335 protein-coding genes, 3 tRNA genes, 1 other RNA gene and 1 pseudogene (2 of these 340 running past the window's edge) are annotated in these 461373 nt (G+C 58.6%); 167 read left to right on the forward strand and 173 right to left on the reverse strand.

Annotated features, from left to right (window positions below):
• Both KG007_RS04230 and KG007_RS04235 read left to right on the forward strand, forming a co-directional pair.
• Positions 1-1570: the 3' portion of a S46 family peptidase gene (locus KG007_RS04230; RefSeq protein ID WP_213347471.1), read on the forward strand. 416 nt of this gene lie to the left of the window's left edge; only the last 1570 of its 1986 coding nucleotides appear in the window; the start codon falls outside the window, past its left edge; the stop codon is at positions 1568-1570.
• A 135-nt stretch (positions 1571-1705) separates the two neighbouring features.
• Positions 1706-1789, forward strand: a tRNA-Leu gene (locus KG007_RS04235).
• Between the two features lie 110 nt (positions 1790-1899).
• Here the strand turns inward: KG007_RS04235 and KG007_RS04240 are convergent.
• The 8 genes from KG007_RS04240 to KG007_RS04275 form a co-directional block, all read right to left on the reverse strand.
• Positions 1900-2397, reverse strand: a complete 498-nt coding sequence (locus tag KG007_RS04240; protein ID WP_213347472.1) for a toxin-antitoxin system YwqK family antitoxin — start codon at positions 2395-2397, stop codon at positions 1900-1902.
• 17 nt (positions 2398-2414) lie between these two features.
• Positions 2415-3101 (reverse strand): hypothetical protein, encoded by a 687-nt coding sequence (locus KG007_RS04245; protein WP_213347473.1) that lies wholly within the window; start codon positions 3099-3101, stop codon positions 2415-2417.
• 7 nt (positions 3102-3108) lie between these two features.
• Positions 3109-4335 (reverse strand): RHS repeat domain-containing protein, encoded by a 1227-nt coding sequence (locus tag KG007_RS04250; protein ID WP_213347474.1) that lies wholly within the window; start codon positions 4333-4335, stop codon positions 3109-3111.
• Positions 4336-4648: 313 nt separating this feature from the next.
• Positions 4649-5440 carry a rhamnulose-1-phosphate aldolase gene (rhaD, locus tag KG007_RS04255; protein WP_213347475.1) on the reverse strand — a complete coding sequence of 264 codons (792 nt, stop codon included), beginning with the start codon at positions 5438-5440 and terminating at the stop codon, positions 4649-4651.
• 12 nt (positions 5441-5452) lie between these two features.
• Positions 5453-6478, reverse strand: coding sequence for an L-rhamnose/proton symporter RhaT (gene rhaT / locus KG007_RS04260; protein ID WP_213347476.1), 1026 nt, complete (start codon positions 6476-6478; stop codon positions 5453-5455).
• Positions 6479-6484: 6 nt separating this feature from the next.
• On the reverse strand, positions 6485-7738 hold the full coding sequence (locus KG007_RS04265) for an L-rhamnose isomerase (protein WP_213347477.1): 1254 nt from the start codon (positions 7736-7738) through the stop codon (positions 6485-6487).
• Between the two features lie 38 nt (positions 7739-7776).
• Positions 7777-9264 (reverse strand): rhamnulokinase, encoded by a 1488-nt coding sequence (locus tag KG007_RS04270; RefSeq protein WP_213347478.1) that lies wholly within the window; start codon positions 9262-9264, stop codon positions 7777-7779.
• A 1137-nt stretch (positions 9265-10401) separates the two neighbouring features.
• Positions 10402-11310 carry an AraC family transcriptional regulator gene (locus KG007_RS04275; RefSeq protein WP_213347479.1) on the reverse strand — a complete coding sequence of 303 codons (909 nt, stop codon included), beginning with the start codon at positions 11308-11310 and terminating at the stop codon, positions 10402-10404.
• Positions 11311-11768: 458 nt separating this feature from the next.
• On the opposite strand from KG007_RS04275, the gene KG007_RS04280 reads away from it, so the two are divergent.
• The 9 genes from KG007_RS04280 to KG007_RS04320 all read left to right on the forward strand — a co-directional run bounded on the left by KG007_RS04280 (position 11769) and on the right by KG007_RS04320 (position 30209).
• A complete protein-coding gene (locus tag KG007_RS04280; RefSeq protein WP_449500914.1) occupies positions 11769-14909 on the forward strand; it encodes a SusC/RagA family TonB-linked outer membrane protein in 3141 nt (1046 codons plus the stop codon).
• Positions 14910-14939: 30 nt separating this feature from the next.
• Positions 14940-16658, forward strand: coding sequence for a RagB/SusD family nutrient uptake outer membrane protein (locus KG007_RS04285; RefSeq protein WP_195459620.1), 1719 nt, complete (start codon positions 14940-14942; stop codon positions 16656-16658).
• Between the two features lie 20 nt (positions 16659-16678).
• Entirely contained in the window at positions 16679-17059 is a 381-nt protein-coding gene (locus KG007_RS04290) for a hypothetical protein (RefSeq protein WP_195459618.1), read from the forward strand.
• A gap of 29 nt (positions 17060-17088) precedes the next feature.
• The gene (locus KG007_RS04295) at positions 17089-19635 is read left to right on the forward strand and encodes a hypothetical protein (protein ID WP_213347481.1); all 2547 of its coding nucleotides are present in this window, start codon (positions 17089-17091) and stop codon (positions 19633-19635) included.
• Between the two features lie 65 nt (positions 19636-19700).
• Complete coding sequence (locus tag KG007_RS04300) at positions 19701-21311, forward strand: calcineurin-like phosphoesterase C-terminal domain-containing protein (RefSeq protein ID WP_213347482.1); 1611 nt, start codon at positions 19701-19703, stop codon at positions 21309-21311.
• Between the two features lie 55 nt (positions 21312-21366).
• The gene (locus KG007_RS04305) at positions 21367-22221 is read left to right on the forward strand and encodes an endonuclease/exonuclease/phosphatase family protein (protein WP_213347483.1); all 855 of its coding nucleotides are present in this window, start codon (positions 21367-21369) and stop codon (positions 22219-22221) included.
• Positions 22222-22297: 76 nt separating this feature from the next.
• On the forward strand, positions 22298-23875 hold the full coding sequence (locus KG007_RS04310) for a beta-N-acetylhexosaminidase (RefSeq protein ID WP_213347484.1): 1578 nt from the start codon (positions 22298-22300) through the stop codon (positions 23873-23875).
• A gap of 6 nt (positions 23876-23881) precedes the next feature.
• Entirely contained in the window at positions 23882-27370 is a 3489-nt protein-coding gene (locus tag KG007_RS04315) for a family 78 glycoside hydrolase catalytic domain (RefSeq protein WP_213347485.1), read from the forward strand.
• Between the two features lie 31 nt (positions 27371-27401).
• On the forward strand, positions 27402-30209 hold the full coding sequence (locus tag KG007_RS04320; RefSeq protein WP_213347486.1) for a family 78 glycoside hydrolase catalytic domain: 2808 nt from the start codon (positions 27402-27404) through the stop codon (positions 30207-30209).
• Between the two features lie 119 nt (positions 30210-30328).
• Here the strand turns inward: KG007_RS04320 and KG007_RS04325 are convergent, their stop codons facing one another.
• From KG007_RS04325 to KG007_RS04370, 10 genes are all read right to left on the reverse strand, one after another.
• On the reverse strand, positions 30329-31702 hold the full coding sequence (locus tag KG007_RS04325; protein ID WP_213347487.1) for an MFS transporter: 1374 nt from the start codon (positions 31700-31702) through the stop codon (positions 30329-30331).
• A gap of 35 nt (positions 31703-31737) precedes the next feature.
• A complete protein-coding gene (locus KG007_RS04330) occupies positions 31738-32622 on the reverse strand; it encodes an endonuclease/exonuclease/phosphatase family protein (RefSeq protein WP_213347488.1) in 885 nt (294 codons plus the stop codon).
• Positions 32623-32635: 13 nt separating this feature from the next.
• Complete coding sequence (locus KG007_RS04335; protein WP_288237822.1) at positions 32636-33166, reverse strand: sigma-70 family RNA polymerase sigma factor; 531 nt, start codon at positions 33164-33166, stop codon at positions 32636-32638.
• A 138-nt stretch (positions 33167-33304) separates the two neighbouring features.
• Positions 33305-34762, reverse strand: coding sequence for a calcineurin-like phosphoesterase C-terminal domain-containing protein (locus KG007_RS04340; protein WP_195459554.1), 1458 nt, complete (start codon positions 34760-34762; stop codon positions 33305-33307).
• A gap of 12 nt (positions 34763-34774) precedes the next feature.
• Positions 34775-36592, reverse strand: a complete 1818-nt coding sequence (locus KG007_RS04345; protein ID WP_213347489.1) for a hypothetical protein — start codon at positions 36590-36592, stop codon at positions 34775-34777.
• A 24-nt stretch (positions 36593-36616) separates the two neighbouring features.
• Positions 36617-38170 (reverse strand): calcineurin-like phosphoesterase C-terminal domain-containing protein, encoded by a 1554-nt coding sequence (locus KG007_RS04350; RefSeq protein ID WP_213347490.1) that lies wholly within the window; start codon positions 38168-38170, stop codon positions 36617-36619.
• A 70-nt stretch (positions 38171-38240) separates the two neighbouring features.
• Complete coding sequence (locus tag KG007_RS04355) at positions 38241-41336, reverse strand: BACON domain-containing protein (RefSeq protein WP_213347491.1); 3096 nt, start codon at positions 41334-41336, stop codon at positions 38241-38243.
• Between the two features lie 15 nt (positions 41337-41351).
• Positions 41352-42851, reverse strand: coding sequence for a SusD/RagB family nutrient-binding outer membrane lipoprotein (locus tag KG007_RS04360; protein ID WP_213347492.1), 1500 nt, complete (start codon positions 42849-42851; stop codon positions 41352-41354).
• A gap of 18 nt (positions 42852-42869) precedes the next feature.
• Positions 42870-46496, reverse strand: coding sequence for a SusC/RagA family TonB-linked outer membrane protein (locus tag KG007_RS04365; RefSeq protein WP_213347493.1), 3627 nt, complete (start codon positions 46494-46496; stop codon positions 42870-42872).
• Positions 46497-46531: 35 nt separating this feature from the next.
• On the reverse strand, positions 46532-47545 hold the full coding sequence (locus KG007_RS04370) for a FecR family protein (protein ID WP_213347494.1): 1014 nt from the start codon (positions 47543-47545) through the stop codon (positions 46532-46534).
• A gap of 275 nt (positions 47546-47820) precedes the next feature.
• Between KG007_RS04370 and KG007_RS04375 the strand changes: the two genes are divergently transcribed.
• On the forward strand, positions 47821-48384 hold the full coding sequence (locus KG007_RS04375; RefSeq protein ID WP_213347495.1) for a GNAT family N-acetyltransferase: 564 nt from the start codon (positions 47821-47823) through the stop codon (positions 48382-48384).
• 9 nt (positions 48385-48393) lie between these two features.
• On the opposite strand, the gene KG007_RS04380 is transcribed toward KG007_RS04375, so the two are convergent.
• The 8 genes from KG007_RS04380 to KG007_RS04415 all read right to left on the reverse strand — a co-directional run bounded on the left by KG007_RS04380 (position 48394) and on the right by KG007_RS04415 (position 57485).
• Entirely contained in the window at positions 48394-49467 is a 1074-nt protein-coding gene (locus KG007_RS04380) for a YeiH family protein (RefSeq protein WP_195459530.1), read from the reverse strand.
• A gap of 135 nt (positions 49468-49602) precedes the next feature.
• The gene (locus tag KG007_RS04385) at positions 49603-50490 is read right to left on the reverse strand and encodes a LysR substrate-binding domain-containing protein (RefSeq protein WP_213347496.1); all 888 of its coding nucleotides are present in this window, start codon (positions 50488-50490) and stop codon (positions 49603-49605) included.
• A 4-nt stretch (positions 50491-50494) separates the two neighbouring features.
• Positions 50495-51526: a DHH family phosphoesterase gene (locus tag KG007_RS04390; RefSeq protein ID WP_213347497.1), complete on the reverse strand. Its 1032-nt coding sequence runs from the start codon at positions 51524-51526 to the stop codon at positions 50495-50497.
• 75 nt (positions 51527-51601) lie between these two features.
• Positions 51602-52375, reverse strand: a complete 774-nt coding sequence (locus KG007_RS04395) for a DUF4886 domain-containing protein (protein ID WP_213347498.1) — start codon at positions 52373-52375, stop codon at positions 51602-51604.
• 24 nt (positions 52376-52399) lie between these two features.
• Positions 52400-53059: an endonuclease III gene (nth, locus tag KG007_RS04400; RefSeq protein ID WP_195459518.1), complete on the reverse strand. Its 660-nt coding sequence runs from the start codon at positions 53057-53059 to the stop codon at positions 52400-52402.
• Positions 53060-53064: 5 nt separating this feature from the next.
• On the reverse strand, positions 53065-54000 hold the full coding sequence (locus tag KG007_RS04405) for a glycosyltransferase (RefSeq protein ID WP_213347499.1): 936 nt from the start codon (positions 53998-54000) through the stop codon (positions 53065-53067).
• Positions 53984-54940 carry a glycosyltransferase gene (locus KG007_RS04410; RefSeq protein ID WP_213347500.1) on the reverse strand — a complete coding sequence of 319 codons (957 nt, stop codon included), beginning with the start codon at positions 54938-54940 and terminating at the stop codon, positions 53984-53986. Before KG007_RS04410 ends, KG007_RS04405 begins: the two co-directional genes overlap by 17 nt.
• A 4-nt stretch (positions 54941-54944) precedes the next feature.
• Positions 54945-57485, reverse strand: coding sequence for a UvrD-helicase domain-containing protein (locus KG007_RS04415; RefSeq protein ID WP_213347501.1), 2541 nt, complete (start codon positions 57483-57485; stop codon positions 54945-54947).
• Between the two features lie 112 nt (positions 57486-57597).
• Between KG007_RS04415 and KG007_RS04420 the strand changes: the two genes are divergently transcribed.
• From KG007_RS04420 to KG007_RS04465, 10 genes are all read left to right on the forward strand, one after another.
• A complete protein-coding gene (locus tag KG007_RS04420; protein ID WP_195459510.1) occupies positions 57598-58596 on the forward strand; it encodes an AAA family ATPase in 999 nt (332 codons plus the stop codon).
• A gap of 2 nt (positions 58597-58598) precedes the next feature.
• The gene (locus tag KG007_RS04425; protein WP_213347502.1) at positions 58599-59483 is read left to right on the forward strand and encodes a DUF58 domain-containing protein; all 885 of its coding nucleotides are present in this window, start codon (positions 58599-58601) and stop codon (positions 59481-59483) included.
• On the forward strand, positions 59480-60448 hold the full coding sequence (locus KG007_RS04430) for a hypothetical protein (protein ID WP_213347503.1): 969 nt from the start codon (positions 59480-59482) through the stop codon (positions 60446-60448). Before KG007_RS04425 ends, KG007_RS04430 begins: the two co-directional genes overlap by 4 nt.
• Before the next feature lie 11 nt (positions 60449-60459).
• Entirely contained in the window at positions 60460-61245 is a 786-nt protein-coding gene (locus KG007_RS04435; RefSeq protein WP_213347504.1) for a tetratricopeptide repeat protein, read from the forward strand.
• A gap of 38 nt (positions 61246-61283) precedes the next feature.
• A complete protein-coding gene (locus KG007_RS04440; RefSeq protein ID WP_195459500.1) occupies positions 61284-61640 on the forward strand; it encodes a four helix bundle protein in 357 nt (118 codons plus the stop codon).
• A gap of 39 nt (positions 61641-61679) precedes the next feature.
• Complete coding sequence (locus KG007_RS04445) at positions 61680-62669, forward strand: vWA domain-containing protein (RefSeq protein WP_213347505.1); 990 nt, start codon at positions 61680-61682, stop codon at positions 62667-62669.
• Between the two features lie 13 nt (positions 62670-62682).
• Entirely contained in the window at positions 62683-63708 is a 1026-nt protein-coding gene (locus KG007_RS04450) for a vWA domain-containing protein (protein ID WP_213347506.1), read from the forward strand.
• 130 nt (positions 63709-63838) lie between these two features.
• Positions 63839-65221, forward strand: coding sequence for an aldehyde dehydrogenase (locus KG007_RS04455; RefSeq protein WP_213347507.1), 1383 nt, complete (start codon positions 63839-63841; stop codon positions 65219-65221).
• An 86-nt stretch (positions 65222-65307) separates the two neighbouring features.
• An RNA gene (gene rnpB / locus KG007_RS04460) (RNase P RNA component class A) lies at positions 65308-65672 on the forward strand.
• A 110-nt stretch (positions 65673-65782) separates the two neighbouring features.
• Positions 65783-67222, forward strand: coding sequence for a DHA2 family efflux MFS transporter permease subunit (locus KG007_RS04465; protein ID WP_213347508.1), 1440 nt, complete (start codon positions 65783-65785; stop codon positions 67220-67222).
• A 10-nt stretch (positions 67223-67232) separates the two neighbouring features.
• On the opposite strand, the gene KG007_RS04470 is transcribed toward KG007_RS04465, so the two are convergent.
• Complete coding sequence (locus KG007_RS04470; protein ID WP_213347509.1) at positions 67233-68495, reverse strand: anaerobic sulfatase maturase; 1263 nt, start codon at positions 68493-68495, stop codon at positions 67233-67235.
• 196 nt (positions 68496-68691) lie between these two features.
• Between KG007_RS04470 and KG007_RS04475 the strand changes: the two genes are divergently transcribed.
• Both KG007_RS04475 and KG007_RS04480 read left to right on the forward strand, forming a co-directional pair.
• Positions 68692-71520 (forward strand): outer membrane beta-barrel protein, encoded by a 2829-nt coding sequence (locus tag KG007_RS04475; protein WP_213347510.1) that lies wholly within the window; start codon positions 68692-68694, stop codon positions 71518-71520.
• A 72-nt stretch (positions 71521-71592) separates the two neighbouring features.
• Entirely contained in the window at positions 71593-73590 is a 1998-nt protein-coding gene (locus tag KG007_RS04480) for a glycoside hydrolase family 97 protein (RefSeq protein WP_213347511.1), read from the forward strand.
• A 73-nt stretch (positions 73591-73663) separates the two neighbouring features.
• Here KG007_RS04480 and KG007_RS04485 read toward each other — a convergent pair whose 3' ends face one another.
• Positions 73664-76483, reverse strand: a complete 2820-nt coding sequence (locus KG007_RS04485) for a M16 family metallopeptidase (RefSeq protein ID WP_213347512.1) — start codon at positions 76481-76483, stop codon at positions 73664-73666.
• A 144-nt stretch (positions 76484-76627) separates the two neighbouring features.
• On the opposite strand from KG007_RS04485, the gene KG007_RS04490 reads away from it, so the two are divergent.
• Both KG007_RS04490 and KG007_RS04495 read left to right on the forward strand, forming a co-directional pair.
• Positions 76628-78586, forward strand: coding sequence for a 4Fe-4S binding protein (locus KG007_RS04490; protein ID WP_213347513.1), 1959 nt, complete (start codon positions 76628-76630; stop codon positions 78584-78586).
• A 63-nt stretch (positions 78587-78649) separates the two neighbouring features.
• Complete coding sequence (locus tag KG007_RS04495) at positions 78650-80824, forward strand: S46 family peptidase (RefSeq protein WP_213347514.1); 2175 nt, start codon at positions 78650-78652, stop codon at positions 80822-80824.
• 122 nt (positions 80825-80946) lie between these two features.
• Here the strand turns inward: KG007_RS04495 and KG007_RS04500 are convergent, their stop codons facing one another.
• Genes KG007_RS04500 through KG007_RS04510 form a run of 3 tightly spaced genes read right to left on the reverse strand, consistent with a single transcriptional unit; the run spans position 80947 to position 86743 of the window.
• Positions 80947-82536 carry a DUF6850 family outer membrane beta-barrel protein gene (locus KG007_RS04500; protein WP_213347515.1) on the reverse strand — a complete coding sequence of 530 codons (1590 nt, stop codon included), beginning with the start codon at positions 82534-82536 and terminating at the stop codon, positions 80947-80949.
• 12 nt (positions 82537-82548) lie between these two features.
• The gene (locus KG007_RS04505; RefSeq protein WP_213347516.1) at positions 82549-83823 is read right to left on the reverse strand and encodes a DUF4876 domain-containing protein; all 1275 of its coding nucleotides are present in this window, start codon (positions 83821-83823) and stop codon (positions 82549-82551) included.
• A gap of 13 nt (positions 83824-83836) precedes the next feature.
• Positions 83837-86743, reverse strand: coding sequence for a TonB-dependent receptor (locus KG007_RS04510; RefSeq protein ID WP_213347517.1), 2907 nt, complete (start codon positions 86741-86743; stop codon positions 83837-83839).
• A gap of 651 nt (positions 86744-87394) precedes the next feature.
• Here KG007_RS04510 and KG007_RS04515 point away from each other — a divergent pair.
• Together KG007_RS04515 and KG007_RS04520 are read left to right on the forward strand one after the other, a co-directional pair.
• Positions 87395-90040 carry a peptidase associated domain and porin domain-containing protein gene (locus tag KG007_RS04515; RefSeq protein ID WP_249413238.1) on the forward strand — a complete coding sequence of 882 codons (2646 nt, stop codon included), beginning with the start codon at positions 87395-87397 and terminating at the stop codon, positions 90038-90040.
• Between the two features lie 92 nt (positions 90041-90132).
• Complete coding sequence (locus KG007_RS04520) at positions 90133-92331, forward strand: alpha-galactosidase (RefSeq protein WP_213347519.1); 2199 nt, start codon at positions 90133-90135, stop codon at positions 92329-92331.
• Between the two features lie 76 nt (positions 92332-92407).
• Here KG007_RS04520 and KG007_RS04525 read toward each other — a convergent pair whose 3' ends face one another.
• From KG007_RS04525 to KG007_RS04560, 8 genes are all read right to left on the reverse strand, one after another.
• A complete protein-coding gene (locus tag KG007_RS04525) occupies positions 92408-93991 on the reverse strand; it encodes a beta-N-acetylhexosaminidase (protein ID WP_213347520.1) in 1584 nt (527 codons plus the stop codon).
• Positions 93992-94054: 63 nt separating this feature from the next.
• Positions 94055-96334, reverse strand: a complete 2280-nt coding sequence (locus KG007_RS04530) for a DUF5689 domain-containing protein (RefSeq protein ID WP_213347521.1) — start codon at positions 96332-96334, stop codon at positions 94055-94057.
• A gap of 24 nt (positions 96335-96358) precedes the next feature.
• Positions 96359-97915 (reverse strand): hypothetical protein, encoded by a 1557-nt coding sequence (locus tag KG007_RS04535; RefSeq protein ID WP_249413239.1) that lies wholly within the window; start codon positions 97913-97915, stop codon positions 96359-96361.
• A gap of 20 nt (positions 97916-97935) precedes the next feature.
• On the reverse strand, positions 97936-98961 hold the full coding sequence (locus tag KG007_RS04540; RefSeq protein WP_213347522.1) for a BACON domain-containing protein: 1026 nt from the start codon (positions 98959-98961) through the stop codon (positions 97936-97938).
• Positions 98962-98978: 17 nt separating this feature from the next.
• Positions 98979-100478 (reverse strand): RagB/SusD family nutrient uptake outer membrane protein, encoded by a 1500-nt coding sequence (locus KG007_RS04545; protein ID WP_213347523.1) that lies wholly within the window; start codon positions 100476-100478, stop codon positions 98979-98981.
• A 19-nt stretch (positions 100479-100497) separates the two neighbouring features.
• Positions 100498-103815: a SusC/RagA family TonB-linked outer membrane protein gene (locus KG007_RS04550; RefSeq protein ID WP_213347524.1), complete on the reverse strand. Its 3318-nt coding sequence runs from the start codon at positions 103813-103815 to the stop codon at positions 100498-100500.
• A 25-nt stretch (positions 103816-103840) separates the two neighbouring features.
• On the reverse strand, positions 103841-105430 hold the full coding sequence (locus tag KG007_RS04555) for a metallophosphoesterase N-terminal domain-containing protein (RefSeq protein WP_213347525.1): 1590 nt from the start codon (positions 105428-105430) through the stop codon (positions 103841-103843).
• Positions 105431-105452: 22 nt separating this feature from the next.
• The gene (locus KG007_RS04560) at positions 105453-107039 is read right to left on the reverse strand and encodes a metallophosphoesterase N-terminal domain-containing protein (protein ID WP_213347526.1); all 1587 of its coding nucleotides are present in this window, start codon (positions 107037-107039) and stop codon (positions 105453-105455) included.
• A 261-nt stretch (positions 107040-107300) separates the two neighbouring features.
• Between KG007_RS04560 and KG007_RS04565 the strand changes: the two genes are divergently transcribed.
• The 4 genes from KG007_RS04565 to KG007_RS04580 all read left to right on the forward strand — a co-directional run bounded on the left by KG007_RS04565 (position 107301) and on the right by KG007_RS04580 (position 113889).
• Complete coding sequence (locus tag KG007_RS04565; RefSeq protein ID WP_195459398.1) at positions 107301-108971, forward strand: DUF6377 domain-containing protein; 1671 nt, start codon at positions 107301-107303, stop codon at positions 108969-108971.
• 212 nt (positions 108972-109183) lie between these two features.
• A complete protein-coding gene (locus tag KG007_RS04570) occupies positions 109184-110524 on the forward strand; it encodes a hypothetical protein (RefSeq protein WP_213347527.1) in 1341 nt (446 codons plus the stop codon).
• A gap of 21 nt (positions 110525-110545) precedes the next feature.
• Positions 110546-111628 (forward strand): trypsin-like peptidase domain-containing protein, encoded by a 1083-nt coding sequence (locus KG007_RS04575; protein WP_195459392.1) that lies wholly within the window; start codon positions 110546-110548, stop codon positions 111626-111628.
• 143 nt (positions 111629-111771) lie between these two features.
• The gene (locus KG007_RS04580) at positions 111772-113889 is read left to right on the forward strand and encodes a Tex family protein (protein WP_213347528.1); all 2118 of its coding nucleotides are present in this window, start codon (positions 111772-111774) and stop codon (positions 113887-113889) included.
• A gap of 154 nt (positions 113890-114043) precedes the next feature.
• Here KG007_RS04580 and KG007_RS04585 read toward each other — a convergent pair whose 3' ends face one another.
• From KG007_RS04585 to KG007_RS04605, 5 genes are all read right to left on the reverse strand, one after another.
• The gene (locus KG007_RS04585; RefSeq protein ID WP_213347529.1) at positions 114044-114628 is read right to left on the reverse strand and encodes a hypothetical protein; all 585 of its coding nucleotides are present in this window, start codon (positions 114626-114628) and stop codon (positions 114044-114046) included.
• 11 nt (positions 114629-114639) lie between these two features.
• Positions 114640-115200, reverse strand: coding sequence for a hypothetical protein (locus tag KG007_RS04590; RefSeq protein ID WP_213347530.1), 561 nt, complete (start codon positions 115198-115200; stop codon positions 114640-114642).
• A 26-nt stretch (positions 115201-115226) separates the two neighbouring features.
• Complete coding sequence (locus KG007_RS04595) at positions 115227-116243, reverse strand: DUF3137 domain-containing protein (protein WP_213347531.1); 1017 nt, start codon at positions 116241-116243, stop codon at positions 115227-115229.
• 17 nt (positions 116244-116260) lie between these two features.
• Positions 116261-116830 (reverse strand): LemA family protein, encoded by a 570-nt coding sequence (locus KG007_RS04600; protein ID WP_213347532.1) that lies wholly within the window; start codon positions 116828-116830, stop codon positions 116261-116263.
• Between the two features lie 152 nt (positions 116831-116982).
• Positions 116983-118620, reverse strand: a complete 1638-nt coding sequence (locus KG007_RS04605; protein WP_213347533.1) for a tetratricopeptide repeat protein — start codon at positions 118618-118620, stop codon at positions 116983-116985.
• 319 nt (positions 118621-118939) lie between these two features.
• Here KG007_RS04605 and KG007_RS04610 point away from each other — a divergent pair, with 319 nt between their 5' ends.
• Positions 118940-120481: a sulfatase family protein gene (locus KG007_RS04610; protein WP_213347534.1), complete on the forward strand. Its 1542-nt coding sequence runs from the start codon at positions 118940-118942 to the stop codon at positions 120479-120481.
• Between the two features lie 132 nt (positions 120482-120613).
• On the opposite strand, the gene KG007_RS04615 is transcribed toward KG007_RS04610, so the two are convergent.
• Positions 120614-121798, reverse strand: a complete 1185-nt coding sequence (locus tag KG007_RS04615; RefSeq protein ID WP_213347535.1) for a glycoside hydrolase family 130 protein — start codon at positions 121796-121798, stop codon at positions 120614-120616.
• Between the two features lie 265 nt (positions 121799-122063).
• Between KG007_RS04615 and KG007_RS04620 the strand changes: the two genes are divergently transcribed.
• A complete protein-coding gene (locus KG007_RS04620) occupies positions 122064-122666 on the forward strand; it encodes a metallophosphatase domain-containing protein (RefSeq protein ID WP_213347720.1) in 603 nt (200 codons plus the stop codon).
• A 76-nt stretch (positions 122667-122742) separates the two neighbouring features.
• Here KG007_RS04620 and KG007_RS04625 read toward each other — a convergent pair.
• Positions 122743-122813 (reverse strand) — tRNA-Cys (locus KG007_RS04625).
• Positions 122814-123138: 325 nt separating this feature from the next.
• Here KG007_RS04625 and dprA point away from each other — a divergent pair.
• The 7 genes from dprA to KG007_RS04660 all read left to right on the forward strand — a co-directional run bounded on the left by dprA (position 123139) and on the right by KG007_RS04660 (position 128740).
• The gene (dprA, locus tag KG007_RS04630) at positions 123139-124239 is read left to right on the forward strand and encodes a DNA-processing protein DprA (RefSeq protein ID WP_213347536.1); all 1101 of its coding nucleotides are present in this window, start codon (positions 123139-123141) and stop codon (positions 124237-124239) included.
• Positions 124236-125030, forward strand: a complete 795-nt coding sequence (locus KG007_RS04635) for a TatD family hydrolase (protein WP_213347537.1) — start codon at positions 124236-124238, stop codon at positions 125028-125030. Before dprA ends, KG007_RS04635 begins: the two co-directional genes overlap by 4 nt.
• A gap of 4 nt (positions 125031-125034) precedes the next feature.
• Entirely contained in the window at positions 125035-126063 is a 1029-nt protein-coding gene (locus KG007_RS04640; protein WP_195459371.1) for an asparaginase, read from the forward strand.
• A 374-nt stretch (positions 126064-126437) separates the two neighbouring features.
• Positions 126438-127190, forward strand: a complete 753-nt coding sequence (locus tag KG007_RS04645) for a MotA/TolQ/ExbB proton channel family protein (protein WP_195459369.1) — start codon at positions 126438-126440, stop codon at positions 127188-127190.
• A 36-nt stretch (positions 127191-127226) separates the two neighbouring features.
• Positions 127227-127646: a hypothetical protein gene (locus tag KG007_RS04650; protein WP_195459367.1), complete on the forward strand. Its 420-nt coding sequence runs from the start codon at positions 127227-127229 to the stop codon at positions 127644-127646.
• Positions 127647-127660: 14 nt separating this feature from the next.
• The gene (locus KG007_RS04655; RefSeq protein WP_195459364.1) at positions 127661-128266 is read left to right on the forward strand and encodes an ExbD/TolR family protein; all 606 of its coding nucleotides are present in this window, start codon (positions 127661-127663) and stop codon (positions 128264-128266) included.
• A 3-nt stretch (positions 128267-128269) separates the two neighbouring features.
• Positions 128270-128740 (forward strand): ExbD/TolR family protein, encoded by a 471-nt coding sequence (locus tag KG007_RS04660; RefSeq protein WP_394369653.1) that lies wholly within the window; start codon positions 128270-128272, stop codon positions 128738-128740.
• Between the two features lie 235 nt (positions 128741-128975).
• Here the strand turns inward: KG007_RS04660 and KG007_RS04665 are convergent, their stop codons facing one another.
• Positions 128976-129575 carry a ribonuclease HII gene (locus KG007_RS04665; protein WP_195459361.1) on the reverse strand — a complete coding sequence of 200 codons (600 nt, stop codon included), beginning with the start codon at positions 129573-129575 and terminating at the stop codon, positions 128976-128978.
• Between the two features lie 140 nt (positions 129576-129715).
• On the opposite strand from KG007_RS04665, the gene KG007_RS04670 reads away from it, so the two are divergent.
• From KG007_RS04670 to KG007_RS04695, 6 genes are all read left to right on the forward strand, one after another.
• Entirely contained in the window at positions 129716-130732 is a 1017-nt protein-coding gene (locus KG007_RS04670) for a hypothetical protein (RefSeq protein WP_213347538.1), read from the forward strand.
• Positions 130733-130889: 157 nt separating this feature from the next.
• A complete protein-coding gene (locus KG007_RS04675) occupies positions 130890-131819 on the forward strand; it encodes an AraC family transcriptional regulator (protein ID WP_195459357.1) in 930 nt (309 codons plus the stop codon).
• A gap of 350 nt (positions 131820-132169) precedes the next feature.
• Complete coding sequence (gene lipA, locus KG007_RS04680; protein ID WP_213347539.1) at positions 132170-133051, forward strand: lipoyl synthase; 882 nt, start codon at positions 132170-132172, stop codon at positions 133049-133051.
• 2 nt (positions 133052-133053) lie between these two features.
• Positions 133054-133770 carry a lipoyl(octanoyl) transferase LipB gene (gene lipB, locus KG007_RS04685; protein WP_213347540.1) on the forward strand — a complete coding sequence of 239 codons (717 nt, stop codon included), beginning with the start codon at positions 133054-133056 and terminating at the stop codon, positions 133768-133770.
• An 8-nt stretch (positions 133771-133778) separates the two neighbouring features.
• The gene (gene recJ, locus KG007_RS04690; RefSeq protein WP_195459347.1) at positions 133779-135545 is read left to right on the forward strand and encodes a single-stranded-DNA-specific exonuclease RecJ; all 1767 of its coding nucleotides are present in this window, start codon (positions 133779-133781) and stop codon (positions 135543-135545) included.
• A 103-nt stretch (positions 135546-135648) separates the two neighbouring features.
• Positions 135649-138804 (forward strand): ATP-binding protein, encoded by a 3156-nt coding sequence (locus KG007_RS04695; protein WP_213347541.1) that lies wholly within the window; start codon positions 135649-135651, stop codon positions 138802-138804.
• Positions 138805-138836: 32 nt separating this feature from the next.
• Here the strand turns inward: KG007_RS04695 and KG007_RS04700 are convergent, their stop codons facing one another.
• Positions 138837-139367 carry a nitroreductase family protein gene (locus KG007_RS04700; protein WP_213347542.1) on the reverse strand — a complete coding sequence of 177 codons (531 nt, stop codon included), beginning with the start codon at positions 139365-139367 and terminating at the stop codon, positions 138837-138839.
• A 164-nt stretch (positions 139368-139531) separates the two neighbouring features.
• Between KG007_RS04700 and KG007_RS04705 the strand changes: the two genes are divergently transcribed.
• Genes KG007_RS04705 through folE form a run of 6 tightly spaced genes read left to right on the forward strand, consistent with a single transcriptional unit; the run spans position 139532 to position 143821 of the window.
• Positions 139532-140371, forward strand: a complete 840-nt coding sequence (locus KG007_RS04705) for an HAD family hydrolase (RefSeq protein ID WP_195459340.1) — start codon at positions 139532-139534, stop codon at positions 140369-140371.
• A 2-nt stretch (positions 140372-140373) separates the two neighbouring features.
• Positions 140374-140961, forward strand: coding sequence for a hypothetical protein (locus tag KG007_RS04710; RefSeq protein ID WP_213347543.1), 588 nt, complete (start codon positions 140374-140376; stop codon positions 140959-140961).
• On the forward strand, positions 140948-141604 hold the full coding sequence (locus KG007_RS04715; protein WP_195459334.1) for an ATP-binding cassette domain-containing protein: 657 nt from the start codon (positions 140948-140950) through the stop codon (positions 141602-141604). Before KG007_RS04710 ends, KG007_RS04715 begins: the two co-directional genes overlap by 14 nt.
• Positions 141605-141628: 24 nt before the next feature.
• Positions 141629-142210: an RdgB/HAM1 family non-canonical purine NTP pyrophosphatase gene (gene rdgB, locus KG007_RS04720; protein WP_195459332.1), complete on the forward strand. Its 582-nt coding sequence runs from the start codon at positions 141629-141631 to the stop codon at positions 142208-142210.
• 4 nt (positions 142211-142214) lie between these two features.
• A complete protein-coding gene (locus KG007_RS04725) occupies positions 142215-143192 on the forward strand; it encodes a Gfo/Idh/MocA family protein (protein WP_213347544.1) in 978 nt (325 codons plus the stop codon).
• A 20-nt stretch (positions 143193-143212) separates the two neighbouring features.
• Positions 143213-143821, forward strand: coding sequence for a GTP cyclohydrolase I FolE (gene folE, locus KG007_RS04730; RefSeq protein ID WP_195459327.1), 609 nt, complete (start codon positions 143213-143215; stop codon positions 143819-143821).
• Positions 143822-143892: 71 nt separating this feature from the next.
• Here folE and KG007_RS04735 read toward each other — a convergent pair whose 3' ends face one another.
• A complete protein-coding gene (locus KG007_RS04735) occupies positions 143893-146214 on the reverse strand; it encodes a PAS domain-containing protein (RefSeq protein WP_213347545.1) in 2322 nt (773 codons plus the stop codon).
• 155 nt (positions 146215-146369) lie between these two features.
• On the opposite strand from KG007_RS04735, the gene KG007_RS04740 reads away from it, so the two are divergent.
• The 4 genes from KG007_RS04740 to KG007_RS04755 all read left to right on the forward strand — a co-directional run bounded on the left by KG007_RS04740 (position 146370) and on the right by KG007_RS04755 (position 149801).
• Positions 146370-147257 (forward strand): hypothetical protein, encoded by an 888-nt coding sequence (locus KG007_RS04740; protein WP_213347546.1) that lies wholly within the window; start codon positions 146370-146372, stop codon positions 147255-147257.
• A gap of 173 nt (positions 147258-147430) precedes the next feature.
• Positions 147431-148072: a DUF4136 domain-containing protein gene (locus tag KG007_RS04745; protein WP_195459313.1), complete on the forward strand. Its 642-nt coding sequence runs from the start codon at positions 147431-147433 to the stop codon at positions 148070-148072.
• A 25-nt stretch (positions 148073-148097) separates the two neighbouring features.
• The gene (locus tag KG007_RS04750; protein ID WP_195459310.1) at positions 148098-148724 is read left to right on the forward strand and encodes an outer membrane beta-barrel protein; all 627 of its coding nucleotides are present in this window, start codon (positions 148098-148100) and stop codon (positions 148722-148724) included.
• A gap of 297 nt (positions 148725-149021) precedes the next feature.
• Complete coding sequence (locus KG007_RS04755; protein WP_213347547.1) at positions 149022-149801, forward strand: class I SAM-dependent methyltransferase; 780 nt, start codon at positions 149022-149024, stop codon at positions 149799-149801.
• Positions 149802-149870: 69 nt separating this feature from the next.
• Here the strand turns inward: KG007_RS04755 and KG007_RS04760 are convergent, their stop codons facing one another.
• The 3 genes from KG007_RS04760 to KG007_RS04770 form a co-directional block, all read right to left on the reverse strand.
• Complete coding sequence (locus tag KG007_RS04760; protein WP_213347548.1) at positions 149871-150875, reverse strand: aldo/keto reductase; 1005 nt, start codon at positions 150873-150875, stop codon at positions 149871-149873.
• A 103-nt stretch (positions 150876-150978) separates the two neighbouring features.
• On the reverse strand, positions 150979-153855 hold the full coding sequence (polA, locus tag KG007_RS04765; protein WP_213347549.1) for a DNA polymerase I: 2877 nt from the start codon (positions 153853-153855) through the stop codon (positions 150979-150981).
• An 85-nt stretch (positions 153856-153940) separates the two neighbouring features.
• Positions 153941-154396, reverse strand: coding sequence for a 6-pyruvoyl trahydropterin synthase family protein (locus KG007_RS04770; RefSeq protein WP_195459300.1), 456 nt, complete (start codon positions 154394-154396; stop codon positions 153941-153943).
• Between the two features lie 79 nt (positions 154397-154475).
• On the opposite strand from KG007_RS04770, the gene KG007_RS04775 reads away from it, so the two are divergent.
• Complete coding sequence (locus KG007_RS04775) at positions 154476-155345, forward strand: helix-turn-helix domain-containing protein (RefSeq protein ID WP_195459297.1); 870 nt, start codon at positions 154476-154478, stop codon at positions 155343-155345.
• Between the two features lie 66 nt (positions 155346-155411).
• Here KG007_RS04775 and sppA (KG007_RS04780) read toward each other — a convergent pair whose 3' ends face one another.
• Positions 155412-157178 (reverse strand): signal peptide peptidase SppA, encoded by a 1767-nt coding sequence (gene sppA, locus KG007_RS04780; protein ID WP_213347550.1) that lies wholly within the window; start codon positions 157176-157178, stop codon positions 155412-155414.
• A gap of 252 nt (positions 157179-157430) precedes the next feature.
• On the opposite strand from sppA (KG007_RS04780), the gene KG007_RS04785 reads away from it, so the two are divergent.
• Entirely contained in the window at positions 157431-158333 is a 903-nt protein-coding gene (locus tag KG007_RS04785) for an Mrp/NBP35 family ATP-binding protein (protein ID WP_249413241.1), read from the forward strand.
• On the opposite strand, the pseudogene KG007_RS04790 reads toward KG007_RS04785, so the two are convergent.
• Together KG007_RS04790 and KG007_RS04795 are read right to left on the reverse strand one after the other, a co-directional pair.
• A pseudogene (locus tag KG007_RS04790) lies at positions 158297-158656 on the reverse strand (5'-3' exonuclease); the annotation flags it as partial. The gene KG007_RS04785 and the pseudogene KG007_RS04790 overlap by 37 nt on opposite strands.
• An 85-nt stretch (positions 158657-158741) precedes the next feature.
• Positions 158742-159197, reverse strand: a complete 456-nt coding sequence (locus KG007_RS04795; protein WP_195459300.1) for a 6-pyruvoyl trahydropterin synthase family protein — start codon at positions 159195-159197, stop codon at positions 158742-158744.
• Between the two features lie 79 nt (positions 159198-159276).
• Here KG007_RS04795 and KG007_RS04800 point away from each other — a divergent pair, with 79 nt between their 5' ends.
• Positions 159277-160146, forward strand: a complete 870-nt coding sequence (locus KG007_RS04800; RefSeq protein ID WP_195459297.1) for a helix-turn-helix domain-containing protein — start codon at positions 159277-159279, stop codon at positions 160144-160146.
• Between the two features lie 66 nt (positions 160147-160212).
• Here the strand turns inward: KG007_RS04800 and sppA (KG007_RS04805) are convergent, their stop codons facing one another.
• On the reverse strand, positions 160213-161979 hold the full coding sequence (gene sppA / locus KG007_RS04805) for a signal peptide peptidase SppA (RefSeq protein WP_213347550.1): 1767 nt from the start codon (positions 161977-161979) through the stop codon (positions 160213-160215).
• A gap of 252 nt (positions 161980-162231) precedes the next feature.
• Here sppA (KG007_RS04805) and KG007_RS04810 point away from each other — a divergent pair, with 252 nt between their 5' ends.
• The 5 genes from KG007_RS04810 (at position 162232) to KG007_RS04830 (ending at position 169967) form a co-directional block, all read left to right on the forward strand.
• The gene (locus KG007_RS04810; RefSeq protein ID WP_213347551.1) at positions 162232-163284 is read left to right on the forward strand and encodes an Mrp/NBP35 family ATP-binding protein; all 1053 of its coding nucleotides are present in this window, start codon (positions 162232-162234) and stop codon (positions 163282-163284) included.
• A gap of 388 nt (positions 163285-163672) precedes the next feature.
• Positions 163673-164614 carry a quinolinate synthase NadA gene (gene nadA / locus KG007_RS04815; protein ID WP_213347552.1) on the forward strand — a complete coding sequence of 314 codons (942 nt, stop codon included), beginning with the start codon at positions 163673-163675 and terminating at the stop codon, positions 164612-164614.
• Positions 164615-164629: 15 nt separating this feature from the next.
• Positions 164630-166726, forward strand: coding sequence for a S46 family peptidase (locus KG007_RS04820; protein WP_195459286.1), 2097 nt, complete (start codon positions 164630-164632; stop codon positions 166724-166726).
• Between the two features lie 147 nt (positions 166727-166873).
• Positions 166874-168916 carry a methionine--tRNA ligase gene (gene metG / locus KG007_RS04825; RefSeq protein WP_213347553.1) on the forward strand — a complete coding sequence of 681 codons (2043 nt, stop codon included), beginning with the start codon at positions 166874-166876 and terminating at the stop codon, positions 168914-168916.
• Positions 168917-168953: 37 nt separating this feature from the next.
• Positions 168954-169967, forward strand: a complete 1014-nt coding sequence (locus KG007_RS04830; protein WP_213347554.1) for a branched-chain amino acid aminotransferase — start codon at positions 168954-168956, stop codon at positions 169965-169967.
• A 106-nt stretch (positions 169968-170073) separates the two neighbouring features.
• Here KG007_RS04830 and mnmG read toward each other — a convergent pair whose 3' ends face one another.
• The 5 genes from mnmG to pheS form a co-directional block, all read right to left on the reverse strand.
• Positions 170074-171999, reverse strand: coding sequence for a tRNA uridine-5-carboxymethylaminomethyl(34) synthesis enzyme MnmG (gene mnmG / locus KG007_RS04835; protein ID WP_195459277.1), 1926 nt, complete (start codon positions 171997-171999; stop codon positions 170074-170076).
• A complete protein-coding gene (gene ybeY / locus KG007_RS04840; protein ID WP_213347555.1) occupies positions 171996-172430 on the reverse strand; it encodes an rRNA maturation RNase YbeY in 435 nt (144 codons plus the stop codon). The genes mnmG and ybeY overlap by 4 nt, the downstream gene beginning before the upstream one ends.
• 93 nt (positions 172431-172523) lie before the next feature.
• The gene (locus KG007_RS04845) at positions 172524-173651 is read right to left on the reverse strand and encodes a murein hydrolase activator EnvC family protein (protein ID WP_213347556.1); all 1128 of its coding nucleotides are present in this window, start codon (positions 173649-173651) and stop codon (positions 172524-172526) included.
• A 7-nt stretch (positions 173652-173658) separates the two neighbouring features.
• A complete protein-coding gene (locus KG007_RS04850; protein WP_213347557.1) occupies positions 173659-175452 on the reverse strand; it encodes a tetratricopeptide repeat protein in 1794 nt (597 codons plus the stop codon).
• A 14-nt stretch (positions 175453-175466) separates the two neighbouring features.
• Positions 175467-176492 (reverse strand): phenylalanine--tRNA ligase subunit alpha, encoded by a 1026-nt coding sequence (gene pheS / locus KG007_RS04855; RefSeq protein ID WP_195459263.1) that lies wholly within the window; start codon positions 176490-176492, stop codon positions 175467-175469.
• 76 nt (positions 176493-176568) lie between these two features.
• Here pheS and KG007_RS04860 point away from each other — a divergent pair, with 76 nt between their 5' ends.
• The 11 genes from KG007_RS04860 (at position 176569) to KG007_RS04910 (ending at position 200200) form a co-directional block, all read left to right on the forward strand.
• Complete coding sequence (locus KG007_RS04860; protein WP_213347558.1) at positions 176569-178866, forward strand: patatin-like phospholipase family protein; 2298 nt, start codon at positions 176569-176571, stop codon at positions 178864-178866.
• A gap of 495 nt (positions 178867-179361) precedes the next feature.
• Complete coding sequence (locus KG007_RS04865) at positions 179362-181869, forward strand: exonuclease/endonuclease/phosphatase family protein (protein WP_249413242.1); 2508 nt, start codon at positions 179362-179364, stop codon at positions 181867-181869.
• Positions 181870-182414: 545 nt separating this feature from the next.
• Positions 182415-184922: an exonuclease/endonuclease/phosphatase family protein gene (locus KG007_RS04870; RefSeq protein ID WP_249413242.1), complete on the forward strand. Its 2508-nt coding sequence runs from the start codon at positions 182415-182417 to the stop codon at positions 184920-184922.
• Between the two features lie 60 nt (positions 184923-184982).
• Positions 184983-186104 (forward strand): hypothetical protein, encoded by a 1122-nt coding sequence (locus tag KG007_RS04875; RefSeq protein ID WP_213347559.1) that lies wholly within the window; start codon positions 184983-184985, stop codon positions 186102-186104.
• Positions 186105-186191: 87 nt separating this feature from the next.
• Complete coding sequence (locus KG007_RS04880; protein WP_213347722.1) at positions 186192-189260, forward strand: SusC/RagA family TonB-linked outer membrane protein; 3069 nt, start codon at positions 186192-186194, stop codon at positions 189258-189260.
• 19 nt (positions 189261-189279) lie between these two features.
• Positions 189280-190803, forward strand: a complete 1524-nt coding sequence (locus KG007_RS04885) for a RagB/SusD family nutrient uptake outer membrane protein (RefSeq protein WP_195459252.1) — start codon at positions 189280-189282, stop codon at positions 190801-190803.
• Between the two features lie 20 nt (positions 190804-190823).
• The gene (locus KG007_RS04890) at positions 190824-193370 is read left to right on the forward strand and encodes a BACON domain-containing protein (protein ID WP_213347560.1); all 2547 of its coding nucleotides are present in this window, start codon (positions 190824-190826) and stop codon (positions 193368-193370) included.
• A gap of 76 nt (positions 193371-193446) precedes the next feature.
• A complete protein-coding gene (locus tag KG007_RS04895; protein ID WP_213347561.1) occupies positions 193447-195924 on the forward strand; it encodes a DUF5689 domain-containing protein in 2478 nt (825 codons plus the stop codon).
• Between the two features lie 85 nt (positions 195925-196009).
• A complete protein-coding gene (locus KG007_RS04900; protein ID WP_213347562.1) occupies positions 196010-197596 on the forward strand; it encodes a beta-N-acetylhexosaminidase in 1587 nt (528 codons plus the stop codon).
• A gap of 43 nt (positions 197597-197639) precedes the next feature.
• A complete protein-coding gene (locus KG007_RS04905) occupies positions 197640-198521 on the forward strand; it encodes an endonuclease/exonuclease/phosphatase family protein (protein WP_249413243.1) in 882 nt (293 codons plus the stop codon).
• A gap of 11 nt (positions 198522-198532) precedes the next feature.
• Complete coding sequence (locus KG007_RS04910; RefSeq protein WP_249413244.1) at positions 198533-200200, forward strand: metallophosphoesterase N-terminal domain-containing protein; 1668 nt, start codon at positions 198533-198535, stop codon at positions 200198-200200.
• A gap of 106 nt (positions 200201-200306) precedes the next feature.
• Here KG007_RS04910 and KG007_RS04915 read toward each other — a convergent pair whose 3' ends face one another.
• The 19 genes from KG007_RS04915 to KG007_RS05005 form a co-directional block, all read right to left on the reverse strand.
• Positions 200307-202508, reverse strand: a complete 2202-nt coding sequence (locus tag KG007_RS04915) for a glycoside hydrolase family 3 N-terminal domain-containing protein (RefSeq protein WP_213347564.1) — start codon at positions 202506-202508, stop codon at positions 200307-200309.
• 12 nt (positions 202509-202520) lie between these two features.
• The gene (locus KG007_RS04920; protein ID WP_213347565.1) at positions 202521-203294 is read right to left on the reverse strand and encodes a hypothetical protein; all 774 of its coding nucleotides are present in this window, start codon (positions 203292-203294) and stop codon (positions 202521-202523) included.
• 12 nt (positions 203295-203306) lie between these two features.
• Positions 203307-206024, reverse strand: a complete 2718-nt coding sequence (locus KG007_RS04925; RefSeq protein ID WP_213347566.1) for a sugar-binding domain-containing protein — start codon at positions 206022-206024, stop codon at positions 203307-203309.
• A gap of 20 nt (positions 206025-206044) precedes the next feature.
• Positions 206045-207313 (reverse strand): glucuronyl esterase domain-containing protein, encoded by a 1269-nt coding sequence (locus KG007_RS04930; RefSeq protein ID WP_213347567.1) that lies wholly within the window; start codon positions 207311-207313, stop codon positions 206045-206047.
• A complete protein-coding gene (locus KG007_RS04935; RefSeq protein WP_249413245.1) occupies positions 207310-208500 on the reverse strand; it encodes a glycoside hydrolase family 88 protein in 1191 nt (396 codons plus the stop codon). Before KG007_RS04935 ends, KG007_RS04930 begins: the two co-directional genes overlap by 4 nt.
• A 7-nt stretch (positions 208501-208507) precedes the next feature.
• Positions 208508-210292 carry a glycoside hydrolase family 2 protein gene (locus KG007_RS04940; RefSeq protein WP_213347568.1) on the reverse strand — a complete coding sequence of 595 codons (1785 nt, stop codon included), beginning with the start codon at positions 210290-210292 and terminating at the stop codon, positions 208508-208510.
• A 46-nt stretch (positions 210293-210338) separates the two neighbouring features.
• Complete coding sequence (locus KG007_RS04945) at positions 210339-212408, reverse strand: alpha-amylase family protein (RefSeq protein ID WP_213347569.1); 2070 nt, start codon at positions 212406-212408, stop codon at positions 210339-210341.
• A gap of 9 nt (positions 212409-212417) precedes the next feature.
• Positions 212418-213182 carry a DUF5040 domain-containing protein gene (locus KG007_RS04950; protein ID WP_213347570.1) on the reverse strand — a complete coding sequence of 255 codons (765 nt, stop codon included), beginning with the start codon at positions 213180-213182 and terminating at the stop codon, positions 212418-212420.
• 10 nt (positions 213183-213192) lie between these two features.
• Positions 213193-215067 (reverse strand): FAD-dependent oxidoreductase, encoded by a 1875-nt coding sequence (locus tag KG007_RS04955; protein WP_213347571.1) that lies wholly within the window; start codon positions 215065-215067, stop codon positions 213193-213195.
• 13 nt (positions 215068-215080) lie between these two features.
• Positions 215081-216655 (reverse strand): DUF4832 domain-containing protein, encoded by a 1575-nt coding sequence (locus tag KG007_RS04960; protein WP_249413246.1) that lies wholly within the window; start codon positions 216653-216655, stop codon positions 215081-215083.
• A gap of 109 nt (positions 216656-216764) precedes the next feature.
• Positions 216765-218024, reverse strand: coding sequence for a SusE domain-containing protein (locus KG007_RS04965; protein WP_195459214.1), 1260 nt, complete (start codon positions 218022-218024; stop codon positions 216765-216767).
• Between the two features lie 49 nt (positions 218025-218073).
• The gene (locus tag KG007_RS04970) at positions 218074-219753 is read right to left on the reverse strand and encodes a RagB/SusD family nutrient uptake outer membrane protein (RefSeq protein WP_195460062.1); all 1680 of its coding nucleotides are present in this window, start codon (positions 219751-219753) and stop codon (positions 218074-218076) included.
• A 19-nt stretch (positions 219754-219772) separates the two neighbouring features.
• Positions 219773-222799, reverse strand: a complete 3027-nt coding sequence (locus KG007_RS04975) for a SusC/RagA family TonB-linked outer membrane protein (RefSeq protein WP_249413247.1) — start codon at positions 222797-222799, stop codon at positions 219773-219775.
• A 469-nt stretch (positions 222800-223268) separates the two neighbouring features.
• A complete protein-coding gene (locus tag KG007_RS04980) occupies positions 223269-227339 on the reverse strand; it encodes a hybrid sensor histidine kinase/response regulator transcription factor (protein ID WP_249413248.1) in 4071 nt (1356 codons plus the stop codon).
• A 197-nt stretch (positions 227340-227536) separates the two neighbouring features.
• On the reverse strand, positions 227537-229570 hold the full coding sequence (locus tag KG007_RS04985; protein WP_249413249.1) for a M13 family metallopeptidase: 2034 nt from the start codon (positions 229568-229570) through the stop codon (positions 227537-227539).
• Between the two features lie 81 nt (positions 229571-229651).
• On the reverse strand, positions 229652-230914 hold the full coding sequence (locus tag KG007_RS04990; protein WP_195459211.1) for a phosphoglycerate kinase: 1263 nt from the start codon (positions 230912-230914) through the stop codon (positions 229652-229654).
• 179 nt (positions 230915-231093) lie between these two features.
• Positions 231094-232416, reverse strand: a complete 1323-nt coding sequence (locus tag KG007_RS04995; protein WP_195459208.1) for an ABC transporter permease — start codon at positions 232414-232416, stop codon at positions 231094-231096.
• Between the two features lie 21 nt (positions 232417-232437).
• A complete protein-coding gene (locus tag KG007_RS05000) occupies positions 232438-232680 on the reverse strand; it encodes a hypothetical protein (RefSeq protein WP_195459205.1) in 243 nt (80 codons plus the stop codon).
• Positions 232681-232747: 67 nt separating this feature from the next.
• Positions 232748-233668: an ABC transporter ATP-binding protein gene (locus tag KG007_RS05005; RefSeq protein WP_195459203.1), complete on the reverse strand. Its 921-nt coding sequence runs from the start codon at positions 233666-233668 to the stop codon at positions 232748-232750.
• A gap of 481 nt (positions 233669-234149) precedes the next feature.
• On the opposite strand from KG007_RS05005, the gene KG007_RS05010 reads away from it, so the two are divergent.
• Positions 234150-235064, forward strand: coding sequence for a glycerophosphodiester phosphodiesterase family protein (locus KG007_RS05010; protein ID WP_213347572.1), 915 nt, complete (start codon positions 234150-234152; stop codon positions 235062-235064).
• A gap of 12 nt (positions 235065-235076) precedes the next feature.
• Entirely contained in the window at positions 235077-236447 is a 1371-nt protein-coding gene (locus KG007_RS05015; protein ID WP_195459197.1) for an MFS transporter, read from the forward strand.
• A gap of 80 nt (positions 236448-236527) precedes the next feature.
• Here the strand turns inward: KG007_RS05015 and KG007_RS05020 are convergent, their stop codons facing one another.
• The gene (locus KG007_RS05020) at positions 236528-236923 is read right to left on the reverse strand and encodes a hypothetical protein (protein ID WP_195459194.1); all 396 of its coding nucleotides are present in this window, start codon (positions 236921-236923) and stop codon (positions 236528-236530) included.
• Positions 236924-237288: 365 nt separating this feature from the next.
• On the opposite strand from KG007_RS05020, the gene KG007_RS05025 reads away from it, so the two are divergent.
• Positions 237289-238278 carry a hypothetical protein gene (locus KG007_RS05025; RefSeq protein ID WP_195459191.1) on the forward strand — a complete coding sequence of 330 codons (990 nt, stop codon included), beginning with the start codon at positions 237289-237291 and terminating at the stop codon, positions 238276-238278.
• Positions 238279-238367: 89 nt separating this feature from the next.
• Complete coding sequence (locus KG007_RS05030; RefSeq protein ID WP_195460093.1) at positions 238368-238628, forward strand: hypothetical protein; 261 nt, start codon at positions 238368-238370, stop codon at positions 238626-238628.
• Here KG007_RS05030 and KG007_RS05035 read toward each other — a convergent pair.
• Entirely contained in the window at positions 238573-238980 is a 408-nt protein-coding gene (locus KG007_RS05035) for a hypothetical protein (RefSeq protein WP_195459188.1), read from the reverse strand. The genes KG007_RS05030 and KG007_RS05035 overlap by 56 nt on opposite strands.
• Before the next feature lie 204 nt (positions 238981-239184).
• Here KG007_RS05035 and KG007_RS05040 point away from each other — a divergent pair, with 204 nt between their 5' ends.
• The 3 genes from KG007_RS05040 (at position 239185) to KG007_RS05050 (ending at position 243517) form a co-directional block, all read left to right on the forward strand.
• Positions 239185-241632 carry an ATP-binding protein gene (locus KG007_RS05040; protein ID WP_213347573.1) on the forward strand — a complete coding sequence of 816 codons (2448 nt, stop codon included), beginning with the start codon at positions 239185-239187 and terminating at the stop codon, positions 241630-241632.
• A 5-nt stretch (positions 241633-241637) separates the two neighbouring features.
• Entirely contained in the window at positions 241638-242993 is a 1356-nt protein-coding gene (locus tag KG007_RS05045) for a sigma-54-dependent transcriptional regulator (protein WP_213347729.1), read from the forward strand.
• A 266-nt stretch (positions 242994-243259) separates the two neighbouring features.
• The gene (locus KG007_RS05050) at positions 243260-243517 is read left to right on the forward strand and encodes a hypothetical protein (RefSeq protein WP_249413250.1); all 258 of its coding nucleotides are present in this window, start codon (positions 243260-243262) and stop codon (positions 243515-243517) included.
• 130 nt (positions 243518-243647) lie between these two features.
• Here the strand turns inward: KG007_RS05050 and KG007_RS05055 are convergent, their stop codons facing one another.
• From KG007_RS05055 to KG007_RS05065, 3 genes are all read right to left on the reverse strand, one after another.
• Positions 243648-245117, reverse strand: a complete 1470-nt coding sequence (locus KG007_RS05055) for a BACON domain-containing protein (protein WP_213347574.1) — start codon at positions 245115-245117, stop codon at positions 243648-243650.
• Positions 245118-245238: 121 nt separating this feature from the next.
• Positions 245239-246246: a GNAT family N-acetyltransferase gene (locus KG007_RS05060; protein ID WP_195459181.1), complete on the reverse strand. Its 1008-nt coding sequence runs from the start codon at positions 246244-246246 to the stop codon at positions 245239-245241.
• 21 nt (positions 246247-246267) lie between these two features.
• Positions 246268-247101 (reverse strand): acyltransferase, encoded by an 834-nt coding sequence (locus KG007_RS05065; RefSeq protein ID WP_213347575.1) that lies wholly within the window; start codon positions 247099-247101, stop codon positions 246268-246270.
• 93 nt (positions 247102-247194) lie between these two features.
• On the opposite strand from KG007_RS05065, the gene rsmH reads away from it, so the two are divergent.
• Genes rsmH through KG007_RS05110 form a run of 9 tightly spaced genes read left to right on the forward strand, consistent with a single transcriptional unit; the run spans position 247195 to position 257869 of the window.
• Positions 247195-248097 (forward strand): 16S rRNA (cytosine(1402)-N(4))-methyltransferase RsmH, encoded by a 903-nt coding sequence (gene rsmH, locus KG007_RS05070; protein ID WP_195459176.1) that lies wholly within the window; start codon positions 247195-247197, stop codon positions 248095-248097.
• A gap of 4 nt (positions 248098-248101) precedes the next feature.
• Positions 248102-248617 carry an FtsL-like putative cell division protein gene (locus KG007_RS05075; protein WP_195459173.1) on the forward strand — a complete coding sequence of 172 codons (516 nt, stop codon included), beginning with the start codon at positions 248102-248104 and terminating at the stop codon, positions 248615-248617.
• A 6-nt stretch (positions 248618-248623) separates the two neighbouring features.
• On the forward strand, positions 248624-250885 hold the full coding sequence (locus KG007_RS05080; RefSeq protein ID WP_213347576.1) for a penicillin-binding protein: 2262 nt from the start codon (positions 248624-248626) through the stop codon (positions 250883-250885).
• A gap of 1 nt (position 250886) precedes the next feature.
• Positions 250887-252344 (forward strand): UDP-N-acetylmuramoyl-L-alanyl-D-glutamate--2,6-diaminopimelate ligase, encoded by a 1458-nt coding sequence (locus KG007_RS05085; protein ID WP_213347577.1) that lies wholly within the window; start codon positions 250887-250889, stop codon positions 252342-252344.
• A 20-nt stretch (positions 252345-252364) separates the two neighbouring features.
• Positions 252365-253609, forward strand: coding sequence for a phospho-N-acetylmuramoyl-pentapeptide-transferase (gene mraY / locus KG007_RS05090; RefSeq protein ID WP_195459162.1), 1245 nt, complete (start codon positions 252365-252367; stop codon positions 253607-253609).
• A 1-nt stretch (position 253610) separates the two neighbouring features.
• Positions 253611-254960 (forward strand): UDP-N-acetylmuramoyl-L-alanine--D-glutamate ligase, encoded by a 1350-nt coding sequence (gene murD, locus KG007_RS05095; protein ID WP_213347578.1) that lies wholly within the window; start codon positions 253611-253613, stop codon positions 254958-254960.
• Between the two features lie 3 nt (positions 254961-254963).
• Positions 254964-256340, forward strand: a complete 1377-nt coding sequence (locus KG007_RS05100; protein ID WP_213347579.1) for an FtsW/RodA/SpoVE family cell cycle protein — start codon at positions 254964-254966, stop codon at positions 256338-256340.
• Between the two features lie 10 nt (positions 256341-256350).
• Positions 256351-257472 carry a TlpA disulfide reductase family protein gene (locus tag KG007_RS05105; protein WP_195459154.1) on the forward strand — a complete coding sequence of 374 codons (1122 nt, stop codon included), beginning with the start codon at positions 256351-256353 and terminating at the stop codon, positions 257470-257472.
• A 1-nt stretch (position 257473) separates the two neighbouring features.
• Positions 257474-257869, forward strand: a complete 396-nt coding sequence (locus KG007_RS05110; protein WP_213347580.1) for an RNA-binding S4 domain-containing protein — start codon at positions 257474-257476, stop codon at positions 257867-257869.
• 94 nt (positions 257870-257963) lie between these two features.
• Here the strand turns inward: KG007_RS05110 and pth are convergent, their stop codons facing one another.
• The 3 genes from pth to galE form a co-directional block, all read right to left on the reverse strand.
• On the reverse strand, positions 257964-258527 hold the full coding sequence (pth, locus tag KG007_RS05115; RefSeq protein WP_195459149.1) for an aminoacyl-tRNA hydrolase: 564 nt from the start codon (positions 258525-258527) through the stop codon (positions 257964-257966).
• Positions 258528-258542: 15 nt separating this feature from the next.
• A complete protein-coding gene (locus tag KG007_RS05120) occupies positions 258543-259115 on the reverse strand; it encodes a 50S ribosomal protein L25/general stress protein Ctc (RefSeq protein ID WP_195459146.1) in 573 nt (190 codons plus the stop codon).
• Between the two features lie 207 nt (positions 259116-259322).
• Positions 259323-260351 carry a UDP-glucose 4-epimerase GalE gene (galE, locus tag KG007_RS05125; protein WP_213347581.1) on the reverse strand — a complete coding sequence of 343 codons (1029 nt, stop codon included), beginning with the start codon at positions 260349-260351 and terminating at the stop codon, positions 259323-259325.
• 228 nt (positions 260352-260579) lie between these two features.
• On the opposite strand from galE, the gene kbl reads away from it, so the two are divergent.
• Both kbl and KG007_RS05135 read left to right on the forward strand, forming a co-directional pair.
• The gene (kbl, locus tag KG007_RS05130) at positions 260580-261767 is read left to right on the forward strand and encodes a glycine C-acetyltransferase (protein WP_213347582.1); all 1188 of its coding nucleotides are present in this window, start codon (positions 260580-260582) and stop codon (positions 261765-261767) included.
• A gap of 10 nt (positions 261768-261777) precedes the next feature.
• Positions 261778-262251: an Lrp/AsnC family transcriptional regulator gene (locus tag KG007_RS05135; RefSeq protein ID WP_195459137.1), complete on the forward strand. Its 474-nt coding sequence runs from the start codon at positions 261778-261780 to the stop codon at positions 262249-262251.
• A 176-nt stretch (positions 262252-262427) separates the two neighbouring features.
• Here the strand turns inward: KG007_RS05135 and KG007_RS05140 are convergent, their stop codons facing one another.
• From KG007_RS05140 to KG007_RS05175, 8 genes are all read right to left on the reverse strand, one after another.
• Positions 262428-264161: a family 43 glycosylhydrolase gene (locus tag KG007_RS05140; RefSeq protein ID WP_213347583.1), complete on the reverse strand. Its 1734-nt coding sequence runs from the start codon at positions 264159-264161 to the stop codon at positions 262428-262430.
• Positions 264154-266529, reverse strand: coding sequence for a SusE domain-containing protein (locus KG007_RS05145; RefSeq protein ID WP_213347584.1), 2376 nt, complete (start codon positions 266527-266529; stop codon positions 264154-264156). The genes KG007_RS05140 and KG007_RS05145 overlap by 8 nt, the downstream gene beginning before the upstream one ends.
• Positions 266530-266540: 11 nt before the next feature.
• Positions 266541-269534 carry a glycosyl hydrolase 115 family protein gene (locus KG007_RS05150; RefSeq protein ID WP_213347585.1) on the reverse strand — a complete coding sequence of 998 codons (2994 nt, stop codon included), beginning with the start codon at positions 269532-269534 and terminating at the stop codon, positions 266541-266543.
• Between the two features lie 101 nt (positions 269535-269635).
• The gene (locus tag KG007_RS05155; RefSeq protein ID WP_213347586.1) at positions 269636-270817 is read right to left on the reverse strand and encodes a SusE domain-containing protein; all 1182 of its coding nucleotides are present in this window, start codon (positions 270815-270817) and stop codon (positions 269636-269638) included.
• Positions 270818-270840: 23 nt separating this feature from the next.
• Positions 270841-272097: a glycoside hydrolase family 76 protein gene (locus KG007_RS05160; protein ID WP_213347587.1), complete on the reverse strand. Its 1257-nt coding sequence runs from the start codon at positions 272095-272097 to the stop codon at positions 270841-270843.
• Between the two features lie 12 nt (positions 272098-272109).
• The gene (locus KG007_RS05165; protein ID WP_213347588.1) at positions 272110-273279 is read right to left on the reverse strand and encodes a SusE domain-containing protein; all 1170 of its coding nucleotides are present in this window, start codon (positions 273277-273279) and stop codon (positions 272110-272112) included.
• A gap of 35 nt (positions 273280-273314) precedes the next feature.
• Complete coding sequence (locus KG007_RS05170) at positions 273315-274970, reverse strand: RagB/SusD family nutrient uptake outer membrane protein (RefSeq protein ID WP_213347589.1); 1656 nt, start codon at positions 274968-274970, stop codon at positions 273315-273317.
• 12 nt (positions 274971-274982) lie between these two features.
• On the reverse strand, positions 274983-278129 hold the full coding sequence (locus KG007_RS05175) for a SusC/RagA family TonB-linked outer membrane protein (RefSeq protein WP_213347590.1): 3147 nt from the start codon (positions 278127-278129) through the stop codon (positions 274983-274985).
• Between the two features lie 244 nt (positions 278130-278373).
• Between KG007_RS05175 and KG007_RS05180 the strand changes: the two genes are divergently transcribed.
• Positions 278374-282306 (forward strand): two-component regulator propeller domain-containing protein, encoded by a 3933-nt coding sequence (locus tag KG007_RS05180; RefSeq protein ID WP_213347591.1) that lies wholly within the window; start codon positions 278374-278376, stop codon positions 282304-282306.
• 71 nt (positions 282307-282377) lie between these two features.
• On the opposite strand, the gene KG007_RS05185 is transcribed toward KG007_RS05180, so the two are convergent.
• The 3 genes from KG007_RS05185 to KG007_RS05195 all read right to left on the reverse strand — a co-directional run bounded on the left by KG007_RS05185 (position 282378) and on the right by KG007_RS05195 (position 285393).
• A complete protein-coding gene (locus KG007_RS05185; protein ID WP_195459114.1) occupies positions 282378-283361 on the reverse strand; it encodes a magnesium transporter CorA family protein in 984 nt (327 codons plus the stop codon).
• A gap of 68 nt (positions 283362-283429) precedes the next feature.
• Positions 283430-283987 carry an MqnA/MqnD/SBP family protein gene (locus tag KG007_RS05190; protein WP_195459112.1) on the reverse strand — a complete coding sequence of 186 codons (558 nt, stop codon included), beginning with the start codon at positions 283985-283987 and terminating at the stop codon, positions 283430-283432.
• A gap of 179 nt (positions 283988-284166) precedes the next feature.
• Entirely contained in the window at positions 284167-285393 is a 1227-nt protein-coding gene (locus KG007_RS05195) for a glycoside hydrolase family 27 protein (RefSeq protein WP_213347592.1), read from the reverse strand.
• A 386-nt stretch (positions 285394-285779) separates the two neighbouring features.
• On the opposite strand from KG007_RS05195, the gene KG007_RS05200 reads away from it, so the two are divergent.
• From KG007_RS05200 to KG007_RS05330, 27 genes are all read left to right on the forward strand, one after another.
• Positions 285780-286751 carry a hypothetical protein gene (locus KG007_RS05200; RefSeq protein ID WP_213347593.1) on the forward strand — a complete coding sequence of 324 codons (972 nt, stop codon included), beginning with the start codon at positions 285780-285782 and terminating at the stop codon, positions 286749-286751.
• Complete coding sequence (locus KG007_RS05205; protein WP_213347594.1) at positions 286742-289102, forward strand: hypothetical protein; 2361 nt, start codon at positions 286742-286744, stop codon at positions 289100-289102. Before KG007_RS05200 ends, KG007_RS05205 begins: the two co-directional genes overlap by 10 nt.
• Positions 289102-289362 (forward strand): hypothetical protein, encoded by a 261-nt coding sequence (locus tag KG007_RS05210; RefSeq protein ID WP_213347595.1) that lies wholly within the window; start codon positions 289102-289104, stop codon positions 289360-289362. The genes KG007_RS05205 and KG007_RS05210 overlap by 1 nt, the downstream gene beginning before the upstream one ends.
• A gap of 2 nt (positions 289363-289364) precedes the next feature.
• Positions 289365-290237: a Clp protease ClpP gene (locus KG007_RS05215; RefSeq protein WP_213347596.1), complete on the forward strand. Its 873-nt coding sequence runs from the start codon at positions 289365-289367 to the stop codon at positions 290235-290237.
• The gene (locus KG007_RS05220; RefSeq protein WP_213347597.1) at positions 290234-290419 is read left to right on the forward strand and encodes a hypothetical protein; all 186 of its coding nucleotides are present in this window, start codon (positions 290234-290236) and stop codon (positions 290417-290419) included. Before KG007_RS05215 ends, KG007_RS05220 begins: the two co-directional genes overlap by 4 nt.
• Positions 290416-291393 carry a hypothetical protein gene (locus KG007_RS05225; RefSeq protein ID WP_213347598.1) on the forward strand — a complete coding sequence of 326 codons (978 nt, stop codon included), beginning with the start codon at positions 290416-290418 and terminating at the stop codon, positions 291391-291393. The genes KG007_RS05220 and KG007_RS05225 overlap by 4 nt, the downstream gene beginning before the upstream one ends.
• A 71-nt stretch (positions 291394-291464) precedes the next feature.
• Entirely contained in the window at positions 291465-292691 is a 1227-nt protein-coding gene (locus KG007_RS05230; protein WP_213347599.1) for a phage portal family protein, read from the forward strand.
• A gap of 277 nt (positions 292692-292968) precedes the next feature.
• Positions 292969-293442: a DUF6712 family protein gene (locus KG007_RS05235; protein ID WP_213347600.1), complete on the forward strand. Its 474-nt coding sequence runs from the start codon at positions 292969-292971 to the stop codon at positions 293440-293442.
• Positions 293417-293842 carry a phage holin family protein gene (locus KG007_RS05240; protein ID WP_195459097.1) on the forward strand — a complete coding sequence of 142 codons (426 nt, stop codon included), beginning with the start codon at positions 293417-293419 and terminating at the stop codon, positions 293840-293842. The genes KG007_RS05235 and KG007_RS05240 overlap by 26 nt, the downstream gene beginning before the upstream one ends.
• A 105-nt stretch (positions 293843-293947) precedes the next feature.
• Positions 293948-294349: a structural protein P5 gene (locus tag KG007_RS05245; protein ID WP_213347601.1), complete on the forward strand. Its 402-nt coding sequence runs from the start codon at positions 293948-293950 to the stop codon at positions 294347-294349.
• Positions 294350-294383: 34 nt separating this feature from the next.
• Positions 294384-295862 carry a ComEC/Rec2 family competence protein gene (locus KG007_RS05250; RefSeq protein ID WP_213347602.1) on the forward strand — a complete coding sequence of 493 codons (1479 nt, stop codon included), beginning with the start codon at positions 294384-294386 and terminating at the stop codon, positions 295860-295862.
• The gene (locus tag KG007_RS05255) at positions 295859-297004 is read left to right on the forward strand and encodes a THUMP-like domain-containing protein (RefSeq protein ID WP_213347603.1); all 1146 of its coding nucleotides are present in this window, start codon (positions 295859-295861) and stop codon (positions 297002-297004) included. Before KG007_RS05250 ends, KG007_RS05255 begins: the two co-directional genes overlap by 4 nt.
• Before the next feature lie 35 nt (positions 297005-297039).
• Positions 297040-298344 carry a YhjD/YihY/BrkB family envelope integrity protein gene (locus KG007_RS05260; protein ID WP_195459085.1) on the forward strand — a complete coding sequence of 435 codons (1305 nt, stop codon included), beginning with the start codon at positions 297040-297042 and terminating at the stop codon, positions 298342-298344.
• A 20-nt stretch (positions 298345-298364) separates the two neighbouring features.
• Entirely contained in the window at positions 298365-299144 is a 780-nt protein-coding gene (locus KG007_RS14070) for a Rossmann-like and DUF2520 domain-containing protein (RefSeq protein ID WP_195459082.1), read from the forward strand.
• Positions 299120-299665, forward strand: a complete 546-nt coding sequence (locus tag KG007_RS05270; RefSeq protein WP_195459079.1) for a KdsC family phosphatase — start codon at positions 299120-299122, stop codon at positions 299663-299665. Before KG007_RS14070 ends, KG007_RS05270 begins: the two co-directional genes overlap by 25 nt.
• A gap of 225 nt (positions 299666-299890) precedes the next feature.
• Positions 299891-301357, forward strand: coding sequence for an oligosaccharide flippase family protein (locus tag KG007_RS05275; protein WP_213347604.1), 1467 nt, complete (start codon positions 299891-299893; stop codon positions 301355-301357).
• A 14-nt stretch (positions 301358-301371) separates the two neighbouring features.
• Entirely contained in the window at positions 301372-302073 is a 702-nt protein-coding gene (locus KG007_RS05280; RefSeq protein ID WP_213347605.1) for a peptidylprolyl isomerase, read from the forward strand.
• A 6-nt stretch (positions 302074-302079) separates the two neighbouring features.
• The gene (locus KG007_RS05285) at positions 302080-302262 is read left to right on the forward strand and encodes a hypothetical protein (RefSeq protein ID WP_195459072.1); all 183 of its coding nucleotides are present in this window, start codon (positions 302080-302082) and stop codon (positions 302260-302262) included.
• A 1-nt stretch (position 302263) separates the two neighbouring features.
• On the forward strand, positions 302264-303409 hold the full coding sequence (locus tag KG007_RS05290) for a DNA polymerase III subunit (protein WP_213347606.1): 1146 nt from the start codon (positions 302264-302266) through the stop codon (positions 303407-303409).
• A gap of 3 nt (positions 303410-303412) precedes the next feature.
• Positions 303413-303904 carry a 2-amino-4-hydroxy-6-hydroxymethyldihydropteridine diphosphokinase gene (gene folK, locus KG007_RS05295; protein ID WP_195459066.1) on the forward strand — a complete coding sequence of 164 codons (492 nt, stop codon included), beginning with the start codon at positions 303413-303415 and terminating at the stop codon, positions 303902-303904.
• A 6-nt stretch (positions 303905-303910) separates the two neighbouring features.
• The gene (locus tag KG007_RS05300; RefSeq protein WP_213347607.1) at positions 303911-304870 is read left to right on the forward strand and encodes a hypothetical protein; all 960 of its coding nucleotides are present in this window, start codon (positions 303911-303913) and stop codon (positions 304868-304870) included.
• Complete coding sequence (locus tag KG007_RS05305; RefSeq protein WP_213347608.1) at positions 304867-306912, forward strand: Ig-like domain-containing protein; 2046 nt, start codon at positions 304867-304869, stop codon at positions 306910-306912. The genes KG007_RS05300 and KG007_RS05305 overlap by 4 nt, the downstream gene beginning before the upstream one ends.
• 1 nt (position 306913) lies before the next feature.
• Complete coding sequence (locus KG007_RS05310) at positions 306914-307723, forward strand: outer membrane beta-barrel protein (RefSeq protein WP_213347609.1); 810 nt, start codon at positions 306914-306916, stop codon at positions 307721-307723.
• Positions 307724-307736: 13 nt separating this feature from the next.
• A complete protein-coding gene (rbfA, locus tag KG007_RS05315; RefSeq protein WP_195459055.1) occupies positions 307737-308078 on the forward strand; it encodes a 30S ribosome-binding factor RbfA in 342 nt (113 codons plus the stop codon).
• A gap of 161 nt (positions 308079-308239) precedes the next feature.
• A complete protein-coding gene (locus KG007_RS05320; protein ID WP_213347610.1) occupies positions 308240-309451 on the forward strand; it encodes an ABC transporter permease in 1212 nt (403 codons plus the stop codon).
• Positions 309448-310278 carry a DUF4296 domain-containing protein gene (locus tag KG007_RS05325; protein WP_195459050.1) on the forward strand — a complete coding sequence of 277 codons (831 nt, stop codon included), beginning with the start codon at positions 309448-309450 and terminating at the stop codon, positions 310276-310278. The genes KG007_RS05320 and KG007_RS05325 overlap by 4 nt, the downstream gene beginning before the upstream one ends.
• On the forward strand, positions 310235-310588 hold the full coding sequence (locus tag KG007_RS05330; RefSeq protein WP_213347611.1) for a cytosine deaminase: 354 nt from the start codon (positions 310235-310237) through the stop codon (positions 310586-310588). Before KG007_RS05325 ends, KG007_RS05330 begins: the two co-directional genes overlap by 44 nt.
• Positions 310589-310758: 170 nt before the next feature.
• Here the strand turns inward: KG007_RS05330 and xerD are convergent, their stop codons facing one another.
• Positions 310759-311655, reverse strand: coding sequence for a site-specific tyrosine recombinase XerD (gene xerD / locus KG007_RS05335; RefSeq protein ID WP_213347612.1), 897 nt, complete (start codon positions 311653-311655; stop codon positions 310759-310761).
• 68 nt (positions 311656-311723) lie between these two features.
• On the opposite strand from xerD, the gene prmA reads away from it, so the two are divergent.
• The 5 genes from prmA (at position 311724) to KG007_RS05360 (ending at position 316310) form a co-directional block, all read left to right on the forward strand.
• The gene (gene prmA, locus KG007_RS05340; protein ID WP_213347613.1) at positions 311724-312554 is read left to right on the forward strand and encodes a 50S ribosomal protein L11 methyltransferase; all 831 of its coding nucleotides are present in this window, start codon (positions 311724-311726) and stop codon (positions 312552-312554) included.
• A 129-nt stretch (positions 312555-312683) separates the two neighbouring features.
• Positions 312684-313409: a DNA repair protein RecO gene (recO, locus tag KG007_RS05345; protein WP_195459039.1), complete on the forward strand. Its 726-nt coding sequence runs from the start codon at positions 312684-312686 to the stop codon at positions 313407-313409.
• Between the two features lie 33 nt (positions 313410-313442).
• Positions 313443-313817, forward strand: coding sequence for a hypothetical protein (locus KG007_RS05350; RefSeq protein ID WP_229095380.1), 375 nt, complete (start codon positions 313443-313445; stop codon positions 313815-313817).
• A 120-nt stretch (positions 313818-313937) separates the two neighbouring features.
• Positions 313938-314987 carry a porin gene (locus KG007_RS05355; protein ID WP_213347614.1) on the forward strand — a complete coding sequence of 350 codons (1050 nt, stop codon included), beginning with the start codon at positions 313938-313940 and terminating at the stop codon, positions 314985-314987.
• Positions 314988-315029: 42 nt separating this feature from the next.
• A complete protein-coding gene (locus KG007_RS05360) occupies positions 315030-316310 on the forward strand; it encodes a YeiH family protein (protein WP_213347615.1) in 1281 nt (426 codons plus the stop codon).
• A gap of 125 nt (positions 316311-316435) precedes the next feature.
• Here KG007_RS05360 and KG007_RS05365 read toward each other — a convergent pair whose 3' ends face one another.
• The 5 genes from KG007_RS05365 to tgt form a co-directional block, all read right to left on the reverse strand.
• A complete protein-coding gene (locus KG007_RS05365; protein ID WP_213347616.1) occupies positions 316436-318145 on the reverse strand; it encodes a YgiQ family radical SAM protein in 1710 nt (569 codons plus the stop codon).
• 157 nt (positions 318146-318302) lie between these two features.
• The gene (locus KG007_RS05370; protein ID WP_213347617.1) at positions 318303-319385 is read right to left on the reverse strand and encodes an RluA family pseudouridine synthase; all 1083 of its coding nucleotides are present in this window, start codon (positions 319383-319385) and stop codon (positions 318303-318305) included.
• Entirely contained in the window at positions 319385-320344 is a 960-nt protein-coding gene (locus KG007_RS05375; RefSeq protein WP_213347618.1) for a PASTA domain-containing protein, read from the reverse strand. Before KG007_RS05375 ends, KG007_RS05370 begins: the two co-directional genes overlap by 1 nt.
• A gap of 10 nt (positions 320345-320354) precedes the next feature.
• Complete coding sequence (locus KG007_RS05380; protein ID WP_195459020.1) at positions 320355-321458, reverse strand: LptF/LptG family permease; 1104 nt, start codon at positions 321456-321458, stop codon at positions 320355-320357.
• A gap of 3 nt (positions 321459-321461) precedes the next feature.
• Positions 321462-322592, reverse strand: coding sequence for a tRNA guanosine(34) transglycosylase Tgt (gene tgt, locus KG007_RS05385; protein ID WP_213347619.1), 1131 nt, complete (start codon positions 322590-322592; stop codon positions 321462-321464).
• A gap of 59 nt (positions 322593-322651) precedes the next feature.
• On the opposite strand from tgt, the gene KG007_RS05390 reads away from it, so the two are divergent.
• Genes KG007_RS05390 through KG007_RS05405 form a run of 4 tightly spaced genes read left to right on the forward strand, consistent with a single transcriptional unit; the run spans position 322652 to position 325513 of the window.
• Positions 322652-323806, forward strand: coding sequence for a glycosyltransferase (locus KG007_RS05390; RefSeq protein ID WP_195459015.1), 1155 nt, complete (start codon positions 322652-322654; stop codon positions 323804-323806).
• Positions 323797-324360: an RNA polymerase sigma factor gene (locus KG007_RS05395; protein WP_195459012.1), complete on the forward strand. Its 564-nt coding sequence runs from the start codon at positions 323797-323799 to the stop codon at positions 324358-324360. The genes KG007_RS05390 and KG007_RS05395 overlap by 10 nt, the downstream gene beginning before the upstream one ends.
• 4 nt (positions 324361-324364) lie before the next feature.
• Positions 324365-324988 carry a 16S rRNA (guanine(527)-N(7))-methyltransferase RsmG gene (gene rsmG / locus KG007_RS05400; RefSeq protein WP_195459009.1) on the forward strand — a complete coding sequence of 208 codons (624 nt, stop codon included), beginning with the start codon at positions 324365-324367 and terminating at the stop codon, positions 324986-324988.
• Positions 324989-324997: 9 nt separating this feature from the next.
• A complete protein-coding gene (locus KG007_RS05405) occupies positions 324998-325513 on the forward strand; it encodes an HXXEE domain-containing protein (protein ID WP_213347620.1) in 516 nt (171 codons plus the stop codon).
• Here the strand turns inward: KG007_RS05405 and KG007_RS05410 are convergent, their stop codons facing one another.
• Together KG007_RS05410 and rlmN are read right to left on the reverse strand one after the other, a co-directional pair.
• Complete coding sequence (locus KG007_RS05410) at positions 325514-325939, reverse strand: thioredoxin family protein (protein WP_213347621.1); 426 nt, start codon at positions 325937-325939, stop codon at positions 325514-325516. It abuts the gene before it with no gap.
• A gap of 83 nt (positions 325940-326022) precedes the next feature.
• Entirely contained in the window at positions 326023-327051 is a 1029-nt protein-coding gene (rlmN, locus tag KG007_RS05415; protein ID WP_195459003.1) for a 23S rRNA (adenine(2503)-C(2))-methyltransferase RlmN, read from the reverse strand.
• Between the two features lie 157 nt (positions 327052-327208).
• Between rlmN and KG007_RS05420 the strand changes: the two genes are divergently transcribed.
• From KG007_RS05420 to KG007_RS05450, 7 genes are all read left to right on the forward strand, one after another.
• Positions 327209-327892 (forward strand): energy transducer TonB, encoded by a 684-nt coding sequence (locus KG007_RS05420; RefSeq protein WP_195459002.1) that lies wholly within the window; start codon positions 327209-327211, stop codon positions 327890-327892.
• A 98-nt stretch (positions 327893-327990) separates the two neighbouring features.
• Positions 327991-328668, forward strand: coding sequence for an energy transducer TonB (locus tag KG007_RS05425; protein WP_213347622.1), 678 nt, complete (start codon positions 327991-327993; stop codon positions 328666-328668).
• A 126-nt stretch (positions 328669-328794) separates the two neighbouring features.
• A complete protein-coding gene (hflX, locus tag KG007_RS05430; protein WP_195458998.1) occupies positions 328795-330015 on the forward strand; it encodes a GTPase HflX in 1221 nt (406 codons plus the stop codon).
• A gap of 20 nt (positions 330016-330035) precedes the next feature.
• Positions 330036-330692, forward strand: coding sequence for a uracil phosphoribosyltransferase (upp, locus tag KG007_RS05435; RefSeq protein ID WP_195458996.1), 657 nt, complete (start codon positions 330036-330038; stop codon positions 330690-330692).
• A gap of 395 nt (positions 330693-331087) precedes the next feature.
• Positions 331088-332923: an LTA synthase family protein gene (locus KG007_RS05440; RefSeq protein WP_213347623.1), complete on the forward strand. Its 1836-nt coding sequence runs from the start codon at positions 331088-331090 to the stop codon at positions 332921-332923.
• A gap of 75 nt (positions 332924-332998) precedes the next feature.
• A complete protein-coding gene (locus tag KG007_RS05445) occupies positions 332999-333931 on the forward strand; it encodes a helix-turn-helix transcriptional regulator (protein ID WP_213347624.1) in 933 nt (310 codons plus the stop codon).
• A complete protein-coding gene (locus tag KG007_RS05450; protein WP_213347625.1) occupies positions 333928-334821 on the forward strand; it encodes a cation diffusion facilitator family transporter in 894 nt (297 codons plus the stop codon). Before KG007_RS05445 ends, KG007_RS05450 begins: the two co-directional genes overlap by 4 nt.
• 187 nt (positions 334822-335008) lie before the next feature.
• On the opposite strand, the gene yidD is transcribed toward KG007_RS05450, so the two are convergent.
• The 10 genes from yidD to KG007_RS05500 all read right to left on the reverse strand — a co-directional run bounded on the left by yidD (position 335009) and on the right by KG007_RS05500 (position 343112).
• Complete coding sequence (gene yidD, locus KG007_RS05455; RefSeq protein ID WP_195458988.1) at positions 335009-335269, reverse strand: membrane protein insertion efficiency factor YidD; 261 nt, start codon at positions 335267-335269, stop codon at positions 335009-335011.
• Positions 335226-335534 (reverse strand): ribonuclease P protein component, encoded by a 309-nt coding sequence (locus tag KG007_RS05460; RefSeq protein ID WP_394369659.1) that lies wholly within the window; start codon positions 335532-335534, stop codon positions 335226-335228. Before KG007_RS05460 ends, yidD begins: the two co-directional genes overlap by 44 nt.
• Before the next feature lie 82 nt (positions 335535-335616).
• On the reverse strand, positions 335617-336477 hold the full coding sequence (locus tag KG007_RS05465; protein WP_195458984.1) for a uroporphyrinogen-III synthase: 861 nt from the start codon (positions 336475-336477) through the stop codon (positions 335617-335619).
• Positions 336478-336514: 37 nt separating this feature from the next.
• Entirely contained in the window at positions 336515-337519 is a 1005-nt protein-coding gene (locus KG007_RS05470; RefSeq protein ID WP_213347626.1) for a DUF4271 domain-containing protein, read from the reverse strand.
• Positions 337519-338694, reverse strand: coding sequence for a sensor histidine kinase (locus tag KG007_RS05475; RefSeq protein WP_195458980.1), 1176 nt, complete (start codon positions 338692-338694; stop codon positions 337519-337521). The genes KG007_RS05470 and KG007_RS05475 overlap by 1 nt, the downstream gene beginning before the upstream one ends.
• Before the next feature lie 4 nt (positions 338695-338698).
• Complete coding sequence (locus KG007_RS05480) at positions 338699-340360, reverse strand: S41 family peptidase (protein ID WP_213347627.1); 1662 nt, start codon at positions 340358-340360, stop codon at positions 338699-338701.
• Positions 340353-340823: a hypothetical protein gene (locus KG007_RS05485; protein ID WP_213347628.1), complete on the reverse strand. Its 471-nt coding sequence runs from the start codon at positions 340821-340823 to the stop codon at positions 340353-340355. Before KG007_RS05485 ends, KG007_RS05480 begins: the two co-directional genes overlap by 8 nt.
• Positions 340824-340855: 32 nt before the next feature.
• Entirely contained in the window at positions 340856-341716 is an 861-nt protein-coding gene (locus tag KG007_RS05490; RefSeq protein WP_213347629.1) for a 4-hydroxy-3-methylbut-2-enyl diphosphate reductase, read from the reverse strand.
• A gap of 33 nt (positions 341717-341749) precedes the next feature.
• A complete protein-coding gene (gene cmk, locus KG007_RS05495; protein WP_213347630.1) occupies positions 341750-342448 on the reverse strand; it encodes a (d)CMP kinase in 699 nt (232 codons plus the stop codon).
• On the reverse strand, positions 342435-343112 hold the full coding sequence (locus KG007_RS05500; protein ID WP_213347631.1) for a LysE family translocator: 678 nt from the start codon (positions 343110-343112) through the stop codon (positions 342435-342437). The genes cmk and KG007_RS05500 overlap by 14 nt, the downstream gene beginning before the upstream one ends.
• A 277-nt stretch (positions 343113-343389) precedes the next feature.
• On the opposite strand from KG007_RS05500, the gene KG007_RS05505 reads away from it, so the two are divergent.
• The 11 genes from KG007_RS05505 (at position 343390) to KG007_RS05555 (ending at position 362268) form a co-directional block, all read left to right on the forward strand.
• Positions 343390-343695 carry a DUF3467 domain-containing protein gene (locus tag KG007_RS05505; RefSeq protein ID WP_015546810.1) on the forward strand — a complete coding sequence of 102 codons (306 nt, stop codon included), beginning with the start codon at positions 343390-343392 and terminating at the stop codon, positions 343693-343695.
• A 128-nt stretch (positions 343696-343823) separates the two neighbouring features.
• Positions 343824-344447, forward strand: a complete 624-nt coding sequence (locus tag KG007_RS05510) for an RNA polymerase sigma-70 factor (RefSeq protein WP_195458972.1) — start codon at positions 343824-343826, stop codon at positions 344445-344447.
• Positions 344448-344593: 146 nt separating this feature from the next.
• Positions 344594-345595, forward strand: coding sequence for a FecR domain-containing protein (locus KG007_RS05515; protein WP_195458971.1), 1002 nt, complete (start codon positions 344594-344596; stop codon positions 345593-345595).
• A 46-nt stretch (positions 345596-345641) separates the two neighbouring features.
• A complete protein-coding gene (locus KG007_RS05520; RefSeq protein WP_249413251.1) occupies positions 345642-348965 on the forward strand; it encodes a SusC/RagA family TonB-linked outer membrane protein in 3324 nt (1107 codons plus the stop codon).
• 24 nt (positions 348966-348989) lie between these two features.
• Positions 348990-350657 carry a RagB/SusD family nutrient uptake outer membrane protein gene (locus tag KG007_RS05525; RefSeq protein WP_229095377.1) on the forward strand — a complete coding sequence of 556 codons (1668 nt, stop codon included), beginning with the start codon at positions 348990-348992 and terminating at the stop codon, positions 350655-350657.
• Between the two features lie 12 nt (positions 350658-350669).
• Positions 350670-353402: a BACON domain-containing protein gene (locus KG007_RS05530; protein WP_213347632.1), complete on the forward strand. Its 2733-nt coding sequence runs from the start codon at positions 350670-350672 to the stop codon at positions 353400-353402.
• Positions 353403-353410: 8 nt separating this feature from the next.
• Positions 353411-355042, forward strand: coding sequence for a hypothetical protein (locus KG007_RS05535; protein WP_213347633.1), 1632 nt, complete (start codon positions 353411-353413; stop codon positions 355040-355042).
• A 20-nt stretch (positions 355043-355062) separates the two neighbouring features.
• The gene (locus KG007_RS05540; protein ID WP_213347634.1) at positions 355063-357312 is read left to right on the forward strand and encodes a BACON domain-containing protein; all 2250 of its coding nucleotides are present in this window, start codon (positions 355063-355065) and stop codon (positions 357310-357312) included.
• Positions 357313-357316: 4 nt separating this feature from the next.
• Positions 357317-359857 carry a sugar phosphate isomerase/epimerase family protein gene (locus KG007_RS05545; RefSeq protein ID WP_213347635.1) on the forward strand — a complete coding sequence of 847 codons (2541 nt, stop codon included), beginning with the start codon at positions 357317-357319 and terminating at the stop codon, positions 359855-359857.
• A 5-nt stretch (positions 359858-359862) separates the two neighbouring features.
• Complete coding sequence (locus KG007_RS05550) at positions 359863-360663, forward strand: S1/P1 nuclease (RefSeq protein ID WP_213347636.1); 801 nt, start codon at positions 359863-359865, stop codon at positions 360661-360663.
• A gap of 12 nt (positions 360664-360675) precedes the next feature.
• Positions 360676-362268, forward strand: a complete 1593-nt coding sequence (locus KG007_RS05555) for a hypothetical protein (RefSeq protein ID WP_213347637.1) — start codon at positions 360676-360678, stop codon at positions 362266-362268.
• A 50-nt stretch (positions 362269-362318) separates the two neighbouring features.
• On the opposite strand, the gene KG007_RS05560 is transcribed toward KG007_RS05555, so the two are convergent.
• Positions 362319-363608, reverse strand: coding sequence for a bifunctional folylpolyglutamate synthase/dihydrofolate synthase (locus KG007_RS05560; protein ID WP_195458961.1), 1290 nt, complete (start codon positions 363606-363608; stop codon positions 362319-362321).
• Positions 363609-363621: 13 nt separating this feature from the next.
• Positions 363622-365202, reverse strand: coding sequence for an apolipoprotein N-acyltransferase (gene lnt, locus KG007_RS05565; protein WP_213347638.1), 1581 nt, complete (start codon positions 365200-365202; stop codon positions 363622-363624).
• Positions 365203-365298: 96 nt separating this feature from the next.
• Here lnt and KG007_RS05570 point away from each other — a divergent pair, with 96 nt between their 5' ends.
• Entirely contained in the window at positions 365299-366696 is a 1398-nt protein-coding gene (locus tag KG007_RS05570) for a Gfo/Idh/MocA family protein (protein ID WP_195458957.1), read from the forward strand.
• A gap of 94 nt (positions 366697-366790) precedes the next feature.
• On the opposite strand, the gene KG007_RS05575 is transcribed toward KG007_RS05570, so the two are convergent.
• Positions 366791-367750 (reverse strand): UDP-glucuronic acid decarboxylase family protein, encoded by a 960-nt coding sequence (locus KG007_RS05575; protein WP_213347639.1) that lies wholly within the window; start codon positions 367748-367750, stop codon positions 366791-366793.
• A 106-nt stretch (positions 367751-367856) separates the two neighbouring features.
• Here KG007_RS05575 and KG007_RS05580 point away from each other — a divergent pair, with 106 nt between their 5' ends.
• Positions 367857-368903: an endonuclease/exonuclease/phosphatase family protein gene (locus tag KG007_RS05580; protein ID WP_213347640.1), complete on the forward strand. Its 1047-nt coding sequence runs from the start codon at positions 367857-367859 to the stop codon at positions 368901-368903.
• On the opposite strand, the gene KG007_RS05585 is transcribed toward KG007_RS05580, so the two are convergent.
• From KG007_RS05585 to KG007_RS05655, 15 genes are read right to left on the reverse strand one after another with little or no spacing between them, the layout of a single operon-like run.
• Positions 368893-370056, reverse strand: coding sequence for a hybrid sensor histidine kinase/response regulator (locus tag KG007_RS05585; RefSeq protein WP_213347641.1), 1164 nt, complete (start codon positions 370054-370056; stop codon positions 368893-368895). The two genes, KG007_RS05580 and KG007_RS05585, sit on opposite strands and share 11 nt — an antisense overlap.
• 58 nt (positions 370057-370114) lie before the next feature.
• Positions 370115-371287, reverse strand: a complete 1173-nt coding sequence (locus KG007_RS05590; protein WP_213347642.1) for a glycosyltransferase family 2 protein — start codon at positions 371285-371287, stop codon at positions 370115-370117.
• Positions 371288-371300: 13 nt separating this feature from the next.
• Positions 371301-372047 carry a glycosyltransferase family 32 protein gene (locus tag KG007_RS05595; protein WP_195458947.1) on the reverse strand — a complete coding sequence of 249 codons (747 nt, stop codon included), beginning with the start codon at positions 372045-372047 and terminating at the stop codon, positions 371301-371303.
• A complete protein-coding gene (locus tag KG007_RS05600) occupies positions 372044-373177 on the reverse strand; it encodes a glycosyltransferase family 4 protein (RefSeq protein WP_213347643.1) in 1134 nt (377 codons plus the stop codon). Before KG007_RS05600 ends, KG007_RS05595 begins: the two co-directional genes overlap by 4 nt.
• Positions 373178-373184: 7 nt before the next feature.
• Positions 373185-374663, reverse strand: a complete 1479-nt coding sequence (locus KG007_RS05605) for a lipopolysaccharide biosynthesis protein (RefSeq protein WP_213347644.1) — start codon at positions 374661-374663, stop codon at positions 373185-373187.
• Positions 374644-375732, reverse strand: coding sequence for a glycosyltransferase family protein (locus tag KG007_RS05610; RefSeq protein ID WP_213347645.1), 1089 nt, complete (start codon positions 375730-375732; stop codon positions 374644-374646). Before KG007_RS05610 ends, KG007_RS05605 begins: the two co-directional genes overlap by 20 nt.
• Before the next feature lie 8 nt (positions 375733-375740).
• Positions 375741-376346: an acyltransferase gene (locus KG007_RS05615; protein WP_195458939.1), complete on the reverse strand. Its 606-nt coding sequence runs from the start codon at positions 376344-376346 to the stop codon at positions 375741-375743.
• Positions 376347-376378: 32 nt separating this feature from the next.
• Positions 376379-377497 (reverse strand): glycosyltransferase family 4 protein, encoded by a 1119-nt coding sequence (locus tag KG007_RS05620; RefSeq protein ID WP_213347646.1) that lies wholly within the window; start codon positions 377495-377497, stop codon positions 376379-376381.
• Positions 377494-378690 carry a glycosyltransferase gene (locus KG007_RS05625; RefSeq protein WP_213347647.1) on the reverse strand — a complete coding sequence of 399 codons (1197 nt, stop codon included), beginning with the start codon at positions 378688-378690 and terminating at the stop codon, positions 377494-377496. Before KG007_RS05625 ends, KG007_RS05620 begins: the two co-directional genes overlap by 4 nt.
• On the reverse strand, positions 378687-379577 hold the full coding sequence (locus tag KG007_RS05630; RefSeq protein ID WP_213347648.1) for a glycosyltransferase family 2 protein: 891 nt from the start codon (positions 379575-379577) through the stop codon (positions 378687-378689). Before KG007_RS05630 ends, KG007_RS05625 begins: the two co-directional genes overlap by 4 nt.
• 4 nt (positions 379578-379581) lie before the next feature.
• Positions 379582-381123, reverse strand: coding sequence for an O-antigen ligase family protein (locus KG007_RS05635; RefSeq protein ID WP_213347649.1), 1542 nt, complete (start codon positions 381121-381123; stop codon positions 379582-379584).
• A gap of 34 nt (positions 381124-381157) precedes the next feature.
• Positions 381158-383350 carry a GumC family protein gene (locus KG007_RS05640; RefSeq protein ID WP_213347650.1) on the reverse strand — a complete coding sequence of 731 codons (2193 nt, stop codon included), beginning with the start codon at positions 383348-383350 and terminating at the stop codon, positions 381158-381160.
• Between the two features lie 12 nt (positions 383351-383362).
• Entirely contained in the window at positions 383363-384175 is an 813-nt protein-coding gene (locus tag KG007_RS05645; RefSeq protein WP_195458928.1) for a TolC family protein, read from the reverse strand.
• Between the two features lie 3 nt (positions 384176-384178).
• Positions 384179-385348 carry a sugar transferase gene (locus KG007_RS05650; RefSeq protein ID WP_213347651.1) on the reverse strand — a complete coding sequence of 390 codons (1170 nt, stop codon included), beginning with the start codon at positions 385346-385348 and terminating at the stop codon, positions 384179-384181.
• Complete coding sequence (locus tag KG007_RS05655; RefSeq protein ID WP_195458924.1) at positions 385345-385713, reverse strand: response regulator; 369 nt, start codon at positions 385711-385713, stop codon at positions 385345-385347. The genes KG007_RS05650 and KG007_RS05655 overlap by 4 nt, the downstream gene beginning before the upstream one ends.
• Positions 385714-386001: 288 nt before the next feature.
• On the opposite strand from KG007_RS05655, the gene KG007_RS05660 reads away from it, so the two are divergent.
• Positions 386002-386400, forward strand: a complete 399-nt coding sequence (locus KG007_RS05660) for a response regulator (RefSeq protein WP_213347652.1) — start codon at positions 386002-386004, stop codon at positions 386398-386400.
• On the forward strand, positions 386397-388424 hold the full coding sequence (locus tag KG007_RS05665) for a sensor histidine kinase (RefSeq protein ID WP_213347653.1): 2028 nt from the start codon (positions 386397-386399) through the stop codon (positions 388422-388424). The genes KG007_RS05660 and KG007_RS05665 overlap by 4 nt, the downstream gene beginning before the upstream one ends.
• A gap of 251 nt (positions 388425-388675) precedes the next feature.
• Here KG007_RS05665 and KG007_RS05670 read toward each other — a convergent pair.
• Positions 388676-388750 (reverse strand) — tRNA-Thr (locus KG007_RS05670).
• 130 nt (positions 388751-388880) lie between these two features.
• On the opposite strand from KG007_RS05670, the gene KG007_RS05675 reads away from it, so the two are divergent.
• The gene (locus KG007_RS05675; RefSeq protein ID WP_195458918.1) at positions 388881-390353 is read left to right on the forward strand and encodes a carbon starvation CstA family protein; all 1473 of its coding nucleotides are present in this window, start codon (positions 388881-388883) and stop codon (positions 390351-390353) included.
• Entirely contained in the window at positions 390334-391026 is a 693-nt protein-coding gene (locus tag KG007_RS05680; protein WP_195460051.1) for a tetratricopeptide repeat protein, read from the forward strand. Before KG007_RS05675 ends, KG007_RS05680 begins: the two co-directional genes overlap by 20 nt.
• Positions 391027-391114: 88 nt before the next feature.
• On the opposite strand, the gene KG007_RS05685 is transcribed toward KG007_RS05680, so the two are convergent.
• The 7 genes from KG007_RS05685 to murA form a co-directional block, all read right to left on the reverse strand.
• Entirely contained in the window at positions 391115-391690 is a 576-nt protein-coding gene (locus tag KG007_RS05685; RefSeq protein WP_195458917.1) for a thymidine kinase, read from the reverse strand.
• A gap of 322 nt (positions 391691-392012) precedes the next feature.
• Positions 392013-393488: a hypothetical protein gene (locus KG007_RS05690; protein WP_213347654.1), complete on the reverse strand. Its 1476-nt coding sequence runs from the start codon at positions 393486-393488 to the stop codon at positions 392013-392015.
• Positions 393489-393500: 12 nt separating this feature from the next.
• Positions 393501-394412 (reverse strand): DUF4843 domain-containing protein, encoded by a 912-nt coding sequence (locus tag KG007_RS05695; protein WP_195458913.1) that lies wholly within the window; start codon positions 394410-394412, stop codon positions 393501-393503.
• A gap of 10 nt (positions 394413-394422) precedes the next feature.
• The gene (locus KG007_RS05700) at positions 394423-395871 is read right to left on the reverse strand and encodes a RagB/SusD family nutrient uptake outer membrane protein (protein ID WP_213347655.1); all 1449 of its coding nucleotides are present in this window, start codon (positions 395869-395871) and stop codon (positions 394423-394425) included.
• A 12-nt stretch (positions 395872-395883) separates the two neighbouring features.
• Positions 395884-399207 carry a SusC/RagA family TonB-linked outer membrane protein gene (locus KG007_RS05705; RefSeq protein WP_213347656.1) on the reverse strand — a complete coding sequence of 1108 codons (3324 nt, stop codon included), beginning with the start codon at positions 399205-399207 and terminating at the stop codon, positions 395884-395886.
• Between the two features lie 52 nt (positions 399208-399259).
• Positions 399260-401812, reverse strand: coding sequence for a zinc-dependent metalloprotease (locus KG007_RS05710; protein ID WP_317194922.1), 2553 nt, complete (start codon positions 401810-401812; stop codon positions 399260-399262).
• 423 nt (positions 401813-402235) lie between these two features.
• Entirely contained in the window at positions 402236-403552 is a 1317-nt protein-coding gene (gene murA, locus KG007_RS05715; protein WP_195458904.1) for a UDP-N-acetylglucosamine 1-carboxyvinyltransferase, read from the reverse strand.
• Between the two features lie 402 nt (positions 403553-403954).
• On the opposite strand from murA, the gene rpmH reads away from it, so the two are divergent.
• Together rpmH and KG007_RS05725 are read left to right on the forward strand one after the other, a co-directional pair.
• Entirely contained in the window at positions 403955-404116 is a 162-nt protein-coding gene (rpmH, locus tag KG007_RS05720) for a 50S ribosomal protein L34 (RefSeq protein ID WP_010261331.1), read from the forward strand.
• Positions 404117-404181: 65 nt separating this feature from the next.
• Positions 404182-404679 carry a GNAT family N-acetyltransferase gene (locus KG007_RS05725; RefSeq protein WP_195458903.1) on the forward strand — a complete coding sequence of 166 codons (498 nt, stop codon included), beginning with the start codon at positions 404182-404184 and terminating at the stop codon, positions 404677-404679.
• 24 nt (positions 404680-404703) lie between these two features.
• Here KG007_RS05725 and KG007_RS05730 read toward each other — a convergent pair whose 3' ends face one another.
• From KG007_RS05730 to KG007_RS05790, 13 genes are all read right to left on the reverse strand, one after another.
• The gene (locus tag KG007_RS05730) at positions 404704-405267 is read right to left on the reverse strand and encodes a DUF4924 family protein (RefSeq protein WP_213347658.1); all 564 of its coding nucleotides are present in this window, start codon (positions 405265-405267) and stop codon (positions 404704-404706) included.
• A 40-nt stretch (positions 405268-405307) separates the two neighbouring features.
• Positions 405308-407533, reverse strand: a complete 2226-nt coding sequence (locus KG007_RS05735) for an inorganic phosphate transporter (protein ID WP_213347659.1) — start codon at positions 407531-407533, stop codon at positions 405308-405310.
• 366 nt (positions 407534-407899) lie between these two features.
• Positions 407900-410056, reverse strand: a complete 2157-nt coding sequence (locus tag KG007_RS05740) for an elongation factor G (protein WP_213347660.1) — start codon at positions 410054-410056, stop codon at positions 407900-407902.
• Between the two features lie 197 nt (positions 410057-410253).
• Positions 410254-410934 (reverse strand): GDSL-type esterase/lipase family protein, encoded by a 681-nt coding sequence (locus KG007_RS05745; RefSeq protein WP_213347661.1) that lies wholly within the window; start codon positions 410932-410934, stop codon positions 410254-410256.
• Positions 410935-410948: 14 nt separating this feature from the next.
• Positions 410949-411179, reverse strand: coding sequence for a hypothetical protein (locus tag KG007_RS05750; protein ID WP_195458892.1), 231 nt, complete (start codon positions 411177-411179; stop codon positions 410949-410951).
• Between the two features lie 160 nt (positions 411180-411339).
• Positions 411340-412731: an aminopeptidase P family protein gene (locus KG007_RS05755; protein WP_213347662.1), complete on the reverse strand. Its 1392-nt coding sequence runs from the start codon at positions 412729-412731 to the stop codon at positions 411340-411342.
• Between the two features lie 142 nt (positions 412732-412873).
• Positions 412874-413851 carry a S66 peptidase family protein gene (locus KG007_RS05760; RefSeq protein WP_213347663.1) on the reverse strand — a complete coding sequence of 326 codons (978 nt, stop codon included), beginning with the start codon at positions 413849-413851 and terminating at the stop codon, positions 412874-412876.
• A 4-nt stretch (positions 413852-413855) separates the two neighbouring features.
• Complete coding sequence (locus tag KG007_RS05765; protein ID WP_213347732.1) at positions 413856-415214, reverse strand: MFS transporter; 1359 nt, start codon at positions 415212-415214, stop codon at positions 413856-413858.
• Positions 415215-415546: 332 nt separating this feature from the next.
• On the reverse strand, positions 415547-417451 hold the full coding sequence (locus KG007_RS05770) for a S9 family peptidase (protein ID WP_249413265.1): 1905 nt from the start codon (positions 417449-417451) through the stop codon (positions 415547-415549).
• A gap of 31 nt (positions 417452-417482) precedes the next feature.
• Positions 417483-417677: a hypothetical protein gene (locus KG007_RS05775; RefSeq protein WP_213347665.1), complete on the reverse strand. Its 195-nt coding sequence runs from the start codon at positions 417675-417677 to the stop codon at positions 417483-417485.
• 167 nt (positions 417678-417844) lie between these two features.
• Positions 417845-418978 (reverse strand): acyltransferase family protein, encoded by a 1134-nt coding sequence (locus KG007_RS05780; protein WP_213347666.1) that lies wholly within the window; start codon positions 418976-418978, stop codon positions 417845-417847.
• Positions 418979-418990: 12 nt separating this feature from the next.
• Positions 418991-420241: a peptidase U32 family protein gene (locus tag KG007_RS05785; RefSeq protein WP_213347667.1), complete on the reverse strand. Its 1251-nt coding sequence runs from the start codon at positions 420239-420241 to the stop codon at positions 418991-418993.
• A gap of 3 nt (positions 420242-420244) precedes the next feature.
• On the reverse strand, positions 420245-421216 hold the full coding sequence (locus KG007_RS05790) for a polyprenyl synthetase family protein (protein WP_195458881.1): 972 nt from the start codon (positions 421214-421216) through the stop codon (positions 420245-420247).
• 130 nt (positions 421217-421346) lie between these two features.
• On the opposite strand from KG007_RS05790, the gene KG007_RS05795 reads away from it, so the two are divergent.
• On the forward strand, positions 421347-422351 hold the full coding sequence (locus KG007_RS05795; RefSeq protein ID WP_195458880.1) for an ROK family protein: 1005 nt from the start codon (positions 421347-421349) through the stop codon (positions 422349-422351).
• 79 nt (positions 422352-422430) lie between these two features.
• Positions 422431-423504, forward strand: coding sequence for an SGNH/GDSL hydrolase family protein (locus tag KG007_RS05800; protein ID WP_195458879.1), 1074 nt, complete (start codon positions 422431-422433; stop codon positions 423502-423504).
• Positions 423505-423582: 78 nt separating this feature from the next.
• Here KG007_RS05800 and KG007_RS05805 read toward each other — a convergent pair whose 3' ends face one another.
• From KG007_RS05805 to KG007_RS05870, 14 genes are all read right to left on the reverse strand, one after another.
• Positions 423583-426000 (reverse strand): BACON domain-containing protein, encoded by a 2418-nt coding sequence (locus tag KG007_RS05805; protein ID WP_213347668.1) that lies wholly within the window; start codon positions 425998-426000, stop codon positions 423583-423585.
• Between the two features lie 27 nt (positions 426001-426027).
• Positions 426028-427164, reverse strand: coding sequence for a sialidase family protein (locus KG007_RS05810; protein WP_213347669.1), 1137 nt, complete (start codon positions 427162-427164; stop codon positions 426028-426030).
• Between the two features lie 9 nt (positions 427165-427173).
• Positions 427174-428088 carry a dihydrodipicolinate synthase family protein gene (locus KG007_RS05815; protein WP_213347670.1) on the reverse strand — a complete coding sequence of 305 codons (915 nt, stop codon included), beginning with the start codon at positions 428086-428088 and terminating at the stop codon, positions 427174-427176.
• A 9-nt stretch (positions 428089-428097) separates the two neighbouring features.
• A complete protein-coding gene (locus KG007_RS05820) occupies positions 428098-430656 on the reverse strand; it encodes a sodium:solute symporter family transporter (RefSeq protein ID WP_213347671.1) in 2559 nt (852 codons plus the stop codon).
• Between the two features lie 10 nt (positions 430657-430666).
• A complete protein-coding gene (locus tag KG007_RS05825) occupies positions 430667-431395 on the reverse strand; it encodes a FadR/GntR family transcriptional regulator (protein ID WP_195458874.1) in 729 nt (242 codons plus the stop codon).
• A gap of 63 nt (positions 431396-431458) precedes the next feature.
• Positions 431459-433630 carry a calcineurin-like phosphoesterase C-terminal domain-containing protein gene (locus KG007_RS05830; protein WP_213347672.1) on the reverse strand — a complete coding sequence of 724 codons (2172 nt, stop codon included), beginning with the start codon at positions 433628-433630 and terminating at the stop codon, positions 431459-431461.
• A 9-nt stretch (positions 433631-433639) separates the two neighbouring features.
• Positions 433640-435739 carry a DUF5689 domain-containing protein gene (locus KG007_RS05835; RefSeq protein ID WP_213347673.1) on the reverse strand — a complete coding sequence of 700 codons (2100 nt, stop codon included), beginning with the start codon at positions 435737-435739 and terminating at the stop codon, positions 433640-433642.
• Positions 435740-435761: 22 nt separating this feature from the next.
• The gene (locus tag KG007_RS05840) at positions 435762-437315 is read right to left on the reverse strand and encodes a SusD/RagB family nutrient-binding outer membrane lipoprotein (RefSeq protein WP_213347674.1); all 1554 of its coding nucleotides are present in this window, start codon (positions 437313-437315) and stop codon (positions 435762-435764) included.
• A 4-nt stretch (positions 437316-437319) separates the two neighbouring features.
• The gene (locus tag KG007_RS05845; RefSeq protein WP_195458868.1) at positions 437320-440562 is read right to left on the reverse strand and encodes a SusC/RagA family TonB-linked outer membrane protein; all 3243 of its coding nucleotides are present in this window, start codon (positions 440560-440562) and stop codon (positions 437320-437322) included.
• A 438-nt stretch (positions 440563-441000) separates the two neighbouring features.
• Positions 441001-441936: a hypothetical protein gene (locus KG007_RS05850; protein WP_213347675.1), complete on the reverse strand. Its 936-nt coding sequence runs from the start codon at positions 441934-441936 to the stop codon at positions 441001-441003.
• 147 nt (positions 441937-442083) lie between these two features.
• Positions 442084-443916 (reverse strand): phosphoethanolamine transferase, encoded by a 1833-nt coding sequence (locus tag KG007_RS05855; RefSeq protein ID WP_213347676.1) that lies wholly within the window; start codon positions 443914-443916, stop codon positions 442084-442086.
• Between the two features lie 71 nt (positions 443917-443987).
• Positions 443988-444785, reverse strand: a complete 798-nt coding sequence (locus KG007_RS05860; RefSeq protein ID WP_213347677.1) for a DUF3108 domain-containing protein — start codon at positions 444783-444785, stop codon at positions 443988-443990.
• Between the two features lie 44 nt (positions 444786-444829).
• Positions 444830-446941 (reverse strand): ATP-dependent DNA helicase RecG, encoded by a 2112-nt coding sequence (recG, locus tag KG007_RS05865; protein WP_213347678.1) that lies wholly within the window; start codon positions 446939-446941, stop codon positions 444830-444832.
• 99 nt (positions 446942-447040) lie between these two features.
• Positions 447041-447466, reverse strand: a complete 426-nt coding sequence (locus tag KG007_RS05870; protein ID WP_213347679.1) for a radical SAM-associated putative lipoprotein — start codon at positions 447464-447466, stop codon at positions 447041-447043.
• A gap of 94 nt (positions 447467-447560) precedes the next feature.
• On the opposite strand from KG007_RS05870, the gene ispG reads away from it, so the two are divergent.
• The 3 genes from ispG to KG007_RS05885 all read left to right on the forward strand — a co-directional run bounded on the left by ispG (position 447561) and on the right by KG007_RS05885 (position 451537).
• The gene (gene ispG, locus KG007_RS05875) at positions 447561-449045 is read left to right on the forward strand and encodes a (E)-4-hydroxy-3-methylbut-2-enyl-diphosphate synthase (RefSeq protein WP_213347680.1); all 1485 of its coding nucleotides are present in this window, start codon (positions 447561-447563) and stop codon (positions 449043-449045) included.
• Positions 449046-449141: 96 nt separating this feature from the next.
• Complete coding sequence (locus KG007_RS05880) at positions 449142-450932, forward strand: erythromycin esterase family protein (RefSeq protein WP_213347681.1); 1791 nt, start codon at positions 449142-449144, stop codon at positions 450930-450932.
• Positions 450933-450934: 2 nt separating this feature from the next.
• Entirely contained in the window at positions 450935-451537 is a 603-nt protein-coding gene (locus tag KG007_RS05885) for a WbqC family protein (RefSeq protein WP_213347682.1), read from the forward strand.
• On the opposite strand, the gene KG007_RS05890 is transcribed toward KG007_RS05885, so the two are convergent.
• Together KG007_RS05890 and KG007_RS05895 are read right to left on the reverse strand one after the other, a co-directional pair.
• Positions 451458-453491 (reverse strand): glycoside hydrolase family 2 protein, encoded by a 2034-nt coding sequence (locus tag KG007_RS05890; RefSeq protein WP_213347683.1) that lies wholly within the window; start codon positions 453489-453491, stop codon positions 451458-451460. The genes KG007_RS05885 and KG007_RS05890 overlap by 80 nt on opposite strands.
• A 368-nt stretch (positions 453492-453859) precedes the next feature.
• Positions 453860-457069 (reverse strand): hypothetical protein, encoded by a 3210-nt coding sequence (locus KG007_RS05895; RefSeq protein ID WP_213347684.1) that lies wholly within the window; start codon positions 457067-457069, stop codon positions 453860-453862.
• A gap of 159 nt (positions 457070-457228) precedes the next feature.
• Here KG007_RS05895 and KG007_RS05900 point away from each other — a divergent pair, with 159 nt between their 5' ends.
• From KG007_RS05900 to KG007_RS05920, 5 genes are all read left to right on the forward strand, one after another.
• Complete coding sequence (locus KG007_RS05900) at positions 457229-457441, forward strand: helix-turn-helix domain-containing protein (protein WP_229095374.1); 213 nt, start codon at positions 457229-457231, stop codon at positions 457439-457441.
• A 109-nt stretch (positions 457442-457550) separates the two neighbouring features.
• Positions 457551-458066, forward strand: coding sequence for a CvpA family protein (locus KG007_RS05905; protein ID WP_195458836.1), 516 nt, complete (start codon positions 457551-457553; stop codon positions 458064-458066).
• A complete protein-coding gene (gene rsgA, locus KG007_RS05910) occupies positions 458059-458979 on the forward strand; it encodes a ribosome small subunit-dependent GTPase A (RefSeq protein ID WP_195458835.1) in 921 nt (306 codons plus the stop codon). The genes KG007_RS05905 and rsgA overlap by 8 nt, the downstream gene beginning before the upstream one ends.
• Positions 458960-459682 carry a TrmH family RNA methyltransferase gene (locus tag KG007_RS05915; protein WP_195460047.1) on the forward strand — a complete coding sequence of 241 codons (723 nt, stop codon included), beginning with the start codon at positions 458960-458962 and terminating at the stop codon, positions 459680-459682. Before rsgA ends, KG007_RS05915 begins: the two co-directional genes overlap by 20 nt.
• Complete coding sequence (locus tag KG007_RS05920) at positions 459675-460874, forward strand: aspartate aminotransferase family protein (protein WP_213347685.1); 1200 nt, start codon at positions 459675-459677, stop codon at positions 460872-460874. The genes KG007_RS05915 and KG007_RS05920 overlap by 8 nt, the downstream gene beginning before the upstream one ends.
• 33 nt (positions 460875-460907) lie before the next feature.
• Here KG007_RS05920 and nfo read toward each other — a convergent pair whose 3' ends face one another.
• Positions 460908-461373: the 3' portion of a deoxyribonuclease IV gene (nfo, locus tag KG007_RS05925; RefSeq protein WP_195458833.1), read on the reverse strand. The gene runs 383 nt beyond the window's last position; 466 of the gene's 849 nt are visible here — the last part of the coding sequence; the start codon falls outside the window, past its right edge — the gene reads right to left on this strand; the stop codon is at positions 460908-460910.

The raw sequence follows: 461373 nt of genomic DNA on the forward strand, positions 1-461373 counted from the left end.
GGATGAGATCGTCAAAAAGGCCGAGGCCGAAGGCACGGGCTACAAAGCCTCGGTCGAGCAGATGTACTACGGCAACCAGCAGTTCCTGTTCGTCTACGAACAGTTCGACGACGTGCGCCTCGTGGCCGCTCCGCCCTCGTCGATCGGCAAGTTCGGCGGCGACACCGACAACTGGATATGGCCCCGCCACACGGGCGATTTTTCGATGTTCCGCGTCTACGCCTCGAAGGACAACAAACCAGCGGCCTACTCGCCCCAGAACGTTCCCTACCGTCCGAAGAAACACTTCAGTATATCCACGAAAGGGGTTAAAGAGGGCGATTTCACGATGATTTACGGATTCCCGGGCAACACGCAGGAGTACATCCTGTCGGACGCGGTAGCCTATATCGCCGAGCGTTCCGACCCGGCCAAAATCGCTATTCGCACGGGCCGCCTCGACATCATTTCCAAAGCGCAGGAGTCGGACCCCGCGCTGCGCATCCACTACGCCGCCAAGCACGCCTCGATCGCCAACGCCTGGAAAAAATGGCAGGGCGAAGCGCTGGGCATCAACCGCCGCGGAACCGTCGCCTCGAAATTCGATTACGAGACGCAGTTCGGACTCGCCGCCGTGGGACACCCCGAATACGCCGGCGTAGTGATGGGTCTGCGCGTCGAATACGACCGGATCATGGACGCCTATTTCGCTTACGAAATCACACGCGAAACGCTCGGAACGCTGCCCGCAGCCTACACACCCGAAGAACGGGCCGAGGAGTGCTTCGCCCGGCGCAAGCCCACCGAACAGGCGCTCTGGCGCCATGCGTTCCGCGAATATGGCCGTTGCCCGAAGGTTTACCGCACGCCCTCCTACGCCGAAGGCATGGCCCGCTACAAATCGCAGGAAGCCTACGCCGACGCCCTTTTCGAAGCCGTATGGGAAGGCTCCGACAGCACGGCCATGCAGCCCGCCGTCCTGCTTCGGCAAGATACCAAGCGCATGCTCGACCATATCTCGTGGATGCTGGGAACCAAGTCGCTGCGCAACCTTAACAGTAAAATCCTCAACGATCTTTACACTACTTATATAAAAGGGTTGCGCGAATGGGACCGGGAGCGGGCCTTCTATCCCGACGCCAATTTGACGCTCCGCGTGGCCTACGGCTCCGTGGCTGGGTACGAGTATGCCGACGGCGAGTACCACAAACCGCAGACGACACTCGACGGCATCATCGCCAAGGACAATCCCGAAATTTACGATTACGATATTCCGCAGTCGCTGCGCGACCTCTACGCTTCGAAGAATTACGGCCGCTGGGGCACGGTGATCGACGGCCGCAAGACGGTTCCGGTCTGCTTCCTGGCAACGAACCACACGACGGGCGGCAACTCGGGTTCACCGGTGCTCAACGCCGAAGGGGAACTCATCGGCATCAACTTCGACCGCACGTGGCGTTCGACGATGAGCGACATCGCCTTCGACCCCACGATCTGCCGCAACATCGCCGTAGACATCCGCTACGTGCTGTTCGTCGTGGACCGCGTCGGCGGCGCGGGCTACCTGCTCAAGGAGATGAAACTCAAATAAAGCACTGCCCGGGGCCTGTGCAGGAATGCCTGCACGGCCCTTTCGCAAATTTTAACGTTTTTCACGCAAAAATTTTGCGAATCGCAAAATAGTATCTATATTTGCACTCCCGAAAGTTGTATTCGGGAATGTAATGCCCAGGTGGTGAAATTGGTAGACACGCTACTTTGAGGGGGTAGTGGCGGTTACGCTGTGCAAGTTCGAGTCTTGTCCTGGGCACAAAAAAAAGAAACTCCAATTGATTATCAGTCAGTTGGAGTTTCTTTTTTTTCTCAGTAGCCAAACAACCTGAAAAAATTGATTATATCGCAATATACCTTTTTCTATAATCAATTATACAATGGTTTAACCGTTGGCGGCAAAGGCAGATAATGATGATCTTCTAAAATATAAATCAAAGTATCATTTCGGTATAGAAGACGTTTATCCAAACGCCCATCTTCAATGTATGTTTCTTCAATGCCATCCCGGAGCCCCATTTTACAGTTAGAAATCCTTTTAATTTTTCCATCTTGGTAATAACTAACAGCTTTTCCATTGCATTTTCCATTTATGAAATAGCCTTCTTGAGCAATATTACCATTAGTATAATAAAGAATTGACGGCCCCGTCTGCTCTCCATTCACATAGCAACTTTCAATCTTGCGGCGCCCTAATGAATCGTAATAAATACATAGACCATGCATTACCGAATCGATTGCCATGTAAACCCTTTCCCCGCCATCAGGCAAATATGACCGAATTAACCTGACATCGCTCATCGGCTTTTGTGCATAAGCTGCACTCAAGAACAACCCGAGTACCACAACTACGATTAATTTACGCATGCTCCCAATAGCCCCGATTAATTTCTTTTTACAAAAGTATCCCCCTTCCAAATGATAGAATCACCCTCTATTCTTGCATACTCACCTTTTGCATAATATCTTTCGAAAAAAGAATCATCCACTCCCGGTATTTCAATCTTTATGGAATTAGTATCGCCGTCAATCTGATATGCTTCATTCGAGTCAAATCCGACAACCCCATAAAATAACCCTTCGAAAGAATGTTGCAATAAATATTCAGGGGAAATATGAAATTGAATTGATTTCGCATCACTTGGAATATTTAATTCTTTATTATTTTTCGAATAAGTCAGACGATATGTTTTGAAAGTTTCTGTATAAACTTCTATTCTCAAATCACTTCTCTGATACGGGATCGAAAAAGACACTTTTATACTATCCTGAACCTTGGGATCATAAAACTGAGTTATACTCAGCCCTTTGTGTCCAACAACATAAGCCGGAACAGATGAATTCAATTCTATAAAATGATCATCGACCCGTTTGATAGTACTTTGCAACAAGGTATCATTATTATATAATACCGGAGGGGCCTGGGGAACGATAAAATAAAACACACCATTCTCTATTTTGATACACATGCCGGATTTGTTATAATAGACGCCGGATAATTTCTCTTTAGCCAATAAAGCGACATGAGAAAATAGGCAAACTAGTATAAACAAAAATATTATCTTTTTCATATTGATTTTATTTTGCATTTAACATTTTTTGCTGTCGTTTTTGATATTTAACTAAATCTTGAGAATAATTGTTTATCTCAGGATATACAAACGTTCCATCCTCTTTTCGTATGTTCCCTACCGAATGCACGTCAATCCCTTGAAGGCTTCTCGCATTACCTGGAAAAGACGTGTCATAAGAGTATTGCATTTTGTAGGCCTCAACTTCCATGGCACTTTGCCCGATACGACTCGTTCCCGCATTAAATAAATATCCTTCGCGGGAAAATCTTAATCCTCCGGCATTCAACGATTGACGCACATGTGTTATTTCATGTATAGACAATCCATCCGATGACGTTTCTATGTAAACCTTATTATCATCTCCCTGGCGAACACCATGCATGCTTCCGCTAACAGAACTGAATGCATATATGTTTTGATCAGCCGCTAACACATCAATATCTGCTTTACTCGTATTTAAATTTGATATCCGATCCTGCGCCTCAGCTATTTTCTCCTCAATTTTTACAGTTCGCTTTTCGTTAAGACCATCCTCTTTTAATTTTGCTTGATTTTTAGCTATATCAGTTGTTAACACAGCTATTTTTCTTTCTATATTCTTTTTTAATAGTTCGGCTTCCTGAGGATCATCCCATTTCATCCCATCGGGATCAATATATCTCATCGGATTATTCCCGCAATATACATACGGACTTATCGGATAATATTTTTCCGCCAACAGATCGCTTCCGTTCCAGCCGAGACGAAACCTTGGCTCGTACATTCGAGCACCATAATCTGTATAAGGCAATCCAATAAACGACTGTTCTTCCTTGCCATTGTAACGGTAACGGTTACCGGACAGCAAACCTTCATCCCAACGAAGTCCAAACGGATAATAGTCGTTGCGTTCGACAACCTCTCCTGCATTATCGACAATTACCCGAACGCTCCCCAGATGATCGGTCAAATGATACTGCGGGGAATAACTTATGCCTCCAGCTGTCGCAGCGGCAAAAATTCGTCCACTGCTAAAAGCGGCACTCTCCAGCGATAAAACCCCGTTACAGGATTCATATACCAAAGAACCCAGGTAATACAGTCCGTTGGCTCCTGCATCCAGGGCCGCAAGTTTAGTATTATCCGAAAGATACGAATATTTTACCAACGTCGCACCGTCTTGTTCTGCTTTTTCGATCAAATTCAAATGGTTGTAGAACAAAGCGAGATTATTGGCGCCATCGTGGATCATATTACCGTTTTTTTGTCATATGAAAGGCCCCGCTCGACAAATTGACCGGATGCTGCACAATGTATTATGTCAGAAAAGGCCATCGTAAGCAATGGATACGCCATGCCGTACACCATCCGAGCCCCACGTTCGAAAAGCACATGTCCGCGATATGCTGCGCCTCGGCCGCAGACAGAGAGCGATCAGTTCGACGACCTTAAATTCGAACATATCGGAACATCTACGCCCCCTTGGTGATATAGCCTTCGATGGCGCGCATCAGAGCATCCATCCCCGTTGAGAATGATTCTGCCAACAGCCCTAACGGATCGGTTTAAAGGTTGAACGCATCTTTCAGTTCCTGCATCTGGGCGTCGCTCATGCCCGCAGGCTGGAAGCCCATCGCACAGCCCGACATATAAATCTGAGCGGACTTGGAGAGCGTATCGATCATATCGAAAGGTTCGACGACATTTTCGCCCACACCCAGCGCGCCGTGCTTCTCCCAAAGCACCACGTCGTATTCGTCGAGTTGCACGATGGTCGCATCGGCCAGCCCGATCGAGCCCGGCAGCGTATAGGGGACGATGCCCACCCCTTTGGGGCAGAACGCCCGGGTTTCGGGAATCATGCTCCACAACAGCCTGCTCAGTATATCCTTACCCAGAAACGCCTCGTTGTGGGTCATCGCCACCAGTTCGGTGGGATGGGTGTGAATCACGGCTTTCTGATTGCAGCCCTTGCCGATCAGGTAATCGTGGATCGAAAGGTGCGACGGCAGTTCCGATGTGGGATGAATATACTTTTCGGCCACGATCGCATAGCTACGGCCGTCGTCGGAGATACGGATGATCGCCATATTGTCCATCGGCGAGGACGAGACATAGCGCATCCGGCGGTTAGTACCGGTCACCAGGAAAAAATGACTGCGCAAGTTTTCAACCGGACGCGCCAGGGCGATGGATTCGCCCAGCGGAGTCAGGGCCCGGACCGCATCGTCGACCACATCGGTGACATTGTACGAAATATTGCCGCCGTTACGTTCGGCCCAGCCTTTCTGCCAAAGGTATCCGGCCACTTCGGCCACTTCGGCGATACGTTCCGCCAATTGTTCGTTGTATTTCATGATTTGCAGATTTTAAAACAGCGAAGGGAAAAAGATCGAGAAAAGCAGAATCGCGAGACCCAACACCAGCATCGAGACCGCCCGCACACCGCTCCCCTTCCATTCTTTGAGGGCAATCCCCCAGAAATTGGAAAACAGTACATTGAGCGACATGAGGATACACCACGAAAACGCCAGCAGGACGGGCGTGCCCGCAAGGAAACTCCGTCCCATTTCAAGCCCGAAAAACTGCGAATACCACAACACGCCGGCCAGTGCGCAGAAGAACAGGTTCACGGCAAACTGACGGCCTTTCACGGCAAAATATTCACGGCCCGTATGGTGCTTCAGGTTCTCGCGCAGGCAGTAAACCGCGTTGGTGAGGAAGCCACCGAATGTCACGAGCAGAATCACAGGCAATCCGGCATAGAGGACATCGGCTCCTGCGGCCTGCATGGCTGTACGAATCGGCGCACCGGCATCGAGCCCCAGCGCGAAGCAGGCGCTCATGACACCGGCCAGCAAGGCCACCAGCAAACCTTTCGTCAAAGCGAAGTCGCGGACAGCAGCCCGCTTCTCCTCTTCGCTCATATTGCGTGCGCGCAGCGACCCCGCATAACCGATCACGGCGATGCCGGCCAACGTGACGCATACACCCGACAGCAACAGCAGTCCGTCACCGTGGAGCAGATCCGTCCCGGCGAACAGCGCGGGCAGGAGCGTCCCGAACGCAGAGCAGGTCCCCAGCGACACCGACTGCCCGAGCGCTACGCCCAGGTAGCGCATCGACAGTCCGAACGTCAGTCCCCCGACACCCCATAAAGCGCCGTAGACAACCGCCTTCAGCGCGCCCCCGGTGCCCAGCAGGGCGAAAAGCGAAGCGCCCGAAGGTACGGCGGCCAGCGCTCCCGCCAGAGGAAACACCAGCCACGCAAAGGTGCCCTGCACCAGCCAGAAACTCTCCCAGCTCCACTGCTTCACCTTGCGGATGGGCACATAGGAACTGGACTGTCCGAAACTGCCGACGGCAATGATCAACAAGCCGAGAAACGTGTTCATGGTCGGCTAACGTTTCGAGGTGACTTCGTGCTCGTACGTCTCCACCTCGGCGATATAGTCCTCTCCCGCAGGAACGCCGTTCTTCAGGCAGAAATAGTTGTAAACGTCGGCCCACGGCAGCGACTTGCTCTCTTCGAGGAGCGCCAGGCGCTGAAAATAGCGACCGTCGGCCTCGTATCCGCGCAATTTTTCGATCGGCGTGAGCATCGCCAGCAGGAACGCCTTCTGAGTGGCGCGGCTGCCGATGACATAAGCGCCGATCCGGTTAATCGAAGCATCGAAGTAATCCAGTCCGATATTCACCCGGTCGAGCGCCCCGGCCCAGACAATCTCCTGCGCCAGCATCTGTACGCTGTCGTTGAAGATCACCACGTGGTCGCTGTCCCAGCGTACGGGACGGCTCACGTGGAGCAGTATTTCGGGCGAGAAGAGCAGCATCGACGAAATCTTGTCGTACACGTCCTCCGTCGGATGGAAGTGCCCCATGTCGAGCGTCGCCATCAGGCCGTTGCTGACTGCATAGCCCATGTAGAACTCGTGCGAACCGACCGTGAAGCTTTCGAGCCCCGTGCCGAACAGCTTGCACTCCACGGCATCCTTGACATGGGCGAACTTGTGTTCGAAAACCCGATCGAGCGACTCCTTCAGCAACGAACGATAGCAGTAACGATTCACCGTCAGGTCTTTCGACCCGTCGTGAACCCAGATGTTATGGCATGCCTTGCTACCCAACTGGCGGCCCATCTCGTCGGCGATACGGCGGCTGCGGATGGTGTGCTCGACCCAGAAATTGCGAATCGCCTTGTCGGGACTGGCCAGCGAAAGGTCACCGCTCTTGGGGTGTGAGAACGAAGTCGAGTTGAAGTCGAGCTTCATGCCGTTGGCGCGGGCCCAGTCAATCCAGCTCTGGAAATGTTCGGGTTCGATCTGGTCACGGTCGACCTTTTTACCCTTGAAATCGCCGTAAATGGCGTGCAGGCTCAGGCGGTGGCTGCCAGGGATCAGGCTCTTGGCCTTCTCGATGTCGGCGCGCACTTCGTCGATGTTGCGGGCCTTGCCGGGGTAATTGCCCGTGGCCTGGATGCCGCCTGTGAGCTGGCCTCCGGAATTTTCGAAGCCCGTCACATCGTCCGTCTGCCAGCAATGCAGCGAGAGTGAAATCTGCTGCAAGGCAGCAAGAGTCTTGTCGGTATCGATGCCCATTTCGGCATAACGCATCCGGGCGGCCTCGTAGGCTTTGGTGATTTGATCCTGTTTCATATTGATTGTTGAATGATTGTTATTACGTTATTTTCTTGTCATGCAGTCACGCCTGTGATCCGGGCTTTGAATTTTTCATACGCAAGGTTCCACGTCCGGGTGTCGCCGGGCAGGAACGTCTCGGTCGGAACGCAGCGGCCAATCAGGCGGCGCATTTCGGCCAGCGACCCGACCCGGCCTGCCGCCCAGGCTTGCATCATGATATTGCCAATCGCGGTCGCTTCAGCCGGGCCCGCAACGACCGGAATCCCGATCGAATCGGCCGTAAACTGGTTCAGGAGGGCATTTTTCGACCCGCCGCCGATAACGTGGAGTTTCTCGATCGGGAACGGGGCCAGCGACCGAAAGTCATCGAGCACCATGCGGTATTTCAGGGCCAGACCCTCGAAAATCGCACGCACCATCTCCCCATGCGTCTGCGGCACCTTTTGTCCCGTCCGCACGCAGTATTCGGCAATCGCGGCAGGCATACACCCCGGATGAGCGAACGATTCATCGTCGGGGTCGATGAAGACCCCGAACGGCACGGCCGAACAGGCCATCCCGACCAACTCGGAATAGGTATATTCCTTTCCCTCGCGCGCCCACGCTTTGAGGCACTCCTCCAGCAGCCACATGCCAGTAATGTTTTTCAGCAGGCGCGTCGTACCCCCGACACCGCCTTCGTTGGTGATGTTGCAGGCTGCCGTGCGGGCATCAATCACCGGTTCGCGTACTTCGATTCCCATCAGCGACCAAGTGCCGGAACTAAGGTAAGCGAAGTGCTCGTTTTCGGCCGGCACGGCCGCTACGGCCGACGCCGTATCGTGTCCCGCCACGGCTACGACAGGAATCCGGCCCACACCGGTTTCGGCCGCCAGATGTTCGTTCAGCAGGCCGATCCGGTGTCCGGGCATCACGATATCGCAAAACAGCGAAGGGTCGATTCCAATCCCCTCCAGCAATTCAGGCTCGATCTTCCTTGTCCGCGGGTTCAGCAACTGCGAAGTTGAGGCGATCGTGTATTCGGTAACCATTTCGCCCGTAAGCAGGTAGCTCAGTGCATCGGGCATGAAGAGCAGTTTTGCCGCTGCCGCCAGTTGCGACGCTCCTTTTTTTCGCAGGGCATAAAGCTGGTAGAGCGAATTGAAGGGCATGATCTGTATCCCCGTGCGGGCATACACTTCCCTACGAGACAGCACGTTGGCGAAATACTCGGCCGGAACTCCCTCCGTATGAGGATCCCGATAGGCATAGGGCATTCCCAGCAGCGAACCGTCGCCGCCGACGAATGCGAAGTCGACACCCCACGTATCGATCCCGACCGAAGTGATCGCGACACCTTCGCGCGCAGCAGCCCTGAGCCCGTCGCACAAGTGCTCGTAGAGCGAAAATATGTTCCAATAAAAGTGACCGCCCAAAGGCAGTGTCTGATTCGGGAAGCGGGTCAGTTCCCGGATACGGAGTTCCCCGTTCGAAAGCATTCCCAGAACAGTCCGGCCGCTTGTGGCGCCCAGATCGAACGCAATGAAATGTTGAGGGTTCATTTTCGGCAAAAATTAGTCTTCTCCAAGCGCTTTTTTACGGATGCTCCGGACAAAAAGGATTAGGACCGGTTTTGCTTTTTCTGCGACTTGCCTCCTGCTCATAGACGGGTGAAATTTAGGTTAATGCTCGGGTTCAATAGGAGCAATTTTAAGTTTTAAACAAAATTAGAGCGGATTTACACAAATATTATTAATCATTTTGACAGAAAAATTCCAATAAATGACACGATACCGGATTCAGACATGCACCGAAGTCACGGGACGCACGATTCAACAAGGCCGGCAGCCACTCCCGGAGGTAAACCCGCCCGTCCTCGACGAGGCCGGCATCGGCGGAAATCCGCGTCCGAACCCTCCTGCAAATCATATTTTCGTTTTGCGCTCTTGCACGTTCGAGATTTTCTTGATAACTTGTCGCAATGTTTCTTCCGAATCCGTACGAACACACAGCCGAAGAGGAAACACGCCTTTGCCGCATTACGGCACAGGAGGGCGTCAACCGATTGGCGCCGGTATCAAACCGCAACCCACATTCGATAATTTCAGAAAGAGATGTCAAGCGCTTCTGCCACAGGCATTCCCGTCAACGACGGCCAGGATAGCTTATCCGGCCTGTACAACAGGTATGCAAATGCACTCTACAACTACGGAGCGGGACTCGGGTTTCCGAAGGATACCTGCATGGACGCCATCCACGATGTCTTCTGCAAACTCACCCGCGACGAGGCGCAAGAACGCTTTCCGACCCGACCTGTGATATCCCGGTCAGCAGCGAAATCTACCTCGAAGCGGCGAAAAGCCGAACGATCCTTTCGCGTCCATACCGACGAGCCCGATGTCCGGGGCGCCGCCCCAAGGTGCATCGGCTCTCTATCGCAACGAAGAGTCTGGAGAACGACCGGTTCCAAGTCTGATAGCGTGTGCCTTCACCGCCGGAACGGTCAAGGTCATATCCCGCAAAAACAGGCGCGAAGTACTAACCCGGGACATCCATACGGCAGGTTTGGCAACGAGCATCCGGCCGACAGTGAACCACAACCAGATCGGGACCAACGAAAAAGATTTGTCATTTATGATTCCCAACGCCGACAATCGCGTCAAAATCGGAACGGACTTTCTTTATAATCCGATTGAAGATCACTCCCCGATGCGGAAATTTCCCTGCGTCAACTGACGGTAAGCCGTCGGCGTCGTGCCGTTCTTTTTCTTGAAAACCGTGAAAAAATATTCGTAATTCTCGAATCCCATCATGTAGGCGATCTCCTTGATGGGAATCGGCGTATTCGCGAGCAGTTCCTTCGATCTGGTAAGCCGTATTTCCAGAATATACTGCGCCGGGGCGAACCCGGTATATTCCTTGAAAATTTTACGAAAGTTCGAATAACTCATGTGCAACTCGGCGGCAATCTCCTTCGGATGAATATCCTTAAACCGCTCGGTTATGAGAATCTTAGCCCGGTTGATCTGCGTCAGTATTTCCGAGGTTTCGAACACGTAGTTCTTGTCGTAGGAATAAGCCAGCCCGAGCAGGTAGTTGACGATTCCGGCCAAAATCTGCTGGAATCCCGATTTCTGCTCGGCAGCGACCTGGATGGCTTGCTGGTAAAGTTCCACGATGCGGCTGTGAATACCTACATTATAGACCGGCTTCTCCCGGTGGAAGAAATTGTTGGCCATCCAATAATCGATGTGGCTGCCCTGAAATCCAATCCAGAACTCATCCCACCCCGTCTCTCCGTCGGGGCTGTAATTGTGCCATTCGCCGGGAAAGAGCAGGAACATATTGCCTTTGGAAAGAGGGACGAAATGGTCCGCGCCAATGCTCCTGGAGGTAAAACGACCCTTACCGCGGGTGATATAAAGCAACTGAAATTCATTGAGGATACGCCCGTAATTCGTGGAAAAACTGTAACGCGACGGATGCACGTCGGGCGGATAGGCCATGCCGGGGGCAATACTCTGGAAACCGACCGAATTGGTCGTCATGCCCCAGTTCAAGTCGGTCTGGCTGATTGCCAGATATTGTATATGGATCGAGTCGTCCATACCGGAAAAAGTTTAGGTTAGCGATTTTGCAAGATAGAAAAAAATAGCAGAATCAGCCGTGTCACAATTGCAATATTTTATAATACCCTACCTGGAAAATCCCCCGAGAAATCACAAAAAGAAAGTTCTCCACCGAAGACAAAAAGCCAGAAATCCCCTTTCAGACGCGTACAAACGGTTTATTTTTAGAAATAGTCAAAAAATCAGTTGGAAGCGACAAAAGAAAGCCATAATAGAAACGCGTTTTTATTTTTGTCAAAAAACAAAGTACTTGTGTCAAAATCAGCATATACGATAGGAAAATACAGCATACATTTGTTTACGGCAATAAAACCACAAACAGAAAACATGCTCTTTCCTTTATAACACTATTCCATTCGAAACAATGATCGCTGCGACCAAAACATAAAAAAGCAAACCACAATCGACCGAAAACAATTAACCTAACACTTAACTCTATGAATGAAAAAAGTTCTACTTTTATCCGAAGAAGAGCGACAATCTGCTTTAAGTTGCTCTGTGCCTGCGTGAGCCTGCTGCTGCTGGATGCACAATACGTCCGGGCAGCCGAGCAAGAGGGGGGGGGTGATCTACTCTCCGTCCGGGGTGTGGTAGTCGACACCAAAGAACCTCCCACACCGCTCGTCGGCGCCACCATTATCGTAAAGGGAACTCCTGCGGGGACGACCACCGACGGCAGCGGTTTCTTCTCCATCAAGGCAAAAAAAGGCGNGGGGGGGGGTGATCTACTCTCCGTCCGGGGTGTGGTAGTCGACACCAAAGAACCTCCCACACCGCTCGTCGGCGCCACCATTATCGTAAAGGGAACTCCTGCGGGGACGACCACCGACGGCAGCGGTTTCTTCTCCATCAAGGCAAAAAAAGGCGATCTGCTGGTCGTCAGTTATCTCGGTTACCAGACCAAAGAGGTACGCGTCAATTCGTCGATATCGAACATGTCGATCGCACTGGCCGAAGATGCCACAGCGCTCGAGCAGGTCGTCGTAACAGGCATGACCTCACAGGCGAAAGTCAAAATCGCCTCGTCGGTCGGCATCGTCGAAAACACTAATTTCACCAACAAACCCATCACCCGACTGTCGCAAGCCCTCCAGGGCGGCACGACCGGCGTTTTCGTATCGCAAAGCTCGGGTATGCCGGGCGGCGATGGTGCAAAGATCAAAATCCGCGGCGTCGCGTCGCTGCTGGGTTCCGACCCGCTCATCCTGATCGACGGCTTCGAGTCGGACATGGACAAGCTCGACCCCTCGACCGTGGAGTCGATCTCGGTGCTCAAAGACGCCTCGGCAGCCTCGATGTACGGTGCCAAAGCCGGTAACGGTGTAATCGTCATCACGACCAAACGCGGTACGGCAGGACGCGTGCAGGTGGGCTACAACGGCTACTACGGCGTACAGCAGCCCCTCTACATGCCCAAGTTCGGCGATGCCGTCGACTACATGAACTACTACAACGCCGCCTCGGTCAACAGCGGCGCCACCCCGAGCTATACCGATATCATGATCGAGACCACGCGCAACGGCTCCGACCCGATCAACTTCCCCAATACCGACTGGACAAAGGAGACGATGCACGAATTCACCAACATTCAGGAGCACAACCTCAGCGTCTCGGGCGGTAACACTACGGCCCGCTTCGCGCTGGCAGCGCAATACATGAAGCAGGACGGCATCTATAAATACATGGACAACGGCTTCGAACGCCTTTCGGTACGCCTGAACACGACCATCAACCTCTCGAAGACGCTCTTCACCTATGTCGACGCCTTCGTCAACCGCGACACCCAGCGCCAGCCCAACACCACCAACAGGTCGCTCATCGATTTTATCTACCGCACGCCGCCGACCGTCGCAGGCATCTATCCCCGCAAGGAGGGCCAGCGCGAGAACATGGTCTATTACGGCATCTACCAGACCGTGCAGAATCCGCTCTACAACCTTCAAAAGGGCATCAAGCGCGAAGAGTTCAAGGACTACGTAACGCTGAACATCCGTCCCACGTGGTACATTATCCCGGAGCTGGTACTCAAAGGCCAGGTAGGCTACCGCCTCTCGTCGGGACTCACGCGCCGTACGCGCCCGGCCTTCCAGCTGATCGACTACTTCACCGACGACATCGTTTTCGACAGCGGCAAGATGAGCGAAACCTCCTACCCCAACCGCCAGTCGTACTGGACGGCCAACCTGATGCTCGACTGGAACAAGGATTTCAGGAACGGCCACACGCTCAACTTGATCGGCGGCTGGTCGGCCGAATACGACATGCGCAACGCCTGGGATGTAGTAACACTGGTTTCGTTCTTCGGAAAAGCCTATTACAGCTACGACGACCGTTACATGCTGGAGGTCTCGGCCCGCGGCGACGGCTCGTCGCTCTTCGACAAGGGCCACAAGTGGGGCTTCTTCCCCTCGGCCGCCCTGGGATGGAACATCGCCAACGAGTCGTTCCTCAAGGATGTCAACTGGATCAATACGATGAAGCTGCGCCTCTCATACGGCAAATTGGGTAACAACCACGTAAGCCCCTACAAATACCAGAGCCTCGTCAGCAGCAGCGGCAACGAGACCGTCAACGGCAACCCCAACCTCACGTGGGAGGTCGTCTCGATCTGGAACGCCGGTCTCGACCTGAGTTTCTTCGACAACCAACTGGACTTCACCGTCGACGTTTTCCGCAAGAAGACCACCGACCTGATCGTCAACACCCCCTCGACGCTCAGCTCGGCGTTACTCAACTCGTTCCAAAACGCCGGCGACGCGAAAGTCGACGGTTTCGAGATCAGTGCGGGCTACAACCACAATTTCAACAAACACACGCGCATCAGCTTCAACGTCGGCTATTCCTACACCAAATCCAAACTGACGAGGGTGATCAACAACAAAATCATCTCCGGCGACCGGATCTACCAACAGGGCCGTGCCATCACCGAATACTACGGCTACGTGGCCGACGGCCTGCTGACCCAGCGCGACATCGACAACAACTACCCAATCATCGGCGGTTACAATTCGGCATCACTGTCACAGCAGCCCGGCGACGTGAAATACGTCGATATGAACGGTGACGGGGTGATCAACGACAGTGACCGCGTGCCCATCGGGCGCGTCGATCCCGAATCGGTTTACTACATGAATCTGTCGTTCTCGTGGAAAAACCTCGACTTCGAAGCACAGGCCAACGGCGTGGGTTCGGTCCCCGTCTTCTACACCAACCTGATATCCAACCCGCTCGACGGCGACAACGGCGGCAAACCCCAGCAGTGGCATTTCGACTACTGGACCGAAGATCATCAGACGGCCCGCTTCCCGCGCCCGACGCTCCAGGCCGGCAACAACGGACTCTTCTCGACCTTCTGGCGGGAAAACGGCGCTTTCCTGCGCGTACGCTACATCCAACTGGGATACAGTTGCCCGTGGCTGGCCAAAAAAATCCGCGCCGAAAGCATCCGCATCTATGCCAACGTGCAGAATCCCTTCACCTTCACCAACGTCGAACTGATCGACCCCGAAAGCAAGGGAACCTACTCCACCTACCCCATGTTCCGCACCTACTCCGTAGGCCTGAACGTACGGTTTTAATCCCTGTTAACCAAAAGAAAGCATACACGTATGAAATTTCAGCATAAAATCGCAAAATGCCTCACGGCCGCGTTCCTGCTCGGAAGCGTAACCATCCTGACAGGGTGTGAGGATTTCCTCCAGAAAGACGTACCCAACGACACCACCGAAGAGGAGTGGTGGCAGACGGTCGGACAGCTCAACACCGCCCTGAACAGCATCTACAAAACCATTCCTTCGGGGCTGATCCTCTACCAGAACTCGGACGACAGTTCCACCACTCCCGGAGCCGCCAGCAACACGATCGTGGAGCGGGAGGCCCTCACCGACAATTGCATCGGCAGTCCCGACTACATCAATTTCAGCAGCTACGACAGCGGTACGGTTCCCACCAGCGACATCCTCGCCCGCACGCTGTGGTTCAACCGCTGGAGGGGTATCCGCCGCGCCTGCCGGTTTCTGGAGAACTACCACCGAGCATTCGTCCCCACCTCCTACAAGGCGCAGGTAACGCGCATGGCCGCCGAAGCGCGCGCCTGCCGGGCCTTCTACCACCTCGACCTCTTCCTGCATTTCGGGAACATTCCCATCGTCGAGACCCCCACGCTGCCCTCCGAACAGGAACTGAGCCGCGAGAGCGCCGACCGGATCGTGAGCTGGATCGCCGCCGAATTCGAAACCGCAGCCGGCAACCTGCCGGTAAAAGGCGGTCCCGGATACACGGCCACCGAGGCCTGGCGTTGGACGCAGGACGCCTGCTACGCTTACATGTCTTATCTCTACCTCTACGTCGGCGACTGGGCGAACGCCAAAAAGTGGGCCTCGAAAGTGATCGACGAGGGCAGATATCAACTCATGCGCGTCGAAACCGACGAGGGTACGGCTCCCTATGCCGTACACCACAGCGCCTACTCGACCCTGTTCATCGCCAAGAACTTCGAGGGAACCGCCGCCGGCAACAATACTGAAGCGATCTTCATCAAGAACAACGGTGCCCAGCAGGTCCGCGCCCGTTTGGCTCCGTACGGAAACACATCCGGCGGCTCGGTCGATTCGCCGACGGCCTCGCTGGTCAACGAATACGAACTGCTCGACGGGCGCACGCTCGACGAATTGGACGACGCGACGCGCGACGCGCTGATCCGCAACCCGAAAGCGCTTCCGCGCGACCCGCGTCTGGAAGCCACCGTTCTCTTCCCCAACGAAAGCTTCATCAACGTACGCCCCGACCCCTGGACCTCCGGCAGCCTCGACCAGGTCGGCCGCATCAACTCATCGATGACAGGCTACTGGGTGAAAAAATGGGGCAACTACCGCGACTGGGTCGACAAGCGAGGCGACACGCAGGGTATCAACGACTTCTACCTGATGCGCTACGCCGTAGTGCTGCTCAACTACGTGGAAGCGGCCATCGAACTGAACCAGCTTTCGGACGAGAACATCTACACCTACCTGAACGACATCCGCACCCGTGCAGGCATGCCCGAAGTCGACCGCGAGAAGTATAAGACGCAGGCGAAACTGCGCGAACTGGTTCGCCGCGAACGCCGCGTCGAGCTGGCCTTCGAAGGCCACCGCCTGTTCGACATCCGCCGCTGGAAGATCGGCACGCAGGTAATGAACGGCCCCGTCCTCGGAGCCTACAACCCCAATACGGGAAAACAGCATCAGGCGAAGGTACGCGTGTTCAACGAACGCGACTACCTGTGGCCCATTCCGGCCGAGGAAATGTCCATGAATCCCAATATGGAGCAGAACCCCGGTTATTAACGAATTAAACGAACAAAGCTATGTTGAAGAAAACAATATCGATGGGAGCGGTTCTGTTGCTGGCCTTCGGAATGACCTCCTGCAAACTCGACAAAGAGGAACCGCACGGCAAAATCCAGTTCCAACTCTACGAAGGGGCTTTCCAACTGGAGGGCACCCAGCAATTCAAATTCGGAGAAACAAAGGAGTATAAACTGCACAGTTGGTATGTCACAACGATGAAGATCGTTACACCTTTCGGTTGGGAAGCCGAGTTCTACAACGGCGGCAACGACGGTTCGGTGGTGATCTCTGCACCGGCCAGCGTAGAAGTCGGCGAAACCTCGGGCGAGATCGTAGTCAGCCTGACCGGCCCCGACAACCAAGAGACAGACTATGTGGTAAAAGTCGTTGCCCTGTGAACCGGAAAAACGAATACAAACTTCAATGAATGAGTAAAATGAAAGCGAAAACCATTTCACGTATTATAAGTTACGCGATGGCTGCCGTCCTCTGCTCGGCCGGTCTGTGGGCATGCGAATCCGACGACGAGAAGCTGAACGAAGGCACGATGGTCTTTGAACTCGTCGAAGACGACACGCCCGTCAGCGGGACGCAGGAGTTCGTCTTCGGGACCCCGCGCAGCTATATCGTCAAGGCCGAAAACATCGCTTCCGCGACGACGGAACGTCCCGAAGGTTGGATCATCAAAACCAACCTCCGCGACAAACAGTGTATCATCGAACCGCCGATGGCCGCCTACCTGGACGGCAACGAGAGCGGCAACATCGTCTTCACGCTCACGTCGCCCGCAGGCCGCACGACGAATTACACCGTTACGGTAGCCGCCGCCGAGGTGCGTCTCGACTTCGGATTCGAAAACCCCGGAGCGACGAAATTCGCCTATGCCTCGACCCGCAGCTATGCATTCACGGCCAACGAGAGCTTCGGCGGCTTCGACTTCCAACTGCCCGAGGGCTGGACGGGCAACTACAAGAAGGGGGAAACGTTCTTCACGATCACCTCGCCCGACGAAGAGGACAAAGGCGCCGTACTTTCGGGCGACCTTTCGATCACCCCGCTGAGCGTACGCGGACAGCGGGGCGCTACCACAACGTTCCGGGGAACCGCCGTCGATGCCCATGACCCAGCCATGACGCTGGAAACCGACAACGCACGCTTCAAGTTCGAAACGCCCGTCGCAATCGGCTATACGGGACAATATGTCGCCGATATCGTCATCGCCGACAAGCCGGAAGGCTGGGAGGTCGCGCCCGATGTCACCGCCAAGAAGATCATCATCACGGCCCCCGGCCCCGACAACCACACGGCGTACAGCGGGAAGGTGATACTGAAAACCTACAACGAGTTGGGCGACGAAGAATTCGCACAGACCTACACGATCGACGTGCGGCTGGACGGCATCGCCGGCGAGGCTGAGGCCACGGCCTTCCGCACGGCTTACAGCGCCTACCTCAAGGACAAGAACGCCGCGGGGCTCTCCCCCTACATGCAGAACGGCGAGATCGTACTGCTCGACGACATCGACTTCGGGTACAAGGCCCGCCCCTACCTGTTCGTCGAGAAGAACGAGACCTTCGAAAGCTCGTTCAACGGCCTGGGGCATACCGTTTCGGCCGAGATCGTTACCTCGGAACGCTATTACGGCATCCTGATGCACAAAATGACCGGAACGGCCGAGATCAAGAACATCACAGTCAAAGGCTCGATCAGGAATTCCGACGCCGCCAACTGGGCGGCCTGCGGCGGCGTGCTGAGCGAAGCGCCCGCAGGAGCCCGGTTCACGGGCGTCAAAGTCGCTGTAGACTTCTCCTACGAGCCCACGACCTGGTCCAAATTCGACGACACGCGCTACGGCGGCATCGTCGGCCTGGCCAAAGGAGCCGTGATATTCACCGACTGCCACGCCATCGGCGGCTCGATCACCATGAAGAACGGCCTGATGCGTTACTTCGGTGGACTGGTGGGCCACGTGGACGACGCCGGAGGCATCACATTCACCAACTGCTCCAACGCCTCCGACATCCTGGTCGCCCCGACCAGCAACGACTGCGGCGCCTTCAAGTTCATCGGCGGCCTGGTCGGCGGAACCCGCAAAACCTTCGCCGGAACTTTCACCGACTGCACGAACACCGGCAGGATCACCATCGACGGACAAGGTAAAAGCGGCCTGCGCATCACGTGCGGAGGTATTGCCGGAGCCATCTACGGAACCTACGAAAACTGCGTCAACCGCGGCGTGATCGACGCTTCGACCTGCAACACCAACTTCGACTTCTACGGAGGCATCCTCGGCGCCCGTCCCGACCAGGGCGACGCGGCGACCGGAAAGATCGACCTGATCGGCTGCCGCAACGAAGCCGACCTGACGATAGCGGCGCATTTTGTCGGCGGCATCGCCGGAGGCATCGAGAAATGCGTTTCGGCAACGCTCACGAACTGCACCAACGACGGCGACATCACCATCTTGAAAACAGGCAACTACCTGGGTGGCATCGCCGGTTATTTCGCCGGAACCCGGATCGAGAACTGCACGAACAACGGCAAGCTCGGCGGCGTGCTCTCGCTCGCGGCGGGCGGCATCGCCGGACGGGCGGACAATCCGACGGGCCAGAACAACGGATCGGTCGTTTCGGTGGTGAAGAACTGCACGAACAACGGCGATTTCGACCTGACTACCCAGCGCACCGCGCTGGACGGGGGCCGGGCCTTCCCGATCGTGGCGGGCGTCTGCGTCGTGGCCGCGGCCAACGAGAACAACGTACAGTATTACAGCTTCGAGAACTGCCGGAATACCGGGATGCTCAAAGCCGAGGTCAACAAGGCGGGCTGTGTCCAGAACGTCTGGGCCTTCTCGCACAAAGTGCGCGCCGCCGATCCCGGCAGCGTGAATGACCCGACCCGTCAGGACACCGCAACCGAGGCGTCGCAGAACGACCGTTCGAAAATCACGGAAATTCTGAAAAACAACCAATAGTCAGCAGGTGCTCCCGGCTCCTGCCGGGACCGGGAGCACCAAAAACAAAAAAACGACCGAAAACAATGAAAACATTCCGCATATTGACAATGTGTATGCTGGGGGCCTTCCTCGCCGTGAGCTGCGGCGTAAAAGAGGAGCAGGGCGGCAAAGGCGGCGGCGAGATCGACTACTCGCAAATCGAGGTGAAACCTGCCGTCGGCAAGGACCTCTACGGACAGATCACCGACACCAACGGCAAACCCATCCGCGGCGTAGTGGTGAGCGACGGTACGACCAGCGTAGCGACCAACACCTACGGCATTTACCAAATCAAACGCAACCCCGAGGCGAAATTCGTCTACTACTCGACGCCCTGGGATTATGAGATCGAAGTGGCAGAGGACTGCTCCGCGGCGAAATTCTACGCTGAAATCCCCGAAAACGCAGGTGTGCACCGCCAGGACTTCTGCCTGCGCAAACGCACGGGCAATGCCTCCGACTTCACCGTAATCGGCATAGCCGATCCGCAGGTGAAGGTTCCTGTGGACAACGAGCGGTTTTCGACGGAAACCGTCCCCACGCTCAAAAGCACGGTCAGCAAACAGACTAAGCCCTGCATTATCCTGACGATGGGCGACATGGTCGAGGACAACCTCGACTACATGGCCGCCACACGGCTGAACCTCGGCTCGACGGGCGCCCCGGTATTCTCCGTCGTCGGCAATCACGACAAGATGCGTTACGCCTCCGATCCGACGCGCCCCCGCAACACCAACGATCACAGCACGCTGTGGGGACCGACCGACTACTCGTTCAATATGGGCAACTACCTCTTCGTCGGCATGGACAACGTCATCTACGAGAACGGCTACGACTATCACGGAGGCTTCACCGACGAACAGGCCGCATGGCTCGAACAGCAGGTAGCGCCTGTCAGCACGGACCGTTCGGTTATCCTCTTCTGCCATGTCCCGATGTACAGTTCGAGGAACTCGGCACGGATTCTCGACATACTCAAACGGTTCAAGTCGATCGATGTATTCTGCGGCCACACGCACGACCACCGCAATATTGAAAACGACACCTATTTTGAGCATGTCCACAGTGCTGCAAGCGGCTCCTGCTGGTGGAGCAACCTGAACAACGACGCCACGCCGCAGGGATTCATGGTTCACGAAATAGCGGGTAACTCGATCAAGAACGCCTATTTCCAGCCCACCAAACACGACCGCAGTTTCCAATTCCGCCTCTATCGCGGCAACCAGGTCTACAAAGGCTGGGGCAACCCCAATGACCTGTACGGCGCAGGCAACGCCGACGTACAGTACGACTACACGTTCGGGCTGGGCGATGACGTGATCGTGGCCAATGTCTGGAACGCCGACCCAAAATGGGACATCGCCGTCTACGAGAACGGCACATATTCGGGCAGCATGTCGCGCATCAGCATGAAAGACATGTGGGGCATGGCCGTGCACGAAGGCAACACCTACGAGACCCGCATCAACCGCTGGGTAGCCGTCACCGTCACCTGCACGCACCTCTACTCCTACAAGCTCAAAGACAGGAATGCCGAGGTGAAGGTGGTCGCTACGGACCGCTACAACAACAAGTATGAGTCTTCGGAGTTTACGACCGATGTAACGGAAGGCGTTTCGCTGCTGAAAAACGAGAATCCCTACCTGAACCGATAACAAACACGCCGGACCCGTCGGGCTGACGGATCCGGCGCAAAAAACGCGAAAAAACATGTCTGCAATCCAAAAACTGGCACTCTTCGCATGCACCGCCGGGCTTTGCCTGAATACAGCCTGCAGCAAAGACGACGACGGACCGAAAACACCCGGCGACGGCAAGGGAGAAGGCGTCATCCGCCTGGTCACCTACAATGTGGCGACGTTCCGATACGATGCGGAGAACTTCCCCGCACCGGACCGGGCCTACGCGGCGATCGGCAATTTCCTGAAAGAGATCGAAGCGGACGTTGTCTGTGTCAACGAGATCGACGACGGCGTACCGCGCACGGACGGCATCGACCAACCGAAGCATTTCGCCGAAGTTATGGGTGGCTGGGACTATATTTTCGGCCCGGCGCTCGATCCGCACCCTACCGGCGGCCGCTACGGCGAGGCGGCTTTTTCCCGCAAAAAAGCCATTGCCAAAGACTATGTCTTCCTACCCCAGGGCGTCGGGACCGAGCGAAGGGTGATGTGCGTGTTGGAATTCGACGATTTCGTATTTCTCGCCACCCACCTCGAACATTCCAACGGAGCGGCGCACCCGGGGCAGATCGCTGTGATCAACGATTATGTCGACAACCATTACGCAAATTCGGCGAAACCCATTTTTCTGGCGGGCGACATGAACGCCCGGCCCGAATCGGAGACGATAGCCCTTTACCAGCAGAAATGGAAAGTCATCTCGGCCACGCAGCAGACCTTCCCGGCGAACAAACCCGACCGTTGCCTCGATTATATCCTGGCTTACAAGAACGATGCGAAATACCAGGTGGTGCAGTCACAGGTGGTACGGCTCTCAGGCTCCGTCAAACTGAACCTCGTTTCCGACCATTTGCCCGTATTTACCGACATCAAACTACAATAAAAAAATTAACTTTGCCTTATCGGATATCAGCAGGGAGAAATCCCTGCCGATATTCGTATTACCAAGCCGCAACCCGATGAGAAACTCCATTCTATTGCTCTTTGCCGCTCTTTTCGCGGCTTCAGTCCGTGCTCAAAGCATCGACATCATTCCCCGGCCCCAAGCCCTGACCGAGGGCAAAGGCACGTTCCGGTTCTCCGCAAAAACAGCGATCGTCGCAGACCCCGAACTCCGACGCCCGGCAGAACTATTCGCTGCGGACATTCAGCCCGTCGTCGGATACCGAATCTCCATAGCTGAAAAGGGAACCGTATCGCTCTCCGTAGACAACACGCTCGAAGCAGAAGAGTACTCCCTCGCGGTTACACCCAAAAACATCCGCATCCTCGGAGGATCGCCTCGCGCCGTATTCTACGCCTTGCAGACACTCTGGCAACTCTTAGCGCCCGACGGAACAGTACCCGCGGTCATCGTCCGCGACAAACCCTGTTTCGCACACCGCGGCGGAATGCTCGATTCCGGACGGCATTACTTCTCCGTCGAGGAGGTAAAGCGGTTCATCGACATGCTCGCCATGCACAAACTCAACGTCTTCCACTGGCATCTGAGCGAGGACCAGGGATGGCGCATCGAAATCAGGCGCTATCCCCGCCTCACCGAGGTCGGGTCCATACGCAAACAGACCGTCATCGGACGATACGACAAATCCGACGAAAGCCGCAACCGGTACGACGGGACCCCCTACGGAGGTTTCTACACGCAGGACGACATACGCGAAATCGTGGCATATGCAGCCGAGCGGTACATCGAAGTAATTCCGGAGATCGACATGCCCGGACACATGTTAGGGGCCCTCGCATCCTATCCACAACTGGGATGCCGCGGAGAAGGATACGAGGTATGGACCCATTGGGGAATCTCCAAAGACGTGCTCTGCGCGGGAAAGGAGGCCACCTTCGAGTTCGTAGAGAACGTGCTGGCCGAGGTATTGGAACTATTTCCCTCCAAACTCATCCACGTCGGAGGGGACGAGTGTCCCAAGGAGCGCTGGAAGGAGTGTCCCGCCTGCCAGCAGCGAATCCGCGAAGAGGGTCTCAAGAACGAGAACGAATTGCAGAGTTACTTCATGCACCGCGTCGAGAAGTGGCTCCACCAGCACGGACGCGAGCTCATCGGATGGGACGAGATCATGCAGGGAGGAATCTCCAAATCGGCCGTGATCATGGCCTGGACCGATCAGTTCCGCGGAACTGACGCCGCAAGGAACGGAAACCGCGTAATCATGACACCCAAATGGAACTGCTACCTCGACTATGCACAGACTTCAGAGCCCGAGAAACTCGAACCCATAGGACCCACACGATACCTATCCATGAGGCAGGTATACCGACTCGACCCTTACGACCGGCTCAAACCCAAAGAGTACGAGAACATTCTCGGAATACAGGGAAACGTATGGACAGAGTACATCGCAGACTTCGAACACCTACAGAAAATGGCATTGCCCCGCATGGCCGCGATAGCCGAAGTGGCTTGGGCATACGATAGGAAGGATTACGACGATTTCCAAAGCCGAGCGAAAAGACTCCTACCGACGTTATATACAAATGCAGGGTTTCAATTCGCAAATTTCTTCTTCGAGAATATAGAATAAAAAACGATGAAAACAAGACCCTGTATCCTCCTGCTATCGGCGGCGCTCCTGCTGCTGACGCCCTGCGGAGCATCGAGCAAGGAGCCCGCCGGCGTCGCAGTAGCACATATGACCTGCGAATACCTGGAAAGCCCCGCCGGGCTGGACATCCGGCAGCCGCGCTTCAGTTGGACGCTCGAAGCGACGGATTCCAGCGAATATGCTCAGGCTCAGAGCGCCTACCGCATCGTCGTGTCGGATTCCGCAGACGCAAAAAGGCCGGGCAGCATGTGGGACACGGGCTGGGTCGATTCGGACGCTTCGCAACTGATCCGCTACGCCGGAAAACCACTCGCATCGGACCGCACCTACTACTGGAAGGTGCAGATCCGGGACCAGCGGGGACGCACCTCGCCGTGGAGCGAGACCCAGAGCTGGACAACAGGGTTGTTCGACCCCGGCGACTGGTCGGCGCGGTGGATCGGCAGCGACGAGGTGCTGGACACAACCTCCAAAGAGGACTGCAACATCAGCGACCCCTGGCTGCGCAAGCGGGTAACACTTAAAAAACGCCCGGCGCGCGCCGTGATGTTCATCGCATCGGTCGGCTACCACGAACTCTACGTCAACGGCCAGAAGATCGGCGACCACATCCTGGCCCCCGCGGTCAGCGACCACACCTTCCGGGCACGCTACATCGCCTACGACATTGCCCCCTTCCTGCACAAAGGCGAAAACGTCGTCGCGCTGTGGCTCGGGACCTCGTGGTCGATCTTTCCCTCCTACGACATCGAAAGCCGTCCCCGTACGCCGATCGTGCTGGCGCAGGCCGACATCTACTACCAAAACCCCTCCGGAACCCCCGATCTGCGCATCGCCACCGACACGAGATGGAAAGTACACCCAAGCCCCAACAAACTCACCGGGCGCTGGCGTACGGGCAGCATGGGCGGCGAACTGTGGGACGCACGCCGGGAACTCCCGGAATGGAACATCCTCGCCTGCGATGAAACCCCGTGGCAGCAAGCGACGGAATACGCGCCGCAACTGCGGCTCTCGGCACAAACGACTTACCCCAACCGGGCTTTCGCGGAGATCACGCCCGCAGACATCGAGCAACTGACAGACGGCACATACCGCGTCGATATGGGTGTTAATTTCACCGGATGGACCTCCATCCGCGTCAAGGCCCGCCCCGGTAAACGCGTCGAGTTCCTCTTTTCGGAACGGGAACAGTTGCCGATGACCTTCGGCATTCGCAGCGCCTGCATCGTCGGGCCTTCGGGCGAAGCGACATTCCGCAACCGTTTCAATTACAGCGGTGGACGGTGGATCACCATCCGGGGAGCCTCGGAAAAACCCGCTCCCGCCGACATCCGAGGATGGGCCGTCCGGACCGATTTTCCGCGGACAGCCCGTTTCGCCTGCTCGGACACGTTGCAAAATTGGATTTACGACCGGGTACTATGGACCTTCCAGAACCTCTCCCTCGGAGGCTACATCGTCGATTGTTCGCAGCGCGAACGGCTGGGTTACGGCGGCGATGCGCACGCCACGAGCGAAACGGGGCTGACGAACTTCGCCATGGGCGCGTTCTACACCAAATGGATGGAGGACTGGCGCGACGTACAGGGACGCCGGACCCGGAAGGACCGATCCGCAGACGGCGATCTCCCACACTCGGCGCCGACCTATGGCGGCGGAGGCGGGCCGGCCTGGGGCGGTATCTGCGCCACGCTCCCGTGGTACGTCTATCAATACGAAGGCGACGAGCAGATTCTGCGCGACAATTTCCCGCTGATCGAAAACTGGCTCGCATTCCTCGCGTCGCACACCCGCGACGGACTGCTCCGGCGCTGGGGAGGCCGCTGGGACTACCTCGCCGACTGGCTGTGGCCCGGCGCCACAGCCGAGGGCATGAACAACGACAAACCGCAGGCCGAATGTTTCAACAGTTGCTACTACGCCTACAACCTCGCCACAGCGGCGCAGATTGCTTCCGTGATCGGCCGCGACAGTTGCGCCGCGGCCTGGAACGCCCGGGCCGACGAGGTCCGGCAGGCCGTTCACCGTGCCTACTACGACCCGGCAGACCACAGTTACTGCGACCGCTCGATGGGCAACCTCGCAGCGGCGCTGATAGGCGGAGTCCCGCCTCCGGAACTGTGGCCCGTGGTCCTGAAACGACTCGAACGGGAAATCCTCGAAGTCCGCAAAGGCCATATCCACGTGGGAATCACCGGAGGAGCGCTGTTATTTAAACTGCTCCGTGAACTGGGACGCGACGACCTGATTTACAGCATGACCTCGCAAACCGGCTATCCCGGATGGGGCTACATGAAGGCATCGGGAGCCACTTCGATCTGGGAGATGTGGGAAAAGGACCTGCGCGGGCACTCGCTGCTCCACAGTTCGTTCCTCTACCCGGGAGCGTGGTATATCGACGGCGTGGCGGGTATCCGGACCGACCCGGAACACCCCGGGTTCCGGCGCTTCGTCATCCGCGTGCCGCGGCTGGAACAGGAGCACATCAACTGGGCGGAGGCCTCGGTGGAGACCCCCGCCGGAACCGTCATATCGTCGTGGAAACAACACGGCGGCACACTGTCGCTCAACGCGACCGTTCCGCCCAACACCGTAGCCACGGTCCTGATCCCCGACCGTCCCGGAACACGCATCGTGGAGTCTTCGGGCCATGCCCAACCGCTGGGAACGGAGGCCGGATATGTCCGCTACCGGGTTCCGGCCGGAAAATACGCCTTCCGGCAGACGCCGGACACGACGGCCCGCACGGTACGCCTTACAACCTACAACGTCGGCGTATTCAACAAGTATGTCCGCAACGACTATCCGTTCGTCGCCGACATCCTCAGGGAGACAGGGGCCGAAACCGTCTGCCTGAACGAACTCGACAGCTGCACGACCCGCACGGGCGGCGTCTTCCAACTCGGGCGCATCGCCGCGCTGATGGGCGGCTGGAACCACCGCTACGCCGCAGCCATGCCCTACCGCGGCGGGGCGTACGGCATCGGCGTCATGACTCGTAAAAAAGTCCTCAACTCGTTTACCGTATGCCTGCCCAAAGCCAACGGAAGCGAGCCGCGGGCGCTGGCCGTCCTCGAACTGGAAGATTACGTGATCGCCTCCACGCACCTCGATTACGCTACGCCCGAAGCGCAGTTGCAGCAGATCGGGGTGATCACGCGCGTGATAAAGGAGCGGTACGGCAAATCCGGAAAGCCCGTCTTCCTAGGCGGCGACATGAACGCCACGCCCGGTTCACGGGCGATCGAAGCGCTGAAGCGCGACTGGACCGTGCTGACCGAAACTTGCCGGGGAACCGTCCCTTCGGAAGCCCCGTGCGACTGCATCGACTACATCCTGCAACTCGACAACGGCGTCCCGTGCGAGGTCGTATTTTCAGGCGTTGTGAACCGCAGCGCCGCCGGCGACATCGCCAAAGCCTCGGACCACCTGCCCGTGACGCTCGAAGTAAGGCTGCCGAAAAAGAGATAACCCGCCCTGCGACCCAATAAAAACCCAACCCATGAAACCACATCCGATACGATTCCTCATTCTCTGCCTTTTCGCCCTGCTCCCCGCCGGGGCGCACGCACAAGGCTTTTCGGCCTGTGAACTGAAATGCGAATACCTCGAAAATCCGCTGGCCGTGAACACCCTTACGCCGAAATTCAGTTGGAAAGCCGCTTCGGAACGGCGGGGATTCGTCCAAAGTGCCTACGAAATACGTGTTGCCGACACCCGGGAAGAACTCGCCGCCAGACACGCATGCCTGTGGGACAGCGGAAAGGTACGCAGCGGGCAGTCGCTGCACATCCCTTATGCGGGAGCGGCGCTCTGTCCGGGAGAGTTCTATTATTGGAGCGTCCGCATCTATGACGCGGCCGGAAAAGCCTCCGCATGGAGCGAACCGGCCCGGTTCGGGATCGGGTTGCTCGGCGAAAAGGACTGGGAAGGCGCGCAATGGATCGCCCTGGAACTAATGCCCGAAAAGGAGCGGCTGGTTCCGGGCGCAGCCAACAACGCGACGCTCCGGGAACGGCTCGGCGGCCGCAACCCGGGCCGGAACAAACTCCCGCAGTTCCGCCGCGAGATCGACGTGCGCAAGCCCCTGAACCGGGCCGTGGCCTACGTCTCGGGCCTCGGACATTTCGACTTTTTCCTCAACGGCCGCAAGGTGGGCGATCACCTGTTCGACCCCGCCGCCACGGACTACGACAAACTCGTGAACTATGTTCCCTTCGAGGTAACCCCGCTGCTGCAGCAAGGCCGCAACGCGCTGGGCGTGATGCTCGGCAACGGATTTATCAGCATTCCCCGGGAACGTTACTACAAAGGGCTTGCGAGTTACATGTACCCCAAAATGATCCTCAAACTGACGCTCGAATATGCGGACGGCAGCCGCGAAACGGTAGTCTCCGACACATCGTGGCGCACGACCGAAAGCCCCGTGACTTACAGCAGTATCTACGGGGGCGAGGACTACGACGCAACGCTCCTGCGGGAAGGCTGGATGGAACCGGGCTACAACGATTCGGCATGGCAGCGGGCGCTGCCCGCGCCGCTTGGCGAAGGAACCGTTTTACAGGCACAGACCGCCTACCCGCTGCGCGTCATGCAGCAATTCCGCCCCGTAACCCGCCGCCTTACCCGCCATGGCAAATGGCTCTATGACCTGGGGCAGAATTTCCAGGGAATCGTGCAACTGACCGTAACAGGTAAAAAGGGGCAACGCGTGATGATCCACGCCACGGAACTGTACGACGAAAAAGCCGATTCGGTGCATCGGTACGGCGGCTATAAGGACGAAGTGCGCTTCACCTACACCATCGGCAGCGACGATCGGCCGGAAACCTGGCATCCCCAGTTCACCAACTACGGACTGCGCTACGTGCAAGTAACGGGGGCTGTACCCGCCGGGGAGAAAAATCCCGACGGACTGCCCGTCATTGGAGAGATCGTCGGACTGCATGTCCGCAACTCGGCCCCGGCTACCGGGTCATTCCGCTGTTCGGACGAACTGCTCAACCGCATAAACACGCTGATCGAATGGGGCATTAAAGGCAATATGGGCAGTTTTATGACCGACTGCCCCCACCGCGAAAAACTGCCGTGGATAGAGCAGTTGCACCTGATGTTCGGATCACTGCAATCCAGTTTCGACCTTTACAAACTCTACGAGAAGATAGCGGCCGACATGGCGGCGGCCCAGTGGGAAAACGGACTTGTGCCCGACGTGGCGCCGATGTACTTCCTTTTCGGCGGCGGATTCGTTGATTCGCCCGAATGGGGTAGTTCGATGATCCTCGTCCCGTGGAAGGTCTACGAATACTACGGCGATCCGTCGCTCGTCGAACGGCATTACGACAGCATGAAACGCTACCTGGAGTACCTCGAATCGAAAGCGACCGACTACATTCTCAGCCACGGGCTGGGTGACTGGTGCGACATCGGCCCCAAACGGCCCGGCGTATCGCAGCATACGTCGCTCGCGGCCACCGCGACGCCCGTCTTTTACATGGACGCCGTAACGATGACCAGGGCCGCGGAACTGCTCGGCAGGGAGCAAGACGCCATAAGGTTCCGGCAACTGGCGGAGAAGATCAAACGCTCCTATAACACCAAATTCTTCCATCCCGACACCAAATCCTACGACCGGGGCAGTCAAGCGGCCAATGCGATCGCCCTGTGCGCCGGACTGGTCGCCCCGGACGACGAACGGGCCGTGGCTGAAAACATCGCAGCCGACATCCGCGCCCGGGGCAACGCCCTGACGGCCGGCGACGTGGGCTACAACTTCGTGCTGCGGGCCCTCGAAGCCCACGGCATGTCGGAGGTCATCTACGCCATGAACTCGCGCTACGACGTACCCGGATACGGCTACCAGATCGCCCGGGGCGCTACCGCCCTGCCCGAAACATGGGACGCCCGCACAGACCACTCGCACAACCACTTGATGCTCGGACACCTGCAAGAGTGGTTCTACACACAGGTCGGGGGCATTCAGCGTGACCCGCAATCGCCGGCCTACAAACAATTCATCGTAAAACCGGCTGTTGTCGGGGGAATCACGTTCGCCCGGACCTCGTTCGAGTCACCCTACGGCACGATCTCGACCGGCTGGGAGACGACGCCCGGCGGATTCCGGATGAAGGTTGCGGTTCCGGCCAACACGACGGCGCAAATCTGGATTCCAGCTGTCCCGGACGACCCCGTAACGGAGTCGGGCATCCGAGCCGACCGGGCCAGCGGCGTGCGCCACCTGTTCGACGCCGGCGGATATAAAGTCTACGAAGCCGGAGGTGGAACCTACCGTTTTGCGGCCGGGAATTGAAAAAGCGCCTGCAAATGCAGGCGCTTTCGTTTACCATACCGGGACCCTGTAACGCGCAGGGTCGGAAGCCGCATAAAGTCAGAATGAGTCGAATCGGTTTCATCCTGTCTTGCGTCGTATTACGCATGCGATTTTTTCGACACGAAGAGCGCAAGGATGAACGACAATGCTGAAGCCGCAATCCAGAAAATAATGGCCGTATCGAAATCATAGGTCGTGACGCCGTCGGCGACTGTTTTGCCGGAGTTGATCAGCCAGCCGCTGACGATGTCCTGCAATCCGGCGCCGACATAGCTGGCCATGCCCACGATGCCGAGGGCCGCGCCGGTAGCTTCGCGCGGCACGATGTCGATGGCCATCAGTCCGCCCAAGAAACAGATCAGCACGCCGATCGCCATGCCGAAGAGCACCATGCTCAGAAGGTTGACGAACATGCTGTCGCCCGAATAGAGGAACAGGCACAGGGCGATGGTGTTGAGCACGCCGAAGCCGAAGGCCAGCACGTTGCGGCGGCCGTGGAAAAGCGTATCGGAGAGCCAGCCCGAAAAGACGGTCCCGACGATACCCAGCAGGGCGTTGACCGAGATGACCTGCGTGGCCGTGGCCAGCGAATAGCCCTTGGCCTCCTGCAGGAACAGCACGCCCCAGCCGTTGATGGCATAGCGGCTGACGTACATGAAGGCGCTCGAAAGGGCCAGAATCCAAACGAAGGGATTCCGGATCACGGAGCGTTGCAACTGGGCGGTCGAACCGTGGTCGTGGTTCTGCTCGGGAGCCTCCTCGCCCGTCAGCACTTCGATCGGGGGCAGGCCTTTCGATTCGGGGGTGTCGTGCAGCAGGAAGGCGATCACCAACACGCCCAGCACCCCGGCCACGGACGACCCGACGAAGCCCCACTGCCAGCCGAAGATGCCGACGACGGCTCCTACGAACAAGAACGAGAGGAACTCGCCGAGGTTGTGGCTGGCGCTGAAAAATCCGTAGTAAGTGCCGCGCTTACTGAGGGGATACCACCTCGAAAGGGCGATGATCGCCGGGGGCGCGCCCATCGACTGCGACCAGCCGTTGACGCCCCACATCACGGCAAAGGCGACGAAGAGCGTCATGTTGCCCACCACACCGATTCCGTTGGCGAAGCCCAGCACGCCGACCAGCACGTTGGCGACGGCCGACACGCACAGTCCGGCGGCCATGAAACGCTTGATATTGCTGTGATCGGAGAGAAATCCGTTGACGAATTTACCGATGGCATAGGCGAACAGCAGCGCCGAGCCGATGATGCCGAGCTGCGTGGCGTCGAGCGCGCCGCTTTCGAGGATCGGCTTCTTCACGACGTTCAAACTCGTGCGGCAGACGTAATAGAGGCTGTAACCGACCGTGCCGGCAATGAAGCTCTGGAAACGGAGCTTTTTGTAAAGTTTCATGCGGGCATCGTCGTCGCCCGTAAAGGGCGCCGAAGGCTCGCTTTTGCGAAAAAATGAGAATATATTCATTATCAGTCCGGGAATAGTTTCAGGTAAAAGTCAGGTTATTCGGAAAAGGCCAGCTGGACCTTCACCGGGAAATGGTCGGAGGGCGTGCGGGCCCGGAAGGGCTTTGCACTGCCTTCGGGTTCTTCCGAGCGGTAAGTATCGGTCAGAATGCCGTAACGCAGCACCCGGAAACCCCGCGTCACGAAGACGTAGTCGATGTGGCGGAAGGTTTTGCGGTCGGGGTCGAAGCCGTTTTCCGTACCGGTCCAGGCATATTTGATCTCCGCGAGGTCGAACGTATCGTACAACAGGCCCGAATCGTGGAGCACGGCGTAACTCTCGCTCGTTTCGCCGACATTGAAGTCGCCCGTGAGCACGGCACGCTCGCCGCGGCACATCGTGCGGATCTTATCGAGCACCAGGCGGCAGCTCTCGGCCTGTGCACGCTCGCCCTTGTGGTCGGTGTGCAGGGTGAAGAACCAGAAGCGCTCTTTGGTTTCCCGGTCGAGGAAACGGCCCCAGCAGCAGATGCGGACGTATTTGGCATCCCATCCCTTGTTCGGACGCGAGGTGTCTTCAGCAAGCCAGAAGTGCCCTGAATCGAGCAGTTCGAAGCGGTCGCGCTTGTAGAATACGACCGAGTATTCGCCCTCCCGGACGCCGTCATCGCGGCCTACGCCCGTGTAGCCGTAGCCGGGCAGCGCCGCGAGCAAGTCCTCCAACTGGCTGTGGAACACCTCCTGCGCCCCGAAAATATCGAAGTCGTGAAAACGGATGAGCGATGCGATAACGGGCAGGCGCTGCTGCCAGCCATCGCCCTTCGCATCGTCGCCTGCATTGAGTTGCCGGACGTTGTAGGTTCCCGTCGCAAGAGTCTGTGCAGCGGCGGGGGACACCGCTGTGGCTGCAACGGCGCAAAAGAGAATAAACAGTTTCTTCATATCGGTTTTTCGGTTAATCGTTCTTTTGTTCCGAATCGGGCCAGTATCCCTTGAACTGCGGTGAACGGCGGAACCAGCGGATCGAAATCGAAATATGTTTCTCGACGGTGCGTTGCGCAATATGCAGCTTCTCGGCAATCTCACGGTTCGTAAGGCCGTCGATGCGGCTCAGGCGGAAAATGCGTGCGGTCTGCGGCGGCAGGTGGTCGCACAGCGCCAGCACCTCTTCGACGAGCAGCGTGGCCAGCGGCGAGTCGTTGGGAGCGTCGAGAAAATCTCGCATGGCAAGCGTCTCCCACGCCCGGGACTCCTGCAACTTGCCCAGGTCGATGCTGTTGTAAAGTATTTTATTCTGCCGCAGCCAGTTCAGGCATTCGTTGTGAGCCATTGAAAACAGGTAGGCCGGGACTTTGTCGCGATCGAGGCAGGGCCGCCGCTTGAGGAACTTGTAAAAAATCTCCTGGATGATGTCGTCGGCCAAATCCCCGCGGCCCGTCACTCCGTTGACATAGGCACACAACCGCGGATAAAGAGCTGTAAACACCTCTTTTACCTCCCGTTCGGTATACCCGAAATATGAAGCTCCGGAATAAAACATCCAATATACAAATTCCGCCCCGCGGGACACCGGCTACACGCCGGGACCGCAGCGATTTATGGCGGCAGCATCCAAAATCATACCTTACCAGCTTACGCGTTCGGAATAAGTCGTTCCGAAACGGTCGGTCACACGGACCTCGCCCGCCGTGACACCCGCCCCGGGCTTGATCCGGAACATGTGGAACGACTTGGCCGGCTGGCAGTATTTCCGCGTGGTCTTGTTGGTTACCGTAGCGTAAAGGTCCACGTAATCGGGATCGAACTCCTCGCAAGGCTCCATTTCGCCCACCTTCACGCCGTTCTCCCACCATTCGACGGGCCCCCAGGCGTCGTCCCAGGTCCAGACGTTGGCCAGCACGTAATCGCTTCCCGTCCGCACGGGCGAATAGAGACGCATCTGGTGGTTGCGGTCCTTGCCGCACGAGTGGTAATACCACGACACGTCGTCGCCGTTGACGTCGACGATCAGATACCCCTGGGGCGTACCGTCGTTATTGAGGTGCTTGTTCAGGCGCAGCGAGCCGGTCGAACGCGTGACGGTCACAGCCGTCAGGTTCTCGATGGGCATCTGCTCCGAGCGGTTGTAGTTGTAGATATACGTGTGGTGGTTGTGTCCGGCCCACGAATAGACATTCTTGAATTTGAGCAGTTCGTCGCGGTAAACCGGGTAGTTCTTGTTACGGGTCGAAAAGCTGCTGTGCTTCTTGAACATCTGCGAATGGGCGCAGATCATGATCGTTTTGTCCTTCGGCACATAGCTCAGGTCCTGCCGGAGCCAGTGCGCGATTTCGTCGCTCAGGCCCAGTTCGTAGGATTTCGTAGCGTCGTCGCGGCCGTAGAGGATGTTGTCCACGAAGACGTAGTGCATGTCGCCGATGTTGGCCGAATAGCACGTCGGACCGAGGTACATCTCGAAATAGACCGTTCCCAGCGAGTCGCTCAGGATGGTCGTCTGGTCGTGGTCGTGGTTGCCGATGACGTTGAAAGTCGTCGTATTCACCCGCTCGGTGTTGTCGATATAGGTGTTATAGACGTTCATGTCGTTGTAAACCAAATCGCCGAGGTTGATGCCGTAGCACGGGGTCGTGATCGTGCTGCGCATGCGGATCATGTCCGGAATAACCACCGAACGGTAGGCCTCGGCCGAACCGTCGACGCCGTAGTTCTTGATCTGCGGGTCGCCCTGCACGAGCAGCGTATGGTGTACGGCAGGCGTCATACGCGGTTCGAGCACGAAATCGGCCTTCACCTCCGTCTGGAAGCGGTCGATGTGCCGGAAGAACTGCGGGCAGCCGTGACGCGCCGGAATTTCGTATTCGGCCGGGACCGAAATAAACACGAAACGGCGCAGCGCAAGGTCGCTCGTCAGGGCATAACGCCCGTCGGCGTCGGTCTGCGTACAGTTGAGTCCGTCGCTCACCACGACACCCTCGATGGGCAGTCCGCCGGTCGAAGTCACCCGGCCCGTTACATTCGGGGTCTGGGCATAGGCGGCAAAACAGAGGACCGTCGCCCAGATATAGATGATCAAACGTTTCATATCTCGTACATTTTAGTTGTTTCCGTCCCAGTAATAGCAGCTTCCACGGTCGACAACCGCCTTGTTTTTCACGACGTTGCGCCCGGTGATGAACTGATCGAAGTTTTCGGGGCCGGCTTTCGAGGCCGCATCGCGGTTCTGTACCGCCGTACCCACGCCTCCGCCGACGCCGCACCCTTCGACGCGGTCGCTGTCGGTACGTCCTTCGCCCAGGATCGATCCGACCAGGCCGAACATACCCTTGATCACCCCGCCGTTGCGGCAGGCCTCGATGCGGGCGTTCCCGCCGTTCCACGTCGTTGCGGCAATACCGCCTGCCTGGCCCTTCGCCCCGGCAAACACGTCGCCGCGGTTCGTGCATCCTTTGACAGAACCGTTATCGAACGCTGCAACGATGCCGCCCAGCAGCACCCCGCCGCCTTCGACAGAACCGAGGTTCTCGTTGCCCTCGAAATCGCAGTAGCTCGCGAATCCGCAGATACCGGCCGCACGCCCCGACTCGGAACGCACCTTGCCTGTATTCACACAGTCGCGCACATCGGCGCTCACGGCCTCGTTGCCATTGATGAAGCCGACGATGCCGGCAACCTGTATGCCACGTGCACTGTTGCGCGTATTCTCGCCCAGACCGCAGTAAACGTCGCCTTCGTTGCGGCAGTCGCGGATCGAAGCCGCATAAACAGCGTCCTTCTTGGCATAGATGTCACCCACGATGCCGCCCGCAGTCGACCGGCGGTCGATACTCGTGCCGTCGAAACGAATCGCCCCTTTGTTACGGCAATGCGAAACGGCAACAGCCCGGCCCGACAGCCCGACGATACCGCCGACCGAAGCCTGGTAGGAACTCGTCGAGGTCACGGGCGCGAAATTATCGCAGTCGCCGACGGTCATCGACTCGTGGGCCGAACCGCAGATGCCCGCCGTAAGGCTATACGCATGGCCGCGCGTCGTGACGGCGCCGAAATTGTCGCAGCACATCACGTCGCCTTTGGCCATGCCGCAGATACCGCCCGCCATCTCCTGGCAGTAACGGTCGCTGCCGTCGTCGACCCCGCGCGCCGTCGAAACGACCTCGCCGCGATTGATGCTGAACTTGACCTTCACACGCATGTTGTACCCGACGATGCCGCCGATATGGGAAACGATGAACGCGCCCGAATAGTTCACGCGCCCGGTATTTTCGCAATAAGCCACGAAAGCCCCCGGCAGCGAACGGCCGAGGCTTCCGCCCAGCACTCCGCCCAGGTACATCCTCGGCTCGGCGTTCGGGGCCAGCGACGGGCAGTTGCCCGTCGAAGAGATGTCGCCGCCGTTCTTGCAGCGGATGACGACGTATTTGTTCATGCCGCAGACCCCGCCCACATAATTGTCGTGGAGCGATTTGGGCGAACGGTGCGCAATGGAGCCGTAGTTCTCGCAACGTTCCAGGACGCCGTGGTTCACGTCGGCCACAAAACCCGCATAGAGCGCGTCGTCGCCGTCGTCCGACACCTTCATCGAGCAACTCGCGGCAATCACGAGGTTGCGCACGGTGCTACCCTCGGCGACGAGCCGGAACAGCCCGCCGTCGGTTTTCCAGTTGAGGATCGCATGGCCTTCGCCGTCGAAGACGCCCGCAAAGTTCTCGATCCGTGCGAACCGCTTTATTTTACCCATGTCGATATCGGCTTTCAGGTGCACCTCGCCGCGATCGTCCTGCCAGGCGGACACGTCGCCGCCTGCATTGAGAGCCTCGGCAAAGGCTGCAAGTTCCGCAGCGGTCGAAATGCCGCCCGCCGCAGCCGCCAAAGTTACCGCCGCGGCAATAAGCGTCAATAACAATTTCTTCATAATTCGGTTAAATTTTCAGGTTCGTTACCACTCCACGGTGGTCGTATAGTGTTCGCCGAAACGATCCGTCGTCTCGACAGTAGCCTGCGCCGCCCCCGCCGTGGGCAGGATGCGGAACATATGCGTGGTTTTGAAGGGTTCGAACGTCGTCGTGGTCTGGACCGAGTTGTAATAGTCGGCCATCCGGACGAAGGCTCCGTCGTAGACGGTCACCCGCGTCATCTTCGCACCGCTTTTGCCGCTGTCCGTATAGCGGACATCGCTCCAGCGGGCGTCGTGGTTCCAGACATTGGCATAAACGTATCCGTCGTCGTAGTAGTCGCCCGGAGTATAGACCCGGATCTGGTAGTCGCGTTTCAGCCCCGAAGGTACGTTATTTTCGTAAGAATACGGTTTGTAGTACCAACTGATGTTTTCCCCATCAACATCCACGACCATGTAGCCCCGCGGCGTTCCGTCGCTCGAAATGTTCTCGTTGAGCCACAGCGCCCCGGTCGAACGGGCCAGGATGTGCGATTCGACATTGGGAAATTTCGCCGACGTTTCCTCGGCCGAATAGGCATAGTTGAAGTTGATGTGCGAATGACCCGCCCAGGAGTGCACGCAGCGATACTGCGCAAGGCGCGACGCATAGTCGGGCCCGTGCTTGTCGCGGTCGGCAGGTTCGGAGTCGGGCTTGCGGAACATCGAACTGTGGGCGCAGAGCATGATGGTCTTGTTTTTATCGACGTATTTCAGGTCGTTGCACAGCCAACTGTAAGCCTCGTCCGAAAGTCCGTCGTTGTAGGCGCCCGTGTTACTCGGATCGAGCGTGTTGTTTTTCATGATGATGTTATCGAGGAAAATAAAGTGCAGATCGCCCAGTTCGACCGAATAGCAGGTCGGACCGAGGTACTCCTCGAACTTCGCCACCGCCTCGCGGTCGGTAGCCACATTCTGCACGTGGTCGTGGTTGCCGATCACGTTGAAAACCGGGAAGTCGAATCCGGCGATCCCGGCGCAATAGGTCGGATAAAGCGACATGTCGTTGTGAACCAGATCGCCCAGCGCGATGCTGTAAACCGGCCGGTCGGTGATCGACGCGGCGGTCTGCTGCAAATCGCGGCACATATCTTCGTACATGTCGATCGAATGGAACGCAAAATTGTCGTAACGCGCGCTGCGCGAACGGATCTGCGGATCGGCCGTCATCAAGACCGTATAACGCGAAGCCGCTTTTTTCCGGGCCTGGAGCGTAAAATCGGCCTTAAATTTGGTCGCCCCCTCCGGAATGCGCTGCCAGAACTGCGGAATACCGTCCTTCACCGGGATTTCATACGCTGCGGGAATGGTCACCTGCACGAAGCGCCGTTTCGAGAGGTCGCTCGCAAGCGCATAATTGCCCGCGTCGTCGGTCACGGTCGTAAGCAGTCCGTCGCTCACGACTACCCCTTCGACGGGCAGTCCCCGCTGATCGACGACCGTCCCGCTGACGACCGCATCCTTGCCCCCGGGCCCGGTTCCTCCGGGCGCGTCGTTGCCGCTGCAGGCGGCCAGGAGCCACCCGATAAAGAGTGCAAATAGTATTTTCCGTGCCATTCGTCGCATTGTTTCTTAAAAAACGGGAACGGAACGGAAGCTTCCGCCCCGTTCCCGACCTACTAACCGTTTATTTTCCGTCCCAAAGGTAATTTCCCGAACCGGAGAAATTACTGTCGTTGCACAGGTTCTCGATCGTCAGGTCAGCCGTGGCGCTCTTTCCTTTGAACTGACCGCCAAAACCGCATTTTTCGATCGTCGTGCCGACAACCGAAGCGCCGGCAATACCGCCGCCGGACAACGTAAACTGGCCCGGGGCATTTCCGTACAACGGAGAGTAAAGAGTTCCGTAATGTTTACAATCGCTGACAGAGGAACCGTCGGAAAGGTCGGCAACGATACCACCGATCAGGATGATCGTCGTCGTACCCGTTCCGTCCGCCGCAAGGGTCGCCTGGTTCAGGCAGCCTTCGATCCGCGTATTCACCGCCTTGGAAGCAATACCTCCCGAACGGCCACCGCGGTTATCCGTGGGGAAATTGCCCGTATTGGTGCAATTCGCAATCTTCGCCGCTTCGGCATATCCGACGATACCGCCGCCCATGCCGCGATAAACCGACATCTCACCCGAGTTGGAACATCCCGAAATGACATTGATATCAGCCGGCGATACGGTTGCACCGACGATACCGCCTGCGCAGTTGGCACGGACCGTGGACGGAGCTTCTCCATACTCCATGCTGTTGTTAAAGAAGCCTGCATCGACTTTGCCGCTGTTGGAGCAGTCCGAAATCGTGCAGCCCGACTCAAGCATCAAACCGACTGTACCGCCCACATAAATGGGCTTGGCATTCGACTTCGCCAACGTACTGTGCGAAACAAGGGCCAGATTCTTCGAATCGGAAATCGTTGCGCCCGCACCGGCAACGTCAGCACCGCCGATGATGCCGGCAATACCGCCCAGGCAGCGAACATTCCAGTTGGCCGTTCCCGAATCCGGAGCGCCCGTTACCGAAACCTCTCCGGCATTGACCGTATTCGATATCTTTCCGAGATGCTGGCCCACAATGCCGCCGACATAAACCAGCGCATCCGCCGTGTGCTCCATCTGCTCGATCTTAACGGATCCCGAGTTGGTCGTATCGCCGTTGCCGGTAACCGACCCTTCGGCTGTCAGCTGGCCCACGATACCGCCAACGTAGGCGTAGCGGGGACCGATGTATTTCTCCTTCAGGATACCCTCTTTACCGCCGGGGTTTCCGGGAGCCGAAACCTGTGCGACATTGACGACGTTCGACACCGCGCCGTCAGCCGAACCGACGATACCGCCCATGATGACGAACTTGCAGATTGCAGCCGCAGAAATTGCACCGCGGTTTTTACTGTCGGAAAGCGCACCGGCCGTTTTGCCGGCCACACCGCCGATGTAAGCGTAACGGCACGCTTCGCCGTCGCTGTTATAGCGGTTGGCCATGATCGAAAGAGGCTGCTTGTTGGTACACCCCGTAACGGCTCCATCGGCGCATCCGACGATACCGCCCGTATAGGAGTTATAGGCAGCCGTAACCTTCAATGCGATCGTCTTGCCGCCTTCGGTCGTACAGTTTTCGACCGTACCGCCGGCATAGCCGACCACGCCGCCCGTGTACAGGTTGTATTTTTTATCCAAAGGCGTAGCTCCGTTGGAAGCGACGGCGCCTTCGTTGCTGCATCCCGTCACGACGGCCCCGGCTTCCGTTTCGGCGACTACGCCGCCGACCGAAATTTTGTTACCGGTCACCTTGTCGCCCAGCGTGATGAACGCCGTATTCGAACAGCCTTCCACGCGGCCCGTCGCACCGACCAGACCGGCCACACCGGCTACGCCGCACGCTCCGGCCACCGTAGCGGTGACATCGAGCGTTACGGCCGCCATGTTGCGGCAGTTTTTGAGCGTTCCGTTGCAAACGCCGGCGAACGCCGCTGCATAAACGTCCTTCGCAACGCTCTTGGCTGTCAGTTTCGACGTGGCGTCGATCGTCAGGTCGCGGATTTCCGAGCCCTCACCCATGTAGCCGAAGAGCGGCTGAGCCGTATTCCAGTTGAGGATCAGGTGCTCGTTGCCGGCTACGATGCCATCGAACGGACGCTCCGCCGTACCGATGGCCGTCCACTCGACGCCCTTCATATCGACATCGCCCAATACCTCGACGGTCTTGCCGCCTTCGCCCGATGTCCAGTCGGAGATATCGTCCCCGGTGTTGAACGCCTCGGCAAACATCTTCAGGCCTGCGCCCGAAACGATGCCGCCTGCGGGATAGAACGCCTGCTTGACGATCGGCAGCGCGGTTTTCACCGCAATATCCTTGATCGCGAACTCGATTTCGCCTTCGCGCTCGGTCTTCGTATCGCTGGGGTTATCGGCAACGGAGAAGGTATAGACAGCCTGCTCCCCGTCCGGTTCGGCGGTATAGGTCACCCATGCCGGGCAAGTCACGCCGGCAACCGCTTCGGCAGGAGCCACCACGTCGAACGTGATTTCACCTTTCGCCGCAAGGTCGATTTTGTTGTCGGCATCGAACGCCACACCGGTTCCGAACTGGTAGACCGAATAGGTCGTGCTGTAACCGACCCCGTCGGTGGGTTCGATGGTCAGCGCACCGTAACGGCCCGCAGCGCCCGTATTGGCGTCGCAGCGAACGCGGAGCGTCGAGGTGGTCATACCGTTCGCATCCGGCTCGGAGGTCTCCACGATCTCGGCGTGGATCCACTCCGAATCCACCGGCTGCCATTTCGAGAGGGTTTTAACCTCCACATCGAAGGCTTCGGTGTCGTTCGGCGCCACGACCGAATAAACGCGGTCGAGGATGAAAATGTTGCCCGACTGGTCGACGGACATCCGGTAGGTGAAAGCGCCGGCCGAAAGGGTGACCACGGCATCGCGCGACTTGAAGTCGTCGTTGGCCGTTACCTCGATCGTAAATTCGCCGCTGCCGATGTGGCTCTCTTCCTCGTCGACAACGCACCAGTCGCTGTCCGAAGCCACTTTCCAGTGGACGCTCTCCACATTGAGCGCCACGGCTACGGTTCTGGTCTGGCTCGAACTGGTCATGCCCCGGGTAGCGTCCCACGTCGGGGTCAGTACGACTTCCAGTTTATCGGGATATGCCGACGTTCCTTCGTCGGACGAACAGGCTGCAAAAACGGCCGTCACCGCCGCCAACAGCACAAAAATGAATCTTTTCATACCTTGGGTCTCCTTTTATTTGCGTTTGTTGGTGTGGTCGGCCCACCAAACATTCGTAGTCATGTTGTTCGTACCTCCGAGCCAGCTGTCGAGTGCCTCGAAATAGTTGTTTTTGTTGCGGAACTCCTCGTCCGAGGGGTAACGCAGGCGGGTGGGCAGGATGCCGTCGTTGGCGGCCAGCGCCTTGACGGGCATCTCGGGATAACCCGTGCGGCGGTAATCGCACCACGATTCGATGCCGACCAGGAAGCTCGAAATCCACTTCTGGGTCATGATCCGTTCGAGCACCTCTTCACCGTCGAGCGCATCGAGCGACACCTTCGAGTTGGAGAGGAACGATGTCAGGTCGGCCGCAGGATTGTCCGTCCACTCATAGACGGCCTCTGAAACGGCCTTCACGTAATACTCCTTCGGCGTGCCGGGAATCCAGCCGCGGTAGGCGGCCTCGGCCCAGATGAACCAGAGTTCCGAATAGTTCATCAGCGGAAAATGGTCGCGGTCCTGGATCACGTTGCGACGATAATGGCCCGCCGTGTCGAAGTAGCCCATCAGTTCGTTATAGGTGATCTGCGTCGGCACGCCCACGAGTTTGTCGAAATAAAACGACGCACGCGGGTCCTTCAGACCGACCGACGAATCGTACATCTCGTCCATCAGCCGTTCGCAGATCATGTTGGCGTTCCAGAGTCCGGCGCGGACGTTGTGGAACGGCGTGTACTGTGCATTGACATTCGCGTCGAACTTCACGTCGGCGGCATCCGCACGGCTCTCGAAAACGGGATAAACCGACGGATAGGAGAAAATCTCGTTGAGCTTCGATACGGCGTCGAGGCGTTCCCCGGCCTGGTCGCTCTCGTCTTTCAGCGCGGCGCGCATCAAGAGGCGGACGTAGAGCGAGTTGCCGAACTTGCGCCACTGGGCGACCTTTCCGTCGTACATGTAGTCTTCCAGCGCGTCGAAATCCTTACTCTCGGCCAGCAGTTCGTTGGCCAGTTCGAGTTTCGCGAACATATCGCGGTAAATCTCCTTCTGGCTGTCATAGGCCGGGTAGAACTTACCTTCGGTATACCCCTTGCCGGCCTCGAAATAGGGCGCATCGCCGAATGCGTCGGTGATGTGCGAGAGGGTCAGCACCTTGAGGATGTAAGCGATGCCCAGGCCCGTCTTGTCATTGTCCTTCTCGGCCTGCGCACGCATGGTCTCGGCATTGCCGGCCCAGCGGTAGATGTTCTGCCAGAAGTAGTTGATGATCGAGTTGTTGAAGCGGTAGTTATAGATACGCTCCGCCTGCGTCTGCGCCTGCACGGTGTACTGCATGAGCTGCGAGTTGACATCGAACGAGCGCTCCAGCAGCGCATATTCGAGGCCGAAGGTGATCGGCTGCACGTAGCTCGTGGCATTGGTGGTCTGCAGGGCGTTGTTGTTGACGTTCATCTCGTCGAAGTTGTCGCAGCCCGACAAAGCGAGCGCACCGAACGAGAAGGCTGCAGTCAGTTTTATAATCGTATTTTTCATAATTGGGTTCCTCCTGCGTTAGAAAGTGATCTTGATACTGCCGCCGATAGCGCGGGTTCCGGGCATCTGGGCGATTTCGAATCCCGGCACGACCGAAGAACCGCGCATGAAGGCGCCTTCGGGGTCCCATCCCGGGAACTCGGACCAGCAGAAGAGGTCGCGTCCGTAAACGGACAGCACGAGTCCCTTGATGAAGCCGGTCTTGGAGAGCAGTTTTTTCGGGAATTCGTAGTCGAGGCGCAACTCGCGCAGCTTGAGGAACTGCGTGCTGACGAAGTTCTGCTCGGCGTTCTGGAACGCATAGGCCAGACCGTAGTATTCGGTGATGTCGGCCGTCTTGTGCGTGTTCTTCACGTAGTTGCCGTCGGGCAGCAGGTTGACGCCGTCCAAAACCAGTCCGTCGTAACGTCCCGGAAGCGAAATCGTACCCTTACCGCGCGACCCCAGCAGGGCGTTGGAGTAGGAGTAGACGTGTCCGCCGAACTGTCCGTCGAAAGCCACCGAAAGGGTCAGGCCGTTCCACTTGACGCTCGTGCCGAAACCGCCCTTCCAGTCGGGCATGCACTCGCCGATACGCTGCAGGTCGTCGGAGTACTGCGGATAACCGTTCTCGTCGATCACCATCTGTCCGCTGACATCGGTCAGCGAACCGTCCCTGCCCACGATGAACGAGCCTTCGGGAGCACGCTTGTAACCCAGGCCGTACATCGTCGAAAGCGACTGTCCCTCGTAAGCCGTCATGTAGGCGTGCGACGAGTAGGAAGCCACGATCCACGAATCGACGCCCTCGCCCAGTTCGAGTACCCGGTTGCGGTTGAGCGCCCAGTTGATGTAGGCTTTCCACTGTACCTTTTTAGTCTTGATAATCGTTCCGTTGGCCGATACTTCCCAACCCCAGTTGCGGATGCGGCCCGTGTTGCTGTAACGGCTCGCAACGCCCGAGGCCTGGCTTACGGGCATGCTCACGATCTGGTTCTTCGATTCGCCGTCGTAGTAGGCGATATCGAAGTTCAGGCGGCTCTGGAACAGGCGGATGTCGGCTCCGACCTCCCACGAGCTCACGATCTCGGGCTTGAGGTTCAGGTCGGCCGCCGTACGGGGAATCATGTAGTTGCCCGCGAAATCCGAAGAAGAGAGGTAGTTCGACGTGCGGTAAGGCTTCGTGTCGTTACCCACTTGTGCGAAACTGCCGCGCAGTTTCACCAGGTTGACGACGTTGCGCGCCGTACCGAAGTCGATCAGTTCGTTCAGCAGCACGCTGGCCGAAACCGACGGATAGAAATAAGAGTTGTTGTTGCTGGGCAGCGTCGACGACCAGTCGTTGCGGCCCGTGATGTCGAGGTAGACGGCGTCGCGCCACGAGAGCGAAACCAATCCGTAGATGCTGTTGGTCTGGCGCTCGTAGGAGTAGCTGTCGGTCTTGATGCGGTTGACCGAGTTGGCCAGCGAGTAGACGCCCGGCTGCTTGAGCTGCTCGGCGGTCTTGGCCGTCTGCACGAACGAGCGGTTGATGATGCTTCCGCCCAGGTTGGCCGTGATGTTGAAGCCGGCGCCCAGCTTGCGGTCGTATTTGAGCAGGAAGTCGGTCGAGAGCTGCAGCGAGGTGAGCTCCGTCTCGTTGTACATGCCGTATTTCTGCGAATAGGAGCTTTTCGGGTGGCGGGTCGTGCGCAGGTCGCGCGAGAAGTCGATACCGCCGCGGAGCATCAGGTCGAGACCCTTGTAAAGGTGGAGGTTCAGCGCCGTGTTGCCGAACATGCGGTCGCGGTCGAGCGAGTTGATTTGCTCGTAAGCCACGAAATAGGGATTGTTCTTGCCGCCCGAAAGGTCGGAGTCCTGCTGAATACCCTCCTGGCCGGGATACCAGTACTGCTTGGCCCAGTTCATGTCAATGTTGGGCGACATGCACCACAGCGAATACATGATCGAGCTCGAACCGTAACCCATCACGGGCAGGTTGTCGTCGTCCTTGCGGTAGTAGGTCAGCGAGGTGTCCATCGAGAGCCACTTGTTAACCTTATTGTTGCTCTTGAGCGACAGCGACTGCTTGGACCACGGCGAATTGGGGATAATCGACTCGCTGCGGTAGTCGGTCACCGAAAAACGGATCGAGTTGTTCTTGTTGATCTTGCCGGAAACCGACAGCGTGTTGGTCGCGGTCCATCCGTTCTGGAAAAAATTCTTGAACCAGTTGCCGTAGCTGACGAACGGCGTCTTGATGCGCACGCCGTTCTCGTCGACACCGATACCGCGGTTCACGTCGTAATACTGATAGTAGAGCGTACCGTCCATCTTGGGGCCCCACGACGACACGTCGAGCGTACTCGTACCCTCGCCGTCGACGGGATCGCCGTAATGGAAACCGTCGGTTCCCTTCGACGAGCCTTGTCCGTAGACATACTGGAAGTCGGGCGAGGAGTTGATCTGGTCGACGACGAAATTCGAGGTGAAGGTTACCGACACTGCACCGTCCTGCCCCTCGCCGGATTTCGTCGTGATGATGATGGCGCCGTTGGCGGCCTCCGAACCGTAGAGTGCGGTTGCAGCGGGGCCTTTCAGCACCGTGATGTTCTCGATATCTTCGGGATTCACGTCGCCCGTACCGTTGCCGTAGTCGATCGAATAGGCCCCCGACTCGCCGCCTGCGGCCGAGGTGTTGAACATCGGCACACCGTCGATCACGAACAGCGCCCCGTTGTTATTGAGGTCGATCGACGACTCGCCGCGCAGCGTTACGCGCATCGAACCGCCGCCGCCCGTGTTGGCCTTGGCGACCGAAAGACCGGCCACCTGGCCCGAAAGGCCCGACATCCAGTTGGACGACGAAGCCGCCGACGAGAAAACGTCGCCCTTGACTTTCGTGGCGGCGTAACCCAGCGATTTTTCTTCGCGCTTCATACCCAGCGCCGTCACGACCACGTCGTCGATGGCCTGCGCCGTGCTGACCAGCTTCACGTCGATGGTCGTCTTGCTGCCGACATAGACATCCTGCGTCTTATAACCCAGGAAACTGAACGACAACTGATCGTTGGGGCGCGCCTTAATGCGGTACGAACCGTCACTTTCGGTGACGGCTCCCACAAGCGAACCCTTGACGATCACGCTGACGCCCGCAACGGGCTGTCCCGCATCGTCCTTAACAACGCCCCGGACCAGTGCCGGGGCCGCCGAAGCGGAGCCCTGTTGCTGGGGGGGGGTCACCTGCCGGTCCACACCCGCAGTCTGTCCGCCGGCAATGGTCCCGGCGGGCTGTACTTCCTGCGCCTGTGCGGCGGATTTGCCGCCGCCTTTGCGTTTGATCAGGATTTTGTCCTCGCGGAACTCATAGGTAAGGTCGCTCCCGGCAAAAATCTTCGCCAATACGTCGGGAACCGGAGCCTGCTTTACGGAAAGCGTCACCGGAGCAGCCTTGCCCACCAATTCGTTGTTGAAGAAGAACGTGTAGTAGGTCTGGGCTTCGATCTGTTTGAGGACCGTAGCCAGCGGCGCCCTCTCGACGGTAAGCGTTACGGTCGGAGCGGGTTTCTCCCCGGCTTCGGAGGCATGGGCGACGCCCGCAACCGCCAGGGACATTGCAGCGAGTCCGCACGCCAGCCAGCGTCGCAGGAGCCTGCAGCAACCTTCGAATTTGTCAAAATTGCTCATTCATTTAAATGTTTAGGTAGTTGATAATCCGTGTGTTATTTTCGTTTTGCCCGCGACAGGAAATACTCCCCGTCGATGTTGGTGATGGACAGCCTCACCGGCGAGGTTTCGGAAATCATCCGAAGGGCCTCCGGGAGGGTTTCGCGATCTACCACGCCCGTATATTGCAGGTTGGCGATCTCATCGTGGATATTGATCTTGACCTGGTAATAACGCGAAAGTTTGTTGGCCACATCCTTCAGCGGATACCCCGAGAAGACCAGCCTTCCCTCGATCCAGCCGATCGAATCGTCGATGCGCACCGCCCGCTTGGAGATCGTGTTGGCCGTGGCGTCGATCTGCAACTCTTCGTTGGGGTCGAGGATGATCACATCTTTTTTGACCTGCGCCTGCAGACAACCCGTATGGAGCGTCACCACAGCGAAATTCTCCCGGGCATAGGATTGCAGGTTGAACGACGTTCCCAACACCGTATAGTTGTTATTGGCGCTGTGAATGATGAACGGACAGTTTTTATCGGGTGTAATCGTAAAAAATGCCTCGCCGTCGAATTCAATCTCGCGCGTCGCCTTTCCGAATCCCGGGTCCAGGGTCAGCGTCGCCTCGGAATTCATGCAGACCGTCGAACCGTCGGGCAGCACGATGTCGCGTTTCTCACCGCGTGCCGTCCGATACTCCAGCGGTTGCGCAGCGCTGATCTCCGTTCCGGTCCCGGCTACGGGAACAGTCCCCGGAGTACGCTGCCAGAACCATACGGCGCAAACGCCGATCGCCACGGCCGCTGCTGCCGCAATATAACGGCGAAATATCCTCCGGTGCGTCTTCGCACCCCCGGGAACGGCGAACAGGATTTTGTTGCGGGCAGCGAAACGCGCCCATTCCTGCTCGGCCTTCGCCGATGCGGGCAGTTCCCGTCCGGTGAGACACGCCCTGAAATAAGCCCGGTTTTCGTCCGACTCTTCCAGCCATTCCGCCAGCATACCGGCCTCCTCTTTATTTAAGGTATTGCTCCGGTACGAATTGATCAGTCTGTCTATCTCCTTCTGCATATCGTTTTCACTAAACAGAATTTTTTTCCTTTGCTTTCACCCAGTAGACACACAGTTTCCGAATACCGACCCCCGAAAATGCAAATTCCCGCAATTTTTTTTCGAACGTCCCTTTTCCGCCCCTGCCGCAACGGGAAATCCCGGAACCAAAGCTCCGGGATTTCAGCTATTTCTCAGGCGAAACATCGGCCCGGAGGCAACCCGGACTGCTTCCGGCCCTCGGACAAATTGGGTTTTGTGGGAAATTTGCCGTATCTTGCCGAAAATCGGAAATCATGACACAGCAACTGCAATTCATACCCTTCAAATCCCGCTCGGACAAAGGCTGGGCGGAAGCATGGGCCCTTTACGAGGTCTCTTTCCCCGACTGCGAACGCTGGAACGCTGCGGGTTACGACCGCGCCTTCGGCGATCCTCATTTCGAGGCCGACGGCATCTGGCGCGGCGACGAGTTCATCGGTATCCTCTTCCACTGGAACGCCGGGGATTACCACTACGTCGAACACCTCGCCGTCTCGCCCCGCCTGCGGGGACAGAACATGGGTTCGAAAGCCCTGGCGGCTTTCTGCCAGGGGCGGCGCGTCATCCTGGAGATCGACCCGCCGGTGGACGACATCTCGGTCCGCCGCCAGCACTTCTACGAGCGGCTGGGCTTCATCACCAATCCCTACGAGTATATCCATCCCTCGTTCCGCCATCCGTTCCACGCCCACCAGTTGGTGCTGATGAGCTACCCGACGGCCCTTACATACGAAGAAGCCCGCGATTTCGCGGACTTCATACGGGAAACGGTGCTTCTTTATTCGGATCACGAGTATCCGACGCTGCCGAAGCTGTAACGGGAACTGTTACAGCATTCCGACCACGTACTTCGTAACGTAATAACCGCCCGCCAGCAGCCAGACGTACAACAGGCCGGCCAGCACGAAGGGTTTGGCCCCGGCCTGCTTGAACTTGTCGAAACTCGTCTCGGTTCCCAGCGCCGTCATGGCCATCGTCAGCATGAACGTATCGATATACTCGATGGTCCCGTTCAGCGGAATCTCCCGGACCGTCTCCGCCCCGCAAAGGTATTGCAGCAGTGAATTGAGGCCGATGACCCCGATGAATCCGAAGGCGAACCACGGCACGGCGATCTTCCGTTTCTCGGTACGTCCCCCGGCGTCGGTCTTCCGGCGTCCCGCCAGCACGAAGCCCATGATCACAAGCACGGGAGCCAGCAGCATGACACGAATCATTTTGGTAATGGTGGCCGTCCCGGCGATTCCCAATGCATCGGTCGGGTCCATCGCGTTGCCCGCCCCGGCCACATGGGCCACTTCGTGCAGCGTACTGCCCGTATAGACGGCCACGCCCGTATCGGTCAGCCCGTCGAGCATCCCCGTGCGGTACATAACAGGATAGAGGAACATCGAAAGGGTCCCGAAAATAACGACCGTGGAGACGGCGATAGCGGTTTTATATCCCTCGCACTTCACGACCGGTTCGGCGCCCAGCACGGCCGCCGCGCCGCAGATGGCGCTGCCCGTCGAGGTCATCAGCGCCGTGTCGCGGTCGATCTTCAGCAACCGCCCCAGCAGAACCCCGCCCAGGATGGTAACCGTTACGACGATCACGTCGACGACCACGGCCGGAACGCCGACGGCCGCCACCTCGGCCAGCGTCAGGCGGAATCCGTAGAGGATGATGCCCCAGCGCAGAACCTGTTTGGTGCAGAACCGGATGCCGGGAACCCACGTCTCGGGCAGCCTGTTGCGCAGGCTGTTGGCGTAGAGCATACCCAGCACGATGCCGACGATCAGCGGACTGAACGAGAGTTTCCTGACGATGGGGACCTCGGCGATATAGAATGCCGCAAATGAAAACAGGGCGATCAAAAGAATTCCGTGCAGGGTATTCGCCCTGTTGCCTTTTTCCAACATACGTTTACGATTTTAAAAACGACCGATAACTTTTACTTTATTTCGCCGGCAAAGGTCGCATCTTTTATCGGGATATGAAACAAGAATTTGTTATCCGGAATAACCTGAAGTTATCACAGACGAAGATATGCCCGGTCAGAGACCCGCCCGGGCGAAGTCGATGAACTGCCGGGCGAGCTGCGCAGGTTCGGCGGCAGCATGCACAAAACTGAAATCCCGCACGAATGCCAGGCCTTCGATATCGACGATCCGCAGCGTACCGCTGCGCAGGCAGTCTACCACCGAAATCACCGACACGATGGCCATTGCGTCGCTGTTGCGAACGAAGGCCTTGATTCCTTCGGTCGTACCGAGGCGCATCGCCACATGGAGCTGCGAGAGGCGGATACCCTTCGCCGCAAGGGCTGCGGCGATCACCTCGAGCGTTCCCGAACCGCTTTCGCGCAGCACCAGCGGGATTTGCAGCAACTCTTCGGGCGTCACTGCATCGGTACGGGCGTATTTCCCGCACGAACTGGCTACCAGCACCAGTTCGTCGGATTTGAAAAGCGTATAATGCAGCCCCTGCCGGCGGCTGAGGCTTTCGACCAGCCCCAGATCGACCGCATGTTCGTCGAGCGCCTGCTCGACCTCGGCGCTGTTGCCCGAAAACACCGAGACCCGCACCCCGGGGAAACGCGCCGTAAAACGCGCCAGGATCGGCGGCAGGAGGTATTGCGCAATGGTCGTACTGGCCCCGAGGCGGAGTTCGCCCTCAGCCAGGCCGGTGCAGAGGCTCATCTCGTATTCGAGGCGGCGGTAGTCGTCGGCCAGCCGTTCGGCGGCCTCCAGCATCGTGCGGCCCGCATCGGTCAGTTCCAGGCGGCTGCCGCGGCGGGCGAAAAGTTGTACCTTATAACGGGATTCCAACTCGCCGATGTGCTTGCTCACAGCGGGCTGCGAGATGTAGAGTTGTTCGGCGGTCCGGGTGAAACTCAGCGTCCGGGCCGCGGCGATAAAGACCTTGAGGCGAAAATCATCCATGATTTCAGCCCAGAAGGCCGTCGTCGGCGAACTCCTTCACCGAACGGATATAGTGGTCGATAGTCTCCTGCATCGAAACGAACGACTTGCCGCCTGCGGCGTTTTTGTGCCCGCCGCCGCCAAAATATTTGCGGGCGAAAAGGTTGACATCGACATCGCCCCGCGAGCGCAGCGACACGCGGATAAACTTGCGGTGGGCGAGGAACATGGCCGACATCTTGACCTTCTTGATCGTGAGGGCATAGTTGACAAATCCCTCGCTGTCGCCCTGCTGGAACTGGAAGCGGCGCATCTCGTTTTCCAGCAAAGACATATAAGCCACCGTGCCGTCCTGGATAATCTCCATCTTGCGGTTGATGGCATAGCCGAACAGCCGCGCGCGGCCTTCGGTATAGGCGTTGTAAACGCTGTTGTAAATGTCGGGAATCGAGATGCCCTTTTCGATCAGCACGGCCACGGCGCGGAACAACTCCGGGGTGAGGAACGAGAAGGCGAAGTTGCCCGTATCGGTCATCATGCCGACGTAGAGCGATTCGGCCATGCTGCGTGTGATGGCCTCCGTGCCGCACATCGCCTCGACAATGCTGTAAACCAGAAAACACGTGCTCGACGAATCGGGATGCGAGAACAGAAGATCGAAGCCCTCGTCGGGCGAGAGGTGATGATCGATCAGCACGCGGCGGGCCGTGGTGTTGGCCTCGATAGTGTCGCTGAGGATTTCGAGCCGCGAAACGGCATTGAAATCGAGGCAGAAGATCACGTCGGCTTCGGCAATAGCGCGTGCGGCGCGCCCCTCGGTATCGGCCTTGAAGACCACGACCTCGTCGATGCCGGGCATCCAATCGAGGAAATAGGGGAATTTATTGGGGACGACGCAGGTCACCTCATGCCCCATCGTACGCAGGACTTCGGCCCATGCGAGCGACGACCCGACGGCATCCCCGTCGGGATTGGTGTGGGAGACGATGACGATCCGCTGCCGGGGCTGCGCAAGCAACTCACGCAGGCGTCCGATGTGTTCTTTCGATAACTTCATTCGGCTTGGTCCGCATTGGTGAACTGGACAAAGATAGGAAAAAAGGGGGGATATAACAAACCCGCATCCACAGACCTACCGGATATTCAGCAGCACGAGGTTGTCGAGCACGGTCCGCTGGGCCAGGTGCTGGAGGTATCCGGCCTGCTCCGCAGGGAGCCCCGCCCACACTTCCGTCAGATAGGGCTTCCGGAAAATCGTCGTAAAAATCACGTTGGCCGCCAGGTAACTCCCTGTGGGCGAAGGATGGTAATTATCCGGCTGGTAAAGATCCCAGTCCGGGTGTTCGGCCCGCACCTGCCGCCACGCCAGGCCGACCGGGGCGCACCATGCGTCGTTGTCGTAGGTCATTTCGAGATAGCTCGTCACCAGCCGCGCCTGCATCAGTTCATAGCTGTTGATCGGGGGATAGCCCGCCACGGGCCGACGGCAGCCGTTGCGGTGACCCCACGTCATGTAGAAAATCACCTGCGCGCGGGGCGATCCGGCGTGCACGAGGCTGTCGAGCGTCCGCGCAAAAGGGTAGACCTCGCGGGCGACCTCGCCGGTCGGCATCGCGGGCGAGGAGCTCTGCTCCTGCAGGATCACGTAGTCCCAGCCGCCGCGCGCGAGCGTGTCCAGCAGCGCCCGGTTCTTCAGGTGTCCCGAGAAGCGCTCGCCGCCCTTGAGGATACGCGCACACGAAAGTTTCACACCCTGCGAAGCGGCGATTTCACGCACCGTCGCAGGCAGGTCGTTGTAATAGGTAAAACTGTTTCCGACCCACAGCACCCGCAGGGAGTCCTGCGTCTGGGCCATACTGCCCAGTGGCAGTAACACGAAAATCAAGCGTAGAACAAGTTTCATCATGGCGGATTCGGTTTTTCGGTGAATTTACGATTTTTTCGCAGCCGATTTCCGGTCGGCGGCGTATTTGCGACACCAGGTCGCAATGCCGCACTCGCTGCATTTCGGGGCCCGGGCCGTGCAGACGTAGCGCCCGTGGAGGATCAGCCAGTGATGGGCGACGGGCAGCAGGTGGCCGGGAATATTCTTTTCAAGGGTCAGTTCGGTCTGGAGCGGGGTTTTCGACCGGGTCGTCAGCCCGATGCGCTCCGAGACGCGGAAGACGTGCGTGTCGACCGGCATCACCTCCTTCTGCCACAACACGGCGCCCAACACATTGGCCGTCTTGCGGCCCACGCCGGGCAGGCGCTGCATCTCGTCCAGGTCGCTCGGGACTTCGCCGCCGAACTGCTCGCACAGCATCCGGGCCATCCCCGCAAGGTTTTTGGCCTTGTTGTTCGGGTAGGAGATGCTCTTGATATAGGGATAAATCTCCTCGGCCGAAGCCTTGGCCATCTCGAACGGCGTCGGGAAAGCCTCGAACAGGGCCGGAGTAGTCATGTTCACCCGTTTGTCGGTACACTGAGCCGAAAGGATCACCGCCACCAGCAGTTGGTAAGGGTCGGTGTACTGCAATTCGCTCTCAGCCACAGGCATGTGCTCCGAGAACCAGGCAATGATGCCGTCGTAACGCTCTTTTGTTGTCATAGCCGTTATTTTTTACGTCGAAACAAAATCTTTTTCACCAGCAGTCCGGGTCCTTCGGGACACAACAGCAAACGCGGACAGGCGCATATATCCTTCCGCCAGCGCGCCGCATACTCTCCGACCGTACCCTCCCACGAAAGGACCCACAGCGCAACCCCGCTGCGTTCGCGCAGGATGCGGAAACGATTGCGCCCCGTGCCGTAGTGCGCGTCGAACCAGAGGCTGATGCCCATGAGCGAATCGCGGAAGGCAATGCGCTTCACGTGCGAAGGCGTATGGCTCACACTCTCGGGCAGGCGGCGGTGTGCGGCCGTCGGACGGTCGATAAACCGGATTCGGCCCTTCGCCGCAAACCACAGCCACATCGGCCAGTCGTCGGTCTGCCACTCGGGATGTTCTTCGGGACGCACTTCGGCATAGTAGGCGGCGATCAGCTCCCGGCGGGCCAGCGTCGTGCAGTTGGCGACGGTCGTGCGCAGCAACAGCCGGTCGAAATCGGTATAACGCTCCGGCGGATAGGGCTTCCGTTCGCCCGTCGCCTGGTAATAATCGATTGCGGCGGTGCAGCACATCCCGCATCCGGGGTCCGACTCCATCAGTCCGACCTGCAATTCCAGTTTTTGCGGGTCCGTCCACCAGTCGTCGCCGTCGAGGTAAGCCACGTATTTCCCGCGGCACGCATCGAACGTGCGGCGGTAATTGGCCCGCATGCCGACATTCCCCGGCGAAGTCACCAGCCGGATGCGGTCGGGGTATTTCGCCGCATACTCCCGGCAAATCTCCCCCGTACGGTCCGTACTGCAATCCTCGCCCAACACCAACTCCACGCCGAACGAAGTCTGCTGCGCCAACACGCTTTCGATGGCTTCGGCAATGTAATCTTCGTGATTGTAGGCGGTCATGCAGACCGATACCAACGGCGTATTATTTTCGGCGTCCATCGATTTTCAGCGTCTTTTTCAGCGACTTCCGGAACGCCCGCGAAAGAGCGTGATAGCCCCGGCCCAACAGCAGCAGACGCGGATGCGCCGCGACCGTGCGCACCCAGTATCCCAGCGAAGCGCGGAACCCGAGCGGCTTCAGCAGTTCGAGCCCGAGCAGAATCTGCTGCTGCTCCAAGGCCCGGTAATGGGAGCGATGGCCGAAAGCGGCATCGAACCACCTCCGGATATCGGCCACCTGATCCTCATAGCGCACTTTCGCCCGGGGATCCGAGAAGTGACAGCTACTGTCGCTCAACACCCGGTAACTCATAAATACGCGATCCATAAAACGAATCCGGGCATGCGCGGCGCACCAGAGCCACATGCTGTAATCATCCAGCGGCCAGGGTCTTTCAAGCGGCCGCACCTCGGTATAATAACTCTCGACCAACTCCCGGCGTACCAATGCCGTAGGGTTGGGAATCGTATTCTCCAGAATCAGTTCATCGAAAGTCACGTGAGGCTTTCCGGCCGGAAAAAGCGAAGCGACCCGTTTTTCCGCCTCTATCCAGAAATACGACCGGGCGTAACACATGCCGCATTCCGGGTCCGACTCCATCAGTTCGACCTGCAATTCCAGTTTTTGCGGGTCCGTCCACCAGTCGTCGCCGTCACAAATAGCGATATAACGTCCCCGGCACGCCTCGAAGATGCGTTTGTAATTGGCCCGCATCCCGAGATTCACCGGCGAAGCCAGCAACCGCACGCGGTCGGGGTATTTCGCTGCATAGCCCCGGCAAATCTCCCCCGTACGGTCCGTACTGCCGTCATCGCCTACTACCAGTTCCACATCGAACGAAGTCTGCTGCGTCAATACGCTTTCGATCGCCTGTGCGATATATTTTTCCTGGTTGTAGGCCGTTATGCAAACCGACACCAGCGGAGTGGAGAGATTCATTCTGTTATAATTTAGTCAGTTTTGCAAATTTGGCCAGCAGGGTCTTTTCACCCGCATTGTCAAAAGCCACCACGAGTTTGTGGTCCGTGGCGAGGGTTTCGATGCGCTGCACGATGCCCACGCCGAACTTCGGGTGTTCGACGCGCTGCCCCACTGCATAATCGCCGCTCACGGGAGCCGAATCCCCGGAGGCAAGTCCGCCGTCCATCGCCTGACGCACACCGACGCGGCGCATGCCGTCGGTCGAGGGCCTCGGCGTCTGCACGAGTGCTGGATCGGGAGCCGCCGCCGGGCGTTGGGGCTGCGTCGCCCGCGCAAAACGCCGCGCCGGTCCCGATTCGCCGTCCGCCGGGCGGCCGAAACTGCCGCCGCTGCCGGAACCGCTGCGGCCTCCGTAACCACCCGAACCGCCGTTTCCGCCGAAACGTCCCCCGCCCTGCTGTTTCTGCTGGAAGCGGTAGTCGAAGCGGCGGCGCAGTTCGTCGATGGCCGCGGGTCCGTCGTCGCCGGCCTGGCGCCGCGGGCGCTCCTCGGCGAAGTCGGTGTCCGATTCGATGTATTTGGGGTCGATCTCGCGCAGGAAACAACTCGGACGCGAAAATTCCATGTTGCCCCATTTGAAACGCATCTCGGCATAGGAGATCGTCGCCGAAACTTTGGCGCGGGTCAGGGCTACATAGAACAGGCGGCGTTCCTCCTCGATGCCGTCGGGCGACTCGGCAGCCCGCTGCGAAGGGAAGAGGTTTTCTTCAAGACCTACGATGTACACATATTTATACTCCAATCCCTTGGCCGAATGGACCGTCATCAGCGTCACTTTGTTTTTCTCCGCAGGATCGTCCTTGTCCATGTCGGTCATCAGCATCATGTTCTGCAACCACTCCTCGATGGTCGCCTCCTCCTCTTCAGGACGCTCGCCGTTGCGGATTTCAGCATCGCACCGCTCCTTGAACTCCTGCATCGAGTTCAAAAGCTCCTCGATATTGTCCAGCGCCGAAGTGGCCTCGGGAGTGTTCTCCGTGCGGTAAGCCGCGATGATGCCCGACCGCGAAGCGATCTCCAGACCGAAGTCGTAAAGCCCCTTGTCGTTGCGGGCCAGCGACATCGCACGGATCATCGCCACGAAATCCGTCACCTTGCGGGCAATGGTCTTCTGCACGGGGTCCGTAACGGGTTCGGCGACCAGCGCGTCGACCGCTTCCCACATCGAAACACCCCGCTCGGCCGCCAACTGCGCGATGCGCTGCACGGTCGTGTCGCCGATACCGCGCGCCGGATAGTTGACAATACGCTTGAACGCCTCGTCGTCGCGGGGATTGATCACCAACCGGATATACGCCATCATGTCGCGGATTTCCTTGTGGTCGTAAAACGACGAACCTTTGTAAATGCGGTAGGGAATGCCCCGGCGGCGGAGATTGTCCTCCAGCACGGCCGACTGGTTGTTCGTACGGTAAAGGATCACCGCCTCCGACCACTCGTCGTCCGCCGCACGGACCTTGTCGCGCAGGTCCGTGACGACCATTTCCGCCTCCTCGCGGTCGGTATAGGCCTTCAGGATGCGGATTTTATCGCCCACATCGCCCTCCGAGAAACAATGCTTCTCCATGCGTTTCGAGTTACGTACGATCACCGAGTTGGCTGCATCGACGATCGTACGCGTCGAACGGTAGTTCTGTTCCAGTTTGAAGACCATCGCCGAGGGATAATCCTTCTTGAACGAAAGGATATTCTCGATCTTGGCCCCGCGGAACGAGTAGATCGACTGCGCGTCGTCGCCCACGACGCAGACCTTCGAGTGCGTCTGCGACAGGCGGCGGATAATCGTATACTGGGCATAATTGGTGTCCTGATACTCGTCGACGAGGATGTATTTAAACTGCTCCTGGTAGCGGGCCAGCACATCGGGGCAGTCACGCAGCAGGATGTTGGTCTGCAACAGCAAATCGTCGAAGTCCATCGCGCCGTTACGCTTGCAGCGCTGGCAGTAGATGTTGTAGATGTTGCCGAACTCGGGAATCTGCGCCTGCCGGTCCTCGGCGGCGCAGGTCGAATTGGCCAGGTAGGCGCCCGGCGTGACGAGGCAGTTTTTGGCATAGGAAATGCGCGACGCCAGCACGTTGGGCTTGTACTTCTCGTCCGGAAGGTTCAGTTCGCGGACGATCGTCTTCAGGAGGTTCTTGCAGTCGCTGGGTTCGTAGATCGTGAACGAGTCGGTGAACCCGATCTTCTCGGCGTTCTCCCGCAGGATACGCGAAAAAACCGAGTGGAACGTACCCATGCGGATATAACGGCTGCGATTGTCGGGCAGCATCTGCGCAATGCGCTCGCGCATCTGCTCGGCGGCCTTGTTGGTGAAGGTCAGCGCCAGAATATTCCAGGGCTTTATGCCCTGTTCGATCATGTATGCTATACGCGAGGTCAGCACGCGGGTCTTGCCCGACCCGGCGCCCGCGATGATGAGCGACGGCGAGTCGTAATTGACCACGGCATCCCGCTGGGCGGGGTTCAAACCCTGTAATATCGGAGATTCTTTGGATTCCATGACTGCAAAGTTAATAAGATTTAAGAAAGAATTTTTGAAAGAAAATAATATCTTTGCATTGCAAACGTTAAAAAGTTACATCCCACGACAATACTACAACAAGAATAAAACAATGAGCGAAGTCATCAACATCAAAGAACTAAACGAGCGTATCGAGCGCGAATCGGTTTTCGTCGATACGCTCCGGAACGAAATGGGAAAGGTCATCGTAGGCCAAAGCCACCTGGTGGACACCCTGCTGATCGGCCTGTTGTCCAACGGACACATTCTGCTCGAAGGCGTGCCGGGCCTGGCCAAGACGCTGGCCATCACGACGCTCGCCAAGGCCGTCGACGCGGGTTTCTCGCGCATCCAGTTCACCCCCGACCTGCTGCCCGCCGACCTGATCGGTACGCTGATCTACTCGCAGAAAAGCGAGGATTTCGTCGTGCGCAAAGGTCCGATCTTCGCCAACTTCGTACTGGCGGATGAAATCAACCGCTCCCCGGCCAAGGTGCAGTCGGCGCTGCTCGAAGCCATGCAGGAGCGCCAGGTAACCATCGGCGACAGCACCTATCCCCTGCCGCAGCCCTTCCTCGTACTGGCTACGCAGAACCCCCTGGAGCAGGAGGGAACCTATCCGCTGCCCGAAGCGCAGGTCGACCGTTTCATGCTCAAAGCCAAGATTTCCTACCCCAAGAAGCAGGAGGAGCGCGACATCGTGCGCATGAACCTCTCCGGAGCCGGCATGCCCAAGGTGAACAAGGTAATCACACCCGACGACATCGTCAAGGCCCGCAAGGTGGTCGAGGATGTCTACATGGACGAGAAGATCGAAAAATACATCATCGACATCATCTTCGCCACGCGCGAACCCGCGGAGTACAACCTCCAGAAACTCCAGAACCTGATCGCCTACGGCGGTTCGCCCCGTGCGTCGATTTCGCTCGCGAAGGCCGCCCGCGCCTACGCCTTCATCCGCCGCCGCGGCTACGTCATCCCCGAGGACGTGCGCGCCGTCTGCCACGACGTGCTGCGCCACCGCATCGGCCTGACGTACGAAGCCGAAGCCGAGAACATCACCACCGAGGAGATCATCACCGACATCCTTAACAACGTAATCGTACCCTAACGATGCAGGAAACCGAGAACGATATTCTCAGACGCGTCCGTAAGATCGAGATCAAGACCCGCGGTCTTTCGAACGAGATCTTCGCCGGAAAGTACCATACGGCTTTCCGCGGGCGGGGTATGTCGTTTTCCGAAGTGCGGGAGTACCGTGCGGGCGACGACGTGCGGGACATCGACTGGAACGTCACGGCCCGCTCGCGCAAACCCCACATCAAGGTCTACGAAGAGGAACGCGAGTTGACGATGATGCTCCTGGTCGACGTGTCGGCCTCGCGCATGTTCGGCTCGACCGACCGCCTGAAGAAGAACATCATCACCGAAATCGCCGCCGTGCTGGCTTTCTCCGCCGCGCAGAACAACGACAAGGTAGGCTGTATTTTCTTTTCGGACAAGGTCGAAAAGTTCATCCCCCCGAAGAAGGGCCGCAGCCACATCCTGATGATTATCCGCGAACTGATCGGGTTCCGGCCCGAATCGGTCGGCACGAAGCTCTCCGAACCGGTGCGCTTTCTGACCAACGTCAACAAGAAACGCTGCACGACCTTCATCCTCTCGGACTTCATGGATTCGTCCAACGACAAATCGGCGCTGGACGATGCGCTGAAAATCGCCGGGAGCAAGCACGATTTGGTGGGCATCCGCGTCTTCGACCCCCGCGAAACGGAGCTTCCCGACGTGGGAATCGTCGAATTGCGCGACGCCGAGACGGGCCGTAAGGTCTGGGTCGACACCTCCTCGTGGGCCGTACGCGACCACTACGCCGCCTCGTGGCAGCAGCGCAGCAGCGAAATCGACTCCACGCTCAAGCACAACCGCATCGACACGGCCATGATCTCGACCGACGGCGACTATGTGGCCGAATTAATAAAACTGTTCAAACAGCGATGAAACGACTCTTTGCAATAGCGCTTCTTTTCACCGGATTCGCGGCCCGGGCGCAGGAAACGCCCACGGTCACGGCGCGCGTCGAACCCGACAGCATCATGATCGGCGACCGCTTCGATTATATCATCGACGTGGAGAAGGACCTCGTACAGGTCGTGGAGTTTCCCGAATTCCAGAACGCCGAAGGGAAACTCGAACTGGTCGAAAGCTGCCCGGTCGACACGCTCGAACGCGACGGCCGCCGCCTGAAACTGCGCAAACGCTACAGGCTGGCCGCCTTCGACGAAGGCAAATACAACCTCGGCGCGGCGCAGGTGCTCTATGCCAACAAGAACATCCTCGATACGCTCCGCAGTACCGATTCGGTCTACCTGGAGGTGGCTACGTTCCAGATCGACTCCACCTCGCAGTCGATCTACGACCTGAAAGGCCAGAAAAACCTGCCGTTCCGCTTCCGCGAACTGAGCGGTTATATCAAATGGGGAATATTCTTCATTCTGGCGCTGCTGATCGCCGGCTATGCACTCAAACGTTACCTCGCCAGCCGCGGCAAAGGCTTCGGCGACCTGTTCAAACCCGCCCCGCCGCTGCCGCCGCACGTCGCCGCCATCCAGGCCCTCGAAGCGCTCCACAACCAAAAGTTGTGGCAGAACAACAAACATAAACTCTACTATTCGGGACTGACGGACATCCTGCGCACCTACATCGCCGCCCGCTGGGGCTTCGGCGCCATGGAGATGACCTCCGACGAAATCATCGAGACGATGCGTGCGGAGGAGCTGCCCGACAAGGCCCGGATGGACCTGACGGCGATCCTGCGCGACGCCGACCTGGTGAAATTCGCCAAAGCGACGCCCGAAGCCGAGCAGAATGAGGCCGACTACCTGAAGGCATATTACTTCGTCGAGGAAACGAAAATCGCCGAGGAGGAGACTCCCGACGAGGAAGAAGCTCCGAAGGAAAACTAAACGCAACAACGATGTACAAGTTACTCTATATCACCCTGTTTATCTTTGCCGCCGCCGGGGCGCAAGCCCAGGATATGCCCGAGCGCTCGCTGGTGCGCAAAGGCAACCGGCAGTATAACAAGGGCAATTACGAGCAGGCGATCGGCCGCTACGAGCAGGCCCTGCAGGCCGCTGCGGGACAGTTCGAGGCAACTTACGACCTCGGCAACGCCCTCTACAAAGCCGAACGGTTCGACCGCGCCGAGCAGACCATGCAGCAGGCTGCGGCCGACTCGCTGCGTGCGGACACGGAGCGCGCCGAAGCGTTCTACAACCTCGGCAACGCCCAGTTCAAGCAACAGAAATACCAGGAGGCGCTCGAAAGCTACAAGCAGTCGTTGCGTCTGAATCCCTCGGACATGGAGGCCAAGTACAACTACGCCTATACCAAGCGGCTGCTCGACCAGAACAAGGACGGCGGCGGTGGAGGCGGCGACGACAAAAAGGACCAGGACAAAGACCAGAACAAGGACCAGAACCAGAACGGCCAGGGCCAGCAGAACCCCGATCAGAAAGGCGACCAGAAGGACCAGAAGGGCGACCCGAACGACCAGAAGGGCGACCAGGACCGGCAGCAAAACCCCTCGCAGGGCGACAAGGAAGGCAAAGGCGACCAGCAGGGCCAGCCGACGCCTTCGGGTATCTCGCCGCAAGAGCAGCAACAGATGCTCGACGCCATTCAGGCCCAGGAGGACAAGACCCAGGAGAAGCTCAAGGAGAAACAGGGCGTGGTGGTCCGCGGAAAGAAAAACTGGTAGCTTGTTTTAATTAAAAATGAAAAATTAAGAATTAAAAATTGAAGGCCGATAACATCATAAAGGACAAGAGCCTCGATTTTGCAATCCGGATTGTCCGGCTGTATAAGCATATTTCCGAAACGAATAACGAGTACGTACTTTCGAAACAGCTGCTTAAAAGCGGAACGAGTATCGGAGCAAACGTCCGGGAAGCAATCGGAGGACAATCGAAAGAGGATTTCATCGCAAAAATGCACATTGCATTAAAGGAAACGTATGAAACCGAATATTGGTTGGAATTGTTATACAGCACGGACTACCTGACGGAGAACGAATTTAAAAGTATTTTTTCTGATTGCCGGGAATTGACGAATATCCTTGCAAGTATCCTGAAAACAATGAAAGAGACAAAATAATTTTTAATTTTTCATTCTTAATTTTTAATTGCGTAAGCTATGCATTTTGCTTCACCATATTACCTCTGGCTGCTGACGCTGCTCGTGCCGATGATCGGCTACTACGTCTGGCGTGCGTTGCAAGGCGGGGCCTCGATCCAGATTTCGAGCGTCGCCGGCGTCGTGCGGGCGCCCCGGACCGTACGCTACTACCTGCGCCACCTGCCTTTCGTGCTGCGCGCAGCGGCTTTCGCACTGCTCGTCGTAGCGCTGGCCCGTCCGCAGGATATCGAGCAGAACGTGCGTTCGAACACCGAGGGCATCGACATCATGCTGGCCATCGACGTTTCGGGCTCGATGCTGGCCCGTGACTTCAAACCCGACCGCATCACGGCGGCCAAGGAGGTCGCCGGATCGTTCATCGCCGACCGCTACGGCGACCGCATCGGTTTGGTGGCATTCGCCGCCGAAGCCTTCACCCAAAGTCCCCTTACCACCGACCAGAGCACCCTGCAAACCCTTTTGGCGCGCATCCGCAGCGGCCTGATCGACGACAGCGGCACGGCCATCGGCAACGGCCTGGCCACGGCGATCAACCGCCTCAGGGAGAGCGACGCCAAGTCGAAGGTCATCATCCTCCTGACCGACGGCGTAAACAACCGCGGTGAAATGGCTCCCATGACCGCCGCCGAGATCGCCCAGGCGCAGGGCATCCGCGTCTACACGATCGGCGTGGGAACCGAGGGCATGGCCCCCTACCCGGCCATCGACATGGGCGGCAATCTGATCTTCGTCAACCAGAAGGTCGAAATCGACGAAAAGGTGCTGAAAGCGATCTCCGACATGACCGGCGGCCGCTACTTCCGGGCCACGGACAAAGACAAGCTGAAAGCCGTCTACGACGAGATCAACCAACTCGAAAAGAGCAAGGTCGAGGTGACCGAGCATATCTCCTACCACGAACTGTTCCTGGTCTGGGTGCTCGCCGCCCTGGGGCTGCTGCTCACGGAGTTCCTGCTCTCGAACCTCGTCCTGAAACGCATACCGTAAAGAAAATTTGCTTATGTTCCGCTTCGCAAATCCGCAATATCTCTGGCTCCTGCTGGCCGTCCCGGTGCTCATCGCGCTCTATTGGCTGGCCGCACGCAACCGCCGCAAGCGGCTCGCGCGTTTCGGCCATCCGGGCATCCTGGAAGAGCTGATGCCCGAAGTATCGACCGGGCGCATCGCCTTCAAGTTCATCCTTTTCTGCGGCGCCGTGACGCTGGTCGTGCTGGCTGCGGCGCGCCCGCAATTCGGTTCGAAACTCCGCGAGGAGAAAGCCCGGGGCATCGAAATGATGCTCACGGTCGATGTCTCGAACTCGATGCTGGCCGAAGATTTTCAGCCCAACCGCCTCGAACGGACCAAATACGCCATCGGCAAACTCTTCGAGGGGTTGCAGCAAGACCGCGTGGGCCTGGTCGTCTTCGCCGGAGAACCCAAGGTCCAACTGCCGATCACTTCGGACTACCGCATGGCGCGGGCCTTCGCGCGGCGAATCGACCCGTCGCTGGTGTCGGTGCAGGGCACGGCGATCGGCAAGGCCCTAGAACAGGCCCTGCTGTCGTTCTCGGGCGAGACGGAGCAGAGCCACGGCCGCGTAATCATCCTGATCACCGACGGTGAGAACCACGACGACGACGCTATCGCCGTCGCCGAACGCGCCGCCCAGATGGGCGTCAAAATCTTCACCATCGGTATCGGCACGCCCGAAGGCGCCCCGATTCAGATCGGCGGCGAGTTCATTAAGGACGAGAACGGCGAAATGGTCGTCTCGAAACTGGGCGAAGAGATGCTGGCCAAGATCGCCGACATTACGGGCGGCGTTTATGTCCGTTCGTCGAAGCAGTCGATCGGCCTCGAAGAGGTCGTCAAGGCAATCAACGAGATGGAGCAGACCGAACTTTCGATGGTCCGCTTCGAGGAGTTCAACGAACAGTACCAATACCTGCTCATCGCCGCACTGATCCTGCTGCTGCTGGAATTCGTCGTGCTCGACCGCCGCAACCCGCTGCTGGCACACCTGAACATTTTCCGCGAGAAATAGCCGCTCCGCCGAGTGTGGCAGCGGCTTTGCAACGGTGCGGGAAAGCCCGCAGCCAACAGGATTTCAGCGAGGCCACAACCTCGCAGGTTATCCGATTGCGGTTCGCCGGACCACGTTATATATACTGCCTATGCCCCTCGAAAACACCCCTGCCGCACGCATTTCGGCCCTTGCCGCGGCCCAGAAAGCCTATTTCCGCTCGGGAGCGACGCTTCCCGAAGCCTTCCGCCGCACGATGCTCCGGCGTTTCGAAGCGGCCCTTGTCAACTGGGAAAAACGCCTCTGCGACGCCCTGTGGACAGACTTGCGTAAATCCCCCGAAGAGGCCTATCTTACCGAAATCAGCATTGTCCGGAGTGAAATCCGCAGCCACCTGCGCCACCTCGGCAAATGGATGCGCCCCGAGCCGCGCCCCACGCCGCTCAAACTCCTGCCGTCGAAAAGCCGGATCGTCAGCGAGCCCCTCGGGCAGGCGCTCATCGTCGCACCGTGGAACTATCCCGTGCAACTGCTGCTGAACCCGCTGGTCGGGGCCATCTCGGCCGGCTGCACCGCCCTGCTGAAACCTTCGCCTTATACGCCCCACGTCGCAAAGACGATCGAAGGGCTCGTCGCCGAAATTTTCGACGAACAATACGTCGCCGTCGTGCAGGGCGACCGGGATGTGAACACCCGGTTGTTCGACCTGCGCTGGGACGTGATCTTTTTCACGGGAAGCCCTGCGCTGGGACGGATCGTCATGGCCGCAGCCGCGAAAAACCTGACGCCCGTCGTGCTGGAACTGGGCGGTAAAAGTCCCTGCATCGTCGACCGCGGGGCCGACATCGCAACCGCCGCGCGCCGCATCGCCTGGGGCAAAACCCTCAACGCCGGGCAAACCTGCATTGCACCCGACTATTTGTTGATCCACCGTTCGCTGCAAGACCAATTCACGCAAGCGTTCGCCCGTGCCCTGCGGGAACTCCACGGCGACGATGCGCAGCAAAGCCCCTGTTACGTCCGGCTGGTCAACGACCGCGCCTTCGAACGCGTGGCGGGCTACCTCCTGCAGGGAAAAATCCGGATCGGTGGCCGCACGGACGCTGCCGACCGCTACATCGAACCGACACTGCTCACCGACACGGACCCCGCATCGCCCGTGATGCAGGAGGAGATTTTCGGCCCCGTGCTGCCGATGATTCCCTTCGACGACACCGACGAAGCCGTAGCCTTCGTCAACGACCGCGAAAAACCGCTGGCGCTCTACTACTTCGGGCCGGAGGAAACGGGCCGCAAAGTCCTGCTGCACACCTCCTCGGGCGGAGCGTGCCTCAACGACGTGATCATGCACATCGCCAACGACAACCTGCCTTTCGGCGGCGTGGGCAACTCGGGCATGGGCCGTTACCACGGGCGCGACAGTTTCGACACATTCTCCCACCGCCGGGCTGTCGTCTCGTCGCCGAAGCGCCTCGACCTGCCGTTCCGCTATCCGCCCTACAAAGGATTCCGGTGGATCAAAAAGATCTTGTAAAAACGGCCCCGCATGATTCCGTCCTGCCGCCTGCAATTTTTAATTCTTAATTTTTAATTCTTAATTTTTAATTCCCTACCTTTGCTGCGCAGGTCCGCTCTGTCGCTGCCGGCCCCAGGCCGGGAGAGGAAAGTCCGGGCAACACAGAGCGCCACGCAGGCTAACGACCTGACAGCCGTGAGGTTGTGGTAGCGTAACAGAAAACGACCGCCCGCAGCAAACTGCGGGTAAGGGTGAAAAGGCGGGGTAAGAGCCCACCGCGGGGACAGCAATGTCGCCCGGCAGTACGTCCCGTGGGTTGCAAGACCGTGTATACCGGCAATTAAGGGTTGCTCGCCCGATGCCGGGGGGTAGGTTGCTCGAGACGGCAGGAGACTGCCGTCCTAGATAAATGACAGGGACCCGGGGTTCGCCCCGGGGACAGAACCCGGCTTACAGGACCTGCACGTACGGAGGTGTCGCATTACTGCGACACCTTCCTGTTTTTACGGGAGCGCCCTGCGGCAACATTGGGCAGCCGAATCCCCCGGGCTGGCACTTTTTTTGAACCCGCCACGCCGGATGACGACTCTCGGCGAACATATCCGGCAGGGCAGCAGCTACAAATGGTGGATTCTGGGCATGATCATGCTCGGGACCTTCATGGCCGTGCTGGACGTTACGGTGGTCAACGTCGGGCTTCCGGCCATTATGTCGGCCTTCCACATCGGCATCTCCTCGGCCGAATGGGTCATCACGGCCTACATGATCACCATGACCGTCATGCTGCCTTCGGCGGGCTGGTTCGCCGACCGTTTCGGCAACAAACGTGTTTACATCCTCGGAATGGTGCTCTTCACGCTGGGTTCGTGGCTCTGCGGAAAAGCCCCGAGCGACACGTTCCTCATCGCCTCACGGGCTTTGCAGGGATTCGGCAGCGGCATCATCCAGGCGCTCGGCCTGGCCATCGTCACCCGCGAATTCAAACCCGAAGAGCGGGGCCTCGCGCTGGGCCTCTGGTCGATGGCCGCCGCGGCTTCGATCTCGTTCGGTCCGCTGCTGGGCGGCTACCTCGTCGACGATTACAGTTGGCACAAGATTTTCGACGTGAACGTTCCGGTGGGACTTGCGGCGATCCTGCTCTCGGTATTCATCCAGAAAGAGTGGCGGAGCGGCGTACGCCACCCCTTCGACTGGAAAGGATTCGCGGGCATCGTCCTGTTCATGCCGCTGACGATCTACGCACTCGCCCGCGGCAATTCGCCCACCAACCACGACGGCTGGTCGGCTCCCGAAATCGTGGCCTGCTTTACGGTGGCGGCCGCGGCGTTCGTCTTCTTCATCGTCACGGAACTGCGCAGCCCGGCGCCCCTGCTGCAAATCCGGCTGCTGGCCGAACGGAATTTCGGCATTTCGATGGCCGTGCTGACGCTTTTCGCCGTCGGGATGCTCGGGGGAACCTACCTGCTGCCGTTGTACATGCAGCGCGGACTGGGATACACGGCACTGATGGCCGGCAGTGTTTTCCTGCCCGTAGGACTTATCCAGGGGGTACTTTCGACCGTCTCGGGTTACCTGACGCGCTACATCAAGCCCCTGTTGCTGGTCGTTGCGGGCATCCTGGTCATGGCCCTGAGTTTCTGGCTCGCAAGCCGCTTCACGCTCCACACCACCCACAGCCACATCCTGCTGGTCCTCTACCTGCGCGGCTTCGGCATGGGTCTCACGTTCGCACCGCTCAACCTCTTTTCACTCAAGAACCTCACCCAGCAGGATATGGCCGCGGCGGCCGGCATTTCGAACAGCATCAAACAACTCGCAGGCAGTTTCGGCATCGCCGTCCTCACGGCGATCCTCGCAACCCGCACAGCCTACCACACGGCACACGAAACGCTTCCGGCGGCCCAGACTTACGTCGAAGGGGTCACCGACGCACTCTCGGTCGTGGTATGGCTCACCCTCGCATCGGCCGTGCCGCTCGTGTGGGTGCTCCTGAAACGGAAAAAACAGGTGAAAAACTGATCCCGGGCAGCTACATCAGCCCCATCCGCTTGCGGGCGAACTGCATGACCCACGCCGGGGACTGCTCGCGCGCCAGCATGTCGCGCATGTATTCCATATAGGGTTCCGAATGGCGGAACCAATGCTGCAAACCCTCGCAGAGCGAGTTCTTGCGGCATCCGTCGGAGCCCGTCTCGAAGCGGTGCTTCGGACACTCGCCCCGGCAGGCGAAGTAGTATTTGCAGCGCAGGCATTCGCCCGGAAGGGCGTTGCGTTTCGCCAGCCCGAAGTCGCGGCGTTTTCGGGTCCGGTAAATCTCCGTCAGCGAGGTCTCAGCAATGTTGCCCAACTTGTATTCGGGATAAACGAAATGGTCGCACGAATAAACGTCACCGTTGTGTTCGACCACCAGCGCATCGCCGCACGTCTCGCCCATCGAGCAGACGCCCGGGGGCACGCCGCACCACTGGGCCAGCGTCGCGTCGAACATCTGTACGAATATGCGCCCCACATCGCTCACCACCCATACGTCGAACACGTCACACAGGAACTCGCCGTAGCCTTTGGCCGTCACCGACCATTCGGCCAGCCGCGCGCCCTCGCGGTCGGGCGAGACGATCAGCGGACGGTGGAAGCCCGGCTTGTCGACGACGTGCTCCACGGCAGGCAAAAACTGCATGTACTTGCTGTGCACCGTATCGCGGAAAAAGCGGTAAATCTCGCCGCCGCGGCCTTCGCACAACTTGTTCACGACACTCAGCGTATTATACTCCACGCCGCTGCGCTGGAACATCCCGATCGTCTGCATCACGCATTCGAAGGTGGGTTTGCCGCCTTTGGTCAGGCGGAACGTGTCGTGGATGTCCTGCGGTCCGTCGAGCGAAATCCCGACCAGGAAGTTGTTTCCGGCGAACAGGTCGCACCACTCCTCATCGACCAGCGTGCCGTTGGTCTGGAGGATGTTTTCGATCTTCTTTCCGTCGGCGTATTTCTCCTGGAAAGCCATCGCCCGGCGGTAAAAATCCACGCCCAGCAGCAGCGGTTCGCCGCCGTGCCAGCAGAACTGCACCACTTCGACCTCGTTGGCCTCGATGTATTGTTTGACGTAAAGTTCCAGTAATTCATCGCTCATCACGGCCTGCTTGCCGCCGTACTGGACGGCTTTGTCCAAGTAATAGCAGTAGTGGCAGTCGAGGTTGCAGGCCGAACCGGCGGGCTTGAGCATCGTCGAAAAGGCCACAGGGCCCGCCTGTTTCTCCGCATCGCGGAAGGTAAAGATATCTTTGTTCTTCATGTGAGATTCCCGGTTTACGGACAAAACGAACGTCGCCCGCAATTATTTTGACAAATATAGTGAAAGGCAGAGGCAATCGGGAATATTTTCTGGTCAAAAACAGCCGACACGTATCCCATTATGCTAAAATATCCCTGAAAAGAGCGTATGAAAGGCGCAAAACCATTATCTTTATCCGCCGAATCCCCTTCATCCGATGAACCCGAGAAAAGCGCTGCTCAACCTGCTGTTCCTGCTCTGCGCCGCGACCGCCGCGGCACAATCCGCAGGAGTGCGTTTCCGCATTGCCGACCGCATCACGCGCGAAGCGGTCGTGGGGGCCGTAGCCGAACTGCGCAGCCGCACGGACACCGCGGCGACGCCTTTCTATACCACCTCGGACATCGAAGGCCGCGGCACATTCCCCCGCGTGCCGCGCGGCGACTACCGCCTCACGGTCACCTCGCTGGGGTACGACTCGCTGCACCGCGACCTGCGGGTCGGCACGGCGGCCGTCCTTCTCGACTCGCTGTGGCTCACGCCCCGCGCCGAAGCCATCGACCAGGTGACCGTCGAAGCGCCTGCGCTGCGTTCGTCCGTACGCGGCGACACGCTCTCCTACCGCGCCTCGGCCTACAAGGTTTCGTTCGGGTCGGACGCCGAGTCGCTGATCTCGAAAATGCCCGGCCTGGAGGTCGCCGACGGCGGTATCGAGGCACAGGGCCGCACCGTGCGGCGGGTCTACGTCGACGGACGCGAATTTTTCGGCAACGACGTGATGTCGGCCATCCGCAACATCCCGGCCGACATGATCGAAAGCATCGACATCTACAACTCGCAGAGCGACCAGTCGGAATTTACGGGCGTGGACACCGGCGAAGGATACACGTCGCTCAACATCGTAACGCTCCCCGACAAGCGGCGGGGCGCTTTCGGACGCCTCTACGGAGCCTACGGCATCCCCGACAAATACATCGGCGGCGGCAACGTCAACATTTTCGACAACGACCGCCGCATCTCGGTGATCGGACTGGCGAACAACATCAGCCGCCAGAATTTCTCGTTCGAGGACATCCTCGGCACGACCGACCGGTCGGGCAAGTCTTCAAGCAACAATTTCATGGTCCGCCCCTTAGACGGCATCTCGGCCGTGCAGGCCATCGGCGTCAATTACAGCGACGACTGGGGCAAAAAGGGCAAGGCCACGGCCAGCTATTTCTTCAACCGCACCGACAACCACAACACCAGCCTGAGCGACCGGCAGACCTTCACTTCGACGGATAAACTGGTGCTCTACAACGACGAGAACAACTCCAGGACGCTCAATCTCAACCACCGTTTCAACGCGCGCGTCGACTACAAATTCTCCGACCGCCATTCGATGATGATGCGCACCTCGTTCAGCCTGCAGGACAACAACTACCGCAACGAACTGCGAAGCCGCACCGACAACAAATTCTCCGACGACGACATCCGCTTCGTCAACCGCCGCCGCAACTTCGGCCACAACAACAGCGACGGATACAACGTCTCGAACTACCTGCTCTACCGCTACCGCCTGCCGGGAAAAACGTCGCACAACCTCACCGTCGGCGTCGGGGGAACCTACCGCAGCTACGGCCAGCTGAGCCGCCCGCGGCAGTACACCTTCCGCGACCCCGACAACATCGAGTGCGACACGGCGGATTACTCCTCGCGCAACATTACGCGCACCGACCGCGACCAGCCGGGCTACGACCTCAACGGCAACGTGAGCTACACCCGTTCGCTCTCGAAACGCTCGCGCCTGAGCTTCGAATACCGCATCAACTACACCGATAACAGCGTCGAGCGCAACACGTTCGTACTCACCAAAGAGAATGTTTTTCCCGACGAACGCAATCCGAAGCAGTCGACCGAATACGACTATGCCTACCTGACCCACCGCATCGGCAGCACCTATCAGTATTATTTCAAAAAGACGAAAGTCGCAGCGACGCTCTACTACCAGCATGCGGGATTCAGCAGCGACTATGTTTTCCCCTATGACCGGAAAACCGAAACATCGTTCGACAACCTCACGTACAGCGTGGTGGCGAACGTCAATATCAACCGAAACAACACCCTGAAATTCAACGCTTCGGGGCGCACGTCGAATCCCCGCGCCACCGACCTGCAGGACATCGTCAACACCACCAACCGCCAGAACGTCTTTGCTGGAAACCCCGGCCTCGATCCGGTCTATACCCATCGTCTTTCGGGCCAGTACATCCGCGCCAATCCCGCCAAGGGGCGCACCTTCACGGTCTCGGCTGAGTTCGCGGCAAGCCCCAACACCATCACCGACTCGCTGGTGATCGACTCCCCGGACTTCGTCATCGACGACGAGGGAACGCTCCTCGGCGAAGGCAACCAGTACACCAAGCCGGTCAACCTCGCGGGCTTATGGAGCCTGCGCGCCAGCGTCAACTACGGCATGCCCGTCCGGTGGCTGCGCTCGAACCTCAACTTCCGGGCGGGGGTCTCGACGGGCCGCATCCCGAGTATCATCAACGGCGAACGCAACGAGCTGAACAACAACGTCTATAACGCCGGACTGACCCTCGGGAGCAACATCTCCGAATCGGTGGACTTCCGCCTGAGCTACACGGGACGCTACAACGCGAGCAAAAGTTCGTCGCAGGTCCGCACGCTCGACAACACCTATTTCAGCCAGTCGGCCAAAGCCGAAACGACGTTCGTGGTCTGGAAGCGCCTCGTCGTGCGCGCCAACGCCGACTACAACTATTATAAGGGAATCACCGATACGTTCCTCGAAGAACGCCTGATCTGCAACGCAATGCTCGGCGTCAAACTCTTCCGCAACTGTTTGGGCGAAGCGAGCGTCGGCGTGAACGACATCCTCGACCAGAACGGAACCACCTTCCGCCGTACGGTGACGGGCACAACGCTGCGCAACGTCACCAACTTGGGCATCGGCCGCTACGTATCGTTTCAGTTCACCTATAACCTGCGCCTTTTCCGCCGCCAGCACAACGCCGTAATAGAGGCAATGCAGGAAAAGTAAGCGATTTTTTTTCGAAGCGCCGGTTATTCGCAGTTTTTTCACTATTTTCGTACCCAAACCCAATAATCTATTATGAAAAAACTACTTCTGACACTCCTTTTATTCAGTGCCGGGACCGGAATTTCCGCAGCCAAAACTTACGAACTGAAATCCCCCGACGGGAAAATCGCCGTACGCGTGGACGCCGGCACACAGGCCGTCACCTACTCCATTTCCCGCGACGGCAAAGAGCTGATCGCCCCTTCGCCCCTGTCGCTTACGCTCGCCGACGGGCGCGTCCTCGGCCAGAAAGCCGTCGTACGTAAAGCATCGACGAAAAGCGTCGATGAAACCATCGAGGCGCCCTTTTACAAGCGCAGCACGGTCGACAACAAATATAACTCCCTGACGCTCACTTTCAAGGGGGATTACGGAGTCGACTTCCGCGCCTATGACGACGGCGTCGCTTACCGGTTCGTAACCTCCATGAAGGACGAAATCACCGTCGCCGACGAGCTGGTGGACATCCGTTTCCCGGAGGACTTCCGGGCCTATGTCCCCTATGTAAACCCCCGCAAAAAAGAGGGCGGTATCGAACGTTGCTACTTCAACAGTTTCGAGAATACCTACACGAATCAGCCCGTTTCCGAAGTTGCGGCCGACCACCTGGCCTTCCTGCCGATCCTGGCCGACGCCGGAACGGCGAAGATCGTCATCACCGAGGCCGACCTGGAGGATTACCCGGGCATGTACCTCTACAACCCCACGGGCGGCAAGGCCCTGCGCGGCAATTTCGCACCCTACCCGGCCAAGGAGGTTCAGGGCGGCCACAACGAACTGCAACTGCTGGTAACCGAGCGGGAGAACTTCATCGCCCGCACCAAGGGAACCCGCACCTTCCCGTGGCGCGTCTTCGCGATCGCCGAACACGACATCCAACTGGCCGACAACGACCTGGTTTACTGCCTGGCCGCACCGTCGCGCGTGGAGGACATCTCGTGGATCAAACCCGGCAAGGTAGCCTGGGACTGGTGGAATACCTGGAACCTCTACGGGGTGGACTTTAAATCGGGCATCAACAACGAGACTTACAAATATTACATCGACTTCGCCGCCGACCACGGCATCGAATACGTCATCCTCGACGAAGGCTGGGCCGTGAACAAGAAGGCCGACCTCTTCCAGGTGGTTCCCGAAATCAACCTGCCCGAACTGGTCGCCTACGGCAAGGAGCGCGGCGTCGGCATCGTCCTTTGGGCCGGGTTCTACGCCACGGAGCGCGACCTGGAGCGTGTCTGCAAGCACTATTCTCAGATGGGCATCAAAGGTTTCAAGGTCGACTTCCTGGACCGCGACGACCAGAAGATCGCCGACTTCACGTACCGTCTGGCCGAAACGGCGGCCAAATACCACTTGTTCCTCGACATACACGGTTACCACAAACCCGCAGGTATTCAGCGCACCTATCCCAACGTACTCAATTTCGAAGGGGTCTTCGGCCTGGAGCAGATGAAGTGGACCAGCGAAAAAACCGACATGGTGACCTACGACGTGACGATTCCCTTCATCCGCATGCTCGCCGGACCGATGGACTACACGCAGGGCGCCATGCGCAACGCCACGCGCGGAAATTTCCGCGCCGTAGGCTCCGAAGCCATGAGCCAGGGTACGCGCTGCCGCCAGTTGGCTGAATACGTGATCTTCGAATCGCCGTTCAACATGCTGTGCGACTCGCCGTCGAACTACATGCGCGAGGAGGAGTGCACGCGTTTCATCGCCGACATCCCGACGACGTGGGACGAGACCGTGGGCCTCGACGGCCGGGTCGGCGAGTACGTCTCCATCGCACGCCGCAAGGGCGACACGTGGTACGTCGGCGGCATGACCGACTGGAACGCGCGCAGCCTGACGGTCGACCTCGGCTTCCTGGGCGAGGGTTCCTACACCGCCGAACTGTTCCGCGACGGCGTCAACGCCGACAAAGCCGCCCGCGACTACAAGTGCGAAGCGGTCGAAATCCCCGCCGACCGGAAAATGACGGTAAAGATGGCTCCCGGAGGAGGCTTCGCCCTGAAGATCACGCGCAAATAAGCGCCAGGACATACATACGAAAAACCCGGGCGGCCGTCGAGGCCGCCCGGGTTTCGTTTCGGGGCATGCGGAGTTACTCCTGTGTGAAAACCGCCGTATAGCGGTTGCCCTGCGCGAGAATCTCACGCGTAAGGCGGCGCACCTCTTCGGGCGTCACGGCCGTAAATACCGCCTCGTTGTCCTTATCCAGGTCAGCTCCGTCGAAATACTCCGCCCGCATCTTGTTGATCCAGTAGGAGGTCGATCTCAGGTTCTTCGACTTGCGTTCGGCATTGACCTTCTTGAAGTAAAGCATCGCTTCGTTCACCTCCTGCTCCGAGGGAGCTTCGGCAGCCAGATGTTCGATGCCCTTCTGAACCTCGCCCAGCAGCATTTCACGCAGCTTGGGATCGGTCTCGAAGCTCACCACCAAGTGACAGTAGCCGCGGGGACGGGCCCCGACCTCGTCGTGCACGCCGATGTAATAGGTTCCGCCTTTCTCTTCGCGCACGGTCGTCAGGTAACGCGCGCCGAGAATATAGGAGACGTAGCGCAGCGCGGCATAATTGGCCGGCGTATAATCGAACTTGCCATGGTAGATGCGCTCGATCGACGACTTGGGCGTCACGGCGCCCGGGAAAACCGCATCGTACTCCCTCGTGCCGGGTACGATCTCGAAATCCTCCTTCTTGAATTTCTGCTTCGGGGCGGCAGGCAGCGAACCGATGTATTTCTCGATGAGCGGCCGCGCCTCGCCGGCAGGCATCTCGCCCGCGAAGAAGAAGACGAAATCGGCGGCGTTGCCGAAGAGTTTGTCGTAGAGTTTGCGGGCCGCTTCCCGGTCGAAACGGTCGAGCGTCGAAAGCGTCGCCCGCCGGAGCCACGGATGACCGCCATATTTCGTGCTGTCGGCACGCTCGGCGAAAAGCGCCTTGGGCGACTTTTCCTTCCCGAGCGACGCGCGGGCCAGGCCGAGGTAGTCGCCATAGGCCTGTTCCGAGAAATTAGGCTCAGTAATATAGAGGTGCAGGAATTGCAGCAACAATTCGAAGTCAGCCGCACTTGCCGCTCCCGAGAAGGAGCTCGCATCCCGGCCCAGCGTCGCCATCAGGCTGGCGTCATGCGAAGAGAGCAGGTCGCGCATACTGCTACGGTCGAGATCCTTTACGCCCATCGTACGGACGTAGTTCTGGAGCAGATGCATGCCTTCGACATCGCTGTCGCGGGCAAAACCGCCCTCATTAATAGCCGCCACGCCGACTTTACGCGTACCGATCACTTCGGGAACGGTCCGCCAGAATACCTTCACGCCGTTCGAGAGCGTCCACTCCTCGGCTCCGAAGGCCGCCTTGCGGGTCTTGACGACCTTTCCGGGAGTTACTTTCGCCGTGAAGAGCGGTCCGGCGGCCTTTCCGCTGCGTTCGGGACGGGCTATCTCAGCATGCTTCACCGAGTCGATCAAAGCGAAAGCATCGGCTTCAGAGGGGACCTTGTCCATATACTCTTCGGGCGACGACACGAGTACGAGCATACCCTTCGGCGAGGTCATGCCGATACGCAGCCGGTTCAACGCCTCAGGCGTCAGGGCATCGAGCTGCTCTTCGACAATACGCGTCCGGTCTTCGGGCGTTGCGTAAGGCACATTACGCGTAAAATGCTCCACATATCGCCCGGCCAGGTCGGTATTCGTTGCGAGACGGTATTTCTCCAGCGCTTTCTTCTCCGCCTTGGCGACCTTGGCTTTGGCGGCTTCGAACTCCTCGTCGCTGAAACCGTAGCGGCGCATCTGTTCCACGTCGGTCAGGATGCCCGCCAGCGCTTCGCGCATGTCCTGTTCCCTGGGCAGCGCCGTCAGCATGAGGGTGTTGCGGCACGTAGCGAGGCTTCCCGTAACAGCCACGACGCGCTTGTAACGCACATCGGGGCGCTTCTCGGCCTCAGCCAGCCGGGAACGCGCCATTTCGAGGAAGACCTTGCGTGCCAGGTCGTCGCGCACGGCCCCCACCGTCGCACGCTCTTCGGCCGACGGATAGGGCTGGTAAAAAATCAGTTTCACGGCCACGGCCTTGGTCTCGGGGTCGGTCACCACGCTGTAACGGGGCTTGTCGCGCCACGGAATGTCGTAAACCTCCTTCGGCGCCGGGTTTTCGGCCTTCGGGATCGACGACATCAAGTCGCGGATTTTCCGCTCCATCGCGTCCACATCCACATCGCCCACGACGATTACGGCCTGCAAATCGGGACGATACCACTTGTGGTAAAAGTCGACGAGCGTCTGCCGCTCGAAGTTGTTGACGATATCCATGTCGCCGATCACGTCTCGGCGGGCGTATTTCGACCCGTCGTATTCGACCTGGGCCGACTTGCGGACCATGCGCGAACGGGCGTCGTTGCCGCGCCGCCACTCCTCGCGGATCACGCCCCGCTCCGACTCGATCTCGTCGGGTTCGCACGAGATGTAATAGGACCAGTCGTGCAGGATCAGCAGCAGCGAATCCACCAGTCCTTCGCGAACCAGCGGCACATTCGAAACGTTGTAGACCGTCCGGTCGCGCGACGTATAGGCATTGACATTATAGCCGAAACGCACGCCGTTCGCCGCCAGGTAGTTGAGAATCCCCTTCCCGGGAAAATTTTTCGTGCCGTTGAAAGCCATGTGTTCGAGGAAGTGGGCCAGTCCGTTCTGGTTATCCTCCTCCTGCAAGGCGCCGACATCGTGGGCTATGAAAAAATCAGCCCGCTGTTTGGGGTTGTCGTAATGCCGGATGTAATAAGTCATTCCGTTGTCGAGTCGCCCGACCCGCACCTCGCCGTCGAGGGGAATCTTCTCTTGCAGGCCTGCAGGGACCTGCGCCGCAACCGGGACGGCCAGCAGGCAAAACAGGGCCGCACGGATCAAAACAGATTTTTTCATCGTGGATTCGCTTAATTACTTGGTGTAGTCTCACAAATATAGTAAAAAGTCGCATAGAAGGCGCTAAAAAACAAATAACGCGTACCAATTACTCACCAAAATAATTACCTTTGCGTATACACACATCATTTACAACCCGAACAAATGAAAAGAAAAAGCAATTGGTTAAAGAATTTGCTGCAGTGGGGCACGCTCGCAGCAATCGTGGGATTTGTGGTCTACGGGCTCACCCTCGGGGAGAAACCCGCGGACGTGGAGGCTTACTGCCCGTTCGGCGGTTTGCAGGCACTGGGCAGTTACCTGGTACGCAACTCACTGGCCTGCTCGATGTCCATGGTGCAGATCATGGTGGGCGTCATGCTCGTCGTGGGAGTCGTACTTTTCAGCAAACTCTTCTGCGGCTACCTCTGCCCGCTGGGAACCGTCAGCGAATGGATGGGCAAAGGCGGCAGGAAACTGAAAGTCAATGCCGAAATCCGCCCGGGAAGCATCGCCGACCGTGCGCTCCGCATCATTAAATACGCGCTGCTGTTCCTCGTTTTCTACATGTCGGTGTCGAGCAGCGAACTTTTCTGCAAGAATTTCGACCCTTATTACGCCATTGCCACGGGTTTCAAAGGTGAAATTACCGCCTGGATGACCATTATTTCGATTGCGGTACTCTTCCTCGGCAGTTTCTTCGTAAAAATGTTCTGGTGCAAATACATCTGCCCGCTGGGCGCACTGAGCAATATCTTCAAGTTCACGATCACCTTCGTCGGCATCGTCATCCTGCTGTGGGTGCTGGGCCTGCTGGGCGTAGGTTCGGCCTGGGTATGGGCGCTGGGCGCCGCCTGTGTCGTGGGTTACCTCTGGGAGATGATCTACCTCAAAAGCAAGGTCTTCCCGCTGCTGCACATCGTCCGCGACGAAGCTTCGTGCACCAAGTGCGACGTTTGCCGGCGCAAATGCCCCTATTCGATCGACATCAAGAACCTCGACAAGGTAAAACACATCGACTGCACGCTCTGCGGAACCTGCGTCTCGGCCTGCCCGGAAGATTCGCTGCAGGTCGGCGGCAAACGGTCGCTGCGCTGGCTGCCCGGCATCCTGGCCGTCGCGCTCTTCGGCGCCGCGCTGTGGTTCGGCAGTCATTGGGAACTCCCGACCATCGACGAGAAGTGGGGCGAGTTCGAGCAGGTCGAAGGTATGCAGACCTACGAGATCGAAGGCCTCACGTCGGTAAAATGCTTCGGCAGTTCGAAGGCTTTCTCCGCCAAGATGCAGAAAGTACCCGGCGTCTACGGCGTCAAAACGTTCGTGAAACGCCATGCGGTAGTCATCAGCTACGACCCCAAGGCAATCGACCAAACGGGTATCGACAAGGCGATTTTCGCACCCACAACCATGAAGTTCACATCGCCCAAGGCCGGCGCCGACTCGCTTTCGATCGTCCGCATCGGCGTCGAGGGACTCCACGATAAGATGGACATGGTCTACTTCGGGGCTATCCTGCGCAATATCGACGGCATCTGCGGCTTCGACGCACAATACGACTGCCCGGTAGCCGTTACGCTCTACGTCGATCCCTCGGCCTCGGTTCCCGAAAAGATGCTCCGCGACTCGATCGAGGTCAAGGAGGCCCACATGCTGGCCCACGGCGGCAAGGTCCGGGTGATTCCGGTTCACTACCAGCTCAAGAGCTACGCCCCCGCAGCCGGCAAGATCGCCCGCCGCGAGTTCCTCGACCTGATGTTCGCACAGACCCGCGACCTTTCGGCGCCGTTCAAGCACAACACCGAGACCTACGGCGACGACGAGAAATATCCCAAAGGCGTTTATGAAGTCGAGTGCCGGGGCATCGAGAAGCCGCTCATCAAGCGCAGTTTCCCCTACTTCCGCGGATTCCTCTCGCTCAAGGAGGGCATCACGCGTCTCGACGTGGCACTGAACGACGAGGAGGTTCCCGTACTGCGGATCGTCTACGTCAAGTCGATGTGGGACGATGCGAAGATCTGGAACGAACTGCTCAACGCCAAGGTATGGCCCGTAAAATACAACGACGGCACGCTCAAGGACGAAGAGCCGAAGTTCACCTTCAAAACCGAAGGGCGCACGCTCTGACGCAACATACTTACAAGGGGCTTGTGATACGCAAGCCCCTTTTTTGAATAAACAGAACCGACTATGAAAAAAGCGATTTTTTATTTACTGGTCTGCGCGTTGCTTCCCGCCGCCGCATCTGCCAACGAAGGCATGTGGCTGGTCAGCACATTCCAGAACATGATCTACCCCCAGATGAAGAAGGAGGGGCTGAAGCTCAAGCCCGGGGAGATTTACAACGAGGAATCCCCGGCGCTGTGCAACGCCATCGTGGCCGTCGACGGCGGCATGGGTACGGGCAGCGTAATTTCCGACAAGGGACTCGTCATCACCAACCACCACGTGGCCTACGGCGACATCCACTCGCTGAGCACCCCCGCGAAAAACTACCTCGAAGAGGGTTTCTGGGCCCTTGAACAAAAGGACGAACTGCCGCTCAAAGGCAAGACCGTAACCTTCCTGCGCAAGGTCGCCGACGTGACGGACGAAGCCCTGGCCATCCGCGACTCGCTCGAAAAGGCCAACAGCCTCGGCGTTTTCGGAACCCGCAAGGTCTACGGCATCCTCGAAAGGAAATACGGCAAGGAGACGCCCTTCGAAGTCGAGTGCGCCTCGATGTGGAAAGGCAAGAAATACCTGCTTTTCTATTACGAAACCTATAAGGACGTGCGCCTCGTCGGTGCGCCGCCCGTGAAGATCGGCGCCTTCGGCGGTGAACAGGACAACTGGGGCTGGCCCCAGCACAAGGGCGATTTCGCCCTCTACCGCGTCTACGGCGACGCGAAGGGCCGCCCGGCCGCCTATTCGAAGGACAACGTGCCCATCACGCCCCGCAAGGTGCTCAACGTCTCGACCGGCGGCATCCACGACCGCGACTATGCCATGGTCATCGGTTTCCCGGGCCGTACCAACCGCTACATGTCGTCGTTCGCCGTACGCGAGAAGGAATACGTGACCAACCCCATCGTGATCAAGGCGCGCCACGACCGCCTCGACATCATGAAGCGCCACATGGAGGCCGACCCCGACGTACGCCTGATGTACAGCGACAAATACTTCGGCATCAGCAACTACGCCGACTACGCCAAATGGGAGAACATCTGCCTGCGCCGTTACGACGTGATCGGCATCCGTGCCGCCGAGGAGCAGCGCCTCGCCGCCTGGATCGACGCCGACCCGGCCCGCAAGGCCGAATACGGCGACCTGCTCGCCAACCTGAAAAAGGGCTACGAAGCGCGCGCCCAGGCCGTACGCTGCAAGTGTTATTACCAGGAGACGTGGATTCGCCCGAGCGACGTAATGATGACGGCCAACCGTCTCGGCACGCTCGTCGACCGGATGCTGCGCGACAGCATCGCCACGGTAAAGGACGGCGACAAGGACTTCGCAGGCGTGAAGAGCAACACCCGGCGGATGATGAAGGATTTCGACCCGGCCACCGACAAGGAGGTGCTGACACAGATGGTGCAGAGTTTCACAGACAACGTCCCCCGCGAAATGTGGGGCGACCGACTGCCGCAGCTTTACGACCGCTTCGAAGGCAACGTTCCGGCGCTGATCGACTACGCTTTCGAAAATACCTGCTGCACCAGCTACGAGAAACTGTGCGCCTGGTTCGCCGAACCCCGTTCCGCAGAAGACATCCTCTCCGACCCGATGGCGGCCATGGCCAATTCGGTCAGCTCGCGGTGCTTCGCCGAGAATCTCAAGCAGGCCGAAGGAGCCTCCGGCATCGACACCGACGCCGAAGAACTGCGCTATGCCCACGCTATCTACGAGATGCGCGAATCGGAGGGCGTGCCCCAATACCCCGACGCCAACTCGACGATGCGCCTCACCTACGGAACCGTAGGTCCGGTTTCGCCGAAGGACGCCGTGCACTACGACTCCCGGTCGACGATCGACGGCTACCCCGAAAAATACAACCCCGACGACTACGAATTCCGTGTCGACGAGCGGATGTTCTCACTCATCCGCAACAAGGACTGGGGCCGCTGGGGCGAAAACGGCCAGCTCTACGTCAATTTCCTCACCAACAACGACATTACGGGCGGCAACTCGGGCAGCCCGGTGCTCAACGCCAAAGGCGACGTGATCGGACTGGCGTTCGACGGCAACCGCGAGTCGATGTCGGGCGACATCTACTTCCATCCGACCAACTTCAAGACCGTCTGCGTCGACATCCGCTTCGTGCTGTGGATCATGGACAAGTACGCCGGCGCCGAAAAGCTGATCGAAGAAATGCGGCTGGTGAAATAACCCGCCCTTAATTTATACAGGAGAACGGACCCGGTCGGGGTCCGTTCTTTTTTTGACATCCCGGCAACAAAAAACCCGCAGGGCTTTAAAGCCCTGCGGGTTTTTAATCGGGAAACGGAGGGTCAGAAATTCAGACCCACGGCTGCGAACACGCCGCCCCGGCGGCTGCCGTCCATCAGTCCGCTGCGAGCCCATGCGGCGCGCCCTTTCAGGTCGACGTAAAGGCCGATCTTTTTCGCCGGGAAGTAATGCGTATAACGCAGGCCCGCCTCGCCGTTCAGGCGGTCGTTGGTCAAGAAAGCGTACTCCTGGGCCAGCAGGTCGGCCCGGTAGTTCTCGTTGTCGATCTGCACGCCCTCGGGACACGTCTTTTCCAACTGGTTCCCGCCGCCGAACGTATATCCGCCACGCGCCGTCACGTCGAGCCAATTGCGGCTGTCGAACAGGAAATTCTTCGTCACACCGAGCATCAGCTTCGAAAAGTGCACATCCTGGTTGTACCGCGCCGGAGCGATCGTATACTCCGATTCGGTTTTGTAGTAATTATAGGCCACATCGACGATCCACGAACTGCTCCACTCGTTACGCTTGACATAGAGTTTATAGTCAGCGTCGACGCTGCGCTGCTTCTGCGAGAACTTCAGGAAACGACCGTACTGCTTGTACGATTTTTGGTTGGTCTCCGGATCGAGCTCCAGCTCCTGAATATTGTTGTATTTCAGCAGGTCGCCCCACGAAGCATCGACCGAAAGCCGCTGATCGACACAACGGCCCGTGAAGTTCAGGACTCCCAGATAACGATAGGTTAACTGATCGTTGTCGCCCATATGCTGGTCCAAATCGAAACGGAAACGCTCCATTTTGCTGTATTCGGCCGAAAACTGGTTGAAGAACTTCACCCGCTTTCCCAGCTTCAGTTCCATCTGGGCAGCACCTCCGTATTCGGAACCTTTGTAATAGATATCATAGAAAGTCTCGGTTCCTCCAAGCTGCTGGCTGGTATAAAACCACATACCTTCGAAGAAATAGATCATTCCGCCAGTCGTATTCGTACCGAAAGCCTTGTAGCCAATCCGCTCTGTTATACGTTTATATGTAAAATTAAGACCGGCATCCACTACCTTCGAAGTAAACATTACACCCGGCTGAACGCTCATGTACATAGAAGTCGTCTTATTGCGCGAGTCACGGCGCTTTGCCAGGCTGCGATCTTCGTATTTACCCATCGCTCCGATCACCCAGTGGCCCATACGGTAAGCTACCCCGGCCTCGATGGCATAGGTTTCATTGCGCGTGTTACCCGGAATCGAATCGCCGATCAGCATCGGAGAATCACCGATATAGGCATTTCCAGCCCAGCTCCGGTCAGTCGAAGCCGCATAATTGTAGCTCAACTTACCGTAGAACGAAAGCCGGTCCCAACGACGGTACGATTCGGACTGAACGCCGAGCACATTTACCTTCGACCCATCGGTGACATCGCGCAGTCCGCCTTTCTCGAAATCATAATTTACTTCCGCAATGGAGAGCGAAGCCTGATTAAGCATCAAGCCCGCCGCGTTGTCCGAAACGAGCCATCCGCTTTTCGAACGAATACGTTCCAGGGTATAATATTTTTCAAGGTTCTCCTTCGGAGTGGAAGACTGGGCGAAAACGCCCGACCCCGCACATACCGCAGTCAACAGGAGTACCGCATATATTTTTTTCTTCATAGCTGTTTGGTTTTATCGGTTTTTGTACTCCGTGCAAAGGGTCGGTTCGTCGAGCGGAATCCAGTCATCAGCCGAATTATTCGTATCCTGATAAACCGTACGTCCGACGATCTCCGAAGCGCTTTCGTCTACCTTGCGGATATAGGACTGACCGCTGTACGAGGTCGTCGTGATAAACAAAGGTTGAAGACTGATGTCGGAGCAAAGGCGCGGGACGTGCGTATCGTTGTTACGAAACTCCACACCATCGAGAATACACTCCTTGGGAACCATTATCGAAGGCATATTCGTATATTTCGTAGGCTGATACATCACCTTACCGTAAGGCTGGCTTTTGAAGGCCCCATCCTTAACGTACTCATAAGGATCTTCAGGCAAGCGATACACGACGATTGCCGGCGAACTGATGGAGAGAACGATCGAATTTCCGGATGCCAGTTCACAGAAGCATTCCAACCGTTCAACGCCTGCAGCAGGAGCTTTCACCGCAGAACTCGATCCAAAACGATCGATATACATTGCCCATACATTATCCGCGGCGAGATTCATCGGTCGGCTGGTCTGGTCGGCTGTTTGTTCAACAGCACTCAGAGCAATCACGACCTCTTCACCCGGCTGTATCGGATGTTCCTGGCCTTTACCCGGAAAAACAAAACCGAAGGCATTGACCGGAATAGAGTCGCGAAGTTCGGTGCTGGTACTTCCCAACCAGAATTTATTGTACACGACCGATTTTCCCGAATTGAACGTAGTGTGGAATCCAACTCCCACGCCATCGAGATACTGCACATCGTCGGAATTGTTGCAGAGCGTGAAATACTGGTCATAGTTATAATTCGCTTTCCCGTCGGCAGTCTTCGTTTTGTGAAAATAAACCTCTTTCAGAATGATCGTCCCACGCGCCGTAGCTTTAATTTCGAGATTGCTTGTCTCGGCCGACTGACCGTCTTTATTCAGAACAAAATCCTTGGTAGCATGCAGGAACTTGCTAATTCCATCCACATCGGCCACTTTGCTGATAATCACGCTGTAATTTCCATACTCGGCATCGATCCGGGTTTCACCCTTCGCATCGGTTTCGGTAACATACGTATTTCCGATCTTCGTATTGCGCATGGTTACCTTGAATCCCGCCTTGTCGAGCGACGCCAGTTCTCCGGGCAAATCGATAGAAATCAACACCTCTTTGTTGCCGTGAAGCAGTTCACTGTCTTTCATATCTTTGAGGCAGCCGCTCAGCAGAAAGATCGCTGCCAAAGGAACCATATAGTATAAAATATTTTTCATCGTCTGCAACTCTTTAGAATTTAAGTTTTAATTCTGCGCCGAAATAAATATCGGTATTCACACGCTTGTAAGTTCCTGTACTCTTCAGTAACATTTTGGGATGCGAATCCGTAAAGTTGTTGGCATAGAATGAAATCTGTGCAACCCGACCGATCTCTTTCGTGACACGGAGATTGGCCATGAAATAAGGCTTGAATGAGTTTTCAATAAAGGTAGTAGTCGTACTGGCAGTCTGAAGATATTCCCGATAAGCCGCCCCATAAGTGGGGTCGTTGTACAAATCCCGATTGAAAGGCAACACCTGACCGCCAGAGTTCATGTAGAAATCGGGGTCTCTGTAAATCATCTTACCGTTCGTTCCGTTCGAAAAATCGCCATAAACGGGATTCCCGCTGTCATCGAGAATGTAAATACCGTCAGCCTGGAGATTTCGAGTCCGGTTGAGCCATACGCACTGAATCGTCAGCGTCGTGATCAGGCGCAACTTCGGAATATGCGTGATCAGATTGATATTGGAATTGAATCGGGTGTACACCGAGCCGGAAGAAGCGGACTTGCCGCCATAATAGGCACCCAGGAACGGATTGTAGATATTTTTACCGTCGGAGGGCACTTTTACCGTAGAATAAGTATCGTACAACAGCACACCCTCGCCCTCTTTCTGGGTCATGGTCATATATGCTCCGTTGACGACGACCGAAGTCCGGACCGGACGAATCTGGCCGAAATCGAACGTATACTCGACACCCCATTTATCGTATTTACCGTCATTGGCCGGTTTTTTGACGGATGCCGTATTGAATATTTTCTCATCCCGATAAGGAAGCGGAACACCTCCCACGCCCAGGACCTTTTGTCCCGGGTTATTCGGATCGTCCATATAAACCGGGGCTTCTGTTCCTTTATAGGTCTCATACTCCCGGAACGACACGATTTGCGGAGTCATACGAAGGGTATAACCGTTACGCATCTTCTCATTATAATATGTAACACCTCCCTTGATACCAAACATCTCGAAATCGAGACCTACCTCAAGGTTCTTGCTGTACTGCATCTTCAGGTCACGGTTGATCATATCGGACTGCGGAGTTACGAACGTAGTCCATGCCGCCATGGGACCCGTTTCAGACGTTCCGCCCCAACTGAACGAAACCCGGTCAATATACACCGGAAAAGGATAAAGCAACCGTAAGGCCGGCAGCGTGGTCTGAATACCCCAGCCGCCGCGGATACTGAGCTCACGAACTTTTTTCGGGGCCCGGTTGCTGATGATTGTATATTTGGCGTTGAAACGCGGATCAACAGCCCAGTTATCGTTCAACTGATCCGTCGCCATATAGGTGAAACGCCCGCCTGCCTGCAACGTAAGCGACGTTTTTCCGATCGGAAGCGTCGCTTTTTCTTCGGCAAAGACAGCCACCTGATTCAGGAAAGGAATATCGCTGAACGGTTCCGGACGGAATGACATGGGGCGCACGCCCTCGTAATACTGACCCTTGCCCGTATTTCCCGAATTATTCCATTCGACACCGAGCATCGCCTTGTTGTAAACCTTGCCGTAACGTCCCGAAAGTTCGGCTACCATTTTAGCCGTCGTGTAATAAGCCATACTCAGATTCCGAATATCGCTCAAGTAATTGTCGGGCATAAATTCAGTCAGATACTCCCCGTTTTCCAAAGCTCCGGGGTTGGCGACGCCGAGCGCACTGGGAGCTGTCCGCTGACGGGCATACTGACGGGTCATCGACGTATTGAGTACATATTTCAACGTCGTAATCCACGATTTATTGAGCAGCCATGAACCATTGAGGTTGATCGACAGATTCCGGTCATCGAGTTCCTTGCGTTCCGCCTGCGAGATATTGTCCGGATCTGCCTTCGTTGTGCCGCGCGAAAGGTAGCCGCTCACCTTGGCATTGAACTGAAATGGAGTGCGATCACGGTTGAAGGTGTTGGTATAACCCACCGAAAACGTTCCGCGGTCATAAGCTTCTTCCACCGTACGGATATCTTTCATCGCATTGGCGTAATCGATCGACGCATTGAGAAACCCCTTGTCGGGGCCCAATGCATAACCTTTGGTCAGCGCCACGGCCTTAGTATCCGGCACGGTCTTCACCCGGACTTCATAAGGAGTACGACCTTGCTTGGTCTTGACAACGACCGCTCCGGCGCTCATATTACCGTATTCGGCCGACGCCACACCGCGAATAACTTCGATCGATTCGATATTGTCGGTCGAAATCGTACGCATGTCGATACCTCGACTCGTTTGCTGCCCGAAAGCAGCAGCTTTTCCACCCATCAGCATTGCGTTATTATTCATAACGGCCCCATCGACATAGACACCCACCGAACTCGAGTTGATACTGCTCGCCTCCTTACCGTCCGTCATCGAGTTAGGGAGATCACGGATGCCAACGAAATTCGAAGTGGAGTTCGTCAATTCCGGATTCGCGGTCAACACACCCGGCAGCAACTGCATCACGTCCTTGACGGAGGTCGCCTGCAGGTGGTCCATCGCCTGACGGTCGATCGTCGACGAGGAGTTGATGCTGCGGCCCCGCTGGGCCGTCACGGTCACGGTGTTCAGTTGCAGGCTCGACTCCTTGAGGCGCAATGACAGCGTTCCGATCGAACTGGTGACCGTCACCTTATACGAAAGGGGCTCGTAGCCCAGGCAGGTCGTCTCGATGGTATAGCTGCCGGTAGTCACCGACGGCATCCGGAACCGGCCTTTGGCATCGGTCACCACCCACAGTTCGAGCGTCGGGATGGCAACCACACAGCCTGCAATCGGCTGTTTCGTGTTATACTCCGTCACGGTTCCTTCGATGGAAACCTTCTTCGGAGCCTGGGCCTGCACACCCAGCGGAATGCAGACGCCCGCCAATAAAAGTACTAGTAAAAATTTCTTCACGGCAAACAGGGTTATGTGAATACTGAGAATGTTGTTCGTTTCTGAGGCACAAAGATACGCGACCGCAAAACGGGCCGCAATCCCGAATAATGGGGATTTTTAACGATCAGGGAACATAAAAGCGACTGCCGGCAACTGCACGGCGCAATTGTCGGGTATCGGAAAATACTCGGCTGTCAACAGGGAATACGGCGGCTCCCGCGGGGGGGGGAACCCGGGCAGGGAGTTCGTCGGCACGATCCGGAACACAAGTCCGTCCGTCTACGGTGCGGTGATTCAATTCACTTTTCCTCATGCCGGTCTCTTTAATTTACGATGGGTCTTGCGTCGCAAGATAAGAAAAAAACAGCATTCCGGATGCCTTTTCGGGGCATGAATTCACCCTCGGTTACGATCCGGACGCATCCGGCGAAATATTGCAAAAGAATTTAACCGTATCCTTCCATTCGGTTTCGATTCGCAACAGACTGACGGGGCCGAAAATTCTTTTTCTCGGACCGATTGTACTATGGACGGAAATTACTACCTTGCAACCCATAAACCTTTTCACTCCCCGGTTTGGCCCGTTACTTACTCCTGATTCTCGCCCTTCTCGGTTTTGTCGGCATGCCCTCCGCGCATCCGGCACGAAGCGGTGCACCCCAATCCCGCATGGTTTACGCACAAGTCCTGGGCGGCAGGTCGGCACGCACGACCATTATCGTGCAGGACAAACAGACGCGGGACCCGCTGATCGGCGCTACGGTCTCGATCATCAGCAGGAGCGATACGCTGCGGGGCACAACCACTAAAGAAGATTTCTACCGCATCCTGGCCACCTACCACTGCGACCGTATTTTCCGCGATTCGGTCGATCTGGAAGTCTCTTACGTCGGCTACAAGCCCTTCAAACGGCGCTACGGCAAGAACGAGTTCCGGGGCAGTATCGATGTCAAAATGGAGTTCGACGAGCAATCGATCGCCCAAGTCGTGGTCGTCGGGCAGCAGGTCGCCATGGTTTTCCGGGGCGACACGACGGTCTACAACGCCGGGGCCTTCAAAACCATGGCCGACGACCGTTTCGCGGAACTGCTGAAACAGTTGCCGGGAGTCGAAATCAAGGACAACAAGATTTACGCCGAAGGACAGGAGGTCAAACGGGTACTCATTGACGGCAAAAACCTCTTCGGAACCCAAACGTCCTATGTCCTCACCGACCTCGAAGCTTCGGATGTCAAGAGCGTGCGGGTCTACGAAGACCTGAGCCCCACGGCAAAACGCATGGGCGACAACACCGCCGAAAAGGAGAAGGTGATGGATGTCGAGACCAAGTCGAAGCGCGGGTTCATCCAGGGCGGCAACCTGGAAGCCTCGCTCGGAGCGAGCCTCGAAAAGGACTACTCGGGGCGGCATGAAATCCGCCACTCCGAGGCCGGGACTTTCTACCGCAACAGCGAGAAGGGCAACCTGCGTCTCGAAGCCTCCAATTCGAAGGACAGCAATCAGCAGGGGGAGACCGCCTCGTACAACTCGAAAACCACCCCCACCAAACAGACCGACGCCCGTGCGGAGTACACCCTCCGCCGGGGCGACTCGACCAACGTCATGACCACCGTCCGGTTCGGCCGCAACCGCCAGAGCAGCATCAACCGCTCGCAAACCGAATATTTCCCGACCGAAGCCTACGCCCTGCGCAACGAGGAGAGCGTCAGCGAATCGCTCTCGAAGTCGCTTTCGACCGAAGTCGCGAATTTCACCAGCATCCAGCGGAAAAAGAATGTGCTCGGCGCCTCAACCTCCTTCTCGATCGACGACGGCTCCTCGGCAGGACACAACCGCATGAAACAGCAGATCGACGACGAACAAACCCGGACCGACCTCAACAGCAATTCCGACAAACGTGACATCCGGCTCAATCTCTCCCTCTATTACCAGACACGGATCTCCGAGCGTTCGACGCTGACATTCAGCATCTCGGGCCGGTACAACACCGGCAACCGCGACGGATGGCGTATCGACACGACAGCCTTGACACCCGGCCTGCAGGTCAAACTGCGCAACGACGGCGACAGCCGCAGCTATTCGCTCGGCGCCAATGTGGGCTACCGCTACAAACTGGGAAAGAAGGGTTCGTTCGGCGCATCCTATAACTTCAGCCGCGACTACGACCGGTCGAAACAACTGGCAGTCGATTTCCTCAGCGATCCGCGGGGTGTCATCGACACTGTCAACTCCTACAACTATACGAACGACACCTACACGCATAACCTGCAGGCCAACCTTCAATACCGGAACGAGGATTTCTGGATGACGGCCGGACTGACCGGCACGGTCTACGACATCGCCCGCAGCGAACGGTTCCCGGAAGAAGTGCGTTTCCCGCGGCTGTTCTTCGAGGTGAGCCCCTGGGTCTCCCTCTCGGTCGGCAAGTCCCGGCGGCGGTTTTCGTTCAACCTCAGCTCCTATCCGCAGATGATTCCGCTCGAATCGCTGCGCTCGACGCTCGACGCCACCAATCCCCTTGCACTGCAGGCCGGAAATCCCGACCTCAAATTGCAGAACAACCTTTCGGCAACGACGGGATTCCAGTTCACCGATGTCAAGAAAGCCCTCAATTTCAGCGTGCGGCTCAACGGCAGTTACACCGTCAACTACATCGCCTCGCGGCGCACGCTCTTCCTCGAAGACACCTACCTGCCCCAGTACGATTACACGGCGCAGAAAGGGGCGCAACTCTCCACGCAGGACAACGTCGGAGGCTGCTACAACATCGGAGGTACGGTCTCCTACTCGCAGCAGGTCAACCCGCTGCGGTCGACCGTAAACGTCTCGGTGAACTACGGATTCAACCAGACGCCCTACTTCACCGGCGACGACCTCTTCCATTCGCTCCGGCATTCGCTCCGCATCGGTTTCGGGTTCGACTCGGGCTTTTCGACCAAGGTCAAATTCTCCGTCCGTTCCAACACCTCGATGAGTTCCTACACCACGCAGAAAGAGACCTCGCAGGAGTTGCGCGAACAGGTCAACGCCCGCGTCGACCTGCGGTTCGGCAAATATTTCGGCTCGGTCGGTACGCTCTATGAGTTCTACTGCAACAGTCGTTCGCATTCGCTCACGCGCCATAACGTGATCCTCAACGCCTCGGCCGGGCGTAAATTCGGCAAGGAAAACCGACTGGGCTGTTCGATCGGCGTCATCGACATCCTCAACCGTCCCGACTACGCCACCACCAGTTTCGATACCGACTACATCGTCACCTCTTCGACCTCCTACCTGGGCCGTTACGGCTACCTGCGCATCGCCTATACGTTCTGATCGCAACCCACGGAATTACGTTGTTATTTCGGATCATTTCATATAGTTTCGCAGATTTTCGTATCTTTGGGCCAGAAACCACTAAAAACACGATGAAAAAACTACTGATTCCCCTGATCGCCGCTTTCGCCGCGAACACCGTATCGGCCGCCGCGCCGCCGCAGGTCATCGACATCAGCACCGACAACGTATCGATGGTGCTCACCGCCACCCCCGGAGGTGAAGTATATTTCCGCCACTTCGGCGGACGCATCGACGACACGGCGCCGCTCGCCGCTTACAAGAGCAACCGCCGCGGCGACCACGGAACCGAAGACCTGGCCTACTCGGCACAAGGAGGCCGCAATTTCCGCGAACCCGCCCTGCGCGTCACCCATGCCAATGGCGATATGAACACCGAACTGCGCTACGTATCGCACACCTCGAAACAACTCTCCGACAAAAACGTGACGGAGACCGTCGTGAAAATGACCGACTGCTGCCAGGCGCTCGACGTGGAACTGGTTTTCACGGCCTATGCCAAAGAGAACGTCATCTCGACGCACGCTGTGATCCGCAACCGCGAAAAAGGACCTGTAACGCTGCACAGCTTCTACTCCTCGTCGCTGCCCCTGAAAGCCGACAAATACCTCCTGACCCACCTCTACGGAGCCTGGGCCCGCGAGGCACAGGTCGACCACACGGTGCTGACCCACGGTTCGAAAAGCATCGAGTCGACGCGTGAAGTACGCACTACCCACACCGAGAATCCCGCCTTCCTGCTCACGCTGGGCAGCGACACGTTCAGCGAGAACTGCGGCGAGGTCATCGGCGGAGCGCTGGCCTGGAGCGGCAATTTCCGCCTCAACTTCGAGGTCGACGAATTCGACGCGCTGACCATCCTCGCCGGTGCGAATCCCAACTCTTCGGCCTACAAACTCCGTCCGGGCGCATCGTTCACCACACCCGAAATGATCTACACCCACTCGTTCTGCGGCGCAGGCGGCGCCTCGCGCAACCTCCACGACTGGGCCCGCAACTACGGCGTTTACCGCGGCCACGAGGTTGTTCCGACGCTGCTCAACAGTTGGGAGGGTGCCTATTTCAAATTCGACGCCAAGGTTCTCAAAGACATGATCGACGACGCAGCCTCGATGGGCCTGGAAATGTTCGTCCTCGACGACGGCTGGTTCGGCAATAAATACCCGCGTAACGACTCCGGCGCCGGACTGGGCGACTGGCAGGTGAATGCCGCGAAACTGCCCGAAGGCATCGACCACATCGCCTCCTACGCCCATTCGAAGGGACTGAAATTCGGCATCTGGATCGAACCCGAGATGGTCAACCCCAAGAGCGAACTGGCCGAGAAACACCCCGACTGGATCGTCCGTCCGCCGAAGCGCGAGGCCCCGCAGACCCGCAACCAGTGGCTGCTCGACCTTTCGAACCCCAAAGTACAGGATTTCGTATTCGAGGTATTCGACAACACGATGAAACTCTCGGACAAAATCGACTACATCAAGTGGGACGCCAACCGCAACGCCAACAACGTGGGTTCGGCCTACCTCCCCGCCGACGAACAGTCGCATTTCTGGATCGACTACGCCCAGGGCTTCTACAAGGTGATGGAACGCATCCGCGCCAAATATCCCGACGTACTGATCCAGGCCTGCGCCTCGGGCGGCGGCCGTGTGGAGTACGGCGCCCTGAAATATTTCGACGAAGTGTGGACGAGCGACAACACCGAGGCGCTTTCGCGCGCCCGCATCCAGTACGGCACGAGCCTCTTCTACCCGGCTATCGTCATGGGTTCGCACGTCTCGGCGACGCCCAACCACCAGACGGGCAACATCACGCCCATCAAGTTCCGCTTCGACATGGCCTGCGCCGGACGCCTCGGCATGGAACTCCAGCCCAAACAGATGACCGACCAGGAGCGGCAGTTCGCCCGCCGGGCCATCGCCAGCTACAAGGAGTACCGCGACATCGTCATGCAGGGCGACCTCTACCGCATCGGCACGCCCTACGACAAGAACGGCTGCTACGGCCTGATGTATGTCTCGAAAGATAAAAAGCAGGCCGTCCTGTTCACTTACAGCCTGCAATACCAGGGCCGTTCGCTGATCCCGAAATTCCGCCTGCAGGGCCTCGACCCCAAGACGGGTTACACCGTTCGCGAACTCAACGTCGACAAACCCCGCAGTTGGTTCGACGGCAAGACCCTCAGCGGCGAAATGCTTGCGAATGCCGGCATCAACCCCGCAATGCCGAAGATTTACGACAGTTGCGTATTCCTGCTCACGGCGGAATAATCCCGGTTGCAATGCGATAAGAACGGGGAGGCTTCGAAAGAAGCCTCCCCGTGTTTTATTATCTCTGTCCGTAGCGTCACTCGATGCCCCGGAATACAAAATCGGCATACTGGTATCCCGCACGGTCGTACAGGCCGCGCAGCGTGCCGAGCCGCCGCACGAAATCGTCGTAATCGCGCCCCTCGGGAGCCCACGCCACCTCGGACATGGCCGCCAGGCGGGGCAGCAGCATGTACTCCGCATGGTCCATCGTGGCGATGTACTCGGTCCAGAGGTTGGCCTGGACGCCGAGGATGTTGCGGGCCTGCGCTTCATCGAGCCGGTCGAAGGGGTCGTAGCCGTAGAGTTTGCGGATCGGGACGTTACGGCCGATTGCCAGTCGCTCGCCGTTCTTCTCCGGGTCGGAAGTCTGGTAATAGTCGAGGTAGAAGTAGAACCGCGGGGACATGATCACCCGGTTGCCCGACTTCGCGGCCTTGATTCCGCCCTCCGTACCGCGCCACGACATGACGATCGTCGAGGGCGTCACGCCGCCTTCGAGCAGTTCGTCCCAGCCGATCATCTCACGCCCGTGGGCATGCAGCCACTCCTCGATGCGGCACACGAAGTAGCTCTGGAGGGCGTTCTCGTCCTTCAGCCCTTCCTGCCGCATGCGGCGCTGGCAGTCGGGACACTTTTCCCACCGCACCTTGGGGCACTCGTCGCCGCCTACGTGGATATACTTCGACGGGAAGAGTTCGAGCACCTCCGAAAGCACGTTTTCGAGAAACTCGAAAGTCGTCTCGCGGCCCGCACAGAGGACATCGCTGCTGTAAAACCACGTCGTACGCACCTCGTAAGGCCCCTGCGTACACCCCAGCCACGGATACGACGCCAGCGCGGCCATCGAATGGCCGGGCAGTTCGATCTCGGGAATCACGTCGATACAGCGCTCCGCGGCATAGGCCACCACCTCACGGATTTCGTCCTGCGTGTAGTAACCGCCGTAGGGCGTGCCGTCGTATTCGTCCGAGGTCTTGTAATGGCCGATCAGCGTCTCTTTGCGCACCGACCCCACACGCGTCAGTTCGGGATAGCGTTTGATCTCGATGCGCCACCCCTGGTCATCGGTCAGATGCCAGTGGAAAGTATTGAGTTTGTGAAGCGCCATGATGTCGATGAACCGTTTGACATCCTCCACGGGATAGAAGTACCGTGCCACGTCGAACATCGCACCGCGGTAGCCGAAAAACGGCTTGTCGCGTACCTCCGCAACGGGGACCCGGCCGCCGCCGATCATCTGGCGCAGGGTCTGCACGCCGTAGAGCACCGCCCGGGGCGAGCCTCCGCAGATCAACACGCCTTTCGGCGTCGCGCTCAGGGTGTACTCTTCGTCCGGGAACGTACCGTCCAGTTGCAGGTCGATGCCCTTGTGTACGGGTTTATCCGTCACGACGGGCTTCCGCACCCCGGCATCGGCCAGATAGCCGGCGCACAGCGCAGCAACGGATTGCAGCGACGGGTCGTCGTAACCGATCTTGCACCCACGGCCGATGCGGAACGTCCCGTCGCCCGGAACGACCGACACGGGGCGGGGAATGACATGGATTTCAGGCAGCGGGGCTTCGGCGCACGCAGCCGAGAGCAGGAGCACGGCGACAAGGATCAGGATTCTTTGCACAAATTCGGGATTTTATCGTCAGCGACCGGGACGGGTAAAATCCCGTCCCGGTCGTCTGTGAGGTTATTTTTTGTTGTAACGAATGGCGAAATAGTTCATACACGACGGCGAGTCGATCGGCTGCGCGGCATACTCGTCGAGACTTCCGCCGAGGTTCCGCGCCGCCTGCAGGCGGATGTAGACGTTCTTTTTACCCAGCATTTCCAACGGCAGTTTCACATCGACGGGTTTCCATCCCGCATACTGCCAGTAGCGCGTCGCAGGGGTCCAGCGCGCCATGTCGGGCACGGTGTAGGAGTCGATATAGGTCCAGTCGTCGTCGTTGTCCATGTTGCCCGTCTCGGACCATGCGACGTTGAAATAGCGGGGCGAACCGTATTTGCCGCTGTCGTAGCGGTCGTTCAGCACGCTTACCTGCATCGACAGCACGTCGGTCGAGATACCTTCGGTCGAGAAATTGACGATCCACGCATGGCCGCGGTCGTTGGCCTTGTCCCACCAGTACCAGTCGACCCATGCGGGGCCTTCGGCACTGCCCTTGCGGGGAACCTTGCCTTTGCCTCCGCCCGAGGTGTCGCCCGAGGTGTTGTTGTTCACGTCGGCGAAATCGCGCCACCAGTCGGTTCCGTCTTCGAGGATGATGCCCATGCCGTTGACATTGCCGATGTTAGACCCGAAAATGAACGTGGATTTGTTGCCTACCGGCCCGAGGTAGCTGAAATCCTCGTTGGAAAGGATCTTGATCGCACCCGTCCCGTCCTTGTAGCTGTGCGTCAGGTAGCCGTTCGTGCCGTAGGTCGGATAAACCTTGTTGTTGTCGTACTGCAGGAAACGGTACTCGGTCAGCAGCGCCGAGAAGCTGTCCTTGAAATCATCGGCCAGCCCGTCGAAGTCCGATTTCGAAACGTGGCGCAACTGGTAACGGCCGATATAACCGTAGGAATCGTCGTCGCCGCTCGGGTTGTCCTCCCACTCGAAACGCGGGAACAACTCGTGGACGACGATACCCGAGAGTTTGCCCGAGCCATAGGGCAGACGGCTGCCGTCGCGGCGGTAGAGGCACGTCGTGTTGGTGTAGAGGTAGATGTGCTCGCCCTCGATGTCGCGCACGAGCGACGCGCATTTCTCCGTACGGTTGGCGCCCGTGGCATTGGCATAACCCTCGTTGATCGGGGTCAGCGGACCTTTGCGGATCGGCAGTTCGCAGTCGGTGAGCGTCACGTAAGTGTAGATATCGTCGTCGGTCAACTGGCTGATACGCTTTTCCCTGTGCGGAATATCCGCCGCCGTGCTCAACTGCGAACTGATGATCATGGCCGATTTCACGCCCTTGAGCGCAAAACGGTCCGGATCGGTATCGTGGACCAGGCGCACGCCCTTCAGCGAGAGCTGGATGCGGCTGTAACGCATGAAAATGTTGTCGTCGGCAGTCTGCGTTTCGATCATAAAGCCCAGGCTGCCGTCGATGCTCTCGACATAGGCGGTCTTTTTGCAGACCTCGTAGTTGATCGTCGACTCGGTGGTCATGGGATTGGCCCCCATGTTGCCGCCCGCGGCGTCGCTGACGACCCATGCCGAAATGTAATAGTCGTTTTCGATGGTCACGACCTGCCCGGGACCGCACAGCGAACGAATCTCTTCGAACGAACGCTCCGTGCCGAAATCGTCGTGGGCATTGGCCTGCACGACGTAGAGTTTGGCCGAAGTGACTTTGTCCCAGCCGTTCGTGAACGAGAGCGTTATCTCCGCCGAGCGCATATTCTCCCCGTCGGGGTTGGCCTGCGTGGCGAAGAGCAGCGCCCCCGACCGGCTGTCGACGCGTACGTCGGAAATCCAGTCGGCAGCGCCCTCGTCGGGATAAACGACCTTCGTCACGAGGCGTTCCGCGCCGATATTAGTGTCGAGCGGAGCCGAAACCGACTGCTCGCCGCTGCTGCCCTTGACCGAAATGTTGGGCGCGGGAAATACGAGCCGCTCCTCGATCAGCCCCTCCTGGCGGATGTAAACCGTATCGCGGCGGCGTCCGCTGTCGTCCTGCAACAGCAGGCGCGCCACGCGGGCGAACGAGTCGTTGGCTCCGTAGGCGACACTGAAAGCGCCGTCGCCCGGAATCCGGCCGGTATGAAATTCGACCCAGGGAGTCGCTTCGAGCAGCGAGACGTTGCAGCCGCGGTTGCTGTACACCTCGACTTCGACCGTGCCGCTCTGTGCCGGCACGATGTATTCGCCTTTCACGGCGCCGAGTTCGATGACCGGGACGGAGTCCGGATCGTCGGCGCAGGCCGCCGCACAACCAGCGAAGGCCGTCAGCAGCAACAATTTCCAGCTATTTTTCGTTTTCATTTTGTCTTGGTTTTAAACGGGTGGTTAATCCAGCAGGCGGACCTCGATGTCATCGACGAAATAGTAACTCGTCGTGGCCGCCGTACCGGTTTTCTCGAAGAAGTTGAACGAGGTGTCCTTCGACACGCCGTCAGCAATCAGCCGCACTTCGGCCCAGCCGCCGGTTCCGATCGTGGAGTTGGGGATGTAGGCCGACGTAGCGGGCGTGAAGGCCATTTTCTCACCGTCGATGTAAACCTCCTGGTAGGTCCCCTTGTCGATCCAGCTCTGGAACGAGTCGGTCATATTCGCCCCTTTGACGTAGCAGAGGCGGAAGGAGATCTGCACGCTGCCCGAAGCGTCGGCAGGAATGTTCGCCAACTTCGGCGTGTGGATTTTGCCGCGGCCCAGCGTCGGCGACCCGACGCGCAGGCAGCCCTGGAACTCGGCGCATCGGTAGAGGTAAGTCCAGTCGTAGAGGTTGCGGTTGCGGATGTAGTCCGCCGTCACGTTGTTGACGGCCGCAGGGGGAGCTATGTTCCACGAATTGGTGTAATCCGCTGTTCCGGCGGCATTCTCCATTATGTAGAAAGGAGCCTCCTCGAGGCCCGTCGCCGATCCCGCGGCGGTCGTTCCGGCCAGGCTGCCGCTGCTCTGCTGGGCTTCGGTCTGCGAGGGCGAATACCCCTTCGTATTGCCGACGTAATTCCCGCCCCAGGCACAGGCGTCGAAATACTCCGCGAACACCAGGTCGGCATCGGGTGCATAAACGATCGCAGGGGTCTCGGTCACGACGTTCCGCTTGATCGTCCGCGGGGTCGGCGAATCGACGGTCATCGCCCGGTGGGAACGGTCGGTGATGCGGATTTTCAACCCCGAAGCGTACGCTCGGGCAGGCATCACCACATAGAAATCGGTTCCGCTTTCGCTCAGCGCGACGCCTTCGCCCGCACCGCCGCAATTCATCACCAGGTGGTAGGCGCGGGCCGAACTCGCCGTACCCGGCACGAGGATTTTATTCCCCTCGCTGTCGGTTTCGAGCGTGGAATAACCCGAAATCGGAGCGCCCGACCTGTCCTCGACGAGAATGGTGTTGATCGTCGCCGAGCCTTTGAGCGTCAGTTTCAGCACGCCGCACATGTTGCGCAGCGTGACGTTCACGTAACCTTTGTCTTCGTCGATACCCGTCGCTTCGCCGTACATCGGCATCGCATTGCGCCCGAAAGTGTCGGGACCGGCGTAGAACTGCGCCAGCGGCAACTTGAAGTTGGCGGCCTCCTTCGACTGCTGGAGGAAATTGCAGGCCGACGGGAACACCACTTCGTAACGCGGAGCCTCGGGAACTTCGGGCACGGCGGCCGAGCCGTCATCGAGCAGGAAAACCTCGTAGGCCACACCGTTGATATCGACCATATCTCCCGGCTGGAACTTCACGCGCAGGGTTTCGTCCAGCATGGCGCGCGTGTCCGCCCCTGCATCGAGGCGCAGCGAAACGCGTTTCACCGGAGCTGGCCCGGGCAGGCCGGCGGTCTCGACGGGAGTTTCGGAACACCCCGCCAGCAGCAGGCCGCAAGCTATCAATAGATTCTGTATCTTTTTCATTTTTGCCTCTGTTTAGTCGGTTACCATTCGTTGTCGTCTTTTTCGTCTTCCATCTGGTCGCCTTCCAACCCGCCGATGTCGCACTTCTCCTGCGTCAGGGTTACGTAGTCGGTCGTGATCGTCCGTCCGCGCCCATCGTCGTAACGCAGGGCGATACGCGCCGAACGCGGTGCGGCGGGATTGGCCGGGACCTTCACGCTCAGCAGGCCAGCCTCGCGGTCGATCTTATAATCCGTCAACCAGCCTTCGGCGCCGGTCAGGTAGTCGCACACCAACGTCAGGCCGCCGTAAATCGCCGGAATGTTGCACTCGAAGGCCTGTTTGAACGTCTCGCCGTAGGCAGCCGCGGCATGGGTCTCTTCGGCAGGCGTCATCGTCAGTTTCAACGCTTCGGCGCTCTGCGTGACAGTGGCGCGGGTCTCGTAGCGGGCGCCGTTGCCGTCCGTAACCCAGAGGGTCACCGTGGCGAAACGCATCGCCCCGGTCGTGTTGTCCGTCACCGTGAAACGCAGCGACTCATCGTCGAGCGCAACATCGGTAATCCACCCTTCGCCGCTGTCCTCGCCATAGGAGACTTCGTGCTGCACGCGCTCCAGGTCGGGACCGAGGTTGCTCGAAAGGGTCATCTCCACGGGACATCCTTCGCCCAACAGCGCAACGCTTCCGGGCGTAACGGTCAGCGTCGGGTCCGTAATTCCCGCGGCCTGGAACATCACCACTTCGCAGAGGCGGTCCCCGGAACCGATGCGGATGGTCGCCTTGCGCGACAAACCGCCGTTGGCGTCGTATTCGAATACGAAATCGCCGTTTTCGCGCCCCGACGCCCGGTCGATGCGCGCCCATGCGCCGCCGGATTCCGAATCCAGGGAGAGCGACCACTCGCCGGTCGAATAGACCATCACGCGGGTCACGCCTTCCTTGGCCGGCAGTTCGACCAGGTTGTTATCCACGGCCAGCCGGATCGTCGGTTCGAACGGCTCGTTGCACCCGTACAGCGCCCCGCAGAGCGCCGCGAGCAATGCAATGCCTTTATAGCTGAATCTCATAATGTTCCGTTTTTAGGTTAAAGTCCGTATTTTTCATACTCCTTGTTGTCGAGCGCATAGCCCGAGTAGACCACCTGCGTGTCGGGAATCGGGTAGTATTCGTGGCAGGGCAGGATGGCGTTGCGAACGGTCTCGTAATCGGCCGATTCGAGGGTCTTCGTATACCAGATACCCCACCGCACCAAGTCGAATTTGCGCTGAAACTCGCCGATCAGTTCGCGGGCGCGCTCGTTCTGTATCTCTTCGAGCGTACGCTCCCAACTCTTGAAGACCGTGAATTCGGCGATACCCGCACGGTTTTTCACCTGGTTGAGATAGAATTTCGTCTGCTCCAGATTCTCCTTCATACACCAGCACTCGGCTGCCATCAGCACGGCGTCGGCATAGCGGAAAACCTTGTAGTTGTTCGAGTCGTAGCTGTCGCGCATGCCGGGACACCAGAATTTCGGGCCGAGCCACGGGCGCGTCCCGACGCTCTTGAACTCCTGTCCGCCGTACTCCCACGCAAGGTTCATCTCCACACGGCGGTCGCCGCCCGTACGGGTCTGCAATCCGGCGCTGAAAACCAGGTTGGGCCGCATGCCGGGCCACACGTTGGCGTCGTCGCCCAGCTCCTCGATCTTCACACCGTCGAAAACGTCGCTTCCCGACTCCGCGGTGGTCTGGTTGGGCATGCAGATGCAGGCGTAGTTCGAAGTATAGATCAGGCCTCCCGAAGTGTAGGAATGCTGGATTTCGAGGATCGACTCGGGAGTGTTCTTCATGCGGAACGGAACGTCCGAGAGCGGGTACTGGTCGAGCGTGCCGTAAATCTTCTCCAGTTCTGCGAGCGCTTCGAGCGCCGTGTCCCACTGCTTGTTCCACATCGCCATCTTGGCGGCGAGCATCCACCCCACGGCCGCACCCATGCGGTTGTCGGCAACCTCCGACGAACGCACCTGGTCGAGGCTCGGGACGTTATCCATCAACTCTTCGATCAGGTAATTGCGGGTCTCGACGGCCGACATGCGCGGCAGCCGGGCTGCCTGGTTGAGCAGCTCCTCGGTATTCACGTCGATCGTGTAGAAGGGCACGTCGCCGAAGACCGACGTGAGCAGGTAATAATACATCGCCCGAAGGATCATGCCCTCGGCCAGCAGCTTTTGGCGATCATCCTCGCTCACGGTGGCATTCTTGATGCCCTCGATGGCAGCGTTGCAGTACATCACGGCCTTGTAGCCCTGCGTCCACACCGTAGCTCCGTAACCGGGCAGCGCAGGCGAGATTTCGAGACGCGAATCGTAGACCGTCGGCGAGTTGTGGAACAGCAGGTCGGTGACCCCCTCGGTCATCACGCCGAAGTTGAAGTTATAGATCGTCTTGAGCGGAATGTAGCAACTGTTCAGACCGGCGATACACTCCGACTTGTTGCGGTAGAAGTTGCTCCGGTTGACGAAGAACTCGGGCGTTTCCTGAAGCGAGCAGGCTCCCGTGAGCGCCGCCACCGCCGTCAGCAAAACCAGTTTTATCGATTTCATAATCGTAGTCGTTTTTTGATTAGTAGCGGATTTGAACACTGAAAATCACCGTGCGCGCCCGCGGATAGGCGCCCATATCGACGCGGCGCAGCGTCGAGCTTTCGCTCGAAGTCGAAACGTCGGGGTCGAAACCGTTGTACTTCGACCACAGGTAGAGGTTTTCGCCGCTGACGCTCAGCGTGATGTCGCGCAGCCACTTCACCCGCTTGCGCAGGTCGAACGTATAGGCCACCGAGACGTTTTTCAGGCGCAGGTACGATGCATCGTGCACCTGCAGGTCGCTCGGGACATGCACCTGCACGCCGCCCGCGCGGGGCAGGTCGGAGTCGGGGTTGCGCACCGGATGCCACGAGTTGGCCATATAGCGGTACTGGTTCGTGGAGTAGGTTCCCGCCATGTAGAGCTCCGAGTAGTTGTAGATTTTGCCGCCGAGCGAATAGGCGAAGTAGACGCCGACCTTCAACTGCCCGATGTTGAACGTGTTCTGCAGACCTCCGTAGATCGTGGGGTCGGCGTTGCCCAGGTAGACCAGGTCCTTCTGGTCCAGCGAGCCGTCGTTGTTGGTGTCGACGTAGCGCGGCAGGCCGGGGTTGATCGCGGTCGTGGCCGAAACATAGGTGTGGGTCACCTTGTTGCGTTCGATCTCCTCCTGGTTGTGCCACACGCCGCCGTACTTGAAGCCCCACAGGGCGTTGAGCGGGCGGCCCTTGACATAGCCGTACATCATGTACTGGCTGTTGCCGGGGCTGTTCATGGCGCTGACGAAATCCTCCGTACCGATGTCCTCGACCATCTGCTTGTTGTGCGAGAGCGTGAGCGACGTCGACCACGAGAATTTGGGCTTAACGATGTTGCGCGTCTCGAGGGTCAGCTCGAGGCCCTTGTTCGACGTGCGTCCGATGTTCTCGAAGTGGCTCGTATAGCCCGACTGCGCGGCTTTCTGGACCGACAGCAGCAGGTCGCGGGTCTTCGAAATGTAGCCTTCGAAGGTGATGTTCAGGCGCTTCTTGAACAGCGAAGCGTCGATGGCGGCGTTGTAGAGGTCGGTGGTCTCCCACGTCAGGTTGTCGCTCGCCACGCGCACCGGGTAGTACGCCGTCGACTGCGAGCCGCCCAGCAGGTAGCCGCCCGAGGTCGAGGTGTAGGCCTCGATCGAACGGTAGGGCTTGATGGCGTCGTTGCCGGTGCGTCCGGCGCTCAGGCGCAGTGACAGCTCCTCGACCCAGCGCACGCGGCGCATGAAAAACTCGTTGGAGATGTTCCACTTGACGGCTGCCGACGGGAAGAAGCCCCACTTGTGGTTGGCGGCGAAGTTCGACGATCCGTCGTAACGGCCGGTCAGCGTCAGGTAGTAGCGTTTCTTGTAGTTGTAGTTCACGCGGGCCAGCACCGACATCTTCGTAACATAGTTGGTATAGGAGGTGCACGTGTAGTTCTCCTTGTCGTAGATGCCGTTCATGTTGTTCCACTTGTTGTCGTCGACGATCAGCCCCTTGGCGGTGAGTTCCATGCCGTTGAGGCGCGATTTCGAGCCCGTGAAGCCGCCCATCACGTCGAACTGGTGGCCCGTTTTCGAGGTGTAGGCGTAGGTCGCGGTGTTCTCGGTCGAGAGCGTGCGCGTGTCGTACTCGGCGCGGTAGCCCTCGCCGCCCTCGCCCTCGTTCTTAACGGGCAGCGTGCTCGGGTAGAAGCGGTAGTCGTGCCGCTGGTAGAGGTAGTAGGTGAACTTGCTGCTGATCTTCAGCCCCTCGACGGGTTTGATGTCCACATAGAGGGTGTTGGTCGAGGCGAATCGCTCGAGCGTGTTCTCGTTCAGGTCGATCGTGAAACGCGGGTTGTTGATCGTCTGGCCCGAACCGTAGAAGGGGTTGTAGGTATCCTCGGGACCCAGGATGGGCGCCAGGTAAGTCGCGGCGTTCCACACCGACGAGCCGCCGATGTTGGCCTTGTTGTTGGCCTCGTCGCGGTAGGAGATCGACGAGTTGACGCCCGCCGTGAACCACTTGGCGAATTCGTGCGAGACGTTGACGCGGGCCGTCGTGCGCTGGAAACCGCTGTCGTCGACGATACCCTGGATGTCGCTGTAACCCAGCGACACGAAGTAGCTGCTCGTCTTCGAGCGGCCCGACACCGAGAGGTTGTAGTTCTGGTAGGGAGCCGTACGGGTGATCTCGTCGATCCAGTTGGTTCCCCGGCCCAGCGAATAGGGGTCGTTGTAGGTGTAGTCCTGGACCGGACGGTTGCCCATCTGCCAGTTGAAATAGGTCACGTCGTTGCGGTAGAGGGCGAACTCCGTGGCGTTCATCACGTCGAGGTTGCGCGGAAGCTGCGAAAAGCCCATATCGGCCTTGAGCGTGATCCACGGTTTGCTCACCGTGGGATTGCCCTTCTTCGTAGTAACGATGATTACGCCGTTCGACCCGCGTGCGCCGTAGATGGCCGTCGACGAAGCGTCCTTCAGCACCGAGATCGACTCGATGTCGGCCGAATTGATGTCGCTCAGGTCGTGCACGGCGTCGATGATGCCGTCGACCACGATCAGCGGCTCGTTCGACGCGGTGATCGAGCGCGTACCGCGGATGCGGATCGAGGTCGAGGCGGTCGGGTCGCCCGACGTAGACATGATGTCGGCGCCGGCCACACGGCCCTGCAACGCCTGGTCCACCGAGACCACCGGAATGTCCTTGATGTCGCCCATCTTGACGTTGGTCACCGAACCCGTGAGGTCGGTTTTCTTCACCTCGCTGTAACCGATCACGACCACTTCGTCGATGTCCTTGTTGTCAGCCACCAGCCCGACATCAATCTGCGAACGGTTGCCGACGCGGATTTTCTGGGGAACGTAGCCCAGGTAGGAGAAGTCGAGCACCGACTCGGCGGACTGTGTCCTAAGGGTGTAGGCTCCCTTTGCGTCGGTCGTGGTTCCGCGCGTCGAACCCGAGAGCACGACCGTCACGCCGGCCAGCGGGCCGCCGGTGTCGCTGTCGGTCACGACGCCTTTCACCACGCCCGGTTCCCGGGTTTGGGACGCGGGTTTCAATGCCACGTCGACCTGCGTCCGGCCTTCGGTGGGGACCTTCCGGGCGACGTATCCCTCCAGGGAGAATTCGAGTACGGCCTCGGCGGAGGACACCCGGATGGTGTAAGCGCCCTTTGCGTCGGTCGTGGTTGCCGTAGCCGCGCCGGAGAGTTTTACACTCACGCCGGCAAGCGGCCTGCCGCTGTCGCTGTCGGTCACGACGCCCTTCACTCCGGCGGCCGTCTGGGCCGTCAGCGAAGAGAGGGTGACCGATACCAGCACAAGCAGCGCTCCGATCATTTTGTAGAATTTTCTCATATTAGGTAGTATTAGGGGACTTCGGTTATTTTTCGATCCGTGTGACCACCCGGAAATCGCGGTTCAGGATGTGGTCCGTACCCACGATTTCGATCTCGGCGTCGGGGTCCTTCGGGGTGTAGAGGTAGAGGCGCACAGGCTTCTGCTTGAGCCAGGTATAACGCTCGTAGGGGATGATGCCCTCCTCGACCAGCGAACGGGCCGCAAGGTCGTAGCGCTGAACCAGCCGGCCGCGGCCATAGGTCTGCTCGCCGTTCTCTTTGCAGACGAACGTCCAGTTGGGAGCGATCCCCCAGAAGAAAACCAGCACCGACGGTGCGCCGCCCGCAGGGTCGAGCGCTGAGGAGCTCGCAATCCCGGTGTTCGAGGTCACGCCTTTGTTGTAAACCCGGAACTGCCGCTTGCTGTTGCCGTCGGCCCAGTCGACGAGCGACCGGCTTTCGAGGCGGTCGCCCCGGAAAACATACTCGGTGAAAGCGGCGGGATAGCCGTTGCAGCAGATGCCCTGCCGATACCACCAGTTGCCCGTAATGGCCGGATGGACGTACTCCACCATGCGGTCGCTGACGCGCGTCGTGCCTTCGGTGTGCCAGTCGCCGGTCATAATGGTAACGTCGTAGTCCTGTAACAGCACGAACAGTTCGTCCTTGTTCTTGAGGTTATACCAGATATCGTCCCAGGCGCCGTTGTTGGCCACCAGGGGCACGTGGCAGGCCACGACGAGCCGGCGGATCGAGGGGTCGAGCGCCTTGAGGTCCTTGTAGAGCCACGCCAACTGTTCCGGGGCGATGATCTTGTCGTACTTGTTGCGGCCGTGGTAGAGCATGTCGTCGAGCACGACGTAGTGGACCTTGCCGAGGTTGAACGAGTAGTAGGTCGGACCGAAATACTTGCGGTATTCGGCTTCGGCCTCGTAATCGGTTTCGTACTTGTGGCAATGGTCGTGGTTGCCGATGACGTGGTACATCAGGAAGGGGGTGTCTTTAGCGAGCCGCAGGTACTCGGGCATGCCCGTCTTGTTGCGGAACCAGTATTCCGAGTGGGTCATGTCGCCCAGGTTGAGCCCGTAGACCGGCATGCGCTGCATCACGCTGTCGGCATACCCGACCAGCCGGGGCATAAAGTCGTCGCGGAACTGGACCGAATCGACCGGGGCGATGACGTTGCCGCTGCCGGGCGGAATGTCGATCACACGGCCCGAGACGTGTTCGTCGGCCACGACGAGCAGCGTGTAGTCGTCGTTGGCGGCGCGTGTGAGGTGGAAGTCGAACTGCTGGACGCTCTTTTTATCCGCCGTCTTGTCGAGGGCGTAAAAGAATTTGGGCAGGAATCCGGAATAGACCTCCGGGTCGTAGCCGCGCGGCGTGGAGATCATCACGAACTCGGAGCGCGAGAGTTTGGTTTTGAGCCAGTAGCGGCCTTCGGCATCGGTTTTCGTGACATTGAAGCCGTCGGAGACGACGACCCCCTCGATGCCGCGGCCTTCGCACGCGACATAACCTTTGACCGTAACCCCCGATTTATCGGGAATGGCCGGCAGTCCGGCGCTTCGGGCCGGCGCCGCGAACAACACGGCAACGGCCAGGAAGAGCAGAAATTTTCTGTTTTTCATCATATAAAAGTGGTATGGATTCGGATTATTCGATCTTCGTGTCGATGACGTGCAGCAACGATCCTTTCTGGTTGGTAACCGTGATGCGGACGGCAGCCGCAGGATCGGCCGGGACGTATTGCAGCCAGTGGTCGGCCGTACGGACCGTCGCGCACCACGAATACTTCACCCATCCGATCAACTCCCGGTTGCAGAAGTCGCGGTGGATGGGGTCGTAGCGCGCCACGCGCGTCAGCCGGCCCGAAGTCTGCACGCCGTTCTCGTAGCAGGTGAAGGTCCAGTCGGGGCGCATTTCCCAGAGATTGACCAAAATAGCGGGCGAACCTCCGGCAGGGTCCGACGATGCGCCGGGAGCGACGGTCCCGGTATTGGTCGTAACTCCCTTGTTGTAAACGCGGTAGCGTTCCGCGGCATACTCCTCCCCGAACGGCACGATGCGGTGGCTCATGGAAGCTCCGTTGACGGTGTAGGCGGCAAAAGCCGCCGGGGTCCCGTCGTTGCAAAGGAGTTTGTACCACCATGTGCCGCACACGGCCGGAAGGATGTATTCCACAGCCTTGTCGCCGATGCGGACCGAATGGGCATGATGCCAGTGTCCGCTCATCACCGTGAGGTTATAGCCGGCAAAGAGCGCATAGAACTCGTCGAAATTTTCGAGGGCCTTTTTATAGGAGCCGTCTGTCTGGAGGCTGTTGACAGTAGGAACGTGCATCGCGACGACCACGTCGCGGAGGGCCGGGTCCATCGCCGCGAGGTCCTTGCGGAGCCACTCCATCTGCCAGTCGTCGATGCGCGTGGAGTAGGCGTTCGAACCTTTGTAGACCATGTCGTCGAGCACGACGTAATGGATGCTTCCCAGGTTGAACGAATAATAGGTGGGGCCCAGCGCCGCTTTATACTGCGCATCGGCCGTATCGTCGGCAACTTTGTGGCAGTAGTCGTGGTTGCCGATGACGTGGAAAACGGGGAAGTCGATCCCCTTCATCGACTCGATATACTGCGGAAAGGAGTAGTTTTTCGAATACCAGTACTCCGAATGGGTCATGTCGCCCAGATTCAATCCGTAGACACGGTAGCCCTCGGGGGCCGAGGCGGCATAGGAGGCCAGGCAGGGAATGAAACGATCCCGGCACTGTTTGGCATCGAGTTCGGCGACGACCGTTCCGGCATCGTCGGGATAGCCCGGCTTGCGCCCCGAAATGTGCATGTCGGCCATGACCAGCAGCAGGTGGCGGGTATTGTCCACGGCCATCAGGTCGAAGTCGAAGCGCTGCATGCCCGTGGCGGCGGGGTCGATAGGGGCATAAAAAGATGAAAGGATTCCGTCGCGGGCCGTCTCGTAGCCCGAAGGCACGGAAATCCGCACGAAGTCGGCCGAAGCGAGGTCGCTCGCAAAGGAATAATAACCTGCGGCATCGGTTTTCACGACGTTCACGCCGTCGGAAACCACGACTCCGGCGATGCCCTGGCCGTTGCAGCGGACATATCCGCAGACATCCCCCGCCCCGGCGGGAGGAGGCGACGGATTCTCCGGCGAAGATTCGGACGAACAGCCTGCAAAAAGCATCAATGCAAGCGCGGCCGATGAAAGGCAATTCAAGATTCGGTTCATTTTTGGTTGGGTTTGCGTGTTGCCGCCTGGCAACGGGTTTGTCGGTATGGCAAATGTACCCATAAATAGACAGCCCCCGCAGGAGGCCCGGAAAAATCAAACCCATCAAAAACGCAATCAAATGAATATCAATACCTCGAGAATAAATCGGGTTTGTTTTATCAAACCTTTCAACAATCCCGCAACGGTCCAAAAACCCTCCGAAACGTTTTTTTGAAACCGAATTTTACTATCTTGTCTGACCGAAACACGCCATTTACCATGAACCGAAACCTCCGCTGCCTGCTGTTTGCCGTCACGGCCCTCCTGACGACCGGCTGCCACGACGACCTCGACCGCGAGATCGACGCGGCGATCCATGAACTGAACGACGTAATCCGGAACGAAGCGGTTTACGTGGGCCGCCGCCACAACATCATCCGCAAATACCAATACATTGCCGACACCACCCGCAGCGACAGGACACGGACCTGGGCCTACATCACCCTGGCGGGCCATTACAGCCACTTCCAGCTCGACTCGTCGGCCTACTACTGCATGCAGGCCCGCGCGCTGGCCGAGCAGTTGGGCGACAAACGGCTGATCAACGACGCCAAGGTCCGTACGGCCATCGTCCTGATCGGCAACGTCGAACTCGCGGAGGCCAACCGCGTGCTGCGAGGCGTCGACACCACGAACAGCCGGGAGGTCGACCTGACGCTCTACTACCGCACCCGGGCCACGGTATTCCGCGAATCGAAGCGTTTCAGCGTTTTCCCCGAGGTGCAGCGCCGCTACGACGACTCGCTCAAATACTACCTTAAAGCCTATCTCAACCGCGCTTCGGGACCGCGCATCGCCTACCAGAAAAAGAATTTCGAAGCCGAACTGCTGCGCCTCGAAGGACGCAACCGGGAAGCGCTGGAAAAACTCGAAGGGCTCATCAGAGACGACATCGACAGCCTCGATATATTCCAGAAAGGCAACATCATCTATCAGATCGCACGCAACTATACCGACATGGGCGACAACCGGCAGGGCATGCTGTGGGCCGCGCGCGCCTCGATCTACGAACTCTCAGCCTCGACGCGCGCCCATATGTCGCTCTACCGGCTGGCGCAGATACTCTACGAAACCGGGGAGATACGGCTGGCGAACGCCTACATCAAACGCACGCTGAATGACCTGACGGTCAGCAACTACCGCCTGCGAATGGGGCAATACGCCGAATCGCTGGACATGATCACCCGGTCGTTCGACAAATCGATGCACAGCAAACTGCTGCTGACGCTCTTCACGGCCATATCGCTCTCGGTGCTGCTGATCATCATTCTCTGGCAGGCGATCCACACCCTGCGGCGCAAACGCGAAATCGAGCGGCTCAAAGACAGCTATTTCGAAATCAACCGCCAGTTGACCGACATCAACCAACGGCTCAACGCCACCAACAACGAACTGGTACGCACCAACGACCAGCTCAACGACGCCAACAAGATCAAATCGGAATACGTGAGCCAGTACATGCAGCTTTGCAGTTCGTACATCCAACGCCTCGATACCTACCGCATGGGAATCATCAAACTGCTCAAAACCGAAAATGCCGAGCAAACACTGATCACGCTGCGCTCACAGGAGTTGATACAGACCGAGCACCGCAATTTCCTGCGCCTCTTCGACGAGACTTTCCTCGGGCTGTTCCCCGACTTCATCGAGCAGGTACGCACCCTGCTCCTCGATCCCGAGCGCTTCATGCCCAAGCGGAGCAGACAGCTTTCGACCGAACTGCGTTACCTGGCGCTGGTCCGGCTGGGCGTCTCGGACTCGGCGCAGATAGCCCTGTTTCTCAACAGCACGCTCTCGACGATTTACACCTACCGGGCACGGCTGCGCAACGACCGGATCGACAAATCGTCGGACATCGAAGAGCAAATACGCAGGATTTGCCTCTCGTAGGGACGAAAATGCTTATGCGGGCGTTGTTTTTTTGCAAAAAAGTCGTCCGGAAGTTCCTCAAAGACCGATATTTTGTTATATTTGTTGATCCGGAACAATCCGGACCTTAACAAGGTAAGGAAACGGAGTCCGGCGGTCAATCATTACAAAACCCGGGCTACGGCCAAACCCGGCAGAACGACCATTATCAATAGAGCATCAAACACCATATCATGAAAATCACACCCGCTTACACAGCTCCCATACTGAGCTCCACCCAGAGCAAAGTCAATGTCGAGACCTACGAGCAGAGCGTCGACCGCTACAACGAGGGCAAGCACCTCGAAGCGCTGCACCTGCTGCTCGACCACCTCAATCCGGAATTCCGTACGAAATACGGAAACACCGACGGCACGGAATTCCACATTCCCCACGGTTCGATCCTGGTAAACATCACCGTCCGCGACAGACGGGTGCTGATCGAGGCCGACTTTCTCCAGCTTCCGGAAAAGGGCCGCGTGGCCATGCTCCGGCAGGTCGCCGACCTGAACATCAACCGCCTCATGCTGCCCCGGTTCCGCAAACAGGGAGACCGGCTCAAAATGGAGTACGGATGCGCCCTGTCGCAGAGCCATCCCCACAAGCTCTATTTCGTGCTGCGCAACATTTGCCACATCGGAGACCGCTATGACGACGAATTCTGCACCAAGTTCGGGGCGAAACGCTGCTACGAACCCCGCATCACTCCCTATCCGGAAGAGGAAGCCGGGCGCATTTACGAAGCCGTGCAGCAGACCTGCCGCGAAACACTCGATGTCGTGAAAGAGTATGAGACGGAGCGCAAATACGGATATGCATGGAACGTCGTCGACACGGCCCTCTACAAAATATCCTACTTCGCACACCCGCAGGGTCAGTTGACCAACGACCTCGAAAAGGCCATCGACGACATGGACAAAGAACTGCCCGTAGCCGAGTTGGTAGCCAAAGGCAAAGCCTTCCTCGAAAAACTACTCGCCATGCCCCGTGAAGAGATGGCCGACAACCTCTATTTCATCGACACGCTCGTCTCGACGAAACGGCGTTCGTCGCTCAACAACGTCCAGGAGAACATGAAGGACGTTTACCAGGAGGCCACCGAAGCCATCCAGGCCGAGAACTACGAGCGCGCAGCAGTCCGCATGCTCTACAAATTCTACGAAATGTATTTCTACAACGACGTACAGGACGACCTGAACGCCGTTGCGGCGCGCGCCCTGAGCCGTTCGGCCGGAAAACCGGTGGAAGAGGCTTCCGAAATTCTGTACGAAGCGCTGGACAACATCATGGAGGGCGAGCTCGACGCGGACGACGACGACGAATCGCTGGAAAACCTCACCGGAGCGGCTGCGGAAGCGATGGCCGGAGCCGTCGGACAGATGCAGCAGATGGCTGCGGCCATGGAGTCGCAGGTCGCCGACATGCAGACCAAGATGCAGGAGGCGATGATGCGGGGCGACATGGCGGAGTACATGCGTCTGGCGACCGAATTCCAGATGAAGATGATGGAACAGGCCATGGGTAAAAAAGAGTAACGACTAATAAAGCGCAAAACAATGGAACAGAACAACATATACCAACTGGTATTCAAGGTGACGCACGCCGGAGGCTCGGGCAGTTGCTTTTACCTGAAAAGCTGCAATCTTTTCGTAACCAACTATCACGTCGTCGAAGGGTTTCACCATGTCGCCGTGCACAGCAACGACCGCACGCCCTACCTGGCGAAGGTCGTATTGGTGAACCCGGTACTCGACATCGCCCTGCTGGCCGTCGACGGGGATTTCTCGGCGCTGCCGGAACTCAGCCTCGCCGAAAACGAGTCCCTCGCCATCGGACGCAAGGTTTACGTCGCAGGTTATCCCTACGGCATGCCTTTCACCGTGACCGAAGGTTCGGTGTCGTCGCCCAAGCAGCTCCTGGACGGCAAATACTACATCCAGACCGACGCGGCAGTGAACCCCGGCAACTCGGGAGGCCCGATGCTCAACGAGAACGGCGAGGTAGTGGGCGTGACGGTCAGCAAGTTCACGCAGGCCGACAACATGGGATTCGGTATCCGCGTCGAGACGCTGCGCAAACTGCTGGAGACGGTCGGAGAGTTCGACCGCACGATTTTCCAGGTGCAGTGCGGCAGTTGCGACGAACTGATCGCAGAGGAAGAGGAATTCTGCCCTTCGTGCGGCGAGAAACTCACCGAAGGGGTCTTCGACCAGCGCGAGCAGTCGCCCCTGGGGTCGTTCGTCGAGAGCGCCATCGAGCAGATGGGGATCAACCCGATACTGGCCCGCGACGGCTACGACTCGTGGCTCTTCCACAAGGGCAGTTCGGAAATCCGGATCTTCGTCTACGACGGCAACTACCTCTTCTCCACCTCACCGATCAACCTGCTCCCCAAGAAGGACGTGGAACCGGTGTTGGACTACATGCTGACCGAAGATTTCGGACCTTACAAGCTCGGTATCGAGGAGCGCCAGATTTACATCGCCTACCGCATCCACCTCTCGGACATCACCGACGAGTCGGAAGAGGAAATCCGGCAAAACATCGTACAACTGGCATTCAAGGCCGATGAGATGGACAACATGATGGTCGAACGTTTCGGGTGCGAATTCTCGGAATATTCCAAGGCCGAAGCCTAAGAAATTTTACCCGGTATGAAAAGCGGCGGATTGAGTTTTCAATCCGCCGCTTTTGCCGAACGGCCGGCACGGGCCGGGGGGGGGCGAATAAATTTGGCAGTGCCCCCGGGTTGCGTTATCTTTGCCGGAGAACTTTTCCGAACATGACCGAACAAATCATATCCCAACGATTGCAGATTTCCCTGCCCCAGGTGCAGGGAACCGTGCGCCTGCTCCGCGAAGGAGCGACGATCCCCTTCATCAGCCGTTACCGCAAGGAAGCCACCGGTTCGCTCGACGAAGTGCAGGTCGGCGCCGTCAAGGAGTGGCTGGACCGCCTCACCGAACTCGAGGCCCGCAAGCAGACCGTGCTCACGACGATCGAAGGGCTGGGCAGGCTGACCCCGGAGCTTCGCAAACGCATCGCGGAGTGCTGGGATGCGGTAGAACTGGAGGACATTTACCTGCCCTACAAACCCAAACGCCGCACGCGGGCTACGGTGGCGCGCGAACGGGGGCTGGAACCGCTGGCTGAAATCATCCTGGCGCAGAACGCCCGCAACGTCGCGGAGCAGGCCCGGCGTTTCATCTCGGCCGAAGTGCCGACTCCCGGGGAGGCCATCGCCGGGGCCTGCGACATCGTCGCCGAACGGGTGTCGGAGGACGAGCGCGCCCGCAACACGCTGCGCCGCACGTTCGCGCGCGAAGGCGTCGTACATTCGAAACTCGTCAAGGGCAAGGAGGCCGAAGGAGCGAAATACTCCGACTACTTCGACGCCACGTCGCCCCTGCGCAGCATCTCATCGCACCGGTTCCTGGCCATGCAGCGCGGTGAAGACGAGGGAATCCTGAAAATCACGATCGACATAGATGCGGAGTATTGCACCGAAAGCCTTTGCCGGCAGTTTATCCGCAACGGTTCGACGACGCGCGAATGGATGGAAACCGCCGTGGCCGACTCGTTCAAACGCCTGATGCGCCCCTCGATCGAAACCGAGCAGCTTGCGGCGGCCAAGGCGAAAGCCGACGACGAAGCGATCCGGGTCTTCGCCGAAAACCTGCGCCAACTGCTGCTCTCATCCCCGCTGGGGCAGAAGCGCGTCGTAGCCATCGACCCGGGGTTCCGCACCGGATGCAAGGTCGTCGCACTCGATTCGCAGGGCAACCTCCTGCACAACACGACTATCTATCCCCATCCCCCGCAGGGCCGGCAGGCCGAGGCGGCCGAAACCCTGAAATCGCTGGCCGCCAAGTACAAGGCCGAAGCGTTCGCCATCGGGGACGGCACGGCGGGCCGCGAAACCGAACAGTTGGTCCGCGGACTGGGACTCGGCGACGTGGAGATTTTCATGGTGAGTGAGGACGGAGCATCGGTTTACTCCGCCTCGGCCGTGGCGCGCGAAGAGTTTCCGGACTACGACGTAACGGTGCGGGGAGCCGTCAGCATCGGGCGGCGTCTGATCGATCCGCTGTCGGAACTGGTCAAAATCGACCCCAAGTCGATCGGCGTGGGGCAGTACCAGCACAGCGTCGATCAGTCGAAACTCAAGGCGCGGCTCCAGACGGTCGTGGAAAGCTGTGTCAACAAAGTCGGCGTCAACATCAACACCGCCTCGAAGCACATCCTGACCTACATATCGGGCCTGGGACCTGCGCTGGCGGAAAATATCGTTGCCTACCGTGCGGCAAACGGCGATTTCAAGAACCGCAAATCGCTGCTCAAAGTGCCGCGGCTGGGCGCCAAGGCGTTCGAACAGGCGGCCGGATTCCTGCGGGTCGTGGGAGGAGCGAACCCGCTGGACAACAGCGCCGTGCACCCGGAGTCATACCACATCGTCGAGCGGATGGCGGCCGATGCGGGTGTGACGGTCGAGAAACTGCTGAACGACAAATCGCTGCGCCGCGACCTGAAACCGGAGCGGTACGTGAGCGGGGAGGTAGGACTGCCGACCGTGACGGACATCCTGGAAGCGCTCGACAAACGGGGGCTCGACCCGCGCGAACAGTTGCAGGTTTTCGCGTTCGACCCCAATGTACACACGATCGGCGACCTCAGCGAAGGGATGCTCCTGCCGGGGATCGTCACCAACATCACGGCGTTCGGAGCCTTCGTCGACATCGGCGTCAAGCAGGACGGGCTGGTGCATATCTCGCAACTGGCCGACCGCTACGTAGCCTCCCCGGCCGACGTGGTACACCTGGGGCAGCATGTCGAGGTGCGGGTAACGGGCATCGACACCGTCCGGGGCCGGATCTCGCTGACGATGCGCACGAAGGCGTAGTCCCCGTGCAGGCAGGGAAACATCCGACAAAAAAGCAGTCCACAGATAACCGTGGACTGCTTTTTTGAAAGTCCGGAACTGCAACCGGAACCCGCCGGGAAAGCGGATCACGAAGGCTGCCCGGAAACCGGTTATGTGAGTGAATGATATCCGATTAATATTCGCCTTCGTAGACCGTAAAGCGCTCGCCCAGCTTCTCGCGGATGATGCGCAGGGCGGCAGCCTTGTCACCGACGCGGTCCAGAACCGGGAAGTTACCCTTGCCTCCGCCCGGAACATTGCGGTAAGTGACATGCAGTTCGACGTTCATGAAGATCGACGAAAAAATCTTCTGGATAATCAGCGACAGGTAGTTACGGTAGGTGATCACGCCCGTCAACTCGGCGCGGTTCACATCCTCCCACGCCAGTTTCTCTTTCATAAAGGGATAGAAAGCCGGCATGGTGATCCGTTCGTCGTCGAAAGTCACTTTGCCGCTGAAGGCGCAGCGAAGCGCAAGAAGTCCGTAGACGATCATCACACCCATCAAAGCGAAGTAGTAGATCGGCATATTGCCCGCAATGCCCGTGGCCTGAGACCCCATCGAGCCGAGCGCCGAAAACAGCAGCACAACGGAGGCGCCCCAAGCCACGACGGTTTGGAGCAGGTAAAACATTTTGTTGACCGGAAGTGCATAGGGCTTCCCGGCGGGAAGCTTGGCGGTTTCGGAACTTTTCAGGAGTTTTTCGATTTTTCCCATGTGGTTTCTTTTTATTTAATCGGGTGAATGGATTTGATCGCGGTTTTGTAGTCGTCGTACTCTTTGCCCGAGACGGTCATGACCTCAGCAACAGGATTGAACTCCGAAGGCGACTCATAGGCACGCAGTTGGAGATAAAATTCATGCCCCAGGGCATCTTCATAGACATAAAGTTGCAGGGGGTCGTTCTCGGTCTCGGCAGCGTCGGAAAGGAAATCGAAGTCCCGGCGCAGGAAAGCCTCTAGGACCTCGGCGGCCGAGGTATTTACGCGATCGAATTTCTTGAGCCCGATGTGGCGGATGCGGCCGTTGCTCTGGCGGTTGTAATATTCCTCGCAGCCGAGCCAGACGGAAGCGGCGCAAATCAGCAGCCCGATAACCGCGGCGACGCGGATCATCCAGAGCGGAAGGAGCGGAATCACCGCAGGAAAGACGATCAGCAGTACACACACCGCAGCTCCTGCCATATAAAGCGTCTTCTGAAGGCGCTGTGTGCGTTTTTCGAACTTTTCGGGATGGCGGTCGCAATAGATCTCGAAGGTCTGCGCCAGGTCCCGGGTATTTTCTGTCATAGGTAAAATGTTTGGGAATTACACAGTTATTCAATCCGCAGTTCGCGCAGGACCGACTCCGTAGCCGCGATGTCGGCCTGAATCTCTTCGACGATACGGCCGTTGCCGGCGGCTCCCGAGCGCAGGCTGAGGAACCCGTCGGGCATCGACACAGCGATATAAAAGCGGTTGGCATTGAACGAGAGCATCATGTCGCGTCCGTATTTCTGCTGCAGGCGGGTGATGTCGCGCATCATGACCGGCGTCAAGACACGGCGGCACAGCACCTCGTCCGATGCATAGACAGCGAAAAGGCGTTCGAATTCGGGGTCTTCGAGTTGGACGAGTTTGCGGCCGTCGCTCTCCTTGAGCCGCTGAATCGAGCGGGCGAGGTAGCCCAACTTGTTTTCGAGGTGATCGGGCAGGATGACGATGCTGCCCGGGACACGCTGTTCCATCTCGGCCCAGGCAAACATCCCCCGGAAGTCGTACAGCGAGTTTTCGACACGCGACGCGAACAGCGGACGGACGATCGTCCGGTACATCCCTGCCAACCCGGCATTGCCCTGCGAAAGATTGCGCCCGAGGCCCAGATCGGTAACGGTCAGTTTCGATCCGCAGGCAGGCAGGCTGAGCGAAGCGAACGTACAGGCGTACAGATTGCCCGACTTGGCGTAATTGCTCATAAAGAGGCTCCCACGGAGAATATGATCGGGGACATTGCGGGCGGGCGTCTGGAATTCCGCCCCCGGAAACAGGGTTGTCACGATATGCGACACAGCGGCCTGCTCCTGTCGGGAAAAAGCGCTGTAAGCCCGTACAAAGACCAATTCAAGGACAATCAGCAGCGCCATGGCCGGCAACATCCAGATCATGATCCCGGAACTGACGACACCGTATTGATCTCCGGTCAGGAAATAGGGACCGCCAAAATTCAGGAACAGCACGAATATCAGCCACAGGACGACAGCCAGGAAAATAGGCGTTTTCGTCCAACGGATAATACGCCGGTTACGTTCGGCGCGCCGCAGCGTGAGCATCAGCTCCGCCTGAAGGGATTGCATGTCGGGAGCAGACATTATTACTTGAAAAGTTGTTTCACATCGGGAACAGCGCGTTCGGCTTCAGGAATGTCGATCAACTCCTCGCACCGGTGTTTCCGGCACACGGCAACCCACGACGAGGGAAACATTTCGATGGCATTGTTGTAGTCGACGACGGCGGCGTTATAGGTACGACGGATGGCCTGAAGCTGCATTTCGACCTCCTCCAATGCATGCTGCAGTTGCAGGAACTGACCGTCGGCTTTCAGGTCGGGGTAATTCTCGGCCGTGAGCCGCAGTTGCGGAAGCAGTGCCGAGAGGCGGTTGCCGGCTTCGATCTGTTTGCGTTCGTCGGTTGCAGACGCGGCCTGCGTACGCAGTTCGGTAATCTGCATCAACGTCCGGTTTTCATAGTCCATATAGGTGCGGGCCGCCGCAACCAGATTCGGGATCAGGTCGTTGCGCTGCTTCATGGCTACACAGATACCGCTCCGGCATTGTTTCACGCGGTTGCGCTTTGCAATCAGGCTGTTTGACGTAAAGATGAACCAAAGGGCAAAAACGGCCGCAAAAAGAACACCTCCGATAATAAAAAGAGTGTCACCCATCGAACATTCGGTTGTTTGGGGACAAAGGTAAGGGGGAAAACAGCCAAACCCCATCATCGGCAGGGGGACAAATCGGCAGACTCGGGGCTATGTGCAACAGACTGATTTTCTACAACATATACACAAAGACGCCGGGACAATCCGGGGGACAATCAGAAATTATGGAGCAGCGATTCGAGCGTATAGCCTTCGCCCGACTTCATTTTTTCGAGCCGGATGCGGCGTATCCGCTTTTTGACCGAATCCTTCTCCAGGCAGACAATCCGGGCTATTTCAGAATGGGAAAGCTGCATCTTGACCATGCAGCAATAGCGGATATCCTCTTCGTTGAGGACCGGGTAAGCCTCGCGCAGCCGTTGGGTAAATCCATCGAAAATCGCATCGGCATGTCCGAAGATCACCTCCCAGTCCGCGTCGCTCAGACGGATAACGTCCTTGCCGGAAGCAGGGATGAACCGCTGGGTGAGCTGCCGGAAGAAGACCGTTTTCAACTGGTCGACCTTCCCGTCCAGCTCCGACAGGCGGGTTTCGGCGTGGAGCCGCTCGGCCTCCTTCTGCCGCAGGTATTCCTGCTGGCGGATGAGCTGGTCCTGCTGTAAGATAATATGCTGTTTCCGGAGGCGGTCACGCCGGAAATGGACGACACACCCGGCGAACAGCAACATTGCGGAAATCAGAATAATGCGGTAAATCCACCTGTCGCGGGCGATTTTCTGCTCTTTGAGCAATTGGTTCTGCTCGCGGAATTTATCGTAACGAAAAACCCGCTGGGTCTCGAAAATACGGGCGCTTTGCTCCTCTTCGTAAATCGAATCCTGAAGGCAGTTATACTGCCGTTGGAAATCGAGCGCCGAATCCAGGCGGCCCATTTGCTCATACGCGACGGCATATGCCTCGGCCCGTATTTGTCGGTCGGAGATCGACGGGATACCCATTTTTTCGGCTTGTGCGAGGCAGTGGAACGCCGAGTCGCAATGTCCCATACGGGCATGGATACGAGCTTTATCGACCAGTTGGGAAGGCTGCCGCCGGTCATTCTCCGACAGCAAAGCCCGGGCCTGATTACGGTATTTCAAAGCCTCCGGGAAGTTGCCCTCGGCATAGCCGATATAACTCAGGAGCGTATAGGTCGGCGAGAGGTCCTCGCCCAAGTTCGCCTTACGGCCGGCATCCAGGGCCCGGAAGGTATAATGACGGGCGCTGTCGTATTGCTTCAGTTCGACGAACCCATAGGCAATGTCGTTCAGCGAAATGCAGCGGTAAAGGTCATTGTCGAGCGAATCGGCATATTGCAACGCCCGCTTCGAATAGACGATCTTAGCATCGTGGAGTCCCTGCTCGCTGTTCAGCACTCCAATCCACGTATTGGAAATGTAATGCTGGTTGAAATTGCGGCTCGTTTCCAGGAAAGCGTTACCTTTCAGGTAACAGGTGATGGCCTGTTCGGGCCGCCTCATGGCCCGGGCCACCTGCCCCGCATAGAAATAGGACTTGTAGGCATTGGCCGAATCGGTGGTATTGCGGAAATAATCGACTGCGACATAGGACAATGTGTCCTGCGTAAGGTCTTCGTGCAACTGGCAACGTGCCTGCGTCACGAGCAGCGCAAAGAGCGCATAATCGTGGCGTGAAAGGCTCGCAGGCTTCCGGATGGTCTTCAGCAGTTGCATGGCACTGTCGGGATGCTCGCGCACAAGGGCATCGGCCCGTTCGAGGGCAACCGGAGTCGGAGTGCACCCGGCAAACCCCAGAGCAGCACACAAAATCGGAATAATAGACGCAAATTTCATTCCTCGCTATATTTGGAATACAAATATAGCGGATTTTTCAGTTTGCAAAACGGCAACGCGCCATTTTCAGAAATACAGTCGCCGGCACAGCGCATACGGACAGAAGACTGCCGGAGTAAGGGAGGGGCGCATTCCGACGAATGCGCGCAGCGAAGGCGCAAACGAGCCGGAAGGTTTCCCGGCCGGAGAGGTGTCCGAACGACCGACTTGGTCGGAAAATGGCCTTTTAAGGTCGGATATTATCCGGGAAACCCGTAAAACATCGTTACCTTTGACTATTCGGTTTTCTGCCGAAACAACCCGCTAACCGATCTACGCTATGAAAAACGGAATGTTGATTAAGTCGTCATGCATATTGGGTGCACTGGCCTCGTGCTACGGAGCCTCGGGAAAAGACCCGCGGCCCAACGTCATCCTGATCCTTGCCGACGACATGGGAATCGGGGACGTAAGGGGACTCAATCCCGACTCACAGATAGAGACCCCCTGTCTCGACGAAATGTGCAACCGCGGCATCGCGTTCACCGATGCGCACGCCTCATCGGCCCTCTCCACCCCCTCGCGCTACTCGATCCTCACGGGACGCTACAACTGGCGTTCGGAGAAAAAAGGAGGCGTACTCGGCGTCATGTCGCCCCCGATGATCGCTCCGGGACGCAAAACCATCGCCGACATGTTCAGGGCCTGTGACTATACGACGGCAATCATCGGCAAATGGCACCTGGGCTGGGACTGGACCGGCAAGGACGGCAAGCCGGCAAAGAAGATCGACGACATCGACTTTACCAAACGCGTAGCCAACGGCCCCACCGACAAGGGGTTCGACTATTTCTACGGACTGACCTCACCCTCGGGGCCCCCGCACCTATACCTTGTCAACGACATGGCGGAAAAACAACCGAATATGGTATTCGAAGACTCCGGCGGAGGATTGTACAAGATCAAGGGCGGCGTCGGGCACAGCGACTGGAGTGCGGAGAGCATGCAGCCGCACCTGGCGGATAAAACGCTCGAATACCTCGACGAGAACAAGGACTCCGACAAACCGTTTTTTCTCTACATGGCCCTAACGGCGCCCCACATCCCGCTTTTCCCCAGCCCGGAATTCAAAGGAAAATCGGCGATCGGCGATTACGGCGACCTGGTGATGATGATCGACGACATCGTCGGCAGGATCAACCAGAAGCTGAAAGAGATCGGCAAGTACGACGATACGATCGTGATGTTCGCTGCCGACAACGGCTGCGCCGGATACATCAACATGGGGCAGATAAACAAGAAAGGCCACTATCCGTCCTATATTTACAGGGGATACAAATCCCACGGCTGGGAAGGCGGTCACCGCATTCCCTTCATCCTGTCGTGGGGCGACCGGTACGGCCGCCGGACAGATAATTCGCTCGTGTCGCTGACCGACCTCTACGCTACATTCGCCGACATGCTCGGCTACCGGGCGGACGCCGGCGAAGCCGAAGACAGTTACAGTTTCTGGCCGATACTGAACGGCACGGGCGATACGTCCCGAACCGACCTGATCGCAACGTCGGGAGCCGGTTATTTCACCTACCGAACGCCGCAGTTCAAGCTGATATTCAATGCAGGCAACGGCTCCGCCGAAGAGTACAGGATCGAAGGCCGGCCTTCGTTGCAGCTCTACGACATGGTCAGCGACCCCGAAGAGAAGGTCAACCAGATAAACAATCCCGCATATGCCGGCCAGGTCCGCGAGATGGCGGCCCGGGTAAAGAAATACATCGAGGACGGACGATCGACGCCCGGTCCCGAATCGACCAACGACGGCGGCGATTCCTGGAAACAGGTTCTCGACATCATGAACGACCTATACACCAAAAATCTGTAAAGGACAAACGGCATTGATGGACGCCGGACCGAAACCGGAGGTCCGACTCCGATCGCAAAAAACCTCCGCATCCCGGAATCGACGATGCGGAGGTTTTTTGTCAGCGGCAAGCAGCAATGCCGGAGAAGCATCTTAAGGTTTGGAATTTCCGGCGGGAATGGAGTCACCGGGCGCTCCGGCGGCAGGATCGCAGACGGCTACGCCGACATGCGAATCGGCACACCCGTAGTAGAGATACCATTTGGATTTATAGTAAACCAGCCCTTCGATGAAGACCGTGCCGTCCTTGTACTGACCGCTCTTTTCGAAATCGTCCATGGGGCGGAAAAAGGGCACGTCGAGGCGTCCGATGACCTTACCCGGGTCCGCAGCGTCGAACAATAACTGTCCGGCAGAGTACGTGCCGCCCGGATAGCGCATGTCGCGGCGGTCGTCGGTGCGGTTCCGACCGTTGTAAAGCAGCAGGATGCCTTTGTCGGTCAGGATGGCCGGAGGTCCGCACTCGGTCAGGTCGCTGTCGAAATAGCCGATACGCGGAAAGACCACCCCCTTCAGTCCGCCCTGCTCATTCACTTCGGGCGTCCAGTCAACGAGGTTGTCCGACGTGGCGATGTTGATCATCCGCTCACCCCAGTACATCAGGTATTTGCCATTTACGCGCGTGATGACGAGTTTATCGCCGTCGAGTTTGGTCACGATCGAGGCCGATTTGCATTTCAAGTCGCGGAAACGGCCGTTATAGGCCTTTTCGAAGGCATAACCGTGCTTCGTCCAGGTCACCAGATCGCACGAGGTCGCTACGCAGAGCCGCGGAATGCGGCGGTTCCACGCCGTATAGAGCATTACATAAGTACCGTCCTCGGCCATGGCGACACGCGGGTCTTCACAACCTCCCGGCCACTCATACTCTTTCAGTCCATCTTCGGCCGGAAAAAGCACGGGATCACGGCGGAATTGCATTGCCACGCCGTCGCTGCTTTCAGCCAGACCGATGCGCGAAGTACGTTTGCCGATGCCCGTCGCCGAATTGTCCTCGGCACGGAAGAGCACGCATATTTTACCGTCGCGGACGGTCGCAGCAGGATTGAACGTATCGCTCTCCATCCATCCGACCGAGTCCTGCCGCATGGGGCAGAAAAACCGAACCTGCGGGTCGGGCATGATAATGGGATTGGCCCCTGCAGGACGGACAAAGCCTCCCAACGCCCACTCCGGCAGCCGGTTTTCGCCGGTTTCCGCACCGAAGACCCGGTTCGCGCTGCAACTGAAAGCAGCGATGCCGAAAGCCAGCAGCAGCATTTCGAATGATCTCTTCATAGAATTCAGGTTTATTTTTGGTTGCACTCCAATATTTATCAAAAACAAAAATAACGCAAAATAGAGAAAGACCACCATATTACACCGGAAAAAATCGGCCGGGCGCAGAACCCGCCCGACAAATCCGGGAAACGGATAAATCAAAAACAAAACAGGGTTGCAGATAACCGCACCGCTGTTTTTTTGTCTATCTTTGCAGATAACCTCTCGCTCTATGACAGCCGGGCGGCTAAGTATTCAGATCATATACCAACGCACCTTCGAAATGACGATTGCCTTTCTATCCGATACGCACGGAAAACACCGGGAGATGAAAAATATGCCGCAGGCGGATGTGCTGATTCATGCAGGGGATTTGTCGTGGAACGGCACGGAGGAAGAGATTGCCGATTTTATCAGTTGGCTCGGCCCGTTGGATTACAGACATAAAATCTTTATCGCCGGCAATCACGACGATTGCCTGGACGGCGCGGAAATCGAAGGTCTGCCTGAAAATTGCCACTATCTGTGCAACAGCGGCATAGAAATCGGAGGTGTGCGGATCTGGGGAGTGCCGCTCTTCCTGTCCGATGAAATCCATTGGGAAGACCTCTATCCGGAGAAAATCGCCCGGATTCCGGAGCAGACAGATGTGTTGATTTCACATTGCCCGCCATTCGGAATCTTAGACAAATCGGCATTCGGCGCAAACATGGGAAGTGAAGATTTACGCAAACGCGTAGAAAAGACGGCTCCGCATTACCACTTATTCGGCCATATCCACGAAGCATGCGGAGTGTATGAAACGCCCCGGACAACCTTTGTAAACGGTTGTATCGTGAACGAAAACTACGAACCGGTCAATCGCCCCACCGTTATTCATATCTAAAACGGGCCCGTCTTCGGGCCCTGGCAAAAAAAGTCCTCGGAAGTATTAACTTCCAAGGACTTTCGCGTTCAGATCGAGGTCTGAAGCGGATTCGAACCGCTGTACAAGGTTTTGCAGACCTTTGCCTAGCCACTCGGCCATCAGACCATTTTTACCCGAATACCCTGTCTTTTAAACCGAGCCGAATTTTCAAAATTCCCGGAATCCGATCGATCGGCTCCGCAAATCCAAAGCATACGGCTTCATTTTTCAGTGCATCGGGAGTGCAAATATACAAACATTTCTAAAATCTGCAAAACTTCGGCTTAACTTTGCGCTCTTTCCAAAAAATATTTACTTTTTAATCTTAAGGTAAGCGTACATGGGCTTACCTTTTTTCAATCGCAACCGGTTCTTTACGAAATTCCGCCCTGCGTTGCGTTATTTCCCGAAAATGGCTACCTTTACATCGTTCTAAACGTTTTTTCGCGGTATGACCATCGAGGATATTGCCCTTCAGATGACTCCGGGCATCGGCATTAAAGGCGCCGTGCACCTGCTGGAGCAGTTCGGCGATGCGCGAAGCATCTTCGCGGCCACGGCCGACGAGCTGATCGGCAAAGCGGAGCTGCGGCCCGAAGCGGCACAGCAGATCGTCCACCGGAAAGGGTTTTCTGATGCGGAAAAGGAACTCGCCTACTGCCGCCGCAACGGCATCACAGCCATTGCCTCGACCGACCCGGAATACCCGGCGCTCCTGCGGGAAATCCCCGATTACCCTCATGTGCTGTATATCAAAGGAGACACCGAAGCCCTCTCGGCCCGTTGTATTTCAATCGTGGGAACACGCGAAGCGACGCCTTACGGGCAGACGGTCTGCAACCGGCTCGTAGAAGGGCTAGCAGAGCGGGTTCCGGAACTCTCGGTCGTAAGCGGCCTGGCTTTCGGGATCGACATCGCGGCACACCGTGCGGCGCTTGCAGCCGGAGTGCCGACCGTCGCCGTGGTAGCCAACCCGCTGCCCGGCGTTACGCCTGCCCAGCATACGGACGTGGCGCGCGACATCCTCGCCCGCGGAGGGGCTTTAGTCACGGAACTGCACTCGCAGTCGAAGCAGAACGGCAATTTCTACCTCGCACGTAACCGCATCATTGCGGGGCTGAGCGCGGGATGCATCGTCGCCGAGTCTCCCGACAGCGGCGGCTCGCTCTTCACGGCCCACTGCGCCGACGCCTACAACCGGACGGTAATGGCCGTGCCGGGACGCATCACCGACCGGGCGTCGGCAGGCACGAACCACCTGATACGCAACCGCAAAGCACAGTTGGTACTGACGGCCGACGACGTGATCCGGGAGTTGATGTGGGACCTCGGAGAAAATCCCGCGATGCTGCGGGCAAAGCCCCCGACTCCGGAACTGACGCCCGACGAGGCCGGACTGCTGGGGTGTTTCCGCACCGACGACCCGTTGTCGGTCGAGACGCTCGGGGAACTGAGCAGCCTGAATCCCGGCGAACTGGCGACGCTGCTCGTAGGGCTCGAACTGGCAGGCGCCGTGCGCCAGTTGCCCGGAAACAGATACATGAAACTATGATACTGACAGATACGCATTCACACCTCTACGACGAAGCATTCGACGACGACCGCGAAGAGGCTTTAGCCCGCGCCGCAGCCGAAGGCGTCGGGCAACTGCTGCTCCCGGCCATCGACTCCGAAAGCCACGAGCGGCTGTTCGGACTTTGCCGCAGCCATCCGCAGCGGTGCATCCCGATGATGGGACTGCACCCCACCTCGGTAAACGACAATCCCCGCTGGCAGGAGGAACTCGCCCTGGTGGAACGCTACCTGCAAACGCCGCCCGAAGGAATCGAGGGATTCTGCGCCGTAGGCGAGATCGGGCTGGACCTCTACTGGAGCCGCGATTTCAGGGCCGAACAGGCCGAAACGTTCCGCCGCCAGATCGACCTCTCGCTGCAATACGGGCTGCCGATCGCCGTGCATACGCGCGACGCATGGCCCGAAACGGCCGCTATCATGCGCGAATACCGCGGCCAAGGCGTCCGGGGAGTCTTCCACGCCTTTTCGGACGGAATCGAGACCTACCGCAAACTGAAGGAGTACGGTGATTTCGCCTTCGGGATCGGCGGCGTGGTAACTTTCAAAAAGAGCAAACTGGCCGAGGTCGTGCGCGAAATGGAACTGCGGGACATCGTGCTGGAAACCGACTGTCCCTACCTCACGCCCGCACCCCACCGGGGAGAGCGCAACGAGTCGGCCTACGTGCGTTACGTCTGCGAAAAGGTCGCCGAACTCAAAGGACTCACACCGGCGGAGGTCGCGGAGGCGACGACGGCCAACGCCAAACGAATATTCAAAGGAATCTGATACCATGAGATCTTCGATCCTCATTATTTACACGGGCGGAACCATCGGCATGAAGACCGACGCCGCCACCGGGGCGCTGGTCCCCTTCGACTTCAGCGGCATTTACGACGAGTTCCCCTCGTTGAAACGCCTTAACGTCGACATCGACGTACACACGGTGTCGCCCGTGATCGACTCTTCGAACGTGGAGCCGTCGAACTGGCTGGCCCTCGCCCGCCTGATCCGCGACAACTACGCCCGCTACGACGGATTCGTCGTGCTGCATGGGACCGACACCATGTCCTATACGGCTTCGGCGCTGAGTTTTTTGCTGGAAAACCTCGCCAAACCGGTCGTCTTCACCGGAAGCCAGATTCCGATCGGCGTGCTGCGTACCGACGGGCGAGAGAACCTTATCACAGCCATCGAGATCGCCGGGGCCCGCATCGGCGGCCGCCCGGAGGTTCCCGAGGTATCGCTCTATTTCCAGAACCGCCTTTTCCGCGCCAACCGCACCACCAAGCGCAGCGCCGAGGCCCTGAGCGCCTTCCGCTCCTACAACTACCCGCCGCTGGCCGAAGTAGGGGTCAATATCGCCTACAACCTCCCGGCGATCCTGCGGCCCGCGGATACTTCCCCGCAACTGCGCATCGCCACGAAACTATCCGGGGGCATCGAACTCGTCAAACTCTTTCCGGGACTCAGCGAAGAGATCCTGCGGGCCATGCTTTCAGCCCCGGGACTGCGCGCCGTGGTACTCGAAACCTTCGGCGCCGGCAACGCCCCCACTTCCGAATGGTTCATCCGCGTCATCGGGGAAGCCGTCGCACGCGGGATCATCATTCTCAACATCACGCAGTGCGGCGGGGGCTGCGTCTCGATGGAACTCTACGAAACGGGGCTGCAACTGCAAAAAACCGGCGTCCTGTGCGGTTACGACATGACTACCGAAGCCGCCGTCACCAAGTTGATGTACGTACTCGGATTGGGGCTTTCGGACGACGAGACACGCATGCTCCTGCGCAAACCCCTGCGCGGAGAATTTACGGCATAAGCCGTTGCATGTAACAATTTTTTTTTCTATATTTCGCACTGCTAATGTACCCTTTCCGCAGGAAGCAATGGGTGGGTCAGGCGGCAAAAAGCATGCGAAACTATTGGCTTACAGTCCATTAATCGAATCCGGGGTGAATTATCCGGGGTTCGGCTATATGTGCAGAAATAACCTTCCGCAGCAGCTCCGGAGCAGAAAAGGACACTCCGAAGGCTGCGAAAGACAAAAAAAATAATTATTTTTATTGAAAAAATAACGGACGGCAACGTTTGAAAATAAAAAAACGGCATTCGGCGGCGACCGGAAAGAAGAAGAAACCAAAAACACAACAATAAAAAGATCAACTAATCAAATTTAATTTATCTAACACAACTATGAAAAAACTTTTTTTGATTCCGTCGGCTGCCCTGTCCGTACTGGGTACCGTTAGTGCGTTCGCACAGGATGCAGCTGTCGCAACCGAAGCGGTTGTAGCAGAAACCCAGGTTGCAGGCGACAGCATGCACCACGTCATGATGCAGAAGTTCCTCGAAGGCGGTTGGGAGTGGATGCTCCCGGTGCTCCTCTGCTTGGTGATCGGTCTGGCAGTGGCTATCGAGCGTATCCTGTACCTGTCGCTCTCGACGATCAACTCGAAGAAACTCATCGCTTCCGTCGAGGAGGCGCTCAAGAACGGCGGCATCGAAGCTGCTAAAGAGGTCTGCCGCAACACCCGCGGTCCGATCGCCTCGATCTACTACCAGGGTCTCGACCGTTACGACCAGGGTCTGGACGCTGTCGAAAAAGCCGTTGTTTCCTACGGTTCGGTTCAGACCGGCCAGATGGAGTCGGGCCTTTCGTGGATCGGCCTGTTCATCGCCCTCAGCCCGATGCTCGGATTTATGGGAACCGTCGTCGGTATGATCGCGGCGTTCGACGCCATCCAGGCTGCCGGTGATATCAGCCCGACGCTGGTTGCAGGCGGTATCAAGGTCGCCCTTCTGACCACCCTTATGGGTCTTATCGCTGCGGTTATTCTTCAGTTGTTCTACAACTATATCGTTTCGAAGATCGACTCGCTCGTGAATGATATGGAGGACTCGTCCATCACGCTGATGGATATCCTGACGGCTTACAACAAGAAATAATCCGACGCGGATAAGATTAAAAAGTCAAAAGCAATTATGAAAAAGATTTTAAACATATTGCTGGGTGTTCTGATGGCTATCACCGTAGTCCTTTTGGTCTACGCGATCGCTACCGGCGGCTCGGACGCATCGATCAGCGTGAACCTGATGTGGGGATATTTCCTCTTCGTGTTCGCTGTCGCTGCGGCTATTTTCTGCGCCGTTTTCGGAATGATCCAAAACCCGGCAGGCATCAAGGGAACCATTCTGTCCCTGGCGTTGATCATCGTCGTCGTCGGCGTTTCGTATTTCTATTCGGCCGGCCATACGGTGAATATCATCGATCTGCAGAACAACGGTTTCTTCAGCCACGGTGAAACCGTAATTACCGAAACGAGCATCCTCGTAACCTACGTTGCGTTCATCGCCGCTTTCCTGACGGCCGTTGCAACCGAAATCTGGGGCGCATTCAAATAACTGAATAAAAAACGATGGCAACAGATAAAAGAAAAATACAGGAGATCAATGCCGGTTCTATGGCCGACATCGCCTTCCTGCTGCTGATTTTCTTCCTGGTCGCCACTACCATGAATACCGACACGGGTCTGGTGCGCATGCTTCCGCCGATGCCTCCCGAGGATCAACCTCAGGATGAAATCAAGGTCAAGGAGCGCAACCTATTCCTCGTGTTCATCAACGGTAGGGGAGACATCATGGCAGGAGCAGCAGGCAAGCAGGAGCCGCTCGATCTTCACCAGCTCAAGGACAAGACCAAGGAGTTCATCACCAACCCGATGAACGACGAGAACCTGCCCGAGAAGCAGAACAAAGAGATCGAGCTCGCAGACGGCAGCAAATGGGTATATCCCGAGAGCCAGGGCGTCGTTTCGCTTCAGACGACCCGAGACACGGGCTACCAATCCTATATCATGGTGCAGAACGAACTCACGCGCGCATTCAACGAGGTGCGTAACGAGGTGGCACAGCGTAAATTCGGCGCAAAATTCCTCGATCTTCCCGAGGAGCAGCGCAATGCAGTATCGAAAGCCGTACCTCTGAAGATTTCGGAGGCCGAACCGCGTAACATAAAGAAGTAAGCCATGGCAGTAATGAAAAAGAAGGGCAGCAAAGGTCTGCCCCCTATCTCGACCGCATCGCTTCCTGACGTGATCTTCATGATCCTCTTCTTCTTTATGGTCTCGACGACCATGCGCGATCAGGAACTGCTGGTAAGATACAAACTTCCGGAGGCTACCGAAGTGCAGAAACTCGAGAAGAAATCGCTCGTAAGTTTCATTCACATCGGTCCCCCGTCGATGACGATGCAGGCAAAGTTCGGAACCGCGCCGCGCATCCAGTTGAACGACTCGTACAAATCGACCCGGGATATCCTGGACTTCGTCGCCGCAGAACGCGATAAGCTCACCGAAGCCGACCGTGCTTCGATGACGATCTGCCTCAAGGCCGACGAAAATACCAAGATGGGTATTGTGACCGACGTTAAGCAGGAGCTGCGTCGCGCCAACGCCCTGAAACTCTCCTATGCGGCCTCCAAGTCGCTGGGATACTAATCCGGGGATTATGTTGAAAAAGAGCAGGCTTGAAAGCCTGCTCTTTTTGTTTTGCCGGGAGGAGGGCGCTATGCAAAACGGTTCGGCGCGGATAACCTCAGGTCCGCTCGCAACGAAAAGCAGCCGCCTCCGGTACAGGACAGATGGCGCATCGCGTAAAAATTCCCGAATGGAGAGAGCGCTTCATTCGGGAATTTTCGGGGCGGTGGCAGGTGCGCCGCAACCATCGGAAACGTCAGAAAGGGAGTTCCAACTGGTCGATCTCGTGGTTGAACGTCAGCCGGTGGTGGGGCGTAAGACCGTACTCCCGGATCGCCAGCCGGTGTTCGCGCGTGGGGTAACCTTTGTTTTTCGTCCAGCCGTACTGCGGGAACTCTTCGGCGATGCGCAGCATATATTCGTCGCGATGGGTTTTGGCGAGAACCGAAGCCGCGGCAATGTCGGCGTATTTGCCGTCACCCTTGACGATGCAGCGATAGGGAATTTCGAGGCGCGTGCGGAACCTGTTGCCGTCGATAGCCAGGAACGACGGAGCCGGGTCGAGGCGCGCCACAGCCAGCGACATCCCTTCGAACGAAGCGTTCAGGATATTGATTTCGTCGATCCGCGCAGCCGAAACCGCCTCGACGGCCCATGCGACAGCCTCGCGTTCGATGACGGCACGCAGCTTTTCCCGGTTGCGCTCGGTCATCTGCTTCGAGTCGTTGAGCAGCGGATCGTGGAAATCGGGCGGCAGAATCACAGCCGCCGCAAAGACCGGCCCGGCCAGGCATCCGCGCCCGGCTTCGTCGCATCCGGCCTCCGAAAGGTCGTATTGGCACTGGTTTTCTAACATCGTATCACAAATCGCGTAAAACAGACAGCAGTCGGACGGCGTTTGCGCCCAAAGATTACGGGACTACCTTCCATATTCTACAAAGTTACGGATTATTCCGGCTTTTTTCACTAATTTTGTCCGAGGAAAAAAGCCCCGACATGAAATTCGACATTGCACGGCAGCCGCTCGTTCCGGCCTTTCTGACCCTCGCCGCACTCACCGTCGTCGCGATGTGGGGTGCGGGCGGCTCTGACGCGGCCCCCGCGGCGCTGGCCGGGAATATAGCCGGCCGAAGCGCTTCCGACGTAGTCGCCATAACCTTGCCCGGGGACCTGCTGGCACAGTTCCAGTCGGCGCATCCCGCCTGGTCGCGTTGGATCGCCGGCCTGCTGATGCTCTTTACGGGGATGTCCGTCGGACGCCTTACCGTACGTTACAACCTCTACACCGTCGGAACCTGCCTTGCCATTCCTCTTTACGGGGCCATCGCCTGCGGTCTTGCCGGTGACAGCGATTTCCTGACACTCTTCACCGCATCGGCCCTGCTGGCCCTGGCCCTGAAAAACTTCTGCCGCTCGTTCTGCAACGGATTCGGGTTCGACGCCATCTTCCGCGCCTCGTTCTACACGGGGCTGCTGCCGCTCGTCTGTGTGGCCGCTACGCCGCTCCTGATCCTGCTGCCGCTCGCCGTCATGCTCTTCCGGCGCACACTGCGCGAAGTCACCGTCGCCATTGCCGGATTGCTGCTGCCCGTCCTCGCACTCTGCTACGTCAACTGGGGCGCCGGGGGCGAATTTACAGCTCCGGTCACACTCCTGGCGAATACATTCATCACGGGAAGGCCGTTGTCGCTGTTCCTCTCGACACCGATAGAAAGCCTCGTGTTGCTGGGCGCCGTTTTTATGCTCGACCTGATGGCCCTGCTGTTTTTCCTCTCGGACATCTACGCCGTCGGAACCAAACCGCGCTTTATCTTTATATTTAATATAAGTATACTCCTGCTTGTCACCGCCGTGCTGTGCGGTCCCGCCGCGACCCCCGGAGTAATCGCTCTGACGGCCGTACCTTCGGCCGTTCTATTACCCTTCATGTTTGTCCGGATTCACCGGGCCATCGCCCTTCCGCTTTACCTGCTATTGCTCGCTTCAGCAGTCATCAACACAACCTTACAATAATCTATTTAGCCCAAACCATAGCACAAAAGGTCTTATTTGCCCTTTTGTGTCCAAATATGCTATTAATTATGGTAGATTGAAAAGTTAAAATTGTATATTTGAGAACGAACATAAGTGACGCAATGCTTTGTTCAGAAAAACTTAAATTACAATTACTATGAAGAATTCAATGAATTCGTCGGTTCAACAGCCGATGATCGTGAAGTACGTCGAGTCGCTTCACAACGGTATCCAGTCGCAGTCCCTTTCGCGTTACGCAATCGGTTACATCCTCCGCGGAACGAAGTACATCTACGACGGCGATAAGCGTCAGACACTTTCGCGCGGCGATGTTTTCTACCTGGGCATCGGACACCACTACATTGAGAACTTCCCCGAAGGCGGCCAGCCGTTCGAGCAGGTGCTCTTTTATTACACGCCCGATGACCTCCAGCGTATCCTGATGCACCTGAACATCACCTACGGCCTGAACATTTCGAACGAACATTCGTGCGAAAACTGCCGCAACCGCTCGCACGTCACCATGCCCGCATGGAACTCTCTGCGGAACTTTTTCGTCAATACCAACAACTACCTGCGCGACGAGGATTTCCGCCACGACGAGACGGCCGAGAACATCAAGATGACCGAGTTGATCTACCTGATCGCCTCACACGAGGATTGCTGCATCAAAAGCAAGTTGTTAAGCAACGTGGATGCCGCCAAGGAGAATTTCGAACAGATCGTCTACGACCACATCTTCAAGGACATTTCGATCGAAGAACTCTCGAAACTCACCAACCGTTCGCTCACCTCGTTCAAAAAGGAGTTCCGCCGCCACTTCCAGATGCCGCCTCACAAGTGGTACATCCGCCAGCGGCTCATGCACTCGCGTCTGCTGCTGATCTCGACTTCGAAGTCCATCTCCGAAATCGGCAACGAATGCACGTTCCCCAACACATCGCACTTCATCAAACTCTTCAAGAAAGAGTACCAGATGACGCCCGCGACCTATCGCCACAAGCACCTCACGTCTCTGGTCCCCGAACCGCAGCCCAGCACTATCGGCGAATCGGCCGAGAGCCTGGAAATGCGCGAGGCGCTTTAATCAAAAACTTATAAACACAGGGGTATTTTAAAAATTTTAATTATAATCTATAAACAAAATTGCGTTAGGTTTTAGAAAAATGTTACAAAACATTTGGTTTTTCGTAAATTTCAATTACCTTTGTGTAACAAACGTGGGATTCTCCCACTCTCATTAACCTAACTAACCTAACCAGAAGAGGTCCGATACCGGCAGGTGTCCGACCTCTTTCTCTTGCGGGATAGCCCCGGACCGGGGATTATGCCCCGTCACGAACTCCTGCAGGGCATCGCGGAAGAAAATGGGCCGATCACAAGGAATATCCAATCTTTTTTCTTATTTTTGCATCAATTGGAAAATAATGAACTTAAATGCCGAAGTTTTATGACAAGGTAGATGTACTGAAAAAACCCGGATGGCTGAAAATCCGACTCCACCGCACTCCCGAATGGGGCGAAGTGCGGCAGATCGTCGAAAAACACAATTTGCATACGATTTGCAGCAGCGGCAGGTGTCCCAACCAGGCCGAATGCTGGAGCCGGAGAACAGCGACATTTATGATTCTGGGCGACATCTGCACCCGTGGCTGCCGTTTCTGCGCAACCAAAACGGGACATCCCCTTGCTCCCGACGCCGAGGAACCCCGAAAGGTGGCCGAAAGCGTCGCACTGATGAAACTGAGGTATGTCGTCGTAACCTCCGTGACACGCGACGACCTCCCCGACGGCGGAGCTGCCCATTGGGCGGCAACCGTGGAGGCCATCCGGTCACAAAACAACGACGCCGTAATTGAGCTCCTTATTCCCGATCTCGACGCACGACCCGACCTCTTGGACGTAGTTATCGCGTCGAAGCCCGATATCATCGGGCACAACATCGAAACCGTCGAGCGACTGACCCCCGTGGTGCGCTCCAGGGCCAAATACAACACGAGCCTGGAGACCCTGCGTTACCTGAACGGACAGGGCGTCGTAACGAAAAGCGGACTGATGGTCGGACTTGGCGAGAGCGATGATGAAGTTTTGCAAACCCTGCATGACCTGCGCGACGCAGGCGTGCGGATTGTAACACTCGGTCAGTACCTTCGGCCTACTCTGGAGCACTACCCCGTAGCGGCGTATATCACTCCCGAAAAATTCGAATGGTACAGACTCCGGGCGCTTGAAATGGGTTTCAGCTATTGTGCGAGTGCGCCGTTGGTCCGCTCGTCGTATATGGCCGAAGAAGCCCTGCAAAGCGTAAAAAGTTTGTAGCGATGAAAGCCTCCTGCCGGGACCTCGGATGCATGGACTACAAAACCTGCTGGGACTTGCAGCAGGAGTTGTTCGACGCCAGGGTGGCCCGTAAACGCGCAGGCGGAGCAGGTTCGAGCCTTGTCCCGGACACTGAAAACGCCCCCGGAGACAACGCAGGGACGATCCTGCTGGTGGAACATCCGCCGGTTTACACGCTGGGGAAAAGCGGACACGCCGAAAACCTGCTCATCGCCCGGGAAACGCTCAAGGGGATGGGCGCACAGTTCTTTCACATCGACCGCGGCGGCGACATCACCTTCCACGGCCCGGGGCAGTTGGTCTGCTACCCGATTCTCGACCTCGAACAGCTCGGGATCGGCCTGAGGGAGTACATCGAAGCACTGGAAGAAGCCGTGATCCGCACGGTCGCGGAATACGGCATTGCAGCGGGACGCATCGCCGGGGCTTCGGGAGTCTGGATCGACCCCGGAAAGGCTCGGCCGCGCAAGATTTGCGCAATAGGAGTCCGTTCGTCGCGTTATGTCACCATGCACGGGTTCGCCCTGAACGTCACGACCGACCTAAGGTGGTTCTCGCGCATCAACCCCTGCGGATTCACCGACCGGGGCGTCACGTCGATTGCCGCCGAAACGGGCCGCGAAATCGGAATGAGCGAAGTAAAATCGCAGGTTGTGCAATTTTTAAGTGAGATTTTAAATGTTAAAATATATAAATAACAATTCGTATGCCTATAGAAAAACGCTGGGTAGTGAAGCCACAGGGCGACCCCGCGACGGCGGCCATGCTGGCTGCCGCTCTGCGGATCTCGCCCGTACTGGCCAATCTGCTCGTACAAAGAGGCATAGACACCGTAGAAAAGGCGGAGAAGTTCTTTAAACCGAGCCTCGCCGACCTGCATGATCCGTTCCTGATGAAGGATATGGAGAAGGCGGTCGAGCGGGTCGAACGGGCCGTTGCGAACAATGAGAAAATCATGGTTTACGGCGACTACGACGTGGACGGCTGTACGGCCGTTGCGCTGGTTTACAAGTTCCTGCGCCAGATCGGGCACAAAAACCTGATGTTCTACATCCCCGACCGGTATACCGAAGGATACGGTATATCGATCAAAGGTATCGACCTTGCCGCCCGTAAGGGCGTGGGGCTTATCATCGCCCTGGACTGCGGCATCAAAGCCACGGAAAAGGTTGTCTATGCGAAGACGAAAGGCGTGGATTTCATCATCTGCGACCACCACCTCCCGGCCGAGGAGATTCCCAAGGCCGTAGCCGTTCTGGACCCCAAGCGGGTCGACTGTTCCTATCCGTTCGACGAGTTGTCGGGCTGCGGCGTAGGATTCAAACTCGTGCAGGCCTATGCCCAGAAAAACCGCATGCCCTTCGAGCAAATCCTGCCCCTGCTGGACCTGCTGGTCGTCTCGATCGCCTCGGACATCGTGCCGCTGGTGGGCGAGAACCGTATTCTGGCCTATTTCGGCCTGAAGAACCTCAACCGCGAGCCGTCGAAAGGACTGTTGTCGATCATCAAGATCTGCGGACTGGACAAACACAACATCACCATCGACGACATCGTCTTCAAGATCGGGCCGCGCATCAACGCCGCGGGCCGCATGCGAATGGACGAGAACGACGAAAACGCATCGCCTTCGGGCGGGCACGCCGCCGTCGAACTGCTGATCGAGGGTAACGAGTCGATCGCCGAAGAGTTCGGCAGCGTGATCGACGCCTACAACCAGGACCGCAAGTCGATCGACCGCTCCGTTACGCAGGAGGCGCACGACTACATCGAAGGCAATCCCGAAATGAAAGCCCTCAAGAGCACGGTGATCTACAATCCCCGGTGGATGAAGGGCATCGTGGGGATCGTCGCTTCGCGCCTGATCGAAACCTATTACCGCCCGACGGTGGTGCTGACGATGAGCAACGGTTTCGTGACCGGCTCGGCGCGTTCGGTTCCGGGATTCGACCTGTATCAGGCCGTCGAATCCTGCTCGGACCTGCTGGAGAATTTCGGCGGACACATGTACGCCGCAGGGCTGACGATGCGCCCGGAACGGGTCGAGGAGTTCACCCGGCGGTTCAATGCCTACGTGGAGGAGAACATCGACCCACAGATGCTCGTTCCGCAGGTGGACATCGACAGCGAACTGCTCTTCTCCGACATCACGCCGACGTTCCGCAAGGACCTCAACCGCTTCCAGCCCTTCGGGCCGGGCAACACGGCGCCGGTCTTCGCGACCTACGGCGTGAGCAACCACGGCGACGCCAAACTCGTCGGCATGGAGTGCGAACACCTGCGCATGGACCTGATGCAGCGGCAGAAACCCAATACCAAGATCCAGGCGATCGCCTTCCAGCAGCCCCTGCACTACGAATGGGTGCGCTCGGGACGCCCGATCGACGTATGTTACCAGATTGTCGAAAACCACTACCGGGGTACGGTGACCACACAACTCCGTATCAAAGATATAAAACCGGTACTGAACAGATAAAAAATCACACTTTCACGACAAGGTCCGGAGTTGCGTTCCGGACTTTGTCGTTTGATACAACGCGTCACGGCCGGGGAAACCCGGCAACCTGCATTTCAAAAACATGAATCTTCTGAAGAAAGCGTCCGGCATTCCGCTCCGCGTCCTGGCGGGAATCATGCTTTTCAGTTGCCTGCTGGCACACCCATTTTCCGAAGCGACGAGCAGCCCTCCGGGCGACAAGCGCGATTACATGCTGGTATTGAATACCTACACCGAATCGTCGCCCTGGAGCCGCAACATCATCAACAACATCGTCACACATATCGATCATGTGGACAATTTCGAGGTATACACCGAGAACATGAACTCGCTGCTGATGAGAATCAAGAACAACGAGATGGGGGAGATCGAAGCCTTCAAGAACAACCTGCTGCGGGAATACGGCAAAAATCCGCCCCGCATGCTGGTGTTGCTGGGCGCCCCGATTGCCGTACTGCGCGACTTCGTGAAACAAACCTGGCCCGGCGTACCGCTTATTTTCTGTTCGGAATTCGACTATATCGCCCCCGAAAGTGCATATATACAACGCCGGGCAATCCAACCCGAAGAACGCAAGCCACTGCTCGACAAAGCCGAAGCAGACAACATCACACTGATCCGGACACCGTTCTACCTGCGCGAGAACGTCGAGCTGATGCGCCGGATGATCCCGGGCATGGATTCGCTGATCTTCATCGGAGACAGTCGTTACATCAACCAGCAGGCCGACAACGACCTGCGCGATTTGCTGCATCGCGAATTCCCGCACATCGACTACCGCTTCTATTCGGCGGACAGCATGTCGACCGAGGCACTGCTCGACTCGCTCAACCGCATCGACAACCGCCGCACGGGCGTTCTCTTCTCGTCATGGCACTTCACGAAAAAGATCGGGACCAACGTCGTTCCCGTCACCGACTCCTACCGCGTCATCGCCAGCGTGCAGGCCCCGATGTTCGCGCTGATGCCCGCAGACATCCGCGACGGCGGGCTCGTCGGAGGCTATGTGTACGACGATACAGAGGTGAACACGCAGATCATTTCGGCCATCGACGCCGTCCTCGCCGGCCATCAGCCGCGCGACATTCCGTTCTACACCCCCAAAGACCCCCGCCCGGTGTTCGATTATACGACCCTCGAACGCAAAAACCTTTCGCCCCATACCTGTCCGGCAAACACGCTTTTCTACAACAAACCGGTTTCAGCGCTCGAACAGTACAAATGGGCGATCGGCGGGATCGTTTTGCTGCTGCTGGCCTTCAGCATCATCCAGCAGTGGCGCATCCGCATGCTGCACAACGTAGATACGGCCCGCCGGCGCGAATCGGACAGCCAAGCCCGCTATTCGAACTTGTTCAACAACATGCCGATCGTCTACATCCAGGCAAAGGTCGTCTTCGACAAGGACCATACCCCTGCGGATGTGATTTACTGCGACGTGAACACCCATTTCGAGCGTCTTTTCACCGCCCGGGAAAAGGTGATCGGCAAACCGGGCAGCGAACTTTTTCCCTACCCGATGACCGAGTTCCTGCGGCTTATCAACATCGCGCTGACTGAAAACCGGACTATCACCTATCCCGTCTATTTCAAGCCGCGCGACGCCTTCTACGAGGTCGTCATCAACCGCTCGTATGTCGCCGACCACATCGACATCTTCTGCCTCGACGGTACGGCACTCCACCAGACGCAGAAGAAACTCGACTCGATCAACCACAAACTCTCGATGGCGCTCGACGTGGCGAACATCGTCCCGTGGAAGTGGGACCTGCAGAACGGCACGATCCTGTGCGATGTCAACAAATCGGTGCGCAACCAGCAGCTTTTGGCCAATCCCGATGCCGACATACAACTGTCGGTCCCCGAAGGGAGTTATTTCGCGAAAATCCACAAAGAGGACCGCGAGCGGGTACGCCGCGCCTACGACGATCTGATTGCCGGGCGGAAGGAGAAGGTGCGCGAAGAGTATCGTGTAGCTTCCGATGCCGGAGGACACTGGCATCTGGACTGGGTCGAAGCCCAGGCCGTCGTGGACCAGCGCGACGAAGAGGGACGCCCGCTGAACCTCGTCGGATCGTCGCTGATAATCACCTCGCGCAAGCAGATGGAGGAGGAGCTCCTCTCGGCCCGCGACCGCGCCGAAGAGTCGAACCGGCTCAAGTCGGCGTTCCTGGCCAACATGAGCCACGAAATCCGCACGCCGCTCAACGCCATCGTCGGATTCTCGGGAATCCTCGCCGAAACCGAAGAGGAACAGGAGAAACGAGAGTACATCTCGATCATCGAGAACAACAACACGCTGCTTTTGCAACTGATCGGGGACATACTCGACCTCTCGAAGATCGAGGCCGGAACGCTGGAATTCAACTTCTCGGACTTCGACCTGAACGATCTGATGCACGAAAAGGAGAGTATCTTCCTGATGAAAGTCCCCGAAGGCGTCGACCTGGTTTTCGAACCCGGACTCGACGAATGCCAGTTCCACTCCGACCGCAACCGGCTTTCGCAACTGTTGATCAACCTGCTGACCAACGCTTCGAAGTTCACCCGCCAGGGGTCGATCCGCTTCGGCTACAAGGTCCGGGGCAGCCAACTCTACTTCTACGTCACCGACACGGGATGCGGCATTTCGGCCGAGGGCCAAAAACTTGTTTTCGAACGCTTTGTCAAACTCAACTCCTTCAAGCAGGGCACAGGACTGGGACTTCCGATCTGCAAGAGCATCGTCGAGCACCTCGGCGGGGAGATCGGCGTCGAATCGGAGGAGGGAAAAGGCACGACCTTCTGGTTCACGCTCCCTTACACCGTGGGCAAGCCCAGCGAGGTCCCGCGCGAAGAGGCTCCGGCATGCTCGGTCGAGAAGGACAAACTGACGGTTCTCGTCGCCGAAGACAACGAAAGCAACTACCGCCTTTTCGAAACGATCCTGCGCCACGACTACCGCCTGCGCCACGCCTGGAACGGACAGGAGGCTGTCGAACTGTGCCGCACGGAGCATCCCCACCTGATCCTGATGGACATCAACATGCCGGTGATGAACGGCTACGAGGCCGCGGCGGAAATACGCAAATTCGCCCCCGGAACCCCGATCGTCGCCGTAACGGCCTACGCCTACGCTTCCGACGAACAGAAGATCATGCAGAACGGCTTTACGGGCTACATGCCCAAGCCGATCAGCGCTCCGCAGCTTAAAAAACAGGTTCTCGACATCCTGCGAAAACACATTACGCTGATATAGAAAAGGACGCCTTGCAGGCGTCCTTTTTCAGTTTATCCGAGCCGTATGATCCGCTCTTTGTCGTCCGCGGGCGGAAGCGGGGCAGGGGTGAAATCGGAATAGCCCAGGGCGATGGCGCAGAGAGGTTCGCAACCGTCGGGAACAGGCAGGAACGTGCGCAGGTAATCGGCGGCCTTCTCGCCGTCGGGAGCGTCCTTGCGGCGGGGCCGTCCGTTGACATGGACCCAGCACGAGGCGAGTCCTTCGTCGACACAGGCCAGTTGCAGCACCGTCGCCGAAATCGCGGCATTTTCGCGCCACAGGTCGCTTGCCGAGGTTTCACCCAGCACGAGGACCGCCAGTGGCGCATCCTTCATAAATGCCGAGCCGTAATCGCGCATGTCGGCCATGCGGGCCACCAGCGCAGGATCATCGACCACCATGAGGCGCGTCGAACGCGTATTGCGCGCCGAAGGAGCCGAGAGAGTCTCGTGAAGGATGCGGTCCACGACTTCGCGGGGAACCGTGCGGTTCGAGAATTTGCGGACCGAGCGGCGTTTTGCAATTAATTCCTTGAATTCCATAATCGATTGTATTTTCTTACGTTATTTCGGAAAAAGGGGCTCCGGTTCAACAAGGCCGCACCCCGGCAGAACACACGCACCGCCCGACCTTGCAACCGGGGTGCGCCGTTTTTGCAAAAGTAGCGAAAAAAAGTTATCTTTGAGAATCAAAAACTTTGAAAACAATGGAATTCAGATTCACCATAGCGCTCATCTACGACTTCGACGGAACGCTTGCCCCGGGCAACATGCAGGAGTACGACTTCATTCCGGCGGTCGGCAAAAGCAACAAGGACTTCTGGGCCGAAGCCAACTCGCTCGCCGAAGAACAGGACGCCGACATGGTCCTCACCTACATGGCCCGGATGATTCAGGAGGCCAAATCCAAAGGCCTGTCGCTCCGCCGCGAAGCGTTCCAGGATTCGGGACGCCGCGTGACACTGTTCAACGGCGTGAAGGAGTGGTTTTCGCGGATCAACGCCTACGGCGAACAGCGGGGAATCCGGATTCTGCACTACATCAACTCCTCGGGCCTGAAAGAGATTATCGAAGGGACGGAGATCGCCCACGAATTCCGCAAAATCTACGCCTGCTCGTTCCTCTACGACGTGGACGGCATTGCCTACTGGCCTGCCGTGGCGGTCAACTACACCAACAAGACGCAGTTCATGTTCAAGATCAACAAGGGCGTGGAATCGGTTTTCGACAGCAAGATGGTCAACCGCTATATTCCCGAAAACGAGCGTCCCGTGCCGTTCAAGCACATGATCTACGTCGGCGACGGAACCACGGACATCCCCTGCATGCGGCTGGTAAAGAACTTCGGCGGACACTCGATCGCCGTTTACAACCCCGACCAGAAGGGAGCGCGCAAGGAGATGACCTCGCTGATCCACGACAACCGCGTGAGCCACGTCTGCCCGGCGGACTACTCCCCGGGGTCGGAGATGGACGTACTCGTAAAGACGATCATCGACAAGATCGACCTCGACGACAAACTCGAAAAACTGGAGGCCGTCAGATAACCATGCCAACCCGAAAACAGCGGCACATCTACTCCGGGCGGCTGTTGCGCATCAGCCTGCTGGGCGGATCGCCCGAGTGGACGGCAACCCTGCGGCGTCATCCGGCCGCTGCCGGGACAGTCGCCGCCGCACTGGCCGTTTGCGCCTGTGTGCCCTATGCCGGATTCCCGGCGCTTTTCCTGGCGGCCCTGCTGTGCGGAACGTTTTACGCCGGCAACGAGCCGCTGCAACTCGTGCTGCTGCCCGAAACGGGGGCGGCGCGGTTTCTCGCCCAAAAGACATTAACGGCCTGGCGCAACTATTTCCTGCTGTCGCTGCCTTTCGCCGTCCTAAACCTCATTCTATGGCCCGGAACAGCGTGGATGGCCGCAGCATGGGTCCCGTCGGCGGCATTGGCTTTGTTCTACTTCGTCACGGCCAAATACGCCTGCTACGAGCCCCGCAGGGCCGCTCGCCGGCCGCTCGCCGCCAAACTCGGCGTCGCAGGATTCCTGGTTCCCCTGCTGCTGCCGCTGAGCCTTTGCCTCCTGGTAAGCTACACCCTCAGGGCCGAACGCAACCTCAACCGTTACCTCCATGATTACGATTGACGCAATCCGGGTCCGCGACGGGGAGCGGACGCCGCTCGACGGCGTGACGATGCTCCTCACCGCAAACGCCGTCCACGGTATCGCGGGCGAGGGACGCAGCACGCTGCTTCGGACCGTATACGGGCTCCTGAAGCCCGAATCGGGACATATATCCGCCCACGGACATCCCCTGCGACAGCGCGATATGGCTTATCTGGAGGCAGAACCGCATTTCTGGCCGGGACTGACAGCGGGGGATTACCTCGACCTCGTGCGCCGCTACACACCCGGGGCCGATCCTGCGCCGTTTCTACGGCGGCTGCCCGTAACGCCGGACGCCGAAGCCGCGGCGATGTCCCCGGCAGAACAAAAACGGCTGGCGCTGGTCCTGGCGCTAATGCGGCGCAAACAGGTTCTGCTGCTCGACGAGCCTTTCCGGGGACTCGACATCGAGAGCGTTTTCGTCTTGCAGCAGTTGATCCTGCAACTCGGCTCCGAAGGACGGACGCTGCTCGTCGCGGCGGATTCGCTCACGCCGCTCGACGGCATCTGCGACGATCTCTATGTGCTCGGCGACGGCGGCGTCCGCAGCCGCTACGAACACTACGAATTTGCACGTGCGGCCCGGGAAGCGGGCCTTGCGCCCGGTTTCCCAGAAAAATAGTACCTTTGTCCAAAACAGCAACCGATGAAAATACTTTTCGCCACCAACAACGCCCACAAGCTCACGGAAGTACAGGCCGTGCTGGGCGACGCCTATACGCTCGTGACACCCCGCGACTGCGGCGTTACGGAGGAGATTCCCGAAGAACAGGAGACCCTCGAAGGCAACGCCTCGCAGAAGGCGCACTACCTGCGCGGCCGCACGGGGCTGGACTGTTTCGCCGACGACACGGGCCTCGAGGTCGAAGCGCTGGGCGGAGCTCCGGGCGTCCATTCGGCGCGCTACGCCACCGACGGGCACGACTTTGCGGCCAACAACCGCCTGCTGCTGAGAAATCTCGAAGGCGAACAGAACCGCCGGGCGCGTTTCCGTACGGTCATTTCGCTGCTCCTGGGCGACGAAGAACACCTTTTCGAAGGGATTGTCGAAGGGCGGATCATCGACCATGAGGCCGGGCACGAGGGATTCGGTTACGACCCGCTGTTCGTTCCCGACGGCTACACGAAGACCTTCGCCGAAATGACCACCGAGGAGAAAAACACCGTTTCGCACCGCGCCCGCGCCGTGCGCAAACTGGCGGCATATCTCCATTCGATTGAAAAATAACCTTATGGAAAACGTCAACTGGGGAATCGTGGGCTGCGGCAATGTCTGCGAACGCAAGAGCGGCCCGCCGATGTACAAAACGAAGCACTCCGCACTGGTGGCCGTCATGCGCCGCGATGCGGAAAAAGCCGCCGATTTCGCGCAACGTCACGGCGTACGGAAAAGCTACACCGACGCAGCGGCACTGATCGCCGATCCGGAGGTGGACATCGTCTACATAGCGACTCCGCCCGACACGCACTGCCGGCTGGCCCGGCAGGTGCTCGAAGCCGGCAAACCCGCCTACGTCGAGAAACCGATGGCGATGACCCATGCCGAGTGCACAGCGATGAACGACGCGGCGGCAAAGGCGGGGCAGAAGCTTTTCGTAGCCTATTACCGCCGGGCGCTGCCTTATTTCCTGAAGGTAAAAGAGCTGCTCGACGGGGGCGCCGTCGGCAAACCGCTGACGGTCGGCATCCGCCACTTCCGCCCGGAAAGAGCAGAGGACCGCGATGCGGTAAATCGTCCGTGGCGGCTGTGCCGGGAGGTCGGCGGGGAGGGTTATTTCTACGACCTCGCCCCGCATACGCTTGACATCCTCGATTTCCTGCTCGGGGAGATCGCCGACGCCAAAGGATACAAAACGAACCGCGGCGGATTTTACGACGTGGCCGACACCGTCACGGCAACCCTGCGCTTCGAATCGGGCGTCACGGGGACCGGGACCTGGTGTTTCGCGGCCCCGCCCCAAGCCGCCGAAGACACGGTCACCATCACGGGACGCAACGGCATCATCCGGTTCAGCACCTTTGAGTTCAGCCCCATCGAACTGACGACGGCGCAAGGCACGGAGTTTTTCCGGATCGAACAGCCCGAACACATCCAGGGTCCGCTGATCGAAACGATCGTGGCCGAACTGCGCGGCGAAGGGCATTGTCCCTCAACCGGAATTTCAGCCGCACGGACATCGCAGGTCATGGACTGGATTATGAACCGATAAAAATCGTTATCTTTGCACCCATGGAACTGAAAAATTACGATAAGGAGGAACGGTTCGACCCGGCGACCGTCGAAGCGCTGAAGCTCCACTACACCGAAATACTGCGCCTGCTGGGCGAAGACCCCGCACGCGAGGGATTGCAGAAAACCCCCGAGCGCGTGGCCAAAGCCATGTCGTTCCTGACGAAGGGGTACGACGAAAATCCGCTGGAAATCATCCGCTCGGCGACTTTCCGCGAAGAATACAAACAGATGGTGCTCGTGAAGGACATCGAACTCTATTCGATGTGCGAACACCACATGCTGCCTTTCTACGGCAAGGCCCACGTAGCCTATATCCCCAACGGCCATATTACGGGACTTTCGAAGATCGCGCGCGTAGTGGAGTGCTTCGCCCGCCGCCTGCAGGTGCAGGAACGGCTGACGGTGCAGATCCGCGACTGTATCCAGGAGGCGCTGAACCCGATGGGAGTAGCCGTGGTGATCGAAGCCAGCCACATGTGCATGCAGATGCGCGGCATCGAAAAACAGCAGTCGGCCACCACGACATCGGCGTTCACGGGTATTTTCCTCTCCGACCACCGCACGCGCGAAGAGTTCATGACCCTAATTTCACACCACTACCGGTAGACCGGAGGGAGGCAAAGGACACGAAAAATCCGCACACTTCAACGGTGTGCGGATTTTTTTATCCGGAACGGTCATGCTTTTTTCAAGTCGACCAACACGCTGTTCAGCGCCTTGTTGAGCGAGTACTGCGACAAGGGTTTGATCAGGAAGTCGTTACAGCCGGCCTCCTTCGCCAGGCCGGCGTCGTTGGCATAGGAATAGGCCGACATGGCCACGATCGGAACATCCGGCGACACAGCCCGGATACGGCGCGTAGCTTCGAGCCCGTCCATCACCGGAAGACGCACGTCGATCAGTACGGCATCGGGCCGCACGCGTTCGAACTGCTCCACGACCTCAGCCCCCGTAACGGCGCGCACAAGCCGGAAACTCCGGCTCAAAACAGCTTCGATCAGCCGGAAACTCGGGTCGGAATCCTCGCCGACAAGCAGCGTCCAGCGGCCCGAAGCCCCCTTCTCTCCCGGAGCAGCACCGGCATCCTCCGCCGGAAGGTCCCGGTGCTCCATCGGAATCGAAAAGCAGAACCGCGTTCCCTTGCCGACCTCCGATTCGACGCCGATCGTTCCGCCGATCCGCTCGACGATCATTTTCGAAATAGCCAGCCCGAGTCCGGTTCCCGAGGCAAAATCGTTCAGTTTGACGAAACGGTCGAAAATGGTCCGCACCTTCTCCGGCGGAATACCCACGCCCGAGTCCTGAACGTAGAACTCGATATGGTCGCCGCAGATATCGAACCCGAAACGGATCGAACCGCTCTCAGTGAACTTCGCGGCATTGTTCACCAGGTTGGTGATAACCTGCGCCAGCCGGTTCTGGTCGCAGACGATCTGCACATTCTCGTATTTCTCCTCGAAAACAAGCTCCACGCCCGGTTTCAAACGCGTTTTGTGGACCTCGTATTCCGAACGGCACAGTTCGTTGAGGTTCATCGGTTTGAACTTGAATTCGAGCGTCCCGGCCTCGATCTTCGAGATGTCGAGAATGTCGTTGATCAGTTGCAGCAGCAAATCGGAGTTGGTGTCGATGATCTCGGCATACTGCTCTTTCTCCTCCTCGGTCTCGGCCGATCCGATCAGTTTGGCGAAGCCTACGATGGCATTGAGCGGCGTACGGATTTCGTGGCTCATGTTGGCCAGGAACGCCGACTTGAGTTTATCGGACTCCTCGGCGCGGATACGCGCCTCGACGATCTCCAGTTCGGCATTTTTCAGGTCCGTGATGTCCCACGACACGCCGATGATGAGCGGCAGGCGGTTTTCGACCGGAACCAGCGATTTCGAGGTGTTGACGATGCGCGTTTCGCCCGCCGTGTTGACGTATTCCTCCACAAAGGTCACCCGTTCGCCCGTTCGCAGCAACTCCAGGTCGTCGCGGCGGAAATGCTCGGCATCCTTCGGATTGGGGAAAATCTCCGAATCGGTATGCCCGATCGCCTTCTCGACCGGAATGCCCGAATATTCGGCGAAAGCCCGGTTCCAGTAGAGATAGCGGAAATCGTTGCCGGGATCCTTCACGAAAAGATAAACCGGAATGTTGTTGAGGATGCTGTCGAGGATCGAATTCATCTCCTTGACCTTGTTCTCGTGTTCGATGCGCAGCGTCACGTCGCGGCCGAAGAACCAGACGATCTCGCGCTCCTTGAAATGGTCGTAGATGATATAAGCCACAACGTCCCAGGCCATGATGCGGCCCTGGCCGTCCTTAAAACGCACGGTATACTTGTGCGATCCCCCGTCACGGCGGATTTTCCGCAGGCGGTCCTCCCACTGCTGCTTCGTACCCTTGAACGACCAAAACTCGTAGACCTTGTGGCCGGAGAGTTCGTCCGTAATATTGTGGCGCAGGCGGTACTGCTCGTTGGCGTACTCCATCGTGCCGTCGAGGTCGCAGGCGTAAATCTCCTCGTCGACATTGTTCAGCGCGTATTTGACCATCTCCAACTCGTGCTTGGCCACCTCGGCATCGGTAATGTCGCGGCAAATACAGAGCGCATGCTCGCCGTCGAGCGGAAAGATGCGGTTTTCGTAGTTATGGGTTATGCCTTCGAGTGTGATGTCATGGTGCGACGAAGAGCCGTAACCCGTGGCAAAGACGTTTTCAAGGTTGTTGCGCACATTATGGTACGCCTCGGGAGAGAGCATCTCCCGGATATTCTGGCCGACGATCTCACTGCTCGGAGCGCCGACATGGTTGGTTTCGTCTGAAGACACCAACTCGACGAGTTGTCCCCGCCGGTCGAGCACGGTCAGCATATCGGGAATGGAATCGAGAATCTTGCAGGCATAACGCTCCCGGAAGCGTTCTGCCGACCTGTCCTCCGGACCGAGTCGCTGTTCAAGTTCCTCGATCCGGCGGATCAACTCCTCCCGGGAGCTGTTATCGTATCGGCTCATAATAATTCAGTTATTGCAGTAGGACTCAAGACAAAGATAACATAATTTACAAAAAATGATTCCCGGGGAGACAAAAATAGGGCCCTTCGAACCCGAAATCGGCGGAAATGCCGGAAAAACAGTATCTTTACCCCGCAAACGAAACTCTTCATTCCATGAAACTTCTTCACTTTTTTGCCTGTGCGGCCGCTGTTTTCGCAGCGGGCAATACTTCGGCGCAAAATCCCGCCCCGGAAAAAGAGACGGTGATCGTCGATCTCTTTTTCCACAACCGGGCCGTTCCGGCTCCTTATGCCGAAACGCTGCGCGGATATGTCCTCGGGGCTTTTGCCGACCGGGGACGCCATAACGTCATCGACGCTGAACGTTCGGCGGCCGGGCCGGTTCCCGGACCCGGCGTCACCACCCCGGAGAATGCTGCGGCCGACATGAGTGCCTTTCTGGAACTGCGCGCCCCGCAGGCCGCCGCAGAAGGCGCGCGATACCTCGTCAGCGGGGCGATTGTGGATTACAAATTCGAACACGCCCAACTGCCGCCGACGGACAGCAAAAACCCGCCCCGCCAGGGCTTTAAAGCCACGTTCCGCGTCGTCATTTCGGGCCTCGACCTCAAACTGGGCAAACGGCTGCCCGACGAGCCTTATACCCTGACGGCCACGGCTCCGGCGGCCACCGATGCCGATATGGCGGCATTGACCCGCATCCGCGGTTCGCTGGGGTATTACATCGACCGCAACTTCAAGTTCGAAACGCTGATCCTCGACCTTTGCGCACCCGACAAAAAGGGCCGCATCCGCGAACTGTACATCCACAGCGGCACGCAGATGGGCGTTAAGGTCGGCGACCTCTTCCTGGTTTACGAAGAGAGCGCCGTCGGCGGGATAATGATGCGTCAACAGGTAGGCCGCCTGCGCGTGAACAACGTTGAAAACCCGGACGTGACACGCTGCAAAATCGCCAAGGGCGAAGACGAAATCGCCGAAGCGTTCCGTGCCGGCCGCGGCCTGATCTGCGTCAGCGACGGCAAGGCGTTCGGTTTCTGACCTGCAAAAACACCAATGTTCAACCGGGATTCCCTGCGGGGTGTTCCGGTTTTTTCGCGCCCCGAAAACGGCTCATTTATACACGTTTCGGGCTTCGGAACGCCAAACGTTCGCGCGGGGAACGAAATTTGAAACGACATGCAGGACAGCAAACCAAAAAAATTTCAAACACCATGAACGTCAAAAAAATCCGTTACATTGCACTCGCACTCGTTGTAGTTGCGTTCTGCTCGTGCCAGAAAGAACCCTCGACGTCGGATCTCCACAGGGATTATCTGGTCTACACCGCTCACGATACCGGCACCGACTTCGCCGCGATCGACACTTACTACCTCCCCGACAGCATCCTCATTATCGGGAACAGCGACAAAACCGAATACTGGAAAGACGCCGACGCACTGGCGATCGTCGGCACGGTGGCCGGCAAACTCGACGATGCGGGCTACACACGCACCGAAGACAAAGATGCTGCCAGCGTGGGTATCCAACTCAGCTATGTCAAGAAAGTGACCTACTTCGTAGGCTATGACTATCCTTACTGGTGGTGGTACTATCCCTACTACTGGGCTCCCGGCTACTGGGGCGACTGGGTAGGCTGGCACTATCCTTACAGCGTTTACTACGGATACACCGCCGGTTCGCTGCTGATGGAAATGCTGGATCTTCAGGCCGACCAGGAGAGCGGCAAGAAACTGCCCATCGTGTGGGACAGCTTTATCGGCGGCCTGCTGACCTCCGACGCCGACCTCAACCAGCAGCGCACGATCGCCGCCGTCGAGCAGGCGTTCGAACAGTCGCCTTACTTGGCCAAATAGTTTAACAGCAAAAAATCGTCCGATTATGAAAACATCGAAATACCTCAAAACCATCGCTTTCTGCGTCTTCATGCTCGCCGCAGCCATGCCGGGCAAAGCGCAGGTATTCCCCAACACGTACATCAACATCGACTGGCAGGTAGGCGTGCCTCTGGGCGCCGATTTCGCCGACAAGACTTCGGGCTGGGGCATGAACTTCGAAGGCGGCTACTTCGTAACGCCGGCAATCACCGTAGGTCCGTTTATCTCCTACCAGACCAATCTTCAGACCATTGAGCGCCAGACGCTCGACCTGGGCAACGGCTCGGCTCTGACCACCAACCAGAAACACGCGCTGTTCCAGTTGCCGTTCGGTGTCACGGGTCGCTACAACTGGCTTACCGACAGTGTATTCCAGCCCTATGCAGGACTGAAACTGGGCGCTAATTACGCCGAAATGTCGTCTTACTACTACATCATCAAGCAGTACACCGACACCTGGGGATTCTATCTCTCGCCTGAAATCGGCGTGTCGATCTTCCCGAGGCCCGACTACCGGCTGGGGTTCCATGTAGCGCTCTATTACAGCTACGCAACCAACAGCGGCGACGTGCTGACCTACTCGATCAACAACATCAATAACTTCGGAATCCGCGTCGGTATCTCTTTCTGACGCCGCGGGTGACGCCTCGACAGGAAGCGCCGGACCTTTTTGCAGGGTCCGGTGCTTTCAATTTTATCCCGCGCCACCAAGGGCGTCCGCCACCGCCTCAGCGTTTTTTGGCATTTCGGAATTTTGTGCGTAACTTTGCAAAACCAAAACTATTGGATGTTTAAAAAGGATTCGGCATCGTAGGAATCCATGCCTTAAAATGGATTCCGTTTTCTTCGCACATCCGGACGACTCTGTCCGGAGGAGTTTTTATGTACAATTTCCTGCCGTCGACGTACGGCACAAAATCAAAAAAACATGAACAAAGAAAACAAAGAACCGATTTTCGAATTCGATTTCACCCTCATAGCAAACTTTTTCTGCGGCATCGACCGACAGGGTCCCGGCAGTGACGAACAGACTCTCCGGGCATTGGAATTTATCGACACGAACCGCACGGGACTGCGCATCGCCGACATCGGCTGCGGTACGGGACGGCAGACCGAAGTACTCGCCCGGCACCTGGACGGCACGATCACGGCCGTCGACCTGCTGCCCGAAATGATCGCCGGACTCGGCGCACGGATGCAGAAAGCAGGTCTGAGTGACAAGGTTACGGGCATCGTCGGCTCAATGGACGACCTGCCGTTCGCCGACAATTCACTGGATATCATCTGGGCCGAAGGTTCGATCTACAACATCGGTTTCGAAAGGGGACTGACCGAGTGGCGGCGAATGCTCAAACCCGGCGGCGCGATCGCCGTGACGGAGTGCTCGTGGCTCTCGGCCAAAACACTCCCGGAGTCGGCGTTCATTCGGGACAATTTCCCCGACATCGACACCCCCTCGGCAAAAATCCGCATCCTGGAAAACGCCGGATATGCACCGCTGGCCCATTTCATCCTGCCCGCAACCTGCTGGACGGACAATTATTTCGATCCGGTCGCCGCGCGCATCCCCGGCTTCCTGGAGGAGCAGGGCCACAGCCCGGTCGCCGTCAGGATGGCCGGCCTGATGGGAGAGGAGAGGGAGCATTACCGAAAATACGGAACGTATTACGGATATGTCTTTTACATCGGACTCAAACCGGAAGAGTAATTCCTACGCATAGACGAGAGACCCGCTTTCTGAGGAAAGCGGGTCTCTTTTTTCGGTTCCGGAAGCTGGTTATTCCCGCGAAAGAGCGTCGATACGCGCCAGTTCCTCCGCGGAGAAAGAGGCGTTCTCCAGGGCCCGCAGGTTGTCTTCGATCTGCGCCGTGGAACTGGCGCCGATGATCACCGACGTAACGCGGTTGTCGCGCAGGAGCCACGCCAGCGCCATTTCGGCCAGCGTCTGACCGCGCTGCCAGGCGATGTCGTTCAGGCCGCGGAGGCGTTCGAGCATGGCATCGGTCAGCACGTCGCGCTGTAAGGAACGGCCTGCGGCCATGCGCGAATCCTGCGGAACGCCGTCGAGGTAACGCCCCGTCAGCAGCCCCTGGGCCAGCGGCGAAAAGGCGACGAACCCCGAGCCCGACGCGGCGGCCAGCGACAGCACGCCCGAAGTCTCGGGCTGACGGTTGAAAATGTTGTATTTATCCTGGAAAACGAGACAGGGAACATCACGCTCGGCAAGGTAACGAAACGCAAAACGCGCGGCTTCGAGCGGGTAGCGCGACAATCCGACGTAAAGTGCCTTGCCGCGGCGGACGATGTCGACCAATGCCTGGAGGGTCTCTTCGAGCGGGGTCTCGGGATCGTGGCGGTGCGAATAGAAGACATCCACATAGTCGAGTTTCATGCGGCGCAAACTCTGGTCGAGACTCGCCATAAGGTATTTGCGCGACCCCCAGTTGCCGTAGGGACCCGGCCACATGTCGTAACCCGCTTTGGTCGCGATGAACATTTCGTCGCGGTAGGGGCGGAACGACCGTTCCATCAGGCGGCCGAAATTCGCTTCGGCCGTGCCATAGGCCGGTCCGTAATTATTGGCAAGGTCGAAATGGGTGATTCCGCGGTCGAAGGCGTAGTGCGCCATCTGCTGCACCTTGGAAAAGGTCTGCTCGCTGCCGAAATTGTGCCACATACCCAGCGAAAAGGCCGGCAGGAGCACGCCGCTGCGCCCGGCACGCCGGTAAACCATACCGTTCGCATAACGGTCCGGCGACGGTTGATAGGGTGATTCGATCATAGTTGTAAAATTTAACGCTCAAAAGTCTCCCTTCCCAAAGGGAGATTCAGAGGGATTGTCAGCATAGATGCGCACGGCTCATTGATTGCGAAAATATTCACAATCAATGAGCTTCCAACCAGTTATTTCCGACTCCTGCATCGGCAATCAGCCGGACTTTGAGCTGCGCGGCCGATTCCATACATTCGGTGACGATCGCCGTGACGCGCTCCTGCTCCGAGCGGAGCATGTCGACGACCAATTCGTCGTGCACCTGCAGGATCACCCGCGAGCGGATGCCCTCGGCGGCGAACCGGCGGTGAACGTTGATCATGGCGATCTTCATAATGTCGGCTGCAGAGCCCTGGATCGGGGCGTTCACGGCATTGCGCTCGGCAAGGCCGCGGGCAATAGCATTGTGCGACGAAATGTCGTTGAGGTAACGGCGGCGGCCGAAAATCGTCGATACGAACCCTTCCTCCTTGGCCTTCTCGACCACGTTGTCCATATACTCCTTGACCCCGGGATAGGAGGCGAAATAGCCGTCGATGATGTCCTTGGCCTCCTTGCGGGGAATTTCGAGCCGCTGGCTCAGGCCGAAGGCCGAAATACCGTAGATGATGCCGAAATTGGCCGTCTTGGCCCGGCGACGCTCTTCGGAGGTCACCTCTTCGAGCGTTTTGTTGAAAAGTTTGGCAGCCGTGGCGGAGTGGATGTCCTCACCGTGCTCGAAAGCCGCAATCAGCGACTCGTCGCCCGAGAGATGGGCCATCAGGCGCAGTTCGACCTGGCTGTAATCGGCAGAGAGCAGCAGGTGGTCGTCGTCCGACGGAATAAAGGCCTTGCGGATGCGGCGGCCCATGTCGTCGCGGACGGGGATGTTCTGCAGGTTGGGATTCGTCGACGAAAGACGCCCCGTGGCGGTCACAGCCTGGTTGAACGAGGTGTGGATACGCCCCGTGGTACGGTTGACCAGCTGGGGCAGCGCCTCGACATAGGTGGAAAGCAGTTTCTTCACGCCCCGGTATTCGAGGATCAGGTCGACGATGCGGTGTTTGTGGGCGAACGACTGGAGATAGTCCTCGTCCGTGCAGAACTGCTTGGTTTTGGTCATCTTGGGCTTCTCGGCGATACGCATTTTGCCGAACAGCACCTCGCCCAGCTGGCGGGCGGAGTTGATATTCAGATTCGGCTCGCCCGCCTCGATGCGGATCACCGCCTCCAGTTCCGCGAGTTTGCGGTTCAACTCGACGGCGTACACGGCCAGCGCTTCGGAATCGATCCTTACGCCCGCCATTTCGATGTCGGCAAGTACGGCGATCATCGGTTCCTCGATCTCGAAATAGAGGTGCTGGAGCCCGATTTTTTCGACCATGGGGTAGAGCACCTGCTTGAGCTGCAGCGTCACGTCGGCGTCTTCGGCGGCGTACTCCTTGACGCGCTCGACGTTTACAAGGTCCATCGTCAGTTGTTTCGAGCCCTTGCCGATGAGCGTTTCGATCTCAATCGGTTTGTAATTGAGGTATTTTTCCGAGAGGGCGTTCATGTTGTGCCGCGACTCGGGATCGAGCAGGTAGTGGAGGATCATCGTGTCGTACATGCGGCCCCGGATCGTGATGCCCAGCCGGCGCAGCACCATCAGGTCGAACTTGATGTTCTGGCCGATCTTGGCGATCGTTTCATTTTCGAACAGCGGCCGCACGATCTCGGTGTATTCGGCGATATTCTCCTCCCTGAAAGGCACGTACCACGCCTTGAAAGGCTCCACGGCGAGCGACAGGCCGACGATGCGGTCGTTGAAGATGTCGAAGCCCGTGGTCTCGGTGTCGAAGCAGAATTCGGGGTATTTGCCGACCTCGGCAATCACCTCCCGCAACTGCGCGGCATTCTCCACCAGCGTGTACTCATGGGGGGTATTCTGGGCTGTTTTGAACTGCATCGCCTCGGCTTCGGCCTGGAGTTCGGCCACGGGAACCTCCTGCATCGACGGAAGCGGCACGACCGGGTCGCCGAACAGGTTGCCCTGGCCCGCCAGCGCGGCCTTTTTCGCCGCGGCCGACTTGGCGCGGGCCATCTCCGCCAACTGGGTCTGCGCCTCCTGGCGCGGCCCTTCGGGGAGTTCCTCGGCAGGCGCGAGGTTTGCCAAATCGTTTATAAAAGCTTTGAAATCGAGTTCGGCGAAGACCCCGCGCAATTCGTCGATATGGGGCTCGCAGACCGTGAGGTCTTCCTCGCGGAAGGGGATCGGGACATCGAGGCAGATGGTCGTGAGGCGTTTGGCCAGCCGCAGGTTGTCGGCCCACTCGGCGATCTTCTCGCCCTGCTTGCCCTTGATTTTCGAGACGTTGTCGAGGATGTTTTCCACCGTGCCCCACTCCTGCACCAGCTTGCAGGCGCTCTTCTCGCCGATGCCCGGCACACCGGGAATGTTGTCCGAAGCATCGCCCCACAGAGCGAGGATGTCGCGCACGAGCTGCGGATCGTCGATGCCGTATTTCTCGCGGATCGCATCGCGGCCCACGATCTCGATACTCCCTTCGGCGCCGCGCTGCTTGTAGATGCGACAGTTGTCGCGGACCAACTGGCCGTAGTCCTTATCGGGCGTCACCATATAAACGTCGTATCCGGCCTCGACGCCCTTCTGCGAGAGGGTCCCGATCACGTCGTCGGCCTCGTAACCGGCGACTTCGAGGATCGGGATGCACATGGCTTCGAGCACACGCTTCACATAGGGAACAGAAAGCAGGATGTCCTCGGGAGTCTCGGTCCGGTTGGCCTTGTACTCGGGGAAGATGTCACGCCGGAAACTGCCGCCCTTGGGATCGAAGGCCACGCCCAGCAGGTCGGGCCGTTCGCGTTTCTGAATGTCGCGCAGGAACTTCACGAAGCCGAACACCACGGAGGTGTTCATCCCCGCACGGTTACGCATGGGACGGCCCAAAAAAGCATAGTAATACTTGAAAATCAACGCATAGGCGTCGACCAGAAAGAGTTTTTTCATATTAGATAAGTTGCGTCAATTAGAGTCACCTTCTCCCGTTGCGGGCATTTTCACAAATCCGCAGCACCGGGAATCCCTTTTTATTTCAATCCATATTGTCTTCGGCAAACCATTCGGCGAACGAGGTTGCGGTTTCGTGCAGGCGCAGCGAATGGAGCGCAACGCCTTCGGGCAGTCGGGCGGCGATACGGGCAGCGAAATCGCCCAGCATGTTCTCGCACGTCGGCTGGTAACCTACCGCAACGACATTGTCGAAGCGCTCCGTGAGCACACGCCGGAGTTCCGCCCCGGACTCCGTATCGCGCAGCACCAGGGCATGGTCGAAACGCGAAACGATCTCCTCGTTCACGATCCGTTTCAACACGCCGAAATCCAGCACCATGCCGCATTTCGGGTTCGCAGCATCGTCCGCCGGCACGCCTTTAACCGTCACGAAAAGGCGGTAGGAATGACCGTGAATCTCGCGGCACGGTCCGTCGTATCCCTCGAGCGCGTGGGCTGCCTCGAACGAAAATTCTTTTGTCAATCTGATAACTGTCATAATGCAAAGATAGTGTAAAGCGGAAAATATTCTCCCCGATCGGACGTTTCTGTTTAAAATTAGTTATATTTGCCCGACTATGAAGCAGATTCTCGCAGATATTAAACCTGTGGGCAGCAACAATCTATTCGTTACCCACTATTGGCCCGACAAGCAGACCGATCCGCCGCTCCATTACCACGAAGATTACATGCTCTGCCTGACACTTCACGTGCGCGGCAAACGCATTATGGACAACGTGGTCGAAGATTTCACCGAAAAAGACCTCGTACTCATCAATCCCGGCACACCGCATTGTTTCAAGCGTGACGCAGCGTACGCCGACGCCGCATGCGAAACCTCGACGGTCATGTTCAGCCACGACATGCCGGAGTGGAAACTCCTCGCCCTGGATCACATGATACCCATCCGCGACCTGCTGCTGCGCCCCGTGGCAGGACTGCGTTTTTCAAAAAAAATAATCGACTCCGTACTCGACCGGATGCTGCAACTGCCCAAGCTCAGCGGTTTTGAAGCCGTCTCGCTCTTTTTCAACATCCTCAACGACCTTGCCACAGCACCACCCGAAGAGGTCGAACCGATCGGTTCACGCCACAGCGGGTCGTATCAGGACCACCGGGTGCAACGGATCGTCCTGTTCGTGGAAGACAATTATCCCCGGAAACTCACGCTCGAAGAGATCGGCCGCGCGGTAGGCATGTCCCCGTCGTCGGTATGCCGCTACTTCAAGCGCCGCACGCACCAGAACCTGTGGGAGTACATCAACAGTTTCCGCATCAACCGTGCAGCGCAGCTTATCATCGAAACACAGCTCCCGATTTCGGAAATAGGCTCCCGGTGCGGATTCAGCAACATCTCGAATTTCAACCACCTGTTCCGCGGCCATCTCGGAACCACGCCCAGCGACTACCGCCGGCGGTTCCGGACATCGCCCCTTACGGCAGAGTGACCCGCATACTTACATAAAAACAGGCGACCTATTCCGGGTCGCCTGTTTTCGTATCGTCGGTCGAAGTTAGCGTAACTCGACCTTGTAAGGCGAGTACATCAGGACGCCTTGCTGGCTCAGGGCCTCGCGCACGGCGTTGTACTCCTTCATCATCAGGCCCAGTTCCGAACGGGCGAATGCTTCGCGGACGCTCACGTTCAGCGAAGCGATGATTGCGGCAAAACCCGTCGGCTCCTCCTTCACTTCGACCACCCGGTAGTTGTCACCCAATTCCGCTTTGTCGACGGCCAGCGCGATCGCCGTTTTCAAACCTCCGTAAGTGTCGATCAGACCGATTTCCAGAGCATCCTGACCCAGCCAGACACGGCCTCCGGCGATGTCGAGGACCTTCTCGATGGGCAGGTTGCGGCCTTCGGCGACATTGTTGGTAAAGGTCGTATAAACGCGGTCCACGCCGCGCATGATCATGGCACGCTGGACGGGCGACAGCGGTTCCGAACCGGCAAAGTCGGCCGCAGCATTGCTCTTTACGCCATCGACAGTAATGCCCAGCTTGTTTTTCAGGGCATCGCGCGTATCGAGGAACATGCCGAATACGCCGATCGAACCCGTGAGGGTCATTTTGTCGGCTACGATGGCATCGGCCGGGCAGGAGATGTAGTAACCGCCGCTGGCTGCATAAGAGCCCATCGACACGATGACGGGTTTCTCGGCACGCAGGAGTTCGATTTCACGCCAGATGACATCCGAAGCCAATGCGCTTCCGCCGGGGGAGTTGACACGCAGCACAACGGCTTTGACCTTCTCGTTATCACGCACGCCGGCGATCTCCGAAGCCAGCGTATTGCCGTAAATCTCCCTGCCGTAGCCCTCGCCGTCGACGATCTGTCCGTCGGCATAGACAATAGCCACCTGATCGGCGGAGATATTTTTCAGGTCGGCCCCTACCTGTGCGGCATAGTCGCCCAGCGTAATGAAATCGTAGTCGGAAGAGACACCCAGTTCGGCAAAGATATCGTCCATCTGGTCTTCGTAGACCAGGCTGTCGACAAGTCCCTTTTCGAGGGCGTCTTCGGGAAGTGCGACCTCCAGTTTGTCGGCTATTTCGTTCAGCGTCTTCAGTTCGATTCCGCGCGACTCGGCGACGGCTCCGGAGATAACGCCCCACATCGAACTGACGAGGCTCTGCATCTGTTCGCGGTTGGCGTCGGACATCTTGTTATAGATATAAGGTTCTACGGCGCTCTTGTATTTGCAGGCCGTGGGGCGGAACACTTCGGCCTTGAGGTCGAGTTTATCCAGCAAACCCTTGTAGAACATCAGGTTCATGGCCAGTCCCGACCACTGCATGCCGCCTTCGGGCTGCATGTAGATCTTATCGGCGGCCGAAGCGAGGTAGTACTGTCCCTGCGAATAGACCTCGTTGTAGGAGACGACGAACTTGCCGCTCTGCTTGAATTCCACGATCGCTTCGCGGAGTTCCTCCAGGATCGCCGAGCCGGTAACGCCGCCGTTGCCGTTCATCCGCAGGTAGATGCCCTTGATACGGTCGTCGTCACGGGCAGCTTCGAGGGCGCGGAGCGCCTTCAGGAGCGGCAACTGCCGCTGGGTCTGGAGCGTCATCAGGTCGAGGCCCGCCAGCGGGTCGGACGACGGAGCGTCGGTCAGCATCTCCGAGAAGTCGATTTTCAGGATCGACTCGGGATGTACGGTAACGCTCTTCTCCATCGAACCGGCTATGCCCAGCAAAATGAAAATCCACAGGAAAAATACCAGGAACGTTCCCACGATGACCGCGAGAAGCCCTGCCAGAAAAGTCTTGAAAAAATTCATAGTTGTTATAATTTGTTGTTGTCTTTCGTTTATGCGATGACGCAAATATAGCGATTTTTTACGAAAAACAAATAAAATTTATCGTTTTTCGATAAAATAAATCCATATACTATATATATTCTCTAAAATATACGTTATCTTTGTCGAAGATAAACACCGGCAAAGACAGGCGTGCCCCGGCACAGTCCGGATAAATCCGGATTTTCGCCCGGTCCGTACTGCCGTTGTCCAAACGAACCACCGAAATACGACATGGAAGAAAGAATCAAAAAACTGCTTGCATCGGTCGTCCATCCGGAAACGGGACAGGACATCGTCACGAGCGGATTTATCGAACATACGGCATCCGCCGAAGGCAAGGTCACCGTCGTGCTGCGCTTCGCCAAGGCCCGCGACCCGTTTGCGGTGAAGATCAAGAATCAGGCCGAGGCCCTGTTGCGTGAGGCGTTCCCGGGTGCGGAAGTGCTCGTGGTCATCAAAGAGGGCGGCGCGGCTCCGCGTCCCGAACCCAAGTTGCAGACCACCACGGGCGGCATTGCCCGGGTGATCGCCGTCGCGTCGGGCAAGGGCGGGGTAGGCAAGTCGACCGTTACGGCCAACCTGGCCATCGCCCTGCGGAACATGGGCTTCCGCGTGGGAATACTCGACGCGGATATTTACGGACCGTCGCAGCCCAAGATGTTCGGCGTGGAGGGTTACGTGCCCGAAGCCGTGGCGGAAGACGGGGTAGACCACATCGTCCCGGCCGAATCGATGGACATCCGCCTGATGTCGATCGGGTTCTTCATCAAGCCCACCGATGCGTTGCTGTGGCGCGGCGCGATGGCGGTCAGCGCCCTTAAACAGATGATTCACCAAACCCGGTGGGGAACTCTGGACTTCCTGCTGGCGGACCTGCCTCCCGGTACGGGCGACGTACACCTGTCGATCATCGGCGAACTGAAAATCGACGCCTCGGTGATCGTTTCGACCCCCCAGCAAGTGGCCGTTGCCGACGTGGTGCGGGGTGTGGAGATGTTCCGCAACGAAAATGTCAACATCCCGGTAGCAGGCATCATTGAAAACATGGCGTGGTTTACACCCGCCGAGCTGCCCGAAAACCGTTATTACCTCTTCGNCTGCGAGAGGGTCCCGATCACGTCGTCGGCCTCGTAACCGGCGACTTCGAGGATCGGGATGCACATGGCTTCGAGCACACGCTTCACATAGGGAACAGAAAGCAGGATGTCCTCGGGAGTCTCGGTCCGGTTGGCCTTGTACTCGGGGAAGATGTCACGCCGGAAACTGCCGCCCTTGGGATCGAAGGCCACGCCCAGCAGGTCGGGCCGTTCGCGTTTCTGAATGTCGCGCAGGAACTTCACGAAGCCGAACACCACGGAGGTGTTCATCCCCGCACGGTTACGCATGGGACGGCCCAAAAAAGCATAGTAATACTTGAAAATCAACGCATAGGCGTCGACCAGAAAGAGTTTTTTCATATTAGATAAGTTGCGTCAATTAGAGTCACCTTCTCCCGTTGCGGGCATTTTCACAAATCCGCAGCACCGGGAATCCCTTTTTATTTCAATCCATATTGTCTTCGGCAAACCATTCGGCGAACGAGGTTGCGGTTTCGTGCAGGCGCAGCGAATGGAGCGCAACGCCTTCGGGCAGTCGGGCGGCGATACGGGCAGCGAAATCGCCCAGCATGTTCTCGCACGTCGGCTGGTAACCTACCGCAACGACATTGTCGAAGCGCTCCGTGAGCACACGCCGGAGTTCCGCCCCGGACTCCGTATCGCGCAGCACCAGGGCATGGTCGAAACGCGAAACGATCTCCTCGTTCACGATCCGTTTCAACACGCCGAAATCCAGCACCATGCCGCATTTCGGGTTCGCAGCATCGTCCGCCGGCACGCCTTTAACCGTCACGAAAAGGCGGTAGGAATGACCGTGAATCTCGCGGCACGGTCCGTCGTATCCCTCGAGCGCGTGGGCTGCCTCGAACGAAAATTCTTTTGTCAATCTGATAACTGTCATAATGCAAAGATAGTGTAAAGCGGAAAATATTCTCCCCGATCGGACGTTTCTGTTTAAAATTAGTTATATTTGCCCGACTATGAAGCAGATTCTCGCAGATATTAAACCTGTGGGCAGCAACAATCTATTCGTTACCCACTATTGGCCCGACAAGCAGACCGATCCGCCGCTCCATTACCACGAAGATTACATGCTCTGCCTGACACTTCACGTGCGCGGCAAACGCATTATGGACAACGTGGTCGAAGATTTCACCGAAAAAGACCTCGTACTCATCAATCCCGGCACACCGCATTGTTTCAAGCGTGACGCAGCGTACGCCGACGCCGCATGCGAAACCTCGACGGTCATGTTCAGCCACGACATGCCGGAGTGGAAACTCCTCGCCCTGGATCACATGATACCCATCCGCGACCTGCTGCTGCGCCCCGTGGCAGGACTGCGTTTTTCAAAAAAAATAATCGACTCCGTACTCGACCGGATGCTGCAACTGCCCAAGCTCAGCGGTTTTGAAGCCGTCTCGCTCTTTTTCAACATCCTCAACGACCTTGCCACAGCACCACCCGAAGAGGTCGAACCGATCGGTTCACGCCACAGCGGGTCGTATCAGGACCACCGGGTGCAACGGATCGTCCTGTTCGTGGAAGACAATTATCCCCGGAAACTCACGCTCGAAGAGATCGGCCGCGCGGTAGGCATGTCCCCGTCGTCGGTATGCCGCTACTTCAAGCGCCGCACGCACCAGAACCTGTGGGAGTACATCAACAGTTTCCGCATCAACCGTGCAGCGCAGCTTATCATCGAAACACAGCTCCCGATTTCGGAAATAGGCTCCCGGTGCGGATTCAGCAACATCTCGAATTTCAACCACCTGTTCCGCGGCCATCTCGGAACCACGCCCAGCGACTACCGCCGGCGGTTCCGGACATCGCCCCTTACGGCAGAGTGACCCGCATACTTACATAAAAACAGGCGACCTATTCCGGGTCGCCTGTTTTCGTATCGTCGGTCGAAGTTAGCGTAACTCGACCTTGTAAGGCGAGTACATCAGGACGCCTTGCTGGCTCAGGGCCTCGCGCACGGCGTTGTACTCCTTCATCATCAGGCCCAGTTCCGAACGGGCGAATGCTTCGCGGACGCTCACGTTCAGCGAAGCGATGATTGCGGCAAAACCCGTCGGCTCCTCCTTCACTTCGACCACCCGGTAGTTGTCACCCAATTCCGCTTTGTCGACGGCCAGCGCGATCGCCGTTTTCAAACCTCCGTAAGTGTCGATCAGACCGATTTCCAGAGCATCCTGACCCAGCCAGACACGGCCTCCGGCGATGTCGAGGACCTTCTCGATGGGCAGGTTGCGGCCTTCGGCGACATTGTTGGTAAAGGTCGTATAAACGCGGTCCACGCCGCGCATGATCATGGCACGCTGGACGGGCGACAGCGGTTCCGAACCGGCAAAGTCGGCCGCAGCATTGCTCTTTACGCCATCGACAGTAATGCCCAGCTTGTTTTTCAGGGCATCGCGCGTATCGAGGAACATGCCGAATACGCCGATCGAACCCGTGAGGGTCATTTTGTCGGCTACGATGGCATCGGCCGGGCAGGAGATGTAGTAACCGCCGCTGGCTGCATAAGAGCCCATCGACACGATGACGGGTTTCTCGGCACGCAGGAGTTCGATTTCACGCCAGATGACATCCGAAGCCAATGCGCTTCCGCCGGGGGAGTTGACACGCAGCACAACGGCTTTGACCTTCTCGTTATCACGCACGCCGGCGATCTCCGAAGCCAGCGTATTGCCGTAAATCTCCCTGCCGTAGCCCTCGCCGTCGACGATCTGTCCGTCGGCATAGACAATAGCCACCTGATCGGCGGAGATATTTTTCAGGTCGGCCCCTACCTGTGCGGCATAGTCGCCCAGCGTAATGAAATCGTAGTCGGAAGAGACACCCAGTTCGGCAAAGATATCGTCCATCTGGTCTTCGTAGACCAGGCTGTCGACAAGTCCCTTTTCGAGGGCGTCTTCGGGAAGTGCGACCTCCAGTTTGTCGGCTATTTCGTTCAGCGTCTTCAGTTCGATTCCGCGCGACTCGGCGACGGCTCCGGAGATAACGCCCCACATCGAACTGACGAGGCTCTGCATCTGTTCGCGGTTGGCGTCGGACATCTTGTTATAGATATAAGGTTCTACGGCGCTCTTGTATTTGCAGGCCGTGGGGCGGAACACTTCGGCCTTGAGGTCGAGTTTATCCAGCAAACCCTTGTAGAACATCAGGTTCATGGCCAGTCCCGACCACTGCATGCCGCCTTCGGGCTGCATGTAGATCTTATCGGCGGCCGAAGCGAGGTAGTACTGTCCCTGCGAATAGACCTCGTTGTAGGAGACGACGAACTTGCCGCTCTGCTTGAATTCCACGATCGCTTCGCGGAGTTCCTCCAGGATCGCCGAGCCGGTAACGCCGCCGTTGCCGTTCATCCGCAGGTAGATGCCCTTGATACGGTCGTCGTCACGGGCAGCTTCGAGGGCGCGGAGCGCCTTCAGGAGCGGCAACTGCCGCTGGGTCTGGAGCGTCATCAGGTCGAGGCCCGCCAGCGGGTCGGACGACGGAGCGTCGGTCAGCATCTCCGAGAAGTCGATTTTCAGGATCGACTCGGGATGTACGGTAACGCTCTTCTCCATCGAACCGGCTATGCCCAGCAAAATGAAAATCCACAGGAAAAATACCAGGAACGTTCCCACGATGACCGCGAGAAGCCCTGCCAGAAAAGTCTTGAAAAAATTCATAGTTGTTATAATTTGTTGTTGTCTTTCGTTTATGCGATGACGCAAATATAGCGATTTTTTACGAAAAACAAATAAAATTTATCGTTTTTCGATAAAATAAATCCATATACTATATATATTCTCTAAAATATACGTTATCTTTGTCGAAGATAAACACCGGCAAAGACAGGCGTGCCCCGGCACAGTCCGGATAAATCCGGATTTTCGCCCGGTCCGTACTGCCGTTGTCCAAACGAACCACCGAAATACGACATGGAAGAAAGAATCAAAAAACTGCTTGCATCGGTCGTCCATCCGGAAACGGGACAGGACATCGTCACGAGCGGATTTATCGAACATACGGCATCCGCCGAAGGCAAGGTCACCGTCGTGCTGCGCTTCGCCAAGGCCCGCGACCCGTTTGCGGTGAAGATCAAGAATCAGGCCGAGGCCCTGTTGCGTGAGGCGTTCCCGGGTGCGGAAGTGCTCGTGGTCATCAAAGAGGGCGGCGCGGCTCCGCGTCCCGAACCCAAGTTGCAGACCACCACGGGCGGCATTGCCCGGGTGATCGCCGTCGCGTCGGGCAAGGGCGGGGTAGGCAAGTCGACCGTTACGGCCAACCTGGCCATCGCCCTGCGGAACATGGGCTTCCGCGTGGGAATACTCGACGCGGATATTTACGGACCGTCGCAGCCCAAGATGTTCGGCGTGGAGGGTTACGTGCCCGAAGCCGTGGCGGAAGACGGGGTAGACCACATCGTCCCGGCCGAATCGATGGACATCCGCCTGATGTCGATCGGGTTCTTCATCAAGCCCACCGATGCGTTGCTGTGGCGCGGCGCGATGGCGGTCAGCGCCCTTAAACAGATGATTCACCAAACCCGGTGGGGAACTCTGGACTTCCTGCTGGCGGACCTGCCTCCCGGTACGGGCGACGTACACCTGTCGATCATCGGCGAACTGAAAATCGACGCCTCGGTGATCGTTTCGACCCCCCAGCAAGTGGCCGTTGCCGACGTGGTGCGGGGTGTGGAGATGTTCCGCAACGAAAATGTCAACATCCCGGTAGCAGGCATCATTGAAAACATGGCGTGGTTTACACCCGCCGAGCTGCCCGAAAACCGTTATTACCTCTTCGGCCGCGGCGGAGCGCGGGCATACGCCGAAAAGAGCGGAGTGGATTTTCTGGGTGAAATACCTATCATCCAGTCGATTATGGACGGTGCAGAGGCCGGGACGCCCGCAGCGGGGAGCGACTCCCGTGTCGAAGAGTACTACCGGGAAATCGCCGAAAAGATTGTCGGTAAAGTGGTAAAAAACGGTTGATAACTTGTCGAAAACCGGGTTGATAACCGATGATAAAGAATGAAAAGTCGGGGCCGAAAAATTTGCTTTTCGAAAAAGAAGGCAGGTATAAAAATCTTTTCGCCGAAACCAAATTTTCTTTTCAGAAGTTGTCACGGTGCGGGAACGGCCGAAACCGGAACAGAATGTTAAAAACAAATGGCTGTCGATATGTGGACAACCCTTTTCAACAAATGTTCACTACTTTTATTTATTATTGATTCTTAATAAATTAAAAGGAAAAAGAAAGAACAGTGAAAAGGAGAAATGTTGATTGCCGATTTCCGGACGGAGTTGTCAACAGTATGAACAGCTATTCTATTTATTCTTCTTTATTTATTTAAATTTATTAAAGGAATAAAAATAAAAAATGAATGTGGAAAACAACTCCGAACTCAGCCGCCGTATCGGGGAACTGAAGCGTGAGAAAAACGCCGTGATCCTGGCGCACTACTATACGACGCCCGAGGTGCAGGCCGTTGCCGACTTCCTGGGCGATTCGCTCGCCCTGTCGGTGCGGGCACAGTCGGTCGACGCCGATATCATCCTCTTCGCCGGAGTGAACTTCATGGCCGAGACCGCGAAGGTCCTTTGCCCCGGGAAGAAGGTGCTGCTCCCCTGCCCCGAGGCGGGATGTTCGCTGGCCGAGTCGTGCGATGCGAAAGACCTGGCCGCGTTCAAGGCGGAACATCCCGGACATACGGTCGTTTCCTATGTGAATACGACGGTCGGCGTAAAGGCGCTGACCGATATTTGCTGCACGTCGTCCAACGCCCTGAAGGTCGTGGAGTCGATTCCCGCTGACCAGCCGATCATCTTTGCGCCCGACCGGAACCTGGGAGCCTATATCCAGAAACTCACCGGGCGGCAGAACATGCTGCTGTGGGACGGCGCCTGCCATGTTCACGAAGAGTTTTCGCTGGAAAAACTATTGAAACTAAAGGAGGAACATCCTGCGGCGAAGGTAGTCGTGCATCCCGAATGCCGGGCCTATATTATTGCGGTTGCCGATTACGTGGGGTCTACGGCAGGTATCCTGGAATATTGCGGCAGGAGCGATGCGCAGGAGTTTATCGTGGTGACCGAATCGGGAATCCTCTCCGAGATGAAAAAACGCTATCCCGGAAAGACCTTTATTCCGGCGCCTCCCGACGATGAGACGTGCGGGTGCAACAACTGTAAATATATGAAGATGGTGACGCTGGAGAATATCTGCGCGTGCCTCGAAAATGAATCGCCCGAGGTGTTGCTCGACGAAGAGGTGCGCCGCTCGGCGGAACGCTCCATCCTGAATATGATCAATGTCAAATAATTTTTAATACTTTTTATGAAGAAAATCTTTTTACTGCTCGCCGCGGCATGCGTCACGCTTTCGGCAGCGGCCGACGAGGGCATGTGGATGCTGCCCTATCTCCAGAAAATGAACAGCAAGGATATGAAGGCGCGCGGATGCAAGCTCACGTCCGAGGAGATTTACAGCATGAACAAATCTTCGCTCAAGGACGCCATCGTCATCTTCGGGGGCGGATGTACGGGTGAGATCGTGTCGCCCGACGGGTTGCTGTTTACCAATCACCACTGCGGTTACGGCTCGATTCAGTCCCTTTCGTCGGTGGAGCACGACTACCTGAAAAATGGCTTCTGGGCCATGTCGCGTGCCGAAGAACTTCCGGCTCCGGGACTCAAGGTACGGTTTATCCGCAAGATCGTCGACGTGACTCCCGACGTGCTGGGCGCCGTGCCCGACATCGCCGGCGGGAAAGAACGCGAGGAACTGGTCGCCGGACAGGTGAAGGCCGTTTCGGAACGCCTCGGCGGCGAGAATCCCGGGATGGAAGTGGAGGTTAAGCCCTTCTTCGGCGGAAACCAGTATTTTGCTTTTGTGATCGAGGTCTTTACCGATGTGCGCCTGGTCGGCGCGCCTCCCACGTCGATCGGCAAGTTCGGCGGAGACACCGACAACTGGATGTGGCCGCGTCATACGGGCGATTTCTCGGTCTTTCGGGTCTATGCCGGACCCGATAATAAGCCGGCGGAGTATTCGCCGGAAAACCGCCCTTATAAAGCCGAAAAATTCCTGAAGGTTTCGCTCAACGGATTCGACGAAGGCGACTTTGCGATGATCATGGGTTTCCCGGGTTCGACGCAACGTTACATGACCTCCTATGAGATCGACCGCCTGCTCGAAGTGGAGAACCCGCAGCGTATCTTTATCCGGGGCGAACGCCAGGCTATTCTGAAAGAGGATATGGCGGCCAGCAATAAGGTTCGTATTCAGTATGCTTCGAAGTATGCCCAGTCGTCGAACTACTGGAAAAATTCGATCGGCAAGTCGCGCGGCATCAAGCGCCTCGACGTGAAGGGCCGCAAGCAGGAGCAGGAGGCGGCGTTCGCTGCCTGGGCCGCGAAGAACACGCTGCCTACCGAAGGGTATTCCAATGCGCTGAACATGATCCGCGAATCGGTAGAGGAGACGGCTCCTTATTTCGCTTCGAGTCAGTATCTGAGCGAGGCGATCGGCCGTGCCGTGGAGATTCTTTCGCCGGCGCGTTTGGCCGTTATGAAGAAGGGCGATGCGCTGAAGGAGTCGCTGAAGGGTTTCTATAAGGATTACAATATGCCGACCGACCGGCGTGTGGCGAAACGGATGTTCCAGATTGTCAAGGAGAATTGCAAAGAGCTGCCTTCGGTATTCGCCGATGTGATCGACAAGCAGTTCGGAGGAAATACGGATGCGTATGTCGATTACCTTTACGACAATTCGGTTTTTGCCGATGAACAGAAAGCCTTGGCGGCCGTTGAGGCCGGAACGGATATTTCGAACGATCCGGCTGTGCTGCTGAGCAAGTCTTACAGTGCCAAGATGCGTGAACTCGCCGGGGCACAGGTAGCCGGGAAGCAGAAATTTGCAGACGGACAGCGGCTTTATATTGCGGGCCTGATGCGCATGCAGCCGAACAAGGCGTGGGCTCCGGATGCGAACTTTACGCTTCGCCTGACCTACGGACGGGTTCTGCCTTACGATCCGGCGGATGGAATCAGCTACAATTATTATACGACCCTCAAAGGCGTGATGGAGAAGGAGAATCCGCAGAATCCTACGGAGTTTACGGTTCCTGCGAAGCTCAAGGAGCTCTATGCGGCAAAGGATTTCGGCCGCTACGCCAATAAGAAAGGCGAACTTCCCGTGGCGTTCCTTGCCGACTGTGACATTACGGGCGGTAATTCCGGTTCGCCGGTTCTCGATGCGAAGGGAGCTTTGCTCGGACTGGCTTTCGACGGTAACTGGGAAGCTATGTCGGGAGATGTGGCTTTTGAGCCGGAATTGCAGCGGACGATTGCTGTCGATGTACGTTATGTGCTGTTTGTGATCGACAAATTCGCCGGAGCCGGATGGCTGCTCGACGAATTGCAGTTCGAATAACGACCGGATTTTCCGGTAAAACTATGGAGGCGTGCCCGGCGGGTGCGCCTCTTTTGTTAAAACCTTTCACAAAATATGCGGTTTTCGTTCCCGATTCTCTTAAAAATTCGTAATTTTGACAGAAATTAGTAATACTGTATTCGTTTTATGGCAAAAGAGTTCAAACGCTACCTCGTAACATCGGCACTCCCCTATGCGAACGGTCCGGTACATATCGGCCACCTGGCGGGAGTTTACATACCTTCGGATATTTATACCCGTTACCTGCGGCTCAGGGGACGCGACGTGATTTCGGTCTGTGGATCGGACGAGCACGGCGTGCCCATTACGATCAAGGCCCGCAAAGAGGGTGTAACGCCCCAGCAGATCGTGGACCGTTACCATGCGCTGATCAAGAAATCGTTCGAGGGGCTGGGAATGTCGTTCGATATTTATTCGCGCACTTCGTCGAAGACCCATGCCGAAACCGCGTCGGCGTTTTTCCGCAAACTCTACGACGAGGGTAAATTCATCGAAAGGACTTCGTTGCAGTATTACGACGAGGAGGCGCAGACTTTCCTGGCCGACCGTTATATCGTGGGAACCTGTCCGAAATGCGGGAATGACCGTGCTTACGGCGACCAGTGCGAGAAGTGCGGTTCTACCCTCTCGCCCGACGAGTTGATCGATCCGCACAGTGCCGTGTCGGGTTCCGTGCCTGTAAAGCGTGAAACGAAGCATTGGTATCTGCCGTTGGATCAGTATGAAGGATTCCTGCGCGAGTGGATTCTGGACGGACACAAGGAGTGGAAAACAAATGTTTACGGGCAGTGTAAGAGCTGGCTTGACGGTGGTTTGCAGCCGCGTGCCGTAAGTCGCGACCTCGATTGGGGCATTCCGGTTCCGGTGGAAGGCGCCGAAGGTAAGGTGCTCTATGTCTGGTTCGACGCTCCGATCGGTTATATATCTGCTACAAAAGACCTTACGCCAGACTGGGAGCGTTATTGGAAGTCGGAGGACACCAAGATGGTTCATTTTATCGGTAAGGATAACATTGTCTTCCATTGTATCGTCTTCCCGTCGATGCTCAAGGCGCACGGTGACTATATCCTGCCGGAAAACGTTCCTGCCAATGAATTCCTGAACCTTGAAGGCGACAAGATTTCGACTTCGCGCAACTGGGCCGTGTGGCTGCACGAATACCTCGAAGAGTTCCCCGGTAAAGAGGATGTGCTGCGTTATGTATTATGTGCCAACGCTCCCGAAACGAAAGATAACGACTTTACGTGGAAGGATTTCCAGGCGCGTAATAACAACGAGTTGGTTGCCGTACTGGGTAATTTTGTGAATCGTGCATTGGTGTTGACGCAGAAGTATTATGGCGGCAAGGTTCCGGCATGCGGCAGCCTGACAGATTATGACCGCCAATCCATTGCGGAAGTGGTCGCCGTAAAGGCTTCGCTCGAGGGGAATATCGAGAATTACCATTTCCGCGAAGCTCTGAAAGACGCCATGAATATTGCGCGTATCGGGAATAAATACCTGGCCGATACCGAACCGTGGAAGGTGATCAAGACCGATCCGGCCCGGGTGGAGACGATTTTGAATGTGGCTTTGCAGATCACGGCCAATACGGCGATTGCCATCGAACCCTTTATGCCGTTTTCTGCGAAGAAAATTCTTCGGATGCTGGCTGTCGATAAGTTCGGTTGGGAACGTCTGGGGGCAATGGATTTGATTCCGGCCGGGCATATGATCGGAGAACCTGCCCTGCTGTTTGAAAAGATCGAGGACGATGTGATTCAGGCGCAGTTGGATAAACTTGCGGCGACCAAAGCAGCCAATGAAGCGGCTGAATCATCGCAAAGTATTGAACCTCAAAAAGATACGATTCAGTTCGATGATTTCCAGAAAATGGATATTCGTGTTTCGACGATTCTGGCTGCAGAAAAAATTGCCAAAACGAAGAAATTGTTGAAACTGACGATCGATACGGGTATTGACAAGCGCGAAATTGTTTCGGGTATCGCCGAACATTTTACTCCTGAAGAACTCGTAGGACAACAAGTGCTTGTGTTGGTAAATCTTGCTCCGCGCGAACTGAAAGGCATCCTTTCGAACGGTATGATTCTGATGGCGGAAGATGCTTCTGGAAAATTGCGTTTGTTGCAACCCGGAGAAAAGACCAATAACGGTGCTGTTGTCGGTTAAAAATAAATTTTTGGTAAATCTTTTAAACGAATAAGATATGGAAAATACAGATTGGAGCGCAATAGGCTTCGACTATCGTAAAACCGATTTTAATGTCCGCTACTCCTATGCCGATGGCAAATGGAGCGACATGGTGGTTACGGATGACGAGTATATCCAGATGCACATGTCGGCTTCGTGCCTGCACTATGGCATCGAACTCTTCGAAGGGCTTAAGGCTTTCCGTGGTATCGATGGTAAAGTACGCCTTTTCCGAGTTGCTGATAATGCCCGGCGTCTCCAATCGTCGGCAAAAAGATTGTGTTTGCCCGTTCCTTCGATTGAAATGATTGTCGATGCCTGTATCGAAGTCGTTAAGCGGAACGAACGTTTTATTCCTCCCTATGGTACGGGCGCTTCGCTCTACCTGCGTCCCGTTATGTTCGGAACGACAGTCGGACTGGGTGTGAAGCCCGCCAAGGAAGCCCTGCTGATCGTTTATTGTTCGCCCGTGGGTGCTTACTTTAAAGGCGGTGTCAAGCCGATCCGGGTCGCTATCGACCGTGAACAGGACCGTGCTGCTCCACGTGGAACAGGAGACGTGAAGGTCGGAGGTAACTATGCGGCCAGCCTTTTGTCGGGCGAAAAAGGCCACGAAATGGGTTATTCGAATATCATGTACCTCGACGCTGCCGAGCATAAATATATCGAAGAGTGTGGAGCTGCCAATTTCTTCGGTATTAAGGAAGGTAAGTATATTACTCCGAAATCCCCGTCCGTACTGCCTTCCATTACCAATATGAGCCTTCGCCAGATTGCCCGCGATATGGGATTGACGGTTGAAGAACGTCATATTCCGGTTGAAGAATTGGATTCGTTCGAAGAGTGCGGAGCCTGTGGAACGGCTGCTGTGATCTCCCCTATCGGTTATATTTATGACATGCAGACCGAAAAATCATATAATTACGGTGAGGAAGTCGGTAAAAACTGTATGGAACTTTATACTCGTTTGCAGGATATTCAGTATGGTCGCGCAGAAGACGCCCATAACTGGTGTACGATTGTATTGTAAAAAGTTGTTTTATGCAAAAGAAAAGACCATCTCACAAGATGGTCTTTTCTTTTGTTCTATGTGGAACTATTTGGATTTGTCGGGGATTTGTTCCACGTGGAACGTTTTATCGCCCGAATTTAATTAGCAATACATTTACGTCCGCCGGTGAAACACCGGGAACCCGTGACGCTTGTCCGATCGTTTCCGGTCGGATGCGGGATAGTTTCTGGCGGGCTTCGATTGTGAGTGCATTCATTGAATAAAAATCAAAATTGGCAGGAATACGAATGTTTTCGAGTCGGTGTAACTTCTCTGCAATGAATTTTTCGCGTTCTATATATCCTTTATACTTGATTTGTATCTCTGCTTCTTCGATTACTTCCGGGCCTATTTCGTTCGAGACAATGAATTTTCGTAATTTGGGCAGGACTCCTTGCAGTGAATCGAATGTTACATTGTTACGCATCAGGATGTCGTAAAGCTTTCTCCCTTGTGTTAAAGGGTCTGAATTTATCGATTTTAAATAGTCGTTAATTTCGGCTGCTTTGATGCTCTGCTCGCGGGTGAATGAAATAAGCGATTCTACAAGCGTGTTTTTTTTGATAAAATGGTCATATCTTTTTTGCGTAATAAGTCCGATTTGATAACCTAATGGTGTCAAACGGATGTCGGCATTGTCTTGTCGGAGCAGAATGCGGTATTCTGCCCGGGAGGTGAACATGCGGTAAGGTTCGTCGACACCTTTGGTCACCAGGTCGTCGATCAGTACGCCGATGTAAGCTTCGTCGCGCTTCAGTACGACGGCCTTCTCCCCTTTCAGTGCCCGGTGGGCATTGATGCCGGCCATCAGGCCTTGTGCCGCTGCCTCTTCATACCCCGTCGTGCCGTTGACCTGTCCGGCGAAGTAAAGTCCCGAAACCAATTTTGTTTCGAGTGAATGATGCAACTGGGTGGGTGGAAAATAGTCGTATTCGATGGCGTATCCGGGGCGGAAAATGTGCAAATCTTCGAATCCGCGGATTTTGTGCAGGGCTTTCCACTGAACTTCCCAGGGTAATGAAGACGAAAAACCGTTCAGATAATATTCGTTGGTCGTGTTTCCTTCGGGTTCGAGGAAGAGTTGGTGCTGCTCTTTGTCGGCAAAGGTGCGGAGTTTATCCTCGATCGACGGACAGTAGCGCGGACCGATGCCGCAGATGGTTCCGTTGAAGAGCGGCGACTGGTCGAATCCGGTGCGAAGGATATTGTGAACTTCAGTCGAGGTATAGACCAAAAAGCAGGGTAATTGCTTTTTGACAGGCTGTGTTTCAGGTGAAAAGGAGAATTTGGCGGGGTTCTCGTCTCCGTATTGCGGTTCGAGAATTTCGAAGTCGATGGTACGGGCGTCGAGGCGCGCCGGGGTTCCGGTCTTCATGCGCCCGGTTTCGAATCCTACGGCCCGGAGGCACTCCGTGATTCCGTGCGAAGCGGCGTCCCCTGCCCTGCCGCCCTCGGCGTGCGAGGCCCCGCAGTGCATCAGTCCGCTGAGGAACGTGCCGGATGTGAGTATGACTTTCCGGCACGAAAATTCGACTCCCATGCGGGTTCGAACGCCCCGGACTACGGGTTTTCCAGGGGCGGAAGCGCTTCCTTTTCCGCTGTCGGGATTGGTGTCCGGAGTCGTGTCGAACAGCAGTTCGGTCGCTGTATCCTGCCAGATATAGAGGTTCCAGGTGTTCTCGAGCGTGTGGCGCCACTCCTCCGAAAAGCGCGTTTTGTCGCACTGGGCCCGGGGACTCCACATGGCTGCACCTTTTGACCGGTTGAGCATCCGGAACTGGATGGTCGTGAGGTCGGTAATACGGCCCATTTGTCCGCCAATGGCGTCTATCTCTCTGACAATCTGCCCTTTAGCAACTCCGCCTACTGCCGGGTTGCACGACATGGCAGCCATCTTGGCCATGTCCATCGTGAGCAGCAACGTGCGGGAGCCCAGGCGTGCAGCTGCCGAAGCGGCTTCGCATCCGGCGTGTCCGCCGCCGATGACGATGATGTCGTAGTCGAGTGTCATCGGTTTACATCCCAGAATTTCAGGTACTTATCTTCTTTTCGGTGCATTTGCGCGTTGGTGCGGGGTGTCTTGTCTCCCTGTCCGCAAAGGTGCAATACCCCGTGGACCACTACCCTGCGCATCTCCTGCAAAGCCGATGCGCCGTACTGGCGGGCGTTGTCGGCCACGGTCTCGATGTCGATGAAGATGTCGCCCGAGACGATGCGGGCCTCCTTGCGGTCGCTGTAATCGAATGTAATGACATCGGTGAAGTAGTCGTGCCCGAGGTACTGGCGGTTCATCTCCAGCAACCGCTGCGCCGAGCAGAAAATGTAGGCGACATCGCCGAGCGTATAACCCTCCCCTTCGGCCACTTCGCGCAGCCATTGCGCCGTGAGACGCTTTTGAGGGAGTTTATAGCTGCAATCGTCGGTAAAGTATCTGACAGCCATTTTCGTTGTTGTTATGTCGTGTCTGTCCCGGGGGTGTCCGGCGCAGGGGCGGACGTTGCCGGCCGCCGGGCGGAACCGCAGGAGACGGCAGTTTTATTTCTTGAAACAGTCCTCCGCCCGCATCTTCTGCCCGGGATTGGGCGGATAGATGCCGAAGACGAGTTTGTACTCCGTTTCCATCGTCATCACGTTGACCGCCGAACCGATGGTTCCGAGTTGTGCGTTCTTTGCCACTTTCTGGCCCTTTTCGACGCAGATCGTCCCCATGTTGGCATAGGAGGTTATATATTCGCCGTGAGCGACGTAAACGTCGTATTTGTTGGTTATGCGGTTGCGCTTCACGTCGACGACCTTGCCGTCGTAGATCGAGATGACATGCGCCCCCTTCGGGCCGGAGATCTCGGCCATGTTCTCCTTGTAGCGTTTCACACGGCCGGCCGTTACCGGAAGGCGCAGTCCCGAGGTCTTCGTCGAGAACGACGCTCCTTCGGTGTTGCCCTTGGTGAGCTTGCGCAGTTCGCTGATCGCCACATCCAATTGCTGTTCCTGCGAGAGTTTGCGCTGGAGGGCGGTCTTCTCTTTCTGCGACATCGAGCGGATGCTGGCCTTGGCATTGCGGGCGTCGCGCTGGAGCTTCTCGCGCTGCGCCGAGAGTTTCTGCGTCACCGAGTCGAGCGACCGTTTGCGGCGGTCGAGCGCCTCCTTTTCGATGCGGACCTGCACGGTCAGGGCTTCGATGTCGCGGAGTTTGCGTTCGCGCAGCGAGGCGACTTCGCGCAGGGCGGTAATCTTGCGAGCCACGTCGGTAAAGTCGCGCGACGAGAAGAGGAATGTCAGGTAATTGTTGTGTTTGTAGTTGCGGTAGGCTTCACGCACCATTTCGCCGTACTGCGCCCGGTCGCGTCCGAGCGTTGCCGAGAGGTTGCCGGCCACGCTGTCCGTGCGGGCGATCTCCTCGCGCAGCAGGCGCGCCTGCTTTTCGGTCTCGTCGAGCAGTTGGTTGCGCGAATCGATCTGCCGCGCCAGGCGCCTCACCCGCTCTTCGGTGGCCGTGCGGCCCTGCTGGAGCTTCGAAATCTCCTTTTCTTCGTTGGCGATCCGCTTTTCGAGGGCCGCGATGACGCGTTTCTGCTCTTCGATGCGGTTGTCGGTGGTTTGTTGGGCCACGGCGGCGAAAGCGAAGAACAGGAACGCAAGGGTCAGTGTCCGGAGCGGTCTCATGGGCGGGTTATTCTTGGGGTTTGGGGCTTTTGGCGGGTTGTTTGAGCCGCATTTCGATCTGCTGGGCATCGTATTCCTTTTCGAGCGCCCGCCGCCAGTAGATTTCAGCCATGAACTGCTCGCCCAGTTCGTGCAGGATATCGCCGTAGTGAACCATCAGTTCGGGGCTTTTCTGTCCGTCGAGCGCAACGGCTTTCTGCAGGACCTTCTTGGCCTCGTCCAGGCGCCCCAGTTTGAAGAGCACCCAGCCGTGGGTGTCGAGGTAGGTCGGGTTGTTGTCGGTGAGCGCCACCACGCGGCTCGACATCGTCAGCGCGCGTTCCAGGTCGCGTTCTTCGAGCGAAAGGAAATAGGCGTAGTTGTTGAGTACCACCGGGTTGTCCTTCCAGTAGCCCAGGCTGCGGTCGTAAGCCTTGTAGCACTCTTTCATGTCCTTGCGGTAGGAGCCCGATTTGGCCGACTGCGCTATGCGGGTTTCGTCCCATTCGGGCGCCCCGGCGATGGCTTTCTGATGCCAGGCGTCGCCGATCATGCCCCAGATACTGCCTTTCAGCGAATCCGTATCGGCGAAACGCAGCGACTCCTTGTAGGCTTTGACTGCCTTGTCGTACTGCTTCGCATAGCTCATCACATGCCCTTTCGAGATGTGGAAATCGACCTTTCCGGGGAAAAGTTCCAGGGCGCGGGTGACGTATTTTTCCACCGAGTCCGGGTGCTGGAGGTAGCTTTCGATGTCGATGACCGTCCGGAAATAATCCTCCACGGGTGGCTCGTCGGCGAGGTGGTTCTTGTAGAGCGCGAGCGCCTGTTCCAGTTCGCCCGAGGCGATCAGGTGGCGGGCGTAAAGCTCTACGACGCGTTTGTCGTCGGGGTAACGGATGGCCAGCGTCGAGGCCAGGTCGTTCAGTTGGAAGTAATATTCGCGGTAGAAGCGCGTGTCGGAGGTGAACTGCCCGAAGCGTTTGATCTTGGTTTCGAGCGGCAGGTCGTCGGAGCGGAATAACTGCCGTGTGACGGCCAGCAGCGACCGGTAATCCTGTCGTTCGGCGTGGAAATCGGCCAATGCCATCAGTGTCTGTACGTTCGTGGAGTCGATCGCCAGTGCACGGGCATATTCGGCGCGGGCCAGCGAATCTTTCTTGGCAATGGCATAGAGGTCGCCCAGGACCACGTGGTGCTGTACTTCGTAGGGTGCGTCGTCGACCATCGCCCGGGCTTCGACCAAGGCTTTGTCGATCTGGTTCGTAGCCACCAGCAGGCGCCGTTTCATGACGCTGAGCAAAGGGATACGCCCGAAGCGCAATTCCGCCGAATCGAGCGTCACGAGGGCCATGAACGGATTCTGTTTCTGTTCGTAGAGGGCTGCCAGGATGCGGTAGTTGTCGGGGTCCTTCGGATTGTCGGTCTGCAGGCGGCGGTAGACTTTCAGCGCGTCGTCGTAACGCCCGGCGTAGATGAGCGCCTGCCCGTAGAACTGGTGATACCACTTGTTGGTCGTGTCGAGCCGGAAGGCCGTTCGGGCCAGCTCCACGGCCTCGTCCGGCGAGGCGTACATGCCGTTCGCCGCGAGTTCGTAATAGGCCGGGGCGTAGGTCGAATCGCTGCGGATGGCTTCGTGGAACAACTCCCGGGCCCGTACCGAATCGCGGGCGATGGTGTTCTGCTTGATGCCCTCGGTGTAGAGCCACACGCTGCGCAGCGAATCGGGGTATTCGGGCGCTGCCGAAGGACCCTTCCCGGTGACGAATGCCGTGGAGAAGAGCAGGAGGCAGAAAACCGTTGTCGCTGTCAGGCGTTTCATGGGCAGATGCGGGTTTAGAGCGCTTCGTCGAACTGGTGGAGGAACCGCACGTCGTTTTCGAAATAGAGACGCAGGTCCTTCACGCCGTATTTGAGCATGGCGATGCGCTCAATACCCATGCCGAAGGCGAATCCGGAATATTTTTCGGGGTCGATGTTGTTTGCTTTCAGTACGTTCGGGTCCACCATGCCGCAGCCCATGATCTCGAGCCATCCCGTGCCTTTGCAGACCGGGCATCCCTTGCCGCCGCAGAGGTTGCACGATACGTCGACCTCGGCCGAAGGTTCGGTGAAGGGGAAATAGGAGGGGCGCATGCGGATCACGGCCTGCTCGCCGAAGACCTCCTTGGCGAAGTAGAGCAGCGACTGCTTCATGTCGGCGAACGAGACGCCTTCGTCGATGTAGAGGCCCTCGATCTGGTGGAAAATGCAGTGTGCACGGTAGGAGATGGCTTCGTTGCGGAAGACGCGGCCCGGGCAGATAACGCGGATGGGCGGTTTCTGGCGCTCCATCGTGCGGACCTGGATCGACGAAGTGTGCGTACGCAGCAGGATGTCGGGGTCCTTCTCGATGAAGAACGTGTCCTGCATGTCGCGCGCCGGGTGCTCGGGCGGGAAGTTCAGGGCCGAGAAAACATGCCAGTCGTCCTCTATTTCCGGACCGTCGGCCACGGTATAGCCCAGCCGCGAAAAGACCTCGACGATCTGGTTCTTCACCAGCGAAATCGGGTGGCGCGAACCGAGGTGCTCGGCCGAACCGGGACGCGTCAGGTCGCCCGACGACGAGGCGTTGTCGGCGGCGGCGTTCTGCAACTGCTCGCGCAGCGCATTGATGCGCTCCGTGGCCTCGTTTTTGAGGCGGTTGAGTTGCTGCCCCATTTCGCGCTTGAGTTCGGGGGCTACGGTTTTGAACTCCTCCATCAAGGCGGTCAGCTCGCCTTTCTTGCCGAGGATTTTGATGCGGAATTCCTCGATTTCGGCGGCAGCTTTCGGTCGAAACTCCTCGACACGTCGCAGGAGTTCATTGATTTTGTCGGTCATATTTTGATAGTATTTCTTTTTTGTCTACTTTTGAAGGACATCATAGTAACGTGCAAAGTTATAAAAAAATTGAGATATGTTGCGTAAAATCGGCTCATTTGTCGGGATGCTGCTGCTGGCCGTACTCCCTGCCGCGGCCCAGAAGGTAGGGGTCGTGATGAGCGGCGGCGGCGCAAAAGGACTCTATCACATCGGCGTCCTGGAGGCGCTCGAAGAGAACGGCGTGCCGATCGATTATGTGGCCGGGACCTCGATGGGCTCGATTATCGCTGCGATGTACGCCGCGGGCTACTCTCCGGCGGAAATGCGCGATATCGTCAACTCGGGCGTGGTCAAGGAGTGGGTTTCAGGACGTATCGACCCCAGCAAGTACATGGCTTATTACCGGCAGGTGGGGAGCAATCCCGCATTCCTGAGCCTGCGGATCGATGTCGAGAATCCCTCCGGCAAACGGTTGCGCGTGCCCCGGAACCTGATCTCCTCGACGCAGATCGACATGGCCCTGACGGAGTTGTTCGCACCGGCGACAGCGGCTTCGGACGGCGATTTCGACCGCCTGATGGTTCCCTTCCTTTGCGTGGCCAGCGACCTGAACCATCGCGAACCGGTGGTGATGCGCGACGGCGACCTGAGCGAGGCCGTCCGTTCGTCGATGTCCATTCCGCTGGTTTTCAAACCGATGGTGAAGGACTCGATGCTGCTCTACGACGGCGGCATTTACGACAACTTTCCGTGGAAACCCCTCGACGCCGATTTCAATCCCGACCTGATCGTCGGTTCGATCTGCACCGAAGGCAACACCCCGCCCAGCGAGAAGAGCAACATCATGGACCAGGCTTTCATGCTGGCCATGCACGATACCGACTACACGCTGCCTGAGGACCGCAGTGTTACGATCCGCCGCGCCGTGGGGGTCAACATGCTCGACTTCGACCAGGCCGGGGCGATTATGGATGCGGGCTACGAGGATGCGATGGCGGCCATGCCGCAGCTGCTGGAAAAGGTCTCCGAACGCCGCGATTCGGCCTATTATGCCGAGCGCCGCGAGGCGTTCCGCGCCAAGTGCCCGCCGTTGGTCTTCGACGATTACAAACTCGAAGGGCTGAAACGGGCCCAGCGGGCCTATATCCGTGATTTCGTGCAGGTGGACCGTCGCACGCCGGGCATCCAGCGGCCGATGGATTTCTCCGAATTGCGGGACAATATCTACGAGGTGCTTGCGGGCGGCGACTTCACGATGGATTTTCCCACCGTGCGTTACGACTCGGTCCGGAAACGTTATTCGTTCGAGGCCAAGTTCGGTACGCGGCCCAACTTCAAGATCACCATCGGCGGAAATATCTCCTCGACGGCCTTCAACCAGGCGTATATCGGTGTCAACTACAAGACCATTGGCCGTGTGGCGCAGCAGTTGGGCGCCGACCTCTACCTGGGACCTATCTATACCTGGGGAATGATCGGGGGACGGACGGATTTCTATGCCTGGAAACCGATTTTCCTCGACTATTCCTACAACTTTGCCGTCCGGAATTTCCGCCACGGCTATTTCGGAAACGTTACGAAAGTCCGTAACGCCGAGCAGGTCAAGAACAGCGAAAGCTTCTTTTCGGCAGGTGTCGGCATTCCGCTGACCCACCGCAGTGTCTTTGCGCTGCGCCTCAACGGCGGGCACGTCAACTACCGCTACGATTCGGAGATGCTGTTCGCCGACGACACCGACCATTCGCGCTTTTCGTTCTTCGGCGTCAGGGCCGGACTGGCGCGCAATACGCTCGATAAGTTTCTCTATCCCCGGCGGGGCTCCGAGCTGCACCTTTCGGCCATCTATGTCGCCGGACGCGACAAGTATGAGCCGTACGATGCGGATAAGTTCATCGTACGTCAGACCCGCCAGTGGGTCGGGGCGCGTTTTACGTGGGACAAATTTTTCGACATGCCGGGCTGCCATTGGTTCTCGTTCGGCCTGAACGTTGACGCCGTCTTGACCAACCATCCGGAGTTCCGCACCGAGTCGTCGACGCTGATGTCGATGCCGGATTACGCCCCCATACCCCACGCGAGGATGGTTTACATGCCCGATTACCGGGCCAAACGCTTCGTCGCGGGCGGACTGATGCCGACCTTCGATTTGATGTCCAACTTCTTCTTCCGGACGGGTTTCTACGCCATGTACCGCGAAAAACGGGATTTCAATCCGCTGGGCGAGCCCGACCGGCGCCTGCACTACATCGCCGAGGCGTCGCTGGTCTACCACACCCCGATCGGCCCGGTGAGCCTCGCGCTGACGAAGTACGACCTGAAAAACTGGCGGAACATGTACCTGACTTTCAATTTCGGGTATGCGATTTTCGCTCCGAAAGGAACGTTTTACTAGCGCTTCCAATCTGCTTGCGAATTGGGCGGCACGCTGCACGGAGGAGGGCTTTTTCCCTCTTCGGCGGCGGCCTGTCACAGTCCATCATGTTAATCCACAGCACACTCGAAGTCCGGGTTTTTCAGAAGGGCACGGATGAAGATTTTCAAAAAAATGCTTGTATGTGATCTTTTTTTTGCTTAATTTTGCTTATTCGGCTTATAATGGAGCATGAAAATGCTTTTGAAAACAATTTGACCAATAACCCAAACGAAAGGAAATGAAATTGTTTCACTGTCGGCTGTTTGATTATTGCCATTCGGTTGCGATGCACGATGTGCATGGTGCGAATGGTGAAATTCCCCCCCCCTCAGCGACGGTAGCTTAGCGAGCAATTTTTTAACAGACATATTGTTATACCGTGTATATATTGCCTTTCCGGCAATGTGTACACGGTTTTTTTGTGTCCTATTCCGACCTCGAACCTGATTCGATCAAACCCTAAAACCATACATTATGACTTTAAATCTACGAAAATTATTGAGTTGTATTTTAGGATCGGCCCTGTTGCTGACCGGTCCCGGATGTAGCGGCGGTGAAAAAGGCATCGACGATCCCGGCAATCCCGAGAATCCGGGTAGCGGATACGAGGATATCAAGGTGGTGGACGGCAAGGTCCGGTTCTATCTGCTCGAGTCGGAAAACGCCGCCCGTAAGTCGATGGGTATCGGCGAACGGGCGTGGAGCAAATCGACCGTCTCGGTCAACGGGAAATCCTATCCGGTCGCGACCGACGAAAGCGGACGCAACTACATAGAAGCCAGCGCGTCGAGTTCGGGAACGTACAACGCCATCCTGACGACTCCGGGTTCTTCGGGCTGGTATGGCACGTCGGCCTATGCCGATGTGAAACTGCCCTATTCGCAGTTCTGGGCCACTACGGCCGCGTCGTTGCAGTCATATCCCATGTACGGCTCCTACACCAAGGAGAACGGCAACAAGATGGTATTCGAGGACGCCTTCGCCGTGCTGGACCTGGCGCTGACCGGTTCGGCCAGAATATCTTCGGTGAAGGTGAGCAGCCCTGCGGCGGACATCGTGGCCGGATTTGCCAATTTCCTGCCGTCGCAGGGGCAGTTTAAGATGACCGGAGGCGTCGGTTTCGCCGTGCTCAACTGTACCGACAACGGCAACTGCGTCCCGCTGAGCAGCAGTACGCCCAAGCACTTTTACATCATGCTGGCCCCGGGCGATTACTCGTCGGGATTGAAAATCACCGTGTCCGATTCGGAACACCGTTCCATGAAACATACCTTGTCGCCGGCGCAGCTCGTAGCGGGCAAAGCCACGACCGTAGCGCTGAAATACGCTCCCGACGCCGACCTCGTGTTCTCCGAAAGTTTCGATAATTTCGTGTGGGGCGGCAATATCATGGCCGGCCAGGAATCGACGGGATATGCGCCGACGGCCGAAACCATCACCGCCAGTACGGGAACGGACCGGAATGGCTATGCGGACTCTTTCGAAAAGGTATCCTACAACAATCCGGGTTCTGCTTTCATCCAGTCGAATACCTGGGACGAAATCAGCGGCAAGACGGTCGGCACGTCGCATCTGATGTCCGATACGTATGTCGCCAGCCGCAATATCGGCGATTACACCTATATGTTCCGCTGCCAGGAGTATCAGGGCTTCCTCGCCTGCGGCGCGGGCAACACGGGACGCGGTATTTTCCAGACCGCGGCTTTGCAGGCCATCGACGGCATCAGCTCCGTCAAGGTTTCGTTCGATTTCTGCTACCAGTACGGGTCGACGGACCTGCTGGTGTTCCAGGTGGTGAACGGCGGCATGATCGCCTCGGCCGCCGTCGACGGAAAGGAGATACCTCTGACGGCCGAAAACTCGGGCTATGCGAGCGCTGCGGGGAAATACATCGTCGAAAAGAAGCACGTTACGCTTCCGTCGGGCGAGTCGGCGGCCAAGGAGTGGCACCGGGTGGAGGTCGTCGTAAACAATGCGACCGACGGCACGATGCTCTACTGGGGCGGCAACGATACCGGCAGCGGCGTCCACGGCTTCTATCTCGACAACATCGAGGTCCGCTCGCTCGGCGAAATGGGACGGGGCGCCGACAACCTGCGCGTTCTCTACTGGAATATCCAGAACGGCATGTGGTCCGACCAGGGGAACAATTACAGCAATTTCGTCGCGTGGGTGAAAAAATACGATCCCGACGTTTGCATCTGGTGTGAGTCGGCGTCCATTTACAAGAACAACACGAATACCGGAGCGCCGGAGTCTGAAAGGTTCCTGCCGGCCGGGTGGGCCGCACTGGCTGCACGCTACGGTCATTCGTATACGGCCGTCGGCGGCCACCGCGACAACTATCCGCAGACCGTTACGTCGAAATATCCGATCGAAACGCTGTTGAAGATAACCGATTCGGACCAGGCGGGCAAACCCATATCCCACGGCGCCGGCATCCAGCAGATCACCGTGAAGGGGCGTAAGATCAACCTCGTGACGCTTCACACGTGGCCGCAGGCCTATGCATACGGAGTTACCGGCGCGGCGAACCAGGAAGCGAGCGCAGCAAAGAACGAGGGCGACAAGTACCGCGAGTTCGAGATCAAGTATATCTGTGCGAAGACGGTCAACGATCCGGCGTACGCCGCCCAGCAGGACTGGCTAATGATGGGCGATTTCAACTCCCGTTCCCGCCTCGACAACTGGTACTACGGTTATCCCGCCAACGATACCCGCCTGCTGGTCCACAACCACATCCTGGACAATACCGATCTGGTGGATATCATCGCCGAGCGCAATCCGGGCTGTTTCGTATCGTCGACCTACGGCAATGCGCGTATCGATTATATCTATGCGTCGCCCTCGATGTACGACCGGATCGTGAACGCGCTGATCGTCGTCGACAAGTGGACGACGGCGACCAAAAGCCCGTATGTATCCAATTTTTACGACCCCTCGGACCACCGTCCGATACTGGTCGATTTCGAACTGAAATGATCGTCCGCCGCAGAATACCCGACTTAGTAAACATACAACCAATCGTTAACCTTTTTACTTATGAGAAAAACAATTTTGACGGAGAGTTTCGTCCGTTTTTCACGGAGATTGATCGGCATCGCGCTCCTGGCGGCGGTAACGGGCATCGCATCGTGTGAAACGCATTCGAACTCTGATCGCAACGAGTCGATCGCAGTCTATGCGGACCCGACCGGGAAGGAGCCTATCGACGCCGCTTACGTCGACGTGCGGGGCGGGCTTGCCCGAATTTACGTGGATTCCAACATCGATTTCGCTGCATCGTGGCAGGACGACGCGACGACGCCTTGGGTTTCGCTCCTGCCGTATTACACGGTGGATCCCCAGACGGGCCGCAGTATGGTGACCATGAATGTCCAGCGCCGCAGCAAGACATCCAGTTACTATACGCGCCGTACGGNTTGTTATACCGTGTATATATTGCCTTTCCGGCAATGTGTACACGGTTTTTTTGTGTCCTATTCCGACCTCGAACCTGATTCGATCAAACCCTAAAACCATACATTATGACTTTAAATCTACGAAAATTATTGAGTTGTATTTTAGGATCGGCCCTGTTGCTGACCGGTCCCGGATGTAGCGGCGGTGAAAAAGGCATCGACGATCCCGGCAATCCCGAGAATCCGGGTAGCGGATACGAGGATATCAAGGTGGTGGACGGCAAGGTCCGGTTCTATCTGCTCGAGTCGGAAAACGCCGCCCGTAAGTCGATGGGTATCGGCGAACGGGCGTGGAGCAAATCGACCGTCTCGGTCAACGGGAAATCCTATCCGGTCGCGACCGACGAAAGCGGACGCAACTACATAGAAGCCAGCGCGTCGAGTTCGGGAACGTACAACGCCATCCTGACGACTCCGGGTTCTTCGGGCTGGTATGGCACGTCGGCCTATGCCGATGTGAAACTGCCCTATTCGCAGTTCTGGGCCACTACGGCCGCGTCGTTGCAGTCATATCCCATGTACGGCTCCTACACCAAGGAGAACGGCAACAAGATGGTATTCGAGGACGCCTTCGCCGTGCTGGACCTGGCGCTGACCGGTTCGGCCAGAATATCTTCGGTGAAGGTGAGCAGCCCTGCGGCGGACATCGTGGCCGGATTTGCCAATTTCCTGCCGTCGCAGGGGCAGTTTAAGATGACCGGAGGCGTCGGTTTCGCCGTGCTCAACTGTACCGACAACGGCAACTGCGTCCCGCTGAGCAGCAGTACGCCCAAGCACTTTTACATCATGCTGGCCCCGGGCGATTACTCGTCGGGATTGAAAATCACCGTGTCCGATTCGGAACACCGTTCCATGAAACATACCTTGTCGCCGGCGCAGCTCGTAGCGGGCAAAGCCACGACCGTAGCGCTGAAATACGCTCCCGACGCCGACCTCGTGTTCTCCGAAAGTTTCGATAATTTCGTGTGGGGCGGCAATATCATGGCCGGCCAGGAATCGACGGGATATGCGCCGACGGCCGAAACCATCACCGCCAGTACGGGAACGGACCGGAATGGCTATGCGGACTCTTTCGAAAAGGTATCCTACAACAATCCGGGTTCTGCTTTCATCCAGTCGAATACCTGGGACGAAATCAGCGGCAAGACGGTCGGCACGTCGCATCTGATGTCCGATACGTATGTCGCCAGCCGCAATATCGGCGATTACACCTATATGTTCCGCTGCCAGGAGTATCAGGGCTTCCTCGCCTGCGGCGCGGGCAACACGGGACGCGGTATTTTCCAGACCGCGGCTTTGCAGGCCATCGACGGCATCAGCTCCGTCAAGGTTTCGTTCGATTTCTGCTACCAGTACGGGTCGACGGACCTGCTGGTGTTCCAGGTGGTGAACGGCGGCATGATCGCCTCGGCCGCCGTCGACGGAAAGGAGATACCTCTGACGGCCGAAAACTCGGGCTATGCGAGCGCTGCGGGGAAATACATCGTCGAAAAGAAGCACGTTACGCTTCCGTCGGGCGAGTCGGCGGCCAAGGAGTGGCACCGGGTGGAGGTCGTCGTAAACAATGCGACCGACGGCACGATGCTCTACTGGGGCGGCAACGATACCGGCAGCGGCGTCCACGGCTTCTATCTCGACAACATCGAGGTCCGCTCGCTCGGCGAAATGGGACGGGGCGCCGACAACCTGCGCGTTCTCTACTGGAATATCCAGAACGGCATGTGGTCCGACCAGGGGAACAATTACAGCAATTTCGTCGCGTGGGTGAAAAAATACGATCCCGACGTTTGCATCTGGTGTGAGTCGGCGTCCATTTACAAGAACAACACGAATACCGGAGCGCCGGAGTCTGAAAGGTTCCTGCCGGCCGGGTGGGCCGCACTGGCTGCACGCTACGGTCATTCGTATACGGCCGTCGGCGGCCACCGCGACAACTATCCGCAGACCGTTACGTCGAAATATCCGATCGAAACGCTGTTGAAGATAACCGATTCGGACCAGGCGGGCAAACCCATATCCCACGGCGCCGGCATCCAGCAGATCACCGTGAAGGGGCGTAAGATCAACCTCGTGACGCTTCACACGTGGCCGCAGGCCTATGCATACGGAGTTACCGGCGCGGCGAACCAGGAAGCGAGCGCAGCAAAGAACGAGGGCGACAAGTACCGCGAGTTCGAGATCAAGTATATCTGTGCGAAGACGGTCAACGATCCGGCGTACGCCGCCCAGCAGGACTGGCTAATGATGGGCGATTTCAACTCCCGTTCCCGCCTCGACAACTGGTACTACGGTTATCCCGCCAACGATACCCGCCTGCTGGTCCACAACCACATCCTGGACAATACCGATCTGGTGGATATCATCGCCGAGCGCAATCCGGGCTGTTTCGTATCGTCGACCTACGGCAATGCGCGTATCGATTATATCTATGCGTCGCCCTCGATGTACGACCGGATCGTGAACGCGCTGATCGTCGTCGACAAGTGGACGACGGCGACCAAAAGCCCGTATGTATCCAATTTTTACGACCCCTCGGACCACCGTCCGATACTGGTCGATTTCGAACTGAAATGATCGTCCGCCGCAGAATACCCGACTTAGTAAACATACAACCAATCGTTAACCTTTTTACTTATGAGAAAAACAATTTTGACGGAGAGTTTCGTCCGTTTTTCACGGAGATTGATCGGCATCGCGCTCCTGGCGGCGGTAACGGGCATCGCATCGTGTGAAACGCATTCGAACTCTGATCGCAACGAGTCGATCGCAGTCTATGCGGACCCGACCGGGAAGGAGCCTATCGACGCCGCTTACGTCGACGTGCGGGGCGGGCTTGCCCGAATTTACGTGGATTCCAACATCGATTTCGCTGCATCGTGGCAGGACGACGCGACGACGCCTTGGGTTTCGCTCCTGCCGTATTACACGGTGGATCCCCAGACGGGCCGCAGTATGGTGACCATGAATGTCCAGCGCCGCAGCAAGACATCCAGTTACTATACGCGCCGTACGGGCATGCTGATTCTGGCGGCTACCGACGGCGGATTGAATTACAACCGCATCCTTCCGGTTCACCAGGGCTCCACGGCCCGTGTGAGCAACGATTTTTCGTCCATGAAATACGGAAAGGAGGACCCCCGCTTTACCGACAGCGAGACTTCGATCGACAATTGGACGACGGCCCAGAAGAATTACGGCTTTTCGTCCACGAAGATCGAAGGGGAGGCCGTCACCCACTGCTACGGCAAGAACGGTTACCTGAAACTGGGCGACGACAAGGGACACGGCGCCGACCTGATTTCGCCCTACACCAACACGCTCCGGAGCGACTCGATGCTCATGGTTTCGTTCAGGGCCGTGGCGTATACCGACTACTATACCGGAATCAAAGACGATAACAAGATCAGGGTCGAGGTGCTCGACGGCGGCGTGATTGCCGATTTTGCCGACTCCGAAAAGACTTCGATCGATCTCGAAACCGCCTACTACGATCCCAAAAGCGATGAATTTCCCGAAAACATGTGGGAGGGAAGCGATTTTCTGATCTTCGTGGTCAGCACAAAGGCCAACCCGATTACGGTCAATACGCGGATTCGCATCACTTGCGGTTCGCTTACGCAGCCTTCGGCGACCAACAGCCGTATTTTCCTCGATAACTTTTATATCCGCCGCCTGGAAGTGGACGGGCAGGACTATTTTGCCCAGAACAACGGCAGCGGCAAGGATATTATTCTCGGGGCGCCTTTCGAGGAGTAGCAAGCATGGAAATGGAATAAGTCGTTTTACCTAAAAAAGCCTAAAATGAATAAATTTTTTCAAATAATGAGAGCATCCGTCCGAGTGATGTCGCTGGTGGCGGTAGTGATACTGCTTGCGGCATATGCGGGACCGGCAACGGCTCAGCAGCAGGCCCGTACGGTCAGCGGAACCGTTGTCGATTCGGATGGCAGTCCGCTGACAGGAGCCACGGTGGTGCTGTCCACCGGTAAACAGGGTACGATCGTCGATGCGAAAGGCAAATTCACCATCAAGGCCCAGCCTTCCGATTCGCTGCACATCTCCTATATCGGCTACAAACCGCAGACGTTGAGCGTCGGTGCGCGGACGAATTTCATCATCCAGATGGAGAAGGACTCGTCCACCGACATCGACGAGATCGTGGTTATCGGTTACGGTCAGGTCGCCAAGAAGGACCTGACGGGTTCGGTCGCCACGGTCAAGATGAACGATATCAAGGACGTGCCCGTGCTTTCGGTCGACAACGCCTTGCAGGGCCGCATCGCCGGCGCCGATTTCATGTCGACCACGGGTGAGCCGGGCGCCACCACGACCATCCGTATCCGCGGTACGCGTTCGATCAACGCCTCGAACGAGCCGCTGATCGTCGTCGACGGCGTGATGGACGCCATCCACGACCTGAACGACATCAACTCCGACGATATCGCGGCGATCTCGGTTCTGAAAGACGCCTCGTCGACGGCGATCTACGGTTCGCGCGGCGCCAACGGCGTTATCCTGATCACGACCAAGCGGGGACTCGGTTCCAAAGGCAAGACGAACATCACGTTCAAGACCGACCTCGGTTTCTCCCAGCTGCCCCGCCGGCTCGATATCATGAATGCGTCCGAGTTCGCGCAGTACCGTAACGACTACGCCTATTTCGGCGGCGATGCCAACCACCCCGATGTAGGCAGCGATACGCCGCTTTCCGGTTCGGTGTATCCCGACCCGCTGTCGCTGGGAGAGGGAACGGACTGGATCAAGGAGATTACCCGTACGGCCGTTTACTCGAACTACGCCCTCTCGCTTTCGGGGACCAACGATAAGTCGTCCTATTACGCTTCGTTCTCCTACAACGACACCCAGGGTATCATCCAGGACAGCGGACAGCAGCGTTTCACGGGGCGTATCAACCTCGAACGCCAGTTGTTCAAGTGGCTGAAGGTCGGCTATACGGGTTCGTATACCTGGCGGCATAACGACCAGAACAAAGCCACGATCGGCGGTACGGCCTGGTACAGCGGTGCGCAGTACCTCTCGCCGATGCTCAAACCGAACGATTCTTACAACCCTCTGTACTACAATGGACAGAAGGTGAATACCCCTCGTGCGCTGATCGACCAGAACACCTATTACCTCGAACGCCATTCGAACAACCATGCCTTCTCGCTCAAACTGGAGCCGGTGAAGAATTTCACGATCAACAGTACTTTCTCGTATTATCTCTATCAGCGCCATACCTACCGGTACTACCCGGGAACCCTGCCCAAAAAGGGTGAAAACGAGGGCGGCGAGGCCTACCGTGCCGACTGGGATGAAAATTCGTTCTCGTGGGAGACCACGGCGGGATACAAATTCGAGAAGAACGACCACGCGTTCGACGTTCTCGGCGGTTTCTCGGCCTACCGGTTCGCTTCGCACGATTTCAACCTGTCCGGCAGCGGGTACATGGACGACGCCATCATGTGGAACAACATGAATGCGGTCCTGGACAAGGAGACCTATTCGGCCGGTACGTCCTATTCGAAGAAGACCAAGATGTCGGCCTATGCGCGTCTGAATTACAACTGGAAATCGCGTTATTACCTGACCGTGACGGGACGTTATGACGGCGCTTCGAACTTTGCGGCCAATAACAAGTGGGCCTTCTTCCCGTCGGCCGCCGTCAAATGGAATCTGGCCAACGAGAATTTCCTGAAGGACTGCCGGTGGATCGACGACCTGTCGATTCGTATGAGCGCCGGCCTGACCGGTAACGACGCTATCAGCACCTACCGTTCGCTGGCCACGCTTTCATCGACGACGGGCGGCTACCTGTTCGCCGGATCGCAGCCCGTCGCATTTTACCGCAGCCGCCTCGATTCGCCGGACCTGACGTGGGAAAAAACCGCCGCATACAACATCGCACTCGACTGGTCGATGTTCAAGGGCCGTCTGAATATCACGGCAGAGGCGTACAAGTCCAAAACGACCGACCTGCTGATGTCGCTGGCCGTTGCGAGCCAGACCGGTTACACCTCCCGCTGGACCAATATCGGTTCGACTTCGAACAAGGGTATCGAACTTTCGATCGAGAGCCAGAATATCGTCCGCCCGAAGTTCCACTGGTCGACGACGCTGACCATGTCGCACAACGACCAGATGGTAGACGATATCGGCTCCGAGGATTTCATCTCGGCCTACAACTCGCCGGGTAACAACCCCTACATGATGTATGGTTACGTCAAGGGTTATCCGCTCAACTCGCTCTGGGGATTCAAGTACGGAGGAACGTGGAAAAACGCCGAGGAACGGACGGAAAACAACATTACGAAAACCTATGTGAGCCCGTCCAACACCGACGGCGGTCCGCGCTATTACGACATCAACCACGACGGCGTGATGTCCAAGGAGGACCTGATCTACCAGGGCAACGCCGATCCGTATCTCTACGGAGGTTTGCAGAATACGTTCTACATCCACGGCCTGAAGGTGGGAGTCTATTTCGCCTACTCGCTCGGCGGTAAGATTTACAACTATTCGGAAATTTACATGGCGGGGTCCCAGTTCTCGAACCAGTACCGCTACATGCTCGATGCGTGGCATCCCGTCCGCAACCCGGATTCGAATATTCCGCGTGCCGGAGCCAAGAGCGACGCTGCCCTGCCGAGCGATTTCATGATCCACGACGCGTCGTATCTCCGACTGAAGAACATCACGCTTTCGTACACGTTCGACCTGAGGAAGAAATGTTCGTGGGTGAAGGACCTGACGGTGAGCGTTTCGGGCGAAAACCTCTACCTGTGGAAGAAGTACAACGGCTTCGACCCCGACGTTTCCAGCGAGGGTACGTCGTCGACGCTGCGCCGTATGGACCTGGGTGCATATCCCAAACCCCGTACCATCATATTCAGCCTTCAGTTGAGATACTAAATTTAACAGCATAAAGACGATGAAAACCAAACATATAATCTTTGCGGTTGCCGGTGCGGTGCTCCTTTCGTTTCAGTCGTGTTCGCTGAACGAGGATACGTCCGGAATTTCCAGCCCCGATGACTTTTTCCGTAAATTCTCGGAATGCCAGTCGGTTGTAAACGGTTGCTATATCCCGATCAAGTCGATCTATAACTACACCTACATGATCGCCACGGAGTGTGTCACCGACATTGCATACTGCCCCTCGGGTACGCTCGACGCCAGCCTGGACATCTCTCCCTCCGTGCCGCGCCTCGGCTCGACCGTCTGGACACAGGGCTATCTCGGCGTGCAGCGCTGTAATTTCGCCGTCAACGGCATCGAACGCGCTTTCCAGAACGAAGTTCTCAGCGAGCAGCAGTACTATCAGTTGCTCTGCGAGGCCAAGACCCTGCGTGCGTTCTTTTATTGGACGCTGACCAGTTTCTTCGGCGACGTGCCGTTCTACTTCGACGACGTTACGGATAACGAAGTTCTGAACCGGATTCAGGTGCTGCCGCGCATGGATGCCGGCAAAACCCGCGACAAGGTCATCGAGGACCTGTTGTCGATCGCTCCCCTCGCCGCCCAGACCCGTACTTACGACAACGAGGCCAATCGTCTGGGAGCGGCCTGCGCCTATATGCTCGTCGCCAAGATGGCCATGTGGAACAAGGAGTGGGATATCGCCCTGGACGCCCTGGAGAACATCGAAACGATCTACGGTTCGCTGTCGCAGTACAACTATGCGGAGAACATCCTGTTCCGGAACAAGAACACGCCCGAATCCATCATGGAGATTCAGCATGTTTATACCCAGGGCGGCCTGACCTATACGTCCAATGTGGCCTGCATCTGCCAGCCCTATCCGCGTGCGGCCAATTCGGCCATTTACGACGGTGTCGAGATTCCCGAACTCGGCGACCAGGCGACCGTTTGGGCCGCCATGCGTCCGAACGTCTACTTCTGCCAGGGCCTCCAGTCCAAAATGGGCAAGGATATCCGCGCCAAGTACAACATGGCCTGGGGCTACGAGGATAAGACGTTCAACAACACGAATACCCGTCCGTGGTGCGGACCGAAGTTCTGGTGTCCGAACATGCAGGCTTCGGCCGACGGCAACAATTACAAGGTGTTCCGTTATGCCGATGCCCTGCTCATGATGGCCGAATGCTATTTCTACAAGGAAAACTACGAGAAGGCGGTCGAATACCTCGACATGACCCGTACGCGCGCCGGTCTGGCCAACTACACCTACCGCACTCCCGCGCGTCTCGAAGAGGAGATCCGCAACGAGCGGGCCCGGGAACTCTTCGGCGAGTTCCAGCGCAAGTACGACCTGGTCCGCTGGGGCATTTGGTACGAAGCGGTGACGGATAATAGCGATTACGGCTATTTGCAGCTCAACACGGCGAACAGCCGCATCAAACCGTGCCACCGTTACTATCCGATTCCCGATACGGAGGTTACCTATTCGAAGAATAATCTCGATAACAATGAATACAAGGCCTACGGCTTGTAATAATCCGAAATTTTCAGACTATGAAAACAATATTCGATAAACAGAAAAGATCGGTCGTCGGTCTGCTGATCGCCGTAATGGCGTTTACGGCGGCTCTGACCGGTTGTCAGAAGGACTTCGAACTGGAACTGCCGCTGGCGGTCTCGGCGCGGGAGTTGTCGCTGACCAAGGATGCCGGATCGACCCACGTACTGGTTTATTCGACCGGTGACTGGAAGGCCCGCTTTACGCGCAATGTGAAATGGGCGTCGCTCAACAAACTCGAAGGGTACGGCAATCACGAAATCGTGTTCACGTATTCGGCCAACTACGGCCTGTCGAGAAAGGTTGGCGTCATCTTCGAGAAAGGTTCCCTGGTCGATACCGTAATGTTCATGCAGGCCGGATCGGTGACCGATCCGTCGATTGCATTCTCGAAACCTGCCGTCACGTTGCTGAAGGCGCAATCCCAGATCCTGGCTCCGATCAACACCAACCTGCGTTACAGCATCGACGATATGGAGGCTACCGTTACCTATTATGACGAGAACGGCCTGCCCAACGACCCTGTTCCGGTCATAACGCGCGCCGGGGAGGACGATGGCGAAGAGGGCGGCGACGAGCCGCAGGCTCAGCCCGTCGCACCCTGGATTTCCAATGTTTCGATTACGCAGAAAGGCGTTCGGTTCGAAGTTGCGGATAATGAAACGAGCTTTGTCCGGTGGGCCGACCTGACCGTCCTCATCGAAAGCGCCGAGGGCGACGTTATCAAATCGGTGCTGACCGTTACGCAGGGTAACGCCACCCCCGCATTCAAACTGGACAGCGATGCGGGGACCTACGAAGGTTACGCCCAGCAGTGCATCGTTCCGGCCATGACCAACAACCTCGTACCCTACTCCGACCAGGTCGATTATTATGTAGTGTACGACGTGCCCGTCGAGGAGGGAGCCGAGTGGATTCTGAAGCCCGCGATCACCGACGACGGACTGACGTTCTCGCTGGCGAAGAACGAGGGTTCGGCGCCGCGCACCGCCACGATCAAACTCAGCTTTACCGACGCCTCGGGGGCATCCGCTTCGGCCTTGTGCAAGGTTACCCAGAAACCCTATCCCACGGTTGCCGACTTCGCAAGCGTGCGTGCCCTGACTCCGGGCGAGATCACGCTCGCGCAGTATATCGAAGGGTTCGTCGTCAGCGATCCGGCCAGCAAGAACATCGTTTCGAGTCCCCAGACCCAACAGTTCTTCTTCGACCGCGGCGAGAACGACCGGACGGTCTACATCGAGAGCCTCGACGGGCAGTATGGTTTCTGCCTGAAGTTTGCGACCGCCGAAGACAACACGCTGGCGCGCTTCTCGAAGGTGCGGCTTGCAATCGCCGGAGCTACCCTCGAAAAGAAGGCCGATCCCGAATGCTATACCATCTCGGGGCTTACCGCAGCCAACATCCTGGAAACCTCGACTCCCGACGAATTCAAGATTCCCGTTAAGACCAAGAGCATCGCCGAACTTACCGACGCCGATATCTATACGCTGGTTTCCGTGACTGGCCTGGAGATCATGTGCAAGGACGGCGCCTACACCAACTGTACCGACGGCTATTCGTTCAAGGACGCACTGAACGCGATCGGTACGGCCACAGCCCCGCGCTGGGATGTCGCTCCGCTGATGTGCTACGACAAGGGCGGCAACTCCATCTTCATGCTGACCAATGCGGCCGTATCGTGGCGCCGCCACAGTTCGGGCCGCGATCTGGAGTTTAACTCGATCGTTGCACAGGGTTCGGGTACGTTCCGGGGCATCGTTGTCGCCGACGATATCGCCCCCATCCGTTTCGGCGACCTCGGCCGCTACCAGTTGCGCGCCATGACCAAAGAGGAGATCGCGCTGAACGACGAACCGTTTATGAAAACCGTCGTAGAGTGGAACTGGAACGACCGTAAGGTCGACCTTATTCCGGAGATCGGCGCGGGCGAGATCAACAAATACGGCGCTACGCAGGCCGGTGCTTCGGACTTCAACAACGTCGTCTGCTCGGGTACGGGCGGTGCGACGACCGAGCAGAAGGGACTGGTGGCGAACGGCGGAATCTTGTTCTCCCAGCAGTGGTGGGACTTCAAGGCCGACGAAGGCAAGTATTTCGACATTTCGTTCTCGACGCAGGGCATCAGCGGTTCGAGCCTGATCTTCGGTATCACCTGGGGCCACGGTTCGATGAGCAATACGACGATCTTCGGTCCTGCCCACTGGAACCTGCTTTACTCCGTAGACGGCGGCGCGACGTTCCGGGCCGTTCCCAACTGTCCGATGCTCAAAAAACGCTCGATAACGTGGTGGTCCACCACCTCCCAGGATGCGACGCCGGGCTTCACCGAGCATCTGCGCAAACTGCCCGCCGACTGCTTCGGCAAGGAGAAGGTGGTACTGCGCCTGCAAGTGGCCGACAAGGTTACCGACATCGATCCGAAAGCTACGGCTTCGAACTACCTGACGGCCCTGGGCATCGAAAAGGGCACGCTCACCGAGTCGGTTGCGGCGGGCAACAGCCAGACCCGTATCGGTACGATTACGGTACGCTATAACTAAATGTCTTCGAGCCGTGCGGCAGATTGCCTGCCGCACGGGCGAAGACCAGACAAACAACGCATAAAATTCAGACCATATGAACTATCGTAAATCGATAATTAAGTTTTTAGGCATTGCGGCCATATCCGGGGCCATGGTGGCTTGCGCCAATGCCGATGCCGAGGACATCGACCTCGTCAAACTGGGTGCGCTGGAAAAGGAGTTTGTTGTCGAAGCCGATGCGAGTACGTTCGATATCGACATCTATGCAAACGGCTCTTACCATATCGAGCGTATCAACCAGGCCGACTGGCTCAGCCTGACCTGCGGGGAAACGGAAGGCGGCAAAGCCAAGATTACGGCCGAATGCGAATTCAACGAGGATTTCAAGCGCAAGGCGGGGTTCGTGCTCTGTTCCGACGTGGATTCCCGTCGCGATACGCTCTACGTCAAACAGAAAGCGCTCGTCGACGCGCGGATCGAGTTCGACAACTCGTCGGTTACCGTTGCCGGGGCCGGAGGCGAGAACAAGTCGATCATCACCACCAACGTGCCTTTCTCGGCAATCACGGTCAATATCGAATATTCCGATCCCGAGAACGCCGGTTGGATCGAAGGGATCGAAATCGTGGATTCCGACAGCGAGAAACGCGATCTGATTATCAGCACCGAGGCCAATACCGCGGATGAGATTCCGCGCTCGGCAGCCGTATCGCTCTCTTTTACCGACGGCTGGGGAGAGACCGTTTCCGTCGAGTTCAACCTGTTGCAGCGTACCGCCCGGGAGACGCTCGGACGCGAAATCACGTTCGACGAATTCCGCCAGACGTATGCCGCCAACAAGAAGATCGAAGATTACGTCATTCTCGAGGGTATCGTGGTCAGCAACACCGCGAACCGCAATGCGGGCGAAAACTCGCAGCTCACGACTTCGACGATCGACTATACCGTGTCGGAAAGAACGGTCTATCTCGAATCGTTTGACGGCAAGTACGGTATTGCCATGCAGACCAAGTCGACCGAGGACAATGTGTATGACCAGTACGATCATGTGCAGATTCTCATTCAGGGCGCATCCGGCTACCTGGTCGAGAATCCCGACCGCTACGAACTGCGCAACGTCACCAAGGCGATGGTCATCTCGCGGGTCGCAGGCTCGGCCTCGGACGTTCCCGTGAAGGAGAAGTACATGAGCCAGCTTACCGACGACGACATCTATACCTACGTTACGCTGAAAGAGGTCGAATTCCCCGTGCGCAAAGGCGCGATCACGCCGATCAACGAGGGTTATGCGATCGGTACGAACGCACACCGTATCAGCAAATACCCGCTGCTCGTGCGCGACATCAACGGCGACGACATGTATATGCTGACCAACACCAACTGCGCTTATCGCAGCGACGGTACGCGCCTGCCTTACGGTTCGGGCAAGATTTCGGGTGTGATCGTCCACGAACGTTTCCCGCGTTTCGACTGGCGCGACGGAGCCGACCCGGCCGAAATGGACGATGATCCGACACTCGGGTTTATCGGCCGTTATCAGATCCGCCACCAGACCAAGGGAGACGTTTGGAACAACATGCAGAACAGTGTCGAGGATAGCTTCTCGGCCCTGCTGACGGAGTACCGTTACTGGAATCCCGATGTCAGCAATGCGGTTCAGAAGCCTACCTACGGCACGAACGGCTACCTGACGCACACCTATCAGCAGAAGTATTCGGGTTCGGAAAGCAAGGAGTACGTGCAGGCGGCCTACAATCAGCACATGTGGGGCGGCGGCACGTATGAATACCTGGGGCCTATCGGTAACAACGTCAACTATCTCTTCGGAGCCAACTACGGCAACAAGAACGGCATCGGCATCGTGATCGACCCCTCGAAGGAGAGTTGGAACCCGCTGATGAACGACCTCGTAAGCCGCAATCCCGATGGAACGATAGAGTGGTGCGGTCCGTATGCAGCCGATAAGAACGTCGGGTGCGGCACGGGCGGCTGGACGAGCAACGAGGCGATTGCCACCAACTCGCCCCAGATCAATTACAGCGGCAGCACGGGCCTGCGCGGCAAGGGTAACGTCGGCGGAAGCTGCTACACCTCTTTCGCCAACCACTTCTGGTGGGACGACGACACCGACCGCCCCTATGCATGGCTGATCAACTTCTCGACCGCAGGAATCTCGACTTCGCACATTTCGATGCAGATTTCCGTCATGAATACGCAGCAGACCTTCTATTCGCCCCGGTTCTGGTGTGCCGAGTGGGCGCTCACCGATTCGCAGGACCCGAAGGACGATTCGCAGTGGAACCTGATCGGAAATTACACCATTCCCGACGTTTCCGTCTGGTCGAATACGCTCTATTCGTCGTGCGTGGCCTACAAGGGTATCGACTTCGAACTGCCCCAGGAGATTCTCGGACACGAGAACGTTTACATCCGCCTGCGTCCGACGAGCGACCTTTGCAGCGACGGCAGCGATTACGCCAATGCGCGCCTGAACCAGAGCGCCAGCGGCGCGGCCCTGGCTTCCGAGCATTCGAGCAACCTCGAATATTTCGCGATCCGTTATAACAAATAGTAAATCCGTCGAATAACCGGGGGCTGGCAAGTGAAGAAAAAGTCCGGAACTTGCCGGCCCCTGTTCTTAAATGTCCTTCGAAACCATGAAACTGAATATTACGATGCTCCTGGCGGCGCTGTTGAGCTTTATAACCGGGTACGCCGGCGTCGGCATCATTCCCCGTCCGCTCACGGTCGCCGAAGGGAAAGGTTCGTTCCCGATCACATCGCGTACGGTTATCGCAGCTCCCGAACCGCTGCGGACATCTGCGGAGATTTTCGCCGAAGACCTCGCACGGGCACTCGGCGTAAATACGGCCGTCGTAACGGATGGAAATGCGGGCAGGGCGATACGGCTCGCCGTAGATACTTCGCTCGAAAAGGAAGAGTATCTGCTCGCCGTAACGCGCAAAGGCGTAACGATCCGCGGCGGTACGCCGCAAGGCGTGTTTTACGGATTGCAGAGCCTGCTGCAACTGGTGGTGGCAAATGCGGGGGACATTCCTGCCGTGGTCGTACAGGACAAGCCCTGTATGGCTTATCGGGGAGCCATGCTCGACGCCTGCCGCCATTTCTTCCCGGTCGAAGCGGTCAAACGCTACATCGACCTGCTGGCGCTGCACAAAATCAATCGCTTCCATTGGCATCTTACCGATGACCAGGGCTGGCGCATCGAGATCAAACGTTATCCCCGGCTGACGGAGATCGGCTCCTGGCGCAGGGAAACCCTCGTCGGGCTTATGCCCAAAAAGGGCGAGGAGATGCAGTTCGACGGCCGGCCCTACGGAGGTTACTACACCCAGGACCAGATCCGCGAGGTGGTGGCGTATGCTGCGGCCCGCTATATCGAGGTAATCCCCGAGATCGAAATGCCCGGTCACGGACTGGGTGCGTTGACGGCCTATCCCTGGTTGGGATGTACGGGCGGCCCCTACGAAGTATGGACCCGATGGGGAATCAGCGAGGACGTATACTGCGCGGGAAAGGATACGACCTACGAATTCATCGAACATGTACTCGAAGAGGTGATCGGGTTGTTTCCTTCGCGCCTGATCCACATCGGGGGCGATGAATGTCCGAAACACCGCTGGAAAGAGTGTCCGGCCTGCCGGGGACGCATTGCCGAAGAGAACCTCGAAGACGAAAAAGCCCTCCAGAGCTATTTTGTCCGCCGGATTGAAAAGTGGCTGCAGGCGCACGGCCGCGAGATAATCGGCTGGGACGAGATACTCGAAGGCGGAATCTCCCCGACCGCGACGATCATGGTCTGGCGCGACCAGCAGCACGGTATCGAGGCTGTGCGGAAGGGCAACAAGGTCATAATGACCCCGAAATGGAATTGTTATCTCGATTACAGCCAGACATCCGATCCGAAAAGATGGGAACCGCTCTGCAATCTCCGGTATCTGCCCTTGCGACAGGTTTACCGCCTCGATCCCTACGACAGGCTGCTCCCGAAAGAGCGGGAGAATGTCCTCGGTGTGCAGGCGAATGTCTGGACCGAATACATGCCGGACATGCAATGCGTGGAACGGATGGTTCTGCCCAGGCTGGCTGCACTGGCCGAAACGGCCTGGGCCTGCGACCGCAAGGACTACAATGACTTCGTAAGGCGGTTGCGGGACTTTGTCCGTGTATACGATCTGCGATCCTACCGGTATTCCGATTTCGTATTCCGGGGGATAGAATAGCTGGTTTGGAAACCGGGGTGTTTATTCCGGAAAACTGATGATTATGAGTAGATTAGTTGCATTTATGACCCTGTTCGCGATGCTGTGCGGCGGTACGGCGGCGGGGCAGGACGACGGGGCTTCGAAAAAGGCCGCCAAAGCCGGCCTGAAGCTGATGTCGTTCAACATCCGCTACTACAAGCCCGGAGCCGACGGGGACAACTGCTGGGAAAACCGGCGGGAGGGTGTGCTGAAGATGCTTCGGGCCGAGAGTCCCGATATCGTCGGGTTTCAGGAGCCGCACCGTCCCCAGGTCGATTTCCTGAAAGTAAACATGAGCGATTATGCGACACTCGACATGGGAGTCGATTCCGACGCCAATATCGTGAAATCGCCCGATGGAGGGGCCCATCTGATGATCATGTACCGCAAGGCGCGGTTCATCCTGCTCGACAGCGGGTTTTTCTGGTTGAGCGACACGCCCGGGAAACCCTCGCGCGGCTGGGACGCCGTGTGCCGCCGCGTCACGGTGTGGGGGAAATTCCGCGACCGCAGGTCGGGGAAGGAGTTTTACTACTTCGACACCCACTTCGACCACAAGGGGACGAATGCCCGCATGCACGAGGCCCGGATGATGGCTGCGAAAATGAAAGAGATCGCCGGGGAGAAGGCCGCCGTTATTATGTCCGGCGACCTGAATACCACTTTCGGCAACGAGGCCCTCGCTCCGTTGCGCGAATGGATGTCGGGAGCGCGTGAAACGGCTCCCGTGACCGATTCGCTGCCGACGTTCAACGGCTGGGGAGCACACGACCTGCGGATAGACCATATCTTTTATCGTCGGGTGAAGGTTGCGGGTTATGAAAGTCTTGTGAACGACGCCGTGCGTTACGGCGTACCTTATTTGTCGGACCATAATCCGATTGTCGCCTGGTTCAAACTCTAAAAATTACGAAGATGAGAAAACTGTTTATATTGTTTGCCGTGTCGTTCGCCCTGACGCTGTTCGATACGGGTTGCGGAAAATCGGACGCAGGTAACGGCCAGGAGGAGCCTTCCGGGCCGGCTCCTGCTCCCGGCGGCGAAATCGACTGGTCGAAAGTCGATCCGGCGGCTACCGTGCGCGGCGTCGTCACGTCCGGCGGCGTGGGTGTGCAGGGCGTCGTCGTAACCGACGGCGTGAATATGACGCGCACCAACAAACAGGGTGCATACGGTCTGCGTACGTCGGCCGGAAAGTCGAATCTGGTTTACCTGACCGTGCCGTCGGGCTATGAGGTCGAGTCTTCGCGGGGCTTCATCCCCCGTTTTTATCGCAGGCTGACTTCTCCCGTAAGTGTCGAAGCGGTCCAGCAGCACGATTTTACGCTTAAAAAGGTGGACAACGACCGCCATATCATGATCGTGTCGGCCGATATGCACATCCGTAATCGTGCGATGATAAAGTCGACATCGGCAACGACGCCGTCGATTTGTCCGCCGAAAGGCGAACTCGATTCGGTAACGTTCCGGCGGACATACCTCAAAACCCTGCGCGAGTACGTGCGCGGCCTGCCTTCGGGCGTGTCGGTTTACGGGATGAACCTGGGCGATATGACGCAGGAATCGCACTGGACGAATGCCAACAAGGCGACGCTGGCCAATTTTGTCAACGTATGCGAACGCGGGGGCATGCCGATCCAGACTTTCCATGTGATCGGCAACCACGATCACGACATGGCGGTGCAGAACATCGTCGGTGAAGACGATTCGGAGGCCGAACTCGCGTATAATGCAGCCTTCGGCCCGACGTATTACGCCGTCAATATCGGCAAGGTGCACTATGTCGTGTTCGATAATACGCAATTCATAAACAACGGCGGCGACAGGTCCTATACCGTCCATCTCAGCCAGCGCCAGCTCGACTGGGCGCAGAAGGACGCCGACTATATGACTGCCGGCGTCGAACGCATCGTGATCGCCTGGCATTGCCCGGCGTTCCGCCGCAATCCCAAGGCTTCGACGCCGTCGCCGATGGACAATGCGAACGCACTGCTCGACATATACAAGGACAAAAAACTGCCCGTGACGATCTGGTCGGGGCACAACCATATCGCCGAAACGGTGACTGTGCCGCGCAGCGATATGACCGTGACCGAATACACCCATCCCGCCGTTTGCGGCGCATGGTGGTATTTCCCGCTTTGCCACGACGGAACGCCTGCGACGTTTACCCGTTACGATTTTAGCGGCGGGGCGATAACGAACCGGCGGAGTGTGAATTTCAGCGACGAAAACGAACAGTATTACAGGGTATATAATTCGGGACAGACGAATGTCGACGGGAAACCGGTGATACGCATTAACGTCTGGGACTGGCATTCGACGTGGAAGATAGAGTGCCGCGAGAACGGGGCGGCAGTGCCTGCTTCGCAGCTCAAGGCCGTGAATGCCTACGACGGTTATTATGTCGCCGTCCATGATGCCTGCGGCAACGACATCGCATCGTTCGATTTCCTGAATAAGTACAGTACCGACCATATGCTCGAATATACGCCCGTTACGCCGTCGGCGAATATTCAACTTACCGCAACCGACGAGTACGGCAACCGACTCTTTGTCATCGATACGAAAGTCGTAAACTGATCCGCCGTATGCGCCCCGCCGGAATGCGGGTAAATCGGGAACGCCTGGAATTAATGCTAATTCCAGGCGTTCGGTATCTTTTCGCTTGCTTGGGGAAAAGGGGCGGTTACTCCGTCAGTGTCAGTTTTATCTTTTTGTCCTTGACGAGGATGAAGTAATCGCCTGCTTCGAGGAAGCGTTTTCCGTCGCCGTCCGTAAAGCTCAGGTCCCGTTCGGGGTCGATCTCAAAGCGGAACGTGTGCGTTTCGCCCTTTCGGATAAGCTGTTTTTCGAAGTGTTTCAACTCCCTGACGGGCCGTGAAATACGGCATACGGGGTCTGCGATGAACCAGTGGACCGTCTCGGCGCCGTCCATCTCTCCGGTGTTGGTCACCGAAACCGCGACGGTCAGCTTTTCCCCGCGGCGGAGTGTCGTCGCCGAGGGCTGAAGGTCACCGTATTCGAATGTCGTGTAGCTGAGGCCGTGTGTGAAGTCGTAGAGCGGTGTGCTGGGGATGTCTTGGTATTTGCCCTGGTGTGTGCGGCCGCTCTGGCGGTGGTTGTAGTAGATCGGGATCTGGCCGGTCGAGTAGGGGAATGTCATGGCCAGTTTGCCCGAGGGGTTGATGCGTCCCGACAGAATCCCGGCAAGCGGGTTTCCGCCCCGCAGGCCGGGCTGCCACATCTGGACGATGGCGCTGCACAGCGGTTCGAGCCGGCGCAGTTCGAGCGGGCGTCCGCTCGACAGCACCAGGACCACCGGTTTGCCGCTTTTCGCGAGTTCGGCGGCCAGTTGTTCCTGGACGGCGGGCAGTGCGATCGTGGACCGCGAGGCGTTCTCGCCGCTCCAGGTCTTTTTCTCCCCGAGGCAGAGCACCACTACGTCGGCTTTTTCGGCGGCGGCGATAGCCTCGGTGAATCCGGAGCGGTCTTCGCCGTCGAATTCACAGCCCTGCGCATAAAACAGTTCGGCTTTATCGCCGTATTCGTTTTCCAGTCCGGCGAAGATGCTCACCACATCCTCTGCATCGCCCTGTGCGGACCAGGAGCCCAGCAGGTTGAACCGGCTTTTGGCCATGGGACCGACGACGGCAATCCGGCGGACTGCCCTGAGCGGGAGTGCGTGCTGCTCGTTCTTGAGCAGCACCATCGATTCTTCGGCGAGTTGCTCGGCGATTTCGAGGCTGGCGGGCAGCAGGAAGCGTTCGGCTTCGGTCGATGCGGGCGTATAGGGCTTTTCGAACAGTCCCAGCCGGAATTTCAGCCGGAGGACACGCCGGACGGCGTCGTCGAGCCGTTGCTGCGGGACTTTGCCCTCACGCACCAGGGCGGCCAGGTGGGCGTCGTAGCAGCGGTTCATCATGTCCATATCGAGACCCGCGTTGAAGGCCTTTTCGGCGGCCTCCTTCTTGTCGGCGGCGATCCCCTGCGAGCGGAGCTGCTCGATGGCGCCCCAGTCCGAGACGACGAATCCGTCGTGTTCCCAGCGCTCTTTGAGCACCTCGGTCAGGATGTACGGATTGGCCGATCCGGGTGTTCCGCTGATGTCGTTGAAACAACTCATGACGGTCGCGGCCCCGGCCTTGATGCCTGCTTCGTAGGGCGGCATATAGGTGTCCCAGAGCGTTTGGCGCGAGATTTCGGTATAGACGTAGTCGCGTCCTGCTTCCGAAGCGCCGTAACCGACGAAATGCTTGAGGCAGGCGGCAACGCGGCGGTTGTCCGCAAGGTCGTCGCCCTGGTAGCCCTCTACCGTCGCTGCGCCGAACACGGCGTTGGTGTAGGGGTCTTCGCCGTAACCTTCGGCTACGCGCCCCCAGCGCGGATCGCGTGCAACGTCGATCATGGGCGAAAAGGTCCAGTCGACGCCCGCCATCCGGGCTTCCCCGGCAGCCACTTCGGCCGCCTTTTTCACCAGTTCGGGATTCCACGAGCAGGCCTGGGCCAGCGAGATGGGATAGGTGGTGCGGAATCCGTGTATGACATCGTAGCCGAACAGCACGGGGATTCCGAGTCTCGACTGCTCCACGGCTTTTTTCTGCACCCGGTTGCGCAGTTCGGGCGACGTGCCGAAGTAGATGAGCGAGCCGATTTCGGCGGGAATGTCGTTCACCGGATCGGCCATATTGTTGGCGTTGTCGTTGCGTCCGAGCGTGTACTGCGTGAGCTGCATGACCTTCTCTTCGGGGGTCATGCGCGACAGCAGGTCGTCGATGCGCTCCTCGACGGGGCGCGAGGCGTCCCGGTAAACGGGCGTCCGGGACTTTTCCCGGGCCTGTACACCGTATGCGGAGGCCAGCAAAAGGCTGAAAATAAGGATTTTTTTCATCGGTTGTGGTTGTTATTTAAACACGGGCTTGTCGGAAAGGCGCATTCCCGAGCCGGGGTTGTTGTTCTTGATGTCGAAGACGACGATGCGGTTTCCTTTTTCCGTGAGGATTCCGGCCGGAATCAGGATCGACTGCTGTTTTTCCTCGTCCCAGAACGACCCGAGGTAACGGCCGTTGATCCAGACCTCGCCCATGCCCCATCCCGATACGTCGAGATAGGCGTCGCTCTGCGACGCGCTGTCGAAATAGCCGCGGCGGAAACAGGGGATGCCGCATGTTCCGATAGGCTCGAATCCGAGCGTTTCCGGATCGGCGTCGCGTACCTCCAGCGGAGTGATCTTCCAGTCGGCGATCTCTTCGCCGCCGATACGGGCGCTGCCGAACAGCCCCTTCGAGTTGTCGAGGATTTCGGGCCCGTAGGTGATGCGTCCAATGTTCTCGACGTAAAGCCGCAGGGTCCGGGTTCCGGGCTCCGCTTTCAGTTCCAGCGTTTTCCGTCCGTCCGTCACGGTTCCCTGGAACGTATCGTCGAGGTAAACCGCGGCATAATCCCGTACGTTTTCCAGTTCCAACAGGCTCTCCTTTCCGGGAAGGTCGACGGCGGCTTCGTAGAGGACATATCCGAATTCGACCCCCACATCGTTCATCGGGAGCAGTTCTTCGGACTCGCTGACCTCCCCGTAAACCTGCGTCAAGGAGGCGCATTCGGTCATTTTCAACTCCTGCGCCCCTCCCCGGAGGATGCCGAGGAAGAGAACGCAGAACAGGAGGGTTTTCTTATTCATAACCGTGTGTTTTTAGCGCATGAAAGAAGCGATGAACGACTCGTCCAGAGCGACCTGCGGGTCGAAACGCCCGCTGTGGACGTAGTTGTCGATACTTTCGAGCAGTTGCCGGGTTGCGGGGCGCTGGTCCATCTTCTTCTGGGTGTCGACCGTCAGGACGAGCAGCTTTCCGCCGCCGACCCGGGCTTCGAAGCCGATGCCGAGCTTTTGGTTGTTGTCGAAACTGTCGATGACCTGGATGAACGGCCTCAGTTCGCGCGGGGTCTGCTGCATCTCGATCACCTTGGCGTTCTCCAGGATATCCCACCACTGCCAGTCGGTGTGGTAGGAGGTCGGGAAGTCGGCGAATACCGGCTCCTCCGAGTGGATCAGGCAGCCGATGGTCATCGGCGCCCAGGCGAACATGATCGGGTTCCAGAAATGGTTGTGGAAGGTCGATTTGCGCCCTTTGACCTTGTTCAGTGCCGGGGTCAGGATGACCGTCTTTCCCTGCTTGAGGTGCTGTCGGGCCTGCTCGCCGAACTCCTTCGTGTAGAGTACCTCGCCATCCGACTGCATCAGCGACGGATTGCGCGGGTAAACCCAGATGTCCCAACTGTTGCTTGTCTTTTCGCCGACGTTCAGGTGAACAGTGAGTTTTTGCGGCCCCTGGACTTTGTCGAGCGGGATCGAGAACTCCCCGGCGGGGAAAACGCCGTCGATGCCGATGGTCTGCGATTTGAGGCTGCCTTTGGCGAGCGTTTTACCGCTGCTGTCGGTCAGCGACCAGCGGATTTTCGCATTTTTGAGCGCGGCTGCACCGAAGTTGTAGACCTCGGCTTTTGCGGTGAACGTTTCGTCGTCGAACCAGGCGCTTTTCGGGTAGCGGAGCAGGGCTACGGTCGGGGCGCAGAAGGCCCGCCACTCGTCGGGCGTCACCAGTCCCTTGGAGTCCCAGAAGGGGTCGAGCACACCCACCGGGGCATAACCCTGTCCCGGGAAATCGTTGAGCGAAAGCAACTGGAACCCGGCCGATTTGGAGGACCGGAGCAATGCCTCGATCACGGCTTTGTACTCCACGACGGTCAGCGCACCCGATGCCCGGAAGAAATCGTGGGCCTGGTCGAGCATGCCGTTCTCGTCGAGCATTTCGCGCCAGAGTTCGAAATTCCGCGCCCGGACGGGGCCTGTGAATTTCTCGATCTCGCGGAAGTCGGGGTAGATGCACCGCTGTCCCGATTCGTGGGAGATGACGGGCACGTCCACGTCCGATTCGCTGCTGCGGTCCCAGTCGGTTGAAGGCAGTCCTTCGTAGACCTTCACGGGACCTTTGTTGGTCTGCTGCGAGACGTAGTACTGGTCCGACGGAACGCGCGTGCGCGCCGTCGAGCCGCTGAACAGATGGCGGTTGTCGAGTTTGCGGCCGTCGGCGGTCAGCTCTTCGATGAAGTCGAAGTTGCCTGTGATTTCGTTGCCGTTGCAGTAGAGGACGAACGAGGGGTGGTTGCCGTACTCCTTGAGGATGGCCCGCATTTCACGCCGGAAAAAGTCGTAGCGCGCTTCGTCCGGTTCGGCGTCCTTGCCCCACATGGGCATTTCGACTTCGAGGTAGATGCCGTGCCGGTCGGCCATGCGGAAGGCCGCTGCCGGGGGACACCACGAATGGAAACGCATGTGGTTCATGCCGTAGTCCTTCAGGATGAGCATGATACGCTCCCACTCGGCGTCGTCGAGCGGGGCGTGTCCCGTTTTGGGGAACACGGCGTTCTCGACGGTTCCGCGCAGGTGGAGCGGCCGTCCGTTGAGCAGGACGTGGTTGCGGCCCTGCGTCACTTCGCGCAGGCCGAATGTCGCCGATTTTTTGTGCTCGTAAGCGTCTTTGCCGGTATGGGTGAGCAGGGTGCACTCCACGGTGTAGAGATTGGGGTTGAATTCGTCCCAGCGTTTGGCGTCTTTTCCCAACGGAATGGTTTCGGTGAGGCGGACTTCCGCTGCGTCGCCGCTGACGGGCATTTCCTTGGTTATGCTGAGTCCGTTGCCCGAGACGGTGAGCAGGGCCTTGCCTTCGAAGGGCTTCTTCGTGCGGTTGTCGACGGTCATGCGGACTTCGACGCTGTTTGCCGCGATATCGGGATACAACTGCATGTCGTCGACGTAAACCGGGTCTACGGCCACGAGTTTCATCTCGCCGAGGATGCCGTTCCAGTTGATCTGCGTGAATTCGGTGTGGGCATGGTTCCATTTGTGGGTGTTGTACTGGAACCGGTTGTCGATGCACACCGTGATGCGGTGCGTCTTGCCCGGGGTGACGAATCCCGTGAGGTCGTGGTTGTGCGGGACGCTGATATAATCGAGGCGGCTCACCTCCTTGGTGTCGACCCACACCGAACTGAGCCAGTGGGTGCGCTCGAAATAGAGGAAGATGCACTTGCCTTTCCACTCGGCCGGAAACTCGATGTCGCGCTGATACCAGGCCGGTCCCATGTACTCGTAGACGCGTGTGAGGCGGTCGACGTGGCGGTAAGGCGATTTGTAGCCGATCTGGTAGTCATCGGTGATGCCGGGGAGCGTGATCGTCTCCTGCAGTTGGTGGTTGTACCTGGGCGAGAGCGATCCCCGGCGGAAGTCCATCACGTCGGTCTGGAACCTCCATTCTCCCGAGAGGTCCACTTCGCGGGTCTGGGCCGCAGCCGGGGCAAACGATGCAAGGAACACGGCCGCGAGGAGCAGTTTTATAAACCGGTTTTTCATGTATAGATGTTGTTTTTAGATTATCGTTTCAGGTGTTTGTCTGCAAATTTCACGAATTGCCGCCAGTCGTAGGGCGTGATGTCGTGGCCGCCCGAACGGACATGGTAGCCGATGTATCCCGACTGTTCGGGAGCATCGTTTTCGGGCAGCTCCGTGTCGGGCAGTCCTTCGAGCCCGAAGAGTTCGTAGACGGGCGTAGCATGGACTCCTGCGAGAAATTCGCCCCGGATGTCGGACCACTTGTCTTCGGCTGCGCTGGCGATGTAGACCGGGCGCGGGGCTATCAGTGCGACCAGTTCGTGCTGGTCGACGGGCAGCGCGTCTTCGTTACCGGCATATTGCTTGTAATTTTCGCAGAACCAGTGGGGGAACAGAAGGTTTATCCGGGCGACCGTCTCGGCGTAGCGTCTTCTGGCCAGTGCGGCGCCCCCGCACCCCGATTCGTTGGAGACGACCATCGCGAAGCGCGGATCGGAGGCTCCGGCCCACAATGCGGCTTTCCCGAGGCGCGAATGCCCGATGACCGCCACGCGCTCGCAGTCCACGTCTTCGTCGGTTTCGAGGTAGTCCATCGCACGGCTCAGGCCCCAGGCCCAGGCCGCGATCGTGCCCCATTCGTCAGGCTCCGGACGCGTTTGCCCGTCGCGGTAGAACAGCGGGTGAACGCCGTTTTGGAACCCGTCGTCGTAGTCGGGGTCGATGTCGCCGCGGTAGACCGTAGCCAGTCCGTAACCGTTGGCGATCAGCATTTCGACCGGCCAACGCGATGCCGCTGCGGCCCGCGGGAATCCGTCGGACGGCCCTTTCCCGGGTGCTGTCCGGGGAATGGACGGCGCGACGAGCGGATCGTCGCAGATCGTGTGGTTGCCCTTGAAATTGAGTCCCAGGAAGATTGGAACGACATCCGTGCGCTTGTTGGGAATGTAGAGCAGGATCGTCATGAAATGCGTTTCGTCGTCGGTGAAATAAACCGCGATTTCCCGGCGTGTGGCCATGTTGCCCAGCGTGTAGCGGTCTTCGCCCAGGACCTTGAAATGCAGGCCTTCGGGGCGTCCGGGGGCTTTGCCGTAGACCTGCGTCTCGAAGAGCGCGAGCAGTTCGGGGCGGCGTTTCGAGGTCCACGTCGCGGCGTCGGCCACCTTCGTGCCGTCGGAGCAGGTCAGCGGATCGGGCAGGACGTAGTCCGGGACCAGCGATTCGTCGTAATTCATCGCAGGTTCCTGTGCCCGGGCGCAGAACAGTCCCAGGCAGCAGAACACGGGCAGCGCGTATCTCTTCACGACGCTCATGATTGCAGTTTTTGTTTGATCCGGGTAAGCGCTTCGAGGTAATAGTAGTCGGCGTAGGTGAGCGGCGCATCCACTTCTGAAGAGAACGGATAGGCTCCGGTGCTGTGCAGGAGGATGAAATCCCCGTTTTCGCCCGGCTGTGCCGTGTATTCCGGCGAAGCCAGCGTGCGGACCTGCTTTTCGGCGAAGGCCATGTATTTTTCCCCTTCCGCAGGCTCCACGAAGCCGCTCAGTTCGACCAGCGCCGAAGCCATGATCGCGGCCGCCGAGGCGTCGCGCGGGGTAGAGGGAATGTCCGGCGAATCGAAATCCCAATAGGGAATCCCGTCGGCGGGCATGTTCTTGTGGCCGATGAGGAATCCGGCGATATTGCGGGCGTGTTGCAGGTAGCGTGCATCGCCCGTGAGGCGGTACATGCAGGTGTAGCCGTAGAGCCCCCACGCCTGTCCGCGGCTCCAGGCCGAATCGTCGGAGAAGCCCTGGTGGGTTTGTTTGAGGTGGGGCTGTCCCGAGACGGTGTCGTAGGAGACTACGTGCCACGAACTGAAGTCGGGACGGAAATGATGCTCCAGCGTCTTGTCCGCGTGAGAGACTGCCATTTCGCGGAAGGATTTGTCGCCCGAACGTTCGGCGGCCCACATCAGCAATTCGAGGTTCATCATGTTGTCGATGATAACCGGATACTGCCACTTGTCCCGGTTGTGGTCCCACGAACGGATCAGACCCACCTGGGGTTTGAAGCGCGTCGCCAGCGACCGGGCTCCGGTGAGCAGCACTTCTTCGTAGGCTTTGTCGCCCGTGAGGCGCAGTCCGTTGCCGAAACTGCAGTAGAGCATGAATCCCACGTCGTGGTTGTCGGTCGTGTATTTCTCCCGCTCGACACGCGAAGTGTACATACGGGCATATTCCAGCACCCTGGGGTTGCGGGTGTTCTCATAGACATACCACAGCGTTCCCGGGAAGAAGCCGCTGCACCACCAGCGTGAATCCGACGAAACGTCCTCGCCGTTCTCCCACGTGCGCGGGAGGCGGCCTTCGCGGCCGGCGTATTTTTCGGCCATCAGCAGCGTTTGCTGTTCGGCGCGGGCCAGCGCTTCGTCCACGACGGCTTCCAGCGGCTTCTGTCCGTCTCCGGCGCAGCTTGCGAGCAGGAGCGCCAGGGCCATGTATATCGATCGTATTTTCATTGTCGTTTTAGTGTTTGTCGTAGTACTCTTTCATCAGATACCACGCTTTCTTGCGGTATCCCTGGTCCGAAACCAGTCCTTTGCGGTTCCAGCCGTCCTGGTTGGTGGGGTGGAAGCGGAACGGCGAACGGAAATCGAACAGAATCCACGGCGACACGCCCCGCAGGTTGGGGATGTTTTCGAACATGCGGAGGTTGTCGGCGTAGAGCGCCGCCTGGTACTCCTCGCTCCACGAACTGGCCACGTCGGCGGGCCCGTGCTGGCCGTAGAGCGCCTCGCCGCCGAATTCGGAGATGATCAGTGGTTTGCCCCGCGCCACGTCCCACACCGCCTTGTCGGGCGTGAGGGGCCACGGGTGATACCAGCCCATGTATTTGTTGATGGCCACGACATCCAATTCTTCGATGAACGGATCGTTCATGACGAACAACTGCCGTTCGCGGTCGAAACGCACCAGGTCGAAGGCCGCTACGATGAGGCGGGTGTCGTCGATGCTCCGGCAGCACGAAATCAGGTAGCGCAGGAAAGCGTTGCGCGCCTCGGAAGGCTGTGTCTCGTTGGCTACGCCCCAGAACGTCAGGGCACAGCGGTTCTTGTCGCGCATGACCATCTCTTTGATCATGCGTCCGGCTTTCTCCCGGGTCCGGTCGTTTCCGAAGTCGATGCCCTGCCAGATGGGAATCTCCTCCCAGAGCAGGAATCCCATTTTTTCGGCCAGGCGGACGATGTATTCGTTCTGGGGGTAATGCGCCAGGCGGATCATGTTGCAGCCGAGTGCTTTGGCTTCGGTAAGCAGCATCACGGCGTCTGCCTCGGAGTGCGCCCGGCCCATGCGCTGGGGGATCTCCTCGTGGAAACTGATCGACTTGAGGAACAGGGGCGCGCCGTTGAGAACGATCTCTTCACCCTCGACGCGGATGTTGCGGAAGCCGATCGACTCCTCCACCCGGTCACGGTCCGTGGAGACGATCACCCGGTAAAGTTTCGGGGCGGCGGGAGACCAGCGGTCCAGTTTTTTTACGTTGAACGACATTGTGGCCGTTCCCCGCTCGTCGGTAACGGCGGTTTTGCGGACCTTCAGTTCCGGAATTTCGATCTCGACGGCGGTTCCCGGGGTTGCTCCCGACAACCGGATATCGGCGTCGATCCGGTCGGCAGAATCCTTGCCGAGGCGGATGAAGTAGTCTTCGATGAAAGCGTCCGGGACGCTGACGAGCGATACGTCGCGCGTGATGCCGCCGTAGTTCCACCAGTCGAAGGCCATTGCCGGGATGGCGTCGGGTGTACGGGTGTTGTTCACCTCCACGGCCAGGAAGTTGCCTGAAGGCTTCACCTTGCCGGTCACTTCGATCTGGAACGGCGTGAAACCGCCTTCGTGGCTTCCGATCTCCTCCCCGTTGAGGTAAACCCGGCAGCGGTAGCTGACAGCTCCGAAATGGAGGAATTGCCGTTGTCCTTCCTGCTTCGGGGCGTCGAACCGCCGGGCGTACCAGACCGTACCTTCGTAGTATTTCAGTTCGGGCGTCTGGCTGTTCCAGTCCGAGGGAACGTCGAGCCGCAGCCCGTTTTCGAACGAATATTCGTAGAAATCGGTTTTCCCCTCCGGCTTGCGGTTGAGGTAAATCTTATTTTTGCGCCCCTGGTCGTAAAGGTCGACGATGGCGTCCCATTTCCCGTTGAGCGACTGCGTTTCGCGTCCGTAAACGTTGGCGATCAGCTCCTGCGCTCCGAGGTCGGCGGCCGTGAGAAGCGACAGCGCGAGCGGCATTATCAATTTTGTCAGCGTTTTCATTTTCATGGTGTTTCGTAGTTTTTGGATTCTGCAAACAGGGGCCGTGTCAGTTCCCCGGCTTGCCGATTATTTCATAGCGGTACAGGGCGTAATCGTTGGGCGAAGGCAGTTCCACCTCCAGTGTTCCGCGGCGTCCGGTCGTTTTCACGGCGGCTTTGCCGCTGCCCAATACCGGCGTTAGGCGGACTTTGGTTTTTTCGGGCAGCCACGTCTCGACGAAAGCCTTCCGGACGGGGGTCTGTTCGCGGAAGAAGAGCAGGTAGCCCCGCTCGCCGCCGACCGACTGGAAGCCGGTCCAGGAGCGGCCCGAAGGCTCGTCGCCGACGGGCAGGACCACCCCGCTGTGGAAATCGTGCTGCACCTGTTTGTAGCGTTCGATCTGACTGCCGACGCCCAGCGCTTCGTCGGGCAGTCCGCTCGCCTCCATCCAGGCCAGCGGTTGTCCGGCCATCGTGGTTGCGAAGAGGTATTCGAAGTTGTAGTTGGCCGGGGCGAACGGGTCGCCGGCATATTTTTCCGTGTTGCGCCACTTGTTCAGGAACTCGATCTGGAGTTTCTCCGCCGGGACGTATTTGGAGAGCATCCACAGGTTGCGCAGCGTCCAGTAGGGGTAGTAATTCTGCCAGTCGGTATAGCGGTTTTCGAGGAAAATGTTGCCGTACTCGTTGAACATGTGGTAACCTCCGCGCCGGCCGGCCGTTGCGTCGAGGTTGAAAACCACTTTGTCGCCCGTCTTTTCCAGCACGCGGTCGAACAGCCGCCGCAGGTTGGTTTCGGCCTGTTTGCCGGGTATGGCGAGGCCGTCGATCTTGAACGTGCGGATACCGTACTCGTCGTAGAGGTCTACCAGCGCCTGCGCGTCTTTCTCCCAGTCGGCGTAATCGTGCTGCACGCTCGGGTTGAACCAGAGACAGATCTCCACACCCAGTTCCCGGCCCAGTTCCACGATCGGACGCAGTCCGCGGGGATACTTCACCGGATCGGGCGTCCAGTAGTCGGGGTTGTCCCAGATGTTTTTGAACGACCCCTTGGCCAGGGCCGAGTTGGGGCTTTTGCCCACCTGCCAGCCGTCGTCGATCTGGAAATGTGTGATGCCCAGGCGTGCGGCTTTCCGGACTTCGGCTAGGCAGAACTGTTCATTCACCTTCGTGTCCTGGCTGCGGTCGCCCCAGGTGTTCATCATCACCATTTCGTCGCGGCCGGGCAGTAGTTTCCGTACGTTTTTCTGATAGCTCCGCAGGGCTGTCAACCGGTTGAGTTCGCTTCCCGACCAGACTCCGAGGACACATCCGTAGGCTTTCAGCCATTGGTCTTTGCAGAGTTCCTTTTCCGTCATGCCGAGTCCCGTTACCGTGAAATGGCCGAATTCGGTCGTGAAATCGTATCCGCTGTATGCGGGCTGCACGTTCGAACAGGGGGCCTCTTTGAGGAAGAAGAACCCGTTGCCGTTCTCTGCGTTGTGGGCGAAGAGCAGGTTGCCCCGGTAGTTGTTTTTCCGGTAGGGAATGATGTCGGTTTCGAAAACCAGGTTGTTGTTCCAGTCGGTGACATCCTGGAATTCGACGATCCGCGTCCGCCAGTGGAACCCTCCGGGGTTGAATTGGTCGAGGACGGTCGCGGCCAACTGCGCGTGCATGTCTTCGGTCGATTCGATGTTCTTCCGGTCGGCGGAATTTGTAGCCTTGCCGCCGGGAAGCCGTTCGATACTGCCTTTGAGGTAGGTGTCGCAGGCGATTGCCGGGGTATCTGCGTAGACGCGGTAAACCCGCCTCACGGAGAGGTCCCCCAGCGAGAACTCCACGGTGGTTTTCAAATAGGCGGGATGTATTTCGGTTTCGGCGACCTGTACCGACGAATAGGTCCCGGAGACGCCTCGGGCATCGTTCGAGACCTTGAAATCGGGCGTCAGGGAACGGCTCGTCCACACCTGTCCCGACGAAAAATCGGTCAGGCTGCAAGTCATGAGGTTGCCCCCGTTCCAGACGAACCTGCGTTCGATCCGGGTGTTGCCGATCGTCAGGGTGTCGTTCTGCAAACGGCTGTAACATCCGTCCTGCGAAAAGGCGGATGCGCTGCACAGCAGCAGGAAGGACAGTATCGGGAATATTCGTTTCATCGTTGGAATCTATTTTGCCGGCAGGATCTTTTTCATGGCGTCGGCGAAAATCGCAGCCATCCGCTGCTGGATGTATTTGTCTTCGCCCCGCTGGGGATGCCATCCGTAGGTTACCCCTTCGATGGTCTGCGTGTCCTGGGCGTAGAGGAGGCTCTGCTGGGCGCCGGTAGCCGGATTGGGCGTCTGCATCGAAAAGCCGATGTTCGCATCGAACTCCACGAGCGGCAGTCCCCATCGGGCTGCGAGCCTCCGTATGGCGGCGTTGTAGGTTACCCGCGCGTCGTGCCAGTCGGTGCAGAGGACGATGACCGCCGGTTTGCCGGATTTCGTGCCGTAGTATTTCGATTTCGGGTTGTCCTTGAGCGCATAGCATTCGCTGAAATAGCGTTTGATCACGTAGTCGAACGCCGCGGCGTAGTTGCTCCGGTCGAAGGGGATCGTGTAGTCGGTGTATTGCGCTTTCAGTCCGCCCGTGCCGGACACGTCGCGGTTGTGGACCTGCATGATGACGAAAGCGTCGAGGTCATCCAACTCTTCGGCACTCCAGAGCGTGCCTTCGGCCATGCGGTTGGCGGTGTTGGCGATCGATTCGCCGCCGATGGCCCGGTTGATCGCACGGGCGCCCAACTGCCGGCAGCCGATCTCGAACCAGCCGTTCTGCGGCGATGCGAAAGAGGCTCCGGAGAGGAGGATGTTATATTTCAGGCTGTCCTGTGCCGTGGTGTGTCCGCACAGCAGGAACAGTGTAAACAGCAGGGTCAATACTTTTTTCATGCGTGTGTTTTCAATCGTTGCGCAGGGCGCGTGGCGCCTTCAGCCGGTCGCCCTGGTTGAACTTCTGGTTGTTGGGAAGGTCCTCTTTTTTGCCGACGCCTTCGCGCATCAGCGTTCGGAGCTCTCCCAGGTGTTTCTGGTAGACCTGGCGCGGTGTAGCGCCGTATTTCCGGCACAGGAAGGCCGCCATGCCGACCACTTCGCCCATCATCCCGGTGGTGCGCATGACGCGTACTGTGCCGAGCGCCACATGTGTCACGCTGATGTTCCGTCCGGCCATGAACAGGTTGTCCACGTTGCGGGAGTAGAGACACCGGTAGGGCACGGCATGGGGATAGATGTGGACGTGTTTTGTCGCAGCTTTGAACTCCCGGCCCGGGAAATGCACGGAATTGACCGAATCGGGGAAATGCAGGTCGATGTCCCACGTCGCGGTGAACGAGGCGTCTTCGTGGAAGACGTTCTTGTCGATGTCGTCCTGTTTGAGGACGTAGTCGCCCAGGAGCCGCCGCGATTCGCGCTTGCCCGCCACGTAGGCTACCCAGCCCAGTTCGCGGTTGCGGTATTTGGCATTGTCTTTCAGACCGTTTTTCAGAAAACTCCAGTTCGAGTAGATCACCAGCAGGCCGTAGTCGCGGATGCGTTCGAAATCGTAGACCTGGTCGAGATTCATGCCCGTCTCCCATTTCCATTCACCCATCGTCACGCGTTCGCAGTTCGATTCGTTGAACTCCACGCCGTAGCTGAACCGCGGGAAATCCGTCCTCCGGCTGGCATCGACCGAATACCATTGGACGGACGAACCCATCGTCATCCGGTCGGCGGTTTCGGGCGCCAGCGCTTCGCCGAATTCATCCCGGCTTTCGCGTCCCATGCGGTAATCGGCTCCGGCCAGGAATCCGACGGTTCCGTCGCCCGTGCAATCGGCGAAGAGGGGCGCTTCGAGCGTGGTCTCCTCCCCGGTTTCGATATGCCGGATGACGACGGACCGGATCCGGCCGCCGTCCTTGTTCACCGCAACGGCTCGGCAGGAGGCGAACAGCGTTACGTTCTCTTCCGCGGCTATAAATGCGCTCTTTTTCGCGTCTTCGTAATTTTCGGCCGGCTGGGCGTTGCCTGCGCGCGAATGGCCGAACTCGCGGATCATACGGCCCAGTCCCTTGTTCGGACCGAGTTCGATGACTCCGCCCAGGTGCACCCGGATTTCGGAACTGTTGTTGCCGCCCAGCACCGGACGGTCGTTGACCAGCGCGACGGTGCAGCCCAGGCGCGAAGCCGCGGCAGCGGCGCACATCCCGGCGATGCCTCCGCCCACGACGACGAAATCGAACGATTCTGCGGCCTGCGGGGTTTCGGGGATGCCGAGCATCCTTTTGCGGAACGCAGCGAGTTCTGCGGCTCCGGAAGGGGGAATATCGCCCTCCTCCGTGGTGAAGTAGACCGCGTCGCAGCGGCCGTCGAAGCCGGAAAGGTCGGTCAACGCAATGTTGACCGGACCTTTCCGGACCGAGACTTTTCCGGCGCACTGCCACATCCATTGCGTGCCCGTGTTGCCGAGCACGGCGGGCAGTTTCCGGTTGCCGACTCTGAGGGAGAACTTTCCGGGACCGTCGCCGTCGTACCACGGGGCGACCCAGTTGAATGTACGTACGTACGCCCGGTAAGTCCCGTCTTCGGGAAACTCGACCGTCGTCGTGGCGTCCTTCACGGGCTTGCCCATGCCGTGCGCGATGAGGTACGGCGATCCCATCAGGTCCATGAACTGTTGGTCAACGGCCCAGCCTCCCTTGTCGCGGAAGCTTTCGGCCTCGACCAGAATCCCGGCCCCGAAAGATGCGCTGACGCTCAGCAGCAGCGATACGGAAAGTAAAACAACCCTCTTCATCGTTTATTTTGTGTTAATTGATTTGAACCTCCAACAGTTTAACCCAGCCTTCGGCGGTCTTTTCGTCGTTCACGGCAAGCTCGATGGCCGGCTTATTCTCCTTCGTCGTGTCGACGATGGCTACGGCCCACATGTACTTTCCGGCCGGGAGATTCGTTGTCGTCTGGAATTCATAGGAGAAGGGTTTGCTATCGACCCAAGCCGAAGGTTCGCAGTTCTTGTCGACGAAAACCTGCTGTGCTTTGCCTGAAGTGTCGAGCAGCGCAAAGGCTACCTTGTACTTGTAGTTCCATTGCGGAAGGTTGTTCGGGCAGTATCCCCAGCCCATGTTGCGCCAGCGGGAATAGATTTTGACCGTTTCGCCGCTCTTCATCTTGTCGGGAAGCGATACCTGGTCGGGATAGAGGCGGTAACCGCCTTCGGAAATGAAGCGTTTTACGAGGGTGAAACTGTCTTTGAACCACGATTCGGTCTCCTGTCCCACGCGGAAGTCCATCATATTGACGTGCGCTTCGGCCGAAGCGTTGAATTCGCCTTTGCGAACGTCTTCGGGATGACCCTCTCGGTAACCGGCCGGATCGTTCCAGTAGCTGTGACTGCTGACGATATAACCGCCCTCCATAAGGATGGGGACCTTGTAGCGCCATGTAGCTGCGACCGCCTTTTCCCAGGCGGTGTAACCCCAGCTCGAATTAGTCATGCCGAAGGCATCCGAACGGATGCAGTACCCGTTGCTGATGGCCAGCGCCACTAATTCTTCGCTGTGTTCGTTCGGCGTGCCCTGGCTCGTGGGGTGGCCCAGTACGCGGTGGTAGTTGATCACCAGGGGAACCTTGGTGAAGTGTTTGGCGTAGAGTTTCGTGATCCAGTCGAGAACCTCGCGTTTCACCGTCTCCGTATTTTCGTCAACGCGGGAAACATCTTCCGTGTTGTAAGCCACGCTGTGCCCTTCACCCCATTTACCCAGTCCGTATCCGTCGATGAAAGCCGTGCGGTCCGGATCGTTGAACCGGGCGGCGAAGGCTTCGACGAACTTTTCGTAGTACTGCTGGAAGATCGGGTCCTGCGGCATCGGTGTTTTGCGGTCGGGGTATTTTGGCTCCGACATTGCGTACTTGGCTCCGGCGTCGTAGACGAACTGGGGTGTATTCGCACCCTGGTCACGGCCGTCGACCACCACGCGGAAAGCGATCGGAAGCCCCCGTTCTTCGGCGCCCTTGATCAGCTTGTAGACTTTCGAATTGGGGTCGTCCCAGGCATACTTGCCGTCCGCGGGGTTCAGGACGGACCATTTCGTGCGGATGTAGCAGGCTGAGGCATAATCCGCCACTTTGACATTTTCTCCGAGGTCCGTGATGTAGAACTCCGTGTCCCAGTACGAGGGGTCGTAGTCGGCGCTGCAGTACATCACCCACCCGCTCAGCGGGTTGCGCAGATTTCTGGATTTGTTGTATTTGGGCTTTACGGTAACGCCCGACTGCGGACCGTCGTTGTTACCGTCGTTCTTGTCCTTCGAGCATCCGCAGGAAACGGCTCCGAGGAACACGGTCAGGATACAACCGACGATCAGGTTTTTCATAGATGTCATATTGCTGTTTTTACATTTAATATTCATTGAAAGAAAATATTGCCGTATCTTCCTGTCGGCTTGAATTTGGTCTTCATTCCGATACGGCAATATTTTTCGGTGGTCGTTCCTACTTCTCGACCTTCAGGGCCTTGATTGTCATGTGTCGCAGGTCGAAGATGATCTGGTTGGTTCCGGACGGGACCTTGTAGTAGCTGTTACGGGTTTCTCCATCGGAAGCACCATGCAGTTCGGCCTCTTTATTGAGTTCGAGCGAAAGGTTCTGGCGTTTGCCGTCCGCCTTCAACGGGCAGGTAAAGCAGTATACGTTATTTTGGTTGTAATCGACACCGTCAACCGAGAAGTTTTGAGCGATACAGAACTTCATATCTCCGGCGATGGCTGTACCGTTGTAGACCAGAATCTGCGGATCGGCAAGACTCGGGGTGCAGCCGAGTTTCTTGACGCCCCAGCCGGTGCCGCCACCATAAGCCCACAGTTCGGTCACCTCCATCGTCGTCTCGGGATTAGTGTCCGCACCGTTCGGCCGGAATGTGACGGAGAGCGACTTCATGTCGGTTGCGGGCGAGTAGATGGTGGCCTGCTTCTCCTTCATATCGATCACGACGCGGTACCGACCAGGTTCCTTGATCTCCCAGGAGATGGGGGTTTCCTGCATCTTCACATTTACCGGTTGGCCGTCTTTCAGCGTGCCGTCGCCGTCCTCGGGGGTGATGTAATAGGTCAGACCGTCAAGTTGTACGGGAATCTGGAGTTCGCCGCGTGTAAAGTCGCCCAGCCAAGCATATTGGTTGGCATTTTCGATTGTTTTCGAAATCTCGGTTTCTTCGTTCATTGCGCTGCCGGCCAACGACATCTTGTCGGCGTCGAACACCTCGACCTTGATCGGCGTTACCTCGACCTCTACCGTACTCACGTCGGGAACTTCGAACGTCGGACCGCCCGTCCATTCGACGATGACGCGGAACTCCAGCGTGAATTTCTTGTTGACGGGTAGTTTCCACTTTTCATTGGCCCAGTTGTTCAACTGCTCCGAGGTGAAACTACGGCTGAAAATACCGTCTTCCTCGCTCGTGACGATGGCGGTGGAGGAACCGAAGTTATTGCCGACGATATCTAACTTGGTCGTATAGGAAACGATATAGTCGTCGGGCATCTGCCGGGCTTCGGTCCAGTTGAAGGTCACCACGACATCCTTGGGATGCTCCCCATTCAGCGCGATTGCATCGGCGGAGGCCGAAACGGTCGTTTTCAGGCTGTCTTCGATTTTGGAGATGTCGTGTTTGTATGGATCGTATGTGCATCCCCACTGGAGGAGAATTGCCGAGATCAGCAACAAAGCGCCATATATAAATTTTATTTTTTTCATATCCTGTTTGTTCTTTGGTTAATCAATACGCTCCGAATCATCCGGCTTTTTACTTCTTGTACCCGTCATACCCGGGGTTCTGCGGGAATTCCGCGCCGCGGTTTGCATCGCGGATCGCTTGCGGAATGGGCCACAGCGCATGGAAGTCCTCGATCTTGTCCTTCAGCGTCGAATTGTATTGTTTGACGCGGTCGATCAGTTTGCCTGTACGCACCAGCGTGAAGCGGCGGCTCTCCTCGCCGACCAGTTCGCGGATGCGTTCGTCGAGCAGGAAGTCTATATCCATGTCGGCCTCGGAAACTTCGCCGGCTTTGGCGCGCTTGCGAACCTCGTTCACCGCTTTGGCAGCCTCGCCCGGATTGTTTTGGCCCAGGTAAGCCTCGGCGAGCAACAGGTAGGTTTCCGACAGGCGGAACTTCATGCGGTCCTTGTAAGAGCCGGTGAGCGACAGGTTGTCGGCTTTACCGAAGAAGAATTTCGTCAGCGCCGGGAACAGCAGGCCCGTCGACCAGGTTCCGTCCGTAATGTTGCACTTCTTGCCGTACGTGCTGGGGACAGCCTCGTTGTTGTAGTACCAGTTGCGTTTAATGTTGTAGTTCGAATTGCGGATGTCGCCGTCGGTGAAGATTCCGCGGGCAGGATCTACGCCTTGCGGAAGGCTCGCGTCTACGGTCGCGTTGGTTCCCTGGACGCCCATCCACCATTTCATCGGGGAGATCTGCGCCAAGCCGCGGCCGCCGAGCGAGTCGGCTAGCGTGAAACCGTTGATCGACATATACTGGGGGTTCCAGGCGCGACGGGTCCAGTCGTCGGAGTTCGTGCCGCCGCCGATCGTCTTGTACTCGAACTGCATGACCCAGATGCTCTCCGTGTTGCCGCTTTTCCGGTTTTGGTTGTTCTCAATGAAGAGGTCGCTGAACACGTCGCCCGGCTCGGTCTTCTTTGCCCCGAAACGAGTCTTCATCAGGCTGTAATATCCGCAGTCGATCACCTCGAGCGCTGCTTTTTCAGCGAGCACGTACTCTTTCTGAAGCAGGTACATTTCGCTTAACAAGTGATACGCCGCCCAGCGGGTCAGTTTGCCCGGGTTTACACTTTCGGGGTTTTCGGGAAGATTTTCGCTGGCGAACTTCAGGTCGTCGATGATGTGCTGCAACACTTCGTTCTTGGGAGTGCGCGTGAACGAAAGCTGGAACTGGTCCTGAATGGTCTCTACCCAGGGTACGTCGCCATAGAGGTAGATCAGCGTCCGGTAGGCATAGGCGCGGAAGAAGCGGGCCTCGGCCTGATAGTGCGCCTTGTCGGTGGGATAATCCCAGTTCTTGTTCTTCTCGGAGAAGACCAGCAATTCGTTGGCCGAAGCGATCAGGTTGTAGGACCAGGTCCAGTAGGTTCCCACGAACTGCGTGGAGGGGTTCAGGGTGAGGTCGGCGAAGGGAGTCAGCGAGCCGTCCTTGGCCCCGTTCTGATCGACGATGTCGGTAGCGATCTGCATTGCCTCGTACGGGCAGGCGCCGTTGTGGATGAATGCGCCGTTCTCGCCCCAGGTGTTATATTCTGCGCGGGCGATCGAATAGAGACCGGTGCTTCCTACCTCGAAGCCCATCGTACTCGTATAGGTATTTTCCGGGGACAGGTCGCTTTTCAGATCTTCTTCCAGGAAACTGCTGCATCCCGATGCAAGGGCTGCCATCGAACAAGCGACGCCCAATTTTATATAATGATTCATTTTCATGGTTAGGTCTCAATTAAAAGGTTAAGGAAATTCCGAGCATATAGGAACGCGCCGTCGGGTAAGAGGCGAACCAGGTGTTGTCATAGTTCAGCATCTGACGCATATTGGAGAAGGCGCAGACGTTGTTGACGCTGACATTGAGATCGATGGCGCTCAATCCCAGTTTCCGGACGAATCGTTGGTTCACGCGGTAACCCAGCGTGATGTTCCGGATCTGCACGAAGTTGAGTTTCTTGTAGAAACCATGGCTGAATTTGTTTTCGTACCCTGGTGAAACATAGTCGGCGTCGGGTGTTTCGGGGGTCCAGTATTTGGCGCCGTGAATGTAGTTGCCCGCACCGAACGAATACGAACCGACGTTGGCCACGTTGTCCGTCATCCATTTTCCGAATACGCCGTTGATCAGGAACGAGAAGTAGAAATCTTTGTAGGATAAACGGTTGCCCATCGACAGCGTGAAGCTCGGTTGCTTGCTTCCGATCACCTTTCGGTCTTTTTCGGTGATTTCGCCGTCACCGTTGACATCCTCTAGTTTGGCCGAACCTGGCTCGGCTCCGGTCTGATGTGCGATCTCTTTTCCTTCGGCATCGGTAAAGGTGAACTCATCGCCCTGCTGCCAGAGGCCGATCATATTGTAGTCGAAATAAACCTGCAGCGGCTTGCCGATGAACCACTTGTTGCTGACGTCGTCCTGACCGTCGCCGCGCAGTTCGACGATTTTGTCGCGGTTGAGCGAGAAACTGATGTCGGTGTTCCATGTGAAATTCTTCTTGCGGATGTTCTGCGAGTTCAGCGTGAGTTCGATACCCTTGTTCTGCGTCTCTCCGATGTTGTCCATGATCTTGCTGTAACCGTTCATGATCGGTACGTTGCGAAGCATCAGCAGGTCTTTCGTGTTGGAGATGTACATGTCGATAGCACCGCCCAGGCGGCCGCCGAAGAACTGAAAGTCGATACCGAGGTTGGTTGTGTAGGTAGTCTCCCACCTCAGGTTGGGGTTACCTTTGCCGTCGCCGGGGAAGTAGGCCGCATTGACTGCCTTCGAGCCGTCGCCCCAGATGTACTTGATACCGTTGGTGGCATAGAGCCTATCGAGGGTTCTTCCGACGGTGATGGCATTGTTGCCGTTGGCTCCGTACGAAAGACGGATTTTCAGCATATCGATCCATGAGGCGTTATCCTTGACGAAACTCTCTTCACCCAGATGCCAGGCCACTGCGGCCGAGGGGAAGAAAGCCCACTTATTGTTCCGGCCGAACACTGAAGCGCCGTCGGCGCGTCCGGTCAGCGTTACTAGATACTTATTGTTGAAGGCGTAATTCACGCGCAACATGCTCGATACCATCGTTTCCCGGGAATAACTCGAGGAGATCGAAATGTTATTCTCTGCACCGGACATCCGGTAGAAACTCGAATCGTCGTTTACGAAAGTGTCGCCGCTCTGCGACGATTTCACTGTTTTTTTCTCCTGCACGCTGAACAGTCCGGTGGCGTCGATACGGTGTTTCCCGAATACGCCTTCGTATTTGAGGACGTTCTCCCACGTGTAGTCCGTGGTGCGGGAGTTGCTGATGCTAGCTTTGCCGTCCACCTGCTTTCCGGTGACGGTGTTGCGACCGTAGTAGGTTCCCGTGAAGTTATCGCGGTAGTTGTATCCGAACTGCGAGCGGAACGACAAACCTTTCACCGGGAACAGGATGTCGACGAACCCGTTGGCGAGGAAGTTGCGCGACGTATTCTTGCTGTCGGCATTCACGTCCTTCATCGGGTTGGGAAGATTGTCGTATTCCATCGGTTTTTCGTAATAGGCGCCCGTCTCGTCCTTGTAGATGCCGTAGGGGCTTTGTTTGATGGCGTGTTCGAGATTCGGGGTCGCGCCGCCGGTCTCACGGTTTACGAACTGCGAGGTAAGGCCGACCGTCAGCCACTTATTCAGTGTTTGGTTGATGCTGGTGTAGACGTTGATACGCTCGTAATTTGAATTGTAGACGACGCCGGGGTTATCCAGGTAGGAGACAGCGGCTGTGTAGCTGGTCTTGTCGTTACCACCCGAGATGCTGAGTTGATGGTCCATCGTGAAGGAGGTGCGGAAGACATAGTCTTGCCAGTCGTGGGTGATTCCTTTGGCGTAATTCTGTTTTTCGCTGGCGCTGATGATCAGGCCGGCCATCGGGTCGAGATCTTCTCCGGAATATTTATTTTTTCCCAAACGGCCGATGTCCTGCTTGTAACGGATGAATTCGTTGGGTCCCATGACTTCGATGCGCTGCATCGGTTCGGAGATACCCAACGATGTCTTGTAGGTTACGTGCATGGTGCCTTTATTACCTCGCTTGGTCTGGATCAGGATAACGCCGTTCGAGCCGCGCGAACCGTAGATGGCCACCGACGATGCGTCCTTGAGCACCGACATGCTCTCGATAAGGTTCGGGTCGAGGTCGGCCAGCGAACCGCCATACGGAATGCCGTCCAGAATGATCAACGGGTCATTGGTCGCCGTGATCGAGTTCTGGCCGCGGATCAGCAGAGTCTGGTCGCTGCCCGGAGCAGCATTGCCGGTCGTGATGTTCAGACCGGCCACCTGTCCGACCAGGCGGTCCATCAGGTTGTTGGTCGAAACCATCTCCAGCGTCTGTTTGTTGACTACGGCCAGGCCTCCCGTGAGGTCCTTCTTCTTCTGCGTACCGTAACCCACGACGACGACCTCTTCGAGCGACTGTGCGCTCGGGATCATTTTTACGTCGACGACTCCGGATACGCCGATTTTGACTTCCTGGTTATTGTAGCCCAGGCACGAAAATACCAGGGTCGAGGAGGCGGGAACTTTCAGTTCGAAGGTGCCCTGTACGGTGGTGACGGCTCCCGCATTCGTTTTTCCGTCTTTTATAACAACGACGACGCCCGGCAGCGGGGCTCCGTTTTCATCGATGACCGTACCGGTCACTTTGACATCGTTTTGCTGGGCAAACGACGGTGTTGCGGACAGCAGGGTTAAAAGGAGAATGACCAGGCTGCCTTTAAGCTTTTTGTAAATGCTCATTATCATATAAAGGTTTCATATTGGTTAGTACACTTGTCTGTTAAGAGATTGCCGAACCGGCAGAAGACCTCTTGCCGTTCTTCGTGGGTTTCAGGTTATCTTTCCATTTCGGTTTAGGTTTTAATTATTACTGTTATTTAATCTTTTCAAAGAAACAGGTGGACGCCGGAGGCTTTATCCCCTTATTGCAAAGGTCAATAAAACGGTGCGACCTTATGGGCGTCTTTTATTCGGAAATGGTTCCATTTTGTACGGGACGTAAAAAAATCGAACCCTGTCCGGGGGTTCCGGATGCCCGGTGGGTCCGTGGTGGTATTTGTCCGGACAGAATGAAGCGCTCCCGTCGTCGCGTAAAACGACGGCGGGAACACCCCGTCGGTGAAGGTACAATCCATCCCTGTTCCGGCAGACGCGGAGGCGCATATCCATGACGCATTGGACATGTTAAATTACCTTCGTATGGTCCGGATTACGATTTTTTCTTGAATTCGGAGGGGGTCAGTTCAAAATGCCTTTTGAAACAAATGCTGAAATATTTGGGATTGGCGAATCCTGTCATGATCGAGACTTCGGCGATGGTCAGGTCCGACTCCTTTAATAATTGCGCCGATCGTTTCAGACGGACATCCATGATGAATTCCTTGATCGACATGCCCGTTATGTCGTTGATCTTCTGATACAGAAGCGTACGCCCGATCGACATGTCCGTGACGAACGAATCGACGTTGTAGTCGCTGTTGTCCATGTTGCGCTCGATGTAATTCATCGCCTTCTTCAGCAACTCCTCGTCCATCGACGAAATGGTGATCTTCGAAGGTTCGGCGATGAATTTTTTGCTGTACAGTTCCTTGAGCTCTTTCTGGTTCTTGATCAGGTTGGCGACCTGCCGGAGCAGGAAATCCATGTCGAACGGCTTGTCGATAAATACATTGGCGCCGCTTTCCAGCGCTTTGATTTTGTTTTCGGTGTTTTTGCCCAGGGCCGACAGCATGATCACCGGGATATGGCTGGTCTTGATGTTCGAACGCAGGGAGCGGCATACGTCGAAGCCGTCGGCCTCGGGCATCATCAGGTCGGTAATGACCATCTGGGGGCAGATTTTCTCCGCCTTGGCGATGCCTTCGTTGCCGTTTGCGGCCGTGTATACGTTGTAATGTTTCGACAACCGCTGTTCCAGGTAACTTCTCAGGTTGGGGTCGTCCTCGATCACTACGATATTGCAGGCCTTGCGGTCGTGCTTGTCGTCCGGCGCCGTTACATCGGTTTCCGTCAACAGGTTGTCGATCTCGGAAACCGTGTATTCGTACGATTCGGCCGCACTGTCGGTCTTTTCGGCATTCAGCGTGAAAGGCAGAACGACCGTGAAGGAGACCTTCGAATTCCCGGAATGAAGGGTTATTCCTCCTTCGAGGTTGCCGACCAGTTCTTTGACGATGGACAGTCCCAGGCCGCTGCTGCTTTCGAATTCGGGGCGGCGGGTGGAGAGGTGGTTGAACGACTCGAAGATGGCCTCCTTCCTGTCGTCGGGGATTTCGGCCCCGGTGTTGGTGACCGTGAAGGATATGTACTCGGTGTCGGCGGCCGGTGCGGCGGAATCCGGTATCTGCTCCTGTCGGGCCGGGTATATCTTCACTCCGACATAGCCGTTCTCGGAGGTGTATTTGATGGCGTTGGAGAACAGGTTCGTGAAAATCTTCTCGATCACGTCGTGGTCGAACTTGGTGTAAAAACTTTCGTACTGGGAATTGAACCCGGTTTCGATTCCCTTTTTGTTGGCGTAAAACTCGAACAGCGAGAAGATGCTGTCGATAAACCGGATCAGGTCGCCCGGCTGGCGGTTGAGGGTGATCTTCTGGCTCTCGATTTCGCGGAATTGCAGCAACTGGCTGATCATGCGCTGGATGCGTGCTACGTTCTTTTCGATCAGGTGCACGTAGGCGTTGCCCGGCGTGTCTGCGGGCAGGTGCTCCTTGAGCTGTTTCAGCGGATCGACGACCAGGGTGAGCGGGGTCTTGAGGTCGTGGGAGATGTTCGTGAAGAAGTTGATCCGGGCCCGGGTCAGTTCCTTCATGTTCTGCTCCTTGATCCGCTCCAGTTCGAGCCGTTGTTCGAAGATTTTCTTGTTGGTGAAGTACCGCCAGATGAAATAGACCACCGCCGAGAGCAGTGCGGCGTAGACGAGGTAGGCCCAGACGGAGAAGAAGGGCGACGGATGCACCTTGAACCCGAGCGCCGTAACTTCGTCGCCCCACAGACCGTCGTTGTTGGCGGCCTTGACCTCGAAAACGTAGTTTCCGGCAGGCAGGTTGAAGAACTGCACGCCCTTCTGTCCCTGCGGCAGCAGAGACCATTGTTCGGAGAGCCCGAGCAGCCGGTAGGCGTATTGGTTCTTTCCGGCGTTAAGGTAACTGTCCGCCGAGAACCGGATTTCGAAATTCGACTGCCTGTGCGACAATTCGATCATATCGCCTTTGCCTTCGCGGTAGGACAGAGTGGAGATCGCTTTATCGAGGGGTGAATTTTTGGCGCCGGGAATTACGGGTTTGCTGTTGATCAGCAGGTCGGTGAAGAAAACCTTCGGCTTCTGGTCGTTGTATTTTATGTTTTCCGGGGTGAACAGGATGAAGCCGTCCGTTCCGCCGAACAGCATTTCGCCTTTCGAAGTCTTGTAGCAGGCCCGCACGTAGTAGGCGCCGCAGTGGTTCGGGGTGTCGATCTGGGATTTGTTGATCGTCCCGGCAGCGTGGTCGTAATAATAGAGACCGTCGTTGGTGCTGAACCAGACATCTTGCGAAGAGGTGTCTTCCAGGATGCCGAAGACCGTTTTACCCGACAGCCCTTCGCCGTTCCGGTCCTTGAAATTGACGTAACTGCCGTCGCGGCGCAGCAGGTTGACCCCGCCGCCGCGGGTCCCGAACCAGATGTCGGAACCCGACGTGACGCAGTAGGAGCAGAGGTTGTTTACCGCATAGGGGGCCTCGTCGATGTAATAATGCTTTACGATCCGCCTCGTGGCGGCATCTACGATGTAAGCTCCTCCGTGGCTGACGAGCCACAGGCTGCCCTCTTTGTCGTGAAACAGCGTTTCGATATGAATCCGGACGGGATTGCCCCGGTTGTCCGAGAACTGGACTGCTTCGATGATCCCTGTCTTTGCGTCCTTGTACATCAGTTCGGCGTCCGGGTCGGTCATCCAGATGCCCCGGTCGCCCTCCTTGACGAAATCGTAGACGCTGAGCGGCTGCCCCGAGACCGGATGGTTCATGTGCAGGTCGGTAAAACGCCCCTGCTGCTCGTCGAACGCCCGCATGCCGCCGTTGAACGCCGAGACCAGCAACGTGTTGTTCTCGTCGTGCCACAGCTTTTTGATCATGTTCGACGTAAGACCGCACTTGCTTTCCTGCGTATAGTAGATAAACCGGCCGTTCTTGCGGTCCCAGCGGTTAATTCCCCCCCCCTCAGTTCCGATCCACAGGTTGCCTTCCGTATCTTCCTCGAAACAGCTGACAATAGGATGATTAAGGCCTCCCGGGGTGGCTTTGAAGTAGTCGACGCCGTTGTCCGAGAAGGTCATGTAGGCCAGTTTGCCCCCGTATGTGCCGACCCATACCCCGCCGTCGGGATCGGCGAAGATCGACCACACCGAGTTGTTGGGCAGCGAGTAGGGATAATGGAGGTCGAAGCGCAGCAGGCGTGTGCTGTCGGTGAGCGGGTCTAGCAGGAGCAGTCCCGACTGCGTCGCTACCCAGATGATGCCTGCCGGGTCGAGAAACAACTCTTTGGCGCCCGCGGACTTTTCGTATTCGTGCGGGAGCCTGTAATACCGCCCGATCCGGCCGTCGCCGTCGCATTCGTAAAGCCCGTCCATGTGCGTGAGGACGTATACCGAGCCGTTGTATTCCACTACGTCGCGGATCACGCAGTTGTTGCCGCCGACCGACGTGAACGGAACGTACTGTCCGGTTTCTCGGTTCAGGCGGTAGAGGTTTCCGTTCGAGGCGGTATAAACATACTCTTTCGTGCAGACGAGCGTCAGCGTTTGTCCGAGTGTGAATATCTCTTTCGGCAGCGGATAACTGGTTACGGCGGGCAGCCGGTCGGGATTGAACGATTCGATGGTGTTGTTCCGGATCAGCCAGACCGTCCCGTCGCCGTTCGCCGTGACCGAACCGATGTTTCCTTCCAGGACGAGTTCGAAATCGAGCGTTTCGTAGTCGAAGTGCAGCAACCCGTGGTTGGTTCCCACGTACAGCCCTTTCTGTTTGTCCGTGACCACCTGCCCGTAGGACCAGTAGGAACTCGGGGAGAGGTTTGCGACCCGGTCGTTCATCCGCACGAACGACGTGCCGTTGTACATGAACAAGGCGTCGTACCCGCTGAACCAGATGCGTCCGACGCTGTCCTTGGCGATGCTGTGTATGCCTCCGTAATAGGAGGTTTCGGGCATGGGATGGAACCGGTAATCCGGAATATTCAGGGCGTGGAGGGTTTCCGGGAGCAGTCCCGTGACGAGTAGCAGTGCTGTTAATAATGATCTCATAGATGCCCGGATGAGGTCTGGTCTTTCATACAAAGTTAGAAAATTTTGATAAAACAGGCCGTCTGCCGTCGTTTTTTCGCTCTTTCCGGGTTTGATTGACCGGTTTTCGGGGCTGAATACTATTCCGGGGCCGGTGTCCGGGATCGAAAAAGGCGGCCGGAAAAACTTCCGGCCGCCTTTCTTTTCAGTACGGTATTTTACCAGATAATCACGCGATCCTGCTCGGGCAGGAACATCGCGCCGTCGGTGATCGAGAAGGCGTCGTAGAAGTCCTGCAGGTTGCGCAGCGTGGCATTTACGCGCCATTTGCCCAGCGAGTGTACGTCGAGCTTGGTGAGGCGTGCGATCTCCTCGTCGCGGATATTCTGGGCCCACAGCGTGGCGTAGCCCAGGTAGAAACGCTGGTCGGCGGTGAATCCGTCGATCGGGGCCGGAGCCTCCTTGCCTGCGAGCGAGTTGCGGTAGGCCGAGTGCGCTACGCGCAGACCGCCCTGGTCGGCGATATTCTCGCCCAGGGAGAGGGAGCCGTTGGCGAAGATCGCGGGCTGCCCGTCCTTGGCGGGCAGAACCTCGATGGCGTTGAACTGCTGTACCAGGATGTCCGTCTTGGCCTTGAAGGCGGCGGCGTCCTCTTCGGTCCACCAGTTGTTCATGTTGCCGTCCTTGTCGAAGTTGCGGCCCTGGTCGTCGAATCCGTGGGTCATTTCGTGGCCGATCACCACGCCGATTGCACCGTAGTTTACGGCGTCGTCGGCCTCGGGGTTGTAGAACGGCGGCTGGAGAATGGCGGCCGGGAAGCAGATTTCGTTGGTCGTGGGGTTGTAGTAGGCGTTCACCGTCTGGGGCGACATGTGCCACTCGTCCTTGTCCACGGGTTTGCCCAGTTTCGAAATGTTGTCGGCCGTATACCAGGCGCTGGCTTCGACGTTGTTCTCCCAATAGCTCTTCGCCGGGTCGATCGTCAGCGAAGAGTAGTCCTTCCACTTGTCGGGATAACCGATCTTCACCGTGAAGGCTGCCAGTTTCTCCTGGGCTTTGGCTTTGGTGGCGTCGGACATCCAGTCGAGGCCCGCGATGTGCTGGCCGAGGGCTGTCTGCAGGTTCTTCACCATTTCGAGCATGCGGGCCTTGTCTTTCTCGGGGAAATATTTGGCGACGTACATTTCGCCCACGGCTTCCGACAGGATACCGTTGGGGACCGACATGGCACGCTTCCAGCGGGGTTTCTGCTCCTGCTTACCCGACATCACGCGGCCGTAGAAATCGAACGATGCGTTGATGAAATCGTCGCTCAGGAAACCGGCTGCATTGCTGATGTATTGTGCGGCGAGGTAATAGCGGATGTCCTCCAGCGGGGCCGTCTTGATCACCTCGTTGGCGTTGGCCAGGGCCGAAGGGGTCGTCACGATGATCTGCTCGAAGTCGCCGATGCCCATCGTCTTGTAGTACTCGGCCCAGTCGATGGCGTCGTACGCCTTCTCGAAATCGGCTTTCGCCGTGGGATTGTACATGGCGGGGATGTTGCGCAGTTCGACGCTCGACCAGTTTTTCTCGGCCAGTTTGGTTTCGATCGAGATCACGCCGGCAACGGCCTTCTCGATGTCGGCCTCGGGGACGCCCGTCAGGCGGAAGAGCTTGCCCAGGTACTCCTTGTAGGCAGTGCGGATCGACTCGTTCTCGGGATCGAGGTAATAGTCGCGGTCGCCCATCATCAGGTCGGGCTGCGAAGCGTAGAGCGCATTGATATCGCTGTTCATCAGGTCGGACTGCACGCCGACGCCGAAGAAGGGGTTGGCGATCGAGGTGTGGAGCTTGGCGATGGCTGCGGTCAGCTGCGCACGGTCGCCGATGGCGAGAATCTCGTCGACGGCGGCTTTGATCGGGGCGGCGCCCTCGGCGTTCAGGCGCACCGAGTCGAGGCCCATCTTGTAGAGGTCCGAAATCTTCTGCTCGACGGTTCCCGGCCGGGCCTTCTGCTTGGTCATGCCGGAGAAGAGCTCGTTGATGCGCGTCTCGTTGTTGTCGCGCAGGATGTCGAACGAGCCGTAGCGCGAATATTCGGGTTTCAGGGGGTTGTTCTTCTGCCAGCCGCCCGTAGCGTATTCGTAGAAATCGGCGTTGGGAGCTACCGACAAATCGAAGTTGGCCATGTCGATGGCCGGTTTCTTAGGGGTATTCTGGCAGGCTGTCATACAAGCCATTGTTGCTGCGAAAAGGATAATTTTTTTCATACTGTTCGGGTTTTTGATAAAACGGGGACTTCCGTGAAAACCGGAAATCCCCGCTTTTGAATTTGCTTCGGTGCGTCCGGTTTAGTCGCGGATAGCCGCGACGCCCGGCAGGTCGCCGAACTCGATGTATTCGAGCAGCGCGCCGCCGCCCGTCGAGATGTACGATACCTGGTCGGCCAGGCCGAACTTGTTGATGCAGGCTACCGAGTCGCCGCCGCCGATGAGCGAGTAAGCGCCCTTTTTGGTCGCTTCGGCGATGGCCACTGCTACCTCCTTGGAACCGGTTGCGAACTTGTCGATCTCGAACACGCCCACGGGGCCGTTCCAGAGGATGGTCTTGCAGCCCAGGATGTGCTCGCGGAAGACCTTCTTGCCCTCCTCGCCGATGTCGAGTCCTTCCCAGCCGTCGGGAATGTCGTTGGCCGGGGCCTCCTTGGTGTTGGCGTCGGCCGAGAATGCGTCGGCGATCAGCGCGTCGGGCGACATGACCAGTTCGACGCCCTTCTTCTTGGCCAGTTCGAGGATCTCCAGCGCCACGGGGAACATGTCGGGCTCGCAGATCGAGTTGCCGACCTTACCGCCCTGCGCAGCCGCGAAGGTGTAGGTCATGCCGCCGCCGATGATGATCGAATCGACCTTCTCGATCAGGGCTTTGATGACGCCGATCTTCGACGACACCTTCGAACCGCCCACGATGGCGCAGAACGGATGTTTCGGGGCTTCCATCAGCGACGAGATGGCCTTCACCTCTTTTTCCATCAGGTAGCCGAACATCTTGTCGTTGGGGAAGTTTTTGGCGATCAGGTAGGTCGAAGCGTGCTTGCGGTGGGCCGTTCCGAATGCGTCGTTGATGTAGCAGTCGGCCAGCGAAGCGAGTTTCTTGACGAACTCCTTCTGCGGACCCTCTTTCAGCGCCTTCTTGGCGGCGTCCTTTTCCTCCTTGGTGGCGTCCTCGGCCAGGCCGCGGGGCTTGCCCTCTTCCTCGGCGTAGAAACGCAGGTTCTCAAGCAGCATCACCTGTCCGGGTTTGAGGTTCTTGGCCATTTCGGCAGCCTTCTCGCCCATGCAGTCGCCGGCGAACTCGACCTTTACACCGAGGTTCTTCTCGATGGCGGGAACGATCTGCTCCAGCGAGTATTTCATATCGGGGTTCTTCTTCGGGCGACCCATGTGCGACATGAGAATCACCGAACCGCCCTCGGAGAGCACCTTCTTGATGGTGGGGATGGCGGCGCGGATACGCGTGTCGTCCGTCACTTCGCCCTTCTCGTTGAGGGGCACGTTGAAATCCACGCGGATAATCGCGCGCTTGCCTTTGAAATCGTAGTTGTCGATCGAGATCATAGCTGTTTGATTTTTAAGTATATTGTTAAAAGATTTTCGGTAAAGCCTAATTCGGGACAAATTTATGAAAATATTTTAAGAATCTGTTATTCCGATAACAGAAAAAACGTTCTCCCGAACAAAAACCGGGCCCGCCTGGTCGGCGCAGCCCGGCTTGGATTACGGAACGAGGAGGCGTGTCAGTATTTGTACCGTACCCATTTGAACAACTCCTTGAGCGACGGTTTCTTGCCGTACATGAAGATGCCCACCCGGTAGATTTTGGCTGCGAACCACACCATGCCTATGAACGAGGCGTAGAGCACCGCGAGCGAGAGGACGATCTCCCACAGCGGAATGTCGTAGGGGATGCGGGCCATCATGACGATGGGCGAGGTGAAGGGAATGATCGAGAACCAGAATGCCAACTGCGAGTTGGGGTCGCGGATGACGACGAACATCATCAGCAGAGCCAGGATAATCGGCAGCGTGATGGGCATTTGCAACTGGGACGCGTCCTGTACGTTGTCTACGGCCGAACCGACTGCGGCGAACATTGCGGCGTAGAGCAGGAAGCCGCCGAAGACGAAGAGCACCAGGCTGGCGAAGATTTTAACGATGTAGGCGATGTCCATCATGGCGGCGACGGCCTGCAGCATCTCGGGATTGATGTCGACCATCGAACCCCCTGCGGGCATCCCCTGCTGCATCGCTTTGGCAGCTTCCATCACGTCTGCGGGCAGCAGGTTGGAAACGATCAGGAATCCGACGCCGACGATCAGCACGCCCCAGATGAGCACCTGCACCACGGCCACCGAAGCTACGCCGAGGATTTTGCCCATCATCAGGTCGAAGGGCCGCACCGAGCTTACCATTACTTCCAGTACGCGGTTGTTCTTCTCCTCGATTACCGACTGCATGACCATCGAACCGTAGATCAGCAGGAACATGTAGAGGATGAAGCCCAGGACGTAGCCCACGCCGGTGGCTACCATCGACGACTGGGCCTGTGTGTCCTCCTCCTGCGACTTGTCGTTGCGGAAGGTCTGCATGTTGACCTTGGTCTTCACCTCGTCGAGGATTTTCGAAAGGTTTTCGATGTTGTAAGCCTTGAGTTTCTCCGCTTCGAGGATATGCTCGATCTGCCCCGTGATGGCGCTTTCGAGCGAGAGCGACGACGAAGAGTTGGCGTAGAGCTTGACGTTGCTGGCGTTTTCGAGAATGTCACTCCCGATGTACAGGACGCCGAATTTATCGGTCAGTTGTTTGCGGGCCTCCTCGGTCGAAAGGTCTGTGGTTTCGAAGGCGATCTCTTCGCTGTTTTCGAGCTTCGGGGCTACCAGGCCGCTGTCGTCGACAACGGCGATGACCTTCTCGTCGCCGCGCGAATACTGCATGATCAGCGCCGGCGAGGCCATCAGGGCGATCATCAGCACGGGCATCAGCAACGTGGTGATGATAAAGGATTTTTTGCGCACGCGCTCGTTGAACTCGCGCTGGATGATGATGGATATGTTTGACATAAACCGTATGTTTTTAATTTATTAACCGTTTGTTTGCTTCCGGTCGTCGCCGGGTCTTTTCTCCCGGCGCAGAATCCATACTCCCGCGGCGGCGGAAACGAGGCAGAAGACCAGCGAAACGAGTGCATCTTCGCCTTCGACGACGCGCCGGAGGTTGCGCAGCGACTCGGAGACGCCTGCGAAAAACAGCGCCAGCCCGATGATCACAGGCCACGTAAAACCGAACCTGCGGTCGTGCGAATTCTTGTTTTCAGTTCTGTCCATGGTTTGCCGATTTATTGTTGAAGTTCTTCCCTCGAAGAGAAATTGTCTGTATGGCCGGACCGGCTTTTCATAACGAACCGTTTACGGCTCTTATGAAAATGTCGTTCATCGAGGGGATGATTTCGCGGAACGAGCGCAGTTCGACGGCGTCGTTGACCGCGCTGATGACTCCGCGCACTTCCGCGTCGTTCTCGACATGGAGTTTGAGCATCCGGTAGACCGATTCGTCCTCGGCGCCGTCGAGAATCTCGCAGCGGCCTGCAACGGCCTGCCGCAGGACCTCCTCTTCGCCGCGGTAGGCCACTTCGAAGATGTTCGAGCCGTGGCGGCGGCGGATTTCGTCGACCTGGCCCGAGAGGATATTGCGTGACTTGTTGATCAGCGTGATATGGTCGCAGATCTCCTCCACGGAGGACATGTTGTGCGTCGAGAAAATAATCGTCGCGCCTTTGTCGCGCAGCGCCAGTATCTCTTCTTTCAGCAGGTTGGCGTTGATAGGGTCGAAGCCCGAGAAGGGTTCGTCGAAGATCAGTAACTGGGGTTCGTGCAGGATCGTGACGATGAACTGTACTTTTTGGGCCATGCCCTTCGAGAGCTCCTCCACCTTCTTGTCCCACCAGTCCTGGATGCCGAATTTGACAAACCACTGCTTGAGCCGGGTGACGGCTTCGCGGCGTGAGAGTCCTTTGAGGCGGGCGAAGAAGACGGCCTGTTCGCCGACTTTCATTTTTTTGTAGAGACCTCGCTCTTCGGGCAGGTAGCCGATGCGGTAGATGTCATCGGGGGCGATTTCCCGGTCGCCGAACAGCACGCGGCCCGAATCAGGCGCCGTGATGCGGTTGATGATGCGGATCAGGGTCGTCTTGCCGGCCCCGTTGGGTCCGAGCAGCCCGTAAACCGAGCCTTTGGGGATGGCGAGCGATACGTCATCGAGCGCCGTGTGCGAAGCATAGCGTTTGGTGACGTGTTCTACTGTGAGTAAATCCATAGTCGCGGATGTTTTATTTTTGGATTGTTACAGCCGCAAATATAGGAACAAATTTTGAATATCAAAAAATATTTATCGTTTTTCGATAAAATATTTCAGCCGGGTTTTTGGAGGGCTTTCGGACGGCAGGCGGGGATGCCGTGCCGGGGCGTGGATTTCCCGTGTGGGAAGAATGTCGGGGATTGAAGTTCGGTTTCGGTCGGGCGGATGTCCTTGGGGCGTTGCTCGTGCTGTCGTGTTTTCGGGGTTTTTAGTCTGTTATCTATATATAGTACGGCAAAAAGCCCCGCCATACGTAACGGGCCGGGTGATTTTTTGTGCGGAAAGGGTTGCGGTCGTTTAAATTTTCACTATATTTGTACGGGCCTCCGGACGATTTCGGTTTTCGTTCGCAGAAAAATAAGGCCGGGTGGGTGTTCCGCATGGTTTTGCGGAGCGCTGTTTTACGTACCTTATTCAACCCAATTTTAAATTTCAAAACATGAAAAAACTACTGATCTTCCTCGCCTGTCTTTCCCTGCTGGGAGCTTGTACGCAAACCGCGCCGGTTGCCGGAAACCGTGCCGAAGCCATCGTTGCCGAAATCCACAACCCGCATTCGAAAAACGTCATCGTCGCGTCGCACCGCGGCGACTGGCGCAACTACCCCGAAAACTCGCTGGCTGCCATCGAATCGGTGATCGGCATGGGGGTCGACATCATGGAGTTGGACCTCAAACTGACTTCGGACAGCGTCCTGGTGCTCTGCCACGACCGGACCATCGACCGGACGACCTCGGGCAAAGGCCGTGTGTGCGACATCACCTACGATTCGATCCGGCGCTGCGTCCTCAAGACGGGCCACGGTGTGAAGACCACCCATAAGATGCCGACGCTGCGCGAAGCGCTCGAAGTCTGCAAGGACCGCATTGTGGTGAATGTCGACCAGGGTTATGAATTTTACGATCTGGTGCTTGCCGTCACCGAGGAGCTCGGCGTCACGGACCAGATCCTGATCAAAGGCAAGCGCGGCACGGATGTCGTGGCGGCCAAATTCGCCGAACATCCCCGTAATATGATGTACATGCCGATCATCGACATTCTCAAGCCGCAGGGCAAGGCGCTCTTTGCCGAATACCAGCAGAAGGGCATCGTGCCGCTGGCTTACGAGGTGTGCTGGAACGAATACACCCCCGAGGTAAAGGAGTGCATGGATAAAGTCGTGGCCAGCGGGTCGAAGCTGTGGGTCAACTCGCTCTGGGCGTCGCTCTGCGGCGGACTGGACGACGATGCGGCTTTCGACGGAAATGCGGCCGAAATCTACGGAAAACTGGTCGACATGGGCGCTACGATGATTCAGACCGACCGTCCCGAATTGCTGATTTCCTACCTCCGCTCGCGCGGACTGCACGATTAACACCGGACACCGATGAATCGTATTTCCCGTTTCTACCGCATCAGCGAACCCGCCCCCGCCCGTGAAATGGACGAGGCGCAGCGTACCAAATATTACCACCGCCTGCGCTTGCAGGCTTTCATCGCCGCGACGCTCGGTTACAGCCTCTACTATGTTTGCCGCACGAGCCTCAACGTGATGAAGAAACCGATCCTCGACAGCGGATCGCTCGATGCTTCGCAACTGGGCGTCATCGGCTCGGCGCTGCTCTTCGCCTATGCCATCGGCAAATTCGTCAACGGATTCATTGCCGACTACTGCAACATAAAACGCTTTATGGCCACGGGACTGATCGTCTCGGCCGCAGCCAATGCTCTGATGGGTGTATTGGGGCTGATGCACAGCGTCATTCCCACGGCTGTCATTTTCATCTCCTTTGCCGTGATGTGGGCATTCAACGGCTGGTCGCAGTCGATGGGCGCCGCCCCGGCCATCATCTCCCTTTCGCGGTGGTATCCCCTGAAAGAGCGGGGGACCTATTACGGATTTTTCTCTGCGAGCCACAACCTCGGCGAGTTCTTCTCGTTCCTGTTCGTGGGCTCGATCGTCACTTTCGCAGGCTGGCAGGCCGGATTTTTCGGCTCGGCGATCGCCGGAGCTATCGGCGTGGCGGTCATCCTCGTAATGCTCCACGACACGCCCGAATCGAAGGGCCTGCCTCCGGTCGAGGCGCTGGCGCACGAAGCGCCGACGGCAGCGGCCGACAAGTCGGTAAAGGAAATTCAAAAGCAGGTGCTCCGCACTCCTGCCGTGTGGATCCTGGCTGCCGCGAGCGCTTTTATGTACATTTCGCGTTATGCCATCAATGGCTGGGGCGTGCTGTTCCTCCAGGAAGCGAAGGGATTTTCGGACGTTCAGGCGATCTCGATCGTCTCGATCAACGCCCTGCTGGGCATCATCGGCACGGTGCTGTCGGGCTGGTTTTCGGACAAGCTCTTCAAGGGCGAACGCAAGATGCCTGCGCTGATCTTCGGTATTCTGAACGCCCTGTCGCTCGCACTGTTCTTCTACGGAGGCAATGCGCTGTGGGTCAATGTGCTGTCGATGGTGCTGTTCGGTATCGCTATCGGTGTGCTGATCTGCTTCCTGGGCGGGTTGATGGCCGTGGACATCGTGCCGCGCAAGGCTACGGGCGCCGCGTTGGGTGTGGTCGGCATGACCTCCTACATCGCTGCCGGTATTCAGGACGTGGCATCGGGCTGGCTGATCGACTCGAACATTACGGTGGCGGCCGACGGCGTCAAGCATTACGATTTCGGCCCTGTGGCGATTTTCTGGCTTTCGGCGGCGGTCATCTCGTTCCTGCTGCCGCTGCTCAACCGCGGCAAGGTCAAGGAGTTTTAACGCGACCCGGACCGGGTTTAATAAGACGTTGCAGGCAATAAGGCCTGCAACGTCTTTTTACCCGTTTTGCCGGGCGGGGGCTACCTGTCGACACCGTATTTTTCCCAGTCCCTTACTTTTTTCTGGTAATAGGCCTTGTCGGCCCGGTAGGCCTCGATCCGCATGAGATGCTCCGTTGCAGAGCAGTTTCCGGCTTCGGCGGCCCGTTTGGCGAAATATTCCGCTTTGTCGAGTTCGTTGATCCGGATGTAGAACGACGAGAAATAGAGCCATGCGTCGGGTTCCTCCTCCAGTCCGCGGAGGAATTCCAACGCCGTGTGGATGTTGTTGTCCAGGAAACTGAACATGGCCATCGAAATGCGGTTGACTTTTTCGTTGGGGTACATCGTGGCGGCTCTTTCGAGGACGTTCCGGAACGGTTGGCTGCCCGGGTCGTACAGGTTGGCCAGCAGGTAAAATTCATAGAGTGACAACATATATGGACGTTTTTTTGTGGTTTTTTATGATTTCACGGTGATAATTCTTTTCTGATAACAAATATAATGCACCGCAAGGCGTTGATAAAGACAACTTTATCGGCGCAGGTCCGCTGTGCCGGACCTTTCGGTGAAACGGGTTGCTGCCGGGGACACGATCCGGCGGAAAACGCGGAAACAGCGTTTTTCGGGGACTTTTCGGAGAAAACCGAACCGCATTTTCTCCGAAAAGGAGAAAAACAACCTGCGCGATCGCTGTTTCTGCGGTCCCGGACGGGCCTGTTTTTCGGACCGGCTTTTTTCTTCGCATTTTTTTTGCTATTTTGCAAAAACGGGGATTCCCGTTTGACGCAATTTTACAGGTTATGAGAAACAGTACTGCGAGCAGGGAAGATCTTCACGATGCTTTCATCGGTAAACTATGTAAAAAAGTGCCCCGGCGGGCGGACCTCGTGGCCCGCATATCGGACATCCTGCGCCTGGAGAAGGAATCCGTCTACCGGAGGATTGCCGGACGGGTGAATTTTTCGGTACGGGAAATGGGCATCCTGGCCCGGGAGCTGGGCCTGTCGCTCGACAGCCTGCTGTATCGGGACAAAGAGTTCCAATGGCTGCCGTTCCGGCTCGAATCGCCGCAGCAGTTTCGGTCGATGGATTCGTTTTACGACATGATCGAATTCAACCAGAAGTGCATCGGCGAGATGACACGCGACGAACCCGGCGAGACGGGCAACGTCTACAATTCGCTGCCGATGGAATTCTTCATTTCGTCGCCCCTGCTGACGAAGTTCATGTTTTTCAAGTGGGGCAACTATTTCGTCCGGTCCGAAGAATTCAACAGTTTCTCCCGCTGGGAAATGCCCGAAAGGGTGGCTGCAATTGCGGAGCGGTGCGCCGGGTTGTACAATTTCAGGGAGGCCTTTTATATCTGGGACAGTTCGCTGGTCTGGACGCTGGCCCGGGAGATCGATAATTTTCACCGGATGGGGGTCATCACTCCGGAGGAGAAGGACGCTATCAAGGCCGAACTGACGAACCTGCTGCGCCGTATCGAACAGGCGTTGAACGGGACCTACGTTTCGTCGGTTCCGTTTCCGGCCGAGATGTCCTTTTATGTGTCGTCCATCAATGTCGGGTTTTCGAGCAGCTATTTCGCGGCGGGCGACAGGCATTTCGCTACGCTTCAGACCAATTTCAGTTTCTCGAAGATCGAAAATTCGGAGGAGGATTTCCTGCGGATCAAAGAGTGGATCAGGTCCTTCTGCAATATCTCCACCCTGCTCTCCTGGAGCGGGCGTATCGAAAGGCGGCAGTTTTTCGAGAGCCAGTATAAGATCGTCGATTCGATGCTGTAACAGCACGGAATCGGGCTGCTTCTCCGGACGGATTTGACGGTTACGCCAGGATTCGTTATCTTTGCAGCGTCGATAAAAGACACCGTACCATGAAAAAACACAAGATTACCGAACAGGATTACCTCAAAGCCCACCGCAAGGCAGGCCGCGAAGAGGAGATCGCACGCCACGGCCGGCCCGTAGGGCTGCACGCCGTGCACAAATCGAAAAAAGCATACGATCGCAAACGCGAAAAGGCAGGTCTGAGAAACCTGCCTTTTCCATTTTACCTGTTTGCCGAATACGCCGGGCCGCTTACAACTGCTCCGGCAGGGTTCCGGGCGTTTTTTCCGGTGCAGGCCGTACGGTGACGATGCTGTCGACGACGAACTTCGTGAATCCCCGCCAGGGCAGAGCCCCGAAGTACTCCTTGTAGTGCAGTTCGAGCGTTTTGCCGCCCTGCAGCATCAGGTCGCGGGCAAGCGCCTCGTCCTCGACCGAAAATTCGAATTCGTAGGATTGGATCGAACCGGCTGTTTTCGACCGGATTCCGGTCTGGATCAGTTTCCCCTCATAGGTTTTGAACAGCACGCCTTTGTAGACGACGTAATTCAGTTCGCCGCTCTTGACGCCCTCCCCGAAGACGAAAAAGAACCGGAAATAGAAGGCTGCCGCCAGTACGACAGCAATCGTTATCAGAATCAGTACCCAATGTTTTTTCATAGTTTTCTCGGCCGGGCTTTATCCGCACCGTTGTCACAAAGATAATCATTTAATTCTGTCGCTGTGCACTTTCCGTGCGCAGGTTCGCCGACACCCTCTCCAGGCCTTCCGGCGGGGGAATTTTTCCGGAAGGGGCCCTCCGGCGTTCGCCGCGATATAGTAGCGGAATGTACGGTTTTCCCGGCTTTTTCGTATATTTGGACTGTGAAGGAGTCGAAATATGTCAAAACGAAGATTGCGGCGGGCTATCTCCTGTTGATTGCGGTCTGTATCCTTTCGGTGGGCTACGTCTATCGGGTGGCGGTCCGTTTTTCAGCGCCCGACGGCAGCTATTCCCTGCTGCATACCAAGCGCGGGGCCATCAACCGGACTCTCTACCACCTTTATCAGGCCGAAAGCTACGGGCAGTTGATGATCGCCGGATACCAGTCCTATGAAAACCGTTACCGGCGCGAACTGCGCACCGTAAGAGGCTGTATCGACTCGCTGCGATCGCTTACCTTCGGCGGAGATTCGCTGCAGGCGATGAGGCTGGACAGCATTACGCGGCTGATCGCCGATAAGGAACGCCGCACGATGAGCCTGCGGCATGCGATTCGCGCCGGGGCTACGGCGGGCTTGCTGGACAAAAATATCCGCAGCCTGATCGGTCCCCGGGAGAGTATTGTGGCCGATACGACGCCGTTCCGCAGCGTCGTGCGGCAGGATACGACGGTTGTGCCGCGCGCCAAACGCCGTTTCTTTCAACGGCTGGGCGACCTGTTCAGCCCGCCGGAGGCCGATTCGAGCGTCGTCATCTCGCGCCGTGAGCAGATCGGCTCGGTCATGCCCGCAGAGGCGGTGAAGGATACTATCACACTGGTGCTGCGGGCATTGCAGGACAGCGTTACGAGCAACCGGCAGGGTTTCTACGACCAGGTGTGGCAGGAGGGACTGCGGCTGAGTTACAGCAACGAACTGGTAAACACGAAGATATACCGCCTGATCATGGATTTCGAATCCGAGGACACGGCTTACCTGATGCAGCGCATCGAGCGCAACGAGGTGTTCCGCCGGCGGTCGTCGCGCATTCTGGGCGGCGTGGCCATCGGGGCCGTGGTGCTGATGCTCCTGTTCGTCGGGATGCTCTGGCGCGACATCAACCGAAGTAACCGCTACCGCCGGGAATTGGAGCAGGCCAACCGCGACAAGGAGGCGCTGCTGGAGGCGCGCGAAAAGCTGATGCTGGCTGTTACGCACGACATCAAGGCTCCGCTGGGGTCGGTGATAGGCTATATCGATTTGCTTTCGCGGTTGACGGACGACAAACGGCAGGAACTTTATCTGCACAACATGAAGGAGTCGTCGGAACATCTGCTGGCGTTGGTCGACAGCTTGTTGGATTTCTACCGGCTCGACATCAACAAAACCGAGGTCAGCCGCGTGGCGTTCAGCCCCGCGCAGTTGTTCGAAACGATCCGGGCGGGATTTGCCGCCGCGGCTGCCGCGAAGGGGCTGGAGTTGCGTCTGGAGGCCGAGCCGGCCGCCGGCCGGGAGGTGACGGGCGATGCTTTTCACATCCGGCAGATTGCCGATAATCTGATTTCCAATGCGCTGAAATTTACCGATGAAGGTTCGGTGACGATCCGTGTGGACGTGGTGCGTGGACGGCTGGTCTTCTCCGTGCGCGACACGGGCCGCGGCATCGGCCGCGAGGAAAAAAAGCGGATTTTTGCGGAGTTCGTGCGCCTGAGTTCGGCGCAGGGTGTCGACGGTTTCGGACTGGGGCTGTCGATTGTCGACCGCCTTGTGAAACTGCTCGGCGGCACGATTTCGCTCGAAAGCCGTTTGGGTGAAGGGAGTAAGTTTATCGTTTCGGTCCCTGTCGGCGAAGTGACAGAAGGGGCGGCGGCCTGTGCTGTTGCCGAACCGGTTCCGCAGCCGGGATTGCGGGTGCTGCTGATCGATGACGACCCCCTGCAACTCGAAATGACCGCCGCGATGTGCAGCCGGGCGGGAATCGGGTCCGAAAGCTGTCAATATCCCGAATATGTGGCCAAACTTGTCGGTGAAAGCCGTTTCGATCTGGTGCTGACCGATATACAAATGCCGTCGGCGGACGGATTCGGTGTGCTGGAGGCCGTGCACGGCGTCGATCCCGGGTTGAAAGTAGTCGCCGTATCGGCGCGCGGGGATTTGGATGCGGGGGATTTCACCGCCCGCGGATTCGCCGGATGCCTGCGCAAGCCGTTTACATACAGTGAGTTGATGGCCGTCATTCGGGCGGCTTGCAGTGGCGCGGAGATTGCCGTATCGGCGGACGAAGCCGGGATTCCGGCGGCGGGTGTCGATTTCAAGGCTTTGACAGCCTATGCGGGAGACGATACCGAAGCGGCCAGGAGCATTCTGGGATCGTTCGCTGAACAGACGGCGGCGAACTGCGCCGGGCTTGAAAAGGCGCTCGGCGACCGAGATGCCGCAACGGTGAAAGCGTTGGCGCACAAGATGCTGCCGATCTTCACGATGCTCGGGGCGGCGGAGATCGCCGCCGTCCTGCACCGGGCCGAAACCTGTGAAGGAGCGCTGACGGATGCCCTTTGCGGCGAACTGCGGACGGCCGTGAAAAAAATCCGCACGATTGTCGCGGATGCTGAAAAAACGGTATCTTTGTGAAGCCTATGGAAGAACGGATTTTAGTCGTGGACGACGATATCACCTTCGCGCTGATGCTGCGCACATGGCTCTCGAAACGCGGTTTCGGGGTCGAGACGGCTTCGTCGGTGGCGGCAGCGCGCACGGCCCTCGCCGCGGGCGGCTTTTCGCTCGTGCTGAGCGACATGCGCCTGCCGGACGAGGACGGTATCGCCTTGCTGCAATGGATGGCCGGTGCGGGTGTCGTTGCGCCGGTGATCGTGATGACGAGCTACGCTGAAATCCAGAACGCCGTGCGGTGCATGAAACTCGGCGCCTGCGACTATGTGGCCAAGCCGGTGAATCCCGACGAGCTGCTGAAAAAAATCCGTGAAGCGCTGGACGCCTCCGTGCAGGCGGCCCCGGCGGTGAAGTCCCTTCCGAAGGCTGGCGGGAACGCTGCGGGACAACCGCTCAACTATATCGAAGGCCGCAGCGACGCCGCGCGGCAGTTGTACGAACACATCCGGCTGGTGGCCCCGACCAACATGTCGGTGCTGGTGAACGGTGCGAGCGGAACGGGCAAGGAGCACGTGGCGCAACTGATCCACCGCGGGAGCAAGCGGGCCGGGAAACCCTTCGTGGCGGTCGACTGCGGAGCCATTCCCCGCGATTTGGCGGCCTCGGAGTTCTTCGGGCATGTCAAGGGGGCGTTCACGGGGGCTTTGGCCGACAAGACAGGAGCTTTCGAGGCCGCCGACGGCGGCACGCTGTTTCTCGACGAGGTCGGCAACCTGAGTTACGAAACGCAGGTGCAGTTGCTGCGTGCCTTGCAGGAACGGCGCATCCGCCCTGTGGGCAGCAACCGTGAAATTCCGGTCGACATCCGCCTCGTGGCTGCGACTAACGAGGACCTCGAAGCGGCTATCGCACGCGGCTCGTTCCGTGCCGACCTCTACCACCGCATCAACTCCTTCACATTGCGTATGCCCTGTTTGAAGCAGATGCGCAGCGACATTCCGCTTTTCGCCGACTTCTTCCTCGATCAGGCTAACCGCGAACTGGACAAACGGATCGTCGGGTTCGATGCTGCTGCGGCCGCGGCCCTTGTCGCTTGCGACTGGCCGGGCAACCTGCGGCAACTGAAAAACGCGGTGATGTCGGCGACGCTGCTTGCCGCGGGCGAGTACGTCACGATCTGCGATCTGCCGGCCGAAGTTACCGGCGGTCCGGCGGAGGAACCTGCTGCGGCATCCCTTTCGCTGCGCGACCCGGCTTCCGAGGAGGAGCAGATTCGCCGCGCCATCGCCGCTGCGGGCGGCAACAAGTCGCAGGCGGCCAAACTGCTCGGCATCGACCGCAAAACGCTCTACAACAAACTGCATCTCTACGGCATCGAATAGCGGCCGCGGCCTGCGGCCTCCGATTTGCCTGTTTCCCGGCCGCCTTTCCACAGCCGGCTGTGGAATTTTTCCACACTTTTTGTCCTGTCTCCACACTTTTCCACACCCGGCCTATTTTTGGCATGGTGGAATTTTGCGTTGGAAACCAGTGTGTTGTATTTTCTGTTCCGGCATGGCATCGCGCTTGAACTTCAGAAAGACGGAACGGCGAGGAAACGAGCCGCTAAACGAGAAAATGAAGTTCAACCATTTTAATTCTTAAAACTATGAAAAAGACAGTTGTAATGATGGCGGCATTGATGCTGATGGCCGGAGGTATGGTCTATGCACAGGAGCCCGAGAAGCAGGATTCCACCAAGAAGGAGGCTCCGACGGCGCCCGCTCCCGAAGAGAAACCCGATCCCGTGAAGCCGGAGCCGGTTCCCGCAGAGCCGGAATCGGAACCCGCTGAGCAGAAATCGGAACCTGTGAAGGTTGAGAAAGCCCGGAGCCTGGAAAACGAGTACGGCGAAGTCGTTCGGTAATCTTTTGCCCGGAATCATTTAGTTAAATAATTGTTTGCCTGGTCCCCTGCTTCGGCGGGGGATTTTTTTTGCGCGTAAAAAAGGGCGCCTTCCGATCGGATAGCGCCCCGGTATGCTGCGGGTTATGGAATCACCGGATCCATTCGACGTTCGTGGCGTCGCGGAAAAGGATGTTAAGCGGCCGTATGAGGCTTGCGGCATCGGTGGCGAAGAGGAAGCCCACCTTGTCGAGCGGCACGGAGATGAAGGTCGTCGAGGGGTAGCCGCCGATCATGTCGATCTTGTCGAGCAGCGACCAGACGAAGATTTCTAACGGCATCTGGCCCGGCAGCAGAGTCAGCCCTTTGAACCGTTCGGGGTAATCGGCAGACGAGGAGTCGGCGGGGTGCGGCTTGAAGAAGATGTCGTACCGGTCGCCGTACTGCTCCATGATTTTTCCTACGTAGTTTGCCTGCTGCTGTTCGCTGGTCGCGGAGGAGTGGCTCGTCCCGATGATGATGAGGTTTTTCTTCGGCGACTTGTCGAACAGCGCCTCGAAGTCGTCGTAGCTGAATTTGGCCATGCGGTAGAACTGCTGTTTCGACGCTTCGGGAAGGGCTGTCAGCAATTCGTAGGGCTGGATGCTCACCATCTTCATTTCGGCGAGCCGCCCGGTGATGAACGGGCACGAAGATTCCATCAGGTCCTTGTTCTGGAGCATCAGCCGGTAGTTGGGACGCGTCGAGAGGTAGTAGGGCCATGTGTAGGCATTGAACTCCTCGATGCCGCGGGTCACGGGATAGCGGCCGCCGTGGTTCCAGTCGAGGGCTTCGACCTCCCCTTCGTAAGTGTTCCAGTTCTGCTCGGCCGTGGCGGGATCGCCGAAATAGAGGTGGAAATTGTTGTAGGTTCCCGAGCCGTCGGAGAGCATCGTCACTTTCACACGTGTGGAGTCGATGCCCTGCGCCACGAACCAGTCGTAGCCGAGGCGGCATCGCAGGTCGTCGACCAGCAGTCCGAAGATGGCTGTGGGTTCGGCGGCGTTGATCTCCAGAATGCGGCGTTTCATCGCGTCGCGCATCTTCTCCATGTCGGTTGTGGCCGAGGAACTGACCTCTGCCCAGTCGGGGAATTGGGCGGGATCGAAGGTCTGCGAGCGGTCGAAATAGAACCAGCTTGGTTTGTTGTGCGAAAGCAGGTGGAGGCCTGCGTAAAGGCTGGGCATGGTTCCGAACGTCGCGTAGAAATAGTAGTCCGGGGAGTCGAATCCGGTGTAGCCGGCACTTTGCGAGAGTTGGAACGGGTAGTTCTTGCCGTCGCAGAAGAAGGTCACGAGGGCGCTGCGCGCAGCCCCGTCGTTGGCGTCGAAACTCACCTCGATCTCCGAATAGCCTGCCGGACCTTTGAGGGGCGAGAGTGTGAACCACTCTTCGGCCGGTTCGGGCAGGGTAATTTGCCAGGGAGCGGGCGCATTTACCGTGATTTTGCCGCTGCGGGCCAGATCGTCGAGCGACAGGAAGTCGGTGCCGCCGTTGATGCGGACCTTCGGGGTTTCGTCGTCGCAGGCCATGGTTCCGGCGACGAGGCCGAGAGCCAGGATGAGGCGGAAGAATCGTTTCATGCGAAGTGTTTTTTGGGTTTGTCTGTATTGTTAAATGCAGAAAAAGCCGGTTTACTGCTTCGGATGCAAAATTCAGACCGTCCGGACAAAGCGTCCGGACGTGAATACAGGCGGGAACACGTTATGCGTTCCGCTTTTTCTTGATACGTTCGAAATGTTCGCGCAGGCGTTCGCTGAACTCCTCGCGGCGATGTTTCAGGTTGGCCCGCCAACCCAGCCAGCGGGTGTAGCGGAGGCGTTTTTCGGGATAAATGTCGCGAATCGTCACCAGGATGCCCGTCTCCTCCACGCCGCCGAAATCGGGGTTCGACACCGTGTCGAAGACCCGCATCGTGGGCGAAAGGTTCATATAGGCGTTGATCAGCGGGGGAATGTTCTCGTTGAACTCGCGGATTTGCTGGATCAGGATGCGGTAGTTCTCCATGTAGGTCGCGCCGCAGAACAACTCCTCGTAATAGGGATCGTCGAGGTCGAGCGGGATGGGATTGATCCCTTCCACCAACTGGTCGCGGTCGGGGAAATAACGGCGCAGGAACCAGATGAGCGCATTGCGCGCCACGGCTTTGTAGGTCGTGTACATCGTGACCTTGCCAAAGAGGTATTTGGCCTTGGGGTTCAGGACGATGAGTGCGCCGAGTCCGTCCCAGAGGTTGTCCAGTGCGTAGATGCTCTTGGCATTGCCGCGGGCCTGGTAGGCGGGCTGCACGAACGAACGGCCCAGTTCGATGGTCCGGGGCAGGAATTTTTGGCGGAAACGTTCGCTGAAACGGAAATAGTGCTCCGTCGAGAGGTGGCGGGGGTTGGGCGTGGTGCAGACGATGAAGCGGTAGCCGCCGACGATCTCCTGCGCTGCGGGGTCCCAGACGATCAGTTGGTAGTAGCCGTCGCCTGCGAGGTCCTCCTCGTCGATGTCGACCTCCTGCCCCGTACCGCCGCCTGCGCCGCGGAAAGCTACTTCACGCAGGCGTCCCACTTCGCGCATCAGCGCGGGGCATTCGGCTGCCGAGAAGATGTAGATTTCATTGCCGGCCTTGTGGGTGCTGCGTATTTTGCGCGCGGGCGTCAACTCCGCGAGCAGCAGTTCCCGGCTGACCGGTTCTATAATGGGTTCCATCTTATTTTGTTGCATGACGGGGCAAAAATACCAAAATTAGCGCGTTTGGTTCGGGTCGGCGAGTTTTTTTTCTAAAAAATACGCCTTTTTGCGTACTTCCAGCGCCTGTTCGCGCAGTGATCCGTAATGCTGGAGCTCGGCTACGGGGATGGGATCGCCGACGATGATGCGGAAATGCTTGCCCTTTTGGGAAAACATTTCGTCGGGCAGCCACAGCATTTCGATGTTGAATTTGATCCCCAATGCTTTGCGCAGGCGGTAAACCCGGTAGAAGAATTTCGACAGGTGGCCCTCGACGAAGACCGGAACGATCTGCCGCTGCGAAGAGTAGGCCTTTTTCAGGAAACTGATTTTCCACTCCGGATCGGTCACTTCACCGCCGATGCAGCGGGAACAGAGGCCTGCGGGGAAGGTCAGGATGGGCAGTTCGCCGAAAAACTCTTCGTCGAATTTCCGGGCGTAGGAGGCGCTTTGCGCGCCGTGTTTGTTGACCGGGATCCACAGCGGCTGCAACGGTTCGAGGTGCATCAGCAGGTCGTTGACCACCACCCGCGCATCGCCGAAACGGTCGATCAGTTTGTCGGCGAGCATCATGCCGTCCATACCCCCGAACGGGTGGTTCGAGGCGAAAAGGTAGCGTCCCTTGGGGTCGAGTTTTTCGAGCCCTTCGACCGAATAGGTGACCTGCCATTCGCGGAAACAGGCGCGGATGAACTCCTGCGGAGGCAGCGACCAGTAGTGTTCGAGGATATAGTTGATTTCCGACTCGTGGATCGTGCGGCGAAGCCAGTTCACGACCGGACGGGGTATCCAGCGTGCCAGCCGCGGAGCTTTCTGCTTGAGTACGGCGCCGATGTCGATTTTAGGCATGGAATGTTCACAAAATTATATCCACAAATATAGGTATTCTTTTTTGAAAAATCCCTAACTTTACACCCAAATAGACCTTTGCAAACAACTATTATGTCGCAATACCATACTCCCGTACTGTTGGAAGAGTCTGTGGGACTGCTCGGTATCGAGTCCGCAGGCACATACGCCGACCTCACTTTCGGCGGAGGCGGCCATTCGCGCCGCATCCTCGCCGAACTGGGACCGGAGGGTCGTCTGTACGGTTTCGACCAGGATCGTGACACGCTGGAAAACCGCCCCGAAGATGCGCGTTTTCACTACGTGGAGAGCAATTTCCGGTTCCTGCGCGGAGCGCTCCGGCTGCGCGGCGTGACGGAGGTGGATGGCGTTCTGGCCGATTTGGGGGTGTCGTCGCACCATTTCGACGCCGTGGAGCGCGGCTTTTCATTCCGCGGCGAGGCGCCGCTCGACATGCGTATGAACCAGCGCGGGCGGCTCACGGCGGCCGACGTGGTCAACAACTATTCTGCGGAGGACCTGACTCGCATATTGGGCGACTGGGGAGAGGTCGAGACGCCGTGGAAGGTGGCTAACTGTCTGGTGAAGGCCCGCGCCGTAACGCCTGTCACGACTACGGCGCAGTTGGTCGAGGCGGTGAAGCCCTGCACGCCCAAAAAGGACGAGGCCAAATTCCTGACCAAACTTTTCCAGGCTCTGCGTATCGAGGTCAACGGCGAGATGGAGGCGCTGAAAATGGCCCTGGAGCAAAGTCTGCGGGTGCTGAAACCCGGCGGCCGGCTGGTCGTCATCTCCTACCATTCGCTCGAAGACCGTTTGGTGAAGAATTTCATGCGCAGCGGCAATTTCTCGGGCGAGGTCGAAAAGGACTTTTTCGGCCGGCCGCAAACGCCGTTCGACCTGGTGACGCGCAAAGCCGTGACCCCTTCGGCCGAAGAACTCGACCGCAATCCCCGTTCCCGTTCGGCGAAACTCCGGGCGGCCGTAAAACGCTGACAGGATGTACCGCGATCACGAATTCGACCCGATAACCCCTGAGGAGCAGGCCCGCCGCGAACAGGAGGAGGAGTTCGCGCGCCGCGTGCGCCGCGAGGTGCGCCGCATGGAGCGCGGTGAAGCCGAAGAGGACCTTCGCGCCGACGAGGAGCAGGAGGCCGAGGAGCGCGCCGAAGCCGAGGAACGCGAACGCCGGGAACGCCGCCGTTCGGCCAGCACCTTCTGGCAACTCTTTTCGGGAACGATCCTCGTACGCGAAGGCGTTTCGAAATATTACCCTTACATGCTGACGATCGCCGGTATGTTCTTCCTGAGTATCATGGTGATGTTCTGGTCGTTGCACCTCGACATGCGTTATACGCGCCTCGAAGGCGAGGTGCAGAAGCTTCGCGAGCGTTCGATCCGCCTGCAGGAGCAGCGTTACCAGCGTACGACCCATTCGGCGGTCGTCGAACAGCTCCGGGCGCGGGGCATCGAACTTTACGATCCGCAGGCGCCGGGCGAAATTATTGAAAATTAGGCGGCGATGAAACAGGAACGTTCGAAGGTCAAAAGCGACATTCTGCTGCGGGTGAGGCTCCTTTACGTGCTTTTCATCCTCGCCGGGGCCATCGTGCTCGCGCGGCTTATCTGGGTGCAGCTTTTCAGTTCGGAGGTCGCCTACAACGCCGACCGCCTCGCCAGCCGTATTTTTACCCAGGAGGTGATTCCGGCGCAGCGGGGCAGCATCCTTTCGCGTGACGGCGAACCCTTAGCGACCTCGATTTTCCGCTACCAGGCCGCTTTCGATTTCGCATCGCCGGGACTCGATTCGCTCAAGACGTTCCGGGAACAGGCCGACTCGCTGGCAAAACTGCTGGCTGTCTTCTTCAAGGACAAACCCGCTTCGGCCTACTCCAAACGTTTCCGCGAGGAACATGCCCGCCGTTACCGGCTGGTCAATCCGCGCGACACCTCCTACCTGCGTTCCGACGGGTGGTTCTCGCGCATGATGGACCGCATGCGGGGTGAAGAGTGGGTCAAACGCCGCATCTACGATACGATTCGCGACCATACGCCCGTGAACATCTTTCCCCGCGAAGTGGACTTCGCCGAATGGGAGACGCTCAGGCGCTATCCGCTGCTGAACTGGAACATGGGCATGGTTTACCGGCTCATCGAGCGCGACGAACGCATCTATCCGCAGGGCGAACTGGCGCGCCGTACGATCGGACTGACCGGAGACAAGGGTAACTACGGCATCGAGGAGGCCTACCGCGAGGAGTTGGCCGGCCGTGACGGCAAGGCCCTGCGGCAACGCATCGCGCGCGGCTTCTACGGCCGGGTTGCGGGCGGCGACCATGCGGACCCGGTGGACGGCTACGATATCGTTACGACGCTCGACCTCGACCTGCAGGATGTAGCCGACAAGGCCCTGCGGCGTCAGTTGGAGGCGCAGAACGCCCTGTGGGGCACGACCATCGTGATGGAAACCCGCACGGGGGAGATATTGGCATTGGTCAACCTGGGCCGCAATGCCGACGGAAGTTTCGCCGAGCGGGAAAATTATGCCCTGAGCCGCAGTATGGAGCCGGGTTCGACGTTCAAGCTGGCGACGATGCTTACGCTGCTCGACGACGCCCGGATGCCCGTATCGACGGTTTACGACACGCACAACGGCGATCCGGTGACGGTCGGCCCGGCCAAGAACATCCGCGACTCGCACCGCGGCGACCATGAAATCGATTTCCGGCGCGCTGTGGCTTCGTCGTCGAACGTCTATTTCGCCAAGGCGATCTGGGACCGCTACGGGATCACAGGCAAGAAACAGGAGTACAGCGATTTCCTCCATAAAGAGCTGCACCTGGGCGAGACGGTGGGGCTGGAACGCCTCGGTGAACGGGCTCCTTCGATCACGACAGACTGGAAGGTTCCCGATCCGGGCGTCATGCTCGTGAAAATGTCTTACGGCTATCGCGTGCGGCTGGCTCCGATTCAGATGATCACCTTCTACAACGCCATTGCCAACGGCGGCAAGATGATCTCGCCCGTGCTGGTGCGTGAACTGCGTCATGGCGACCGGGTCGAGGAGCGCTTCGAAAGCCGGACCATCGCTTCGTCGATCGCCTCGCGGGCTGCACTGCGCGAGGTCCAGCAAAGCCTCCAGGCAGTCTGTACGGAGGGTACGGCCAGCGCTTTCTTCCGCGACACGACGCGCCTGCGGGTGGCGGCGAAGACCGGTACGGCACAGATCACCGATGCCCGCAGCCGCGAGGGCCGCTACTACCTGGGTTCGATGGTGGCCTACTTCCCGGCCGATGCCCCCCGGTATACGGTGCTCACGACCATCGAGACGCGGGCCCAGGCCGGAAAGGCCTATTACGGCGGTCCGCTGGCGGGCCCCGTGGTGAAACGCATGGTCGACTACATCTTTAACCGCGGCCACGATTGGTATGCGCGTATCGACGACGGCGGTCCGCGCCGTTATCCCGACCGGATGAAGGGCGGCGATATCGCCCAGATCCGCCGTGTGGCTGATAAACTCTCACCCCGCGCCTCGTTCGACAGCCGTACGGGCTGGGGACGCGCCGCGGTGGACAGCCTCGCCAATGTGGTTATCTCGTCCCTGCCCGAAGACCGGGGCGTGATGCCCGATGTGCGCGGCATGGGACTCAAAGATGCCCTTTTCGTGCTCGAAAGCCGCGGCCTGAAGGTCCGCTTTTCGGGGCAGGGAGCCGTAACACAGCAAAGCATCACCGCCGGAACCCGCATTACGCCGGGTACGGCGGTCGTTATAACCTTGAAATAAAATGAAAAAATTAACCGATATCCTGCAAAATACCCCCGTCAGGGAGGTGCGCGGCGATGCGAACGCCGCCGTCGGCGGATTGGTCTACGATTCGCGCGCCGTGAAGCCGGGCGATTGTTTTTTTGCCGTGCCGGGTACGCAGAGCGACGGCCACGACTTCATTCCCGCGGCCCTCGGGAAGGGCGCGGCGGCGGTGGTCTGCGAGCGGATGCCCGAGACTCCGGCGGAGGGCGTGGCGTATGTTCTCGTCGAAGACTCGGCGGGAGCCATGGCCGATATGGCCGCGGCGTTCTACGACTATCCGAGCCGCGGGTTGAAACTCGTGGGCATCACCGGGACCAACGGCAAGACCACGACCGTGACGCTGCTCTACGATCTCGTGCGGGCAATGGGTTACAAGGCCGGGCTGATCTCGACGGTAGTCTACAAGATCGACGGACGTGAAATCGAATCGACCCACACGACGCCCGACCCGGTCCGGCTGAACGCCATGATGCGCGAAATGGCCGACATGGGTTGCGAATACTGCTTCATGGAGTGCTCGTCGCACGCCATCGTGCAGGAGCGTACGCGGGGCCTCGACTTCGCAGGCGGTATCTTCTCGAACATCACGCACGACCACCTCGACTACCACAAGACCTTCGCCGAATACATCCGGGCCAAGAAACTCTTTTTCGACGGACTTCCCAAAGGGGCTTTCGCGCTGACGAACGCCGACGACCGGAACGGCCGCGTGATGGTGCAGAATACTGCGGCTGTGGTGAGCACCTACTCGCTGCGTTCGATGGCCGATTTCCGCTGCAAAATCGTCGAGATGCATCTCGACGGCATGTTGCTGCGCCTCGACGGCCAGGAGTTGTGGGTGGGCCTGCTGGGGCGGTTCAACGCCTACAACCTGTTGGCAGTCTACGGCGCCGCCGTGTTGCTGGGCCTCGACCGGGGCGAGGTGTTGCGCGTGTTGAGCATGCTGCACGCCGTGAGCGGCCGTTTCGAGAAGGTTCGGGCGGCGAACGGCACGACGGCCATCGTCGACTATGCCCATACGCCCGATGCCCTGGAGAACGTGATCCAGACCATCGAGGAGATTCGCACGCCCGAACAGCAGTTGATCGTGGTGTGCGGCTGCGGCGGCGACCGCGACAAAACCAAACGTCCCGAGATGGCTGCCATCGCCGTGAAATACGCTACGACAGCGGTTTTTACCTCCGACAATCCGCGCCACGAGTCACCCGAGGCGATTCTCGACGACATGGCCGCGGGGATCGAACCCGGGGCGCGCTACCTGCGCATCGCCGACCGGGCCGAGGCGATCCGTACGGCCGTGATGCTCTCGCGTCCGGGCGACATCATCCTCGTTGCGGGCAAAGGACACGAAACCTATCAGGTCGTCGGCGATGTGAAGCACCATTTCGACGACCGGGAGGAGGTCCGCAAGGCTTTCGACACATTGATCAAATAAAAAACAAGTAAACAGAAGACATGTTCTACCATCTTTTCAGGTATCTGGACGAGGTTTATAACCTTCCCGGCTCGGGAATGTTCCAGTACATCTCCTTTCGTGCCGCGGCAGCCATTATCCTGTCGCTGCTGATCGTCATTATCTTCGGACGTTCGATCATCGACTTTCTGCGCCGCAAGCAGATCGGCGAAGATATCCGCGACCTCGGACTTCAGGGCCAACTGCAAAAAAAGGGAACCCCTACGATGGGCGGCGTCATCATCCTCATCGCCATCCTGGTCCCGATGCTGCTCGTCGGAAAACTCGACAACGTCTACATCCAACTGCTGCTCGTGTCGACCGTGTGGCTCGGACTGATCGGCGGCCTGGACGACTACATCAAGGTTTTCCGCCACAAGAAGGAGGGCCTGAACGGCCGTTTCAAGATTGTGGGACAGGTGGGCCTCGGTATCATCGTCGGAACGACGATGTGGCTTTCGCCCGATATCGTCGTCCGCGACAAGGTTACGCAGCCCGTGCAGACGGTCTACCTGAACGAGGACGGCACGGTGCTCGAAACTGTTCAGCGCCACGTTGTTATCAGTTCTGAGAGCCTCAAGACCACGCAGACGACCATTCCTTTCGTCAAAAACAACGAGTTCGACTACGGCTGGCTGACAGGCGGAAACAGTACCGCCACGTGGATTCTCTATGTGCTGGTGGCGATTTTCGTGGTGACGGCCGTATCGAACGGCGCCAACCTCACCGACGGACTCGACGGACTGGCTACGGGCGTTTCGGTCCCGATCGTCGCCGTGCTGGGCGTGCTGGCCTATCTTTCGGGTCACATCGTCTATGCCGACTACCTCAATATCATGTATATCCCCGACAGCGGCGAAATGGTGGTCTTCGCCGCGGCGCTGGTGGGTGCGCTGGTGGGCTTTTTGTGGTATAACTCCTTCCCGGCGCAGATTTTCATGGGCGACACGGGGTCGCTGGCCATCGGCGGCGTGATCGCGGTCTTCGCGCTCTGCATCCGCAAGGAACTGCTGCTGCCGCTGCTGTGCGGCGTCTTCCTGGTCGAGAGTTTCTCGGTGATGATGCAGGTCAGCTACTTCAAATACACCAAACGCCGGTACGGCGAGGGGCGGCGAATCCTGCTGATGTCTCCGGTCCATCACCATTACCAGAAAAAGGGTATTTTCGAGACCAAGATCGTCCTTCGCTTCTGGATCATCTCGCTGCTGCTGGCGGCAATTACACTGGTAACGCTGAAGATAAGATAATATGAAAAACATCGTCGTACTGGGCGGGGGAATCAGCGGCTACGGTTCCGCGATCCTTGCCAAAAAGAAGGGGTTTGGGGTCTTCCTCTCCGATGCGGGGCGTATTGCCGACCGCTACAAGGCCAAGTTGGACGAGTGGGAGGTTCCCTACGAGGAGGGCGGCCACAGCGAGGAGCGTATTCTCGCGGCTACGGAGGTTGTCAAGTCCCCCGGCATTCCCGACACGGCGCCGATGGTGTGCAAAATCCGCGAAGCGGGAATCCCGGTGATTTCCGAAATGGAGTTTGCGGGCCGCTATCTGGGCAAGGCCAAATGTATCTGTATCACCGGTTCGAACGGCAAGACTACCACTACGTCGCTCATCTACAAGATCATGCGCGACGCAGGCGAGAACGTTGCGCTGGGAGGCAACATCGGCGAGAGTTTCGCCTATTCGGTCGCGACGGGCGAATATGACTGGTATGTGCTGGAACTGAGCTCGTTCCAGCTCGACGGCATGTATAAGTTCCGGGCACACGTGGGCGTGTTGATGAACATTACGCCCGATCACCTCGACCGCTATGACCACTGTTTTCAGAATTATGCCGATGCGAAGATGCGCATCACGCAGAACATGACCTCGCGCGACTGGTTCGTCTATTCGGGCGACGACGAGGTGATCTGGAACGAGCTTCCGAAATACGATTTGAGGATGCGCCAACTGCCCTTTGCGGCTAAAAACGCCGTGGCGAGCGGCGCGGGCGATGCGTTCCTCTGCGACGGGAAATTCACTGCGACGGCCGGAAAGGTATCGGTCGAGATCGACACGGCGAAAATGCAGATCAAGGGCCTCCATAACGCTTACAATGCCATGGCGGCGGCCCTTGCGACCCTTGCGGCGGGCGTTGCCCCGGCGAAAATCCGCAAATCGCTCTACGACTTTGCACCCGTCGAACACCGCCTCGAACCCGTGGCGGAGAAGGAGGGCGTGCTGTGGATCAACGATTCGAAGGCCACGAACGTCGATTCGGTTTACTACGCGCTGGAGAGCATGACGCGTCCCGTGGTGTGGATCGCCGGAGGCACGGACAAAGGCAACGATTACGAACCCCTCAAGGCGTTCGCGGGTGCGAAGGTGCACACACTGGTCTGCATGGGACTCGACAACGCCAAACTGATCCGGGAATTTACGGGCGTGGTTCCCGAGGTGGTTTCGACCGACTCGCTCGAAGCGGCCATGGCGGCCTCGAAGGCGGCTGCACGTCCGGGCGACGTGGTACTGCTGTCGCCGGCCTGCGCGAGCTTCGACCTCTTCAGGAACTACGAGAACCGCGGGGAACTGTTTAAAAACTGGGTCAAAGAAAAAGCATAACCGATGCTACGGGACGAGAGCAGAGCCGATGAGCAGGCGACGGCCGAACTGGCGCGCGACGCCGCGCCGCGCGGTGGCAGACGAACTTCGGGGGGCGGTAAAGCGGCCTCCGCGGACGATGCTGTCTGCGGAGCGGAGACGGCCGCCGAAAAACCCAAATTCCGGATCTTCAACGGTGACCGCGTGCTGTGGATCATCGTTGCCGCGCTGGCAGTGATCTCGGTGCTGGTGGTCTACTCATCGACGGCCAAGATGGCTTACGACGCCCATACGGCCCGTACGACGGCACATTTCCTGCGTCAGCAACTGATGCTCCTGGTCGTCAGCCTCCTTATCATGGTCGCCGTGCAGAAAATCAACTGCCGCATTTACAACCTTTTCGCCCGGCCGGCTTATTTCCTTTCGGTGGCGCTCACCGTCGCCGTCTACTTCATCGGTGCAACGACCAACGGCGCGGCGCGCTGGATTCCGCTCGGCCCCTTCCAGTTCCAGCCTTCCGAGGCGCTGAAGGTCGCCACGGTGCTGTTCCTGGCCCAGCAACTCGCCGGGCGGCAGTCGAAGATCGACAAAATCCGGATCGTGCCGTCGTGGAAGTTCTGGACGTGGCGTTCGTCGCCCGAGCAGCGGAAAATCTGGCGCGAAGGGACGCGGCCGATTCTGTTGCCGGTCGCTGTTTCGGCAATGGTGATCTTTCCGGCGCATACCTCGTCGGCCGTGCTGGTGTGCCTGGCTTCGTGGGTGATGATGCTGATCGGCCGTGTCCGGTTCGGGGAACTGATGAAACTGGTGGGATGGGGCATTGCGGCCATCGTCGTCATCATGTCGCTGAACCTCGGGCGCAGCGAAACAGCCGAAGGGCGTGTTTCGACGTGGATTCACCTCTGGACCAAGTCGCAGACCGCGAAACCCATCGAACACCTTTCCGACACAGAACGTTCGATGATCGCCATTTACAACGGCGGTATTCTGGGCGAAGGCGCCGGACAGAGTGCGATGCGCGTGGAGATGATCCACCCCGAGAGTGACTACGCCTACGCCTTTTTCGTCGAGGAGTACGGCTTTATCCTGGCCGTGTTGCTGCTGATGCTCTATCTGTGGGTCTTCTTCCGGGGAATCGAGATATTCCGGCGGTGCGGAACCGCTTTTCCGGGATTGCTCGTGCTGGGGCTTGCGCTGCTGATCACGTGCCAGGCGCTGCTGCACATCATGGTGACGGTCAATCTGATCCCCGAAACGGGCCAGACTCTGCCGCTGATCTCGCGCGGCGGCTCGTCGATGCTCTTCACGATGATCGCCTTCGGGATGATTTTGAGCGTCAGCCGCCAGAACGACGAACAGTCGCACGACCGGCCGAAAAATGAAACGTTGTACGAAAAATAGTTGAATCCCGATGAAACGTTTGCTGTATCTGCTCTTTGCTGCGGTGGCCGTAACGGCCTGCGCTCCCGCTGTTCCCGCCGGCGAATTTTTGATCGCCGGGAAGATAGAGAATGTGCCTGACAGCGCGGTGGTCTTTCTGTATGAAATGCGGGGGAGGATATTGCAGGAGATAGCCGTGGATACACTCGTCGATGGGAAATTTTCCTTCCGGGATACGGTGGCTTTTCCGAAACGGGTGTTGCTCTACGCCGAGGGTGAAGGTTATCCGAACTGGCTGTTCGAAGTCTGGGTGGCTCCCGGCAAGCGTGTGAATGTTAAGGGGCGGGATAAGATGATCGGACTTTGGGATGTTTCGTCGGAAATACCGGAACAGCAGGAGGAGAACGCTTATCTTGTCCGGGTCGTTCCGGAGATGCGTGAAATGATGCTGTTGATGGCCGATGCGCCCGAAGAGCCTTTTTCAAATCGGAAGGATTCCTTGTATAAGGGGTTGTTGAGTCGGATCACGGCTAAGACCGTCTGTTACATGCAGACGGCCCCCGTAACGACGGTCTGGATAAATAAACTGGTCGAATATGCCGGATCTTTGCAGTATGGAATCGGGACGGGCTGCAAGGCGGAGATGCTTGCGCTTTACGATCGGATGTCCGCAGAGCAACGACAGTCCCAGAAAGGGCAACTGATTGATGCCTGTCTCAATCCGCCTCCGGCGATCGGCATTGGCGATGAGATGGTGGACGGCGACCTGTATGATGTGGATGGAAATCGGCATCGCCTGTCGGAATTTGCCGGGAAATACCTCCTGCTCGATTTCTGGAGTGCGGGCTGCGGTCCGTGTGTGCAGGCGATTCCCGAATTGAAGGAGATCGGCGAACGCTACAAAGATCGGGTCGAAGTCGTGAGCATCAGCCAGGACCCGGAACGGGAGTGGAAGGAGTTCGTCGCCGGGAGGCAGTTGACAGGAAACCAGTGGAACCAGCTTCTTGAGGGTAATATCGGTCTCGGGGCCAGTTATCGGGTGAAGGGAATCCCGCACTTCGTATTGATCGCTCCCGACGGCCGGGTGCAGGATATATGGGTCGGTTACGGCAAGGGAAGCCTGCTGGAGAAAATAGCGGAAAACATAAAGTAATATGGAAGATATTCGATTGGACAAATATCTTTGGGCGGTGCGTATTTTCAAGACCCGCAGCGATGCCGCCGATGCCGTGCGCAATAATAAGGTGACGGTCAACGGGGTTTATGCCAAGCCTTCGCGCGAGGTGAAGACCGGCGACGTGATTGCCGTGCGTAAGTTGCAGGTGACCTATTCTTATAAAGTCCTCGATCTGGTGTCGAGCCGCCAGCCGGCGAAAAACGTCCCGTTGTACTGCCTCAACATCACCCCGCAGGAGGAGTTGGACAAACTCAACGTCCCGCGCGAGACGATCTTCGTCGTTCGCGACCGCGGTACGGGCCGCCCGACCAAAAAGGAGCGGCGGGAACTGGACGGACTGATGGACGAGGTTTACTACGACGAAGATGAATGAAAAAAGCGGCTTTCGGCCGCTTTTTCCTGTTTGATGCGAGCCGCTCTTCCCGTTCGGGAATGGTCGCGGCCCTGTCGGATACCTGTTTTTTGAGTTACTTCTTGTTGAAAAAGTTCATCGTCATGGCTGTTCCGACGGTCGCGAACGACCGGACGGCGTCGACAAAGACCTTCAGTCGGTCGGGCATGGCCTTCTGTTCCTCGTCGGTCCACTCCCCGAGCACGTAGTCTACCTGGTGTCCCTTCGGAAAGTCGCCGCCTACGCCGAAACGCATCCGGGCGTACTCCTCCGTGCCGAGCAGTTCGGAGATATTCTTTAGGCCGTTGTGGCCTCCGGCGCTCCCCTTCGGGCGCAGGCGCAGCGTGCCGAACGGCAGCGCGATGTCGTCCGAGATGACGAGCAGGTTCTCCTGCGGAATCTTTTCGGTGTCCATCCAGTAACGGACGGCCTTGCCCGAGAGATTCATGTAGGTCGAGGGTTTCAGCAACACCAGTGTCCGCCCCTTGTACTTCGCTTCGGCCACATCGCCGTAACGTTGGGTGGTAAAAACAGCGTTGGACGCCTCTGCAAGGGCGTCCAACACGTTGAAACCGATGTTGTGACGGGTTCCGGCGTACTCGGCGCCGATATTCCCGAGCCCAACAATGAGGTATTTCATACTCCTTCGGCCGGCTTATTTCGCAGCCTCGGCAGCACCGCGCGACGCACGGGTTACGCGAACGGCGCAGACAGCGGTCGTAGCAGGGGTAACGAACTTCAGGTTCTCGATATCGAGGTCGCCGACGAAGATGGTCTTGCCTACACCCAGCTCCGTAACGTCTACGACGATTTCGTCGGGCAGGTTCTCGACCAGTGCGCTGACGACCAGCTTGCGGGCCGACAGGGCCAGCTTACCGCCGACTTTCACACCCTCGGCGTTGCCGGTCAGGCGTACCGGGATGGCGATCGAAACGGGTTTGCCGTCGGCGATACGGTAGAAATCCAGGTGGAGAATCTCCTCGCGGATGGGGTGGAACTGAGCCTCGCGCAGCACAGCCTTCTCTTTTTTGCCTTCGAGGTCGAATTCTACGATGTAGGAGTTCGGGGTGTAGATCAGGGGTTTGATCTCGCGGGGATCGACCGAAAAGCTTTCCGTCTCACCATTGCCGCACAGTACGCAGGGGACCATGCCTTCGCGGCGTACCGCTTTGGCTGCTTTCTTGCCGAAATCGGCGCGCTTTACAGCCTTTACCGAAATAGTTTTCATAATTTGTTTTGTTTTTTAATGTGTTACCTTCGGCGGTTCTCAATGCGGCCTCTGCGGACCGCATCCCATTTCCGCCTGCTTTGGGAGCGCAAAGTTAGTGTAAATAATTAAAAATGAAAAATTAGCGCCCGAAAAATCACTGTCTGCCGGTAAAAACAAGGGGAGGAGTTGCTGCTCCGCCCCTTGAAAAAGATCTTTTGCGTCCGGTTATTCGATTCCGCGGATGTGTTTCTCCCAGGCCCAGGCGGCGCGGAGCGTTTCGTCGAGCGAACGCTCGGCTTTCCAGCCCAGTTCGTTGTTGGCCAGGGCCGGATCGGCCCAGATGGCGATGATGTCGCCCGCGCGGCGCGGAGCGATCTTGTAGCAGAGCTTCACGCCGTTGACCTCCTCGAATTTGTGCACCAGCTCCAGTACCGAGACCCCGCGGCCCGTGCCGACGTTGAAAATCTCGTAAGGCTGTTTGTTCTTGTCTTCGATCATGCGGCCGATCGCGGCTACGTGGGCTTTCGCGAGGTCCACAACGTCGATGTAATCGCGGATGCACGATCCGTCGGGCGTCGGATAGTCGTCGCCGAAGACCGAAAGGCACTCGCGCAGTCCGGCGGCGGTCTGCGTGATGAAAGGCACGAGGTTCTGCGGCACGCCGCGCGGCAGTTCGCCGATCAGGGCCGAAGGATGTGCGCCGATGGGGTTGAAATAACGCAGCGCGATGCCCTTCATGCCGGGATAGGCGGTGAGCGAATCGCGCAGGATGTCTTCGCACATCTGCTTGGTGTTGCCGTAGGGCGAGGTCGCCGGCTTGCGGGGCGTCTGCTCGGTTACGGGCTGCTTCTCGGGTTCGCCGTACACGGTGCACGACGATGAGAAAACGATGTTCCGGCGGCCGAATTCACGCATCAGGCCGATGACGTTCATGAACGAGGTGAGGTTATTGCCGTAGTATTCGAGCGGCTTCTGGACCGATTCGCCCACGGCTTTCGATGCCGCGAAGTGGATCACCGAGTCGAACTCGTATTGTTCGAAGACCTTGCGGAAAGCCGCGCGGTCGCAGCAGTCCACCTCGACGAAGGGTATGTCGACGCCCGTGATCTTGCGCACGCCTTCGACGGCGTTGAGGTCGCTGTTCGAAAGGTTATCGACGATCACTACGTCGTAACCCGCGTTGATGAGTTCCACGGAGGTATGCGAGCCGATGTAGCCGGCTCCGCCGCTGACCAATACACACGATTTTTTCATAAGGAAGCTGATTGTTATTTGAGCAACAAAGATATTATTTTTTTATACGGCGGCAAAGAAAATGCCGTTGAAAAAACGACTCCGGGATATTGAAGCCCGGCGCTGATAACAAATTGTAACCCGTATCGTGAAAAAAGCATTCGGAACGTATCGGTTTTCAAAAAATTATCGTACATTTGTAACAAATCGACACTTTGCAATCGGAATTTCATCAAAAAATTAACGGATATGTACGGGAAAATCAAAGAGTACCTGCAGCATGAACTCGCCGAAATCGAGGCCGCAGGGCTTTACAAACGGGAAAGGATCATCGCTTCGCCCCAGCGGGCCGAGATCGAGGTTGCAGGTCGGAAGGTGCTTAATTTCTGTGCCAACAATTATCTCGGTCTCTCGGACAATCCGCGGCTGATCGAGGCTGCCAAACGCGCCATGGACAACCGGGGTTACGGCATGTCGTCGGTGCGCTTCATCTGCGGCTGCCAAGATATCCACAAAGAGCTGGAAAAGGTTATCGCCGACTATTTCGGCACGGAAGATACGATCCTTTACGCCGCCTGCTTCGACGCCAACGGCGGTATGTTCGAACCTCTCTTCTCGGAGGAGGACGCCATTATTTCCGATTCGCTCAACCATGCTTCGATCATCGACGGCGTGCGCCTGTGCAAGGCCGTGCGTTATCGTTACGCCAATGCCGACATGGGCGAACTGGAGGAGTGCCTGAAGAAGGCCCAGGCCCAGCGTTTCCGCATCGTCGTCACCGACGGCGTCTTCTCGATGGACGGCAACGCTGCGCCGCTCGACAAAATCTGCGCTTTGGCCGCGAAGTACGACGCGCTGGTGATGGTCGACGAGTGCCACTCGGCAGGCGTGCTGGGCAAGACTGGCCGCGGCATCACCGAACTGTACGACCTGCGCGGGCAGGTGGACATCCTCACGGGTACGCTCGGCAAGGCCTTCGGCGGTGCTGTGGGCGGATTCACCACGGGCCGCAAGGAGATAATCGACATGCTGCGCCAGCGTTCGCGTCCCTACCTCTTCTCCAACTCGCTGCCCCCTGCCGTGGTGGGCGCCGGGATCGAGACCTTCAAGATGCTCGCCGAGAGCAACGAAATCCATGACCGCCTCGTGGCCAACGTCGAGCATTTCCGGGCCGGGATGATGGCTGCGGGCTTCGACATCAAACCTACGCAGTCGGCCATCTGCGCCGTGATGCTCTACGACGCCAAGTTGTCGCAGGAGTTTGCCGCGAAGTTGCAGGACGAAGGCGTTTTCGTCACGGGTTTCTACTACCCGGTGGTTCCGAAGGGCCAGGCGCGCATCCGCGTGCAGGTATCGGCGGGCCACACGACCGAACACCTCGACCGCTGCATCGCCGCCTTCACGAAGGTCGGCAAAGAATTGAACGTAATCAAATAAATTTACCGCTATGGCTAAAACCGCATTGGACGCGATCGATCGCAAGATTCTCAAATACCTCATTAAGAATGCGCGCATGCCTTTCCTGGAGATCGCCCGCGAATGCGGAATCTCCGGCGCTGCCATCCACCAGCGCATCCGCAAGCTCGACGAGTCGGGCGTGATTCTCGGAAGCCGGCTGATCGTCGACCCCAAGATGATGGGTTTCGATGTCTGCGCCCACATCAGCATCACGTTAAAGGACCCGCAGTTGCTCAAACAGACCGTCGAGGAGCTGCGGAAGGTTCCCGAAATCGTGGAGTGCCACTTCATCACCGGCAACGGCAATATCCTGGTGAAACTCTACTGCGTGGATAACGAACACCTGATGCGGACGATTTTCGACGGTATCCTGCGTATCCAGGGAATTGCGACGACGGAAACCAACATTTCGTTGCAGGAGGTGTTCCAGCGCGAGGTGAATATCGATTTTATCGACGAATAGCGCAGGTATCCCTGCATTTGTACGTAAGGCACGGAGGGGTTCCCATCCGTGCCTTGCTTCGTTTGCGAGGGGCCGGGCCTTTACGGGGTTCGCCGGGGATCGGTCCGCGGTCATGCAAAACCCCTCCTGGAGGGGAGGGGTTTTGAACGGGTTGGACAAAATGTTGTCCGGAGCGGTTATTTGTTGAAGACGGGCCGGTCTACGGATTGGGATGTCGGCTGCTGGCCCGGCGAAACGGGCCAGCCGTCCACCCAGTTGATCCGGTCGAGCATCAGGCATCGGTAGTCCTTGTCGTTGGGATAGGCGTGATAGAGAATCCAGTCCTGTCCGGCATCGTCGGTGATGATGCGCGAACAGTGTCCCGGCGAGGAGAATGTGCTGTTGCCTTTCAGCACCAGCTCGTGGTGGACGCTCATCATGTCGTTTCCGTTCTTATCCACATAGGGACCGAAAACACTTTGCGACCTGCCGACGACAATCCGGTAAGTGCCGCCTTTCGAATAATCGCCCGTCGAAACGATCAGGTAATACCAGTTGTCCCTTTTCAGGACGACGGAAGCCTCGTACTGGCCTCCGGCCACCTCCCGGCGTTTCTGGGTGGCCTTGTTCTTGATGGCCGTTCCGTCCTCGGTCAGTTCGAGAACGCTGATGCTGCGGAAGCTGCCCCAGAACAGGTAATTCCGGCCATCCTCCTGATAGAGGTAGGCGTCGATGGAAATTTCTACGCCCTGTTCGTTGCTGTCGATCAGTTTCCCGAGATCCGTGAACGGTCCTGTGGGCGAGTCGGAGACGGCGACGCCGATGGCGTGTTTGTAATTCTTACCCGGCTGGGAGTAGTAAATCACGTATTTATTGCCGACTTTATTGACCGAGGGCGCCCAGATCCCGGCGTCCTGATCGGTGATCTGGGGATGGGTGGAGTCCGTAAAGAGCGAACCGACGCGTGTCCAACTGATCAGGTCGGGCGAACGCATGATCGGACTGTTCTTCATGTCGGGGTCGTTGCGTTTATGTTCGGTGGCGTAGAGGTAGAAATAACCGTCGTCGCCCCGGATTACGTCGGGGTCGGGCAGCGAGAAGTTCGTGAAGATTGCGTTCGAATAGGCTACCGGAAGCGTTGTCACGGTTAATTGGTATTGCTCCGAAGCCAGCCATGCGTTGTCTTCCACGTTGCACCGCACCGTCCAGACGAGCGGAAGGGTTTCGCTTCCGCTTTCCGCATGGGCGTCGAAGAGCTTGCGGACCTCTTCCTTCGAGAGGTCGAATTCGGTTTTCCCGGCCAGGTCGAACGAGGCCAGGGGTGCGCTGAAGTCGCCGCCCTTTCGGTCGAACAGCAGGGTGTACGACGGGGTTTTGGTTCCGGAGGTCTTGGCTGCCGACCAACTGAAGTGGAGATTCTCCTCGAGCAGGGTCAGGTCGGCCCTGCTGCCGTTTTCCGGGGTGAAGAGCGCCTCGACGATATACGGCTCCATGGTGTTGGTGACAATCAGCTTGCGGGACTCCTTGCCGCCGTATGTTTTATCGCCCGCAAGCGCGTTTACGGTCCAGATGAGAGATGCCGTGCCGTCCTTCTGGGTTGCTTGGTAGAGGGTTTTCACGTCCTGGTAGGAGAGGGTCAGTTCGGTCTTGCCGCCTGCCGGGAAAGAGGCCGCCGGGGCGGTGAAATCGCCTCCTTCCAGATCGAATATCAGTTCGTATCCGTCGGGTTTGCCGGTGGTACGCTCCCACCAGAACGTGAGGTTCGACAGGGCGTCGAGGTTGACGGAAAGCCCGTTTTTCGGGGCTGTCAGTATGGTTGCCGGTTCCCCGGTTGCCGGCCCGTCGGGGCCGGCCGGAGAAGACTCCGACTGGCTGCATGCCGACAGGATTGTTCCGCAAAGGATTGCGAATGTGCTGATCATTTTATTCATGTGTGTTCTTGAATTCGTGGGTGTAATGTCCCTTGTCGTCGTTCATATAGAGGTACAGGTCGGCATACCACCGTGTCAGGTTGTTGCCGTCGCACAGTGCGTCCGGATATTTGAATGCGGGGTCCCACTGGTTCGCCAGGGAAGGCTGGACGTACCAGTAATCCGCTGCCGTCGAAGCGTTGGGACGATCGCCGTTTGTGGACATGCGTCCGAACGGCTGCGCCTTTCCGTCGATGGTGAATTTGAACTTATACCGTTCGTCGAAACCCCAGCTCGTCTTCTGGAGCGCGATGTTCAGGTTCTTTGCCGCCCATACGCCTTTCCCTTCGTAGGTCATGGCGGTCAGTTTGGAGGTCCAGCAGAAGAAGTGCTCCACGTTGTCTACCGGGACGATATAAGCCTTGCCCGATGTGATGTTGAACCGGATGCGGTAGATGCCCTCTTTCGCTGTGGTTCCTTCGGCTTCGGCGGCCGAGTTGATCTTCTTGACCTGGGTCCCGTCTGCCGTCAGCGTGTAGAAAACGGTTCCGGTAACTGATCGGAAATAGAACTTGCTTCCGGCGCCGAGTTTGGTGAAAATTTCGTATTTGTAATCCTGGTTCTTGAAAGCGTCGACTTCGCCCGACTGGCCGATGGAGGTGTTGTAGGAGGCCGAAGTGATGTAGGAGGCCTTCTGTCCGGCCTCGCTTCCCGTGCCGTCGATATACAGGGGATCGCCGTCGGCGAATGCCTTCACCTCGACCGGATTAACGAACTCGTGGGTATAGTGTCCCTTGTCGGCGTTCATATAGAGTCTGACATCTGCACACCATTTGGCAAGGTTCGAATCGTCGCAGAGCCAGGCCGGATACTTGAATACCCAGTGGTCCCATCCCGTATACGAAAGCTGCAGGTCCCAGTAGGAGGCATCTTCGCTCTGTCCGGGACGGTTTCCGGTGACGCTGCCCTCGTTGTTTTTCGAGAGGCCCTGAATCTGGTCGATGCCGTCGAGTTTCATGACGAACCGGTAGCGGTCCTCCTTGTAGCTTCCCATGTCCTTGAGGACGATGTTGTAGGACGACAGGGTCCAAAGTCCCTTACCGGCGTAATTCATCACGGCGTCGGTGAACTTGTTCTGGTCATAAGCTCCCCAGGCGAACCGGAGGTTGATGTATTCCACCTTCCGCACGTCGGCCTTCTTTGTTCCGTCGGCCTTGAAGCGGATTCGGTAGATGCCGTCCTGTGCGATTTTGACCTGTGCATCCTCCTCGGTTTCCGTTTCGACGAATCCGTCGGAGGCGGTCGCCTTGAAGAAGTGCGTCTTTTCGTTGTTTTCGTCCGCCGTATAGAAATAATACTTTTCGTTTGCCTTCAGCGAGACGAATACTTCGTAGTAGGGGAAATCCTTCCAGTTCTGGCCGATCTTCTCCATCCGGTCGTGCCAACTGTCGTTGTCCGTTTTGTAATAGCTGTCCGGGATGTAGACCATCTGCTGGCCGGTTTCGGTCGATCCGGGAACCCCGATATAAAGCGCGTCGCCCCCGGTGAATGCGGGAATCTTCTCCTTCGGGATGACCGAGAAGGTGCGAATCTCCTCGGAGATGGTTTTGTTTGCGCCGATCTTGGCATAGACGGCCCATTTCAAATAGTAGCTGTCCCCGTCGGCTGCTACCGGCGAGGCGTCGTAAAGTTCGGTCAGTTTCTCTTTGGTCACCACGGTTTGGGTCGCTGCGAGTGTCTCCTCTCCGGCTTCCAGTTCCACGCTGAGAAGCGGCTCCGAAAAGTCGTTGCCGGCCTGGTCGATCACGAATGTGTAGCTGATGTCCTTTTCACTACCCAGCCATACGGGCTTCGACCAGGAGAAAGTCACATCTCCGGCGAGTTTTTTCAGATTGAAAACGGTCTCTTTCTCGGGTGCGATCAGCGTTTTGACAACCACCTTCGCTACGGTCGTGAACGTGATCAGCCGGGTCTCTTTCGACTGCGTCCTGCCCCGCTCCGAGGTCGTGTAGACCCGCCATGCGAGTTCGGCGGTCTCTCCCGCTTCGTTTTTATTCTCTTCGAAAAGCCGCTGGATGTCCTCGAACTGGAGCGTGTGCGACGTTTCGGTCGTTTCGAACCGCTCTGCCGGAGCGGAGAAGTCGCCGCCGGCCTTGTCGAAGACGAGTTCGTACTTCAGGCCCTCCCCGGCCGATTTCCAATCGAACCGGAGGCCTTCGAACTCTTCGGGGTTTAAAAGTAACGTGTTGACGCTCAGCCCGTCTCTGGGCGCCGCCAGTTTTTCTACGGTTGCCGGTCCTGCCGGGTCCGAATCCGTCTTGTCCGACGAACAGGACACGAGCGTTGCAGCCAGAGCAAACACGGATAATAGGGAATTTTGAAGTGTCATAAGTATGGCTTTTAGTTGGTTTTAATTTGATTTTTATATCGGGAATCAGCCGTTGCCACCTGTGTGGACGGCGGTCCGAGGTAAGAGCGTTTCATGCCTCCGAAATCGATGACGATCTTCTGGATCACCATCCCCGGGTCACCGGTCCGGATGCGGAGCGTGTGGCGGCCCGGCGCGTCGACGTGCAGGACCGATTTGTTCACCACGCTGTTTCGCAGGACGCTTTCGTACCATACCTGGGTGTATTCGGTATGGGATGAAGTGGGGGTCGCGATGGCTCCTCCGTCGATCTGGATACTGTATTTGGTGTCTGTATTCGTATTCTCAGGCAGCTTGAAATCCCGGTCCGCATGGAGCGGAAAGAGCGGAAGAGCGTAGGTGTAGACATCCACCGGGCCGGCGTCGAAACAGTAGAAATCGTATTCTGCCGAAGGGGTGTTCTCGTCCCGGTAGTTTTGCAGGGGTGCAGCAGGGTCGCCGAGTTGAAGGGCGTCGCCGTCGGGGCCTAACCCGGGAACCGGTTTCACGGCGACCTTCCCGTTGCCTGTTATCCGGTGGAAAGCGGCCGCAGGAATCGAAACATATCCGTCGCTTTGGACATAGAGGTTTCCGAGGGCTTCCCGCGTGGGTTCCGCCGGATTGAAGACCGAAACCAGGACCTTTAGGGTTTCGCCCGTTCCCCGGATGGAAATCTCCCCGAGGATATTCTTTCCCGCGGGAACTTTCGTCCAGTCGACGGACACCCCGATCCGCTCTTCGGAGCCGGTCATGCCCGACGCTTTCGAGAGCACGATCCAGTCGTCGGACACCCCGGCTTTCCAGTCGACGCTTCCGCAGCCGGTGTTGTACACCTCGATCCAATGACTTTGGCGCAGGTATTTGTCGAAGACGGGCAATGCCCGAAAACTCCGTATACCGCTTATGTCCTCCCCTTCTACGGCAAGGGCGAGGGATGCCGGGCCGTCAAGGTCGATGTAATGCAGTTCCGGGAGTTTGAAATAGGAACTCGTATGATCGTAGTTCTGCCTCAGGGACATCATATGGCGCCACTTCCCGCCGACAATCGAATTGTATTCCTCCGTGATCAGGACAAGCGAATCGCGGCAGGCTTTGACTTCGTCCGCTGTACGGTTGGCCGATGCGCGGTGCTGACGGGCGTACATCCGGTTCAACTGGCCTTTGAGCGTCATCCGGTTCATCAGTTCGATGCCCCGGAACGGATACCAGACGAGTTGGCAGAAAGCTGCCCGGTATGCCTGCGGAAGCGAATCGTAGCTCTTCCGGGCGTAGCTTCCCAGTTCCGAACAGGCGGCGAGCCGCCGCTGCGCCTCGTCGTAATTGAGGAACGAGAAGTCCGTGTCGGTCGGCTGCTCGCATTGGTTGCCGTAGTGGTTCCAGTGATAACCCCAGCCCATATACTCCGGTTTGCGGCTGAACGCCAGGTTCAGGAATGCAGTGTAGTTCCGGCACAGTTCGTCGTACATCGTTTCGCCGAAAATGGCGCTCAGCCATTTAGCCGGATACTCTACGACGGTTTCCGGCGTGAAGGCGCCGATGTCGTAGCCCATGTCCATGAACAGCGAAACCTGCATTTCGCTGCCTTTCAGGTCGCCGCAGTTGAGCAGCCAGTAGCGGTCGGCTGTCGTGTCGTACGCTTTTTTCAGCTCTTCGTACATCAGTGCCGGCGGCGTGGTGCTGAACCACAGGTAGCTGTGGGGAACCCCGAGATAGGAGACGTGGTAATAGACGCCCGAGCGTCCCGAACGCTGTTGTTCCCGGATGCCGCTCAGCCGCTTGAGGTAGCCGTAGTTGTCGTCGGGCCAGACGATCGTCACCTCGTCGGGAAGTTCCAGTCCGTTGGAATAGATTTCCAACACCTCCTTGTAGGGCGTGAAGACCTGGGGAACCTCCCCGACGGGATCCGAAACCTCCGCGGAGATGATTTTCCGTTGGTCCGCAAGGGCTTCGGAGAGCATCCGGACCTTCTCCTTCACCGGGATTCCGTTCGCCATGACAGCATCGTGCAGGCCCCGGAGCGCCAGCGGGTAAACGTTCTCGTACGGGGAAGCCTCGCGGACCCGTGCGGCCAGAACTTCGTTCATCTTCTCCCGGTTGGCGTCGTAGTCCCATGGTCCCATCGTCTTTTTGTCCCACTCGCCGGCCGTGTTGAGCAGCAGCGGTTCGCAGTGGGTTGCGGTCAGGACGATGGCGAAGGAGTCTGCGACCATCCGGTTCTCGGGAATGCTGTGGAACGGTGTCGATACCGGATGCATGGCCGGAGCGAGCATGTTGCCCTTCAGGCGCAACAACAATTCGCAAACTTTGGAATAGGTGCGCGGCCCGATGTTGCCCCGCTCCTTTTCGAAGGTTTTCGCTGCCCAGGGCGTAAGTCCCCAGTCCTCGTCGTTCAGGAAAATCCCTCTGTACCGGACCGAAGGCTCGGCGGAATAGTGACCGGGGGCGTCGACATACAGCCGCTCGTGTTTTCGGACCGGCACGTCGGCCCACCAGTACCACGGGCTGACACCTGCCTTCTCCGAAAGGGACAGGATGCCGTAGGCTGTGCCCCGGCGGTCGCTTCCGGCGATTACGAGGGCCTCGGAAATTCCCGGGAAAGGTTTCCGGACAGTCCGGATGTGGTACTGTTCCCAGCCGTTCCGGATCGGTTCGAGGTCGATTTTTCCCGCTTCGGCAAGACGTCGGATGGCATCGCAGCCGTCGATGGTTCCGACGATGACGCAACTCTTTACCCCGTCGAGCGAGGTTACGACTTTCGCCGGGATTCCCGTGACGGCCCCGATGTCCGAGGCGAACAGTCCGGCGGATTTCTTCACGACGGGTGCGTCGCTGCCGTCGACATAGACGACCGGCTGCCGGTGCGGTCCGGCGAGATAAAAGACCGACGGAGAGTTCCCTTTCGCAGGAAGCACCGTCACGTCCTTCGCATCCAGCGGGTGGATGCAAAGGACGGAGAGCGCGAATGTGTAAAACAGACTGCGTGTCATACGGTTTTCCTACTTCGTCGGAATGGGGTTGCGTCGGCCGGAGTTACCGTCGTGGGCGGATTCACCGGATCCGGTTTCCGCGTCGGCTTTTATCGGCATGGCTATTTATCCTTGAATGAGCGTTCGTGGAAATAATCGGCCTTGTCCGCATTGTTCATGTGCACCCGGAAAGTCGCCAGTTGGTTGATGCCCTCGCTGTCGTTGGTCGTTTTCCACGAATGGACCCAGTCGTCTTTGAGTGCATTCACGAACCGGTAGACGTTGAAACATTTCGGATTCGCCTCGGGGTTTTCCTCGGGGCGGAAGTCGTCGTTCCAGTAAGCCCATCTTTCGATGCTCTGGTCCGTATAGTACACCTTGAAATGATACCGGGTGTCCTTCTGGGAGGTCGTTCCGACATTCCAGGCGAAATCGACGATTTCCCATACGCCGTTGCCTTTGTAGGTCATCGGCTGCTTGCTTTCGGCGCCGAACCACGGACGGTTCCAGAATACCACTTTTTCGATCTCCTTCATCGACCAGGTCATGGTGTTGAAGTCGAGGTATACCCAGTAGATGCCCGCTGCCGGAGCCGCATTGGGACTCTCTTCGGCATAAGTGCATCGCAGCGTTCCGTTCTCTTCGAGTGCGAAGTAACGGTCCAGGTCGTCCTTTACGGTGAACGTCCCTTCCGAGAATTGCGTAAAACATTCCATGGCGCCCTGTTTCCGGTCTGCGATGTGTTTCCCGGTAGTTGCCGATACGGGAAGTGCGGCGTTGAGCCTGATGGCGGCCTGGTTCTCCGTTGCCGTACCCTGAAGCGCGAGCGTAGCGGGAAGCGGGTCTACGGTATTCGGCATCGTAACCAGGATGGTTCGTGATCCTCCTTCCTGCACGCCTGTAACCTGGTCGAGCCCTTTGAGCGTCCGGACGGTCCACTTTACGGTGACGGTCTGGCCGGGCAGTCCGCCGCACAGGGCGACGATGGTCGACATCGTGGCGGAAGATACCTCCAACGAGGGCATGAAGCCGTTGGCCGTACTCGTGATTACATACGCGGGTTTGGAAAAGTCACCCTCTTCTTTGTCGAAAAGAACCTGATAACAGGCGTTGTTTGTCTTGGAGTTTTCCCATTCGAACACCACAGGCTGCCCGGCGGTGATATCGAGCGGATACTGATCCCTCGGGAGGTAGAGTTTGCCGGGGGAGCAGAGTTCGTTCTGACGATTGTTATCGTCGGAGTCGCATGCCGTTACAGCCATGACCGTAACGACAAGGAGAAGCATATTTAATATACGTTTCATGTTTCGATCGAATTTCAAACGGACTATTTATATCTTTCAACGAACCACATGGATTCGAGCGCCTGTGCCGCACTCGTATAGGCCCCGAGCGAACCGCCCGTTCCGGGCGTCCTCGCCTCGTAGCACTTGACTCCGAAATAAGAGTCGGCCCAGCCCAGCGGCGACTTGTCGATGCCGCGTGTCCAGTAGTAGGAGGCATGGCGCAGCAGGTAGCGGTCGAGTTCTTCGCGGATGCGCGAATCGACGGCGTCGATATTGCTGTCGACGGCCATCCGGGCGGCCCAATGGAAGAATACGGCGTGGAAGATCGAGTTGTTCTCGTCGGTTCCTTCGTCGCGCATGATCCGCTCTGCTTCGTACGTTTCGTTCATGGACGCCGCCGACATCTGTCCGCGGGCTGCGGAGATCGCTTTGCGGATGTAACCCTCTTCGCCGGTCAGTTTCCAGATCAGCCGTCCGGCCTCCATGCAGGTTCCCTGGGTATAGCTCAACGGCGGGTCGCCCAGCGTGCCGTCCGAGTTCATGGCATGGATGTTCTGGTCGAAACATTTGAAGGCTTCGTTGAGGTAGCGGTTGTACTCCTCGCTGTTTCCGGCCTCCTTGGCGTAGCGGGCCAGGGTGGCTGCTGCGATCGCTCCGGGGCCGTTGGTGCACTCGTTGGCGCCCAGGCTGGTCCATTTCCACGGCAGCCAGCCGTATTGGTTGTAGGCGAAACGGGGCCGCACGCATTCGTCCCAGGTCTGTTTGGCCGCAGTGTAGTAGGTTTCGTCTTTTGTGGCGTCGTACATTTGCAGCAGGGCGATGGTGATCCAGAGCGTATCGTCGGTGAAGTCGTTGCCGAAGCCGGTGCTTCCGCGCCACGAGGCGTTGCCTTCGTAGTTGTTGCCCCGTTTGTCGTACCAGCGTTTGAAATAGCTCCGGATGAGTGCGGCCTGGTCGGGATCGGAGTACTTGATCCGGTTGTAGTAATCGACCATGGCCCCCATGGCGTGGGCCTGCTGCCAGTAGCAGTTGCTGTTGTTCTTTTGGTTGTTGTACTCGCTGTAGGAGAATACTCCGTCGGCTCCGTTGCGGTTCGAACTGCAATAGAACCGTTCGATGAATGCGGTTGAAACCGAGTCGGCAGCCTCCGCCCAATCGATTTCGTAGTCGGAGTAAATGTTGGCTTTCTGCTCCGTAGGAGGGTTGGTGATGGACATATAGTCTTCCTCGCAGGCTACGGGAAAAACGGCGAGCATCGAAAATATAAACGGTAGACCCATGAATTTATACAGTTTCATAATTGTTCCTTATTATTTGAATTTATACTCGTGCCACCACGTTCCGGCCGGATTGTCCCCGTTCAGGTAGAGGTAGCAGTCCAGTTTGCGTCCGCAGTCGGCGGTCAGGAATTTGTAGGTCATCTCCCAGTTCACCTTGTCCGTCGTATTGACTGTTTCCGTCGTATAGAGATTGACCTTGAGGTAGTCGGTCGTATAGGAGGTTCCGAGCGAGGCCTGGGTTCCGAGATACAGTTTGGTTCCGTCTCCGAGCGTGGCGTTGAAGCGGTGGCGCGAATCGTTGGCGGAGTTGTTGGAAATGGTATTCTCGTAGTCGAGCAGTGTCCAGACGCCTTTCCCGGCATAGGTCATGGCCTGGTTTACGGTCGACATCTTGTTGTCGGCCCACGCCGCCGCATAGTATTCGATCTTCGAAACGGTGTTGTAGGACCAGGTCATCATGTCGAAATCGATCTTGAGCCAGTAAATCGCCTCGGAGGGCATCCGGTTGTTGACGGCGGTTTCGGAGTAGGTTACGGTTTTGTTTTCGTTCAGCACATAGTACCTGCCGAGGTCGTCCTCGACGGTGAAGCCGGTGCTGCCCTTGATCTTCGTGAAGCATTCGAAGGTTCCCTCCGAGGCGGCTGCCTTGTCGATGCCGGCCGATGCCGCCATGTTAATGCCCGTCGGGTCTTCGAGGGCGTCGCCCCGGAGAATTACGGTCCGGGGGAACGGATTCATGGCGTTCGTCGTGGTCACCGACAGCAACCGCGACTCGGAATAGATACTGCCGAAAAGGCCTTTCGAAGCGCGTACCGTCCATTTGAGGTTGCCGGTTTCGGAGGTTCCTAATCCGGCGGCCCGTGCCACGGCGTTCAGTTTCTTGGACGTGACGCTCAAATAGGTCTTGGAGCCGTTGAGCTGGCTTATCATTGCCGCCAGGGGAGCCGAAAAATCTCCGCCCTCGAGGTCGAACAGCAGTTCATACGATACGAAGCCGTTGTCGTAGGCGACCGACGGGGCCCATTGGAATTCCACGTCGGCGCCCCGTGACAGGTCGACGGCCTTCCCGGAAAGGGGGAGGTAGAGTTCGTTTCCCGGTTGGATGTTATAGTTGATCTCGTTACCGTCGTCGGTGCATCCCGAAACGAAGGGAGACACCGCTACGGTCAGAATCGCGATATTTCGAAATAGGGTTCTCATCTTGTTTTATGTCGTTTAGTTTGTCTGCCGCCGGTTTACCAGCCGGGATTCTGCGTGAGGTTGTGGTTGATGTCCCGTTCGCTCTGGGGAATGGGGAACCAATATTTCATGTTGTAGGATGCCGGGCACTGGATGTTGCTTCCGTCGTCGAGGAATGGAGCTCCGGTCGCCCTGGAGGTGAGGACTGCCGCTCCCGTGGACTTGATGGAGGGGTTGTCGAGGGCCGCCCAGCGGCGCAGGTCGAAGCATCTGCGGCCTTCGAGGGCGAGTTCGGTGCGGCGTTCGTCGCGGATTGCCTGGCGGAGGTCATCGCCGCCGGGATAAGCGCAGTAGTCGTTCGAGAATCCGGCTCTTTTGCGGAGCGGGAAGATCGTGGCGTTCCATACGTCGGCGGTCATCTTGCCGGTTTCGAACATCGATTCGGCGTACATGAGCAATACGTCGGCATAACGGATCTCCATCAGCGGTTTGTAGGAACCGCCGCCCGAGCCGACCGTGTTGGCTACGTAGTTCTTGATGTTGTAATAACCCGTCAGTGTCCGGTCGTTCGTGCCGTTGTACGAATCTCCCAGGGCGGGATCCTTTTTCTGGGCCGCCGTCTCGTCGGCCGGATTGGTCCAGCAGGTATAGGTCCCTTTGCCGACCCCTTCCGAACCGATGATCTTGCAGGATTTGGCTTCCGGAATCTGGAGGGTGCAGCCGTTATAAGCTATCGTTGCGTAGAAACGCAGGTCGCGGTCTTCGTAGTCCGTATCGTCGGCCACCGTGCCGTCCGTCTTGCGGAAACAATCTACCAACTCCTGCGTGGGCGAGAAGGCGACTTCGGCTCCTGCGCCGATCGACTGCGGGATTCTCGGACCGGTGGCCCAGCTCCGCTTGATGTTCTCCACGCCGCCTTCGTAGGCGAATTCGATGGTCATGATCGATTCGGGGCCGTAATGTCCGTTGGTGAAGAGGTCCGTATAGTTGTCGGCGAGCGCATAGGTTCCGTATTCATCGCTGTTGATGAGTTTCGCACACTCCCGGGCGCAATTCTCGAAATCGTTGTCGAGCAGGTAGGCCCGGGCGTTGAGCGCGACGGCGGTTCCGCAGGTCACGCGTCCGTTCTCGGCTGCGGTGAGCGCCGTGTTCTTCGGAAGGATGTGCGAAACCTCTTCCAGCTCGGAATGGATGAACTGCTTGATATAATCCGCGCTGGTGCGTTTGATCGTTTTCGACTCCGGCAGCGTGGGATTGCTCGTCAGGAAGGGAACGTCGCCGAACCACGCCGTGAGGCGCATATAGGTAAAGGCCCTCAGCAGTCGGAGTTCCGCGATGAGCCGCGACTTGACTTCGCTCCTGATATTCATGCGGTCCTGGTTGTCCAGCGCGGTATGGATGGTACGCAGTTCCTGGTAGCACTCTTTCCATTCGTCCGAGAAACGGCCGCCGTTCGTCGTTGCGAGCCCTGTCGCCGTTTCCGTGGAACTCGTCGTGTGGCGGCTGCCGTAAACGTCGTCGGAAAGGAGGTTGTTTCCGAAGTAACGGTCGGCACTCCAATACTGGTTGTATCCCAGGTAGAGGGCGGCCATGCAGTTGTCCTCGTAGTTCCAGAACGTTGCGTCGGAGTAGGAGTTGGTAGGATACTGTTCGATGCCCACGCAACCGGCCAGGCCGACCAGCAGAAACGATAATATAGTGTACTTTTTCATAAACTTAGCTTTTTAGAAAGTCAGATTGATTCCGCCGCCCCAATAGCGCAGGGCCGGGTAATTACGGACCGAGTTGGCTCCCGAACGTCCCATGTTGCTGCCGAATTCCGAGGACTCGGGGTCCACGAAGCCGTATTTCGTAAGTGTCAGCGGATTTTGGGCGTCCAGATAGATGCGCAGGCTCTTGCAGCCGAACTTCTGGGTCCATCTTTTAGGCAGGGTATAGCCGAGCTGGATATTCTTCACGCGCAGATAAGCTCCGGTGATCATGTTCAGCTCCGAGCCGGCCTGTCCCCAGTTGTTGGTGGCGCTGACGGTTCCTTTCGTTGCCAGGCGGGGCCACTTTGCATCGGTGTTCTGGGGTGTCCAGTAGTCGAGCTGGTGCTCGTACATGGTCATGCCGTAGTCGCTGTGGAACGGCTCGACCAGCTCGCCGCGGATGGCGCTCGTACGCTTCAGGACGCCCTGGAGCATCAGCCCGAGGTCCAGTCCCTTCCAACGGACATTGTAGCTGAATCCGAAGGTGTAGCGCGGGAAACCGTAACCCAGGTAGGCGCGGTCGTTGATGTCGATCACGCCGTCGCCGTTGACATCCACATAGCGGACATCTCCCGGACGGAGCTGCGAACGGTCGATCGTCGAGGGAATGGCGGCTTCCTGAATTTCGTCGTAACCGGAAAAATAGCCGGCTACCTTATAGCCGTAATAGGAGTTGAGGGGAAGTCCTTCCTGGATCAGGACCGTGACGCCGTCGTTGGACGAGATTTTCGGCGTGCCGTACGTCACGACTTCGTTTTTCGAGTCGGCGATGTTGAGCGAGAACTTGTGGTCCCAACTGCCGCGCACGAGGTTGTAGTTCAGTGTGACTTCCCAGCCCTGGTTGTCCATCACGCCACGGTTTTCCTTGGCAATGCTCGCGCCGAAGACGCCCGGGACGATGGCCGGAAGCAGGATGTCGGAGGTCCGTTTGTAGAAATAGTCGAAACTTACATTGAGCCGGTTTGCGAAGAACGATGCGTCGAGACCGATGTTGAAGGTTTTGGAACGTTCCCAGGTGAGGGCTTCGTTACCCATGGTGAACATCAGGCCCGGAACACTCGAGCCGTTGAACCCGTAGGCGTTCGTCCAGATGCCGTAGGTCGTCATGAAGTCGTAGAGGCCTACGTCCTGCTGGTTGCCGTTGACGCCGTACGAGGCCCTGAACTTGAGGTCGCCGACCTTGTTGCGGTAGTCGCCCATGAAGCCCTCCTGCGAGAGGCGCCAGCCTACGGAAACAGCCGGGAAGAAGCCTCCGTTGCGAACCTTGAGGAATTTGGACGACATGTCGTAGCGGGCCGTAAATTCGACGTAGTATTTATCGTCGTAGGAGTAGCCGATACGCCCGAAATAGGATTGCAGCGCCGAACGGGTGTTGTCCTGTGTCGACAGTTTCGTATCCTCGTCGACCACGACGGTTCCGTCGCTGGGTTGATTCAGGTCGTTGAGGTATTTTTTCGATACGCTTAAGGAATAGTGCTTTTTCGACTCCTGGGACCAGCCGGCCAATGCGGTAATGTTGTGCTTTTCGGCGAATGTGCGGTTGAAATCCAGAAGTACCTGTCCGTTGAGGTAGGTGTCTTTTCCCACCCAGTCGTCGGCGGGATCGGTCGTGCTGCCGGCCAGCGCTGCGGTCGAGGAGTCCGACCAATTGGCGCCGTTGTCGGTAACTACGTAATAGGAAAAGTGGTCGGAAAAGCGGTGCTCGCTGCGCGATTCGGCGCTGAGGACTCCGCGGAGCTTGAGGCCCTTGACGATCTCGAATTCGGCGTTGAAAACACCGCTGATGTAGTCGTTGTCATACTTGTTGTACCCCCCCCCGACAAGTCCGCCGAAGACGGCTCCGCAGCCTCCGTATTTATAGTTGTTGGCGTAGAAGGTTCCGTTGCCGTCCATCGTGCGCATAAAGTAATAGGTCGGGAACCGGGCGAGGTCGGCGAAGAGGAATCCGCTGGTCGTCGGGGATTTGGTTTCGGCCCGCGTATAGCTGACATTGGCGCCGACTTTGAGGCGGCCCCACTGCGTCGATATGTTCGAACGCACGTTGTAGCGCTGCTTGCCGTAGTCGGGGCCGATGTAGTTGGATTCCTGGTCGAAGTATCCTGCCGACAGCATGTAGGTCGTATGTGCCGTTCCGCCGGAAACGCTCAGGTTGTAATTCTGCTGCATGGCGGTTTTCATGGCCTGCTTTACGAAGGGTTCGCAATCCCCGTGTACGTACATGTCCTGAATTTCGCTTGCCGAGAAGATCGGGTTGAGCCCCGAATTGGTAAGCGCCTCGTTTCGCAGGATCGAGTTCTTGTACGAAGGAACCGGGTCCCAGAGGATGTGCGGGTCCTGGGCGCCGAGCTGGGCGCTGAAGGTGATGCTCGGAGCCGTTTCCCGGTGACCCTGCTTGGTCGTAATCAGGATGACGCCGTTGGACGAACGTGCGCCGTAGATGGCCGAGGAGCCCGCATCTTTCAGGATGTTGACGGATTCGATGTCGTTCGGGTTGAGGTCGTTCATCCGGGATGCCTCGGCCTGCGGGACTCCGTCGATCACGACCAGCGGCGAGTTGTTGCCTATCGTGTTGACGCCGCGGATGGAGAGGTTCATCTGGTCGCCGCCCGTCGGGTCGTAGTTGCGTGTCTGGATAATCAGGTTGGCCGCCGTTCCCTGAAGGGCCTGCTGGATGTTGGCGACCGGCCGGTCCGCCAGGTCTTCCCGGTTTACGGTGGAAATGGCCGAGGTGATGTGACGCCTTGTCGTCGTTCCGTAGCCGATGACGACTACTTCGTCCAGGTAACTCGTGTCTTCGGCCATGGTCACCGAGATTTCGGTCTTTTTGCCGACCGCCTCCACGACTGTCTTGTAGCCGAGGTAGACGAACTTCAGGTTGTCGGTGTCCTTGACGCCCTTGATGAGATAGGTTCCGTCTGCATTGGTAGCCGTACCGTTGACTGTGCCTTCAACGAGTACGGACACCCCGATTAGCGGTTGGCCTTTCTCATCCACAATCCTGCCGCTTACCGATTTCGCACCGGATTGTCCGTAGACGCCGGAAATGCCGGTTGCGATCAGACACCACAGCAATGCGAGCGAATAGCGCGCAAAGGTGCTAAAAGTAGATTTCTTGATCATAAGTGGTTATTAGAATAAAGGTTGCATGGTTTCTCCATACAAACATATTTATTATTGAATAGACGTATGTACGATTTTATGCCATTTAAGTACAGATTTGTACTTTCGTGCTGATTTATGAAAAAATTGGCTTAATTTCGGGGCAAATAGTACGAACGTGGGCAATAGAAACGTCTTTTTACTCATTTTTGCAAGTACGGTCCTTACGTGCTGGTGTCCGGGGCTTTTTGCCGGTAATCTGAGAATGATCTCCAGCAGGGAGGGGATCAGCAATAACTCTATTCTGTGCCTGAACCAGGACACGGACGGTTATATCTGGCTCGGGACCTGCGAAGGCCTCAATCTGTGGGACGGACAGCGCATGGTCTGCTATCCGCAGGAAGGCAGCGGGATGAAACCTCTGTCGGGAAACCTGATCGAGAAGATCCAGCCCACCCGGGACCGATACTACTGGCTCCGGACCAATTACGGTCTCGATCTCATGCACCGGACCAAGGTCGTCGAACAGCACAAGGAGTTTCAGGGAACCTATTTTCTGATCAGCCGGGACAAATCCGAGACGATCGTACTCACCCAGGACGGCAGTTTCTACGGCTATTGTGAGGAAACCGCCTCTTTTCAGCGGATTCCGGATGCATTTCGGTTCGATTCGTACCTCACTTCCTGGACCGGAAAGAGCGATTCTGTCTTTGTTTTCCGGAAGGACGGAATTTACCGGACGGCTTTCGCGGCCCGGAAACCGGGAGAGCCGTGCAATTTCGGGGGATTCGACCGGGTGCTGCCGATAGAACTCAGTTATGCCTTTGCAGACAAGGATACGGTGATACTGATCGACGCCAAAGGCGTGTTGTATAGCTTCGATCCGGCGACGGAAGTGCTCGAATATATCGCGAATATCCGTTCGGAGATCAGTCGGTACGGAATGGTTTCCTATGCGATCCGTTACGGCAACGATTTTCTTGTTTCCTTCCTTTTCGACGGCGTGACAAAACTTCGTTTTACGCCGGAAAGCCCCCGTAAATATGTCATGGAGCGGTTGGACATCAACTGCGGCGTGTTCTGCCTGCTCAGGGATGCGAAGCAGGATATCGTTTGGATCGGCAGCGACGGGCAGGGATTGTTCATGTATGCGAACGGCGAGGTGTCGTTCCATTCGTACAGCTACGACAAACTGCCTTACAACCTTTCCAAACCGGTCCGGAGCCTGCTGCTCGATTCGCGGGGCACGCTGTGGTTTGCGACGAAAGGGGAAGGTATCATTCAGATTCCCGGATTCTCCACGGCCGACAAGCCGACGGAGATCGTCCAGATAAACGGTCCGGGGTCGGGGCTTGCCGATCACGCCGTGTTCGCTTTGGAGGAGAGCTCCCGGGGGCTTGTGTGGATCGGGTCCGAAGGGGCCGGGATCAATTACAAGTCATTCGCCGGGAACGAAATCCGGACGCTGGGCGGAGATGTGCCTCCGGACCTGCGTTATGTGCACGCCATTCGGGAGAGCGACAGGGATACGTTGTGGGTCGCTACGGTGGGGTGCGGCGTCTTCCGGCTGGTTATCGGCGACAAGGGCGGTATTCCTTATGTCCGGGAGTGGAAGAAACTGGATTTCGGGAAAGCGCTGGAGAACAAGAACTTCTTTTTCACCTTGTTCGAAGATGTGGACCATACGCTCTGGATCGGCAATCGCGGAGGCGGGCTGGTCCATTACTTTCCCGACAGCGACACTTGTACCGTCACCACGTTCGACGACTCGCGGGCGGAGATAGCCAACGATGTCTGGGCCATCCTTCGTGCCAAAGACGGGAAACTCTGGATCGGGACGAGTTGGGGACTGCTCCAGCTCGAAGACGACGGAACCGTGCGGGAAACTCCCATCCGCAATATCATTCACGGGATACTCGAAGACAGCGAAGGAAAACTCTTCCTTACTACGAACAGCGGGCTCGTAAGGTACGACCCGCAAACCTCCTACCAGGCGAAATACGGGTATTCGTACGGGATATACACCATTGAATACAGCGACGGGGCCGCCTATAAGGACCCTCGGAGCAATACGCTGTTCTTCGGGGGAACCAACGGATTCGTCGTTATGGAGCAGACCCGCTACAAGGCCGAACCGTTCTATCCCGAACTGCTTTTCCGGAGCGTGCGGATCGACGACCGGCTGATTCCTTTCGAAGATGCGGTCCGCGAAGACAGTACGTTGGTCATCGGTCCCCGTGAAAGGCTCTACGATGTGGGTGTAATCGCCCTCGACTACATCAACGGCAGCAATTATGTCTATCTCTACAAGATCGAAGAGGCGGAGAACCGATGGATGGAATCCCCTTCGGAGATCCTGTTCGCGGAAAAGAATCCCGGGAAATACCGGTTGAACGTACGATACAAGAATATTATCACGGGAGATACCAGTCCGGTCAAATCCCTGACGATCATCATCAAGGCCCCCTGGTACAGCAGCCGGTTCGCCAAATGCGCCTATCTGCTCCTGTTTTTGCTTACCACTGCTCTGGCCGGCCGGCATCTGTATAAAAGACGCTGGCGGAAAAGGGCGGCGGCCATGGAACGGCTGGAAGCCAGCCGGAAAGAAGAGGCTCTCGATTCGCAGCTCCACCTGATGGAGAACCTCGCCCAGCAGATGGCTGTTCCGGTATTCATGGTGTCCGTACCCTGCCAGCAGATTTTAGAATACCCCGAATCCGATGATTACATCCGGATGCGCATGAAAAGGATTCTCCAGCAGAGCGCGAAGTTGGGCAATATCATCCACATGCTGCATGATTTCAGGGAGTCGAGCGAGTCGAACAAGGTAAACGTGAAAATATTCTCCGTCACGGAATACATGATGGAGATCACGAAGAGTTACGTGTCGTTGGCGGAAGAGAAGGGGATTGCGCTCAGGGTCGACGTGCCCCAGGGGCTTCTTTGGACGAGTGACCCGAAACGGGTTGCCGCCATAACGGATATGATGATGACCAATGCCTTCCTCCATGTGGTCCGGAAGGGGCGGATCGGGTTCGAAATAACGTCCGACGGGGACCGGTTCGTTATCCGGCTCGAAGTCGAAGGCAAATGGATCGGTGAAGCGGATTTCAGGCGGCTGACCGACCGGTACGACATCATGGCGGACTTTCAGAAGCGGGGCAAACAGGGCAAGTCCTTTCAGGACGAGATGCGGCTTGTCGTCTGCTTCAATTATGTGGCGCGGCTCGGCGGTGTGATGCGGTTTCGGGATAACGGCGGCTCTTTCTCGTTCGAAATCGAACTTCCGCCGCTCACCGTTTCCGATTCCCGGACGGACACAACCCAGGACTCCATCGGGGAGTTTACGGAGGAATACCTGCTGAACAGCCATATCCTGATGATCGAAAAGGAGGGTATCCGGCAGTTCGACACGGCGGCCGACAGGCAAACCCTGTTCATTATCGGCTCCGATGCGGGAATCATCAACTCCATCGCGGATATGTTCTCCGAAGAGTATAATATTCGAACCTTCAGCAAGCCGGCGAAATTCACCGAGGGGATGCAGGCCGGGCATCCCGACATCATTCTTTGCGAGAATATCTCGATGCGGAGCGAAATCGAGGCGCTGATGGTTTCCGTCAAGAAGGACCGGATGACGGTCAAGATTCCCATCGTGCTTATTACCAGCCTGCAGCATGTCGATTCGCTGACGGATGAATATGCGGACTCGGTACTGTCCCTGCCCATAAACGTCAAGGCGCTGCAAGCTGCCGTGAAGCAGAATCTAAACCGGATCAGTTCGCTCCGGGAATATTACAATTCGGCCATCAGCGTCTACGAATTCAGCGGCGGCAAGATGCTGCACAGCGAGGACAAGATGTTCCTCGAAAAGATGTTCAAAGTCATTCAGGACAACATTTCGGACAGCGGAATGACGACCGGGACGATCGCCCGGAAAATGGGCATAAGCCTGAGGAACCTGTATCACAGGCTCGACGGGATCGTGACCGTCACCCCGAGCAACATCATCCGGGAATACCGGCTTACGTATGCGGAGCACCTGCTGACGAAGACGAAACTTTCCGTCGACGAAATCATCTATAAGGCCGGATTTACCAACAGGGGAACGTTCTTCAAGAACTTCCAGGCGAAATACGACTGTACGCCGAAGAGCTACCGAAAGCAGAAGATGGAAGATATGGAAGAACGCGAATAAGGAAGCCTTATTCGCGTTCTTCGGTTTTATCGGGGCTGTCCGGATGGACGCCCCTTATGGGGCCGGAATCGTCAGAGCCACTTTTTGTACTTGAAGTACCAGATCGTCAGTGCAGAACAGAAGATCATCATCCCGATGGCGAAGATGTAGCCCAGGGGGATGTTCCAGCCGTTGCCGAGCGTCAGCGTCCAGTCCAGTTCGGGCATGAACTTGAAGTTCATGCCGTAAATCGACGCGATGAGCGTCGCAGGCATGAAGATCACGGCTGCCACGGAGAAGATCTTGACGATCTCGTTCTGCTCGATGTTGATCAGACCCAGCGCCGCGTCCTGGATATAGTCGAGTCGCTGGAAACTGAAGTCGGCATGGTTGATCAGCGAGTTCACGTCCTTGATCATCAGTTGCAGGCGCGGGTAGATGTCGTTGGGGAACCGCTCCGAGCGCAGGATGCCCGAGAGTACGCGCTGGCGGTCGAAGATATTCTCGCGCAGCGACATCGTCGACTCCTGCAGGGCGCTGATACGGTGGAGCACCTCCTTGTCGATCGAGTCCTCGGAGTTGATGTCCTTCGAGAGCGCTGCGACCTGTTTGGCGATCAGCTCCACGAGGTCGGCATCGAAGTCGATGCGTACTTCCAGCAGTGAAATGAAGAGGTGGTAACCGGTCGAGTAACTGCGGTAGTTCATCTGGAGCCGCTTTTCCGTCTCGCGGAAGGTCCTGAATTCGGCGTTGCGCACCGATACGAGCACGCCCTCGTTCGAAATGATGAACGACACCGGTTCGACGATAAACGAGTCGCCCGTGGGGACGAAGAAATTAGAGTTGGAGATGATGGAGTTTTCGTTCTCGGAGTATTTCGAGGTCGACTCGATCTCCTCGACCTGTTGTTTGGTCTGGAGGCTGATCTCCATGAAGTTCTCGACGGCCTTCTGCTCCTTGATCGTAGGCAGCAACATGTCGATCCACAGGATGTCGTCGTAGCCCAGTTCATCGAAGAGCTTGGTGTCGGCATTGCGGATGATCTTGTTGTATTGCTTGAGGTAAATTGTAATCATAAGACGCTCTCTTAAAGTTCGTGAATCCGTTTACGTGCAGAGAGGCGGACCGCTGCCCGCTAGGCTCTTCAGCCGGGATTGGCTCTCGGGGCTACCTTGAGGCCCGAGTTCCAGAACTTTTTCAGCGCTTTGTCTTTCTGATTGTCGAAGATGTAGTCGAAATGTGCCAGTTCCCCGTAAGCGTGCCCGGGATCGGCTGCGAAGGCCGATTCGAGGATCGCTTCATAGCTGTGTTCGAGACCGTAGGTCAGTGCGTGCTGCAGGGCCTCGACCGTGTCGGGGTCCACGTCGGCGTGCGCCACCCAGACGGCGAAGGCGCAGGGAAGTTTTCCGAACGGTTTCCACGCCTCGGCGAATACGTCGTCGCTGGTGAGCAGCGCCTCCTTTGCGGCGGGAACGCCTCCGACACAATATTCGGTGATGATGCGTGCCCCGGCCAGCGACGGCACGGCGGCGGCAGACACCAGGGCGATGTCGGCTTTGTGTTCGGAAAAGGTGCGGATTACTTCGGAAGGATCGGACAACAACAATTCGGCACGGAAGTTATCTGCGTGCTGAATACCATAGATGAATGGCGTCGTGCTGAGGCACGACACGGCGGCTATACGTGGAACTATGACCATCATCCATAAAGTGTAAAACTGTTGGTTCGTGGAACAAAGATAGGATATATTCCTGAAAAAAGGGCGAAATACGAAAGATTTCTTTTCGGAACGGCTCCGCAGCGGGCCGCAGCCGCGCCGCAAAAGACGCCACCCCCGAAAACACGGGGTTTCCGGGGGCGGGCGGGGAACAGTCCGCAGAATCAGTTCGTCTTAACCGGGGTCAGGCGGTAAAGCACCACGTCCTCGGCCGGAACGAGCACCTCACGGACGCGGTTCGTGCGAAACGGTTTGCCTCCGGACCAGAGATCGCGCCCCTGGTAGACCACCTTGTCGAAATCTGTCGAGCGCTGCGAGACCTCCACGTCGGTGAAGCAGAAGCGCCGCCAGTCGATCAGGTAACGGCGCGGTTCCTGCGTGCGGTTGAAAAGGCAGAAAGCCCAGTCGCCGCCGGCCAGCGGCTTGAACCAGATTTCCAGTCCGTTATCCGTTTCGTAGCGAAGCCCCTGCACACCCAGCGGATCCTGGTCGATGGCAATTGCCTCCTTGTTGAGCAGGATGGCCGCCGTCTCTTGCGGCATCGCGCGGAGGTCGTTGCCCAGAATCAGCGGGGCGGCCATCATGCACCACATCGTGAAGTGCGCGCGGTCCTGGTTCACCGACATGCCGTTGCCGACTTCGAGCATGTCGGGATCGTTCCAGTGGCCCGGTCCGGCATAGCGGCGCAGTCCGGCGTTGGAGTCGAGGTTCTCCAGCACGGTGCGGGGTTTCCATGCGCCGGGCTCGGCCTCTATCGGACCGGCGAACACCGCGCCGATATCCCCCGTCGAACGCCACATGTGGCCGACCTCCGACGCCCATTCCCAGGGTTTGTTGGAGCCCCATTCGCACATCGAGAAAAGGATCGGGCGGCCCGCGGCGCGAAGCGCATCGCGCATCAGCGTATAGGCCCCTACCGGGTTGATATTTTCATTGTGACACCAGTCGTATTTCAGGTAGTCGATTCCCCAGCGGGCATACTGGAGGGCGTCCTGGTATTCGTGTCCGAGGCTGCCGAAACGTCCGGCGCAGGTCTTGTGTCCGGCGTCGGAGTAGATACCCAATTTCAGTCCCCGGGCGTGGATGTAGTCCGCAAGCGCCTTCATGCCGCCGGGAAAATGTTCCGGGTCGCACTGCGGAAATCCGTCGGCGTCACGATCGGGAGCGTGCCAGCAGTCGTCGATGTTGATGTAAACATACCCGGCGTCGGCAAGGCCCGAAGCGACCATGGCATCGGCCGTCTCCCGAATCATCCGCTCGTCGACGTTGCGGCCGAATTTGTTCCAGGAGCTCCAGCCCATCGGAGGGGTTTCGGCAAGGCCCTCCCATTTCTGGGCATGGGTGATCGCCGCACAGCAGAGGGCAGCGCAAAGGAAAAGAAATCGTTTCATAATTATTAGTTTGGTTGGTAAATAAATTTATCTATAATTTGATAATTTATAAAACTTATTACAAATATAGCTACTTTCACGAAAATCGGGCTTGTTTTTCCATAAAATTTAGAAAAAGTGCTCCGGGGTCTTGACAAGGGGGTATCCGGTGTTGTATATTTGCCGTACAATTCACAGCCAGCCGTCGCGGCGGTCAAGTTATCAACATGTAGAAACAGCTCTGTTTCTGAAAATTGTGAATTGTTATTTCTGCTTATCAACAAGTTTTCAACCCGTTGTTAACAACCCGGACGCATTTCGGGTCCGGATGTGCCGTCCCTGTTTCTTTCTCCTTTTCTGCCGGGCAGGCCTCTCTTACCCATGTCATCATCTCTAAAAACATTTCCATGCAATTCACACAAATTCCGCAACAGTACGCCCCGCTCGGCGGGGAACTCCGCTATGCCGTCAGCCGGGAGGAGGCCGGGAACATCGACATCCGGATTGCCGGAGCCGCAGACGCTGCGCTGCTGGGCGCAAAACGGTTTGCGGCCGTAACCGAAGCCGCATTCGACGCGGCGCCCTACCTGCGCCGCCAACTCCGGTTCGTCCCTGCAACGGGTAAAACCGGGTTTTATTCCACCGGGGGAAGGACCGTCTCGGTCGTTGTCGAAGCCTCGGAAACGGACGACGGGACAATCGCGGCAACATCCCCGGCGCGTACGTTCCTGCCGGGCGTCGAGGTTCCCGCAGGGCCGTGCCTGCGCACCTCGATGCCTCTGAACCGGCTGATTCCGGAGGGCGCGTGCGACGAACTGACATTGTTAACCTCCGGAGCCTGTGCCGTGACGGTGACGGCCGAAGCCGGGGATTCTACGACGGCCGAAAGCTACCGCACGGCTGAATCCGGACTGCACCTTTTCCGCCTCGACACGCGCGATTTCCAGGGTGCGGAGTGCATAACGGTGGATGCCGGGGCGTGCGGAACGGCAGTCTATTCGGTAATGCCGGCTGTCGAGGGTGCGGTCCGGCTGGCATGGCGCAGCAGTGCAGGGTCGGTCGAACACTATACCTTCCCTGTGGTGAGGACGACGACGGTCCGTGCCGGGAGGCTGGAGGCCGAAGGCCCGGAAGGGCGTATGGTCGTCGCGGCGGACGCGGAATGCGAGATGCTGCTCGTGTCGGCCTACGAGGCCTGCGCTGTGCTGGAAGCCCTGGCCGAACTGATGACGGCTCCGGAGGTGTGGATCGCCGGGGAGAGCGGTTACACGCCGGTAAGCGTTGCGACCGGCGAGGCGGTGGTACGCCGCCATGGCTCGCTGTGTTGCCTGGAGGTCGCCGTTCGTCCTAAACACAAAATCCGCATGCCATGGAACTGAGAATCGACGGAAAAGTTTGCGACCTGGGGCCGGAGAGCGTCGCTGTGCCCGGCTATGATGCCGCGAAATCGGCCGATGTGGAGGCCTGCCGCGAAGGGCGGTCGCTGAAAATCACGATCCCCGCAACCCCGCGCAACGATGGCCTCGTGGGATTCGCCTGCGACCCGCACGCCGCAGGACAATTCAACGGTGCGCTCCATACGGCGGAATTGTCGGCCGAAGGAGCGGTGCTGATCGGGGGAACGGTGCGGCTGCTGGCCGCCTCGGGAGAAGGCTATACGCTCGAAATCCGCGACGGAGGGGCCGGATGGGCTGAAAATGCCGCACGGAACATGTTCAATGCGCTGGGCGTGACGTGGAACGCTCAGTTGACGCCGACGATGATCGTCGACAGTTGGACCGACGACTCCCCGGTGAAGTTCTTCCCCATCCACCGCGACGAATACCGGCAGCAGAACAGCTCCTCGGACCTGCTTCCGGCGGAACACCTGCTTTCGGTGGAGGATTACCATCCGTTTCTGCACATCGCCACGCTTGCCGACCGGATTTTCCGTGAGGCGGGCTACGAGGTCAGGAGCCGGTTTTTCGATTCGGCGTTCTTCCAGTCGCTCTACATGAGCGGCGCTTACTCCTCGCGAGACACTACGGCAGCGGCCGGACGCATGGGTTTTTCGGCGCGGCGGCTGGCCCCGGCAACGGCCTCGGCCAATGAATTGGGACGGGTTGCGGCCAACCCCAAGACCATCCTCAACTCCGTGGGCAACATCGTCGACACGGCCACGCCCCAGAGCGTCGATGCCGACGGCGAAGCGGTCAGCGGACTTTTCAACAACGGCAATTGTTTCTCGACGGACAACGGTAAGATCGTCTTCACGCCGCCGGCCGAAATAAACGCCGGATTCGAGTACTGCCTGAAATACACCACCGCCCACCGTATCGTTTCGCGGACGCGGCTCAAAGGGTTCGACACGGTGTACCTCGGTCCCGGGGCGGAATTCGTATTCGGGTTGGCAAACCGCTATAAGGACCTCCGCGATGCTATCGTGCCGAATTTCGGCTACCTCGCACTGGTCTTCGACCACACTGCCGGGACGCAGTACCGCCTGACGTATACCCGCAACGGCGTGGCGGGGACGACGTGGACCGACTTCGCGGCACGTTCGGCGCAGGTCGCCACCCCGGCGTCGGGGACCGTCGCCGACCCCGTGCTGCTGGTTCGCAGCGGTTCGCAGTGGGTTGCGTATCCGGGCGACTGGGCGCTCTACAACGGTTACATCGGCGAGACGGGCGAAACGACCGTCGAGGTGCGGCTCCGTACGGCCGCGGAGACCGTTTCGCCGGCGTCGCCCAAGTATTTCAACCAGATTTACTTCGCCGGAGCGGAGCCCGGGATGTCGCTGACCCTGCATAAGGAGTGCTCGCTGCGGCCGCGGTTCCTCTCGGCCCCGGGATTCGGGGCGCGGATCGCATTCGCCGACGTGGCGCAACTCCGCATCCGGCAGTCGGCCCTGCTCGAAGCCCTCGCGCATCTGTTCAACCTGCGGTTTTACACCGAAGAGGCGACCCGAAGGGTCTGGATCGAGCCGGAAGAGGCGTTTTTCGGAGCAGGTCCCGAAGCGGACTGGAGCGGTAAAACGGATTTTTCGCAGCCCGTCGAGCGGGTGCAGATCGCCCCGGAGATTCACGAAGTGCGGACGTGGCGGTATCAGGACGGCGACGGTGCGGTGACGCGCTTCGATGCCGGGCAGGAAATCCCGCTGGGGGCATGGAGTTTCGCGGCGGATTCGTATGCCGCGGTGCAGGGCGAAAAGGTGCTGCGCAACCCGCTGTTCAGCCCTTCGCTCAACAGCGTGGGGCACTATCTCAATGCGCCTTCGGCGCTGATCCTGCAGGTCGGCGACCGTGACGACGCGGAGGAGGACGGCACTAATTTTACGCCCCGCATTGTCCGCTACGCCGGGATACATCCGCTGCCCGGAGGCGAACGGTGGGGCTATCCGTCGGGGCGGGCCGAATATCCGCTCGCGGCGTTCCACTTTGCGGGGGATGCTTCCGAAGCGGGGTTCACGCTTTGTTTCGAGGACCGCGACGGGCTGGAAGGGCTGCACCGTTATTACGACCGGCAGGTGCGCCGGGAGGCTGTCCGCGAACGGATTGTCCTTTCGCTCCGGCTCGCGCCCCATGAGTTCGAAGCGCTCCTGACGCCCGGTACGGGTGCGCCGGATATCCGCTCGGTTTTTCGCATCGACACCGGGGCGGGTGTAGTTCGGGCCGTACTGCACGCCGTCGGCGGCTACGACCCCGGGAAAGCCTCGGTGCGCTGCACGTTCGACCGCCTTTCGGAGGACTGATGACGCGTCACGACGAACTGTTGGCCGAAGCGGTGCTTCGGGAGGTCCGGGGGCTTACGACCCGGCAGGCGGTATTGCGGTTGTTCGAATTGGGGCTGGTCAGCCGCCGGGGGTGTGAACAGCGCGCTATCCGCGACGAAATCGGGCGGCTCGAAAGGGAGGGCATGCCCCGCTGCGAAGCCTTCGAGGTCACAGCCGGGAAACTCTGCTGCTCTTACGAAAAGGTGCGCAACGCATTTTATAACACTTACAAACATTAATCATGAAATCGGAAATTCAAATTAACAACACCGCCGGAGCCTGCCAGATCGACATCGAGGGGACTATCGGCGTGCCCGAGGAGTGGCAGTTCGACGAACCCGAAGCCCGGGTGGCGACCTACGAGCGGTTTCGCGACGCTTTGCGCCGCATTGCGGAGATCGAAGCCCCGGAGGTCGTCGTGAACATACGCTCGACGGGCGGCGACGTGAACGACGCGCTGCTGATCCACGATGCGCTCGCCGCGCTTCCGGCGCGAATCACCACCCGCTGTTACGGTTACACGGCATCGGCGGCAACGATCATCGCCCAGGCGGCTTCCGAAGGGTGTCGCGAACTGTCGGCCAACGCCCTCTACCTGATCCATACGGCCATTTGTTCGACCGAGGGCAATGCCGCCGAGATTGCCGGAAAGATCGACCTGCTGCACCAGACGGATGCGCGTATCGCCGCGGTTTATGCCGCCCGTTCGGGCCGTCCGGCTGCGGAGTTCGGGGCCCTGATGGCCGAGAACAACGGCAACGGCCGCTGGCTTGCGCCCGAAGAGGCCGTTGCGGCTGGGCTGGCCGACAGGGTAATAGACGCTGCGGAGCGGCCTGCGCCCTCGCTGGCGCAGAATATTGCCCGGGGATGGGACCGCCTGCTGGCCAACATCGGCCTGCGGCCCGGAGCCGTGTTGCCCGCCGACCGCAACGTCCTCCACTTCGACGAAGAGGTCCAGGCCCTGCGGCGCCGTTCGGCCATCGCCGCCGACGAAGCCCGCCGCCAGGCCGCGCCGACGCGTACGCAATCCCGGGAGGATCCCTCCTATGGCGATACGGTCCGGTCGGCGAACGAACGCGCCTATGCCGAAGACGCAAAACGCTTCCGCTGTTGACAGCGGAAACGCAATTAAAAATTAAAAATGAAGAATTTAAAATTGCCGAAGGGGAAGCCTCCCTTATCAAAGGGAGGTTTGGAGGGATTGTCGACATAAAAATGGAAGTCAGGCAACATCCGTCCTCAACGGTAAAACGAACAACCAAATTCAACAAACATTTAAAAACACAACATCCATGACTTATCTTGAAAATTCGAAACAGTACACCGGTTCCGACCTCGAAAACATTTTCTTCCGCCCGATGCTGACCGGAGAGTCGGCGCAGGAATTGGGCGTGCGCGTACTCTACAACATGCCCCAGCCCACGCACATACAACTTTGGGACGGGCAGCGCAACATCCTCCAAAAGTTCACCTCCGCGGGCTGGACCGGAGGCAACCCGGCCACCAAGTACGAAAAGACGGTCAACCTCAGCCGGGTGAAAGCCGAACTGGGATTCTCGGCCGCCGACTACTTCTCGATGGTCTACGAAAAGATCACCGCGCTGGCCAACGTCAATATGGACGACCTCTCGGGGACGGAACTCGAACAGGCCGAAACGGCGCTCTTCAAGCAGGCGCTCGCCGAGAATATCCGCGTCACGATGTGGCTCGGCAACACCGCCTCCGCGACGGGTTACAATACTTTCGACGGTTTCCTCAAGCCGATCAACAGCCTGGCCGGTGACGAGGCCATTTACTGCTTTGCCTACCAGGCGTCGGAGCTCGCGGACCCGGCCTGTGCGGTCGAGGTGTTCGACAAACTGTGGACCGGGGCCGATCCCCGTGTCCGCGACCTCAAGGCCGACGGGCAGCTGGTTTATTTCGTGTCGTCGGACATTTATCACCTTTACGAGAAATACCTCGATTCGAAGGGTGCGGACGCTGCCTATACCGATGCGATGAACGGCCGCCGGGCGTTGGCCTATCACGGAATCCCCGTCGTGGACGTACGGCTGGGCAGTTACCTCGGCGCAACCACGTTCCGCCAGTCGTTCGCCCTGCTCACCGACCGCCGCAACCTCGTCCTGGCCGTCAATACGGCCGACATGCCCGGCAACGAAGTGCGCATGTGGTATAACCCCGACGAGATGGAGAACCGCCAGCGTGCAGTCTTCATGGCCGGCAGCGAAATCCTCGACGAGGCGCTGATCTCCTTTGCCTACAAGCAGTAAAAACCCGGGGACGTGCATCCGCAGGAGTCTTTTCCTGCGGATGCCGGACTCACTCAAACCCGAAAAACGCCATGAGCAAAACGAAAAAAATCAAAACCGCCGTGGGGGTCGCCGACCGCACGGACCCTTACTTCGCACTGGGGGCGTCGCGGGTCGACAGCGATAAATTCTGGCGCTGGGGCGACGATAACCTCTTTCCGGCGGCGCTGGCGCTGATGGCCCGGCGTTCGACGACCCACCGGCGTATCATCAACGACAAGGCCGATTACATCTCGGGCAAGGGATTTACATGCGACGAGGCCCGGCAGCCGCTGCTGGCCGAATTTGTTCGGCGCGTCAACGGCAGCGGCGAGAGCCTGAGGCAGGTGCTGGGCAAACTGGCTTTCGACAAGTCGCTGTTCGGCAATGCCTTCCTCGAAGCGGTCACCGACCCCGGACACACCTATTTGTCGCTCTACCACCAGGACGCCTCGCGCTGCCGCGTGGCCCGCGACTCGAAACACATCCTCCTGCATCACGACTGGGCGGCATTCAGGCCCGCCGAAGCGCGGTCACTGCCGCTCTATCCCGATTTCGAAGTGCAGGACGACGGCACGCTGCGCTCTATGATCCACTACAAGGATTACGAACCCATGTTCGAACACTACGGCGTGCCGCCCTATATCGCGGGGTTCAGCGTTTCGGCGATCGCCTGGAAGACCGACCGCTGGAATATCTCGCGGCTCGACAATTCGTTCCAGTTGTCGGGCGTGATGATGCTCGACTCGTCGGTGGACAACGAGGCCGAAGCCGAACGCATCGTGCGGCTGGCTGAACAGAAGTTCGCCGGGAATCCCGGGCAGGTGATGTTCGTCATCCGGGACGGCGGCGAGGACGACAATTCGCGTTTCATCCCCATTGCCGCACAGAACGAGGGCGACTGGCAGGCGCTGCACGAACAGGCCGTCGGGGACATCGTCGTGGCCCACTCGTGGTTCCGGACGCTGAGCGGGCTGGACTACGCGGCGGGCTTCAGCGCCGAGCGCATCCTCCACGAGTACGAGGTGGCGCTCAACACGGTGATTCTGGCCGAGCAGGCCGAACTGACCGAGCCGATCCGGGCCCTTGTGGCTTCGGTTCTGGGACTCGACACCGTCTCGCTGCAAATCGTCAACCGTCCGCCGACCCGTTCGAAACCCATCTACATGAAGGTCTGGGAGGCCCGCAAGGCCGACGGGCTCGACTACGATCCGGAGGACCCGAAACAACAGGCCTTTTTATCCGAAATTACGAAGTACAATATCAAGAGTATCGAATAAACGTATAGTTTTCGCGGGATCGAATGTCGTTCTTGCGGTGTACCGCCGCGGGGCATTCTGCCGCTTTTGGTGGCAAAAGCGGCGCAAAACCATCCGCATGTCGCTTTCGCGGGATCATCCTCCGGCCCGCGCTGAGCGGGCGCAGTAAGATCGAGCCTTTACAGCCTCCCGCTCCGGGCGCGCGGCCCCTCGGACGATCTTTTTCCGCTCCAAGCGAGAATGCGGAATTATGTTACCGTAGAACCGGTACGCTTTTCACTTTTAACCTTCCACCTTTATGAACACGTTAATCACCCCTTTACAGGTCCTGCGCCTTGCCTTCGGCGTCGGGGAATACCTGCCGCCCGAAACCATCACGGAAGCCGACATCGCCGCCGCCGAGCAGCGTTACATCGTTCCGGTCATCGGGCGGGCGCTTTACGAAAAACTTCTCGGCGGCTCCTATGCCGGTTTCCGGACCGGATACCTCGCGGCCCCGGCCGCCCTCTTCACGCGTGTATCCGTCCAGCCGCGGCTCGACATCCGCACCGGACAGTGCGGCACGACGGCCCCGAAATCCGCCTATACCCAGCCGGCCGGGGACACGGCCCGCCGACACCTGCGGCGCGCTCTGCTGGCACAGGCCCGGACGCTGCTGCGCCGTGCTGCCGAACACCTCTGCGCCCATGGGACGGAGTTCCCGGAATACGACCCCGAAAAAGACATCTTCAACCGCTGTACGACCGATGGAGGCTTTGTTCAGGTTCGTTAGCGGCGCGGCGGCAGGGATTGCCGCGCTGTTCGCGCCGATCGGGCCGCTGGTGGCCACGACCGTCGTCTTCATCGGCGTCGACTTCCTTTCGGGGGTGGCCGCCGACCGCGCCGCGGCCCTCCGCGAAGGGCGCGCTTGGTATTTCGAGAGTTGCAAGGCCTGGCGCACGGTGCTCAAACTCACGCTTGCGGTCACGGCGATCTCGATGGCGTGGCTGATCGACAGTTGCGTCCTGGATTTCATGCCGTTGAACCTGGCCCGGCTCCTCACGGGATTCACCTGCGGCGTGGAGCTGTGGTCGTTTCTCGAAAACGCCGCACAACTTTCCGACGCCCCGTTGTTCCGCTGGCTGCGCCGTTATGTGCGCCGCCGTATCCGGAAGGAGGCAGGCGATGAGTAGGGGGTTGGTGAACTGTAACCGACGCAGCTGGCGAGAGCAAAGGTTGCTTGCAACCTCTGCCGAGTTGCAAGGAGGAAACGGTTTTTTACCGCTAAAAAACAAAATATGGCAAGAGGATTAAAAAACCGTAATCCGGGGAATATCCGGCAGTCGAAGGTCCGCTACAAAGGCGAGGTGTGGCCTTCGCGCGATCCGGCCTTCAAGCAGTTCGAATCCCTCGCATGGGGCTACCGGGCTGTCTTCATGCTGCTGCACACTTACCGGATTCGTCATGGACTGCGGACTGTCCGCGGAATGATTTCCCGATGGGCTCCGCCGTCGGAGAACCACACCGAAGCCTACATCCGCGCCGTGACCGCCGATACGGGCATCGGGCCCGACGAACCGGTCGATACGTTGGATCCGGCGACGATGATTCCCCTTGCTGCTGCCATTTCCCGCGTGGAAAACGGTGTCGTAGCGGACCGGGACGAAATCGGGCGCGGCTGGGCGCTGTTTATCGGCTGATTTTGCTATCTTTACGGCTCGATAGACTATCCGGATGAAGATTTCCCGCCTGTTCGCGCGGCTCGACCGCATGCCGATGCTCAGGATTCTCGTGCCTTTCGCCGCGGGAATCGCCCTGGCTGGCCGCTATGTATTGCCCCTGTGGTTTCTCGCAGGGGCTTTCGTATCGGCGGGGCTCGTGGCGCTGTTGCTGCGCTCGTCGGCCGCCACGGCGGCGATGATCGTCACGGCGGGATTTGCCGCGGCGCAGCTTCGCGTGCCCGAGCCCACTGTCCCGCGCGGCGTGCATACGGCCTATGAAATCGAGGTCGAGGGATTTCCTGCCGACCGGGGGCGTTACCTCTCCGCCGATGCGTCGGTCGCCGCATGGCGCAGTCCTGTGGACGGGCATTGGCATGCCTCGGACGCCCGTATCAGGCTTTATGCCGATTCGCTGACGGAGTTACACCCCGGGGAACGTATCCGCTGCCGGGGTACGGTGAGGCCGCTGCGGGGCGGGGCGGAGAGCTACCGCCTGCTCATGGAGCGGCGGGGGTATGCCGGAACCCTGTGGATCGCGGAACAGACGATTCTCGAACGGCTGCCGGGGCGGCACGCGGGCCTGCACCGGGCGGCTGTCGAACGGCTCTCCCGGCTGCCGATGGAGCCGCAGGCCGCGGCGGTCGTCGAGGCCATGGCGGCGGGCGAGCGGCGGGGCATTACGCCCGAACTCCGTGCGGCGTACTCCCGGAGCGGGTTGTCGCACCTGCTGGCCGTATCGGGCCTGCATACAGGGATCGTTTTCGTGTTGGTAAACCTTGCGCTGTGGTGGCTGCCCCTGCTCCGGCGGGGACATCTCCTGCGCAATGTGCTGGCGGCGGGGGCCGTGTGGCTCTTCGTCGCGGCGGCGGGATTTCCGCCCAGCGCCGTCCGGGCCGCCGTGATGTGCACCGTGTTGCAGGCAGCATTGGCCTCGGCGTCGGAATACGTCGGACTGAATGCCCTGGCCGCGGCCGGATTCGGCATGCTGGTCTGGAATCCCAACTGGCTGGGAGACATCAGCTTCCAACTTTCGTTCATTGCCGTGGCGGCTATTCTCGCCTGGGGCGTGCCGCTCTGCCGCCGCTGCCGCACCCGGTGGAAGGCGCTGAACGTCGTGATCGACGCCTACCTGATCGGCCTGGCGGCCACGCTCGCCACGGCGCCGCTCGTCTCGCACACCTTCGGTGTCGTGCCGCTGGCCGGACTGGCGGTCAATCCGCTGGCCATTGCGCTGGCCGGGGTCGTGGTGTGCGGCGGCGCGTTGTGGATGCTCCTGCCCGTCGGAATCCTCGCGCCCGTATTCGGGTTTGTCACGGGAACTGCCGCCGGGTGGATCAATGCGCTGGCCTGTTTGACCGCTTCGTTGCCCGGAGGTGCTGCCGACCACACCCTTGGCGGGTGGCAGACGGCGGCTGTTTATGCCGTTTTCGCACTTGCAACCGTCGCGGTGTGGAGCACCGAACCGAAAAAAAGCCTACCTTTGCGGATGTGATTACTCCCGAAGAATACTCCCTCCTGCTTACGGACGAAGTGCAGCGCGCTATTGCCGCCGCACGGGGCCGCGACCCGTTGGAAGTGGCGATGGACCGCGCCGTTCCCCATGCCCGGATCGTAGCTACGCAGGTCAAATACCTCGCACGGGCCGCCCGGAAACTTCCCTCGTACGCCGCGGCGCAGTGCATTTTCCCGCCGCTGGCTTTCGAACAGGCGTCGAGCGAAGCATGTGCCGCCCATAAGCGGATTGCGGGCGACAGTGTGCTGGACCTCACCTGCGGGCTGGGTGTCGATGCCTATTTCCTGAGCCGCCGCTTCCGCCGTGTGGTGACGCTCGAACGCAACGAAATGCTTGCCCGCGTGGCCGCGGAGAATTTTTCGAGGCTCGGCGCCGCGAATATCGAGGTCGTAAACACCTCCGCCGAAGAGTACCTGCAACGCGACGGCCTGTGTTTCGACTGGGTCTACGCCGACCCTGACCGCCGTTCGGCCGAAGGCCGCAAACTGGTGCGCCTGGAAGACTGTTCGCCCGACATTATCGCCCTGAAACCCCGTATCGACCGGATTTCGGGGCGTTTGTGTGTCAAAAATTCTCCGCTGTTCGATGTGGACGAGGCCCTCAGGCTCTTTCCCGACAGCCGTGTGGAGGTGTTGTCGCTGGGCGACGAGTGCAAAGAAGTGCTGATTTATGCCGACGGTTCGGGTCCCTCGGTCACTGCTACCGCCCTCGGGTGCGGCAGTTTTTCGGCGAACCCCGGCCAGACCGTCTCTCTTCCGGGGCCGTTCGATCCGGCGCGTTACCGTTGGCTCGTTGCGCCGGACGTGGCGTTGCAGAAAGCCCGCCTTGCGCGGCTGCACCTGTCGGGCAGGGCCGATATGTGGAGCGAAAACGGTTACGGATTCGCCGCAGAGGAGCCGCAGGGCGTGCTGGGCCGGGTCTTTGCCGTCGAAAGCATCGAACCTTACGACCCCAAGCGGCTGAAGCGTGAACTGAAAGGCTGCGGTGCGGAGGTGCTCAAGCGCGACTTTCCGCTCGCCGCCGAAGAGTTGATGCGCCGCCTCGGATTACATCCCGGAGCCGACTTGCGGCTGGCGTTCACGAAAATAGGGAACGATTTTTGGGTTATACGGTTTAAATGACTACATTTGCGTATGCAACTTGAAGCCTGCGGTTTATGAAGCTCAGCGAATTCCTTACATACTTCACCGACACGATTTTCCGGCGCGATGTCACCGAATGGCGCAACCCCGTCGTCCGGTGGCTCGTCCAGCAATACAGGCTGTTGTTTTATACCGCCCGCGGCCTGCTCGAGCACGGAACCATCGTCCGCTCGGCGGCACTCACCTTCTATACGCTGATGTCGCTCGTTCCGATCGTCGCCGTGGTCTTCGCCGTCGTGAAGGGCTTCGGGCTGGCCGACGGACTGGTCCAGAACCTTTACGCCCTTTTCCCCCAGAACCCGGACATCGTGGACTACGTGGTCCAGTTCGCCGAAAACGCCCTGGTCCGCACGCAGGGCGGCGTGGTTGCCGCCGTGGCCCTCGTGATGCTTTTCTGGGCCGTGATCCGGGTTTTCGGGTCGATCGAAAGCGCTTTCAACAACATCTGGGAAGTCAAAGTCGAACGCAGCATTACCCGCCAGTGGACCGACTATATCGCCGTGGTGATGATCGTCCCGATCCTTTGGATCGTAGCCAATGCCGTGGGCAACTACGCCGAGGAACTGCTCGGATTCGACGACAGTTGGTATTTCAGCCTGCTGTCGCACCTCGCTTCGATGTTCGTCATCTGGGTGATGTTCACCTTCCTCTACATCATCATCCCCAACGCCAAAGTGCGCTTCGGGAGTGCGCTGATGGCCGGTATCGTCGCCGGGACGATCTTCCTGCTGTTCCAGTGGGGATATGTCTACGTCCAGCGGTGGATGACCTCGTACAACGCCATCTACGGCAGTTTCGCGGCACTGCCGCTGTTTCTGATCTGGATGCAGACCTCGTGGGAGATACTCCTTTTCGGCGGCGAGTTGTCGTTCGCCTACCAGAATATCGCACGTTTCGGTGAGGAGCGCGAGTCGCTCTTGATCAGCTACGACCAGCGCCGCAAAGTGCTGCTCGCGGTGATGCTCTCCGTCGTGCGGCATTTTCGCAATGAGGGTGGTACGATGCCTGCGGACGAAATCCGCGAACGGCTCGGCCTGCCCACGCGTATCGTCAACGACGTGCTGTTCCAACTGGTGCAGGCCGGGCAGTTGATCGCCGTGCGCAGCGGCGACGGCGAGCGTGAAATGGGATTCACCCCGGCGCATGACATTGCTTCGATGACCGTCTACGGTGTACTGGAAGCGGTCGAGCACTCGGGGCAAACCACATTCGACCTCGGGCAGACGCCCGAACTCGCACGTGTCGACCGCGAACTGGAAATGCTGAAAGAATCCGCCCGCAAATCGCAGGACAACGTGCGGCTGGTGGACTTGCTGTAAAACCCAAACAGGAAGAGCCTATGAAACGCCTCGTCATCATCGGCAGCGGAAACCTCGCGGAAGCGCTGGCCCGTGCCGTCGCCAAGAGCGACCTGGAACTCGTGCAGATTTTCGCCCGCAATCCCGAACGGGCGCGCATTGTTGCGGAACAGTCTGCGACTGACTGGGCGACGCATCCCGAGATGCTTTGCAAGGAGGCGGACATCTACATCATCGCCGTCAGCGACAAGGCCGTGGAACACGTGGCTGCGACGCTTCCGATCCCCGAAGGCGCCGTCGTGGCCCACACCGCCGGCAGCGTGCCCCTCGCGGCTATTCCTGCGAAATTTGCCCGCCGGGCGGTTTTCTACCCGATGCAGACCTTCACCAAAGGCCGTGAAGTGGACTTCTCGGTCATTCCGGTCTTCCTCGAAACAGCCTCTTCCGATTTGCGGCCCGAACTGGAGGAGTTCGCCCGGAAACTCTCCGGAACGGTCGTCTGGGCCACCTCCGCACAGCGCGTAAAAGTCCATCTCGCAGCGGTTTTCGCCTGCAACTTCGCCAATCACATGTATGCCGTGGGCGAACGCATCGTCCGCAGTGCAGGGCTCGATTTCGATGTGCTGAAGCCGCTGATCGCCGAGACTGCGGCCAAGGCCTGCGACGCCCGTTCGCCGCTCGACGTGCAGACGGGGCCCGCCGTACGCAACGACTTTGCGACCAAAGCCCTCCACTGCGACCTGCTGTCGTTCGACCTTCGTTTGAAAAACATTTATTCTACGATAAGTCAAAGTATATGGGAAACTTCAAAGAAGATATAGCGCGCTGTGAAGCCTTCGTTTTCGATGTCGACGGCGTGATGACCGACGGGGGCATCATCCCCACGCTCGACGGCGATTTCATCCGCCGCTACAATGCCAAGGACGGTTATGCGCTGGCCTATGCGATCAAAATCGGCTATAAGGTCTGTATCATCACCGGCGGCCGGGGCCGGACGCTCGAAAACCGCCTCCGGATGCTCGGCATCGAGCATTTCTACGTCGACTGCATGGACAAGATCGCAGCCATCCGCGAATACATGGCCGGCCAGGGACTCGATCCGGCCAACGTGCTCTACATGGGCGACGATATCCCCGACCTGGAGTGTATGCGCGAAGTGGGCCTTCCGGTCTGCCCGGCAGACGCCGCGGCAGAGGTGATCGAGGCGTCGCGCTACGTCTCCGAGTTCCGGGGCGGTGAAGGGGCCGTGCGCGACATCGTCGAGCAGGTGCTGCGTGCCCGCGGCGACTGGGCCCGCGATTCGCGGGGCGTTACGCCCTCGTCGCTCGCAGCGTCGCGGTAAGGTTTTCCGGAAGAGGCCGGGTTTTTTCCCGGCAGACGGAAAAAGGTTTGGTCTGCTTTCTCTTCTTTCTTTGAAAGAAGGAGAAACTATGCGGGGTTTCCGGCTAAAATTTGTATCTTTGCCGGGCATAAAGCCCGGCTTGGATAGGCTGCGCCTCGGCAAATCCTCGTAAAACTTGGTTCTGCCCTCGCCTTGCGCTATCTTTGCAGGCTACAAGCCTCCGTTATGCTCGAAAAACTGGCCAAACAAACTGCCGTCTACGGCATCAGCACCATCGTAGTAAGGTTCCTGAGCTACCTGCTCACGCCTTACTATACCCGTGTTTTCGGGCAGGAGACCTATGGTATCGTTACCGACATCTATGCCCTTATTCCGCTGGCTCTCACGCTCCTGACGATGGGCATGGAGTCGAGCTATTTCCGTTTTTCGGCCAAGGCCGAGGCGGCGGGCGGCGATGTGAAGGCGGCCAAACGGCGGCTTTTTGCCACGACGTGGGGTGTCACCTCGCTCGCGGCGGCGGTGTTCTTCCTTGCAATGGCCTTTTTCTGCGACGGCATTGCCCGCATGATGGGCGAGGCCTATGTTGCACACCCCGAATATGTCGTCTGGGTCGGCCTGATCATCCTTTTCGACGTTTGGGCCTGCATTCCCTTCTCGCGGCTGCGCGAACAGGGCCGTGCCATGACTTTCGTGGGACTGAAGGCCTTCAACGTGGTTCTGAACGTGGTGCTGGCCTTCGGGTTCGGCGCCGCGGGGCTTTTCGCTACGGAGTTCGGTGTGGGATGGGTCTTCGTCGCCAACTTCATTGCCAGCGCCGTAACGTGGCTGGCGATCCTGGCCACCGTCGACCGCACGGTCCCGAAGATCAATTGGGCGCTGCTCGCCGCAATCTTTGTTTATTCGCTACCGCTCCTGGTAGGCGGACTTGCCGGCACGGCCAACGAGTTCATCGACCGTCAACTGATCAAATACCTCGTTCCGGAGGGCGCTATGGCGCAGGTGGGTATCTACGGCGCCATCACCAAGATCGCCGTGGTGATGATGCTTTTCTACCAGATGTACCGCCTTGCCGCCGAGCCGTTCTTCCTCTCGAATTTCAAGAAATCGGATTTCGTGCAGATGAACGCCGCGGCGTTGAAGTACTACGTTATGGCCTCGATGGTGATCTTCCTCGGCATCGCGCTGTTCCGCGACCTCTTCGCGCTGATCGTGGGCCGGGACTTCCGCGAAGGCATCTTCATCCTCCCGGTGGTGCTCGGGGCGAACGTGCTGACGGGCGTCTGGCTCAACCTTTCGTTCTGGTACAAACGCGAGGAACGGACTTCGCTGGCCATCGTCGTTACGGGTGCGGGACTTGTCGCCATCACCGTTTTCGGTTTCTGGCTGATTCCGCTGTGGGGCTACTACGGGGCTGCCTGGGCACGCCTGGCGAGCGAATCGGTCATGGTCGCTGTCAGTTGGTGGCTCAATCGCCGCTACTACCCGACGCCCTACGACTGGCGGCATATCGGCGAGTATGTCGGTGTGGCGCTCGTGGTTTTTGCCGCCTGCGAGGCCTTGACCGCCTTTGCGGACAATATGTTTGTAAGCTATGCGTTTAATATAGTGCTTTTTGCGTTGTATGCCGCCTACCTCGTCCGCCGCGAGCGGATCGACCTGGGGGCGATGCTGCGCGCATTCCTGCACCGGTAAAATTGAATTGGAGTATGCAGAAACGACTTTTTCCCCGAATTGCAGCCGCGGCCACGGCCGTCCTGCTCCTCGCCGCCTGCGGCCAACCCCGCCCGACTGGCTCCGCCGAGGTGTTGCTGCATACCACGGCGGGCGACATCCGTATCGAACTCGATAGCCGTACGCCCCTTCACCGGGACAATTTCCTGAAACTGACCCGCGAAGGATTTTTCGATTCGGTCCTTTTCCACCGTGTGATCGCCGATTTTATGATCCAGGCCGGCGATCCCGCTTCGCGCCGGGCTCCGGCGGGCAAAATGCTCGGCGAGGCCGATGCAGGCTACCTGATTCCGGCCGAAATCGTCTACCCGGCGTTGGCGCATACGCGCGGTGCATTGGCTGCGGCCCGGACGCCCGATGAGATGAACCCCGACCGGAAATCCTCCGGAAGTCAGTTCTATATCGTTTGGGGCAATACTTTCGAGGACGAGGTGATCGATAGAATGCAGGAGCGGATTTCGGCGGCCACCGACGGCCGAATCGTAATCCCCGACTCGCTGCGTGCACTCTATAAAACCATAGGCGGCACGCCGTTCCTCGACGGACAATATACTGTCTTCGGCCGTGTGACCGAAGGGCTGGAGGTCGTCGAAGCTATCCAGGGCGTCGAGACCGATCCGGCCGGCCGGCCGCTGGAAGACGTACGGATACTCAGCGCCGAGGTGGTGGAAAAATAGACGGAAATGAAGAAATCGACCGGAAAAATCGTGGTGATGGGCGTGAGTTTCGCGCTTTTCCTCGGCGGAGTCGCCGCCCTCCAGATGGAACGGGGTACGGCGCGTACCGTCATCCTCGCACTGGTTTTTGCGGGATTATTGACAATCGCCGGTGTGCAGACAGCCTGCCGGTTGAAAAACAGGAAATAAGATGCGTTTTGCGGACATAACGGGACAGGAGGATTTGAAACGGCACTTGACGCAGTCGGTCGACGCCGGGCGTGTGAGCCATGCCCAGCTCTTCACGGGCACGGCGGGTTCCGGGGCGCTGGCTTTGGCCGTGGCCTACATCCAGTACCTCTGCTGCCGCCATCGCCGCGACGGCGACTCGTGCGGCGAATGCCCCGACTGCAAGCAGATCGCGGCGCTGGCGCACCCCGACCTGCATTTGGTCTTCCCGGTTAACAAGCAGGGCAAGAAATCGGGCGAAGTGATGCGCAGCGACGAATTCCTGCCGCTGTTCCGGGCTTTGTTCGGCGAGCGCGGCGGGTACTTTTCGCCGCAGGACTGGTACGACCGCCTCGACCTGGGCAAGACGCTCAAAGGCATGATCGCGGCCCGCGAGGCCGACGAGATTATCCGCAAGTTGTCGTTCAAGAGTTTCGAGGCCGATTATAAGACCATGCTGATCTGGCTTCCGGAGGCGATGAACGAGGAGGCGGCGAACAAGATACTTAAAATCCTCGAGGAGCCGTGGGACCGTACGCTTTTCATCCTGGTCTCGGAGCACCCCGACCGCCTGCTGCCGACGATCATTTCGCGGACGCAGGAGGTGGCCGTGCCCCGCATCGCACCCGACGTGCTGGAACGTGTGGCGCGTGAACGGGGCGTGACCGATCCGTTGCAGGCCCGTAATATGGCGCGCCTGGCGGGGGGCGACCTGCTGGAACTGGGCCACCTGGTTGCGGGTGAGAGCGATGCGCTCCGCAAGGAGCATTTCGATCTTTTCTGCGGTCTGATGCGCCTGAGCTATAACGATAAGCACCTCGAACTGGTCACCTGGGCCGAGGATGCCGCGCAGCTCACCCGCGAACAGCAGCGGGCGTTCCTGCGCGATGCGGCGCGGCTTTTGCGCGAGAGCTTCATGCTCCACGCCGGCATCCGCGAGGTCAGCTACCTCTGGGGCGAGGAGCTGGCTTTCTGTTCGAAATTCGCCCCTTTCGTCGGCTCGCAGAATATCGAGCCGCTGATCGCCGAGATCGAGAGTGCCGCCGCGCAAATTGCGCAGAACGGCAATCCGACGATCGTATTTACCCATTTTGCCCTCTCGGTGAGCAAGATGATAAAACGTTTGTAATTTATGGCACGTGTGGCACTTCTTTTAGGCGGCAACCAGGGCGATGTGAAACGAACCCTGCAAACGGCACAGCAGTTGATCAACTCCCGTGTGGGAGCCGTGCTGCGCTGTTCGCACCGTTACGAGAGCGAGCCGTGGGGATTCCCGGCCGCGGAGCATTTTTCAAACCAGGCGCTGGAGGTCTCCACCGACCTCACGCCGCTCGAAGTGCTCGACGCCTGCCAGCAGATCGAGCGCGAACTGGGCCGCAACCGCGCCGCCGAGCTAATCGAGAAGGCCTCTTCGGGCGCTGCGTACTGTTCGCGGCCGATCGACATCGACATCATTTTCTACGACGACGAAGTGATCGACGACGAACGCCTCTCGGTTCCCCATCCGCTGCTTGCCGAGCGGGAGTTTGCCCTGACGCCGCTCTGCGAGATTATGCGCCAGCGGCAGCATCCCGTGACGGGTGTCACCGTCGGCGAGATGCTGGATGCGCTCCGAAACAAATAGACGGGTATGAACGCAAAACGAATCATATTGCTTCTGGCTGCCGCCGCGGTGACGGCGGGGTGCTTCAAGGACGTGTCGTATAAGACGAACTACATCCTCAAGCCCCTCGCGCAGGAACTGTCGGGCGACCCGAGCCTGCCGTTCGAAGGGCTGAAAGCCTACGCTTTCTCCGCCGATACGGCCTTCTATACCGTGGCCTCCTACGAGGATGCGCTCAACGGCGTCATTTCGCTCAAGGACAATCCTGCCGATCAGATTTCCACTCCGCTCGCCACGGCCGAGCCCTATGTGCAGGAAGGGACGGTAGGCTGGGTGCAGATGCCGCTTTCGAGTCCTACGCAAATGATCCTCGCCGTCGATCCGACGCATCGGATTTACGCCTATACGCAGCAGGAACTGGGCGAAAACCTCCCCAACCTCTATGTCTCGCTGGTCTTCAAGGCCTGGAAGGAGGGCTTTTCCTACAAGGACGGCAACTGGAGTTTCTACAACGAATTCTATACGCCTCCCACCTACCTCGACTGCCTTATCGACCCCTCGGTCCAGGCCGAGGAGGGTGGCCCCACGGCTGAAATTTCCAGCCTGAAGGCCTATGCCTTCGCCGCCGATACCACGGCGTGGTACATTGCTTCCTACGACGATGCCGTCGCCGGAAAGATCACGTCGAAGAGCGACGATTCGTTCACGCGTACGAATCCTAACTTTACGGCTTACAAGGAGGACAACTCGACGCTCTATAAGATGAAAGTGTCGGCCCAGACCCTGATGGTGGTCGTTGTCGACCGCACCAACCGCCTCTATGCCTATTCGAAGCAGGAGGTCGACCTCGACGGCGAATCGGTGATGCTTCCCGTCGTCTTCCGCCCGTGGCATGCCGCGTGGATCTATGTCGAGGACGGCTGGCGCGTCGTCAATCCGGCGCACGCCCCCGGAACGGACACTCAAACACAATCCCGACGCCGATGAATACTCCGCGAAATATGCTTAACATGCTGCGCCTCGCGGTGGCGCTGCTCTTTGCGTCGGCCTTCCTGAGCCGCTGTGCGAGCATGATGACCCCTACGGGCGGTCCCCGCGACTCGCTGCCTCCCGTCATCCTGAACATGACGCCCGACAACTTCTCGACCAACCGCCCGACGGTCGGCCACGGGAAGATTTACATCGAATTCGACGAGTTCGTCCAACTCAAGGACCAGCAGAAGGAGTTCTTCACTTCGCCGGCGATGAAGAAAAAACCGCTCATCACCCTGCGCGGCCGGGGCATCGTCGTCCAGTTGCGCGATACGCTGGCCCCGAATACGACCTATTCGCTCAATTTCGGCAGCGCCGTGCGCGACAACAACGAGGGCAACCCGCTCTACTCGATGCGCTATGTTTTCTCGACGGGGCCCGAGATCGACTCGATGGTCCTTTCGGGCTATACGGCTGACAGTTACAAGGCCGACTCCGTTTCGAAGTCGTTCATCTGGTTCTTCCCGGCCGATTCGGTCGAGAATGTCGCCGGGTACGACTCCACGATTTTCAAGTACAAACCCGCCGCAATCGCCCGCGCCGAGAACAACGGTATCTTCATTGCCCAGAACCTCAAGCCGATTCCCTACCGCGTCTATGCCGTCCAGGATAAGAACGACAACCAGATGTACGAGCCGGGCAGCGACCAGGTGGGTTTCCTCGAAGGGACCTACAACCCCGCCGAGATGCCCGATTTCGCCGTTTGGTACGACTCGATCCGCCAGTATGTGACGGCCGATCCGCAGCTTTATTTCCGCATGTTCACCGACAAGGCGTTCCGCCGCCAGTTGCTTTCGCAGTCCGAACGGCCTTTGCAGCACAAGGGAATGCTCTACTTCGCTGCCGCGCAGCCCAAAATCGTGAAACTCCGCTTCGACAGCATTCCCGCCGACCGGGTGATCGTCGATCCGCAGACCGTGGGCCGCGACACGATCGCCCTGTGGTTCAACATGCCCTCTTCTTCGCTTCCCGATACGATCAAGGGTGAAATCACCTATTTCAAGCACGATACGGTCAACCAGTTGCAGGAGGTCACCGAACCGCTGAAACTCGCATGGCGGCTGATCGAGACCAAGGAGCAGGAGCGCGAACGCGAGAAGCTCGAACGCGACCGCCGCAAGGCCGAGGCCGCGGGCGAGGAGTGGGTGGAGCCCAAGAAGGAGAATCCTTTCGCCTTCAAGATGCCCACTTCGGGCGAGATCAATCCCGAGAACCACCTCACGGTCGATTTCGACTATCCGCTCGTAAAGCTCGACTCGGCGAAACTGCTGCTGACGCGCGTGCTCGAAGACAATTCGATCGAGGACATCCCGGTGCGCATGGTGCGTGATACGGGGTTGCTGCGCCGCTGGCAGGTCCGCGCCCCGTGGAAACTGGGCGGACAGTATACGCTGACTATCCCCGAGGGGGCCATCACCGATGTCGCGGGCCTTTCCAACGATTCGATCATTGGTAAGTATACGGTCCTCGACCCTGAGAAGTTCGCCACGGTGATCATCCACGTCAAAGGGCGCGACGACGGTACGAAGTATATCGTCCAACTGCTCGACGGCAACAACGCGCTCAAGCAGGAGAAGTGCGACGTGTCTACGGGCGATGTCCGTTTCAACTTCGTTCCTGCGGGCGAGATCAAGTTCCGCGTCATCGAGGACCGCAACGGCAACGGCAAGTGGGACGCGGGCAACGTGGTCGAGCGCCTCCAGCCCGAGCGGGCCGAGATCTATGCCAACGAACAGGGCGAAGACACCTTCGCCACGAAGACCAACTGGGAGATCGAATTCTCGATGGACATGAACCGCATTTTCGCACCGGTTACGATGCAGTCGCTCTCGCGCCTTCTGGACGAACGCGAGTCGCAGCGCCTGCGCCGCGAGGCGGAGAAACGCGCCAAGGAGGGTCCGAAGAAGGACCAGGAACGCGACCGGCAGCAGCAGAACAACAACAGCAACAACAGCAACTTCAACTCGGCCGGCAGCATGTTCAATAATTTCAGGTAAGATGACGATGAAACGACATATCCGAACCGCGCTCTTCGCCCTTGCCGCCCTCGTCGCGTGGCAGGGGGCTTCGGCGCAGCATACGCTCGGCTTTACGGTGGGCTACGGCATGGGCAACGGCCGCTTCCAGCCCAAGCAGGAGATGCGGGCGATCTGGGGGCTTTACAGCGGCGGCGTCTCGTGGCGCTACTACGGCAAGCAGCGCTTCGTGGGAGGCTTCGGCATCGACCTGGAGTTCCAGCAGCAGGGCTTCTCGTTTGCGCCCAACGCGTCGCTGGTTGAGGAGAAGAAAGACTACATCTACTATACGCGGCATATCAATTCCATCGTGCTGCCGATTGTCTGGCAGCCGCACTTCTACATGCTGCGCAACCATGTCCGCATCTACCTCGAAGCCGCTGCGACGTTCTCCTACAACCTCTCGTCCACCTACGAAAACGAGCAGGCCCGGGACAGCGGCGCCGCCGACTGGAAGGGCGACTACCCGTTCAAACTCGCGCGCGACAACCGCTGGGGCTACGGACTGGCTGGCGGCGGCGGTATCGCCTTCCTGATCCGCCGTTTCGAACTGAACTTCCGCGTGCGTTACTCCTTCGGCTATTCGGACATCGTCCGCAACCGCAACAAATACTACGACAACAACAGCGACGGATCGGAAAACCCCTTCTGGGTCTCTCCGATGCGTTCGCCGCTCGATAACCTCATGATCTCCGTGGGGTTGAACTACCGCTTCAACAAACAGGGCTTCGAGTCCTGGAAACCAAGACCCAAGAAGGAGAAGAACCGCGAGGTCTTCAAATTCGGGTTGTAAAAACAGCAAGTTTATGGAAACTACCCGCCAGCAGAAAATCACCAAGCAGATCCAGAAGGATATCGCCGACATCTTCCAGAAGGAAGGCGCTCCGATCGTGCGTGGTTCGCTCGTAACGGTCACCGCCGTGCGTATATCTCCCGATTTCAGCTATGCCAAAATCTATGTCAGCATCTTCCCGTTCGAAGAGAGCGGCGAGGTGATGAACCGGCTCGAACACCAGAACTGGTTCATCCGCCGCGCTTTGGGCCAGCGTATCCGCAACCAGTTGAAGAACGTCCCCGAAATCCAGTTCTACCTCGACGATTCGCTCGAATATATCGAGAATATCGACAAGGCACTGAAGAATGAATAATCCGGGGCGAAAGACTCGCCGCTGCGGCGTTTGCTGCTGTAATGCGCGGCATGCCGCCGTGTTTGCAGGCCTGCTCCGCAACTGCCGCGGTGCGTTTTCCCGTGCCGTAACCCCCGCCCTGCCGGGAACTCCCGGGTTCTCGGCTTAACTCTTTGTCCGCCATGCTGCCGCAGCTTTTTGCCCGTCGCTACCTCTTTTCGTCCCAGTCCCGGTCGGTCGTCAACCTGATCTCGGGGCTGAGCGTCGCGGCCATTGCGATGCCTGTTGCGGCCATGATCATCCTGCTGTCGGTTTTCAACGGCTTCGAGTCGCTCGTCAAGTCGATGTACTCGGCTTTCGACGCCGACCTGACGATCGCCCCGCGGCAGGGCCAGACCTTTGCGCAGGGCGACCTCGATACCGTGGCCCTCGCGCGCATCCCGGGTGTCGGCGCGTTGTCGTTCGCCCTGGAGCAGAGCGCCCTGCTGGAACACGGAGGGCGCCAGGCCACGGCTACGATCCGGGGCGTCGACGATGCCTATGGCGAGGTCTTTCCCCTCGGCGATGCCGTGTCCGCCGGGGAGTGGCGCGTACGGCTGGGCGACCTGGAACAGTTGGTCGTCGGGCAGTCGATGGCGTGGATGCTGGGCATCCGCTCGCTGGCCGACGCCGATGTCACGCTCTACGCCGTGCGGCGGGGATCGTTTTCGTCGCTGCTGCCGCTCGAAAACTATACGCGCCGTACCGAACCCGTGGGCGGGGTCTATACGCTCGACCTCGAAACCGAACGCACTTACGTACTGGCTTCGCTGCGGCTGGCGCAGGAGTTGTTCGGCTATCCGGGCCGCGCCTCGGCGCTCGTCGTGCGCCTTGCTCCCGGAGCCGACGCCGCGGCGGTCCGCAAGGCCGTTGCGGAGACCGCAGGCGACGAATTCCGGGTCCGCACGCGCGACGAACTGCGGGCTTCGTTCTACCGCATCATGACCTACGAGAAGTGGGGCATCTTCTTCATCGCCCTGCTGGTGCTCGTCATCGCCTCGTTCTCGGTGGTGGGGGCGCTGGCCATGCTGATCGTCGAGAAACGCGGCGACATCTCCACGCTCCGCGCCCTGGGGGCCGATACGGGCCTTGTACGCGCCGTGTTCCGCTCCGAAGGTTTTTTGATCTGCGGCCTCGGCGCCGTCGCCGGAATCGTTCTCGGCGTCGGTATGACCCTCTTGCAGCAGTATTTCGGGCTGATCGAGATTCCCGCCGAAACCTTCCTCACGAAGAGCTATCCCGTCGAATTCCGTTTTGCCGACCTCGTGGCTGTCGTCGCCGCTTTTGCCGCCGTCGCCGCCGTCCTGTCGAATATCACCGTTCGCAGCATGATTAAAAATACCTCCCGATTATGAAACGACTCCTCCGTATAACGGCTTCCGCGGCTCTGGTGCTGCTGCTTGCCGCCTGCGCCCGCCACAAGATCATTCCCGACGACAAACTGGCGCAGATTTTCCACGATGCGTTCCTCACCAATGCCTATATCGGCAGTGAGAACGTGCGAACCGACTCGCTGCGCATCTACGAGCCGATCTTTGCCCGTTACGGCTATACGACCGACGATGTGCACTACACCATCGGCAACTTTTCGAAGCGCAAGAGTGCCCGCCTGGGCGACGTGGTCGAGCGTGCCATCGAGATGCTCGAAAAGGAGGGGAAAATCTATAACCAGGAGGTCGCCGTCCTCGATACGATCGACAACGTCGCCCGCCGCACCTTTACGCGCACGGTGCTGGCCGATTCGCTTATCCGCGTCGCGTCGCTGCGCGATACGGCCCGCCTGAGCTTTTCGCTCGATGTCGAGCCGGGCGAGTATAACCTCTCGCTCAAATACCTTGTCGATTCGCTCGACCGCAACCAGCGCGGCCTGAAAGGCTCCGTCTGGCTCGAACTGCGTGACAGCTCGCGCACCAACGTCTACACCACGACCCTGCGCCGTAACCGTGAGGAGACCTTTTCGCGCCGGTTTACGACCGACACGACGCACCGCCGCCTGCGTATCGACTTTTTGACCTTCAACGGCAAACCCGAGCGGCCTTCCGTGACGGTCACCGACCTGAAGGTGGACTACACTCCCCCGACCCGTAAGGCCGTCGAAAAACTCTACGAAAAGCAGCTCGATATCCGGATTTTCGCCGATGACTTCCTCCGTGCAGCAGCCGTCCCGAAGGATAGCCTCTAACCTGTTGTGGACCCCGCAGGGCCTTGTCCGGCATCCGCTTCTGACGCTCGGGCCCGACGGTCGTGTGCTCCGGGCCGAAAGCTGTCCCGAGCCCGACCGCCTCGCCGCTACGGAGTTCTATGCGGGGCTGCTCGTTCCCGGTTTTCCCGCCGACTACCGCGCGGCTTTCGAGGAAATGCGCACTGCCGCCGCCCCGCTTTCCGAACTGCTTCCGCAGGTCGTGACACCGGGCGGGGTGCTGGTCGTCATCTCGGGACTCGACTACGAATCGCTGCGGCTTACTCCGCAGTCGCAGATTCGGAAAATCTGATTATTCCGGGGAATCTCGGTTGATTTTCGGCTGCTTCTCTTGCTCCGCCACCCTGTTCGCGGCCGATGGCCGCATCTGTGAATCCGACCCCTCCCCGGCCTCGCTCAGGGAGGCCGAATGGCGTACGCTCCGGACGGACGGCACAATAAGGACTGTGGCTGTGATGCGCGTTAAATCGGCAGGTGCTCTTCGACCGTACGCCGCAGGTGTTCCTGGTCGAGGTGGGTGTATATTTCGGTGGTGAGGATGCTCTCGTGGCCCAGCATTTCCTGCACCTGGCGGATGCTTGCGCCGCCTTCCAGCAGGTGTGTCGCGAACGAGTGGCGGAAGGTATGGGGGCTGATGCTTTTCTCGATTCCGGCCCGCCGGGCGGCCTGTTTGAGGATCGTGAAAACCATCACCCGCGTGAGTTGTCCTCCGCGGTTGTTCAGGAAAACGATCTCTTCGCCCGTCCGGGCGCTCCGCCGCTCTTCGAGGTAGAGCTGGATGCGGTCGCGCGCCGTCGAACTGATCGGCACGAGTCGTTGTTTATCGCCTTTGCCGATCACGCGGATGTAACCCTCCCCGAAAAAAAGGTCCTGCATCCTGAGCGACGTGAGTTCCGAGACCCGCAGCCCGCACGAATAGAGCACTTCGAGCATGGCGCTGTCGCGCAGTCCCTTGACCGTGGAGGTGTCCACGACGGCGATGATGCGGTCGATCTCCCCGGTGGTCAGCACGTCGGGCAGTTGGCGGCCGAATTTGGGCGGCAGGACGAACTCAGCGGGCGACGATTCGATCTTGTCGTTGATCATCAGGAAGTTGAAAAAACTCTTCACGCTGCTCAGCGCCCGGGCCTGCGAGGTCTTCTCGCGGCCGCGGTCGAAGAGCCACGCCATGTAGCGTTCGACCATCTGGGGTTCGACCTTGTGGGGCGCAACGTCCCACTGGCGGAGGATGAAGTGTGCGAACTGCCTGTAATCGCGCATGTACGATTCGACGGTATTTTCCGAAAGCCGTTTCTCCAGTTTGATATACGTACGGTAACGGCGGCCCGTTTCGTCCCATTTTTTCGTATTTTCTGCCATCTTTTGGTCCGCTGAATCCGGGATTATTGTAACTTTGTCCGAGCGAAGGTATAAAAATTTTACATAATATGGATTACACGGTCCTCAATATCGCTGTCGACGACGACGTGCAGGCTGAAATCCTGACCGCCGAACTCGCCGATTTCCCGTTCGAGAGTTTCGAGCAGGAAGGCGGCGCGCTGAAAGCCTATATCCCCGGCGAACAACTGGCCGGATGCAGGGCCGAAGTCGACGCCCTGTTGGCGCGCCGCGGGGTCGAAGGGCGTTATGCCGCTATCCCGACCCGGAATTGGAATGCCGTGTGGGAGAGTGATTTCCCGTCGGTCGATGTCGAAGGCCGCCTGCGCATCCGCGCTCCGTTCCACGATCCGGCTCCTGCGGGCGAGATGGAGGTGGTCGTGATGCCCCGCATGTCTTTCGGCACGGGCCACCATGCTACCACGTGGCTTATGTCGCGCGCGGTGCTCGACCTCGGAGTTCCGGGCCGCCGCGGACTCGATATGGGCAGCGGCACGGGCGTGCTGGCGATCGTTGCCGCCAGGTGCGGCGCAGCGCATGTCGACGCCGTGGACATCGACGACTGGGCCGACGAGAACTGCCGGGAGAATGTCGCCGCCAACGGCGTCGCAGACCGCGTTACCCCGATGCTGGGCGACGTGGGCCGCATCGCGGGGCGGCATTATGACTTTATCCTGGCCAATATCAACCGCAACATCCTCCTGGCCGATATGCCGGCCTATGCCGCGGCGCTGGCTCCGGGCGGCGACTTGGTGATGAGCGGATTCCTCGAAGCGGACGTTCCGGCAATCACCGGGGCCGCCGCGAAACTGGGGCTGAGGACCGCCGCTACCGAAACCCGCGACGGCTGGGTCGTAGTACATACTAAAAAAAGGGAGTAAATCCGGTCGCATGCGATAAGTCCCCGCCGAGGCGGGGATTTAGGGGGCAGACTTGTAAACGCGGCGTTTCGCCGCGAGAACGGCGGTCGGGTCCGAAAGGCGTTCGGGAAAAGAGATTGATTTAGTGATTTGAAAACCTACAAGGGGCGCGGCATCGTACTGCATACGCTCAAATACGGCGACACGTCGATGGTTGCCTACCTGTTGACCGATGTCGGGGGACGCCGCAACTACATGGTGCAGGGCGTCCGCAGTCGCAACGGCCGGGGTTCGAAGCTGGCGCTTTTCCAGCCGATGTTTCCCGTCGAATTCGAGGGGCTGGAGTCCTCGCGGCAGCAGATGGACCGCTTCAAGGAGGTGCGTGCGGGATTTGCGCTGCAAAGCCTTCCGTTCGATGTCCGCAAGTCGACGATGGCGCTGTTTATGGCCGAAGTTTTGTACCGCCTCGTCCGGGAGAGCGAGCCCAACGAACCGCTTTTCGACTTCGTGTGGAGTTCTGCCGAAGCGCTGGACGCCATGGACGACGGGGTTTCGAATTTCCACCTTTGGTTTCTGGCCAACCTGAGCCGCCTGCTTGGTTTCCGGCCGGGCAACGACTACCTTCCGGGGGCGTGGTTCGACATCCGCGAGGGCCTCTACTGCGCCGCACGGCCGACACATCCGGGGGTGATGACCCAGGAGTGTGCCTGCCTGCTGGACCGGATGCTGTGCTGCGACGTGCGCCGCCTGGGCGACGTGGGGCTCAACCGCGACCAGCGGTCGGACTTCCTCAGCGCCATGCTGGCCTACTTCGGCTACCACCTCGATGCCATCAGCGCCGTGCAGTCGGTGCGCATACTAAAAGAAGTTTTTTAACGTTCAATTCAAAAGATAAAAACCGGGAAAATTATGAGAAAGATGTTGCTTGCGGCCGTTGCGCTCGCCGTAGCGCTGACCGCCTCGGCCCAGGAGCCGAAATTTGATTTCAGGCGCGACACCACCCGCACTTCGGGCTTTACGCTTCCCGATTCGCTGGCGCATATGTCGCCGTGGAAACCCGATTACAAAACGATGGCGCCGGTGAAGACCAAACCTTCGGTGTCGATGACCTCGGTGGTGGTTATCCAGAAGGAGAACCTGCCTTCGCGCGTCACCGTCATCGACAACAATACCCTGCGCCTGGGCCAGCATTTCTCGCTTTCGAACGGCCAGGCCTGGAACTGGAGTCCCTTCCCCGACGCCTACCTCGATGCACGTACGCTTTCGTTCCCCATGCCGCGCTGATGCGCTGTAAGGGTGTTCCGATAAAAGGGCCGGATATGTCCGGCCCTTTTTACGTATTTACGCGTATTGACCCGAAGCGGAGAATTTGCGACTTTTGTACCCGGAAAAGAACCGTCGCTTATGAAACCGATTCTTACATTGCTGCTGTCGCTGTTCCCGCTCGGAATCCTTGCCGGGGAACCCTCCGCACCTACCGTTGCGGAACTTTCGGCCGAAATCGAAACTTTGAAAACCAAAACCTCTGCGTGGGATAAAATCCTGGCCCGCCTGCCCCGGATCTCGGGCTATGTCCAGACCGGTTATGAATGGTCGGAGACCTCTTCGACTTTCTACATCAAACGGGTGCGTCTGAATCTGGCGGGCGACATAGCCCCGAAACTCGACTACCGCGTGCAGATCGAGTTTGCCTCGCCGAAACTCGTCGACGCCTACGTTCGCTACCGGCCTTTCGAGCAGTTGAATTTCCAGTTGGGCGAATACAAAGTGCCTTTCTCGATCGAAAATACCGATTATGTGCCGCTTAAATATGAGTTTATCGAATATCCGATGGCGCTGCGCAGGCTGATGGGTTTCGACGACGTGTGCGGACTTTCCGCCACGGGGCGCGATCTGGGGGCCATGGTCTACGGCGGCTTTTTCAACAAGAAAGGGTATAGCGTCCTGAGCTACGACCTCGCGGTTTTCAACGGCGAAGGACTCAACACCAAGGATAAGAACAAGTCCAAGGACATCGTGGCGCGCATGACGCTTCGCCCGGCCCGGGGCCTCCAGGTCACCGGATCCTATTACTGGGGCGAATATGGCTCCGATTACCTCAAACGTATCCGCTACGGTGTCGGAGCCTGCTACGACGAGGGTCCCGTGGTCCTGCGCAGCGAGTATGTCAGCGGAACGACGGGGCTTCCCACGGGCGGCGAACTGGACAGCAGGGGCTGGTACGCCGTCGGTGGCTGGCGCGTGACGCCGACGCTGATGCCTGCGCTGCGTTACGATACGTTCCTCGAAAATGCTTCGGAGAACGCTTCGCGCCAGACCAACTATACGGCAGGCCTGACGTGGCAGCCCGTGCGTTACCTGCGCTGCCAGCTCAACTATACTTACGAGGATTACGCCTCCCGTGCCGCTGCGAACCGCAATGTCGTGTCGCTGATGCTCTCCGGTATTTTTTAAGCGGTATGCGCATCCCCTCTGAAAATTGCAAACAATTCTGATATGAAAAACTTTTTCGAAAAATTCCGTGTCGAAGACTGGGTGGTAGTCTGGGTTTCGATTCCGCTGCTGCTGCTTGCGGCGCTCATCCCCGCCGACCTGCCCTCCGTCCCCGGGACGCTCGTGGGCAGTGTGGCGTGGTACAACATCGCCTTTCTCTTCGTCATCGTCCTGGTGGTGCTCTACGTCGGCTGCCTCATGCTGCGCCGTCCCCTCAGGGGACTGCTGCCGTCGCTGGTCGTAGTTTTCGCCGTGTCGTTGCTGGCGCAGGTCGTTGCCAAAATCCCGGCGGTCTCCTACTATGGTTTCGAGTCGGTCTTCTTCTCGGTGCTCTTCGGCCTCTTGATCCGCAACGTGTGGCGCGTTCCCGCGTGGATGAAGCCTGCTATCCAGGGCGAATTCTTCATCAAGATCGGCGTGGTGTGCCTCGGGGCGACGATCCTTTTCAGCGATGTGATGAAATCGGGTGTCTTCGGACTCGTCCAGGCCTGCCTCGTGGTGGCCGTCGTGTGGTTCTTCGCCTTCTGGTTCTCACGCCGCATGAAGGTCGATCAGCGTTCGGCGATGATTCTTTCGAGCGGCGTTTCGATCTGCGGCGTCTCGGCTTCGATCACTGCGGCGCGCGTGGTGGGCGGTGACGACCGGAAGCTCTCCTACATCGTCTCGCTGGTGCTGATCGTCGTCGTGCCGATGATTTACCTCATGCCGTGGCTGGCGAACCTGATCCTGCCCCGTTTGTTCGCTCCCGAGGTTGCCGAGGAGGTTGCCGGGGCGTGGATCGGCGGCACGATCGACACTACGTCGGGCGTCGCCGCGTCGAGTATGATCGTCGGCGAGGTCGCCAACCAGCACGCCGTGATCATCAAAGCCGCGCAGAACGTGCTGATCGGCGTGGTGGCCTTCTTCATTGCGCTCTACCTTTCGACGCGCGGCGAGAAGGGCGGACAGGCGCCCTCGCTGGGTATCGTGTGGGAGAAGTTCCCCAAATTCATCCTCGGGTTCGTCGCCGCGTCGCTCGTCTTCAGCCTCTTCCAGTCGAACGGCCTGTTTACGCCCGACGCCAAAGGCAGGCTGCTCGAACCGGGTGTTGCGAAGATGTTCTCTACGGTCTTCTTCTCGCTGGCCTTCGTCTGCATCGGCCTCGATACACGCCTCAAGGATATTATTTCTAAGGAGAACCGCAACGTCCTCTGGTCGTTCCTTGCGGCGCAGACCTTCAATATCGTCATTACGTTCTTCATCGCCTGTCTGCTGTTTGGCGTATTGAAACCATTGTGGAGTTAATGTCCGGTAGTTCTGTGGCCGCGTGCGACAAGCCCCTCCCGAGGGAGGGGTTTGGGGTGGGGTCAGACTTGTAGACACGGCGGAACGCCGTGAGTGGAGGCGGACCGGGTTGTAAACCGGTAGGTTTACCGGAATCGTTTTTTAAAGAAATAGCTTTTCTGCCGCCGCTTTTCGTCCTGCGAGCGGGCGATGTAGACTTTTTCGTGCGTGTAGGGATTCTCGCCCGTGTAGAACATCACCGACGAGAGGGTCATCGGCGTAGGGGTCAGGTCCTGCACCTGTTCGAGGTTGAAATGGAGTTTTCCCAAGACCTTGTCCGCCAGCGATTTCATGTCCTGCTCGGTGCACCCCGGGTGCGACGAGATGAAGTAAGGGATTAACTGATAGGGCAGATGTTCCTGATTACAAATGCGATGGAAGTCGGCCGTCAGCCGTTCGAAGAGCGCGAACGGCGGTTTGCGCATCAGACTCAGCACGTTATCCTCGGTATGCTCTGGCGCCACTTTAAGTCGCCCCGAGGTGTGGTGTTTCAGAACCGTTTCCAAATAAGGCGATTGGTCGAACAGGTCGTAACGGATGCCGCTGCCGATGAAGGCTTTCTTGATGCCTTTGACGGCGCGGATTTTTTCGTACAACGCCAGCAGCGGCCGGTGGTCGTTGTCGAGGTTGGGGCACATCTTCGGGTGGAGGCACGACGCGCGGCGGCATTTGCGGCACAACTCCCTGTCGCGGCCGCCCATGCGGTACATGTTGGCCGACGGAGCGCCTACGTCCGAAAGGTAGCCTTTGAACCCGGGCGATTTCACCACACGCGCCACTTCGGTGAGGATCGACCGTTCGCTGCGCGAATTGATAAACTTGCCCTGGTGGGCCGAAATGGTGCAGAACGAACAGCCGCCGAAACAGCCGCGGTGGATGTTGACCGAATGTTTGATCATCTCCCACGCCGGGATGTTACCCTTGCCCGTGTAACGCGGATGCGGGGCGCGCTCGTAGGGGAGGTCGAACGAGTGGTCGAGTTCTTCGGTCGAAAGCGACGTGTTGGCAGGCGTTACGACCACATAGCGGTCGCCGACGGCCTCGACAAGCGTTGCCGTGGGCTCCATCAGGTTGCTCTGGGTTTCGATGACGGTGAAATTCTCCCCGAAGGCGGCCTTGTCGCCGACGCACTTCTCGTAGCTGTTGAGGCGGATCGTTTCGACGGGGTCGAGCCGCGCGACGTAACTTTCGTCGGAGAGAAAGGCCACCTGCCGGATTTTGCGCAGCAGCTTGGCATTGTAGCCGTTGCGCATCGCCTTGGCGACCTGCTGCACGACCCGTTCGCCCATGCCGTAGATCAAAAGGTCGGCGCCCGAGTCGGCCAGAACGGAGGGCTTCAGCGCGTTGCTCCAGTAATCGTAGTGGGTCAGGCGGCGGAGCGAGGCTTCGATGCCTCCCACCACCACCGGGACGTGCGGAAAGAGGCGTTTGAGAATCTGCGAGTAGACCGTTACGGCGTAGTCGGGACGGAATCCCGCCTTGCCGCCGGGCGTATAGGCGTCGTCGCTTCGCAGGCGGATGTTGGCCGTGTAGTGGTTGACCATTGAATCCATCGACCCGCCGGAGATGCCGAAAAAGAGGCGCGGTGCGCCCAGCTTGGTGAAGTCGCGCAGGTCGTCCCGCCAGTTGGGCTGGGGAACGATCGCCACGCGGTAACCCTCGGCCTCCAGCAGACGCCCCACGACGGCCGCTCCGAATGCCGGGTGGTCGATGTAGGCGTCGCCCGAGAAGAGGATCACGTCGAGCTGATCCCATCCGCGTGCGCGGACTTCCTTGATGGTGGTCGGTAGGAACATGAATTCGCAATTAAAAATTAAGAATTAAAAATAGGGGCACAGGTCGCGTATGGTCGGATGTATGGGAAGTGAATCCTTGGGGCATCGCTTGGCCTCCGGTTTCGAGCAGCCCTTTGCGAACGGGTAAAATTTTTAATTCTTCATTTTTCATTTTTAATTATTGTTCGGCATCTTTGGATGTCGAACAATAGGTGTCCCATTTGGCCAGCAGGGACTGGAAATCGGCCGGGAGGGGGCTTTCGAACAGCACCTCCTCGTGCGTCGCGGGGTGTTCGAAGCCCAGCAGGCGGGCGTGCAGCGCATGGCGCGGCATCACGGAGAAGCAGTTCTCGATGAACTGGTGGTATTTGGCAAAGGTCGTGCCCTTGAGGATGCGGTCGCCGCCGTAGCGTTCGTCGTTGAACAGCGGATGCCCGATCCACGCCATGTGGACGCGAATCTGGTGGGTGCGTCCCGTTTCGAGGCGGCACTCCACGAGGGTCACGTAACCATAGCGTTTCAGCACTTTCCAGTGCGTCACGGCGTGTTTGCCGTCGGATCCGTCGGCGAAAACGAACATCTTTTGCCGGTCCTTGGGGCTGCGGCCGATGTTGCCCGTGATCGTGCCTTCGTCCTCGTCGAAATTGCCCCACACGAGGGCCACGTAGCGGCGTTGGATCGTGTGGTCGAAGAACTGCTTGGCCAGCCGGGCATGGGTCTGCTCGTCCTTGGCGATGACCAGCAGTCCCGAGGTGTTCTTGTCGATGCGGTGCACCAATCCTGCGCGGTTCTGCTCCTCGGCGGGGATCCCCTGCTTGTTGAGGTGGAACATCAGCGCATTGACCAGCGTGCCGCTGTAATTGCCGACGCCCGGATGTACGACCAGACCTGCCGGTTTGTCGACCAGCAGCAGCCATTTGTCCTCGTAGGGGATTTCGAGCGGAATGTCTTCGGCGAGGAGTTCGATCTCGCGCCGCGGGTAGGGCATCACGATCTGGATGCGGTCCAGCGGTTTGACCTTGTAGCTCGACTTGGCGGCCTTGCCGTTCACGAGGATGTTTCCGCTGTCGGCTGCGGCCTGGATGCGGTTGCGCGAACAGTGCTCCATCCTTACGGTCAGGAACTTGTCCAGCCGCATGGGGGTCTGGCCCTTGTCGGCCGTCACCGCATAGTGCTCGTAGAGGCCGGCTTCTTCTTCGTCCTCCGCGTCGGCCGGGACTGCATCCAGTTCCGGGTCGTCGATGGGGTGCTTGTCGGTCATCAGTCGAAAAATCCGTCGTTGTCTTTGCGGGCGGGCTGGTCGGCGGCGGGTTCGGCCGAAGCCTCTTCCAGGGCTGTGCGGGCCAGCGAGTCGGCCAGTTCCTGTTCCTCGGCCTGGCGCTCCCGGGCGGCCTGTATGGCCTGCTTCTCGGCCTCGGTCCGGTATTGGGCGAGTTTCTTTTCGTCGAGTGTCAGCCGCAGGTCGACCTTCGAGCCCAGCGCAGCGCTGCGTTCTGCGCCCGGGGTTTGGATGTAGACGCGCGAATCCTTCTGGTTGAGGAGGTTGATGCCTTCGTCGAAGTCGATGCGCCCCACGTTGAGACCCAGTTCCCAGAGGCGGCCTTTGGCCTGCGCGAAGGGGAGTCCCACCAGCCGCGGCACGATCGTCGAGCCGTAGCCGTCTTCGACGCCCACGTAAAGCGTCACGCCGGAACCCATCTCTGCCTCCATGCGCGTGGTTTGGGTGACGGGTTTACCGTCGCAGTACTCCTCCAGTACGTAGTTGGTAGCCATGTCGGCGCGGTAGACCAGTTCGGCGATCTCCAGACCGGCGATTTCGAGCATGTTCTTGGCCTGCCGCAGGGAACGTCCGGCCACATAGGGCACGGGGACCATCTTCTGGCGGAAGGAGTTGATCGTGATGTAGACCGTGCGTCCGGGTTTCACTTCGACGCCCCCTTCGGGCAGTTGGTCGAGGACGATGCCGCCTTCATAGGCGGGGACGAACAGCGAGTCGTTGATATGCAGGTGCAGGTCGTGCTTGCGGGCGATGCGCTGGGCTTCGTGGAGCGGCACGCCCGCGAAGTCGGGCACGGTGCGCCGTGCGCCGTGGCGCGTACCCAGCTGCATGAGGATATGCGCGGCAACGGCCATCACGAGGATGATCGCTCCGATCAGTACGAGGTTCCACAACAGCGGGCGCTGCCGGAGCCGGGACAGGAAATTTTTGGGTTTCTCCATAAATTGCAGGTTATTTCGGGGCCTTCCGGTAAAGGTAGACGGCGATGAAGAGGTAGATGATGTTCGGGAGCCACACGGCCAGCCCGGGCGGGAGGGTTCCGCTCTTGGCGAACTCCTCGAAGAAGCGGTTGAAAAGGATATACGAGAAGCAGAGTCCCGTGCCGATGCCGATGTGCAGGCCGGTTCCGCCGCGGACCTTACGCGAGGAGAGCGAAACGCCGATCAGCGTCAGGATGAACGTCGAGAGCGGATAGGCGTAGCGGGCGTGTTTCTCGACCTCGATGATGTTGATCGAGTCGGAGCCTTTGGCCCGCTGCTGGGCGAGGAATTCGTTGAGCTGGCCGATGTTCATGGTCTGGATCAGGTCGTTGATTTCGCCCAGCTCGGTCACTTCGAGGTTGATCAGCGTGTCGAGGTTGCGGAACTGTTCGAACTTTTCGACACCCAGCGAGTCGAACTCGCGTTTGGTGTAGCGCGGGGCGGTCCAGCGTTTGGTCTCGGCGTCGAACTTGGCGTCCGACGCTTCGAGCGAATGGGTCATCGTGCCGCTGTTGTAATGCTCCAGGACGAAGAACGAGGCCTGGCGGGCGCCGTCGTTGTAGCCGCGGATGTAGGCGAAGGTTCCGGGTTCGATCTGGCGGTAGATATGGCGGTCGTATTTGGTGTTCTGTTTGCGTTTGATGTATTGCTGCTCGAAATCGACGATGTGCCGCTGCGAGAGGGGAATCAGCCAGAGGTTGAGCGTCAGCGAGAGCGATCCGATGATCAGCGCGCCCAGGAAGTAGGGCCACATCAGGCGGCGGAACGACATGCCGCCCGAGAGCATGGCGACGATCTCGGTCTGGTAGGCCATCTTCGAGGTGAAGAAGATACACGCGATGAAGGTGAAAAGGCCGCTGAACTGGTTGATGAAGAAGGGAATGAAGTTGAGGTAATAGTCGAGGATCACCGATTTCAGGGGTGCGTGCAGTTCCGTGAAGTCGTCGATTTTCTCCACGTAGTCGAAGACCACCACGATGACGATGATCATTGCAATGGCGAAGAAGTAGGTCGTCAGGAACTTCCCCAGTATGTAGCGGTCCAAAATCTTGAACCCCGGAAAGCGCATTTTCATTATTTAGAGTCTTCGTTGCAGTTTCCCGACCATGGTCTCTTTCCACGCCGCAAAGTCACCGGCGAGGATGTGTTCGCGCGCCGCGCCGACCAGCCGCAGGTAGAAGGCGATGTTGTGCAGCGAGGCGATCTGAGCCGCGAGCATCTCGCCGCAGACCGTCAGGTGGTGGAGGTAGGCCTTCGAATAGAGTGTGTCGACGAAAGCCGTGCCTTCGGGGTCGATCGGCGAAAAGTCGTCCTCCCACTTCTTGTTGCGGATGTTGATGACGCCTTCGGCCGTGAACAGTTGTCCGTTGCGGCCGTTGCGCGTCGGCATCACGCAATCGAACATGTCTACGCCGCGTTCGATGCCTTCGAGGATGTTCACCGGCGTACCCACGCCCATCAGATAACGCGGACGATCCTCCGGTAGTATGGCGTTGACCACTTCGATCATTTCGTACATCACGGGGGTAGGTTCGCCGACGGCCAGTCCGCCGATAGCGTAACCGTCTGCATCGTATTGCTTTACATTCTCCGCAGCCCGGGCGCGCAGGTCGGGGTAGGTGCATCCCTGCACGATGGGGAACAGGGCCTGGTAGTGGCCGTATTTGGGCTGGGTCTGGCGGTAGCGGTCGAAACAGCGGTCGAGCCACCGCTCGGTGAGGTCGAGCGACTTGGCGGCGTATTCCCGCGGGGCGTCGCCCGGGGGGCACTCGTCGAAGGCCATCATGATGTCGGCGCCGATCGTACGCTCGGTGTCTATGACGCTTTCGGGCGTGAAGAGGTGCTTCGAACCGTCGATGTGCGAGCGGAAATGGCATCCCTCCTCCTTGAGCTTACGGCAGGCTGCGAGCGAGAAGACCTGAAACCCGCCGCTGTCGGTGAGCATAGGGCCTTCCCAGGTCGAAAACCGGTGTACCCCGCCGGCCCGTTCGAGGATTTCCATGCCGGGCCGCAGGTAGAGGTGGTAGGTGTTGGCCAGGATGATCTGCGCCCGTGCCTCGTCACGCACGTCGCGGTGGAAGATGCCCTTCACCGTAGCCGCCGTGCCGACGGGCATGAAGATCGGGGTCCGGATCACACCGTGGTCGGTCTGCAGTTCGCCTGCGCGGGCGTGCGACGAAGGGTCTTTATGTTGCAGGGTGAATTTCATACTCATATATTCGGCAAAAATACACAAAATATTTCTATCTTTGCGCATATTTCGTCAATATGCAATTTATCGATTCTTTTCTGGCATGCTACGGCTGGGAGGGTGCGGCTCTTGCGGGAGCGGTGCTGCTCATGCTCGGCGTGCAGTTGTACTATTATATTTTCGTCTACGGCCGTATCCCCGGCTATAAGAACAACCGCCGTCCGCAGACGTTGGACCGGGAGCCGTCCGTGTCGGTGGTGGTTCCGCTCTTTTCGGAGGACTATTCGTTCGTCGAGGAGCGGCTGCCGCTGGTGCTGGCCCAGAATTACCCCGATTTCGAGGTGGTGATCGTCTACGTGGGCCACGACTCCGATTTTTACGAGGACCTCGTGCGGCTGAAACAGTCGTTCCCGCAGATCACGACCACGAAAATCCACCTCGATCCCCGCTTTCCGATTTCGCGCAAGATGGCGCTCAACGTGGGTATCAAGTCGGCGCACTACGAGCACATGATTTTTACCTCGACCGACGCCGTGCCGCAGACCGACCGCTGGCTGTCGCTGATGGCCAAGGGCTTCATGCGCGGCGAAATCGTGGTGGGTTATTGCGGCGTGGAGCGCGGAAAGGGCTTTTCGAACTTCATGATGCGCGCCTGGCGGATGATGCATTCGGCCGACTGGATCGCCCGGGCCGTGCGTCGCCGCGCCTATCGCGGAACGCTCCACAACTACGGTTTCACCAAGAGCCTCTATTTCGGAGCCAACGGCTTCAGCCACCTCAATATGAATATCGGCGAGGACGACCTGTTCATGCAGCAGGTTATGACGCGCGACAACGTGAGCGTCATCCTTTCGCCCCGTGCCTCGCTGCGCGAGAAGATGTGGGGCGGCATGGGCTGGTGGATGAGCCAGCTGCGCTATTTCGGTTCGGCGTTCCGGTTCTATCCCCGTGCGGTGAAGACCTTCGTCGGCTGGGAACTGGGTTCGCGCGTACTCTTTTTCGCCGCCGTGGCCTGCGCTATCGCAGTCATGCCCCCGGAATACAAGCTCGCCGCACTGCTGCTGCTGATCGTCCGCTACGTCGTCGTGGCGCTCGAAGTGCGCCGCGTCGCCCGGCGGCTGGGCGAGGGCGGCATTGCGGGCCGTTACTTTATCTACGACCTGCTCAGCCCGCTGTGGGCTGCCGCGCTGTGGGCAATGCTGCTCCGCCGTGACAACCGCGTATGGAGATAGCCGACTATATCGTAGCCGAAGACCGGGAACTGGTCGAACGCGTGCTCAAAGGCGACAACGGCGCCTTCGAGTACCTTTTCAACCGCTACCGCGATGCCATCCACCGGCTGTTCGTGCAGCGGCTCGGGGGTGCGAACGACGCCGACGACCTGTTGCAGGAGACTTTTATCAAAGTTTATATCAACCTTCACCGTTACAGTGCGGAGTACACCTTCGGGCAGTGGGTCTATACCATTGCGCGCAATACGTTCATCGACTTCGTGCGCCGGCGTCAGGACGATTTGCCGATCGACGAGCGTTTCGCCGCCCCGGCGTCGAGCGCCCCGACTCCCGAGGAGAGCGTGATCAACCTTCAGCAGCGGACGCAGATCGAACTCTACCTCGAACGCCTTACACCCCGTTACCGGCAACTGATCCTGATGCGCTTTTTCGAGGAGTACTCCTACGAGGAGATCGCGGCGAAACTGGTGCTGCCGCTCGGAACCGTGAAAACCCAGATACACCGTGCCCGCGAGCAGATGTGCAAACTGATCGCATTGGGCGAAAACAAGTGATGCCATGGAATTGATCGAAAAATATTTCCCCGAAATTACCGACGGACAGCGGCGGCAGTTTGCGGCGTTGTACGACCTCTATGCCGACTGGAACGCCAAGATCAACGTCGTTTCGCGCAAGGATTTCGACCAGCTCTACCTGCGCCACGTGCTGCATTCGCTCGCCATCGCCAAGGTATGCACGTTCGACGCCGGAGCGCGGATTCTGGACGTGGGGTGCGGCGGAGGATTCCCCTCCGTGCCGCTGGCGATCCTCTTTCCCGAGGCGCATTTCACGGCCGCGGACTCCATCCGCAAGAAAATAACCGTGGTGGAAGGGGTCGCCGAAGGCCTCGGCCTTACGAACCTCGATCCCCGCTGTGTGCGGGTCGAGACCCTGACCGAGCGTTTCGACTATGTCGTTTCGCGCGCCGTAACGGCCATGCCGGAGTTCGTCGGCTGGATATGGAACCGCATCGAGCGGGGGCAGAAAGGCTCGCTGCCCAACGGCATTCTTTATCTCAAGGGCGGCGACCTGGCCGAAGAACTGGCCCTGACGGGCAAGCGGTGGTATATCTACGACATCCCGCGTTTTTTCGAAGAGGAGTTCTTCGAGACCAAGAAAGTGGTATATACCCCTAAAAAATAAACTCCGGAAATGCTGCCGGGTCTGTTGCTGTGGCTGTTGCCTGCGGTGTTCGTGCTCCACGACGCCGAAGAGGCGCTCTTCCTCCCCGGATGGCTGCGGCGCAACCGGGATGAACTTTCGCGGCGTTTCCCGCGCCTCTCCGGCCGTGTGCTTTCCCATGTCGCCGCAATCACCCCGGTGCGATTTGTGGCGATGGCCGCCGAGGAGTTGGCGATCTTGTCGGCCGTTACCCTCTACGGCGCCGTTTCACACGATTATCTGCCGTGGCTGGCCCTGTTCCTCGCCTTCGGCGTGCATCTCGTCGTGCATATCGTGCAATGGATCGCCGTCGGGCGCTATATTCCCGTCGCCGCGACTTCGCTGGCGGCGCTGGCCTATTGCGGCTGGGGACTGTGTACGGTGATAAACTCACGGCTTTTTACGCTCCGGGAGTTGCTGATCTGCGGCGTTGCGGGGTGTGTGGTTGCGGCCGTCAACCTGTTGCTGCTGCATGCCGTTGCGGGGGCGGCGGGCCGAAAAAAGTGACTATCGTTTTGCCGCGGGTTTCTGCCGGGCGATGATCGTGCGGAGGTTGTCCATGAAGGTGTCGGCGTCGGCGGCGCCCTGGATGCGGCCCAGCAGTTCGCCCTGCGTGTCGAATACGAGGTAGAGCGGAATGGCTCCGCTGCCGTACTTTTTCATCAGTTCGCGGCCCGTGGTTTTGTCCGTATCGTATTTGGCCGCCACGAAACGCTGGTCCATGAACTCCCCGACATCTTTGCGTGAAAAGACCTCCCGCTCCATTGCCCGGCACGGGGGACACCAGTCGGCGTAAAGGTCGATGAAGACCAGCTTGCCCTGTTTGACGGCCATTTCGCGCACGGCATCCGTCGATTTGGTTTCGAATTTCACCTGTGCCTGCGCCGCGCCCGTTCCGAGGGCGAGCATCAGTACGAAAATCAGTTTTTTCATGCGAGTCGTGTTTCGTGTTTTCGGTGACGGGAGCAAAAACCGGACCGGGTGGATTTTGCGGTTGCAAAAAACGGAGGCAGCCTCTAAAGTCCGGCTTTCAGCCGGGTGCTCAGCAGTCCGCAGGCGGCCTGGATGTCTTCGCCGCGCGAAGCCCGGATCGTGGTCTGGATGCCGCGGGCGGTCAGCGCGTCGCGGAAACGGATCATCGCCTCGTCGCCGGGCGAGAAGTAGGGCGAGTCGGGAATGCGGTGGAACCGGATCAGGTTGATGCGGCATTTGATGCCGTTCACGAGGCGCGTCAGTTCGCGGATGTGGCGCGGGGAGTCGTTCAGCCCGCTCATCACGATATATTCGAACGACACCCGCCGTTGGTGGGTGAAGTCGTATTCCCGGAGGATTGCGGCGACTTCGGCGATGGGCCAGGCCCGTTCGACGGGCATGATCTCCATGCGTTCCTCGTGAAAGGGGTTGTGCAGGCTGACGGCCAGGTGGACCTTCGTTGCGTCGAGAAACCGCCGCAGTTCGGGTACGACGCCCGCCGTGGAGAGCGTGATGCGCGTCGGCGACCAGCCGAAACCCCACTCGGCGGTGAGGATTTCGAGCGCCCGCAGCACCTCGCCGGTGTTGTCGAGCGGCTCGCCCATGCCCATGAACACGAGGTTGGTGAGTTTGTCGCGTTCGGGCAGTGAGACGATCTGGTTGAGGATCTGGGCTGCCGTGAGCGATTGCTGGAGCCCCTGCCGCCCTGTGGCGCAGAACCTGCATCCCATGCGGCAGCCGGCCTGCGACGAGACGCAGAGCGTGGCCCGCTCCCCGTCGGGGATATAAGCCGCTTCGATATAGTGTCCCTCGGGGGTGCGGAACAGGTATTTTTTTGTGCCGTCAGCCGATTCGGTGACGCGTTCCGGTGCGCTGAGGACCTGCTGGAACCGTTCGGCGAGCCGCTCGCGGTGGGCGGCGGCGATGTCGGTCATCCGCATCGGGTCCTCCGTGTGGCGGACGTAAAGCCAGCGGGCGATCTGCCGCGCAGCGAAGCGCGGCATTCCCAACTCGCCGCACAGGGCCGCGAGCTGGTCGGGCGTTTTGCCGTATAACGATTCCTGATGTGCCATTCTTCGGGTTCCGGGGGCTATTTCCGGTGACAAAAGTAGGCAAAAAATGAAGATTTTTGTGTCCGTCTGTGCTTTTTTGAATTTTTATCCATATATTTGTGGTGCATAGCGCACCTATGTACGTATTTACCCGAACAATTAAAAATTTTTAAAATAAATGGAAGTTAAAAAATCACCCAAAGCGGACCTTGGGAACAAGCGGGGTCTTTTGCTCGAAATCGGTTTGGTCATTGCGCTTGGTCTCGTGATCGGGGCATTTGCGTACACACCGAAGGAGCGCACGATTGAAAAGATTGATTTGCAGGCAGCTATCGTCGAAGAGGAGATCGTCGAGATCACCCGTCAGGACCAGAAGCCTCCCGAGACGCCGAAGCGTGTCGAGGTGAAGGTTATCTCCGACCTGCTGCAGGTCGTGACCAACGACACGAAGATTACGACCGAAGTGGACTTCGCCGAGTTCGACGAGAACACCGAAGTGATTCAGCAGGTCGAGGTGGGTGAAGAGACCATCGAGGACGACCAGCCGTTCCTGATCGCCGAGACCATGCCTTCGTTCCAGGGCGGAGACCTCAATACGTTCCGTAACTGGGTACAGCAGAATGTGAAGTTCCCGCAGATCGCTCTCGAGAACGGTATCCAGGGCCGTGTGGTTCTCTCGTTCGTGATCGAGAAGGACGGCCGCCTGACCAACATCCAGGTGTTGCAGACGCCCGACCGTTCGCTTTCGGAGGAAGCCATCCGCGTACTGAACAAGTCGCCGAAGTGGAGCCCCGGAAAACAGCGTAACCAGGTAGTGCGTGTGAAGTATACCCTGCCGGTAGACTTCCGCGTACAGAACTAAGACCCCGGGACAGGAATATCCGCCCGGCAGCCGCGGCGGAGTTCCTGCAAATAAGGCTGCATCGATTCGTTTCCGACAACCCCCTAATGCTGACTGATATGGAAATTAAAAAATCATTCAAGGCGGACCTTAGGAATAAGAGAGGCCTTTTGCTGGAAATCGGTGTAGTCTTGGCGCTTGTGCTCGTCATCTCGGCGTTTACCTACGCTCCGAAAGAGTACCGGATTGAACAGGTCGAACTGTCGTATGTCCCCGATGATGTCGAAATGATCGACGTGACCCGCGACCGTCCCAGGGAGACGCAGCCCCGGAAAATCGAGGTTCGCATTCCGAGCCAGGTTATTCAGGTTGTGGATAACAATACGAAGATGGAGACGGATATCGACATGTCGATTTTCAATAACGACGAGCCTATCGAGTTTGTCGTGCCTGCTCCGGAACCCGCTGTTGAGGACGAGATTTTCCTGATCGCCGAAACGATGCCCTCGTTTATGGACGGAACGATCGAGACCTTCCGGGCATGGGTGATGCAGAACGTAAAGTTCCCGCAGATCGCCGCTGACAACAACATTCAGGGCCGTGTGGTCCTTTCGTTCGTGATCGACAAAGACGGACGCCTCACCGATATCGAGGTGTTGCAGTCGCCCGACCGTTCGCTTTCGGAGGAGGCCATCCGCGTACTGAGCAAATCGCCGAAATGGAGCCCCGGTAAACAACGGAATCAGACGGTGCGTGTGAAATACACCCTGCCGGTCGAGTTCCGTATGCAAAACTAAGGTGTTCAACTGAACTTTTTGAGGGTATCCTGCTTTTGGGCGGATACCCTTATTTGTAGCATCGTGTTTGCAGCACGTTGCCTGTCCGGCAGGAGCCGGAATTGAAATTTGTAAAAAGAACTTATTTTGGAAGAAAATAAACTGAATCCCCAGCCTGCCTCCCCGGCCGCGGCCGATTGCCGCGAACGTGCCGTGCTGGTCGCCGTGATCCGCGACAACCAGGATCCGCGTCAGGCCGAGGAGTTTTTCGACGAACTGGAATTTCTGGCCGAGACGGCCGATATCTGTTCGGTGAAACGTTTTACGCAGCGCCTGCCGCAGCCTTCGTCGCGCATCTATGTCGGCCCCGGCAAGCTGGAAGAGATCGCCGCGTACTGCAAGGAGCATGAGATCGACGTGGTGATCTTCGACGACGAACTGACTCCGTCGCAGACGCGCAATATCGAGAAGGAGATGCCCTGCCGGCTGCTGGACCGCACGCGCCTGATTCTCGACATCTTCATGTCGCGGGCCCAGACGGCCTATGCCAAGACGCAGGTGCAACTGGCCAACTATGAATACATGCTGCCCCGCCTGTCGGGCATGTGGACCCACCTCGAACGCCAGCGGGGCGGTACGGGAACCCGCGGCGGCGCGGGTGAGCGCGAGATCGAGACCGACCGCCGTATCATTCGCAACCGCATTTCGAAACTGAAGGAAGACCTCAGGAAGATCGACCGCCAGATGGCCGTGCAGCGTTCGAACCGCGGTGCGATGGTCCGCGTCGCCTTGGTAGGGTATACCAACGTGGGCAAATCGACGCTGATGAACCTGATCTCCAAGAGCGAAGTATTCGCCGAAAATAAACTCTTCGCAACGCTCGACACTACGGTCAGGAAGGTGGTTTTCGACAACCTGCCGTTCCTGCTGTCCGATACCGTGGGTTTTATCCGCAAGCTGCCTACGGAGTTGATCGAGTCGTTCAAATCGACGCTCGACGAGGTGCGCGAGGCCGACCTGCTGATCCACGTGGTAGACATTTCGCACCCGCAGTTCGAGGAACAGATCGCCGTCGTAAAGCAGACTTTGCAGGAGATCGGCGCGGGGGACAAACCCGTCTACCTGGTTTTCAACAAGGTCGATGCTTATACCTATGTTAAGAAAGAGGAGGACGACCTGACGCCCGCGACGCGTGAGAACCTCTCGTTGGAGGAACTCAAACAGAGTTGGATCGCAAAGGCCAATACGCCCTGCATCTTTCTCTCGGCGCTGGCGAAGACCAACCTGGAAAAATTCCGCTCGGATCTGTACGGCATGGTGCGTGAAATCCATGCCGGGCGTTATCCGTTCAATAATTTCCTCTATTGACAACCAAACCCTTCTCAAACATGACGTTGCATATTCTCTCCCAGCAGAACACCGTTCTCAACAAATTCATCGCTGAAATCCGCGACAAGCAGATTCAGAAGGATTCGATGCGTTTCCGCCGCAACATGGAGCGTATCGGCGAGATCACGGCCTACGAGATTTCGAAATCGTTCAGCTACAAACCGTGTGTCGTCGAGACACCGCTGGGTGAAGCCACCGTCGAGATGATCGACGAACAGATCGTCGTGGCGACGATCCTTCGGGCGGGGCTCCCGTATCACCAGGGATTCCTCAATTACTTCGACGATGCCCAGAACGCTTTCGTTTCGGCCTATCGCAAGAGCACCAAGGACGGGAAGTTTACCGTAAAGGTCGAGTATATCTCGTGCGGAAGCCTCGAAGGCAAGACGCTGCTGCTGGTCGATCCGATGCTGGCCACCGGGTCGTCGCTCGTGCTGACTTACAACGCATTGTGTGAGAAGGGCGGCACGCCTGCCCGGACCCATGTCGCGGCGGTCGTCGCCAGCGAACAGGGGCTCGACTATGCGATGAAGAACATGCCGCGGCTGACCACCACGATCTGGACCGCCGTTGTCGACGAGGAGCTGACTTCGCGTTCTTACATCGTTCCGGGCATCGGGGATGCCGGGGATCTTGCATACGGCGAAAAGATCTGATTTTTCGATTTTATAGGGTATTTTCCGCATTTTCTTTGCGGGGCGAAATGGGGCACATACTTTTGGATGATCCTGCTTCGCCCCACTTCACGAAGCACGAAAACAGCACCTCTAAAATCAAAAATTAAGTAGTATTGGGCCAATTGGCGATGATGACTGTATAAGGTCCGACTTGATGCCGGAGTTGTGAAACGACGTGCCGGCTAAAAGCGCGAGCGGAGGGGACGGGGCGCGTGCGCCCCCGCGAATAGTCGCCCGGAGCCAGCGTTAGATGGCGCGTCGTAGACGTAGGCATCTGTCGGAGAGTTTTTGGTACTTTTTGCGGAAAAAAGTACATGGACCGGTGGTTTTAACCGCAGCATCTTTTGTCGATCAAAAAGCGGTAAAAAGAAAACATGAAAAGAAAACTCACATTCCTCGTTGCCGTGTTTTGTGCGACCGTCCTCGTGATGGCCGTGCAGAAACCCGTCTTCATGGCCTGGTATGCCGAGGAGGCGGCCGGAGCGGGGTTCGGGGGCTGGCTGGACGTGTTGTGGCACGGACTGACGCTCGACATGACCGTTGCGGGTTACGTTACGGCGCTGCCCGTCCTGGCCGTGTTGCTCTCGCTGTGGGTGCGGATTCCGGAAAAGGTGTGGAGGGGCGTGCTGACGGGCTATTTCGTGCTGATCGCCGTGGTGACGGCCGTGATCTTTGCCGTCGATGTCGCGCTGTACGAGCATTGGGGATTTCGCCTCGATGCGACCGTACTGATCTACCTTACCGATCCGGAGGAGGCGATGGCGAGCGTCGATTTCTGGCTCGGCGTGCGGCAGACGCTGCTGGCTGCGGTGTATGCCGCGCTGATGATCTGGGTTTACCGCCGCGTCGTGCGTATTTTCGATAGTAGTCCTGCCGGCTGGCGGATGGCCCTGCCCGGGAGCCTGGTGGTGCTGTTGCTTGCCGGATTCGATTTCCTGGCGATCCGCGGCGGTCTGGGGGCTTCGGTGGCCAACGTTTCGAAGGTCTATTTCAGCCCGACGCTGTTCCTGAACCATGCCGCCACGAATCCTGTTTTCTCATTCCTGGCGAGCCTCGGCGACCGCGCCGACTATGCCGACGAATACCCCTTTTTCGACGAATCGGTGCGCGCTGCCAATTTCGACGCCCTGCGGGGTAACGGTCCGTCTGCGGGACCTGCCGAGCCGGTGCTCGACACACGGCGGCCCAATGTGGTGATCGTGATTCTGGAGAGTTTTGCCCGTACGGTCATGGACGAAGAGGTCGACGGAGAGCCTGTCATGCCCAACATGCAGCGGCTGAAACGCGAAGGGATCTGGTTTGAGAACTTCTTCGCCAATTCGTTCCGTACGGACCGCGGCGAGGTGGCGATCCTGAGTGGATTTCCGGCCCAGACGCGCATGTCGATCATGAAACTTCCGGCCAAGAGCCGCAACCTGCCTTCGGTGGCGCGTTCGCTTGCGGGCGAGGGTTACAAGACGAGTTTCGCCTATGGCGGCGACCTCAATTTCACGAATCAGGCTTCGTACATGTATGCCACCGGATGGCAGGAGTTGATTTGGCAGAAGGACCTGCGTTTCGATGCTCCGGCTTCGGACTGGGGTTACGACGATGCGCTGATGTGCGACTGGTTCGCCGACCGGGTGATCGCGCTGAGCGATGCCGGGGAGCCGTTCCTGGCGGGTTTGCTGACGCTGAGCAGTCACACGCCGTTCGACGTTCCCTATGCGAAGTTCAGCGACAAGGTGCTCAATGCGATGGCTTTTTCGGACGACTGTGTCGGGAAGATGATCGACCGCCTGAAGGCTTCGCCCGCGTGGGAGAACCTCCTCGTCGTGCTGGTCGCCGACCACGGCTATCCCTACCCGAAGACCTTGGCTTATAACGAACCGCTGCGCCACCGGATTCCGATGATCTGGACGGGCGGAGCCGTTGCGGGGCCGCGCGTCGTGGAGGAATACGCTTCGCAGATCGACATCGCCGCGACGCTGCTCGCCCAGATGGGTGTCGCGCACGATGATTTCGATTACAGCAAGGATATTTTTGTTCCCGAGCCTCCGCGCAAGTTTGCCTATTATACGTTCAACGACGGTTTCGGCGTGGTCGACGCTTCGGGTGAAGCAGTGTGGGACGCAACGAGCGGGCAGGCTGTGACGGCGACCGGTCCCGAACTGCTCGATGTGGGCCGCACGATGCTGCAAACGACCTATACCGATATCGGACGCCGCTGAAAATACCGGATTGTAGGTATTGTGGCATTGTGCTTGTCCGGATATCTTTGTGCTCGGAAAATAATACCTATGTTTATGTATAAGAATGGTGGATATACAGGCGAGGACCGAATGTGCGATTTGGTGTGCGACCGCTATGCCGTGTTGCAGGTGATGAGCCGATTCGGCATTGCGCTGGGATTCGGCGACAAAACCATTGCCGAAGTGTGCGAAGAGAATAAAGTCGACGCCGAGACGTTTCTGGCCGTGGTAAACATGCTGATGAACTTCGGCAACGGCGCCGAACTGGCCGGGGAGGTCTCGGTGCGTTCGCTGACCGACTACCTGCACAATTCCCACCATTATTTCCTGGATTTCAGGCTTCCGGCCATCCGCCGCAAACTGATCGAAGCGGTCGACTGCGCCCTGAGCGACGTTTCGTTCGCCATCATGCGCTTTTTCGACGAATATGCCGCCGAGGTCCAGCGCCACATGTCCTACGAGGAGCAGACGGTTTTTCCCTATGTCGAGTCGCTGCTTGCGGGCGAGAAGAACACTGCTTATTCGATCGACATTTTCCGCCGCCAGCACGACCAGGTCGAAATCAAACTGCGCGAACTGAAGAATATCATCATCAAATACTACCCTTCGGGCAGCACGAACGAGCTGAACGGCGTGCTGTTCGATATCTTCAACTGCGAGCACGAACTCGCGTCGCACAACGCCGTGGAGGACGAACTCTTCGTTCCGGCCGTCGAACGGCTGGCGGCGACGGGAACCCGCACGATGAAATCCGAGCCGCTGAGCGGCCGCGAAAAGGAGATTATCGTCTGCGTGGTGAAGGGGATGACCAACAAGCAGATCGCCGACGCGCTCTGCATCTCGGCCCATACCGTGATCACCCACCGCCGCAACATCGCCGCAAAACTCCAGATTCACTCCGCAGCGGGCCTTACGATTTACGCCATCGTCAACAAGCTGGTGGAACTCTCCGAAATCAAGGATACCATAACCGATTCGCAGTCATGACGCACGAACATCACCACCACGACCATGCGGTTTCGTCGCTCAACAAGGCCTTTATCCTGGGCATTTCGCTCAATGTGGCCTTCGTCGTCGTCGAGTTTGCCGTAGGGCTTTATTACGGCTCGATGGGGCTGTTGTCCGATGCCGGACACAACCTTTCCGATGTCGCCGGTTTGTTGTTGGCCATGCTGGCTTTCCGGCTGGCGCAGGCTCATGCGACCCCCAGGTATACCTACGGGTATAAGAAGAGCACGGTGCTGATTTCGCTGCTCAATTCGGTGATCCTGCTGATTGCCGTCGGGGTCATCGTCGCCGAGAGTATCGGTCGTATGCTCCACCCCGCGCCTGTCGAGGGCGGCGCTATTGCCTGGACGGCGGGCATCGGCGTGGTGATCAACGGGTTTACGGCCTGGCTGTTCATGAAGGACAAGGACCGCGACCTGAATGTCAAGGGAGCCTACCTGCACATGGCCGCCGATGCGCTGGTGTCGGTCGGGGTGCTGGTCTCGGGGCTGGTGATTTCGTGGACGGGCTGGACGATCGTCGATCCCGTCGTGGGACTGGTCGTCGCTGCGGTGATCGTGGCGTCGGTCTGGTCGCTCACGCGCGACAGCCTGCGTCTTTCGCTCGACGGGGTTCCCGGGGGTATTGACATTATCGAGATCGAACGGCAAATGAGTGCCGTTTCGGGGGTGAAGGAGGTGCACCACATCCACGTTTGGGCCATCAGCACAACCGAAAACGCTCTGACGGCCCATGTCGTGCTCGACAGCCTTTCCCGGATGGAGGGTGTGAAGTGTGACCTGAAGGCCTTGCTGGCCCATTCCGGAATATCCCATGTGACGCTCGAATTTGAATCCGCCGGCGAGCGATGTTGCGATTTGCACGACTGATTAGTATACTTGGACGGAATAGTTCTGTTTAAAGGCGAAATCCCGACCGTAAACTTTAGGGTCGGGATTGGTTTTTTCAAAAAAGGTTGTAATCTTTGTTCTCGGTAATGAGAATAGATTCAAAAAAGAAGTGACGCAACTTTTTTTGGGAGGAGGACGGTCGGCTGACAGCCGGCCGTCTTTTTGTTTACGGTACGGGGTCGTAGCCGCTGCCGCCCCAGGGATGGCATTTCGAAAGGCGCCGCACCGCCAGCCACAGTCCCTTGACGGGACCGTATTTGCGCAGCGCTTCGAGGGCATACTGCGAGCAGGTGGGAGTAAACCGGCACGACGGGGGCGTGAAGGGCGAGATGCAGAGTTGATAGAACCGCACCAACCCGATCAGCGGCAGGGCGCATATCCGTTTAAAGATGCTCCACGACCGACTCCAGAATCCTGCGGACTGCATTTGCGACGGTTTTATAGGACAGCACCTCCTTCGACGAGTAAATCAGCGCCAGGTCGAGGTTGACCGGCTTGCCGTCGTGCAGAATCTGCTTTTGCAGGCGGTAGGCCTCTTTCGTGCGGCGGCGCACGAGGTTGCGTTTGTTAGCCCGTTTGTGGAACTTCTTGGGGACGGAGAACATCACCTCGACCGATTGTTCGGTGTCGGGTTCCGCGAACCACACGTAGCGGAACGGGAAGATAAAGCCGCTTTCGCCGCTCTCGAACATACGGCGCACGGCCCCGAGCGAGCGGAGCCTTTCGGTGCGGGAGAGCGAGTTTGCGGACATGGCGGCAGAGGGCTTCGGGCCCTTATTTGCGGGATTCGGAAGCCGGACGGCGGCGGCCCTTCTTGGTCAGCTTGTGCTGCTGACTGCGGATGAACTCCTCCTTGCGGGCGTCGGCGATCAGTTCCACGGGTTCGATCGGCTCGCCTTTCTGCACCTTTTGCAGGTAGAGGTCGATGGCCTTGACCATCGAGGGGGCTTCGGGCCTCGGGGCGTTGGCCAGCACAGTTATTCCGCCTTCGAGGGCGGCGCGCAGCGTGCCTTCGCCGAATACTGCCACGGCAGGCAGGTTGTCGGTTCCGAATTTCTCGATCAGGGCCTTGACATCCGAAGGCGAATAGAGCGCCAGCAGGTCGTAATCGGTCAGTTTAACGTCGTCCAACTCCCCGGCGACCGTACGGGCCAGGATGACGGGATCGAACGAAAGTTTGAGCTTGGAAAGCGTTTCCGGCAGCTCGGGTTTGTGGGGCTCGCTCAGCGAGAGCAGGAATTTCTCCTCCTTGTGTTTGATGATCAACTCGACGAGCGATGTGAACGATCCGTCGGCAAACGAAATCTTGCGTTTGCGGTAGACGATGTATTTCTGCAGGTAGAGGGCTACGGCCTCCGTCTGGCAGATGTATTTCATGGTTTCGGGCACGGTGATGCGCGCCTCTTCGCAGATGTGGAAGAAGCTGTCGACTGTCGTGCGGGATGTGAAGATGACGGCCGTGTGCGTGAGTATTTCGACCCGTTGGGCGCGGAACTCCTTGAGGGATACGCCCTCTACGCGGATAAAGGGCTTGTAGGCGATCTCCACGTTGTATTTTTGGGATAATTCGTAGAACGGGGACTTCTCGATAACTGCAGGCCTCGGTTGCGAAACTAATACACTCTTAATTTTCAATGTTGCGGATTGATTAATTAGGTTTGTCTTTGCGGTATCATCTTGTCACAAGCAGCCATAATAGGCTGATTGGAAAGACTTCCACCGTGCAAAGGTACAAAATCCAATGCAAAATCGAAACTTTTTTGGAAAGAAACAGGTTTAATGTCTCCCTGAGGTAGAGTGCGGCCACGGCAATCAATTCGATCGCCACGACGCAGAACCAGACGCCGCCCGTGCCGCGCGGGCAGAGGGCGAAGAGCAGCAGCGCGGGTGAGGTGACGATGACCGAGAGGGAGAAGTAGGTGCGCTTGAGCAGTACGAGCTGCGATATGAAGGGCTGCGTGAGGGTTATGGCTCCGGCCAGGCGCACGATGGCTGCCTGATAGACCGCCACCCCCATCCAGGCCAGCGTCGCCAGCAGGCTCAGCAACAATACCGCGCCGTGCGGAATGGCGTTCATCGACTGTCCGGGGATCAGCATGTCGCCGCACTTGACGGCGGCGATCCCCATGAAGAGCATGCCGATCGTTGTCGCGATGTGCAGGAACCGCGAATAGCCGCTGCCGCCCGGATCTTCCGAGAGGCGTTCTCCCGTAGCCGTGTCGCGCGAAATACGGCCCAGCAGCGTGCGTATGTCGCCCAGGTTGCGGTAGAGCAGCATGGCATAGGTTGCGGCGAGCAGCAGCACGAAACCCTGGAAAACGGCGTTGTCGGTGAGCGACGGCGGCGGTGTGAGCGGAATCCGGGGAGTCTCGACGGTGACGGCCTGTGTGCCGAAAACCGCTGTGGAGGTGGTGTCGCGCCATACGGAAGGACCTGTCGTGCCGGCGGCAAAGGGAAACAGCGCGGCAGCGCTGTCAGCGGGAGTGGCGGCCGCGAGGGCCGAATCTGCCGGTGTGAATCGGGCCGAATCCGCAGCCTCTGCCGGCGCCGTTTCGGTCCCGGTCCGGATGGTCTCCAGTCCGAGGCCGTAACCCGCGCGGACGGTTGTTCCCGGCCTTGCGGCTGCCGAATCCGCCGCAGGCACTGCGATTTGCATATGTGCCAGCGAGTCGGTCATCAGGCGAAATGGCGTTTGAGTGTGATGCGGATGGTGGTTCCCTTGCCGATTTCGGAGTCGATGACGGCGATTTTACCCTGGTGGTACTCTTCGACGATGCGCCGCGAGAGCGACAGTCCGAGGCCCCAGCCACGGGTTTTGGTCGTGAATCCGGGTTCGAAGATACGCTTCCAGTTGCTCTTGGGGATACCCTTGCCGGTATCCTTCACGTCGATCATGACATCCTTGTCGTCCGACGAAATCCGCACGTCGAGCGCTCCGTGGCCCTGAAGGGCGTCGAGCGAGTTCTTCATCAGGTTCTCCACGACCCATTCGAACAGCGCGATGTTGATGTTGGCCTGCACCGGAGCGATAGCCAGTCCGTTGTAATCGAGCGTTACATTGCGAGGGATGCGTTTGCGGAAATACATGACCGATTCGCCCACCACCTCGTTGATGTTCGCCGGGGTGAGGGGCGTTTCGGAGCCGATTTTCGAAAAGCGGTCGACGATTTTCATCAGGTGGGTGAGGTCCTTGTTCATCTCTTCGACGGCGGTTTGGTCCACGTTCTGCGTCCGCAGGTATTCGATCCAGCCCAGCAGCGACGAGGTCGGGGTTCCCAACTGGTGTGCGGTCTCCTTGGCCAGTCCGATCCAGACGCGGTTCTGTTCGTCGTGTTTCGACGAGCGGAAAGCGATGAAGCCCAGGGCAATGAAGGCTGTGATGACGAGGATTTGCACGTAGGGGAAGTAATAGAGCGACTTGAGCAGCGCCGACTTGCCGTAGAAGATGATGTGGTAGTGCTGCGACGACCAGAAGAATTTCACGGGAATCGGCGGATTCTCTACCGAGAATTTGTCGATCTGCTTGCGCAGCCGCCCGGGATGGTTGATGATCTTCTCGGGAATGAGGTGCGAATTGATGACCTCCAGATTCTCGTTGGTGATGATGAACGGGATGTTGTTGCCGTTGGACATGATGTCGGCCACGAACGGGTCCTGGATCGTACCGCCCAGCACGTCGCGCGTCACGCGCTCCATGGCGTGGGCCCACAGGGCCACGTCGTGCTGCTCCTTCTCCCTTAGCCGCTGGGCCATGTTGTTGGTATAGAGCAGCGATACGGCGCCGAGCGTCACTCCGACGACGATCACCACCACCCGGTTGCGGAACGAGAAGAATTCGGTACGGAGTTTCATGGCCTTATTTGCGCTTGGTGTCCTGTTCGCGGGTGATACGGACGTACTCTGCGGGATTGCCGAGCACCTCGACGGCCTTTTTCACCTCCTTGTCGCCCGGCAGCGAGTGCTCGATGACGCCGGCCTGGTAGCCGTGGCGCATGACGATGTCGTTGTTGATCGCCTCGACGACCTGCGTGCGGTAGGTTTCGAGGTTGGTTTGCGTATCGTCCTTGAGCTCGGCCTCCACCTGTTCGAATTTGTCCTTGAGTTCGGCGAAACGGTCGTCGTCAGCGGCTTTTTTCAGCGCCTTGAGCGCCCGCCGGGTGTCGGATTCGTAGGGAACCTTCTTGTCGCGCATAAACTCCGCAAAGTCGGCGTAATCCTTGTCCGTGATCGAGAAGGTGCGGATGTCGATTTGCCGGCCGGGGTTGCGGCGCGTGTATTCGTCGCCGAAATCTTCGATGAATCCCAGCGCGTAGAGCGTCATGGCGAAGCGCGAAATATACTCGGGGGAGGTTGTGATGTCGGGCATCACGCCGCCGCCGTCGTAGACCTTGCGGCCTGCGCGGGTCGTGAACTCCGAGATCAGCGAGTCGGGCACGGTCCGCACCGAACCCTCCTGCGAATGGGAGTAGTCGATGGCCTGGATGCAGCGGCCCGAGGGGATGTAGTATTTGGCCGTGGTAAGTTTCAGCATGGCGTTGTAACCCAGCGGACGGGTCGACTGCACGAGCCCCTTGCCGAAACTGCGCTGGCCGATCAGTACCGCGCGGTCGAGGTCCTGCAAAGCTCCGGCGACGATTTCGGCCGCCGACGCCGAATTGCCGTTGACCAGCACGGCCAGCGGCAGGTCGGGAAGTATCGGCTCCGAGTCGGTGCGGAAAACCTGCTTCGAATCTTCCGAACGGCCCTTGGTGCTGACTACTTCGGTCCCCTTGGGGACGAACATCCCCAGGATTTTGATCGCCTCCTGCATGATGCCGCCGCCGTTGGAGCGGTAGTCGAGCACGAGGCCTTTGAGTTCATCCTCGGCGCGCAGTTGTTCGATGGCGCGGCGCATCTCTTCGTAGCATCCTTCGGTGAAGTCGCCGTGGCGGATGTAGCCGATGCCGTCGGCAACCCATCCGACGTAGGGAACGCCCGGAATGGCGATCCGTTCGCGGCGGATCACGGCAGTCTGCTGCGTGCCGTCGAGGTGTTCGACGGTCACCCTGACCTTGCTGCCCGGCTCGCCCTTGAGGCGCGAAGAGACCTGCTCGGTGGTGAAGCCTTTGGCGTCCTTGCCGTCGATCGAAAGGATCTTGTCGCCGATCTTCAGTCCGGCTTTGTCGGCGGGCGAACCCTGGTAGGGCTGGGCGATGCGGACGTAGTCGTCTTTCTGGCGGATGAGCGATCCGATGCCGCCGTATTTGCCCGTGGTGAGCAGTTCGAAATCCTGCATTCCCTCCTCCGGAATGTACTCCGTGTAGGGGTCGAGGTCGCTGACCATGCCTGCGGCGGCCCCCAGCATCAGTTTATCGGGGTCCACGGGGTCGACGTAGCCCAGCGAGAGCTCGCGCATCATGTTGACGGTGATCTCCATGTTGCGGCCCAGCCCGAAATCGTTACGGGCGGCGAAGGTCAGCAGGCCTGCGGCGGCGATTGCCGCCGCGGCGGAGAGCAGGTAGCGGTATTTTCTAATCATTGCGTGTCATGTGTATATATGAATCGAGCCGGTACTGCACCCGGGCTACGCCCCGGCGGATGCCGTCGAGCACGATCCATTGTCCGTATTGTGAAACTTTTATCTCGTCTTCGCCCAGCAGCAGCAGCTTTTGGCCGAAACTGTCGGCGCGGAAGGTCATCACCCCGTCCTTGTCGCTGCGCAGCGAAAAGCCTGCCGAGCGGAATGCGTTGATGATCTGTTCCCGGTTTTCTTCGATGTCACCCTCCACTTTGCGTTCCACGAACCCGAATTTGGGATAGGCGATCGCCAATACCATGATCGCCGAAAACAGCATCAGGTAGCGGTCGGTGTGGAACATGGCGTAGAGCGTGTCGTCGAGCGACAGCGCCGAGGTCCCGGTCATCAGCATCAGCCCCATCAGGACTATACACAGAACGCACAGGGCGAAGAAATATTTTAACGAACGGACGAAGTATTTCATAGCGAAATTTTTTAATTCTTCATTTTTAATTTTTAATTGAGGAGGCCGATTGCATCGGCCACCTCCTGCATCAGCCATTTGGGTGTCGAGGTAGCCCCGCAGATGCCGACTGTCGCGGCCCCGTCGAACCAGGCGGGATCGATCTCCGAGGCTTCTTCGACGATATGCGTGCGCGGATTGGCCCGGCGGCACACCTCCGAAAGTACTTTGCCGTTCGACGATTTCCGCCCGCAAACGAATACCACGACATCGAACCGCCCCGAGAACTCGGTGAGGTGTTGTTCCCGGTTGGAGACCTGCCGGCAGATCGTGTCGTCGATGTGCACCTGTTCCGCATCGGCGGCCCGGCGGCGCATTTCGGCGCCGAGCGTTTCGAATAGCCCGATGCTCTGCGTGGTCTGCGAAAGGAAGTAAACCGGGCGTGAGAAGTCGATCAGCGTCAGGTCTTCCGATCCTTCGATGACGATCGTCGGGTCGGGAACCTGCCCCGTGAGGCCCACCACTTCGGCATGGCCCCTCTTGCCGAGGATCACGACCTGTCCGCCGAGCGGACGCATCCGTTCGTGGGCCTCCTTCACCCGGCGTTGGAGCCGTGCGACCACCGGGCAGGTGGCGTCGATAATCCCGATGTTCATTTCCCGGGCGGCGGCGTAGGTGGTAGGGGGTTCCCCGTGGGCGCGGATGAAGAGCCGGCAGCCTGCCAGGTGCGGCATGTCGGCATGGGTCACGGTCCGCAGGCCCAGTTGTTCGAGGCGCTGGACCTCGATGCGGTTGTGGACGATGTCGCCGAGCGAGTAGACCGTGGAGCCCTCCGCGAGGGCCCGTTCGGCCTCCGTGATTGCGCGGACTACGCCGAAGCAGAAGCCCGATTTATCGTCGATCTCGACTACCATAGCCGTTTGCGGTGCGCCCGGCGGCGCTTTATCTTATTCGTTGATTTTTGCGAATTGCTCCATAAACCACGCCATCTGTTCGTCGACGGTCATGTGGCTGTTGTCGAGTACGATGGCGTCTTCGGCCTGGCGGAGCGGCGATATGGCGCGGCTCATGTCGGCCTTGTCGCGCTCGCGAATGTTGCGTTCGACCTCCTCCATCGTCACCGACATGCCCTTGCCCGTCAGCTCCTTGTAGCGGCGGCATGCGCGAACGGCGGTGTCGGCCGTCATGAACAGTTTCAGCTCGGCGTCGGGGAATACTACCGTGCCGATGTCGCGGCCGTCCATCACCACGCCCCGGCGTTTGCCCATCTCCTGCTGCATGGCGACCAGTTTGCTGCGCACCTCGGGGATGGCGCTCACGCGGCTCACGCAGTTCGAGACCTCGATGGTGCGGATTTTACCTTCGACCAGGTCTCCGTTGACGTAGATGTCGCTCGCCCCGCGTTCGGGGTTGAAGCGGAAGGTGATCGAAATGCGGTCGAGCAGTTTCACGACGGCTTCTTCGTCGACGATGCCCGAGTGGATGGCTCCGTGTTCGAGGGCGTAGAGCGTCACGGCGCGGTACATGGCGCCCGTGTCGATGAAAATATAGCCCAGGCGGGCCGCGATGGCTTTGGCGAAGGTGCTCTTTCCGCACGACGAAAATCCGTCGACGGCGATTATGATCTTATGTTTAGTGTCCGACATTGGGGAATATATCAAAGAAGGTCGATAATATGGTATAAATTCCTAATATTCCGATGATAAAGCCCGCGACATGGTTGATCGTGAGCATGTGCCGCGGTCGGAAACGGCGGCGGAAGAGGTTGATGATGAAAGCCAGCAGGGTCCACCAGGCCACCGAACCGCCGAAGAACCCGGCGATGACGAACAGCGAACGCATGAAACCCCCGAAGGTGTGGTCGGCCACGTCGCCGCCCGAAATCTTGAATACCGCGAAGAAGGCCAGGATGTAGGGGATAACCATGATGAAGTTGGCGATCGTAAGCCCGAAAATCGAAGCGAAGTCCTGCCACAGCGAGGTTTTGCCCGCGCGGTTGCGGCGAATCTGCGGCACGGGGTTCTGGGCGAAGATGAAAACCCCGACGATCACGACGAAGATTCCGCCGATCACCCGCAGCAGGGTGTTGTACTGCTCGATCTGGGTCTGGAGCATCGAGTAGAAGAACAGCGCGGCCATGGCCATGAACGTGTCGGCGCAGGCGACGCCGATGCCTGAGACGATGCCCGAACGGCGGCTTTTCGACAGCGTACGCTGAATACAAAGCACCGCCACGGGGCCCACCGTGATCGAAGCGGCTATGCCGACGCAGATGCCGCGGAACAGGGTTTCGACGATTTCAAATGCCATTTTCTCGGTTTGCGGAGTTTTTCTGACGGCTGAGACGGTCCATGCCGGGCCATAACCGGGTTTTTCCGGATTTGCCGAGGCGCCGCCGGTCCAAGCCGCGGTTTAACTTCGGCAAAGATACGAAAAAGCCCGGACATCCGCCTATGAAAAGGCAAAAAAAGGGCGCGGACGGTTGTCCTTTGAGGCGGATATGTTGATAAAATATCGAAAACTTTGGCCCCATGCTTGTATAATATTAATTGAAAATGAATAAATTTGCAAGAAATAGCACTCCACAATGGCAGAGATGAAACAATTCGGCATCGACCTCGAACTGGACGACGCCGTGGCCCAGGGCCACTATTCGAACCTGGCGATCATATCGCACTCCACTTCGGAGTTCATCATCGACTTTGCGACGGTGCTGCCCGGTGTGCAGAAGGCGCGGGTCAAAAGCCGCATCATCCTCACTCCCGAGCATGCCAAACGGCTGCTGCGCTCGTTGCAGGAGAATATCGTGCGTTACGAGAGCAACGTGGGCAAGATTGAAATTCCGTCGCCCCAGCCTACGCCCGACGCGGGTCCCAAGATGGGACAGGCCTAAAATTTCAAGGCGCTGCTATGCAGCGCCTTTTTTGTGTCGGGTGTGCCGTGTCACGTTTTTGTCACGGCTGAAAAGTTTTGTGGCATGGAAAAAAATGCTATTTTTGTGGCAAAAGCCCAAAATCTGCTATGTCCACACCCTCGCCGTCCGACCAACGGTTATTCGAAGGCATCAAATTCGGCAACGAAGCCGACTTCGAGTGCTTTTTCCGGCGTTATTATCCCCGATTGGTGAACTATGCCGCCCGGTTTGTCGCCGGACGCGAGACTGCGCGCGACCTGGTGCAGGACAGTTTTGCGGGCCTGTGGGAGCGGCGGCGTGAACTGCGCGAACTGGACCTGGCGTCGCTGTTGTTCACGATGGTGCGCAACCGCTGTCTCAATTATCTGAAACACAACGGCGTCGTAGCGCGCCACGAACTGGAGTATACGGCCCGTATGCGGGGCGAAGAGCGTATTTACAGCTACGATTTCCTGAGCGACGCCGAGCAGCCGTGTCTCTACGAGGAGTTGCAGCGCGAGGTGCAGAAGGCGGTCGACGCACTGCCCGACCGCTGCCGCGAGGTTTTCCGCATGAGCCGCTTCGAAGGGCTGAAAAACCGGGAAATAGCCGCCCGGCTGGGTATCTCCGAGACGGCCGTCGAGAAACACCTCTCCCGCGCCGTCGGTCGGCTGGGCGAACACCTGCGGCGGAGCTGCTCGTTCGAACTCTCCGTGGCGGTGCTCTCCTGCCTGCTGGCCAATTACCTGTAATCCGATAGACGATATTAACTGTACGACGGCGGAGATTTTCCTCTCCGCTGTTGCCGTTTTCTTTCTTTTTGTGACTTTTTTGAATTTTTTATGGTTGCGAAGGTTGGGGAAAAGCAAATTAGGTTGTTTTAAAATATGTAACGGAAATGGAAGAGATGAAATTCGATCAGGAAGAGATGCGGCATTTGGCCGGACGTTATTTTGCGGGAGAGATCACCGCCGAGGAGGAGCGCGAACTGTTCCGCTTCGTCACCTCCGATGCCGGGTGTCGCCGGCAGTTCGCCGCGTGGCGGCTCGAATGGGAGTCGGCCCCGGTGTCGGACGCCTTCACCGACAGCGACTGGCGTCGCCTGCGGTCGCGTATCCGTTTGCAGGGCCCCGGGCGGAATCCCCGTCTCGGGCGGGTCGCTGCTTGGTGGCGTGTAGCGGCGGCCGCGGCGGTCGTGTGCGCGACTTTCTTCGGGGCGCGGCTCTACGACCGCCTGCTGCTGGCACATGCCACGGAGTGTTACACCGTGACTACGAAATGCGGCGACCGCAGTACGGTCTGCCTGCCCGACGGGACGCAGGTACGGCTCAACGGGTCGTCGACGCTGACCTACCCGGCCAATTTTAACGCCACGAACCGCTCCGTAGAGCTTTCGGGCGCTGCCTTTTTCGACGTTTCGCCCGACGACAAGCACCGCTTCGAGGTGAAGGTCGGAAATTGCTCGGTGGTGGTCAAGGGTACGAAATTCGACGTGGCGGCCTATCCCGACGACTCGCTGATCACGACCACGCTGCTCGAAGGCGCCGTGGATTTCGCCGCCCCGCGCGGCGAGACCGTGCTTCGTCCGGGCGAATCGCTCACCTACGATCGTTTCGCCGAGACCACGACGATCACGCACGTCAACACGGCGCAGTACCTGGCCTGGATCGAGGGCCGTATCGAGTTCATCGACGTGACGATCGTGCAGCTTTGCGAGAGCCTGAGCAGCCTTTACGGCGTCGAGATCGTGCTCGACGACCGCCTGCGCGCCGACGGAACCTTCATCACCATCCGCCTGAGCAACCAGGAATCGCTCGACAGCGTGCTGAAGGCCCTCGACCTGATCGTTCCGGTCTCGGTCCACCGCCAAGGCCCTTCGGTCCGCCTCTCGGCCAAGTGACGCCCGAATTCCGAAACTACTTTAAAACAACCAATACCTTAAGCAAATGAATCAATTTTCCAATCTGAAACGGGTGCTTCTGCCGTGTCTGTTCGTGCTGCTGACGCTCCCGGCGTGGGGGCAGATGCAGCCCGTCACGAAGAATTTCCGGAAAACACCCCTCAAGAACGTCCTCAAGGAGGTGGAGGCGCAGACCGGGTTGTCGATCATGTACGACACCCGGGAACTGAACCTCGAACGTCCGGTCACGGCCTCGTTCGACCGTACGCCTGTGTCGCAGGTGTTGCGCGAAGTGCTCGACCGCAGCGTCCAGTACTCGATCAAGGACAAGATGATCGTGATTTACAAGGCCTCGGCGACTCCCTCTTCCGCGACGGAGAAAGGCAGGGTCCTGACCGGTACGGTTCTGGACGAGACGGGCGCCCCGATGATCGGCGCCGCCGTCACCACGCCCGACGGGCGCCGCGGAACGGTCACCGACAGCAACGGCCGCTACTCGCTGACGCTCGGCGCATCGGACGCCCTGATTTCGGTCTCCTACCTGGGTTACGTCACCCAGCAGATCGTCGTAGGCGACCGCACGCAGGTCGATGTCAACCTGGTTCCCGACGCCAAAAACACCATCAACGAGGTGGTGGTCATCGGCTACGGCTCGGTGAAAAAATCCGACCTGACGGGTTCGGTCTCCAACGTGAAGATGTCCGACATCCGCGACGTGCCCAACACCTCGGTCGACCAGGCCCTGCAAGGCCGTATCGCCGGCGTTGACATCATGTCGACCTCGGGTGCGCCCGGGGCCACGACCTCGATCCGCGTGCGCGGTACGCGTTCGATTTCGGCCTCGAACGAACCGCTGATCGTCGTCGACGGCGTGATCGACGCCGTGAGCGACCTGAACGACATCAACTCGGCCGACATCGAGCAGATTTCGGTACTCAAGGATGCCTCGTCGACGGCCATCTACGGTTCGCGCGGCGCCAACGGTGTGATCATCGTCACCACGCGGCAGGGCGTCACGTCGAAGCCGTCGATTACGGCCAAAGCCGAATTCGGCGTCTCGAAACTCGCCCGCGACCTCGACCTGATGAATGCGCAGGAGTTCATTCGTTACCAGAACGACCGCTATTATTTCACTTCGCGCGATCCGCAGCGCCCGCCGCGTTTCGACCCCTCGGAGTACGGACGCGGAACCGACTGGATCGACGAAATCACCCGCACGGCCATCTATCAGAACTACAACCTTTCGGTCAGCGGCCGGGGCCAGAAGTCGAGCTACTTCGCGGCCTTGGGCGGCAATGACACCCAGGGTATCGTCGACGGCAGCGGATTCCGCCGCATTACGGCCCGCCTGAATCTCTCGTACGATTTCGCCAAGTGGCTGACCGTCGGGTTCAAGGGCAGCTACACCTTCCGCGACGAGAGTCCCAACCGGGCGACCATCGGCGGTGCGAACATCTGGGACGGCGCCGTCTACCTGGCCCCGACGATGGGTCCCAACGACTACATCAACCCCCTTTACGAGAACGGTGTGCGCATCAACACGCCGCGCGCCAAGATCGACTGCAACGAGAACGAGAGCGAGCGCATGACCAACACCGACGTGCTGGAATTCACGATCAAACCCGCGCGCGGGCTGATTATCAAGAGTCAGAACTCCTACATGGTCTATCAGCGTCACGACTACCAGTTCTGGCCCAGCTACCTTCCGAAGAACACCGAGGGCGAAGGCGCCGACGCCTACCGCTACGAAGGCGACGCACGCCGCCTGACCTCGGAAAATACGATCTCCTATTCGAAAAAATTCGCCTCGGGGCACTATTTCGATGCGATGGCGGGTTTCTCGGCCACGCACGAAACGGCCAACTTCTTCTCGCTGAAGGCCGAAGGTCTTCTGACCGACGACCTGAAATGGAACAACATGAACGGCATCGGCAGCAAGGAGAATTACAGCGCTTCGACCAGTTCGAACAAAGTCGTGCGCGAATCGGTGCTCATGCGCCTGAACTACAACTACAAGAGCCGCTATTATTTCACCTTCACGGGCCGTTACGACGGATCGTCGAACTTCGCCGAGAACAACAAATGGGGCTTCTTCCCCTCGGCGGCCGTCAAATGGAACGCCAAGAACGAGAATTTCCTCAAACAGGTGCGCTGGCTCGACGAACTGTCGCTGCGTCTGAGCGCCGGGCGCACGGGTAACGACGCCATCGCGACCTACCGTTCGCTCGAAGCCTACGGGACCTCCACGAACGGTTACCTGTTCGGCGGCAAGCAGTCGGCGTCGTTCTTCCCGACGCGCGTGGCGAACCCCGACCTGACGTGGGAGAAAACCACGCTCTACAACGCCGGACTCGACTTTTCGGCCTTCGATGGCCGCCTGACCCTGACTGTCGACGGCTACTATTCGACCACCCGCGACCTGCTGCTCTCGTTGCAGACGATCCACACCACGGGCTATACGAGCCGCTTTACGAACCTGGGCAAAACGTCGAACCGCGGCGTCGAAGTTTCGATCGAGAGCCGCAACATCGTGAAGCCGAAATTCGGCTGGACGACGAGTTTCACCCTTTCGCACAACAAGCAGATGGTCGACGACATCGGCCACGAAGAGTATGTGTCGTGCCTCGAAAGCGGCGGCAACACCAACTATATGATGTACGGTTACAAGACGGGTTATCCGCTCAATTCGCTCTGGGGATTCCAGTATGGCGGAGTCTGGAAGACGACCGGCGAGTTCGAGCGCAACCGATTTACCAAGAGCTATATATCGTCTTCGACGGGCAGCGACGCCCAGTTGATGCTGGGTTATCCCAAATACGTCGACCAGAACCGCGACGGCATTCTTTCGGAAGAGGACCTGATCTACCTGGGCAACTCCGACCCCGTGCTTTACGGCGGTTTGCAGAACACCTTTACGATCGGGGGCCTGAACATCGGATTCTACTTCTCCTATTCGCTGGGCGGCAAGATTTACAACTACTCCGAACTGGCGATGGCCGGCGGTTATGCCACCAACCAGTACCGCTACATGCTCGACGCGTGGCATCCCGTGCGCAACCCGGATTCCGACCTGCCCCGTGCGGGAACCGACGACCGGCTGGTTCCCAGTTCGCTGCAGGTACACGACGCATCGTACCTGCGCCTGAAGAACGCCACTGTTTCCTATACGTTCGACCTGAGGAAGAAAACCCGCCTGCTGCGCGACATCACGCTGGCCGTCACGGGCGAGAACCTCTGGCTCTGGACCAACTACAACGGTTTCGACCCCGACGTTTCGAGCGAGGGAACCAGCTCGACCCTGCGCCGCGTCGACATGGGCGCCTATCCCCGTTCGCGGATGTTCGTGTTCAGCATCCAGCTGCGTTATTAATCCACCTGACAATTACCGAAGCAGATGAAAAACTTCAACCATTCCATATTGGCCCTTTTCGCGGCGGGACTGCTCGCGTCCTGTTCCCTGGCGGAGGAGCCGACCTCGTTCGTCAACCGCAAATCGTTCTATCAGAACGAGTCGCAGTGCATTGCGGCGCTCAATTCGTGCTACATGCCCGTCAATTCGATCTATACGGCCAACTTCATGCTCGTTACCGAAGCCTGTACCGACATCTGGTATTCGTCCTCGACGACCGTCGACGCCTGCCTCGACGTGACCCCGGCCAAACCGCAGTACGGCAAGACCGTCTGGACGCAGGGCTATAAGGGCGTGATGTACTGCAACGAGTGCGTCGAGTGTATCTCGACGGCCGACCTGCCCGACGGGGTGAAGATGCCCCTTGCGGCCGAAGCCCGCGTGATGCGCGCGCTCTACTACTACATCCTGACCTGCATGTTCGGCGACGTGCCGTTCTATACCTCGATGGTCGACACCGACCAGCGGCTGGCCGAAATCCGCCGCCTGCCCCGTACCCCGGCCCATGAAATCCGTCAGGAACTGTACGACGACCTGGAGCAGAACGCCCTGCCGTGGTTCACGGCCGAGAACGGCCGCAAGTGCCGCGCCTCGGAGGCTGTCGACAACCGTTCGGGTTATGCGCTGGCGTTGATGCTGATGGCCAAGTTCGCCCTCTGGAACGAGGACTGGAACGGGGCGCTGGTTCCCCTGCAGGCTATCGAGGAGCTGTACGGCGACTTCAACGAAGGCAACTACCCGCTGGCCGAGACCCAGTGGCGTTACAAGAACCCTGCGGAGACCATCTTCGAGATCCAGCATGCATGGTCGCTCACCGGAACGCAGTACAACGGCAACGTCGCCGCGATCATGATGCCCACGCACAACGGCGACGGCGTGTTCGACGGCGTGCCTCTGAAGGGCTACGGGACGACGATGCCCGGCTGGTCGTCGCTCAGAGCCTGCAACCGCTATGCGATTTTCCGCCCTGCGACGGGCAACACGCAGACCGAGAATGCGACCTATATCGACGCGTTGTTCAATCCCCTGCCCCTGACCTACGACACGTACGACGCTTCGCTGAACCGTTATACGGTGAAGATCGACATGGCGGCGCTGGCCGCCGGGGAGATCCGCGGTCAGAAGATCGACCGCCGTGTGAAATACTTCCTCGGCCTGGGCGACCTGGAGACGGGAGCCACCTTCAAGATTACCGGCACGTACGGCGTGCCCTGGCCGGGACCGAAGTTCTGGTGTCCGGACATCGAGCAGAACTACGATTCGAACAACTACCGCATTTTCCGTTATGCCGACGCTGTCCTGATGATGGCCGAGTGCTACTGCAACCTGGAGAACGCCGACGAAGCGATGCGCTACCTGAACATGGTCCGCGAACGGGCGGGCGTCGATCCCGTCACCAACTTTACGGGCTTCGAGGACCTTACGCTGGCCATCCGCTGCGAGCGCGCCCGCGAACTGGGCGGCGAGTTCCAGCGCAAATTCGACCTGGTGCGCTGGGGCATCTGGTACGATCAGACCTATGCCTACACCAACAACTCGACGCTCAAGGGCAAGATGCGCCCCTGCCACCGTTACTATCCCATTCCCGATGCGCAGTGCGCCCTTTCGGGGTATGTGCTGACCAACGACGAGTACCTTGCCGACGGATTATAAAAACCAGAACCGATGAAACGAATCAACAACCTGATACTGGCGCTCGCGGGACTCTTCGCGGTTGCGTGCGCCGACACTTTCGAGGAGCGTTACGACCTGAGCATCAATACGGACAAATATTCGGTCGACGCCACGGCCGCCCGGCTCCCCATCACGGTCTACTGCTCGGGTGCGTGGACCGCACAGCTCGTCGCCGAATCGGCATGGGCGACGCTCAGCCGCACCTCGGGCAGCGGCATTACGACCATTCATCTCGACTGCGCCGACAACTCCGGGCTGGCCCGTTCGGTCGGGGTAGTGCTGCGCGGTTCGGGGCTCGAAAAGTCCATTACCGTGGTTCAGAAGGCGGGAATCACCGCTCCCGAACTGATTTTCCTGGCGAAAGACCTGGCCTTTGCCAACGGCGCCTATAAAGGTACGACGGCCTTCGAGACCAACCTGCCCGACGAACTGCTCCGCGAGGTCGTTCCGGCCGTGACCTACGCATCGGAGGGCGATGCGTGGATTTCGGACATCGCATATCATGCCGACGATACGGAAGCGGGCGAGACGGAGATACCGCTGGCCCGCCGGGGACTGATCACCTTCTCCACGACCGCCAATGCCACGGGGGAACCCCGCACGGCGACGGTCGATTTCTCGGTCGAGGATGCCAACGGCAATGTTTTCGGCGACAGTTTCACCGTGACGCAGAGTGCCGACGAGGGCCGCATCACGCTCTCCGACGACGTGGTTCCCATCGAGGGCGGCAAGCGTACGGTGGCCTTCTCGACCAACCTCGGGGCGCTGCTCGGCGAAATGAAGACCGAGGTGACGTATGCCGATCCCGCTGCGGCCGGGTTTATCTCGAACGTCGAACTCGGCGCAGAATCACTGACTTACGATATTTCGGAGAATACCGGCGTGGAGAAACGCTACGCCACGATCACGGTCTCCTACACCGACCTTGCGGGTAACGTGATTTCGGCCTCTTCGGCCATTACCCAGCGTGTGACGGCCCAGCCGCGCGAAATCCCGTTCGCCGACCTGCGTGCGCTCTTCACCGCCGAGGACAAACCCTACGCCAGCGACGAGGACCACATCGACTACCTGCTGTGCCGTGTCATCGGCGACGCCGGGAACCCGAACATGGACCAGAATGTCAATACCGGCCCCAACAGCATTACGACCGACGAAAACGACCGTACGAACTACGTGCAGAGCCTCGACGGTATGTATGGTTTCCGCCTGAAGTTCGCCTCCGCGGCGGACAACGCCTGCCTGCGGGGCGAGCAGGTGAAAATCCTGCTCGACGGTGTGATCCTTTCGCGCGAAAGCGATCCGATGCGCTACACGCTGCGCGGCGTGAAGGCTGAAAACGTCGAAAAGGTGGCCGGGGCCGCAGCCCTGGAACCCAAGGCGCGGACCATCTCGACGCTTACCGACGACGATCTCTATACCTATTGTACGCTTTCGGGGCTGGAGTTCTCCGTGAAAGAGGGTGCTTACGCCAATGTCCGCGAGTACGACGCGATCCTGAATCCCTATAACGAAGGGATCACCTTTGCCAGCGGCACGCAGGCCCAGCGGGCCAAAGACGGTGCGGCCAACCTGCTCTACGACGGATCGAACGACGCGATTTATATGCTCGTGAACATGAACTGCGCATGGCGCCGCACGGGACAGAGCGTCCCGCAGGGCGTCGGATCGGTCAGCGGCATCGTGGTTCACACGCCGATGGAGCGCTGGGGCGGCAATGTGGGCCGTTACTCGATCCGGCCCTTCGACGAGGCGGACATCGACGTTGCGCGCGCCGAGGCTTCGTCCTATGCGAAACTCGTCGAGTGGCGGCTGGACAAGGGTGTGGTTTCGGTCGGGGCCTATGTATGGAACGACGGCGGCGGCTACACCGTCGGCAACGCCACGAATTCGGCCGCGCAGCTCGTCCAGAACCGGATGCACGCCACGACCGACAACACGGACGGCAGTGCGCGGCTTTACAGCGAGAACCGGATGCTCAACCAGACCGTTACGGCAGACCGTTCGTACCCCGTGGCCATTGTCCATGGTTACCGCGGACTGAGCGCCTCGAACTACGTGGCGGGCGACGGTACGACGATGGGCATGTCGAAATACACGATGCTGGCCTTCTGCGGCAATGTCGCCGGCTGGTACGACTGGAACGGCAATACGTGGACGGGCAAGACCAACGGCATCGTGATGGAGTTCCCGACATCGGGCGTCGGCGGTTCCGCCGCTGCGGTCAGCTTTTCGATCGCCGCGGGCAAGCACAGCACCAACGAAGCCGCCTGCTCGTGGACCAATGCCAGTTCGTATCCCGTCTACTGGAAGGTGGAATATGCCACCTCGACCGATAACGGTGCGACGTGGAGCGACTGGACCGAGGCTGTCAATGCCGCCACGGGCGTGCGAGGTTTCGAGATGCGCTCGCTGCCGTGGTGCATCAACAACAGTGCGACGCGCACTTCGATCTTCGACACGGCCAACCAGTCGGGTGTCTACACCCAGTCCGACTTCGGCTTCGGCCTGGTTCCCTACCGCTTCGTGCTGCCCGCCGACGTGCTCGGCAAATCGAAGGTCCGGGTGCGCATCAGCCCTTCGTCCGACATCATCGCGACGTGGAACGCCGGGCTGGGCAACTACGGCCTGGGCCAGACCTACCGCAACGTACGCGTAACGCGGACCTATCCGTTCGCTATCGCCAATGCGGTCTATGTGGAAGACCTTTCGATCCAGTACAAATAAGCTGAATTATGAAACACCTGTTGAAATACCTGCTCGCCGTCGCGGCTGTCCCCCTGTGGGGGCAGGCCGCGGCCGCCGGGCCGTTCGACGCGCTCCGCGCGCTGTGCGAACCGGGAAAATCGGTCCTCCTGACCGCACCGGCGGTGGTCGAAGGCGTCGTTGTCAGCGACTACCGCAGCCCCAACATGGAGTTGAACCCCAACCTGAACTACTACTCCGTCGACCTGGAAGAGAACGACCGCACGGCTTATGTCCAGGCCGCAGACGGTAGTTGCGGCGTCCGCCTGCGTTTCGACGAGGCGAGTGAAAACCGCCTTGCTCGCTACGACCGCGTACGCCTCGACCTCGCCGGCTGCCGTCTCACGCGCACTGCTTCGCCCGACTGCATGACGCTGACGGGCGTGCAGGCGCTCAACGTCGTCTCGGTGACACCCGGCACGCCCGCCGACGTTCCCGCGAAGGAGCGGACCGTCGCGACGCTTACGGACGGCGACCTCTATACCTTCGTGACGCTGCGCGACGCCGAATTTGTCTTCAAGGAGGGTTCCTATACCAACATCTGGGAACCTTACGCCCAGTTCTGCGGTGCGCTCCACCACTATAAGTACGACATCAACAACCGCATGGACGGTTGGGCGTCGCTCGTGCGCGACTCGGAAGGCGGCGCGATCTATATGCTCGTCAATACGCTCTGTGCGTGGCGGCGCACGGGCAATCCCCTGCCGCAGGGCACGGGGCCGCTTTCGGGCATCGTGGTCCATACGCCGATGCGCCGTTACGGCGGCGATATGGGCCGCTATTCGATCCGCCCGCTCGACGAGGGCGACATCGCCGTCAGCCGCAAACGCAACTCCCCGTGGAAACGCCTCACGGGGTGGGTTCTCGACGGTTCGGCAGGCGCTTCGCTCGAATTCGAACTGCTCGGCTACCAGAACCTCGGGACCGAAGGCCGCAAGGGCGACCGGGTGTTGAGCGACGCCGGCGCTTCGCGCGGATACCTCTGGACCGACTGCGGCGCTTTCGTACACGTCGAAGCCGACTACAATGCCACCGGGACACAGAACCGGGGATGGATCGGCAACGGGGCGGTCGTCTTCAAGGCCCCGACCCCCGATTGGTACAAATGGGACAATATGGGCCGCATGGCCGGGTCGAATGCCTTCTACATTGCATTTCCGACCAAAAAAGCCCGCGGCACGGAGTTGCAGCTCGCTTTCGAATGGGGTGCGGGTAATCAGGACGGCAATTTCTCGTGGAATTTTCCGCTGGAGTGGAAAGCCGAATATTCGGTCGACGGCGGTGAATTCCAACCCTTGAAGGATGCCGCTACGGGACAGGAAACCGTCGTGCTGCGCGCACTGCCCTGGTGGGACAAGGTGATCGACGGGTCGGGCCATGCCGACCGCCTGCGCACGCCCTACGATTGCGGTATGGGCCTTCAGCAGCGGGTTTTCCGGCTGCCGCCTTCGGCGTTGGGCCGCGATGAAGTCGTCGTGCGCCTTTCGCCCGCCTCGGGCCTGCTCTCGCAGATTCGCGGCAACCCCTCCGCCGACGTGCTGATCCCGACCTCGGTGGTTCGCAAGAACTGCAAGCAGACGACCGTCATCCGTTTCGGGACGATCTCGGTCGATTACAAATAACACCAAAACTGAACCTGAATATGAAATACAGCAAGCTATTACGTAACAGTGCGGCGTGCGGCCTTGCGGCCCTCGCGGCCGCCGCCTGCTCGGTCGACGACGCCGAAACCATCCGCGTGCGCGAACTTACGGCTGCCGAGCGCGAACTTTTCGTCCCGGCGTCGGGCGGAACCGCCGAAATACAGCTTTACTCCAACGGTCGCGTCCGGGTCGAGCCGCTCAACGACACCGGCGACTGGGCCGCTGTCGATCCCGTGGAGTTCGACGGCGACCGGAAAGTCTCGGTCACCTTTACGGAGAATCCCTCGTTCCGCCGCATGGCCAAACTGCGCTTCGTGCTCGACGGCGGCGCACGGGTCGATACGGTCTGTGTCAAACAGTACGGCGTGGTCCCGTCGCTCGAATGTCCGGCTCCCTACAAGGCTATCCGCGGCAGCGTCGAGACCTTCACCCAGTTCGAGATCGACACCAACATTCCGCTCGGCGACTTCGCCGTCAAAACCTCCTACGTCGGTAAAACCGAGGGGTGGATCAGCAGCGTGCAGCCTGAACAAGGCATGCTGGTCGTCGATACGAAGCCCAACCCGGGCGACGATGTCTGCAAGGCGGTCGTCAACCTGAGTTACGTCGACGGCTGGGAGGAGACCTTCTCGGCCAATCTCTACATCACGCAGGCCGACAAGGACGACGAATTCGGCCGCGAGGTCTCGTTCGCCGAAGTACGGGCGCTGGCGACCGGGGAAGGTACGGCCGTCGACGAGGATATCCTGATCGAAGGCATCGTCATCAGCGATTTCCACAGCAAGAACATGGAAGTCAATCCCAGCGTGTCGTACGACAAGGTCGACGTGACGGTCAACGACTGCACGGCCTATATCGAGAGTCCCGACGGCCGTTACGGCTTCCGCCTGCGCTTCGATACGCCGGAAGACAACGTGCTGGTCCGCGGGACGCGTCTTTCGCTCTCGCTCAACGGCACGGTCCTGACGCGCGAGGAGAACCCCGAACGCTATACGATCAGCAGCCTGGTCGGTGAAAACATGGTCGAAAGCGCCGCCGGGGAGACTGTCCCCGCCAAGGTGCGCCGGATTTCGGAACTGAGCGACGAGGATGTTTACACCTATGTCTCGTTGCAGAATACCGAGTTTCTGTTCAAAGAGGGCAGTTACGCCAACGTTTACGAGAATTACAGCCTTCTGTCCGAAGTCAACGCTTCGCAGACGGGCAACAACAACCGCATGGACGGCTGGGCGTCGCTGCTGATGGACGATGCGGGGAATTCGATCTACGCCCCGGTCAACATGCTTTGCCTCTGGCGCCGTTCGGGGCAGGGCGTTCCGCAGGGCGTGGGTTCGACCCACGGCATCGTGGTCCATAATGAGCTGCCGCGTTACGGCAATGTGGGCCGTTACCAGATTCGCGTGCTCGGCGAAGAGGGCTTCGACATGGAGTGGGCCGGGCAGTCGGCCTACACGGAATTTGCCGAGTGGGACGGCAATCCCCACAAATACTCGTTCGGAACCTATGCCGGGTTCAACAGCCGCTACGCTTACAACCGGTTGCAGTCGATCACGCCGTCGGACGATATTTCGGCGGACAAGACCACGCCGAACGCCGAACTGTTCTGTGAAAACGGGGTCGAAACCACGACCTCTGAAGCCTGGCCCATCGGAAGTACAGGCAATTACAACAATCCGGAGGTGGGTTCGCTCGGAACCTCGACGACCTGCAAGGCCTATTTCGTCAAAGCCGGCGTGAAGGGCTGGTATCAGTGGGAAGGAAACGAGGTCGTGGGTTACAACGGCCTGCGGCTGGAGTTTTCGACCGCTTCGGTCAGCGGTTCGCACATGCTCCTCGGGTTCTCGTTCGCTGCGGGAACGATTTCGGCCAACACCTCGAAAACCTATCCGGCGCACTGGTGCGTGGAGTATTCCGTCGACGGAGGACAGCATTACACCCTTTGTCCGGGCACGGCTACGGGGGCCGATTACGTGCATATGCGCTCGCTGCCGTGGTGGGACGCTTCGCTGGCCGGAAACCGCTACAACACATGCTCGTCGGCGGGCCTCGGGCTGACCGACCACCTCTTCCGCCTCCCGGCGGAGGTCTTCGGCAAAGAGAAGGTGATGGTCCGCATCCGGCCCTACGACAAGGTGATGACCGTGCTGCCGCTGGTCTGGAACGGCGATACGGAAACCGCCGAGATCAGCGCCGCCACGACCTACGACAACCAGTTGCGGTGGGGTGTCATCACCCTGCGCTACCGATAGCGCCATGCGTAGCGTTTGTCATTCGATATGCCTGCTGCTCGTCCTGCCGCTGCTCCTCGGGGGCTGCGGCAAGGACGGGACAGGCGGCGGGGAAGAACCCCGCCCGCCCGTGGGCGGCGAGGTGACCCTGCGGCTGAGAGTCCCTTCCGGGGAGTCGGGCCTGCGCTGGGACTGGACGGGGGAGGAGCGCGCACTGGTCAACGGCGTGGCCTGCACGGTGGGCTTCGATGCCGGCGGCGTGCCGGTCGTGGGCACAGACGCCTCGCCCGACGGCCTTTATACGGTTTATTTCCCGGCCGATGCGTACAGCCGCGTGAAGCGGGCTTTCATATTGCCTCCTGCGCAATTCCCGGCTTCGGGCGGGAGTTTGCAGGCCGCTGCGTGCCCGATGTACGGCACGGTGCGGACTGCCGACGGTGTGGGCGAGGTGACGCTTTCGCCGCTGTGCGGCGTCGTGCGTATTGTGCTTGCAGGCGATGCGCGTATCGCTTCGGTTCGTGTCGAGGATAAGGCTGCCGGAACTGTTTCGGGCCTGTTTCCGTTCGATCCGGCCGTGCTGAAACTCACGCAGGACAGCGATCCCGGCAACCTTCCGTGGGTGGTGCTCGACTGTGCCGGAACGGGCGATGGGGTTTCCCTTGCAGCCTCTGGAAAGGAGTTCTGCGTGGCGGTCCCCGAAGGCAATTACGCTTCGGGCCTTCGCATCCGCGTCACCGACTGCGGCCATCGCTCCGCGACCTACGACATTCCCGGTCCGTGCGCCGTCACGGCGGGCGGGGTGAAAAACCTCGCGCCGCTGGACTACGCCCCCGATGCCGGCCTGCTCTTCGCCGAGCATTTCGACAACTGTGTCTGGGGGTGCGACTATGTCGGCGAAAAGAGCGGTTACGGGGTCGGGGCCGGCAGTTCCGTGCCGTCGCCCGCCACGTCGGCCGGAACCGAGGCGGCCTACGTCGCCAAGGGGGGCGGAACGCCCGGGAGCGTGCTTTTCGAGACTTCGGACTACAACTCCGCGCCCGCCGCGAGTTCGACGCTCGCCGTGCGCCGCGACTACCTGCGCAACCGCGGCCTCTACGACTGGCAGCGCCTCTTCTATGCCTCGGAATACCGGGGCAGCCTGTGCGGCGGCGATGTCGGTAACTACGGCAACCGGGGTATTCTCGTAACGCCTCCGATGACCAATGCCGATGAGTCGTGTTATGCCGAACTCTCGTTCCGGATCTGTCTCGAACGCGGCATGGCCAGCGATGTGGCCTGCCTGGCCGAGTCGGGCGTGTTGTTGGGATGTACGATCGACGGCGAGCCGGTCGATACCGATGTTACGACCGGGACGGACATCTCGCAGTCGGTGCAGGGAGTTACCCGCACGGCCGTCGTGCTGCGCACGGCCAAGTTGGCGCACGGGGTGTGGCACGAGGTGCGGATGTCGTTCGGGGCCGTGGCCGGCGGAAGTGCGTTCCGCTTTATGCCCACGGTGATCCGCAACGCCGCGAACTGCTTCTGGATCGACGACGTGGAGGTTCACCGCACGGCCCGCTACGCCCATTCGGGCGATTACGTCACGGTCGAACCTACGACCCAACGGGGCGTTGCGGGCGAGGATGTTTCGCGCCTGCGCCTGCGGCCGAGCGCCGTGCTGTCGATGGCCAACGAGACGACTTACACCACTACGCCGGGCTATGGCATGACGTGGATCTGTCCCAGCCTTTCGTCCGACGAATCGGTCTGGGCGCAGGACATCGCGTTCGCCCAAAAACAACTCGCCGCCAACGGCTGCAAAGTGTGGTGTATACACCTGCCTTACGGGTCGACGACCGCTGTCCGCAACCGCGACCTCTGTGCCGCGGGAGCCGACCGCACCGCCTCGGTGGCCTTCTTCACGAAGGCGATCCGCGCCGTTGCGCCCCTCGGTCCGAAAAACGTGCTGGTTCACTGCAACCAGACCCTCGCCTTCGGCGACGGCAGTTCGGCCGCGAGCCTCGCCCTGTCGCTGCACGAGTTGCAGACGGTCGCCGACGAGATCGGGGCGCACGTCTGCGTCGAGAACATGTCCTACGGCGTGGGCGCCGATGCCGCGGTGCTCGCTGCTGCCGTCGACGAGGCCAATGCGATGGGCAGCCACCGTCACGAAGTCCGCATCGCTTTCGATACGGGCCACGCCAACCTCTACCTTACGCGCGAACAGCCCGGAAAGACGGTCCTCGACTGGCTCCGGACCGCCGGCGCGCGCATCGGTCAACTGCACGTCCACGGCAACCGCGGCTGGACCGGGCGGATCAACGACGACCACCTGATGCCGGGCTACGCCGGGCGGCTGGGTTATTCCGACGCCATCGGCAAAGCGGGGCTTTGGGGCGAATTCTACCGGGTGCTGCTCGCCGAATGCCGTTACCGGGGTCCCTTCACCTACGAGATTTCCACCCGCTCGTTCGGCGCGGTCGCGGGGGAAGAGCGTTATGACAATGTTTCGGCCCCGTGGACCATTGCCCATAATTACGACACTTATATGTACCCCGCCTTCCGGGGGTACGGCAACCGAAAATGAACGCCATGAAAAAACTGATTTGTCTGCTGCTGATGCTCTGTGCGGGCACGGCGGCCTTCGCGTGGGGCGGCCGTGAACACCGCCTGATCGCCTATATCGCCGAGGCGCACCTCACGCCCCGCACCCGGCAGGTGCTCGACCGCTATCTCGACCAGTCGATCGTCGAGTATTCGACCTGGATGGACCGTTACCGTACGGCCCCCGGTTACGAAATAACGACCTACTGGCACATGGTCACCATCGATGCCGACGGCAGCGTGCCGCCCGAACCCCTGCGTCCGAACGGCGACGGTGACGCCGTGCGCCAGCTTACGCGTGCCATCGAGCGTCTGCGCAACTACCGTGAATTATCCGATTCGACGGTCAACGTCAACCTCAAATACGTCATCCACCTCGTCGGGGAGATGCATTGCCCGGCACATATCTATTTCGCCGACCTTCCGGGCGGCATGGACGCTCCGCGGCACTACGACTTCTTCCACCTGAAATACAAAGGGAAAGAGGTTACCTACCACTGGGTCTGGGACGGTTCCGTGTCGCGCCAGTATCCCGATTGGACCGAGGAGGATTATCGCCGGGAACTGGACAAATGGCCCGCCGAGAAGCAGCGCGCCGTGGGTGAAGGTACGCCGACGGACTGGGCACTGGAGTGCGCCCGCAGTTGCCGCGTGATTTACGACTGGGCCAAACCCGGCGACAACATCGACGAAGGGTTCCTTGAGAAGCACGGCGTCCTGCCCGTCGACCAGGCCCTGCGCGGAGCCTACCGGCTGGCGCGCGTACTCAACGATTTGTTCGACAACTAAAATCTACCGACTATGAAACATATGATCCGAACGGGGGCAGCCGTGGTGCTGTGCCTCGCGGCGACGGCGGGCGTGCGGGCCGAGAGTTTCGAGGCGCTGCGCGCGCAGGCTGCGGGCCGCACCGTGCGGCTGGCTCCCGGCGTACAGATCGAAGCCCTCGTGGTCAGCGACTACCGCTCGCCGAACATGGAACTGAACCCCAACATCTCTTACGATAAGGTGGACCTCGGCGAGAACCTCCGCACGGCCTATGTCGAAAGCCCCGACGGCCGTTACGGCTTCCGGCTGCGTTTTGCGGGTATCTACGAAAACCGCCTCGAACGGGGCGACCGCGTACGGCTCGACCTGGGCGGTTGTTCGCTGACCGGGGACGCCGATCCCGAACGCTACACGGTCGACGGCCTTCGCGCCGAGAACGTCGCGGTGCTCGAACGCGGCGTTGCGCTGCCGAAGAAAGAGAAGCGTATCGCCGACCTGAAAGACGAAGACGTTTACACCTATGTGACGCTTACCGCGACCGAGTTCCTGAGCAAACAGGGCTGTTATACGAATGTTTTCGAATCGTGTGTCCAGCGTTCGCGGCTCAACGCCTTCGACCAGCCTTCGCGGCGCACCGACGGGTGGGCCGCGCTGCTTAAGGATGCCGACAACGGTTCGATTTACATGCTCGTGAATACCAAATGTACCTGGCGGCGCGACGGCCGCGGCGTTCCGCACGGCGTAGGACCTGTTTCGGGCATTGTGGTACACACCCCGATGCGGCGTTACGGCGGCGACATGGGGCGTTATGCGATCCGTCCGCTCGACGAGCGCGACATCGCCATTCCGCGCGATACGGCTTCGTCCTACACCGCTGTCGCCGAGTGGAACTGGGACCGTAACTACGACGCTGCCATCCGTTTCGAGAAGAAGGGTTACACGCCCCGGGCCCCGAAGGAGGGCGTTGCGGGCGACCGTGTGCTGGCTGACGCGGGCGAGGGATTCCTTTCGACGACTTCCGGGGCCCGGATGCGGCTCGACACGGAGTACGACACGCGCTATGCGCAGGACAACGACGGCAAGGCCATGCGCGTCAACGCCGCCCTGCGGCTCGATTCCGATACCCACGACTGGTATCAATTCGACAACCGGGGCCGCATGAGCGGCGCGGAAGCCATTGTCGTGGAGACTTCGACCGAAGGGGTGAAGGGGCGCGGCCTCTCGTTCGACTTCTCGTTCCTCGCAGGCAACCACGACATCAACCGTTCGTGGGGTTTCCCCGTGGAGTGGAAGGTCGAGTATTCGGCCGACGGACTGCCGTTCATCGATGCGGGGCGCGTCTTCGTGCTGCGTCCGATCGTTTACAACGACGCCACGATCAAGGACCTCGGCCTGCGCCGCCTCTCGTACGACGCCGCGCCGGGATTCACCGAGTACAGCGTGCCGCTCCCGGCCTCGCTGCTCGGGCATAAGAAACTCACCGTACGCCTCGTGCCTGCCTCGGCGGTCATGGCTACGATTCCCGAGAATCCGGCCGACGATTCGGCCGGCGGGGTCGTCACGGCCGATTTTCGCCAGCCCTTCGTGCTGCGGCTGGGCCGGGTGGCCGTCCGGGTGCTCGAATGACGAAAAAGCCCGCTGTTCCGGCAGCGGGCTTTTTTATTTATCGGGGCCGTTTACAGCGCTTCGGCTACCACATAGGTGCTGCCGCCGATGAAGATCATGTCTTCGGGTGCGGCCAGTTCCCTGGCGCGGGCTACGGCGGCCGTCACTTCCTCCACCGCTTCGCCGTGAAGCCCGTAAATTGCGGCTTTCGCGGTCAGTTCGGCGGCCGGGAGGGCGCGTTCGGAGTGGGCCTGCGTGAAGATGTAGTGGGCGTCGCGCGGCAGCAGGGGCAGGATGTGCGCCAGGTCTTTGTCGCGTACGAAGCCGATCACGCAGTAGAGTTCCTTGTGGGGCGTGGCCTTCAACTGATCGGCGACATAGGCGATGCCGTGGGCGTTGTGGCCCGTGTCGCAGACCGTCAGCGGCGCTTCGCCGAGCGTCTGCCAGCGGCCTTGCAGGGCCGTGTTGGCGGCAGCGCAGCGCATGCCTTCGAGGAAGGCGCGGCGCGAGATGGTGAGCGGCGTCTCCTCGTGCAGGTAGTCGATCGCCGCCGAAGCGGTCACGATGTTGCGGCTCTGGTAGCTGCCCTGCAGGTCGAGCGACACGTCGAAGGTCCGTTCGTCGCGCGTGCGGCGCAGGCGGAAGCGTTGGCAGCCGCACTCGGTGTGGTGCTCCTCGCACGAAAATTCCTGCTCGGCGTAGATCACCCGCGATTTGTTGTTGGCGGCGACCTGTTCGAAAACCCCGTTGTAGCGGGCGTCGGCCTCGCCGATGATTACCGGGATGCTCTTTTTGATGATCCCGGCCTTTTCGGTTGCGATCTTCGGCAGCGTGTCACCCAGCAGGGAGGTGTGCTCCAATCCGATATTGGTGATGATGCTCAGGATCGGGACGATGATGTTCGTGGCGTCGAGCCGTCCCCCGAGGCCCGTTTCGATCACGGCGACCTCGACATCGCTCTGCGCGAAGTAGTCGAAGGCCATCGCGGCGGTCATTTCGAAGAACGACAGTTCCAGTTCGATCATCTTGTCGTGGTGCTTGTCCACGAAGTTTACCACCTTCTGCTTGGGGATCATCTCGCCGTCGACGCGGATGCGCTCGCGGAAATCCTGCAGGTGGGGCGAGGTGAACAGTCCCGTGCGGTATCCGGCCTGCTCCAGCACCGAAGCGATGATGTGCGCCACGGAACCTTTTCCGTTGGTCCCGGCGACGTGGATCGTGAAAAAGTTGCGCTGGGGGTTGCCGATGTGGCGGCAGAATGCGGTGATGCGCTCCAATCCCGGTTTGTAAGCCGTCGCGCCCTGGGTTTCGAAGACGGGTAGCGACTGAAAGAGGAATTCGAGTGTCTGGGTGTAATTCATATCAGCAAGGGATTTATTTGACGAGGTGGTTCCTGCGTTTGTAACGGTAGGCGACGAAGTAAAGTACGCACAGCAGCAGGACATATTCCGAAATACGGGCCAGGTAGTCGCCGTAACGGGTGTAGAACGTGAGCCGGGCGTTGAGCGGGACCTGCGCCGTGATCACGCCGCGCTGCTCCCAGCCGAGCGTTTCGCCCACGTCGCCGCGGGCGGAAATGAAGCCCGAACGCCCCGTGTTGGCCGAGCGGGCGACGGCGCGGCGGTGTTCGATGGCCCTGAGGCGCGAGATGGTGAACAGGTGTTTGTAGCCCGGCGTGTCGCCCCACCATCCGTCGTTCGATATGATGGCCATGAACTGGGCGCCCCGGCGGACGAAACCGCCGTAAAAATCGCCGTAAAGCCCTTCGTAGCAGATTGCCGGGCCGGTCTTTACGCCGTTGTGTTCGAACGCCTTTCCGTGCGGCCCTTTGCCGATCTGCCCCAGCGTCCCGCCGAGGTCGATCACAAGGAATTTCAGTACGTCGAAGACCCACGTCGGGGTGTTTTCGACGCCGATCACCAACCGCCCTTTGTGGTAGATTTGCGTGCCGCCTGCGGAATCGAGGCCCACGCTCGTGTTGAAAATGTCGTAGTAATTCCCGAAGCGGTCCTGGCGGGCCGTTTCGGTCTGTGCCCCGGCCGGGTAGCGGCGGATGGTGTTGGCCCCGGCGATAAGCAGCGCGCCGGGATGGCTGCTGCGGAGCGTGTCGGTCAGTTCCTGCCAGAAAGCGCCCGGTTCGCCTGCCGAGTAGAAATCGCTCAGTTCGGGTTCCAGGTAGTGGCCCGGGACGGAGGTTTCGGGCAGCAGGATGAACTGTGCGCCGGCAGGAACCTCTGCCAGAAGGTCGATGATATTGCGCTCCTGCCGCTCGGTGTCGCCGTGGAATTTGTCGTAGCAGTCGACGTTGGGCTGGATGATGCTCACCGCGACCGATCCTTCGTCGGGCTGTTTCCAGCTTCCCCAGATGGCCAGCGATACGGCTGCGGGCAGCGCGACGGCGCAGGCCGCTGCAATCCACCGCCGTGCGGAGCGCGCCCGGAGAGCCTCGAAAATCAGGATATTGGCGAGCAGCACCCACAGCGTGCCGCCGAAGACGCCCGTATATTCGTACCATTGCACGGCCCAGACTTCGTGTGAAAATCCGTTGCCCAGCACGAGCCACGGCCACGAGAAATCCCCGACGGTGTACCAGTATTCCGTGGCGATCCAAGCCGTGACGAGCGTGACGTAGGCCAGCGCTTTCGGAGCTTTTTTCGAAACGGTGTGGAAGAGCATGAAGGCGATCATGTTCATCGTCGTCGAGGCGAGTGTGGCGGCCGCAGGCCCTACGGGCGTCGCAAACCAGATCCACCAGATCGTCATCAGGTTCCACAGCACGAACGCGAGCGTCGCCCAGCCGAACATGTGCCACCACGAGCGGCGCGTATCGTCGTACGACGCGCTGATCCACAGCAGCGGAACGAACCCGACAAGGAGCGTCAAGCCCGTCATGCTGAGCCATCCCGGCGAAAGCAGGATGGCCGATAGGATTACCGCCGCGAGTCTACGAAACATGAAATGAGATTTTTACGACGGCAAAAGTAGTCAAATGAGCGCATATTTCAAAATATTTCATACTTTTGTAACGAAACCAACCAATCTGCTATACTAATGAAGAAATTCCTTGTTTTATTGACTGCCCTTATGGGCATTCTCCTGTTTTCCGGTTGCGAATCGAAAGGCTGGAAGACCGTCGACGGCGTGATCGTTTTCGATACTCCCGCGCGTGAACCGGGTCAGAAATCGGTGCTGGGGCTCAAAACCGCACCGATGGATGTCGTTCGCGTGGGCTTCATCGGGCTGGGCATGCGCGGCCCCGGGGCCGTGGAACGGTTCACACACCTCGACGGGGTCGAAATCAAAGCCCTCTGCGACCTCTATCCCGAACGGGTGGACAGCGCGCAGGCGATCCTCGTGCGCCGCGGATTCCCCGAAGCGGCTTCGTACAGCGGCGAGGAGGGCTGGAAACAGCTTTGCGAGCGCGATGACATCGACCTGGTTTACATCGTAACCCCGTGGTTGCAGCACGTTCCGATGGCTGTTTACGCCATGGAACAGGGCAAGCATGTCGCCGTAGAGGTTCCCGCCGCCACGTCGCTCGAAGAGTGCTGGCAGTTGGTGAACACTGCCGAGAAGACGCAGCGCCACTGCATGATGCTCGAGAACTGCGTTTACGATTTCTTCGAACTGACGACGCTCAACATGGCCCGGCAGGGGCTGTTCGGCGACATTCTCCATGTCGAAGGGTCGTACATCCACGACCTCGACGCCTTCTGGGATTATTACCAGGATAGCTGGCGCCTGAAATTCAACCAGAAACACCGCGGCGACGTTTACGCTACGCACGGCCTCGGCCCTGCCTGCCAGGTGCTGGACATTCACCGCGGCGACAAGATGAACTACCTGGTGTCGATGGATACCAAGTCGGTCAACGGCCTGAAGCTCGCCGAAGAGAAACTCGGCGCCACGGAGTTCGCCAACGCCGACCAGACGCTGACGATGATCAAGACCGAGAAGGGCCGCACGATCCTGCTGGAGCATAACGTCTATACGCCCCGTCCTTACAGCCGCATGTACCAGGTGACCGGTACGAAGGGCTTCGCCAACAAGTACCCCATGCAGGGCTATGCCTTCAATCCCGAGCAGCTTTCGGATTCGGGAGTGCCCGACCACGAGAACCTGAACGCCCACCGTTTTGTGTCGAAGGAGGTGCGCGGGGCGCTGATGGAGCGTTACAAGGACCCGATCGTCATGCAGATCGAGGAGAAGGCCAAGGAGGTCGGCGGCCACGGCGGCATGGACTTCATCATGGATTACCGCCTGGTCTACTGCCTGCAGCACGGTCTGCCGCTGGACCAGGATGTGTATGATGCGGCCGAATGGTCGTGCATCGGAGCCCTTACGGCGATGTCGCTCGAAAACAACAGCGCTCCGGTGGCCGTTCCCGACTTCACGCGCGGCGACTGGGACAAGACCGACGGCTACCGTCACGCGATGCTGGTCGACTAGGCCGGAATCGTTGTACGAAAAAGGCGGAATCCGCAAGATTCCGCCTTTTTGATTTACAGGTTGTGGCCGCGTTTTTGTACGTACCGTTTCAGCCTCAGCGCCGAACCCCCCCCCGCGACAATACCTCCTCGAAGTAGGCAATCGTCTTAAGCAGACCGTCGCGCAACTGGATTTTCGGTTCCCAGCCGTCGAGCATGTTGCGGGCGAGCGAGATGTCGGGCTGCCGCTGCTGGGGGTCGTCGGCCGGCAGGGGCAGGTGGACGATCTTCGAGTTCGAACCGGTCAGGTCGATCACCTCGCGGGCCAGTTCGGCGATGGTGAATTCGTGCGGGTTGCCGATGTTTACCGGGCCGGTGAAGTCGTCGGGCGTGATGTTCATCATGCGGGTCATGCCTTCGATCATGTCGTCGATGTATTGGAACGAACGGGTCTGTTCGCCGTCGCCGTAGATCGTGATTTTATCGCCCCGCAGCGCCTGGACGATGAAATTCGACACCACGCGCCCGTCGTTGATGTCCATTTTCGGGCCGTAGGTGTTGAATATGCGGATGATCTTTACAGGGATGCCGTGTTCGCGGTAGTAGCTCATGAAGAGCGATTCGGCGCAGCGTTTGCCCTCGTCGTAGCACGAGCGGATGCCCAGCGGATTGACGTGCCCCCAGTAATCCTCCCGCTGGGGATGGATCAGCGGGTCGCCGTAAACTTCCGAGGTCGAAGCCTGGAGGATTTTGGCCCGGTTGTATTTGGCCATGCCGAGCATGTTGATCGCGCCGATGACCGATGTCTGGGTGGTTTTGATCGGGTCGTGCTGGTAGTAGATGGGCGAGGCGGGGCAGGCGAGGTTGTAGATCTCCTCGACTTCGGCCATGTAGGGATAGACGATGTCGTGGCGGATAACCTCGAAATTCGGGTTCGACAGCAAATGCCGGATATTACTTTTGTGCCCGGTGAAATAGTTGTCGATACAGATAATATCGTTACCTTCCGCAAGTAGTCTTTCACACAAATGGGACCCGATAAACCCGGCGCCGCCTGAAATTAATATTCGTTTCATTCTCAAATTGAGACGTTTGATTCTAATGAGCAAAGATAGAATTATTATTTAAAATTATATATCTTTGCAAACGAAATAAACAAATTAGGTCGAAATAATATACCTTATGGGCCGAAAAGCTGTATCCTATCTGTTGAAAAGTCTGGCCGTTGCCTTTACCGCACTGTTGCTGGCGGCAGCCGTCGTGAGCTGGCGTTCGTCGTTCATCTCGCCCGAAGCCGGGAATTTCTGGGCTTCGATCGCGCTGCTGATGCCTGTCATCCTGCTGCTGAACCTTGCAGCGCTCGTCTGGTGGCTTTTCCGTCGCAAATGGGGTGTTGCGCTGATGCCCGTTGCGGCGCTGGCGCTCAACCTGGGTTACATTTCGGCGATGGTCCAACTGCCCGATTTCGGCAGCAAAGGCCCGCACGACATCCGTGTGGCGACGCTCAACGCCTTCGGGTTCCGCCGCCTCGGTCCCACGTCGGTCACGGCTTACGGTATCGCAACCGTGATGAAACGCGAAGAGGTCGACGTGCTCTGCCTGCAGGAGTTTCTCCAGGACTCTAAATTCCCGGCCGACAGCATCGCCCGGTTTTTCGCTTCGCGGATGCCTTACCATGTCGCTCAGAACGGCCAGGCTATCCTGAGCCGTTTCCCGATCCTCGACCACCGCTACGTTCAGTTCCCCGATTCGGGCAACGACTACCTGGAGGCGGACCTGAAGGTGGGTGACGATACGGTGCGCGTACTGTCGGTGCATCTTCAGACTTCGGGTATTTCGGGCCTTCGTCACCGTTTCCGCAAGGATTACAACAGCGACGCCCCGGTCGAACGGGTGATCGGCGAACTGGAGCGCAACAGTCGTATCCGGGCGCAGCAGGTGCGTGAAATCCGCGCTGTGATCGACTCTACGCGTTATCCGGCTATCCTTGCCGGAGACTTCAACGATACTCCGTCGTCCTATACTTACCGTCAGATCAAAGGCGGTATGACGGACGGCTTCCGGGCCGTCGGCAACGGATTCGGCGGCACGTTTCGCTACCTGGGCGGCGTGCTGCGCATCGACTACGTCTTCTACGACGATAATTTCACGGGAGTCGGTTACTACATGCCTGCCGACGATCTGAGCGACCACAAGGCCGTCATCGCCGATCTCAGGCTCAAGCGGTAGCGTCGTTTGCAGTCGCCGGTGCGGGCTGTTCCTTGGCGATGGTGAAGGTGAAGGTCGAACCCTCGCCCTCCTTCGATTCGACGGTCAGTTCGCCTCCGTTGCGGCGCGTGAGGTCCTGCACCAGTTGCAGGCCCAGCCCCGATCCCTCCTCGTTCTTGGTTCCGTAGGTGGTATGGTGGATTTCGGGGTTCAGCAGTTTGGGAATATCCTCTTCCTTGATGCCGATGCCGAAATCGCGGACCGAGATGACGGCATGCGTGGGCGAGTCGCTCACGGAGATCACGATGCGGCCTCCTTCCTGGCTGTACTTGATGGCGTTCGACATCAGGTTGCGCATGATCGTCTTGACCATATCCACGTCGCAGTGGACCGTGATTGGTCCCGGAATTTCGTATTCCACCTCGACGTTCTTGACCTGCGCCACCAGGTCGGACATCTTGCTGGCGAAAAGCACCACTTCGGAAATGTCGACCTCCTGGAAGACCGTATTCATGCGGCCGATCTGGCTTTTGGTCCATTTGAGCAGGTTGTCCAGCAGCATGAACGTGCTCTCGGTGATGTTGTTGCCCATCGAAATCATTTCGAAACTCTCTTCGCTGACCTGATCGGGCGTGATGCTGATCGAAAGCATGTTGAACACCATCTTGAGCGTGCCGATCGGCGAGCGGAGGTCGTGGGCGATCACCGAGTACATCTTGTCGCGCGCTTCGACGGTGGCCTGCAGTTCGTCGCGCTGCTGGAGGATGGTCCGCTGCGCCGCAGCCAGGTAGATGTGGTGCGCCACGCGGGTGATCAGCTCTTCGTGGTTGAAGGGTTTGGAGACGTAGTCGCTGGCTCCGTACTTGAAACCCTTCACGATGTCTTCGGGATTATGCAGCGCCGTGAGGAAAATGACGGGAATGTCCTCGTGCGCGGGATTTGCCTTCAGTTGCTTCAAAACCTCGTAACCGTCCAGGTCGGGCATCATGATGTCCAGCAGGATCAGGTCGGGGTTCACTGCCGCTACCTTTTCCAGGGCCTCGTAACCGCCCGATGCCGTGACGATTTTGTATTTCGCCCGGCTCAGCACGGCTTTGAGCAGCATGATGTTCGTGGCGATATCGTCAACGGCGAGAATGGTGTAATCCTCGGGTTTGATAGCAATGTTTTTCATGGCAGTCAGCAGTTTATGACGAACAAATTTAGTAAAAAAATCGCGCTTGTGCAAAAAATCATGCACGGCGCGCTTTTTCCCATGCGCCCCGGCCCCTGTGGGTCGCCAGATACCCTGCCCCGCGGAAGACGTTGAGGTTCATGAAGAGGAAATAATAGGGAACCGAAAGCATGCCTCCGCGGTGTCCCCGGCGTTCGCGCAGCCATCCGGCGAAAGCCGTGAGGTAGAAGGCCGCCTGCAGAGCGAGCAGCACGGCGTAAAGCGTCGGATGCCCCGACCACAGCAACGCGATGTTGAGGGGGATGAGCGCCGCGAGCGCTACCGGAGTGATGGTCCAGCGCAGCACGCGGTGCGAAACGTACTGAAACCACAGCACGCCGTAGCGGAAGGGATTTAATAACTTGCGTAAACGCCATACCGACTGCAACCCGCCCGCCGCGATGCGGCGTTTGCGTTTGCCCTCCTCGCCCATGTCTGCGGACGGGGTTTCAAGGGCGTAAGCCTCTTTGCAATAGGCTATTTTGTAGCCGTCGGCGGCGATCAGCATCGAGCAGACGAAGTCGTCGAGCAGGGTGTCTTCGGGCATCGTCCGCCACAGGCTGCGCCGTACGGCGAACAGCTCGCCCGCAGCTCCTACGGCCGAGTAGAGGCGGTAATCCCAGTCTTTGAGTTTCGATTCGTATTTCCAGTAGGCTCCTTCGGTTGCCGCGGCGCCAGAGGCTGCCGCGGCCGCCACGCGTTTTTCGCCTGCGACGCACCCCACTTTTGGGTCGTTGAAGCAGCGCACGATCTCCGTCACGGCTTCGGAATTGAGCATGGTGTTGGCGTCGGTGAAGATGACGATCGGGGTGTGGATATACTCCAGCGCACGGTTCAGGGCTGCGGTCTTGCCGCCGCGGCGGGCGTCGTGGAGCACCGTGACGCCGGGATATTCCGCCAGCAGGCTGGGCGTACGGTCGGTCGAACCGTCCGTCACCCAGGCGATGTGAAGCCGTCCTTCGGGGTAGGCCAGCGTCCGGCAGTTGGCCATCTTTTCCGCCACGATCTCCTGTTCGTTGTAGGCGGCGATCAGCAGTGTTACTTCGGGCGCTTCGGCCGGGGCGGGATGCTTCGCCGCGGGACACAGGGCTTCGCGGAGCTTCACCAGCCCGGCGAGCAGGACGCCGTATCCGACGTAGGTATAGACGACGAGTGCGGCGCAGGTCCAGAAAATAATTGCAATAGCGGTCATGGCATCGGTCGGTTTATTTGCGGCGGATCAGCCGTTCGACTCCCCGGACGAATTTGTATCCGAAGAGGTTGACAAAAAAGGTCCGGGTCCGGTAATACGCATAGGCCTTGGGCGAGAACCAGGAGTTCTGGTAGTGGTGAATGGCGTAGGTGTCGGGCGTCAGCATTACTTTGCGCGAATCGAAAACTTTGGGCGAGAAGTAATCCGGCGGCAGGATGCAGACCGCTTCGGAGAGGTCTTTCCGTTTCAGGGCTTCGAGTCCCCCGTCCACCTTCACGATAGGTTTCAGTTGAGGAATCCGCTCCTGCATGATCTCCGGCAGCATCCGGATGTCGCAGGACCCGTCCTGGCGGATGAAGTTGCGGCCTTGGTAATAATCGAGGCACTGTTTGATCCAGTCGCAGCCCTTTTCGGCGCCCAATACGGCGGCTTCGATCGTCCCGGAGGTCTCGGCTCCTGCAAAGTAGGGAAGTTCCAGCAGCGGGTCGAAGCTCCGGAGCACCTCGACATCCGAGTCGAGGTAGATGCCCCCGTAGTTGTAGAGGGCGTAAAAACGGATGTAGTCGGCGGCGAAGGCGTATTTTTTCGCCTCGAAAGCCTGTTTTACCCAGGGTACGGATTCCAGGTCGAAACGTTTCGTGTCCCAGAGGATGACTTCGTAGTCGGGCAGGAATTTTTTCCAGCTTGCGAGGCACTTTTCGATCTTTGCAGGATAGGGGTCTCCGCTTAGCCAGCAGAGATGGATTTGCTTGGGTATCATAGTGTCGGGGATTTCATTTCGGTTATTACCTGTTGCATCTGCCGCTCCCACGAGAGCGTGCCCTCGATCGTCGTGCGGATGTGCGCCGGGGTGCGGTCCGCCGTGTCGAGCCAGCCGAGCAGGCCCGGGATGTCGAGCGGCGTGTCATCGGCCGGGGCTTTCACGACGTAGGGCATGCCGTCAAAGTCGCTGTCCCGCTCGGAGTAGACGAACGGGATGCCCCGTGCGGCGTATTCGCGGTTTTTGAGGCTTTTGAGGCTTTCGATGCCGTTGCGGTGACGGGCGAGGCTGGCCACGCCCATGTCGCACCAGGCAAATTCGGCGTCGAGCGCCGCGCCCGAGCGGGGCCCCGTGATTTCGACATACTCCTCCAGCCCGTATGCCGCGATGCTCCGGGCGTAGCCGTCGATCAGGTCCGGCATGCCGTCGCCCACGATCCGGAGCTTTACCACCCGGTCGTGCGGTCCGGCATAATAGTTCTTCAGCCCTTCGATCACGCGGTCGAACCCGTGCCACGGATGGATGTTGGCCACAGCCAGCAGCCGGACCTCCTGCGCGATGTCGTGCAGTTCGGTTTTGAGCGGGATCGTTCTGAAATCGATACCGTTGGAGATGCGGATGGTCTTCTGCCCGAAAATCTCGTCGTCGTCGGAGAAGGTGACGATGCGGTCGACCTGCCGGGCCAGGCTGTGGCGGAACAAACGGTCGATCTGCAACTGGACCTTCTCTTTCCAGCCGCTTTCGCGGAATTCCGCATCGTAGGGATAGGTGGGGATTTCGAGGGCGATGTGTACCCCGAGCCTGCGCACGCGGCGCAGCCAGCCCACCAGCAGCGGATTGGCATTGAGGTCGTGGCGGATGTAGAGGAACTCCACCTTTTCGCGGCGGATGTAGTCGGTGATGTCGGAGTAGGAGATGCGTTTGAGGACCTTGGCGCGGAACCCGTTGCCGAAGGAGCGGATTACGGCGTCGCCGGCCAGGCGGCGCTGCGTGCCGTCGGGGCCGATCTCCATGTGGCAGAGCGCGATGTCGATGCCGCCCAGGCGCAGGGCTTCGCACTGGGCGAAGATTTTCTTGCTGATGCCGCTGTGGGCCGAGAATCCGTGGAATACGATGAACAGTCCTTTCATGGCGGTTTTATTTTCCGGGCCGCAGGCGTGCTGCAAGCTCTTTCAGGTTATACACTCCGCCCAACTGGATGTAGGCGAGCCAGACGGCCAGCGCCGCGGCACTTTTCGCGGCCAGTGCCGCCAGAAGGGGCGTTTGGGCCGGCAGCGACCACGTCAGGGCGGTCAGCGTGAGCGACAGAATGGCCGTCAGCAGCAGCGGCGAGAGGAAACTTCGCCAGAAGGGACCCCATTTCATGCGGAGCGTCAGGCAGAACATGGCGTGGTAGCACTGTACGAAGTTGACGGCAAACGAGATGCAGATGGCCCATGCCACGGCTTCGAGCGTCCCGAAGGCGAAGATGCCGGTGCAGATGGCTGCGACGTTGAGCGTCGCCGAGAACAGGCCGCAGATGAAGAGCATCCGCGTGGCGTTGGCGGCCTGGAAGATCGAACCCGAAGTCGACATGACGATCTGGATGCCGACCGAAAGGGCCAGGATCCGGAACGCCGGGACCGACGGCATCCACTGGTCGCCGAAGATGATCAGCACGAGCTCCTCGGCCGTGAACCACAGCACCGCCGAGAGGGGCAGTCCGATGAAGGCCAGCAGGCGGATGACTTTCATATACGACGCGCCCAGTTTTTTCAGGTCGTCCTGCATGTGGGCGAAAACCGGGTGCATGACGGGCGAGATGACGAAGGCGATGTTTTGCAGGGGCATCATCATCAGGCGGTACGACTTGTCGTAATAGCCCAGGTCCGAGAGGCTCATGTAGCGGCCCATGAGCAGTTTGTCGAGGTTGCGGCTGAAGAAGTTCAGCAGTTGGAACGAGAACTGGTAGGCCGAGAACGAAAAGACCTTGCGGATCGCATCGTACGAAGGCCGCAGGCGGATGCGGAGCGGATATTCGCGGTAGTTGATCGCGAAGAGCATCAGGCTCGAAAAGACGGGATTGATCGTCAGGGCGACGATGCCCGCCCCGGCGTAAGCCGCGATGATGCCCGCCGCACCGCCGACGATCTGCACTGCCAGCGAGCGCACGGCGGCGAAGCGGAAGCGCTTGTCGCGCATCACCAGCGAGTTGGGAACGATGTTGGCCGTGGCGAAGAACAGGTTCACCGCGAGGATGCGGCAGATGTCGCGCAGTTCCACGGAACCCTCGTAAAGGGAGGCGATCAGCCCCGAGGCGGCGAAGAAGAGCAGGGCGATCACGGCCGCGGACCACAGCGTGAGCGAGAAAATGCCGCTCAGGTCGTGCTGCGAGAGGTTCCGGTGCTGGATGACGGCGGGTCCGATACCGAGGTCGCTGAAGATGGCGAAGAAGGCGATGATCACCGTGGCGATGTTCACCACGCCGAACTCCTCGGGGGAGAACAGGCGCGAGAGGACGGCTGTCACGAGAATCGTCACCACGACGCCCGCGTACTTGGCGACCGAGGTGTAGAAGACGCCCGAGGCGAGTTCGCGGCCTACGGAATGGGGTTGCTTATCGTCGTTCTGTGTCATGGAGTTGTTGGTAAAGTCGTCCGTAGGCTGCGGCGATCTGCGGCAGGCGGAGGTGTTCGAGGGCATATTTGCGGTTCTCGTCGCCGTGCCCTGCGGCCGCGAGGCGGGCCGCTTCGGCCAGCGCGTGGTTCACCGAGGCGGGATCGGCCGGGTCGAAGACCGGATTTCCGGTTTCGGCCAGGATTTCGCCGATGTTGCCGGAGTTCGGTCCTGCGACCATGCGCCCGAAAGCGAAAGCCTGCGGCACGTTGCCTGAGTTGAGGATGTCGGTGCGCTGGATGAAAATCACGTCGGCAGCCGCGAAATAGGCCGGCAGGTCGGTATCGGAAATCAGTCCTTCGGACGACGTGATGCGGCAGTGCAGCACCTTTTCGATGGCGTGCGCCGCGAGGTAAAGGGTCTTCACGGCGAGGCGTTTCAGTCCCCGGTGGTGCGACCCGTTGAGGACGTAGGGCCACAGGCGGGGCGCCAGCAGGAACTTTCCGGGTTTGTGCAGTCCGCGGAACGCCTGCCATGTGAGGCGGCGCTCCCGGTCGTGGCGGAATGCCCCGAAGGCCAGCATCACGAACGCATCGGCCGGAACCCCCAGTCGCCGCCGGGCATCGTTTCGCCCGATATCGGCATAAAGCCCTTCGTAGATGTGGTGCGGGATTACGATCTGGAGCTGCCGTGAAGCGGGATAGGCTGCGAGGAACTCCCGGCGGCTGTAATCGCCCAGGTGGACTACGGCGTCGGCATTCTCCTCGGTCAGCCGGTAGGCCTCGGCCAACTGCGCATCGCCCTTGTGGGGGCGGGTGTTATGGCGGGTATAAACGACCGGGATGCCGCGCTCGTGCAGCATCCGGAACCGTTCGCGCAGCGCAGCGACCTGTTCGGCTGTGGGGTAGCTCCACCCGAAGAGCTCTTCGGGCCATTGGAGGTGTACCACGTCGTAGGCCGCGGCGTTGTTCCAGAACTCTTCGGCCGAGCAGACGACCTCGAATCCGCAGGTGCGGATGCCCTCTGCGAGCAGGCGCACGAACGGGTTGTCGCTCAGACCCGAGGCTTTGTAGACGATCAGTATTTTCATGGCCTGCATTAAACCCGGACCCATTCTTTCTTTTCGTGGTCGTAGCGTTTGACGACTTTGGCCGGATTGCCTACGGCCACGCAGTAGGACGGGATGTCTTTGGTGACGACCGATCCCGCACCGATCTGGCAGCGCTCGCCGATCGTGACACCGGCCACGATGGTCGAATTGGTCCCCAGGTGGGTGTAGTCGCCCACCTTCACGGGGCGGAGCATCAGCGGCTGGAGGTTGGGGTCTGTCGTGACATCCTCGTAACCGTGTATGAGGCCCTGCACCGAGACGTGCTGGCCCAGGAAGACGTAGCGGCCGATGTCGACCGGCCCGACCACCACCGAGCCCAGGCCCACGCGCGAGCCTTCGCCGATCCGCACGTCGCCGGCGCCGTTGTTGACCACGGCGAAATCTTCGATCTGGGCATCCCGTTCGAGGAGGAAGCGATGCCACGGGAAGATGTCGGCGCGGGCATACCGCGCTATTCTGGAACCCCGCCCCGCCGGGTGCAGCAGGGGACGCAGCAACCGGAGCCACCACCGCGGCCGAGGCCGCTTGGGCGAGGACAAAAACCACAGCGCGAGGCGTCTGAGCCGGGGATTTTGTTTGATAGTTTCGATCATTATTCAGGCGTATTTTTACAAAGATACGGAATTTACGGGATGAGTTGTTCGTAAAGCGCCAACAGTTTTCGTGCGGTCTGCTCCCAGGAGAAAAGCTTTACCCGTTCGAGTCCGTAGGCGATTTTTTCGGCGCGGAATGCGGCGTCGGTTTCGAGCCGCACGAGGGCGTCGGCGATTTCCGACGGTGCTGTCGGGTCGACGAGGATGGCCCCTTCTCCTGCGATCTCGGGGATCGCCGAGGTGTTCGACGTGACCACGGGGGTTCCGCAGGCCATCGCTTCGAGTTGCGGGATGCCGAAGCTCTCGCGCAGGGAGGTGTAGAGGAACGCCGCTGCACCGTTGTAAATGGCCGGGAGGTCGCTGTTGGGAATGTATCCCGGTATGCGGAGCATCTTTATCAGCTCCGGTTCCCCGATCTGCTGGAGGATCGATTCCGCGGCCTGCACCGTGAGGTCGGCGACCAGCAGCGGCAGCGGACTGGCCGAGCGGCGCACGTATTCGGCATAGGCGCGCAGTGTCCCCGGGGTATTCTTCTTGGGATCGGTGTTGCCGAGAAAAAAGAGGTATTCCGGGTCCGGGAGGTATTTTTTCGTAACTTCGGCCGCGTCGTCCATCGGCCGGAAGCGCGTGTTGTAGCCGTTGTGGATGGCGGTAATCCGCTCGGGGTCGAGACCGAGGGCCGTGCGGATGCGGTCGCATTCGAATTGAGATACGGTGATGATTTTCCGGCATTTGGGCAGGATACGCGGAACGACCAGGCGGCGGTACTGCCGCCCGAGCGACTGGTAGAGCGACGTGTTGCGGGCGGCCTGTTTTTCGAGGAAGATGATGTCGTGGAGCGTCACCACGAGGGGCGTCGATCCCCACACCGGGGCGGTGTTGCTCGTGCAGTGCAGCAGGTCGGGCCTGATGCGTGCCACGGCCCGCGGCAGCGCCCATTGTTCCCACAGGGGATACGACGGGCAGCGGAGCGTCAGGATATGCACGTTGGGCGTCTCCTCCAGACAGCGGTCGGGACCGTCGCCCACGAGGATGAAGTATTCGTTCCGGGTGTCGAGCCGTTGCAGGCAGCGGATGGTTTCGAGCGCTACGAAGTCCATGCCGTGTTTGTTGGGGCGGAAAATGCGCTGTGCCTCGATGGCGATTTTCATGGAGCGGGTTCGTTTTCTTTCGGGGCGGCGTCGGCGGCTCCGGTATGTTGGGTGTGGATGAACTTGTCCTTGGTTCCGCCGAGACGAAAGAGGTTGGCGACGGTGAGCAGCACCAGAACCGGGATTCGGCGCAGGGCGTGGCCCAGTTTGGCGTCGGCCTGGTCGTCGGGCAGGGCCATCGCCATCGCGAAGAGCAGCAGCAGTACGGCGACCCACCATTTGACCGACCCCCACGGGTCGAGGATAGTCATCGCGACGGCCCACATCGGCACGAGCCCGATGAGCAGCATCCGCGGGGGCAGACACCACTGCACCAGTTTGTCCACATAGTCGTAATTGGCGCTGAACAGGGCTGCCGGCAGGTTTTTCAGGGCCGAGCCGAGGGCGTAGAACTGGGCCGCAATCCAGCGCCGGCGCTGGTTATAGTAGGCTCCTTCGGCCTGCACTTTTTCGTCCAGTACGAAGAGGTCGTCGAGGTATTCGATAAAGATGCGCTGCTGCAAAAGCAGTACTTCGAGTTCCTTGTCTTCGCCCGAGGTGCAGCATTTGCGGATATTGTCACGGAACCAGTCGTAGCGGAAAGCCATTCCCGAGCCGATCAGCGCCGACGAAAGGCCCAGCGCCACGTGGCCGCGGCGGAAAATCGAATTGTTGATCTCTTCGCTGGCGGCGTCCAGCACCGCCGTGTCGCTGTCGCGGTTCTTGGCCGTGCGGTGGGCCTGTACGGCTACGATGCCTGCGTCGAAGACCTCGTTGATGCGTACGGCGAAACTCCCGTCCACGAGGTTGTCGGCGTCGAGGATCGTGACGATCTCCGCCGCATCGGGACCTAGCCGGTCCACGGCGGCCGTCAGGGCTTTGGCCTTCGAACTGTTTTCGAAGGTGACTTCGATCACCGTCAGGGGAAGTTTGCGCAGTTCCCCGAGCGTTTCGGGTTTCAGTTGGTCGGCGATCACCACCACGCGGTGCAGCTCCGCGGGATATTCCTGCGCGAGCGCCGCCTGCGCCGTGCGGACGATCACTGCGTCGGCCTTGTAGGCGGGAATCAGCGTCACTGTACGGCGTTGTTTGCGAGCCGGGGGATAAACGTCTTTACTCCGCGGCATCGAGAAGGCCGCAAAGAGGAAGAGGTAGAGCACCGGGAGCAGCAGTGCCAGGACAAACAGCCAGTCGATGATGGTTACCGCGATCATTCTTTTCCGGTTTTATGGCGCAGGAAATCCCGGCAGCCGCGCAGGGCGGCTGCTGCGAGGTCCCTGCGGCCGTGCAGCAGGGCTGCGGCGACGCTTTTGGGAAGCGCTACGCCCAATTGGTAAATTATCGAAAGCCTCCGTGCCGCGCCGCGCCGGTTGCGGCGGGCGAACAACAGGCGGTTGCGTGTGAGGTAGTAGCTCCTCAGGGGGCTTTGCTGGCCCGTGGTGGCGCTCTCCTTGTGGAAAACGGTCGCCCGCGGATCGTAGACGATGCGGTAACCTGCTTCACGGAGGCGTTCCGACCAGTCCAGTTCTTCGTAGTAGAGAAAATATTCTTCGGGCATCGGCCCGGCCTTTCCGACCGCCTCGCGCCGTACCATCATCGCCGCGCCGTGGGCGTAGGGCGTCTCGTGCGGAGAGTCGTAGGAACCGTCGTCGGGTTGTCCGAATCCGATCAGCCCGTTGCGCAAGGTGATGCGCGTCAGGGGCGTGTAACCCGCAAACTGGATGGCCTGCGGAGGCGTCCAGAAGCGGATTTTGGGGCAGACGGCGCCGATCGACAGGTCGGCGTCGAGTGTCTCCGCGAGGTGGTGCAGCGTGTCGTCCGTCACCTCGGTGTCGTTGTTGAGCAGCAGCAGGCAGTCGCCCGTGGCCGCCCGGATGCCGAGGTTGTTGCCGCCTGCGAACCCGAGGTTCTCGTCGCTGCGCAGGACGACGATGTCGGGATAGCGTTCCCGCAGCAATGCGGCTTCGTCGCGCGCCGAACCGTTGTCTACGACGACGATTTCGAGCGGAGTCGTAACGTGCCGGCGCAGCGAGTCGATCATCGCCGCCGTGAGCGCGAATCCGTTGTAATTGACCGATATGATGGATATGCGTGCTTTCATGCCGTTACTCTTTTGCCAATGTCGAGGGAAGCGCCGTCCGGCTGCGGGGGTTCAGGGCCAGGAGGTTTTTGCCGGGAACGGCATGCTTCTCCAACTCGGCCTCCTCCAGCTCCTTGTCGAAGCGCGGGGAGAGGAAAATAAAGGCCATGCTCATGTAAATAATAGCGCCCGTGGGAATCTGCCCCAGCACCTCGTTGCCGTAAGACATCACCACGACGCCCGAGATGCCAGAGATGAGTGCCGCCGTAAGTCCCCGCAACTGGTTGTTGCGCAGCCGGAAAGCCACCAGGAAGGCGCCCCGGCCCAGTATGTAGAGCAGGATGCCGATGTGCAGCAGCAGCCCGACGATGCCGGTTTCGACCCAGATCATCACGAACCACGAGTCGGTGGGAATCTGCGACAGCGGCGCATTCGGGGCGAAAACCTTGGCCTTGCCGCCGCCGTGTCCGAGGCCTGCGCCGAAGGGTTTGTCCTTCATCAGCGCGCGGATCCGGTCCTGGTTTTCGAGGCGCACCTGGAACGAGGCGTCCTGGGTGTTGAAGGCGCTTCGGGCGCGGCGGATGATGGAGTTGCCTTGTCCGATGCTTGTGAAGTTGAGGAAGATGAAGGCTCCGATAATCAGGATTACGCCTGCCATCACCATCCGGAAATTACGCGAGAGCACCACGAATACGGCATAGCCGGCAAAGGGAACGGCCAGAGCGCTGCGCGTTCCGGAGATCAGCATGCCGTAGCATGCGGCCGCGGCCACTGCCAGCAGGTAAATTTTCATCCACCGGTTTTCGTAATAAAGCGCCGAGATCGAAAAGACGACCATTGCCAAACCCATTCCCGCACCGAAATTCGCCGCGTCGCTGTACACCGAGAAGTAACGCACGCCGGTGTAGATGATGTGCGTGACGGATCCGCCCTCGACGAAGAGCCAGTAGTTTTCGGCCGCGTTGAATCCGACGTATTTCTGGACGAGGGCCTTCAGTACGGCGATGAGCGTCAGCACCGACCACACCACCAGCATGGCTTTCAGGTATTTGTAGCGGGCCATCGTAAGTTGCGTGAGCACTACGATCAGGAAAAAATAGAAAGCCAGCGAACGGATGGCCATGGTCCATCCCTTGGGCGAGATGCTTTGGGGATTGAAGAGTTCGAGTACGCAGTAGATCATCCAGATCGCCGAGGCGAGGGTCACTCCCGTAGCGGCGCGCCGCCACTCGACCCGTTGCACGAGGGCCTGCATGAGCACCATCGCCACGTTGAAGAAGATCGCGCCGTCGAGGATCAGTCCGACCGGAACGCCGTGCAGGAACTCGCGGCCGAGGTACATGATGAAGTAGTTGAGCACCAGCATACCCAGCATCGAGACGGCCGGGTTGCGGAGCGAGAACCACAGTGCACAAAGGCCTATCGGAAGCATCGACACGGCGGCCCCCGCCGGCAGTCCGTAATGGGTGAAGGCGTAGGCGATAACGGTTACGCCTCCGGCAATGAGCAGTCCCACGGCTATGCGGGGAATGCTCAGCGAGGCAGTTATGTTACCGTGAAGTTCCATCCGCAACGTGTTTGCTGAATTCCGTGCGGACGGATTATTTTACCGCGGTGAATCCGAACTGGCTGATCTGATAGCCCAGCCTGCGCAGGCGGCCGAAGGGCGGGAGCAGGCCCGTGAAGGTCTGCACGACATCGCGGCTCGCGTAGTTGAGGAAGAGCACCGTGGGGGTCTCCCCGGCCATTTTCTCGCCCTTTTCGAAGAGCAGTTGGTCGGTGTCCTTCCAGGTGCGGTTGGCGGGGGCTACCACGATGTTGAGTTCCGCGCTTTGCAACAGTTCCTTCGATACGGGGCTTTCGTTCAGGGGCGGGTATTCCACGAGCACCACGTCGGCCTCGGCGAACGGAATTTCGCCTTCGGCGTCGTGGACGAAGTCCCCGAGCCGCCCGGCGAGCAGGTAATCCCGCTGATGGGCGTCGAAATCCTTGTTCCACGACACGGTGCGCACCTTCATGCCCGTTTCGCGGAAATGGTCGGCGAGGTATTCGACGAGGGTCGATTTTCCGTCGCCCGGCTCCGTGGAGAGGATATTCAGGATGTTGGGCCGTTTGCCCGGATCGAAATAGTTGAGCACGGCATTGCCCATGAAACGGGACGAAATCTGCCGGTATTGCTGGGTGTAGCGCCGCTGGCCGAACCGGCCCCGGCCCGGGAAAGCCCCGATGACCTTGCCGCCGGTGATGCGCTCGGCGCGGATCTTGTCGCGCAGCGTGCGGTCGAGCAGTTCGAGCAGGATGAAGATGCCGAGAATGAAGACCAGCGTGCAGAAGAACGCCGCGGCGACCATCATTTTGCGCTTGTTCGGCTCGGCCGAAATGGGCAGTACCGGCGGGTTGATGATTTTGAGCGTCGCCGAGGTCATTTGCAGGTTTTTCTGGCGCAGGCGTGCCGTGTTAAGCGCCTGGAGCATAGAGAGGTACGACTGTTCGGTGAAGCTGATCAGGCGGTTTTTGCGTTTGAGCGTCGAGCCTACCGGAGCATATTGCACGTAACGGTCGTCGAGCGATTTTTTCCACTCGTTCACCACCTCCATCTCGGCCTGCGATTTGGTCGAGAGCAGTACGGCGTCGAGCCACTGCTGGACCAGCGATTCCGTGGAGATGCCCTCCTTGGTGTATTGCTGTTGGGAGATGGCCGCGGTGATTTGGCGCAGGCTGTCGGTCGCCAGTTGCATCCGGGCTTGCAGGCGTCCCACGTCGATGGGCTGGATCACCGGCTGCCGCCCCGATGCGGGGTCGGGAATAAAGGCCTCCGCGGCAGTGATCTGCGCCTGCAGGTCGCTGATTTTGTGGAGCTGTTCGACGAATGCCGCATTGTTGTGGTAGATTTGCAGGTTTTCGAGTTGTGCCTCGATTTTCTGCCGCAGCGATTCCGAACTGTTGAGGTTCAGGCGCGTCTCCTCGTAACGCAGCTCGAAGTCGCGTGAGAGGATGGCGATGTGTTTGGTCTGCTCGTCGTAGTTGATGATCAGGTTTTCGACGCTGTAATCGCGCAGCGAATCCTCCTGCTCGCGCAGTTCGTTGCCCACGCGGGCCAACTCCTGTTCGAAGAACTTGATGACGCTGTTGGTTTCGCCGTAGCGCAGTTCCTTATACTGGTTGACGAACTCGTCGTTGAGGATATCCAGCGTGTTGTAGACGACTCCGGGGTCGTCGTTTTCGTAGCTCAGTTCGAGCATGTCGCTGTTGGCGATGCGCTTAACCTCGATCTGGCTCAGCGCCTGGTAGCTGTAATAGCGGTGCGTCCAGTGGAAAAGGCCGTAGACGTGGTTGCCGTGCTCGGGAACCTCGTAATCGAGGAGATTCTGATAGGTTTTCTGTTCGCTGCTGCGGTCGATCAGGGCCAATACCGCGGGAGGCGTGTGTTCGATTTCGCTCCGGTAGTTGCGGGCGTAGATGTAGCCGTTTACATCCTTTTCGGGGTCGCCGTTGACCATATTCCGGGCATAGAGGCGCAGCGAAACGTTGTGCAGCGTCGATTGCGACTTGATGATGTTGATCAGGTTGTCCATCGCGTTGTTGATGATGTTCCAGTCCTGACGCGATCCTTCGCCGTTTTCGAGGTCGTAACCCGACACGATTCCGGTGTAGATGGTCGATGTCGAGCGGTAATAACGCGTTTGCCGGCCCATATAGAAGTAGACCAGCAATCCGACCGCCACCGGGCAGATGATGAGCCACCATTTGATCCGATAGAGGAATTTTATAATGTATGCGATATATGTCGTCATGTGCGGGGCGTTTTATTTTGTCGGGGCGGGTTGGCTGATGATCGGAGTCTTCGAGAGTACTTCCAGTTGCAACAGCGCCTTGTTGAGCAGCGAACGGGTCTGTTCGTATTCGCGGACGGTCGAACTTTCGATGCTCTTCTGGCGGCTGAGCGTCTGTGCGTCGATCTTGCCGTTCACGAAATCGGCCTCGGCGGCAAGGGACTGCGCCTTGGCGGCCACCATCGAACGGGCCGAAGTCTCCAGCAGCGAGAGGTTTTCGACAGCCGAGGTGTAGCATTCGATAATCTTCAGGCAGATTTCGTCGTACCAACTGTTCATCTCGTACTCGATGCTTTCGAGCCGCTTGCGCTGCTGCTTGATGCGGTTGCGGCGGTTGAAAATCTCTTCGAGCGGCAGCGAAATGCCGGCTCCGACGGTCCACCAGGCCTGGGTTGTTCCCGTTACGTTCTGAATAATCGGGAGGTTTATGTCCTGGTATATCTGGCTGTTGACATCCGTCGATCCGTAGCTGTACTGGGCGTTGAGCTTGATGTTCTTGAGCCACGAGCGGCGCAGAGTCTTGATCTCACGCTCCTCCTGTTCCTTGGTCGAGGCGAACTGGTTGACCTGCGGCGAACGTTCGCGGGCGTTTTCCAGCAGCACGTAGAGGGGCGGCAGATGAAGGTTCATATACGATTCGGCCGACATCCGTGCCAGGTCGGTGTATTCCGAGTAGACTGCCGGTGCGGCCGTCGTGCTGTCGCCGGTATGCTGCACGTCCGGAGCCTGCGCCCGGAGCAGGGCCGGGAGATACATCAGGACGGGTAAAAGCAGGAACTTTTTCATGGTTTAAACATTTTCTTTCTGGATGAACGCCGTGAATGTACGCAGTATTATCTTCAGGTCGAACCAGGGTGACATTTTCCGGGCGTATTCGATGTCGAGCTGCTTGCGCTGCTCGGGCGAGAGTTTGCCGGCTCCGCCGCGTTTCTCGACCTGCCACAGGCCCGTAAGGCCCGAGGGGCACATGAAACGTTCGATGTATTCGTCGCTGGTGAGGCGTTCGGCCTCGTAAAGCGGCAGGGGGCGGTTGCCCACGACCGACATGTCGCCCCGCAGGATGTTGAACAACTGCGGCAGCTCGTCGATGCTGTATTTGCGCAGGAAACGGCCCAGCCGGGTGATGCGGGGATCGTTCTCAATCTTCACGAAGGCGTTTTCCTGCTCGGTGTCCACGATCTGCTGGTGTTCCTCTTCCGGAATCGCGAAATCGTCGGCGAAAAGCATGCCGCTTTCCATGTCGGCGAGCAGCTTCTTCATCTCTTCCTCGTCGAGCGAAATTTTCGATGCTTCGGCGTTTTCTTCGTCCGAGGCATACTGGTTCAGGTCGCTCAGTTCCTTGAGACGCTGATCGGCGTCGGAGCGCATCGAGCGGAACTTCAGGAAGTCGAAAACGCGGTAGTTGCTGCCCACGCGCTTCGACCGGTAGACGACCGGTCCCGGGCTGTCGAGCTTGACGGCGATGGCTACGACGAGCAGCAGCGGCGAGAGCACGATGATCGCCCCGAGCGAAGCCGCGATGTCGAAGGCACGTTTCCAAAGCGGCATCCGGAAAACCCGCACCTCGTCGTTTTGGTGTACGACGGGCTTGTGCGAGAAGGTGTAATCGGTCATGAACCGCAGCGTGTGCTGGAAATCTTCGTCGGAAACGTCGCCCGCTACGGCGCTGTTGACTCCGGCGCGCAGGTAACTGCGGCGTTCCTCGTCGCGGAGTTGGGCCGAAGTGATCAGAATAATACCCGTTTCGGGGAACCGCGACCGCAGGAAACGGATGTTGCTGTAATCGGTTCCGGCGTCGTGCTGCTCGTAGAGGACGTAGGCGTGTTCGGCATGCAAGGCCGTGAGCGCAGTCATCGCCGAAGCGATGTCGCTGACAACGCGCATCTGCCCGCCGGTGAGTCCGGCGAATCGGGTCGTATGGTCGCCCCGGCCTTTTATGTAAATAACGGGGTATTTCAATCGAGAATCTTTTTGATGCGTATTTTCAGTTCCATCGGGTTGAAGGGCTTGACGATGTAGTCCTCCGCACCCTCTTCCAGCAGCCGGATGCGTTCCGAGGTGCTGTCCTCGCTCGAAAGCATGACGACCGGGATCTGCCGGAAAAGCTCGTTGTGCTTGAGGTAGGCGAGGAATTCGTCGCCCCGCATCTCGGGCATGCGGATGTCCGAAATGATCAGGTCGGGCATGTTGCCCTGGTTTATCCACCCGATGGCTTCAACGGGATTTTGTTTGTAATAGCAGTCGTAGTCCGCCTGGAGGTATACGTAAAGGATTTTTGCGATCTGTTCTTTGTCGTCGACGATCAGCACCTTTTTTTTGTTCATGTTACTGTTGATTTATCCTGATTTTCCGGCCTTGCCGGGTGTTTAGCGTATATTTGAACGTAAAGATAATGATATAAATCTGAATCTTGCATGCAAATATCGGTAAAAAAAATGAAATGTATACTATTCGGGGCAAATAGCCTATCAAAAACGGCCGATTTTGGCTGTTTTTTGCCTTCTGAAATCCTTTTTCCGGAGTAAATAGTAATAGGTATTCAAAAAATTGTTAACTTTGTAACTGATGCGGTCCCCGGTTCTACTCCGGAAACCCTAAAATTTGCACGGTCTATGGAGTGTGAACACAGCGGCGTCCCTTCGCGGCGCCGGATCCTTGTCGCAGAGGATAATCCGAGTAACTATAAACTCGTCGAGGTGTTGCTTCGGCGGGACTATGACCTCGTTCATGCGGTAAACGGGGCGGAAGCCGTCGAACTTTTCAAGGCACAGGGTGCAGACCTCGTGCTGATGGACATCAACATGCCCGTCATGGACGGTTACGAGGCGCTCCGCCTGATCCGGGAATTGTCTGTCGACGTTCCGGTCATTGCGCTTACGGCCTATGCTTTTGAAACCGACCGCCGGCGCATGTTCGAGGCCGGTTTCAACGAATGTCTTGCAAAACCCCTCCGTGTGGACGAACTTCGCAACAGGGTCGCCCAAATGTTGGAGGGAAATAGAAACCTATGAGAAAAAACTACGCGATAAAACCAGGCTGGCTGCTGCTGCTTTGCTGCTGCATCCAGTTGCTGCCCGCATTCGTGCAGGCGCATGAAACCCAGGGGCGCGAGAGTATTCTGATCATTTCGTCGTATAACCCCGACACGCGCCGCATGTCGAGTTTCATCACCGATTTCGAACAGCGCGTCGTTGCGTCGGGCGTTCCGTGCGACATTTACGTCGAGACGCTCGAATGCAAGGGCATTGCCGATGCGCCGCAGTGGATGTCCCAGATCGACAACCTGATCACGCGTTACGAGAACCGCCAGTTGCGGGCCGTCGTGCTGCTGGGGCAGGAGGCGTGGGCCTCCTTCGTGTCGTTGGGCCGTATCCCCGAGGGGGTGATGTGTTTCAGTTGCTTCGCCAGCGAAAATGGCGTCATGCTGCCTGCGCCTCCCGATTCGTTGCAGACGTGGAAACCCCGCATGGTCGATTACCAGGGGATGAGCGACAGCCTGAACATGGTGGGCGGCATGCTCAACCGGTACGACATCCGGCGTAATATCGACCTGATTCGTACGTTCTATCCCCAGGTGGAAAATATCGCTGTCGTGACGGACAATACCTACGGCGGCATTTCGTTGCAGGCCCTTGTGCGCGAGGAGTGGAAGGATTACCCCGACCTCAACCTCGTGCTGGTGGACAGCCGCGACGGCGAGGAAGCTGCATTCCAGACTTATGCGTCGCTGCCGCCCCGTTCGGCCGTGATGCTCGGTACATGGCGCGTGGGCAGCGACGGCGAGTATTTCATGCAGCGGTCGCTGAACGACCTGGTGCAGGGCAATCCCCGCATCCCGGTCTTTTCGGTGACCCGTACGGGTATCGGCGACGTGGCGATCGGCGGTTACGTACCCCAATATGAAAACGGTGCGGAGATCATCGCGGCACAGATCAAGGATTATTACGATACGGGCAAACTCGACAAGACCCATTTCCATACGAGCAAGAACCTCTATCTGTTCGATTCGCGCAAACTCAAAGAGTGGAAGATCGCCGAATACGCCCTGCCCAAAGGCAGTGTCATCGAAGATACGATGGCGGCCAAGTTGTCGAAATACTCCCACTACATCGAATTGCTGGTGCTGGGTATCGCCCTGCTGGGGCTTCTGCTGTTCTTCGTGACGTGGCTGTTGCTGCGTATGCGGCGGCTGAAGCTCACGCTCGAGGAGCGCGAGGGACAGTTGGTCATCGCCCGCGAGAAGGCCGAGGAATCGGATATGCTCAAATCGGCGTTCCTGGCCAACATGAGCCATGAAATCCGTACGCCGCTTAATGCCATCGTGGGCTTCTCGTCGCTGATGCAGAGCGAGGAACTCTCGCAGGAGGAGCGTGCCGAGTACTGCGCCATCGTGGTGAACAACTCCGAGATGCTGCTCACGCTGCTGAACGATATTCTCGATATTTCGTCGCTCGAATGCGGCAAGATCAAGTTCAACTACGCTTCGGAAGATATCGTGCAGATTTGCCAGCACGTGATGATGACTACGGCCCATACGCGTCAGGAGGGGGTCGAAGGCCGCCTGGAATGCCCTGTCGAATCGTTCATGCTGACCACCGATGCCCACCGCCTGTCGCAAATCCTTATTAACCTGCTCACCAATGCCGGTAAGTTTACTTCCGTAGGCAGTATCACGTTGGGTGTGGAGATCGACAAGGAGCGTAACGAGGTGCTCTTCTCGGTGGCCGACACCGGGCCGGGTATCCCGCTCGACAAACAGGAGATGGTTTTCAACCGCTTCGAGAAACTCGACGGCAACAAGAAGAAGGGTACGGGACTGGGCCTTGCCATCTGCCGCCAGATCGCCATGATCGTCGGGGGCCGCATCTGGGTGGACCCCAACTATACGGCCGGCGCCCGCTTCGTTTTCGCACATCCTATCGGTCTCGACCCCGGTGGAGAGAACCGTGAGGGGGGGGGGGGATTTCAACCCTGTAAGCAGCGCAAGTCCCTCTCTGTGAACAAAGACGGCGGACTGTCCTCCGACGATAAATAACGCCCGGAAAACCGTACATAAAAGGCCCATGATTTCATGGGCCTTTTATGTATCGGTGTGGTTGGGTTCGGTTTTCAGGATCGTCGGCAGCCCGGGACGCCGCAATGACCTGCCAGCCCCGGCTCTTGTCCTTGGCCCTGATCCGGGTATAAATCGGGACCTCTCCCGCCGGAAGCTGAAAACGAAAAAGCCTTGCTTATCATTGATAAGCAAGGCTTTTTGCGATGATGACATGACCCTTTTCACGTCTCTGGAGCTGAATCCGAGATTTGAACTCGGGACCCCTTCATTACGAGTGAAGTGCTCTACCGCTGAGCTAATTCAGCCTTTGGGGAACACGGAGGTTCCCTTTGGGATTGCAAATATCTGAAAAATATTTTTTTCTCGCAACAATTTTGCGAAAATTCTCGCTTTTCTTGCTATATTCGCGTTTAAACTGACCCCAAGCTATTCGCGATGATTACTTTCCTGGTGTGCCTGGCGCTGTTGCTGGCCGCATATTTTACTTATGGACGCTATTTGGAGCGGCTTGTCGGTATCGACCCTGCGGCCCAAACCCCATGCAGCCGGCTTTACGACGGTGTAGACTATGTACCTCTTCCCCGTTGGCGCATCTTCCTGATCCAACTGCTCAATATTGCGGGCCTCGGCCCGATTTTCGGCGCTGTGCTCGGTGCGGCCTACGGCCCCGTGGCATTTTTGTGGATCACCTTCGGCGGTATTTTCATGGGCGCCGCGCATGATTTCATCGCCGGGGTCATCTCCCTGCGCCACGACGGTGCGAGCCTTCCCGAGACCGCAGGAGTGTATCTGGGCAATGGCATGAAGATCGTGATGCGGCTCTTCTCCGCAGGACTTATGATCCTTGTCGGGGCGGTGTTTCTTTCGCAGCCTGCCTCGCTCGTCGCTAACCGCCTCGATATTCCGGCGCTCGAAGGCATTGCCTTCGGAGGGTTTTCGTGGCTGCTGCTGATTGTGTTGGGCGTGATTCTCATCTACTACATTGCCGCCACGCTGCTGCCCGTCGACAAGATTATCGGCCGGATTTACCCCGTCTTCGGATTTGCTTTGCTGTTCATGGCCGTGGGTATCCTCGTCGTGCTGCTTTTCGGCGGGGAATATACCATCCCGGAATTCACCTCTTTTAAGAACTGTATCGCCGATGCGAAAGAGTTTCCGATCGTTCCGATGCTCTTTACGACTATCGCCTGCGGGGCTATTTCGGGTTTCCACGCCACGCAGTCGCCGCTGATGGCCCGCTGCATGCGTAACGAGCGCGAAAGTCGCTCGGTCTTTTACGGCGCGATGATCTCCGAGTCGATTATCGCCCTCGTCTGGGCGGCTATCGCCATGGCTTTCTGGGGCGATGTCGCGGGGCTCAACGGGGCCATCGCCGAATACGGCGGACAGGCGGCCGTCATGGTCGATGTTATCGCCAATGCGACGCTGGGGCCCGTGCTGGCCGTCTTTGTCATCTTCGGCGTGGTGGCCTGCGCCATCACCTCGGGCGATACGGCCTTCCGCTCCGCGCGGCTGATCGTCGCCGACTTTATGGGAGTCGAACAGCGCACGCTGCGCAAACGCATTTATATCTGCATTCCGCTCTTCGCGCTGGGGCTGCTCATTATCTTTGCACTGCCGTTCCAGGCCATGTGGAGCTACTTCGCGTGGATGAACCAGACCCTCGCGGCGGTGACGCTCTGGATGATCGTCGTTTATCTTCGTCGTCGGGGACGCGGCGTCTGGGTGGGGCTCGTCCCGGCCCTCGTCATGACGTATGTCTGCGCCAGCTATATTTTCGTTTCGCCGCTGATGCTGGGCATGCAGAACCGTACGGCAGCCTACCTGCTGGGCGGCGGCGTGACGCTGGTGGTACTCCTTGCAATGATCTTCAAACTCAGAAATAATGATGCAAAAAGCATATCTTAACCCTACGCCCGACCAGACCTTCGAGGTGGTCGGCGAAGGACCCTATAACTTTGCGAAAATCTTGGCGCACACCCGTGAGATGCAGACGGCCGGCGATGTCGAAGGAGCCTGCAACGAGCGCTTCCGGGCTTTTCAGCGCCTCGCCGAGCTGATTCCCGAGGACGAGGAGGTCAATCTCGAATGGAACCACCGCAATTCGCGTGCGGCGCTGGAGCTGATCCTCGCCTCGGCCATCGACCACTTCCTGATCAATGATTTCGAAATGTCTGCGGCGCTGCTCGAAATGCTGTTGGAACTCGATCCCGAGGATCATCTGGAGGGGAGTGAACTGCTGGCTTTCGACTATCTGGCCATGGACGAACAGGAGTTGTTCGACGAGGTGATCAACGATGTTTCGGACAAACATCCCGGGCGCGAGGTGCTGTTGCTGTGGTCGGCTTTCCGCCGCGACGACAAGCTGCCCGAAGGAGAGTTGCAGCGATTCCGGACACGCTTCGCCCCCTGGTTCGCCGAATTCACCGCCGCTGAACATCCGGCCGACGAGGCGTATCTGCGCGACATCGAGAGCGAACGACCCTCGCCCGCCGCACAGGCCCGCGAACTGTGGTTGCAAACCGAGAACCTCTGGGTACTCTGGCCCGGGTTTATCGACGCCCTGCGCGCCGCCCGCTGACGAAATCGCCGGGCATTCCCGGGAAAAGAAAACCGCAATCCAGGTTTTGGGATTGCGGTTTTATCATTGTCGGCCCTGTGGCCGGGAGTTACTCTTTCCCGCCGTTCGCCAGCTTGTTGAAGCAGTGGCGGCAAATGGGTTCGTAGCTGTCCTGCGCACCGAGCATCACCTGCTTTTCGTCGCTGGTGAGACGGTGCGAATGGTGCGCGAGGTTGCCGCAGCGGACGCAGATGGCGTGAACCTTGGTGACGTATTCCGCAGTGGCCATCAGCGCAGGCATCGGGCCGAAAGGCTTCCCCGTGTAGTCCATGTCCAGCCCGGCGACGATCACACGCACGCCGTTGTTGGCCAGCCGGCGGCATACATCGACGATGCTCTCGTCGAAGAACTGCGCCTCGTCGATACCTACTACGTCGACATCGGCGGTCATCAAGAGGATGTTTTGCGGCGATTCGACGGGGGTGGAGCGGATAGCGTTCGAGTCGTGCGACACGACCTCCTCCTCGGAGTAACGCACGTCGATCCGGGGTTTGAAAATCTCGACTCGCTGGTGGGCGAACTGGGCCCGTTTCAGGCGGCGGATCAACTCCTCGGTCTTTCCCGAGAACATCGAGCCGCATACGACTTCGATCCAGCCTTTGCGGCTGGCATTTTCTAAAAACATAAGCGGTAAAATTGTTCCTTTTTGTTCGTTCGGTTTTGCTCGCCGCCGTTACGTCCGTGTCCGTCTCCGCGGCTTCTGTTTTCGTGCAGACAATCCCTCTACCCCCCCCCTGAAAAGGGGAACTTTACAGGCTCGCTTTCCGGTTTATTCCCTGCCTGCATAATTCGTCAGAGGTGTTCCTGTCAACCGGCATACAAAGATAACCTGTTTTTTCTTTTTTGCAAAGCAAAACCGGGGCTATGCAGCCTGTGGATTTCCTGAAAACGATCCGGCCCTCCCGTGAGGGAAGGCCGGATCGGAATGAGGATGGCCCGACGCGTCGTCAGTTCGATGTCGGGAATTTGTACGTCACGGCCACGGGCTTTTCGCAGATGCCGACATACTCTTTTACGGTCTTCATCGTCTTCAGGCTGTATATGTAGAGGCTGCCGGGCTTGCGGTCTTTCGCCGTCGGATTGTAGGTGGCGATCAGCAGCATGTCGTCGTCGATCACCGTCGACGAAGTCGAGGGTTTGGCGTTGCTGCAGATAGCCATGATCTGTTCGCCGTCGGGAAGTGTGATGTCCGCCTTGTCGCCCTCGGCCGGAAGCGTGGGGCTGACACTGGTCATCGCCCAGTGGTAGATTTTGTTGTCGTAGTTGTAATAGACGTTGTCGTTGAGTTTGGTCGGGATCATCGTCGAGTTGCGGTCGATCAGCGCCGGAAGGCTCTCGTTGTACTCGATCACGGTGTTCTGCGCCGAGATGCCGGAGTTCGACTTGATGACCTGGATTTTACGCGGCGTACCTTCGGTCGAACGGGCGATGACGTAGTAAGCTTCCGTCCCGACGCGCGTTCCTGCGGCGTTGACGGCCTCGAATCCCTCGGGAATGGGGAAGCCCTTGATGTTCGAGTTCGGGAAGCCGACCACGCCGTTTTCGCTGAACAGCAGTGGTACGCGCGTGCCGCTGCTTGTCGTGGCGTAGTAGCTTTGGTAGCCGTATTTCACCGGATAGGGCGTCTGGCGTACGGCCAGCAGGTCGGCCGTGAATTCGTAGCGGTAGGCTTTGCCGTCGTCGCCGATGGCATAGGAGAAGTGGCCGCGCGTGGTTTTCTCGCCCAGGATCCGGCCCGTGCAGGTCCCGTATTCCTCCATGGCTTTGACGCGGAAAGTTACCTCCATCGTCGTCGGGTCGAGGCGGTAGACCGAACCGTCGGCATCGCCCGAGGTCATGAGTATGCCCGACTCGCTGGTCGACGAGAAGACATAGACATCGCGCATGTTGCGGAAGTCGTACTGCGGGTTGATCGTCAGCAGGTCGTCCCATACCTCCTGGGCGCCTTCGGCCTCCTCCTGGGGCGAGCGTTTTTTGACGAAGGCCAGCGATCCCGCCCCGTCGTTGTCGTTGCAGAGAACGAGGTAGCCTTCGTCGAAGCCGGCCTGCACGCGCAGTTCGTAGTAATGGAATCCGATGCTCTCGCCGTTGTCCACCTTCAGGCGCAGTACATAGCTGCCGGCATTGTTGAATGTGTAGTCGAGTGTCGGCGAATTGGAAAGGAACATGGTGTCGGCCATGCCCGGAAAGTCGTCCTTGGGTTTGCCGTAGGCCCACTCGCAGTCGACCGCCTGGCCGTTTGCGCTCTCGATGCGGATTTTGTCGAGGTGGAGTTTCTCGGTCGCCTTGGTGTAGATCGTCTGGTCCAGGCCGGTTACCGTTATCGGAGCCAGTTCTCGGAAGTTTTCCTCTTCGAGGCCGTAGCAGGAAGCCAGCGCGATGCCGCAGCAGAGCGGCAAAAGGTATTTCAGCAGGTGTTTCATAGTCGCTCGCGGTTAATAGTTATAATCCGGGTTACGCCACCCCTTCGTGGTTACGTTCACCGACTTGTCGGTGTAGACTTCCGCGTCGGGGTAGTTGGTCGAATAGTAGTCGAACATGGGGCAAAGCACGTAACGCACCCATGCCAGCTTCTGGGGGTTGTTGCTGCGGACCATAAAGCCCATGGTCATCTCCGCAAGTGTCCCGGAGGTGGTGACGTATGTCTTATTATCGATATTTTCGCCGTACTGCTCGATCATTTTCTTGTAAAGCGAAGGGTTGGTTTCGCCGATACCGTGGTAGAATTCGAGCAGTTTGCGGTATTTGCCGGGCGTGAAGATACCGAGGTACATGTACCATTCGTTGTTGGCGTCGTAACGCCACCAGATCGGGCAGGCGGGTTCGCCGTCCGAGATCAGGATGCGGTAGACGTTGCGGGGTACACCTTCGAACAGGTCGTTTTCCGCGATCTGAAGCACCAGCGATGCGGTTTTTGTCAGGATTTTCTCGGTGCGTTTCACCGTCACTGCGATCTCTCCCTCCACGGCGCCTGCCGGAATGAAGAGCTGCCCCAGCGTGTAATCCTCCCCTTCTTTGGCGTCCACCAGTTCGCGGTGAATACCTCCCGACGTGAAATACGACGTGGTGTCGTGGATGGCCGTTACGGCGAACGTACGGTCGTAGTCGGCTATCGTGCCCATGAGGGATACCGTAACCTTGGCCGGAAGTTCCTTGACCGATTCGTCGAGCAGGGCGAACGATACGTCGGTCGAGATGTATTTGTCGAGGTCCGCGCCTTTGCCGGTCGAGAAATAGAGTTTGCCTTTCCGCGAAGTGTCGTATTTGAGCCAGGTATCGCCGCACGATACGAATCCCGCGGCGATACCGGCCAGCAGGATGATGTTGAATAATATATTGCGTTTCATAAGGCTTCGGTTATTGTCTGTAATTGTCTTCCACGCTTGGCGGAATGGGAATCGTGTAGGTTGCGTCGTCGGTTCCGGAGAACGTACCGGCGCCGGTGAGTTCGATGTCCTTCTGCAGGCGTTTCATGTTGAAGAAATCCTCGCCGTCGGCATAGAACTCCTTGCGACGTTCGTTGAAGATGTTGTCGGCGGTGATTTTGCCTTCGCGCTCCTCGAACGAGGTCAGGTCGCGCGAGGTCACTACGGCGTCGAGGTATTTCATCGCCTTGCCGGGATCGGTCGTCAGGTTGGCTTCGGCGACGATGTAATACATCTCGGGAATGCGGATCAGGCTCAGACCCGGGATCGAATTGCCGCTGTAAGTGGGGCTCGATTCGCCCGATGCGTACATCTTGTTGAGGTGCTTGATGCATTGCCCCGTTGCGGTGTTGAACCATGTGCTGTAACGCTTGTCGCTGCCGGCCTCGTCCGTGGCGTACACTTCGCGGTATTCGTCCGATAGTTCGATGTTGGCGCCGCTGTCGATGTGGTATGTGTAGAAATTGGAGGTGTAGGGCAGCGAATAGAGTCCGCAGATGGTCTCCTGCATGTTGAGCGTTCCGGCTTCGACGGCGTTCCAGGCTTCGGCAGTGGTCATCAGCGGGAATTTGCCGCTGTCGATCACCTTTTCGGCATAATCCGCCGCCAGGTCCAGTTTGCCCATCGTCCAGTAGGCGCGGGCCAGCAGCGCCTGCACGGCGTAAAGGTTGAAGTGGGTGATGCGGCAGCTTGAAAATCCGTCGGCGGCGTTGGTGCGCGCGGCGGTGACCAGGCTTTCGTCTTCGGCGAGATACCCTTCCGCGTCGGTCAGGTCCTTGACGATCTGTTCGAAGACTTTGTCCAGCGAACTGTAAGGGGTGACTTCGATGCCGTACTTGGTCACGTAGGGAATCGCTTTGGCCTTGGCCGCAGCGTCCCCCGAGGCGAACGACACGGCGAACAGGCGCGCCATCTCGAAGTGCAGGAACGCGCGCAGTGCGAGCAGCTCGCCCTTGTAGAGTTTCACGTGGCGGTATTCGGTGTCCGACTTGGGCAGGATGTGCATCAGGGCCTTGTTGACGTGGCCGATGACCTTGTAGCCTGCGATCCAGATATTCTCGGCGGCGGTGACGGCGTTTGTCTGCTTCCATTGGCGCTGGACGAGGTAAGCCGTGTTGTCGTTCGAGTCCACGGTGAAGTTGCCGATCATCAGTTCGGGGTACTTGAACGAGAGCATCATGCTGAACAGGCTGTTTCTGTTCGCGAAGTTGCCCATCTCGGCATAGATGCCGTAGATGGCGTCCTCACAGCCTTCGGCTGTCGAAAAGAGCTTCTTGTCAGTCACTTCCGATTTTGGGTTGACATCGAGGTATCCCTCGCAGCCGCCCAGCAGCGGGAGGAGCGCCAGTAAGATATAACCGTATATTTTTATGCGTGTCATAATTTCAGCGTTTTAGAATGTAGGACGGAGCGTCAGGTTGATCGTACGGCAGTAGGGATAGCTCGTGCCGCGCTCGTACTTGACGGTCGAGAAGCGGACGAGGTCCGTGACGCCGACGCCGACGGCCAGGCGTTTGAATCCGATCCGCCGGAGGAATTTCGACTGGAATTCGTAGGTGAGCGTTGCGCTCGAAAGCCACAGTTCGTTGAGTCGTTCCACGAAACGCTCCGAACTGTAGGAGTCTACTTTTTTATTCTCCTTGATGGCCAGGTAGCGCGAGAGGTCGCCCGGGTTCTTCCAGCGGTCCGTGAAGGCGCGTTCGTCGACGTTGTAGCGCGGGTCGATGTCTTCGACCTTCTCCCAGAGGGTCTTGTTGTAGGTGTCGCCGCCGAAGGTGTAGCTGAACACGAAGTTCAGCGACCATCCCTTGTAACGCAGCGTGTTGAGCCACGTACCCTGCAGTTTGGGCTGGGTGTTGCCCACGACCACTTCGTCGTTGGGGTCGTACTTGAAGGTCTCCTCGCCGTTCTGCTTGATGAAAATCTCCTGTCCGCTCACGGGGTCGATACCTGCCGAGCGTACGGCGTAGATGTCATACTGCGAGCCGCCTTCGCGGAAACGCAGGCGCAGGGGGCTGCCTTCGTCGATCTGGTAAGAGGTTTGCTTGAGCGTGTTGCTGATCCGGTTGATGCGGTCCTTGACGTGCGAACCGTTGACCACCGTCGTCCAGGCCCAGTTTCTGGTCTGGATGACCTTGCCCGCCACCGAGAAGTCGTAACCGAAGTTCTGGTTCTCGCCGAAGTTCACGGTGATGTCCTCGGCTCCGGTCGATGCCGGAAGCGGGATGGTCATCAACTGGTCCTTGGTGGTGTTGCGGAAGTAGTCGAAGCTGACGATCAGGCGTTCTTTGAAGAGCGTGAGGTTGATGCCGAAGTTGTTTTTCAGCACGCGCTGCCACTTCAGTTCGGGGTTGCCCATACGGATGGGCACGGTTCCCGCGCCTGTGTAGTAGATGTTGCTGTTGTCGTATTTGTAGGTCGTGATGGCCTGGTAAGGGTTGCCGGTGGTCTGGCCGTTGTATCCCCACGACCATTTGAGGCGCAGCACGTCGATCCATTTGACATTTTCGAGGAACTTCTCCTTGTGCAGGTTCCATCCCAGGCCGAACGACCACATCGGGGTGAAGCGGTTGTCCTTGCCGTAGGCCGACGATCCCGACGTACGGAAGGAGACATCGGCGAAGTAGCGGTTGCGGAAGTAGATGTTGCCGCTGGCGAAGAATCCGACCTTGGCCAGCAGCGTCTCGGTTCCGCCCGGGAGTTTCGAGGTATCGTAACCCAGGGCGTATTTGATGTCCGAAAGGTTGTCCTTCAGGAATCCCATTGCCGTGACGTAGGAGGTCGTGGCGTTGGTGTGCTGGATGTCGCTTCCGGCGTTGACGACGAATCCCGATCCCTCCTGCCCGATGTTGCGGCTGTAATTGAGCACGATCTTACCGTCGTAGTTGAATGCCTTGCCCGTTCCCAACTGGTAACTGCCGCGCTTGGCGGGATCGGTTGTGCCGAGGAACGAAGCGTCGTCGGGCGAAGTGTATTTGTCCGACTGGCTGCTCTTGATGTCGATGTTGAACTGGCCGGAAACGTAGAAATCCTTGGTCACGTACCATTTGGCGTCGAGCGTGTTGCGCAGCGCCTGGTTGCGTGTGGTGCTGAAACTCGACAGCGTGGCGTTGTAGAGCGGGTTGACCTGGTAGCCTTCGCTCGTTGTCGAGGTTTCTCCGGGGATGAACTGGAACGCCTTGACCAGTTCTCCGTACTCGTCGTAAGGCGACTCGTAGGGATTGAGTTTGGTGTAGGCGCTGAAACTGCCGTAGGGCGAATCCTTCGCGTCGGTCAGCGTGTAGTTGGCCGTGTAGCGCAGCGTGAGCTTTTCGCGTGCGTGGTAACCGATCGAGAAGTTGATCGAGTAGTTGCGGCGGTTGTCACCCTTCATGACGCCGTATTTGTCGCTGAAACGCAGCGACGTGCGGTAGTCGATCTTCTGGGCGCGGCCGCTCAGGGCGAGCGAGTGGGTCTGACCGAACGGGACGCGCAGCGGCGCTGAAATCCAGTCGGTGTTGACGCCCCGGCGCACGTTCTGCAGTTTGTAGGCGTATGCATTGTCCATGCTGCCGTCGCTCTTCGAGTAAAGTCCGGCCAGCCGTTCGAGTTCCAGTTTCTGCGCTGCGTTGCAGAGGTTCATCGAACTGAGGTCGGGAATGCTCAGTTCGGGCACGAAGTTGTAGCTCAGGCGGGGCTTGCTGTCGGTCACCTGCTGGCGCTCGATGACGATTACGCCGTTGGCGGCGCGGTCGCCGTAAACGATCGAAGCCTGGGCGTCTTTCAGTACGTCGATGCGCTCGATTTCGTACATGTCGAGGTCGTACAACTCCTCCATGGTGATTTCGGCGCCGTCGAGGATGATGAGCGGGTTGTTGTAGGCTTTCTGCTCGGCCGACGTGGCGATGGAGTTCGAGCCGCGGATCAGGATTTCGGGGATGGCGTTGGGGTTCGAACCTAAGGCGTTGTTCTGCACGACCACCATACCCGGGGTCACGGCGCTCAGGGCCGACATCAGGTTGGTGTTCGAGATGGCCACGAGGTCTTCGCCCTTGACCGAGGTCACCGAGCCCGTGTAGGTGTTCTTGTTGCGGGTAAACATACCGTTGACCACCACGTCGTCGATGCGCGTGCCACCCTCCTTGAGGGTGACTTTCATTCCGTTTGCCGAGCCGGTCATGATCACCTGCTGGGTCTCCATGCCCAGGAATCCGACTTCGAGGACCGCAGGGCTGGTCTTGGTCGAGAAGGTGAACGAGAAACGGCCTTTCTCGTCGGTTGAGACACCCTGTCCCCCGCCGCCTTTCAGGATGACCGATGCGCCGGGAAGCACCGCCTTGTTCGTGTCGAAGACGGTTCCGCTCACGGTGAACTTACGCATCTTGACCGTCGAGTCGTAGACCAGCACGACATTATTCTCGATCGCGTATTTGAACGTCGATCCTGCGATGCATTTGTCGAGCAGTTCGTGTACGGAGGCTTTTTTGAATTCGCCGCTCACGGCCGGAAGCCGGCGAATATCCTCGGGGTCGTAGGCGAATTTGATCCCGGTCTTTTTGGTGATGTCGTCCAGCACGGCAGCCACGGGTTTCTCCGCCAGCGTGACGCTGAGTGTCGCATTCAGGTTGACCGGGTCACCCCCCCCCTGCGCCTGCGCTGTAATTGCCGCACTGCATAGTGAGCCCACGAGCAGCAGCAGCCGGAGCGCACGGCTGAAATGTTGTAGAATTCTTTGCATGTGTTTGGGTTTTTAAGCAGACCGGCCGTTTCGGCCGGTCTGCCCGGATTCTTTAGTTTTTCTGTGACGGGAACAGGCTGCGTTCGAGCACGTAGATCATGCCCTGATAGTGGGCGCGGGTCTCGCCCGAGGCGCTTTTTACGCGCGCGCGCAACAGTTTCAGGATACGGTCGTTGATGTTGACGAACAGTGCGCGCGACTCGTCGATCGACCGCAGTTGGACGTTGTACTGCCAGCCGTAGCCCGATGTCAGGGCGTCGTTTTTCCAGAGCTGCGAAGCGATGTATCCCTTGCCGTACTCCTCCTCGGCTTCGCGCAGCGGTCCGAGGTAACGTTCCACGACGCCGCTCCGGTCGAGACCCATCAGTGCGATCTCGTCTACCGAGGGGGCGTAGGCCTCCGCGATGCCGCCCAGTTTGACGCGCTTCGCCTCGCTGGCCGCCACGTCCGCGGCCGCATCGACGAACATTCGCTGGATCAGCCGCTCCGAGGCCGACACCGGACGCCCCTTGATCGTGCTTTCGAAGACGATGTCGTAGAGGTCGTTCATATACTCCTGCGGCGTGTAGGGGTTGTCGGCGATGTGCGACGAGAGCATCACGTTCTTATAGTATGTGAAGAACGCGCGGCAGAAGTTGAAGCGCAGGATGGACGAGAGGTCTACGTGCAGCGGCAGTTTTTCGGTCAGCGCAGGCTGTTCGAGCCACGACGAGTCTTTCATCTGCGCGAGCACCCACTTCAGCGAAGCCCGCTGGAGTTCTTTCGGAACCGGAACGGCCTGCGGGCCGCCCGCCGTGTTGCTGTTCACGTCCGTGAGGTAGATGCCGCCCACGTTGAGCATCACGGCGTTCACGTAGCGGGCGAACTGGCCGGCTGCAGCCTCGTACAGCTCCGTGCGGATCTTGAGGTCGGGATCTTCCTCGTCGGTGATCCACTCCTCCATGTGCGAAACGACGTATTTGAGGTTGCTGATACCGTAGTCGCCGGCCTTGATATGGTCGTCGCCGAGGTCCTCCTCGATGGCGGTGGGGTCGTAGCGGGCGATCACCTGCTGACGGCCGTAACGGTAGATCGGGTCGCCGACCTTCTCGTCGATCCATCCGCGGATGGTCTTCTCCTCGTCGAACATGCCCTTCTTGTCGGGCAGCGGCGTGTAAGCGTACTTGATCACGTACTCGTCGTAGGGCCCGAGGTCCGGCGGGGTGAGTTTCACGCCTTTGTCGCCCGGCTGGGCCACGTAGTTGAAACGGGCGTAGTCCATGATCGACGGGGTCGTGCCGTGCTGCTGCGTGAACGTCGCGCTGCGGAGCGAATCCACCGGGAAGGCGTTCGATGCGGCCATGTTGTGCATCAGGCCGAGGCAGTGTCCCACCTCGTGGGCGAGGATGTATTCCAGCGACTCCTGGAACACGTCGTCGGGCAGTTCCTTGCAGCGTACGCGCTCATCGACCTGCGAAGTCTGCACGAAGCGCCAGATGGCAGCCAGTTTCACCACGTCGTTGTACATCAGCACCGAGGCGTTGATGATCTCGCCCGAACGAGGATCGACCCACGAGGGGCCCATGGCGTTGGCCACGGCCGCCGGAACGTAGCGGATGCAGGAGTATTTCAGGTTATCGGGGTCGAAATCGGGGTTGTCCTTCGGGAAATCCTCGATGTGCATAACGTCTTTGAAGCCGATTTTCTCGAAAGCCTTGTTCCAGCGGAGTACGCCGCGGCGGATCGGTTCGCGCCACAGCGCGGGGAACGCATCGTCGAGGTAGAAGACGATCGGCTTTACGGGCTCGACGAGTTCTCCGCGTTTCCAGGCCTCCACGTCCTTGGGCTGGAGGTTCCAGCGGTTGATGACCGCGAAATCCTCGATCTTGTCCTTCTTGCCGTTGATGCGCGACATGCCGGTCAGGAAGATGCCGATGCGTGCATCGGCCAGACGGGGCTGCATCGTCTCTTCGGGCAGCAGCAGGATGGTGCGCGTCACCTTCATGGTCATCGGTTCGTCCTTCTTGATGACCATCAGGCCCAGCAGGTCGGCCGTCACCGAATAGGAGAGGTACGATTTGATGGTCGCATTGTCCTCGAAAGACTTGATCTGGTCGATGACCGAACCTTCGTCCTTGAACTTACCCGTGATATTTACTATGCCGCCTTTGGTGTTCTTGATCGGGGCGAGCAGGGCGTTGTCGCCGGCGAAGAATTTGGTCATGTCGATCACCATTGCCGAACTGTCGCGGTTGTAGCAAACCAGCGCGTAGGCGTTCATGATCGGCGGGAGGGTGCTCCGGCCGATGGCTTTGACCATGTGGGGGTCGTCCGTGTCGTGAACGGGCGGCACGATGGCCTGCGAGAGGTAAAGCGTCGTGTCGATGCGCGTGAATTTGACGTGGATCGGGTCCGTGGGCTTGTAGCCGATGGTCCCCAGGTTGGTGTCGCTCGCCTCCGAGATCGTGGATGCAATCAGCATTTCACGGCCGATCGTCTTGATCGGAACCTCCACGTAGAGTTTGCCTTTGAGTTTGTGGAGCGTCAGGAACGGACCTTTCGCGGTCTGGCACGACTTGTCGTTGACAAACATTTTGGTGTACTTGTCGACTTTCGGTTTTGCCACCTCTTCGGTTTTTCCTTTTTTCTTGTTGGATTTTGATTTTGAAGCCGCCGTCCCCGACGCCGGGACGATCAGCAACCCTGCTGCCAGGAGCAGGACGCAAAGTTTGGATAGTGAACGCATGTAAGTAAAATTGATGAATATTCGGCTTTTTGTAAGTAGATAACGCGTTGAAGTTTCAGAATGTTAGGTGAAAAGTCGTTTTACCCGTTGCCGTTGTTTCGCCTGGGCGAAAACTCGACTCGCAAATATATAAAAAATAGGCCGAAAATTCGTTCAGCGTGTTTTTTAGCTGCGAATCTTTCGGCAAAAGTCGGGTAAATATGCGGGGAGGTAACCGCTTTTGCGACGGTATTCCGGAAAAACCCCTGCTGCGCAATTTGTTAAATATTGCGCGACAGGGGTTTTCTTTCGCAGGGCGGAACCTTATTTGCAGTCGTCGATGCGGGTGATCCGGGCCCCGAGGGCGTTCAGGCGACCGTCGATATCCTTGTAGCCGCGGTCGATCTGGTCGATGTTCTGGATCGTCGAGACCCCTTCGGCCGACATTGCCGCGATCAGCAGCGCCACGCCTGCACGGATGTCGGGCGAGGTCATGCGCGTCGCGCGCAGGCACAGCCGATGGTCGTGGCCGATCACCGTGGCGCGGTGCGGGTCGCAGAGGATAATCTGTGCGCCCATGTCGATCAGTTTGTCGACGAAGAACAGGCGGCTTTCGAACATTTTCTGGTGAATCAGCACGGCGCCGTTGGCCTGTGTGGCCACCACGAGGAAGATCGACAGCAGGTCGGGCGTCAGCCCCGGCCAGGGGGCGTCGGCGATGGTCATGATCGACCCGTCGAGGAACGTCTCGATGCTGTAATGGTCCTGCTGGGGAATATGGATGTCGTCGCCGCGCTGTTCGAACTGGATGCCCATGCGTGCGAACTGCGCGGGGATGATGCCCAGGTTCTCGAACGAGACGTTCCGGATCGTCAGTTCCGAGCGGTTCATGGCGGCCATGCCGATAAAACTGCCTACCTCGATCATGTCGGGCAGCAGGCGGTGTTCCGTGCCGTCCAGCGCCTCGACGCCTTCGATTTCGAGCAGGTTCGAGGCGATGCCCGAAATCTTCGCACCCATGCGGTTGAGCATCTTGCACAACTGCTGCAGGTAAGGCTCGCACGCCGCGTTGTAGATCGTCGTCTTTCCTTTGGCCATCACGGCGGCCATCACGATGTTGGCCGTACCTGTCACCGACGCTTCGTCGAGCAGCATGTAGGTTCCTTTCAGTTCCCGGCCTTCGACCATGAAAAACTCGTCGGCGATGTCGAAATTGAATTTGGCGCCGAGCTTCTGGAACCCGAGGAAGTGGGTGTCGAGCCTGCGGCGGCCGATCTTGTCGCCGCCCGGCTTGGGGATGTAACCCACGCCGAAGCGCGCCAGCATCGGGCCGATCAGCATGACCGAACCCCTGAGACGCGTGCAGCGCTGGCGGTAGTCCTCTGATTTGAGGTATTCGAAGTCGATGTCGCGGGCGCAGAAGGCATAGGTGTCTTCGGCGAGTTGTTCCACTTCGACGCCCATGCAGCCCAGCAGTTCGATGAGTTGCATCACGTCCAGGATGCGGGGAATATTGCTGACGACGACCCGTCGGGGTGTCAGCAGCGTGGCGCAGAGTATCTGCAATGCTTCATTTTTGGCCCCCTGGGGCGTGATTGCACCCCGCAGGCGGTGACCTCCTTCGACTTTGAATACAGCCATCTGTTTGTCGTGTGTTATCCGTTTGAAAATAAAGGGGCTCCGGACCGGTCGGCATCCGATGCCGGCTTCCGGAGCGTGCTTTCCGTACAAAGGTAGCAAAAAACCGGATGCTTCCAAAACCGGATTGCATGCCGTTCGGCAAAACTTTCCGACCGGTAGAAGTGTCGTTACGACACCAAAGGTAGCAAAAAACCGGATGGTTCCAAAACCGGACTGCGTGCCGTTCGGCAAAAAGTTCCGACCGGTGGAAGTGCCGTTACGACATCGAAGATAATAGGATTCCGGGCTTTTTTAGCGATTTTGGTAAATATTTTCACGAAAAACTTTTGCGGATAACTTTTTTGTTGTACTTTTGCAATCCGTAAAAATGTCTGAAACAATAAAAACTATATAGCTATGGCAATGAAGAGAACATACCAGCCTTCGCGTCGCAAGCGTATCAACAAGCACGGTTTCCGTGCTCGTATGGCTACGGCTAATGGTCGCAAGGTGCTGGCTGCGCGCCGCGCAAAAGGTCGCAAGAAACTGACCGTATCGGACGAGTCGACGTTCAAGTACGCTTAATTTCCTGCAGGAAAGATTTAAGGTCGGCTTTTTGCCGGCCTTCTTTCATTTAATACCTATCGTATATGCTTTCGATCCGCCGAGCCTGCGAAAACGACTGCGGACTGATCCGCCGCCTGGCCGGGGAGGTTTTCCCCGCCACCTACCGCGATATTCTCACGCCTGCGCAACTGGATTACATGATGGAGTGGATGTACTCCGCCGAAAGCCTTGTGGGGCAGTTCCGTGCGGGCCACGTCTGGTTCATCGCCTCGTCCGACGGCGAACCGTGCGGTTATCTCTCGGTCGAACGGCAGGGCGACGACCTGTTCCACTTGCAGAAGATTTACGTCCTGCCCCGCTTCCAGGGCCTCGGCGCCGGGGAGTTCCTGTTTCGGCAGGCCGTGGACTACATCCGCAGCGTGCATCCCGGGCCGTGCAGGATGGAACTCAACGTCAACCGTCATAACCGGGCGCTGCACTTCTACGAACGCATGGGTATGCGTGTCTTGCGCGAAGGGGACTTCCCGATCGGCGACGGTTACTATATGAACGACTATATTATGGGACTGGAGATAAAATAAAGGGTTGGCCTCGGCCAACCCTTTTTAGTTTTCGTCTGTTTTGAACAGGTCCACTTCGCCCCGCTCGACTTTGCCGTACATGTCGGCCAACTCGGCGATTACGGGAGAGATGTATTCGAGCGTGTCCGCCACGGCCGGCTTGTCGCCTTCGCCCTTGATGCGGTAGAGCATCGCGGCGTAGAGCGCCCGGAAACAGAGTTCCGTGTCGTTCATCCCCGGATTGCCCATCACGGTCCGCAGGCGCGGCAGTTCCGGTTCGAGACGTGCGTATGTCTGGCGGTAATGCGCTCCGACGGGAAGTTTCATCAACTGTAAATGCAGGTTGTGCAGGTCCTGGATCAGGTGGAGCGTATGCTCCAGATGCCCTTTCTCCTCCTTGCCCTCCTCGCGGAGCAGGTTCGCCAGATCCATGTACCAGAGCAGGAATACGTGTTTCTGCTCCTCGCCGATGTCCTTGCGCGGGGCGATCAGCGTCGAGAAAATCGCTTCGGGACTGAATTGCAGCGCCCGGAGCAGGTCTTCCAACTGCCACAGGTAGAGAATATATTCGGCGATGTTCTCCCGCCGTTTGGCTTTTGCGATGTCCATTTTGTAAATTCTTTTTCGGAAGTTCCGCCCTTCGGGAACGTTACTTCATCCAGTTTTTCGGCCCCGGCAGATGCTTGAGGAAGTACTGCTGCGATTTGAGGAGGTTGCGTGACTGGAGCACCATGTTCTTGGTCTCGGTCAGGATCGTCAGGTACAACATGCTTGCCTTGGTGTTCGACCGGGCCTCGTTGATGCGCGTAAGTTCGGATTTGATCGCTTCGGCGATCGCTTCGAACAACTGGTCGCGGAGCGTCAGCACCATTTCGATTTCCGAGAAGTCGCCGTCGCGGAGCATCAGGTTGATGTGGCGGTAGATCGACTCCACGTCGTCGTTGATCGACATCAGGTCGCGGGCCTGCTCTTTCGAGAGTCCTTCGTGGTTGTTGTCGATATGCTCGAATGCCGGGCGCGTGATGTGCATCAGCGCCTTGGTCATTTCGTTGAGGTAATCCACCACCTGTACGTAGTAGTGGGCCGTGTTGACATCGCCGCCCTGGAGCTTCTTGAGTGTCGGGAGCAGCGAATATTTGCGTTCGCGCGACTGGTAGAACAGGTCGTTCGACTCCTTGACCATGTCGCGCAGCACTTTGCGGTTCTCCTTGAAGACGGCGATCAGCGTGCGGTCGTAAATCTTCGTGGCGCACTCCATCGTGCGGCACACTTCGTCGCGCAGGTTTCCGATGATATCTTCGTTGGCTTCCGCCTCCTGCCGTACGGTGGCGGCGCTCTTGTTTTTCTTGATGAAGTTGCTGTGGATAAGCATCCATCCGCACAATACCGTGATGACGATGAATGCCGGGGTTCCGCCGTAGATCAGCGCCAGCCCCACCACGAAGGCGATCAAAAATCCGCCCAATGCCGTGATGAACCATCCGGCCACGACGGTCATGACGCCCGAAATGCGGTATACGGCGCTTTCGCGGCCCCAGGCGCGGTCGGCGAGCGACGAACCCATAGCTACCATGAAGCAGACGTAGGTGGTCGACAGCGGAAGTTTGAGCGAGGTCGCCATGGCGATCAGCAGCGCCGAGGTCGTCAGGTTGACCGTGGCGCGGATCATGTCGTAGGGCGAACCGCTGTGCTCCACGTCTTCGTATTCGAAACGGCGCGAGATCGATTCGCGCAGGTGCTTCGGAACCACGCGCTCGATACCCGAGCTGACGTTGAGGGCCGCGCGGACGATCGTGCGCGAGAAGACCGACGATCCGTACTGCTCCTGCCCGTCGTCACCCTGCGCCGAGAGCGAAAGCTCGGTTTCGGAGACGTGCATCGCCTTTTTCGAAGTCCACAGTGTGAGGATCATCATGATGCCTGCGGCGAGCAGGATCAGGAAATTGGCCGGAACGTTTTCGTTCAGGGCTCCCATGAGCATCCCCGTGTCGCCCGCTTCCCGGGCGATGGTGTAAGCGTCGAATCCGGCTACGGGCACGCCGATGAAGTTCACCAGGTCGTTGCCTGCGAAGGCCAGCGCCAGGGCGAAGGTTCCCGACAGGATCGTGATGCGCAGGATGTTGATCTTGAAGCGCTGGATGAAGAACAGCAGCAGCGAGCAGACGATCCAGCAGATGGCCAGGGCCGAGAGCAGGTGGTTGTCGATGAGCTGGATGAAGGCATTGTGGGCCAGCAGGGACTTGAGTCCCTTGAAGACGGCGAAATAGACGATCGCCGTCAGCGAGGCGCCGCACCAGAGCGAACCGTAGCGGCGGAAGAGCACCGTGTAGCGGAACGAAAAGATCATGCGCGAGATGTACATGACCAGCGTTCCGCAGGTAAAGGCGATCACTACCGACAGCAGGATGGCCGAGACGATACCCATGGCGCGCGAGGTGTTGATATACTGTCCGAGCGCCGAGACGCCCTGTTCCGGGTCGTTGGCGATTTTATAGATCGACACGGCGATCGCTGCGCCCAGCAGGCAGAATATCAGCGATACGGTAGTCGATGTAGGGAGTCCCCACGAATTGTAGAGGTCCAGCAGGATGACGTTGGCGAACATGACGCCCAGGTAGAGCATCATCACTTCGTGGAAGGTGAACAGTCCGGGGTTGAACATGCCGCTGCGTGCGACTTCCATCATGCCGCTCGACGTAACGACGCCGATGATGATGCCGATGGACGCTACGGTGAGGATAATCTTCATCGAGGCGGCTTTGGAGCCGATAGCGGAGTTGAGGAAGTTGACTGCGTCGTTCGTGACGCCGACGAAAAGACCTGAAATAGCGAGGATTCCCAGAATGCCGACAATGACGGTGTAAATTTCGCTCATGTTGGGGGTTTAGTGCAAATTGTGAACAAATTTACGCCATTTTTTCCGATGAAATGGTTTAGACACCCAATGTTAACATTAATTTAACACAAAAACGCCTGCACGGTGCGCTGCGGACGAATCTGTGGGAACCGGGCAGGCTGACGAATGCCGCGCGGCGGGGACGCATGGGCTTCCCGTGTGTGGTGGCAATTGACTCTGGGCTGCATTTCCGGAAAGGGAAAAGGTCCTATTTCCTCTGTTCGGGTATAAAAAAACCTTCTGCAATGCGCAGAAGGTTTTTGCGGATAACGGATTGTTCCGGTTGGAACGCATATTGGCCGGGACTCCTGTGCCGGAACCGCCGCCGTATGCAACCGCCGGGAACTATTCGTCGTCGGTGTCGGTGTAGGCTTTGAGCAGTTTGTCCTGCACGTCGGCGGGAACCTGCTCGTAACTGTTGAATTTCATCGTGTAGGTCGCCGAACCCGATGTCAGCGACGAGAGGGTCGTCGAGTAACGGTAGAGCTCGGCCAGCGGAACCAGTGCATTCAGGCGGTCGAAGCCCTTGTCCGACTCCATGCCGGCGATCATCGCGCGGCGGTTTTGGAGGTCTGACATCACGGCGCCCATGTATTCGCTCGGAACGAGCACTTCGACGCTGTAAATCGGCTCCATGATCTTGGGCCCTGCGTTGCGGAAAGCCTCCTTGAAGGCGTTGCGCGCCGCCAGCTTGAACGAGATTTCGTTCGAATCCACCGGGTGCATCTTGCCGTCGTAGATCACCACGCGGATGTCGCGGGCATACGATCCGGTCAGTGGGCCCTCGTCCATCTTCTCCATGATGCCTTTCAGGATGGCGGGCATGAAGCGTGCGTCGATGGCGCCGCCCACGATTGCCGAGTAGAACTGCAGTTTGCCGCCCCACTGCAAGTCGTATTCCTCCTTGGTCTTGGGGTTCAGCACCATGTCGCCCTTGCCGGGGACCTTGTAGTTCTTCGGTTCGCCGATGCCTTCGTAATAGGGCTCGATGATCATGTGCACCTCGCCGAACTGGCCTGCGCCGCCCGACTGCTTTTTGTGGCGGTAGTCGGCCTGAGCCACCTTCGTAATGGTCTCGCGGTAGGGAATCTTCGGTGCGATGTGCTCGTAGGAGAGTTTGTTCTCTTTCTCGATGCGCGAGCGCAGGATGTTCAGATGGTGCTCGCCCTGGCCCTGGATGATGGTCTGCTTCAGTTCCTTGGAGTATTCGACCAGAATGGTCGGGTCTTCGAACTTGGCGTCGTTGAGCACCTTGCCCAGCTTCTCCTCGTCGGCCTGGTCCTTGCATTTGATGGCGGCGCGGTAGCGCGGTTCGGGGAAGACGATCGGCTCGATCGTCACGGGAGCCGACGGCGCCGAAAGCGTGTCGTTGGTGCGCGTACCCTTCAGTTTCACCGTGCAGCCGATGTCCCCGGCCATGAGTTCCGTGACCTTGATGCGGTTTTTGCCCGCTACGGCGAACAACTGCGAGAGTTTCTCCTTGTTCCCGGTGCGGGTGTTCACCAACTCCGTTCCTTCGGTGATCTTGCCGCGGATGACACGGAAATAGGTGATTTCGCCGATATGCTGTTCCACCTGGCTCTTGAAGACGAATGCTACCGTGGGTGCAGTCTCGTCGGCCGTGATCTCCTCGCCCTCGGTCGAGAGGAATGCGGGGGCCTTCTGCGGGCCGGGCGCTACGTTGATGATGAACTCCATCAGGCGCTTGGTTCCGATGTCGCGCTTGCCGCTGGTGCAGAAAATAGGCATTACCTCGCGCTTCGAAAGGCCGATTTTCAGGCCCGAGCGAATGTCGTCCTGCGTGAGCGTGCCCTTGTCGAAGTAGAGTTCCATCAGCGCCTCGTCGTGTTCGGCGGCCATTTCCACGAGTTCCTTATTCAGCTCCTGTGCTTTTTCGAGTTCTTCGGCGGGAATTTCCAACTCTTCGCGGTGGCCGTCGTTGTCCTTGAAGCGGTACATCTTCATCAGCAGCACGTCGATGAACGCGTTGAAGCCCGGGCCCTGGTTGACGGGATATTGTACGATGACGGGTTTCACGCGCGACGACGCTTTGATCGACTCGACCGTCGATTCGAAATTGGCCTTGTCGGCGTCCACCTGGCTCACCACGCCGATCACGGGTTTCTTGAGCAGCCGGGCGTAACGGGCCTGAATCTCGCTGCCGACCTCCCAGCCGTTCTGGGCGTTGAACAGGAAAACCCCCACGTCGCCCACCTTGAATGCCGAGAAGAGACTTCCGCAGAAGTCGTCCGAGCCCGGGCAGTCGATGATGTTCAACTTGCGGTCCATGAATTCGGTGAAGAGGATCGTCGAATAGATCGAGCGCTTGTATTCGTGCTCGATATCCGTGTTGTCCGAGAGCGTGTTGTTCGTCTCGATACTACCCCTGCGGTCGATGACCTTACCCTCAAAGGCCATCGCTTCGGCAAGGGTAGTTTTACCCGTGCCGGGCGCGCCGATGAGTACGATGTTCTTGATCTCTTTAGCTGAATAATTTTTCATATTCCCGTATGGTTTTAAGGTTTTTCGTTCATTCCGGACCTCATTTCCCGTGCCGCAATCGGATACAAGGTTCCGCGTCGGCCCGGGCGTTTCGGTTAGCCGACTATAAATATACAAATTATTCGTGAAAAACAACTCGGGGAATAAAAAAATCGCCCGAGGAGGGCGATTTTTTAAGTCTTCGAAAAACAGCGGGTTTACTTCGCGGCGGCAGGCCGGTAGTGTGCCAGTGCGGGCAGGATGACACGCTCCATGACGGCGTAACCTTCGGCCGTGGGATGCACGCCGTCCTTGGTGTATTCGCTGCGCAGCGAACCGTCCTCAGCCTGCATGGCGCTGTGGTAGTCGATCCAGATCAGCCCGCGGTCCCGGGCGTACTGCTTCAACTGTGCATTCAGGGTGCGGATCTTTCCGGCGGCGTCTTCGATTTCGGCTCTCCACGGGAATTTTCCGGCCGGCAGGACCGAGCAGATGATCGGCCGTATGCCTGCGGCCATCGCCAGTTCGGCCATCGAAATGACATTTTCGGTGATGTGTTCGATTTCGATGGGGCCGTTGTTCTGGGCAATGTCATTCGTCCCGGCGAGAATTACGACCGCCTGCGGATGCAGGTTGATCACATCGGCCCGGAAGCGGCAGAGCATCTGGCTCGATACCTGCCCGCCGATTCCCCGGCAGGCGAAATTGTTGGCGGTGAAGAATTCGGGATGGGTTTTATACCACCCGGCGGTGATCGAGTTTCCCATGAACACCACGGCGGGAGGGGCCGTGAGTTGTGCGTTGGCCGTCGCGTAATGGCCGTAATTGGCCCAGTCGCGCTGCTGGGCCGAAAGAGCGGCCGGAAGCACGAGCGCGAGCAGAAGAATCAGTTTTTTCATAAATCTTTTGGTTCTTATTTCTGTGCCCGGGTGATGTTGCGGGCGTTGCGTTCGTCGTCGTTGCGGTGGCGTTTGCCTCCGAAACGCCCGAATAACCATCCTGCCGCAAAGGCGGCCAGCAGGAGAATGATGTCGAGGAAAACGTCGGCCAGCCACCGCTGGATGGCGGGTGCGAAATTCCAGAGCAGCAGGAAGATGATCAGGATGCCCAGCATTCCTCCGATGATGATCCATTTCTTGTCCATAATAACTGTGTCGGATTATAGTGTTGTTGTAAAATCAAATACCGTTTTCTTTGTCGCCGGCGTATTCCCGGAGCCGGCCTTCCCTTTACGCGCTGTTTCACGGCAAATCGGTGTTTGCGCTTGCGCTTGTCCGGGGCGGGGCGGAGGGATGCGGCCGGCCTTATCTGCCGACTGTGGCTTCGAGTTCCTCGACCGTGACGGGTATTTTCCGGTCGCCGATGATACGGCTGCCCGAATCCGTCACGAGGATGTCGTCTTCGATGCGGATTCCGCCGAAGTCGTGGTAAGCCTCCAGTGCGTCGTAATCGACGATCCCTTTGTAAAGCCCTTCGGCGCGGCACTTGGCGATCAGCGCAGGGATGAAATAGAGCCCCGGCTCGTCGGTCAGGACGGTTCCCGGCTCGATGCGCCATGCGGCGCGGTAGACGCAGGTTCCCGATTTGGCCGCGCGTTCGGCGATCGAACTGTAATCGAACGACCGTTCGCCCATCGCTTCGCAGTCGTGCACGTCCATGCCCAGTCCGTGTCCCAGTCCGTGGGGCATGAGCATCGTCATCGCTCCCGCGGCAACGGCGTCGGCGGCCGAACCTTTCAGCAGCCCCAGTCCGACAAGACCTTCGGCCAGGGTCATGTAGGCGGCGTTGTGTATTTCGGTATACATCATGTGGGGCTTCACGATGTGCGCCACATGGTCGTGCGCCGCCAGCACGATGTTGTAAATGTCTTTCTGCTTCTGTGTGAAACGTCCGCTCACGGGGTAGGTGCGCGTGTGGTCCGAACAATATCCCTCGACGCTTTCGCCGCCGGCGTCGCACAACAACAGGCGTCCTTCCTCCAATACGCCGTCGGCGTTGAGGTTGTGGAGCGTTTCGCCGTGCTGCGACACGATCGACGGGAACGATACGCCCTGTCCCCGGGACTTGGCGATGCCTTCGATGGCGCCTGCGATCTCGCGTTCCACGACGCCCGGGCGGCACATCCGCATGGCCGTCGTGTGCATGTCGTAGCCGATCCTGAAGGCGCGTTCCATCTCTTCGACCTCTTCGGCGCTCTTCTTCTCGCGCATTTCCGCCACGGCGAACATCAGGTCCACCGACTTGTAGTCGTGCAGCAATGCGGGCTTGATACCCAGCAGCGCCGACAATTGGAGTTTGGTCTCGCCGCGGTAGGGCGGCAGGAAATGGATTTTGCGGCCCAGGGAGACGGCCCTGCGCAGCCGCGCTTCGAGTTCCGCCATCGGGAATGTGGCCGTGATGCCGACTTCGGCGCCCATCTCGCGCAGCGTGGGCTGCGGTCCGGTCCAGATGATGTCCTCGACCGTGAAATCGTCGCCGTACAGCGCCTCTTCGCCCGTGTCGGCGTCGATCAGGCCGGCGACGGCCGGCACGTTCAGCCCGAAATAGTAGCGGAACGAGGAGTCCTGGCGGAAATAGTAGGCGTTGTTGGGGTAGTTGTTCGGCGAGAGGGGGTTGCCCGGAAGCAGGATGATTCCGCTCCCGATCTTCGTGCGCAGTTCGTGGCGGCGCGCGGTATAGGTTTTTGCTGAAAACATGGCGATTATCGGTTTTTGGGCTCCAAAGGCTGCCTGCGCCCGGCAGGCCTGCGCCTTTCGGAACACAGCCCGCCCGTATGGAGCGAGTCTTTGGCAAATATAATAAAAATATGCCGGACTGCGGTTGCCGATGCGGGATTTTTCAGAATTCCACGACCGATCCCTGCTCCCCGACGGTGATGTGTACCTTGCGGTTCATGAAAACCGGGAGGTTGGGAGCTTCATGTCCGGCGGGAAATCCGAATACGACGGGAATGCCGAGCGGCGCCGTGTAGCGAGCGACGATCTGCCGGGCGTCTTCGGCCCGGAACGATTTGCTGTTTTCGATGCCGGTCAGGTGGCCGACGAGGATGGCTTCCGCCTGTCGGAGCATTCCGCTCCGGAGCAGCTGCTGCATGAGCCGGTCGAGGCGGTAGGCACTCTCTCCCACCTCCTCGATCAGCAGGATCGTCGGACGGCGCATGTCGATTTGCTGCGGTGTGCCGATGGCCGAGCAGATGAGCGTGAGGTTGCCTCCGGCAATCGTTCCGCGGGCCGTCCCGGGACGGTCGAGCGGATGGGGCGGAAGTTCGATCCGCCGGAAAGTCCCCGTCAGGGCGCTGCGCAGCGAATCGGCCGAGGCGTCGGTGCTTGTCGAGTCGCTCTCAAAGCAGGTGGGCATGGTGGCGTGCAGGCTCTCCACGCCGAGTTTTCGGAGGGCCATGTGGAGCATGGTGATGTCGCTGAACCCGACAATCCATTTGGGATTGCGGCGCAGGGGCCTGAGGTCCACGAGGTCCATGAGGCGCACCGAGCCGTAGCCGCCTTTGAAGGCGATGACGGCCTTGATCTGCGGATCGTCGATCATCTGCTGGAGATCCCCGGCCCGCAGGGTGTCGTTCCCTGCGAGGTAGTCCGTGTCGTCGCCCGCCAGCAGGTGCTCCCCGAAGCGGACCTTGAGTCCCCATGCTTCGATACGGCGGCGGACCCCGGCCGTATCGGCTCCCTGCCGGAGTTTTCCGGCCGGGGCGACGATGCCCACGGTGTCGCCCGCATGCAGGTAGGGCGGGCGGATCGCCGGGGCTTTGGACAGTCCGAATCCGGGCGTCAGCAGCAGTAGCAGCAGGAGTGCACGAAACATGGCGTTATTTTTTGCGGGTTAATCCTTCGGGCAGGGGCAGGGAGATGCGGGTGAGACTGATGATTGCGCCCGTGACGGCGAATCCGCCTGCCAGCAGCAGGGCCGTGTGGGTGCTGTTTTCGGGAACGATGTGGAACAGCAGGGCCATCAGCGCGGCGCCCGTCGTCTGTCCCACGAGGCGTGCCGTGGCCAGCATGCCGCTTGCCGAACCGCTTCGCTCGGGCGGGGCCGAAGCGATCAGGATACTGTTGTTCGGCGACTGGAACAGTCCGAAGCCCGCACCGCAGAGCACCAGCCGCCAGATGATGTCGAAATCGGTCGGATGCTCCGGGAGGAAGGCCAGCAGGAACAGTCCCGCGGCCATCATCGTGAGGCCCGTGCCGCCCAGCAGTCCGGCGTGGATGCGTTCGACCAGCATGCCCGCTGCCGGGGCGACGATCATGATGATGGCGGGCCAGGCCGTCAGCAGCAGTCCCGTCTCGACGTCGTTGTAGCCGCAGGCATCCTGCAGGTAGAAGGGCAGCGCCACCATGGCGAGCATCTGCCCGAGGAACGAGCAGATCGAGGTCAGCACCGACACCGAAAAAATCGGGATGCGCAGCAGGTCGAACGGCAGGATGGGATAGGGCTCGCGCAGCTGGCTGCGGATGAAGAAGAATCCGATGACTAACAGCGCTGCGACGCCCAGCGTGAGCAGGCGCGGGTCCAGCCCGTGCGAGAAGCCTTCGACCGAGGCCATCAGCAGGCCGAACGTCAGGGCGTTCATCACCGCGTCGCGCCAGTCGAACCGGTGTGCGCTCACCCGGACGGGATTTTCCGGCAGGAACCTCCGGCTGAGCGCCAGGGCAACGAGCCCCATCGGGATGTTCACGGCGAACAGCCACGGCCAACTGGCTACGGAGAGGATTCCTGCGGCCAGTGTCGGCCCGGCCACCGACGACACGGCGACCACCGTGGCGTTGATGCCCATACCGCGGCCCAGTTGGGCTTTGGGGTAGATGAAGCGGATCAGCGTGGTGTTGACCGAGGTGATGGCTGCGGCCCCGAATCCCTGCATGACGCGCGCCAGCACGAGGGTCTGGAGCGATCCCGAGAGTGCGCAGGCCACCGAAGCCACCGTGAAGAGCATCAGCCCGCCGATGTAGATTTTGCGGTAGCCGACCACGTCGCCCAGCGCCGAGAACGAGAGCAGCGAAACCATGATGGCTAACTGATAGGCATTGACGATCCAGATCGAGTCGGCCGACGAAATGCCCAATTCCTGCCCGATGGTGGGCAGGGCGACGTTGGCGATTGTGCCGTCGATCACCGAGAGCGATACGCCGAACGCCACGGCCAGGATGGCCCATACCCTGCGGGGCATGGGCAGTCCGTCTGCCGGACGCAGGTGTATGTGGGGTTCGGCGTTCATTGCGACTGCAAAAGTAGGGATTTTTTCGGGCTTTTCCGGGAAAAATACCAAAAGTCGTTCCTTCGGCGCGGGTGCGCCGCGGCTTTCCGGCCGGCAAAATAGCGGCACACCGTCCACGGCCGAAACGCGCAAAACACGCGAAGCCCCGGATATTCCGGGGCTTCGGCACACAACTAAGTGGGTTTTTCCGTTTTGCGGCTGGTAAGAGGACCGCTCCGGGCAAACCCGGGTTTGAACTTTTTATTTGGATTGGTTGCGTTTCTCGGGTCGGGTCGAGTTGAACACTACCGGCGGCAGCTTTCCGGGACGATGTTGCCCTCGGGCTGGATGCCTTTGAGGTATTTGCCGAAGAATTTCTCCATCGCGCGGTAGAAGTCGAAACGGTTCTCCTCGTTGTGGAATCCGTGGCCTTCGTTGTCCTTGACCATGTAGTCTACCGTTACGCCGCGTGCGCGGAGTGCGTCGACCATCTGGTTGCTTTCGTTGATGTTCACGCGGGGGTCGTTTGCTCCCTGGACCACCAGCAGCGGACTCTTGATCTTGTCGGCGTTGAGTGCCGGGGAGTTCTCGGTCAGCATCTCGACCTGCGTTTGGGGGTTGCCGACCATTTCATACATCTGGTCGAGCAGCGGTTTCCAGTAGGGCGGAATGGTGTTCATGAACGAGAAGAGGTTCGAGACACCCACGTAGTCTACGGCGCAGGCGTAGAGGTCGGGGTCTTTCACGATGCCCTGCAGCGTTGCATAACCGCCGTACGAGCCGCCGTAGATGGCGATCTTCGCGGGATCGGCGATGCCTTTTCCGATCAGCCAGTTCACGCCGTCCGTGATGTCGTCCTGCATCTCCTGGCCCCACTTGCCGAAGGCTATCTCCATGAAGCGGCGTCCGAAGCCCGTCGAGCCGCGGAAGTTCATCTGCAAGACGGCATAGCCGCGGTTGGCGAGGAACTGCGCCTCGGGGTTGAAGCCCCACGAATCGCGGGCCCACGGGCCTCCGTGCGGATTCACCACGACGGGCAGGTTCTTGGCGTTGCGCAGGGTCTTGCCCACGGGCAGCGTGAGGTAGCCCTCGATACGCTCGCCGTCGCGCGAAGTGTACTCGATCGGAAGCATTTCGGCCATCTCCTCCTGCTTGATCCAGGGTTTGAGGTCGGCCAGCTTGGTCATCGTGTCGGCTTCAACGTCGTAGATGTAGTAGGCGCCTGCCGTACGGTCGCTGCCGGCTGCGACGATGTATTTGTCCTCGGCCTTGTTCGAACCGACGATGCCCAGCTCGTAGCCGCGCAGGTGGCGCTCCATGCGGCCGAACATGTCGCCGGCCTCCTTATCGAAGAAGTGGCGCGTCGTGCCCTTGTGTCCTTCGTACGATACACCGAGCAGTTTCTTCTCCTTCTCGCTGTACCAGACGCCTTCCAGGTCGTAGGTGTCGTTCGTATAGAGCATCTCTTTCTCTTCGCACGTCGCGGGGTCCATCAGTACGAGGGCCTCCTTGTCGCGTCCGAGGTTGGTGATGGCGTAAACCATCTTGTTGTCGGGCGTGAACGTCGCGAAGTAAACCGACTCCTTGAAGTTGGTCGTCAGCACGGGGCGGAATTCCTCGGCCTCGGTCTCGCGGTAGCGGATCTGGGAGTTGACGCCGTCGACGATGGCGTAAGCCACGCGCAGCTTGCCGTCGTGGTCGGTCTGCCAGCCCTGCACGTCGCCGGGGTTTTCGCAGAGCATCGTCATCTCGCCCGTGTTGAGGTTCAGGCGGTAGGGGTCGAATATCTGCGGGTTGCGCTGGTTCGTGCCGATGATCATCAGCGAGTCGATCTCCTCGAGCGGGTCGATGATCTGGGTCCGCACGCCGGGGATGGCCGTGTAGGCCTTCGGGTCCGTGCCGTCGATATTGACGCCGTAAAGTTGGTAGTTCTCGTCGCCGCCCGTGTCCTTGAGGTAGAGGATGCGGTTGTCGTTGGCCCAGAAATAGCCGGCCAGGTCGCGCTCGGTTTCCGAGGTGAGGCGGACGGCCTCGTCGGAACCCACCTGCTGCACGAAGATGTTGCGGCGGCTTTCGTAGGGAGCCATGTAGGAGAAATAGCTGCCGTCGGGCGATATCTGGTAGCCTGTCTTTTCCGAATTGCGGAAGAAGGTTTCCATCGGCAGCTCGGGGGCTGTCTTCGGAGCGCATGCAACGGCTGCGGCGGCCATCGCGGCGATAATCAGGAGTTTTTTCATGGGATTATTTGTTTGGTTTCTCATTCTTGCGGGTTGCCTGGCGCCAGATGCTGCCCAGGCAGAGGATCAGTACGATGATCAGCGGGAGGTCGCTCGTGTGCGATGCCCCGGGGAACATCAGGCGTGTGGCGACCTTCACGGCGAAGGCGGCTGCGACGAGGAAAATGGTCAGAATGCGGATGACTTTTTCGATTTCCATGGGATGTCTTTTCTGTTTTCGACACTGCAAACATACGAAACAATTTTTGAAAAACAAATAATATTTATTGAATTTCGATAAAAAATTTTCGATAGTTGGCCGTCAGCAGTTTTAGGGGCCTGAAAAAAGGCGCACCTTGCGATGCGCCTTTCAGTTGTTGGGGCCTGTCAGATTTTAAGGTATATCTTTTTCCGGTCCAGGAACCACAGCAGCAGCCAGCAGACGGTCACGTAACCCGCCGAAAGCACCACGGCCGCCACTTCGGGCGAACATTTCGAAGCCAGTCCGCCGAAGAAGAACTCCGAGGTGTAGCTCACGCGTACGACGCGCTGAACCATATAGATCGTGATCGAGTTGACGCCGATGACCTTGAAGAAATAGGTCCACCGCCGCCACTGTTTTACATCTATTATATAATAGAACAGCGCGAACATGCCCAGCGAATAGGCTCCTGCAGCGCAGACGAACGCCGGGGTCCAGAGCTTCTTGTTGATCGGCTGCACTGCGTCCAGGCAGAGCGCCGCCGCCAGCAGGACAACGGCTGCGGCGGCCATCCAGAGTGCCTTGCGGCTTCCGGAGGTCTGCTGCTCCGAACGGCGGACGAACTCGCCCGTGAACATGCCCAGCATGGCTGTCACGATCGCCGGCAGGGTGCTCAGCAGCCCTTCGGGGTCGAATCCCTTGCCGCCCAGCAGGTGCGAGGGCATGATCATCCGGTCGACGTAACCCACGATATTGCCTTCGAGGGTCAGCGGCCCGGCCCCTCCGGCGTCGGGTGCGGCGACGAATTGCAGCAGCAGTCCGTAGCCGACGAGAATCGCGGCGGCGATCAGGATGCGCGTGCGGACCCTGAAATTGATGAACAGCAGCGCTGCGAACATCCACGCCAGGCCGATGCGGCCCAGTACGCTCGGCAGGCGCAGCGTGCCGGGTTCGAGGTTGAACAATCCGCTGTAAACGAATCCCAGCACCACGAGCGTCAGTCCGCGGCGGATTACCTTCAGGTAGATGCTCCGCTCGCCCATCCCTTTTTCGCGCTGTTTCGAGAGCGAGAAGGGGAACGAGATGCCGGCGATGAAGAGGAACAGCGGGAAGATGGTGTCGTGGTGGAAGAATCCGTTCCAGTCGGCGTGGCCCATCTGAGCGGTCATCCAGGTCGAAAAATCCCCGGGCCAGAGTTTGCACAGGCCCACGACGAGCCCTGCAAAGCCCATGATGAAGAGCATGTCGAAACCCCGGAGGGCGTCGAGCGAAAGAAGCCGCTGCGAAGCGGCCGGTTTGGTCGGTTGAGGTTTATCCATCGGTATCGGGTTTTAGGCTTTGTCGGCTGGGACGAATTTATAGAGCTGGTCTCCGCGGCGGATTATGCCGGGGGTGCGGATGGCGCACAACTCTCCCTGTGCGACGGACTGCACCGGATTGCCGTCGGGTCCGTGCAGTTCGGTGAGCGTCTGCTCGGCGACGCCCGTGGTTGCGCCGAGGAAAAATATTGTCTCTCCGGTATTTAGCGGCGCCGCTTCGACCAACACTTCCGCTACCGAGAGTTTCTTGTAGAAATTCACCACTTTACCTACGTACACTTTACGCTGCGTGGCCGACGAACCGTAGGCGGGACTGTGCTCTACGACGGGGCGTCCGGCGTAGTAACCTTCCCAGAACCCGCGGTTGAAGACCGTGGCCAACCGCCCTTTCAGCCCTTCGGTTAAAGCGGGGGTGTAGCTCCCGGCCTCCATGGCCCTGAGCGCCTGGTCGTAACACTCCACCACGCGCTTCACATACTCCGCGCCGCGTGCGCGTCCCTCGATTTTCAGCACCCGGACTCCCGCGGCGATCATTTTGTCGAGGAAGTCGATCGTGCAGAGGTCTTTGGGCGAGAGAACGTAGCGGCCGTCGATGTCGAGCTGCGCCCCGGTCTCCTTGTCCGTGACGGTGTATTTGCGGCGGCACAACTGGCGGCAGGCGCCGCGGTTGGCCGAACAGCCCGTTTCGTAGAGCGACAGGTAGCATTTGCCCGAAACGGACATGCACAATGCGCCGTGGGCGAACATCTCGATCTCGACCAGTTCGCCGCGCGGACCGCGGATGTCGTCTTCGACGATCCGGCGGCGGATCGCCGCAACCTGTTCCAGCGAAAGCTCCCGGGCCAGCACCACCGTGTCGGCCCACTGGGCGTAGAAACGTACCGCCTCGGAGTTCGAGATGTTGCTCTGGGTCGAGATGTGCACCTCCTGTCCGATCCGGCGGGCGTAAAGGATCGCCGCCATGTCGGAGGCGATGACGGCGTCGACGCCTTCCCGCTTCGCGCGGTCGATCACGGCTTGCACGTCCGTAATTTCGTCTTCGTAGACGATCGTGTTGACCGTCAGGTAGGTCCTCACCCCGGCTTTGCGGGCCGTGGCGACGATTTTTGCGAGGTCGTCGAGTGTGAAGTTGGCCGCCGACGCCGAGCGCATGTTGAGTTTCCCGACGCCGAAATAGACGGCGTCGGCCCCGGCCTGGATGGCGGCCGCCAGCGATTCGTAGCTCCCGACGGGAGCCATTATTTCAATGTCGGAACGTTGCATCGTTTAGTTTTTCCGCCCCATTAAACTCATTGCGTAGTCGCGCATGCGCCCCGTCCGTGCAGGCTCTACCGAAAGGGTGTCGAGGATCGACAGCGCACGTTCGAAACGCACCTGGATCTGCTGTTCCGTGAGGCGCGGCACGTCGAGACGGTCGTAGATGGCCTTCACCTTGGCGATCTTTTCGGTGTCGGAAAGCGTTGCGTCGCGGTAGGCCGTGCGCAGGACTTCGCGTGTAGCCTCGTCCGAGCGGCTCATCGCCGTGACCATCAGGTAGGTTTTCTTGCCTTCGAGGATGTCGCCCCCGATGGCTTTGCCCAGCCGTTCGTCGCCGTAACTGTCCAGCAGATCGTCCTGCAACTGGAACGCCAGGCCCAGTTCGATGGCGAAGCGCCGCAGGCGGCGGCAATCCTCCTCCGAGGCGCCGCCCAGCATGGCGCCGATCACGACCGATCCGGCCAGCAGTACCGAAGTTTTCAGTTCGATCATGTGCATGTACTCGACCACCGAAACCTTGGGCTTTTGTTCGAAATCCATGTCGTATTGCTGTCCTTCGCACACTTCGAGCGACATGGTGTTGAACGTCGAGAGCACCTGCGGCAGCAGTTTGGCCGGAACGGTGCTCAGCAGGCGGTAGGCGTAGATCAGCATGGCGTCGCCCGAAAGAATGGCTACGTTCTGGCCCCATTTGGCATAAACCGAGGGTTTTCCGCGGCGTACGGCGGCGTTGTCCATGATATCGTCGTGCAGCAGCGTGAAGTTGTGGAACACCTCGACTGCCGCCGCTGCCGGCAGCGCCTGCTGTACGTCGTCGGAAAAAATTCCGTATGCCAGCGTCAACAGCATGGGGCGGAGGCGTTTGCCGCCCCCGGCCAGCGAGTAGCTGATCGGAGCGTACAGGAGTTCGGGCTCGGCCGGAAATTCGGCCTGGGCGAGATAATTTTCGATGGCGGAGAGCATCTGCTCGTTGGTCTGCATAGTCTTGAATAGAGTCTTGAATGGTGCTTTTGGGTCGGAAACTGTCCCAAAAATAGGAAAAAACTTTGGAGTAGCCGAATTTTCAATTAACTTTGACAGGATAAAACTAACTTTTAACCTGAAACACGATATGAAAAAACTCGCGATCGGCGTGGACATCGGCGGCATCAACACCGCTTTCGGCCTCGTAGACGAAAACGGCGACCTTTATGCCGAATCGGTCATCTCGACCAAGAAGTATCCCTTTGTTGACGACTATCCGGCTTACGTCGAGGACCTTTGCGACTCGATGCGCGCACTGGCCCAGAGCCTTTCGTTCGAGTACGAGTTGACGGGTATCGGCATCGGAGCCCCCAACGCCAACTATCACAAGGGTACGATCGAGACCCCTGCGAACCTGTGGAAGTTCAGGGAGGGCGACCCCAATCCCGACGAAAAGCGCCGCGTATTCCCGCTGGCGGACGATATTTCGAAGTGTTTCGGCGGCGTGAAGACGCTCATTACGAACGACGCCAATGCAGCGACGATCGGCGAGATGATCTACGGCAACGCCAAAGGCATGCGCGATTTCATCATGATCACCCTCGGTACGGGCCTCGGCTCGGGATTCGTTGCCAACGGCGAGATGATCTACGGCCACGACGGCTTTGCCGGCGAGTTCGGCCACGTGATCGTCGAGCGCAACGGCCGTGAGTGCGGCTGCGGCCGCAAAGGCTGTCTGGAGACCTATGTTTCGGCAACGGGTATCAAGCGCACGGCGTTCGAACTGATGGCGAAAATGAACGCTCCCAGCAAACTGCGGAGCATCGCTTTCGACGACTTCGACGCGTCGATGATTTCGGCCGCTGCCGAGCAGGGCGACCCCATTGCACTGGAGGCTTTCCGCTATACGGGCGAGATGCTGGGCCGCGCGCTGGCCGACGTGGTGACGGTGACTTCGCCCCAGGCGATTTTCCTCTTCGGCGGACTTTCGAAGGCCGGCAAGCTGATCTTCGAACCGACGCAGTGGTTCATGGAGGAGAACATGCTCTTCGTCTTCAAGAACAAGGTAAAACTGCTTCCCAGCGGTATTCAGGGCAAGAACGCTGCCATCCTCGGCGCGTCGGCGCTGATCTGGCAGGAAGCTGTCAAATAGCCGTGTCAGGCGGATTTTATAAAGGCGAAGTCGTGAAAACTTCGCCTTTTTTGAGAACCGATAACTTAAATTTACACCAATGAAACGCTTTTTTCTTTTGGCCGCTGCGCTGCTGGCGGCCTGGGCTGCGGCCGCACAGGTCCGGTTTGTGGACGCTACCGAGTTGAACCTCATCGGCAAGGCACAGCCTACGCCGCATCCTTACCACCGGATCGATACGGTTGTTTATAAAGGCTTTACCAAGGCCGAAAACCAGCAGGTGCGCTGCTCGGCGGGCCTCGCGCTGGTGTTCAAGACCAATTCCACGCGCATTGACCTGCTGCCGGACTACGCGCCGTTCGTTTACAACGGTGCGAGCACGCCCCGGGTCGCTTCGGAGGGCTTCGACCTCTACATCCGCAAGGATGGCGAGTGGCTTTATGCCGCTTCGCGCGCCCCGAAAAAACGCGGCGAGGCCTATACGATGATCAGCCACATGGATTCCTCGGAGAAAGAGTGCCTGCTTTACCTGCCCAATTACAACGAGCTGACCTCGCTTCAGGTCGGCGTGGACGAGGGGGCGACGATCGTTCCGATGGAGAATCCCTTCCGCCACAAGATCGTGATTTTCGGTTCGAGCTTCACCCACGGCGTGAGCACCAGCCGTGCGGGTATGAGCTATCCGATGCAGATCGGCCGTAACACGGGCCTCTACTTTTGCAGCATCGCCTGCAGCGGCAACTGCAAGTTGCAGCCCTATTTCGCCGACTACCTCGGCGACGTGAAGGACGCCGATGCGATGGTTTTCGACGCCTTTTCGAACCCTGACGCCAAGATGATCGAGGAGCGGCTGATTCCCTTCATTGCACGTATCCGCGAGAAACTGCCTTCGACGCCGCTGATCTTCGTGCAGACGATCTACCGTGAGAGCGGCAATTTCGACCTCCGTTCGCGCAAGGGCGAGGAGGCCAAGCGTGAGATGGCCCGCAAACAGATGGCCGAGGCGATGAAACGTTTCGACAACGTTTATTTTATCGACAAGGCGGACCTGACGGGAACCGACCACGTGACCTCGGCCGACGGCACGCACCCTTCGGACCTGGGCTATTGGCGCTGGGCGCAGAACCTCCAGCCCGAACTGCTGAAGATCTTCAAGAAGTGCGGCATCCGCTGATCGGGCGGGTTTTGCAGAAAAAAAAGGGAGACGGTCCACAACGGACCGCCTCCCTTTTTTTGCGAGTCGTATGGGGAATCACTTTTTCTGCGACACCTTGAAATTGTCGATCCAGAAACGACTGTAACCCCCGTTGCCGGAGACGCCCAGTTGCGTCTGTGCCGTGGCTCCCGTGACGACGACGGTGATGTGATGCCATTGCGCGCCGTTGGTCCATCCGGCATAGTTGCCGCAATAGTAGTTGTAACTCTTGCTGTCGGCGGCCGGACCGGTGTAGGTATCGCCGCTCACGCCGGTGTAATTGCCTGAGAGGGATGCGATCTGTCCGTCGCCGTGTACCGAGAAGATCGATTTGCCGGTCTCGGCGGCGTTCTTATACTCCAGTACGTCGTACTCGACTACGATGTCGGTCGGTGTCGGACCGATGGCTGTCAGCGCCGGGGAGAGCATGTCGCCCACGGCGGTCGTCGTTCCGAAGCCCAGCACGCCGTTCTTGGCGTAAAGGTAGCCCCCGGCGGAGGTCCAACCGTATTTGGTGTACTTTTCAGCCCATGCCGTAACCTTTGTGCCGTTGGTTCCGATGGTCGTCGTGTTGGTCAGCGAGCCGCCCAGGATACCGCCCGTAGTACCGTCGCCTGCCGTCCATGCGAAGTCGTCTTCGAGGTAAACGACCTCGGGAATCTCGTTGGTCTGCGTGACGGTGAGCGTCGCCGTGGCCTGGTCGCCGGACGAAACGGTGATCGTTGCCGTGCGGGGGCGGTCGGAGAGGTTCTGCGACAGGGCGCGGAATGTGAGGCTGTAGGCCATGCCTGTTCCGAGGCCTTCGCTCATCGGCGAGACGGTGAGCCAGTCGGCGTCGGTGCTTGCCGACCACGAGCCCGGGGACTGGATGATCAGCGATGCTTCGGCGCCTTCGAGGTTGTTGATGTCGGCGCGGCTGCTGCCGTGCACGCGGATTTGGGGGACGATGGTCGAAGGTACGTCGCGCGATCCGGCGACGGCGCCCTTCACGGCTTTGCCGATCAGGATGTTGTCGACCAGGATTCGGCCGCCGGCCGTTGCGTCGGCTGCGCCGAAGACGATGCTCGTCTGTGCCGTGGCGCCCTTGACGATGACCCAGTATTTCCGCCAGCGGAAGCTGTTGGTGAGGGGCAGTTCGACCGAGGTGTCGTCCGTGTCGCCGATCGTGCCGGGGCCGTCGACCGAGATTGTCAGCGGTTTGGTATCGGGCGTCATCGTCGCCGTGGCGTAGTTGGCTCCGAAGAACGAAACGAGCAGGTCGGCGGGTTCCGTGCCGATCGCGGTGAGTGCCGGGGTGACGAGCGCCGCGCGGCGGGACGAAATGCCGAGGCAGACATAACCCTCGTAACGGGCCTGCACGTCGGTGCGTGTACCGAGCGTGGAGTAGCCGATGCGGGTGAAATCGTCGAGCAGGTCCAATGTGAAGTAGTTGGCCTTGCCCGTAGCCGAAGTCGCTGCAGTCACGGTGGGCCATCCGCCGCCCGTGAGTGAGTCCCAGCGGCTGGAGGCGGTGATCCAGGCGAAATCGTCGGAGAAGTAGACCTCGTTGGTCTCGTCGGAGATGACCTCCATTTTCATCGTGTGGGGAATGTATTTGGCCGCGACGAATGCCCCCGTGTCGTCGGTGACGTAGGAGGTGAACGGCTCTCCGGCGAAGATGGTTTCGCTGAAAACCCGTTCGTCGGTGGTCACGACCTTGAGCGTGAGTCCGCCCGCTGCGGAGGTGAAGCGTCCCAGCGGGATGCGGACCGAACGGGCCTGGTCCAGCGCGAGGCCGTCGCCGTCGCAGACGACTTTCAGGTGGTCGGACTGTTCGGTGAGGGTCACGTTGCCGAGGTTGTCGGTCGTTCCGTCGGCCGCCATCCAGCCCGTCAGCGCGGAGCCTTCGGCGGGAGCGATTTCGATGGTTGCGACCGAGGTCTCTTCGAGCGGCTCGAAATTCAGTTCCAGCACCGAAGCGAAGTTACGGAAGCGCAGCGCCACGGGGTGCTGCTGCGTGGCGGAGGTCGAAGCCTCGCCTATGAGCAGCGGCAGGGTCGTGTTCGCGCCTGCGGCGACGTGTTGTTCGGCGGGAACCGAGAAACGGATGACGGCGCGGTTGAGCAGTCCTCCGGCGTTGGTCTGGTCGTAGGGATAGTAGGCGAAGTAGGTGCGCCGCCCGGTGACCGACTCGTTCCAGCGGATGGCTTCGGCGGCAGGTGTCAGCATGCTGAACGTCGTGGCGTCGGAGAGCGTATAGGGGATGTTTTCGATGTGGGGCGTGCCGTCGATCATTGCCGTGATGCCGATTTGGTCGCCGGCCTCCCAACGGATGGCTGTGCCCTCCTGGACGACGCGGCTTTCGGTCTCGACGGGGTCGATCGCCGCTGCGAACTGCACGTCGCCGATCACGGCGGGCTTCTGCTCCGTCGTTTCATCGTCCGAGCAGGCGCCGAGTGCGGCCAGACACAGGCTGAGTAAGAAAAAACGTTTCATATCGGTAAGTTTTAAGGTTTTCGGAATTTAGTCGAACAGCCTTCCCGGGGAGACCGTCTCGAAGGAGATGCGGCGGTAGAGTTGTTCTTTGCCGCCGGGATCGCCGTTCTCGTAGAGGATGCCGACCGATCCGTCGGGCAGGCACACCAGGTCGGAGTAGGCCGCGCGGCCTTTGCTGACGGTGACGAAGCGGCTCCATGTGCGGCCGTTGTCGCGGCTCACGCCGATCGACATGTTTTCGCGTTTGAGCGAGCGCGGGTTGGAGAAGAGCAGCGTCCGCGAAGGCTTTCCGCCGTAGGGCGTGTAGTTGAGGATGCTGCCCTGGCAGCGCGGTTCGATGAGCTGGGTCTCTTCCCACGTGCGGTCCCACGTGACTCCGCCGTCGCGGCTCACGGCGCACAGGCGCAGCGAATCCGCGCGGTCGTAGTGGCGCATGTTGAGCATCAGATCGCCGTTGGAAAGTTCCACGACCGTGCTTTCGTTGCCGCCGGGCTGTGAAACGGCGCCGATCTGCCACGTCGCGCCCCGATCGTCGGAGTAGAGCAGGTGGGAGTTCGAGGCGATCGTGCCTTCGGGAGTCACCCACTTGTGGTTGGCCGGAACGACGAGGCGGCCTTTGTGCGGGGCTTTGGCCTTCTGGATGGCATGGCAGGGACCGGTGGCGTACCAGGTCCATCCGGGGCGTTTCACCGTGGAGGTGATCTCCACGGGGTCGCTCCACGTCACGCCGTTGTCGTCGGAGTAGAGCGAAAAGACACGGCGGGTATTGCCGGCTTTGCCGGTTTCGATGTCGCGTTCGTGGTCGGGGCCCCGGTTCCAGCAGGCCACGAGGACGATGCGTCCGGTTTCGCGGACGACCACCGGGGCGGGGTTGCCGCAGGTGTTGCCAGCGTCGTCCCACAGGACGGCCATTTCGCCCCATGTGCGGCCGTTGTCCGCCGAGCGGCGCACGACCAGGTCGATGTCGCCCCGGTCGGCCGTGCCGTCGCGCCGGGCCTCGGCGAAGGCCAGCAGCGTGCCGTCGGCGGCGCGGATGAGCGCCGGGATGCGGAAACAGGCGTAACCGTTGTCGCCGTTCCGGTAGACGACGGTCGCGTCGGGGTTTTGGGCCCGGCAGCCGAGGGCCGCCAGGGCGGTACAGACGATCAGTAGGAGCGTGCGCATGGTTTCGGGTTATTTGGTGCGGTTGAAAAAGTCGATGGCTTCGAGTTCGGATTTCAGCTCTGCATATTCGGCTTCGGTGAAGGGAGCCAGCGGCAGACGGCATGAACCGCAGTCCACGCCCACGAGGCGCATGATGGCTTTGCCGCCGCGGACGCCGCCGCCGTGGCGGATGATCACTTCGACGATCTTCACCGAGTATTGCTGCAACCGGGCCGCCGCGGCGATGTCGCCGGCGCGGAAGGCGTCGAGCAGGCGGTTGTAGACCTTCGCGGCGTAGTTGTAGGTGCTGCCCACGGCGGCCGTGGCGCCGAGCGAAAGCCCGCACAGTAGGATTTCGTCGTAGCCGTGGAGCACTTCGTAGCGGCCTTCGTCGAGCATCAGGCATTGGGACATTTCCATCAGGTTGTTATGCGTGAATTTCACGCCGGCGAGCGTCGGCATCGCCTTGCCGCCTAGGGCGAGGAACTCCGGGACGGAGACCGAGACGCCCGACATCGAGGGCATGTTGTAGTAGTAGAAGGGCAGCGAGTTGCTGTTGGCGATGGGGGTGAACCACGCCACGAGTTCTGCGGCGGTCTGCGGCTTGAAGAAGTAGGGAGCCATGGCGCCGATAGCGTCGGCGCCCGACCGCTCGGCGTGCTGTGCCAGGGCGATTGCGTCGGCGGCGCAGTTGGAACCCACGTGCACGATCACCTTCAGGCGTCCCGCGGCGGCTGCGACCCACGCTTCGGCGACGGCCCGGCGTTCGTCGGTGGTCAGCGATGCCGATTCGCCCGTCGTGCCGCAGATGAAGACCCCTTTCACGCCGCTTGCGACCAGCAGGTCGGCGTAGGGTTTGACGGTGGGGAGGTTGAGTGCGCCGTCGGCTGTCATCGGGGTAAAGGGAGCGGCGATCAGGCCCTCCAGTTTTTGCTTGTTAACCATTGTTGCGAGTTATTTTTTGGTTTTATAAATAGTCAGGTTATCCGTGTGTTTGGGGTCGCTGCCGCCCGTGAAGAGGCTCACGACGTAGCCGATGGCGAAGCAGGCGATGAAGCCAGTGGTCGAGTAGAGCAGCAGGTTGACCCATTGGTGCTGGGTGACGAGCGTCTGGACGATGATGCTTCCGACGAGTCCGCAGAGGGCTCCTGTGGCATTGGCGCGGCGGGTCACCAGGCCGAGCAGGAACAATCCGCCCAGTCCGCCCAGCAGAATGCCGAGGAATTTCGAAAATTCGTCCCACAGCGATTTGATGTCCCACGAGGCCATCACCACGGCGAACAGGATGCCTACCATGCCCAGCACGAAGGTCGCCCAGCGGGCAATCGAGAGCATGTGGCGCTCGTCGCGGCGGGGCTGCATTTTGCGGTAGATGTCCGTGACGAAGGCCGTGGCGGCCGAGTTCATGCTGCTGCTCAGCGTCGACATCGCCGCGGCGAACAGGCCTGCGATGACCAGTCCCAGCACGCCGCGCGGCAGTGCGGTGCTCATGTACCACGGCAGGATGGCGTCCGAATCGGAGATCGACATGCTCAGCTCCTGCGGAAAGTATTTGTAGAAGGCCCAGAGCGCCGTGCCGAGCAGGAAAAACAGCAGGCTGGCGGGAACCGTCAGTGCGGCGTTGGTGTAGACGCCTTTGCGGGCGGCCTTCTCGGAGTCGGTCGTGAGGTAGCGCTGGACGATGGTCTGGTCGGTTCCGTAGGTGGTGATGTTGGTGAAGACCGTGGCGATCAGTACGGTCCAGATCGTAGGCTGGCGCAGGTCGAAGAACGATTCGCCGAGGCTGAATTTTCCGGCTTCACCCGCGGCGGAGAAGATCGTCCCGAATCCGTCGGGCAGTTGGAATGCGATCGAACAGCCCACGGCTACGGCGGCGCCCAGCAATACGACGACCTGCAGGGCTTCGGTCCATACCACGGCCTCGATGCCGCCCATCAGCGTGTAGGCGAGGCTCAGCACGCCCATCAGGGAGATGCAGAGAAAGATGTCGAAGCCCGTGACGATGTTCAGGGCGATAGACGGCAGCAGCAGTACGACGGCCATGCGGCCGATCTGGAAGATGATGAACGAGACGCTGCACACGACGCGGATCAGGGCGTTGAAGCGCAGTTCGAGGTATTCATAGGCCGTAGTGACGTTCAGCCTCCGGAAGAAGGGGATGAAGACCCCGACGATCAGCGGAACCACGAGGACGATGCCCGCGTTGAACAGCAAATAACTCCAGTCCGTAGCGAAAGCCTTGGCCGGAATGGCCATGAAGGTGATGGCCGAGAGGCTCGTGCCGAAGATGCTCAGGCCGACGACGAACCACGGGATGCGGCCGCCGCCCTTGAAGTAGTCGCCCGTCGATTTCTGGTTTTTCGAGAAGTACCAGCCGATCCACGCCAGCGCCAGGAAGTAGAGCCCGATCACCAGGATGTCGAGCCAGCCCATGCGGTGGAGTTCGTCGGCGAGGTGTCCGCGCAGGATCACCGGAGTCCGGATGCCGGGGGCTGTTTCGCCGCTGGCGATCGTGATGTCGCGCCCGTCGCTCACCACGGCGGTCGTCACAGGCAGGATGAAGGACGATTTGTCGACATCGGCCTGGGTCATCGTACCCGTTACGGTGTGATAGAGCCTGAGGGCGTTGTCCGATGTGGCTTCGTCGTGCGACTTGCCGCCGAAGAAGAGGATGTGATTCGTGCCGAAAGCCGCTGCCGTGCCCGCCATGACGGGAAAGTCGCCTTCGAGAGCCGTCCATGCGTCGAGCCGCGGATTGTAGCGGTAGCCGTCGCGATGGATCGTCCACGGCGCGTCGCCGTCGTAGTCGCGGCCGCTGAAGAGGTAGAAACAGTTATCCATTCCGTCGCTCTGGCCCGCGGCGACGGCATAGCCGCGCGCAGGACCCGGCCATGCGGCCAGTTCGCGCCATCCGGCGGCAGGGGCGGCCGGGTCGAGTACGAAAAAGCGTTTCGAGGCCTTGGCGGGGGTCATCGACTCGTTGCCGCCGGCGACATAGACCTTGCCGCCCGCGAGGCATCCCGCGGCATTGGCCAGCGGGGCCGGGAGCGGGGGCCACTCCGCGATGCGGGGCGCGCCGTTTTCGACGGTGAGCAGGTACACCTCGTTCATGCAGCGCGAAGCGTCGCAGCCGCCGATGCAGAGTATACCCCCGGGAAACGTTACCGAGACGCCGTAGGCCGCCGGGCGCGGCAGGGCGTCGGGAAACGTCTGCCACCCATTGGTTTCGTCGTAGAGGTATACGTCGCCGTACCAGCGTTTTTCGCCGCCTTCCCACGGCATCGCACCGGGGAAATTGGCGCCGCCTGCGATGACCAGTTTTCCGCCGGTTTTTCCGGCGAAAACGCCGGCAAGACCGCGGTGGGCCGTCGAATCGTTTGCGGCGGGGAGGCACAGGGCGTCGTTCCAGACGATGGCGTCGGTACGCGTCAGTTGCGTCGTGGTCTCAGCGCCGCGGGCAGGGGCTGCCGCCGCTGCGAAAAGCAGGGCGAGGGGTATGATAAATTTCAGCACGTTTTTAAGTTTATTTTCTGGGTTTCCGGTTTTTGCTCAGGTAGATCGTATAGAGCTTCAGGTGGTCGGCGATGGCCTTGCGGTAACCCTCCTCGTCGCCGCGCTGGATGTACTCCAGCAGGTGCTTGTGGGTCACCAGTTCGCCGCTTTCGGCAAGCTCCTTTTCGATGGGCTCGAAGAAGTCCTGGAAGTTGTCCTTCACGAAATCCATCACCGGATGGATTACGGCCTGGAACTCCGAGATCATGTCGTTGCCCGTGATTTCGTAGAGTTTCGAGTGGAAATGCACCTCGCTCATCGGGGTGTAGCGGTTGACACCGATAATCTCGCCCATCTCGACGATCTGCTCCAACTCCCGGATGTCCTCGGGGGTGATGTTGGCGAAGATGTAGCCGCTGATGCCGATTTCCAGCGCGATGCGGAATTCGAGGATGTCCAGCACCGTGTCCTTGTTCATCAGCAGCGGATTGACGCAGCGCTTCATGCCGCCGAGGATCGAAGGCTCGGCCAGGATCATGCCCCGCTTGGTGCGGGATTCGATCATGCCGGTCATCTTGAAGCGGCTCAGGGCTTCGCGCAGCACCGTGCGCGCTACGCCGAGGGCGTTGGCCAGTTCGGCTTCGGGCGGAATGCTGCTGCCCGGGCGCAGGCCCTGCTCCTTGAAGTATTCGATGAGGCTCTCCTCGACCTGGTCTACCAGCGTCGTGTGGGGTTTGTTGATTTTCAGTGCGCTAAGCATAGTTTACAGTTTTTTCAGATTTATCTGATAAAATTACGAATTATTCGGCGTCCGCCCAAAAAATTACTCGCGTAATTGCTGGGTGAAGACTTTTCCGAAGCGGTCCGTAACCCGTATCAGAACCGGCGAGTCCGCAGCCGCCGTTACGGCCGAGAACATGTGCGGCGTACTCTGGGCGCTGGCGGCGCTCTTCGACATGTCGTCGCCCGAAGGCTTGTAGACCGTCTCGACATAAGTCAGGTAGCCCGGGTCCTTGCGCGCCTGGCGCGTCACCGTGAGCGGGGTGTTGTTTTCGAGGACCTCGACTTTCCAGGCAGCATCCCATCCGCCCCAGACGTTGACCAGTATCTCGTTGGCGACGGTCTTGTCCTTGTAGGGCTGTTTGTTCATGTCGTAGGCCGTGAAAGCCCGGTCGGCGGCGAGTTCACAGCCTTTGTAGCTCCAGCGGATGCTGCGGCCGCTGATCTCGTAGATGCCGTAGCCGACGGGCGAACCGTCGGTCCCGGAGCTGTATTCCGTTCCGCCGTTGAAACCCTTGACGTTGTACCAGAGCGAACCGCTGATGGCTCCGAGGTTATGCTCCCGGATGGCGGCGCTGCCGGGAACCGTGCCCGTGTGGTTGTTGTGCCAGTGGCCCGAGAGGACCAGCACGTCGGTAAAGCCGGCGAGACTGCTGACGAGTGCCTGGGCGTTGCGGAACGAGGCGTTGAGCGTCGGGGTGAACTGGCGGCAGGAGGTGAGCGGAGCATGAATCCAGATCATCAGCGGCGCCGTTTTGTCCTCAATGGTTTTGAGGTCGGCTTCGAGCCATTCGAGCTGGCGGTCCGAAAGTTCGACGGCGTAATATCCGTCGCCGAAGACGCCCTGCGAAGCGCCGTTGTTGTCGATGCGGACGTTATCGAGCGCGATGCAGTGGACCTGGCCCAGGTTGACCGAATAATAGGTCGGCCCGAGGTGGCGGCGGTAAGGCTCCTTCGTGGCATGGTCCCCGGCGATGTAACGGTCGTAGTCGTGGTTGCCGACGGCGTGGAAGAAGGGGATGCCGAATTCGCCGATCAGCGAACGGTATTCCGCAAATCCGAATCCGTAGAGGTACATGTTCTTGTCGAAGATCATGTCGCCGACCGACAGGGCGTAGACTTTGCGGCCGCCGAGTTCGGAAACGGTTTTTTTGAAGTCGGGCACGAACGAGTTGCGGCAGCTCATGAGCGACGACTGCGGAACCATCAGGCGGGAGTTGTTGTCGATCTGGATGTCGGCCGTGGCCAGCAGCACGTAGTCGTCCGTGCCGGTTTCGGACAGGGTGAAGTCGTACCGGTCGCGGCCCTCGGCGAGCAGGTGGTAGAACTGCGGGACGGGTCCGTCGGCAGCCGCCTCGTAACCGCGGGGGAGGGTGACGAAAACCACGTCGGAAGCGCGGTCCGAGACCATCGACCAAATGCCCTGTGCGTCGCTTTTCACGACCTGGAGTCCGTCCGAGACTGCAACGCCTGCCAACGCTTCGCTGCCTGAGTAGACGCGGCCGTAGAGATTCGTGCCTTCGGGGAGCGTCGCGGGGTCGATGCGGTCGAAAGCCGAGACGGTGACGGCGGTGACGCCGAGCGACTGGCGGTCGGCGCCGCGCTCGATCCATACCTCCCAGTCGCCCGAGGCGAGCGACGCCGGGAACCGGATGGTGATGCCTTCGGCGCTGCAACTGACGACGGCCGCTTCCAGGCCGGTTTGTCCTTCGGTGGCAAAGCGGATCTTGTCGCCCTCGGTGAATCCTTCGCCCGGAATGGTTATGATCTCACCGCGGTCCACCGTGTAGGCGGCTTCGAGTTGCACGTTGCGCACCAGGCGGAAAATGTCGACGTTGAGCATCGCCGTGCCGAGGAACTGGGTCTTCGCGTCGCGCATGCACCAGAGGCTCCAGCGTCCGGTCGTGACCTCTTTCGGAATGCGGAACGTAACATCGGTGGGTGTGAATCCGCTGATCGCGACGGCGGTCTGTTCGGTCGATTCTCCCCGTTCGCCCGGCGTCAGGGCGAGGCGGTCGCCCTCGGCGAATTTCAATACCCGGAGGGTCATTTCGCCTTCGTAGTCGAGGTCGTAGGCGTCGTCGACCAGCGCAATGACGAAATAGTCTTCGCGCGGGGTTTCCTGCTGTGTTTCGTCCGAATCGGAGCATCCGGCCAGCAACGGTCCGCCGGCTAATGCCGCGGCAACGAGCAGTCTGTATAATAGCTGTTTCATGGCGTTCGGTTATTTGATTTCCACGATTCCGAGGTGTCCCAGGCGCGACGTGCCGGTCGCGGCGATCAGTGCGTTGTTATGCTGGGCGTTGGTCTCGGCAGCGCAGCGTATGAGGATCGTCACCTGCTGCTTGCCGCGCATGGCGTCGGGCAGGCGGAAGCTGTACGGGAAGAGGAACGGCGTGAAATTGATGCACGGGGCGTCGTAAGTGCCGATGTCCTCGAACTTCACCTTCGTCAGGTCGCTCTCCGCCGAGTCGCTCCACTGGACCTTCATCTTGCCCGGACCGCCCTTCGAACTGGTGCTCGTGAGATAGAGGTAGAGCGCTCCCGTCGCGTTGCGCAGCGTATTGGTGCGGATGATGAATGCTTCGCCCACCTCGTCGTTGTTCGATACCAGCGAATGGTGCGTCGTCACGTTCCACCAGAGTTTGGCGTTGAGGCTGTAATAGTGCTCGGGCTCGTCGGCGAACGGAATGTCGTGCTGGCGGCGTACGTCGGTCGTGAGCCAGTAGGAGGCGATGGCCCCCGAACTGCTCGGGAAAACGTCGAAATTGTTGGTGTCGTCGTAGATCGAGAAGACCGCCGAACTTTGGTCGCCGCCCGTATTGCCGACTGCGAAGACCGGCACGGCGTCCTGGGCGAGCCACGGCCCGGCCTGCATCAGCGTCGTCGAGAAGCGGGTTTCGCTGTCGGCCGAGAGCGCGTCGTCCGCCGTGTTGCGGATCTGGAGGATGTATTCGCCGCGGAACTTCGTGACCAGCGCCGTCAGTGCGCCCGACCCGGCCGGGAGATTGCGTGCGTACATCTCGGTGAAGGAGCGCAGGAAGTAGAGTTTCACGACGTTGCCCTTCGTGTCGCGCACGAGCTGCGGGGCGAGCGTGTGGTAGGGGAAGAGGGCCCGGTAACCGGCTTTCACGTTCTTCACCCACTCTGTTTCGGTAGTCTCCTCGTTGTTGCCGTCCTTTTCGAAGAACGGTGCATAGCCGCCGTAGGGCGTCACGAACTCGACGGGGTCGATGCGGACGACCGTGTTGGCATATTGTGAGAGGTCGCCCATGTCGTTCAGGGCCACCGCAACCGGGGTTGCGGGAGCTTCGTCGGTGCTGCGTTTGACCGAAGAGGCTGCGAAGTCGATCACGCAGAGGTTGCCCTCGGCGTCGTTGCGCAGTTCGGCGGCGTACATGTGTATGGCGACTTTGCGGTTCTGGGCATACCATCCCCGCTGTTCGGCGGAGGGGCTGAGGAATTCGTTCTTGTCCTTGAGTATGAATTTAATGCCGCGGCCGCTGGCGTCCTGTACGTAAAGGACGCTGTCGGGCAGGTTTTTTCGCTCGAAGTCGCTGGTGATCCAGCCTTCGACGGCATAGTTTTCCTCCAGTTCGAAGCGTCCTTCGGCGTCGAGCTGCACCTCGCTCAGCAGGCGGGCTATCGTCACCGTCTCGGCGTGTTCGAACGAGGTGTTGCCGTCCATCTGCTCGACGGGGACCGACACCTTGTAATCGCCGCCGACCATGCGGAAGCTGATCTGGCCGGTGCGTTTGGGCTGGCCTGTGTTGTCCGTAAAGAGGAACTGCTGCGACGTTTCGGTCGTTTCGCCCAACGAAATCCACGTGTCGCCTTCGTCGACGGCGGCTTCCCACTTCACGTTGCTCGTGATGCCGACGGTGACGGGCGTTCCGGCGATGTCGACCCGGATTTTCGACGATGTGAGGTTGGTTTTGATTTCGGGGGTCAGTCCGGCCTGTTTTACGCGGATCTGTCCCGCAACGCCGTGCGCCGTGCGGATGTCGAATGTCATTTCGCGGCCGTAGGCGTCTCCGACAGGCTGTACGGTGAGGGTCGTGCGGCCGTTGTCGTCGCCGTAAGCGGGCCACACGTCGATCCACGAAGCCGCAGGGTCGTCGGCGACGATCTCCCAGTGTCCCGAACGGGAGAAGAACGAAATGTCTTTCGTACCGCCTTCTGCGGGACATTCGAACAGGTTGTCGCCGCCCAGGAAGGTCATCTCGCCTCCGCCGGCCGTGTCGTCGTCGGAACACCCGGCGGCCACTACTGCGGCAAGGAGCAGCGCCTTCGGACGGAGTATGTTGAAAAGTTGACGGATCATATCTTGTTGAATTTTTAAGGTTTTAGTTCGTTGCGCCCGTTTCCAGTTCCACGGCGCGCCTGCTCCACCAGACGGGTGTCAGCATGTTGTCCCCGCCGACGGTTCCCCGCCCGACGATCGGATAGGTTGTCCTCATCCGGGCGATTTGCTTCTGGTAGTTGGAACTGTTGGTCGAAATCAATGTCTGCGGATAGCACAGGCGTGTGGGCATGACGCCTTCGTTGTCGCACCCGGGGCCGATCGGCAGTTTCGGGTAGCCCGTGCGGCGGTAGTCGCACCACGATTCGAAGCCCTGCAGGAAGAGCGATACCCATTTTTGCAGGAGAATCTGCTCCTGAGTGCCGTTATAAGCGACTTTCGATCCTGTGGCGTGCAGAAACCGGTCGATGTTGGCGTCGGAGATGGTCGGGCTCCACTGCCGGATCGAATTGGTAATGGCTTTTTCGTAGTATTGCTCGGCAAGGGCCTCTCCGCCGGAGATCATCCCGATATGGGCCGCTTCGCTGAGGATGAAGCAGACCTCCGACGAGGTCATCAGCCAGACCGGCGAGGTGTACTGCTTGAGCACCGAGGCGTTCATCACGCTGGCTCCCGTGCCGTCCGGCTCGACCACGCCGCTCACGACGCCGTGGATGTCCTCCGAACCGATCGTCCGGACCCATTGGGCCATGCGCGGGTCCGAGGTGGTGTGCAGTTGGTCGATGAAGAAGGCCGAGCACTTGCGCGACGAGGTCGTGAACGTGGCTTCGGTCATGTCGCCGAACTCGTTCTTGAAGGGGGCGATGCCCGTGTAGCTGACCTTGGCATCGTCGGCGCAGGAGGAAAAAACGGGGTGCTTGGCCGGGTTGCTGACGATGGTCTGCATGATGGCGGCCGAACCCGCCTCGGGACGGTTGCTCAGGCGCATGCAGAGGCGCAGGCAGAGCGAATTGGTGAACTTCTGCCAGGCGGCGATGTCGCCTCCGTAGAGCAGGTCCTTGCCCGGGACGGTCAGCGGATAGGTGTAGTTGCCGTTGTTGTCCGTGGCGGTCCGGTAGAGGCTGTTCGCCTCCAGCAGCATGTCGATCAGCCCCGCGTAGATTTCCGACTGCGGGTCGATCTGCGGCTGGGTGATGTTCTCGTCGATGCGGTAGGCCTCTTTATAGGGTATATCGCCGTAGAGGTCGGTGATGAGCGACATGAAAACCGCCTTGAGGGTCATGGCGATGGCCTGTGCATTGGGGTCCTCGTATTTTTCGGCCAGCGCGATCATGTGGTTCGCATTGGCTGCATAGCGCTGGAAGCGTTCCCACGGGGTTTTGTACTCCCCGACCTGGAAAACGTAGCGCTGGATGTCGGTGGCGGCGCTGCAGTCGACGGTATACTGCATCAGTTCGTTGTTGACCCGCCACGAACGTTCGTAGATGTAGTAGGCTCCCGTCGAAATCAGTTGTTCGAGCAGCGTGCTCGGGTCGACGTTGCCGTATTCGGGACTCTCTCCGTTGGTGTTGTACTCTTCGAAGTTCCCGGTGCACGAGCCGAGGCCCATGCCCGCCAGGAGGATGAGGACTGTGGCGTATGAAAGTATCTTTTTCATAAGGTCAGAAGCTGAGTTTGATGTTGAAACCATAGGTGCGGGTCATCGGATAGGAGGCCGTTTCAAAGCCTCGCGTGATGCTGGCGCCGTTGAGCGTACCCACTTCCGGGTCGTAGAAGGGCCAGTTGGTCCAGCAGAAGAGGTTCGTGCCGAAGACGGCTACGGATGCGTCCTGCAATATGCGCGTGCGGGTAATCCACTTTTTCGGAAGGGTCCACTCCAGACGCAGTTCGCGCAGTTTGAGGTAGGAGGTGTCGAACGTGCTGGTCTCGACGTTGTTCATCGAATAGACGCGGTCGAGGTAGTAGGTGACGACGTTCTCGGTGACGGTGTTGTTGGGATTGTAGACCATGTTGCCCTGTGCGTCGAGTCCGCGGGCGACGACGCCTTCGTGCAGCACGCCGCCGTAGCGTCCGTAGAGCGTGTTGGTCAGTTTGCCCTGGCGCGAGAGTTGGGCGTTGGTCAGCGAATAAGCCATGCCGCCCCACTGTGCGGCGAAGGTGGCGCTCAGGCGGATGCCCTTGTATTTGAGCGAGGTCGAAAGGCCGGCGCGCCAGTCGGGCTGGACGTTGCCCATCTTGACCATCTGGTCGGAGGCGAGCACCGGATAGCCGTGTTCGTCGATCACCGTCTGGCCCGAAACGTCGATGCGCGAACCGTCGGTGTTGAGGATGTAGGAGCCTGCCGGGGCCTTGGCATAACCGTAGCCGTAGAGGTCGCCGAGCGTGCCGCCGGGGGTGGCGATCACCTGTCCGCGGGCTCCCGAGGAGATCACCCACGAGTCGACGCCCGGGGCCAGGCTGATGACCTTGTTCCAGTTTTTCGACCACGTGAGGTTGATGTCCCAGTTGAAGTTCTTGGTGCGTACGGGCTGCAGGCGCGAGGCGAGTTCGACGCCGCGGTTGCGGATTTCGCCCGCATTGATGTATTTCGAGCTGACGCCCGTGCTGTAATCAACGGGGGTGTTGATGATCTGGTCGGTGGTCGTGTTGTTGTAGAACGCCGCATCGAGGGTGATGCGGTTGCGCAGAAATTTGGCTTCGAGGCCGAACTCCCAACTTTCGACGTTTTCGGGTTTCATGTTGTAGAGCGCCCAGGTCGTCGGCAGGAAGTAGCCGCTCGAAAAGTCGGTCACCGAATAGTAGTTGTTGATGACATAGGCACTGGTGTCGTTGCCCACGTTGGCCCACGAGGCGCGCAGTTTGAGGAACGTGAGCCACGGCATGCGGTCGCGCAGCCCCAGCGCCTTGGTGTCGGTGAGCACCCAACTGGCGCTGACCGACGGATAGAAGAACGACCAGTGGCCCGGGGCCAGGGAGCTCGACCAGTCGTTGCGGCCCGTGATGTCGAGGAACAGGCAGTCGTCGTAGCTCAACTGCACCAGCCCGTAGAGGCTGTTGACCATCTTGCGGGTGTGCTGGCTTTTGGTGATGACGCCCGACTTGGCGTTTGCGAGGTTGTAGACGCCCTCCGTGAGAAGTTCGTCGGCCGTGGCGGTCACGACGCGGCTCTCCTGGTACATGCTGTTGCCGCCGAGGTTGACGTTGATATGAAACTTGCCCAGGGGGCGTTCGTAGGTCACGAGGAAGTCGTTGTTCATCTCGGTGTTCTCGACGTTCTGCTGCCGGAAGTAGCCGTTCAGGTTCGACAGCGTGCCGAAAGGTTTGCGGCGCGTGCGGAACTCACGGTTCATGTCGAGGCCCGTGCGGAGCATCAGTTTCAGTCCTTTGTAGATGTCGAACGTGGCGCTGACATTGCCGTAGACGCGGTCGCGGTCCATCGTGTTGAGCTGTTCGTAAGCCTGCGTATAGGGGTTGTCCGAAAGGTTGTTCAGGGCGTTCGGATAGAGGTTGGCGCCCTGCCGGTATTCCTGTTCGTACCAGCGTACGTCGAGGTTGTTGCGGCTCCAGAGCAGCGTGTAGGTGGGCGACGAGGTGCTGTAACCGATCATCGGCAGGTTGTCGCTGTCCTTGCGGTAGTAGTTGATTTTTCCGGACAGTTCCACGATGCGGAACTTCTGGGCGAAGGAAGCCGAGAAACTCTGCGTCTTGTAGCCCGTATTGGGGACGATCCAGGTGTTGCGCACGTCGGTGAACGAGACGCGGATCGAACCGCCCTTGCCGTTGTTTCCCGAGATCGACACCGAATTCTTATATGTTGCGCCAGTCTCGAAGAAGCCCTTGTACCAGTCGCGCGGCTTGAAGTCCAGCGGCGTATACATTTTGGTCTCCGGGTCGTACGAAGCCCATTGGTAGAGCTTTTGCCCCTCGTAGCGCGGTCCCCACGTGTAGCGGCTGTAAGTGCGCGAGGCGGCTTCGCCCGTGGTCGACTGGTCGGCCTTCACGGTGTAGAACGAGTAGGTGCGGGCGCCGTTGTTGCCCGGGCCGTATTCGTCCTGGAAATCGGGCCAGTAGCCGGCGCGTTCGAACGAGAAGTTCGAACTGAACGTGATGCCCAGTCCTTTGGTCGACTTGCCGGCCTTGGTCGTGATGACGATGGCGCCGTTCGCCGCGCGCGACCCGTAGAGGGCTGTCGCCGCGGGGCCTTTGAGCACCGAAACGTTGTCGATGTCCTCGGGATTGAGGTCGGCGGCTCCGTTGCCGTAGTCGACGCCTGCGTCGGTGTTGTTGTATGCCGCGCCGCCCATGGCTGTCATGCCGCTCGACATCGGAACGCCGTCGATGACGAACAGCGCCGTGTTGTTGTCCATGTTGACGGTCGATTCGCCGCGCAGCGTGACGCGCAGCGATCCGCCGGGACCCGATGAAGCGTGGTCGAAATTAAGACCTGCGACTTTGCCCGATAGCGCGTCGAGCCAGTTGTTCGAGACGGCGGCCGTCAGGTCCTGGTTGTCTACTTTCGACACGGCATATCCCAGTGCTTTCTGTTCGCGGGTCATGCCCAGCGCCGTGACCACGACGCCTTCGATCGCCTCGGCCTTGGGGTGCATCGTCACGTCGAGACGTGTCTTCCCCCCCCCGATCCGCTGCGTTACCTCCTCATAGCCCAGGTAGGTGAAGGTCAGCTCCTCGCCCTCTTTGGCGCGGATGCTGTACTGCCCGTCGGCTCCGGTGACGGTTCCCCGGTTGGGAGCCCCTTTGACGATCACCGTCACGCCGACGAGCGGGCTTTTCCCGTCTCCGTCGAACACGGTTCCCTGTACCGAACGTTCCTGAGCTGCGGCTGCGATCGCCAGCCAGAGGAATCCGGCCAGGAGGGTCGCTGTTCGTAGTAGTTTTGTTCTCATTCTGTATGTAATTAAGGTTCAGTCGGTAGTTGCGGAAAATAAGAGAACGGGCCGAATTCTGCGTCTTGATTCGCCTTATTAATCTTATTTGTATGACAAATGTAAATGCTTTCCTTGAATCGTCCAAGCATTTTTACACGAAACCTGAAAATAAATTTCTTTAAAATTGCGCAGGGTGATTGGCGGTTAGCTTGTTTTTCGGGTCGGGCAGGCCTCCGGAGGGTGTTTCAGGGGCAGGGATAATTTGCATCGGGATGGCCTTCGTCGGGGATTTACGTAGGGTCGGGTATGCTTCCGGCGTGTGTTTACGCAGGCCGGAGCGGTTGTTTGGGAACTTGTTGTTTCGGGAACGCTGTTTCGGGCGGCAGGACCGGACGGGCCGAAAAAAAGCCGGGCGACCTCTCGTGTCGCCCGGCTTTTAAATATAAGTGTGCGGTTTTATTTCATCACCACCTGCGTCTGGCCGATCAGGCGGCCTTCGCTGTAAAGCTGAATCTGGTAGGTTCCGGCGGCAAAGCCTGTCGAATTGTAGTAGATACCCACTTCGAGGTCCTGGTTCTGGTAGTCGACCTCACGCATGGCCGAATAGCTCAGCCGTTCGCCCTCGAATTCGAAGGTCGGCATAGCCTCGGTGGTCAGCACGTAACCGTCGGGCGAAGTGATACGCACGTAGATGGCTTTGTTGCCCGGGGTGGCCAGTTCGTTGGCTGCGAGCACGAAATCGACGCGCAGGCGTGCGGCGTTCTTGACCCTCGATACGGGTTTGCTGCGGTCGCTGAGGGCCGAGAGGCGGATATCGCGGGCGCGGAGCACCGAACCCACTTTGACTTTGTTGTCCAGTTCGGCGGCTTTCTCTTCGGCCATGTCGGCGCGCAGGTTGGCCGAAGAAATCTCCTTGCGGAAACCGACGTTCTCCTTGATGAGCTTCTTGTTGAGCGTATTGAGCGAGTCGATCTGCTTCACGTAGCCCTTCATGATCGTACGCAGCGTGCCGACCTCCTTTTCATATTGTTTGATTTTCGCGAGGTTCCACGAACGCTCTTTCTTGAGGCGCGTCATGAGCGAGTCGGCGCGTTCGCGCTCGAAATTCAGCCCGGCGGAAATCGAGTCGTTCGAAATCCGGAGGCCGTCGTAGTCGGTCATCAGCCGTCCCAGGTCGTTCTGGATCGAGTCGCGGTCGGCCTGCAGCAGTTCGTTGTCGAGCATCTGCTGGCGGTGGATGCTGAAATAAAGCACCGAAATCGCCACCAGAATCACCGAAAGAATGATGATGACGATGCGGTAGCCGCGAATCGATTTACCCGCATCGGGCTGCGGAGTCGTGTAGTAGTCGTCTTCGAACTCCGAAGGATCGTATCCCTGTCTGTTTTCCATAGTGGTCCGTTTTATTACAAAGATAGTACAAACCGGGGCGCAACGCAAATTTATTTGTCATGCCGGGGAGCCTATCCAAGCAGGATGTTATCTTAGGGCAAAGATAGAAAAAAATATGAAAATCCAATGCGGGATAATGACATAACCTTATTGTTTTCGGTCTCGCCCGATGATGGTGTCGTAGTTTCCGGCTGGTTCGAATCCCATCAGCAGCGGTCGGGGGCGGGTGGCGTCGAATAGCTCGCCGACGAGGCTGCGCGTCGGGTCGTACCACCGGCATCGGATGCCCGCCAGGTCCAGCAGCAGGTGTGAAAGGTCGTCCGACGAGAACGGCCGGTCGAGCGAGCCTGCGACCTGTGCCGCGACATCGGGGCGGTTGCGGCGGTAGGAGTCGGACATCCAGATCATGAACGGGATTTCGAACTGGTATTTGCAAACCTCGGGAGTAAGCGGCAGGCCGTGCGAACGGCAGAAGAAATCGCGGTAGTCGTAGACCTCTTCGCCGTGGTCGGAGAGGTAAACGGCGATGGCGTCGCGGTCGGCGAAACGCGCCAGGATCGCATCGACGACCCGGTCGTTATAGCGGGTGGCGTTGTCGTAGTCGGCGACGACCTGCCGCTGCTGCCGTGTCAGGTCTTGGCGGGGAATATCCCCGGGTGTGAAATACGCCTCTTCCTTGGGATAGCGGTCGGAATAGCCTACGTGCTGTCCCAACAGGTGGAAGACGACCAGTTCGGGGGTGTCTCTGGGGGAGGCGATCCGGTCGTAGTCGCCGAGCAGTTCCAGGTCGTAGGGATGGCGGTTCTCATTGTGGACCGAGAACAGGAACGGGGTGCTGCGGGCATTGAAAAGGGCTTTCAGCCCGAGATCGTGGTAACCGTAATCGCTTCCGGCGGCCTGGTTGTCCATGTGGCAGGTGGTATACCCGGCCTTTTTGAAGAGGGCCGGGAAAAGGGGGCTGTCCGTCCAGGACTGTCCGGAACCGAGGCTTGCAGGTGAAAAGAGGTTGGACAGCACCGAAGTGGTCAGATTCGCCGGAGAAACGACATCGCGGAAAACAAAGAGTTCGCCCCGCCGAAGCCGCTCTTCGAGCCGGGGATTGGTCGGCAGCGGATAACCGTAAAGGCTCGAATGGTATTTGTTGAACGACTCTCCGATGATGACGACGACGCAGGGCGAGCGGAAAGAGCAGCTTTCGACTTCGGCCGCTTCGAGCGTGCGGAGCAGTTGGTCCGCACGTTCGGCGGAGAATACGCGCCGGAACCAGAAGAGCGATGTGTGAAGCCGTTCGAAAGGGGTGAGGGTTGCGGTTTTGTGCGTTATCATCTCTCCCGGAAAATCGTCGGCCCGGGTGAGTGCGTACTGAAAGTGCAGCCGGCTGGCGTAGAAGGCGCCGCAGCCGGCCAGCAGGAGCAGGAGCGGTATGCGTATCTTGCGGCTGCGCAACCCGAACCGGATATGACGGCGTTCCGCCAGCAGATACCCTGCGGCCAGCAGGATGCATGCGGCGGCCGGAAGCAGGAATGCCGCGGCCGTGCAGTAGGTTTTTAGAAATTCAAGGCATTCGCGTTCGTCCGTTTCCCAGAGAAGCTGGATGACGGAGAACGAAAAGGGCGTTCCGAAACGGATCAGCAGAAAACTTTCGGCCAGGGAGAGGAGGCCGAGACATAATAGGACGAGTGTGCGGTAGACCGCGCCGGCGATCCGGAATGCAGGGATTACCCCCCCCCTCTTATCGCGGGACCTCAGACATAGCGGAAGAGTCAACAGCCAGGCCCGGAAAAGTGACAGCAGCGTTCCGTAAAACAGGTTCCTTCCGAGCACGAACGACATTTCGTTCTGGAAGAAACGAATGATGTCCGGGAACAGCGGCAGGAGCGCCGTGAGGAGCAGGAATGCCGGATACTCGCCGAAAGGCCGCACGAGGAACGCGGCAATGCGTCCTGCAAAACAGGATGTTGCGGAGCGTTGCATGAGCATGAAACAGTGACGTTTTTCTCCGCAAAGATACGAAAAAATTCCCGTGTTACTGTCCGATGGAGGTGCGGCGTTTATTTCATCAGGCTCGTTACCGGGTATTTAAGTCCTTTGTAGCCCGAAATGTAAGCGTTGATGCTGCCGATCTTGACCGGCGATTCGATATAGAGCGGTATTTTGTTTTCGTCGTCCGAAATCCAGATCGTGAAGATCGTGCCGTCGGTGAACGAGTAGCCTTCGGTCGTCCCCAACTGGCATTCGAACTTCAGGGTGCGGTAGCGGCCCATGTTGCGGATTTTCTTGTTTTCGCGCCCCAGGTAGCGGTAGTGCAGGTGTTGGACGGTGTCCTGGAGGACCATTTGCAGCGTCGCCGGTTCGCCCACGCGGAAATCCTCGGCGGAGGCTGAACGCAGGTTGAAGAAGAGCGAGATGGCGTCCATGCTCTCGGCGGTCAGCGGCAGTTGTTTCTCCTTAAACGGATTTTGGCGGCTGCGCCAACGGGTGTGGACGACCGAGTCGGGCCAGTTATAGGTGTAATAACTCTGGAACGTATAGTCTCCCTCGCGGATGTCGCTCACGAAACGTACGGGGCGCAATGCCGTAGTGTCGATCCACACGGTGTAAATGTCTTCCAGGTTGAAGAACCAGCGGTAGGTGGGCAGCGTACGGCCTGCGCCCTCGACCTTGTAGAAGGTTTTGCCGTCGACGGTCTCCTGGGTCGTTGTGACTTCCACAGCCCCGACCTCCGTGTTGGGGAACATCTTGGCCTTGTAGCTTACGCGGTAGAAGAGCTGTTCGCCCGGGTGGTAGAGCTGCGCGGCGAGGGGCGAGGCTGCGGCGAGCAGGAATATGGCGAGTAAGAACCGTTTCATCGGAGAGGGAATTTAATGGGTTAACGTTTTTTCGGGGCCGAATATTACGAAATACGTGAAAAATCGAGTTCTTCGCGCCCCGAGTAGCGGCGGCGCAGGGCGTCGAGACCGCGGTTCTGGGGCTGCGCCAGCGCGGGGTCCTCGGCCAGTATTTCGGCGGCGGCTTCGCGCGAGACGGTAAGTATCTGTACGTCCGCCGTGGGGCTGGCGATTTTCAGATCAAATGCCATGCCGCTCTGCATCGTGCCGTTGATGTCGCCCGCGCCCCGCAGTTTGAGATCGAGTTCCGCGAGGCGGAAGCCGTCGTTGGTCTCGCACATCGCTTCGAGCCGCGCCCGCGACTCGCGCGAGAGCTTCTCGCCCGACATCAGGATGCAGTAGGACTGTTCGCCGCCGCGTCCCACGCGCCCGCGCAACTGGTGGAGCTGCGAAAGTCCGAAACGCTCGGCCGATTCGATGACCATGACCGTCGCGTTGGGCACGTCGACGCCCACCTCGATCACCGAGGTGGCCACGAGGATGTGGGCTTCGCCCGCTTTGAACTGGCGCATCGACTCCTCCTTGTCGGCGGGTTTCATCTTGCCGTGGCAAATCGCCGTGATGTATTGGGGCAGCGGGAAGTCGCGCGAGATGGCCTCGTAGCCGTCGGTGAGGTCTTTGTAATCCATCGCTTCGGACTCCTTGATGAGCGGGTAAACGACGTAGACCTGCCGGCCTTTGGCGATCTCCTGTCGCATGAATCCGAAGAGCTTGAGCCGGGCGGCGTCGGTATAGTGGAACGTTTTGATCGGACGCCGGCCCGGGGGCAGTTCGTCGATCACCGACACGTCGAGGTCGCCGTAGAGCGTCATGGCCAGCGTGCGGGGAATCGGCGTGGCCGTCATCACGAGGATATGGGGCGGCTGGTCGTTCTTGGTCCAGAGCCGTGCGCGCTGTTCCACGCCGAAACGGTGTTGTTCGTCGATGACGACGAAGCCCAGGTTCGAGAACTGCACGCGGTCCTCGATCAGGGCGTGCGTGCCGATGAGGATGTCCACCTCGCCCGAGGCGATGCCTTCGAGGGAGGCTTTGCGCTCCCTGGCTTTCGAGGCGCCGGTCAGGATGGCCACCTTCACGTCCATCCCGTCGAGCATCTTGCTGACGGTGGCGAAATGCTGGCGGGCAAGGATTTCCGTCGGGGCCATCATGCAGGCCTGGAAACCGTTGTCCACGGCCAGCAGCATCGACATCAGCGCCACGAGGGTCTTGCCGCTGCCGACATCACCCTGCAGCAGGCGGTTCATCTGGAATCCCGTCACGGTGTCCTTGCGGATCTCCTTGATGACGCGTTTCTGCGCCCCGGTGAGCGGGAAAGGAAGTTTTTCTTCGTAAAAGGTGTTGAACACGCCCCCGACCTTCGTGAAAAGGAATCCGTTGCTTTTCGACAGGCGTTCCGTGCGGCGCGACTGGATGTTGAGTTGTACGCCCAGCAGTTCGTCGAATTTCAGGCGGTACTGCGCCTGCCGCAAGGCCTCCTGCGACTGCGGGAAGTGGATGTTGTAGTAGGCTTCGCGCAGCGGAATCAGCCCGTAGCGGGTGCGTATGGCTTCGGGCAGCGGGTCTGCGATGCGGTCCTTCGCCAGCGCCCAGGCGTTGCAGATGATCTGGTACATGCCCTTTGTGCCCAGCACGTTGCCCAGCTTCTCGGTCGAGGGGTAGATGCCCTGCATGCCGCTTTCGGCTTTGCGCGAGAGGGCTTGTTCCATGGTTTCCAGCTCGGGGTGGGCGATCGACAATTCGCCGCGGTAGAACGACGGGCGGCCGAAAACGAGGTATTCGCGCCCGACTTCGACCCGTTTTTCGATCCATTTGATGCCCTGGAACCACACCAGTTCGGCCGATCCCGTGGGGTCCTGTACGAAGGCCGTGAACCGGCGTTTGCGGCCTGCGCCGGCATAGGCGACGCCCGTTATGCGGGCCCGGAACTGGACATAAGAGAGACCGGCGGCATCGGTGATTTCCGAAATGCGGTAGATGCGCGTGCGGTCGATGTAACGAAAGGGGTAGTGGCTGAGCATGTCGCCCAGCGTGCGGATGCCCAGTTCCCGTTCGAGGAGCTTGGCCCGGGCGTCGCCGACGCCCGCTACGAATTTGATGTCGTTATCGAGTGTATCCACAGGGACAAATATAGGAAAAGTCGGGCGTAAAGCCAAACATGTCCGTGTTTTGCCCGGACACACCGCTGTTTTGAAAGGCGCAATGATTGCGTGTCGCGGCTATTTCTTCTCCTCGAGCGTCTCGTCGACACCCGATTTGGCGAAGGAACCCTGGTCCCAGCCCTTCCCTTGGGCCGTACGTTCGGCTTCGGTGAATTTGATGTCTACCGTCTTTTCGGCGAAGTCGCCGCCGTTGGCCGGACCGTCGGTGTCGGTGAAGGTGACTCTTGCCATGTTGCCGAAGCCTTGGCCTGCAAGGTCATAGGTTCCGTCGGCCGCGGTCGTCGCCTCCGGCGTCGGTAGGGCGGCGTTGCTTCGGACCTCGATGCCCTTGATCGGCTGCCCGGCCTTGTCGGTCACTTTTCCCTTGATCTTGTAGTTGTTGTACGGGGTTCCGTACATTACCGTGCGTGGATTTTCCTTGTCGTTGCATGCCGTTGCGAATCCGAGCAGCGCGGCGGCCGCCAGCAGTAGTTTCTCTTTCATGATGCCCGCATTTTAGAGATGTCTCCGAAATATAGCGTTTTTTTCGCGGATCGCCAAATCGTTGCTATCTTTGCATCAGCTAATCATAAATGCGATGAATCTTTCGAAATTCATACGCCGCCCGGCGCACGAAGTACGCATCGGACGGGTTACGATCGGCGGTGAATACCCCGTCGCCGTGCAGTCGATGACCAATACCGACACCAACGATGTTACAGCGAGCGTCGCCCAGATCGAACGCATCGACCGGGCCGGGGGGCAGATCGTGCGCCTCACGGCGCAGGGCCGCCGCGAGGGCGAGAATTTGCAGCATATCGTCTGCCAGTTGCGTGCCGACGGGTTCGATACGGCCGTCGTGGCCGACATCCACTTCGTTCCGGAAGTCGCCGCGGTCGCCGCCCTGTATGTCGACAAAGTGCGCATCAACCCCGGTAACTACCGTACGCAGAACGGTGAACTGGAAGCCCTGATCGAACTGTGCCGCGAGCGGGGCGTCGCCCTGCGCATCGGCGTCAACCACGGGTCGCTCTCGAAACGCGTCTTCGACGAATGGGGCGACACGCCGCAAGGTATGGTCGTCTCGGCCATGGAGTTTTTGAGAATCTGCAAACAACATTCGTTTGACCAGGTCGTCGTTTCGATGAAGTCGTCGAACACGCGCGTGATGGTCGCCGCCTACCGCCTGCTGGTCGAAGCGATGGATGCCGAAGATATGCACTATCCGATTCACCTCGGAGTCACCGAAGCCGGAAACGGCGTCGAGGGGCGTATCAAGAGCGCCGTGGGCATCGGGGCGCTGATGGCCGACGGCATCGGCGATACGATCCGCGTCTCGCTGACCGAGGCCCCCGAAAACGAAATCCCCGTGGCGCAACTGCTCGTCGAGCATTTTGCCGACCGGCCGGGCGAATTCGAAGTCCTGCATCCCGAACGTTATAGCCCGACCGAATACCGCCGCCGCTCGAAGGTGACGGTTCCCGTCGTGCATACCGAGCCGCTCGAAGGATTCCGTGTCATCGAAGCCGTGTCGGGCAACCCGACGGCCGAACTGCGCGCCGCGATCCTGAACCTCTGCGTGGCCGACGAACCGGTCGTCGTAAAACGCCGCTATGCGGAGACCGGGCTTGCAACGCTTGCCGTGAAGGCCGCCGCCGACCTGGGCCCGCTGCTGCTCGACGGCCTTGCCGACGGCGTTTGGATCGATGCCCCGGGATTTACGGAGGCCGAAATCCGTGAAGTCGAGTTGATGATCCTGCAAGCCGCACGCGTGCGCTTTTCGCATACCGAATATATCGCCTGCCCGAGTTGCGGCCGTACGCTCTACGACATTGAGAAGACACTGGCCGACATCAAGGCGCGCACGTCGCACCTGAAAAACCTGCGGATCGGCGTGATGGGCTGCATCGTCAACGGTCCCGGTGAAATGGCCGACGCCGATTATGGCTATGTGGGCGCCGGACCGGGCCGCATCACGCTATACAAAGGCCGCACGATTGTCGAGCGCAACATTCCGCAGGCCGAGGCCCTCGACCGGCTGGTGGCGTTGATAAAAGCCAACGGCGACTGGACGGATAATTAGGAGAAAACAGGGACGATCGTGTGAATTGTCGGATACGGACATACGAAGACAACCTGTAACTCGTTTATACTAAAACACCTGCAAACGAATCCTGTTATGAACCGACTCTTAGTTTCCCTGCTCGCGGCGGCGGCATTGGCTTCCTGTTTGCCGAAAGCTTTTCCGACGGGCGGAATGACCCGTTATAATCTTGATTTCGAACACCGTTTCCGCGATGCTCCTACTCATTTCCGGTGGTATGCTTATGCTCCGGGTTACGACCTGTCGGCCGATACGACGTGCTTTCACCACGGCCGGGCAAGCCTGAAAATCGAGCGGAAGGACTCGCTTTCCGGGGAATATGCGTTTCTCAACCAGGAGTTGGCGGCCGATGCTGCCGGGCGGGATGTCTGCCTGACGGGCTGGGTTCGGACCGAAGGCCTCGACGGGGCATTGGCCGGTATCTGGATCGGCGGCGACGACGATGCGGACTGGGACCCGGCCGATGACTGGGCCTCTCCTTCGGTGAAGGGGACTTCCGACTGGACGCAGCTGACCGTCCGGGCGCATCTGAGCGATACGGCGAAATTGATCGTTGCCGCTATCTTCATGGGCGAAGGAACGGCGTGGTTCGACGATTTTCGTGTTACGATTGACGGCGTGCCGCTTGTCGATTCGCTGGTTCCCGCGCCGAAGAGCGTGCTGACCCGGGCCGAGAAGCGTTCGTTGAAGAAATATATCTATCCTCTGCGGACCTGCGATGCCGACGGCGGCAGCACGGAAGACCTTGCGGTGCTGAACGACCTGGTCGGCGGTGCGGAGGTTGTCGCGCTGGGCGAAACGACGCACGGGTCGAGCGAAATCTTCCGGATGAAGGACCGGTTGGTTCGCTATTTGGCCGGAAATGCCGGTTTCGGGATTTTCACCCTTGAGGACGATATGGCGGCGGGATATAATGTCGGCCGGTATGTCGCAGGCGGCGAAGGCGAATTGCAGACGGTGCTCTCCGGATTGTATTGGATGTGGAATACGGAGGAGATGCGCGATCTGGTGGAGTGGATGCGCGCCTGCAACGATCCGGCGCTCCGGATTGCTTATACCGGCATGGATATGCAGATGTTTTACCAGGAACTTTATACGCTCCTGGGTGCTTTCGGCGAGGAGAAGCCCATGTACAAACTGATCGGAGAACTGGCGCGCATATTTTCGGCCGTGAACGAAGCGCGCTCCGATCCTTTCGTTATCACGCCGCCCCAGATGCTGGCGGCCGCGGAGCCGCTGCTCGTGCAATTGGAACAGCGCGTCACGGCGTTGTCGGACGAGGAGGCCGAAGCCTTCAGCGTGCCGGCCGGAGGCTCGGGCCGTGCCTGGCTGCTGCAAAATATCGTATTGCTGCGGCAATACCTGGCGGGAGTTCCCGACCGCGACCGTTTCATGGCCGAGAACCTGTTGTGGATTCGTGGCCGGAATCCCGGAACGCCGATTGTCGTATGGGCCCATAACGGACATATCTGTAAAACCGACGGTTTGATGGGTGGTTATCTCCGCGACAGCCTGGGCGAAGGTTACGTCAACTTCGGATTCGCTTTCGCCGAGGGAGTCTGCTCTTATATCGGCGACAGGGGAATTGGCTCCTATGAGGCGCAGCCGGCTTACCCCGGTACGCTCGAATACCTGTTGGCGCAGCTCGATGAGCCGATATTCGTTCTCGACCTGAAGAAAATGCGTGAAGCGGACGACCCGGCGCTGAAGTGGATCGATGCGATGGAATTCCGGGTCATCGGCTATCTGAAGGCGATGCGGGAATTTTACCCGGAGCGTGTTTCGGAGGCATTCGATTACCTGATTTTCATCCGGGAGAGTACCCCTTCGCACTTGTTGGGGCAAAACGACGGAACAAACAGTTGACTATGACGATCCTTCCCCTTGCATACCTCCCGTCGGTGGAGTATTTCACGCACCTGGTGCGCGGCGGCTGCGTCGTGGACCTGGGCGAACATTTCGTGAAACGTTCCGAGCGCAACCGCGCTCGGATACTGGCTGCGAACGGCGTGATGGAGCTTACCGTGCACGTCCGCAATGCCAACCGTCCCGGCCAGCCGGTGCGCGACGTGCGCCTCGATTACTCCAAGCGGTGGCAGCACCAGCACTGGGGGGCGTTGGTCGCTTCTTACAAGTCGTCGCCCTATTTCGATTTCTACGCCGGGCGGTTCGAGCCCTTCTACCGCCGGGAATATGAATTTCTCGCCGATTACAACCTGGGCCTGCTCGACGTGATGTGCTCGCTGGCGAAGGTCCCGATGCCGGCGCTTTCCCGAACCTACGTCGAAGCCGCCCCCGGAGACCTCGACCTGCGGCCCAAGCGCAAAGAAGGCCCGGCGTTGATTGCCGAGCCTTATTTCCAGGTCTTCTCGGAGAGAATGCCTTTCGTGCCTAATTTGTCGTTTGCGGACCTGTTGTTCGCCGAAGGACCGGCGTCCGTTTCGGTTTTAGGACGTTGCCGACAAGGATAGTCACGCTGTCGCGCAGCTCTCCTGCCGCGGCTTTCACCTCGGTTTTACCCCGCAGCGACACCGAATCGGACCGGTACTGGCAGGGAGCGTATTCGCTCATGGCCAGTGTGTCCGTGCCGACGACCAGCGTCGGCACGCCTGCCGACGAATAGACGCGGAACGCCTGCATATCGTAGTCGCGCAGGCGGCGCCGCTTGTCGACGATATGCAGCGTCGGTTCTTCCTTGTTCCACATCGCCTTGTAGAGGTAGTAGGCGTCTTTGCACTCGCGGCGGTTGAGCGTCACGAGCCCTGCGCCGTTGACCCCGTAGGCGCGGCGCGACGAGCCGTAGTCGAACATGTTGTCTATCCATACGCCCCAGAACAGCGAGTCGTTTTGCAGGTTTTTGGCATATTCCTCGTGGAAACGCGTCTGCTTCTCCTCGGGCATCCAGTTCGAGCGGATTTCGGACTGTGCCGTGTAGCTCTTGTGTCCGATAAATCCGCTGCCGCCGTAGCTTACGGCCGAGCGCAGGTGGGACCAGTTTTTCTGCAACTGGTCGCGCCAGACGATCACGTCGTCGGTCGAACCGCGCCGCCAGCCTACGTCCTGCCGCCAGACGATCAGGTCGGTGATGAAGTTGATGTCGCCGTTCTGGTCGCTGTAAGCTACCGTCGGACGCGAAGAATCCATCGTGTGGGCTGCCTCGTTGAGCCGCCGGATATAAGGCGTCACGTCGTCGCCGCGCATCCAGAGGCGCGAGAAGATGCCCCACATCACCACCGACGGGTGGTTGATATTCTGGGCGATGATCTCCTGCAACTGATTCATTCCGTTCTGTTCGAAAGCCGGGGTGGCGTAGTAGGCCACGTCGCCGAGGAACGACGAGCGGTGCAGCGGTGCGTCGATCCAGACCAACATTCCCTGCTCGTCGCAGCGGTCGTAGAGGTACTGCGCATGCGGCATAACCGCCGAACGCAGGGCGTTGGCTCCCAATGTGCGGATCATCTTCAGGTCGGTGTCGTAATCCTCCGGGACCAGCGTTCCGCCCGAGAGGGCGTTGTCGTGGTAGAGCGCGACGCCGTGTACGGGGATGCGCTCGCCGTTGATCGTCAGCCCTTCGGCCGTGCTGGCGCCGATCGTGCGGAAGCCCGTGCGGACGACGACGCTATCGGTGATGCTGTCTTCGCCTATGGAGGCCGTCACGGTGTAGAGCGCCGGGTTGTGTGGGTTCCACAGCCTTGGGTTGTCCACCGCGAAGGGTACGGTGACGGGTTTGCCGTCGAGGCGCGCCTTCTGGCGTTTCGAGAAGACCTGCTCTCCTTCGGGATTGGTGATCTCGATGTTGAGCGAGCAGTTGTTATCGCCTTTCGAGGTGATGTGTACCTCGATTTCGCCCTCGACTTTCTCGGGACTGACGGTCTGGGGATGTACCAGTACGCCGTCTGAACCGAGGTAGAGCGGCGAGATGGCCGTACGCTCGGTGAGGATCAGTTCCGCTTCGCGGTAGATGCCGCCGTAGAGGTTCATGTCGGTCGAAGCGGGCAGCACGTCGTCGCGGCCGCTGTTGGTGACCACCACGAGCAGCGCATTGTCGGTCCCGAAGCGGATTTTGTCGGTGACTTCGAATGTGAAGGCCGTTGCGCCGCCGCGGTGTGTGCCGACGTGGTAGCCGTTGACGAAAACGTCGGCGACCGACTGCACGCCGTAGAACTTCACGAAGAGGCGCTTGGACGACCATTCCACGGGGATGTACATGCCGTTCTGGTAGTTGCCCGTGGTTTCGAGCCAGTTGCCCTGGGCCTGGGGGTCGGTGTTCCAGCTATGGGGCAGGGTGATGTGGCGGGCGTTGTCGGAGGTTTTCTCCGACTTGAAGAAAAAGCGCCAACCTTCGTTGATCGGAAAAACCTCGCGGGCGCCGGCTGTCGTTGCAAAGCCCGTCAGCAGCAGCAAAATCGTCAGGTATCTTTTCATGGTACTGTCGTTTAAATTGTTGTTGGTCGCAGGGGTGCGTCTGCCGGAGCCGGGCCGGATTTCTCCGCGCCGCACCGGGGTTGCCGCCTGCGGGACAATGGGTTGTCTTCTGCAAAGATAATACAACCTGCGCTCAGCGGCAAATTTTTTTGTCTGCGTCGTTGCTCCGTTTGTGTTCCATCGGCGAAATGCGGGCCGGGCGCAAAGCCGGGGTGGGTCCGGTTTTACGCCCGGCGGGCATCGGAAGGCGCAGGGGCAAAAAAATGGCGGACCGCGCCTCTTCGGTCCGCCAAAAAGCAGGGGATGGATGTGAAACTTGTTAACTAAAAAACAACTCCTTGGGTGTCATCCCCTGCGAGAGATTCGGTTTAGTTTGCAGGAGCGGGTTTCGTGCCGCCCTTGACCGTAACGATTACCTGATCGGCTTTCGTCGTACGTGTGCCGAACTGGTAGGTGTATTCGACATTTACTACGACTTTGATCGGGGTCAGGATCTCCAGACCGCTGTCCTTGAGCGTTACGACGCCCGTGGCCTCGTCTACCGTGATTGCGGTGTTGATGTTGGTCGTGGTGTACTTGACGGTAGCGTTACCCAGGGCTGTAGCCAGATTGCTGTTCAAACCGCTGTCCTGCGTAGCGTCGAATACGTTGGCTGCCGGGTCGATTGCCGTGCCGTTCTGGGCTGCGAGTTTCAGCATCGAAGCTACCTTGAAGGTCTTGGTGCTTTCGCCTGCATAGATCGTAGCGTCCACTTTGCTGTCTACGGTGATTGTCGCTGCGACGGGATCGTCGATCTTTACGATGAAATACTCCGTGTCGAGCACCTTGCCGTTGAGTTTCAGTTCGGCTTTCACGATCAGGTCGAGGTTGTTCCAGTCGTTCCAGGTCAGGACGTTGCCGGTGATTGCGGGAATCGTCTTGCCTGCGTCGGCGAGTTTCTTGAGGGCTGCGGTCTGTGCTTTCTGGGCAGCGTCGGTGGCCGTAGCGTCGTTGACTACCGAGTAGGCGATCTCGGTTCCCTGGAGTTCCCCGGTGTAGGCGAATGCCTGCGCCAGTTCCTTGTCAGTCACGCTGAACTGCGAACCCGAGAGCGTCGTGCTGGCTTTGGCCTTGCCGTCCGAACCGAAGTAGGCGTTGTTCTTGGTCATCTTGGCCGTCGGCTCGACGAGTTTCACGTCGCTCTTGAAGGTTACTTCCAGGCCGGTTCCCTTGGCGTCGACGAACTTGATGCTCGGTTTGTACGAGGTAGCGTATGCAGCGTCGCTGTCGAACGTCACCTTGATGACTTTGTTGGCTGCATCTGCACTCAGAGCGGCTTTTCCGGCCTTTGTCGGGGTAGCCGTAGCTGCATAGATGACGCCCTGGAAGGTGGCCTTGTCGCCGAATGCATCCTTGAGTGCGTCCGTCCAGAGCAGGTCGGCGTAGTTCTTCTGCAGGTCGAACTCGTAGCCGCCCGTGTAGGTCTTCGATGCGGCCGGAAGCATGAAGACGCCGTCCGTGCCGAGTTTGGGCATACCCGTTACGTTGACCGTCGTTTCGATCGTCGAGCGGGTCTTGTCGGCGTGCATGTAAACGGCTTTCACTACATAAGTTGCCGTCTGCTTCAGGTCGCCCGTAAGGGTTACGTCGGCCAACTGGCCGTCGGATTCCAGTGTCGGCTGCGAAATAAGTGCGATGTCGGCAGTGATATCCGTAACGACTTCACCGTTCTTGGTGATCTCTACAGTGTATTTTTCGGCAGCGAGAGCATCGGCTTTTACATAACCCGCCATCTGCTTGTAAAGGGCGGCTTTCAGGACGTTCGTGCCGTCTTCGTTTTTAGTCAACACAATATTTTCCGCCGTGTATACGTTTTTATTCACAGTAGCCGACGCAGTTGCGTATTTCCACATCAGGTTCGCACCCGAAGTCGTAACGTTCGTGTTGATGCCCACAACCGTTACTTTCTGCTTAGCGGTTCCGAGTTTCAGCGTCTTGCCGCCGGTCGTCACATTAATGGTGTAATCCTTGGACGTAATGGAGTTGTCGATCAGCGACACGTCGCCTACCTTGGCGGCTTTGATCGCTACCGAACCTGCTTTCAGATCATAGTTGGCCGCCGTGCCGACGACATCGGGGTTCGTTGTCGGAGCCTTGATCTCGTAAGCGAGTGCATCGCCCCACATTTCGGCGAGAGAGTAGTATTTGCCGGTCTCGGGCGTGTAATAAACCTGGAAATCCTTGAAGAACGTGACGGTTTCCGACGAATTGTATGCCAATTCGCTCGCATAGACAGCACCCATTGTGGCGGTTACGAACTTGTCACCCTCTTTTTTGGCAAGTACCAGCTGGTCGTTGATCTTGCCTCCGGTGTTGGCTTTCTTGTCGGCTCCGAGGAATGAAGTGGTGTAGTCGATGCCGTATTTGTTCTCTTTGTCTTTCGAGGGGATATTGACATTCAGGGCGAATGCGAGGGCCTCGTTGGCTACCGAACCGAATTTGTAATTCGTCGAAACGGTTACGCGGAATTTACCGTTCTTGGCCGACTGTTCGTCGGGAACGACGCTGATGACCGTAAAGGCCGGATCGGCTGCTGCGCGGGTCTTTACCTTCTCGACAACGAAGCTGACATTGTCTTTGGAGATTTCGGCGGCTTTCGACGCGGGCGAAACACGGAACGTCATGGTTGCCGTAGGTTCGTCCTTGGCACCGAGATAGTAGTTCGTGCCGGCTATTTCGATAAATGCGGCAGCGTTGAAGTAAACGGTGTTGTCCTGAGCCTCGTCGAGGTATTCGGGAACGAAGACGATCGACTGAATGCGGCCTTCGAGTTCGGCGACACGGTCGAGCAGCGGTCCGATCTTGTCGATCAGGGCTTTCAGTTCCTCGTCCAGATTCGTGGACGATACGACACCCTGACCGAGGTTGTTGATGGTTGCTTTTCCGACGATTGTTTCGATAGCTTTCCAGTATTCGCTTTGCTCGGCCTTGATTTGATTCAGGATTTCCTGGCTTGCAGCCGTTGTTGCGTCGGCCTTGGTGAAGTTGTAGCCGTTGTCTGCGAGGTATTTCTGGATTTTCGGGCCCATCCAGTCGCCTACGTTGTTTTTCAGATTGGCAATATCCTGCTCGCGCAACTCTTTGAGGGCGGCAGCGACGGCTGCGTCGATCGAGCCGCCTTTTTTGGTGATGGCTTCGATAGCGGTATCCAGATCGTTCAGAGCCGTTGCCGTGGCGTAATAGTTGCCCAGTGCCTTTTTCAGTGCATCGGCTGTAGTGGCTTTGCCGATCTCGGTTGTAACATACTGTTTGAGCGAGCTTTCCAGCCCGTTGAGTTTTTCCAGCTGACCTTTGAGATCGCTTACGCCGTCGAGTTTTCCCGCAAGTTCGTTCACCTTGCTAGTGAGGCTGGTGATATCGGGAATTGTCTTTTTGATGGCTTCAAGCTGCTCGGGAAGACTGGATATGGTTACGTCCATACCATCGAGGCGCTTGTTGATGGAGTCGATGTCGTCGTCGTAGTCTTTACAGCCGACACCGGCCAGCATGGTTCCGGTCAGGAACAATGCCAGAAATTTTTTGAACAAGTTGTTTTTCATAGTAAAAAGTAATTGAGATGATAATGTGTTTGTATTTAGTTTTCAATTTGTTATCAGTATGACCCTCTTTTTTGATGGTATCATATATGATACGCATGGTGCAAATATATATATAAAAATTTGCACAACAAAATTTTTGTCCAAATTTTTGAAATGGGAATGAATTATCAGGAAGAAATCCTTTATATCTCTACGAGGATCAAGGAGTTGAGGAAGGAGCGTAAGCTGACCGTACAGGAGTTGGCTTACCGGTGTGACATGGAACGATCCAATCTGAGCCGTATCGAGGCCGGACGGACTAATCTTACTGTAAAGACCATCTGTAGCATCTGTAATGCGCTGAGTGTTAACCTGCGCGATGTAATCCGTTAACGCAATATACCTATATTTATATGGATTGCGCTTAATCGTTCATTGTATGCTTTTTTTGGGCTGTTTCTTTAAAATTTGTATCTTTACGGAGCTAATTTGAAACGGCTTTTTGAATACACTTGATTTAATCGTTTGCCTCGTACTGGTACTGGCCGTCTGGAACGGATGGCGCCAGGGATTCATCGTGCAGATATGCTCCCTTGCCGGGATTGTGGCGGGCATCTGGCTCGCTGCGCGTTTCGGTGCGCAGGTCGGCGAATGGATGCGGCTCGATGCCGACGTGGCCGCTGCGGGCGGCTTCGTCACGGTGTTGGTCGTCGTCGTGCTCGTCGTTGCCATCGCCGCGAGGCTGGTGCGCAAGGTGTTCCACTTTGCAGGGTTGGGCATTGCCGATACGGTGCTGGGCGTTGCGGTATCGGTTTTGAAGTACCTGCTCATATTGAGCGCGCTCTTCTCGGCCTTCGATACGCTGAACGAGGACTATTGCCTTGTGGGGCCGGAGACGATCGAACATTCGAAAAGCTATAAACCCGTCAAGCGGCTCTCCGAATCCATTTTTCCTTTTCTGGAGTGGGTCGGCGAGCAGGTTCCCCGGCGGGAAGAAAAAACGACAGCCGATGGATAAGAAGTTTACGGCCACAGTGGTCCGGGCGACGGGCAGTTGGTACGACGTGTTGCACGACGGCACGCCCGTACGCTGCCGTATCCGGGGTAAACTGCGCCTGAAAGGGGTGCGTTCGACCAATCCGGTGGTCGTGGGCGACGAGGTGGTATGCGAGGCAGACGACGGGGGCGACTATGTGATCGCCGACATCGTGCCGCGGCGCAACTACGTGATCCGCCGGGCTTCGAACCTCTCGAAAGAGTCGCATATCATCGCCGCCAACGTCGATCAGGCGTTGCTGATGGCGTCGCTGCGTTCGCCCGAGACGCCCACGGAGTTCGTGGATCGTTTCCTGGTGACCTGCGAGGCCTATAAAGTCCCCGTGACGATCCTCCTGTCGAAGATCGACCTGCAGGATGCCGAGGCCGTTGCGGAGTTCCGCGCGGTCTACGAGGGCGCCGGTTACCGGGTGCTGGAAGTTTCGGCCACGGAGGGCCGGGGCGTGGAGGCGGTGCGTGAACTGCTCGCGGGCCGCACGACCCTCGTTTCGGGAAATTCGGGCGTCGGGAAGTCGACGCTGATCCAGTGCATCGACCCTGCATTGGACATCCGTACGGGCGAAATCTCCGAGAGTCACCACAAAGGCCGCCACACGACGACCTTCTCGACGATGTATCCGCTGGCCGGAGGCGGCGCAGTGATCGACACGCCGGGCATCAAGGGCTTCGGGCTGATCGACATCGACGAGGCCGAGTTGTGGCACTATTTTCCCGAGATGATGCGTGTTGCGCCTGCCTGCCGGTTTTACAACTGCACCCACACCCACGAACCGGGCTGTGCGGTGGCCGAAGCTGTGAAAGCGGGTGAAATTGCCTGGCCGCGCTATGAGAGTTACCTGAAAATCCTCGACGATGATGAAAAATACCGCAAATAACGACTCTCCGGAAACGGCCTTCGATTTCGGGCCTGATGCTGTGCGCTACGCCGAACGCATTGCCTGCCTCGCCGGGTTTATGACGCCGGAGCGGTATGCCGTTTTGAGGAAGACGGTCTCCATGCGTACGCGCTATATGACCGTGCTGGCCGAGAACATGTACCACGGGCAGAACGCCGCGGCGCTGATCCGCCATTGCGAAGCGTTCGGCGTGCAGGAGATGCATACCGTGGAGGCGCTCTGCCGGTTCGAACCCAACCCCGACATTGCGCGCGGCACGGACCAGTGGGTCGACGTGTGCCGCCACGCCTCGACAAGCGAGGCCGTCGCCGCTCTGAAGGGGGCAGGCTACCGTATCGTGGCCACTACGCCCCACCGCGAGGATGTAACGCCCGAGACGTTCGATGTCGGACGGGGGCCTTTCGCACTGGTCTTCGGGACGGAGCACGCCGGAATTTCCGACGAGGTGATCGCCTCGGCCGATGAGTTCCTGCGCATCCCGATGTGCGGCATGGTCGAGAGCCTGAACGTTTCGGCCTCGGCGGCGATCCTGATTTACATGCTTTCCGAGCGGATGCGCATCACGGTCGACGGCTGGCAGATGACGCCCTCCGAACAGGCCGAAGTCCTGTATGGCTGGATGCGGCGCAGCGTGAAGGACGCGAATGCGATTTTAAAAAGGAAATTCGGTGAAAATGAATAATATCCTGCGTAAACAATTTCTCGCGCATGTCGCCCAGACTTCGCCTTCGCCGATGCTGGTGGAGGTCGCACGTGCCGAAGGCTCGTTTTTCTATACGCCCGGGGGTAAACGCTATTTCGACCTGGTGGCCGGGGTTTCGGTGAGTAACGCCGGGCACTGCAATCCTGCCGTGGTGCGGGCCGTGCAGGAGCAGGCTGCGCGCTATATGCATGTGATGGTCTACGGCGAATTGGTCGAGACGCCGCAAGTGGAGTATGCCGCCAAGGTCGCTTCGCTGCTGCCCGCACCGCTCGAATGCGTTTACTTCGTCAATTCGGGCGCCGAGGCGGTCGAAGGGGCTTTGAAACTGGCGAAGCGCTTCACCGGGCGGACGGAGATCGTCTCCATGCGCCGTGCCTACCACGGCTCGACGCACGGCGCGATGAGCGTTATGGGTGCTCCCGAAGGCGAGGAGTGGAAAGGGGCGTTCCGGCCCCTGCTGCCCGACGTGCAGGCGATTTCTTTTAATGATTTCGATGACCTGAGTCGCATCACACGCCGCACGGCCTGCGTCCTGGCCGAGCCGGTGCAGGGCGAAGCCGGCGTCCGTCCGCCCCGCGCGGGTTATCTGGAGGCGCTGCGCAGGCGCTGCGACGAAGTCGGCGCGCTGCTGATCTTCGATGAAATACAGACCGGCATGGGCCGCACGGGCGAACTTTTCGCCATGCTCAAATACGGCGTTACGCCCGACATCGTGTGCCTGGCCAAAGCCTTCGGCGGGGGAATGCCCCTCGGGGCGTTCGTCTCCCGGCATGAAGTGATGGACACATTGCAGGACAACCCCGTGCTGGGGCATATTACCACCTTCGGCGGGCATCCGGTCTGCTGTGCGGCGGGACTTGCGGCGCTGAACTATTTGCTCGACAATCGCGTGGTTGAGACGGTCGAAGCGAAGGGTGCGCTTTACGAGCGCCTGCTTGCGGACCATCCCGCCGTGCGGGAGATTCGCCGTTCGGGGCTGTTGCTGGCCGTCGAGCTGGGTGAATCGGGAAAGCTCTACCGCATCATGGAACTTTTCAAGGAAGAGGGTATCCTGAGCGACTGGTTTCTGTTCTGCGACACGGCATTCCGCATCTCGCCGCCCCTTACGATTTCGGAGGACGAAGTGCGTGAAAGCGCGGCGATTATCCGCTCCTGCCTGGACCGGTTGTAAAAAGATAGGGAGGCTTTCCGAAGCCTCCCTTTTTTATGCCTCCCCGGCGAATGATTTGAGCTGGGCGATCTCCTCGTTCCAGCGCGCCTCGTCGGGTGTTTCGAGGATCAGCGGAATTCCGTCGAAGCGCTTGTCCCCGGCGATGTAACGGAAGCACTCCATGCCGATCATGCCTTCGCCCAGCGGCGTGTGGCGGTCGACGCGGCTCCCCAGGATTTTCATAGCGTCGTTCAGGTGCATGCCTTTCAGGTATCGGAATCCGACGACGCGTTCCAGTTCGGCGAACGTAGCGTCGCACGCTTCCCGGGTCCGAAGGTCATATCCTGCCGCGAAGGCGTGGCAGGTGTCGATGCAGACGCCCACGCGCGATTTGTCCTCCACCCGGTCGATCAGGTAGGCCAGGTGCTCGAAGCGGAATCCGAGGTTCGAACCCTGCCCCGCGGTATTCTCGATCACGGCCGTTACGCCGCTTGTCTTGTCGAGCGCGATATTGATCGAC

This window comes from Alistipes montrealensis, assembly GCF_018362775.1.
GTDB lineage: Bacteria > Bacteroidota > Bacteroidia > Bacteroidales > Rikenellaceae > Alistipes > Alistipes montrealensis.

What these genes read in the sequence shown, in the direction of transcription:
- KG007_RS05515 (WP_195458971.1), top strand. Translation starts at nt 344,594, where the DNA reads ATGGAAGAGATGAAATTCGATCAGGAAGAGATGCGGCATTTGGCCGGA.
- KG007_RS04760 (WP_213347548.1), bottom strand. Translation starts at nt 150,875, where the DNA reads ATGATCGAATCACCCTATCAACCGTCGCCGGACCGTTATGCGAACGGT.
- nth (WP_195459518.1), bottom strand. Translation starts at nt 53,059, where the DNA reads ATGACAACAAAAGAGCGTTACGACGGCATCATTGCCTGGTTCTCGGAG.
- KG007_RS04370 (WP_213347494.1), bottom strand. Translation starts at nt 47,545, where the DNA reads ATGCAGAAGGAGATAGACAGACTGATCAATTCGTACCGGAGCAATACC.
- KG007_RS05155 (WP_213347586.1), bottom strand. Translation starts at nt 270,817, where the DNA reads ATGAAACGTATATTAAATATGCTTCTCCTTGTCGTTACGGTCATGGCT.
- KG007_RS04800 (WP_195459297.1), top strand. Translation starts at nt 159,277, where the DNA reads ATGAAGCAGATTCTCGCAGATATTAAACCTGTGGGCAGCAACAATCTA.
- KG007_RS05895 (WP_213347684.1), bottom strand. Translation starts at nt 457,069, where the DNA reads ATGAAAAACAACTTGTTCAAAAAATTTCTGGCATTGTTCCTGACCGGA.
- KG007_RS05795 (WP_195458880.1), top strand. Translation starts at nt 421,347, where the DNA reads ATGAAAAAACTCGCGATCGGCGTGGACATCGGCGGCATCAACACCGCT.
- KG007_RS05310 (WP_213347609.1), top strand. Translation starts at nt 306,914, where the DNA reads ATGACGATGAAACGACATATCCGAACCGCGCTCTTCGCCCTTGCCGCC.
- KG007_RS05730 (WP_213347658.1), bottom strand. Translation starts at nt 405,267, where the DNA reads ATGGACATCGCAAAAGCCAAACGGCGGGAGAACATCGCCGAATATATT.
- KG007_RS05370 (WP_213347617.1), bottom strand. Translation starts at nt 319,385, where the DNA reads ATGACCGACAAGCACCCCATCGACGACCCGGAACTGGATGCAGTCCCG.
- KG007_RS05005 (WP_195459203.1), bottom strand. Translation starts at nt 233,668, where the DNA reads ATGGATTTACTCACAGTAGAACACGTCACCAAACGCTATGCTTCGCAC.
- KG007_RS04495 (WP_213347514.1), top strand. Translation starts at nt 78,650, where the DNA reads ATGAAAAAAGCGATTTTTTATTTACTGGTCTGCGCGTTGCTTCCCGCC.
- KG007_RS04575 (WP_195459392.1), top strand. Translation starts at nt 110,546, where the DNA reads ATGGAACAGAACAACATATACCAACTGGTATTCAAGGTGACGCACGCC.
- KG007_RS05145 (WP_213347584.1), bottom strand. Translation starts at nt 266,529, where the DNA reads ATGACACTTCAAAATTCCCTATTATCCGTGTTTGCTCTGGCTGCAACG.
- KG007_RS04505 (WP_213347516.1), bottom strand. Translation starts at nt 83,823, where the DNA reads ATGAAAAATATTTTATACTATATGGTTCCTTTGGCAGCGATCTTTCTG.
- KG007_RS04935 (WP_249413245.1), bottom strand. Translation starts at nt 208,500, where the DNA reads ATGAAAATACGATCGATATACATGGCCCTGGCGCTCCTGCTCGCAAGC.
- KG007_RS05050 (WP_249413250.1), top strand. Translation starts at nt 243,260, where the DNA reads ATGAAAAAGACAGTTGTAATGATGGCGGCATTGATGCTGATGGCCGGA.
- KG007_RS05260 (WP_195459085.1), top strand. Translation starts at nt 297,040, where the DNA reads ATGAAGCTCAGCGAATTCCTTACATACTTCACCGACACGATTTTCCGG.
- KG007_RS05810 (WP_213347669.1), bottom strand. Translation starts at nt 427,164, where the DNA reads ATGCGCACGCTCCTACTGATCGTCTGTACCGCCCTGGCGGCCCTCGGC.
- KG007_RS04650 (WP_195459367.1), top strand. Translation starts at nt 127,227, where the DNA reads ATGAAAAAGATTTTAAACATATTGCTGGGTGTTCTGATGGCTATCACC.
- KG007_RS05510 (WP_195458972.1), top strand. Translation starts at nt 343,824, where the DNA reads ATGTCCACACCCTCGCCGTCCGACCAACGGTTATTCGAAGGCATCAAA.
- KG007_RS04940 (WP_213347568.1), bottom strand. Translation starts at nt 210,292, where the DNA reads ATGAAAACGCTGACAAAATTGATAATGCCGCTCGCGCTGTCGCTTCTC.
- KG007_RS04750 (WP_195459310.1), top strand. Translation starts at nt 148,098, where the DNA reads ATGAAAACATCGAAATACCTCAAAACCATCGCTTTCTGCGTCTTCATG.
- KG007_RS04470 (WP_213347509.1), bottom strand. Translation starts at nt 68,495, where the DNA reads ATGAAGAACAAAGATATCTTTACCTTCCGCGATGCGGAGAAACAGGCG.
- KG007_RS04395 (WP_213347498.1), bottom strand. Translation starts at nt 52,375, where the DNA reads ATGATGAAACTTGTTCTACGCTTGATTTTCGTGTTACTGCCACTGGGC.
- KG007_RS04365 (WP_213347493.1), bottom strand. Translation starts at nt 46,496, where the DNA reads ATGAGCAATTTTGACAAATTCGAAGGTTGCTGCAGGCTCCTGCGACGC.
- KG007_RS05230 (WP_213347599.1), top strand. Translation starts at nt 291,465, where the DNA reads ATGAGCAAAACGAAAAAAATCAAAACCGCCGTGGGGGTCGCCGACCGC.
- KG007_RS04810 (WP_213347551.1), top strand. Translation starts at nt 162,232, where the DNA reads ATGGAAGAAAGAATCAAAAAACTGCTTGCATCGGTCGTCCATCCGGAA.
- KG007_RS04770 (WP_195459300.1), bottom strand. Translation starts at nt 154,396, where the DNA reads ATGACAGTTATCAGATTGACAAAAGAATTTTCGTTCGAGGCAGCCCAC.
- KG007_RS04325 (WP_213347487.1), bottom strand. Translation starts at nt 31,702, where the DNA reads ATGAATATATTCTCATTTTTTCGCAAAAGCGAGCCTTCGGCGCCCTTT.
- KG007_RS04465 (WP_213347508.1), top strand. Translation starts at nt 65,783, where the DNA reads ATGACGACTCTCGGCGAACATATCCGGCAGGGCAGCAGCTACAAATGG.
- KG007_RS05630 (WP_213347648.1), bottom strand. Translation starts at nt 379,577, where the DNA reads ATGAAAGCACGCATATCCATCATATCGGTCAATTACAACGGATTCGCG.
- KG007_RS04350 (WP_213347490.1), bottom strand. Translation starts at nt 38,170, where the DNA reads ATGGCACGGAAAATACTATTTGCACTCTTTATCGGGTGGCTCCTGGCC.
- folK (WP_195459066.1), top strand. Translation starts at nt 303,413, where the DNA reads ATGGCACGTGTGGCACTTCTTTTAGGCGGCAACCAGGGCGATGTGAAA.
- KG007_RS04960 (WP_249413246.1), bottom strand. Translation starts at nt 216,655, where the DNA reads ATGACATCTATGAAAAACCTGATCGTCGGTTGTATCCTGACCGTGTTC.
- KG007_RS05330 (WP_213347611.1), top strand. Translation starts at nt 310,235, where the DNA reads ATGACTTCCTCCGTGCAGCAGCCGTCCCGAAGGATAGCCTCTAACCTG.
- KG007_RS04360 (WP_213347492.1), bottom strand. Translation starts at nt 42,851, where the DNA reads ATGAAAAATACGATTATAAAACTGACTGCAGCCTTCTCGTTCGGTGCG.
- KG007_RS04675 (WP_195459357.1), top strand. Translation starts at nt 130,890, where the DNA reads ATGAAGAATTCAATGAATTCGTCGGTTCAACAGCCGATGATCGTGAAG.
- KG007_RS05770 (WP_249413265.1), bottom strand. Translation starts at nt 417,451, where the DNA reads ATGGCCGCCGCAGCCGTTGCATGCGCTCCGAAGACAGCCCCCGAGCTG.
- KG007_RS04870 (WP_249413242.1), top strand. Translation starts at nt 182,415, where the DNA reads ATGACTTTAAATCTACGAAAATTATTGAGTTGTATTTTAGGATCGGCC.
- KG007_RS04310 (WP_213347484.1), top strand. Translation starts at nt 22,298, where the DNA reads ATGAGAAACTCCATTCTATTGCTCTTTGCCGCTCTTTTCGCGGCTTCA.
- KG007_RS04450 (WP_213347506.1), top strand. Translation starts at nt 62,683, where the DNA reads ATGTTCCGCTTCGCAAATCCGCAATATCTCTGGCTCCTGCTGGCCGTC.
- KG007_RS05845 (WP_195458868.1), bottom strand. Translation starts at nt 440,562, where the DNA reads ATGAGAACAAAACTACTACGAACAGCGACCCTCCTGGCCGGATTCCTC.
- KG007_RS04735 (WP_213347545.1), bottom strand. Translation starts at nt 146,214, where the DNA reads ATGAGCCGATACGATAACAGCTCCCGGGAGGAGTTGATCCGCCGGATC.
- KG007_RS04895 (WP_213347561.1), top strand. Translation starts at nt 193,447, where the DNA reads ATGAACTATCGTAAATCGATAATTAAGTTTTTAGGCATTGCGGCCATA.
- KG007_RS04355 (WP_213347491.1), bottom strand. Translation starts at nt 41,336, where the DNA reads ATGAAAAGATTCATTTTTGTGCTGTTGGCGGCGGTGACGGCCGTTTTT.
- KG007_RS04545 (WP_213347523.1), bottom strand. Translation starts at nt 100,478, where the DNA reads ATGAAATCGATAAAACTGGTTTTGCTGACGGCGGTGGCGGCGCTCACG.
- KG007_RS04905 (WP_249413243.1), top strand. Translation starts at nt 197,640, where the DNA reads ATGAGTAGATTAGTTGCATTTATGACCCTGTTCGCGATGCTGTGCGGC.
- KG007_RS05850 (WP_213347675.1), bottom strand. Translation starts at nt 441,936, where the DNA reads ATGGAAAACAGACAGGGATACGATCCTTCGGAGTTCGAAGACGACTAC.
- tgt (WP_213347619.1), bottom strand. Translation starts at nt 322,592, where the DNA reads ATGAAATTCACCCTGCAACATAAAGACCCTTCGTCGCACGCCCGCGCA.
- KG007_RS05225 (WP_213347598.1), top strand. Translation starts at nt 290,416, where the DNA reads ATGACTTATCTTGAAAATTCGAAACAGTACACCGGTTCCGACCTCGAA.
- KG007_RS05035 (WP_195459188.1), bottom strand. Translation starts at nt 238,980, where the DNA reads ATGAAAAAACATTGGGTACTGATTCTGATAACGATTGCTGTCGTACTG.
- KG007_RS04550 (WP_213347524.1), bottom strand. Translation starts at nt 103,815, where the DNA reads ATGAGAAAATTCTACAAAATGATCGGAGCGCTGCTTGTGCTGGTATCG.
- KG007_RS05665 (WP_213347653.1), top strand. Translation starts at nt 386,397, where the DNA reads ATGAGAAAAAACTACGCGATAAAACCAGGCTGGCTGCTGCTGCTTTGC.
- KG007_RS05065 (WP_213347575.1), bottom strand. Translation starts at nt 247,101, where the DNA reads ATGCCTAAAATCGACATCGGCGCCGTACTCAAGCAGAAAGCTCCGCGG.
- KG007_RS05110 (WP_213347580.1), top strand. Translation starts at nt 257,474, where the DNA reads ATGGAAGATATTCGATTGGACAAATATCTTTGGGCGGTGCGTATTTTC.
- KG007_RS04385 (WP_213347496.1), bottom strand. Translation starts at nt 50,490, where the DNA reads ATGGATGATTTTCGCCTCAAGGTCTTTATCGCCGCGGCCCGGACGCTG.
- KG007_RS05280 (WP_213347605.1), top strand. Translation starts at nt 301,372, where the DNA reads ATGCAGAAACGACTTTTTCCCCGAATTGCAGCCGCGGCCACGGCCGTC.
- KG007_RS04275 (WP_213347479.1), bottom strand. Translation starts at nt 11,310, where the DNA reads ATGGACGACTCGATCCATATACAATATCTGGCAATCAGCCAGACCGAC.
- KG007_RS04915 (WP_213347564.1), bottom strand. Translation starts at nt 202,508, where the DNA reads ATGAAAAAAATCCTTATTTTCAGCCTTTTGCTGGCCTCCGCATACGGT.
- KG007_RS05800 (WP_195458879.1), top strand. Translation starts at nt 422,431, where the DNA reads ATGAAACGCTTTTTTCTTTTGGCCGCTGCGCTGCTGGCGGCCTGGGCT.
- KG007_RS04605 (WP_213347533.1), bottom strand. Translation starts at nt 118,620, where the DNA reads ATGAAATTTGCGTCTATTATTCCGATTTTGTGTGCTGCTCTGGGGTTT.
- KG007_RS05100 (WP_213347579.1), top strand. Translation starts at nt 254,964, where the DNA reads ATGCTACGGGACGAGAGCAGAGCCGATGAGCAGGCGACGGCCGAACTG.
- rlmN (WP_195459003.1), bottom strand. Translation starts at nt 327,051, where the DNA reads ATGGCACATCAGGAATCGTTATACGGCAAAACGCCCGACCAGCTCGCG.
- KG007_RS04330 (WP_213347488.1), bottom strand. Translation starts at nt 32,622, where the DNA reads ATGAAGAAACTGTTTATTCTCTTTTGCGCCGTTGCAGCCACAGCGGTG.
- KG007_RS04595 (WP_213347531.1), bottom strand. Translation starts at nt 116,243, where the DNA reads ATGCAATCCCTTCAGGCGGAGCTGATGCTCACGCTGCGGCGCGCCGAA.
- KG007_RS05450 (WP_213347625.1), top strand. Translation starts at nt 333,928, where the DNA reads ATGACGCACGAACATCACCACCACGACCATGCGGTTTCGTCGCTCAAC.
- KG007_RS05615 (WP_195458939.1), bottom strand. Translation starts at nt 376,346, where the DNA reads ATGATCGAAACTATCAAACAAAATCCCCGGCTCAGACGCCTCGCGCTG.
- KG007_RS04845 (WP_213347556.1), bottom strand. Translation starts at nt 173,651, where the DNA reads ATGAGACCGCTCCGGACACTGACCCTTGCGTTCCTGTTCTTCGCTTTC.
- KG007_RS05585 (WP_213347641.1), bottom strand. Translation starts at nt 370,056, where the DNA reads ATGAAAAACATTGCTATCAAACCCGAGGATTACACCATTCTCGCCGTT.
- KG007_RS05695 (WP_195458913.1), bottom strand. Translation starts at nt 394,412, where the DNA reads ATGAAACGCAATATATTATTCAACATCATCCTGCTGGCCGGTATCGCC.
- KG007_RS04700 (WP_213347542.1), bottom strand. Translation starts at nt 139,367, where the DNA reads ATGGAATTCAAGGAATTAATTGCAAAACGCCGCTCGGTCCGCAAATTC.
- murA (WP_195458904.1), bottom strand. Translation starts at nt 403,552, where the DNA reads ATGGCTGTATTCAAAGTCGAAGGAGGTCACCGCCTGCGGGGTGCAATC.
- KG007_RS04455 (WP_213347507.1), top strand. Translation starts at nt 63,839, where the DNA reads ATGCCCCTCGAAAACACCCCTGCCGCACGCATTTCGGCCCTTGCCGCG.
- KG007_RS04540 (WP_213347522.1), bottom strand. Translation starts at nt 98,961, where the DNA reads ATGAGATTCAGCTATAAAGGCATTGCATTGCTCGCGGCGCTCTGCGGG.
- KG007_RS04480 (WP_213347511.1), top strand. Translation starts at nt 71,593, where the DNA reads ATGAAAAAACTACTTCTGACACTCCTTTTATTCAGTGCCGGGACCGGA.
- KG007_RS05545 (WP_213347635.1), top strand. Translation starts at nt 357,317, where the DNA reads ATGCGTAGCGTTTGTCATTCGATATGCCTGCTGCTCGTCCTGCCGCTG.
- KG007_RS04945 (WP_213347569.1), bottom strand. Translation starts at nt 212,408, where the DNA reads ATGAAACGAATATTCCCGATACTGTCCTTCCTGCTGCTGTGCAGCGCA.
- KG007_RS05790 (WP_195458881.1), bottom strand. Translation starts at nt 421,216, where the DNA reads ATGCAGACCAACGAGCAGATGCTCTCCGCCATCGAAAATTATCTCGCC.
- KG007_RS04435 (WP_213347504.1), top strand. Translation starts at nt 60,460, where the DNA reads ATGTACAAGTTACTCTATATCACCCTGTTTATCTTTGCCGCCGCCGGG.
- KG007_RS05900 (WP_229095374.1), top strand. Translation starts at nt 457,229, where the DNA reads ATGAATTATCAGGAAGAAATCCTTTATATCTCTACGAGGATCAAGGAG.
- KG007_RS04565 (WP_195459398.1), top strand. Translation starts at nt 107,301, where the DNA reads ATGAACCGAAACCTCCGCTGCCTGCTGTTTGCCGTCACGGCCCTCCTG.
- KG007_RS05055 (WP_213347574.1), bottom strand. Translation starts at nt 245,117, where the DNA reads ATGAAACGATTCTTCCGCCTCATCCTGGCTCTCGGCCTCGTCGCCGGA.
- KG007_RS04445 (WP_213347505.1), top strand. Translation starts at nt 61,680, where the DNA reads ATGCATTTTGCTTCACCATATTACCTCTGGCTGCTGACGCTGCTCGTG.
- KG007_RS05805 (WP_213347668.1), bottom strand. Translation starts at nt 426,000, where the DNA reads ATGAAACGTTTTTTCTTACTCAGCCTGTGTCTGGCCGCACTCGGCGCC.
- KG007_RS04900 (WP_213347562.1), top strand. Translation starts at nt 196,010, where the DNA reads ATGAAACTGAATATTACGATGCTCCTGGCGGCGCTGTTGAGCTTTATA.
- KG007_RS05485 (WP_213347628.1), bottom strand. Translation starts at nt 340,823, where the DNA reads ATGAAATACTTCGTCCGTTCGTTAAAATATTTCTTCGCCCTGTGCGTT.
- KG007_RS05160 (WP_213347587.1), bottom strand. Translation starts at nt 272,097, where the DNA reads ATGAAACTGTATAAATTCATGGGTCTACCGTTTATATTTTCGATGCTC.
- KG007_RS04655 (WP_195459364.1), top strand. Translation starts at nt 127,661, where the DNA reads ATGGCAACAGATAAAAGAAAAATACAGGAGATCAATGCCGGTTCTATG.
- sppA (WP_213347550.1), bottom strand. Translation starts at nt 161,979, where the DNA reads ATGAATTTTTTCAAGACTTTTCTGGCAGGGCTTCTCGCGGTCATCGTG.
- KG007_RS05375 (WP_213347618.1), bottom strand. Translation starts at nt 320,344, where the DNA reads ATGGAGAAACCCAAAAATTTCCTGTCCCGGCTCCGGCAGCGCCCGCTG.
- KG007_RS05060 (WP_195459181.1), bottom strand. Translation starts at nt 246,246, where the DNA reads ATGCAACAAAATAAGATGGAACCCATTATAGAACCGGTCAGCCGGGAA.
- KG007_RS05275 (WP_213347604.1), top strand. Translation starts at nt 299,891, where the DNA reads ATGCTCGAAAAACTGGCCAAACAAACTGCCGTCTACGGCATCAGCACC.
- KG007_RS05655 (WP_195458924.1), bottom strand. Translation starts at nt 385,713, where the DNA reads ATGAACAAAAAAAAGGTGCTGATCGTCGACGACAAAGAACAGATCGCA.
- KG007_RS05140 (WP_213347583.1), bottom strand. Translation starts at nt 264,161, where the DNA reads ATGAATAAAATGATCAGCACATTCGCAATCCTTTGCGGAACAATCCTG.
- KG007_RS05395 (WP_195459012.1), top strand. Translation starts at nt 323,797, where the DNA reads ATGGAGATAGCCGACTATATCGTAGCCGAAGACCGGGAACTGGTCGAA.
- KG007_RS05635 (WP_213347649.1), bottom strand. Translation starts at nt 381,123, where the DNA reads ATGGAACTTCACGGTAACATAACTGCCTCGCTGAGCATTCCCCGCATA.
- KG007_RS05205 (WP_213347594.1), top strand. Translation starts at nt 286,742, where the DNA reads ATGGAACTGAGAATCGACGGAAAAGTTTGCGACCTGGGGCCGGAGAGC.
- KG007_RS04695 (WP_213347541.1), top strand. Translation starts at nt 135,649, where the DNA reads ATGAATCTTCTGAAGAAAGCGTCCGGCATTCCGCTCCGCGTCCTGGCG.
- KG007_RS05580 (WP_213347640.1), top strand. Translation starts at nt 367,857, where the DNA reads ATGGGCCGAAAAGCTGTATCCTATCTGTTGAAAAGTCTGGCCGTTGCC.
- KG007_RS04610 (WP_213347534.1), top strand. Translation starts at nt 118,940, where the DNA reads ATGAAAAACGGAATGTTGATTAAGTCGTCATGCATATTGGGTGCACTG.
- KG007_RS05355 (WP_213347614.1), top strand. Translation starts at nt 313,938, where the DNA reads ATGAAACCGATTCTTACATTGCTGCTGTCGCTGTTCCCGCTCGGAATC.
- KG007_RS05390 (WP_195459015.1), top strand. Translation starts at nt 322,652, where the DNA reads ATGCAATTTATCGATTCTTTTCTGGCATGCTACGGCTGGGAGGGTGCG.
- KG007_RS04380 (WP_195459530.1), bottom strand. Translation starts at nt 49,467, where the DNA reads ATGTTGGAAAAAGGCAACAGGGCGAATACCCTGCACGGAATTCTTTTG.
- KG007_RS05020 (WP_195459194.1), bottom strand. Translation starts at nt 236,923, where the DNA reads ATGTTGTCACTCTATGAATTTTACCTGCTGGCCAACCTGTACGACCCG.
- KG007_RS05175 (WP_213347590.1), bottom strand. Translation starts at nt 278,129, where the DNA reads ATGATCAAGAAATCTACTTTTAGCACCTTTGCGCGCTATTCGCTCGCA.
- KG007_RS05185 (WP_195459114.1), bottom strand. Translation starts at nt 283,361, where the DNA reads ATGATTACAATTTACCTCAAGCAATACAACAAGATCATCCGCAATGCC.
- KG007_RS04320 (WP_213347486.1), top strand. Translation starts at nt 27,402, where the DNA reads ATGAAACCACATCCGATACGATTCCTCATTCTCTGCCTTTTCGCCCTG.
- KG007_RS05320 (WP_213347610.1), top strand. Translation starts at nt 308,240, where the DNA reads ATGCTGCCGCAGCTTTTTGCCCGTCGCTACCTCTTTTCGTCCCAGTCC.
- KG007_RS04390 (WP_213347497.1), bottom strand. Translation starts at nt 51,526, where the DNA reads ATGAAGTTATCGAAAGAACACATCGGACGCCTGCGTGAGTTGCTTGCG.
- KG007_RS05740 (WP_213347660.1), bottom strand. Translation starts at nt 410,056, where the DNA reads ATGAAAAATTATTCAGCTAAAGAGATCAAGAACATCGTACTCATCGGC.
- KG007_RS04965 (WP_195459214.1), bottom strand. Translation starts at nt 218,024, where the DNA reads ATGAAAAAAATAAAATTTATATATGGCGCTTTGTTGCTGATCTCGGCA.
- rpmH (WP_010261331.1), top strand. Translation starts at nt 403,955, where the DNA reads ATGAAGAGAACATACCAGCCTTCGCGTCGCAAGCGTATCAACAAGCAC.
- KG007_RS05600 (WP_213347643.1), bottom strand. Translation starts at nt 373,177, where the DNA reads ATGAAAGGACTGTTCATCGTATTCCACGGATTCTCGGCCCACAGCGGC.
- KG007_RS05360 (WP_213347615.1), top strand. Translation starts at nt 315,030, where the DNA reads ATGAAAAACTTTTTCGAAAAATTCCGTGTCGAAGACTGGGTGGTAGTC.
- KG007_RS05525 (WP_229095377.1), top strand. Translation starts at nt 348,990, where the DNA reads ATGAAAAACTTCAACCATTCCATATTGGCCCTTTTCGCGGCGGGACTG.
- KG007_RS04705 (WP_195459340.1), top strand. Translation starts at nt 139,532, where the DNA reads ATGGAATTCAGATTCACCATAGCGCTCATCTACGACTTCGACGGAACG.
- KG007_RS04295 (WP_213347481.1), top strand. Translation starts at nt 17,089, where the DNA reads ATGAGTAAAATGAAAGCGAAAACCATTTCACGTATTATAAGTTACGCG.
- KG007_RS05030 (WP_195460093.1), top strand. Translation starts at nt 238,368, where the DNA reads ATGAAAAAACACAAGATTACCGAACAGGATTACCTCAAAGCCCACCGC.
- prmA (WP_213347613.1), top strand. Translation starts at nt 311,724, where the DNA reads ATGGATTACACGGTCCTCAATATCGCTGTCGACGACGACGTGCAGGCT.
- KG007_RS05745 (WP_213347661.1), bottom strand. Translation starts at nt 410,934, where the DNA reads ATGAAAAAACTGATTCTTCTGCTCGCGCTCGTGCTTCCGGCCGCTCTT.
- KG007_RS05440 (WP_213347623.1), top strand. Translation starts at nt 331,088, where the DNA reads ATGAAAAGAAAACTCACATTCCTCGTTGCCGTGTTTTGTGCGACCGTC.
- KG007_RS05885 (WP_213347682.1), top strand. Translation starts at nt 450,935, where the DNA reads ATGACGATCCTTCCCCTTGCATACCTCCCGTCGGTGGAGTATTTCACG.
- lipB (WP_213347540.1), top strand. Translation starts at nt 133,054, where the DNA reads ATGAAAGCCTCCTGCCGGGACCTCGGATGCATGGACTACAAAACCTGC.
- KG007_RS04415 (WP_213347501.1), bottom strand. Translation starts at nt 57,485, where the DNA reads ATGGAATCCAAAGAATCTCCGATATTACAGGGTTTGAACCCCGCCCAG.
- KG007_RS05190 (WP_195459112.1), bottom strand. Translation starts at nt 283,987, where the DNA reads ATGATGGTCATAGTTCCACGTATAGCCGCCGTGTCGTGCCTCAGCACG.
- KG007_RS05760 (WP_213347663.1), bottom strand. Translation starts at nt 413,851, where the DNA reads ATGTTTCGTGCACTCCTGCTGCTACTGCTGCTGACGCCCGGATTCGGA.
- KG007_RS05195 (WP_213347592.1), bottom strand. Translation starts at nt 285,393, where the DNA reads ATGAAACGATTTCTTTTCCTTTGCGCTGCCCTCTGCTGTGCGGCGATC.
- KG007_RS05645 (WP_195458928.1), bottom strand. Translation starts at nt 384,175, where the DNA reads ATGAAAAAGTTCCTGCTTTTACCCGTCCTGATGTATCTCCCGGCCCTG.
- KG007_RS05785 (WP_213347667.1), bottom strand. Translation starts at nt 420,241, where the DNA reads ATGCAACGTTCCGACATTGAAATAATGGCTCCCGTCGGGAGCTACGAA.
- KG007_RS04980 (WP_249413248.1), bottom strand. Translation starts at nt 227,339, where the DNA reads ATGAGATCATTATTAACAGCACTGCTACTCGTCACGGGACTGCTCCCG.
- dprA (WP_213347536.1), top strand. Translation starts at nt 123,139, where the DNA reads ATGACCATCGAGGATATTGCCCTTCAGATGACTCCGGGCATCGGCATT.
- KG007_RS04865 (WP_249413242.1), top strand. Translation starts at nt 179,362, where the DNA reads ATGACTTTAAATCTACGAAAATTATTGAGTTGTATTTTAGGATCGGCC.
- KG007_RS04710 (WP_213347543.1), top strand. Translation starts at nt 140,374, where the DNA reads ATGCCAACCCGAAAACAGCGGCACATCTACTCCGGGCGGCTGTTGCGC.
- KG007_RS04580 (WP_213347528.1), top strand. Translation starts at nt 111,772, where the DNA reads ATGACCGAACAAATCATATCCCAACGATTGCAGATTTCCCTGCCCCAG.
- upp (WP_195458996.1), top strand. Translation starts at nt 330,036, where the DNA reads ATGACGTTGCATATTCTCTCCCAGCAGAACACCGTTCTCAACAAATTC.
- KG007_RS05120 (WP_195459146.1), bottom strand. Translation starts at nt 259,115, where the DNA reads ATGAAAACTATTTCGGTAAAGGCTGTAAAGCGCGCCGATTTCGGCAAG.
- KG007_RS05470 (WP_213347626.1), bottom strand. Translation starts at nt 337,519, where the DNA reads ATGACCGACTCGCTGGCACATATGCAAATCGCAGTGCCTGCGGCGGAT.
- KG007_RS04635 (WP_213347537.1), top strand. Translation starts at nt 124,236, where the DNA reads ATGATACTGACAGATACGCATTCACACCTCTACGACGAAGCATTCGAC.
- KG007_RS04420 (WP_195459510.1), top strand. Translation starts at nt 57,598, where the DNA reads ATGAGCGAAGTCATCAACATCAAAGAACTAAACGAGCGTATCGAGCGC.
- kbl (WP_213347582.1), top strand. Translation starts at nt 260,580, where the DNA reads ATGTACGGGAAAATCAAAGAGTACCTGCAGCATGAACTCGCCGAAATC.
- KG007_RS05085 (WP_213347577.1), top strand. Translation starts at nt 250,887, where the DNA reads ATGAAAAAATTAACCGATATCCTGCAAAATACCCCCGTCAGGGAGGTG.
- KG007_RS05460 (WP_394369659.1), bottom strand. Translation starts at nt 335,534, where the DNA reads ATGTTCGAGAGCGGCGAAAGCGGCTTTATCTTCCCGTTCCGCTACGTG.
- KG007_RS05285 (WP_195459072.1), top strand. Translation starts at nt 302,080, where the DNA reads ATGAAGAAATCGACCGGAAAAATCGTGGTGATGGGCGTGAGTTTCGCG.
- KG007_RS05590 (WP_213347642.1), bottom strand. Translation starts at nt 371,287, where the DNA reads ATGACCGCTATTGCAATTATTTTCTGGACCTGCGCCGCACTCGTCGTC.
- KG007_RS05835 (WP_213347673.1), bottom strand. Translation starts at nt 435,739, where the DNA reads ATGATCCGTCAACTTTTCAACATACTCCGTCCGAAGGCGCTGCTCCTT.
- KG007_RS04880 (WP_213347722.1), top strand. Translation starts at nt 186,192, where the DNA reads ATGTCGCTGGTGGCGGTAGTGATACTGCTTGCGGCATATGCGGGACCG.
- KG007_RS05305 (WP_213347608.1), top strand. Translation starts at nt 304,867, where the DNA reads ATGAATACTCCGCGAAATATGCTTAACATGCTGCGCCTCGCGGTGGCG.
- KG007_RS04570 (WP_213347527.1), top strand. Translation starts at nt 109,184, where the DNA reads ATGAAAATCACACCCGCTTACACAGCTCCCATACTGAGCTCCACCCAG.
- KG007_RS05700 (WP_213347655.1), bottom strand. Translation starts at nt 395,871, where the DNA reads ATGACACGCATAAAAATATACGGTTATATCTTACTGGCGCTCCTCCCG.
- KG007_RS04640 (WP_195459371.1), top strand. Translation starts at nt 125,035, where the DNA reads ATGAGATCTTCGATCCTCATTATTTACACGGGCGGAACCATCGGCATG.
- KG007_RS05855 (WP_213347676.1), bottom strand. Translation starts at nt 443,916, where the DNA reads ATGCTCATGCAACGCTCCGCAACATCCTGTTTTGCAGGACGCATTGCC.
- KG007_RS04885 (WP_195459252.1), top strand. Translation starts at nt 189,280, where the DNA reads ATGAAAACCAAACATATAATCTTTGCGGTTGCCGGTGCGGTGCTCCTT.
- KG007_RS04820 (WP_195459286.1), top strand. Translation starts at nt 164,630, where the DNA reads ATGAAGAAAATCTTTTTACTGCTCGCCGCGGCATGCGTCACGCTTTCG.
- KG007_RS04500 (WP_213347515.1), bottom strand. Translation starts at nt 82,536, where the DNA reads ATGAAGAAAAAAATATATGCGGTACTCCTGTTGACTGCGGTATGTGCG.
- KG007_RS14070 (WP_195459082.1), top strand. Translation starts at nt 298,365, where the DNA reads ATGAAACGCCTCGTCATCATCGGCAGCGGAAACCTCGCGGAAGCGCTG.
- KG007_RS05490 (WP_213347629.1), bottom strand. Translation starts at nt 341,716, where the DNA reads ATGGTAGTCGAGATCGACGATAAATCGGGCTTCTGCTTCGGCGTAGTC.
- KG007_RS04670 (WP_213347538.1), top strand. Translation starts at nt 129,716, where the DNA reads ATGAAATTCGACATTGCACGGCAGCCGCTCGTTCCGGCCTTTCTGACC.
- KG007_RS05105 (WP_195459154.1), top strand. Translation starts at nt 256,351, where the DNA reads ATGAAACGTTTGCTGTATCTGCTCTTTGCTGCGGTGGCCGTAACGGCC.
- KG007_RS05530 (WP_213347632.1), top strand. Translation starts at nt 350,670, where the DNA reads ATGAAACGAATCAACAACCTGATACTGGCGCTCGCGGGACTCTTCGCG.
- murD (WP_213347578.1), top strand. Translation starts at nt 253,611, where the DNA reads ATGAAAAACATCGTCGTACTGGGCGGGGGAATCAGCGGCTACGGTTCC.
- KG007_RS05180 (WP_213347591.1), top strand. Translation starts at nt 278,374, where the DNA reads ATGATCTCCAGCAGGGAGGGGATCAGCAATAACTCTATTCTGTGCCTG.
- mraY (WP_195459162.1), top strand. Translation starts at nt 252,365, where the DNA reads ATGTTCTACCATCTTTTCAGGTATCTGGACGAGGTTTATAACCTTCCC.
- yidD (WP_195458988.1), bottom strand. Translation starts at nt 335,269, where the DNA reads ATGCAGTCCGCAGGATTCTGGAGTCGGTCGTGGAGCATCTTTAAACGG.
- ispG (WP_213347680.1), top strand. Translation starts at nt 447,561, where the DNA reads ATGAATCTTTCGAAATTCATACGCCGCCCGGCGCACGAAGTACGCATC.
- recJ (WP_195459347.1), top strand. Translation starts at nt 133,779, where the DNA reads ATGCCTATAGAAAAACGCTGGGTAGTGAAGCCACAGGGCGACCCCGCG.
- KG007_RS04410 (WP_213347500.1), bottom strand. Translation starts at nt 54,940, where the DNA reads ATGAATCTCTCCACTCCGCTGGTGTCGGTTTGCATAACGGCCTACAAC.
- KG007_RS04775 (WP_195459297.1), top strand. Translation starts at nt 154,476, where the DNA reads ATGAAGCAGATTCTCGCAGATATTAAACCTGTGGGCAGCAACAATCTA.
- KG007_RS04660 (WP_394369653.1), top strand. Translation starts at nt 128,270, where the DNA reads ATGGCAGTAATGAAAAAGAAGGGCAGCAAAGGTCTGCCCCCTATCTCG.
- KG007_RS05475 (WP_195458980.1), bottom strand. Translation starts at nt 338,694, where the DNA reads ATGAAACTCCGTACCGAATTCTTCTCGTTCCGCAACCGGGTGGTGGTG.
- KG007_RS05425 (WP_213347622.1), top strand. Translation starts at nt 327,991, where the DNA reads ATGGAAATTAAAAAATCATTCAAGGCGGACCTTAGGAATAAGAGAGGC.
- KG007_RS04990 (WP_195459211.1), bottom strand. Translation starts at nt 230,914, where the DNA reads ATGATCTCGATCGACAACTACGATTTCAAAGGCAAGCGCGCGATTATC.
- KG007_RS04375 (WP_213347495.1), top strand. Translation starts at nt 47,821, where the DNA reads ATGACACAGCAACTGCAATTCATACCCTTCAAATCCCGCTCGGACAAA.
- KG007_RS04740 (WP_213347546.1), top strand. Translation starts at nt 146,370, where the DNA reads ATGAAACTTCTTCACTTTTTTGCCTGTGCGGCCGCTGTTTTCGCAGCG.
- KG007_RS05605 (WP_213347644.1), bottom strand. Translation starts at nt 374,663, where the DNA reads ATGACACAGAACGACGATAAGCAACCCCATTCCGTAGGCCGCGAACTC.
- KG007_RS05870 (WP_213347679.1), bottom strand. Translation starts at nt 447,466, where the DNA reads ATGAAAGAGAAACTACTGCTGGCGGCCGCCGCGCTGCTCGGATTCGCA.
- KG007_RS05380 (WP_195459020.1), bottom strand. Translation starts at nt 321,458, where the DNA reads ATGAAAATGCGCTTTCCGGGGTTCAAGATTTTGGACCGCTACATACTG.
- KG007_RS05775 (WP_213347665.1), bottom strand. Translation starts at nt 417,677, where the DNA reads ATGGAAATCGAAAAAGTCATCCGCATTCTGACCATTTTCCTCGTCGCA.
- KG007_RS05595 (WP_195458947.1), bottom strand. Translation starts at nt 372,047, where the DNA reads ATGATACCCAAGCAAATCCATCTCTGCTGGCTAAGCGGAGACCCCTAT.
- KG007_RS05540 (WP_213347634.1), top strand. Translation starts at nt 355,063, where the DNA reads ATGAAATACAGCAAGCTATTACGTAACAGTGCGGCGTGCGGCCTTGCG.
- polA (WP_213347549.1), bottom strand. Translation starts at nt 153,855, where the DNA reads ATGAAAAAACTCTTTCTGGTCGACGCCTATGCGTTGATTTTCAAGTAT.
- pth (WP_195459149.1), bottom strand. Translation starts at nt 258,527, where the DNA reads ATGAAATACCTCATTGTTGGGCTCGGGAATATCGGCGCCGAGTACGCC.
- lipA (WP_213347539.1), top strand. Translation starts at nt 132,170, where the DNA reads ATGCCGAAGTTTTATGACAAGGTAGATGTACTGAAAAAACCCGGATGG.
- KG007_RS05000 (WP_195459205.1), bottom strand. Translation starts at nt 232,680, where the DNA reads ATGGACAGAACTGAAAACAAGAATTCGCACGACCGCAGGTTCGGTTTT.
- KG007_RS05920 (WP_213347685.1), top strand. Translation starts at nt 459,675, where the DNA reads ATGAATAATATCCTGCGTAAACAATTTCTCGCGCATGTCGCCCAGACT.
- KG007_RS05235 (WP_213347600.1), top strand. Translation starts at nt 292,969, where the DNA reads ATGAACACGTTAATCACCCCTTTACAGGTCCTGCGCCTTGCCTTCGGC.
- KG007_RS04315 (WP_213347485.1), top strand. Translation starts at nt 23,882, where the DNA reads ATGAAAACAAGACCCTGTATCCTCCTGCTATCGGCGGCGCTCCTGCTG.
- xerD (WP_213347612.1), bottom strand. Translation starts at nt 311,655, where the DNA reads ATGGCAGAAAATACGAAAAAATGGGACGAAACGGGCCGCCGTTACCGT.
- KG007_RS05555 (WP_213347637.1), top strand. Translation starts at nt 360,676, where the DNA reads ATGAAACATATGATCCGAACGGGGGCAGCCGTGGTGCTGTGCCTCGCG.
- KG007_RS04910 (WP_249413244.1), top strand. Translation starts at nt 198,533, where the DNA reads ATGAGAAAACTGTTTATATTGTTTGCCGTGTCGTTCGCCCTGACGCTG.
- rhaD (WP_213347475.1), bottom strand. Translation starts at nt 5,440, where the DNA reads ATGAAATACAACGAACAATTGGCGGAACGTATCGCCGAAGTGGCCGAA.
- KG007_RS05240 (WP_195459097.1), top strand. Translation starts at nt 293,417, where the DNA reads ATGGAGGCTTTGTTCAGGTTCGTTAGCGGCGCGGCGGCAGGGATTGCC.
- KG007_RS05200 (WP_213347593.1), top strand. Translation starts at nt 285,780, where the DNA reads ATGCAATTCACACAAATTCCGCAACAGTACGCCCCGCTCGGCGGGGAA.
- KG007_RS05830 (WP_213347672.1), bottom strand. Translation starts at nt 433,630, where the DNA reads ATGAAACAGCTATTATACAGACTGCTCGTTGCCGCGGCATTAGCCGGC.
- mnmG (WP_195459277.1), bottom strand. Translation starts at nt 171,999, where the DNA reads ATGACACTCGACTACGACATCATCGTCATCGGCGGCGGACACGCCGGA.
- KG007_RS05825 (WP_195458874.1), bottom strand. Translation starts at nt 431,395, where the DNA reads ATGCTTAGCGCACTGAAAATCAACAAACCCCACACGACGCTGGTAGAC.
- KG007_RS04995 (WP_195459208.1), bottom strand. Translation starts at nt 232,416, where the DNA reads ATGTCAAACATATCCATCATCATCCAGCGCGAGTTCAACGAGCGCGTG.
- KG007_RS05325 (WP_195459050.1), top strand. Translation starts at nt 309,448, where the DNA reads ATGAAACGACTCCTCCGTATAACGGCTTCCGCGGCTCTGGTGCTGCTG.
- KG007_RS04535 (WP_249413239.1), bottom strand. Translation starts at nt 97,915, where the DNA reads ATGAAAAAGATACAGAATCTATTGATAGCTTGCGGCCTGCTGCTGGCG.
- KG007_RS05840 (WP_213347674.1), bottom strand. Translation starts at nt 437,315, where the DNA reads ATGAAAAAGATACTTTCATACGCCACAGTCCTCATCCTCCTGGCGGGC.
- KG007_RS04850 (WP_213347557.1), bottom strand. Translation starts at nt 175,452, where the DNA reads ATGAAACGCCTGACAGCGACAACGGTTTTCTGCCTCCTGCTCTTCTCC.
- nadA (WP_213347552.1), top strand. Translation starts at nt 163,673, where the DNA reads ATGAATGTGGAAAACAACTCCGAACTCAGCCGCCGTATCGGGGAACTG.
- KG007_RS04270 (WP_213347478.1), bottom strand. Translation starts at nt 9,264, where the DNA reads ATGAACCCTCAACATTTCATTGCGTTCGATCTGGGCGCCACAAGCGGC.
- KG007_RS05755 (WP_213347662.1), bottom strand. Translation starts at nt 412,731, where the DNA reads ATGTTTTCAGCAAAAACCTATACCGCGCGCCGCCACGAACTGCGCACG.
- rbfA (WP_195459055.1), top strand. Translation starts at nt 307,737, where the DNA reads ATGGAAACTACCCGCCAGCAGAAAATCACCAAGCAGATCCAGAAGGAT.
- KG007_RS05420 (WP_195459002.1), top strand. Translation starts at nt 327,209, where the DNA reads ATGGAAGTTAAAAAATCACCCAAAGCGGACCTTGGGAACAAGCGGGGT.
- KG007_RS04240 (WP_213347472.1), bottom strand. Translation starts at nt 2,397, where the DNA reads ATGCGTAAATTAATCGTAGTTGTGGTACTCGGGTTGTTCTTGAGTGCA.
- KG007_RS04245 (WP_213347473.1), bottom strand. Translation starts at nt 3,101, where the DNA reads ATGAAAAAGATAATATTTTTGTTTATACTAGTTTGCCTATTTTCTCAT.
- KG007_RS05480 (WP_213347627.1), bottom strand. Translation starts at nt 340,360, where the DNA reads ATGATTAGAAAATACCGCTACCTGCTCTCCGCCGCGGCGGCAATCGCC.
- KG007_RS04620 (WP_213347720.1), top strand. Translation starts at nt 122,064, where the DNA reads ATGACGATTGCCTTTCTATCCGATACGCACGGAAAACACCGGGAGATG.
- ybeY (WP_213347555.1), bottom strand. Translation starts at nt 172,430, where the DNA reads ATGGCTGTCAGATACTTTACCGACGATTGCAGCTATAAACTCCCTCAA.
- KG007_RS05815 (WP_213347670.1), bottom strand. Translation starts at nt 428,088, where the DNA reads ATGGTTAACAAGCAAAAACTGGAGGGCCTGATCGCCGCTCCCTTTACC.
- KG007_RS05165 (WP_213347588.1), bottom strand. Translation starts at nt 273,279, where the DNA reads ATGAGAACCCTATTTCGAAATATCGCGATTCTGACCGTAGCGGTGTCT.
- KG007_RS04645 (WP_195459369.1), top strand. Translation starts at nt 126,438, where the DNA reads ATGAAAAAACTTTTTTTGATTCCGTCGGCTGCCCTGTCCGTACTGGGT.
- KG007_RS05550 (WP_213347636.1), top strand. Translation starts at nt 359,863, where the DNA reads ATGAAAAAACTGATTTGTCTGCTGCTGATGCTCTGTGCGGGCACGGCG.
- KG007_RS04530 (WP_213347521.1), bottom strand. Translation starts at nt 96,334, where the DNA reads ATGAAAACGAAAAATAGCTGGAAATTGTTGCTGCTGACGGCCTTCGCT.
- KG007_RS04970 (WP_195460062.1), bottom strand. Translation starts at nt 219,753, where the DNA reads ATGAATCATTATATAAAATTGGGCGTCGCTTGTTCGATGGCAGCCCTT.
- KG007_RS05625 (WP_213347647.1), bottom strand. Translation starts at nt 378,690, where the DNA reads ATGATCGCGGTAACCATCATCGACTGGCTGTTTGTCCTGGCACTGCTG.
- KG007_RS04830 (WP_213347554.1), top strand. Translation starts at nt 168,954, where the DNA reads ATGGAAAATACAGATTGGAGCGCAATAGGCTTCGACTATCGTAAAACC.
- KG007_RS05535 (WP_213347633.1), top strand. Translation starts at nt 353,411, where the DNA reads ATGAAACACCTGTTGAAATACCTGCTCGCCGTCGCGGCTGTCCCCCTG.
- KG007_RS05690 (WP_213347654.1), bottom strand. Translation starts at nt 393,488, where the DNA reads ATGAAACACCTGCTGAAATACCTTTTGCCGCTCTGCTGCGGCATCGCG.
- KG007_RS05270 (WP_195459079.1), top strand. Translation starts at nt 299,120, where the DNA reads ATGGGAAACTTCAAAGAAGATATAGCGCGCTGTGAAGCCTTCGTTTTC.
- KG007_RS05410 (WP_213347621.1), bottom strand. Translation starts at nt 325,939, where the DNA reads ATGAAAAAACTGATTTTCGTACTGATGCTCGCCCTCGGAACGGGCGCG.
- KG007_RS05685 (WP_195458917.1), bottom strand. Translation starts at nt 391,690, where the DNA reads ATGTTTTTAGAAAATGCCAGCCGCAAAGGCTGGATCGAAGTCGTATGC.
- rdgB (WP_195459332.1), top strand. Translation starts at nt 141,629, where the DNA reads ATGAAAATACTTTTCGCCACCAACAACGCCCACAAGCTCACGGAAGTA.
- KG007_RS05075 (WP_195459173.1), top strand. Translation starts at nt 248,102, where the DNA reads ATGTACCGCGATCACGAATTCGACCCGATAACCCCTGAGGAGCAGGCC.
- sppA (WP_213347550.1), bottom strand. Translation starts at nt 157,178, where the DNA reads ATGAATTTTTTCAAGACTTTTCTGGCAGGGCTTCTCGCGGTCATCGTG.
- KG007_RS05215 (WP_213347596.1), top strand. Translation starts at nt 289,365, where the DNA reads ATGAAATCGGAAATTCAAATTAACAACACCGCCGGAGCCTGCCAGATC.
- KG007_RS04795 (WP_195459300.1), bottom strand. Translation starts at nt 159,197, where the DNA reads ATGACAGTTATCAGATTGACAAAAGAATTTTCGTTCGAGGCAGCCCAC.
- KG007_RS05880 (WP_213347681.1), top strand. Translation starts at nt 449,142, where the DNA reads ATGAACCGACTCTTAGTTTCCCTGCTCGCGGCGGCGGCATTGGCTTCC.
- KG007_RS04560 (WP_213347526.1), bottom strand. Translation starts at nt 107,039, where the DNA reads ATGAACCGAATCTTGAATTGCCTTTCATCGGCCGCGCTTGCATTGATG.
- KG007_RS05765 (WP_213347732.1), bottom strand. Translation starts at nt 415,214, where the DNA reads ATGCCCCGCAGGGTATGGGCCATCCTGGCCGTGGCGTTCGGCGTATCG.
- KG007_RS05300 (WP_213347607.1), top strand. Translation starts at nt 303,911, where the DNA reads ATGAACGCAAAACGAATCATATTGCTTCTGGCTGCCGCCGCGGTGACG.
- KG007_RS05025 (WP_195459191.1), top strand. Translation starts at nt 237,289, where the DNA reads ATGAGAAACAGTACTGCGAGCAGGGAAGATCTTCACGATGCTTTCATC.
- rsmH (WP_195459176.1), top strand. Translation starts at nt 247,195, where the DNA reads ATGTCGCAATACCATACTCCCGTACTGTTGGAAGAGTCTGTGGGACTG.
- pheS (WP_195459263.1), bottom strand. Translation starts at nt 176,492, where the DNA reads ATGACCGACAAAATCAATGAACTCCTGCGACGTGTCGAGGAGTTTCGA.
- KG007_RS04485 (WP_213347512.1), bottom strand. Translation starts at nt 76,483, where the DNA reads ATGAAAAAATCTGTTTTGATCCGTGCGGCCCTGTTTTGCCTGCTGGCC.
- KG007_RS05575 (WP_213347639.1), bottom strand. Translation starts at nt 367,750, where the DNA reads ATGAAACGAATATTAATTTCAGGCGGCGCCGGGTTTATCGGGTCCCAT.
- KG007_RS04590 (WP_213347530.1), bottom strand. Translation starts at nt 115,200, where the DNA reads ATGACAGAAAATACCCGGGACCTGGCGCAGACCTTCGAGATCTATTGC.
- KG007_RS04555 (WP_213347525.1), bottom strand. Translation starts at nt 105,430, where the DNA reads ATGATGAAAAACAGAAAATTTCTGCTCTTCCTGGCCGTTGCCGTGTTG.
- KG007_RS05705 (WP_213347656.1), bottom strand. Translation starts at nt 399,207, where the DNA reads ATGCAAAGAATTCTACAACATTTCAGCCGTGCGCTCCGGCTGCTGCTG.
- KG007_RS04615 (WP_213347535.1), bottom strand. Translation starts at nt 121,798, where the DNA reads ATGAAGAGATCATTCGAAATGCTGCTGCTGGCTTTCGGCATCGCTGCT.
- KG007_RS04755 (WP_213347547.1), top strand. Translation starts at nt 149,022, where the DNA reads ATGAACAAAGAAAACAAAGAACCGATTTTCGAATTCGATTTCACCCTC.
- KG007_RS04975 (WP_249413247.1), bottom strand. Translation starts at nt 222,799, where the DNA reads ATGAGCATTTACAAAAAGCTTAAAGGCAGCCTGGTCATTCTCCTTTTA.
- KG007_RS04490 (WP_213347513.1), top strand. Translation starts at nt 76,628, where the DNA reads ATGAAAAGAAAAAGCAATTGGTTAAAGAATTTGCTGCAGTGGGGCACG.
- KG007_RS04930 (WP_213347567.1), bottom strand. Translation starts at nt 207,313, where the DNA reads ATGAGCGTCGTGAAGAGATACGCGCTGCCCGTGTTCTGCTGCCTGGGA.
- KG007_RS04430 (WP_213347503.1), top strand. Translation starts at nt 59,480, where the DNA reads ATGAAACGACTCTTTGCAATAGCGCTTCTTTTCACCGGATTCGCGGCC.
- KG007_RS04290 (WP_195459618.1), top strand. Translation starts at nt 16,679, where the DNA reads ATGTTGAAGAAAACAATATCGATGGGAGCGGTTCTGTTGCTGGCCTTC.
- KG007_RS05890 (WP_213347683.1), bottom strand. Translation starts at nt 453,491, where the DNA reads ATGAAAAGATACCTGACGATTTTGCTGCTGCTGACGGGCTTTGCAACG.
- KG007_RS05570 (WP_195458957.1), top strand. Translation starts at nt 365,299, where the DNA reads ATGAAGAAATTCCTTGTTTTATTGACTGCCCTTATGGGCATTCTCCTG.
- KG007_RS05170 (WP_213347589.1), bottom strand. Translation starts at nt 274,970, where the DNA reads ATGAAAAAGTACACTATATTATCGTTTCTGCTGGTCGGCCTGGCCGGT.
- folE (WP_195459327.1), top strand. Translation starts at nt 143,213, where the DNA reads ATGGAACTGAAAAATTACGATAAGGAGGAACGGTTCGACCCGGCGACC.
- KG007_RS04515 (WP_249413238.1), top strand. Translation starts at nt 87,395, where the DNA reads ATGGTTTACGCACAAGTCCTGGGCGGCAGGTCGGCACGCACGACCATT.
- KG007_RS05725 (WP_195458903.1), top strand. Translation starts at nt 404,182, where the DNA reads ATGCTTTCGATCCGCCGAGCCTGCGAAAACGACTGCGGACTGATCCGC.
- rhaT (WP_213347476.1), bottom strand. Translation starts at nt 6,478, where the DNA reads ATGAACACGTTTCTCGGCTTGTTGATCATTGCCGTCGGCAGTTTCGGA.
- galE (WP_213347581.1), bottom strand. Translation starts at nt 260,351, where the DNA reads ATGAAAAAATCGTGTGTATTGGTCAGCGGCGGAGCCGGCTACATCGGC.
- KG007_RS05780 (WP_213347666.1), bottom strand. Translation starts at nt 418,978, where the DNA reads ATGGATAAACCTCAACCGACCAAACCGGCCGCTTCGCAGCGGCTTCTT.
- KG007_RS04860 (WP_213347558.1), top strand. Translation starts at nt 176,569, where the DNA reads ATGTTGCGTAAAATCGGCTCATTTGTCGGGATGCTGCTGCTGGCCGTA.
- KG007_RS05245 (WP_213347601.1), top strand. Translation starts at nt 293,948, where the DNA reads ATGGCAAGAGGATTAAAAAACCGTAATCCGGGGAATATCCGGCAGTCG.
- KG007_RS04345 (WP_213347489.1), bottom strand. Translation starts at nt 36,592, where the DNA reads ATGAAGAAATTGTTATTGACGCTTATTGCCGCGGCGGTAACTTTGGCG.
- KG007_RS05350 (WP_229095380.1), top strand. Translation starts at nt 313,443, where the DNA reads ATGAGAAAGATGTTGCTTGCGGCCGTTGCGCTCGCCGTAGCGCTGACC.
- KG007_RS04890 (WP_213347560.1), top strand. Translation starts at nt 190,824, where the DNA reads ATGAAAACAATATTCGATAAACAGAAAAGATCGGTCGTCGGTCTGCTG.
- KG007_RS04665 (WP_195459361.1), bottom strand. Translation starts at nt 129,575, where the DNA reads ATGTTAGAAAACCAGTGCCAATACGACCTTTCGGAGGCCGGATGCGAC.
- KG007_RS05045 (WP_213347729.1), top strand. Translation starts at nt 241,638, where the DNA reads ATGGAAGAACGGATTTTAGTCGTGGACGACGATATCACCTTCGCGCTG.
- KG007_RS05405 (WP_213347620.1), top strand. Translation starts at nt 324,998, where the DNA reads ATGCTGCCGGGTCTGTTGCTGTGGCTGTTGCCTGCGGTGTTCGTGCTC.
- KG007_RS04300 (WP_213347482.1), top strand. Translation starts at nt 19,701, where the DNA reads ATGAAAACATTCCGCATATTGACAATGTGTATGCTGGGGGCCTTCCTC.
- KG007_RS05210 (WP_213347595.1), top strand. Translation starts at nt 289,102, where the DNA reads ATGACGCGTCACGACGAACTGTTGGCCGAAGCGGTGCTTCGGGAGGTC.
- KG007_RS04285 (WP_195459620.1), top strand. Translation starts at nt 14,940, where the DNA reads ATGAAATTTCAGCATAAAATCGCAAAATGCCTCACGGCCGCGTTCCTG.
- KG007_RS05290 (WP_213347606.1), top strand. Translation starts at nt 302,264, where the DNA reads ATGCGTTTTGCGGACATAACGGGACAGGAGGATTTGAAACGGCACTTG.
- KG007_RS05505 (WP_015546810.1), top strand. Translation starts at nt 343,390, where the DNA reads ATGGCAGAGATGAAACAATTCGGCATCGACCTCGAACTGGACGACGCC.
- KG007_RS04715 (WP_195459334.1), top strand. Translation starts at nt 140,948, where the DNA reads ATGATTACGATTGACGCAATCCGGGTCCGCGACGGGGAGCGGACGCCG.
- lnt (WP_213347638.1), bottom strand. Translation starts at nt 365,202, where the DNA reads ATGTTTCGTAGACTCGCGGCGGTAATCCTATCGGCCATCCTGCTTTCG.
- KG007_RS05620 (WP_213347646.1), bottom strand. Translation starts at nt 377,497, where the DNA reads ATGAAAATCGCCATCGAGGCACAGCGCATTTTCCGCCCCAACAAACAC.
- KG007_RS04925 (WP_213347566.1), bottom strand. Translation starts at nt 206,024, where the DNA reads ATGAAAAACCGGTTTATAAAACTGCTCCTCGCGGCCGTGTTCCTTGCA.
- KG007_RS05640 (WP_213347650.1), bottom strand. Translation starts at nt 383,350, where the DNA reads ATGACGACATATATCGCATACATTATAAAATTCCTCTATCGGATCAAA.
- KG007_RS05080 (WP_213347576.1), top strand. Translation starts at nt 248,624, where the DNA reads ATGAAACAGGAACGTTCGAAGGTCAAAAGCGACATTCTGCTGCGGGTG.
- KG007_RS05520 (WP_249413251.1), top strand. Translation starts at nt 345,642, where the DNA reads ATGAATCAATTTTCCAATCTGAAACGGGTGCTTCTGCCGTGTCTGTTC.
- KG007_RS05560 (WP_195458961.1), bottom strand. Translation starts at nt 363,608, where the DNA reads ATGAATTACACCCAGACACTCGAATTCCTCTTTCAGTCGCTACCCGTC.
- KG007_RS04265 (WP_213347477.1), bottom strand. Translation starts at nt 7,738, where the DNA reads ATGAAACAGGATCAAATCACCAAAGCCTACGAGGCCGCCCGGATGCGT.
- KG007_RS05135 (WP_195459137.1), top strand. Translation starts at nt 261,778, where the DNA reads ATGGCTAAAACCGCATTGGACGCGATCGATCGCAAGATTCTCAAATAC.
- KG007_RS05015 (WP_195459197.1), top strand. Translation starts at nt 235,077, where the DNA reads ATGAATCGTATTTCCCGTTTCTACCGCATCAGCGAACCCGCCCCCGCC.
- KG007_RS05500 (WP_213347631.1), bottom strand. Translation starts at nt 343,112, where the DNA reads ATGGCATTTGAAATCGTCGAAACCCTGTTCCGCGGCATCTGCGTCGGC.
- KG007_RS05680 (WP_195460051.1), top strand. Translation starts at nt 390,334, where the DNA reads ATGCAAAAAGCATATCTTAACCCTACGCCCGACCAGACCTTCGAGGTG.
- KG007_RS04875 (WP_213347559.1), top strand. Translation starts at nt 184,983, where the DNA reads ATGAGAAAAACAATTTTGACGGAGAGTTTCGTCCGTTTTTCACGGAGA.
- KG007_RS05750 (WP_195458892.1), bottom strand. Translation starts at nt 411,179, where the DNA reads ATGGACAAGAAATGGATCATCATCGGAGGAATGCTGGGCATCCTGATC.
- KG007_RS04955 (WP_213347571.1), bottom strand. Translation starts at nt 215,067, where the DNA reads ATGAAGAGGGTTGTTTTACTTTCCGTATCGCTGCTGCTGAGCGTCAGC.
- KG007_RS05860 (WP_213347677.1), bottom strand. Translation starts at nt 444,785, where the DNA reads ATGAAACGGTTCTTACTCGCCATATTCCTGCTCGCCGCAGCCTCGCCC.
- metG (WP_213347553.1), top strand. Translation starts at nt 166,874, where the DNA reads ATGGCAAAAGAGTTCAAACGCTACCTCGTAACATCGGCACTCCCCTAT.
- KG007_RS04985 (WP_249413249.1), bottom strand. Translation starts at nt 229,570, where the DNA reads ATGAAAAAAATTATCCTTTTCGCAGCAACAATGGCTTGTATGACAGCC.
- KG007_RS04405 (WP_213347499.1), bottom strand. Translation starts at nt 54,000, where the DNA reads ATGGACGCCGAAAATAATACGCCGTTGGTATCGGTCTGCATGACCGCC.
- KG007_RS04745 (WP_195459313.1), top strand. Translation starts at nt 147,431, where the DNA reads ATGAACGTCAAAAAAATCCGTTACATTGCACTCGCACTCGTTGTAGTT.
- rsmG (WP_195459009.1), top strand. Translation starts at nt 324,365, where the DNA reads ATGGAATTGATCGAAAAATATTTCCCCGAAATTACCGACGGACAGCGG.
- KG007_RS04475 (WP_213347510.1), top strand. Translation starts at nt 68,692, where the DNA reads ATGAACCCGAGAAAAGCGCTGCTCAACCTGCTGTTCCTGCTCTGCGCC.
- KG007_RS04520 (WP_213347519.1), top strand. Translation starts at nt 90,133, where the DNA reads ATGAAAAAACTACTGATTCCCCTGATCGCCGCTTTCGCCGCGAACACC.
- KG007_RS05150 (WP_213347585.1), bottom strand. Translation starts at nt 269,534, where the DNA reads ATGACACGCAGTCTGTTTTACACATTCGCGCTCTCCGTCCTTTGCATC.
- KG007_RS05010 (WP_213347572.1), top strand. Translation starts at nt 234,150, where the DNA reads ATGAAAAAACTACTGATCTTCCTCGCCTGTCTTTCCCTGCTGGGAGCT.
- KG007_RS05660 (WP_213347652.1), top strand. Translation starts at nt 386,002, where the DNA reads ATGGAGTGTGAACACAGCGGCGTCCCTTCGCGGCGCCGGATCCTTGTC.
- KG007_RS05610 (WP_213347645.1), bottom strand. Translation starts at nt 375,732, where the DNA reads ATGAAAATACTGATCGTCTACAAAGCCTCGGGTCTGAGCGACAACCCG.
- KG007_RS05365 (WP_213347616.1), bottom strand. Translation starts at nt 318,145, where the DNA reads ATGTTCCTACCGACCACCATCAAGGAAGTCCGCGCACGCGGATGGGAT.
- KG007_RS04600 (WP_213347532.1), bottom strand. Translation starts at nt 116,830, where the DNA reads ATGGGTGACACTCTTTTTATTATCGGAGGTGTTCTTTTTGCGGCCGTT.
- KG007_RS04585 (WP_213347529.1), bottom strand. Translation starts at nt 114,628, where the DNA reads ATGGGAAAAATCGAAAAACTCCTGAAAAGTTCCGAAACCGCCAAGCTT.
- KG007_RS04250 (WP_213347474.1), bottom strand. Translation starts at nt 4,335, where the DNA reads ATGATCCACGATGGCGCCAATAATCTCGCTTTGTTCTACAACCATTTG.
- KG007_RS05915 (WP_195460047.1), top strand. Translation starts at nt 458,960, where the DNA reads ATGAAAAATACCGCAAATAACGACTCTCCGGAAACGGCCTTCGATTTC.
- cmk (WP_213347630.1), bottom strand. Translation starts at nt 342,448, where the DNA reads ATGTCGGACACTAAACATAAGATCATAATCGCCGTCGACGGATTTTCG.
- rsgA (WP_195458835.1), top strand. Translation starts at nt 458,059, where the DNA reads ATGGATAAGAAGTTTACGGCCACAGTGGTCCGGGCGACGGGCAGTTGG.
- KG007_RS04725 (WP_213347544.1), top strand. Translation starts at nt 142,215, where the DNA reads ATGGAAAACGTCAACTGGGGAATCGTGGGCTGCGGCAATGTCTGCGAA.
- KG007_RS05735 (WP_213347659.1), bottom strand. Translation starts at nt 407,533, where the DNA reads ATGAGCGAAATTTACACCGTCATTGTCGGCATTCTGGGAATCCTCGCT.
- KG007_RS04305 (WP_213347483.1), top strand. Translation starts at nt 21,367, where the DNA reads ATGTCTGCAATCCAAAAACTGGCACTCTTCGCATGCACCGCCGGGCTT.
- KG007_RS05250 (WP_213347602.1), top strand. Translation starts at nt 294,384, where the DNA reads ATGAAGATTTCCCGCCTGTTCGCGCGGCTCGACCGCATGCCGATGCTC.
- KG007_RS05675 (WP_195458918.1), top strand. Translation starts at nt 388,881, where the DNA reads ATGATTACTTTCCTGGTGTGCCTGGCGCTGTTGCTGGCCGCATATTTT.
- KG007_RS04425 (WP_213347502.1), top strand. Translation starts at nt 58,599, where the DNA reads ATGCAGGAAACCGAGAACGATATTCTCAGACGCGTCCGTAAGATCGAG.
- KG007_RS05445 (WP_213347624.1), top strand. Translation starts at nt 332,999, where the DNA reads ATGTATAAGAATGGTGGATATACAGGCGAGGACCGAATGTGCGATTTG.
- KG007_RS04950 (WP_213347570.1), bottom strand. Translation starts at nt 213,182, where the DNA reads ATGAAAAAAGTATTGACCCTGCTGTTTACACTGTTCCTGCTGTGCGGA.
- KG007_RS04340 (WP_195459554.1), bottom strand. Translation starts at nt 34,762, where the DNA reads ATGAAACGTTTGATCATCTATATCTGGGCGACGGTCCTCTGTTTTGCC.
- KG007_RS04920 (WP_213347565.1), bottom strand. Translation starts at nt 203,294, where the DNA reads ATGAATAAGAAAACCCTCCTGTTCTGCGTTCTCTTCCTCGGCATCCTC.